421 protein-coding genes, 5 tRNA genes, 1 other RNA gene, 3 pseudogenes and 2 riboswitches (1 of these 432 only partly in view) are annotated in these 461373 nt (G+C 74.8%); of the genes and pseudogenes, 273 read left to right on the forward strand and 157 right to left on the reverse strand.

All coding sequences use genetic code 11. From position 1 onward, the window contains the following. Positions 1–1434 precede the first annotated feature (1434 nt). The 4 genes from ACWIX3_RS13040 to ACWIX3_RS13055 all read right to left on the reverse strand — a co-directional run bounded on the left by ACWIX3_RS13040 (position 1435) and on the right by ACWIX3_RS13055 (position 7723). Positions 1435–4023 (reverse strand): TIR domain-containing protein, encoded by a 2589-nt coding sequence (locus tag ACWIX3_RS13040; RefSeq protein ID WP_448607775.1) that lies wholly within the window; start codon positions 4021–4023, stop codon positions 1435–1437. Positions 4024–4827: 804 nt separating this feature from the next. Continuing rightward, positions 4828–5691: an alpha/beta fold hydrolase gene (locus ACWIX3_RS13045; RefSeq protein ID WP_448607776.1), complete on the reverse strand. Its 864-nt coding sequence runs from the start codon at positions 5689–5691 to the stop codon at positions 4828–4830. 16 nt (positions 5692–5707) lie between these two features. Further along, positions 5708–6121: a hypothetical protein gene (locus tag ACWIX3_RS13050; RefSeq protein ID WP_448607777.1), complete on the reverse strand. Its 414-nt coding sequence runs from the start codon at positions 6119–6121 to the stop codon at positions 5708–5710. An 807-nt stretch (positions 6122–6928) separates the two neighbouring features. After that, positions 6929–7723, reverse strand: a complete 795-nt coding sequence (locus ACWIX3_RS13055) for an esterase/lipase family protein (protein ID WP_448607778.1) — start codon at positions 7721–7723, stop codon at positions 6929–6931. Between the two features lie 186 nt (positions 7724–7909). Here ACWIX3_RS13055 and ACWIX3_RS13060 point away from each other — a divergent pair, with 186 nt between their 5' ends. Further along, on the forward strand, positions 7910–8824 hold the full coding sequence (locus ACWIX3_RS13060; RefSeq protein WP_448607779.1) for an alpha/beta fold hydrolase: 915 nt from the start codon (positions 7910–7912) through the stop codon (positions 8822–8824). Positions 8825–8827: 3 nt separating this feature from the next. Here the strand turns inward: ACWIX3_RS13060 and ACWIX3_RS13065 are convergent, their stop codons facing one another. The 4 genes from ACWIX3_RS13065 to ACWIX3_RS13080 all read right to left on the reverse strand — a co-directional run bounded on the left by ACWIX3_RS13065 (position 8828) and on the right by ACWIX3_RS13080 (position 14295). Further along, the gene (locus ACWIX3_RS13065; RefSeq protein ID WP_448607780.1) at positions 8828–9826 is read right to left on the reverse strand and encodes an NAD-dependent epimerase/dehydratase family protein; all 999 of its coding nucleotides are present in this window, start codon (positions 9824–9826) and stop codon (positions 8828–8830) included. Positions 9827–9864: 38 nt separating this feature from the next. Continuing rightward, positions 9865–11268, reverse strand: a complete 1404-nt coding sequence (locus tag ACWIX3_RS13070; RefSeq protein ID WP_448607781.1) for a WS/DGAT/MGAT family O-acyltransferase — start codon at positions 11266–11268, stop codon at positions 9865–9867. A gap of 133 nt (positions 11269–11401) precedes the next feature. Then, positions 11402–12316 carry an alpha/beta fold hydrolase gene (locus tag ACWIX3_RS13075; protein WP_448607782.1) on the reverse strand — a complete coding sequence of 305 codons (915 nt, stop codon included), beginning with the start codon at positions 12314–12316 and terminating at the stop codon, positions 11402–11404. A gap of 29 nt (positions 12317–12345) precedes the next feature. Beyond that, complete coding sequence (locus ACWIX3_RS13080) at positions 12346–14295, reverse strand: FUSC family protein (protein WP_448607783.1); 1950 nt, start codon at positions 14293–14295, stop codon at positions 12346–12348. A gap of 136 nt (positions 14296–14431) precedes the next feature. Between ACWIX3_RS13080 and ACWIX3_RS13085 the strand changes: the two genes are divergently transcribed. The 6 genes from ACWIX3_RS13085 to nadA all read left to right on the forward strand — a co-directional run bounded on the left by ACWIX3_RS13085 (position 14432) and on the right by nadA (position 20936). Further along, positions 14432–15814: an NAD(P)/FAD-dependent oxidoreductase gene (locus ACWIX3_RS13085; protein ID WP_448607784.1), complete on the forward strand. Its 1383-nt coding sequence runs from the start codon at positions 14432–14434 to the stop codon at positions 15812–15814. A 157-nt stretch (positions 15815–15971) separates the two neighbouring features. Further along, positions 15972–17342: a Nif3-like dinuclear metal center hexameric protein gene (locus tag ACWIX3_RS13090; protein ID WP_448607785.1), complete on the forward strand. Its 1371-nt coding sequence runs from the start codon at positions 15972–15974 to the stop codon at positions 17340–17342. 243 nt (positions 17343–17585) lie between these two features. Beyond that, positions 17586–18326: a zinc ribbon domain-containing protein gene (locus ACWIX3_RS13095; protein WP_448607786.1), complete on the forward strand. Its 741-nt coding sequence runs from the start codon at positions 17586–17588 to the stop codon at positions 18324–18326. Next, the gene (locus ACWIX3_RS13100; RefSeq protein WP_448607787.1) at positions 18326–19417 is read left to right on the forward strand and encodes a bifunctional RNase H/acid phosphatase; all 1092 of its coding nucleotides are present in this window, start codon (positions 18326–18328) and stop codon (positions 19415–19417) included. Before ACWIX3_RS13095 ends, ACWIX3_RS13100 begins: the two co-directional genes overlap by 1 nt. Positions 19418–19654: 237 nt before the next feature. After that, on the forward strand, positions 19655–19798 hold the full coding sequence (locus tag ACWIX3_RS13105) for a hypothetical protein (RefSeq protein WP_448607788.1): 144 nt from the start codon (positions 19655–19657) through the stop codon (positions 19796–19798). Between the two features lie 106 nt (positions 19799–19904). Beyond that, positions 19905–20936, forward strand: coding sequence for a quinolinate synthase NadA (nadA, locus tag ACWIX3_RS13110; RefSeq protein ID WP_448607789.1), 1032 nt, complete (start codon positions 19905–19907; stop codon positions 20934–20936). 142 nt (positions 20937–21078) lie between these two features. On the opposite strand, the gene ACWIX3_RS13115 is transcribed toward nadA, so the two are convergent. From ACWIX3_RS13115 to ACWIX3_RS13125, 3 genes are all read right to left on the reverse strand, one after another. Further along, positions 21079–21291: a hypothetical protein gene (locus ACWIX3_RS13115; protein WP_448607790.1), complete on the reverse strand. Its 213-nt coding sequence runs from the start codon at positions 21289–21291 to the stop codon at positions 21079–21081. A gap of 129 nt (positions 21292–21420) precedes the next feature. Further along, a complete protein-coding gene (locus tag ACWIX3_RS13120; protein ID WP_448607791.1) occupies positions 21421–23724 on the reverse strand; it encodes a putative bifunctional diguanylate cyclase/phosphodiesterase in 2304 nt (767 codons plus the stop codon). A 49-nt stretch (positions 23725–23773) separates the two neighbouring features. After that, positions 23774–24529: a sulfite exporter TauE/SafE family protein gene (locus ACWIX3_RS13125; RefSeq protein ID WP_448607792.1), complete on the reverse strand. Its 756-nt coding sequence runs from the start codon at positions 24527–24529 to the stop codon at positions 23774–23776. Positions 24530–24553: 24 nt separating this feature from the next. Between ACWIX3_RS13125 and ACWIX3_RS13130 the strand changes: the two genes are divergently transcribed. Together ACWIX3_RS13130 and ACWIX3_RS13135 are read left to right on the forward strand one after the other, a co-directional pair. Further along, complete coding sequence (locus ACWIX3_RS13130; RefSeq protein ID WP_448607793.1) at positions 24554–24913, forward strand: DoxX family protein; 360 nt, start codon at positions 24554–24556, stop codon at positions 24911–24913. Then, on the forward strand, positions 24910–25614 hold the full coding sequence (locus ACWIX3_RS13135) for an alpha/beta fold hydrolase (RefSeq protein WP_448607794.1): 705 nt from the start codon (positions 24910–24912) through the stop codon (positions 25612–25614). Before ACWIX3_RS13130 ends, ACWIX3_RS13135 begins: the two co-directional genes overlap by 4 nt. Here ACWIX3_RS13135 and ACWIX3_RS13140 read toward each other — a convergent pair. Continuing rightward, positions 25611–26084, reverse strand: coding sequence for a nucleoside deaminase (locus ACWIX3_RS13140; protein WP_448607795.1), 474 nt, complete (start codon positions 26082–26084; stop codon positions 25611–25613). The two genes, ACWIX3_RS13135 and ACWIX3_RS13140, sit on opposite strands and share 4 nt — an antisense overlap. 61 nt (positions 26085–26145) lie before the next feature. On the opposite strand from ACWIX3_RS13140, the gene ACWIX3_RS13145 reads away from it, so the two are divergent. The 3 genes from ACWIX3_RS13145 (at position 26146) to ACWIX3_RS13155 (ending at position 32099) form a co-directional block, all read left to right on the forward strand. Beyond that, positions 26146–27066, forward strand: a complete 921-nt coding sequence (locus ACWIX3_RS13145; protein ID WP_448607796.1) for a hypothetical protein — start codon at positions 26146–26148, stop codon at positions 27064–27066. A 48-nt stretch (positions 27067–27114) separates the two neighbouring features. Further along, positions 27115–27837: a PIG-L deacetylase family protein gene (locus ACWIX3_RS13150; RefSeq protein WP_448607797.1), complete on the forward strand. Its 723-nt coding sequence runs from the start codon at positions 27115–27117 to the stop codon at positions 27835–27837. Positions 27838–28025: 188 nt separating this feature from the next. Further along, positions 28026–32099 (forward strand): nSTAND1 domain-containing NTPase, encoded by a 4074-nt coding sequence (locus tag ACWIX3_RS13155; RefSeq protein WP_448607798.1) that lies wholly within the window; start codon positions 28026–28028, stop codon positions 32097–32099. On the opposite strand, the gene ACWIX3_RS13160 is transcribed toward ACWIX3_RS13155, so the two are convergent. Beyond that, positions 32043–32552 carry a hypothetical protein gene (locus ACWIX3_RS13160; RefSeq protein ID WP_448607799.1) on the reverse strand — a complete coding sequence of 170 codons (510 nt, stop codon included), beginning with the start codon at positions 32550–32552 and terminating at the stop codon, positions 32043–32045. The genes ACWIX3_RS13155 and ACWIX3_RS13160 overlap by 57 nt on opposite strands. A 45-nt stretch (positions 32553–32597) precedes the next feature. On the opposite strand from ACWIX3_RS13160, the gene rnpB reads away from it, so the two are divergent. The 7 genes from rnpB to ACWIX3_RS13195 all read left to right on the forward strand — a co-directional run bounded on the left by rnpB (position 32598) and on the right by ACWIX3_RS13195 (position 41743). Next, positions 32598–33002: RNase P RNA component class A (gene rnpB, locus ACWIX3_RS13165), an RNA gene on the forward strand. Between the two features lie 315 nt (positions 33003–33317). Continuing rightward, entirely contained in the window at positions 33318–33884 is a 567-nt protein-coding gene (locus ACWIX3_RS13170) for a dihydrofolate reductase family protein (RefSeq protein ID WP_448607800.1), read from the forward strand. Positions 33885–34058: 174 nt separating this feature from the next. Further along, positions 34059–35522, forward strand: a complete 1464-nt coding sequence (locus ACWIX3_RS13175; protein WP_448607801.1) for a protein adenylyltransferase SelO — start codon at positions 34059–34061, stop codon at positions 35520–35522. A 181-nt stretch (positions 35523–35703) separates the two neighbouring features. After that, the gene (locus tag ACWIX3_RS13180) at positions 35704–36666 is read left to right on the forward strand and encodes an NAD(P)/FAD-dependent oxidoreductase (protein ID WP_448607802.1); all 963 of its coding nucleotides are present in this window, start codon (positions 35704–35706) and stop codon (positions 36664–36666) included. 99 nt (positions 36667–36765) lie between these two features. Next, the gene (locus tag ACWIX3_RS13185; protein WP_448607803.1) at positions 36766–38034 is read left to right on the forward strand and encodes a multidrug effflux MFS transporter; all 1269 of its coding nucleotides are present in this window, start codon (positions 36766–36768) and stop codon (positions 38032–38034) included. A 46-nt stretch (positions 38035–38080) separates the two neighbouring features. Continuing rightward, positions 38081–39340, forward strand: a complete 1260-nt coding sequence (locus tag ACWIX3_RS13190) for an MFS transporter (protein ID WP_448607804.1) — start codon at positions 38081–38083, stop codon at positions 39338–39340. Between the two features lie 69 nt (positions 39341–39409). Beyond that, positions 39410–41743 carry a lysylphosphatidylglycerol synthase domain-containing protein gene (locus ACWIX3_RS13195; RefSeq protein WP_448607805.1) on the forward strand — a complete coding sequence of 778 codons (2334 nt, stop codon included), beginning with the start codon at positions 39410–39412 and terminating at the stop codon, positions 41741–41743. Positions 41744–41893: 150 nt separating this feature from the next. Here ACWIX3_RS13195 and ACWIX3_RS13200 read toward each other — a convergent pair whose 3' ends face one another. Next, positions 41894–42187, reverse strand: coding sequence for a hypothetical protein (locus ACWIX3_RS13200; RefSeq protein ID WP_448607806.1), 294 nt, complete (start codon positions 42185–42187; stop codon positions 41894–41896). A 135-nt stretch (positions 42188–42322) separates the two neighbouring features. On the opposite strand from ACWIX3_RS13200, the gene ACWIX3_RS13205 reads away from it, so the two are divergent. The 9 genes from ACWIX3_RS13205 to ACWIX3_RS13245 all read left to right on the forward strand — a co-directional run bounded on the left by ACWIX3_RS13205 (position 42323) and on the right by ACWIX3_RS13245 (position 50289). Then, complete coding sequence (locus ACWIX3_RS13205; RefSeq protein ID WP_448607807.1) at positions 42323–42994, forward strand: prepilin peptidase; 672 nt, start codon at positions 42323–42325, stop codon at positions 42992–42994. Between the two features lie 216 nt (positions 42995–43210). After that, a complete protein-coding gene (locus tag ACWIX3_RS13210; RefSeq protein ID WP_448607808.1) occupies positions 43211–43441 on the forward strand; it encodes a Flp family type IVb pilin in 231 nt (76 codons plus the stop codon). A gap of 100 nt (positions 43442–43541) precedes the next feature. After that, positions 43542–43940: a TadE/TadG family type IV pilus assembly protein gene (locus ACWIX3_RS13215; RefSeq protein ID WP_448607809.1), complete on the forward strand. Its 399-nt coding sequence runs from the start codon at positions 43542–43544 to the stop codon at positions 43938–43940. Continuing rightward, entirely contained in the window at positions 43928–44965 is a 1038-nt protein-coding gene (locus tag ACWIX3_RS13220) for a pilus assembly protein TadG-related protein (RefSeq protein ID WP_448607810.1), read from the forward strand. Before ACWIX3_RS13215 ends, ACWIX3_RS13220 begins: the two co-directional genes overlap by 13 nt. Before the next feature lie 8 nt (positions 44966–44973). After that, entirely contained in the window at positions 44974–45708 is a 735-nt protein-coding gene (gene cpaB, locus ACWIX3_RS13225; protein WP_448607811.1) for a Flp pilus assembly protein CpaB, read from the forward strand. Then, a complete protein-coding gene (locus ACWIX3_RS13230) occupies positions 45705–46895 on the forward strand; it encodes an AAA family ATPase (RefSeq protein WP_448607812.1) in 1191 nt (396 codons plus the stop codon). Before cpaB ends, ACWIX3_RS13230 begins: the two co-directional genes overlap by 4 nt. A 156-nt stretch (positions 46896–47051) precedes the next feature. Beyond that, on the forward strand, positions 47052–48458 hold the full coding sequence (locus ACWIX3_RS13235) for a CpaF family protein (protein ID WP_448607813.1): 1407 nt from the start codon (positions 47052–47054) through the stop codon (positions 48456–48458). Then, positions 48458–49399 (forward strand): type II secretion system F family protein, encoded by a 942-nt coding sequence (locus ACWIX3_RS13240; protein WP_448607814.1) that lies wholly within the window; start codon positions 48458–48460, stop codon positions 49397–49399. Before ACWIX3_RS13235 ends, ACWIX3_RS13240 begins: the two co-directional genes overlap by 1 nt. Further along, positions 49399–50289: a type II secretion system F family protein gene (locus ACWIX3_RS13245; protein WP_448607815.1), complete on the forward strand. Its 891-nt coding sequence runs from the start codon at positions 49399–49401 to the stop codon at positions 50287–50289. Before ACWIX3_RS13240 ends, ACWIX3_RS13245 begins: the two co-directional genes overlap by 1 nt. A gap of 74 nt (positions 50290–50363) precedes the next feature. Here the strand turns inward: ACWIX3_RS13245 and ACWIX3_RS13250 are convergent, their stop codons facing one another. Then, positions 50364–50708, reverse strand: a complete 345-nt coding sequence (locus ACWIX3_RS13250; protein WP_448607816.1) for a hypothetical protein — start codon at positions 50706–50708, stop codon at positions 50364–50366. A gap of 153 nt (positions 50709–50861) precedes the next feature. On the opposite strand from ACWIX3_RS13250, the gene ACWIX3_RS13255 reads away from it, so the two are divergent. From ACWIX3_RS13255 to ACWIX3_RS13285, 7 genes are read left to right on the forward strand one after another with little or no spacing between them, the layout of a single operon-like run. After that, on the forward strand, positions 50862–51995 hold the full coding sequence (locus ACWIX3_RS13255; protein ID WP_448607817.1) for a baeRF2 domain-containing protein: 1134 nt from the start codon (positions 50862–50864) through the stop codon (positions 51993–51995). Between the two features lie 45 nt (positions 51996–52040). Continuing rightward, the gene (locus ACWIX3_RS13260) at positions 52041–52298 is read left to right on the forward strand and encodes a DUF2795 domain-containing protein (RefSeq protein WP_448607818.1); all 258 of its coding nucleotides are present in this window, start codon (positions 52041–52043) and stop codon (positions 52296–52298) included. Between the two features lies 1 nt (position 52299). Then, entirely contained in the window at positions 52300–52530 is a 231-nt protein-coding gene (locus ACWIX3_RS13265) for a hypothetical protein (protein WP_448607819.1), read from the forward strand. A gap of 26 nt (positions 52531–52556) precedes the next feature. Then, entirely contained in the window at positions 52557–52919 is a 363-nt protein-coding gene (locus ACWIX3_RS13270; protein WP_448612472.1) for an acyl-CoA thioesterase, read from the forward strand. A 1-nt stretch (position 52920) separates the two neighbouring features. Then, a complete protein-coding gene (locus tag ACWIX3_RS13275) occupies positions 52921–53829 on the forward strand; it encodes an alpha/beta hydrolase (RefSeq protein ID WP_448607820.1) in 909 nt (302 codons plus the stop codon). Positions 53830–53838: 9 nt separating this feature from the next. Further along, positions 53839–54300 (forward strand): cupin domain-containing protein, encoded by a 462-nt coding sequence (locus ACWIX3_RS13280; protein WP_448607821.1) that lies wholly within the window; start codon positions 53839–53841, stop codon positions 54298–54300. A 29-nt stretch (positions 54301–54329) separates the two neighbouring features. Continuing rightward, complete coding sequence (locus ACWIX3_RS13285) at positions 54330–54755, forward strand: ChaB family protein (protein WP_448607822.1); 426 nt, start codon at positions 54330–54332, stop codon at positions 54753–54755. A 36-nt stretch (positions 54756–54791) separates the two neighbouring features. Here ACWIX3_RS13285 and ACWIX3_RS13290 read toward each other — a convergent pair whose 3' ends face one another. Next, a complete protein-coding gene (locus ACWIX3_RS13290; protein WP_448607823.1) occupies positions 54792–55214 on the reverse strand; it encodes a hypothetical protein in 423 nt (140 codons plus the stop codon). Between the two features lie 285 nt (positions 55215–55499). Between ACWIX3_RS13290 and ACWIX3_RS13295 the strand changes: the two genes are divergently transcribed. Further along, complete coding sequence (locus ACWIX3_RS13295) at positions 55500–56492, forward strand: SDR family oxidoreductase (protein ID WP_448607824.1); 993 nt, start codon at positions 55500–55502, stop codon at positions 56490–56492. A gap of 126 nt (positions 56493–56618) precedes the next feature. Here ACWIX3_RS13295 and ACWIX3_RS13300 read toward each other — a convergent pair whose 3' ends face one another. After that, a complete protein-coding gene (locus tag ACWIX3_RS13300) occupies positions 56619–57929 on the reverse strand; it encodes a M24 family metallopeptidase (RefSeq protein ID WP_448607825.1) in 1311 nt (436 codons plus the stop codon). 138 nt (positions 57930–58067) lie between these two features. After that, positions 58068–59204 (reverse strand): diguanylate cyclase domain-containing protein, encoded by a 1137-nt coding sequence (locus ACWIX3_RS13305; protein WP_448607826.1) that lies wholly within the window; start codon positions 59202–59204, stop codon positions 58068–58070. A 116-nt stretch (positions 59205–59320) separates the two neighbouring features. Here ACWIX3_RS13305 and ACWIX3_RS13310 point away from each other — a divergent pair, with 116 nt between their 5' ends. The 4 genes from ACWIX3_RS13310 to npdG all read left to right on the forward strand — a co-directional run bounded on the left by ACWIX3_RS13310 (position 59321) and on the right by npdG (position 61223). Then, the gene (locus tag ACWIX3_RS13310; RefSeq protein WP_448607827.1) at positions 59321–59791 is read left to right on the forward strand and encodes a cupin domain-containing protein; all 471 of its coding nucleotides are present in this window, start codon (positions 59321–59323) and stop codon (positions 59789–59791) included. Between the two features lie 134 nt (positions 59792–59925). Beyond that, a complete protein-coding gene (locus ACWIX3_RS13315) occupies positions 59926–60132 on the forward strand; it encodes a hypothetical protein (protein ID WP_448607828.1) in 207 nt (68 codons plus the stop codon). Between the two features lie 89 nt (positions 60133–60221). After that, a complete protein-coding gene (locus ACWIX3_RS13320) occupies positions 60222–60407 on the forward strand; it encodes a hypothetical protein (protein ID WP_100497516.1) in 186 nt (61 codons plus the stop codon). A gap of 120 nt (positions 60408–60527) precedes the next feature. Next, positions 60528–61223 carry an NADPH-dependent F420 reductase gene (gene npdG / locus ACWIX3_RS13325; protein WP_448607829.1) on the forward strand — a complete coding sequence of 232 codons (696 nt, stop codon included), beginning with the start codon at positions 60528–60530 and terminating at the stop codon, positions 61221–61223. A 116-nt stretch (positions 61224–61339) separates the two neighbouring features. Here npdG and panB read toward each other — a convergent pair whose 3' ends face one another. Then, positions 61340–62170, reverse strand: coding sequence for a 3-methyl-2-oxobutanoate hydroxymethyltransferase (gene panB / locus ACWIX3_RS13330; protein WP_448607830.1), 831 nt, complete (start codon positions 62168–62170; stop codon positions 61340–61342). Between the two features lie 73 nt (positions 62171–62243). Next, a complete protein-coding gene (locus tag ACWIX3_RS13335) occupies positions 62244–64085 on the reverse strand; it encodes an NAD+ synthase (protein WP_448607831.1) in 1842 nt (613 codons plus the stop codon). Positions 64086–64170: 85 nt separating this feature from the next. On the opposite strand from ACWIX3_RS13335, the gene ACWIX3_RS13340 reads away from it, so the two are divergent. Next, positions 64171–64437, forward strand: a complete 267-nt coding sequence (locus ACWIX3_RS13340; protein ID WP_448607832.1) for a hypothetical protein — start codon at positions 64171–64173, stop codon at positions 64435–64437. A 24-nt stretch (positions 64438–64461) separates the two neighbouring features. On the opposite strand, the gene ACWIX3_RS13345 is transcribed toward ACWIX3_RS13340, so the two are convergent. After that, a complete protein-coding gene (locus tag ACWIX3_RS13345; RefSeq protein ID WP_448607833.1) occupies positions 64462–65298 on the reverse strand; it encodes an SPFH domain-containing protein in 837 nt (278 codons plus the stop codon). Between the two features lie 190 nt (positions 65299–65488). Between ACWIX3_RS13345 and glnA (ACWIX3_RS13350) the strand changes: the two genes are divergently transcribed. The 5 genes from glnA (ACWIX3_RS13350) to ACWIX3_RS13370 all read left to right on the forward strand — a co-directional run bounded on the left by glnA (ACWIX3_RS13350) (position 65489) and on the right by ACWIX3_RS13370 (position 71575). After that, positions 65489–66829, forward strand: coding sequence for a type I glutamate--ammonia ligase (glnA, locus tag ACWIX3_RS13350; RefSeq protein ID WP_448607834.1), 1341 nt, complete (start codon positions 65489–65491; stop codon positions 66827–66829). Between the two features lie 102 nt (positions 66830–66931). Continuing rightward, complete coding sequence (locus ACWIX3_RS13355) at positions 66932–67672, forward strand: type 1 glutamine amidotransferase (protein WP_448607835.1); 741 nt, start codon at positions 66932–66934, stop codon at positions 67670–67672. Beyond that, positions 67669–70803 (forward strand): bifunctional [glutamine synthetase] adenylyltransferase/[glutamine synthetase]-adenylyl-L-tyrosine phosphorylase, encoded by a 3135-nt coding sequence (locus ACWIX3_RS13360; RefSeq protein WP_448607836.1) that lies wholly within the window; start codon positions 67669–67671, stop codon positions 70801–70803. Before ACWIX3_RS13355 ends, ACWIX3_RS13360 begins: the two co-directional genes overlap by 4 nt. A gap of 110 nt (positions 70804–70913) precedes the next feature. Further along, positions 70914–71213, forward strand: a complete 300-nt coding sequence (locus ACWIX3_RS13365; RefSeq protein ID WP_448607837.1) for a hypothetical protein — start codon at positions 70914–70916, stop codon at positions 71211–71213. 59 nt (positions 71214–71272) lie between these two features. Continuing rightward, positions 71273–71575 carry a CDGSH iron-sulfur domain-containing protein gene (locus ACWIX3_RS13370; protein WP_448607838.1) on the forward strand — a complete coding sequence of 101 codons (303 nt, stop codon included), beginning with the start codon at positions 71273–71275 and terminating at the stop codon, positions 71573–71575. Between the two features lie 98 nt (positions 71576–71673). Here ACWIX3_RS13370 and ACWIX3_RS13375 read toward each other — a convergent pair whose 3' ends face one another. Continuing rightward, a complete protein-coding gene (locus ACWIX3_RS13375) occupies positions 71674–72684 on the reverse strand; it encodes an iron-containing redox enzyme family protein (protein WP_448607839.1) in 1011 nt (336 codons plus the stop codon). A gap of 77 nt (positions 72685–72761) precedes the next feature. Here ACWIX3_RS13375 and ACWIX3_RS13380 point away from each other — a divergent pair, with 77 nt between their 5' ends. The 6 genes from ACWIX3_RS13380 (at position 72762) to pucD (ending at position 80021) form a co-directional block, all read left to right on the forward strand. Beyond that, a complete protein-coding gene (locus tag ACWIX3_RS13380) occupies positions 72762–73610 on the forward strand; it encodes an SDR family NAD(P)-dependent oxidoreductase (protein WP_448607840.1) in 849 nt (282 codons plus the stop codon). A gap of 144 nt (positions 73611–73754) precedes the next feature. Continuing rightward, the gene (locus ACWIX3_RS13385) at positions 73755–75503 is read left to right on the forward strand and encodes a bifunctional metallophosphatase/5'-nucleotidase (protein WP_448607841.1); all 1749 of its coding nucleotides are present in this window, start codon (positions 73755–73757) and stop codon (positions 75501–75503) included. A 240-nt stretch (positions 75504–75743) separates the two neighbouring features. After that, on the forward strand, positions 75744–76313 hold the full coding sequence (locus ACWIX3_RS13390; protein WP_448607842.1) for a hypothetical protein: 570 nt from the start codon (positions 75744–75746) through the stop codon (positions 76311–76313). 95 nt (positions 76314–76408) lie between these two features. Next, positions 76409–77269: an FAD binding domain-containing protein gene (locus ACWIX3_RS13395; RefSeq protein ID WP_448607843.1), complete on the forward strand. Its 861-nt coding sequence runs from the start codon at positions 76409–76411 to the stop codon at positions 77267–77269. Beyond that, a complete protein-coding gene (locus ACWIX3_RS13400) occupies positions 77269–77739 on the forward strand; it encodes a (2Fe-2S)-binding protein (protein ID WP_448607844.1) in 471 nt (156 codons plus the stop codon). Before ACWIX3_RS13395 ends, ACWIX3_RS13400 begins: the two co-directional genes overlap by 1 nt. Continuing rightward, positions 77736–80021, forward strand: a complete 2286-nt coding sequence (gene pucD / locus ACWIX3_RS13405; RefSeq protein ID WP_448607845.1) for a xanthine dehydrogenase subunit D — start codon at positions 77736–77738, stop codon at positions 80019–80021. The genes ACWIX3_RS13400 and pucD overlap by 4 nt, the downstream gene beginning before the upstream one ends. A 51-nt stretch (positions 80022–80072) precedes the next feature. Here the strand turns inward: pucD and ACWIX3_RS13410 are convergent, their stop codons facing one another. Beyond that, positions 80073–80516 carry an Hsp20/alpha crystallin family protein gene (locus ACWIX3_RS13410; protein WP_448607846.1) on the reverse strand — a complete coding sequence of 148 codons (444 nt, stop codon included), beginning with the start codon at positions 80514–80516 and terminating at the stop codon, positions 80073–80075. A gap of 133 nt (positions 80517–80649) precedes the next feature. Here ACWIX3_RS13410 and ACWIX3_RS13415 point away from each other — a divergent pair, with 133 nt between their 5' ends. Together ACWIX3_RS13415 and ACWIX3_RS13420 are read left to right on the forward strand one after the other, a co-directional pair. Continuing rightward, entirely contained in the window at positions 80650–81750 is a 1101-nt protein-coding gene (locus ACWIX3_RS13415) for a methylthioribose-1-phosphate isomerase (protein WP_448607847.1), read from the forward strand. After that, positions 81747–82388, forward strand: a complete 642-nt coding sequence (locus ACWIX3_RS13420; RefSeq protein WP_448607848.1) for a class II aldolase/adducin family protein — start codon at positions 81747–81749, stop codon at positions 82386–82388. Before ACWIX3_RS13415 ends, ACWIX3_RS13420 begins: the two co-directional genes overlap by 4 nt. Before the next feature lie 6 nt (positions 82389–82394). Here ACWIX3_RS13420 and ACWIX3_RS13425 read toward each other — a convergent pair. Both ACWIX3_RS13425 and ACWIX3_RS13430 read right to left on the reverse strand, forming a co-directional pair. Then, a pseudogene (locus ACWIX3_RS13425) lies at positions 82395–82747 on the reverse strand (DUF488 domain-containing protein). A 19-nt stretch (positions 82748–82766) separates the two neighbouring features. Continuing rightward, a complete protein-coding gene (locus tag ACWIX3_RS13430) occupies positions 82767–83033 on the reverse strand; it encodes a hypothetical protein (protein WP_448607849.1) in 267 nt (88 codons plus the stop codon). A 245-nt stretch (positions 83034–83278) separates the two neighbouring features. Between ACWIX3_RS13430 and ACWIX3_RS13435 the strand changes: the two genes are divergently transcribed. From ACWIX3_RS13435 to ACWIX3_RS13455, 5 genes are all read left to right on the forward strand, one after another. Next, positions 83279–83800 carry a TIGR03618 family F420-dependent PPOX class oxidoreductase gene (locus ACWIX3_RS13435; RefSeq protein ID WP_448607850.1) on the forward strand — a complete coding sequence of 174 codons (522 nt, stop codon included), beginning with the start codon at positions 83279–83281 and terminating at the stop codon, positions 83798–83800. A 70-nt stretch (positions 83801–83870) separates the two neighbouring features. After that, positions 83871–84995, forward strand: a complete 1125-nt coding sequence (locus tag ACWIX3_RS13440; RefSeq protein WP_448607851.1) for a 5-methyltetrahydropteroyltriglutamate--homocysteine S-methyltransferase — start codon at positions 83871–83873, stop codon at positions 84993–84995. Positions 84996–85172: 177 nt separating this feature from the next. Beyond that, positions 85173–87410 carry a carbon starvation CstA family protein gene (locus tag ACWIX3_RS13445; protein ID WP_448607852.1) on the forward strand — a complete coding sequence of 746 codons (2238 nt, stop codon included), beginning with the start codon at positions 85173–85175 and terminating at the stop codon, positions 87408–87410. Beyond that, positions 87407–87619 (forward strand): YbdD/YjiX family protein, encoded by a 213-nt coding sequence (locus ACWIX3_RS13450; RefSeq protein ID WP_448607853.1) that lies wholly within the window; start codon positions 87407–87409, stop codon positions 87617–87619. The genes ACWIX3_RS13445 and ACWIX3_RS13450 overlap by 4 nt, the downstream gene beginning before the upstream one ends. A 197-nt stretch (positions 87620–87816) precedes the next feature. After that, positions 87817–88158: a hypothetical protein gene (locus ACWIX3_RS13455; RefSeq protein ID WP_448607854.1), complete on the forward strand. Its 342-nt coding sequence runs from the start codon at positions 87817–87819 to the stop codon at positions 88156–88158. 183 nt (positions 88159–88341) lie between these two features. Here ACWIX3_RS13455 and ACWIX3_RS13460 read toward each other — a convergent pair whose 3' ends face one another. From ACWIX3_RS13460 to glnA (ACWIX3_RS13470), 3 genes are all read right to left on the reverse strand, one after another. Next, positions 88342–89865, reverse strand: a complete 1524-nt coding sequence (locus ACWIX3_RS13460; protein WP_448607855.1) for a phospholipid carrier-dependent glycosyltransferase — start codon at positions 89863–89865, stop codon at positions 88342–88344. Continuing rightward, entirely contained in the window at positions 89862–91394 is a 1533-nt protein-coding gene (locus ACWIX3_RS13465) for an NAD(P)/FAD-dependent oxidoreductase (protein ID WP_448607856.1), read from the reverse strand. The genes ACWIX3_RS13460 and ACWIX3_RS13465 overlap by 4 nt, the downstream gene beginning before the upstream one ends. 261 nt (positions 91395–91655) lie before the next feature. Continuing rightward, a complete protein-coding gene (gene glnA / locus ACWIX3_RS13470; RefSeq protein ID WP_448607857.1) occupies positions 91656–93089 on the reverse strand; it encodes a type I glutamate--ammonia ligase in 1434 nt (477 codons plus the stop codon). Between the two features lie 166 nt (positions 93090–93255). Between glnA (ACWIX3_RS13470) and ACWIX3_RS13475 the strand changes: the two genes are divergently transcribed. Continuing rightward, entirely contained in the window at positions 93256–93678 is a 423-nt protein-coding gene (locus ACWIX3_RS13475; protein ID WP_448607858.1) for an RDD family protein, read from the forward strand. Continuing rightward, positions 93675–94196: a GNAT family N-acetyltransferase gene (locus ACWIX3_RS13480; RefSeq protein WP_448607859.1), complete on the forward strand. Its 522-nt coding sequence runs from the start codon at positions 93675–93677 to the stop codon at positions 94194–94196. The genes ACWIX3_RS13475 and ACWIX3_RS13480 overlap by 4 nt, the downstream gene beginning before the upstream one ends. Before the next feature lie 58 nt (positions 94197–94254). Here the strand turns inward: ACWIX3_RS13480 and ACWIX3_RS13485 are convergent, their stop codons facing one another. The 4 genes from ACWIX3_RS13485 to ACWIX3_RS13500 form a co-directional block, all read right to left on the reverse strand. Then, positions 94255–95064: a DUF4191 domain-containing protein gene (locus tag ACWIX3_RS13485; protein WP_448607860.1), complete on the reverse strand. Its 810-nt coding sequence runs from the start codon at positions 95062–95064 to the stop codon at positions 94255–94257. 54 nt (positions 95065–95118) lie between these two features. Then, positions 95119–96093 carry a lipoyl synthase gene (gene lipA / locus ACWIX3_RS13490; protein ID WP_448607861.1) on the reverse strand — a complete coding sequence of 325 codons (975 nt, stop codon included), beginning with the start codon at positions 96091–96093 and terminating at the stop codon, positions 95119–95121. A 78-nt stretch (positions 96094–96171) separates the two neighbouring features. Further along, on the reverse strand, positions 96172–97371 hold the full coding sequence (locus ACWIX3_RS13495) for a hypothetical protein (protein WP_448607862.1): 1200 nt from the start codon (positions 97369–97371) through the stop codon (positions 96172–96174). Between the two features lie 204 nt (positions 97372–97575). Continuing rightward, complete coding sequence (locus tag ACWIX3_RS13500; RefSeq protein WP_448607863.1) at positions 97576–99846, reverse strand: putative bifunctional diguanylate cyclase/phosphodiesterase; 2271 nt, start codon at positions 99844–99846, stop codon at positions 97576–97578. Between the two features lie 237 nt (positions 99847–100083). On the opposite strand from ACWIX3_RS13500, the gene leuS reads away from it, so the two are divergent. Next, complete coding sequence (gene leuS / locus ACWIX3_RS13505) at positions 100084–102996, forward strand: leucine--tRNA ligase (protein ID WP_448607864.1); 2913 nt, start codon at positions 100084–100086, stop codon at positions 102994–102996. Between the two features lie 111 nt (positions 102997–103107). Here the strand turns inward: leuS and lipB are convergent, their stop codons facing one another. The 3 genes from lipB to ACWIX3_RS13520 all read right to left on the reverse strand — a co-directional run bounded on the left by lipB (position 103108) and on the right by ACWIX3_RS13520 (position 105837). After that, positions 103108–103755: a lipoyl(octanoyl) transferase LipB gene (gene lipB / locus ACWIX3_RS13510; RefSeq protein WP_448607865.1), complete on the reverse strand. Its 648-nt coding sequence runs from the start codon at positions 103753–103755 to the stop codon at positions 103108–103110. Positions 103756–103855: 100 nt separating this feature from the next. Further along, positions 103856–104590, reverse strand: coding sequence for a Type 1 glutamine amidotransferase-like domain-containing protein (locus ACWIX3_RS13515; protein ID WP_448607866.1), 735 nt, complete (start codon positions 104588–104590; stop codon positions 103856–103858). A 2-nt stretch (positions 104591–104592) separates the two neighbouring features. Continuing rightward, complete coding sequence (locus ACWIX3_RS13520) at positions 104593–105837, reverse strand: NAD(P)/FAD-dependent oxidoreductase (protein WP_448607867.1); 1245 nt, start codon at positions 105835–105837, stop codon at positions 104593–104595. Positions 105838–105954: 117 nt separating this feature from the next. On the opposite strand from ACWIX3_RS13520, the gene ACWIX3_RS13525 reads away from it, so the two are divergent. Further along, positions 105955–107619 carry a serine/threonine-protein kinase gene (locus tag ACWIX3_RS13525; protein ID WP_448607868.1) on the forward strand — a complete coding sequence of 555 codons (1665 nt, stop codon included), beginning with the start codon at positions 105955–105957 and terminating at the stop codon, positions 107617–107619. 7 nt (positions 107620–107626) lie between these two features. Here ACWIX3_RS13525 and ACWIX3_RS13530 read toward each other — a convergent pair whose 3' ends face one another. The 3 genes from ACWIX3_RS13530 to lpdA all read right to left on the reverse strand — a co-directional run bounded on the left by ACWIX3_RS13530 (position 107627) and on the right by lpdA (position 111930). Then, the gene (locus ACWIX3_RS13530) at positions 107627–108535 is read right to left on the reverse strand and encodes a TIGR01777 family oxidoreductase (protein WP_448607869.1); all 909 of its coding nucleotides are present in this window, start codon (positions 108533–108535) and stop codon (positions 107627–107629) included. A 66-nt stretch (positions 108536–108601) separates the two neighbouring features. After that, positions 108602–110500 carry a 2-oxoglutarate dehydrogenase, E2 component, dihydrolipoamide succinyltransferase gene (sucB, locus tag ACWIX3_RS13535; RefSeq protein WP_448607870.1) on the reverse strand — a complete coding sequence of 633 codons (1899 nt, stop codon included), beginning with the start codon at positions 110498–110500 and terminating at the stop codon, positions 108602–108604. A gap of 50 nt (positions 110501–110550) precedes the next feature. Then, positions 110551–111930, reverse strand: coding sequence for a dihydrolipoyl dehydrogenase (gene lpdA, locus ACWIX3_RS13540; RefSeq protein ID WP_448607871.1), 1380 nt, complete (start codon positions 111928–111930; stop codon positions 110551–110553). A 153-nt stretch (positions 111931–112083) separates the two neighbouring features. Between lpdA and ACWIX3_RS13545 the strand changes: the two genes are divergently transcribed. After that, positions 112084–112416: an oxidoreductase gene (locus tag ACWIX3_RS13545; RefSeq protein ID WP_448607872.1), complete on the forward strand. Its 333-nt coding sequence runs from the start codon at positions 112084–112086 to the stop codon at positions 112414–112416. 49 nt (positions 112417–112465) lie between these two features. Here the strand turns inward: ACWIX3_RS13545 and ACWIX3_RS13550 are convergent, their stop codons facing one another. Next, the gene (locus tag ACWIX3_RS13550; RefSeq protein WP_448607873.1) at positions 112466–113971 is read right to left on the reverse strand and encodes a leucyl aminopeptidase; all 1506 of its coding nucleotides are present in this window, start codon (positions 113969–113971) and stop codon (positions 112466–112468) included. 204 nt (positions 113972–114175) lie between these two features. On the opposite strand from ACWIX3_RS13550, the gene gcvT reads away from it, so the two are divergent. Then, a complete protein-coding gene (gcvT, locus tag ACWIX3_RS13555) occupies positions 114176–115294 on the forward strand; it encodes a glycine cleavage system aminomethyltransferase GcvT (protein ID WP_448607874.1) in 1119 nt (372 codons plus the stop codon). A 19-nt stretch (positions 115295–115313) separates the two neighbouring features. Here gcvT and ACWIX3_RS13560 read toward each other — a convergent pair whose 3' ends face one another. From ACWIX3_RS13560 to ACWIX3_RS13575, 4 genes are read right to left on the reverse strand one after another with little or no spacing between them, the layout of a single operon-like run. Continuing rightward, the gene (locus tag ACWIX3_RS13560; RefSeq protein WP_448607875.1) at positions 115314–116438 is read right to left on the reverse strand and encodes a YihY/virulence factor BrkB family protein; all 1125 of its coding nucleotides are present in this window, start codon (positions 116436–116438) and stop codon (positions 115314–115316) included. A 1-nt stretch (position 116439) separates the two neighbouring features. Then, positions 116440–116715, reverse strand: a complete 276-nt coding sequence (locus ACWIX3_RS13565; protein ID WP_448607876.1) for a DUF4235 domain-containing protein — start codon at positions 116713–116715, stop codon at positions 116440–116442. Continuing rightward, the gene (locus ACWIX3_RS13570) at positions 116712–117287 is read right to left on the reverse strand and encodes a DUF3618 domain-containing protein (RefSeq protein WP_448607877.1); all 576 of its coding nucleotides are present in this window, start codon (positions 117285–117287) and stop codon (positions 116712–116714) included. The genes ACWIX3_RS13565 and ACWIX3_RS13570 overlap by 4 nt, the downstream gene beginning before the upstream one ends. Then, positions 117284–117721, reverse strand: a complete 438-nt coding sequence (locus ACWIX3_RS13575) for a phage holin family protein (RefSeq protein ID WP_448607878.1) — start codon at positions 117719–117721, stop codon at positions 117284–117286. Before ACWIX3_RS13575 ends, ACWIX3_RS13570 begins: the two co-directional genes overlap by 4 nt. Before the next feature lie 116 nt (positions 117722–117837). Here ACWIX3_RS13575 and ACWIX3_RS13580 point away from each other — a divergent pair, with 116 nt between their 5' ends. Continuing rightward, positions 117838–118050 carry a hypothetical protein gene (locus ACWIX3_RS13580; RefSeq protein ID WP_448607879.1) on the forward strand — a complete coding sequence of 71 codons (213 nt, stop codon included), beginning with the start codon at positions 117838–117840 and terminating at the stop codon, positions 118048–118050. Between the two features lie 77 nt (positions 118051–118127). Here the strand turns inward: ACWIX3_RS13580 and ACWIX3_RS13585 are convergent, their stop codons facing one another. Both ACWIX3_RS13585 and ACWIX3_RS13590 read right to left on the reverse strand, forming a co-directional pair. After that, positions 118128–119111 carry an aldo/keto reductase family protein gene (locus tag ACWIX3_RS13585; protein ID WP_448607880.1) on the reverse strand — a complete coding sequence of 328 codons (984 nt, stop codon included), beginning with the start codon at positions 119109–119111 and terminating at the stop codon, positions 118128–118130. A 128-nt stretch (positions 119112–119239) separates the two neighbouring features. Beyond that, positions 119240–119848 (reverse strand): DUF3043 domain-containing protein, encoded by a 609-nt coding sequence (locus ACWIX3_RS13590; protein ID WP_448607881.1) that lies wholly within the window; start codon positions 119846–119848, stop codon positions 119240–119242. 146 nt (positions 119849–119994) lie between these two features. On the opposite strand from ACWIX3_RS13590, the gene ACWIX3_RS13595 reads away from it, so the two are divergent. Next, the gene (locus ACWIX3_RS13595) at positions 119995–120342 is read left to right on the forward strand and encodes a HesB/IscA family protein (protein ID WP_448607882.1); all 348 of its coding nucleotides are present in this window, start codon (positions 119995–119997) and stop codon (positions 120340–120342) included. A gap of 76 nt (positions 120343–120418) precedes the next feature. Here ACWIX3_RS13595 and asnB read toward each other — a convergent pair whose 3' ends face one another. From asnB to ACWIX3_RS13610, 3 genes are read right to left on the reverse strand one after another with little or no spacing between them, the layout of a single operon-like run. After that, the gene (asnB, locus tag ACWIX3_RS13600) at positions 120419–122350 is read right to left on the reverse strand and encodes an asparagine synthase (glutamine-hydrolyzing) (RefSeq protein WP_448607883.1); all 1932 of its coding nucleotides are present in this window, start codon (positions 122348–122350) and stop codon (positions 120419–120421) included. Positions 122351–122402: 52 nt separating this feature from the next. Further along, positions 122403–122774 (reverse strand): DUF3817 domain-containing protein, encoded by a 372-nt coding sequence (locus ACWIX3_RS13605; RefSeq protein WP_448607884.1) that lies wholly within the window; start codon positions 122772–122774, stop codon positions 122403–122405. Continuing rightward, on the reverse strand, positions 122764–123129 hold the full coding sequence (locus ACWIX3_RS13610) for a metalloprotease (RefSeq protein ID WP_448607885.1): 366 nt from the start codon (positions 123127–123129) through the stop codon (positions 122764–122766). Before ACWIX3_RS13610 ends, ACWIX3_RS13605 begins: the two co-directional genes overlap by 11 nt. Positions 123130–123430: 301 nt before the next feature. Here ACWIX3_RS13610 and ctaC point away from each other — a divergent pair, with 301 nt between their 5' ends. Next, entirely contained in the window at positions 123431–124300 is an 870-nt protein-coding gene (gene ctaC, locus ACWIX3_RS13615) for an aa3-type cytochrome oxidase subunit II (RefSeq protein WP_448607886.1), read from the forward strand. Between the two features lie 45 nt (positions 124301–124345). After that, positions 124346–124747, forward strand: a complete 402-nt coding sequence (locus ACWIX3_RS13620) for a cytochrome c oxidase subunit 4 (RefSeq protein ID WP_448607887.1) — start codon at positions 124346–124348, stop codon at positions 124745–124747. Between the two features lie 790 nt (positions 124748–125537). Here the strand turns inward: ACWIX3_RS13620 and qcrB are convergent. The 4 genes from qcrB to ctaE form a co-directional block, all read right to left on the reverse strand. Next, on the reverse strand, positions 125538–127199 hold the full coding sequence (gene qcrB, locus ACWIX3_RS13625) for a cytochrome bc1 complex cytochrome b subunit (RefSeq protein ID WP_448607888.1): 1662 nt from the start codon (positions 127197–127199) through the stop codon (positions 125538–125540). Next, positions 127199–128311 carry a cytochrome bc1 complex Rieske iron-sulfur subunit gene (qcrA, locus tag ACWIX3_RS13630; protein ID WP_448607889.1) on the reverse strand — a complete coding sequence of 371 codons (1113 nt, stop codon included), beginning with the start codon at positions 128309–128311 and terminating at the stop codon, positions 127199–127201. Before qcrA ends, qcrB begins: the two co-directional genes overlap by 1 nt. A gap of 64 nt (positions 128312–128375) precedes the next feature. After that, positions 128376–129263, reverse strand: coding sequence for a cytochrome bc1 complex diheme cytochrome c subunit (gene qcrC / locus ACWIX3_RS13635; protein ID WP_448607890.1), 888 nt, complete (start codon positions 129261–129263; stop codon positions 128376–128378). A gap of 7 nt (positions 129264–129270) precedes the next feature. Continuing rightward, positions 129271–129882, reverse strand: coding sequence for an aa3-type cytochrome oxidase subunit III (gene ctaE, locus ACWIX3_RS13640; protein ID WP_448607891.1), 612 nt, complete (start codon positions 129880–129882; stop codon positions 129271–129273). A gap of 131 nt (positions 129883–130013) precedes the next feature. Here ctaE and ACWIX3_RS13645 point away from each other — a divergent pair, with 131 nt between their 5' ends. Both ACWIX3_RS13645 and trpD read left to right on the forward strand, forming a co-directional pair. Then, a complete protein-coding gene (locus tag ACWIX3_RS13645; RefSeq protein ID WP_448607892.1) occupies positions 130014–130430 on the forward strand; it encodes a hypothetical protein in 417 nt (138 codons plus the stop codon). Then, positions 130427–131470, forward strand: a complete 1044-nt coding sequence (gene trpD, locus ACWIX3_RS13650) for an anthranilate phosphoribosyltransferase (RefSeq protein ID WP_448607893.1) — start codon at positions 130427–130429, stop codon at positions 131468–131470. The genes ACWIX3_RS13645 and trpD overlap by 4 nt, the downstream gene beginning before the upstream one ends. 66 nt (positions 131471–131536) lie before the next feature. Here trpD and ACWIX3_RS13655 read toward each other — a convergent pair whose 3' ends face one another. Together ACWIX3_RS13655 and ACWIX3_RS13660 are read right to left on the reverse strand one after the other, a co-directional pair. Continuing rightward, the gene (locus ACWIX3_RS13655) at positions 131537–131815 is read right to left on the reverse strand and encodes an Lrp/AsnC family transcriptional regulator (RefSeq protein WP_091155277.1); all 279 of its coding nucleotides are present in this window, start codon (positions 131813–131815) and stop codon (positions 131537–131539) included. After that, complete coding sequence (locus ACWIX3_RS13660; RefSeq protein ID WP_448607894.1) at positions 131812–133689, reverse strand: DEDD exonuclease domain-containing protein; 1878 nt, start codon at positions 133687–133689, stop codon at positions 131812–131814. Before ACWIX3_RS13660 ends, ACWIX3_RS13655 begins: the two co-directional genes overlap by 4 nt. 207 nt (positions 133690–133896) lie before the next feature. Here ACWIX3_RS13660 and ACWIX3_RS13665 point away from each other — a divergent pair, with 207 nt between their 5' ends. The 5 genes from ACWIX3_RS13665 (at position 133897) to ACWIX3_RS13685 (ending at position 140123) form a co-directional block, all read left to right on the forward strand. Further along, entirely contained in the window at positions 133897–135600 is a 1704-nt protein-coding gene (locus ACWIX3_RS13665; protein ID WP_448607895.1) for a D-alanyl-D-alanine carboxypeptidase family protein, read from the forward strand. 97 nt (positions 135601–135697) lie between these two features. Continuing rightward, the gene (locus ACWIX3_RS13670) at positions 135698–136042 is read left to right on the forward strand and encodes a hypothetical protein (RefSeq protein WP_448607896.1); all 345 of its coding nucleotides are present in this window, start codon (positions 135698–135700) and stop codon (positions 136040–136042) included. Between the two features lie 200 nt (positions 136043–136242). Then, positions 136243–136391: riboswitch (cyclic di-AMP (ydaO/yuaA leader) on the forward strand. 15 nt (positions 136392–136406) lie between these two features. Continuing rightward, positions 136407–137489, forward strand: a complete 1083-nt coding sequence (locus ACWIX3_RS13675) for a C40 family peptidase (protein ID WP_448607897.1) — start codon at positions 136407–136409, stop codon at positions 137487–137489. A 229-nt stretch (positions 137490–137718) separates the two neighbouring features. Then, the gene (locus tag ACWIX3_RS13680; protein ID WP_448607898.1) at positions 137719–139005 is read left to right on the forward strand and encodes a M48 family metallopeptidase; all 1287 of its coding nucleotides are present in this window, start codon (positions 137719–137721) and stop codon (positions 139003–139005) included. Next, complete coding sequence (locus ACWIX3_RS13685; RefSeq protein ID WP_448607899.1) at positions 139002–140123, forward strand: glycosyltransferase family 4 protein; 1122 nt, start codon at positions 139002–139004, stop codon at positions 140121–140123. Before ACWIX3_RS13680 ends, ACWIX3_RS13685 begins: the two co-directional genes overlap by 4 nt. A 56-nt stretch (positions 140124–140179) precedes the next feature. Here ACWIX3_RS13685 and ACWIX3_RS13690 read toward each other — a convergent pair whose 3' ends face one another. Continuing rightward, positions 140180–142030 carry an AMP-dependent synthetase/ligase gene (locus ACWIX3_RS13690; RefSeq protein WP_448607900.1) on the reverse strand — a complete coding sequence of 617 codons (1851 nt, stop codon included), beginning with the start codon at positions 142028–142030 and terminating at the stop codon, positions 140180–140182. Positions 142031–142188: 158 nt separating this feature from the next. Between ACWIX3_RS13690 and ACWIX3_RS13695 the strand changes: the two genes are divergently transcribed. Genes ACWIX3_RS13695 through ACWIX3_RS13710 form a run of 4 tightly spaced genes read left to right on the forward strand, consistent with a single transcriptional unit; the run spans position 142189 to position 145116 of the window. Next, complete coding sequence (locus ACWIX3_RS13695; RefSeq protein WP_448607901.1) at positions 142189–142623, forward strand: SRPBCC family protein; 435 nt, start codon at positions 142189–142191, stop codon at positions 142621–142623. A 7-nt stretch (positions 142624–142630) separates the two neighbouring features. Further along, entirely contained in the window at positions 142631–143788 is a 1158-nt protein-coding gene (locus ACWIX3_RS13700; RefSeq protein WP_448607902.1) for an ArsA-related P-loop ATPase, read from the forward strand. Then, complete coding sequence (locus ACWIX3_RS13705; protein WP_448607903.1) at positions 143785–144102, forward strand: hypothetical protein; 318 nt, start codon at positions 143785–143787, stop codon at positions 144100–144102. The genes ACWIX3_RS13700 and ACWIX3_RS13705 overlap by 4 nt, the downstream gene beginning before the upstream one ends. Further along, positions 144103–145116 (forward strand): ROK family glucokinase, encoded by a 1014-nt coding sequence (locus ACWIX3_RS13710; RefSeq protein ID WP_448607904.1) that lies wholly within the window; start codon positions 144103–144105, stop codon positions 145114–145116. A 204-nt stretch (positions 145117–145320) separates the two neighbouring features. On the opposite strand, the gene ACWIX3_RS13715 is transcribed toward ACWIX3_RS13710, so the two are convergent. Further along, on the reverse strand, positions 145321–146001 hold the full coding sequence (locus tag ACWIX3_RS13715) for a hypothetical protein (RefSeq protein ID WP_448607905.1): 681 nt from the start codon (positions 145999–146001) through the stop codon (positions 145321–145323). A 168-nt stretch (positions 146002–146169) separates the two neighbouring features. Here ACWIX3_RS13715 and ACWIX3_RS13720 point away from each other — a divergent pair, with 168 nt between their 5' ends. After that, a complete protein-coding gene (locus ACWIX3_RS13720; RefSeq protein WP_448607906.1) occupies positions 146170–146934 on the forward strand; it encodes a lysophospholipid acyltransferase family protein in 765 nt (254 codons plus the stop codon). A 117-nt stretch (positions 146935–147051) separates the two neighbouring features. On the opposite strand, the gene ACWIX3_RS13725 is transcribed toward ACWIX3_RS13720, so the two are convergent. After that, entirely contained in the window at positions 147052–147354 is a 303-nt protein-coding gene (locus ACWIX3_RS13725) for a DUF6221 family protein (RefSeq protein ID WP_448607907.1), read from the reverse strand. 76 nt (positions 147355–147430) lie between these two features. On the opposite strand from ACWIX3_RS13725, the gene ACWIX3_RS13730 reads away from it, so the two are divergent. Further along, positions 147431–147973: a polyadenylate-specific 3'-exoribonuclease AS gene (locus tag ACWIX3_RS13730; RefSeq protein ID WP_448607908.1), complete on the forward strand. Its 543-nt coding sequence runs from the start codon at positions 147431–147433 to the stop codon at positions 147971–147973. Here ACWIX3_RS13730 and ACWIX3_RS13735 read toward each other — a convergent pair. Next, on the reverse strand, positions 147970–148854 hold the full coding sequence (locus tag ACWIX3_RS13735; protein ID WP_448607909.1) for an NmrA family NAD(P)-binding protein: 885 nt from the start codon (positions 148852–148854) through the stop codon (positions 147970–147972). The two genes, ACWIX3_RS13730 and ACWIX3_RS13735, sit on opposite strands and share 4 nt — an antisense overlap. Before the next feature lie 78 nt (positions 148855–148932). Between ACWIX3_RS13735 and ACWIX3_RS13740 the strand changes: the two genes are divergently transcribed. The 3 genes from ACWIX3_RS13740 to ACWIX3_RS13750 all read left to right on the forward strand — a co-directional run bounded on the left by ACWIX3_RS13740 (position 148933) and on the right by ACWIX3_RS13750 (position 152439). Further along, the gene (locus ACWIX3_RS13740) at positions 148933–149955 is read left to right on the forward strand and encodes a 6-phosphofructokinase (RefSeq protein WP_448607910.1); all 1023 of its coding nucleotides are present in this window, start codon (positions 148933–148935) and stop codon (positions 149953–149955) included. A 143-nt stretch (positions 149956–150098) separates the two neighbouring features. Next, complete coding sequence (locus ACWIX3_RS13745) at positions 150099–151436, forward strand: class II 3-deoxy-7-phosphoheptulonate synthase (protein ID WP_448607911.1); 1338 nt, start codon at positions 150099–150101, stop codon at positions 151434–151436. Next, complete coding sequence (locus tag ACWIX3_RS13750) at positions 151429–152439, forward strand: threonine aldolase family protein (protein WP_448607912.1); 1011 nt, start codon at positions 151429–151431, stop codon at positions 152437–152439. The genes ACWIX3_RS13745 and ACWIX3_RS13750 overlap by 8 nt, the downstream gene beginning before the upstream one ends. A gap of 224 nt (positions 152440–152663) precedes the next feature. Here the strand turns inward: ACWIX3_RS13750 and ACWIX3_RS13755 are convergent, their stop codons facing one another. The 3 genes from ACWIX3_RS13755 to ACWIX3_RS13765 all read right to left on the reverse strand — a co-directional run bounded on the left by ACWIX3_RS13755 (position 152664) and on the right by ACWIX3_RS13765 (position 157268). Beyond that, on the reverse strand, positions 152664–153539 hold the full coding sequence (locus ACWIX3_RS13755) for a deoxyribonuclease IV (protein ID WP_448607913.1): 876 nt from the start codon (positions 153537–153539) through the stop codon (positions 152664–152666). 23 nt (positions 153540–153562) lie between these two features. Continuing rightward, positions 153563–155560 carry a Stk1 family PASTA domain-containing Ser/Thr kinase gene (gene pknB, locus ACWIX3_RS13760; protein WP_448607914.1) on the reverse strand — a complete coding sequence of 666 codons (1998 nt, stop codon included), beginning with the start codon at positions 155558–155560 and terminating at the stop codon, positions 153563–153565. A 223-nt stretch (positions 155561–155783) separates the two neighbouring features. Further along, positions 155784–157268 carry a glycine hydroxymethyltransferase gene (locus ACWIX3_RS13765; RefSeq protein WP_448607915.1) on the reverse strand — a complete coding sequence of 495 codons (1485 nt, stop codon included), beginning with the start codon at positions 157266–157268 and terminating at the stop codon, positions 155784–155786. 28 nt (positions 157269–157296) lie between these two features. Beyond that, positions 157297–157381: riboswitch (ZMP/ZTP riboswitch) on the reverse strand. A 73-nt stretch (positions 157382–157454) separates the two neighbouring features. Here ACWIX3_RS13765 and ACWIX3_RS13770 point away from each other — a divergent pair. From ACWIX3_RS13770 to ACWIX3_RS13780, 3 genes and pseudogenes are all read left to right on the forward strand, one after another. Then, positions 157455–157778 (forward strand): Rv2175c family DNA-binding protein, encoded by a 324-nt coding sequence (locus tag ACWIX3_RS13770; RefSeq protein ID WP_448607916.1) that lies wholly within the window; start codon positions 157455–157457, stop codon positions 157776–157778. Positions 157779–157806: 28 nt separating this feature from the next. Beyond that, the gene (locus tag ACWIX3_RS13775; protein ID WP_448607917.1) at positions 157807–158157 is read left to right on the forward strand and encodes a lycopene cyclase domain-containing protein; all 351 of its coding nucleotides are present in this window, start codon (positions 157807–157809) and stop codon (positions 158155–158157) included. 154 nt (positions 158158–158311) lie between these two features. After that, a pseudogene (locus ACWIX3_RS13780) lies at positions 158312–158461 on the forward strand (lycopene cyclase domain-containing protein); the annotation flags it as partial. Here ACWIX3_RS13780 and ACWIX3_RS13785 read toward each other — a convergent pair. From ACWIX3_RS13785 to ACWIX3_RS13795, 3 genes are read right to left on the reverse strand one after another with little or no spacing between them, the layout of a single operon-like run. Beyond that, on the reverse strand, positions 158458–159411 hold the full coding sequence (locus tag ACWIX3_RS13785; RefSeq protein WP_448607918.1) for a phytoene/squalene synthase family protein: 954 nt from the start codon (positions 159409–159411) through the stop codon (positions 158458–158460). The pseudogene ACWIX3_RS13780 and the gene ACWIX3_RS13785 sit on opposite strands and share 4 nt — an antisense overlap. Continuing rightward, entirely contained in the window at positions 159408–160946 is a 1539-nt protein-coding gene (gene crtI, locus ACWIX3_RS13790) for a phytoene desaturase family protein (RefSeq protein ID WP_448607919.1), read from the reverse strand. The genes ACWIX3_RS13785 and crtI overlap by 4 nt, the downstream gene beginning before the upstream one ends. Continuing rightward, positions 160946–162073, reverse strand: a complete 1128-nt coding sequence (locus ACWIX3_RS13795; protein ID WP_448607920.1) for a polyprenyl synthetase family protein — start codon at positions 162071–162073, stop codon at positions 160946–160948. Before ACWIX3_RS13795 ends, crtI begins: the two co-directional genes overlap by 1 nt. Positions 162074–162252: 179 nt before the next feature. On the opposite strand from ACWIX3_RS13795, the gene metF reads away from it, so the two are divergent. Then, a complete protein-coding gene (gene metF, locus ACWIX3_RS13800) occupies positions 162253–163155 on the forward strand; it encodes a methylenetetrahydrofolate reductase [NAD(P)H] (protein WP_448607921.1) in 903 nt (300 codons plus the stop codon). Here metF and ACWIX3_RS13805 read toward each other — a convergent pair. Then, a complete protein-coding gene (locus tag ACWIX3_RS13805; RefSeq protein ID WP_448607922.1) occupies positions 163149–163796 on the reverse strand; it encodes a hypothetical protein in 648 nt (215 codons plus the stop codon). The genes metF and ACWIX3_RS13805 overlap by 7 nt on opposite strands. 81 nt (positions 163797–163877) lie before the next feature. Beyond that, entirely contained in the window at positions 163878–164699 is an 822-nt protein-coding gene (locus ACWIX3_RS13810) for a hypothetical protein (RefSeq protein WP_448607923.1), read from the reverse strand. 213 nt (positions 164700–164912) lie between these two features. Here ACWIX3_RS13810 and ACWIX3_RS13815 point away from each other — a divergent pair, with 213 nt between their 5' ends. The 5 genes from ACWIX3_RS13815 to ACWIX3_RS13835 all read left to right on the forward strand — a co-directional run bounded on the left by ACWIX3_RS13815 (position 164913) and on the right by ACWIX3_RS13835 (position 170809). Continuing rightward, positions 164913–165857: a DUF808 domain-containing protein gene (locus tag ACWIX3_RS13815; protein WP_448607924.1), complete on the forward strand. Its 945-nt coding sequence runs from the start codon at positions 164913–164915 to the stop codon at positions 165855–165857. Positions 165858–165963: 106 nt separating this feature from the next. Beyond that, positions 165964–167070: a sigma-E factor regulatory protein RseB domain-containing protein gene (locus ACWIX3_RS13820; protein ID WP_448607925.1), complete on the forward strand. Its 1107-nt coding sequence runs from the start codon at positions 165964–165966 to the stop codon at positions 167068–167070. 32 nt (positions 167071–167102) lie between these two features. After that, positions 167103–168014, forward strand: a complete 912-nt coding sequence (locus tag ACWIX3_RS13825) for an ABC transporter ATP-binding protein (RefSeq protein ID WP_448607926.1) — start codon at positions 167103–167105, stop codon at positions 168012–168014. Continuing rightward, on the forward strand, positions 168011–168823 hold the full coding sequence (locus ACWIX3_RS13830) for an ABC transporter permease (protein WP_448607927.1): 813 nt from the start codon (positions 168011–168013) through the stop codon (positions 168821–168823). Before ACWIX3_RS13825 ends, ACWIX3_RS13830 begins: the two co-directional genes overlap by 4 nt. Before the next feature lie 33 nt (positions 168824–168856). After that, the gene (locus ACWIX3_RS13835) at positions 168857–170809 is read left to right on the forward strand and encodes an alpha/beta fold hydrolase (RefSeq protein ID WP_448607928.1); all 1953 of its coding nucleotides are present in this window, start codon (positions 168857–168859) and stop codon (positions 170807–170809) included. 21 nt (positions 170810–170830) lie between these two features. Here ACWIX3_RS13835 and ACWIX3_RS13840 read toward each other — a convergent pair whose 3' ends face one another. The 3 genes from ACWIX3_RS13840 to ACWIX3_RS13850 all read right to left on the reverse strand — a co-directional run bounded on the left by ACWIX3_RS13840 (position 170831) and on the right by ACWIX3_RS13850 (position 173141). Next, positions 170831–171421 (reverse strand): TIGR03086 family metal-binding protein, encoded by a 591-nt coding sequence (locus tag ACWIX3_RS13840; RefSeq protein ID WP_448607929.1) that lies wholly within the window; start codon positions 171419–171421, stop codon positions 170831–170833. After that, positions 171418–172257 (reverse strand): ArsR/SmtB family transcription factor, encoded by an 840-nt coding sequence (locus ACWIX3_RS13845; RefSeq protein WP_448607930.1) that lies wholly within the window; start codon positions 172255–172257, stop codon positions 171418–171420. The genes ACWIX3_RS13840 and ACWIX3_RS13845 overlap by 4 nt, the downstream gene beginning before the upstream one ends. Before the next feature lie 74 nt (positions 172258–172331). After that, on the reverse strand, positions 172332–173141 hold the full coding sequence (locus tag ACWIX3_RS13850; RefSeq protein WP_448607931.1) for a lipase family alpha/beta hydrolase: 810 nt from the start codon (positions 173139–173141) through the stop codon (positions 172332–172334). Between the two features lie 57 nt (positions 173142–173198). Between ACWIX3_RS13850 and ACWIX3_RS13855 the strand changes: the two genes are divergently transcribed. Further along, positions 173199–173855, forward strand: a complete 657-nt coding sequence (locus ACWIX3_RS13855) for a CDP-alcohol phosphatidyltransferase family protein (protein WP_448607932.1) — start codon at positions 173199–173201, stop codon at positions 173853–173855. A gap of 251 nt (positions 173856–174106) precedes the next feature. Then, on the forward strand, positions 174107–175084 hold the full coding sequence (locus tag ACWIX3_RS13860) for a carbohydrate kinase family protein (protein WP_448607933.1): 978 nt from the start codon (positions 174107–174109) through the stop codon (positions 175082–175084). Positions 175085–175103: 19 nt separating this feature from the next. On the opposite strand, the gene ACWIX3_RS13865 is transcribed toward ACWIX3_RS13860, so the two are convergent. From ACWIX3_RS13865 to ACWIX3_RS13890, 6 genes are all read right to left on the reverse strand, one after another. Then, entirely contained in the window at positions 175104–175754 is a 651-nt protein-coding gene (locus ACWIX3_RS13865) for a flavin reductase family protein (protein ID WP_448607934.1), read from the reverse strand. Then, entirely contained in the window at positions 175751–176893 is a 1143-nt protein-coding gene (locus ACWIX3_RS13870; RefSeq protein ID WP_448607935.1) for a glycosyltransferase, read from the reverse strand. Before ACWIX3_RS13870 ends, ACWIX3_RS13865 begins: the two co-directional genes overlap by 4 nt. A gap of 73 nt (positions 176894–176966) precedes the next feature. Next, on the reverse strand, positions 176967–177776 hold the full coding sequence (locus ACWIX3_RS13875; protein WP_448607936.1) for a carotenoid biosynthesis protein: 810 nt from the start codon (positions 177774–177776) through the stop codon (positions 176967–176969). Beyond that, entirely contained in the window at positions 177773–179491 is a 1719-nt protein-coding gene (locus tag ACWIX3_RS13880; RefSeq protein ID WP_448607937.1) for a phytoene desaturase family protein, read from the reverse strand. The genes ACWIX3_RS13875 and ACWIX3_RS13880 overlap by 4 nt, the downstream gene beginning before the upstream one ends. After that, positions 179488–180075 (reverse strand): GNAT family N-acetyltransferase, encoded by a 588-nt coding sequence (locus ACWIX3_RS13885; RefSeq protein ID WP_448607938.1) that lies wholly within the window; start codon positions 180073–180075, stop codon positions 179488–179490. The genes ACWIX3_RS13880 and ACWIX3_RS13885 overlap by 4 nt, the downstream gene beginning before the upstream one ends. Continuing rightward, complete coding sequence (locus ACWIX3_RS13890; RefSeq protein ID WP_448607939.1) at positions 180072–180584, reverse strand: YbaK/EbsC family protein; 513 nt, start codon at positions 180582–180584, stop codon at positions 180072–180074. Before ACWIX3_RS13890 ends, ACWIX3_RS13885 begins: the two co-directional genes overlap by 4 nt. 232 nt (positions 180585–180816) lie before the next feature. On the opposite strand from ACWIX3_RS13890, the gene ACWIX3_RS13895 reads away from it, so the two are divergent. The 7 genes from ACWIX3_RS13895 (at position 180817) to ACWIX3_RS13925 (ending at position 189743) form a co-directional block, all read left to right on the forward strand. Then, positions 180817–181143: a DUF6504 family protein gene (locus ACWIX3_RS13895; RefSeq protein WP_448607940.1), complete on the forward strand. Its 327-nt coding sequence runs from the start codon at positions 180817–180819 to the stop codon at positions 181141–181143. Beyond that, a complete protein-coding gene (locus ACWIX3_RS13900; protein ID WP_448607941.1) occupies positions 181143–181628 on the forward strand; it encodes an SAV_6107 family HEPN domain-containing protein in 486 nt (161 codons plus the stop codon). The genes ACWIX3_RS13895 and ACWIX3_RS13900 overlap by 1 nt, the downstream gene beginning before the upstream one ends. Then, the gene (locus tag ACWIX3_RS13905; protein WP_448607942.1) at positions 181625–185431 is read left to right on the forward strand and encodes a DNA polymerase III subunit alpha; all 3807 of its coding nucleotides are present in this window, start codon (positions 181625–181627) and stop codon (positions 185429–185431) included. The genes ACWIX3_RS13900 and ACWIX3_RS13905 overlap by 4 nt, the downstream gene beginning before the upstream one ends. A 247-nt stretch (positions 185432–185678) precedes the next feature. Then, positions 185679–186158: a VOC family protein gene (locus tag ACWIX3_RS13910; protein WP_448607943.1), complete on the forward strand. Its 480-nt coding sequence runs from the start codon at positions 185679–185681 to the stop codon at positions 186156–186158. A gap of 274 nt (positions 186159–186432) precedes the next feature. Next, a complete protein-coding gene (locus ACWIX3_RS13915; RefSeq protein ID WP_448607944.1) occupies positions 186433–187185 on the forward strand; it encodes a class I SAM-dependent methyltransferase in 753 nt (250 codons plus the stop codon). Then, positions 187182–188384, forward strand: a complete 1203-nt coding sequence (locus ACWIX3_RS13920; protein ID WP_448607945.1) for an alkaline phosphatase family protein — start codon at positions 187182–187184, stop codon at positions 188382–188384. The genes ACWIX3_RS13915 and ACWIX3_RS13920 overlap by 4 nt, the downstream gene beginning before the upstream one ends. A 108-nt stretch (positions 188385–188492) precedes the next feature. Further along, the gene (locus tag ACWIX3_RS13925; RefSeq protein WP_448607946.1) at positions 188493–189743 is read left to right on the forward strand and encodes a serine hydrolase domain-containing protein; all 1251 of its coding nucleotides are present in this window, start codon (positions 188493–188495) and stop codon (positions 189741–189743) included. A gap of 16 nt (positions 189744–189759) precedes the next feature. On the opposite strand, the gene ACWIX3_RS13930 is transcribed toward ACWIX3_RS13925, so the two are convergent. The 3 genes from ACWIX3_RS13930 to ACWIX3_RS13940 all read right to left on the reverse strand — a co-directional run bounded on the left by ACWIX3_RS13930 (position 189760) and on the right by ACWIX3_RS13940 (position 192407). Further along, the gene (locus tag ACWIX3_RS13930) at positions 189760–190701 is read right to left on the reverse strand and encodes a sucrase ferredoxin (protein ID WP_448607947.1); all 942 of its coding nucleotides are present in this window, start codon (positions 190699–190701) and stop codon (positions 189760–189762) included. 96 nt (positions 190702–190797) lie between these two features. Further along, the gene (locus tag ACWIX3_RS13935) at positions 190798–191823 is read right to left on the reverse strand and encodes a cupin domain-containing protein (RefSeq protein WP_448607948.1); all 1026 of its coding nucleotides are present in this window, start codon (positions 191821–191823) and stop codon (positions 190798–190800) included. Positions 191824–192104: 281 nt separating this feature from the next. Further along, the gene (locus ACWIX3_RS13940) at positions 192105–192407 is read right to left on the reverse strand and encodes a BatC protein (RefSeq protein ID WP_448607949.1); all 303 of its coding nucleotides are present in this window, start codon (positions 192405–192407) and stop codon (positions 192105–192107) included. Between the two features lie 216 nt (positions 192408–192623). Between ACWIX3_RS13940 and dinB the strand changes: the two genes are divergently transcribed. The 3 genes from dinB to ACWIX3_RS13955 all read left to right on the forward strand — a co-directional run bounded on the left by dinB (position 192624) and on the right by ACWIX3_RS13955 (position 194935). Further along, complete coding sequence (gene dinB / locus ACWIX3_RS13945) at positions 192624–193832, forward strand: DNA polymerase IV (RefSeq protein ID WP_448607950.1); 1209 nt, start codon at positions 192624–192626, stop codon at positions 193830–193832. Positions 193833–194082: 250 nt separating this feature from the next. Continuing rightward, positions 194083–194496 (forward strand): DUF3040 domain-containing protein, encoded by a 414-nt coding sequence (locus tag ACWIX3_RS13950; protein ID WP_448607951.1) that lies wholly within the window; start codon positions 194083–194085, stop codon positions 194494–194496. Positions 194497–194581: 85 nt separating this feature from the next. Then, positions 194582–194935 (forward strand): hypothetical protein, encoded by a 354-nt coding sequence (locus ACWIX3_RS13955; protein WP_448607952.1) that lies wholly within the window; start codon positions 194582–194584, stop codon positions 194933–194935. A gap of 122 nt (positions 194936–195057) precedes the next feature. Here ACWIX3_RS13955 and ACWIX3_RS13960 read toward each other — a convergent pair whose 3' ends face one another. Genes ACWIX3_RS13960 through ACWIX3_RS13970 form a run of 3 tightly spaced genes read right to left on the reverse strand, consistent with a single transcriptional unit; the run spans position 195058 to position 199788 of the window. Continuing rightward, positions 195058–197451 carry a transglutaminase-like domain-containing protein gene (locus ACWIX3_RS13960; RefSeq protein WP_448607953.1) on the reverse strand — a complete coding sequence of 798 codons (2394 nt, stop codon included), beginning with the start codon at positions 197449–197451 and terminating at the stop codon, positions 195058–195060. After that, the gene (locus ACWIX3_RS13965) at positions 197448–198806 is read right to left on the reverse strand and encodes a DUF58 domain-containing protein (RefSeq protein WP_448607954.1); all 1359 of its coding nucleotides are present in this window, start codon (positions 198804–198806) and stop codon (positions 197448–197450) included. Before ACWIX3_RS13965 ends, ACWIX3_RS13960 begins: the two co-directional genes overlap by 4 nt. Before the next feature lies 1 nt (position 198807). Beyond that, positions 198808–199788 carry an AAA family ATPase gene (locus ACWIX3_RS13970; protein ID WP_448607955.1) on the reverse strand — a complete coding sequence of 327 codons (981 nt, stop codon included), beginning with the start codon at positions 199786–199788 and terminating at the stop codon, positions 198808–198810. Between the two features lie 435 nt (positions 199789–200223). On the opposite strand from ACWIX3_RS13970, the gene mraZ reads away from it, so the two are divergent. The 18 genes from mraZ (at position 200224) to ACWIX3_RS14060 (ending at position 220391) form a co-directional block, all read left to right on the forward strand. Beyond that, entirely contained in the window at positions 200224–200658 is a 435-nt protein-coding gene (mraZ, locus tag ACWIX3_RS13975; RefSeq protein ID WP_448607956.1) for a division/cell wall cluster transcriptional repressor MraZ, read from the forward strand. Between the two features lie 435 nt (positions 200659–201093). Further along, positions 201094–202086: a 16S rRNA (cytosine(1402)-N(4))-methyltransferase RsmH gene (gene rsmH, locus ACWIX3_RS13980; RefSeq protein ID WP_448607957.1), complete on the forward strand. Its 993-nt coding sequence runs from the start codon at positions 201094–201096 to the stop codon at positions 202084–202086. Between the two features lie 412 nt (positions 202087–202498). Continuing rightward, a complete protein-coding gene (locus ACWIX3_RS13985) occupies positions 202499–202978 on the forward strand; it encodes a hypothetical protein (RefSeq protein WP_448607958.1) in 480 nt (159 codons plus the stop codon). Between the two features lie 2 nt (positions 202979–202980). After that, on the forward strand, positions 202981–204807 hold the full coding sequence (locus ACWIX3_RS13990) for a peptidoglycan D,D-transpeptidase FtsI family protein (RefSeq protein WP_448607959.1): 1827 nt from the start codon (positions 202981–202983) through the stop codon (positions 204805–204807). 141 nt (positions 204808–204948) lie between these two features. Further along, complete coding sequence (locus ACWIX3_RS13995; RefSeq protein WP_448607960.1) at positions 204949–206520, forward strand: UDP-N-acetylmuramoyl-L-alanyl-D-glutamate--2,6-diaminopimelate ligase; 1572 nt, start codon at positions 204949–204951, stop codon at positions 206518–206520. A 73-nt stretch (positions 206521–206593) separates the two neighbouring features. After that, entirely contained in the window at positions 206594–208099 is a 1506-nt protein-coding gene (locus tag ACWIX3_RS14000; RefSeq protein WP_448607961.1) for a UDP-N-acetylmuramoyl-tripeptide--D-alanyl-D-alanine ligase, read from the forward strand. After that, a complete protein-coding gene (gene mraY, locus ACWIX3_RS14005; protein WP_448607962.1) occupies positions 208096–209175 on the forward strand; it encodes a phospho-N-acetylmuramoyl-pentapeptide-transferase in 1080 nt (359 codons plus the stop codon). The genes ACWIX3_RS14000 and mraY overlap by 4 nt, the downstream gene beginning before the upstream one ends. Before the next feature lie 265 nt (positions 209176–209440). After that, the gene (gene ftsW, locus ACWIX3_RS14010; RefSeq protein WP_448607963.1) at positions 209441–210868 is read left to right on the forward strand and encodes a putative lipid II flippase FtsW; all 1428 of its coding nucleotides are present in this window, start codon (positions 209441–209443) and stop codon (positions 210866–210868) included. Continuing rightward, positions 210865–211962 carry an undecaprenyldiphospho-muramoylpentapeptide beta-N-acetylglucosaminyltransferase gene (gene murG, locus ACWIX3_RS14015; RefSeq protein WP_448607964.1) on the forward strand — a complete coding sequence of 366 codons (1098 nt, stop codon included), beginning with the start codon at positions 210865–210867 and terminating at the stop codon, positions 211960–211962. The genes ftsW and murG overlap by 4 nt, the downstream gene beginning before the upstream one ends. Beyond that, complete coding sequence (gene murC / locus ACWIX3_RS14020; protein WP_448607965.1) at positions 211959–213416, forward strand: UDP-N-acetylmuramate--L-alanine ligase; 1458 nt, start codon at positions 211959–211961, stop codon at positions 213414–213416. The genes murG and murC overlap by 4 nt, the downstream gene beginning before the upstream one ends. Beyond that, on the forward strand, positions 213413–214234 hold the full coding sequence (locus ACWIX3_RS14025) for a cell division protein FtsQ/DivIB (protein WP_448607966.1): 822 nt from the start codon (positions 213413–213415) through the stop codon (positions 214232–214234). The genes murC and ACWIX3_RS14025 overlap by 4 nt, the downstream gene beginning before the upstream one ends. A 136-nt stretch (positions 214235–214370) precedes the next feature. Then, a complete protein-coding gene (locus ACWIX3_RS14030; RefSeq protein WP_448607967.1) occupies positions 214371–214955 on the forward strand; it encodes a peroxidase-related enzyme in 585 nt (194 codons plus the stop codon). A 358-nt stretch (positions 214956–215313) separates the two neighbouring features. Next, positions 215314–216606, forward strand: coding sequence for a cell division protein FtsZ (gene ftsZ, locus ACWIX3_RS14035; RefSeq protein ID WP_448607968.1), 1293 nt, complete (start codon positions 215314–215316; stop codon positions 216604–216606). Between the two features lie 79 nt (positions 216607–216685). Next, positions 216686–217417, forward strand: coding sequence for a peptidoglycan editing factor PgeF (gene pgeF / locus ACWIX3_RS14040; RefSeq protein ID WP_448607969.1), 732 nt, complete (start codon positions 216686–216688; stop codon positions 217415–217417). Between the two features lie 216 nt (positions 217418–217633). Then, positions 217634–218338 (forward strand): YggS family pyridoxal phosphate-dependent enzyme, encoded by a 705-nt coding sequence (locus ACWIX3_RS14045; RefSeq protein WP_448607970.1) that lies wholly within the window; start codon positions 217634–217636, stop codon positions 218336–218338. Positions 218339–218406: 68 nt separating this feature from the next. After that, positions 218407–219207, forward strand: a complete 801-nt coding sequence (locus tag ACWIX3_RS14050) for a cell division protein SepF (RefSeq protein WP_448607971.1) — start codon at positions 218407–218409, stop codon at positions 219205–219207. A 55-nt stretch (positions 219208–219262) separates the two neighbouring features. Then, positions 219263–219562, forward strand: a complete 300-nt coding sequence (locus ACWIX3_RS14055) for a YggT family protein (RefSeq protein ID WP_091382909.1) — start codon at positions 219263–219265, stop codon at positions 219560–219562. Positions 219563–219665: 103 nt separating this feature from the next. Further along, on the forward strand, positions 219666–220391 hold the full coding sequence (locus ACWIX3_RS14060; RefSeq protein WP_448607972.1) for a DivIVA domain-containing protein: 726 nt from the start codon (positions 219666–219668) through the stop codon (positions 220389–220391). 99 nt (positions 220392–220490) lie between these two features. Here the strand turns inward: ACWIX3_RS14060 and ACWIX3_RS14065 are convergent, their stop codons facing one another. The 3 genes from ACWIX3_RS14065 to ACWIX3_RS14075 form a co-directional block, all read right to left on the reverse strand. After that, complete coding sequence (locus ACWIX3_RS14065) at positions 220491–221414, reverse strand: carbohydrate ABC transporter permease (RefSeq protein ID WP_448607973.1); 924 nt, start codon at positions 221412–221414, stop codon at positions 220491–220493. Next, positions 221411–222400 (reverse strand): carbohydrate ABC transporter permease, encoded by a 990-nt coding sequence (locus ACWIX3_RS14070; protein ID WP_448607974.1) that lies wholly within the window; start codon positions 222398–222400, stop codon positions 221411–221413. The genes ACWIX3_RS14065 and ACWIX3_RS14070 overlap by 4 nt, the downstream gene beginning before the upstream one ends. 138 nt (positions 222401–222538) lie before the next feature. Continuing rightward, a complete protein-coding gene (locus ACWIX3_RS14075; RefSeq protein ID WP_448607975.1) occupies positions 222539–223924 on the reverse strand; it encodes an ABC transporter substrate-binding protein in 1386 nt (461 codons plus the stop codon). Between the two features lie 293 nt (positions 223925–224217). On the opposite strand from ACWIX3_RS14075, the gene ACWIX3_RS14080 reads away from it, so the two are divergent. Continuing rightward, positions 224218–225330: an ABC transporter ATP-binding protein gene (locus ACWIX3_RS14080; RefSeq protein ID WP_448607976.1), complete on the forward strand. Its 1113-nt coding sequence runs from the start codon at positions 224218–224220 to the stop codon at positions 225328–225330. 53 nt (positions 225331–225383) lie between these two features. Further along, positions 225384–226196, forward strand: a complete 813-nt coding sequence (locus ACWIX3_RS14085) for a hypothetical protein (protein ID WP_448607977.1) — start codon at positions 225384–225386, stop codon at positions 226194–226196. Between the two features lie 135 nt (positions 226197–226331). On the opposite strand, the gene ileS is transcribed toward ACWIX3_RS14085, so the two are convergent. Further along, complete coding sequence (gene ileS, locus ACWIX3_RS14090) at positions 226332–229520, reverse strand: isoleucine--tRNA ligase (RefSeq protein ID WP_448607978.1); 3189 nt, start codon at positions 229518–229520, stop codon at positions 226332–226334. Between the two features lie 121 nt (positions 229521–229641). On the opposite strand from ileS, the gene ACWIX3_RS14095 reads away from it, so the two are divergent. Beyond that, a complete protein-coding gene (locus tag ACWIX3_RS14095; protein WP_448607979.1) occupies positions 229642–231153 on the forward strand; it encodes a potassium/proton antiporter in 1512 nt (503 codons plus the stop codon). A 146-nt stretch (positions 231154–231299) separates the two neighbouring features. Here the strand turns inward: ACWIX3_RS14095 and mqo are convergent, their stop codons facing one another. After that, positions 231300–232733 (reverse strand): malate dehydrogenase (quinone), encoded by a 1434-nt coding sequence (gene mqo, locus ACWIX3_RS14100; protein ID WP_448607980.1) that lies wholly within the window; start codon positions 232731–232733, stop codon positions 231300–231302. A 394-nt stretch (positions 232734–233127) separates the two neighbouring features. Here mqo and lspA point away from each other — a divergent pair, with 394 nt between their 5' ends. The 6 genes from lspA (at position 233128) to ACWIX3_RS14130 (ending at position 240678) form a co-directional block, all read left to right on the forward strand. Then, entirely contained in the window at positions 233128–233643 is a 516-nt protein-coding gene (gene lspA, locus ACWIX3_RS14105; protein WP_448607981.1) for a signal peptidase II, read from the forward strand. A 215-nt stretch (positions 233644–233858) separates the two neighbouring features. Further along, positions 233859–234806: an RluA family pseudouridine synthase gene (locus ACWIX3_RS14110; RefSeq protein ID WP_448607982.1), complete on the forward strand. Its 948-nt coding sequence runs from the start codon at positions 233859–233861 to the stop codon at positions 234804–234806. Between the two features lie 19 nt (positions 234807–234825). After that, positions 234826–235620: a CPBP family intramembrane glutamic endopeptidase gene (locus ACWIX3_RS14115; RefSeq protein WP_448607983.1), complete on the forward strand. Its 795-nt coding sequence runs from the start codon at positions 234826–234828 to the stop codon at positions 235618–235620. A 73-nt stretch (positions 235621–235693) separates the two neighbouring features. After that, the gene (locus ACWIX3_RS14120) at positions 235694–236119 is read left to right on the forward strand and encodes a GNAT family N-acetyltransferase (protein ID WP_448607984.1); all 426 of its coding nucleotides are present in this window, start codon (positions 235694–235696) and stop codon (positions 236117–236119) included. 184 nt (positions 236120–236303) lie between these two features. Next, entirely contained in the window at positions 236304–239864 is a 3561-nt protein-coding gene (gene dnaE / locus ACWIX3_RS14125) for a DNA polymerase III subunit alpha (protein ID WP_448607985.1), read from the forward strand. 157 nt (positions 239865–240021) lie between these two features. Then, positions 240022–240678, forward strand: coding sequence for a DUF2567 domain-containing protein (locus tag ACWIX3_RS14130; protein ID WP_448607986.1), 657 nt, complete (start codon positions 240022–240024; stop codon positions 240676–240678). Here ACWIX3_RS14130 and ACWIX3_RS14135 read toward each other — a convergent pair. Next, positions 240675–241472 carry an LON peptidase substrate-binding domain-containing protein gene (locus tag ACWIX3_RS14135; protein ID WP_448607987.1) on the reverse strand — a complete coding sequence of 266 codons (798 nt, stop codon included), beginning with the start codon at positions 241470–241472 and terminating at the stop codon, positions 240675–240677. The two genes, ACWIX3_RS14130 and ACWIX3_RS14135, sit on opposite strands and share 4 nt — an antisense overlap. A 108-nt stretch (positions 241473–241580) precedes the next feature. On the opposite strand from ACWIX3_RS14135, the gene hisD reads away from it, so the two are divergent. The 3 genes from hisD (at position 241581) to hisB (ending at position 244676) form a co-directional block, all read left to right on the forward strand. After that, complete coding sequence (hisD, locus tag ACWIX3_RS14140) at positions 241581–242885, forward strand: histidinol dehydrogenase (RefSeq protein ID WP_448607988.1); 1305 nt, start codon at positions 241581–241583, stop codon at positions 242883–242885. Further along, on the forward strand, positions 242882–244003 hold the full coding sequence (locus tag ACWIX3_RS14145; RefSeq protein WP_448607989.1) for a histidinol-phosphate transaminase: 1122 nt from the start codon (positions 242882–242884) through the stop codon (positions 244001–244003). Before hisD ends, ACWIX3_RS14145 begins: the two co-directional genes overlap by 4 nt. 76 nt (positions 244004–244079) lie before the next feature. After that, on the forward strand, positions 244080–244676 hold the full coding sequence (gene hisB, locus ACWIX3_RS14150) for an imidazoleglycerol-phosphate dehydratase HisB (RefSeq protein ID WP_448607990.1): 597 nt from the start codon (positions 244080–244082) through the stop codon (positions 244674–244676). 40 nt (positions 244677–244716) lie between these two features. Here the strand turns inward: hisB and ACWIX3_RS14155 are convergent, their stop codons facing one another. The 3 genes from ACWIX3_RS14155 to ACWIX3_RS14165 form a co-directional block, all read right to left on the reverse strand. Then, positions 244717–246054, reverse strand: a complete 1338-nt coding sequence (locus tag ACWIX3_RS14155; protein ID WP_448607991.1) for a DUF222 domain-containing protein — start codon at positions 246052–246054, stop codon at positions 244717–244719. After that, complete coding sequence (locus tag ACWIX3_RS14160) at positions 245990–246292, reverse strand: hypothetical protein (protein ID WP_448607992.1); 303 nt, start codon at positions 246290–246292, stop codon at positions 245990–245992. Before ACWIX3_RS14160 ends, ACWIX3_RS14155 begins: the two co-directional genes overlap by 65 nt. Positions 246293–246529: 237 nt before the next feature. Continuing rightward, the gene (locus ACWIX3_RS14165) at positions 246530–246703 is read right to left on the reverse strand and encodes a hypothetical protein (RefSeq protein ID WP_448607993.1); all 174 of its coding nucleotides are present in this window, start codon (positions 246701–246703) and stop codon (positions 246530–246532) included. Positions 246704–246816: 113 nt separating this feature from the next. On the opposite strand from ACWIX3_RS14165, the gene hisH reads away from it, so the two are divergent. Then, positions 246817–247455: an imidazole glycerol phosphate synthase subunit HisH gene (hisH, locus tag ACWIX3_RS14170; RefSeq protein ID WP_448607994.1), complete on the forward strand. Its 639-nt coding sequence runs from the start codon at positions 246817–246819 to the stop codon at positions 247453–247455. Position 247456: 1 nt separating this feature from the next. Here the strand turns inward: hisH and ACWIX3_RS14175 are convergent, their stop codons facing one another. Genes ACWIX3_RS14175 through ACWIX3_RS14185 form a run of 3 tightly spaced genes read right to left on the reverse strand, consistent with a single transcriptional unit; the run spans position 247457 to position 249890 of the window. Next, the gene (locus tag ACWIX3_RS14175; RefSeq protein ID WP_448607995.1) at positions 247457–248497 is read right to left on the reverse strand and encodes a molybdopterin-dependent oxidoreductase; all 1041 of its coding nucleotides are present in this window, start codon (positions 248495–248497) and stop codon (positions 247457–247459) included. Between the two features lie 15 nt (positions 248498–248512). Next, a complete protein-coding gene (locus ACWIX3_RS14180; protein ID WP_448607996.1) occupies positions 248513–249268 on the reverse strand; it encodes an SDR family NAD(P)-dependent oxidoreductase in 756 nt (251 codons plus the stop codon). A 22-nt stretch (positions 249269–249290) separates the two neighbouring features. After that, a complete protein-coding gene (locus tag ACWIX3_RS14185; protein WP_448607997.1) occupies positions 249291–249890 on the reverse strand; it encodes a nitroreductase family protein in 600 nt (199 codons plus the stop codon). Positions 249891–250056: 166 nt separating this feature from the next. Here ACWIX3_RS14185 and priA point away from each other — a divergent pair, with 166 nt between their 5' ends. Genes priA through hisF form a run of 3 tightly spaced genes read left to right on the forward strand, consistent with a single transcriptional unit; the run spans position 250057 to position 251971 of the window. Continuing rightward, positions 250057–250791: a bifunctional 1-(5-phosphoribosyl)-5-((5-phosphoribosylamino)methylideneamino)imidazole-4-carboxamide isomerase/phosphoribosylanthranilate isomerase PriA gene (gene priA / locus ACWIX3_RS14190; RefSeq protein ID WP_448607998.1), complete on the forward strand. Its 735-nt coding sequence runs from the start codon at positions 250057–250059 to the stop codon at positions 250789–250791. Beyond that, positions 250788–251180, forward strand: a complete 393-nt coding sequence (locus ACWIX3_RS14195) for a RidA family protein (protein ID WP_448607999.1) — start codon at positions 250788–250790, stop codon at positions 251178–251180. The genes priA and ACWIX3_RS14195 overlap by 4 nt, the downstream gene beginning before the upstream one ends. Then, positions 251177–251971: an imidazole glycerol phosphate synthase subunit HisF gene (hisF, locus tag ACWIX3_RS14200; RefSeq protein ID WP_448608000.1), complete on the forward strand. Its 795-nt coding sequence runs from the start codon at positions 251177–251179 to the stop codon at positions 251969–251971. Before ACWIX3_RS14195 ends, hisF begins: the two co-directional genes overlap by 4 nt. Positions 251972–252053: 82 nt before the next feature. Here hisF and ACWIX3_RS14205 read toward each other — a convergent pair whose 3' ends face one another. Next, the gene (locus tag ACWIX3_RS14205) at positions 252054–252677 is read right to left on the reverse strand and encodes a TIGR03085 family metal-binding protein (protein WP_448608001.1); all 624 of its coding nucleotides are present in this window, start codon (positions 252675–252677) and stop codon (positions 252054–252056) included. A 102-nt stretch (positions 252678–252779) separates the two neighbouring features. On the opposite strand from ACWIX3_RS14205, the gene ACWIX3_RS14210 reads away from it, so the two are divergent. Beyond that, positions 252780–254570: an ABC transporter ATP-binding protein gene (locus tag ACWIX3_RS14210; protein WP_448608002.1), complete on the forward strand. Its 1791-nt coding sequence runs from the start codon at positions 252780–252782 to the stop codon at positions 254568–254570. Continuing rightward, complete coding sequence (locus ACWIX3_RS14215) at positions 254567–256408, forward strand: ABC transporter ATP-binding protein (RefSeq protein WP_448608003.1); 1842 nt, start codon at positions 254567–254569, stop codon at positions 256406–256408. Before ACWIX3_RS14210 ends, ACWIX3_RS14215 begins: the two co-directional genes overlap by 4 nt. 44 nt (positions 256409–256452) lie before the next feature. Here ACWIX3_RS14215 and ACWIX3_RS14220 read toward each other — a convergent pair whose 3' ends face one another. The 3 genes from ACWIX3_RS14220 to ACWIX3_RS14230 all read right to left on the reverse strand — a co-directional run bounded on the left by ACWIX3_RS14220 (position 256453) and on the right by ACWIX3_RS14230 (position 263573). Beyond that, positions 256453–257436, reverse strand: coding sequence for a M28 family peptidase (locus ACWIX3_RS14220; protein WP_448608004.1), 984 nt, complete (start codon positions 257434–257436; stop codon positions 256453–256455). 249 nt (positions 257437–257685) lie between these two features. Then, positions 257686–261900 (reverse strand): Pls/PosA family non-ribosomal peptide synthetase, encoded by a 4215-nt coding sequence (locus tag ACWIX3_RS14225; RefSeq protein ID WP_448608005.1) that lies wholly within the window; start codon positions 261898–261900, stop codon positions 257686–257688. 140 nt (positions 261901–262040) lie between these two features. Continuing rightward, positions 262041–263573, reverse strand: coding sequence for an aspartate aminotransferase family protein (locus tag ACWIX3_RS14230; RefSeq protein WP_448608006.1), 1533 nt, complete (start codon positions 263571–263573; stop codon positions 262041–262043). Between the two features lie 497 nt (positions 263574–264070). Between ACWIX3_RS14230 and ACWIX3_RS14235 the strand changes: the two genes are divergently transcribed. The 15 genes from ACWIX3_RS14235 (at position 264071) to ACWIX3_RS14305 (ending at position 283252) form a co-directional block, all read left to right on the forward strand. After that, the gene (locus tag ACWIX3_RS14235) at positions 264071–264520 is read left to right on the forward strand and encodes a hypothetical protein (protein ID WP_448608007.1); all 450 of its coding nucleotides are present in this window, start codon (positions 264071–264073) and stop codon (positions 264518–264520) included. A 44-nt stretch (positions 264521–264564) separates the two neighbouring features. Continuing rightward, positions 264565–265071 (forward strand): hypothetical protein, encoded by a 507-nt coding sequence (locus ACWIX3_RS14240; RefSeq protein ID WP_448608008.1) that lies wholly within the window; start codon positions 264565–264567, stop codon positions 265069–265071. Positions 265072–265081: 10 nt separating this feature from the next. Then, complete coding sequence (locus tag ACWIX3_RS14245) at positions 265082–266734, forward strand: FAD-binding dehydrogenase (protein WP_448608009.1); 1653 nt, start codon at positions 265082–265084, stop codon at positions 266732–266734. A 185-nt stretch (positions 266735–266919) separates the two neighbouring features. Beyond that, positions 266920–267372 (forward strand): hypothetical protein, encoded by a 453-nt coding sequence (locus ACWIX3_RS14250; protein ID WP_448608010.1) that lies wholly within the window; start codon positions 266920–266922, stop codon positions 267370–267372. Positions 267373–267408: 36 nt separating this feature from the next. After that, entirely contained in the window at positions 267409–267783 is a 375-nt protein-coding gene (hisI, locus tag ACWIX3_RS14255) for a phosphoribosyl-AMP cyclohydrolase (RefSeq protein WP_448608011.1), read from the forward strand. Continuing rightward, positions 267770–269281: an anthranilate synthase component I gene (locus tag ACWIX3_RS14260; RefSeq protein WP_448608012.1), complete on the forward strand. Its 1512-nt coding sequence runs from the start codon at positions 267770–267772 to the stop codon at positions 269279–269281. Before hisI ends, ACWIX3_RS14260 begins: the two co-directional genes overlap by 14 nt. Positions 269282–269351: 70 nt before the next feature. Continuing rightward, positions 269352–269957, forward strand: a complete 606-nt coding sequence (locus ACWIX3_RS14265; RefSeq protein WP_448608013.1) for a Trp biosynthesis-associated membrane protein — start codon at positions 269352–269354, stop codon at positions 269955–269957. A gap of 177 nt (positions 269958–270134) precedes the next feature. Next, positions 270135–270944: an indole-3-glycerol phosphate synthase TrpC gene (gene trpC, locus ACWIX3_RS14270; RefSeq protein WP_448608014.1), complete on the forward strand. Its 810-nt coding sequence runs from the start codon at positions 270135–270137 to the stop codon at positions 270942–270944. Between the two features lie 146 nt (positions 270945–271090). Then, positions 271091–272440, forward strand: a complete 1350-nt coding sequence (gene trpB / locus ACWIX3_RS14275; RefSeq protein WP_448608015.1) for a tryptophan synthase subunit beta — start codon at positions 271091–271093, stop codon at positions 272438–272440. Beyond that, complete coding sequence (gene trpA / locus ACWIX3_RS14280) at positions 272437–273258, forward strand: tryptophan synthase subunit alpha (RefSeq protein WP_448608016.1); 822 nt, start codon at positions 272437–272439, stop codon at positions 273256–273258. Before trpB ends, trpA begins: the two co-directional genes overlap by 4 nt. Positions 273259–273331: 73 nt before the next feature. Continuing rightward, positions 273332–274303, forward strand: coding sequence for a prolipoprotein diacylglyceryl transferase (gene lgt / locus ACWIX3_RS14285; RefSeq protein WP_448608017.1), 972 nt, complete (start codon positions 273332–273334; stop codon positions 274301–274303). Positions 274304–274624: 321 nt separating this feature from the next. Then, positions 274625–279292 carry a glutamate synthase large subunit gene (gene gltB / locus ACWIX3_RS14290; protein ID WP_448608018.1) on the forward strand — a complete coding sequence of 1556 codons (4668 nt, stop codon included), beginning with the start codon at positions 274625–274627 and terminating at the stop codon, positions 279290–279292. Next, positions 279285–280772, forward strand: coding sequence for a glutamate synthase subunit beta (locus tag ACWIX3_RS14295; protein ID WP_448608019.1), 1488 nt, complete (start codon positions 279285–279287; stop codon positions 280770–280772). The genes gltB and ACWIX3_RS14295 overlap by 8 nt, the downstream gene beginning before the upstream one ends. 186 nt (positions 280773–280958) lie before the next feature. Further along, on the forward strand, positions 280959–282374 hold the full coding sequence (pyk, locus tag ACWIX3_RS14300) for a pyruvate kinase (protein WP_448608020.1): 1416 nt from the start codon (positions 280959–280961) through the stop codon (positions 282372–282374). Then, complete coding sequence (locus ACWIX3_RS14305) at positions 282371–283252, forward strand: acyl-CoA thioesterase (protein ID WP_448608021.1); 882 nt, start codon at positions 282371–282373, stop codon at positions 283250–283252. Before pyk ends, ACWIX3_RS14305 begins: the two co-directional genes overlap by 4 nt. Before the next feature lie 42 nt (positions 283253–283294). On the opposite strand, the gene ACWIX3_RS14310 is transcribed toward ACWIX3_RS14305, so the two are convergent. Together ACWIX3_RS14310 and ACWIX3_RS14315 are read right to left on the reverse strand one after the other, a co-directional pair. Continuing rightward, positions 283295–284995: an aminotransferase class V-fold PLP-dependent enzyme gene (locus ACWIX3_RS14310; RefSeq protein WP_448608022.1), complete on the reverse strand. Its 1701-nt coding sequence runs from the start codon at positions 284993–284995 to the stop codon at positions 283295–283297. A 134-nt stretch (positions 284996–285129) separates the two neighbouring features. Then, a tRNA-Leu gene (locus ACWIX3_RS14315) sits at positions 285130–285203 on the reverse strand. A 71-nt stretch (positions 285204–285274) separates the two neighbouring features. Between ACWIX3_RS14315 and ACWIX3_RS14320 the strand changes: the two genes are divergently transcribed. Then, positions 285275–285877: an ANTAR domain-containing response regulator gene (locus ACWIX3_RS14320; RefSeq protein WP_448608023.1), complete on the forward strand. Its 603-nt coding sequence runs from the start codon at positions 285275–285277 to the stop codon at positions 285875–285877. Between the two features lie 191 nt (positions 285878–286068). Next, positions 286069–287415, forward strand: coding sequence for an ABC transporter substrate-binding protein (locus tag ACWIX3_RS14325; protein ID WP_448608024.1), 1347 nt, complete (start codon positions 286069–286071; stop codon positions 287413–287415). Positions 287416–287507: 92 nt separating this feature from the next. On the opposite strand, the gene ACWIX3_RS14330 is transcribed toward ACWIX3_RS14325, so the two are convergent. The 5 genes from ACWIX3_RS14330 to ACWIX3_RS14350 all read right to left on the reverse strand — a co-directional run bounded on the left by ACWIX3_RS14330 (position 287508) and on the right by ACWIX3_RS14350 (position 292223). Beyond that, positions 287508–287927: a DUF7712 family protein gene (locus ACWIX3_RS14330; protein WP_448608025.1), complete on the reverse strand. Its 420-nt coding sequence runs from the start codon at positions 287925–287927 to the stop codon at positions 287508–287510. Positions 287928–288062: 135 nt separating this feature from the next. Then, positions 288063–288935: an ABC transporter ATP-binding protein gene (locus ACWIX3_RS14335; protein ID WP_448608026.1), complete on the reverse strand. Its 873-nt coding sequence runs from the start codon at positions 288933–288935 to the stop codon at positions 288063–288065. Next, entirely contained in the window at positions 288932–289960 is a 1029-nt protein-coding gene (locus ACWIX3_RS14340; protein WP_448608027.1) for an ABC transporter ATP-binding protein, read from the reverse strand. Before ACWIX3_RS14340 ends, ACWIX3_RS14335 begins: the two co-directional genes overlap by 4 nt. Then, positions 289950–290948, reverse strand: a complete 999-nt coding sequence (locus ACWIX3_RS14345; RefSeq protein WP_448608028.1) for a branched-chain amino acid ABC transporter permease — start codon at positions 290946–290948, stop codon at positions 289950–289952. Before ACWIX3_RS14345 ends, ACWIX3_RS14340 begins: the two co-directional genes overlap by 11 nt. A 3-nt stretch (positions 290949–290951) precedes the next feature. Then, positions 290952–292223 carry a branched-chain amino acid ABC transporter permease gene (locus ACWIX3_RS14350; RefSeq protein WP_448608029.1) on the reverse strand — a complete coding sequence of 424 codons (1272 nt, stop codon included), beginning with the start codon at positions 292221–292223 and terminating at the stop codon, positions 290952–290954. 289 nt (positions 292224–292512) lie between these two features. Between ACWIX3_RS14350 and ACWIX3_RS14355 the strand changes: the two genes are divergently transcribed. Further along, the gene (locus ACWIX3_RS14355; protein ID WP_448608030.1) at positions 292513–293157 is read left to right on the forward strand and encodes a GNAT family N-acetyltransferase; all 645 of its coding nucleotides are present in this window, start codon (positions 292513–292515) and stop codon (positions 293155–293157) included. Between the two features lie 61 nt (positions 293158–293218). Here the strand turns inward: ACWIX3_RS14355 and ACWIX3_RS14360 are convergent, their stop codons facing one another. Next, positions 293219–293623 (reverse strand): PaaI family thioesterase, encoded by a 405-nt coding sequence (locus tag ACWIX3_RS14360; RefSeq protein ID WP_448608031.1) that lies wholly within the window; start codon positions 293621–293623, stop codon positions 293219–293221. A gap of 86 nt (positions 293624–293709) precedes the next feature. On the opposite strand from ACWIX3_RS14360, the gene polA reads away from it, so the two are divergent. After that, entirely contained in the window at positions 293710–296454 is a 2745-nt protein-coding gene (gene polA / locus ACWIX3_RS14365) for a DNA polymerase I (RefSeq protein WP_448608032.1), read from the forward strand. A 110-nt stretch (positions 296455–296564) separates the two neighbouring features. Here the strand turns inward: polA and ACWIX3_RS14370 are convergent. Both ACWIX3_RS14370 and ACWIX3_RS14375 read right to left on the reverse strand, forming a co-directional pair. Beyond that, positions 296565–296849, reverse strand: a pseudogene (locus ACWIX3_RS14370) (VOC family protein); the annotation flags it as partial. Beyond that, the gene (locus ACWIX3_RS14375) at positions 296750–297604 is read right to left on the reverse strand and encodes a class I SAM-dependent methyltransferase (RefSeq protein WP_448608033.1); all 855 of its coding nucleotides are present in this window, start codon (positions 297602–297604) and stop codon (positions 296750–296752) included. The pseudogene ACWIX3_RS14370 and the gene ACWIX3_RS14375, both read right to left, overlap by 100 nt. 215 nt (positions 297605–297819) lie before the next feature. On the opposite strand from ACWIX3_RS14375, the gene rpsA reads away from it, so the two are divergent. Further along, positions 297820–299280: a 30S ribosomal protein S1 gene (gene rpsA, locus ACWIX3_RS14380; RefSeq protein WP_448608034.1), complete on the forward strand. Its 1461-nt coding sequence runs from the start codon at positions 297820–297822 to the stop codon at positions 299278–299280. Between the two features lie 198 nt (positions 299281–299478). Here the strand turns inward: rpsA and ACWIX3_RS14385 are convergent, their stop codons facing one another. Continuing rightward, on the reverse strand, positions 299479–299748 hold the full coding sequence (locus tag ACWIX3_RS14385; RefSeq protein WP_448608035.1) for a hypothetical protein: 270 nt from the start codon (positions 299746–299748) through the stop codon (positions 299479–299481). Positions 299749–299892: 144 nt separating this feature from the next. On the opposite strand from ACWIX3_RS14385, the gene coaE reads away from it, so the two are divergent. After that, positions 299893–300489 carry a dephospho-CoA kinase gene (gene coaE, locus ACWIX3_RS14390; RefSeq protein ID WP_448608036.1) on the forward strand — a complete coding sequence of 199 codons (597 nt, stop codon included), beginning with the start codon at positions 299893–299895 and terminating at the stop codon, positions 300487–300489. Positions 300490–300587: 98 nt separating this feature from the next. Continuing rightward, a complete protein-coding gene (locus ACWIX3_RS14395; RefSeq protein WP_448608037.1) occupies positions 300588–300761 on the forward strand; it encodes a hypothetical protein in 174 nt (57 codons plus the stop codon). Positions 300762–300906: 145 nt separating this feature from the next. Here the strand turns inward: ACWIX3_RS14395 and ACWIX3_RS14400 are convergent. The 4 genes from ACWIX3_RS14400 to ACWIX3_RS14415 form a co-directional block, all read right to left on the reverse strand. After that, positions 300907–300981: transfer RNA gene (locus ACWIX3_RS14400), tRNA-Val, on the reverse strand. A 46-nt stretch (positions 300982–301027) separates the two neighbouring features. Beyond that, positions 301028–301098 (reverse strand) — tRNA-Cys (locus ACWIX3_RS14405). A gap of 41 nt (positions 301099–301139) precedes the next feature. Further along, a tRNA-Gly gene (locus ACWIX3_RS14410) sits at positions 301140–301212 on the reverse strand. 74 nt (positions 301213–301286) lie between these two features. Continuing rightward, positions 301287–301730 carry an SsgA family sporulation/cell division regulator gene (locus ACWIX3_RS14415; RefSeq protein WP_448608038.1) on the reverse strand — a complete coding sequence of 148 codons (444 nt, stop codon included), beginning with the start codon at positions 301728–301730 and terminating at the stop codon, positions 301287–301289. Positions 301731–301859: 129 nt separating this feature from the next. On the opposite strand from ACWIX3_RS14415, the gene ACWIX3_RS14420 reads away from it, so the two are divergent. The 4 genes from ACWIX3_RS14420 to ACWIX3_RS14435 all read left to right on the forward strand — a co-directional run bounded on the left by ACWIX3_RS14420 (position 301860) and on the right by ACWIX3_RS14435 (position 303985). Then, the gene (locus ACWIX3_RS14420; protein ID WP_448612473.1) at positions 301860–302507 is read left to right on the forward strand and encodes a sigma-70 family RNA polymerase sigma factor; all 648 of its coding nucleotides are present in this window, start codon (positions 301860–301862) and stop codon (positions 302505–302507) included. Continuing rightward, complete coding sequence (locus tag ACWIX3_RS14425; protein WP_448608039.1) at positions 302504–303397, forward strand: anti-sigma factor domain-containing protein; 894 nt, start codon at positions 302504–302506, stop codon at positions 303395–303397. Before ACWIX3_RS14420 ends, ACWIX3_RS14425 begins: the two co-directional genes overlap by 4 nt. A 14-nt stretch (positions 303398–303411) precedes the next feature. Continuing rightward, a complete protein-coding gene (locus ACWIX3_RS14430) occupies positions 303412–303888 on the forward strand; it encodes a TIGR02611 family protein (protein ID WP_448608040.1) in 477 nt (158 codons plus the stop codon). 25 nt (positions 303889–303913) lie between these two features. Continuing rightward, positions 303914–303985: transfer RNA gene (locus tag ACWIX3_RS14435), tRNA-Val, on the forward strand. A 120-nt stretch (positions 303986–304105) separates the two neighbouring features. Here the strand turns inward: ACWIX3_RS14435 and ACWIX3_RS14440 are convergent. After that, positions 304106–304663, reverse strand: coding sequence for a dihydrofolate reductase family protein (locus ACWIX3_RS14440; protein ID WP_448608041.1), 558 nt, complete (start codon positions 304661–304663; stop codon positions 304106–304108). A 210-nt stretch (positions 304664–304873) separates the two neighbouring features. Between ACWIX3_RS14440 and ACWIX3_RS14445 the strand changes: the two genes are divergently transcribed. The 22 genes from ACWIX3_RS14445 (at position 304874) to ACWIX3_RS14550 (ending at position 326333) form a co-directional block, all read left to right on the forward strand. Next, positions 304874–305068 carry a hypothetical protein gene (locus tag ACWIX3_RS14445; protein WP_448608042.1) on the forward strand — a complete coding sequence of 65 codons (195 nt, stop codon included), beginning with the start codon at positions 304874–304876 and terminating at the stop codon, positions 305066–305068. A gap of 44 nt (positions 305069–305112) precedes the next feature. Next, the gene (locus ACWIX3_RS14450) at positions 305113–305559 is read left to right on the forward strand and encodes an HNH endonuclease (RefSeq protein ID WP_448608043.1); all 447 of its coding nucleotides are present in this window, start codon (positions 305113–305115) and stop codon (positions 305557–305559) included. Next, positions 305556–306110: an MOSC N-terminal beta barrel domain-containing protein gene (locus ACWIX3_RS14455; RefSeq protein ID WP_448608044.1), complete on the forward strand. Its 555-nt coding sequence runs from the start codon at positions 305556–305558 to the stop codon at positions 306108–306110. The genes ACWIX3_RS14450 and ACWIX3_RS14455 overlap by 4 nt, the downstream gene beginning before the upstream one ends. A 92-nt stretch (positions 306111–306202) precedes the next feature. After that, positions 306203–308239, forward strand: coding sequence for a threonine--tRNA ligase (gene thrS, locus ACWIX3_RS14460; RefSeq protein ID WP_448608045.1), 2037 nt, complete (start codon positions 306203–306205; stop codon positions 308237–308239). After that, positions 308236–308829: an HIT family protein gene (locus ACWIX3_RS14465; protein ID WP_448608046.1), complete on the forward strand. Its 594-nt coding sequence runs from the start codon at positions 308236–308238 to the stop codon at positions 308827–308829. The genes thrS and ACWIX3_RS14465 overlap by 4 nt, the downstream gene beginning before the upstream one ends. Before the next feature lies 1 nt (position 308830). Then, entirely contained in the window at positions 308831–309493 is a 663-nt protein-coding gene (gene pgsA / locus ACWIX3_RS14470) for a phosphatidylinositol phosphate synthase (RefSeq protein ID WP_448608047.1), read from the forward strand. Beyond that, positions 309490–310554, forward strand: a complete 1065-nt coding sequence (locus ACWIX3_RS14475) for a phosphatidylinositol mannoside acyltransferase (protein WP_448608048.1) — start codon at positions 309490–309492, stop codon at positions 310552–310554. The genes pgsA and ACWIX3_RS14475 overlap by 4 nt, the downstream gene beginning before the upstream one ends. Continuing rightward, positions 310554–311774: a glycosyltransferase family 4 protein gene (locus tag ACWIX3_RS14480; RefSeq protein ID WP_448608049.1), complete on the forward strand. Its 1221-nt coding sequence runs from the start codon at positions 310554–310556 to the stop codon at positions 311772–311774. The genes ACWIX3_RS14475 and ACWIX3_RS14480 overlap by 1 nt, the downstream gene beginning before the upstream one ends. A gap of 11 nt (positions 311775–311785) precedes the next feature. After that, the gene (locus ACWIX3_RS14485; RefSeq protein ID WP_448608050.1) at positions 311786–312334 is read left to right on the forward strand and encodes a hypothetical protein; all 549 of its coding nucleotides are present in this window, start codon (positions 311786–311788) and stop codon (positions 312332–312334) included. Between the two features lie 42 nt (positions 312335–312376). Then, positions 312377–313285, forward strand: coding sequence for a pyridoxal 5'-phosphate synthase lyase subunit PdxS (pdxS, locus tag ACWIX3_RS14490; protein WP_448608051.1), 909 nt, complete (start codon positions 312377–312379; stop codon positions 313283–313285). A gap of 4 nt (positions 313286–313289) precedes the next feature. Then, positions 313290–314411 carry a heparan-alpha-glucosaminide N-acetyltransferase domain-containing protein gene (locus ACWIX3_RS14495; protein ID WP_448608052.1) on the forward strand — a complete coding sequence of 374 codons (1122 nt, stop codon included), beginning with the start codon at positions 313290–313292 and terminating at the stop codon, positions 314409–314411. A gap of 25 nt (positions 314412–314436) precedes the next feature. Further along, a complete protein-coding gene (gene pdxT / locus ACWIX3_RS14500) occupies positions 314437–315090 on the forward strand; it encodes a pyridoxal 5'-phosphate synthase glutaminase subunit PdxT (protein WP_448608053.1) in 654 nt (217 codons plus the stop codon). A gap of 76 nt (positions 315091–315166) precedes the next feature. After that, complete coding sequence (locus tag ACWIX3_RS14505) at positions 315167–315916, forward strand: YebC/PmpR family DNA-binding transcriptional regulator (protein WP_448608054.1); 750 nt, start codon at positions 315167–315169, stop codon at positions 315914–315916. Between the two features lie 152 nt (positions 315917–316068). Next, a complete protein-coding gene (ruvC, locus tag ACWIX3_RS14510; RefSeq protein WP_448608055.1) occupies positions 316069–316635 on the forward strand; it encodes a crossover junction endodeoxyribonuclease RuvC in 567 nt (188 codons plus the stop codon). Between the two features lie 61 nt (positions 316636–316696). Beyond that, the gene (gene ruvA / locus ACWIX3_RS14515) at positions 316697–317335 is read left to right on the forward strand and encodes a Holliday junction branch migration protein RuvA (protein ID WP_448608056.1); all 639 of its coding nucleotides are present in this window, start codon (positions 316697–316699) and stop codon (positions 317333–317335) included. Between the two features lie 52 nt (positions 317336–317387). Beyond that, complete coding sequence (ruvB, locus tag ACWIX3_RS14520) at positions 317388–318512, forward strand: Holliday junction branch migration DNA helicase RuvB (protein ID WP_448608057.1); 1125 nt, start codon at positions 317388–317390, stop codon at positions 318510–318512. Between the two features lie 155 nt (positions 318513–318667). Continuing rightward, positions 318668–319003: a preprotein translocase subunit YajC gene (gene yajC / locus ACWIX3_RS14525; RefSeq protein WP_448608058.1), complete on the forward strand. Its 336-nt coding sequence runs from the start codon at positions 318668–318670 to the stop codon at positions 319001–319003. Between the two features lie 14 nt (positions 319004–319017). Then, a complete protein-coding gene (gene secD / locus ACWIX3_RS14530; protein ID WP_448608059.1) occupies positions 319018–320727 on the forward strand; it encodes a protein translocase subunit SecD in 1710 nt (569 codons plus the stop codon). Continuing rightward, entirely contained in the window at positions 320724–322136 is a 1413-nt protein-coding gene (gene secF, locus ACWIX3_RS14535; protein WP_448608060.1) for a protein translocase subunit SecF, read from the forward strand. Before secD ends, secF begins: the two co-directional genes overlap by 4 nt. Then, positions 322133–322726 carry an adenine phosphoribosyltransferase gene (locus ACWIX3_RS14540; RefSeq protein ID WP_448608061.1) on the forward strand — a complete coding sequence of 198 codons (594 nt, stop codon included), beginning with the start codon at positions 322133–322135 and terminating at the stop codon, positions 322724–322726. The genes secF and ACWIX3_RS14540 overlap by 4 nt, the downstream gene beginning before the upstream one ends. A gap of 90 nt (positions 322727–322816) precedes the next feature. Next, entirely contained in the window at positions 322817–325267 is a 2451-nt protein-coding gene (locus ACWIX3_RS14545; protein WP_448608062.1) for a RelA/SpoT family protein, read from the forward strand. An 82-nt stretch (positions 325268–325349) separates the two neighbouring features. Beyond that, positions 325350–326333: an acyl-CoA dehydrogenase family protein gene (locus ACWIX3_RS14550; protein ID WP_448608063.1), complete on the forward strand. Its 984-nt coding sequence runs from the start codon at positions 325350–325352 to the stop codon at positions 326331–326333. A gap of 16 nt (positions 326334–326349) precedes the next feature. Here ACWIX3_RS14550 and ACWIX3_RS14555 read toward each other — a convergent pair whose 3' ends face one another. Genes ACWIX3_RS14555 through ACWIX3_RS14565 form a run of 3 tightly spaced genes read right to left on the reverse strand, consistent with a single transcriptional unit; the run spans position 326350 to position 328567 of the window. After that, positions 326350–327009 (reverse strand): class I SAM-dependent methyltransferase, encoded by a 660-nt coding sequence (locus ACWIX3_RS14555; RefSeq protein WP_448608064.1) that lies wholly within the window; start codon positions 327007–327009, stop codon positions 326350–326352. Next, complete coding sequence (locus tag ACWIX3_RS14560; RefSeq protein ID WP_448608065.1) at positions 327009–327722, reverse strand: peptidylprolyl isomerase; 714 nt, start codon at positions 327720–327722, stop codon at positions 327009–327011. Before ACWIX3_RS14560 ends, ACWIX3_RS14555 begins: the two co-directional genes overlap by 1 nt. Beyond that, positions 327719–328567: a peptidylprolyl isomerase gene (locus ACWIX3_RS14565; RefSeq protein WP_448608066.1), complete on the reverse strand. Its 849-nt coding sequence runs from the start codon at positions 328565–328567 to the stop codon at positions 327719–327721. The genes ACWIX3_RS14560 and ACWIX3_RS14565 overlap by 4 nt, the downstream gene beginning before the upstream one ends. Before the next feature lie 153 nt (positions 328568–328720). On the opposite strand from ACWIX3_RS14565, the gene ACWIX3_RS14570 reads away from it, so the two are divergent. From ACWIX3_RS14570 to aspS, 4 genes are read left to right on the forward strand one after another with little or no spacing between them, the layout of a single operon-like run. Beyond that, a complete protein-coding gene (locus tag ACWIX3_RS14570; RefSeq protein ID WP_448608067.1) occupies positions 328721–329416 on the forward strand; it encodes an MBL fold metallo-hydrolase in 696 nt (231 codons plus the stop codon). After that, a complete protein-coding gene (gene hisS / locus ACWIX3_RS14575; protein WP_448608068.1) occupies positions 329413–330705 on the forward strand; it encodes a histidine--tRNA ligase in 1293 nt (430 codons plus the stop codon). Before ACWIX3_RS14570 ends, hisS begins: the two co-directional genes overlap by 4 nt. 57 nt (positions 330706–330762) lie before the next feature. Next, on the forward strand, positions 330763–331749 hold the full coding sequence (locus ACWIX3_RS14580) for an aldo/keto reductase (RefSeq protein ID WP_448608069.1): 987 nt from the start codon (positions 330763–330765) through the stop codon (positions 331747–331749). Between the two features lie 56 nt (positions 331750–331805). After that, positions 331806–333581 carry an aspartate--tRNA ligase gene (gene aspS / locus ACWIX3_RS14585; protein ID WP_448608070.1) on the forward strand — a complete coding sequence of 592 codons (1776 nt, stop codon included), beginning with the start codon at positions 331806–331808 and terminating at the stop codon, positions 333579–333581. Positions 333582–333612: 31 nt separating this feature from the next. On the opposite strand, the gene ACWIX3_RS14590 is transcribed toward aspS, so the two are convergent. Together ACWIX3_RS14590 and ACWIX3_RS14595 are read right to left on the reverse strand one after the other, a co-directional pair. After that, positions 333613–334116: an ASCH domain-containing protein gene (locus ACWIX3_RS14590; RefSeq protein WP_448608071.1), complete on the reverse strand. Its 504-nt coding sequence runs from the start codon at positions 334114–334116 to the stop codon at positions 333613–333615. 263 nt (positions 334117–334379) lie between these two features. Continuing rightward, complete coding sequence (locus ACWIX3_RS14595) at positions 334380–335237, reverse strand: aldo/keto reductase (RefSeq protein ID WP_448608072.1); 858 nt, start codon at positions 335235–335237, stop codon at positions 334380–334382. A gap of 36 nt (positions 335238–335273) precedes the next feature. On the opposite strand from ACWIX3_RS14595, the gene ACWIX3_RS14600 reads away from it, so the two are divergent. The 20 genes from ACWIX3_RS14600 to ACWIX3_RS14695 all read left to right on the forward strand — a co-directional run bounded on the left by ACWIX3_RS14600 (position 335274) and on the right by ACWIX3_RS14695 (position 357959). Continuing rightward, a complete protein-coding gene (locus ACWIX3_RS14600; protein ID WP_448608073.1) occupies positions 335274–336635 on the forward strand; it encodes a replication-associated recombination protein A in 1362 nt (453 codons plus the stop codon). Positions 336636–337083: 448 nt separating this feature from the next. Continuing rightward, entirely contained in the window at positions 337084–337509 is a 426-nt protein-coding gene (locus ACWIX3_RS14605) for a DUF948 domain-containing protein (protein WP_448608074.1), read from the forward strand. Then, positions 337509–337787 carry a hypothetical protein gene (locus tag ACWIX3_RS14610; protein ID WP_448608075.1) on the forward strand — a complete coding sequence of 93 codons (279 nt, stop codon included), beginning with the start codon at positions 337509–337511 and terminating at the stop codon, positions 337785–337787. Before ACWIX3_RS14605 ends, ACWIX3_RS14610 begins: the two co-directional genes overlap by 1 nt. A 62-nt stretch (positions 337788–337849) precedes the next feature. Continuing rightward, on the forward strand, positions 337850–340543 hold the full coding sequence (gene alaS / locus ACWIX3_RS14615; protein ID WP_448608076.1) for an alanine--tRNA ligase: 2694 nt from the start codon (positions 337850–337852) through the stop codon (positions 340541–340543). 5 nt (positions 340544–340548) lie between these two features. After that, a complete protein-coding gene (gene ruvX, locus ACWIX3_RS14620; RefSeq protein ID WP_448608077.1) occupies positions 340549–341205 on the forward strand; it encodes a Holliday junction resolvase RuvX in 657 nt (218 codons plus the stop codon). After that, positions 341202–342875: an endolytic transglycosylase MltG gene (gene mltG / locus ACWIX3_RS14625; protein WP_448608078.1), complete on the forward strand. Its 1674-nt coding sequence runs from the start codon at positions 341202–341204 to the stop codon at positions 342873–342875. The genes ruvX and mltG overlap by 4 nt, the downstream gene beginning before the upstream one ends. Continuing rightward, positions 342868–343698, forward strand: coding sequence for a shikimate dehydrogenase (locus ACWIX3_RS14630; protein ID WP_448608079.1), 831 nt, complete (start codon positions 342868–342870; stop codon positions 343696–343698). The genes mltG and ACWIX3_RS14630 overlap by 8 nt, the downstream gene beginning before the upstream one ends. A gap of 5 nt (positions 343699–343703) precedes the next feature. Further along, a complete protein-coding gene (locus ACWIX3_RS14635) occupies positions 343704–344378 on the forward strand; it encodes a prepilin peptidase (protein WP_448608080.1) in 675 nt (224 codons plus the stop codon). A gap of 85 nt (positions 344379–344463) precedes the next feature. Beyond that, positions 344464–345657 (forward strand): chorismate synthase, encoded by a 1194-nt coding sequence (aroC, locus tag ACWIX3_RS14640; RefSeq protein WP_448608081.1) that lies wholly within the window; start codon positions 344464–344466, stop codon positions 345655–345657. Next, positions 345654–346232 carry a shikimate kinase gene (locus tag ACWIX3_RS14645; RefSeq protein WP_448608082.1) on the forward strand — a complete coding sequence of 193 codons (579 nt, stop codon included), beginning with the start codon at positions 345654–345656 and terminating at the stop codon, positions 346230–346232. Before aroC ends, ACWIX3_RS14645 begins: the two co-directional genes overlap by 4 nt. After that, a complete protein-coding gene (aroB, locus tag ACWIX3_RS14650; RefSeq protein ID WP_448608083.1) occupies positions 346229–347320 on the forward strand; it encodes a 3-dehydroquinate synthase in 1092 nt (363 codons plus the stop codon). Before ACWIX3_RS14645 ends, aroB begins: the two co-directional genes overlap by 4 nt. Then, the gene (gene aroQ / locus ACWIX3_RS14655; RefSeq protein WP_448608084.1) at positions 347317–347751 is read left to right on the forward strand and encodes a type II 3-dehydroquinate dehydratase; all 435 of its coding nucleotides are present in this window, start codon (positions 347317–347319) and stop codon (positions 347749–347751) included. Before aroB ends, aroQ begins: the two co-directional genes overlap by 4 nt. 151 nt (positions 347752–347902) lie before the next feature. Next, positions 347903–349021, forward strand: a complete 1119-nt coding sequence (locus ACWIX3_RS14660; protein WP_448608085.1) for a M24 family metallopeptidase — start codon at positions 347903–347905, stop codon at positions 349019–349021. Next, positions 349022–349582, forward strand: a complete 561-nt coding sequence (gene efp, locus ACWIX3_RS14665; RefSeq protein WP_448608086.1) for an elongation factor P — start codon at positions 349022–349024, stop codon at positions 349580–349582. A gap of 10 nt (positions 349583–349592) precedes the next feature. After that, positions 349593–350000, forward strand: a complete 408-nt coding sequence (gene nusB, locus ACWIX3_RS14670) for a transcription antitermination factor NusB (protein ID WP_448608087.1) — start codon at positions 349593–349595, stop codon at positions 349998–350000. Between the two features lie 892 nt (positions 350001–350892). After that, positions 350893–351102 (forward strand): hypothetical protein, encoded by a 210-nt coding sequence (locus ACWIX3_RS14675; protein WP_448608088.1) that lies wholly within the window; start codon positions 350893–350895, stop codon positions 351100–351102. A gap of 281 nt (positions 351103–351383) precedes the next feature. Further along, positions 351384–351593, forward strand: a complete 210-nt coding sequence (locus tag ACWIX3_RS14680) for a hypothetical protein (RefSeq protein WP_448608089.1) — start codon at positions 351384–351386, stop codon at positions 351591–351593. Between the two features lie 115 nt (positions 351594–351708). Continuing rightward, entirely contained in the window at positions 351709–351918 is a 210-nt protein-coding gene (locus ACWIX3_RS14685; protein WP_448608090.1) for a hypothetical protein, read from the forward strand. A gap of 261 nt (positions 351919–352179) precedes the next feature. Further along, positions 352180–354936: a hypothetical protein gene (locus ACWIX3_RS14690; RefSeq protein WP_448608091.1), complete on the forward strand. Its 2757-nt coding sequence runs from the start codon at positions 352180–352182 to the stop codon at positions 354934–354936. Positions 354937–355295: 359 nt separating this feature from the next. Beyond that, the gene (locus ACWIX3_RS14695; RefSeq protein ID WP_448608092.1) at positions 355296–357959 is read left to right on the forward strand and encodes a LuxR C-terminal-related transcriptional regulator; all 2664 of its coding nucleotides are present in this window, start codon (positions 355296–355298) and stop codon (positions 357957–357959) included. 64 nt (positions 357960–358023) lie between these two features. On the opposite strand, the gene bldD is transcribed toward ACWIX3_RS14695, so the two are convergent. Beyond that, positions 358024–358575 carry a transcriptional regulator BldD gene (gene bldD / locus ACWIX3_RS14700; RefSeq protein WP_448608093.1) on the reverse strand — a complete coding sequence of 184 codons (552 nt, stop codon included), beginning with the start codon at positions 358573–358575 and terminating at the stop codon, positions 358024–358026. A gap of 385 nt (positions 358576–358960) precedes the next feature. Here bldD and pyrR point away from each other — a divergent pair, with 385 nt between their 5' ends. The 17 genes from pyrR (at position 358961) to ACWIX3_RS14785 (ending at position 378424) form a co-directional block, all read left to right on the forward strand. After that, positions 358961–359569 carry a bifunctional pyr operon transcriptional regulator/uracil phosphoribosyltransferase PyrR gene (gene pyrR, locus ACWIX3_RS14705; RefSeq protein WP_448608094.1) on the forward strand — a complete coding sequence of 203 codons (609 nt, stop codon included), beginning with the start codon at positions 358961–358963 and terminating at the stop codon, positions 359567–359569. Then, on the forward strand, positions 359566–360489 hold the full coding sequence (locus ACWIX3_RS14710) for an aspartate carbamoyltransferase catalytic subunit (protein ID WP_448608095.1): 924 nt from the start codon (positions 359566–359568) through the stop codon (positions 360487–360489). The genes pyrR and ACWIX3_RS14710 overlap by 4 nt, the downstream gene beginning before the upstream one ends. Beyond that, positions 360486–361775, forward strand: a complete 1290-nt coding sequence (locus ACWIX3_RS14715; protein ID WP_448608096.1) for a dihydroorotase — start codon at positions 360486–360488, stop codon at positions 361773–361775. The genes ACWIX3_RS14710 and ACWIX3_RS14715 overlap by 4 nt, the downstream gene beginning before the upstream one ends. After that, positions 361772–362938: a glutamine-hydrolyzing carbamoyl-phosphate synthase small subunit gene (carA, locus tag ACWIX3_RS14720; RefSeq protein WP_448608097.1), complete on the forward strand. Its 1167-nt coding sequence runs from the start codon at positions 361772–361774 to the stop codon at positions 362936–362938. Before ACWIX3_RS14715 ends, carA begins: the two co-directional genes overlap by 4 nt. A 64-nt stretch (positions 362939–363002) precedes the next feature. Beyond that, entirely contained in the window at positions 363003–366335 is a 3333-nt protein-coding gene (gene carB / locus ACWIX3_RS14725; RefSeq protein WP_448608098.1) for a carbamoyl-phosphate synthase large subunit, read from the forward strand. Then, entirely contained in the window at positions 366332–367711 is a 1380-nt protein-coding gene (locus ACWIX3_RS14730; RefSeq protein ID WP_448608099.1) for a dihydroorotate oxidase, read from the forward strand. The genes carB and ACWIX3_RS14730 overlap by 4 nt, the downstream gene beginning before the upstream one ends. Further along, entirely contained in the window at positions 367708–368538 is an 831-nt protein-coding gene (pyrF, locus tag ACWIX3_RS14735; RefSeq protein WP_448608100.1) for an orotidine-5'-phosphate decarboxylase, read from the forward strand. Before ACWIX3_RS14730 ends, pyrF begins: the two co-directional genes overlap by 4 nt. A 383-nt stretch (positions 368539–368921) precedes the next feature. Next, on the forward strand, positions 368922–369272 hold the full coding sequence (gene mihF / locus ACWIX3_RS14740) for an integration host factor, actinobacterial type (RefSeq protein WP_091217915.1): 351 nt from the start codon (positions 368922–368924) through the stop codon (positions 369270–369272). 40 nt (positions 369273–369312) lie between these two features. Then, positions 369313–369924 (forward strand): guanylate kinase, encoded by a 612-nt coding sequence (gmk, locus tag ACWIX3_RS14745; protein WP_448608101.1) that lies wholly within the window; start codon positions 369313–369315, stop codon positions 369922–369924. A gap of 59 nt (positions 369925–369983) precedes the next feature. Then, positions 369984–370247: a DNA-directed RNA polymerase subunit omega gene (gene rpoZ / locus ACWIX3_RS14750; protein WP_012949163.1), complete on the forward strand. Its 264-nt coding sequence runs from the start codon at positions 369984–369986 to the stop codon at positions 370245–370247. A gap of 150 nt (positions 370248–370397) precedes the next feature. Then, on the forward strand, positions 370398–371609 hold the full coding sequence (gene coaBC / locus ACWIX3_RS14755) for a bifunctional phosphopantothenoylcysteine decarboxylase/phosphopantothenate--cysteine ligase CoaBC (RefSeq protein ID WP_448608102.1): 1212 nt from the start codon (positions 370398–370400) through the stop codon (positions 371607–371609). A gap of 99 nt (positions 371610–371708) precedes the next feature. Beyond that, on the forward strand, positions 371709–372905 hold the full coding sequence (gene metK, locus ACWIX3_RS14760) for a methionine adenosyltransferase (RefSeq protein WP_448608103.1): 1197 nt from the start codon (positions 371709–371711) through the stop codon (positions 372903–372905). A gap of 209 nt (positions 372906–373114) precedes the next feature. Then, positions 373115–375070 carry a primosomal protein N' gene (locus ACWIX3_RS14765; protein WP_448608104.1) on the forward strand — a complete coding sequence of 652 codons (1956 nt, stop codon included), beginning with the start codon at positions 373115–373117 and terminating at the stop codon, positions 375068–375070. 124 nt (positions 375071–375194) lie between these two features. Then, complete coding sequence (locus ACWIX3_RS14770) at positions 375195–375443, forward strand: hypothetical protein (protein ID WP_448608105.1); 249 nt, start codon at positions 375195–375197, stop codon at positions 375441–375443. 136 nt (positions 375444–375579) lie between these two features. Beyond that, positions 375580–376113, forward strand: a complete 534-nt coding sequence (gene def, locus ACWIX3_RS14775) for a peptide deformylase (RefSeq protein WP_448608106.1) — start codon at positions 375580–375582, stop codon at positions 376111–376113. Continuing rightward, on the forward strand, positions 376080–377045 hold the full coding sequence (gene fmt / locus ACWIX3_RS14780; protein WP_448608107.1) for a methionyl-tRNA formyltransferase: 966 nt from the start codon (positions 376080–376082) through the stop codon (positions 377043–377045). Before def ends, fmt begins: the two co-directional genes overlap by 34 nt. Then, positions 377042–378424 carry an RsmB/NOP family class I SAM-dependent RNA methyltransferase gene (locus tag ACWIX3_RS14785; protein ID WP_448608108.1) on the forward strand — a complete coding sequence of 461 codons (1383 nt, stop codon included), beginning with the start codon at positions 377042–377044 and terminating at the stop codon, positions 378422–378424. The genes fmt and ACWIX3_RS14785 overlap by 4 nt, the downstream gene beginning before the upstream one ends. Positions 378425–378433: 9 nt before the next feature. Here ACWIX3_RS14785 and ACWIX3_RS14790 read toward each other — a convergent pair whose 3' ends face one another. Genes ACWIX3_RS14790 through ACWIX3_RS14800 form a run of 3 tightly spaced genes read right to left on the reverse strand, consistent with a single transcriptional unit; the run spans position 378434 to position 381434 of the window. Further along, on the reverse strand, positions 378434–379483 hold the full coding sequence (locus ACWIX3_RS14790; RefSeq protein ID WP_448608109.1) for a hypothetical protein: 1050 nt from the start codon (positions 379481–379483) through the stop codon (positions 378434–378436). Next, positions 379480–380124 (reverse strand): response regulator, encoded by a 645-nt coding sequence (locus tag ACWIX3_RS14795; RefSeq protein ID WP_448608110.1) that lies wholly within the window; start codon positions 380122–380124, stop codon positions 379480–379482. Before ACWIX3_RS14795 ends, ACWIX3_RS14790 begins: the two co-directional genes overlap by 4 nt. Continuing rightward, complete coding sequence (locus ACWIX3_RS14800; RefSeq protein ID WP_448608111.1) at positions 380121–381434, reverse strand: sensor histidine kinase; 1314 nt, start codon at positions 381432–381434, stop codon at positions 380121–380123. Before ACWIX3_RS14800 ends, ACWIX3_RS14795 begins: the two co-directional genes overlap by 4 nt. 223 nt (positions 381435–381657) lie before the next feature. On the opposite strand from ACWIX3_RS14800, the gene ACWIX3_RS14805 reads away from it, so the two are divergent. The 8 genes from ACWIX3_RS14805 to hisG all read left to right on the forward strand — a co-directional run bounded on the left by ACWIX3_RS14805 (position 381658) and on the right by hisG (position 387961). Beyond that, positions 381658–382362 carry a DUF1775 domain-containing protein gene (locus ACWIX3_RS14805; RefSeq protein ID WP_448608112.1) on the forward strand — a complete coding sequence of 235 codons (705 nt, stop codon included), beginning with the start codon at positions 381658–381660 and terminating at the stop codon, positions 382360–382362. Between the two features lie 25 nt (positions 382363–382387). Next, positions 382388–383062 (forward strand): ribulose-phosphate 3-epimerase, encoded by a 675-nt coding sequence (gene rpe, locus ACWIX3_RS14810; protein ID WP_448608113.1) that lies wholly within the window; start codon positions 382388–382390, stop codon positions 383060–383062. Further along, positions 383059–384135 carry a bifunctional diaminohydroxyphosphoribosylaminopyrimidine deaminase/5-amino-6-(5-phosphoribosylamino)uracil reductase RibD gene (gene ribD / locus ACWIX3_RS14815; protein WP_448608114.1) on the forward strand — a complete coding sequence of 359 codons (1077 nt, stop codon included), beginning with the start codon at positions 383059–383061 and terminating at the stop codon, positions 384133–384135. The genes rpe and ribD overlap by 4 nt, the downstream gene beginning before the upstream one ends. Positions 384136–384137: 2 nt before the next feature. Then, positions 384138–384764: a riboflavin synthase gene (locus ACWIX3_RS14820; protein WP_448608115.1), complete on the forward strand. Its 627-nt coding sequence runs from the start codon at positions 384138–384140 to the stop codon at positions 384762–384764. A 73-nt stretch (positions 384765–384837) separates the two neighbouring features. Next, a complete protein-coding gene (locus tag ACWIX3_RS14825) occupies positions 384838–386145 on the forward strand; it encodes a bifunctional 3,4-dihydroxy-2-butanone-4-phosphate synthase/GTP cyclohydrolase II (protein WP_448608116.1) in 1308 nt (435 codons plus the stop codon). 64 nt (positions 386146–386209) lie between these two features. Next, positions 386210–386734 carry a 6,7-dimethyl-8-ribityllumazine synthase gene (gene ribH, locus ACWIX3_RS14830; protein WP_448608117.1) on the forward strand — a complete coding sequence of 175 codons (525 nt, stop codon included), beginning with the start codon at positions 386210–386212 and terminating at the stop codon, positions 386732–386734. Beyond that, positions 386731–386994, forward strand: a complete 264-nt coding sequence (locus ACWIX3_RS14835) for a phosphoribosyl-ATP diphosphatase (protein ID WP_448608118.1) — start codon at positions 386731–386733, stop codon at positions 386992–386994. The genes ribH and ACWIX3_RS14835 overlap by 4 nt, the downstream gene beginning before the upstream one ends. A gap of 100 nt (positions 386995–387094) precedes the next feature. Further along, complete coding sequence (gene hisG, locus ACWIX3_RS14840) at positions 387095–387961, forward strand: ATP phosphoribosyltransferase (RefSeq protein WP_448608119.1); 867 nt, start codon at positions 387095–387097, stop codon at positions 387959–387961. Positions 387962–388211: 250 nt separating this feature from the next. On the opposite strand, the gene ACWIX3_RS14845 is transcribed toward hisG, so the two are convergent. Beyond that, on the reverse strand, positions 388212–389249 hold the full coding sequence (locus ACWIX3_RS14845; RefSeq protein ID WP_448608120.1) for a DUF2877 domain-containing protein: 1038 nt from the start codon (positions 389247–389249) through the stop codon (positions 388212–388214). A gap of 336 nt (positions 389250–389585) precedes the next feature. Between ACWIX3_RS14845 and ACWIX3_RS14850 the strand changes: the two genes are divergently transcribed. From ACWIX3_RS14850 to ACWIX3_RS14860, 3 genes are all read left to right on the forward strand, one after another. Further along, positions 389586–391442, forward strand: coding sequence for a PucR family transcriptional regulator (locus ACWIX3_RS14850; RefSeq protein WP_448608121.1), 1857 nt, complete (start codon positions 389586–389588; stop codon positions 391440–391442). Positions 391443–391461: 19 nt separating this feature from the next. Continuing rightward, positions 391462–392187, forward strand: a complete 726-nt coding sequence (locus tag ACWIX3_RS14855) for a DUF5995 family protein (protein ID WP_448608122.1) — start codon at positions 391462–391464, stop codon at positions 392185–392187. A gap of 82 nt (positions 392188–392269) precedes the next feature. Next, on the forward strand, positions 392270–393028 hold the full coding sequence (locus tag ACWIX3_RS14860) for an SDR family NAD(P)-dependent oxidoreductase (RefSeq protein ID WP_448608123.1): 759 nt from the start codon (positions 392270–392272) through the stop codon (positions 393026–393028). Between the two features lie 96 nt (positions 393029–393124). On the opposite strand, the gene ACWIX3_RS14865 is transcribed toward ACWIX3_RS14860, so the two are convergent. Next, the gene (locus ACWIX3_RS14865; RefSeq protein WP_448608124.1) at positions 393125–394750 is read right to left on the reverse strand and encodes a helix-turn-helix domain-containing protein; all 1626 of its coding nucleotides are present in this window, start codon (positions 394748–394750) and stop codon (positions 393125–393127) included. Between the two features lie 79 nt (positions 394751–394829). Here ACWIX3_RS14865 and ACWIX3_RS14870 point away from each other — a divergent pair, with 79 nt between their 5' ends. Next, on the forward strand, positions 394830–395576 hold the full coding sequence (locus ACWIX3_RS14870; protein ID WP_448608125.1) for an SDR family oxidoreductase: 747 nt from the start codon (positions 394830–394832) through the stop codon (positions 395574–395576). A gap of 89 nt (positions 395577–395665) precedes the next feature. Next, positions 395666–396586, forward strand: a complete 921-nt coding sequence (locus ACWIX3_RS14875) for a DMT family transporter (RefSeq protein ID WP_448608126.1) — start codon at positions 395666–395668, stop codon at positions 396584–396586. Positions 396587–396588: 2 nt separating this feature from the next. Here ACWIX3_RS14875 and ACWIX3_RS14880 read toward each other — a convergent pair whose 3' ends face one another. Further along, positions 396589–397467 carry a universal stress protein gene (locus ACWIX3_RS14880; protein ID WP_448608127.1) on the reverse strand — a complete coding sequence of 293 codons (879 nt, stop codon included), beginning with the start codon at positions 397465–397467 and terminating at the stop codon, positions 396589–396591. Positions 397468–397589: 122 nt separating this feature from the next. Between ACWIX3_RS14880 and ACWIX3_RS14885 the strand changes: the two genes are divergently transcribed. Continuing rightward, complete coding sequence (locus tag ACWIX3_RS14885) at positions 397590–398597, forward strand: Acg family FMN-binding oxidoreductase (RefSeq protein ID WP_448608128.1); 1008 nt, start codon at positions 397590–397592, stop codon at positions 398595–398597. 84 nt (positions 398598–398681) lie between these two features. Here the strand turns inward: ACWIX3_RS14885 and ACWIX3_RS14890 are convergent, their stop codons facing one another. From ACWIX3_RS14890 to malQ, 5 genes are all read right to left on the reverse strand, one after another. Continuing rightward, the gene (locus ACWIX3_RS14890; RefSeq protein ID WP_448608129.1) at positions 398682–399479 is read right to left on the reverse strand and encodes a DUF998 domain-containing protein; all 798 of its coding nucleotides are present in this window, start codon (positions 399477–399479) and stop codon (positions 398682–398684) included. Continuing rightward, positions 399476–399916 (reverse strand): hypothetical protein, encoded by a 441-nt coding sequence (locus tag ACWIX3_RS14895; RefSeq protein ID WP_448608130.1) that lies wholly within the window; start codon positions 399914–399916, stop codon positions 399476–399478. Before ACWIX3_RS14895 ends, ACWIX3_RS14890 begins: the two co-directional genes overlap by 4 nt. Before the next feature lie 82 nt (positions 399917–399998). Continuing rightward, complete coding sequence (locus ACWIX3_RS14900) at positions 399999–400199, reverse strand: hypothetical protein (protein ID WP_448608131.1); 201 nt, start codon at positions 400197–400199, stop codon at positions 399999–400001. A 73-nt stretch (positions 400200–400272) separates the two neighbouring features. Beyond that, positions 400273–400575, reverse strand: coding sequence for a hypothetical protein (locus ACWIX3_RS14905; protein ID WP_448608132.1), 303 nt, complete (start codon positions 400573–400575; stop codon positions 400273–400275). Positions 400576–401609: 1034 nt separating this feature from the next. After that, positions 401610–403502 (reverse strand): 4-alpha-glucanotransferase, encoded by a 1893-nt coding sequence (malQ, locus tag ACWIX3_RS14910; RefSeq protein WP_448608133.1) that lies wholly within the window; start codon positions 403500–403502, stop codon positions 401610–401612. 209 nt (positions 403503–403711) lie between these two features. Between malQ and ACWIX3_RS14915 the strand changes: the two genes are divergently transcribed. Further along, a complete protein-coding gene (locus tag ACWIX3_RS14915) occupies positions 403712–404698 on the forward strand; it encodes a tripartite tricarboxylate transporter substrate binding protein (RefSeq protein ID WP_448608134.1) in 987 nt (328 codons plus the stop codon). A 24-nt stretch (positions 404699–404722) separates the two neighbouring features. On the opposite strand, the gene ACWIX3_RS14920 is transcribed toward ACWIX3_RS14915, so the two are convergent. Together ACWIX3_RS14920 and ACWIX3_RS14925 are read right to left on the reverse strand one after the other, a co-directional pair. Further along, entirely contained in the window at positions 404723–405139 is a 417-nt protein-coding gene (locus tag ACWIX3_RS14920; protein ID WP_448608135.1) for a LysR family substrate-binding domain-containing protein, read from the reverse strand. Then, the gene (locus tag ACWIX3_RS14925) at positions 405139–405636 is read right to left on the reverse strand and encodes a LysR family transcriptional regulator (RefSeq protein WP_448608136.1); all 498 of its coding nucleotides are present in this window, start codon (positions 405634–405636) and stop codon (positions 405139–405141) included. Before ACWIX3_RS14925 ends, ACWIX3_RS14920 begins: the two co-directional genes overlap by 1 nt. A gap of 119 nt (positions 405637–405755) precedes the next feature. Between ACWIX3_RS14925 and ACWIX3_RS14930 the strand changes: the two genes are divergently transcribed. From ACWIX3_RS14930 to ACWIX3_RS14985, 12 genes are all read left to right on the forward strand, one after another. Further along, a complete protein-coding gene (locus tag ACWIX3_RS14930) occupies positions 405756–406256 on the forward strand; it encodes a tripartite tricarboxylate transporter TctB family protein (RefSeq protein ID WP_448608137.1) in 501 nt (166 codons plus the stop codon). Beyond that, positions 406253–407902, forward strand: coding sequence for a tripartite tricarboxylate transporter permease (locus ACWIX3_RS14935; protein ID WP_448608138.1), 1650 nt, complete (start codon positions 406253–406255; stop codon positions 407900–407902). The genes ACWIX3_RS14930 and ACWIX3_RS14935 overlap by 4 nt, the downstream gene beginning before the upstream one ends. Further along, positions 407899–408867, forward strand: coding sequence for a Bug family tripartite tricarboxylate transporter substrate binding protein (locus ACWIX3_RS14940; protein WP_448608139.1), 969 nt, complete (start codon positions 407899–407901; stop codon positions 408865–408867). Before ACWIX3_RS14935 ends, ACWIX3_RS14940 begins: the two co-directional genes overlap by 4 nt. Then, positions 408848–410542, forward strand: coding sequence for a thiamine pyrophosphate-binding protein (locus ACWIX3_RS14945; protein ID WP_448608140.1), 1695 nt, complete (start codon positions 408848–408850; stop codon positions 410540–410542). The genes ACWIX3_RS14940 and ACWIX3_RS14945 overlap by 20 nt, the downstream gene beginning before the upstream one ends. Next, the gene (locus ACWIX3_RS14950) at positions 410539–411204 is read left to right on the forward strand and encodes a 3-oxoacid CoA-transferase subunit A (protein ID WP_448608141.1); all 666 of its coding nucleotides are present in this window, start codon (positions 410539–410541) and stop codon (positions 411202–411204) included. Before ACWIX3_RS14945 ends, ACWIX3_RS14950 begins: the two co-directional genes overlap by 4 nt. A 73-nt stretch (positions 411205–411277) precedes the next feature. Beyond that, positions 411278–411946, forward strand: a complete 669-nt coding sequence (locus tag ACWIX3_RS14955) for a 3-oxoacid CoA-transferase subunit B (RefSeq protein WP_448608142.1) — start codon at positions 411278–411280, stop codon at positions 411944–411946. A 28-nt stretch (positions 411947–411974) separates the two neighbouring features. Continuing rightward, complete coding sequence (locus tag ACWIX3_RS14960) at positions 411975–412949, forward strand: tripartite tricarboxylate transporter substrate binding protein (protein WP_448608143.1); 975 nt, start codon at positions 411975–411977, stop codon at positions 412947–412949. Between the two features lie 183 nt (positions 412950–413132). Further along, entirely contained in the window at positions 413133–413354 is a 222-nt protein-coding gene (locus ACWIX3_RS14965; RefSeq protein WP_448608144.1) for a hypothetical protein, read from the forward strand. 379 nt (positions 413355–413733) lie between these two features. After that, positions 413734–415284, forward strand: coding sequence for a putative bifunctional diguanylate cyclase/phosphodiesterase (locus tag ACWIX3_RS14970; protein ID WP_448608145.1), 1551 nt, complete (start codon positions 413734–413736; stop codon positions 415282–415284). Positions 415285–415691: 407 nt separating this feature from the next. Continuing rightward, positions 415692–416741 (forward strand): TIGR03885 family FMN-dependent LLM class oxidoreductase, encoded by a 1050-nt coding sequence (locus ACWIX3_RS14975; protein WP_448608146.1) that lies wholly within the window; start codon positions 415692–415694, stop codon positions 416739–416741. Further along, a complete protein-coding gene (locus ACWIX3_RS14980) occupies positions 416738–417271 on the forward strand; it encodes a GNAT family N-acetyltransferase (RefSeq protein ID WP_448608147.1) in 534 nt (177 codons plus the stop codon). The genes ACWIX3_RS14975 and ACWIX3_RS14980 overlap by 4 nt, the downstream gene beginning before the upstream one ends. Before the next feature lie 10 nt (positions 417272–417281). Further along, positions 417282–418952, forward strand: a complete 1671-nt coding sequence (locus ACWIX3_RS14985) for an alpha-amylase family protein (RefSeq protein WP_448608148.1) — start codon at positions 417282–417284, stop codon at positions 418950–418952. On the opposite strand, the gene ACWIX3_RS14990 is transcribed toward ACWIX3_RS14985, so the two are convergent. The 7 genes from ACWIX3_RS14990 to sbnA all read right to left on the reverse strand — a co-directional run bounded on the left by ACWIX3_RS14990 (position 418904) and on the right by sbnA (position 430040). Further along, positions 418904–419707 (reverse strand): 4'-phosphopantetheinyl transferase family protein, encoded by an 804-nt coding sequence (locus ACWIX3_RS14990; RefSeq protein WP_448608149.1) that lies wholly within the window; start codon positions 419705–419707, stop codon positions 418904–418906. The genes ACWIX3_RS14985 and ACWIX3_RS14990 overlap by 49 nt on opposite strands. 4 nt (positions 419708–419711) lie before the next feature. Then, on the reverse strand, positions 419712–420854 hold the full coding sequence (locus tag ACWIX3_RS14995; RefSeq protein WP_448608150.1) for a DUF418 domain-containing protein: 1143 nt from the start codon (positions 420852–420854) through the stop codon (positions 419712–419714). Between the two features lie 97 nt (positions 420855–420951). Further along, the gene (gene sbnB / locus ACWIX3_RS15000; RefSeq protein WP_448608151.1) at positions 420952–421992 is read right to left on the reverse strand and encodes a 2,3-diaminopropionate biosynthesis protein SbnB; all 1041 of its coding nucleotides are present in this window, start codon (positions 421990–421992) and stop codon (positions 420952–420954) included. A gap of 30 nt (positions 421993–422022) precedes the next feature. Continuing rightward, positions 422023–423003 carry a TauD/TfdA family dioxygenase gene (locus tag ACWIX3_RS15005; protein ID WP_448608152.1) on the reverse strand — a complete coding sequence of 327 codons (981 nt, stop codon included), beginning with the start codon at positions 423001–423003 and terminating at the stop codon, positions 422023–422025. Then, positions 423000–425534: a non-ribosomal peptide synthetase gene (locus ACWIX3_RS15010; RefSeq protein WP_448608153.1), complete on the reverse strand. Its 2535-nt coding sequence runs from the start codon at positions 425532–425534 to the stop codon at positions 423000–423002. The genes ACWIX3_RS15005 and ACWIX3_RS15010 overlap by 4 nt, the downstream gene beginning before the upstream one ends. Then, positions 425531–428932, reverse strand: a complete 3402-nt coding sequence (locus ACWIX3_RS15015; protein WP_448608154.1) for a Pls/PosA family non-ribosomal peptide synthetase — start codon at positions 428930–428932, stop codon at positions 425531–425533. The genes ACWIX3_RS15010 and ACWIX3_RS15015 overlap by 4 nt, the downstream gene beginning before the upstream one ends. A 16-nt stretch (positions 428933–428948) precedes the next feature. After that, entirely contained in the window at positions 428949–430040 is a 1092-nt protein-coding gene (gene sbnA, locus ACWIX3_RS15020; protein ID WP_448608155.1) for a 2,3-diaminopropionate biosynthesis protein SbnA, read from the reverse strand. Positions 430041–430489: 449 nt separating this feature from the next. Here sbnA and ACWIX3_RS15025 point away from each other — a divergent pair, with 449 nt between their 5' ends. Continuing rightward, a complete protein-coding gene (locus ACWIX3_RS15025; protein WP_448608156.1) occupies positions 430490–431155 on the forward strand; it encodes a hypothetical protein in 666 nt (221 codons plus the stop codon). Between the two features lie 37 nt (positions 431156–431192). Here ACWIX3_RS15025 and ACWIX3_RS15030 read toward each other — a convergent pair whose 3' ends face one another. Genes ACWIX3_RS15030 through ACWIX3_RS15045 form a run of 4 tightly spaced genes read right to left on the reverse strand, consistent with a single transcriptional unit; the run spans position 431193 to position 436113 of the window. Further along, positions 431193–431960, reverse strand: a complete 768-nt coding sequence (locus ACWIX3_RS15030) for a sulfite exporter TauE/SafE family protein (RefSeq protein WP_448608157.1) — start codon at positions 431958–431960, stop codon at positions 431193–431195. Continuing rightward, the gene (locus ACWIX3_RS15035) at positions 431957–432703 is read right to left on the reverse strand and encodes a hypothetical protein (protein ID WP_448608158.1); all 747 of its coding nucleotides are present in this window, start codon (positions 432701–432703) and stop codon (positions 431957–431959) included. The genes ACWIX3_RS15030 and ACWIX3_RS15035 overlap by 4 nt, the downstream gene beginning before the upstream one ends. Before the next feature lie 55 nt (positions 432704–432758). Continuing rightward, positions 432759–433538, reverse strand: coding sequence for a sulfite exporter TauE/SafE family protein (locus ACWIX3_RS15040; protein WP_448608159.1), 780 nt, complete (start codon positions 433536–433538; stop codon positions 432759–432761). 28 nt (positions 433539–433566) lie between these two features. Further along, positions 433567–436113 (reverse strand): DEAD/DEAH box helicase, encoded by a 2547-nt coding sequence (locus ACWIX3_RS15045; RefSeq protein ID WP_448608160.1) that lies wholly within the window; start codon positions 436111–436113, stop codon positions 433567–433569. 113 nt (positions 436114–436226) lie between these two features. Here ACWIX3_RS15045 and ACWIX3_RS15050 point away from each other — a divergent pair, with 113 nt between their 5' ends. Next, the gene (locus tag ACWIX3_RS15050) at positions 436227–437084 is read left to right on the forward strand and encodes a glucose 1-dehydrogenase (RefSeq protein WP_448608161.1); all 858 of its coding nucleotides are present in this window, start codon (positions 436227–436229) and stop codon (positions 437082–437084) included. Between the two features lie 46 nt (positions 437085–437130). On the opposite strand, the gene ACWIX3_RS15055 is transcribed toward ACWIX3_RS15050, so the two are convergent. From ACWIX3_RS15055 to mmuM, 3 genes are all read right to left on the reverse strand, one after another. Further along, a complete protein-coding gene (locus ACWIX3_RS15055) occupies positions 437131–437628 on the reverse strand; it encodes a hypothetical protein (RefSeq protein WP_448608162.1) in 498 nt (165 codons plus the stop codon). Next, positions 437625–438896: a hypothetical protein gene (locus tag ACWIX3_RS15060; protein ID WP_448608163.1), complete on the reverse strand. Its 1272-nt coding sequence runs from the start codon at positions 438894–438896 to the stop codon at positions 437625–437627. The genes ACWIX3_RS15055 and ACWIX3_RS15060 overlap by 4 nt, the downstream gene beginning before the upstream one ends. A gap of 127 nt (positions 438897–439023) precedes the next feature. Further along, a complete protein-coding gene (mmuM, locus tag ACWIX3_RS15065; protein WP_448608164.1) occupies positions 439024–439926 on the reverse strand; it encodes a homocysteine S-methyltransferase in 903 nt (300 codons plus the stop codon). A 9-nt stretch (positions 439927–439935) separates the two neighbouring features. On the opposite strand from mmuM, the gene yidD reads away from it, so the two are divergent. Then, positions 439936–440496, forward strand: a complete 561-nt coding sequence (gene yidD, locus ACWIX3_RS15070; protein WP_448608165.1) for a membrane protein insertion efficiency factor YidD — start codon at positions 439936–439938, stop codon at positions 440494–440496. 6 nt (positions 440497–440502) lie between these two features. Here yidD and ACWIX3_RS15075 read toward each other — a convergent pair whose 3' ends face one another. Further along, positions 440503–441114 carry a hypothetical protein gene (locus ACWIX3_RS15075; RefSeq protein ID WP_448608166.1) on the reverse strand — a complete coding sequence of 204 codons (612 nt, stop codon included), beginning with the start codon at positions 441112–441114 and terminating at the stop codon, positions 440503–440505. Between the two features lie 71 nt (positions 441115–441185). Between ACWIX3_RS15075 and arfB the strand changes: the two genes are divergently transcribed. Beyond that, positions 441186–441626 carry an alternative ribosome rescue aminoacyl-tRNA hydrolase ArfB gene (arfB, locus tag ACWIX3_RS15080; protein ID WP_448608167.1) on the forward strand — a complete coding sequence of 147 codons (441 nt, stop codon included), beginning with the start codon at positions 441186–441188 and terminating at the stop codon, positions 441624–441626. Between the two features lie 74 nt (positions 441627–441700). Here arfB and ACWIX3_RS15085 read toward each other — a convergent pair whose 3' ends face one another. The 3 genes from ACWIX3_RS15085 to ACWIX3_RS15095 all read right to left on the reverse strand — a co-directional run bounded on the left by ACWIX3_RS15085 (position 441701) and on the right by ACWIX3_RS15095 (position 444100). Beyond that, complete coding sequence (locus tag ACWIX3_RS15085; RefSeq protein ID WP_448608168.1) at positions 441701–442936, reverse strand: RNA polymerase sigma factor; 1236 nt, start codon at positions 442934–442936, stop codon at positions 441701–441703. Positions 442937–442944: 8 nt separating this feature from the next. After that, positions 442945–443298, reverse strand: a complete 354-nt coding sequence (locus tag ACWIX3_RS15090; protein ID WP_448608169.1) for a YciI family protein — start codon at positions 443296–443298, stop codon at positions 442945–442947. A 163-nt stretch (positions 443299–443461) separates the two neighbouring features. After that, entirely contained in the window at positions 443462–444100 is a 639-nt protein-coding gene (locus ACWIX3_RS15095) for a GNAT family N-acetyltransferase (protein ID WP_448608170.1), read from the reverse strand. A gap of 115 nt (positions 444101–444215) precedes the next feature. Between ACWIX3_RS15095 and ACWIX3_RS15100 the strand changes: the two genes are divergently transcribed. The 3 genes from ACWIX3_RS15100 to ACWIX3_RS15110 are packed head-to-tail and all read left to right on the forward strand — an operon-like array spanning position 444216 to position 449748. Then, complete coding sequence (locus ACWIX3_RS15100) at positions 444216–446813, forward strand: molybdopterin oxidoreductase family protein (protein WP_448608171.1); 2598 nt, start codon at positions 444216–444218, stop codon at positions 446811–446813. Beyond that, entirely contained in the window at positions 446813–449344 is a 2532-nt protein-coding gene (gene nirB / locus ACWIX3_RS15105; protein WP_448608172.1) for a nitrite reductase large subunit NirB, read from the forward strand. The genes ACWIX3_RS15100 and nirB overlap by 1 nt, the downstream gene beginning before the upstream one ends. After that, on the forward strand, positions 449341–449748 hold the full coding sequence (locus tag ACWIX3_RS15110) for a Rieske (2Fe-2S) protein (RefSeq protein ID WP_448608173.1): 408 nt from the start codon (positions 449341–449343) through the stop codon (positions 449746–449748). Before nirB ends, ACWIX3_RS15110 begins: the two co-directional genes overlap by 4 nt. A gap of 53 nt (positions 449749–449801) precedes the next feature. On the opposite strand, the gene ACWIX3_RS15115 is transcribed toward ACWIX3_RS15110, so the two are convergent. Both ACWIX3_RS15115 and ACWIX3_RS15120 read right to left on the reverse strand, forming a co-directional pair. Further along, positions 449802–450776, reverse strand: a complete 975-nt coding sequence (locus tag ACWIX3_RS15115; RefSeq protein ID WP_448608174.1) for a methyltransferase — start codon at positions 450774–450776, stop codon at positions 449802–449804. A gap of 41 nt (positions 450777–450817) precedes the next feature. Continuing rightward, complete coding sequence (locus tag ACWIX3_RS15120; protein ID WP_448608175.1) at positions 450818–451408, reverse strand: helix-turn-helix domain-containing protein; 591 nt, start codon at positions 451406–451408, stop codon at positions 450818–450820. Between the two features lie 67 nt (positions 451409–451475). On the opposite strand from ACWIX3_RS15120, the gene ACWIX3_RS15125 reads away from it, so the two are divergent. Next, on the forward strand, positions 451476–452108 hold the full coding sequence (locus ACWIX3_RS15125) for a class I SAM-dependent methyltransferase (RefSeq protein ID WP_448608176.1): 633 nt from the start codon (positions 451476–451478) through the stop codon (positions 452106–452108). Positions 452109–452219: 111 nt separating this feature from the next. Here the strand turns inward: ACWIX3_RS15125 and ACWIX3_RS15130 are convergent, their stop codons facing one another. Beyond that, positions 452220–453029 carry a hypothetical protein gene (locus ACWIX3_RS15130; RefSeq protein WP_448608177.1) on the reverse strand — a complete coding sequence of 270 codons (810 nt, stop codon included), beginning with the start codon at positions 453027–453029 and terminating at the stop codon, positions 452220–452222. Then, positions 453026–453535, reverse strand: coding sequence for a SigE family RNA polymerase sigma factor (locus ACWIX3_RS15135; protein ID WP_448608178.1), 510 nt, complete (start codon positions 453533–453535; stop codon positions 453026–453028). Before ACWIX3_RS15135 ends, ACWIX3_RS15130 begins: the two co-directional genes overlap by 4 nt. Positions 453536–453628: 93 nt before the next feature. On the opposite strand from ACWIX3_RS15135, the gene ACWIX3_RS15140 reads away from it, so the two are divergent. Further along, positions 453629–454294 carry a cyclase family protein gene (locus ACWIX3_RS15140; RefSeq protein ID WP_448608179.1) on the forward strand — a complete coding sequence of 222 codons (666 nt, stop codon included), beginning with the start codon at positions 453629–453631 and terminating at the stop codon, positions 454292–454294. A 43-nt stretch (positions 454295–454337) separates the two neighbouring features. Here the strand turns inward: ACWIX3_RS15140 and ACWIX3_RS15145 are convergent, their stop codons facing one another. Beyond that, positions 454338–455135, reverse strand: coding sequence for a hypothetical protein (locus ACWIX3_RS15145; RefSeq protein ID WP_448608180.1), 798 nt, complete (start codon positions 455133–455135; stop codon positions 454338–454340). 149 nt (positions 455136–455284) lie between these two features. Between ACWIX3_RS15145 and ACWIX3_RS15150 the strand changes: the two genes are divergently transcribed. Next, positions 455285–456670, forward strand: a complete 1386-nt coding sequence (locus ACWIX3_RS15150; protein WP_448608181.1) for a nitrate/nitrite transporter — start codon at positions 455285–455287, stop codon at positions 456668–456670. 101 nt (positions 456671–456771) lie between these two features. Here ACWIX3_RS15150 and ACWIX3_RS15155 read toward each other — a convergent pair whose 3' ends face one another. Further along, positions 456772–457902: a uroporphyrinogen-III synthase gene (locus ACWIX3_RS15155; RefSeq protein WP_448608182.1), complete on the reverse strand. Its 1131-nt coding sequence runs from the start codon at positions 457900–457902 to the stop codon at positions 456772–456774. A gap of 134 nt (positions 457903–458036) precedes the next feature. Between ACWIX3_RS15155 and ACWIX3_RS15160 the strand changes: the two genes are divergently transcribed. The 5 genes from ACWIX3_RS15160 to ACWIX3_RS15180 all read left to right on the forward strand — a co-directional run bounded on the left by ACWIX3_RS15160 (position 458037) and on the right by ACWIX3_RS15180 (position 461212). Beyond that, the gene (locus tag ACWIX3_RS15160) at positions 458037–458510 is read left to right on the forward strand and encodes a PH domain-containing protein (RefSeq protein ID WP_448608183.1); all 474 of its coding nucleotides are present in this window, start codon (positions 458037–458039) and stop codon (positions 458508–458510) included. A 448-nt stretch (positions 458511–458958) separates the two neighbouring features. Then, complete coding sequence (gene infC, locus ACWIX3_RS15165; protein ID WP_448608184.1) at positions 458959–459489, forward strand: translation initiation factor IF-3; 531 nt, start codon at positions 458959–458961, stop codon at positions 459487–459489. 146 nt (positions 459490–459635) lie between these two features. After that, a complete protein-coding gene (gene rpmI / locus ACWIX3_RS15170; RefSeq protein ID WP_012949078.1) occupies positions 459636–459830 on the forward strand; it encodes a 50S ribosomal protein L35 in 195 nt (64 codons plus the stop codon). A 29-nt stretch (positions 459831–459859) separates the two neighbouring features. Next, positions 459860–460249, forward strand: a complete 390-nt coding sequence (rplT, locus tag ACWIX3_RS15175; RefSeq protein WP_448608185.1) for a 50S ribosomal protein L20 — start codon at positions 459860–459862, stop codon at positions 460247–460249. A 174-nt stretch (positions 460250–460423) separates the two neighbouring features. Beyond that, positions 460424–461212: a TrmH family RNA methyltransferase gene (locus tag ACWIX3_RS15180; protein ID WP_448608186.1), complete on the forward strand. Its 789-nt coding sequence runs from the start codon at positions 460424–460426 to the stop codon at positions 461210–461212. 82 nt (positions 461213–461294) lie between these two features. Here the strand turns inward: ACWIX3_RS15180 and ACWIX3_RS15185 are convergent, their stop codons facing one another. After that, on the reverse strand, positions 461295–461373 hold the 3' portion of the coding sequence (locus ACWIX3_RS15185; protein WP_448608187.1) for an EAL domain-containing protein. The gene runs 2186 nt beyond the window's last position; only the last 79 of its 2265 coding nucleotides appear in the window; its start codon lies beyond the right edge, outside the window; it ends in the stop codon at positions 461295–461297.

Below are 461373 nucleotides of genomic sequence, written 5' to 3' on the forward strand. Positions count from 1 at the left end.
GTCGTGCACTCCCGCTGGCCACGACTCGGCTTGAATGCCCAGCTCCTTCCGCAAGACAATCCTTACCGCCGTCTCCAAGGCGTAAAAGCCCTCCTTAAGCAACTCCGGCTGCTCCTCGCCATGATGACGATTCTGGCCCTCAGGCCCGCGCATCGACCAATCCGAGGATTCCACGTGGCCGGATCGAAGCCAGCGGCAGAAAGAGCATCCTCTAGGCCGCGTACGTCACTGGACTTTCCGCCACCTTGTGCGGGCACCAACGCCTCCAAGGCAATCCACAGGTAAACGATTGCGTCTGGCGTTGGCCCGCGCCAGTTGCGCGTAAGTAGCAACGCGCCGCGACATGGCTTGGAGTTTGGGCATCATTAGGCCCATCAGCAAGCTTCCGCAAACCTAGATGCTGCGCAGAGGCAACCCGCTTGGTCGGTGCGAAATGACGGACCCGGGTAGACATATCCACCATGGCCACAGCCTCTAGCCCGGCTGAGTCGAGAACGATGAGATCCTCTAACACCTCCTCCTGGGCAATTCTCTCGTCCAGCAAGACGGCAACGACAGCGATAGCCGCCAGAACCTCGTCCCGCCACATTTCGAAGTAGGGCGACATGTGCTTACCCGTTGGGATCGTTACCGGTAGATGGCAGACAGTGAGCACTAACCCGTCACCTACGATGACCGGCCCCTTGTGCGTGGTCTTATCAAATTGGGGAACCCAGCCGGGTCGCTGCACAATGTGCGTCGTTTGCGTTCGGATGGGCCCAGGCGTTTGGGTGATTACGACACGGCCCGATGAGAACCTGTCCGGCAAACCCGGAACAGACATGGCTGCAAAAGCCATTCTGAAAACGGCTGAAGATCCGTCAGATGATTCGACCTCAGGAGGGCGGCTCGCGGCCAAATCTGCGTCCGCCTCAGGCTCACCTTGACCAGATGGGGCGGGACCGTAGTCGTACGCAGAAGCGCTGACCGACGCCATGCTCAGTAACGACCCTGTGCATGGTCAGCGGCCGGCGGTCGCTGTGCTGGCCAGGAGATTCGATCACCTGGCGGTGCCGGCCGGTCGAGCTCTCGGTGAGTGGCGGAGCTGGACAGCTCGTGGGGCTCGTTCCTGGCTGCAAACGAGTCCGGCGATCGCGGGTTACCCCGATACTCGGTGCCTCGTTGGGACTCCGCCTCGGCAGGCTCCGAGAGCCTGGGACCCCTCCCGCGAGTGACCGCTCAACTGAGGCCGGAACGCTAGGCGAAGTAGGCTGAAGATGCAGGTCAGCACAGCGTTCACGCGTGTCCTGCTTACAAATGAGCGAGTGGTCGTTCGCTTAGGTCGTTCCATGTGGGACATGCGACGCTGACGTCGTGAGTTGAGTCAGGGCCAGATCACTAGCTGTATGGCGAGCCCACGGACGCGGCAGAGCCTTGGTAGGGGCTGCCTGTAGGTCAACCCCGTTCAAGCGACTTCAGCAGTCGCTCATAAGCTCCAGGAAGGAAGAGGTCTGCCCATTGTAGGCGTTTCAGCCGATCTGGTACCTCGCACCTCTCGAGACGGACTGGGATGAGGAAAATGGAGCCCTCGGGCTGTTCGTCGGCAAGGTCAAGAGCTCGCTTCAGCTCCTTCTGTACGTAGCCAGCCTTGGTGAGGGAAGCATTCGACAGGCAGGCGAGAACGTAACGGCAATCAGCGAGTGCCTTCGTGATCTCGCGTTCCCAATCTTGGCCCGGCAGAAGGTCCTCCTCGTCGAACCAGCATGGGACGCCATCTTGTGTCAGTCGATGATATAGGTCTCGGACCTGTTCCTTGTCCCCGGACGAATGGCAGAGAAAGACTCTGTGGTGTCCTGGGCCTGTTGTGACTAGTTGCTGCTTGTCGCGTGAATCACGACTGCGATCCACCAGTTCGAGTCTCCGTACGCTCGGCTTATAGGCTGGTTCGCCTCTCCCAGTGGCGTCATTCAGCTCCCTAAAGAAGTGTTCCGTGCTGCCCCAGTACAGGGAGACGCGGGCGCTCTGGAAGTAGCTCTCCAGGTACCGCCGGGCTCGCCCGGCGTCGATCGTGGCGCCCTCCTCCGGATCGATCTGGACGGCCACGTGCGTGTACTCGATGTGCCGCCGCCCGCCCTCGGACCTCAGCAGGTTGCGGTAGAGAGCGCGGAAGTCCCACTGGTCGAGGCGGAAACCCACGAACATGAGCGCCGAGTCCGACAGCCGCCGGCGCACCACCTTGGGGACGACGTCCTGGTTGCGGGTTACGCTGCTAAGGAAGTCGAAGAAGTCGTCCTCGGTCAGCACGAGGGACTGGGGCTCGTCGAAGGTTCCGTGCAAGTGGTAGATCAGCGGGCGCTCGGGCGTGGGCCGGTAGCCCGGCTCGCGGTCGAACACCGACTCGGGCCAGTCGGCGTCCTCGTGCCAGCGGCAGAGCTCCACCTCCGGCCTCCGCCCAGCATCGGTCAGGGCCCGAGCCAGCAGGCGGGTGTACACGGTCGTGATGTAGACCGGCGCCGGCAGCTGGGCCAGCACCGAGAAGGGATCGACCTCCTCGCGCCGGTGCCGCGCTGACCACGCCCCCGCGATGAGGTCCTCGAGGGACGCGTGCTCGCGCCGTAGGTCCGCGCGCAGGTCGTCGCGGTAGCGCTCCATCAGGGTGCGGCGCAGGTCGCTGGCTAGCTGCAGGCGCGGGTAGCTCCGGTTCTGGTTGACCGACAGGTACTGCGCTACCTCGGGCAGGCTCTCCCGGTTGTGCGGCGCCATGGGGAACCGGTAGCTCTGCGCCCATTCCCTGGCCATCTCCTGGCGGGTGCCCAGCAGCGTGTCGGTGATGCCTGGCCCGATCACCGGGGTGCACATCCCGACCTCGAGGTGGGTGACCAACGACGGCCACTTGTCGAACCGCTCCCCGCCGGGAGCGGTTCCGGGCTGGTACCAGAGCCGTCCGCTCTTAAGCCGCATGAACAGCGCGGGCACCCACCAGTCCGACCGGTCCCGCACGGCCGCCCGGGCGACCGCGGTCGCGCGGTCCACGAGCCCGTCCTCGTCCAGGCTGTCGAAGAAGGCCCGGGTGAACGCGGCCGAGGTCGTCATGGTGATGTTGCCCTGCATCGCCACGACCGCGGGGACGCCCGCCTCGGCCAGCCGGGGCCCGAGCGCGGCCAGCACGCCGGCGTCCTCGCTGCGCCGGTCGGCGCCCGCGCCCGCGCTCTGGCACGGTGCCAGGAACACCAGCCGGGGCAGCCGGGGGAGGTCCCGCAGCTGGCCGATCAGCTCACTGGCCAGCAGCGGTGCGGCGTCGCCGTCCTCGTCGACCAGCAGGAGCACCGGCTCGTCGCGGACGACGTAGCCGTGGCAGACCAGGTAGAGCACGTCGACCCCGCGGCGCACGTGGTCGAGCAGGTTCGCCGCGGTCGGGGCGGCGGACCCGGGCAGCGTGGTCAACGCCAGAGAGCCGAGCCCCTCACGGGCACGGGCCAGCTCCTCGTCGACGCGGACGGGGGCCAGCGGGCGTCCGGCGTCGATCGAGCCGAGGTCCGAGGGCCCGGCCACCACCGCGAGCGCCCGCAGATCCCCCCGGGGCCGGACCCCCACGGGGCGCCAGTCCTGGCTGCTCAGGTACCGGGAGAACAGCACGTTCTCGTTCGTCAGCAGCGTGGAGTGGTCGATGGGGCTGCGCAGCGTCTCCCACCGCAGCCCGTGCAGCGCGGCGGCGCTGCTGCCCATCACCAGGCGCACGCGCAGCCGCACACCCTGGCTCTGCGCGGTCACAACCGCCGTCTGGAACGCGGCCCCGACCCCGTGGCCGAACAGACCCGAGCCCAGCGCCAGGCCGTACTCCTCGTCGTCGTCGAGGGCGTCGAGCTCGCGCGGATCGATGTGGGCCAGCAGCGGTCCGGAGACGTCCAGCTGCGTCTCCGCGTCGGTGCGGGGCAAGGAGAAGCGGAGCTCCACGGTCCAGGTGACGGCGTCGCGCCGGTGGAGGCCGATCTCGAGGTCGGCGTACTCGTCCACCGCGCTGCGCGGACCCGTGAGGACGGTCATGCACACCTGGCGAGATGCCGTGGACACATCAGCGGTCGCGTCGAGCATGCTCCTCGGACCACCGCCGCGGAACCGGCCGTGGTTGGTGACAGCGGACAGCAGCCGACCCGACGCGTCGGTGACCCGTGTCGGAGAGCGGGAACCGCGATCGCGCCGACTCCCTCGCCGAGTCGCACGAGTCCTTGCACGGCCGGCTGAACCCGAGCGACGGCCTGCTCGAAGCTCTCCCGTGCCTGCTCGAGCACGCGCCGGTCCCGGTCGGCCCAGCCGCGAGTGACCTCAGCGTCCCCACCGTGCCCGTCCTCGACCTGGATGAGCACGCTGCCGCCAGCCTCCAGCGGATACTCCAAGAGTCGCACCATCCTCGTACCCCCACATCCAGCAGCCGAGGACGTCGCTGTCGCGACGCTACTGCGGAGTCCGCACGAAGTCAGCCAGATACGCGCAGGCTCCGAGGGTCTTGCCAGACATCGAGTCGAAGGGAGGCGGCGCCGACGGTCCAGTCACCTGAGAGGTGGCAACGGGTCGCTGGCGCGGCCAGAGGGCTACGGTTGCAAGCGCCCCCAGGCGTCCGAAGACAGCTCGAACAGTGACTGCTCAACTTTGCCCCCGATGCTCAGGGCAGTGCAGCAAAGACGCAGGTCAGCACAGCGTTCGCGGGTTCCCTGCTTACAAGCGAGCGGTCGCCGGTTCGATCCCGGCCGCGCCCACCCTCGCCCCCGGCAGTTCCTTGCCCCGAAAGGTCCCGCGAGAAGGAGCCTCCCGGGCAGGGCGCTGCGGCTCGGAGGGGCGCGGAGGCCGCGATCAGGCCTGCGCAGTGGCCGGGCGGGAACCGATCCGTTCCAGCGCCTGCAGCAGATAGCGCCGGAACACCTCGTGGTTCTCGCTCATCGGGAAGTGGCCGATGTCCTCCATCTCGATGAAGTGGGCGTGCTTGATGTGCTCGGCGGTCCGGCGCCCGTCGTCCGGGGTCGTGAGGTAGTCATAGGTGCCGGTCAGCATGACCACGGGGCACCGTTCTCCGTCGATCTGGTCGAGTTTGTCCCGCAGGTCGTGGTCGACCGAGTAGAAGTAGAGGTCGCCCTTGAACGACTCCGAGCCCTGCGTGTAGTAGAACCACGTCTTCCACCGGTCGGCCTCCGGGGACTGCGGGGCCATGAGGTCCCAAACCCCGCTGGCGCACACCTGCGCCGCGTTCGCGTGCGGATGCTGCCACCAGTCCAGGTAGAAGCCCGGGGAGTAGTCGGCGCCCTCGACGGGTACCACGGCCCGGAACCGGTCGGGATACCGCAGCGCCAGTTGCAGAGCCACGTTCCCGCCGAAGGACGACCCCATGAAGATCGGCTGGTCCAGCTCCAGTTCGTCGCAGAGGGCGACGATGAACTTCGTGTAGTGGTCCGCGGTCAGCCGGTACTCCTCCTTCCACCACTCCGTGTTCTCGGGTGGGTCGGACTTGCCGTGTCGGGGGAGGTCGTAGGCGATGACCCGGTGGTCCCTGGTGATCTCCTCGTCCTCTAGCAGTCCGCGCCACTGGTGGTTGTGGCAACCCGCGGTGTGCTGGCACAGGAGTGGTTGACCGCTGCCGTTCTCCAGGTAGAAGACCTTGTACTGGACGTCGTCGACGTCGACGGTCACGTAGCGCCCGGTGACGGGGGAGATCCGTGGCATGGGAAGACTCCAGGAATCAGACGGGGACGCGGACGGTGCGGAGCAGTTCGATCTGGCGGGTGATGCAGCGCAGGTTCTGCATGAGGACGAGCACGTCGCCCTCCAGTTTCATGTCCCGGCGGAAGGTCGCTGCCCAGATGCCGTGGTACATGGGTGCCGGGATGTCAGCGGCGAAACCGCGCCACGTCTCGGCGCTGGCGCGAATCGCGAACTGGTAGCCGACGTCGAGGGGGCCCGGGTCGACTGCCAGCTCGGCCACTCGGCCCGAGGTCATCCGTACGACGAAGTGGTGGTTCTCCATGTCGAGCAGGTAGCCGCAGGTGAAGTACTTGCCGTGCGCTCGGATCTCCGGGTCGTTGTCGGAGGCGTCGATGAACGAACGAACCCACTCCTCGACGGGAACGGTCGAGGAAGAAGCGGTGGTGGTCACTGGAGGTCTCCTGACCTGGCTGTGCCGGACCGGGCGCGGGGCGGCGAACGCCGTCGATCCCGCGGGCGCCTGGACCGGGCGGTTACTCGAGGACGTCCCGCGGCGAGCCCACCGGACAGGGGCGCCGGGGCGATCGGACGTGACGGCGGTGCTGGCCCGAGGGGTCCGCAACGGACCGGGGGTCCGGAGCGGCACAGGGCGCGCAGACCTCGTTGACGGGCTCACGGCGGCGACCGCTCCGAGCACGACGTCAGGTCCTGCATCGCGACCTCGATCCGGACGCTCCGTTCCGGCTGGGGTGATCGCGACGCTACTCCGGGTCCCTCGTGCCCGCACCGGAGCGAGAGGCCGCTGAGGAGTGGGTCGGGACGCGACGACAGGCCCTGCGTGCCAGGTCGTCGCCCAGGGGCCGGCACGCTGGCGCAGCATCCATCGGGAGAGCGCCGCCTCCCCTGCGATACGCGCGACGAGGTCTAGGGCCCGCTCCGGCAGTACGCGGTTGAGGTCGTCACCGAGGGACGGCCGGCGACGGCCGACCCGGAACCGGGGCCCGCGTCGTGACGACCGGGTACGCCCTGCCCTTCGGCCTGCAGGGCGCCGAACCGGACTCGCTGATCGTCGGAGTCGGACGACCCTCGTGGGGTCCACCTCCCGTGACGCCGGTGGTCGACCAGCCGTGCGCCGGCGGCGTCGCCGTCGAGCCGGAGCCGTTCCAGCGGGTGCTGACGGACTCCGTCCCCGACCGGTGTCCAGGACGCAGCGAGGGCCCGGCGACCGCGCGGTCGCCGGGCCCTCGTCGTCGGCGGCTCAGGCCGCGGTGGCCTCGTCGGCCCGAGGCTCGGGGGTGGCGGGGCGCGGGAAGGCCGGGCGCAGGAACAGCGGCGGCTGGAACGGCCGCCAGGCGCCCTCGGGCTGGGCGAGCCGGTCGGCGATCGCCCAGAGCGCCGCCGGGTGGTGGCCCAGACCGAGGTGGCTGGCCATGACCGCGATGTTCTCGCAGCGCTCGCCCGGGGTCTCCAGGCAGGTCCGCCAGTGCACGATGCCGTCGTAGTGCGAGTAGATCGACGTGCTGGGCACCGGCAGCGGTGAGCCGTCGGCCTCCAGCGGCAGCGAGCGGTGCTCGACGTGCAGGTGGGAGTACCGGTCGAAGGCCCGCGACGCCCGGCTCTGGCTGTGCCGGGTGAGCCGGAACGGGCTGCCCAGGGTGATCACCTGACGGACCGAGTCCGGCGTCCGGCGGGCCAGGTCGCGGGCGAAGATGCCGCCGAGGCTCCAGCCGACCAGGGACAGCGGCCGGCCGTAGCGGTCGCTGAGGTCGTCGATCCGGTCGCGCATCCCCGCCACGCAGGCGCCGGTGGGGCCGATGTTGCGACCCAGCCGCCAGCCGTGGACCCGGTAGCCCAGCCGGCGCAGCGTCGCGCGCAGGACCCTCGTCGACGCGTCGTCGGCCATGAAGCCCGGCAGCACCAGGACCGGGTGCCCGTCGCCCTGCGGCAGCCGTGGCATCAACGGCCGCGCCGCCAGGTACAGGCCGAAGTCGGCCATCGCCCGGCTCGGTTCGCTCAGGTAGAGCGGCAGAGCCGGTCCATCGCCTCGCGTCACGTCGTCCTCCTCGTCAGCCGGCCGTCGGGGCGGCTGGCTACTCCCAGTACCCACAGGGTGCCGTCCGTGACACGCGCGGACGTACCTGGGACACACATCGGCAGTCTCACCGTGAGGTGTGACACATCCCGGGGGCGGTGCCAACCCGGCGGAGTGAGGGGCGGGCGGTCGTGTCACGGTACGGACATGGACGCCGAGACCCACCCCGGGATGCCCCCCGGGCGCAACCGCACCGTGGACATCGACGGCCCGGTGCACCACGTCGACTTCGGCGGCCGGGAGGACGGGCCGATCGTCGTCCTGGTGCACGGGCTGGGCGGATCGCATCTCAACTGGGACCTGTTCGCCCCGCTGCTCACCCCGCACGCCCGGGTGCACGCTCTCGACCTGCCCGGCTTCGGCCGCAGCGAGCCGGGGGAGCGGACGGCGAACGTCCGCGACAACGTGGTCGTCCTCGACCGCTTCGTCCGCGAGGTGACCGGCGGGCCGGTCGTGCTGGTCGGCAACTCGATGGGCGGGATGGTTTCGGTCCTGGAGGCGCAGCGCTCGCCGGCGAAGGTGAGCGGCCTGGTGCTGGTCGACCCGGCGCTGCCCGGTCCGCGGGGGCGTCCCGATCCCCGGGTCGCGGCGGCGTTCGGCCTCTACGCCCTGCCCGGCGCGGGCCAGCGCTACCTGGCCGGCCGTCGCCGCAGGCTCGGCGCGCGGGGCACGGTCCGCGAGATGCTCGAGCTGTGCGGCGTCGACCCCGACGCCGTCCCGCCGTCACTCGTCGACCGCTCGGTCGCGCTGGTCGACGAGCGCCGCGACGTCTCCGGCATGGACCGCGCGTTCCTCACCGCGGCACGCTCGCTGCTCCTGCTGCTGGCCGACCCGCGGCTGATCCGCCGGGCGATGGCCGGCGTGCAGGTGCCGGTGCTGCTCGTGCACGGCGACCAGGACCGGCTGGTGCCGGTCTCGGTGGCGCGGGACGTCGCCCGGCGGCACCCGGACTGGCGCTACGTCGAGCTGCGCGGCGTCGGGCACGTGCCGCAGCTGCAGTGCCCGGAGCTGCTGGCCGAGCACGTCCTGGCGTGGCTGCCGTCGGTGGCGCGGGTGCCCTGAGGCTCACCCGAGCGTCGCCCGCAGGGCCTCCCGCCCGGTGTGCTGCGGCCGCCAGCCCAGCTGGGTCTTGGCCTTGGCGGTGTCCATGATCACCGGCCGGGTGAACGCCTCCACCCACTCGGCGACGGGGGGCAGGAACGGGACCCGGGTCACCGCGCGGGCGGCCAGCTCGGCGGGCGCGGCCGGTACGGGCAGGGGGAACGCCCCGAACTCGCGCAGCACGTCGGCGGTGGTCAGCACGCCGTCCCCGGCGATGTTGTAGGCCCCGGCCGGACCGGCGCCCACGACGCACAGCTGCAGCGCGCTGCCGACGTCGTCCTCGTGGATGAACTGGAACCGCAGTTCCGGCGCGAGCACCGGCACCGGGAGCGGCAGCCGCCGCGGGCGGCTGAACAGCGCCCGCCCGATCGGCGCGAGCGGGCCGGGTAGGACGTCCTTGGCGCCGATCGCGTGGGGGCCGAGCACCACCGGCGGGCGCAGCAGGTACAGCGCCAGGTCGGGGGTGGTCGCGGCCTCGGTGTCTAGAAGCTGCTCGAGCTCGGCCTTCTCCTGGCCGTAGAACAGCCGGGCGGCCGGGCGCACCGGCCAGTCCTCGCGGATCCGCTCGGGGTTGTCGGGGTGCCAGCCGTAGGCGGCCACCGAGGACGCGTAGACGAACCGGCGGGCGCCTGCGGCCGCGGCGGCGCGGAAGACGTTGAGCGTGCCATCGACGTTGATCGCCCGGGTGGTCTCCCGGGACGCGTTGCCGGTGATCAGGAAGGCCAGGTGGACGACGACGTCGGCGCCGGCGAAGGCCTCCTGCAGGGCCGCGGGATCGCGGACGTCGCCCCGCCGGTACTCCATCTTCGTCCAGCCCCGCTCGGCCGGGTCGAACGGCCGGCGCGCGATGCCGACGATCCGCCCGACGCGGTCGTCGGCCTGGAGGAGCGGGACGAGGCCGTTGCCGAAGGTCCCGGTGGGACCGGTGACGGCGACGGTGAGGTCGGTCTCGGGGGCTGCCACGCCGACCGGCTACCCGGCCGGCGCGGCGGCCAACCCGGTCAGGTCGCGGCGCCGGCGGGCGCGGCCGCCTGAGCCGCCTCGAGCAGCTCGCTCACACCCGCGCAGATGCCGCGGGACAGGACGTCGACGTCCGGGAAGGCGTCGAAGTCGGCGTTGATCCCGAAGGTCATCGAGCTCAGGTAGGAGAAGATCCCGATCGACACCCGGGTGCCGCCGGCGATCGGCACGTAGGCGTGCGCGGAGCACATCCGGCGGCCCAGCACGTAGAGCGGCACCCGCGGGCCCGGCACGTTGGTGGTCACGGCCTGGCACCACGTCTGCCCGGCGGCCAGCGCGGCCCGCACGCCGAGGGAGAGCATCGTGGGTGCGACGAAGTCGCCCATCGCGATGATCGAGCGGGCGTCGACGGCCTGCATGAGCTGCTTGTGGTCGTCCATCTGCCGGCGCACCGAGGTCAAGCGGGCCACCGGGTCCCGCTCGCCGACGGGCAGGTCGACGAAGACCGCGGCGACCTGGTTGTCCAGCTGGCCGCGCTGGTCGGGCTGGCGGACCGAGACCGGCACCATCGAGCGCACGACCAGGCCCTCGCGCAGCGAGCCGCGGCGCTCGAGCAGGTCGCGGAACCCGCGGGTGATGGCGGCGAGGACGACGTCGTTGACGGTGCCGCCGAGCGCCGTCCGGACCCGCCGCAGGTCCTCGAACTCGGCGTCGGCCCAGGCCCAGCGCCGGTGCGGGCCGATCGGCCCGTTGAGCGAGCGGGCGGTCGGCGTCGCCAGCTGGCGGGCCAGGGAGGGGACGCCGGTCACCAGCGACCGGCTGGCCTGGACGGCGCTGCGGCCGGCGCCGCGCACGCCCTCCCCACCCGAGATCCGGGTGAGCTCGCGCAGCGGGTGGGTGACGGCGTCCTGCACGGCGCCGGCGACGACCTCGAGGGCCGACGGGCTGCGCTGCGGCGTCCAGTCCTGCGGCTCGCCGGGCGTGGCGTCCGGCGCCAGGTCGAACATCAGCTGCATCAGGTCGGTGCCGGCGATGCCGTCGACCATGCAGTGGTGGACCTTGGAGATCAGCGCCCAGCGGCCGTCCTCCAGGCCCTCGACGAGCCACAGCTCCCACAGGGGCTTGGCCAGGTCCAGGCGCTGGCCGAGGACGCGGCCGGCCAGGTTGCGCAGCTGCTCCTCGCCGCCCGGGCTCGGGACGGCGGTGTGCCGGACGTGGTACAGGATCTGGAAGTGCGGGTCGTCGACCCACAGCGGGCGGCCCAGGTTCATCGGCACGGTGCGCACCCGCTGCCGGTAGCGCGGCACCGCGGGCAGCTTGCTCAGCAGCAGCCGCACGACGTCGCCGTAGGAGGGGGCCGGGCCCTCGAACACCGCAACGGAGCCCACGTGCAGCGGCGTGTTCTCGCTCTCCGCGTAGTAGAACCCGGCATCGGTCGGACTCATGCGGTCCACGGTCAGCTCCCTCCACCCCGCCGGCCGGCGGTCGTCGCAGCTCCCCGGGGGCTTCCGGAACGCCGTCGCCCCCGCGGGGTGGCCCCTACCCGACCACGTGGCGCCGGTCACGTCCACCGGAGACTCAGGCCGCCCGGGCGGCGTCCTCCACGCGGTCGAGCAGCCGCAGGAACGCCGCGTCGACGACCGCGGTGCGGGTCAGGTTGACGCTGTGCCCGGCGCCGTCGACGACGACCAGTTCGGCCGACGCGCCGATCTCCTCGGCGAGCCGCCGGCCGTGGGGGAGCGGGGTGAGGCGGTCGTGGGTGGCGGCGACCACGGTGACCGGCACCCGCCCGAGCACCTGCAGCGCGGCGTGCTCGTCGTGGTCGGCGAAGGTCGCGTAGAAGGCCATCGTCACCGGCAACGGCGTCTCCTCGAGCAGGTCCTGCACCCTCCGGACCTGCTCCGGGTCGGCGTCGTCCCTGCCGAACAGGTAGCGGCGGGTGTACCAGCGCCCGATCCGGGTGCCCCGCCGGCGGAAGCGCTCCAGCAGCGGCGCCCACAGCTGCAGCAGCCACAGGTAGAGCGGCAGGAGGTGCAGCGCGCGCAGCACGCGCACCCCGAGCCCCACGACCCCGTCGCTGACCAGCCCCCCGGCGGAGGTGGCCAGCAGGAAGGCGCCGACGACGCGGGGGCCGAAGAGCTCGGGGCGCTGGCGGGCCAGGGCCATCACGCTCATCCCGCCCATCGAGTGGCCGGCCAGCACCACCGGCCCCTCCGGGACGACGGCGTCGAGCACCTGCCCCAGGTCGCGGCCGGTGCGGTCGATCGTCGCCCGGGTCAGCGGCGTCCAGCCGGAGCGGCCGTGCCCGCGCTGGTCCCACAGCACCAGCCGGGTGCGGGTGCGGAGCGCGTCGCGTTGCAGGTCCCACTCGCCGAGCCGGGCGGTGAACCCGTGACTCAGGACGACGGTGAGCGGGGCGCGCTCGTCGCCGTCGGTCTCGACGTGCAGGTCGACGCCGTCGTCGGTGCGGACGGTCAGCTCGCGGGGGGTCACCCGGCCATCCTCACCCGGGTGGCGCCGGCCTACTCGTCGGCGACGGCGGTGCCGGGCCGGCGGCCGGGGGCCGCGTCGCGGACCAGCCGGCGGGCGGCGTCCACCTCGCGGGCGACCGGGGCGAGCACGCCCTCGGCGTGGATCTCGGCGTCGTCGGGCGGCCGGTGCGCGCGGATGTCGTCCTCCAGCTCGCGGATGGCACGGCGGAGGACCGCGACCTGGGCGAGGTCGGGCGCCGGCTCGCCGTGCCGGGTGGCGATCACGGCCTCGGTGACGGCGTCCGACGTCCGTTCCAGCTGCACGATGACCGGCCAGAAGGCGGCGGCGCGGGTGCTCACCGGGGGTGGCTCGGCCAGCCGGCGCTGCAGCTGGGTCTGCAGCTCGGTGAGGGCGCGGTAGCTGCGGCGGCGGGCCCGGCGACGCTCGGCCGGGCTGCCGGTGAAGGCCGCCTCGACGAACTCGTCGAGGGCGTGCGCGGCATCGCGCAACGCCTCGTCGAGCGGTGCCCGCCAGGTCTGCGGCCACAGCAGGTAGCCGAAGACCAGCACGATGGCGCAGCCGATGAGGGTGTCGAGCAGCCGCGCCCCGACCAGCCCCGGGCCGCCGGGCAGGGCGAGGTCGAGCAGCAGGATGATCACCGGCGTCTGGAAGACCGAGAACAGGCCGAAGTTGGCGCCGCGCGCCCACGGCAGCAGGGCCGCGGCCGCGGCCATGGCGACCAGCACCCACGCGTTGCGCGGCAGCGCGGCCAGCAGCAGCGAGCCGAGGAGGACGCCGACCAGCGTGCCGGCGCCCCGCTGGACGGCGCGGGTGAACACCGACCCGAAGTCGGGCTTGAGCACGATCGCGACGGTGAGCAGCACCCAGTAGGGGCGCTCGATCGGCAGGTACTGGCGGGCGATCTCGGCGATCGTCATGCACAGCGCGAGGCGGACGGCGAAGGCGCGGGTGTCGGGGCTGCCCACGGTGCGGTCGACGAGGTCGTGCAGGCGCAGACGCCAGTCCGGCCGTGGCTGGGGGACCGCGGCGCCGGCCCGCTCCTCGGGGTCGCCGACGACGTTCCACGCCAGCCGCAGCCCGTGGCGCACCGCCCGCCGGATGGGCTCGCCCTCCTGCAGGGGCTCGGGCCGCTCCCCGGGCAGCTCCTGCCGGCCGGCCACCGCGGCCGAGAGGGCGTGCACGGCGCCGACGTCCTGCGGGTCGGCGGGCACCCCGGCGCGGGCGGTGGCCACCGCGCCCTCGACCAGCGGCGCGGCCGCGTTGAGGACGCCGGCCAGCTCGGAGAGCGCGCGGCTGCGCCCGGCGCTGCGGCTGCGCGAGCGGATGACCCGGTCGTAGGCGTCGTTGAGGGCGGTGGTCAGCTCCCGGCGCGCGTCCTCGGCCTGCGGCGTCCCGGCCGCGGCGAGCAGCTCGCCGATGCGGGTGAAGACGGTCGCGACCGCCGTCCGGTCGGGGTCGCCGGGCTCGGTGGCGTACTGGACGAGCGTGGTGAGCGTGGCCCACGCCGCCCCCGCGACGAAGCACCCGACCTCGGCGGCGGGGGAGAGCGGCGTGACCAGCCCGGAGGCGAGGGCGGTGTAGACCAGCAGCTGCAGGGAGCCGAGGGACAGTGCGGAGTTCACCGCGCTGATGAACGCGGCCAGCGCTGCCGCCACCGCGACGACGACCACCGGCAGCCACCCGCCGCCGGAGGCGAACTGGCCGACGAGCAGCCCGATGCCGCCGAAGACCGTGGCCGCGGCGGTGCGGCGCAGCCGGTCGCGCAGCGGGCCGGCCTGCGGGGCGAGGCTGCCGGCGAGCGCGCCGGTCGTGGCGAAGACGCCGGCGCCGAGCACCGGGCCGGGCTCGATGCCGCCCTCCACGGCGACCGCGACGGCCAGCGGCGCGGGCACGGTCACGGCGAAGCGGACGACGTCGCGCCACGGCACCGGGGGTGGTGTCGTGCGCACCAGCTCCTCGAGCCAGGCCGGTGCACGCAACCCCCGCTCCGCCACGGGTCCTGAGCTTTCCACGCCGTCGGACCGGCTCTCCGCAGCGACCACGTATCAGGCGGGGCGGGTCCCGCATCCGTCCTCCGAGTGGCCGCTGTCCGGGCGGCGCGACCAGGAGGTACCGATGACCCTTCCCACTCCCGGCCGGGACGGCACCGCCGTCGTCGTGGGGGCGAGCATGGCGGGGCTGCTCGCGGCCCGCGTCCTGGCCGAGCACGTCGGCCAGGTCGTCGTGCTGGACCGCGACACGCTGCCGGACGACGCCGTCCCGCGCGGCGGGGTTCCGCAGTCCGCGCACGCGCACGGGCTGCTCGCGCGGGGACGGCGGGGGCTGGAGGAGCTCCTCCCGGGGCTGACCGCGGACCTCATCGCGCGGGGTGCCCTGTCGTCCGACATGCAGGAGGACTTCCGCTGGATCAACGCGGGTGTGCCGATGGCCAAGGGCACGTCGGGGCTGAGCGGCCTGCTGGTGAGCCGGCCGCTGCTCGAGCGGGAGGTACGCCGCCGTGTCCTGGCCGACCCGCGGGTCAGCGTCTGCGAGCGGGTCGTCGTCCGGTCCCTCGACCACGACGGGACCGGCCGGGTGACCGGCGTCGCCGGGGTGGTCCGCGACGACCCGGCGGGCTCCGTCCGCCGGTGGGACGCCGACCTCGTCGTCGACGCGTCCGGCCGGCAGTCGTCGGCGCCGGAGTGGCTGTCCGCGCTGGGCTTCGAGCCGCCGGAGGAGGAGCGGGTGGAGGTGGACGTCGCCTACGCCACGCGGCACTACCGCCGCGAGCCCGGCCACCTCGACGGCGACCTCGGGCTCGCCATGGCCGGGACGCCGGAGAACCCGCGGGGCGGCGTCCTGCTCGCCCAGGAGGGGGACCGCTGGATCTGCGGGCTCGGCGGGATCCTGGGGGACCGGCCGCCGCTCGACCCGGATGGGTTCGAGGCCTACGCCGCGACCCTGCCCTCGCCGGTGCTGCACGAGGTCATCCGCTCCGCCGTGCCCCTCGACGAGCCGCGGCGCTTCCGGTTCCCGGCGTCGGTGCGCCGGCGGTACGAGCGGCTGGCGCGCTCGCCGCGGGGGCTGCTCGTCACCGGCGACGCCATCTGCAGCTTCAACCCCGTCTACGGGCAGGGGATGACGGTGGCGTGCCTGGAGGCGCTCGCGCTGCGCGACGTCCTCCGCCGGGGGCTGGACCGGCCCTCGCTGGCCCAGGAGTTCTGGCAGGCCTGCGCGCCGATCGTCGACGTCCCGTGGCAGATCGCCGCGGGCGGCGACCGGCGGTTCCCCGGCGTCCCCGGACCGGTGGACCGGCGCACGCGGCTGCTCAACGGCTACGTCGCGCGGGTGCAGCGCGCGGCCGCCGTCGACCCCGCGGTGGGGACGGCGTTCCTGCGGGTGGCCAACCTCGAGGCGGCGCCGTCCAGCCTGATGTCGCCGGCGCTCCTAGCCCGGGTCGTGCGGGCGTCGCGCCGTCCCCCGGTGGACGCCCGGCGTCCGGTGCCGGCCGGCGTCTGAGGGCCGACCGGCCGTGCTGCGCGGTCGCGGCGCTCCCTCCCCGGGTGCGCCGCGACCGCGCGGTGCCCTCGCGCGGCCCTGCCTCCGGGATGCTGCGCGCGGAAGCGGTGTCGTCGTCCGGGTCGCCTCGGCCGCCGACCTGCTCGAGCTCCCGGCCGTGGAGGGGGCCGCCGACGAGCTGTTCCGGGCGCGGGGCGTGCTGGACCTGCCGGCTCCCGAGCCCGCCTCGTCCCGGGCCGTCGCGTGGCGGGTGCTGGTCGTCGGGCGGCCGGTGGTCGGGTTCGCCGTCCTGGAACGGGTGGACGGCGACGTGCACCTCGAGCAGCTGTCGGTGCACCCCTCGGCGATGCGGCGGGGAGTGGGTGCTGCGCTGCTGTCGGCCTCGGTCGACGCGGCCCGGGCGGCCGGCGCGCGGCGGGTCACCCTGCTCACCTACGCCGACGTGCCGTGGAACGCGCCCTGGTACGCCCGGCACGGGTGGCGGGGAACCGACGACCTCGGGCCCGAGCTCGACGCACTCGCCCAGCACGAGGTGGAGCTCGGCCTGACCCGGCACGGCCGCCGCGTCGCCATGGCCCGGCCGGTGCAGCCGGTCGGCCGGCCCCCTGCTGCCGGCGCCCGTGCCCGCGCCGACAGGGCCCCCGGCGGTGTCGATCACGGCCTCGTCGCGGCCCGGAGCCGGACCGGGCCGACCTACGCTGCCGCGGTGACCGTGACACTGGGGGAGGTCGTCGCCGCGCTGGAGGCGCGCTACGACCCCGCGCTGGCCGAGGACTGGGACGCCGTCGGGCTGGTCTGCGGGGATCCGGGCGAACCGGTGGAGAAGGTGCTGTTCGCCGTCGACCCGGTGGCCGCCGTCGTCGACGAGGTCATCAAGACCGGCGCCCAGCTGCTCGTCACCCACCACCCGCTGTTCCTGACCGCCGTCCACGGCGTTCCGGCCGACGACCCGAAGGGCCGCCTGGTGCACCGCCTGGTCCGGTCCGGCGCGGGGCTGTTCGTCGCCCACACGAACGCCGACCGCGCACCGGGCTCCGGCGTGAACGACGCCCTCGCCGCCGCGCTCGGCCTCGTCGGCACCGGCCCGCTCCAGCCGGCCGCGGGCGACCCCCGGGCCGGGCTCGGCCGCGTCGGCCGGCTCCCCGAGCCGGTGACCCTCGCGGAGTTCGCCGAGCACGTGGCGGCAGCCCTCCCCGAGACCGTCGGCGGCGTCCGCGCGGCGGGCGACCCCGGACGCCGCATCGAGACCGTCGCCGTCTGCGGCGGCAGCGGCGGCTCGCTGCTGCCCGCCGCCGCGGCGGCCGGCGCCGACGTCCTCCTCACCAGCGACCTGCGGCACCACCCCGTGTCGGAGGCGCAGGAGATGCGCGGCCCGGCTGTCTGTGACGTGGCGCACTTCGCCTCCGAGTGGCCCTGGCTGCCGGTGGCGGCCGACGTCCTCGCCCGGGACCTGTCCGGCCGGGTGGAGGTCGCCGTGTCCCGGCGGCGCACCGACCCGTGGACCGCGCACGCCGGGGCCAGCCGCTGACCCGGTCGCAGCCGCGGCCGGACGGGGCTGGGCGGGCGGGACTCCGGCACCTGACCGGACCGCCGGTCGGGCGGACGCCTTCCGGGAGCTGCCCGCCCCGCTGGAGTCGGCCACCGGGAGCGGCGGGGGAGAGCTCGGCCCGCAGGTGGTGGGAGGACCCCCGTGCCCCCCGCCACTCGCGAGCTCGCGGCGGGGCCCTGCACGGGGGCCGGGACCGGGGCGGTGCCCCGGTAGGTTGAGCGGGTGAAGGCCGACCACTTCGACCAGCAGAAGCTCCTGGCCCTCGCCGCCGAGGACGTCGCCCTGGGCCAGCTGGCCCACCGCCGGCGCACCCTCCCCGAGAACGCCGCGGTCGAGACCGCGGCCCAGGCGGAGCGGGAACTGGCCACCGCCGTGGTGCGCATCGAGACCGACGTGCGCGACCTGCAGCGGGAGGTCAAGCGGCTCGAGGGCGACGTCGAGACGGTGCGCGCGCGGGTGACCCGCGACCAGGGCCTGCTGGACTCCGGCAGCGTCTCGGCCAAGCAGATGACCGACCTGCAGCACGAGATGCAGTCCCTGGCGCGGCGGCAGTCGGACCTGGAGGACCAGGAGCTCGAGCTCATGGAACAGCTCGAGACCGCCGAGGCCGCGCTCAGCGAGGCGCAGCAGGGCCACGGGACGGCGAAGGCCGAGCTGGAGCGAGCCGGGCAGCTGCGCGACGACGCCCTGGCCGACATCGCCGACGGGACGGCGAAGCACGAGGCCGCCCGCGCCGAGGCCGCCGCTCGCATCCCCGCCGACCTGCTGGCGCTCTACGAGCGGATCCGCACCCAGACCGGCGGCACCGGCGCGGCGGTGCTCAAGGCCCGCCAGTGCCAGGGCTGCCGCATCGAGCTGTTCGGGAAGGAGCTCGCCGCCGTCCGCAACGCCGACCCCCACGAGGTGGTCCGGTGCGACAACTGCGGCCGGATCCTGGTGCGCACCGCCGAGTCGGGCCTCTGATGCGCAGGCTGGTCGTCGAGGCCGACGGTGGCTCGCGCGGCAATCCCGGCCCGGCCGGTTACGGCGCTCTCGTGCGGGATGCGACGACCGGGAAGGTGCTGGCGGAACGGGCCGAGTCCGTCGGGCGGGCCACCAACAACGTCGCCGAGTACGGCGGCCTGGTCGCCGGGCTGCAGGCCGCGCTCGACCTCGACCCGACCGCGGACGTCGAGGTGCGGATGGACTCCAAGCTCGTCGTCGAGCAGATGTCGGGTCGCTGGAAGGTCAAGCACCCCGACATGCAGAAGCTGGCGCTGCAGGCCCGGCAGATCGCCCGGCAACTGGGCAGCGTCCGCTACACCTGGGTGCCGCGCGCGCAGAACGGCGCCGCCGACGCGCTGGCCAACAGCGCGATGGACGGCCGGCCGGTGCACCGCGACCTCGCCGCCGAGCCGACCACCGCCGGGGACGACGTCCAGCCGGTGGCCCCCCGCGCGCCCGCCGTCACCACGGTGACGCACCTGCTGCGGCACGGCCGCACCGAGCACACACCGGAGCGTCGTTACAGCGGCCGTAACGACCTGCCGCTGTCGGCCACCGGCCGTGCCGAGGCGGAGGCCGCGGCGAAACGGGCTGGGGAGCTCGGCATCGACGTCATCGTGGCCTCGCCGCTGCGGCGCACCCGGGAGACCGCCGAGGTGGTCGCCGCGGTGCTCGGGCTGCCGGTGGAGTACGACGACGACCTGGTGGAGCTGGACTTCGGCGACCTCGAGGGCCTCACCGCCGAGGAGGCCCGGCAGCGGTACCCGCTGGCCGCCCGGCGCTTCGCCGAGGACATCACCGTCGCGGCGCCCGGCGGGGAGTCGATCGCCGGCGTGAGCGACCGGGTCGCCCGAGCCCGTGCCCGCATCCTGCGCGGGCACGCCGGGAGGACGGTGCTCGTCGTCACCCACGTGACACCGATCAAGCTGCTGCTCGCCGCCGGCCTCGACGTGCCCGACGACGTCGTCCACCGGGTCTTCCTCGAGGCGGCGTCCCTGAGCACCGTCGCCTGGCGCTCCGACGGGCGGGCCGTCGTCCGCCTGGTCAACGACACCGGCCACCTGCGCTAGTCCTCAACCGATGAGTTACCGACGGCTGGGAGGGCGTGCCGCCGGCCGGTGAGCACGTCGTCGTCGTCACCCACCGGCCGGTGGCGGACTGGCCGCACCTGGGCACCGCCCCGTTCACCTTCGGCCCCGACGTCCGCAGCGCCATCGAGCAGGCAGGGACCTCGCCGGTGACGGCGACGTGTCCGTGGCCGCGGGGGACGTCGCGGCCGGGCGTTCCAGGAGGGGCTCATCGACCGGGTGGTGCTCGACCTGGTGCCCGTCGTGCTCGGCTCCGGCCGGCCGTTCTTCGGCTCCGACGGCTCCGCCGAGGTGCTCCTCGAGGACCCGCGGGTGGTGGAGGGCCGGCGGGTCACCCACCTGCTCTACGACGTCCGGCGGTGACGGGAAGGGCGGACGGCGGGGCGGCGTTGCACGCGGTGCCCCGCGCCACAGCCGCCGTTCCGCGCGAGGGACCATGTGGCCGCACCCCACCCAGCCGAGGAGCTCCGTGACCGCCACCATCGCGCCCGCCACCCCCGCCGTCGCCGGCGACGAGCGCACCCTCTCGCCGGCCGAGTACGAGACGTGGGCCGCGGAGGTCCGCCGGCTGGCCGAGGAGCGCGGCGCGGTGATCCTGGCGCACAACTACCAGGTGCCCGAGATCCAGGACGTCGCCCACGTCACCGGCGACTCCCTGTACCTGTCGCGGGTCGCGGCGCAGACCGACGCCCGCGAGATCGTCTTCTGCGGCGTCCACTTCATGGCCGAGACCGCGAAGATCCTCTCGCCGGACAAGACCGTGCTGCTGCCCGACCACGAGGCCGGCTGCTCGCTGGCCGACTCGATCACCGCCGGGCAGCTGCGCGAGTGGAAGGCCGAGCACCCCGGCGCCGTCGTCGTCAGCTACGTCAACACCACCGCGGCGGTGAAGGCCGAGACCGACATCTGCTGCACGTCCTCCAACGCCGCCGACGTGGTCCGGTCGATCCCCGAGGACCGCGAGATCCTCTTCTGCCCCGACCAGTTCCTGGGCGCGCACGTCAAGCGCGTGACCGGCCGGGAGAACGTCCACGTGTGGGCGGGGGAGTGCCACGTGCACGCCGGCATCAGCCCCTCCGACGTCCGCGCGCAGGTGGCCGCCCACCCGGACGCCGAGATCCTCGTGCACCCCGAGTGCGGGTGCACCACCTCGGTGCTCGACCTGGTCAGCCACGGCGACCTGCCGGCCGAGCGCACGCGGGTGCTCTCCACCGGCGGCATGGTCGAGCAGGCGGCCAGCACGAAGGCCGGTCAGGTGCTGGTGGCCACCGAGGTCGGCATCCTGCACCAGCTGCGGGCGCTCAACACCGGGACGCAGTTCATCCCGATGAACGACCGCGCCGCCTGCCGCTACATGAAGATGATCACGCCGGCCAAGCTGCTGCAGACCCTGCGCACCGGCGAGGGTGCGGTGGACGTCGACGCCGGGACCGCCGCCCGGGCCCGACGTGCCGTGGAGGCGATGATCGCGATCGGGGAGCCCGGCCGCGGCGGCGAGTGAGAGGACCCCGTCCTCCCGCGCTTCGTGGAAGGACTCCGTCCTCCTCACCGCTCGCAGGCTCGCGGCGAGCCTCTGGACGGGGCCGGCGGGGCCCCTGGAGGGTGGCCGGTCCAGCACGTCACCGGGCCCGGGACGGGGCCTCCTAGCGCAGGACGTCGTCGGAGATGTCGGCGACGATCGCCCGGAACGTGCGGGTGTCGACCTCGTCGTCCACGGTGACGCGGACGATGTCGGAGACCTGCTGCTCGGACGTGGGCCGGACGGCCGCGGCCCGCGCGGCGGCGATGAGGTGGAGGTGCTGGACCCGGGCGGTGTCGTTCGCGTTCCGGACCGGGGAGAGTCGGTTCTCGCGCATGCCCCGACGTTAGGCACGGGTCAGGGCGGTGCGGGGAGGCGAGGGGCGTGTCCACGACCGGGTGGACCCCTCCGTCACAGCCGCCCCAGGGGTGACCCGGGCCACTGCGGAGGTCGGGCGGCGTGCCGGCTACGACCTCAGGAGCTCGGGCCTCGGGGACGTGCCGGTGCGGTCCAGCCAGGCCTCGAGCCGGTCGGCCGGTAGCGGCGGGGAGTGCAGGTAGCCCTGGCTCTCGTCGCAGCCCAGGGCGGCCAGGCGGGTCAGGGTCGCGGCCTGCTCGACCCCCTCGGCCACGACCCGCAGCCCCAGTCGGTGGGCCAGGCCGATCGTGCTCGCCACGATGGCCTCGGTGCGGGGGTCGGTGAGCAGGCCGGCAGTGAACGAGCGGTCGAGCTTGAGCTCGGCCACGGGGAGCTCGCGCAGGTAGGACAGCGACGAGTAGCCGGTGCCGAAGTCGTCGATGCTCACGGTGACCCCGAGGTCGGCGAGCCGGCCGACCACGGCCAGGCTGCGCTCCGGGTCGCTGATGAGCACGCTCTCGGTCACCTCGAGCACGAGGTCCCCGGCCGGCAGGCCGGCGTCACGCAGCAGAGCAGCCACCCGCGCCGGCAGGTGGATGTCGAGCAGGTTGCTCGCCGAGAGGTTGACCGACATCCGCAGCCGCCGGCCGGCGCCCCGCCAGGCCGCGGCCTGGGCGACGGCCTGCCGCAGGACCTCCTCGGTCAGCGGCCCCATCAGCCCGTGCACCTCGGCCAGCGGCAGGAACTCCGCCGGGCCGAGCAGGCCGCGGTCCGGGTGCGCCCAGCGGACCAGCGTCTCGACGCCGACGGTGCGACCGGTGGCGACGTCCACCTGCGGCTGGTGGTGCAGCACGAGCTGGCCCGTCCGCAGACCCTCGCGCAGGTCCTCGACCAGCGCGAGGTGGCCGCTGCCGTCGCCGTGCCGGGCGGCGTCGTAGACGGCCAGCGTGGTGCCGGAGCGCTTGGCGGAGTACATCGCGGCGTCGGCCTGCTGGAGCAGGAGCTGCGCGGTGCCGGACTCGTCGTCCGTGGTGCCGGTGCGCAGGGCCAGCCCGATGCTGGCGGCCACGTGCACCGACATCCCCCCGACGTGGAAGGGGCGGGCCAGCCGCTCGCCCAGGCGCCGACCGAGGGACTCGGCGGCCTGCTCCGGGTCGGTGCCGGCGTCCAGGACGGCGACCACGGCGAACTCGTCCCCGCCCAGCCGGCCCAGCATGTCCCCGGTCCGCAGCACCGGCTGGAGCCGGTTGGCGACCAGGCGGAGCAGGTCGTCGCCGGCGGCGTGGCCGAGCCCGTCGTTGACCTCCTTGAACTTGTCCAGGTCCAGCAGGGCGAAGACCAGCGGGATGCCCTCCCGGCACACGTCCTCGACCCGGCGCAGGACGGCGCGGCGGTTGGCCCGGCCGGTGAGCTCGTCGGTGAGCGCCTCCTGCCGGCTGACCGTCAGCTGCGAGAGCTCGCGCACGTTGACCAGCAGCCGCAGACCGGCGCCGGTGGCGGCCAGGGCGGCACACCAGGTGGCCGGGCCCGCCGTCCCGGTGACGGCGGCGGAGACGAGCACCCCCGTCGAGACCAGGATGACGACGAACGCGCCGATGGTGGACGCCGCGGGGTCGGTGGGCTGGGGGGCGACGCGTCCGGGGCGCAGGACGGCCGCCACGCCGAGGCAGACCACGCCGATCGGCTGAGCGGCGGACAGCCAGGTCACCGGCACGCCGCCGGCGACCAGGGTGCCGAGGCTGCCCGCGGACGAGACGGCGAAGGTGCCGGCGACCAGCCAGCTGCGCGGGTCGCGGCCCATGGCGCCCAGGCCGATCACCGACAGCGCCGTCCCGAGGAGGACGACCCCGGTGGCCGCCTGCCCGAGCAGGGCCTGGCTGTGCCACCACGGCAGGTCCAGCAGGGGGCTGCCGGCGCCGGCCGCCACGGCGTTGCCCAGGGCCACCGCGGCGAGCACCGCGGAGGAGCCGTTGAGGACGTCGTTCGGGTCGGCGAGGGTGGTGCCGAAGCGGTTCCAGCGGACCAGCCCGCCGTAGACGAAGGGGAACGCGAGCACCGGCGCCCAGGCCAGCGGGACGGCGGCCACGGCGCGGGTCGCGGGGACCAGGCCGAGCACACCGGCGCAGAGCGCGCACGCGGTGAACACGAGGGCTGACAGGGCCACCCTCACCCACACGACCCGTTCCTGCTGCGTGCCGAGGGCCCGGCGGACCAGCAGCACGCACAGGCCGCCGTGCATCGCCAGCGCCGGCAGGAAGTGCGCGGGGGCGAGCGGGTCCGGCGCCGGCACGAGCACCACGCCGACGGCCCCCGCGGCCGCCAGCGCGACGACGACCGCCAGCGCCCATCGGGGCGTGCCCGGCAGGAGGCGGGGCGAGGCGGAGACCGGCATGTCCTCGTCATCGGACGCCACCGACTGAGGATGGACCCCAGTCACCCCTCCGGGCCACAACGGCCCGCGATCAGATGCGTGTGAACAGGTAGACCGACACCGCGATCCCGAAGGCGACGATGAAGACCCGCAGCGGTGTGGCCGGGATGCGGGTGGCGATGCGGGCACCGAGGAAGCCGCCGAGCAGGCTGGCCGGGGCGGCGACCGCGACGACCTGCCAGTCGACCGGTCCGAAGAGGCCGAAGACGACGACGGTGACGGTCGCGGTGACCGCCGAGAGCGCCGACTTCAGCGCGTTGGCAAGCTTCAGCCGGTGCAGGCCCACCCCGAGGACGCCGACCAGGATGACCCCGAGCGCCCCGCCGAAGTAGCCGCCGTAGACCGTGGCCAGGAACAGCGCCACGTACAGCCATCCCGGGTCGCGCCGCGGGCCGGCGTCCTCGGTCCGCTTCAGTCGCCGGGTGAGCAGCGGCTGCACGGCCAGCAGCAGGCTGGCCACCAGGACCAGCACGGGGACGACGACGTCGAAGGCCGCGGTGGGGGTCGTGAGCAGCAGGACGCTGCCGGCGACGCCGCCGAGGAGCGCGACGAGGCCGAAGCGGAGCAGCCGGCTGCGCTGGCCGGCGTACTCGGACCGGAAGCCCAGGACGCCGCCGAGGTAGCCCGGCCACTGGGCGACCGAGTTGGTGACGTTGGCGGCGACGGTCCCCAGCCCGAGCGCGACGAGGGTGGGGAAGAGGATCAGCGATCCGCCGCCGGCGACGGAGTTGACAGCGCCGGCGACGAGGGCGACGCCCGCCGCGATGGCCAGGTCGAGGGCGGACACGAGGCGCGAGCCTACGGTGGCCGCGTGGGACTGACGCGGGCAGCGGCGGCACTGGCGGCGGCGTTCGGCGGGTCGGGGGTGCTGCACCTGGTCCGGCCGCGGACCTACGAGTGGCTGGTGCCGCCGGAGCTGGGGAACGCCCGCGCCTGGGTGTACGCCAGCGGGGTCGCCGAGATCGCAACCGCCGGGCTGATGGCGGTGCCGGGGACCCGGCGGGCAGGGGGCTGGGCCGCGGCCGCGCTGCTGGCCGCCTTCGTGCCCGCGCACCTGCACACCTTCCGGGTGGTGCCGCGGCGGGCGCTGCCGATGACGGTGGCCGCCGTCCGGCTGCCGCTGCAGGTACCGCTCATCCGCATCGCGCTGAAGGTGGCGCGGGCCCGGTGACCACCGTCGTCCTCGTGGCGGGGGCCTGGCACGGCGCCTGGTGCTGGGAGCGGGTGGTGCCGGCGCTGGAGCGGGCCGGGCACCGCGTCCTCGCCGTGCCGCTGACCGGGGTGGGGGAGCGGGCGGCCGAGCTGTCACCGGCCATCACGCTGGACACACACGTGTCCGACGTCGTGACCGCGGTGCTGGACGCGGGCTGCCGAGGCGCTGTGCTGGTCGGGCACAGCTACGGCGGCCTCGTCGTCACCGGTGCGGCCGACCGGCTGGGCGAGGCGGTCGGCCGCCTGGTCTACGTCGACGCCGTCGTCCCGACGCCGGGGCGGAGCTGGGCCGACTGCATCCCGCGGGAGGTGCGGGCCGCCCGCCGCACGGTGATCGCCGAGCAGGGGCACCTCCCCCCGCCGCCGGCATCGGCCTGCGGGCTCACCGGGGACGACGCGGTGTGGGTGGAACGGCGGCAGACCCCGCAGCCCGGTGGAGTGTTCGAGGACCCGCTGCACTTCGACGCCGACCGGTGGGCCGCCCGGCCGCGCACCTACGTCGACTGCACCGCGCCGGCACTGCCGACCATCGACCCCTCGCGCCGGCTCGTCCGGTCGCAGCCGGGGTGGGAGGTCGTCGAGCTGGCCACCGGCCACGACCCGATGGTCAGCGCGCCGGACGCGCTGGCCACCGTCCTGCTGGAGGTCGCCGGGCGCTAGCCGAACCGGCGCCGGTGCAGCTCGTGCACCTCCTCGTCCAGGCCGGGCACCGGGCCCTCGACCGGCACTCCCGGGGCGACCTCGCTGATCGGCAGCGGGCGGACCGGTGCGGGCGGGGCGCCGAGCGCGGCCCGCCAGGCTGCGAGCTGCGCCGAGGAGCTGGCGTAGACGATGCGGCCGAGACCGACCCAGGCGTGCGCGGCGGCGCACATGGGGCAGTGCTCGCCGGAGGTGTAGACCGTCGCCGCGGCCCGCTCGTCGGGGGTCATGTGCTCGGCGGCCCAGCGGGCGATGGCGAACTCGGGGTGCCGGGTGGCGTCGCCGCCGGCCACGTGGTTGGAGTCCTCGAAGCGGACCCGACCGTCGCCGTCCACGAGCACGGACCCGAACGGCTCGTCGCCGGCGTCGAGGGCCGCGCGGGCGAGCTCCACGCAGCGGCGCATGTGGGCGAGGTCCACGTCGTCGACCATGCGCCGATCCTGGCGCGTACGGAGGAGGTCCGCTGCGCCACCGGCCTGGCACGCTCGGCGGATGGGCAGTGGAGCCGCGGCAGCCCGACGGCAGCGCGCGGTGGCGGCGGCCGTCGCCGCCGGTCGTGCGGAGGGGCTGGACGTGCGGCAGCCCGAGGTCCTCTACGACGTCTTCTCGGTCGTCGTGCACCTCGCGCCGGCTCCGGTGGTGGTCCGGGTGCCCACCGTGCTGCCGCGCACCGTCCGCGCCGACCCGGCCGGGCAGCGGGCGCAGATGCAGCTCGAACTCACCGTCTGCGCCTGGCTCGCCGAGCGTGCCTTCCCGGCGGTGCGCCCGGCAGCGACCCGCCCGTGGGTCCACGACGGGCAGGCGATGACCGCGTGGGACCTCGTGGAGGTCAGCGCCGGACCAGTGCCCGAGCAGGAGCAGGGAGCCACGGCGGCCCGCCTGCACGCGGTCCTGGCCGACTGCCCGGTGGAGCTGAGCTGGTGGTTCCCGCTGGACGCCTCCATCGCCGACGGGCTCGACGGGCTGCCCGGGTTGCTGCCGGAGGCGGACGTCGAGCGTGCCCGCGCCGAGTGGGGGCTGCTGCGCCCCTTGGCCGAGGACCCGGCCGCGTTCTCGGCCGCCTTCCCGGACGCGCACGCGCAGCCGGTGCACGGGGACGCGCCGTTCTACAACCTCCTCCCGACGACGACCGGGCCGGTGGTCTCGGACCTCGAGCACGTGCACCGCGGCCTGCGGGAGCGGGATCTGGCCGGGGCGCCGCCGGCCGTGCGATCGGGGTACGCCGCCGAGGCCGCCCGGTTGGGACTCCCGCCGCTGGACGACCGGCTGGCCGCGGTGGCCGAGCGAGGTCGCGACCTGCAGCTGCTCGCCGTCCTGCCGCTGGACGCCGAGCTGCCCGGGCTCTCCGACGGGCTGACTCCGCTGGTGCAGGTCTGGCGGGAGAAGCCCCCGCTGGGCGACGTCCTGGGGTGAGCGCCGACGGGTCGCCTTCCGTCGTCCCCGGGGAGCAGACTGCCCGCCATGCCGCCTCTCCCGATGCCCGACGACTGGCAGCGCGCCCTGGTCGTGGCCGCGCACCCCGACGACATCGAGTACGGCGCGGCCGCGGCCGTCGCCGTCTGGACGGCGGCGGGCAAGGAGGTGCACTACCTGCTGGCCACCCGCGGCGAGGCCGGGATCGCCGGAATGGCGCCGGCCGAGGCAGGCCCGCTGCGGGAGGACGAGGAGCGCCGCTCGGCCGCCGTCGTGGGCGTCTCCGAGGTCGAGTTCCTCGACCACCGGGACGGCGTGCTGGAGGCCGGGGTGGCGCTGCGTCGCGATCTGGCCGCCGCGATCCGCCGGCACCGGCCCGAGCTGGTGCTGACCATGTACGGCGGCCCCACGTGGACCCCGCCCGGCGTCACCCCGGGTTACCTGAACTCCGCCGACCACCGGGCGCTGACCCAGGGTGTGCTCGACGCGGTGGCCGACGCCGCCAACGAGTGGATCTTCCCGGACCTGACCGAGGAGCGGTGGTCCGGCGTCCAGTACGTCGCGGTGCACACGATCGACCCGGACCCGCCGCACGTGATGGACGTGTCCGCGGGGGTGGAGAAGGCGGTGGCCTCCCTGACCGAGCACCGCCGCTACCTCGAGGCGCTCTCCGACGAGCCGGTCGACGAGCAGGCACGTCGACAGATCGACATGGCGACCCTCACCGAGGACGGCGAGCGGCGGGTGGGCTTCCGCCTCTACTGGGGCTGACGCCGGTCCCCGGACTGGTCAGCACGACGACGCCAGAGGCGGTTGGACGCTCGCTGCGTCCCACCGCATACACGTGTGCAGGCACGGGGAGGCCCGAACGGGGTCCCCGTGCCTGATGACCGGAGTCCTTGACATGTCCCGGGCATCGGTCTGCGCTTGCCTTCCCACCCCCGGACAGAGGGGGACCGATGCCTGCTCTGTTCATCAGTCACAGCAACCAGGACCGGGTCGCGACGGAGCGAGTGAGCAGCTGGCTGCAGAGAGCCGGCTTCACCACGGTCTTCGTGGACTTCGACCCAGAAGACGGCATACCGGCGGGGCGCAACTGGGAACGCGAGCTGTACGCCCGGCTGCGTCGCACCGAGGCCGTGGTCTTCCTCGCGAGTCGCACTGCGACGGCGTCCCGGTGGTGCTTCGCAGAGCTCAGTCTGGCGCGCTCGTTGGGGCACCCCGTCTTCCCCCTGGCGCTGGAGCCCGGAGTGCGACTCCCGCTCCTGGCGGACGTGCAGTGGATCGACCTGACCGACGCCGATCTCGCCTCCGACGGGCACGACGGGGACGGCACCGGCCGGCCGCCGGGGCTGCGCAGGCTCCTGGCGGGTCTGCGGGCGGCAGGTCTCGACCCGGCGGATGCGTTCTCCTGGGACCCGACCCGGTCGCCCTACCCGGGGCTGGCTCCCTTCGACCCGGAGGACGCCGCGGTCTTCTTCGCCCGGGAACGGGAGACCGAGCGGTTGCTCGAGCTGCTGCACCCGACCCTGCAGCACGGCGCAGGCCGGTTCGTGGCCGTCGTCGGCCCGTCCGGGAGCGGCAAGTCCTCGCTCCTGCGTGCCGGGCTGCTGCCCCGGCTCGCCCGGTCGCCGACGCACTGGATCCTCGTGCCGCCGCTACGCCCGGGGGGCCGCCCCACCCACCACCTGGCCAACTGCCTGGCCGAGGCCTTCACCGAGCACGGGCACCCCCGTTCCACCGCTGATGTCGAGGGCGTCCTCAGCCGTGGGTCGGAGGGGCTGGTCCTGCTCGCCCGGGAGCTGGCCGATCTGGCCGGGAGGGGGACCGGTCAGCCGGCCTCGCTGGTGGTGATCGACCAGGCCGAGGAACTGATCACGGTCAGCGGAACGCGAGAACAGCAGTCGTTCCTCAGGCTGCTGGACGGTGCGCTCGGCGAGGACACACCCCTGTGGGTGGTCGCCTCGGTCCGCTCCGAGTTCCTCGCCACCGCACCGGAGCGCGCCGGGCTCGCCGAGGTGATCGACGACCCCCTCGTGGTGGAGCCGCTCGGTCGCGGCCGACTTGCAGAGGTGATCGCCCGACCGGCCCAGCGGGCGGGGTTGGACCTGCAGGCGGGGCTGGTCGAGCGGATGGTCGAGGACACCGCCGGCGGGGACGCCCTGCCGCTGCTGGCCTACACCCTGCGGGAACTGGCGGAACGGTCCGGGCCCGATGGCCGGATGAGCCTGGCGCAGTACGACGCCGTGGGCGGAGTGGTCGGTGCCCTCCAGCGCCATGCCGACCGCGTCAGCGACGAGCTCACGCGCCGCGGGCTCGGCGCTCACGTCGTCCCCACATTGATCAAGCTGGTCACCGTCAGCCCCGAGGGGGAGACGACCCGGCGCCGTGTGTCCTGCAGCGCGCTGGCCGACGAGGAGCGCGCGGTGGTCGACGCCTTCGTCGACGCCCGGCTGCTCGTGAGTCACGACGAGACCTCCGGTCCAGGTGGTGATCGAGCCACGGGAGATGCCGTGGTGGAGGTCGCGCACGAGGCGCTGCTGCGGCAGTGGCACCCGCTGCGGGACGCCGTCGAGGCCGACCGGTTCAGTCTGGAGCTCCGGTCCGAACTGGAACGGCACGCCGCTGACTGGGAGCACGGCGACCGCGACGAGTCCTACCTGCTGCGCGGCGGGCGGCTCGCGGCCATCGGCGTGTGGGCGGACGAGCACATCGGCGAGCTCGGACCGGTCGAGAGCCGGTACCTGCAGGCCAGTCGAGCGCTGGCCGCACGCGAACTGGAGACGGCCCGACGCTCGAACCGGCGACTACGGGCACTGGCCGCCGGTCTGGCGTTCTTGCTGGTGGCAGCCGTCGCCGCCGGGGGACTGGCCCTGCAGCAGAACCGCGAAGCCCAGGGTCAGGCGCGGCTGGCCATGGCGCGCCAGATCGCGGCCGAGGCGGACGATCTCGTCCAGGGCAAGCCGGACACGGCGATCCTCGCCGGCCTGCACAGCATGAGCCTGGCCGGCGGCGAGCGGCCGGGCCCGATACCGCCCGACGGGCTGATCACCGGCCTGGCCCAGATGACGCACACGTCCCAGCTGCTGACGGGGCACACCGGCCCGGTGTGGGGTGTGGCGTTCAGCCCCGACGGTCGTCTGCTGGCCACCAGCAGCGGGGACCGGACCGTACGGTTGTGGGAGGTCGAGTCCGGTCGGCCGGTCGGTGATCCGCTGACCGGGCACACGGCCGCCGTCAGGGACGTGGTCTTCAGCCCTGACGGGAATCTGTTGGCCTCCGCCAGTGGGGACCAGACGCTGCGACTGTGGGACGTGGCGACCGGGCGACCGCTCGGGCGGTCGTTCTCCGGCCACGCCGCCGGTCTCTGGGCGGTCGCGTTCAGTCCCGACGGGAGCCTGCTGGCGACGGCGGGAGCCGACCACACGGTGCGGCTGTGGCACGTGGCGACCGGACGACCGCAGGGCTCGCCGCTGACCGGGCACACGGACGAGGTCCGCGACGTCGCGTTCAGTCCGGACGGCGTCCAGCTGGCGACCGTTGGCGTGGACCAGACGGTGCGGCTGTGGGAGGTGGCGACCGGACGGCCTCTGGGAGCGCCCTTGACCGGACACCAGGACGAGGTCTGGGGAGTTGCCTTCAGCCCCGACGGGGCTCTGCTGGCGACCGCCAGTGCCGACTGGTCGGTGCAGCTCTGGGACGCGGTCACCGGGCAGCCCCTGGGGCAGCCGCTCGGTGGCTACTCGGGCCCCGTCTGGGCGGTGGCCTTCAGCCCGGACGGCGGATTGCTGGTCAGTGCGACCGAGAACGGGACGGTGCAGCTGTGGGACACCGCGTCGGGACAACCCCACGCGCAGGCGCTGGTCGGGCACACCATGTGGGCGGATGGCGTGGCGTTCAGCCCGGACGGGTCCCGCGTCGCCAGCGTCAGCCTCGACCAGACCGCTCGGATCTGGGACGTGACCGAGACGCACTCCGTCAGCCGGCCGCTCGCCGGCCACACCGCCTGGGTGAACGGGGTGGCGTTCAACCCGGACGGGGATGTCCTGGCCAGCGCAGGCGGTGACGCGACGGTGCAACTCTGGGACGCCGAGAGCGGCCAGCCGGCAGGACCGCCGCTGTTCGGCCACGACGACTGGGTCGGCGACGTCGCCTTCAGCCCGGACGGGACCCTCCTGGCCAGCGGTGGTGGCGACCGGACCGTGCGGCTGTGGGACGCAATGACAGGTGAGCCGTACGGTGAGCCGTTGACCGGCCACACCGACGGGGTGAACTCGGTGGCGTTCAGCCCGGACGGGGAGCTGCTGGCCAGCGTGGGCGAGGACCAGACAGTGCGGCTGTGGGGTGTCTCGACGGGTGGGCCTCGCGGTGAGCCGTTGACCGGCCACACGGACTGGGTGAGCGGGGTGGCGTTCAGCCCGGACGGGACCCTCCTGGCCAGCGCCAGTGGCGACCAGACGGTGCGACTGTGGGACGTCATGACCGGTCAGCTCCGGGGTGAGCCGTTGACCGGCCACACCGGTTACGTGCAGGACGTGGCATTCAGCTCGGATGGTCGACTGCTGGCCTCGGGCAGCACCGACAACACCGTTCGACTGTGGGACGTCACGTCCGGACAGCCACACGGAGAACCCCTCAGAGGGCACACCAACACCGTGCTGGGTGTGGCGTTCAGCCCGGACGGTCGATTGGTGGCCAGCGTCGCGGACGACCGGACGCTACGGCTGTGGGACGTGGCGACCGGGGAGCCCCATGGCCCCTCGCTGACGGGACACCGGGAAGAGATACGAGCGGTGGCGTTCAGCCCAGAAGGTCGGTGGGTGGCGACCGGCAGCCGTGACGGCTTGGTACGGCTGTGGGACACGGAGTTCTCGTCCTGGGTGGAGGCCGGCTGCCGGATGGTGAGCCGGAACCTCTCGATGACCGAGTGGGAGCAGCTGGCCCCTGGGATGGCCTACGAGCGGACGTGCCCCGACCTACCCGCGGGAGAGGGGGCGCCACCGGACGCCCCTGTCGCTCGCTACTCGAACTGACGCACGTGCCGTCAGGCCGCAGTGCACCCGCTCCGGCTGTCCCGACCGCTCACGGGGGCCGGCGAGCGGCGGGTGGGCTTCCGCCGTCACTGGCCTGACGGGGACGACCGTCGTCGACCGGCCCCGCGGGGCTCGGCCGAGATCGCCGCGGCGCCGAGCCGACCGGTAGATGGCGACGCCCGGCGCGAGGCCGACGGCGATGACCCCGAGCACGATCGCGGTCTCGGGCCGCCCGGCGAGCAGCTGGGACAGCGCCGCGAGCACGACCACTCCGAGCACGACCACTCCGAGCACGACCACTCCGAGCACGACCACTCCGAGCACGACCACTCCGAGCACGACCACTCCGAGCACGACCACTCCGAGCACGACCACTCCGAGCACGACCACTCCGAGCACGACCACTCCGAGCACCGTGGTGGCGACGTCGACGTGGCGCGTGGCCGGCCGCATGGCCGGAGGTAGCGGTCTCGGCACTAGGATGGTCGGCACGACGGACGAGTCGGCCGGGCGGTCGCGTCGGCGGGGGAGACCCCGTCGCCGAGGAACGTCCGGGCTCCACAGGGCAGGGTGGTCGCTAACGGCGACCCGGGGTGACCCGCGGGACAGTGCCACAGAGAACAGACCGCCAGCGGCTCGCCGCTGGTGAGGGTGAAACGGTGGTGTAAGAGACCACCAGCGCACCGGGTGACCGGTGCGGCTCGGTAAACCCCACCCGGAGCAAGGTCGAGAGGGACGGCGGTCGCACCGCCGTCCTGCGCAGGCGTTCGAGGGCTGCCCGCCCGATGCCTGCGGGTGGACCGCTGGAGCCTGCCGGCAACGGCAGGCCTAGATGGATGGCCGCCCATCGGGATGCCGTGAGGCACCCGTGGACAGAACCCGGCGTACAGGCCGACTCGTCCGTCGCCCGGCTCGGACCTGCAGGTCCAAGCTCAGAGTGCCGCGTCAGTCCGCACAGGGTCCGGGACTCGGCCGAGCGCTACCCCGCACGCAGGCCCGCATCGTCGGCTGTGGGCCAGGCGGGTCGCGGTGCGCTCAGGCGCCCGCCGGCTGCTCGGAGGCGCGGGAGGCCATCGGGACGCTGCCGATCCGGTTCCCGCCGCCCTCCGGCAGGCGCATCCCCGCGCGGCCGTGCCGGGCGAAGGCCGGCGGGACCGATGAGATCGTCCGCGTCGGGCGGTCCGAGCTGCCGGACCGGGTCGTGGATCAGGAGGACGCATGCGGAAGATCGTCGTGCACATGATGCTGTCGCTGGACGGCTACTTCGAGGGGCCGGACCACGACCTGAGCTGGCACCTCGTCGACGAGGAGCTGCACGCGCACTTCAACGAGCAGCTCGCGACCAACAGCGCCTTCATGGAGGGCCGGGTCACCTACGAGCTCATGGAAGCGTTCTGGCCGACCGCCGACCAGGACCCGGACGCCCCGCCGACCATGCGTGAGTTCGCCGGCATCTGGCGGGCGGTGCCCAAGATCGTGTTCTCCCGCACGCTGCGGGAGGTCGGCCCCAACGCCTCGCTGCGGGCAGAGGTGGACCCCGACGAGATCCGCGCACTGAAGCAGCAGCCCGGCGGGGACATGACGCTCGGCGGGGCCGACCTGGTCGAGACCTTCCGCCGGCTGGACCTGGTCGACGAGTACCGCCTCTACGTCAACCCGGTCGTCATCGGCCGCGGTCGACGGCTGTTCGAGACCGCCGACGACCCGACCGCCCTGGAGCTGGTGGAGAACCGGCGGTTCGGCAACGGTGTCGTCCTGTTGCGCTACGCCGTCCGACGGCCCTAGGTGTCCGCGTCGAGCGGTCCGAGCAGACGGGTGGGGCGTCTGGGAGCACGTGGCCGTGCTGCGCCCGGAGCCGGTGTGGCCCGGCAGGTACGTGGCGGACCAGGCCTCGGCCTCCCGCGCGGCCCGCCGTCGGCATCCGGGAACAGCGGCGGCCCCCGGCGTGCTGTCCACCGTGTGAGCGTCGCCCCCGCACCGACCGTCTCCTTCGACGACCGCTTCGCCCGCGAGCTGCCGGAGATGGCGGTCCCGTGGCAGGCCGACCAGGCCCCGGACCCGCAGCTGCTCGTGCTGAACGACGCGCTGGCCGCCGAACTGGGGCTCGACCCCGAGGCGCTCCGCGGCCCCGAGGGCGTGCGGCTGCTGCTCGGCACGTCCCTGCCCGCCGGCGCGAAGCCGGTCGCGCAGGCCTACGCCGGGCACCAGTTCGGCGGGTTCGTCCCGCGCCTGGGTGACGGCCGGGCGCTGCTGCTGGGTGAGCTGACCGACGTCCACGGGCGGCTGCGCGACCTGCACCTCAAGGGCTCGGGCCGCACGCCGTTCTCCCGGGGCGGCGACGGCCTGGCCGTCGTCGGTCCGATGCTGCGCGAGTACGTCATCAGCGAGGCGATGCACGCCCTCGGCATCCCCACCACGCGCTCCCTCGCCGTGGTGGCGACCGGCCGCCCGGTGCGCCGCGAGACCCTGCTGCCCGGCGCCGTCCTGGCACGGGTCGCGGGCAGCCACCTGCGGGTGGGCAGCTTCCAGTACGCCCGCGCCACCGGGGACGTCGAACTGCTGCGCCGGCTCGCCGAGCACGCCATCGCCCGGCACCACGCCGCAGCGGCGGACGCCGGGAACCCCCACCTCGCGCTGTTCGAGGCCGTGGTCACCGCCCAGGCCTCGCTGGTGGCGCAGTGGATGCTGGTCGGCTTCGTGCACGGCGTCATGAACACCGACAACACGACGATCTCCGGCGAGACCATCGACTACGGGCCCTGCGCGTTCCTCGACGCCTTCGACCCGGCCACCGTCTTCAGCTCGATCGACGCCGGCGGGCGCTACGCCTACGGCAACCAGCCGATCGTGGCCGAGTGGAACCTCGCCCGCTTCGCCGAGACGCTGCTGCCGCTGCTCACCGACGACCAGGAGCAGGCCGTCGCCCTGGCGGTCGGGGCGCTCGAGCGGTTCCGCCCGCAGTACAACGCCGCCTGGACGGCGGGGATGCGCGCCAAGCTCGGCCTGCCCGAGGGGCTGGACGACGACGTGACCACCGCGCTGGTCGAGGAGCTGCTCGCTCTCATGCAGGAGAGCCGCGTCGACCTGACGTCGTTCTTCCGCGCCCTCGGCACCGCGGCCCGGGGCGACGCCGAGCCCGCCCGACTGCTCGTCCTGGACCTGGCGCGCTTCGACGCCTGGCTCGAGCGGTGGCGCGCCCTCGGTCCGGACGCCGAGGCGATGGACCGCGCCAACCCGGTCTACATCCCGCGCAACCACCTCGTCGAGGAGGCGCTGGAGGCCGCCACGACCGGCGACCTGGCCCCGCTGCGGCAGCTGCTCGAGGTGCTGGCCGCGCCCTACGAGGAGCGTCCGGGTCTCGAGCGCTACGCCGCCCCGGCCCCGGGCGGCACCGGCCCCTACCGCACCTTCTGCGGTACCTGAGCCGCCGGGGTGGACGGCCCGTTCACCCCGGCGTGACCGGGTGCGCGTCGCCGTCGCCGCCTGCAGCCGGTCTCCAGCCGGCGGCCGTCCTGCGCCGCAGCAGTCGTCGTCTTGCCGAACCAGCAACGATCCTTGCCGGTCGAGCGCTGTCCGTCGCACCGTGGTCCCGGAGGTGGTCACGGTGACCGATGAACTGAGGAACGAGTACGACGTCGTGGTGGTCGGCGGTGGTGCCGCCGGTCTGAACGGGGCGCTCCTGCTGGCCCGCTCGCGGCGGTCCGTGGTGGTGGTCGACGCGGGCGCACCGCGCAACGCACCGGCGGCCGGCGTGCACGGGCTGCTGGCGCGCGAGGGGATGCCGCCGGGCGAGCTGCTCGAGCGCGGGCGGGCCGAGGTCCGCTCCTACGGCGGCCAGGTGGTCGACGGCGAGGTCGTCGGCGCGGACCGGGACGGCGACGGCTTCACCGTCGGGCTGGCCGACGGGCGGACCGTGCGGGCTCGCCGGCTGCTGGTCACCACGGGGCTGGTCGACGAGCTGCCCGACGTCCCCGGGCTGCGTGAGCGCTGGGGCCGCGACGTGCTGCACTGCCCGTACTGCCACGGCTGGGAGGTCCGCGACCAGGCCATCGGCGTGCTGGCCAGCGGGCCCATGGCGGTGCACCAGGCGCTGCTGTTCCGGCAGCTCAGCGCCGATGTCGTCCTCTTCGCGCACACCCAGCCGGCGCCCTCCGGCGAGCAGGCCGAGCAGCTGGCCGCCCTCGGCGTCCCGGTGGTGACCGGAGAGGTGGCCGGGCTCGAGGTCGCCGGCGACCGGCTCGTCGGCGTGCGGCTGGCCGACGGCACGGTGGTCGAACGCCACGCCGTCGCCGTCCAGTCGCGGATGGTCGCCCGCGCCGGCTTCCTCACCGGTCTGGGCCTGACCCCGGTGCCGCACCCGTCAGGGATGGGGGAGCACCTGGTGGCCGACGCCACCGGGCGCAGCACCGTCCCCGGCGTGTGGCTCGCCGGCAACGTCACCGACCTGTCCGCGCAGGTCGGTGCGGCCGCGGCGGCGGGCGCAGCCGCAGGAGCCCAGGTGAACTACGACCTCGTCCTCGAGGACACGCGCCGGGCGGCCGCCGCCCGCGAGCCGCTGGGGGTGTGAGCGGTCACGGCCAGGAATGGACGGCGCCGGCGCTGCCTTGGCTCCTGACATCCGGCCAGCGTGGGCCGTCCGCACACCGCCTGGACGAATGGGACGACCGTGACCGACCTGCAGGACCGCGCCGCGACCGCGACGCTCGCACCGACGACCGAGGCCGCGCCGCCCAACCGGGCGCTGCTCGCCCTCCTCCTCGGCGCGTTCGTCGCAGTCGGGCCGCTGACGATCGACATGTACCTGCCGGCGCTACCCACCATCAGCGCCGAGCTGGGGACGACGTCGGCGATGGTCCAGCTGACCCTCACCGGCACGCTCGTCGGCCTGGCGATCGGCCAGCTCGTCCTCGGCCCGCTCTCCGACACGTTCGGGCGGCGCGGGCCGCTGCTGGCCGGCACGGCGCTGTACGTGGTGGCCTCGCTGCTGGTGCTGGTCGCCCCGAGCATCGAGGTGCTCGGCGTGCTGCGCCTGCTGCAGGGCGTGGGGACGGCGGCCGGCGCGGTGGTCGCGATGGCCGTCGTCCGCGACCTGTTCACCGGACGGGCGGCGGCCACGATGCTGTCCCGGCTGTTCCTCGTGCTCGGTGCCGCGCCGGTGCTGGCGCCCACGCTGGGTGGGGAGCTGCTGCGGGTCACGAGCTGGCGCGGCATCTTCGCCGTCCTCGCCGTCTACGGCCTGCTGCTGCTCACCGTGGGCGCACTGGCCCTGCGCGAGACGCTGCCGCCGTCCCGGCGCAGCGGCCACGGCGTCGCCGGCACGCTGCGCACCTACCGCGGGCTGCTGCGCGACCGCACGTTCGTCGGCCTGGTGCTCGTCGCCGGGCTCACGATGGCCGGGCTGTTCAGCTACGTCTCCGGCTCGTCGTTCGTCTTCCAGCGGCAGTTCGGCCTCGACGAGCAGCAGTTCGGTCTGCTGTTCGGCGCGGGCGCGTTCTGGCTGATCGCGGCCACCCAGCTCAACCCGGTGGTGCTGCGCCGGTGGTCGCCGGCGCAGGTGCTGGTCACCGGCACCGTCTTCGGCGCGGTCGCCGGCGCGGCGCTGCTCGTCCTCGCCCTCACCGGTACCGGCGGGCTGGTCGCGGTCGTCGTCCCGCTGTGGGCGATGCTCTTCGCCTCCGGCCTCGCGCTGCCCAACGCCCCGGCGCTGGCGCTGTCCCGGCACGGGGAGTCGGCCGGCTCGGCCGCGGCGTTGCTCGGCGCGGTGCAGTTCGGCGTGGGCGCCGCGGTCTCCCCGGTCGTCGGCCTGCTGGGCAACGACGCCGCGGCGATGGGCACGGTCATCCTGGCCGCGCTGGTCCTCGCCATCGCGGTGCTGATGACCGTCGTCCGCCCCTGGGAGCTGACCGACGAGCCGGCACCCGCTGCCGCGCACTGACCCTCGGCCGGTTGACGACCGGCGCCCGCGCGGCCACGGTCGCCTGGTGCGGAGCGGGCGGCGGGGCGGCAGAGCCGCCTCGGGCGGGGTGGTGGTGGACCGACGCGGGCTGGCCCTGCTGACCGGCAGCCACGTCGTGGACGACCTGTACCAGGGTGCGGTGCCCGCGCTGCTGCCCTTCCTGGTGCTGGAGCGGGGCTACTCCTACGCCGCCGCCACCGGCATCACCCTGGCTGCCACCGTGCTCTCGTCGGTGGTCCAGCCCGCCTTCGGCGTCCTGGCCGACCGCCGCCCCCTGCCCTGGCTGCCCGCGGTGGGGCTGCTGGTCGCCGGGGTGGGCATCGGGCTGGCCGGCCTCGGCGACTCCTACTGGTGGACGTGGGCGGCGGTGGCCCTCTCCGGTCTCGGCGTGGCCGCCTACCACCCCGCCGCGGCCCGGGCGGCGCGCGCGGCTGCCGGCGCCTCCGCGCAGGGGATGAGCTGGTTCGCCGTCGGGGGCAACGCCGGTCTCGCCCTCGGCCCGGTCGTGGTCACGCCCGTGCTGCTGGCGTACGGCGTGGCGGGGACGCCCCTGCTGGCGCTGCCGGCCCTCGGCACGGCCGCCGTCCTGCTCGCGCTCGGCCGCCGGGCCCGCGCCCGCCCGCGCGCCACCGCCGCGGCCGGCGGGGCACGGCAGCGGGACGACGACTGGCGGTCGTTCGGCTGGCTGACCGGGCTGGTGGTGATCCGCTCGATGCTCTACTTCGGGGTGTCGTCCCTGGTCGCGCTGTACGTCATCGACCGCTTCGGCCTCTCCGCCTCCGCCGGCTCCGCAGCGCTGGCGACGTTCCTCGGCGTCGGGGCGGTCGGCACCCTCGTCGGCGGCTGGCTCGCCGACCGCTGGGGCCGGGTACCGGCCATCCGGCTGGGCTACGCGGTCGCCGTGCCCGGTCTGGTCCTGCTCGTCGCCGCGCCGTCCTGGCCCGGGGCCCTCGCTGCCGCCGTCCTGCTCGGCCTGGGGCTCTACCTGCCCTTCTCGGTGCAGACGACCCTCGGGCAGGAGCTGCTCCCCAACCGCGTCGGCACGGCCTCCGGAGTCACCCTCGGCCTGGCCGTCTCGGCCGGCGGTGCCGTGACACCCCTGTTCGGGGTGCTGGCCGACGCGCACGGCCTGGTGTGGTCGGTGGCCGCCCTCCTCCCACTGCCGGTGCTCGCGCTGCTGGTCAGCCTGCGGCTGCCCGGGCCGACCACGTCGGCGCGCGCGGCGTCGTCCCGCGCGGAGAGCCGGCCGGGATCCCCGCCCGAGCGGGCCGCACCGCACCGCTGACGCGCAGCCCCGTGCGGCAGGGGGGCGACCCGCCGCGAAGCGCGGCCGGGACCTGCGAATACTGGCCGGGTGACGGAGGAGGGCGCGGACCGGCGGACGTCGTTCTGGCCGCGCACCCGGGTCCGCCGTCCCGCTGACGGGGTCGAGCTGGCGCTCGCGGCCGGCGCGCTGGTGCTCCTGGTCCTGCTCGCCCTGCGGGTGCCGGACGTGCCCACCCCCGGGACCGACCTCGCCGACGCGGTCCTCGGCGGACTGCCGCGCACGGTGCTCTCCGTCGCCAACGGGGTCGCATCGCTCGCCGTGCTGGCGCTGCTCGGCGCCGTCCTGCTCGACGCGCTGCGGTGGCGCCGCTTCGCGCTCACCTCCGCCGTCCTCGCCTGCGCGCTGGGGACGGGACTCGGCGAGGCGGCCGAGTGGCTGCTGGGCGGGAGGAACCTGCTGGGGCCGGCCGCGGACGCGGCGGTCACGCCGATCGCCGCCGCCGTCGGCCTGCTGCTCGGGGCCGACCTGCAGCGGCGCCCGCGGTGGACGACGCCGGCCAGGCTGGCGGTGGGTGCGGCGCTGCTGTGCGCCCTGGCCCTGGGCAGCCTCACCCTGCTCAGCGGGGCGATCGCCGTGCTCGCCGGGGCGGTGGCCGGCCTCCTCGTCCGGGTGCTGGTCGGCGTGCTGCCCGCGCGTCCGGACGAGGGGCGGATCCGCGCGGTCCTCGCGGCGGCCGGGCTCCCGGTGGACGAGCTGTGCCCGCTGCCGCACCCGGCGGAGAGCCTGCGCTACGCCGCCACCTCGCCCGGCGGGGACCTCGAGGTGACCGTCGTGGACCCTGACCGCCGCGGCGTCTCGCTGGCCCGCCGCGGGGTGTCGCTGGTGCGGCTGCGGTCGTCGGTCGTCGGCCGGCCCGCGCTCACGTTGCGCGGCCAGCTCGAACGGGAGGCGCTCTGCGCCGCCATCGCGCGAGCGGCCGACGTCCCCGCACCCTCGGTGCTGACGCTGCTGTCCACGGGACCGGCGCTGCTGTCGGTGGCCCGGCCGCTCGCCGGTACCCCGCTCTCGGACGCGGACGGCGCGGTCCCGGAGGAACTGCGGGCCGCCTTCGCCGCGCTCAGGCGGGTGCACCGGGCCGGGATGGCCCACGGCGCGCTCACCGCGCGGTCGGTCGTCCTGATGCCGGACGGCCGGGTCGGCTTCAGCCGGTGGCGGTCCGCACAGCCGGCGGCCAGCGAGCTGCAACGCGAGCTGGACGTCGTGGCGCTCCTGGTGACCGCGGCCGCGCACGCCGGTGTCGAGGCCGCGGTGGTTGCGCTGCGCGCCGGCTACGGGACCGGGACACCGGCCGAGGCGCGGCTGGCGGCGCTGGCCCAGCCGCTGGTGCTGCCCCCGCCTCTGCGCGAGGCGGTGCGCCGGACCAGCGTCGTCAGCGACCTGCGCGCCGCCCTGACCGGACCCTCGGGAGCGGCTCCGGCCACGGCGCCGCGCCTCGAGCGCGTGCGGCCACGGACGATCGTCACGGTGCTGGCGGCGACGGTCGCCGCGTACGTGCTGGCCTCCCAGCTCTCCGAGGTCAGCCTCGGCAGCACGCTGAGCGCGGCCCGCTGGGAGTGGCTCGCGGTCGCGGTGCTCGGCTCGGCCGTGACGTACGTCGGCGCGGCGCTGGCGCTGCAGGCCTTCGTGCCCGCGGACCTGCCGCTGGGTCGCACCACGCTGGTGCAGGTCGCGACGGCCTTCGTCACGCTGGTGACCCCGCCGACGGTGGGGCACGTCGGGCTCGGCATCCGCTACCTCCAGCGCGCCGGCGTCCCCCTGGCGACGGCCGCGGCCAGCGTCGCCGTGAGCCAGGTCGTCACCGTCGTCGTCACGGTGGTCGTGCTGCTGGTGTGCAGCTGGGTGAGCGGCGTCTCGGCGTCCCGCCCGACGCTCCTGCCCAGCGGTGAGGTGCTCGTCGTCCTGCTGGGGGCGACGGCGGTGCTCGTCGCCGTGGGCCTGCTGCCGCCGACGCGGCGGCTGCTGCACCGCCGCGTGGAGCCGCTGCTGCGCCAGACGCTGCCCCAGCTGCTCACCGCGCTGTCCCAGCCGCGCCGGCTCGGGACGGCGGTGCTCGGCATCCTGCTGCTCAACGGCGGCTACGTGGTGGCGCTCGACGCCTCGCTGCGCGCCTTCTCCGCGTCCCTGTCCCTGCCGACGCTCGTCGTGGTCTACCTGGCGGCGTCCACGATCGGATCGGCGGCGCCCACCCCCGGCGGGCTCGGCGCCGTCGAGGCCGCCCTCGTCGGCGCCCTCACGGCGACGGGTGTGCCGGTGACGGCCGCGCTCACCGCCGTCCTCGCCTTCCGGACGGCGACGTTCTGGCTGCCGGCGCCGTTCGGCTGGCTCGCCTTCCTCACCCTCCAGCGCAGGCAGCAGATCTGAACCGCGTGGCCCGAGCTGCGGTTCTCCCTCGCCGCGCCCCGAGCAGCCGGACCGTCGGGAGCCGATCGCAGTCGGGTCGCCCGGGTCGAGGCTCGGGGCACCGGTCGGCGCGCGACCCCGAACGCAGGAGCAGCCGGACTGCCGGCGCGGTCAGAGCGCCAGGAACCAGCCCAGCGCCCCCGCCACGACGCCGACCACGAGCAGGACAGCGGCGGCGGCACGGTCGAACCGGTTGTCGAGCAGGGTGTCGAGCAGGACGGCGAGGTCACCGAGCCGGACGGGGGTCTCCGGCCGGTGCCCCGCCGGGCTGCTGTCGCGCCAGCGGCGCAGAGCGGCGCCGGTCCTGCGGGCGTCCGCGACCAGCAGCGCCAGGCCGGTCACCTGAGCGAGCACCGCCACGGCGAAGCAGACGACGGCCAGGGCGACCTGCGCGGTCTCGCTCATGCCGCTGAGGGTGCCGGAAACCACCGACCGGTGGGACGACGGACCCGTGCACCCGATCAGGCGCACCGCTCCCGTGCCGTCCACCGATCGGTGGCGGTCCCGCATCGGCGGGCGCAGTCGTGCCATCGTCGCTCCGTGCTCGCCGCCCTCACCGTCGTCGCCCTGCTCCTGGGGGCGGCCGCGGGGGTGCTCGTCAACCGCGCCGCTGGCCGCTTCCCCTGGCCGCCGGACACCGGTGCGCGGGAGCTGGTGGGCCCCGGTCCGGTCGCCGTCCGGCCGCCGCTCGTCGAGGTGGCGACCGGGCTGCTGTGCGCTCTGACGGTGCTGCGCTCGGGGCTCTCGTGGGAGCTGCCGGCGTTCCTGCTCCTCGCCGTCGTGGGCGTGCTGCTCGCCGTGGTGGACCTGCAGAACCGGCTGCTGCCCAACCGCGTGGTGCTGCCCGCACTCGCCGCGGGGACGGCGCTGCTGCTCCTCCCGGCCCTCGCCGACGGCGCCTGGGACGCGCTGCTGCGGGCGGTGCTCGGCGCGGCGGCCCTGTTCGCGGTGTACCTGGCACTCGCGCTGGTCTCGCCCGGCGGCCTGGGCATGGGTGACGTGAAGCTGGCCGCACTCCTCGGCCTGTACCTGGGCTGGCTCGGCTGGGCGGCGGTGGTGCTGGGCGCGCTCGCCGGCTTCGTCGTCCAGGCGGGGATCGCGCTGGCGCTGCTGGCGACCCGGCGGATCGGGGTGCGCGGTGAGCTGCCCTTCGGACCGGCCATGCTCGCCGGCGCCGCTCTGGTGATCGGCGGGGCGGCGCTGCTGCCCTGAGCCCTCCGGCGGTTTCCCGCGGAAAGCGGCGTGTGGCGCCGGTCACGTGGCGTGACGTCCGCCGGCGGGCGGTCCCCCGGGCGGGCGGACGCTGTCGGCCGACCGGATGACCCGGCCTCAAGCGGGCCGACCGTTCGGACGACACCCCCTGGCAAGTGCCGCGACGTCCGGGTCGCCCGATCCGGACCGGCCGGCACCGTCCCCCAGGGAGTCCCCGTGCTGGACCTCGTCACCAACCCGCTGGCCACCCTCGCCACGCTCTGCTCCTTCGCCGAGGAGCGCCTCAAGCGCGAGGAGAAGGGCGCGACCGCCGTCGAGTACGGCCTCATGGTCGGCCTGATCGCCGTCGTGATCATCGCGGCCGTGATCGCCCTCGGCGGTCGCCTCGACGAGCTCTTCACCTCGATCGTCGAGGAGCTGGGCGGCACCGTGCCCGCCGCCGACTGATCCCTCGCACCCACGGCGCAGCGGCCCCGTCCCCCCGGGGCCGCTGCGCCGCGCCGCACCCGGGCAGCGACGACCCAGCGGGAGAGGAGGTGGGGGACCGGTGCGCACCCGACTGCGCGACGAGCACGGCGCCGGCGCCGTGGAGTTCGCGATGATCGTGCCGCTGCTGCTCGTCCTGGTGCTCGGCATCGCCGAGTTCGGGCACGCCTTCCAGGTGCAGGGCACCCTGTCCGCCGCCGCCCGCGAGGGCGCCCGCGCCATGGCCCTGCAGAACGACCCGGCCGCGGCGCGCACGGCCGTCCGCGACGCGACCCCCACGCTCGACCCGGCCATCACCGACGCGCAGATCACCGTGACACCGCAGACCGGCTGCCCGATGACCGGCACGACGACGCAGAACGTGCGCATCACCGTCGACTACCCGATGCCGTTCCTCACCGGCTTCTTCGGCGCGGACATCGACCTCACCGGGACGGGGGTCATGCGGTGCAACGGCTGAAGAAGGACCCCGTCCTCCCCACCCTCCGCTCCGCCCAGGGCCGTGCCCGGGACGGGGCCGGGCAGCAGGGCGGCCGCTCTGCCCTTCGCCGCCGGCTGGCCGGCGAGCACGGCGCCTCGGCGGTGCTCCTGGCGCTGCTGCTCGTGCCGGTCCTCGGCTTCACCGCCATCGCCGTCGACATCGGCGCCCTGTACGCGGAGAGGGCCCGGCTGCAGGTCGCCGCCGACGCGGCGGCGCTCGCCGTCGCCGCCGACTGCGCCAAGGGCGCCTGCGGCGACATGCAGGCGACCGCGCAGGGCATGGTGGACGCCAACCTCGGCGACGCCACCGCCGCTCCACCGGTCCTGGCGTCGAACCCCCACCGCGTCACCGTCTCCGGGCGCACCCCGCAGGAACACTGGTTCGCCCCGGCGATCGGGCACGACGCGACCGCCGTCTCGGCCACCGCCACGGTGGCCTGGGGCGGTCCGAGCGGGGGCACCGCCGTCCTGCCCCTGACCTTCTCCTGGTGCGAGTTCTCCCAGCAGACCGGTGGCGGGCTGCCCTCGGGCACCACCGAACGGACCATCTTCCTGACCAAGTCCTCGACCACGATCGAGGACTGCACCGGGCCGTCGGACAACATCGTGCCGGGCGGGTTCGGCTACCTGGTCAGCGACCCCGGCGAGTGCCGCGCCACGAGCGCCAGCGACGAGCGCTCGTACTCCTCGACCGGCAACACCCCGCCGTCCCAGTGCTCGGCCGCCGACTTCGCCTCCTGGGTGGGCCGCACGGTGCTGCTGCCGATCTTCGACCAGTACGGCGGCACGGGCAGCAACGCCTGGTACCGCGTCTACGGCTACGCCGCCTTCCGGCTGACCGGCTACCACCTCGGCGGCCAGTTCGAGTCCCAGCCGCGACCGTGCAGCGGCAGCGGGCGCTGCGTGACCGGCTACTTCACCCGCTTCGTCGACCTCGGCGAGGCCTTCGACTACGACCCCGACGCCCCGCAGCTGGGTGCCTGGGTCCTCCGACTCGTCCGATAGGGGCCCTCGTGAGACGCCGACTGCTCGCCGCCCTGGCGGCGCTGCTCCTCGCCGCCACCGGCGCCGTGGTCCTGCTGGCCTACGTGCGCGGTGCCGACGCCCGAGCCCTGGCCGGGGTGGAGACCGTGGACGTCCTCCTGGTCGAGCAGCCGGTCGCCGAGGGGACGCCGGCCGAGGAGCTGGCCGACCTCGTCCGCACCGAGCGGCTCCCGGCCAAGGCCGCCGTCCCGGGCGGGGTCGCCGACCTCGACCAGCTGGCCGGGCAGGTCGCCACCGTCGACCTGCAGCCGGGCGAGCAGCTGCTGGCGGCCCGCTTCGCCGCCCCCGCGGACCTCACCGTGCCGGGCACCGTGACCCCGCCGGAGGGGGCCTCGGAGGTCAGCATCCTGCTCGAACCGCAGCGCGCCGTCGGCGGCCGGCTCGCCGCCGGGGACACCGTCGGGGTGCACGTCTCCCTCGAGGGCGAGACGCACGTCGTCCTGAACCGCGTGCTGGTCACCCAGGTGCAGGGCGCCCCGGTCCGATCCGAGGCGGGCGACGAGACGCAGACCGCGTCCTCCGGCGGCGCGGCGCCCTCGGCCAGCCTCATGGTCACGCTCGGGCTGCTCCCGGAGGCGGCCGAGGCGGTCGTCTTCGGCATGGAGCACGGCACCGTCTGGCTCTCCCTCGAGCCGGACGGCGTCGACACCACCGGCACCGAGGTCGTCACCCCCGAGAACGTCTACGAGAAGGACTACTCATGAGCCGCGTGGTGCTCGGCGCAGCCGACGAGGAGCTCGTCCTGCGCGTCGAGGAGGCGACCGACGGCGACGTGCACGTGCTGCACGCCGGCCGGCTGCCCGCCGACCCGGCGCGGCTGTTCGAGCAGCTGGTCGACGGCGAGCTGCCCGACGTCCTGCTGATCGGCCCGGCGGCGCCGCTGTCCGAGGTGTTCGGCCTGGCCGCCCGGCTCGACGTGCAGTGCCCCGGCATCAGCGTCGTCCTGCTCGCCCACCCGGCCCCGGAGACGTGGCAGGCGGCGATGCGTGCCGGGGTGCGCGACCTGCTGCCGCCCACCGCGGACGCCGGCGAGATCCGCGCCGCCGTCGAGCGCGCCGGCTCCAGCGCGGCCGGACGGCGACGGGTGCTGCGCCCGGTCGAGGAGACCGCCCGCTACACCGGCCGGGTCATCACCGTGGCCTCGCCGAAGGGTGGCGTCGGCAAGACCACCGTGTCGGCCAACCTCGCCATCGGGCTGACCGCGGCCGCACCGCAGTCGACGGTGCTCGTCGACCTCGACGTCCAGTTCGGCGACGTCGCCTCCGCGCTCGGACTGGCGCCGGAGTACGCGCTGCCCGACGTCGTCCACGGCCCGGCGGTCGAGGACACGATGGTCCTCAAGACCTTCCTCACCCAGCACCCCAGCGGCCTGTACGCGGTGTGCGGGGCGGAGTCCCCGGCCGCCGGCGACACCGTGACCGCCGCCGACGTCAGCCGGCTGCTCACCTCGCTGGCCCGCGAGTTCCGCTACGTCGTCGTCGACACCGCGCCGGGGCTCTCCGAGCAGACCCTGGCCGCGCTCGACCGGGCCACCGACGTGGTGATGCTGAGCAGCATGGACGTCCCCGGCGTCCGCGGGCTGCGCAAGGAGCTCGACGTGCTGCGCGAGCTGTGCATGATCCCGGCCGGCCGGCACGTGGTGATGAACTTCGCCGACGCCAAGGGCGGGCTGTCGGTGCGCGACGTGGAGACCGCGATCGGCACCGGCGTGGACGTCGTCCTGCCGCGGTCGGCCGCGGTGCCCGGGTCGACCAACCAGGGCGTGCCGATCCTGGCCTCCGGCCGGCGGGATCCCGTGGTCAAGGAGCTCCGCCGGCTGGTGTCCCGCTTCGCCGCCACCCCGATCGTGCGGCCCGGCCGGTACCGCGCCAAGCACCGGGCGGCGTCGTGACCTCCGCCTCCGTGCACCGGGCGGCGTCGTGACCTCCGCCTCCGTGCACCGGGCGGCGTCGTGACCTCCGCCTCCGTGCACCGGGCGGCGTCGTGACCTCCGCCTCCGTGCACCGGGCGGCGTCGTGACCTCCGCCTCCGTGCACCGGGCGGCGTCGTGAACCTCGCGTCCCGCCTCGCGGCGGCCCAGGGCCGGCACGCCGCGCCCGAGGCCGATGCGCCCTCCGCCCTGCCGGCGCCCCGGGCCGCCGCCCCGGTGGCCGTGCCGCCGCCCACCGACGCGCTCACCCGGCTCAAGGACCGCGTCGCCAAGGCGCTGTTCGAGCGCATGGGCAACCGGATGAACGACCCGTCGCTGTCGGAGGAGCAGCTGCGCGCCGTCGTCCTCGGTGAGCTCGACGAGGTGGTCGAGGAGGAGCGGGTCCCGCTGTCGGCCGACGAGCGGGCGCGGCTCACCGCCGAGCTGGCCGACGACGTCCTGGGGTACGGCCCGCTGCAGCGGCTGCTCGACGACCCGAGCGTCACCGAGATCATGTGCAACGGCCCGGACGCGGTCTACGTCGAGCAGGAGGGCCGGCTCGTCCGCACCGGCGCACGGTTCACCTCCGAGGAGCACCTGCGCCGGGTGATCGACCGGATCGTCTCCCGGGTGGGGCGGCGGATCGACGAGTCCTCGCCGCTGGTCGACGCCCGGCTGGCCGACGGCTCCCGCGTCAACGCGATCATCCCGCCGCTGGCCTTCAGCGGGTCGACGCTGACCATCCGCAAGTTCGCCAAGGACCCGTTCACCGTCGACGACCTGATCGGCTTCGGCACCCTCTCACCGGAGATGGCCGAGCTGCTGCGCGCCTGCGTCGAGGCCCGGCTCAACGTCATCGTCTCCGGAGGCACCGGCACCGGGAAGACGACGCTGCTCAACGTGCTGTCCTCGTTCATCCCCGAGGGCGAGCGGATCGTCACCATCGAGGACGCCGTCGAGCTGCAGCTGCAGCAGGACCACGTCGTCCGGCTGGAGTCCCGGCCGCCCAACATCGAGGGCCGGGGCGCGATCACCATCCGCGACCTGGTGCGCAACTCGCTGCGGATGCGGCCCGACCGGATCGTCGTCGGGGAGTGCCGCGGTGGGGAGTCGCTGGACATGCTCCAGGCGATGAACACCGGCCACGACGGGTCGCTGTCGACGGTGCACGCCAACTCCCCGCGCGACGCCATCGCCCGGCTGGAGACGCTCGTGCTCATGGCCGGCATGGACCTGCCGCTGCGCGCCATCCGCGAGCAGATCGCCTCGGCCGTCGACGTCGTCGTCCAGCTGACCCGGCTGCGCGACGGCACCCGCCGGGTGACCCACGTGACCGAGGTGCAGGGCATGGAGGGGGAGACGGTCACGCTGCAGGACGCGTTCCTCTTCGACTACTCCGCGGGGGTCGACGCCGCCGGCCGGTTCCTCGGCAAGCCGGTGCCCACCGGGGTCCGGCCGCGGTTCACCGACCGCTTCGAGGAGCTCGGCATCCGGGTCTCACCGCGGGTCTTCGGCACCGTCGAGGCCCGCCGGGGGTGGACCTGATGTCCCCGTTCCTGCTCGGCGTCGGGCTGCTCGCGGTCACCGGCGCGCTGCTGCTGCTCGCCCTCGTCGTCCTGCCGGCCGGGCCGCGGCGGGTGCCGCTGTCCCGCCTGGACCCCGCGGTGGCGCCACCGGCGTCGGCACTGGCCGGGGCCTCGGCCGCGGCCGGTGCCGCGGTCGAGCGGGTGCTCGCCCGGCGCGGGCTGGTGGCCCGCGGCACGGCCGCGCTGGAGCGGGCCGGGGTGGCCACGGCGCTGTCCGACGTCGTCCTGCTGGTGGGCCTGGGCACCGTCGTCCTCGGCGCGCTGGGCCTGCTGCTCGGCGGGCTGCTGCTCGGCCTGGTGCTCGCGGCGCTGCCCCCGCTGGGCGCCAAGGTGCTCCTGGGGATGCGGCGCGGACGGCGGCAGGCGGCCTTCGCCGACCAGCTCGACGACTCGCTGCAGCTGATGGCCAGCAGCCTGCGCGCCGGGCACAGCCTGCTGCGCGCGGTCGACGCCGTCTCCACCGAGGCCGCGTCCCCCACGGCGGAGGAGTTCGCCCGGATCGTCAACGAGACGCGGGTGGGCCGCGACCTCGGCGACGCTCTCGACGAGGTCGCCGAGCGGATGGCCAGCGACGACTTCCGCTGGGTGGCCCAGGCGATCGGCATCCACCGGGAGGTCGGCGGCAACCTGGCCGAGGTCCTCGACACCGTCGGGCACACCATCCGGGAGCGCAACGCCATCCGCCGTCAGGTCAAGGCGCTGTCGGCCGAGGGCAAACTGTCCGCGATCGTGCTGATGACCCTGCCCTTCGGCATCGTCGGCTTCCTGTCGGTGACCAATCCGGCCTACCTCGCCGGCTTCACCGAGGGACTCGCCGGCCACCTGATGATCGCCACCGTCGTCGTGCTGCTCACCGTCGGCGGGCTGTGGCTCAAGAAGACCGTGGCGATCCGGTTCTGATGGTCCCCGCCCCCGTGCTCGCGGCCGCCCTGGCCGTCGCCCTCGCCGTCCCGCTGCTGGGCTGGGCCCTGCTGGCCCGCCCGCAGGACGCCGCCGCACGCGCCCGCGCCAACCTGACCCGCGGCCTGGAGCTGCCCGGTGCGGCCGCCACCCGGCCACGTGCCCGGCTGCTGCCCAGGCTGGCCGGCGCCCTCACCCCTGCCGGCACGGTGGCCCGGCTCAACCGGCTGGCCGGCGCAGCGGGACGCCCGGCCGAGTGGCCGGTGCCCCGGCTGGTGGCGGCCAAGCTGGTGCTCGCCCTCGTCGCCGGGGCGCTCGGGCTGCTGGTGGTGACGGCGAGCCCCGGTCCGCTGACCGTGCTCATGGCCGTCGTCGTGACCGGGGTGGCCCACGTCGTCCCCGAGCTGCTGCTCTACAGCCGCGGGCAGGAGCGGCAGCAGGCGATCGCGCTCGAGCTCGCCGACACCCTCGACCAGATGACCATCGCGGTGGAGGCCGGGCTCGGCTTCGAGGCGGCGATGGCGCGGGCCGGGCGCAACGGCCGCGGAGCGCTCGCCGAGGAGCTGGTTCGCACGCTGCAGGACATCGCCGTCGGCCAGCCGCGCCGCGAGGCCTACCTGGCGCTGGCCGAGCGGACGGCGGTGCCCGACCTGCGCCGCTTCATCCGCGCGGTGGTGCAGGCCGACGCGTACGGGGTCTCGATCGCCGACGTGCTGCGCACCCAGGCCGCGGAGATGCGGCTCAAGCGCCGGCAGCGGGCCGAGGAGAAGGCCATGCAGATCCCGGTGAAGGTGATCTTCCCGCTCATCCTGTGCATCCTGCCGACGCTGTTCATCGTGCTGCTCGGCCCCGCCGTCCTCGACATCGCCGCGGCCTTCGGCGGGGAGTGAGGAAGGACCTCCCTGCCCCCCCGCCACGCACGGGCTCGCAGCGGGCCCCGGCAGGGAGGCCGTCCTCCTCCGGGTCAGCCGGTGCTGCGGGGCTGGGCCGGGTTGGTCGGGTCGCCCTGGGACGGCGGGTTGATCACCGGGCCGGTCGTCGCCTCGGAGACCTTCGAGCCGGTCGCGGCGTGCACCGGGTCGTCGACGGCCGCGGCGGCCGGGTCCCCGCCGGAGGGCTGGGCGCCCTCCCGCAGCGCGGCCAGGCGGTTCTCCATGATCGTCACCACCTGCAGCCGGTCGGCGTGCGCGCGCTCGTACTCCAGCAGCGTCTCCAGGCCCGCGGCGTCCAGCGTGCGGATCCGCGACGTCAGTCCCTCCACGGGGAGGTGGTCGTAGTCGGGCAGCGGCAGTTGGTCGTGCTCGGTCATGGCCGACCGCCTACCCCCGCCCCCCGGATCCGACACCGGGTGTGAGGGCACGGCCGGTGGGTAGGCGGCGGAGGCGGGACAGCCCGGGGTCGCAGTCCCCGCGACCCGAACCCCCGACCCGACCCACATCGATCGAGGAGTGGTCCCACCCCCATGGACGTGTCCTTCCTGGAACCGGTCTTCAGCGCCTCCGGGCCCTACGCCACGGTGTGCGCCGACGTCACGCACACCACCGAGAACGCCGACACCGAGGTGGAGCTGCGCGTCCGTGCCCTCACCGAGCAGCTCACCGACCAGGGTGCGCCGGAGGCGGTGGTCGAGGCGGTCCGCAGCCGGCTGCTCGAGGCCAACGAGGGCGGGGACGTCGCCACCCTGCGGGGCCGCGCGCTCGTCGTCGCCGCTGACGGCAGCGTCGTCCTCGACCAGCCGCTGGTCGGCGCACCCCGGCAGGAGGTGGCCGAGTACTCGCCCGCGCCCGACCTGATGCCGATCCTGCGGCAGCTGCCCGGCCGCGTGCCGCACATCGTCGTCGTCACCGACCGGGTCGGGGCCGACATCTCGGTGGCCACCCTCGTCGGCCGGCCCGAGATCGAGGACGAGGTCGAGGGGGACAGCTTCCAGATCCGCAAGTTCCAGGGCGGCGGCTGGGCCCACCACCGCTACCAGCACAACGCAGAGAACAAGTGGATCCACAACGCCGACAACGTCGCCGAGCGGATCGCCTCACTGGTGCGCCGGCTGCACCCCCGGTTCGTGCTCCTCGCCGGCGACATGCGGGCACGGCAGATCCTCACCGACCGGGCCAGCGACCTGTGGTCGGAGCTCATCGTCTCCATGGACGAGGGTGGCCGGGCTGCCGGCGCCGACCGCGAGCCGGTCGACCTGCGGACCGCCGAGCTCGTGGCCGAGCACGAGGCCCGCGAGGAGGCCGACGCGGTGGAGAAGATCCAGTCCGCGGCCGCGCACGGCCTCGCGGTGACCGGCACCGCGCCGGTCGTCGAGGCACTGCGCAAGGGCCAGGTCGAGACGCTGGTGCTCGCCGACCAGCCGGACGACGAGAAGCTGCTGGTCGGGCCCTCGCCGCTGCTGCTCGGCACCGAGCAGGGGGACATGGACGCCCTCGGTGTCCAGGAGGTGCACTCGGTGCCCGCGGACCGCGCCCTGCTCGCCGCGGCGGTGGCCGGCAGCGCCGGTGTCGTCGTCGTCCCCCGGGCGGCGATGCCCGGTGACATCCCGGTCGCGGCCATCCTCCGCTACACCGACGACTCCACGCCGACCCCCCAGTGACCCCGACCCCCCAGTGACCCCGACCCCCGATCGATGGGAGACCCCGTGACCGACCCGCACCAGCCCGCCACCGCCCCCGGAACGTCGACCGGCGACGTCGAGCGCCGCGCCGCGCTCGCCGAGGCCCTCGGCAAGGAGGTGTGGCCCGCCGACAAGGACGCGCTCGTGGCCAAGGCCCAGGAGGGCAACGCCCCCGACCGCGTGCTCTCCGACCTGCGCCGGCTCCCGTCCGGCCAGCAGTTCGAGAACGTGCAGGACGTCGCCCGGACCCTGGGCATCGGCACCGAGCAGCAGCGGTTCTGAGGTGACCACCAACAAGGAGCCCAGCCCCGAGGCGCTGGCCAACGTCACCGAGCACAACGTCCACACGCGGGCGGACCTGCTGCCCGAGGAGGAGGAACTCCACGGCAGCGGCATGGAGGAGGTCGCCGCCGAGGTGATCCTGGCCGAGTCCGAGGAGCGGACCGTCCACCCCGACCCGGACGACGCCCAGGGCGCCCACCGCCAGTCCGCAGAGACCGCGGACCTGCCCTGAGCACCCCGCACGAGCACACCGTCCAGCTGCGCTGGTCGGACCCGGACTCCCTCGGTCACGTCAACCACGCCCGGGCACTGAGCCTGGTCGAGGACGCGCGGCTGGCGATGGCCGAGGGGGCGCCGGGGGACCGCGGGCTGATCCTGGCCCGGCTGGAGGTCGACTACCTGCGCCAGCTGTACTACCGGGTGGGTGAGCGGCTGTGCGTGCGCAGCACGGTGACGCGGCTGGGGACCAGGTCGCTCACCCTGCGCCAGGAGCTGGTGCAGGACGACCAGGTCGCGATCCGCGCCTCCGTCGTCATGGTGCTGTTCGACTTCGCCACCGACACGAGCCGGCCCATGACCGACGCCGAGCGCGCGCACTGGTCCCGCTTCGCCGAGGGCTGAGGTGGGCTTCTTCGACGGCTTCGGCGAGACCACGGCCGACGGAGCGGACGGCGTCCGGCTGCGGGTGCGGATCGGCGGCCAGGGCCCGCCCGTCGTCCTGCTGCACGGGCACCCACGCACCCACACCACCTGGCACCGCGTCGCCCCGTTGCTCGCCGCGGCCGGGCACACCGTCGTCTGCCCGGACCTGCGCGGCTACGGGCGGTCGTCGAAGCCGCCGACGACGGAGGACCACGCGCCCTACGCCAAGCGCGCGATGGCCCGCGACGTGGTCACGCTGATGCGGGGCCTGGGGCACGAGCGGTTCGCCGTCGTCGGGCACGACCGCGGCAGCTACGTCGCGCTGCGCACGGCCCTCGACCACCCCGGCGCCGTCACGCACCTCGCCGTCCTCGACTGCATCCCGATCGTCGAGCACCTCGACCGCGCCGACGCCCGGTTCGCCACCGCCTGGTGGCACTGGTTCTTCTTCGCCCAGCCGGACAAGCCCGAGCGGGCGATCCTCGCCGACCCCGGCTCCTGGTACGCGGGCGACCCGGGGGTGATGGGGGCGGAGAACCACGCCGACTTCCGCCGGGCGACCTCCGACCCGGCCACCGTGCGGGCGATGCTCGAGGACTACCGGGCCGGCCTCGGCGTCGACCGTGCCGCCGAGGAGGCGGACCGGGCCGCCGGACGCCGGGTGGCCTGCCCGACCCTGGTGCTCTGGTCGGCCCGTGACGACCTCGAGGAGCTGCACGGCGACCCGCGGGTGATCTGGGCTGAGTGGACCAGCGACCTGCGTGGCGGCGGCCGGATCGACAGCGGCCACCACGTGGCGGAGGAGGCCCCGGAGGAGCTCGCGGCGACGCTGGTCCCGTTCCTCGCGACGGCGCCGCGGAGGGCTGACGGTCCCGGCAACCCGGCGTAGCGTCCCCGCATGGCCGCTCCCGTCGCGCCACCCTTCGCGCAGCACCACGACGGCGGGGAACGGCTCGCGTTCTGGGGGACGACGATCGTCGTCCGCGCGGCGGCGGACACCACCGGCGGTGCCTTCACCCTCTTCGAGGAGGAGACACCGATCCTGGACACCTCGCGCCACGTGCACCGGGACACCGACGAGCTGTACTACGTCGTCGAGGGCGAGCACGTCTTCGTGTGCGGCGACCGGGAGTTCACGGTGGGGCCGGGCGGGACGCTCTACCTCCCGCACGGTGTGCCGCACTCGCACCGGCGGGTGGTCCCGCGGACCGGCCGGCTGCTGTGCATGACCTCCCCGGCCGGCTTCGAGGGGTTCTTCCGCGTCCTCGCCGGGGCCAGCCGCACCGGGGCGCCGCCCGGCGAGGCCTACGAGCGTGCCTCCCGGGAGCACGGCGTCACCTGGCTGGGTGACGGCGACTGACGCCCACGGACGGCGGGTAACCGCACGGCATGCCGAAGACGACGAAGCGCGGGGACGCGAAGCAGTCCGAGATCCCCAGCACCCTGCAGCGGTCGGACGAGAAGGCGCAGCGGACCTTCGCCAAGACCCACGACTCGGCCATGGACTCCTACGACGACGAGCAGCGCGCCAACCAGGTCGCCTGGGCCGCGGTCAAGCACACGCACGAGAAGGTCGGCGACCACTGGGAGCCCAAGGACCACAAGGGCCCGAGCGACGCGCAGGCCGAGGGCGGCCGGGACACGAACCGGGAGACCAAGGGCGGCGTGGACGCCAACGCAACCAAGGAGCACCTGATGGACGTCGCCAGGCGGCTCGACGTCAGCGGCCGGTCGAGGATGACCAAGGACGAGCTGGTCGACGCCATCCAGAAGGCCAACGACAAGGCGACCGCGGAGGCGCGGAAGAGGAGCTAGTCCTCACCTCACCGGACGAGGAGCGAGGGGCCGGTCCTACTTGATCGGTCGACCTGCGTCGTCCCGTGCCCGAGGGGTGGCGTCCTGCACCAGGCCGACGGTGCCGAGGATCGCGACCACCGCCGCTGCCGCCCACAGGAACGGGGACACGTCCCCGTCGCTGCGCCATGCCGAGATCGTGAGTGCTGCTGCCCCGGCCAGGAGGGCCACGCCCAGCACGATCCCGACGACGTCACGTCGCTTCCTGTCCTCGTCTTCGATGATGCGCGCGACCTCGTCGTCCAGGTGCCCCAGCATGCGCTTGTACGCAGCGCTGTCCGGCGGGAGCTTCGCGAGCAGGTCCGCGTCACCGACCAGCCGACCGCGGCGACCCTGGACCGCACTCCGGAGGAGCTTGGCCACGGCGCCCACCACCGGGATCGCCGCGAGCACGACCTTGGACCAGTCGTCCGGGTCCACTACGAGGACTCGGCGGACGGGCGCCGGCTGCCGTGGCCGCCACCGGCGGGTCTCGCCATGGGGGAGGTGCCCACGAGCGGACTCTAGCGACCTCGCCGACCGCTCACGCCGACCGCTCACGCCGGCCGGGAACGCCTGGCGGGTCGGCACCGCCGACCCGGTCGTCCCGGCCGAGGAGGTGAGCGGCCAGGACCTCGGCGCCTCCTCCGCCACCGGGATCGGCACGCCGGTCACCCGGTGGCCTCGAGCGCGTTCGGACACCGGCCCGCCGGGTAGCGCAGCAGCATGGCCGACACGCGACCTCCCGTCAGCGACCAGGTGGTCGTCGTCCTCGGCGCCTCCAGCGGCATCGGACGGGCGACGGCGCTCGAGTTCGCCCGGCAGGGCTGCACCCGGATCGTCGTCGCCTCCCGCGGTGAGGAGGCCCTCGGCACGCTGGTCGAGGAGCTCACCCGCGAGGGCGCGGAGGCGGTCGCCGTCCCCACCGACATCACCGACCAGGCCGCCGTCCGGGCACTCGTCGACGCGGCCGAGGCCCGCTTCGGCCGGATCGACACCTTCGTCACCGTGCCCGGCGTGGGCATCTGGGGGTCGGTGAAGCAGATCGACCTCGACGAGTTCCGCCGGGTCACCGAGGTGAACTACATCGGCCACGTGGCCGCTGCGCAGGCTGCCGTCCCGGCGCTGGAGCGTGCCGGTGGCGGCGTGCTCATCGGCATCGGCTCGGTGGAGGGCTACCGCTCCATCCCGCTGCACGCGCCGTACTCGGCGAGCAAGTTCGCCCTGCGCGCCTTCTACGACGCGCTGCGGATGGAGCTGGCCGAGGAGGGGTCGCCGGTCGAGGTGAGCCAGATCCTGCCCGCCGGCATCGCCACGCCGTTCTTCGAGCACGCCCGCACCAAGCTCGGCTCGATGCCCAAGCCGCCCCCGCCGGTCTACGCGCCCGAGCTGGTCGCCGAGGCGGTCGTGCGCGCATCGGTGCACCCGCGGCGGGAGATCCCCGTCGGCGATGCCGCGCTGGGCTTCATCGCCGGGCAGCGGTTCAGCCCTGCCCTCACCGACGCACTGCTGTCGGTGACCGGCCGGCAGCTACAGACCACCGACCGCCCCGACGACGGCACCGACATCCTCGACACCCCGACCCCGGGGCCGGGCCGGGTGCGCGGCGCCTTCACCGGCCAGGTGCTCACCAGCAGCCCCGTCACCCGGGTCGCCGGCGCCGTGGCACGGCCCGGCGAGCTCCTCCTGCGGGCCATCCGGCGGCGCCCCTCGGCCTGAGCAAGGACCCCGTCCTCCCCGTCCCTCGTAGAAGGACCTCCCTGCCCCCCGCCACTCGCGAGCTCGCAGCGGGACCCTGCAGGGAGGCCGGCGGTGCCCCGGACGGGGCCACCCCTGGAGGGGGCCCTAGGCGCCGGGGATGAGCAGCAACTCGGTCTGCCGGTCACCGAGGTAGCTCACGCCGTCCTCGGTCAGGGCCACGCCCTCCTCGAGCGCCATCCGCACCGGCTGGCCGCCCCACTCCGGCACCGGCACGTGCACGCACAGCTCGAGGGCGTAGACGGTGTCGGGGTGCAGCACCCGGTCGCCGGCGCCCGGGACGCCGCGCTGGTCGTCCCAGCGCCCGATCGCCGGCCCCGCGCCGTGGCCGTGCACGCCGACCGGGTGCGAGTAGATGACGCCGTCGATGCCCTCGGCCTCGGCGGCGCACCGGGCCGCGGCCAGCACCTCGTTCCCGGTGCGGCCGGGTACCAGCTCGGCCGTCGTCAGGTCCTGCAGCCGGTTGCCCACGGCCAGCGCCCGGCGCAGCCCGGCCGGCGCCCGGGTCTCACCGCGACGCAGCACGTAGCAGTTGCGCTGGCTGTCGGTCCTCAGGCCCAGGCTGGACAGGCCGACGTCGCAGTGCACCAGGTCGCCGGGCTCCACCGGCACGTCGTAGCGGACCGCCGGCAGCAGGGCCCCGTGCTCGCGCAGCGGCACCACCCCCGCGCGCTGCACGTCGACCACCGGGTGGAACCACGGCTCGACGCCCAGGTCGGCCAGCCGCTGGCGGATCCACCACGCCAGGTCGGTGGCGGTGGAGACGCCGGCGGTCAGGACGGCGGGGGAGAAGGCCTCCTCCACCACCTCGAGCACCCGGTGGTTGAGCCCGTCGAGCGCGGCGATCTCCTCCGGCAGGCGCGTCTCCAGCCAGCCGACGGCCAGCTCCTCGGCCGACACCAGCCGGTCGGCCCACGGCCCCAGCGCCTCGGTCAGCAGCCGGTGCTCGGTGTGCGAGAGCCCGTCGGCGAGGGCGAAGTCCGCGGAGACGTCGACGCCGATCCGCCGCGGCGCGGCCTGCTCGACGATCCGGCGCACCTCGGCCCACTGGCTGTCCTCGGCCGGGGGCCGCCCGCCGTCCTCGGGGGACCAGGCAGGCAGGAACTGGCCGACCGGGTAGCGGGAGACCGCGGCGGCGGTGACGCCGTCGTCGCTGCGGTGCAGCACGAGGATGGTGCGGCGGCGGGCCGAGAGCCAGGTGGCCGGCAGGAGGGTGGCCAGGACCGGGTCCTCGTTGTACTCACGGCCGACGACCAGCCACAGGTCGATGCCGGCGCGGTCCATGAGTCCGGGGAGGACGTCCAGCAGCCGCTGGGTCAGCCACCGGTCGCGGACGTCGGCCTGCTCCCGGAGCGGCAACGGCACCGTCCGGGTCGGATCCGGCGCGACGAGCGTCATGGGAAGAGTGGAGCAGAGAACCGGCGTCCTCACCGGTCGAGCGGTGCGGCCCTCCGCCGGGGCCGGCGCCGGCCCCGCCCCGGCCTGCGAGGGGTGGGGAGGACGGGGTCCTCACATGGCGGGAGGGCAGAGGGTCCTTCAGGCGCTCGGGCGACCGGCCGGCGGGATGCTGTCGGCGAACCGCACGGAACGCTGCCGCGGCAGCACTGCGGCCACCCGGTCGCGGCCGGCCTGCTTGGCCTCGTACATGGCACCGTCGGCGCGGTCGACCAGCCGCCACATCGCGTCGGCAGGGTCCTCGCCGTCCACCGGACGGGCCAGGGCGATGCCGATCGAGGCGGTCACCGAGTGGCCGTCGTCCGTGCGGCTGGTCCGCACCGCCGCGCGCAGCCGCTCGGCCAGCTGGTGGGCCTCGGCCGGGTCGCTGACCAGACCGAGCACGATCAGCTCCTCGCCGCCGATCCGCGCCAGCACGTCGGTGGGCCGAACCGTGGCCGCCAGCGACGACGCGACCGCCCGCAGCACCGCGTCGCCGGCGGCGTGCCCGTGGGCGTCGTTGAGCCGCTTGAAGTGGTCGAGGTCCAGGACCATCGCGGCCACCCGCGAGCCCTCGCGGCGGGCCTGCCGCCAGACCCGCGGGGCCTGCTCGACGAGGAAGCGCCGGTTGGACAGCCCGGTGAGCGGGTCCTGGTGGGAGAGCGCCTGGGTGGCCTCGAGCAGCCGCTGCACCCGGCGGCGCAGCACGTAGACGCCGAGCGCGGCGCTGTTCAGGACGCCGGCGCTGATCACCACCTGAACGGCGATCGACAGGGCGCCGTCGTAGGTGTGGCCCAGGGCGACCGTGCAGGCCGCCACCGTCGCCAGCATGGTGGCACCCAGCATCCACGGGCCGAGGAACCAGGCCGCGATGAAGGAGGGGAACAGGAGCATCAGCGGGGTCGCCTGCGCCGGCACGGAGACGCTGAAGACGACGATCACGTAGACCACCTCGGTCAGCACGACCAGGCCGAGGGTCTGCCACGGGCCGGCCCGCTGGCGGACCGCCAGTGCGGCGGCGGCCACCAGGCACGCGGTCATCGCGACCGTGTAGGTGGTGCGGGTGGCGCCCTGGTGCAGCGTCCCGTCGACGAAGAGGTTCGCCGTTCCGATCAGGCCGGCGACGAAGGTGAGCGCGGCGAGGGTGAGCGCCGCGATCCGGTGTTCCGGCCCCCGGCTGACGGATGTGTCGTACCTCCGTAGCAGTGTGTCGGTGTCCTTGCGTCGCCGCCCGCTCACGGAAGCAGCATGCCGTACTCGGCAGTTCCGCAGGTAGTCCTGTTGCACTCTCGTCACCATGTGTTCGGCGACCGGGACGGTCGACGTCGTCGCACGCCGATGCCATGGTGGCGGCCGTGTCCCACCCCGACCCCGGCACGGCCGTCGTCCGCACCCTCGCCGAGCACCCGATGGTGGAGTCGGGGGCCAGCGCGCTGCGCATGGTCGCCCCCGGCTCGCACACCGCCGGCCGTTTCGGCCTGGTCCAGTACCGCCTCGCGCCGCACAGCCCCGGGGCGGCGCCCCACTACCACCAGACCTTCTCGGAGTCGTTCTACGTCCTCTCCGGCCGGTTGACCCTCTACGCCGGCGGCGGCTGGCGGCCCTGCTCGGCCGGGGACTTCGCACTGGTGCACGAACACGGCGTGCACGGCTTCCGCAACGACGGCGACGAGCCGGCCGACTTCCTCATCCTCTTCGCGCCCGGCATCGCGCGGGAGCACTTCTTCGCCGAGATGGCCGAGCTGCGCCGCAGCGGCCGGACGCTCTCGCCGGAGGAGATGACCGCCTTCTACGCCCGCCACGACCAGGTGATGGTCGACGTCTGACCGGGCCTGCGGACGCTCCGGGGTCCGCCGACACGCCGGGGCGCACATCCTCCCCGCACCGGCCTCGTTGAGCCCGGCGGGACCGGTCGCGGTCCCGGGAGGCCCGGCCGGGGCCGTGCGGAACGAGGAGCGGCGTGCGCGACGAACGCATCACCTGGACCGACTGCCCCACCTGCGGCGCCCGCGCGGCGGTCGGCTGGCAGATCTACCGGAGACCGGACGGCGCGGTCCGCGAGGCCCCGACGACGTTCGACTGCGGCAGCGGCTGCACCATGACCGACCTGCAGGTCGTCTACTGGTTCGGCGGCGGACGCGTCAGGGACCGGTCCTCGTCGCGGTAGCGGTCTCGTCGTCCCTCGGGAACCGGGGCCGGCGCGACGGCCGGGCGTACCGTCCACCGTGACCTCGAGGACCGCACCAGGAGGACGAGATGGCGCAGGGGCCGTGGTTCTACTGCCTCAAGCACCACACCGTGGAGGACCGGGACGGCTGCGCCGAGCGGCACCGCCTGGGCCCGTACGCGACCCGTGAGGAGGCCGAGCACGCGCTGCAGTCGGTGGCCGAGCGCGAGGAGCGGCTGACCGCCGAGGACCGCGCCTGGCGGGACGGCGACTGAAAGGGGGCCCCGTCCCCCTCACCCCTCACGAGCTCGCGGCGAGCCCCCGGACGGGGCCGCGGGCGCGTCGGGGCATGATCGGCATGACGCCGGGCGGTCCGGCGGCGCGGGAGGTGGGACGTGTCGGACGGACGCTCGGTGGAGGACCTGGTCGTCGGCGTGCTGGGCGGCACCGGTCCGCAGGGCCGCGGGCTCGCGGGCCGGCTGGCCGCGGCCGGGCAGCGGGTGCTGCTGGGGTCGCGGGACGCCGAGCGGGCCGCTGAGGTCGCCGCCCAGGTCGCCGAGCGGGCCACCGCCGCGGCCGGGGGCTGCGAGGTCTCGGTGACCGGCGGGTCCAACGTCGACGTCGCCGGTGCGGCCGACCTCGTCATCGTCGCGGTCCCGTACGCCGGGCACGCCGACACCCTCGCCGAGCTCGCGACCCCGCTGGCCGGGAAGGTCGTCGTCGACTGCGTCGTCCCCATGGCCTTCGACGAGCTCGGCGCCTACGTGCTCGACGTCCCCGAGGGCTCGGTGGCCCAGCAGGCCGCCGCGCTGCTGCCCGACTCGCACGTGGTCGGCGCCTTCCACCACCTGTCGGCGCGGCTGCTCGAGGACCTCTCCAGGCCCACCCTGGACGGCGACGTGATGGTCGTCGGCGACGTCCGCGAGGCGACCGACACCGTCCAGGCGCTGGCCGGCCGGCTGCCGGGCATGCGCGGCATCTACGCCGGGCGGCTGCGCAACGCCCGCCAGGTCGAGGCCCTGACCATCAACCTCGTGTCGGTCAACCGCCGGTACAAGGCGCACGCCGGCATCCGCGTCACCGACGTCTGAGGCCGCGGCCGGTGCCCCGATCGCCGGCGTCATCCGTGCACCGACACGGCTGCAGGACCGGCAACCCGCGAGGAACCCGGCGGAGCCACCGCAGAGCCGGGCTGGAGCCGCGCCGGCTACTCGAAGGAGTGCTCGGGGCCGGGGAAGACGCCGCCGCGCACCTCGTCGGCGTACTCGCGCGCCGCGCGCAGCAGCTCGCCGCGCAGGTCGGCGTACTTCTTGACGAAGCGCGGCACCCGCCCGCTGGTCAGCCCGGCCATGTCCGGCCAGACCAGCACCTGGGCGTCGCAGTCGGCGCCCGCGCCGATGCCGATGGTGGGGATGGCCAGCTCCTTGGTCACCTGGGCGGCCACCGGAGCGGGCACCATCTCCAGGACGACGGCGAACGCCCCGGCCTCCTGGACGGCGTGCGCGTCGGCCAGCAGCTGGTCGGCACCGGCGCCGCGGCCCTGCACCCGGTAGCCGCCGAGGGCGTGCTCGCTCTGCGGCGTGAACCCGACGTGCGCCATGACCGGGATGCCGTTCTCGGTCAGCATCCTGATCTGCGGGGCGACCCGCACCCCGCCCTCGAGCTTGACGGCCTGCGCGCCGCCCTCCTTCATCATCCGGACGGCGGTCGCGAACGCCTGCTGCGGCGACGCCTCGTAGCTCCCGAACGGCAGGTCGGCCACGACCAGCGACCGCTTCGTGGAGCGGGTGACCGCCTTGGTCATCACCAGGAGGTCCTCGACGGTGACCGGCACGGTCGAGCTGTGCCCGAGCACGACGTTGCCGGCCGAGTCGCCGACGAGCATGACCGGGATGCCGGCCTCCTCGAAGACGGCCGCGCTGAAGGTGTCGTAGGCGGTGAGCATCGCCCACTTCTCGCCGCGCTCCTTGGCCTGCTGCAGGTGGTGCACCCGCACCCGGGCGGTCGACTTCCCGCCGTAGAGAACCGGTTCGGTCATGACTCCTCCTCGCTGGCGCTCGTCGGCCTCGTGACCGGCGGTGCCGTGGCCCCGCACGAGCTCGCCAGCTCGCTCACGGGTGGGCTGCCGCTCCCTCGCGGACGGTGGGCAGCGTCTCCCGCCACCGGTTGGTGATGGGCAGCCGCCTGTCGCGTCCGAACGCCTTGAGGCTGATCTTCGTTCCGGGAGCCGACTGCCGGCGCTTGAACTCCGCGGCGTCCACCAGGCGCAGCACCCTGGCCACCACCTCCGGGTCGTGGCCGCGCTCCAGCAGGTCGGCCATCCCGAGGTCGCGGTCGACGTAGTCGGCGACCACCGCGTCGAGCTCCTCGTAGGAGGGCAGCGAATCGGTGTCGACCTGGCCGGGCGCGAGCTCGGCCGACGGCGGCTTGTCGATGGAGTTCTGCGGGATCGGCTCGGTCTCGCCGCGGCTGCGCGCGTACTCGTTGCGCCAGCGGGCGAGGGCCCAGACCAGCGTCTTCGGCACGTCCTTGATGGGGGCGAACCCGCCGGCCGAGTCGCCGTAGAGCGTGGAGTAGCCGACGGCGATCTCGCTCTTGTTGCCGGTCGTCAGCAGCAGGTGCCCGTGCTGGTTGGACAGCCCCATCAGCAGGGTGCCGCGCACCCGGGCCTGCAGGTTCTCCGCGGCGACGCCGGAGAGCTCCACCGACGAGTGGTAGGCGTCGACCATCGGCGCGATCGGGACGACGGAGTAGTGCAGCCCGGTGCGCCGGGCGAGGTCCTCGGCGTCGGCCAGGGAGTGCTCGCTGGAGTACCTCGAGGGCAGGCCGACGCCGTACACCCGGTCGGCGCCCAGCGCGTCGACGGCGAGGGCGGCGCACACGGCGGAGTCGATGCCGCCGGAGAGCCCGAGCACCACCGAGGGCATGCCGTTCTTGTCGATGAAGTCCTTGAGGCCCAGCACCAGCGCGCGCCAGACCTCCTCGGGGTCCGACAGCGGCTCGGCGACCGACGCCGGCCGCGGTTCGAACGCCGGCACCGGGTCCTCGGACAGCACGTGCCGGGTGACCGTCATCGGGCCGACCCGGCCCTCCCGGCGCCCGGGCACGGACGACGGGTCGATGCGCAGGTCCACGCACATCAGGTGCTCGACGAACTGCGGTGCCCGGCCCAGCAGCTCGCCGTCGGCGGACACGGCCATCGAGTCGCCGTCGAAGACCAGCTCGTCCTGGCCGCCGACCTGGTTGCAGTAGACGACGGTGGCGCGCGCCTCGGCCGCCCGCCGTCGCACCAGCGGCAGCCGCAGGTCGTCCTTGGCGCGCTCGTAGGGCGAGGCGTTGGGGGAGACGACCAGGTCGACGCCGGCCTGCCCGGCGACGCCGCACGGACCGCCCTCGACCCAGAGGTCCTCGCAGACGGTCAGCGCGACGTCCACGCCGTGCAGCCGCACGACCGGCAGCTCGGTGCCGGGCACGAAGTAGCGGGCCTCGTCGAAGACGCCGTAGTTGGGCAGGTGCCGCTTGTAGTAGCGGACGACGACCTCGCCGCCGTGCAGCAGCGCCGCGGCGTTGCGAGGCGCGCCGTGGCGCGGGTTGGCGTCGGCCGGACGCTCGTCGTCCCCCGGCATCGACTCCGTGGGCGCCGGGCCGCTGCCCTCGGTGTGCGCCAGGTAGCCGACGACCACGGCGGTGTCGCCCAGACCCCGCCCGGCCAGGTCGGCCGCGAGGTCGACCAACGCGGTCTCGCTGGCGCGGGCGAAGGACTCGCGGAGGACGAGGTCCTCCGGCGGGTACCCGGTGAGGGTCATCTCGGGGAAGACGACGACGTGGGCGCCGGCCGCGGCGGCGTCCGCCGCCCAGCGGGTCACCAGCGCGGCGTTGCCGGCGATGTCGCCGACGCGCGTGTCGACCTGGGCCAGGGCCACCCGGAGCTGTACCGGCGCGGAATCGGTCACGTCCCCATCCTGGCCGCCGCTCCGACGGTCCGGCCAGGTGGGAGGGCGTCAGGGTGATCACGCACCACGCCGCCCGCCCGCTACCGTGCCGCGCACGTCCCTGCCCTCGATCCTCCGTCGCTCGGCGGCAGGGGCCTACGCCGCGATCGGCGTCGTCGCCGCCCTCGCGCCCGCACGGGTGCCGGCCCTCTTCGGCGGTGCCGCCGGCACGGCCGTCGCGCGCCTGGCCGGGTGCGTGGCGGAGCGTCGGCCCACCGTCTGGCCGAGCGGCGCCTTCCTGGCCCTCGAGGCGGGGCTGGCCGTGGCACCGCGGGTGGCGCGGCGGCCCGGAGCCGTCGGCTCCGCGGCCTGAGCGCCGGGCGGACCGGCGCGGCGGTCAGCCGGCGGCCACCGGTGGGGTCGTCGGCCGCGGGAGGGGGACGCCGTTCACGACCGTCCCCTCGGAGTCCGGAGCCGGGGGAGTGGTCCGCTCGAGGAAGCGGAGCAGCTCCACCGGGAACGGCAGCACGACCGTCGAATTCTTCTCCGCCGCCACCTCGACCATGGTCTGCAGCAGGCGCAGCTGCAGCGCGGCCGGCTGGGCGGCCATCACCTGCGCGGCCTGCGCCAGCTTCTGCGAGGCCTGCAGCTCGCCCTCCGCGGTGATCACCCGCGACCGGCGCTCCCGCTCGGCCTCCGCCTGGCGGGACATCGACCGCTTCATCGACTCCGGCAGCGCGACGTCCTTGATGTCGACGCGGTCGATGTGGACGCCCCAGTCGACGGCCGGGTTGTCCAGCATCAGCTCGAGGCCCTGGTTGAGCCGCTCGCGGTTGGAGAGCAGGTCGTCGAGGTCGCTCTTGCCGATGATCGACCGCAGCGACGCCTGCGCGACCTGGGCGATCGCCGCCTGGTAGTTCTGCACGTCCACCACGACGCGGACCGGGTCGAACACCCGGTAGTAGACGACCGCGTCGACCTTGACGGTGACGTTGTCGCGGGTGATCCCCTCCTGCGCCGGCACCGGCATGGTGACGATCTGCATGTTCACCTTGTGCAGCCGGTCGACGCCCGGGGCGATGACGGTCAGGCCCGGCGGCCGGGCGTCGCCGAGCAGCCGGCCGAAGCGCAGGACCACCCCGCGCTGGTACTGGGTCACCACCCGGACGCTCGCGCCCACGAGCACCAGCAGCCCGAGGACGACGACGAGGACCACTGCGAGAATGACGTCCATCTCGCCCTCCGCCAACGGCGCCGCGGCCGGACGCGGGGTCGTGCCCGTGGCCGCGCCGCCCTCGTGATGGCGCTCCCAGGGTAGATCCGGAACGGTCAGCCGGGTGGCGGTGGTGTCGCCACTCCCGGAGAGGGCAGGCTGAGGGGCGGACGTCACCCCACGGAAACGACTGGACGCGATCATGGCGAGCATGGACCGACAGCAGGAGTTCGTCCTGCGCACCCTCGAGGAACGCGACATCCGCTTCGTGCGGCTGTGGTTCACCGACGTCTCGGGCTACCTCAAGGCCGTGGCCGTGGCACCGGCCGAGATCGAGGCGGCCTTCGCCGAGGGCATCGGCTTCGACGGCTCGGCGATCGAGGGCTTCGCCCGCGTGTACGAGTCCGACATGCTGGCCAAGCCCGACCCCGGCACCTTCCAGGTGATGCCGTCGTCCAGCGGCCGGCCCAGCGACACCGCCCGGATGTTCTGCGACCTCACGCTGCCCGACGGCTCGCCGTCGTGGGCCGACCCCCGGCACGTGCTGCGCCGGGCGCTGTCGAAGGCCGCCGAGATGGGCTTCACCTTCTACACCCACCCCGAGGTCGAGTTCTTCCTGCTCAAGGACCAGCCCAGCGACGGCAGCCCGCCCGAGCCGGCCGACAACGGCGGTTACTTCGACCTCTCCACGCACAACGTCGCCCACGACTTCCGCCGCGAGGCGGTCTTCGCCCTGGAGGCGATGGGCATCTCGGTGGAGTTCAGCCACCACGAGGTCGCACCGGGCCAGCAGGAGATCGACCTGCGCTACGCCGATGCGCTGTCGATGGCCGACAACATCATGACGCTGCGACACGTCGTCCGGGAGGTCGCGCTCGCCCAGGGCGTGCACGCCACCTTCATGCCCAAGCCGTTCACCGAGCTGGCCGGCTCGGCGATGCACACCCACCTCTCGCTGTTCGAGGGCGACCGCAACGCCTTCCACGACCCGGCCGACCCCATGCGGCTGTCGACCACCGCCAAGCAGTTCATCGCGGGGCTGCTCACCCACGCCAAGGAGTACACCGCCGTCACCAACCAGACGGTGAACTCCTACCGGCGCCTGCTGGCCGGCACCGAGGCGCCGACGGCGGCCACCTGGGGGCGGGCCAACCGCTCGGCGCTGGTGCGGCTGCCCTCCTACAAGCCGAACAAGGGCCAGTCGGCGCGGGTGGAGGTCCGCTCGCCGGACTCCGCCTGCAACCCCTACCTCACCTTCGCCGTGCTGCTGGCCGCCGGGCTGCGGGGTATCGAGAAGGGCTACGAGCTGCCGCCGGAGGCCGAGGACGACGTCTGGTCGCTCACCGACACCGAGCGCCGCGCCGCCGGCTACGAGGACCTGCCGGTGTCGCTCGGCGAGGCGCTCACCGCGATGCAGGGCAGCGAGCTGGTGGCCGAGACCCTCGGCGAGCACGTCTTCGAGTTCTTCCTGCGCAACAAGTGGGCCGAGTTCAACGCCTACCGGCAGAACGTGACCCCGTGGGAGCTCGTGCGGTACCTCCCGGGTCTGTAGCGGAAGCACCCCGTCGCCCCCCGCACCTCGCGGGCTCGGCGCGGGTCCCTGCGACGGGGCCGTTCCAGAGGCAGCAGGGCGACGCTCACTACTCTTCGAGGCGTGGCCCGTCTGCTCGTCGTCGTCCCCTCCGACACCGACCCGCCGGCGCGGCTCGGGCAGTGGCTCAGGGACGCCGGCCTGGAGCTCGACGAGCGCCGGCCCGGCGCCGGCGACGACCTCCCGGCGACCCTCGACGGGTTCGACGGGCTGCTCGTCCTCGGCGGGCCGCAGTCGGCGATGGACGACGAGGCGACCAGCCCGGAGCTGGTGGGCGTGCGCCGCCTGCTGGCCGAGGCGCTGGCCGGCGACGTCCCGACCCTCGCGGTCTGCCTGGGCGCCCAGCTGCTCGCCGAGGTCGGGGGCGGCCGCGTGCGCGAGGGCGTCGACGGGCCCGAGGTCGGTGCCACCCTGGTGGCCAAGCGCGACGCCGCAGACGCCGACCCGCTGTTCGGCCCGGTGCCGCTGTCGCCGGACGTGATCCAGTTCCACCACGACGAGATCGCCGAGCTGCCACGGGGGGCCACCCTGCTGGCGAGCAGCCCGATGTACGCCCACCAGGCCTTCCGGGTGGGCCGGCACGTCTACGGCCTGCAGTTCCACATCGAGACGACGCCCGAGATGGTCGAGGAGTGGGCCGGGCGGGACACCGTCGGCGTGGCCGCCAGCGGGCTGGACCGGGAGACGATCTGTGCCCGCGCGGCCGCGGTGCACCCGGACCTCGAGGAGGTGTGGGCGCCGTTCGCGGGCCGCTTCGCCGCCCTGGTCGGCAGCCGCGCCCGGGCCGGGGCGGGGACGGCGTGACCGCCAGCAGCGCACCGGAGATCCCGCGCCGGGCCGTCGTCCGGCTGGTCCGGTTCGGGTTCCTCGACGGCGAGCGGGCCGCCCACCTGCTGTCCGAGCCCGAGATGGGGCTGTGGGACCTCGAGCGCAACGAGCCCGCCGATCCCGAGGCCGGCCCGGTCGTCTCCGCGCTGGCCCGCACCGGCGACCCCGACCTCGCCGTCCGCTCGCTGCGCCGGCTGATCGAGGCCCTGGACACCGCCGACCCCACGGGCGGTTCGGCCGCCGCCCTGCTCGCCCGGCTGCGCGGCTCGGCGCTGCTGCGCGCCCGGCTGCTCAGCGTGCTGGGTGCCAGTTCAGGCCTCGCCGACCACCTGGCCGCCCACCCCGGCGACTGGACCGTCCTCGACGGGGAGGATGACGGCACCTCCCGGGGCCCGACCCGGCCCACGCACCAGGCGCTGGAACGGCAGATGCTCGTCGCCGTCGGCGCCGACCCCGACGACCCGCCGTGGGGGGTGCGGCTGGGCAAGGGCGCGCCCGACGCGTCACCGCAGCGGGTCGCGGACCTGCGGCTGGCCTACCGGCGGGCGGTGCTCTCCGTCGCCGGACGCGACCTGGGCGAGGGCCTGGCCGCCGAGGACGTCGCCGCGGAGCTCGCCGACATCGCCGCCGCCGTGCTGACCGCCGGCCTGGCCGTCGCCGTCGCCGAGCAACCCGCCGACGCGGCCGCCTGCCGGCTCGCGGTCATCGCCCTGGGCAAGACCGGTGGTCGCGAGCTCAACTACGTCAGCGACGTCGACGTGGTGTTCGTCGCCGAGCCGGTCGGCCCGTCGGGGCAGGCGGGCGAGGAGCTCGACGCCGGCCCCGCGGTGAAGAGCGCGACCCGCGTGGCCGCCGCGCTCATGCGGATCTGCCACGAGGCGGCCTGGGAGGTCGACGCCGCGCTGCGGCCCGAGGGCAAGGCCGGCGCACTGGTGCGCACGCTGGCCAACCACGCGGCCTACTACCGCAGCTGGGCCAGCACCTGGGAGTTCCAGGCGCTGCTGAAGATGCGCCCGGTCGCCGGCGATCCCGACCTGGGCCGGGCCTACGTCGAGGAGCTGTTCCCGCTGGTCTGGCAGGCCGGGGAGCGCCCCGGCTTCGTCGCCGAGGTGCAGGCGATGCGCCGGCGGGTGCTGGAGAACATCCCGCCGGCGCAGGTCGAGCGGGAGCTCAAGCTCGGCCGCGGGGGACTGCGCGACGTCGAGTTCGCCGTCCAGCTGCTGCAGCTCGTGCACGGCCGGGTCGACGTGCGGCTGCGGGTCGGCGGCACCCTGCCGGCGCTGCACGCGCTGCGCGCCGGCGGCTACGTCGGCCGCGGCGACGCCGACACGCTGATCGCCTCCTACCGGTTCCTGCGCACCGTGGAGCACCGGCTGCAGCTGCTCCGGCTGCGCCGCACCCACCTCCTGCCCACCGACGAGCAGCAGCTGCGCTGGCTGGCCCGGTCGCTGGGCTACAAACCCGACCACCGCGGGGATGCCGTCGCCGTGCTCGACGCGGAGCTGTCGCTGCACACCCGCGAGGTGCGCCGGCTGCACGAGAAGCTGTTCTACCGGCCGCTGCTGTCGGCGGTGGCCAAGGTGCCGCCGGAGGCCGCGCAGCTGGGGTCGAAAGCGGCCGGCGACTGGCTGCGCGCGCTGGGCTTCGCCGACCCCGACGGCGCGCTGCGGCACATGGCCGCCCTCACCGGCGGGGTGTCGCGGTCGGCGTCGATGCAGAAGTACCTGCTGCCCGTGGTGCTGCAGACCCTCGCCGACTGCGCCGACCCCGACGCCGGGCTGCTGGCCTACCGCAAGGTGAGCGAGGCCCTCGGCGGCAACCAGTGGTACCTGCGGCTGCTGCGTGACGAGGGCCAGGTCGCCGAACGTCTGGCCGCGCTGCTGGGCTCCAGCCAGTACGTCGCCGCACTGCTCACCCGGACTCCCGAGGCGCTGCGGATCCTCGCCGCCGACGACGAGCTGCGCCCGCGCACCGCGGCCGCACTGGCCACGGCGTGGCGGCAGGCCGCGGGGCGGGCCGCGGACCCGACCGACGGCATCCGGGTGCTGCGCGGGCTGCGCCGCTCCGAGCTGCTGCGGGTCGCCGCCGCGGACCTGCTGGGCATGGTCGACGTCGCGCAGGTCGGCCGGGCGCTGACCGACATCGCCGTCGCCACGCTGCAGGTCGGCCTGGACGTCGCGGTGCGGGCGCACGCCGCCGAGTCCGGCACCCCGCCCGAGGCCCTGCCCACCGACCTCGCCGTCATCGGCATGGGCCGGCTCGGCGGTGGGGAGATGGGCTACGGCTCGGACGCCGACGTCCTGTTCGTGCACCGGCCGCGGCAGGGCGCCGACGAGGGCAGGGCCACGGCGGCTGCCAACGCCGTCGCACACACGCTGCGCCGGCTGCTCGGCGAGCCGGCGCCCGACCCGGCCTTCGAGGTCGACGCCGACCTGCGTCCCGAGGGCCGGCAGGGCGCGCTGGTGCGCAGCCTGGACTCCTACCGGGAGTACTACGACCGCTGGATGTCGGTGTGGGAGGTGCAGGCGCTGCTGCGCGCCGTGCCGGTCGCCGGCGACGAGGCCCTCGGCGCCGCGTTCGTCGAGCTCGTCGACCCGATCCGCTACCCGGCGGACGGGATCTCGGCCGAGCAGGTCGCCGAGATCCGCCGGATCAAGGCCCGCGTCGAGCGCGAGCGGTTGCCGCGCGGCGCGGACCCGACCACGCACACCAAGCTCGGCCGCGGTGGGCTGGCCGACGTCGAGTGGACCGTCCAGCTGCTGCAGCTCCAGCACGCCGGCGAGCACCCGGAGCTGCGGGTGACCTCGACGGTCGGGGCGCTGACCGCGCTGCGTGAGGACGGGCTGCTCGACGGCGACCGGGCCGAGGCGCTGCAGCGGGCCTGGGAGCTGGCCACCCGGGCGCGCAACGCGGTCTTCCTGGTGCGCGGCCGGCCCAGCGACCAGCTGCCCCGGCCGGGTGTGGAGCTCGCCGGCGTCGCCCGGGCCAGCGGGTACGGCCCGGACGCCGACCCCGGCCAGTTCCTCGACGACTACCGGCGGGCGACCCGGCAGGCGCGCACCGTCGTCGAGCAGGTCTTCTACGGGCAGCCCGCCGCCGGCTCCTGAGGCGGGCACGCCGCCCGCGGGCGGCGTGCCCGCGGTGGCCGGGGGTCTGGAACCTCGGCCCCGCGAGGAGGACGATCGGGGCAGGCCCCACCGTCCGGGAGGAGAGCGCGATGTCGGACCCCGTCCACCGCTCGCCGGAGCGCCCGTCGGGTGCGGACACCATGTCGGTCGCCGAGAAGCTGGCCGCTGAGTGGGAGGCCCGCCACGACGTGGCCGCCCGCGGCGGGCGGATCGACCCCGCTGCGGCGCTCCAGCACTACCTGAGCCACAGCAAGTGCGCGGAGGAGCTGCACCACCGCGACCACCCGCACCCGCGGCGCACGGCGCGGCAGCGCAGCGCAGCGCAGGAGTTCGCGGCGCAGCACCCGCTGCTGGCGTCGTGGGTGCGCTGGGGCGAGGACCGGCCCTGACGCGGTAGCCGCCGCCGGACGCGCGTGTGCGCGGGGCCCGGCCGGGGCAGGGGAGGGGCGTGCCGCAGCCCGCCGCCCCCGAGGACCCCGCCCCGACGCCCGGTGGTGGCGCCACCATCACGCCCTACCGGGACGGCCCGCTGATCGTCCGCGGCGACTTCCGGCTGCTCGACCAGGACGGCGACGAGATCGATCCGGGCCGCGAGACGATCGCGCTGTGCCGTTGCGGCAAGTCCGGCATCAAGCCGTTCTGCGACGGCTCGCACAAGCGCGCCGGGTTCTCCGCGCCCAGCGCGCCGAGCCGCCCGCGGCCGGCGGCCGTCCTCCGCAGCGAGGGGCGCCTGGAGGACGACGGCCGCTGAGCAAGGACCCCCTCTCCCCTTGGTGACGTGTCGGAACGGCCACCTTTCAGGGGCCCTCCGCCTGAGCCTGCGAGGCGTGGGGGGAGGGTGGCCGTTCCTCAGGCGGCGAGGGCGCCCTCCCGGCGCAGGGCCGAGCGGCCGGCCTCCCAGGCGGTCAGCAGCGCGTGCGCGGCCAGGCCGTCCATCGCCAGTGAGCAGGCGGCACCGAAGAGGACGTCGGCGGTGAGCCGTGGGTCCTCGGCGACCAGGGAGCCGCACATGTCGACCGAGGCGATCTGCTCGTGGACGGCGTCGGCCTCCACGTGCTCGTCGTAGAAGACCGTCGTCGTCTCGCCGAAGCCCAGCCGGCGCAGCCCCGCGGAGTAGCGGCGCGAGGGCTCGGAGGACGTCATCTCCACGCAGGCGAGGTGCCCCAGCGCCGCACCCCGCCAGCGCCGGTGCAGGCCGAACAGCGACATCGTGTTGACGGAGGCGAAGGCCGCCGCGGGGGCGTCGTCCCAGAGCGCGCCGTAGGTGTCGTCGAGACCGAGGTCGCGCATCATGCCCGCGAACAGCTGGCTGTGCATGCGCGCTGCCGACCCGCCGCCGTACTCGTCGGCCTGGATCTCGACCATCGCCGCCTTGGCCCGCCCCGACAGCCGCGGGACGGCGAAGGTGTGCGGGTCGCCCTCCTTGAGGTGGTACACCGAGCGCAGCGCGAGGTACTCGCGCCACTGCTCGAGGGTGCCCGTGCGCGACATGTAGGACGACAGCGAGGGGCCGTCGTCGGCCGCGATGAGCGCGGTGAGCTGCCGGTCGACCGGCTCGTCGGTGACCTCGGGCACCCCGGCCAGCGCGCGCAGCGCCGCGGTGTGCGCCCGCTCCAGGTGGGCGCGCAGCCGCAGCAGGTCCGGGTCCCACTCCCAGTCCTCGCCGACGCCGTCGAACCCGCGGTAGTGCAGCTCGTAGCAGATCGCCAGGGCCAGCTGGAGGTCCTCGTCGGCCAGCGGGTCGGTCGCGGCGACCGCCGTCCGTGCGGCGAGCTCGACGGTCGCGGGGGCGAGCGTGCCGCTGGACAGGTCGGTGCAGAGGGCGGTGGTCAGGGGGCCCCGGGGCTCGGGCAGGCGCATGGCACCGAGCATGCCCACCGCCGGGCCCGTCGATGCACGCCGGGGGTGTGGTGTCCGTCCACGGGTAGAGGGACTCCATGGACTCCAGTTCCGCGGCCCGCGTCGTCCTCGTCACCGGCGGCAGCGCCGGCATCGGCCGCAGCACCGTAACCCGGCTGGCCCGCGACGGTGCCGCGGTGGTGACCTGCGCCCGGGGCGGCGACCGGTTGGAGCAGTCCGTCGGCGGGCTGCCCGGGGTGAGCACGGTCGTGGCCGACGTCGCCGAGGCCGCCGAGCGCGAGCGGCTGCTCGACCGCGTCCTCGACGAGCACGGGCGGCTCGACGCCGTCGTCCTCAACGCGGGCCTGGGCTGGGCCGGGCTGGTGGAGGACATGCCCGGGGAGGCCGTCGAGCGGCTGATCGGGCTGAACCTGACCGGCGTCGTCGAGCTCACCCGGATCGCCCTCCCGCACCTGCTGAGCGCGGCGGCGCAGCGGGGGAGGGCCGACGTGGTCACCATCGCCTCGGCGGCGGCGTGGTCGCAGGTGCCACCGCTGACCGTCTACTCGGCCACCAAGGCCGGGGTGCACGGGTTCGTCAAGGGGCTGCGACGGGAGGTGACCGCCCGGGGCGTCCGGGTGCACACGGTCAACCCCGGCCCGGTGCGGACCGAGTGGCTGGCCCGCGGGCACGGCTCGCCCCCGGTGTCGGACGACGACGCCCGCGGCCGGCTCTCGCCCGGCGTGCACCCCGACCGGGTGGCCGCCCAGGTGGCGAGCTGCCTGACCGCGCGCCGGCCGCGCACGGTCGCCGTCCCGCGCTGGATGGGGCTGGCGCGGCTGGGGGAGGTGCCGCCGGTGGACCGGGTCCTGGACCTGGTGCTCTCCCGGCAGGCCGACCGCATCCGCCGCGTCGCGGCGCGGATGGTGGAGGAGCGCACCGGCTGACCCGGCCGCGACCTTGACGAGGGGGTCCGGCCCGGCGACGGTGAGTTGCTCGTCCGGCCTCGGGGCTGACACGCGGTGTTCACCTCCGACTACATAGAGTCGGGTCGTGCCGGAACGGTCCGGCCCGTCTCCCTGGGAGAACCGATGCGACCCACCGTCCGCCGCGCCACCGTCGCGGCCGCCGTGACGACCACGATCGCCGGCCTCGCCGTGGCCGCGGCCGTGCCCGCTGCCGCTGCGCCGGGCCGTTCCGGCGACGCACCCGACGGGGGCCCGCCCGTCGACGTGCAGCTGCTCGCCCTCAACGACTTCCACGGCGCCCTGGAGCCGCCGAGCGGTTCCAGCGGCCAGATCCGCACCGGGACCAACCCGGACGGCACGCCGGTCACCGTGCCCGCCGGCGGCTCGGCGTACCTGGCCACCCAGCTGGCCCAGCTCGCCGAGCAGCAGGAGGAGGACAACACGATCACCGTCGCCGCCGGTGACCTGATCGGCGCCTCGCCGCTCCTGTCGGCGGCGTTCCACGACGAACCGACCATCGAGGCGCTCGGGCTGGCCGGGCTGGACTACGCCAGCGTCGGCAACCACGAGTTCGACGAGGGCTCCGCGGAGCTGCTCCGCATCCAGGACGGCGGCTGCCACCCGGTCGACGGCTGCGCCGACGGCACGCCCTACGAGGGCGCGGACTTCCAGTACCTGTCGGCCAACGCCTTCGTCACCGAGACCGGCGAGCCGCTGCTCGAGCCCTACGCCGTCCACGAGGTCGACGGGGTCGAGATCGGCTTCATCGGCATGACCCTCGAGGGCACCGCCGACATCGTCAGCCAGGCCGGGGTGGCCGGGCTCGACTTCGCCGACGAGGTCCAGACGGCCAACCAGTACGCCGCCGAGCTCCAGGACCGGGGCGTCGAGGCGATCGTCGTGCTGCTGCACGAGGGCGGTGCCCAGACCGGGGACCAGGCGTGGGACGTCGACGGCTGCAACGGCCTGGGCGGGCCCATCGTCGACATCGCGAACGGCATGAGCGACGCCATCGACGTCGTGGTCAGCGGGCACACCCACCAGGCCTACAACTGCCGCATCGACCACAAGCTCGTCACCAGCGCGAGCTCCAACGGCCGCCTCGTCACCGACATCGACCTGCGGGTGAACCGGCAGACCGGGGACGTCGTCCGGGCGACCGCGGACAACACCGTCGTCACCCGGGACCTGGTCGCGGACCAGGCGCAGACCGAGCTGATCGCGCGCTACCGCACCGCGCTCGGCCCGATCGCCTCCGAGGTCGTGGGCGCGGTGGCCGACGCCCTCACCCGGGCGCAGGAGGACCGGCTGGACGGCGCGGAGTCCACCCTCGGCAACGTCATCGCCGACGCGCAGCTCGCTGCCACGGACGACGAGGCGGGGGCGCTCGCGGCGTTCATGAACCCCGGAGGCGTCCGCGCCGACCTCGCGGCAGGGGAGGTCACGTACGAGGAGGCGTTCACGGTGCAGCCGTTCGCCAACAACCTGGTGACCCTCGACCTGACCGGCGCGCAGCTCAACTGCCTGCTGGAGCAGCAGTACCAGGTGGGCCGCGTCCTCTACGCCTCCGCGACGGTGTCCTACCAGGTCGACGCGGCAGGAACGGACGCGGCGGCCGGCGCGGACCCGTGCACGGGTACCCGGGTCGTCGACTCCTCCGTGGCGATCGGGGGGACGGCGGTCGTGGCCGAGGGCGTCTACCGGGTCACGGTGAACAACTTCCTCGCCGGCGGCGGCGACGGTTTCTCCGTGCTGACCGGCGGGACGAACGCCGTCACCGGGCCGATCGACCTGGACGCCTTCACCGCCTACCTGGGCGCCGACTCACCGGTGCAGGTCCCGAGCCTGGACCGGGTCACCCGGGCCGGCTGACCGCACGCGCACGGCACGGCGGCGGCTCCCCTCGCGGGGGCCGCCGCCGTGGTGCCCGTGCCGGTCGCGAGCCGGTGTCCGGGCGGTCCGCCGTGGACGTCGCAGGGCTCCCTGCGAGGTCCTGCCGAGCGGCCGGCGCGTCACGATCGGACATCGATGCCGGGCGGGCGGGTTCGGGACGTCGCCCTCCTGGGCAGGGCAGGGTCGTCCGCCGACCCCGACCGGGAGGACGCCGAGCCCGTGCGCCACCTCCGCGCCACCGCTGCCGCCCCTCTGCTCGCCCTCGCCGCCTGCGCCTCCCCGGCCACCGGCCCGGCGCCCCGGGCCGTCGACGTCTCGCCCGCCGCGCAGGCGGTCGCCGCGACGCAGCCGCAGGACGGCAACGCCTGCACCAGCCCCGACGGCTACCGGGTCGCGTACCCCGCCGACTGGTCGACCAACGCCGACGGCGTGCTGCCGGCCTGCAGCTGGTTCGGGCCGGGCGAGGTCGTCGTCCCCGAGGCGTCCGACGCCCGGACCGCGCCGGTCACCCTCCGGGTGGTCGACGCGCCCCTGGCCGAGGTCGCCGGACCGGTGCCCGACGAGGTGGCGCGGACCGAGCTCGAGGTGGACGGCCGGCCGGCGGTGCGCACCGAGCAGGTGACGACCCTCGGCCTGTACCCGGAGGGCACGCACATCACGACGTGGGCGCTCGACCTGGACGGTCGCACCGTGGTCGCCGACGCCGTCGAGCTGCCCGGCGGGGACCACGAGCGCGCGGTCGCCGTCCTCGACGAGATGGTGCAGACCCTGGAGCCGACCGCCGGCTGACCCCCCTCGTCGGCTCGGCGCGACGCGCTGTTCCCTGTTCGTCACATTCCTCGTGCACAGTGCTCGCACACCGAGCGGGGGACGAGGAGGGGGCGATGGACTTCCTGCAGCCGTCGTCGTGGGACGAGGCGCTCGCGGTCCGGGCCGAGCGGCCCGACGCGCTGCCGATCGCCGGCGGCACCGACGTCATGGTCGAGCTCAACTTCGACCGCCGCCGTCCCGGCGCCCTGCTGGACCTGACCCGCGTCGGCGAGCTGCGCGAGTGGTCGGTGGAGGAGGGCAGGGTCCGGCTGGGCGCGGGCGTCCCCTATGCACGCGTGATCAGCGAGCTCGGGGACCGGCTGCCCGGCCTGGCGATGGCCTCGCGCACCGTGGGCTCGCCGCAGATCCGGGTGCGCGGCACGGTCGGCGGCAACCTCGGGTCGGCGTCCCCGGCCGGCGACGCGCACCCGCCGCTGCTGGCCGCCGGCGCCGAGGTCGAGGTGGCCTCGGCCGCCCGCGGCACCCGGCGGGTGCCGGTCGCGGAGTTCTTCACCGGCGTCAAGCGCAACGTCCTCGCGCCCGACGAGCTCATCGCCGCCGTCCTCGTGCCCCCGGCCGCGGGGCCGCAGCAGTTCTGCAAGGTCGGCACCCGCAACGCCATGGTCATCTCGGTGTCGGCGTTCGCCCTCGCCCTGCACCCCGACCGGCAGGCCGTGGGCACCGGCATCGGGTCGGCCGCACCCACCCCGCGGCGCGCCCCCGGGGCGGAGGAGTTCCTGGCCGGCGAGCTGGACTGGGCCACCCGCCGGCCGTTGCCCGAGGGCCTGGCGCAGGCCTTCGGCGAGCGGGTGGCCGCCGCGGCCGCACCGATCGACGACGTCCGGGGGACGGCGGCATACCGGCGGCACTCGCTCGCGGTGCTGGCCCGCCGCGCCGTCACCTGGGCCTGGGACGACCTGAGGAGGGCCGCCTGATGCGCGTCACCACCACCGTCAACGGCACCGAGCGCACCGCGGACGACGTCTGGCCCGGGGAGAGCCTGCTGCACCTGCTGCGCGAGCGGCTGGGCCTGCCCGGCGCCAAGAACGCCTGCGAGCAGGGCGAGTGCGGCTCCTGCACCGTCTACCTCGACGGCGAGCCGGTGTGCGCCTGCCTGGTCGCCGCCGGGCAGGCGATCGGCCGCGAGGTCACCACCGTGGAGGGCCTGGCCGACGGGCAGGCGCTGCACCCGGTGCAGGAGGCCTTCGTCGAGGCCGGCGCCGTCCAGTGCGGCTTCTGCACCCCGGGCCTGGTCGTGGCCGCGCACGACCTGCTGGCCCGGGTGCCCGAGCCGTCGGACCCCGAGATCCGCGAGGCGCTGGCCGGCAACCTGTGCCGCTGCACCGGCTACGAGAAGATCCTCGACGCGGTCCGGCTGGCCGCCCGGCGGCAGGCGACCCGATGACCACCACGCAGACCGGGACCCGCACGACCGGCCGGGTCGGCGAGAACGCGCAGCGTCCCGACGGCACGCTCAAGGTCACCGGCGAGTTCGCCTACGCCAGCGACCTCTGGCACGACGACATGGTCTGGGGCGTCACGCTGCGCAGCCCCCACCCGCACGCCCGCATCCGGCGCATCGACGTCACCGAGGCGCTCACCGTGCCCGGGGTCAGCGCCGTCCTCACCGCCGACGACGTCCCCGGGGAGAACGCCTTCGGTCTGGAGCACGCCGATCAGCCGGTGCTCGCCGCCGACGTCGTCCGCTACGAGGGCGAACCGGTGGCGCTGGTCGCCGCGGACCACCCCGAGACCGCGCGCCGGGCGGCGGCGCGCATCCGCGTCGACTACGAGGTGCTGCCCGCACTCACCGACCCCCGCCGGGCCCTGGACGACGACGCGCCGCAGGTGCACCCCGGTGGCAACCTGGTCCGCCACCTGCGGCTGCGCCGCGGCGACCCCGAGCCCACCGCGCCGGTCGTGGTCAGCCTCGACTTCGAGGTCGGCATGCAGGACCAGGCCTTCCTGGGGCCGGAATCCGGGCTCGCCGTCCCCGCCGAGGACGGCGGCGTCGACCTCTACGTCGCCACCCAGTGGCTGCACGTCGACCAGCGGCAGGTGTGCCTGGCCCTCGGCATGCCGCCCGAGAAGGTGCGGCTGACCCTCGCCGGCGTCGGTGGCGCCTTCGGCGGCCGGGAGGACCTCTCGGTGCACGTGCACGCCTGCCTTCTGGCGCTGCGGACCGGCCGGCCGGTGAAGATGAGCTACGGCCGGGAGGAGTCCTTCCACGGGCACGTGCACCGGCACCCGGCGACGATGACCTACGAGTTCGGCGCCGAGCACGACGGCACGCTGGTCTACGCGAGGGCCGACGTGCTGCTCGACGGCGGCGCCTACGCCTCCTCGACCGCCGCGGTGGTCGGCAACGCCGGGCTGCTGGGCCTCGGCCCGTACCGCGTCCCTTCGGTGGCCGTCGACGCCCGCGGCGTGTTCACCAACAACCCGCCGTGCGGGGCGATGCGCGGCTTCGGCTGCGTCCAGGCCGCCTTCGCGCACGAAGCGCTGATGGACGAGCTCGCCGCCGCCGTCGGTGTCGACCCGGTGGAGATCCGCCGGCGCAACGGCATGCGGGAGGGCGACCGGAACACCACCGGCCAGGTCATCGACTCCGCCGCGCCGGTCGCCGAGCTGCTCCAGCGGGTCGCCGACCTGCCGCTGCCGCCTCCGCTGCCCGAGCAGCCCGATCTGCGGTCGCTGCCCGGCGCGGTCGGCAACACCACCCACGGCGAGGGCGTGCGCCGCGGCGTGGGCTACGCGGTCACCTACAAGAACATCGGGTTCTCCGAGGGGTTCGACGACTACTCGACCGCGCGGGTGCGGCTGCAGGTGGTCGCCGGCGAGGCGGTGGCCACCGTGCACACCGCGGCCGCCGAGGTCGGTCAGGGGCTGGTCACCGTGCAGCAGCAGATCGCCCGCACCGAGCTGGGCGTGGGGCGGGTGGTCGTCGTCCCGGCCGACACCACGGTCGGCTCGGCGGGGTCGACGTCGGCGTCCCGGCAGACCTACGTCACCGGCGGCGCGGTGAAGGCCGCCTGCGAGGCGGTGCGGACGGCGGTGCTGCAGCGGGCCGCCGTCGCCCTCGGCCGGCCGGTCGCCGGGCTGGCGTTGGACGGCGACAAGGTCGTCGGCGCCGGCGGCGAGGTGCTCGCCGGGCTGGCCGACCTCCTCGGGGACGACGCCGTCGAGGAGACCGTCGAGTGGCGGCACCGGCCCACCCACGCCGTCGACCCGGAGACCGGTCAGGGCGACGCGCACGTGCAGTTCGCCTTCTCGGCACACCGCGCGGTGGTCGACGTCGACGTCGAGCTCGGGCTGGTCAAGGTGGTCGCCCTCGACACCGCCCAGGACGTCGGCAGGGCGATCAACCCCGATGCCGTCGTCGGCCAGATCCACGGCGGGTCGGCCCAGGGGATGGGGTTGGCGCTGATGGAGGAGGTGGTGGTGGCCGACGGCCACGTGCGCAACCCGTCGTTCACCGACTACCTGCTGCCCACGATCCTCGACATGCCGCCGATGCAGGTGGAGGTGCTCGAGTACGCCGACCCGCACGCGCCCTACGGCGTCCGCGGGGTGGGCGAGCCGCCGACCATCTCCTCGGGCCCGGCGGTGGCCGCCGCGGTGCGGGCGGCCTGCGGGCGGCCGCTGCGCCGGGTGCCGATCCGGCCGGAGCACATCACCGGCACCTGACGTCGAGCGCCGGTGGACCCGAGCGGTCCACCGGCGCGCACTCGCCCGGGATCAGCTGCTGATGGGGATCCGTCGCGGCTTGGCCTGCGCCGACTTCGGGACGCGCACCGTCAGCACGCCGTCGTGCAGCTGGGCGCTGACGTCGTCCGCGTCGACATCACCCGGCAGCGTCACCGAGTAGTGGAAGCGACCGACCCTGCGGGCGCGTCGGTGCAGGATGCCGGTGCGCTCCTTCTCCTCGATGTTGCCGGAGACCGTCAGCCGGCGGTCGTCGAGCTGGATGTCGACGTCCTCGCGCGCCACGCCGGGGAGGTCGATCTCGACGGTGTAGGCGTCGTCGGTCTCCTCGACGTCGGCCAGCGGGGACCAGTGCTCCAGGGCGCCGCTCAGCCCGGACTGCCACAGCGTGTTCATCCGCTCGTAGAGCTCGTCCAGCTCACGCACGGGATCCCACCGCGCGGCGGAGCGGGACGGGGAACGGACGGGGAGCGTCATGGTGCGTCCTCCTCTCGAGATCTCGTCGTCGTGTCCGACACCTCGGGAAACCATCAGTGGCCGCTGTAGATTTCCGGTCGACGTGGGTCACCGGCATCTGGCCGACGGTCGCTCGGCCCGCGATCATCGTCGGGTGGCTGCCCCCGCCGGCGTGTCCGCCGGCCACCCGCCGATGACCGACCCCGAGGAGCGACCGGCCATGACCGCCGCCGTGGACGTCCCGGTCCCGACCCTGGTCGGGCAGAGCGTGGTGGTGGATGCGGACGCCGTGCGGATCCTCGATCGCCGCGTCTTCCCGTTCCAGCGCCGGTGGGTGACCTGCCGCAGCCACGAGGACGTCGCCCGGGCGATCGAGGACATGGTCACCCAGAGCCTCGGTCCGCTGTTCGCGGCGGGCGGCGGGATGACGCTGGCCGCCCGGGACGCCGACCGGCTCCCCACGGCGCAGGCCCGCCGCGACTTCCTGACGGCGGCCGGCCACCGGCTGGTGTCCACCCGGCCCACGAACAACGGCATCCGGGACGTCGTCGCCGAACTGCTGGTGGTCGGGACGGCCGCGGTGGACGCCGGGGAGCTGCCGGGGCCCGCCGTCGAGCAGGCCGCCCAGGCCGCCGCCGAGCGGCAGCGGGCCGGCCACCGGCGCCTGGGCGAGCACGCCGCCGCGCTGGTCCCGGACGGCGCCACGGTCCTGACCCACTGCTGGGCGGAGTCCTACCTCACCGAGACCGTCGCGGCGGTGCTGCGCTCGGGCAGGCGGATCGACGCCGTCTGCACCGAGACGCGCCCCTACCTGCAGGGTGCCCGGCTGACCGCGGAGAGCCTGGCGGAGATGGGCGTGGCCACGCGGGTCGTCACCGACGGGATGGCCGCGCACCTGATGAGCCGCGGTGAGGTGTCCGTGTTCGTGACCGGCGCCGACCGCGTCACGATGGACGGCTCCGTCGTCAACAAGATCGGCACTCTGCAGATCGCCGTCTCGGCGCACGCGTTCGGCGTGCCGTACCTGGCCCTGGTCCAGGCCCCGGATCCCCAGGCGCCGGACGCGGCCGCCGTCGAGCTCGAGGACCGGGACGGGCGCGAGGTGCTGCACTGCCTCGGGCACCGCACGGCGTCGGAGCTGGCCACCGGCGTCTACCCGGCCTTCGACGTCACTCCACCGCGCTTCGTCAGCGTCGTGGTCACCGACCGGGGGCGGTTCGCGCCGTCCGACGTGGCCTCCTACTTCTCGGCGTGAGGGCGCCCACGACCCGCGACGAGGCGGTCGGCCAGCTCGTCGAGGTGGGCCGGCTGGCGGTCGAGCGCGGTCTGGCCCTGGCCAGCGGCGGCAACCTCTCGGCCCGGTTGCCCGGTGACAGCGAGTTCCTCGTGACGGCGGCCGGCACCTGGCTCGACCGGCTCACGCCTGCGGACCTCAGCGTGGTGACCCTGGACGGCGAGGTCACCGGCGGGGCCGAGCAGCCGTCGAGCGAGTGGAAGCTGCACCAGCGCACCTATCTCGCCCGGCCCGACGTGAACGCCGTCGTCCACCTGCACCCGCAGCACGCCGTCCTGGTGGACGCGCTCGGCCACCGGATCCGGCTGATCACCCTCGATCACGCCACCTACGTGCGGTCGGTCGGCACGGTCCCGTACCACCCGAACGGCTCCGACGAGCTCGCCGACGGTGCTGCCGAGCAGGCGCGGCAGCACGACTGCATCGTGCTGTCGCACCACGGCTGCTCGGCGCTGGGGCCGGACGTCGGCATGGCCTACCGACGGGCGCTGAACCTGGAGGAGGCGGCCACGGCGACCTACCGCGCCCTGCTGCTCGGTGACACGACGTGCACCTTCCCGCCGGAGGGCCTCGACGGGCTCCGCCACGGCCCACCGTGAGCCGGGCTACCGGCTGATCCGGGCCTCGAGGTGGTCACGCAGGACGACGGCGTTGTTGTGCTCGCGGTCCCGGGCGGCGTAGAGGAGGACGACGTCGCCCTCGGCGGCCGCGGCTCGCAGCGGCGCCCAGGTCTCGGGGTGCGCATCGAGCTCGGCGACGTACCGGCGGCGGAACTCCGTCCACCGAGCCGGGTCGTGACCGAACCACCGGCGCAGCTCGTCACTGGGGCGGCGTCGCGCAGCCAGCCGTCCAGGGCCAGGGCATCGCGGGCGATGCCGCGCGGCCAGAGCCGGTCGACGAGGAACCGGGCGCCCGGGACGCCGGGGTCGAGCTCGTGGACCCGCACGATCCGGATCACCGGGGTGCACCCGGAGCGGTCAGCCGCGGACGGCGTCGAGGTAGTCGGGGTAGCCGGCGACGACGTCCTCGATCTCGACGATGTCGGGGAAGTCGGCCACCTCCTGGTGGCCGAGGAGGAAGCGGACGGTCCGCCGGACCAGCTCCTCGTCGTCCAGCTCCAGGCCGAGCTCCTCGCGCAGCCCGGGGCTGAGCCGGAACCAGGACTCCGTCTCCCCGCCGTCGCCGCGCAGTCGCACGAGGAACTCGGACTCGCCCTGCGTCTCGATCTCGAAGGGGTCGGTCATGTCCCTCGCCTACCCACCAGGGGAGCCGGGGCACCGTCGAGGGGCCGGGTGCTGGGCCGGCCGTGTCCGATCCGCCGGTCGCCCGGCGTCCGACCACTGGCGGGGCACGGCTCCTTGTGGACGGCGACAAGCCCGGCGCCTGCGAGTGGTGGCCTCGCCGGTCGACGGACGCGGAGTCGCTGGCTAGCGTCCCGGCGAGCCGGTCCGCGACGGAGCGGACGGCCCCGACGTGGGGAGCCGCAGGCATGGCGATCACAGTGGCGAAGTTCCGGGACGTCGCCGACGGCACGCAGCCCGGCCAGTTCCAGGTGGGCGACCACGAGGCGGTCGACAGCCTCGAGGACCTGGACCCCGTCTACAAGCAGCTCATCGACGAGCCGGTCACAGCGGTCGTCGCGGTCATGGGCTCGACCGGGCGGCCCAACCTCACCCCCGTCTGGTTCGACTACGAGGGCAACACGGTCCTGCTGAACCTCGCCACGCACCGCAAGAAGGTCGACTGGCTGCGTGCCGACCCGCAGGCGACCTTCCTGCTCATGAACCCGGCCAACCCCTACCACTGGCTCAGCATCAAGGCCACGGTCACCCGGGAGGTCTCCGAGGACGACCCGGAGGAGGGCCCGCGGGTGACCGCGCAGCTGGACCGCATCTGGCGGAAGTACACGGGGAACGAGGGGCCCTACGGGCTGCGTGACCCCGGTCGCGACGAGCGGCGGGTGCTCTTCGAGCTGCGCGTCGACACCATCGCCACCTTCGGTCGCCCCTGACGCGGCCGGTCGCCGACCAGCCGGCGCCGGAGCTGATGCGCCGGCGCCCGGCCTCGGCCAGGCTCGGGGCATGACCGACTCCTCCGGACCGCCGTTCCGCGCCGACCACGTCGGCAGCCTGCTGCGCCCCCAGCGCCTGCTCGACGCGCGGGCCCGCTTCGCCGCCGGCGAGATCGACGCGGCCGAGCTGCGCGGCGTCGAGGACGAGGCGATCGCCGACGTCGTCCGCATGCAGGGGGACGTCGGCCTGCGCACCGCCACCGACGGCGAGTTCCGCCGCGCCTCGTGGCACATGGACTTCATCTACGCCATCGACGGCATCACCAAGGTGACCGGCGAGGACATCGTCGTCCACTTCAAGAACGCCGACGGGACGATCGACTTCACCCCGGCCGGGCTGCACGTCGACGGGCCGCTGTCGATCGACGAGCCGATCTTCGGCGCGGACTTCGCCTACCTGCAGGGGCAGGTCTCCGAGGGCCAGACGGCGAAGCTCACGATCCCGTCGCCGTCGATGGTCCACTACCGCGGCGGTGCCGCGGCGATCGACCCGGCCGTCTACCCCGACGAGGACGCCTTCTGGGACGCGCTGTCGGCGGCCTACGCCCAGCAGGTGCAGGGCATCGCCGCGCAGGGCTGCACCTACCTGCAGCTCGACGACACCAGCCTGGCCTACCTCAACGACCCGGCGCAGCGCGCCGAGCTGGCCGCGCAGGGGCGGGACGCCGAGCACCAGCACGAGCGCTACATCCGGCAGATCAACGCCGCGCTGGCCGGTCGGCCGGAGGGGCTGACCGTCACCACGCACATGTGCCGGGGCAACTTCCGCTCCTCGTGGGTGGCCGAGGGCGGCTACGACTTCGTCGCCGAGGCGCTGTTCGGCGGCCTGGAGGTCGACGGGTTCTTCCTGGAGTACGACGACGCCCGCTCCGGCGGGTTCGAGCCGCTGCGCTTCGTCCCGCCGGGCAAGCGCGTCGTGCTGGGCCTGGTCACCACCAAGCGCCCGGACCTGGAGAGCAAGGACGACCTCAAGCGGCGCATCGACGAGGCCGCCCGGTACGTGCCGCTGGAGCAGCTGGCGATCTCGCCGCAGTGCGGCTTCTCCTCGACCGTCGAGGGCAACGCGCTCACCCGCGACGAGCAGGTCGCCAAGCTGGCGCTGGTCGTCGAGACCGCCCAGGAGGTCTGGGGGTGAGGACCCCGGCCCCCTCGTAGGGCCCGGGGGCAGGGAGGGCCTCGATCACGGGCCGGTCACGACCCGGCGGCCGGCCGGCCTCCTGGCTGGTGGGGCGGGCCGCGCCCTTGGCATGCTCCCTGCGTCCACAGGACAGCGTCGTCCGGGCGCTGTCTGCGCACGCAGGGAGGGACGCACGTGTCCACCACCGTCAGCAGGCCCGACACCGACGGAGGACCCCCCGGAGGGGGCGGCCGTCGTCGTCCGTCACTGAAGAGCATCCTCGTCTGGACGGCGGTGGCCATCGTCGGCGCCGTCGCGTGGACGGTGCTCGCGCTGGCCCGCGGGGAGACCGTCTCGGCCCTCTGGATCCTCTTCGCCGCGCTCTGCTCGTACGCCATCGCCTACCGCTTCTACGCGAAGTTCATCGCGCGCCGCGTGCTCGGGGTCGACGACCGGCGGGCCACCCCGGCCGAGCGGCTGCACAACGGCATCGACTTCGACGTGACCGACCGGCGGGTGTTGTTCGGGCACCACTTCGCCGCGATCGCCGGTGCCGGGCCGCTGGTCGGACCGGTGCTGGCCGCGCAGATGGGTTACCTGCCCGGCACCATCTGGATCATCGTCGGCGTCATCTTCGCGGGCGCGGTGCAGGACATGACCGTCCTGTTCTTCTCGATGCGCCGCAACGGCAAGAGCCTCGGCCAGATGGTCCGCGAGGAGATCGGGATCGTGGGTGGCATCGCGGCGCTCATCGCCGTCTTCTCCATCATGATCATCATCCTGGCGGTGCTCGCGCTCATCGTGGTCAACGCGCTCGCCGAGTCCCCGTGGGGCGTCTTCTCCATCGCGCTGACCATCCCGATCGCGCTGTTCATGGGGGTCTACCTGCGGGTGCTCAGGCCCGGCCGCGTCCTCGAGGCCACCGCGATCGGCGTCGTCCTGCTGCTGGCCGCGGTCATCGGCGGCGGCCTGATCGACGACACCGGGCTCGGCGAGGCGCTGACCCTGTCGAAGGAGTGGCTGGTCCTCGCGCTCGTCGTCTACGGGTTCGTGGCCTCGGTGCTGCCGGTGTGGCTGCTGCTCACCCCGCGCGACTACCTGTCGACGTTCATGAAGATCGGCGTCATCGTCCTGCTCGCCATCGGCCTGCTCCTGGCCCGGCCGGTGCTGCAGGCCGACGCGATCAGCGAGTTCGCCCGGGAGGGGACCGGACCGGTCTTCGCCGGCTCGCTGTTCCCGTTCGTCTTCATCACCATCGCCTGCGGCGCACTGTCGGGCTTCCACGCCCTGATCTCCTCGGGGACGACGCCGAAGATGGTGGCCAAGGAGAGCCAGGTCCGCCTGATCGGCTACGGCGGCATGCTCATGGAGTCCTTCGTCGCCATCAGCGCGCTGATCGCGGCGGTGGTCATCGACCAGGGGCTCTACTTCGCGATGAACGCGCCGGCCGCCGCCACCGGCGGGACGCCGGAGACGGCCGCGGCCTACGTGACCGGGCTGGGGTTCCCGACCTCGGCTGAGGACCTGGCCGCGGCGTCGGCCGCGGTGCAGGAGCCGAGCCTGGTCTCCCGCACCGGCGGCGCCCCGACGCTGGCCGTCGGCATCGCCAACATCCTGTCGCAGGCGTTCGGCGCCGGGATGGCCGCCTTCTGGTACCACTTCGCGATCATGTTCGAGGCGCTGTTCATCCTCACCGCCGTCGACGCCGGCACCCGGGTGGGGCGGTTCATGCTCCAGGACACGATCGGGAACGTCTGGAAGCGCTTCGGCGACCTGTCGTGGCGGCCCGGCAACATCATGGCCAGCGCCGCGGTGGTCGCGCTGTGGGGCTACATCCTCTACGTCGGGGTCACCGACCCCCTCGGCGGCGTGAACCAGCTCTTCCCGCTGTTCGGCATCGCCAACCAGCTGCTGGCCGCCATCGCCCTGACCCTCGTCACCGTGCTGCTGATCAAGCACGGCAAGGTCAAGTACGCCTGGGTGACCGGGATCCCGCTGGCCTGGGACCTCATCGTCACCATGACGGCGAGCTGGCAGAAGGTGTTCTCGGCCGACCCGAGGGTCGGCTACTTCGCGCAGCGGCAGCGGTACGCCGACGCACAGGCGGCAGGGGAGCTCGTGGCGCCGGCGCAGAACGCCGATCAGATGGCCCGGATCATCTACAACTCCACGCTGAACGGCGTGCTCCAGGCCGTCTTCGCCCTGCTCGTCGTCGTGGTCCTGGTGAACGCCGTCGTCGTGATCGCCAAGGCGCTGCGGGCCCGCGGCCCGGTGCCCACCACCGAGGAGCCGGCCGTGCCGTCGGAGATCGTCGAGCCCTCGGGTCTGTTCGCGACGGCGGAGGAGAAGGCCGCCATGGCCGAGCACGAGCGGCTGGTCGGCGCGGGTGCGCGGGGCCACGGCACCTTCACGGAGGAGGGTCCGCCACGGTGACCGGGGGGATGGCTCCCGCCGCCCGGTCGGCCGCCGCTCGGGCCCTGAGAGGGGTGCACTGGTACCTCAAGGAGCTCACCGGAGAGGCACGGTGGGACGAGTACCTCCGGCACTGCGCCGAGCACGGGCACGAACCGATGAGCCGGCGCGAGTTCGAACGGCGTCGCGCCGACGAGCTCGAGCGCAACCCGGTCAGCCGCTGCTGCTGAGCTGACGGGTGCCACGCGGCCCCGGCCCCCGCAGAGGGGACCGGGGCCGCGTCGCGTGCGCGGCGACCCCGGCTCGCCCGTCACGGGAGACCCGCGGCGTCACATCCGTGCGCGCAGCCGTCCACCCGGCGCCCCGGGCTGCCGAGATCGAGGGCACGTTGCCGTGGCCCCGCGGGCCCGTCCGAGAGGTGGCACCCGTGTCCGTGCCGTCGTCGCCCCACCGTCGCAGTCGCCGCACCGAGCTGCGCACCGGCATGTCCCTGCTCACCAGCGCGGCCGCCGACCTCGGGGTCGGTGCTCCGCCCGAGGTCCGCGTACTGCCGGACGGCCGGCTCCTCCTCGTCGAGCTCGGGACGGCGGTGAGCGCGGCGGACGTGTACCAGGCCGCCCGCGGGCTGGTCGCCGCCCAGCTCCACGCCATCGCCGACGTCTCGGGCCGGCCGGTGGAGAACCACGCGCTCTCCTGGCTGGTGACCCTGCAGACCAACGAGGTCATGGTCGGTCTCGAGGACCTCGACCTGGAGGACGACGCAGCCTGAAGAAGGACCGCCCTCTTCCCACGCCTCGGGGAGGACCCCGTGCTCCCCGCCCCTCGCGAGCTCGGGGGCGGTGCCCTGAAGGGGCCGGCGGGCTCCTGGAGGGCGGCCGTTCCAGACGCCACCGGGCTCGCGGCGAGCCCCTGGACGGGGCCGCCGGCGGACCGTGCAGGGAGCCGACGTGGCTCAGCGGGCCGCCGGCGCGGGTTCGGGCCGGGGCTCCTCCGCGGGGCCCGGCTCCTCCCGCCGGCGCCGCAGCGTCACGGCACGCAGCGCGAGCGCGGCGGCCGGGGGCAGGACGGCCAGTGTGGGCAGCACGTAGCGGAAGTCGAACGAGGCGGTCGCCGCCGGCCCGGCCATGAGCGTGAGTCCGACCAGGGACAGCAGCGCCGGGTCCAGCCGGTCCCGCCAGTCGCGCCGGCGCAGGAACAACGCACCCAGGCCCACGAGCACGCACACCCCCAGCACCGGGCCGGGGGTGTAGAAGTAGCGCTGGTACGAGCGCAGGTTCCCGACCATCTCCTCGTCGTAGCCGTACGGCCCGGGAGCGAGCACCGGCGTGCAGTCGTACTGCTCCACCGGTTCCGGGTACGGGAACGCCCACCACGTCGGGCAGGTGTCCTGCGGGCCGGAGACCCGGCCGGGCTCGACGTAGTGCACGGTCTCCGAGAGCAGCTGGCGCAGGTAGTCCCACGGCTGCCCCGTGATCGCGATCGTGGCGAACTCCGCGAGGTCGTCCTCCGACCACACCCGCTCGCCGTCCACCACCGCGTTGGCCGGGCTGTCGGGGAACCAGACGAACTGGTCGCCGGGGCGGCGCTCCTCGGGCGGCTGCGTCGGGCACAGGGGCTGCAGCCGCTCCGGCACGTCCAGCTGCTCGCACTGCACGAAGGTGGCGACCCGCCCGTAGAGGAAGTGGCCGGTGTAGTCGGTGAGCCCGAACGAGCCGTGCACGCTGCCGAACCAGGCCGCGTAGGGCACCAGCACCGCGGCGACGCCGCCGAGGAACGCGACGACCGCCGGCCAGCGCAACGTCCGGACCAGCAGCCGCACGACGAGGTAGACGAACACGACGCCCACGAGGAAGAGCCCCACCGTGCGGGTGAGCGTCAGCAGGCCGAGGACGACGCCGACCGCCGCGACCAGCAGCGGTCCCGGCCGCTCTCGCACCAGCAGGAGCACCAGTGCGAGGGCCATGAGGAACACGAAGAGCGTCTCGGCCAGGATGAAGTGCTCGATGTCGAGCAGGTAGGCGTCGAACCCCAGCGGCAGGACGGCGAGCACGCTCAGCCAGCGGGGGACGCCGCGACGCTGCAGCAGCGCGTAGACCAGCACCATGACGGCCAGGCCCAGCACGTGCTGGACGACGGCCACCTCGCGGAACGTGGTGACCGGGTCGAGCAGGGCCAGGAAGGCCGAGTAACCCCAGGGGCGGTCGATGGCGGGTTCCACCCACGCGGCGCGGTCGACGTAGGTGCCCGAGTCGGGGAACCACAGCGCCGTCGAGTACGCAGCGGTGACGTAGCCGCGCGCGACCGCGGCGAGGACCAGCACCACGAGGAAGACGGCGTGCCGGTGGGCCAGCCGGAGCGTGCGGGTCGCGGGGCCCGGCCGGGCGGCGACGGTCCTCCCCGACGCGGACGCGCCCGCCGCCGGCCCGGGGTCCTCGGGGGAGTCCGGCCGGCGACGGGCGCCTGGTGCCTGGGTCACGCGGCGGTGGGGCGGGGACTCCCGTGGTCGTCCGCCGTGGCGTCCGGGCGCTGCGACGAGGCCTCCTCGTGGTAGTCCTCTTCCACGTTGACGTCCCAGATGTCGTGGCGCGTGCCGTCGGCGATGTTCTGCACGGTGAGCATGGCCGTGAGCATCGAGTGGTCCTGGTTGTTGTAGCGGAACATGCCGTTGCGCCCGACCGGGTGCAGGTTCGGCGTGTTCTCCTCCATCCAGTGCCGGATGACCTCGACGTTGTCCTTGTACCCGGCGTCGTAGAACGGGTACGCCTTCGGCATCCGGACGACGAAGCCGCGCTCGACATCGGCTGCCTTGGCCAGCCCGAGCTGCTCGAGCTCGCGGGCACCCTGGGCGATGAGGTCCTCGTCGGACCGGTTCCAGGTGTCGTCGCCGACGTTGACGAAGAACTCCAGGCCCAGGCAGGTGCGCCCGTCCTTGACCAGGTACGGCGACCAGGAGCCGAAGTTCTGGATCCGGCCGACCTGGACGTCGGGGGAGTGGATGTAGATCCAGTTGTCGGGGAAGCCGGCCTCGACCGGGAGCACGAGCGCCACCGTGAGGAAGTCGCGGTACTTCAGGCCGTCGGCCGCCGTCAGCACCTCCGCCGGGGGCTTCGGGTCGAGGGCGTGCACCAGCGAGGAGAACGGCATCGAGCTGATGAAGTGGTCTGCCTCGTAGTGCTTCTCCGCGCCGATGTCGCTCCGGCTGGCCGCGGGCGCACCCGCGCCGGCACCGTAGCCGCCGGTGACCACCGTGGTCAGTCCGGTGACCCCGCGACCGGGCTCCCAGTGCACGGTGCGGACCTTCTCCTCCATGACGACCGTGCCCCCGCGCTCCTGCACCTTGCGCGCGGCGGTCTCCCACATCATCCCGGGCCCGTACTTCGGGTACTGGAACTCCTCGATGAGGGAGGTGATCTCCTTCTGGTTGCGCTTGGGGGTCAGCGCATTGACCACCGCCCCGACCAGCGACAGGTTCTTGATCCGCTGGGCGGCGAAGTCGGCCGGCAGCTGGTCGACCGGGACGCCCCAGAGCTTCTCGTTGTAGGTCTTGAAGAAGTGCTGGTACAGGCGCCTGCCGAAGCGGGCGACGATCCAGCCCTCGAGGGTGTCCTGGTTCCTCGGCGGGCGGACCCGCGCCCACAGGTAGGACGCCACGCACCGCACGGCCTCGACCGGGCCGAGGTTGCCCAGGGCGTTGCTCGCCTTGAGCGGGTAGTCGAAGAGCTTGCCGTCGTAGAAGATCCGGCTCATCCGCGGCCGGAGCAGGAAGTCCTCGTCGGGGAGGATCTCGTGCCACAGGGCCTCGACCTCGGGGACCTTGGTGAAGAAGCGGTGGCCGCCGATGTCGAAGCGCCAGCCCTCCCGCTCGGCAGTGCGGCTGATGCCGCCTACCATCGAGTCACCCTCCAGGACGGTGACCGGTACCTGGCGACGGACCAACTCGTAGGCCGCGGTCAGCCCGGCGGGGCCGATCACGGCCACACTGGTGCGGTTGCCGTCGGGGGTCATGAACTCTCGCCTTCTCGTTGCTGGGCCCACGACGACGAGGCGGCCCGGACGGCTCCGGCCGGCCCGGACCTCGTCCCATGGGATCGACACATCGACCTGCACGGTACGTGGGCGTCCTGGGGGCGGCCACGCCGCCTGCGCGCCCATGACGCACCGCGGCCCCCGTCCTCACGCAGAGGACGGGGGCCGCAGTGGGACCGAGCCGGATCAGATGTCCGAGCGGGATCAGATGTCCGAGCGGGATCAGATGTCCGAGCGGGATCAGATGTCGTAGTACATCGCGAACTCGTGCGGGTGCGGGCGCAGCCGGATCGGGTCGATCTCGTTCTCCCGCTTGTACTCGATCCACGTCTCGATCAGGTCGGGGGTGAACACCCCGCCGTCGATGAGGTACTCGTGGTCGACCTCGAGCCGGTCGAGGACGGCGTCCAGCGAGGCCGGCACCTTGTCGATGCCCAGGGCCTCCTCGGGCGGCAGCTCGTAGAGGTCCTTGTCGACCGGCGCCGGCGGCTCGATCTTGTTCCTGATGCCGTCGAGGCCGGCCATCAGCATCGCCGAGAAGGCGAGGTAGGGGTTGGCCGACGGGTCGGGCACGCGGAACTCGATGCGCTTGGCCTTGGGGCTGTCGCCGGAGATCGGGATGCGGCAGCAAGCCGAGCGGTTGCGGGCCGAGTACACCAGGTTGATCGGCGCCTCGTAGCCGGGCACCAGGCGGTGGTAGCTGTTCACCGTCGGGTTGGTGAAGGCGAGCAGGGACGGGGCGTGGGCCAGCAGGCCGCCGATGTAGTGGCGGGCGGTGTCGGACAGGCCCGCATACCCGGTCTCGGCGTGGAAGAGCGGCTCGCCGTCCTTCCAGAGCGACTGGTGGCAGTGCATGCCCGAGCCGTTGTCGCCGAACAGCGGCTTCGGCATGAAGGTCGCGGTCTTGCCGGCCGCCCAGGCGGTGTTCTTGATGATGTACTTGAACAGCATCAGGCTGTCGGCCGACCGCAGCAGGGTGTCGAACTTGTAGTTGATCTCCGCCTGGCCGCCGGTGCCCACCTCGTGGTGGCCGCGCTCGAGCTCCAGGCCCGCGCGGGTCAGGTTGAGCATCATGTCGGCGCGCAGGTCGCTCTGGTGGTCGTAGGGCTCGACCGGGAAGTAGCCGCCCTTGGGCCGGGTCTTGTAGCCCAGGTTGGGGCCGCCGTTCTCGCCGGTCGTCGAACCCGAGTTCCAGGAGCCCTCGACCGCGTCGATGTGGTAATAGCCCTCGTTGATGCCCGTCGAGTGCCGGATCGAGTCGAAGACGTAGAACTCCGCCTCGGGGCCGAAGTACGCGGTGTCGGCGATGCCGCTGCTGGCCAGGTACGCCTCGGCCTTCTTCGCCACGTTCCGCGGGTCACGGCTGTAGGCCTCGCGGGTGATCGGGTCGTGGATGAAGAAGTTGACGTTCAGCGTCTTGTGCTTGCGGAACGGGTCCACGAAGGCGCTGTTGGCGTCGGGCAGCAGGAGCATGTCCGACTCGTTGATCGCCTGGAAGCCGCGGATCGAGGAGCCGTCGAACCCGAGGCCATCGGAGAACGTGTCCTCGCCGAAGGTCGACGCGGGGATCGTGAAGTGCTGCATGACGCCGGGCAGGTCGCAGAAGCGGACGTCGACGAACTCGACGTCGTTGTCGCGGATGTAGGCGGCGACCTCGTCGGGACTGGTGAACATCGATCCTCCGGGTTGGGGCGGACAGCCGGTGGCGAACCTACGAGCGGGCGGTTGCCCTCGGGTGTCCCGGGTGTTTCGTGCCGGTAACAACGCCTCGCGGCGTGTCGCGGTCGGTCGCGCCGCCGTTCAGGCGGGCGTTCTGCGGGCTCCTCCTACGCTGAGGGCCATGGTCGGGGATGCGCAGCAACCCTCTCAGGAACGCCCGCGTGGCGCCGCTCTGGGTCTGCCCGCCCAGGGGCCCGGTTCCCTGGCTCCCTTCGGCCGCCGGATCGGCGCCTTCCTCGTCGACGCCGTCGCATCGGCCCTGGTCGCGGGCCTGTTCACCGCGCCATCGCTGCCCGGCAACTGGAGCCTGCTGCCCTTCGTGCTGATCACCGTGGCCACCCTGGTCGCCTTCGGCCAGACACCGGGCATGCGGCTGCTGGGGCTGCGGCTGGCCCACCCGCGGCCGGCGGAGCGGCTGGCCCCGTGGCGGGCCGTCGTCCGGACGGCGCTGCTCGTGCTGCTGGTCCCGGCGCTCGTGGTGGACGCCGACGGCCGCGGGCTGCACGACCGGCTGACCGACACCGCCGTGGTCCGCGACGCGTGATCGTCCGCCGGGAGCGACCGGGTGACGACGCCGCCGTCCACGCGCTGCACGCCGCCGCCTTCCGGCCGCCCGGCACGCGGCTGGACGCCGACGTCGTCGAGGCCCGGCTGGTGGACGAGCTGCGCGAGGACGCCGGCTTCCTGCCGCACCTGTCCCTCGTCGCCCTGGACGGCGGTTCGGTGATCGGCCACGTGCTCGCAACCCGTGGCTGGCTGGACCCTCTCGGCGTCCCGGCCCTGGGGCTCGGCCCGCTCGGCGTGCTGCCCGCGGCACAGGGCAGGGGTGTGGGCACCGTGCTGGTCCACGCGCTGCTCGCCGTGGCCGAGGCGGCCGACGAGCGGCTGGCCGCGCTGCTCGGGGCGCCGGACTACTACCGGCGCTTCGGCTTCGTCGCCGCCGCCACGGTGGGGGTTGCTGCGCCCGACCCGGCGTGGGGCGAGCACTTCCAGGCGCGCTGGCTCGGCGACCGGCGCACCGGGGGGACGTTCCGGTACGCGGAGCCCTTCACCCGGCTGTGATGGCCTCCCTGCAGGGGCCCACCGCGCTTGCGAGCGGTCGGGGCAGGGTGGTCCTCTCTCAGCGCCGGCGGACCTGGCGCTGGCTGACGCTCATCTGCCGGCCGCCGGGGAGCGGGCCGCCGGGCACCGGCATCCGCGTACCGCCGAGCGCGGCGACCCGCTTGCGCAGCGCGTTGAGCTCACCGCCGGAGAGGTTGCGCGGCAGCTTCATCACGTGGGCACTGAGCTTGCGCAGCGGCACCTGCCCCTCCTCGTCGCCGACCAGCACGTCGTAGATGGGAGCGTCACCGGAGATCCGCGCGAGGCGCTTCTTCTCCTGGGCCAGCAGCGGGCGGACCCGCGACGGTGCCCCCTCGCCGACCAGGATCACGCCGGGACGGCCCAGCACCCGGTGGACGGCGTCGAGCTGCGTGGTGCCGGCGACGCCGGAGGTGACCTGCCAGTCGCCGCGCATGCCCTCGAGGACCCACGCCGCGGCGCCGGGCTGGCCCTCGACCTGGCGGTAGGCCGAGCCCTGTGCGCGGCGGCCGAAGACGATCAGGGCCGCCAGCGCGCCGAGGACGAGGGCGAGGGGCAGGAAGAGGAACGGCGAGTCGAGCAGGATGCCGATCAGCTCGACGACCGCGGCGACCGCCACGAAGACGATCAGCATGATCCAGGGGAGCTTGGGGTCGTTCTTGCGGGTCAGCGAGTAGGCCTGCTTGATCATGCGGGCCTGGTTGCCGACCTTCTTGAGCCGGCCGACCTTGGGCCGGCCGTCCCCCCCGGCCCTGGTCGCGCCCCGGCCGCGGCCCTTGGAGCCGGGCCCGGTGGCGGCCTTGCCGGTGCCGGGCGGCGCGGGGGGGTCGGTGGGCCTGCTGCGTGCCATGTCCCCAGGATAGAGCCGCGGGCGACCGGTCCCGGAGGACCGGCCGCGGCGTCCTCAGATCGAGCGGGTCAGGCCGCGGGCCTCGACGGCCTGCTGGTACAGGCGGCCGGCCCGGTAGGAGCTGCGCACGAGCGGCCCGGCGAGCACGCCGGGGAAGCCGATCTCCTCGGCCTCCTGCTGGAAGCCGACGAACTCGTCGGGCTTGACCCAGCGGACGACGGGGTGGTGCCGAGGTGAGGGGCGCAGGTACTGGGTGATCGTGAGCAGGTCGCAGCCCGCGTCGTACAGGGCCCGCATCGTCTCGACGACCTCGTCGGGCTCCTCGCCCATGCCGAGGATGAGGTTGGACTTGGTCACCAGCCCGGCCTCGCGCGCGGCGGTGATGACCGCCAGCGACCGCTCGAACCGGAAGCCGGGGCGGATCCGCTTGAAGATGCGCGGCACGGTCTCGACGTTGTGCGCGAGCACCTCGGGCCGGGAGGAGAAGACCTCGGCGAGCTGCTCCGGGTCGGCGTTGAAGTCGGGGATGAGCAGTTCGACACCACAGCCGGGAACGGCGGCGTGGATCTGCCGCACCGTCTCGGCGTAGAGCCAGGCACCGCCGTCGGGCAGGTCGTCGCGGGCGACGCCGGTGACCGTGGCATAGCGCAGCTGCATGGTGGCGACGCTCTCGGCGACCCGCCGCGGCTCGTCGGCGTCGAAGTCGGCGGGCTTGCCGGTGTCGATCTGGCAGAAGTCGCACCGCCGGGTGCACTGGTCCCCACCGATGAGGAAGGTCGCCTCCCGGTCCTCCCAGCACTCGTAGATGTTGGGACAGCCGGCCTCTTCGCAGACGGTGTGCAGGCCCTCGCGGCGGACCAGCGACTTGAGCTCGGTGTACTCCGGGCCGGTCTTGAGCCGGGTCTTGATCCACTCGGGCTTGCGCTCGATGGGGACCTGGCTGTTGCGGACCTCGAGGCGCAGCAGCTTGCGGCCGGAGGGCGCCGCCGGGGTGTCGGTGGAGGGGGTCGGGGCCACCGTCTCGCTCATGATCGACCACGGTACCCCCGGGAACGGCAACGCCCGCCTCGACGGAGGCGGGCGTTGCTGCTCCGGGGCGGGGTGGGGTCAGGTCGCCGGGTTGCGCGGGTCCTCGGAGTCGGAGCCGATCCCGCCGGAGGCGGTCTGCGGCTGGTCGTTCGGCGAGGCGGTGGCGGTGTCCAGCGCCGGGTCGTCCGCACTGGTCGTGGCGGTGCCCGGGGTGGCGGAGCCAGGGGTTTCCGTGGGCGTGGACTGCTGCGCCCACGAGCCCGCGTCGGTGTCGGGCGGGGTGGCGTCGCCGGGCGTGGTCTGGGCGGTGGAGACGGTCTTGCCGGAGTTGCTCGGGGAACTGGGCACGGGGTCCTCTCGGTAGCTCGGGACGGGCCCGTCGCCGGTGGGCGCGGGGGTCCACAGGTCGTCGGAGCCGCTGCGGCGGCGCAGCACCACCGCCACGGCGGCGGCGATGCCGAGGACGGCGAGCAGCCACGGCCAGCGCCGCGGCCCGGACTCGTTCCCGACCTTCCGCTTCACTCCCTTACCCGCCTTGGCGGCCTTCCTCCCCAGTTCCCGGCGCTTCTTCGCCGCCGCCTTCTCCAGCTCGGCGCGCTTCTTCACGGCCTTGGCGGTGGCCGCGGCGAGCTCCAGGCGGCGCAGCTCGAGCTCGTCCCTGGCGCTGCCCAGCCCCGAGGTGAGCGACGCGCGGGTGGTGTCCAGGACCGGCGTCACCGCCTCGCGGGCGGCGAGCACCCGGGGGGCGGCGTAGGCCAGCGTCGCCGCCTGGGCGGCGGTCAGCCGGGGGACGACGTCCTCCACCAGCGCCTTCTGCGCCGACTCGCGGGCCGCCCCGACGCGGGGGCTGACGTCGGCGGCGGCCTTGGTGGCCGCGGCCTGGGCGGCGGTCACGGCAGCGGTCAGGTGGGGCATGGCGGCGTCACGGGCGGCCTCGACCCGCGGGGTCAGCGCGTCGCGGGCGGCCTCCACCCGGGGGCCGAGGTCCGCGGCGGCCCTCGTGGCCGCGTCACGGGCGGCCTCCACGTGCGGGGCGAGCGCGTCGCGGGCGGCCTCGACGGCGGGCGCGGCGACGGCCACCGCGGCGGCGATCCTGGGCGCCACCGCGCCCATGGCGGCGTCCAGGGCCGGACCGCTCGCCTCGCGGGCGGCTTCCACACGCGGTGCCAGCTGTTCCGCTGCTGCCTGCCGGGCCTCCGCCACCGCCGTGCCGATGTGGGCGAGGCCCTCCTGCAGTTCCTCGCCGATGATCTGGCCGTGCGTCTTCTTGCGGAACACGGGATGCACCTCCGGTTGATCGTGTCGGCGGCCATCCTGCCCGGTCACCGCGGACGGCACACCCCGGGTGCGATCTCCGGAACGGCGGCTGCGGAGGGGCCGGACGACGTCGGCGGGTGCAGCCGCGGACGTCCGCCGGACCGCAGCGGGGCGTCACCCACGACGGCCTGCCGACCGTGGCGCGGAGACGGTCCGGAGGAACGGTTACAGGGGCTGTACCGGAGTGTGCACCCGGGCCTCCAACCAGCGGAGGAACGCGTCGACCGGCATCGGGCGGGCGATCGCGTAGCCCTGGGCGACGTCGCAGCCCAGGTCCGCCAGCACCCTGGCGGTGGCCGCGTCCTCCACGCCCTCGGCGACGAGGCTGAGACCCAGCTCGTGGGCCAGTGCCACCGTGTGTTTCACGATCGCCGCGGCCCTGGGGTCCCGTCCGGCGTCCAGCGTCAGGCTCCGGTCGAGCTTGAGCTCGTCGGCCGGCAGGTGCCGCAGGTAGGCCAGCGAGCTGTAGCCGGTGCCGTAGTCGTCGATCGACGTCCGGATCCCGAGGCGGCGCAGCTCGCCCAGCACGGTCCGACCCCGCTCGGGATCGGCCATCAGGGTGTCCTCCACCAGCTCCAGGGTCAGCGCCCGGGCGGGCAGCCCGTGGCGCAGCAGGGCGATCGCCACCTTGCCGGGCAGGTCGACATCGGCGACGTTCGCCGCTGACAGGTTCACCGAGAGCGGCACGCGCGTCGACTCCCACCAGCCGGCGACCGCCTGCAGGGAGAGCTCCAGGACCCTGTCGGTCAGCGGGCGCAGCAGACCGGCCTGCTCCGCTGCCGGGAGCAGCTGCGCGGGGGCGAGCAACCCGCGGCTCGGGTGGTGCCAGCGCACGAGGGCCTCGACGCCGACCACCCGCCCGTCGGCGAGGTCGACCTGCGGCTGCAGGTGCACCACCAGCTCGTCGTCGCGGGTCAACGCCGTCCGGAGCTCCTCCATGGTCCGCAGTCGGTCGCCGGTGCCGCCGCGCGGATCGGGGACGTACACGCGCACGCCCTCGCGGGCGGACTTCGCGGCGTACATGGCGACGTCGGCACAGCGGAGCAGTTCCTGCACCGTCGCGGCGGGGACCGGGGCGGTCGCGACCCCGATGCTGACGCCGACGTGGACCCGGATCTCGTCCAGCTGGAACGGCTCCACGAGGAGCGCCTGCAGATGGTCGGCCCGGGCCTGGGCCTCGTCGAGGTCGGCCGCCGGCAGGAGGACGGCGAACTCGTCGCCGCCGAGCCGGCCCAGCACCTCGCCCTCGCGCAGGGCCGTCCGCAGCCGAGGGCCGACCTGGCGCAGCAGCTGGTCGCCGGCCGCGTGCCCGAGGCCGTCGTTCACCTCCTTGAACCCGTCGAGGTCCAGCAGCAGCAGGGCCGCGGGCGCCGATGCCGTGGCGACGGCCAGCACCTGCTCCGCCCCCTCGAGCAGGGCCCGGCGGTTCGCCAGCCCGGTGAGCTCGTCGGTGTGGGCCTGCTGCCGCACCTCGTGGAAGGTGCGGACCTCGCGCAGGCTGACGACGGTGCGGACGATCGCCGTCATCACGCAGGCCATGGCCAGCCACGCGGCCGCAGCCGGCAGCTGGTTCTGCCAGCCGTGCGCGAGGACCGTCAGGCTGGCCAGGTTGCAGACGAGCGGGAGCGCCAGCAGGCGCCACCCGAAGACGGGACGACGCCGGGTGGGTGACGCAGCGGCCGGGTGGGCCCGGTGCGCGGCGACGACGACGAGCAGGACCCCGGCGAGCCAGGTCAGCTCCAGCGGACCGCCGTCGGTGTAGCCGCCGGCCATGACCGCGGAGAAGACCGCCAGGTCCCCGACGCAGACGGCGCAGAGCGCCGCGGTCAGGGCGAGGAGCGTCCGGTCCAGGCGGACACCGAGCACCGCGGCCAGGGCCACCAGCACGGCGAGCAGGACCAGGTCCATGGTCGGCCAGAGCAGCGCGACCAGCTCTGCCGGCCGGCCGGTGGCCGGGTGCAGGTAGGGGCCGAGGAAGAAGGCCACACCGGCGGCGAGGCTGCCCAGCGCGCCCATCAGCCCGTCCAGCCACATGCTCTGCTGGAACCGGTGGACCCTGGCCCGGAGCATGACGACGAGCGCGACGTGGAGGGCCAGGTAGCCGCCGAGTGAGAGCAGGTGGGCGAGGAGCAGGAGCGGCTCGGAGCCGTCGGCGGCCTCGGCGAGGGCCTGCGGCAGGTTGCCCGCGGCGTTCAACACCAGCGTCAGGGCGAGCGCGTGCCAGGCCAGCCGTTCCGCGGGGACGCGCGTGGCCGCCTGCCGGCAGGCCGCTGCGGCAGCGAGGTACGGGAGGTTGTAGAGGACGACGTCGTAGAACCGGTCCCAGCCGAGGCCCGCCGGCCGGTCGACGACACCGGTGGCGAACGCGCAGGTCGCTGCCACGGTCAGCAGCAGCCACGCGCGCGACCGCGGTCCCGACCGCCGCTCGTCGCCCATGGTGGGCTCATCGGCCGAGAGCGTCCACGTCCCGATACGGCACCGGGACCCCGTGCCTCCTGCGGGTGAGGCCCGGCCGGGAGGCCGCGCGCGGTAGGCTGGCGGTGTGACCAGGCGGCTCCTGCTTGCGCGGCCGTGCTGACCTGAGACCCCCAGTCAGCACGGCGACCCCTCCTGCGTGAGGGGTCTTTTGCTGTCCGCCGCCGGTACGAGCACCCGAGGACCAGGAGCACGACGATGAGCCAGACGGCCGACCACCCGAGTGTCGAGCCGGCGGGGGACGTCCCGCCGCACCGCTACACGCCCGCCCTGGCGCAGCGGATCGAGCTCGCGTGGCAGGACCGCTGGGAGGCCGAGGGGACGTTCCACACCCCGAACCCGACGGGCCGGCTGTCCGAGGGCTTCGAGCGGGTCGCCGACCGGCCCAAGTACTTCGTGATGGACATGTTCCCGTACCCCTCGGGCGCCGGACTGCACGTCGGGCACCCGCTGGGCTACCTGGGCACCGACGCCACCAGCCGGTTCCGCCGCATGGACGGCGCGAACGTGCTCCACCCGATGGGGTACGACGCCTTCGGCCTGCCCGCCGAGCAGTACGCCGTGCAGACCGGACAGCACCCGCGGGTCACCACCGAGGCCAACATCGCGGCCATCAAGGCGCAGCTGCGCCGGCTGGGCGTCGACCACGACGAGCGCCGCACCTTCGCCACGATCGACCCGGGCTACTACAAGTGGACCCAGTGGATCTTCCTGCAGGTCTTCGGGTCCTGGTTCGACGAGGACGCCGGGAAGGCGCGGCGGATCGACGAGCTCGTCGCCGAGCTGGACGCCGGCACCCGCGAGCCGGCGCCGGGCACCAACGAGACCGGCCGCCCGTGGGCCGAGCTGGACGACGTCGAGCGGCGCAGGGTCGTCGACGCGCACCGGCTGGCCTACCTGCACCAGGCGCCGGTCAACTGGTGCCCCGGCCTGGGCACGGTGCTGTCCAACGAGGAGGTGACGCCCGACGGGCGCTCCGAGCGCGGCAACTTCCCGGTGTTCCGGCGTCCGCTGACCCAGTGGATGATGCGGATCACCGCCTACGCCGAGCGGCTGCTGGCCGACCTGGACCGGCTGGACTGGTCGGACTCGGTGAAGCAGATGCAGCGCAACTGGATCGGCCGATCCACCGGCGCGCGGATCGGCTTCCCCGTCGGGGCCGCGGGGCGGGACGGATCGCCGGACGAGACCATCGAGGTTTTCACCACCCGGCCCGACACCCTGTTCGGCGCCACGTACATGGTGCTGGCGCCCGAGCACCCGCTGGTCGAGACGCTGACCGCCGCCGAGTGGCCGGACGGCACCGACCCGCGGTGGACCGGCGGCGCGGCGACCCCGGCCGAGGCGGTGCGCGCGTACCAGCGGCAGGCCTCCCGCCGCTCCGAGCTGGACCGGCAGAACGAGGCCCGCGAGAAGACCGGCGTCTGGCTGGGCGTCACCGCGGTCAACCCCGTCAACGGCCGCGAGCTGCCGGTGTTCATCGCCGACTACGTGCTGACCGGGTACGGCACCGGCGCGATCATGGCCGTTCCCGGTGAGGACACCCGCGACCACGACTTCGCGGAGGTCTTCGGGCTGCCCGTCGTCCGCACGGTGCAGCCGCCGGAGGACTTCGAGGGCGGCGCCTACACCGGCGCCGGACCGATGATCAACTCGTCCAACGACGACATCTCGCTGGACGGCCTGGACAGGGCGACCGCGATCGCCACGATCACCGACTGGCTGGTCGAGCACGGCCACGGCCGGGCGACGACCACCTACAAGCTGCGCGACTGGCTGTTCAGCCGGCAGCGCTACTGGGGCGAGCCGTTCCCGGTCGTCTACGACGAGAACGACCTGCCGGTCGCCGTCCCCGACTCGATGCTGCCGGTGCTCCTGCCGGAGGTCGACGACTACTCGCCGAAGACGTTCGCCGACGACGACGCCGACTCCCTGCCGGAGCCGCCGCTGTCGCGCGTCACGGACTGGACGACGGTCGAGCTGGACCTCGGCGACGGGCCGAGGAAGTACCGGCGCGAGACCAACACGATGCCCAACTGGGCCGGCTCCTGCTGGTACTACCTGCGCTACCTGGACCCCTCCGACGACACCCAGATGGTCGACCCGGAGCTGGAGAGCTACTGGCTCGGCCCGCGCGAGCCGGGGGACGTCGGCGGCGTCGACCTGTACGTCGGCGGCATGGAGCACGCCGTCCTGCACCTGCTGTACGCCCGCTTCTGGCACAAGGTGCTGCACGACCTGGGCTACGTCAGCAGCGAGGAGCCGTTCCGCCGGCTGGTCAACCAGGGCTACATCTCCGCCTACGCCTACACCGACGAGCGCGGCTTCTACGTGCCCGCGGCCGAGGTGGTCGAGGAGGACGGCCGGTTCACCCACGAGGGCAGGCCCGTCAACCGCGAGTACGGGAAGATGGGCAAGAGCCTGAAGAACATGGTGACGCCGGACGAGATGATCAGCGCGTACGGCGCCGACACGCTCCGGGTCTACGAGATGTCGACCGGCCCGCTGGAGCAGTCCCGGCCGTGGGAGACCAAGGCCGTCGTCGGCTCCCAGCGCCTGCTGCAGCGGATCTGGCGGGTCGTCGTCGACGAGGAGACCGGTGCGGTCCGGACGGCGGACGACGCCGAGCCGGCCGAGGAGACGCTCCGGGCGCTGCACCGGGCGATCGCCGGGGTGCGTGACGGGATGGCGACGCTGCGGTTCAACATCGCGATCGCGCGGATCACGGAGCTGACCAACCACCTGACGCAGGTGTACGGCGCCGACCCGGGGGTGCCGCGGTCGGTGGCCGAGCCGCTGGTGCTGCTGGTCGCGCCGCTGGCTCCGCACATCGCCGAGGAGCTGTGGGCGCGGCTTGGCCACGGGCAGTCGCTGGCCTGGCACCCGTTCCCCGAGGCCGACGGGCGCTGGCTGGTCGAGGACACCGTGCAGGTCGCCGTCCAGGTCAACGGCAAGGTGCGGGCCCAGGTGAGCGTGCCGGCGGACGCCGACGCCGCTGCGCTGGAGGCTGCGGCGCGGGCCGACGGGAAGGTCGCCGCCCACCTGGACGGGAAGACGGTGCGGCGCGTCGTCGCCGTCCCCGGCCGGCTGGTCAACTTCGTCCTGGGCTGAGCACTTCGTCGTCCTCTGGACGATACCGCGACCAGGTGCCGTCTCCGGGCGCGTGGAGCCGCTTCGTCACGCCTGCGCGGACCCCCCCGGGGCCCACTCGGCGCGACAGGACTAGAAGGCGAGCACCGCGCGCATCGCCTTCTCGACCGGCTCGAGGGCCTCCTCGACGGTCACGTCGCGGCCCAGCTCGGCCGACAGCGAGGTGACGCCGGCGTCGGCGATGCCGCAGGGGACGATCGCGCCGAACGCGCCGAGGTCGGGGTCGCAGTTGAGCGCGAAGCCGTGCATCGTCACGCCTCGGGCCACCCGGATGCCGATCGCCGCGATCTTGCGCTCGGGGCGCCACCGACTGTCCGGGCCGGGCTCGTCGGCGGGCAGCCAGACGCCGCTGCGCCCCTCCACCCGCCCGGCGTCGACGCCGAAGCCGGCGCAGACCTCGATGAGCGCGCCCTCCAGCCTGCGGACGTAGGCGACCACGTCGACCGGGTCGGGCAGCGCGACGATCGGGTAGCCGACCAGCTGGCCCGGGCCGTGCCAGGTGATCTTGCCGCCGCGGTCGACGTCGACGACGGGCGTGCCGTCCTGGGGCCGCTCGTGCGGCTCGGTGCGCTTGCCGGCGGTGTAGACCGACGGGTGCTCGAGCAGCAGCAGCGTGTCGGGACCCTCGCCGGCGATCCGCGCGGCGTGCAGCTCGCGCTGACGCGCCCAGGCCTCCTCGTAGGGGACCGTGCCGGCCTGGACCACCCGCAGTGCGCTCACGCCTCCAGCCTAGAGACAGGACCTCCTGCTCCCCACACCTCGCTGACGCTCGGCGCGGGTCCCGGCAGGAGGCCGGCACAGCGCATCACCTCGACGGTCATCAGCGCAGCCGGCGGGGTCCGATGCGGGTCTCGACCGCGGTGCCGTCGGGGCCGCGCTCCACTCGGTAGGCGGCCTTGTCGGGCCGGTCGGCAACCGCCTCGACCAGCTCCGTGCCCCGGTAGACCAGACCCACGCCGTCGTCGGTGGCGTGCCCGGCGGGCAGCGTGCCGTCGGCGACGAGCCGGTGGTACAGCGGACGGCGCTGCTCCTCGGAGTCGTAGTGGACGCCGTTGGACGTGGGGATCAGCCCCAGGCCGTTCGTGACCGGGCGCAGATCGGGGCCGTAGGAGTCCGTGGTGCCGCCGACGTGCCAGCACAGCGACCCGGCCGACACCCCGCCGAGCACGACACCGGCCTCCCACACCTCCCGGAACACCTCGTCGAGCCCGTGCACCCGCCACACCGCCAGCAGGTTCGCCACGCTGCCGCCGCCGACCCAGACGACGTCCTGCGCGAGCAGGTGAGCACGGACGTCGGGCACCGTGGGCATCGGGAAGAGGCTCAGGTGGCTGACGTCCACCCCGCTGCCCGCGAAGGCGCCGTACACGCCGGCCACCCGCACCGGGTCGTCGCCGGTGGCGGTGCCGAGGTAGCACAGGCGCGGCCGGTCGGGCGCCCCCGCCAGCTCGAGGGCGAGGTCGAAGACCGGGCCCGGCGCCCAGTCGTAGGGACCTCTGCGGCGGGAGTCGAAACCGATGCTGGTGGCGATGATGGTCGGGGCGGTGGCGGGCACGGTCAGGCAGCTCCTCGCGGGACGATGGTCAGGGCGCGCAGGACCGCGCGGGCGGCTCGCGCCCCGCTGGCCATGGCGCCCTGGATGGACGGGGTGTCGCGGTGGTCGCCGGCCACGTACAGGCCGCCACCCAGGTCGACCGGCTGCCGCAGGCGCAGCGGCGGGACGGCGGCCGGCTGGGCCTGCGGCACGGTGACCGAGGTGAGGTGTTCCAGCTCGCCCGTGTCGATGCCGTGCAGCGCCGCGACCTCGGCTCGCACGTCGGCCTCGCGGGTGGGGGCGAGACTGGAGCTGGCGACCAGTGCCCGGTCGTCGGGGCTGTAGGCGGGCTGGGCGTCGGTCAGCACGACGCTGTTGACCAGCCGACCGCCCGGCGTGCCGAGGACCAGCAGCGGCTGCCGGGTCGGGGACGCGGGCAGCACGTGCAGGTGGGTGGTCACCTGGCGGGGCGCGGACGCCGTCAGCCCCGGGACCAGCGCGGCGGCGGTGCCGGGATCGGTGGCGACGACGACGGCGTCGGCGCGGGTGCGCCCGGTGCCCGTGGTGACCGCGTCTCCGCCCACGGCCGTGACGCGGACGCCGAGGTGCACGCGGTCCGCGCCGACCCGCCCGGCCAGCTGCTCGCCGATCGACTGCATGCCCCGGGCCGGCAGGCCGATGGCGCCGCGGGCGAAGCTCCGCCACAGCAGGTCCAGGTACCGGCTCGACGTCTCCAGCCGGTCCTCCAGCAGCACACCGGCGAGGAAGGGGCGGAAGAAGCGCTCGAGCGCCGTGTCACCCACGCCGGCCCGCCGCAGCCGCTCCTCGGCGGTCGACTCGCGCTCCCGCAGCAGCCGTGGGACCGGGGTGTAGCCGACCCGCGCCGAGTAGGCGGCGATCGCGGCCTTGCGCAGCGGGGACCCGAGCGGCGCGCGCACCGTGCCGAGCGCGGCCGTGGGCTGCCGGCGCGGGTCGACCACCCGGGACGCCCGGCCGTCGACGCGTAGGACCGCGCCCGGCCAGAACAAGCCGAGGTCGAGGGCTGCCAGGTCGAGGTCGGCGGCGCGCGGGTAGCCGGTGTTGAGCACCTGGAAGCCGCGGTCGACGACGAACCCGTCGACCCGCTCGGTGGCCAGCCGGCCGCCGGCATGGCAGCCCGCCTCGGCAACGTGCACGTCGACGCCCGCGGCGTGCAGCCGGACCGCTGCGGACAAGCCGGCCAGCCCGGCTCCGACGACGACCACCTGGGCGCGGACGGGCAGCGGCATGGCCCGAACCTAGGAGGCCCGCCGCCGCCCCACCCGTCCGGGGCGGGTCCGGTGGACGCGGCCGTCGCCTGTGGACAACGCCGGCAGGCACCCATCCGGCCGCCTACGGTGCCCGGCATGCCGTCGACCCCTCCCGCCCCCGTCGTCCCCGGCTACCGGCTCGAGGAGCTGCTCGGCCGCGGCGGGTCCGGCGAGGTGTGGCGCGCGGTGCCCCGGTCCGGTGGTCCGCCGGTCGCCGTCAAGCTGCTGGTCGCCGGGGACGCCGAGCGGCAGGCGCGCGAGGCGGCATTGCTGGGGGAGCTCGACCACCCGCACCTGGTCCGGCTGCACGAGGTGATGCACGAGCCACGTCGCGGCGGCCAGCCGCGCGTGGCCCTAGTCCTGGACCTGCTCGCCGGCGGCAGCCTGGCCGCGCTCCTGGCCCGCCGCGGCCGGCTGAGGCCGGGGGAGGTGGTCACGGCCCTGGCTCCCGTGGCCGCCGCGCTGGCGCACGCGCACGAGCGCGGGGTGGTGCACGGCGACCTCTCGCCGGGGAACGTCGTGTTCACGGCCGAGGGGCGACCGGTGCTCACCGACCTGGGTGTGGCGCGGGTGGTGGGGGAGGAGGCGGCCGGCGAGCTCACGCCGGCCTACGTCGACCCCACCGTGGCCCGTGGTGGGGCACCCGGGCCGGCCTCGGACGTCTTCGGCGTTGCCGCCGCGGCCTTCCACGCCCTGACCGGGGTGGCGCCGTGGAACGCCGCGACGCCGGCCGACACGCTCCGCGTCGCCGCGGAGGGAACGCTGCCCGACCTCGCCGAGCTGGCACCCGACGCCCCGCCGGACCTGCTCGCCGTCATCACCCGCGGGCTCTCGGCCGACCCGCACGACCGGGGGTCGGCCGCCGCCCTCGCGCTGGACCTCCGGCACGCCTGCCGCCCGGAGCCCGTGCGGCTGCCGCGGGCCGGGGTGCCCGACGAGGACCTCGCCCGCACCGGCCGCGGCCCGCGCACGGAGCTCACCCACCAGGTCCCCGGGCGGCACCGGCGGGTCGCCGAGGAGGCGCCGCCCGACCGCGGGGGCCCGGGTACCCGGCTGGCGGCATCCGGCCGGCTTCTGCGCCGGGGGGCCGTGCTCGCCGGCGCGGCCGCCGCCGTGGTCCTCGCGGTGCAGCTGGGCGGCTGGTGGAGCGGTGCGCCGGCGCCGGCGCCGGCCGCCCTCGTCGACCGCGCCGCCGGCGCACCACCCCCGGGGGAGGCGGCACCGAGCCCGTCTGCGGCCGCGTCCTCGTCGGCCGTCCCGGAGGCGGTCGCCACGCTCACGCCGCAGGCTCCGGCCACGCCGACGCCACAGGCTCCGGCCGCGCCGACCACGCCCGCCCCGCCGGAGCCCGCCGCCGGGCCCGAGGAGGACTGGCCAGCCCGGCTCACGGAGCTCTACCAGCGCCGCACGGAGGCACTGGCCACCGGCTCCGTGCCACTGCTCGACGACGTGTTCGTCCCCGGCAGCCCCCTCCTGGCCGCCGACCGGGACACCGTCACCGCCCTGACCGCCGCCGGGGAGGCGCTGCGCGGTTTCACGCCCGAGATCGTCAGCGCGAGCCTGCTCGACGGCACGCCCGGCGCGGGACGAGTGACCCTGCAGGTGGTGGACCGCTGGCCGGCCTACGAGGTGGTGCGAGCGGCCGACCCCGGCGGGCCGGCGCTGCGCCCGGTCGGCGAACGCGGCGAGGCGGAGGTGCGGATGACGCTCGAGGCCACGGCGGAGGGGTGGCGGATCTCGTCGGCCGAACGGGTCGGGTGAGGCGGCGTCAGCCGCGCTGCAGCGCTGCCCGGAACGCGTCGTCGAGATCGGGGTGGGTCCACCGGTAGCCGGCCCCCTGCAGGGCCGCGGGGACGGCGCGCTGGCCGGCCAGCACGCTGGACCGGCCGAACTCGCCGAGGGCCAGCGACAGCACCGGGCCGGGGACCGGCAGGAGGGCCGGCCGGTGCACCGCTGCGGCGAGGCGACGGACGAACTCGGCGTTGGGAACCGGATCGGGGCCCGTGAGGTTGACCGGGCCCGAGACGTCCGCGGTCAGCAGGAAGCGGATCGCGTCGACCTCGTCGTCCAGGCTGATCCACGGCCAGTACTGACGCCCTGAGCCCATGCGCCCGCCCAGGCCGGCTCGGAAGACCAGCCCCAGGATGCGCATGAGCATGGCGTCACGGCCGACGACCAGACCGGTGCGCAGGTGCACCACCCGCACGCCGGCGTCCTCGGCGGCGCGGGTGGCGGCCTCCCAGTCGACGCACAGCCGGGCCAGGAAGTCACTGCCGGGCGGCGCGTCCTCCTGCACCGGCCGGTCGCCGGTGTCGCCGTAGTAGCCCACGGCCGACGCGGAGAGCAGCACCCGGCGGCGTCCCGGGTCCGCCGTGGCGGCCGCGGCAAGCGCCTCGCTCACCGTGACCGTGCTGTCGAGCCGGCTGGAGCGCAACTGCTCCTTGTAGCCGGCGGTGAAGGGCCGCGGCCGGATGGGGGTGCCGGCCAGGTTCACCACGGCGTCGACGTCGGAAAACAGGGCCGGGTCGATCCGCCCGTGCTGGGGGTCCCAGCGGTGCTCGTCGGCCGTGCGCGGCGTCCGGCGCACCAGCCGGAGCACCTGGTGTCCGTCGGTCTGCAGGGCGGCCACCAGGCGCGTCCCGATCAGTCCGGAGGAGCCGGTGACCGCGACCTTCATGTCTGTCCTCCAGGGAGCGGACGCGATCGGGGCCCCGGCCGACGCCGGGGCCCCGATCGGTGCGGATCAGGCGAGGCCGAGCTCGCCGTGGAACTGACCGCCCTCCAGCCGCTCCTTCACCGTGCCCAGGAAGCGGGCGGCGTCGGCGCCGTCGACGATCCGGTGGTCGTAGGTCAGCGCCAGGTAGACCATCGACCGGACCGCGATCACCTCGCCGAGGTCGGGGTCCTGGACGACGACCGGGCGCTTGACCACGGTGCCGACGCCGAGGATCGCCACCTGCGGCTGGTTGATGATCGGCGTGTCGAACAGCGCTCCGCGGCTGCCGGTGTTGGTCAGCGTGAAGGTGCCGCCGCCGAGCTCGTCCGGCGTGACCTTGTTGGTGCGGGTCCGCTCGGCCAGGTCGGCGATCTTACGGGCCAGCCCGCCGATGCTCAGGTCGCCGGCCTCCCTGATCACCGGCACCAGCAGGCCACGCTCGGTGTCGACCGCGACGCCCAGGTTCTCGGCGTCGTGGTAGGTCACCGTGCCCGCCTCGAGGTCGATCGAGGAGTTCACGGCCGGGTGGGCCTTGAGCGCCTCGACCGCCGCCTTGGCGAAGAACGGCAGGAACGACAGCTTGACGCCCTCGCGGGCCTCGAAGTCGCGCTTGGCCCGGTCCCGGAGCCGCGCGATGGCCGTGACGTCGGCCTCCACGACCGTCGTCAGCTGGGCGCTGACCTGCAGCGACTCCACCATCCGGCGGGCGATGACGGTGCGCAGCCGGGATAGCTTCTCGGTGCGCCCGCGCAGCGAGGTGTCCGGCTGGGCGGCCGGGGACGGGCTCGGGGACGGCCGGCCGGAGGCAGCGGCGGCCGGGGCCGGAGCCGGTGCCGGGGCGGCCGCCTTCTCGGCGGCGGCGATGACGTCCTGCTTGCGGATCCGCCCGCCGACGCCGGTGCCGGTCACCGAGGACAGGTCGACACCGCGCTCGGCGGCCAGGCGGCGCACCAGCGGGGTGACGTACTGGCCGCCCCCGTCACCGGCGGGCGCCGGAGCCGGGGTCTTCGGTGCCGCGGGCGCCTGCGGAGCGACTGCCTCGGCGGGCGACGGCGCGTCGGTGGGGGAGGTGCTCGGCAGGACGCCACCGGAGCCGTAGTCGGCACCGGGCTGCGCCGAGGACGGCTGCGCCCGCTGCGGGGTCGGGTCGGCCTGCGGGGTCGGCGTCGTCGCCTGCGCGGGAGGCGCCGGCTCGCGCGGCTCCTCCTGCGACTGCGGCTCCTGCTGAGCCGGGGCGGAGGGGGCCGGGGCCTGCGCCGGGGCGCCGCCGCCGGCGGAGCCGATGACGGCCAGCTCCGCACCGACCTCGACGGTCTCGTCCTCGTTGACCGAGATCGACACCAGCGTGCCCGACACCGGTGCGGGGATCTCGGTGTCGACCTTGTCGGTCGAGACCTCCAGGAGCGGCTCGTCGGCGGTCACCTCGTCGCCGACGGACTTCAGCCAGCGGGTGACGGTCCCCTCGGTGACGCTCTCACCGAGCGCCGGCATGGTCACCGGCGTCCCCTCGCCGCCGCCGCCGCCACCGCCACCGCCCTGGCCGCCGTCGCCGGAGGCCGGTGCGGCCGCGGCCGGCTGCGGCTCGTCCGACGGACCGGGACCGGCGTCCTCGACCTGGTCGACCGGGGTCTGCGGGGTGGCATCGGCGTCCTCGGCCGACGCAGGGCCGCCCGCGCCCCCGCCGTCGCCCTCCCCGCCGATGACGGCGAGCTCGGCACCGACCTCGACCGTCTCGTCCTCGGCGACGAGGATGCTGGTGAGCACGCCGGCGGCCGGCGAGGGGATCTCGGTGTCGACCTTGTCGGTCGAGACCTCGAGGAGGGGCTCGTCGACCTCGACCTGCTCACCCTCCTGCTTGAGCCATCGGGTGACCGTGCCCTCGGTGACGCTCTCGCCCAGGGCGGGCATGGTGACGGAGGTCGGCATCGGGGCGGGGCTCCTTCTGGCGCGGTGGGTGGGGGAGGGGGTGCGGTGGGTCAGCCGTGCACGTGCAGCGGCTTGCCGGCGAGCGCGAGGTGGGCCTCGCCCAGGGCCTCGCTCTGCGTCGGGTGCGGGTGGATGAGGGCGGCGACGTCGTCGGCCTCGGCCTCCCAGTTGTAGATCAGCTGCGCCTCGGCGATGAGCTCGCCGACCCGGCTGCCGACCATGTGCACGCCGACGACGGGACCGTCGACGGCCTGCACCAGCTTGACGGCGCCGGCGGTCTTGAGGATCTGGCTGCGGCCGTTCCCGCCGAGGTCGTAGTTCAGCGTCTTGATCTCCCCGAAGCGCTCCTTGGCCTGCGCCTCGGTGAGGCCGACCGAGGCGACCTCGGGGTCGGAGTAGGTGATCCGCGGGACGCCGGCGTAGTCGATCGGGGCAGGCTCGAGGCCGGCCAGCCGCTCGGCGACGAGGATGCCCTCGGCGAAGCCGACGTGGGCGAGCTGCAGCGTCGGGATCAGGTCGCCGACGGCGGAGATGGTGGGCACGTTGGTGCGGAGGTACTCGTCGACGAGGACGTAGCCGCGCTCCATGGCGACGCCGGCCTCCTCGTAGCCCAGGCCCTGGCTGACCGGGCCGCGGCCCACGGCCACCAGCAGCAGCTCGGCCTCGAACTCCTTGCCGTTCTCCATCGACACCTTGACGCCGTTCTCGGTGTGCTGCACGCCCGAGAAGCGGCTGCCGAGCTCGAAGCCGATCTTGCGGCGGCGGAACGCGCGCTCCAGGAGCTTGGAGGACGACTCGTCCTCCAGCGGCACCAGGTGCGGCAGGGCCTCGATGATGGTGACGTCGACCCCGAAGGACTTCCAGGCGCTGGCGAACTCGCAGCCGATGACGCCGCCGCCCAGGATGATCGCCGAGGCCGGGACCCGGTCCATGTCCAGCGCGTGGTCGCTGGTGATGACCCGGTTGCCGTCGATCTCCAGGCCGGGCAGCGAGCGGGCGTAGGAGCCGGTCGCCAGCAGGACGTGGCGACCCTCGTAGCGCTGGCCGTTCACCTCGACCGCGGTCGGGGAGACCAGCCGGCCCTCGCCCTCCACGTACTGGATCTTGCGGCTCTTGATCAGGCCCTGCAGGCCCTTGTAGAGCCGCGAGATGACGCCGTCCTTGTAGCTGTTGACGCCGTCCATGTCGATGCCGGCCAGCGACGTCTTGACGCCGAACTGCTCGCCCTCGCGGGCCAGGTCGGCGACCTCGCCGGCGTGCAGCAGGGCCTTGGTGGGGATGCAGCCACGGTGCAAGCAGGTGCCGCCGACCTTGTCCCTCTCGACGAGGACGACGGACATGCCGAGTTCGGCGGCGCGCAGCGCGGCGGCGTAGCCACCCGAGCCACCACCGAGGATGACCAGGTCGGCGGGGGAGTTGGGTGAGCTCACGAGTTCTCCTCGGGTGCCGGGGTCCCGCCTGCGTTCACACGGGCGGGGGATGGTCCGCGCCCATCCTGCCACTCCGGGAACGCGGCCGTGGGCAGCGCCGTTGCCACCGCGGACGTCGCGGCCGGAGCGCGACCGCGCGGGACAGGAGCGGACATGGGGCTGTGGAGCCGACTGCGGGGGCGGACGCCCGGCCGCGGCACGCTCGACCGGGGCTCCGGGCGGGCGGACGTCGCCCACCTCGAGCAGTTCGCGGCCAGCCGACGTGGCGTCGAGGGGTACGTCGAGCCCCGTACGTCGGTCACCGAGACCACGGTCGTCCTGGTCGCCGCCGACGGCGAGTGGACACGGCGCCGGATCGACGGCCCGGAGACCGCCCGGCGGCTCTCCCGCGAGCTCGGCATCCCCGTCTACGACGCGCAGGTGACCGGCTACCCGCAGCGGATGCGGGACTGGAGCGCCCGGCAGAGGGGAAACCGGTTGGAGTGACACCGCAGGGGCCCACCGGGCGGCGGGCCCCTGCGACGGTCGTCCGGACTCAGCTGATGAGGTCCTCGACGGTGGCCAGCAACGTGCGCACCGGGACGCCGGTCCCGCCCTTGGGCGTGTACCCCCACGGCGCGCCGGTGTTGTAGCTCGGGCCGGCGATGTCGATGTGCGCCCACGGCAGCCCGTCGGGCACGAACTCGGCGAGGAAGTGCGCTCCGACGAGCATGCCGCCCATGCGGTCGGCGTTGGCGTTGACGAAGTCCGCGACCGGCGAGTCCAGCCCGCGGCGCAGCTCCGCCGGCATCGGCATCGCCCACATGGCCTCGCCGCTGCGGGTCGAGGCGGCCACGACGGCGTCCCGCATGTCGTCGCTGCCCATCACGCCCGCGGTGCGCGAGCCCAGGGCGACCAGCTGGGCGCCGGTCAGGGTGGAGGTCTCCAGGATCGCGTCGGGGGAGTCCTCGGCGGCCCGGGCCAGCGCGTCGGCCAGGATGACGCGGCCCTCGGCGTCGGTGTTGGTGATCTCGGCCTTCTTGCCGTTGCGGAAGGTGACCACGTCGGCCGGGCGGTAGGCCGTGCCGCTGGGCAGGTTCTCGGCGATCGGCACGGTCGCGGTGACCTCGACCGGCAGGCCGAGCTCGGCGATCAGGCAGACGGTGGCGATCACGGCGGCAGCGCCGGCCATGTCGCTGGTCATGTGGTGCATGTTCGCGGCCGGCTTGATCGACAGGCCGCCGCTGTCGAAGGTGATGCCCTTGCCGACCAGCGCGACCTTCTTGCGCGCCTTCCTCCCCCGGTAGGTCAGCCGGAGCAGGCGGGGCCCGCGGGCGGAGCCGCCACCGACGGCGAGGACGCCCCCGTAGCCGCCGGCGACCAGGGCCCGCTCGTCGAGCACCTCGACGTCGAGCCCGGCCCGCTTGCCGGCGGCCGCACCTCGTGCGGCCAGCTCGGCGGGGTAGAGGTCGTTGGGCGGGGTGTTGACCAGGTCGCGCACCAGCGTGACGGCGTCGGCGACGGCGCGGGCGCGCTCCAGCGGCGCCTTGGCGTCCCCGGCCGCGGGGACGACGACGGTGAACTCCCGCGGCGGTACGGGGCGGCCGGCGGTGTCGGACTTGTAGGCGGTGAACTCGTAGGCGCCGAGCAGGCTGCCCTCGCCGACGGCGTGCAGGCGCAGCTCGTCGGGCGTCCCGCCGACCGCGGCCAGCAGCGTGACGACCGAGCCGCGACCCGACAGCGCCCGGCTGGCGGCGCCGGCGGCCCGGCGGACCGCCTCGGCGGCGTACCCACCCCCGGCCTGGGGCGCGCCGAGGCCGACCGCGGCGACGACCGGGAACGGGCCCTGCCCCAGCGCGGCGACCCGGGTGACCTCGTCCTCCGCGCCGCGGGCGCCCAGATCGGCGAGGGCGGGCAGCAGCCGGCCGCAGAGCAGCCGGTCGACCGCCTCTGCGCCGGGCGTGGGGAGCGGGCCGTCGGGCCCCTTGCCGATGCCGACGACGACGGCGTCGGCGGAGAGCTTCTCGAGCGGGCGGTCGGTGGCGGAGATCGTCGGCGGCACCGCTCGATCCTAAGAGGACCCCCTGCCCCCCGACGCTCGCCGGCTCGCGTCGGGCCCCTGCAGGGGGGCCGCCCTGCCGCCCCGTTCGCGAGGTCACGCGGGCTCCTGCGGGGAGACCCTCCTGCCCCCCGGCGCTCGCCGGCTCGCGTCGGGCCCCTGCAGGAGGGCCGCCCAGCCACTGCCGGCACCGATAGCGTGCGGTCCGTGACGCCGCGGACCTCCCCCCTGCACGACCGGCACGTCGCGGCCGGCGCCAAGCTGGCCGACTTCGGCGGCTGGTCCATGCCGATCGAGTACGCCGGTGGTGGGGTGCTCGCCGAGCACGAGGCCGTCCGCACCGGCGTCGGTCTGTTCGACGTCTCGCACCTGGGCACCGCCACGGTCCGCGGCCCGGGGGCGGCGGCCTTCGTCGACAGCTGCCTGAGCAACGACCTGTCGCGCATCGGGCCGGGCCAGGCGCAGTACACGATGTGCTGCCTGCCCGACGGCGACCCGCGGGCCGGGGGAGTGGTCGACGACCTGATCGTCTACCTGCACGGCCCGGACGACGTCCTGCTCGTGCCCAACGCCGCCAATGCCGCCGAGGTCGTGGCCCGGCTGACCGATGCGGCACCGGCCGGGGTCACGGTGACCGACCGGCACACCGAGGTCGCCGTCCTCGCCGTGCAGGGGCCCCGGTCACCGCAGCTGCTCTCCCTGCTCGGGCTGCCGGGAGAGCTGCCCTACATGTCCTTCGTGACCGGCGTCGGTGGCGGCTCCGCCGAGGTCACCGTCTGCCGCACCGGCTACACCGGCGAGCACGGTTACGAGCTGCTGGTGGCCGCCGACCGCGCCGGCGAGCTGTGGGACGTGCTGGTCGAAACCGGGCAGGACGAGGGACTGCGGCTGTGCGGGCTCGGCGCCCGCGACACGCTGCGCACCGAGATGGGCTACCCCCTGCACGGCCACGAGCTCTCGCCCGAGATCACCCCGGTGCAGGCCCGCGCCGGCTGGGCGGTGGGCTGGCGCAAGCCGGCGTTCTGGGGCCGGGAGGCGCTGCTGGCCGAGAAGGAGGCCGGGCCGGCCCGGCTGCTGTGGGGGCTGCGCGCGCCGGGCCGGGGGATCCCGCGCCCGGGCATGGCGGTGCGCGACGCCGACGGGAACCGGGTCGGCGAGGTCACCAGCGGGACCTTCTCGCCGTCCCTGCGGACCGGCATCGCCCTCGCGCTGCTGGACACGGCCTCCGGGGCGGGGGAGGGCTCCGAGCTGGCCGTGGACGTGCGCGGGCGGCCGCAGACCGTGGAGGTCGTGCGGCCGCCCTTCGTCCCCTCGCACGTGCGCTGAGAGAGGACCCCGTCCTCTCTCAGCTGCGCTGGTGCGAGTCCTTGGTCGGCACCGGAGGGTCGGGCAGCGAGTCGGCCATGGTGGCGTCGCGCTCGCCCATCGGCTGAGGCGGACCCTGCGTGGTGTCCTCCGCCGTCTGGTGCTCGGCCTCCGAGTTGATCTCCGCCCCGAGCAGGATCAGGTAGCAGGTCAGGTACAGCCACAGCATCAGCACGATGACGCCGGCGATGGCCCCGTAGGTCTTGTCGTAGGACCCGAAGTTGTCGACGTAGATGCTGAAGCCGAGGCTGACGATCGCCCAGATCACGGTGACGACGACGGCCCCGAGACTGACCCAGCGCAGCCGCGGGGCGTCCCGGTCCGGGGCGACCCGGTAGAGCACCGCCAGCGACCCGGCGAAGATGCTGAGCAGCAGGACCCATCGCACCACCTGCGCGAGAACGGTGGCGAACGGGCCGAGCGGCAGCGCGTCCAGGAGGTTCGGTACCACCGCGACGAGCCCGAACGTGATCAGCACGAAGAGGATCGCGCCGAGCGTGAGCCCCAGGGAGATCGCCTTGCGCTTGACGAAGCCACGCGTCTCCACCTCGTCGTAGGCGAGGTTCACCGCGGTCACCAGGTTGCCGACGCCGCCGGAGGCGCTCCACAGCGCACCGAGCACGGAGGCGGCCAGCCCGAAGCTGAGCGCCCCGCCGCTGTTGGTGACGATGCTGTTGAGCTGGTCCCCGATCAGGTCGGCGGCGCTCTCCGGCAACTGCGCCGAGAGGTCCTCGACCTGCCGCGCGACGGTCTCCGGGGAAGCGACCAGCCCGTAGATGTTCATCATCGCGATCAGCGCCGGGAAGATCGCCAGGAAGCCGAAGAACGCCACGCCGCCGCCGATGATCGGCATGTTGTCGGCGTTGTTCTCCGCCCAGGCGCGCCGGACGATCTGCTTCCAGCCCCGCCAGGGGATCTCGGTCGGCTTGTCCGCGGTGACGCCGGGCAGCTGCTCCTCGTTCGGTGCGCCCGGCGGCAGCCGGTCGGCCTGCGGGTGCGGACCGCGGGCCTCCGCCGCCTTGGCCGCCGCCCGCCGCGCCGCCTTCTCCTCGACCCGCTCGCGGATGCGGTCGACGGCGCTCTCACGGTTCCGGGTGCCGGCCACGTCAGTCGCCCGGCCAGCTGCCGGTCAGCCTGGTGAAGCCCCGGGCGCCGGCGCGGTCGATCGCCGCCTTGGTCGCAGCGAAGATGGCCCCCTGCAGGGCCGCGGCGAGGACGACCTCGCGCATCCGGTACTCGCTCTGCAGCGCGTCGGGGGCGTCGTCCTCGTTCGCCACCCGCTTCCAGACCTGCTTGAACACCGCACCCGAGACGACACCGGCCAGGATGCCCCCGAGCAGGCCGATCGGCCGGTAGGCGAGCTTGGCTCCCTTGCTGCTCACTTCGTCCTCCTCACGGACCGGCGGGCCTGCTGCGCCTTCTTCGCCGTCCTCTTGGCTGCCGTCCTCCTGGCCGCTGCGGCCCTCTCGGCCGCCGCCGTCCTCCTGGCCGCCGCGGTCTTCGTGGCGGCCCGGGCCCGCTTCTGCGCGGCCTTCGCGTTCCTCCGTGCGCTCTTGCGAGCGGCCTTCTCGGCCGCTGCCCGCTGGGCGGCAGCGACCTTGGCCTCCTGCTTCGCCTGACGCTTCACCCGACGCCTGGCGATGCGACGGTCCTTGGTGAGGCGGCGCCACACCAGCAGGCCCAGCAGCGCAGCTACTCCCGCGCCGGCGCCGATGACCGCCGGGGGGTTCTCCCGGTAGGTCTCGACCGCGGTGTCACGGGCCCGGTAGGCGCCCTCCTTGGCACGCTCGGGGACGTCGAGACGCTGCGACAGCTCGTCGACGGTGCGGCCGAGTTGCTCACGAGTGGCATCGATCTCGGCCTTGATCGCGTCCGGGTCGTTCGGCGACGCGCCGCCGGCCGTCGTGCTGCGGGTCTGGTCGGGCCCGTTCCCGGAACTGGCTGGTGTGCTCATCGACGCGCACTCTCCTTCACGGTCGCGATGTCGGCCTTGGTGCTGGCGATGGCCTCGGTCGGCACCGGCGGCGCGCCCTTCTGGACGTCCTTCTTGCCGACCAGCGCGAGCACGCCGGCGATCGCGAAGAGGACGACGGCCACGATGAGCGCGGCCAGCCAGCCGGGCAGCACCAGTGCCAGGGCGAGGACGGCGGCGGCGATGAGCACGGCCAGGCCGAAGAAGGCGACCAGGCCCGCGCCGCCGAACAGGCCGGCGCCGATGCCGAGGCGCTTGGCCTTCTGGGTGACCTCCGCCTGTGCGAGCCGGGCCTCGTCCCGGACGAGCCGGCTGATCTGCTCGGTCAGCTGGCCGATGAGCTGGCCGGTCGAGGCGTCCTCGGGGCTGGGGGGCGGGACGCTCGCGCGACTGGCGCCCGTGGTTGGGTCGGTCATCGGTCCTCCGGGACGGGGGAGTCTGTCGATGTCCTCACATGCCCCCGATGATCGCCCGGGTAACCAGGCGCGGGTCACACTCCGGGCACGGCGCCGGCTGACTAACCTCAGCGCGCATGAGCTGGTACTGGCGGCTGGAGGACCCCTCGGGGGTGGAGCTCGACCCCGCCGTGGTCGGGCTGGAGGTTCCACGGGCGGACAACCAGGGCGACGCGGAGTCCTGGCTGGGGGAGAACTGGCGGGACCTGCTCGAGCGGGGGGTGGCGACCGTCACGCTCTTCGACGGCGAGCAGGAGGTCTACGGCCCCATGGGCCTCGCCGCGACCTGAGGAAGGACCCCCTGCCCCCGCCACTCGCGAACTCGCGGCGGGACCCAGCAGGGGGCCGTCCCCGGTGCGGTCCTCCGTCAGCCGCGGGCGGTCCTGGCGGGGTCGCGTTCGACGACGTCCCCCAGGACGTCGTCGATGCGGGTCAGGACGTCGGCGCCGAGGGTCACCCCGGCCGCCGCCACGTTGTCCTGCACCTGCTCGGGCCGCGTGGCGCCGATGATCGCCGCCGCGACGTTGGGGTTCTGCAGCACCCACGCGATCGCCAGCTGGGCCATGGACAGCCCGAGGTCCTCCGCGACCGGCCGCAGCCCTTGCACCCGGGTGAGGACGTCGTCCCGCAGGAAACGCCGCATCGACCCGCCGGCCTCCGCGTGCCCGCCGCGGCTGTCGGCCGGCGGCTGCTGCCCGGGCAGGTACTTACCGGTGAGCACGCCCTGCGCCAGCGGGGACCACACGATCTGCGAGACGCCCTCCTTCTCGGAGGTGGGCACGACCTCGTCCTCGATGACCCGCCACAGCATCGAGTACTGCGGCTGGTTGCTGATCAGCTGGACGCCGAGGTCGCGGGCCAGCGCGGCGCCGGCGGCGATCTCCTCGGCGTTCCACTCGGAGACGCCGATGTAGAGCACCTTGCCGGCCCGGACGAGGTCGGCGAACGCCGTCATCGTCTCCTCGAGCGGCACCGTCGGGTCGTAGCGGTGCGCCTGGTAGAGGTCGACGTAGTCGGTCTGCAGCCGCCGCAGCGAGGCGTGGCAGCTCTCGGTGATGTGCTTGCGGGACAGGCCGCGGTCGTTGTGGCCGGGGCCGGTCGGCCAGTAGACCTTGGTGAAGACCTCGAGCCCCTCGCGGCGCTGGCCGGTCAGGGCGCGGCCGAGCACCGCCTCGGCCCGGGTGCCGGCGTAGACGTCGGCGGTGTCGAAGGTGGTGATGCCCGCGTCCAGGGCGGCGCGGACGCAGGCGTGCGCGGCGTCCTCCTCGACCTGGCCGCCGTGCGTCAGCCAGTTGCCGTAGGCGATCGCGGAGATGTTGAGGCCGGAGCGGCCCAGTCGTCGGGATTCCACGCCGCTCGACGCTAGCCCCGCGGGCCCGCCGAGGCGCGCAGAGCCCGGCGGCCCCATCGTGGCCCGTGGTGGCCCCGTCCAAGGTCCCGCCCTGGGCCTGCGAAGGGTGGGGAGGACGGGGTCCTCTTTCAGACCTGGGCGCCCACCCGGACCTCGGGTTTCGGGAAGCGCCAGCGGCGGACCATGGTCGCGCGGCTGATCCCGTACCAGACCAGGCCCTTCATCTTGTGGTCCTGGTCCGGGAAGCGCTCCAGCACCTTCTGCTTGATCCGCCGGCCCAGGACGATCGAGTCGAGGATCATCAGCAGGAAGAAGACCAGCCAGATGGAGACGGTGTAGCTGCGCACCTGCTCGTTGGGCACGAAGTTGCCGATGAGCACCAGCGCGGCGACCAGGAGGAAGAAGCTGCCGGCGTTGCGGCGCGCGTCGACGACGTCCCGGACGAGCTTGCGGACCGGGCCGCGGTCGCGGGCCGGGAGGTAGCCCTCGTCGCCACGCGCCGCGCCGGCGCGGGTGGCCCCGCGGTTGGCCACCTGCTGCTCGCGCATCCGCTTGTAGGCCTCCTTGCGGGTCTGCGGAGGCGGTGGGGGAGGCCCCGGACGTCGTCCCTGGGCCTCGTGGCGCTTGGGCGTGGGCCGGCCCTTGCCGCCCGTCTTCACCAGCTGCGCGGTCGGGTCGGCGGCGGGGTCGGGCGCGGCCCCGGTGCGGTCGCGGCGTCCGGGCAGGCGGAGCTTCACGGCCGCGAGTCTACGTGTGACCTCGGCCGATCCTGATCCACACGGCACGCGACGCCGTACAGTGGGAAGAGGCTCCGCTCCGGCGGTGTTGGCCTGCTGCAGGACGTGCCGCAGCAGGCACCCTCGAACGTGGGAGGACTTCCAACATGACGGTGCAGGACACCACGGCCACCGGCGTCATCCTCAGCGACCCCGCTGCCGCCAAGGTCAAGGCGCTGCTGGACCAGGAGGGTCGCGACGACCTCCGCCTGCGCATCGCCGTCCAGCCCGGCGGCTGCTCGGGCCTGCGCTACCAGCTCTTCTTCGACGAGCGGTTCCTCGACGGTGACCAGACCTACGACTTCGACGGCGTCGAGGTCATCGTCGACCGGATGAGCGGCCCGTACCTCGGCGGCGCCGTGATCGACTTCGTCGACACGATCGAGAAGCAGGGCTTCACGATCGACAACCCGAACGCGACCGGCTCCTGCGCCTGCGGCGACTCCTTCAGCTGAGTCCCGCCGCGGCACCGCCGACACCACGAAGGCCCGGTCCCTCCGCCAGGAGGGACCGGGCCTTCGTGGTGCCCGGCTACAAGCGGACGGGGTAGACCGTCTCGGGGACGTCGACCTTGACGCGCTGCTCGACGAAGACGCCGTGCCAGACCATGAACACCAGCAGCGTCCACAGCTTGCGGGAGAGGTCGACCGACGAGCCGGCCCGGTGGTTGTCCCGGTGGGCGTCGAGCATCCAGAGGATCTGCCGCCGGTCGAGCCACTCGTCGGTCTGGCTGTCCTCGACGATCTGCCGCGCCCAGTCGTGCAGGTCCTCGGCCAGCCAGTGCCGGGTCGGGACGGGGAAGCCGAGCTTGCGGCGGTCGAGCACGTGCGGCGGCACGATCTGCTCCAGGGCCCTGCGCAGCGCGTACTTCGTCGTCTCCCTGGTCACCCGCTGGTCGACCGGCAAGGTACCCGCGACCGCGAAGACCTCCGGGTCGAGGAAGGGCACCCGCAGCTCCAGCGAGTTGGCCATGGTCATCTTGTCGGCCTTGACCAGGATGTCGCCGCGCAGCCAGGTGAACAGGTCCACGTACTGCATGGCCGTCACGTCGTCGTAGCCCGCTGCCCGGGTGCGCTCGTAGAGCTCGCGGGTGACGGCGACGTGTGACAGGTCGGGATCGCGGCGCTCGAGGAAGCCGAGCTCGTCGTCCCGGAAGATCCGCGCGTTGCCGTAGTACCGCTGCTCGAGCGGGATGGACCCGCGGCGCAGCAGGTCCTTGCCGCGCATGCCGTCGGGCAGCCTCGCCGACAGCGCGCCCAGTGCCCGGCGGATCCCGCCGGGCAGCCTGTCGAACGCCGCCAACGACAGCGGCTCGCGGTAGATGTTGTAGCCGCCGAACAGCTCGTCGGCGCCCTCGCCCGAGAGCACCACCTTCACGTGCTTGCGGGCCTCGCGGGCGACGAAGTACAGCGGGACGAGCGCGGGGTCGGCAACCGGGTCGTCGAGGTACCAGACGACGAGCGGGATCGACTCGGCGAACTCCTCGGGCGTGACGACCTTGGTCACGTGCTCGACGCCGATCGCGGCCGCGGACTCGGCGGCGACGTCGATCTCCGAGTAGCCCTCGCGCTCGAAGCCGACCGTGAAGGTCATCAGGTCGGGGTTGTACCGCTTGGCCAGCGCGGCGATCGCGGTGGAGTCGATGCCGCCGGAGAGGAAGGAGCCGACGGTGACGTCGGCGCGCATGTGCACCCGCACCGAGTCGTCGAGGACCTCGGCGATCCGGTCGTAGAGGCCCTGCTGCTCGTCCGCGGGGACCGGCCGGACGGGGAAGGTCGGGTGGAAGTAGCGGCTGGTCCGCAGCTCGCCGTCGGCAACGGTGAAGCTCGTGCCGCTCTCGATCCGCCGGATGCCGCGGTGCAGGGTCGCCGGCTCGGGGACGTACTGCAGGGTCAGGTAGTGCTGCAGCGAGGCCGAGTCGACGCCGCCCGCGGCGTCGCTGCCGCCCAGCATCTCCAGCAGCGCCTTCTTCTCGGAGCTGAAGACGAGCGCGCCGTCGGCCAGGCGGGCGGTGAACAGCGGCTTGATGCCGAAGGGGTCGCGCGCGCCGAACGCCGTCCCGGTGTGGGTGTCCCAGATGACGAACGCGAACATGCCGCGCAGCCGCCGGACGACGTCCTGGCCCCAGTAGTGGTAGCCGGCGACGATCGCCTCGGTGTCGCCCTCGGTGGCGAACCGCGCCCCCAGGGCCGCGAGCTCCTGGCGCAGCTCCACGTAGTTGTAGATCTCGCCGTTGAAGACGATCCGGTAGCGGCCGTCGGCGTAGGGCATCGGCTGGTGGCTGTGCTCAATGTCGATGAAGGCCAGCCGGTTGAAGCCGAAGGCGACCCGGGCGTCGTTCCAGACCTGGGTCTCGTCGGGACCGCGGTGGCGCAGGCAGTGCAGCGCCTCGTGCACCTCCTTCACGCGGGTGTCGTCGACGCGGTCGGCGTCCGTGGACAGGTAGGCGAGCAGGCCGCACATGGGCGTGGTTCTCCGAGGGTCGTGGTGTGCCGGCGGAGTGGCCGCGGCAGGGTCAGACGCGAGCGCCGGCGCGGGTCTTGCGCGTGGCGTTGCGCTCGGCCACGAAGGACAGGATCGGAACGGTTCCTGCCACCAGGGTGAGAAGCGTGCCGCGCCACGTCCAGGAGGCGCGCAGGGCGAGGTCGCAGGCAGTCAGGAAGAAGACGAAGTACAGCCAACCGTGCAGGGTGCCGAGCACGGTGACCGGCCCCTCGATGCCGGCGAGGTACTTGAGGGGGACGGCGACCAGGACCAGCGCGATGAGCAGGACGCCCACGATCCAGGCCATGACCCGGTAGCGGGTCAGTGCGGCGGGGACGTCGCGGCCCACCCGGCGGGCCAGGGCGCGCGGCAGCCGGGACGCCGTGGTCGGCTCAGCGGCCATGCTGGGCCCGCTGCTGCAGCGCCCGCTCGTTGAGCTCGGCGAGGTAGGCGTTGTAGGCGGCCAGCTCCGGGTCGCCCGTGGTGTCGATCCGCGGCCGCTGGTAGAGCACCAGAGCGGCGCCCGGCTCGTCCTCGTCGGGGTCGCGACGGACCTCGTCGAGGCACATCTTCACGTAGAAGCCGAGGCCCATGAACCCGTACAGCGGCCACTGGAGGGCGTAGCTCCAGTTCACCGCGCCGCCACCGGCCTCGGCCTTGGACAGCTGCCAGTACCCGAGGAAGAAGGTGGCCACGAAGAGGGCGGCCACCACCAGGTGCATCAGCACCCACTTGGGGGTCAGCAGCCGGGAGAACACGGCCTCGACTGTAACCGGCGGCGCCCCTGGCGAGGGGACGCCGGTGAGGGGTCTCACCGTGCCCGCCGTCAGGGGCCCGCCGCCGCCCGGGGGCGCAAGCCGGGTCGTCGTCCGCCCGTCGCCGTCCACGCCCGCCCGCCCGACCCGCCGGTGGGGTGTCTCCGGTGGTCGGCCGCCGTGCGGGGTCGGCTAGTCTCGCCGCAGACTGTGGTCGGCACAGGCGCCGTTCGCCGGGGACCGGCTGACGGCCCGCCGGGAGGACCGTCCGGCACACCGGACGAGGACGAGGAGGCAGCGAGCAGTGGCTCGAGGCAGCAGGCTCGCGCGGGTCGCCGCGCTCGGTCTCCTGGGGGTGCTCGCCCTGACCGGGTGCACCCCGAACAACGAGTTCTGGCGCTGGGGCTGGCCCGATGGGATCACCGACGAGTCGGTCCTGATGCGCGACCTGTGGATCTGGTCGGTCATCGCGGCTCTCATCGTCGGCTTCGCGGTGTGGGGGCTCATCGGCTGGTCGGTCGTCATGCACCGCAAGCGCGGTGACGAGCTGCCCAAGCAGACGGCGTACAACCTGCCGCTGGAGATCGTCTACACGATCATCCCGTTCCTCATCATCGCCGGGTTGTTCTTCTTCACGGTGGTCGTGCAGAACCGGGTGCAGGAGCGCAGCGCGGACCCCGACGTGACCATCGCGGTCAACGCCTTCAAGTGGAACTGGCAGTTCGTCTACCCGGAGACCACCGGGGCCGACGGTGAGCCGGTCAACACGGTGGGCAACAGCGAAGAGATCCCGATCCTCGTCCTGCCCACCGATCAGACGGTCCGCTTCGAGCTGGCCTCGGCCGACGTCATCCACTCGTTCTGGGTGCCGGAGTTCCTCTTCAAGCTCGACGTCATCCCGGGCAACGAGAACGGCCGGGACAACGTGTTCGAGGTGACCGTCCGCGAGGAGGGCGCCTTCGTGGGCCGCTGCGCCGAGCTCTGCGGCACCTACCACGCGTACATGAACTTCGAGGTGCGGGCGGTCTCGTCGGCGGACTACGACAGCTACCTGGCCGCGCGCGAGTCGGGCCTGAGCACCTATGACGCGCTGGAGAGCATCGGTCAGCCGGGCGCGGCGACGAGCACCGCGCCGTTCGACCTGATCGACGACGCGCAGCGGGCCGACGGCTGACGTGCCCGCCACCCCCGCACCGCACACCACGCAGGAGGGACGGCCGTGAAGGTCGAAGCGCTCATCTTCAACGCCATCGGTGTCTTCTGCTTCGTCATGGCCACCGTCTACGGGATCTGGTCGCGTGAGCCGATCGGGACGACGGCCCTGGTCCTCTCCGGCGGACTGGTGTTCCTCGTCGGCGGGTTCTTCTGGTTCATCTCGCGGCGCATCGACGCCCGCCCGGAGGACCGCAAGGACGCCGACATCGCCGACGGCGCCGGCGAGCTGGGCTTCTTCAGCCCGGGCAGCTACTGGCCGTTCGGCATGGCCCTGTCGGCCGGCCTCATGGGCCTGGCGCTGGCGTTCTTCTACCCCTGGCTGATCATCCTCGCCGGCGCGGCGCTGCTGATCACGATCGGCGGCCTGCTGTTCGAGTACTACGTGGGGCAGAACGCCCAGGGCTGAGCACCACCGCCCGACCTCGAGGGCCCCTTCCCGCTGCGGCGGGAAGGGGCCCTCGTCGTCCTGTCGGGACCCGTCCGCCGACCACGTCGTGCGCTCCGTGGCGGCCCCGTGGACGCCGCGGCACGGCGGCCGGTGACGGTGGCTCGTACCGCACCCGGGGTGTGGATGCGGTGAAGGGCGGTCGCTGCTCGGAGTGCATCGCTGCTCGGAGTGCATCGCCGCTCGGAGTGCATCGCCGCCCGGAGTCCCGTGGCGGGCGGTCGCGGACCGGATGGAGGAGCTCGCACTCCCGTGGGGCCTGCGTCCCCGGCGACCGAGGCGTCCCGGGCGCCCGGTACCGCGGCCATGGACACCTACGGCCTCGCCGGGTGTCGCCCTCGCGGTGCACGGGCCGGAGGCCGTGTGCGCGCACCTGCCCACCTGGCCGCGCCGTCGGCCGGTGAGGACGGCGAGCGCCGCGGGCCGAGCGACTCCGCGGGGTCGCTCACGGCGGTCCTGCCACGCGCTGCGGCCGAGAGGGGCTCGCGGGGCCGGTGCGGAGGTGCCCCACGCGGCCCGGGGCGCTCCTGGAGGCACCCAGGAGGGCCGACAGCCACCACCGGGGGTCCTGCACGTCCACGGGCCTGCAGTGGGGCCGGCGTGGCGTCGTCGGCCCGGGTCGTCAGCCGGCTCGGGCCGACGGTCGCCGCCGGCAGGGGAGTGGACGCAGCCGTCCGCCGGAGGATCGGATCCGGAACGCAGCAGGGCCCCGACGGAGATCCGTCGGGGCCCTGCTGCGTGGTGCGGGGTGTCAGTCGCGCGGCTCCTGCGGCCGCCCACCGTCGGAGGGGCGCCCCGAGGTGGTGAGCTCGCGGGACTCCGCGGCGGCGAGGCCGTGCTCGTCGCGGCGCTGCTCGAGTTCGACCTGCGCCGGCTCCTCGATCGGCTTGAAGAACCCGCGGATGGCCCGGCGGGCGCCGCCCACCTGGTTCATCCGCTTGGGCACCGGAGCGCCGCCGTAGGCCAGCTGGCCGTGGCCGTGCTCGTCGACCGGACCGAGGGGCTGGTGCACCTCGATGAACTCACCGTGCGGCAGCCGCCGGATGACGCCGGTCTCAAGGCCGTGCTCGAGGACCTCGCGGTCGTGCTTCTGCAGACCCAGGCAGATCCGGTAGGTGAGCACGTAGGCGATCGGCGGGATGATGATCAGCCCGATGCGACCGAACCAGGTCATCGCGTTGAGGCTGATGTCGAACTTCTCGGCGATGACGTCGTTGCCGCCCGAGATCAGGAGGACGACGTAGAAGGCGATCGCCATCATGCCGAGCGAGGTCCGCACCGGCACGTCGCGAGGACGCTGCAGCAGGTGGTGCGAGGCCGTGTCGCGGGTGAGCTTGCGCTCGATGATGGGGTACAGCGCCAGCAGCGTGAACATGATCCCGGGGAGCACGAGCGTCGGCCAGAACAGCGCCGGGATCTGGTAGTTGCCGGGCAGGTTGATGTCCCACGCCGGGAACAGGCGCGTCGAGCCGTCGAGGAACATGACGTACCAGTCGGGCTGCGATGCCGCCGAGACCTGCGCCGGGTTGTACGGGCCCCACAGCCACACCGGGTTGATCTGCACCAGGCCACCGAGCGCGGCGCAGACGCCGAACACGATGAAGAACAGACCACCGGCCTTGCCGGCGAACGCAGGGAACAGCCGGTTGCCGACCACGTTGTGCTCGGTCCGTCCCGGGCCGGGGAACTGGGTGTGCTTCTGCTTGACCAGGATCAGCAGGTGGACGGCGATCAGGGCCAGGATGATCGCCGGGACGATCAGCACGTGGACGATGTACATCCGGCCGACGATGAACTCGCCGACGTAGTCGCCGTTGAAGACCGCCCAGTGCACCCAGGTGCCCACCACCGGAATCGCGAGGATGATCGCCGAGACGATCCGCAGCCCGGTACCGGAGAGCAGGTCGTCCGGCATCGAGTAGCCGGTGAAGCCCATGGCGAACGACAGGACCAGCAGGGCGACGCCGATCAGCCAGTTCGTCTCACGCGGACGCCGGAAGGCGCCGGTGAAGAAGATGCGCAGGAGGTGGACGACGATCGACGCCACGAACAGCAGCGCCGCCCAGTGGTGCAGCTGACGCACGAACAGGCCGCCGCGGACGTCGAACGAGAGGTACAGCGTCGACTCGTAGGCGGCCGACATCTCGGCGCCCCGCAGCGGCGCGTACGTGCCCTCGTAGACGACCTCACGCATCGAGGCGTCGAAGAAGAAGGTCAGGTACGTGCCGGACAGCAGCAGGACGACGAACGAGTAGAGCGCGATCTCGCCGAGCAGGAACGACCAGTGGTCGGGGAAGACCTTGTTCAGGGTGCGACGCAGCGCGCCGGCGACGATCAGACGGTCGTCGACCTCCAACGCCGCCTTGCCCAGTCGTGTGGTCGGGACACCCGGCGCTGTGGCGGTGCGAGCCATCAGATGCGCTCCCGGTTCCAGTAGGTGGGGCCAACAGCCTCAATGTAGTCACTACGCGCAACGAAGAAGCCCTCGTCGTCGACGGTGATCGGCAACTGGGGCAGTGGGCGGGTCGCCGGGCCGAAGACCGGCTGGGCGCCCTGGGTCACGTCGAACTGCGACTGGTGGCACGGGCACAGGATGCGGCTGGTCTCCTGCTCGTACAGCGAGACCGGGCAGCCGGCGTGCGTGCAGATCTTGGAGTAGGCCACGTAGTCGCCGTAGCCGAAGTCCTCCTGGCCGGTGCGGGGCCGGTCGACCGACACCTGCTCCGGACGCAGCCGGATCAGCATCGTGGCGGCGTCGGACTCCCGGTTGCCGCCGGGGACCGCCGGGAAGACGGTCTCCAGCGAGCCGGGCTGCTGGTCGCCGGGACGGATCGGGCTGCCGTCGTCGCGGACGAGGCGGACACCCTCCGCCCAGCTCGTGGTGCCGAGCGGGTCGCCGGTGTTCGGGTTGCGGATCAGGCCGCCGAGCGGCATGAGCAGCATCAGCCCGACGCCGCTGCCCATGAACACCAGCGAGCGGGTGATCAGCTTGCGGCGGGCCAGGCCGCTGTTGTGCAGGCCGCCGACCAGGGTCGCGCCGGTGGTGACCCGGTCGAAGTGCGACCCGTCGTGCTTGTCCTGCACCGCGGTCTCGTGCGGGAGCAGCTTCTTGGTGTAGAGCACCATGCCGACGCCGACCAGGATCAGGGCCAGCCCGCCGAGCCCCCCGATCAGCGGGGTGAAGATGGCGCTCCAGCCGCCCTCGGTGATGGTCCACTGCCAGTCGGGGAGGAACCAGCCGGAGCCGGCGTAGATGACGAACGCGGCGAACGCGGCCAGCCCGGCGAGGCCGAAGGTCAGCGCGACCTGGCGAACGGCCTGCCTCTCCACCGGGGAGCCCGGCTCGGGACCGGGGTCGACGTGCAGGACCTGCACGTCGTCGTACCGGGCACCCAGCAGGTCGAGATCCTCGCGCGACATGGTCGCGAGCTGCTCGGGGGTGTAGTCGTCGTCCGGGCCGCCGTGCAGGGGGCCCGGGACGTCCGCGCCGCCGGTGGTGCCCGGGGCGCTCTCGCGCGCGCTCACGCTTCCTCCTCGCCGACGCCGGTGGTCAGCGCTCGTGGTGCCGTGGGGGAGATGGTCCGCGTGCTCACGCCTTGCTGCCCATCCAGAAGATGCCGAACAGCAGCGCGGCCACACCGACGACCCAGATGACGACGCCCTCGGCGACCGGGCCGATGCGCCCGACGCCGAAGCCACCGGGGTCGGCCTGCGCGTTGATCGTCTGCACGTAGTTGACGATGGCGCGCTTCTCCTCCGGGGTGAGCTGGTTGTCGCCGAAGACGGGCATGTTCTCGGGGCCGGTCAGCATCGCGGTGTAGATCTCGAGGTCGTTGGCGTCCTCGAGGCTCGGTGCCCGCTTGCCGGAGGAGAGGGCGCCGCCCTGGCCGACGAAGTTGTGGCAGGACGCGCAGTTGAGGCGGAACAGCTCGCCGCCCTCGGTCAGGTCGCCCTCGCGCAGGTCGCCGGAGGGGAGCGTGGGCCCGCCGCCGTTGGCCTGGACGTAGGCCATGAGCTGGTCGATCTCCTCGTCGGAGAAGACCGCCGGCTTGTCGGGGGCCTGGGCCTCCTGGCGGACCAGCGGCATGCGGCCGGTGTGCACCTGGAAGTAGACGGCGGCCTCGCCGACACCGATGAGCGAGGGCCCGCGGGTGGGCACGCCCTCGAGGTTCTCACCGTGGCAGGTGATGCAGCTGCGCTCGTACAGCTCGCGGCCGGCGGCCTCGGCGGAGGACTCGGTGGCGGTGCTCTCCTCGGTCGCCTGCGCGGGGGAGAGCGCCGAGTACAGCGTGCCGGTGAGCACCAGGGCGGCCATCAGGCCGGCCACGTTGGCGACGCGGCGGCGCTGCTTCGAGCGACGCCGGGCGCGCGCCGCGGCGGCGGGGGACCCGGCGGCGGGACGGCGGGACCAGCGGCGGAGGCCGCGGCGCGCTCCCTCGTCGGACGGGGCGTCGGACTGCGGGTTCGTGGTGGACACCGGTTCCCTAGCGGATCAGGTAGATCGTGGCGAAGAGCCCGATCCACACGACGTCGACGAAGTGCCAGTAGTAGGAGACCACGATGGCCGAGGTCGCCTGTGCCGGCGTGAAGCGGCCCATGGTGGACCGGATGAGCAGGTACACGAAGGCGACGAGGCCACCGATGACGTGGAGGCCGTGGAAGCCGGTGGTCAGGTAGAAGACCGTCCCGTAGGTCGACGACGAGATCGTCGTCCCCTCCTCGACGAGCTGGATGTACTCGAAGCCCTGCCCGAGGACGAAGGTCAGGCCCATCACGAAGGTGATCGTGAACCAGCGGCGCAGGCCGTACACGTTGCCCTGCTCCGCGGCGAAGACGCCCAGCTGGCAGGTCACCGAGGACGCGACCAGGATGATCGTGAAGGTCGCCGCGTAGGGCAGGTTCAGGTGCGTGGGCTCGGGAGGCCAGCCCTCGAGGGCCCGGGCGCGCGCCGTGAAGTACATGGCGAACAGACCGGCGAAGAACATCAGCTCGCTGGAGAGCCAGATGATCGTGCCGACGCTCACCAGGTTGGGTCGGGTCAGGGAGTGCACCCGGGAGGTGTCGAAGGTGCCGCTCGCCACGGGGGCCGTTGTCACCCGGCCATCATGGCATCGCTCCCGGCAAGGTCACGACCGCGGGTCGGGTGGCGTGGCGAGGCCGTGACCTCCTCGATACCCGGATCCTGCGCTGCCTGGTCAGCGCGGCCGCTGGCACTACGCTCGGCACCGTGAGCAACGCCGCCCCGGCCACCGTCCTGGTCTACAGCTCCCGGCCCGACGTGCGGGCCGCCGTGCGCACCGCGGTGGGCCGCCGCCCGGCCGCCGACGTGGGCCCGCTGACCTGGGTCGAGTGCGCCACGGGCGAGGAGGTCGTCGAGACCGTGGACGCCGGCGGCGTGGACCTGTGCATCCTCGACGGCGAGTCCCAGCCCACCGGCGGCCTGGCGCTGGCCCGCCAGCTGACCGTGGAGGTCGCCGACCGCCCGGCGCTGTGCGTGCTCATCGCGCGGCAGCCCGACCGGTGGCTCGCGCACTGGTCGCAGGCCGACGCCACTCTGCCCCTCCCGGTCGACCCGCTGACCGCCCCCGCCGTCGTCGCCGGCCTGCTGCGGGACCGGGTGGGACGGCGCCCGGTCACCCGGTGAGCGCCCGACGGACCTGGGCGGGCCTGCTCAACCGCCTCCTGGCGCGCGAGGACCTCTCCGCCGACGACACCACGTGGGCGATGCGCGAGGTGATGACCGGCGAGGCCACCCCCGCGCAGATCGCCGCGTTCGCCGTCGCGCTGCGGGCCAAGGGCGTGGCGCCGCAGGAGCTCGGCGGACTGGCTGCCGAGATGCTCGCGCAGGCGACCCCGGTGGAGCTGCCGCTGGCCTCGGTCGACATCGTCGGCACCGGGGGCGACGGCGCCCACACGGTCAACATCTCCACGATGGCCGCCGTCGTCACGGCCGCCGCCGGGGTGCCGGTCGCCAAGCACGGCGGGCGCGCGGCGTCGTCGTCCTCCGGGGCCGCCGACGTGCTCGAGGCGCTGGGTGTGGCGATCGACCTGCCGGCGCCGGCGGTGGCGCGCTGCGTCGAGGAGGCCGGCATCGGGTTCTTCTTCGCACCGGTGTTCCACCCGGGCATGCGGCACGCTGCCGTGCCTCGGCGGGAGATGGGCATTGCGACGGTCTTCAACTTCCTCGGGCCGCTCACCAACCCCGCGCGCCCGACCGCGGCCGCCATCGGGGTCGCCGACCAGCGCATGGCGCCCGTCGTCGCCGAGGTGCTCGCCGCCCGTGGCGTGCGGGCGCTGGTCTTCCGGGGGGACGACGGCCTCGACGAGCTGACCACGGCGACGACGTCCTCGGTGTGGGTGGTGCGCGGCGGCGAGGTGGAGCCCGACCGGGTCGACCCCTCGGCACTGGGCATCGCGGAGCCGCCGGCCGGCGCGCTGCGCGGCGGCGACCCGGCGTTCAACGCCGACGTGTTCCGGCGGGTGCTGGCCGGCGAGACCGGCCCGGTGCGTGACGCGGTGCTGCTCAACGCCGCTGCCGCGCTGGCGGCTTTCGCGGAGCGGCCCGCGCGGCTGCACGACGCGCTGGCGGCGGGGCTGGAGCAGGCGGCGGCCGCGGTCGACGACGGGCGGGCCGAGGCCCGGCTGGCGCGCTGGGTGGAGACCAGTCGGGCCCTGCGCGGCTGAGGGAGGACCCCTGCCTCCCACCGCTCGCAGGCCCGCGGCGGGACCCTGCTGGGGGCCTGCGGGGTCCTATTCGAGCCCGATCGAGAACGCGGCCTCGAGGTCGTGCCGCGAGTAGGCGCGGAACGCGATGTGGGTCTCGGTCTCGAGCACGCCGGGCACCTTGTTGATGCGCCCGGCGATCACCTCGGCCACCTGCTCGAACTCGCGGACCCGGACGATCGCGATGAGGTCGACCTCGCCGGCGGTGGAGTAGACCTCGCTGACCCCGTCGAGTTCGGCGACGGCCTCGGCCACCTCGGGGATCGCATCGGTGGCCGCGTCGATCATGACGATGGCGGTGATCACGCCGGGGATGCTAGCCGGGCCGCCGGGGCGGCGGCGGCCCCGCGGGAGACCCGCTCGGGGCGGGCGCGGGTGCCCAGCGAGCGGCCGTCGGCGAACGGGTCGCGCCCGGCGCGGCCGGCCTCCACCCGGTCGAGGAAGTCGGTGTAGCCGCCGGTGCCGGGCACGGGGCAGGCGAGCGTGCCGTCGACCTGCACCAGCCGGGTGCCGGGCTTCTCCATCCAGCGGAGGACCAGTTCGGTCTCGTCGACCGAGGCGGCCAGCTCGCCGTCGGGGCCCACCGGCGTCTCCGCCGTCGCCAGGAGACCCTCGAGGGTGGCCCGCACCGAGCTGCCGCGGGCCGCGCACCCGGCGGCCACCAGCCGGCCCCGGCGGACGACGGACAGCTGCCAGCCGCCCTCGCCGTCCGGGCGGGCCAGCACCAGCTCCGCCACCGCGGCGAGGGACTCCAGCCGCTGCCGCCGCCGCACCGCGCGCACGAGGGTGGCGGCGCGGTCGCGGAGGACCGCGGCGTCCTCGTAGCGCTCCTCGGCCGCCAGCCGCTCGACCCGCGCCAGCAGAGGGTGCAGCAGGGCGTGCGGATCGGCGGCCACCGCGGTCCGCAGGACGGCGGCGACCTCTCCGTACTCCTCGATCGACTGGGCGCCGGTGCACGGTGCGCCGCAGCGGCCCATGCCGGCGAGCGCGCAGGCGGTGCCGAGCACCCGCACGGACAGCCGGCCGGTGCACTGGCGCAGTGGCAGCGACTCGTGGACGGCGGCCACGGCGGCGTCGGCCGCGCGCCGGTCGGGGAAGGGGCCGAGGAAGACCCCGGCGCCCGGACGGACGCGGCGGACGACCGACAGCCGCGGGAAGGGCTCATCGGTCAGCCGCACCCACAGCGCCCGCTCGGGGAAGCGTGAGCGCCTGTTGTAGCGCGGTTTGTGCTCGGCGATCAGCCGCAGCTCGCGGACGGCCGCCTCGAGGTCGTGCGCGCACGGGATCGCCTCCACGCGCTGGGCGAGCGCCACCATCTCGGTCATCCGGCTGCGCTGCTCGCCGGCGGTGAAGTAGCTGCGCACCCGGCTGCGCAGGTCGGTCGACGTCCCGACGTAGAGCGGCTCGTCGCGGGGACCGCGGAAGAGGTAGACGCCGGGGCCGTGCGGCACGTCGTCGGCCAGGTGCCGCTTGCGCAGCCGCTCGGGGTCGACCTGCCGGGTGAGGCCGGTCAGCTCCTCGAGGCTGGTGATGCCCAGCGGGCCCAGCCGCTCGAACAGCCCGTGCAGGACGTCGACGGTGGCGCGGGCGTCGGCCAGCGCCCGGTGGCAGGGCTCGGTGCTGGTGCGGAAGTAGGGCGCGAGGGTGGCCAGCTTGCAGTTGGGCACCTCGTCGCGGCTGAGCAGCCGCCGCGCGAGGACGGCGGTGTCGACCGAGGCCGCCGGGGGCCACGGGATGCCGTTCTCCGCGCAGGCCGCCCTGAGGAAGCCCAGGTCGAAGGGCGCGTTGTGGGCGACCAGCACCGCGCCGCGCGCGAACTCGAGGAAGTGCGGCAGCACGGCGCCGATGCGCGGCGCCGCGGCGACCATCGTCGAGGTGATCCCGGTGAGCACGCTGATGTACGGCGGGATCTCGCAGCCGGGGTCGACGAGGGTCTGGAACTCGCCGAGCACCTCCCCGCCGCGCACCTTGACCGCCCCGATCTCGGTGATCGCGCAGTCCTTCGGCGACCCGCCGGTGGTCTCCAGGTCGACCACCACGAAGGTGACCTCCGCCAGCGGGGTGCCCAGCTCGTCGATGGTGGCCTGCTCGTAGCGCGGCAGCCCGGCGGCGGCGCGGGCCGCCGTCCCGGCGAGGCGAGCGGGGGAGAGCGGCACCGGCCGAGCGGGGGAAGGGCGCACGGGGCGGACGGTAGGTCGGGGCGCTGACAGTCCCGGGGACGCGCGCCGGGGAACGGGCTCGCCTCGCCCGTCCGGGGGGAGCGGTGCGCCGTCCCCTGGCGCGCCTCCGCGGCCCTCGACGACCATCTCGTCGAGGACCCCCGCGGTCCCGACTCGCAGAGGTGGTCCGTGCACTCGCTCTCCCGGTGGCGTCGCCACACCCGCGCAGTGGCGTCCCTGTCCCTGGGCGTCGTCGCGCTCGCCGCCGTGCTGTCCTCGGCGCCCCCCGCGGCGGCCGACCAGACGGGCCGGGCCGGCGCGACCGCGAGCCTCCTGGACAGCCCCGAACTCGACGAGCTGCAGCGGCGCGCCGCCGAGGTGCAGGCCGTCCTGCAGGAGCGGCAGTCCCGGGTCGTCGCGGCTCGGGAGGCCCTCGCCGCCGCCGAAGCGGCCGCAGTGCAGGCGGAGGCCGACATCGTCGCGGCGGACGCCGAGCTCGCCCGGGCCCGGGCCGACGTGGCCCGGCACGCCTCGGCGGTGTACCGGGACGCGGGCGAGGTCACGCCGCTGTCCGTGCTGCTGTCCGGTGGTGGCCCCGGGGACGTCGTCGCCGCGGGGGGCCTGCTCGACGCCGCGGAGCGGCACGCCGCCGCGGTGGTCACCGCCGCGGAGCGTCGACGCCAGGAGGCCGCGACCCGGCGGGCGGAGGCGGAGAGGACACGGGAGACCGCCCGTGTGCGAGCAGCGCAGCTCACCACCGAGACCGCCGAGCTGGAGGCGGCCGCGGCCGCGGCGAGCCGGGACCTGGACGTCGCCGTCGCCGCCGTCGACCGGCAGCTGGGCCGGCAGCGGGAGGAGCAGCGGGCGGCCGGTCGGCAGGCGGCGGCCGACTGGCACGGGTACCTCGACGAGCTGGCGGCGGTCGGCGTCGCCCCGCCGCCGGCCGCGGCGCTGCGGGACCCGACGGCGGGACTGCCCGACGGGCTGGCGCCGGTGCCGGCGTCCGGCGGTGGAGCCCAGGCCGGGGCGGCCCAGCTGCCCGGCGCGTCGGATCCGCTGGTCGTCCTGCCGGCCGAGGCGGTCGCCGCGGTCAGTGCCGCGGTGGACGCTCTGGAGCTGCCCTACGCCCCCGGGGCGGGGGGGCCGGACGCGTGGGCCTGCGGCTCGCTGGTGCACGCCGTCTACGCCTCGGTGGGGATCGACCTCCCGGACGACCAGGCGGCACTCTTCGCAGTGACCACGCCGGTCGACCCGGCCGACGTCCTCCCGGGAGACCTGGTCTTCCTCGGTGCCGGCCGCTCCGGCCTGGGCAACGTGGGCATCGCTCTCGACCGGCGGACCGTGCTGGCGGCCGACGCCCGCGCCGGCGCCGTGGTGGTCGGCCGTCCGGCGGCCGACCGGGTGCTGGGTGTCGGGCGGCCCGGCCTCGGGACACGCGCGCCCGTCCCCGCGGCCGGGCCGGCCGGTGGGGCGCTGCCGGTCGAGTGCGGTGACGTGCGGTACCCGCCCGAGACGTCCGGAGGGCGGGCGTGGGGCGGCTTCCCGAACGGGCTGATACCGCCCAGCGCGATGTGCCCGCTGGAGGTCGCCGGCCACGTGCTGCGCTGCGACGCGGCGGCGGCCTACTCGGCGATGAGCAGCGCCTTCTCCGGCGCCTTCGGGAGGCCGCTGTGCCTCACCGACTCCTACCGGAGCTACGCCGCCCAGGTGCAGCTGTACGGCGAGAAGCCGGACCTGGCCGCGGTGCCGGGCACCAGCAACCACGGCTGGGGCCTGGCGGTCGACCTGTGCGGTGGCGTCGAGCGGTTCGGGACGGCGGAGTACGCCTGGATGCTCGCCAACGCCGGCCGCTTCGGCTTCCTCCACCCGCGCTGGGCCGACCCCGGCAACGGCCGCGAGGAACCCTGGCACTGGGAGTACGCCGGCGCCTGAGCCGGAACTGTCGGTGCCCGCTCCTAGCGTCCTGCCCAGATCGACCGGGGCCACGGACGGCTCCCGCGACGAGGGTCGGCCAGCAGAGGAGTGGACCGTGTACATCGACTGCGACACCTGCACCGCCCGCGGTACCGGCTGTGGCAACTGCGTCGTCACCGTGCTGCTGGGGGCGCCACCGGGCTGGCAGGGCGTCGACCCGACGGTCGTGCCGATGGCCGGGCGGCGGGACGACCGGCTGTCCGCGGAGGACGTCGTCGTGTTGCCTCCGGGGGTCGTCGTGGAGTTCGACGAGGTCGAGCGGCGCGCCGTCCAGGTGCTGGCCGACGCCGGTCTGGTGCCGCCGCTGCGCCACCAGCACTCGGTCCGGCCGACCCCGGCACGACGGGCCGCGCCGCACCGGCGGGGCGGCGGGCAGGGGTCGCAGCGGCGCACCGGGTGAGCTGGGTGCTCCAGCAGTACATGGGGGCCCGGCGTCCGACCGGCGGCGTGTCGCCCACCAGGAGGAACACCGATCCCACAGTTCCCGGCACCCCCGTTCGTCACTTCTTCAACGACCCCCGTACGGTGAGCCGGTCCGGCCGGGTGGTCGTCACCTGCAGACAGGTGACCTCGGCCGGTCACCGCCGAATCGCCCGACGCGCCGCACCGGCGCCGAGGGGGAACCGGGGACCCACCGCAGCACTGGGGTGAGTTCTCCCGCGCGCCGGTCCGCCGGGGCGCGGAGATAGGGCGCCTTCTTCCCAGCCCGAACCCGTCAGCTAACTCGGTAGGCGGTCGCTGAGGAAGAACGGAGAGCCGCCGCCGTGGCGACCCCCCGCCCTGCCCTGGGGCATGCCGTCGACCAGTTCCACCCCGACCTCCCGGTGGCGTTCCGCCGCCCCGCCTCGTCCCGCGGCATCGCCCGGGGGGTGGTCCTGGGAGCCACCGCCACCCTCGCCCTGACGCTCCTGCCGGGCACCGCCGCCGCCGACCCGGAGGACGCGACCACCGCCGCGCAGGCCGCGCAGCTGGTCGCGCAGGCCGGTCACGAGCTCGAGACCGTGACCGAGCAGGTCAACGAGGCGCGCGAGACGCTGGCGCAGCAGCAGGCCGCCGTGCGGAGCGCCGAGCAGGCGGCCGCCGAGGCCCAGTCGCAGCTCGAGGCGCTCGACGGGCGGATCCGCCAGGTCGCCCGCACCGCCTTCACCTCGGGCGACGGCATGCCGGAGCTGGACCTGCTCATGACCAGCGGGTCGGCCGAGGACTTCGTCTCCCGGCTGGCCACCCTCGACGCCATCGCCGGCCACACCGACGACGTGCTCGGCGAGGTCGCCGACTCGGCCGCCGCGGCCGAGCTGACCCGCGCCGACGCCGACGCCGCGCAGACCGCCGCCCAGCGCACGCTGGACGACGTCACCGCCCGCCAGGTCCGGCTGGAGGCGGACATCGCCGACTACCAGGCGCAGTACGACGCGCTGTCGGCGCCGCAGCAGCAGGAGGTCGTGGCCGCGCGCGCCGGGCGGGCGGTCCCGGCCGCGCCGGCCGCCGCGGTCAGCGGTGCCGCGCAGAGCGCCGTCGACACCGCCCTGGCGCAGGTCGGGGACGCCTACGTGTGGGGCGCCGGCGGGCCCGACGCCTTCGACTGCTCGGGGCTGACCCAGTACGCCTACGCCGCGGCCGGCATCAGCCTGCCGCACTCGTCGCGGATGCAGGCGACGCTGGGCAGGGCGGTCTCCCGGGCCGAGCTGCAGCCGGGCGACCTGATCTTCTACTACAGCCCGGTCAGCCACGTGTCGATGTACATCGGCAACGGCCAGATGGTGCACGCCTCGACCTCCGGCCAGCCGGTGAAGGTCGTGAGCGTCGACTCGATGGGCGGCATCACCGCTGTGCGCCGCATCGCCTGAGGGCCATCGCCTGAAGGCGGTGACGTGGTCGGCCTACCGGCCGACACCGCGGCCAGGTGCCGTCCCCGACGGGCATCGAGCCCGTCCCGGGCCTCGTCGAGGAGGCCTCCGGCCCCGCTCCTCGACCCGACCGCCGACGTGCCGGGGGCCGTCCTCAGCAGCCGCTGAGCACTGCCCGTGGCCAGGTGCCGTCCCCGGCCCCCGCGGAGCCGGACCATAGGATCGGCGTGTGAGCGGGGCGGGCGGGATGAGCGCCCGCCGGGCCGCGCTGGTGGTCGCGGCCGTGCTCGGCGCCGCGCTCGTCGTCGTCCTCGTGACGGTGCCTCCGTGGACCCTGCTGCCCGAGCCGGCCGGCGGCCGGACCCCGGTCGACCCGTCGTCGGTCCTGCCGCCGGACCTCCTGGCCCGGGCCGAGGCCTTCGCCGGCGCGCTGCGCCCGGCCTCGCTGATCTCGCTGCTGCTGGGCCTGGCCGTCTCCGCCGTGCTGGGGCTGACCCCGCTCGGGGCGCGGCTGGTGCAGACCGTGGCGCGACCGTTCGGCAGCGGACGGGTCGCCCAGGTGCTGCTGGGCACGGCAGCCGTGGTGGTCGTCGGCCGGCTGGCCACGCTGCCGGTGGCGGCGTACGCGGAGGTGGTCCGCCACCGGTACGGCATCTCGACCCGGAGCTGGGGGCTGTGGCTGCGCGACGTCGCGGTCTCGACCGCCATCAGCGCCGTGCTCACCGCCCTGGCACTGATGTCCTTCCTGTGGCTGGTCCGGCGGGCGCCGCGCACCTGGTGGGCGTGGGCCGCGGCCGTCGCGGCCGGCTTCGTCGTCGCCGGGTCGTTCCTCTACCCGGTGGTGATCGAGCCGGCGTTCAACCGCTTCGAGCCCCTGGCCGCCGGTGAGCTGCGCACCGAGCTGCTCCACCTGGCCGAGGAGAACGGCACGCCGGTGCAGGACGTGCTGGTCTCCGACGCCTCCCGGCGGACGACGGCGCTGAACGCCTACGTCTCCGGCTTCGGCTCGACCCGCCGCATCGTCCTCTACGACACGACCCTCGAGCGGCTGCCGCACGAGGGCATCGAGTCGATCGTCGCGCACGAACTCGGCCACGTCGTCCACCGGGACGTGCTCACCGGCACCCTGGTCGGGGCGCTGGGTGCCGGGGCCGCCGTCGCGCTGTCGGGCTGGCTGCTGTCCTGGACACCCCTGCTGCGCCGCGCGGGCGCCCGGTCGCCCGCGGACCCGGCCGTCGTCCCTCTCGTGCTGCTCCTGCTGTCGGTGGGCGGGCTGCTGAGCACCCCGGTGCAGAACCTGGTGTCCCGGCAGGTCGAGGCGCGGGCCGACCTGCGTGCGCTCGACCTCACGGGGGACGCCGGCGCGTTCATCGCGATGCAGCGGGAGCTGGCGGCCACCAACCTCAGCGACCCGGACCCGCCCGCGGCCTGGCAGTGGTTCTTCGGCTCGCACCCGACCGGCGCGCAGCGGATCTCCTTCGCCGAGGACTGGCAGCTGCTGGAGGACGCCGGGTGAGGACGCTGGTCGTCACCAACGACTTCCCGCCGCGCCAGGGCGGCATCCAGACCTTCGTCGCCGCGCTGCTGGCCCGCCGTCCGCCGGAATCGCTGGTGGTGCTCGCCTCCCGGTCGCCCGGCTGGGAGGCGTACGACGCCGCGCTGCCCTACGACGTGGTCCGCCACCCGACCGGCATGCTGCTGCCCACGCCCGGGGTGGCCCGCGCTGCGGCCGGGCTGGCCCGTCGGCACGGGTGCGACACCGCCTTCTTCGGCGCCGCGGCCCCGCTGGGTCTGCTCGCACCGGCGCTTCGGGACGCCGGGGTGCGGCACCTGGTCGGCGCCACGCACGGCCACGAGACCGGCTGGGTGGCGCTGCCCGGCGCGCGGCAGCTGATGCGGCGGATCGCTGCCGGGCTCGACGTGCTGACCTACATCAGCGACTACACCCGCGACCGGCTGGCACCGGCGCTGGGCCGCGCCACCCGGATGGCGCAGCTCTCGCCCGGCGTGGACGTCGACCGCTTCAGCCCGGACGCCGACGGTGCGGCCGTGCGGGCGCGGTACGGGCTGGGTGGCGCGCCCGTCGTCGCCTGTGTCTCACGGCTGGTCCCCCGCAAGGGCCAGGACGTGCTGGTCGCGGCCTGGCCGCGGGTGCTGGCACGGCACCCCGACGCGCGGCTGCTGCTGGTCGGCGGCGGGCCGCTGGAGGACCACCTGCGCCGGGACGTGGCCGCGCGCGGACTGGAGCGCTCCGTCGTCCTCACCGGGCCGGTGCGGCCGGAGCGGCTGCCCGGGCACTACGCCGCCGGCGACGTGTTCGCCATGCCCTGCCGCACCCGCCGCGGCGGGCTGGACGTGGAGGGGCTGGGCATGGTCTACCTCGAGGCGGCCGCGTGCGGCCGGCCGGTGGTGGCCGGTACCTCCGGGGGCGCACCGGAGACCGTGCAGGAGGGCGTCACCGGGCACGTGGTGGGTGACCCGCGGTCCGCCGACGCGGTGGCCGCCGTCCTCGCCGACCTGCTGGACGACCCGCAGCGCGCTCGCCGGATGGGCGCGGCCGGACGGGCGTGGGTCGAGCAGCGCTGGTCCTGGACGACGATCGCCGCCACCTTCGAGGGCCTGCTGCAGCACTGAGCCCCGCCCCGCACGCGGCGGGACGGGGCTCGGTGCGGCCGGCTGACGGCCCGCTCCTAGCGGCCCTGCTGCAGGGCCCCGCCCCGGGCCTTCGAGGGCTCGGGGGTAGCAGGGTCCTTCCGGTAGAGGCCCTCGACCTCGGCGTCGAACTCCTTGAGCACCAGGGAGCGCTTGAGCTTCAGGCTCGGCGTGAGCATCCCGTTGTCCTCGGTGAAGTCGGTGCCGAGGACGCGGAACCTCTTGATCGCCTCGGCCTGGGACACCGCCTTGTTGGCGTCCTCGACGGCAGCGTCGAGCTCGGCGAGCACGTCGGGGTCCTCGGTGAGCTGGGCGGCGGTGAGGCCGTCGTCCTTGCCCTTCGCCGCCAGCCACTGCGGCAGCGCCTCCTCGTCGAGGGTGATCAGCGCGGCGATGAAGGGCCGCCGGTCGCCGACGACGATGCACTGGCTGACCAGGCGGTGGGCGCGCAGCCGGTCCTCGAGGACGGCGGGGGCCACGTTCTTGCCGCCCGCGGTGACCAGGATCTCCTTCTTGCGCCCGGTGATCGTCACGAAGCCGTCGGCGTCGATCTCGCCGAGGTCGCCGGTGTGGAACCAGCCGTCGGCGTCGATCGCCTCTTCGGTGGCCTCGTCGTTCCTCCAGTAGCCGCGCATCACGATGCCGCCGCGGACGAGGATCTCGCCGTCGTCGGCGATGGCGAACCCGACGCCGGGCAGGGGCCGGCCGACGGTGCCGATCCGCAGCGCGTCGTCGTGGTTGACCGACGCCGCGGCGGTGGTCTCGGTCAGGCCGTAGCCCTCGAAGACGGTGACGCCGATGCCGCGGAAGAAGTGGCCCAGCCGCTCGCCCAGCGGGGCGCCGCCGGAGATGGCGCCCAGGCAGCGGCCGCCCAGCGCGGCGCGCAGCTTGCCGTAGACGAGCCTGTCGAACAGCGCGTGCTGCGCGCGCAGCGCCAGCCCGGGGCTGCCGGTGTCCTGCGCGCGGGACCAGTCGATGGCCACCTGCGCGGCCCGGTCGAAGATCTTGCCCTTCCCGTCGCCCTCCGCCTTGGCCTTGGCGGAGTTGTAGACCTTCTCGAACACCCGGGGGACGGCGAGCACGAAGGTCGGCTTGAAGTCGCCGAGGTCCGCGACCAGGTTCTTCACGTCCGGCGTGTGACCGATGACGGTGCGGGTCTTGACCGCGCCGACCTGCAGGACGCGGGCGAGCACGTGGGCCAGCGGGATGAACAGCAGCAGCGAGCCCTGCGCGTTCATGAACCGGCCGAGCAGGCTCATCCCGTTGCCCACCTCGAACAGGAAGTTGCGGTGGGTGAGTTCGCAGCCCTTGGGCCGGCCGGTGGTGCCGCTGGTGTAGATCAGCGTGGCCAGGCTGTCGGCGTTCACGGTCGCGCGACGGGCGTCGAGTTCGCTGTCGGGCACGTCCTGCCCGGCGACGGTGAGCGTGCCGACCGCGTCGTCGTCGATGACGTACACGGCCCTCAGGTCGGGCACCTGGTCGCGGACCGACTCGACGGCCGCCGCGTGCATCTCGCGCTCCACGATGACCGCGGTGGCGCCGGAGTCGGACAGGATCCAGGCGACCTGGTCGGTGCTGGAGGTCTCGTAGATCGGGACGACGACGCCGCCGGCGGTCCAGACCGCGTAGTCGACGACCGTCCACTCGTACCGGGTCTTGGCCTGCAGCGCGACGCGGTCCCCGGCGGCCACGCCGGCGGCGATCAGGCCCTTGGCGACGCCGCGGACCTCCTCGCCGAACTGCCGCCACGTCACGTCGACCCACCGGCCGTCGACCCGGCGCCGCAGGCCGGTCTCGTCGCCGTGCCGGGTGACGTTCTCGACCAGCATGTCGGTCAGGGCCTCGTCCGAGCCGACCTCGGTGGTCGCGGGGACGCTGAACTCGCGCACGCCTCGTCCTCTCCTGCCCGCCCGGTCCGGGCACCGTCGCCCGGACCCCTGTCGCGGGGCCGTCCCGGGAAAATCTAGCCGCTGCTCGCTACCCGTGAGTAGGGACAGTCGCCGTCGCGGCCCCGCCCGGGTGAGGTCGAGCGGTTAGCCTGCTCCGCATGGCCGACCAGTCCACCCAGTCGATCACGGTCGCGGCACCGCCGGCCGACGTCATGGCGGTCGTCGCCGACTTCCCGTCCTACCCGGAGTGGGTGGCGGCGGCCAAGCAGGTCGACGTCGTCGAGACCGGACCGGACGGCCGGGCCCGCCGCGTGCACTTCGTGCTCGACGCCGGCGCGGTCAAGGACGACTACGTCCTCGAGTACACCTGGGACGGCGACCGGCGGGTGTCCTGGCAGCTGGTGCAGGGCCAGATGCAGAAGCGGCAGGAGGGCTCCTACACCCTCACCGAGACCGCGCCCGGCACCACCGAGGTCACCTACGCGATCGCGATCGACCTCTCCATCCCCATGCTCGGGATGATCAAGCGCAAAGCCGAGAAGGTCATCCTCGACACGGCGCTCAAGGAGCTCAAGAAGCGCGTGGAGGGCTAGGCCGCAGGTGCGCACCCTCCTCCTCACCGGCCCCGGTGGGGCCGGTACCTCGACCCTCGCGGCGGCCACCGCCGTCCGCGCCGCCGCCGACGGCACCCGCACCCTGCTGCTCACCCGCCCCGGCCCGCATCCGGCCGGACTCGGCGACGTCCCCGGGCTGGCCGTCGCCTCGGTCTCGCCGCTGGCGACGGTCGAGTCGCTGTGGACGTCGGCCGGCGACGCGCTGGGCGCCGTCCCCGGTCTCACGCCGCCCCCACCCACCTCGGTGGTGCCCCTCCCCGGGACCGCGGAGCTGGCCCTGCTCGCCCGGCTGGCCCGCGCGGCGGCCGACGACGAGGCCGACACGGTGGTCGTCGACGCCGGGCCCCTGGAGTCGGGCACCGCGCTGGTCGGCCTGCCGGGGGCGCTGCGCTGGTGGCTGGACCAGGCGCTGCCCACCCGGCTGCGCGTGCTGGGCGCCGTCCGGACCGCCGCGGTGCGCTCCGGCGCGGCGGCGCGCGGGCCGGTCGACGCCGTCCTCGACGCCCTCCCGCCCCTGGAGGCGGCACTGGCCCGGCTGCCGCTGGACGACCCGGCGTCCACCGAGGTGCGGCTGGTCGCCGTACCCCGGGCCGGCGCCGTCCCGGCGCTGCGCCGGGCGGTGACCGCGCTGGCGCTGCACGGCCAGCAGCCGGCCGCCGTCCTCGCCCGGGTGCTGCCCGACGGCGGGCCGGGGGAGTGGTGGGCGGGGCGCGCCGCCGAGCAGGCTGCCGCGCTCGCCGCCCTCGCCGAGCTGGCCCCGCTGCGGCAGGTCGCGGAGTCCGCGCAGGAGCCGGCGAACGCCGCGGCGCTGGCTGGTCTCCTGGCCGCCGGGGAGGACGCCGCGCCGGCCGCCGCGCTGGCGCCGTCGGTCGACCGGGCCGACGGCGCCCGCCGGCTGGTGCTGCCCCTGCCCTTCGCCCAGCGCGCCGGCCTGGACCTGACCCGCTGGCAGGACGACCTGGTCGTGACCGTGGCGGGGGCACGCCGCTCGGTCCGGCTGGACTCCCTGCTGCGCCGGTGCGTGGTCACCGGCGGCACCCTCGCCGACGCCGGGACCGCCCGGGCGCGACTCGAGGTCACCTTCACACCCGATCCGCAGCAGTGGCCGGCCGACCTGCTGGCCGCCGAGGGGAGCACGCCGTGAACGACACACCCGACTGGGTCGAGCAGGCCCGCCTGCTGGTGACCGGGCTGGGCCAGACCCTGGGGGCCGCCCTCCGCGAGGAGGACGGCACCGGTGCCCACCCGTCCGACTGCCGCTGGTGCCCGGTGTGCCAGGCCGCGGCCGTGGTGCGCGGCGAGCGCCCCGAGGTGACCGACGCGCTGGCCGACGTCCTCACCGCCGCCGCGGCGGCCCTGCGCACCCTCTCCGAGCGGGCGTCCGCCCCCGCGCCGCAGGCCGAGGCGGAGGAGCCCGCGCCGCCCACCCCGCCGGTCCAGCACATCGAGATCGCCTGAGTGGCCGTGCAGATCCTCACCCACCCCGCCGCGACCGACGCCGCCGACCTGCCCGCCCTGGGCATCGACATCGGCGGCACCAAGGTGGCCGGTGGCGTCGTCGCCCCGGACGGCACGGTGCTGGCGACCGCGCGGCGGGCGACCCCCGGCTCGTCGGTGCGGGAGACGGAGGACGCGATCGCCGCGGTGGTGGAGGTGCTCGCTCGCGGGCACGACGGCCCGCTGGTCGGCGTCGGCGTGGGGGCGGCCGGCTGGTTCGACCGCACCGGTGACACCGTGCTGTTCAGCCCGCACCTGGCCTGGCGGCACTCGACGCTGCGCAAGGACCTCGCCGCCCGGTTGCAGCAGCCGATGTGGGTGGGCAACGACGCCGATGCCGCGGCCTGGGCCGAGTACCGCTACGGCGCGGCCCGCGGGGCGGACCTCGCGCTGATGATCACGCTGGGCACGGGCATCGGCGGCGGCATCGTCATGGACGGCCGGCTGCAGCGCGGCTCGCACGGCGTCGCGGGGGAGTGGGGCCACATGCGCGTCGTCCCCGACGGGCGCCTGTGCGCGTGCGGCAACCGCGGCTGCTGGGAGCAGTACGCCAGCGGCACCGCGCTCGGGCAGACCGCCCGCGAGGTGGCCCGAAGCTCCCCAGCGGCCGCGGCGCTGTTGCTCGAGCGGGTCGACGGCGACCCCGACCGGCTCACCGGCGAGCACGTGGCGACGGCCGCGGCCGACGGCGACCCGCTGGCGCTGGAGCTGCTGACCGAGGTCGGCTCGTGGCTGGGGCAGGGGATCGCCGACCTCTCCGCCGTCCTCGACCCCGAGGTCGTCGTCATCGGCGGCGGGGTCAGCGTGCTCGGCGAGATGGTCCTCGGCCCGGCACGGGCGCGGCTGGAGCGGGCGCTGCCCGGCCGCGGGTTCCGCCCCGGCCCCCGGGTGGTCGCCGCCCGGCTGGGCGCGCAGGCGGGCATGGTCGGCGCGGCCGACCTCGTCCGCCGCGCCGTCACCGACGGTCAGGCGTAGCGGGAGGCCGCACGACACCGTCGTCGTCCGGACGACACCGCGGCGATGACACCGTCGTCCTCCGGACGACACCGCGGCGATGACACCGTCGTCCTCCGGACGACACCGCGGCCAGGGAGCCTCCCCTGTCGCGTCGAGCCGCCGCGTCGAGCCCCGCGGAGACCCACCGGGCCCCTCGCGACCCGACCGTGGGCAGCGTCCGGCTCAGACGACGGCGCCGTCGTCGCCGTCGTCCGTGCTGCGCTCGCGCATGCGCGACAGCAGCACCCCGACCCCGCCGGCGACGGCTGCCACCCCGAGCACCAGCCCGAGGTCGGCGGACAGGCCGACCACCCGCGGGGCCACGACCAGGACCGCGCCGGCGGCGATCAGCAGCACCGCGTACAGCGAGGCCGGCGCCGGGGCGGGCACCGGCGGGGGCGGCGGCGGCTCGTAGTGCTCCTCGGGCCGGTCGAGCACCGACGGCTCGGCCGGCGCCGGGGGCGGGGCGTCGGACGGGTCCTCGTCGACGACGGTGCGCCCGTGCTCGGCCTCGAAGGCGGCGACGATGCGCGCCCACTCGGCGTCCTCGTCGACGTCGCGCCGTGCCGACTGCCGCGCGCGGGTGCGCTCGGCCACGTGGTCGTCGGCGTGCTCGTCGACCAGGGCACGGGCCTCGCCGGCGCGGGCGCGATCGACGAAGAGCCGGTCGCTCGGCGGGCTGGGCAGCGAGACGGTCCGGGTGTAGGGCTCGACGTCGGCCGACGGCTCCAGGTAGGCGGCCACCCCGGCCTCGCGGAGCACGTCGAGCAGGTGTTCCCCGACCCGCGGGTCGACGTCGCGCAGCGGGGTCCACAGGGCGGCGTCCAGGCCGTTGTCCCGGCGGCCCCGCCCGCGGGCGCTCACGCGCCCGCCCGGCGGGGGCGGCCGGCCGCGGGGGCGCCGGTCATCGGGGCGGGGTGGGGCACGGGTCCTCCTCGGCGGCCGGCGGGGAGCCGGTGGGGAAGGGGGCTGCGGGGGTGGCATTGTCCTTCCGCCTCCGGGATCAATAGTCTGGCAGCCCCCGAGGGAGGCGTGTTGTTCTACTGGTTCCTCAAGTTCGTGGCGCTCGGCCCGGTCGTGAAGCTGGTGTTCCGCCCACGGGCGGAGGGCGTGGAGCACGTCCCGCCCCGTGGGGCGGCGATCCTCGCGGGCAACCACCTGTCCGCGGCCGACTGGGTCTTCATGCCGCTGTCGCTGCCCCGGCGGGTGACCTTCCTTGCCAAGCGCGAGTACTTCACCGGCCACGGCGTGAAGGGCTTCCTGCAGCGGGCCTTCTTCACCGGCGCCGGCCAGGTGCCGATCGACCGGTCCAGCGCCTCGGCCGCCGAGGCCGCGATCCAGACCGGGCTGCGCATCCTGCGCCAGGGCCGGCTGCTCGGGATCTACCCCGAAGGCACCCGCTCGCCCGACGGCCGGCTCTACCGCGGCAAGACCGGCGTGGCCCGGATGACGCTGGAGACCGGGGTCCCCGTCGTCCCCGTCGCGATGACCTACCGGCCGCGCCGACTGCCGCTAGTCGGCTGGAACGTCCCGGCGGTGACCGTCCGCTTCGGGGAACCGCTGGACTTCTCCCGCTACGAGGGCCTGTCCGGCGACCGCTTCGTCGAGCGCTCGATCACCGACGAGATCATGTACGAGATCATGACGATGTCGGGGCAGGAGTACGTCGACGTCTACGGCGCCCGCGTGAAGAAGTCGATGGACGCCACCGGGGCCAGCGCGTCGGAGGTCGTCAGCCGGCTGCAGCCGCCCGTCGACGAGGCCGGCGACCGGGCGCCGGAGTCCCTCGCCGGCTGAGGGAGGACCCCGGCCCCCTTGCGGGGCCCCGCCGCGAGCTCGCCAGCGGTGGGGGCGAGGTGGTCCTCGCTCCACCCCTCGCACGCTCGGAGCCGGGACCCGGGAGGGGGCCGACGCTCACGGGCGCCAGTCCTCGCGGTAGTGCGGGTGGTCGGCGTAGGTCTGCCCGATCAGCCGCAGTGCGTGCTCCATGGTCGCCCCCCGCGGACCCCGCTGCTCCAGGTCGCGGAAGTACCGGACCAGGTCCCGCTTGGCCCGGACGTCGCGCAGCACGTGCGCCACCAGCGACGCCTTGGACCGCGACGCGCTCAGGGCGGCGAACCGCGCAGCCTCCTCGTCCTCGTCGAACCGGGTGAGCAGGAAGTCGACCAGGTCCTCGTTGCGGATGCTGGTCGGCAGGTCCGGGTGCGGCGGGCTCACCGGGGCACGCTAGCCCGGCGTCCCCTGCCCGGCACCGCGGCACGAGGGAGCCGGCCCCGGCACCTACCGTGAGGGCGTGCGCCGCTTCTTCTACGACACCGAGTTCATCGAGGACGGCACCACCATCGACCTCGTCTCCATCGGCGTCGTGGACGAGACCGGCCGGGAGTTCTACGCGGTCAGCACCGAGTTCGACGAGCGCCGGGCGATCCCCTGGGTGCGGCGCAACGTGCTCGACCAGCTGCCCCCGCCGTCGGACCGGGCGTGGCGCAGCCGGCAGCGCATCCGCGACGACCTGCTGGCCTTCCTCACCGGCCCCGGCGAGGAGATCGAGCTGTGGGCCTGGTTCGCCGCCTACGACCACGTCGCGCTGTGCCAGCTGTGGGGGGCGATGCCCGCGCTGCCGCGGCCGATCCCGCGGTTCACCCGCGAGCTGCGCCAGCGCTGGGACGACCTCGGGCAGCCGCCGCTGCCGCCCCGGCCCAGCGGCACCCACGACGCGCTGGTCGACGCCCGCTACAACCTGGCCCGATGGCAGGCGATGGGTGGGGGACCCCGTCCTCCCCACCCATCGCAGGCTCGGGGTGGGACCCGGGACGGGGCCGACCCGACGCGTTAGCGGAGGTGGGCCCAGTCCTCCGGGTGCGCACGCAGGTGCTCGGCGACCGTGCGCGCCCGGTGCCCGGTCAGGGCGGGCACGACGTCGGTGACGCGGGCCATCTCGCCCGCGGCGATCGCGAGGTAGCTGCTGACCCAGCCCTCGATCTCCCAGTCCGGGTGCCCGGACGGGCGCCGGGTCGCCCAGGCCTCCTCGACCGTCTGGCGGCGGTAGACGGCGGGCCTCCCGGTGACCTCGGTCAGGACGGCGGCCGCGTCGTCCAGCGACAGCGCCTCCGGCCCGGTCACGTCCAGCACGGCGCCGTCCAGCGCGAGGGAGTCGTCGAGCAGGACGGCGGCCGCGACGTCGGCCAGGTCGTCGCGCGAGACGAACGACGTCCGCCCGTCGCCGGCCGGCGCCGCGATCAGCGCCTGCCCGTCCTCGAGCACCGCCAGGAACGGCACGAAGTCGGCGTACATCGCGTGCCGCAACACCGTGGTCCGCACCCCGGTCGCGGCGAGGGCCTCCTCGGTGGCGGCGTGCTGACGGGCGAGGGTGAAGACGGCGTCCGGCGCCGCGCCCAGGAACGAGGTGTAGACGACCCGCTGCACGCCGGCCGCGGCCGCCGCGGAGACGGCGGTGAGGTGCTGCTGCAGCCGGTCCTCGGCCTCGGCCGCCGACACCAGGTACAGGGTGTGCACCCCGGCGAGGGCGGCGGTCAGACCCGCCCCGTCGGCGTAGCCGCCCGGGACGGTGACCACCTCCGCGCCGGCCACCCGGGCGGCGCGGGCGGTGTCGCGCACCACCAGCCGCAGCCGGACGTCCTCCCGGCCGGCGAGCCGGGTGACGACACGTCCCCCGAGCGCGCCGGTCGCCCCTGTGACAGCTATCACGTGAGGCATACGATCCGGCCCCTGACCTGCAGCACCACGACCCCGCCAACGACCGTCGGCGCCCGAACCTTCCCGGAGGACCGCCCCATGCGCATCGGCATCCTGACCGGCGGCGGCGACTGCCCGGGCCTCAACGCGGTCATCCGCGCCATCGTCCGCAAGAGCGTCCAGTCCGGCGACGAGGTGGTCGGTTTCCGCGACGGCTGGCGCGGTGTGCTCGAGGGCGACACCGTGCAGATGGACCTCGCCGCGGTGCGGGGCATCCTGCCCCGCGGCGGCACCGTCCTGGGCACCTCGCGCACCAACCCCTACGCGCTGCAGGGCGGCGCCGACCGGGTGCTCGCCACGCTCGAGCGGCTGGGCGTCGACGCGCTCATCCCCATCGGCGGGGAGGACACCCTGGGCGTGGCCACGAAGCTCGCCGAGGCCGGCGTCCGGGTGGTCGGCGTCCCCAAGACCATCGACAACGACCTCGACGCCACCGACTACACCTTCGGCTTCGACACCGCCCTCGGTGTGGCCACCGAGGCCATCGACCGGCTGCACACCACCGGCGACAGCCACCACCGCACGCTCGTCGTCGAGGTGATGGGCCGGCACGCCGGGTGGATCGCCCTGCACGCCGGGATGGCCGGCGGCGCCACCGTCGTCCTCATCCCGGAGCAGCCCTTCGACGTGGACGCCGTCGTCGACCACTGCCAGCACCGCTTCGACTCCGGCTACTCGCCGATCGTGGTGGTCTCCGAAGGGGCCTCGCCGAAGGACGGCGACCTGGTGCTCGCGGCGGGCGAGCGCGACGCGTTCGGCCACGTCCGCCTCGGCGGCATCGGCACGGCGCTGGCCTCGCTGATCGAGCAGCGCACCGGCCGGGAGGCGCGGGCCGTCGTCCTGGGGCACATCCAGCGCGGTGGCACCCCCTCGCCGTTCGACCGGGTGCTGGCCACCCGCTTCGGGCTGGCCGCGCTCGACGCGGTGCACGACGGCGCGAGCGGCGTCATGGTCGCGCTGCGCGGCACCGACATCGTGCGGGTGCCGCTGGCCGAGGCGACGGCGCAGCTGAAGCTGGTGCCCGTCGAGCGCTACGCCGAGGTCGAGGTGTTCTTCGGCTGAGCAAGGACCCTCCGCCCCCGCCCCTCGGCCCCCTGCAGGGTTCCGCCGCGAGCTCGCGAGCGGTGCGGGCAGGGGGTGGTCCTTCTGCTGCAGGCAGGCCGTTCCGGAGGGCTGCGGCAGAGCCGCCGGTACCCTCTGATGGCGTGACCCTCACCGACCCGGCTGCCGCGCTGCCCGACCTGGACCGGTGGCGGGAGCTGCCCGCGGCCCAGCAGCCGGAGTGGCCCGACCGCGCCGCGCTCGACGCCGTCCTGTCCACCCTCTCCTCGGTGCCCCCGATCGTGGCGCCCGGCGAGGTCGACGAGCTGCGCACGCGGCTGGCGGAGGTGGCGCAGGGCCGGGCGTTCCTGCTGCAGGGCGGCGACTGCGCGGAGACCTTCGACCTCAACACCGACGCACACCTGCAGAGCACCACGCGCACGCTGCTGCAGATGGCCGTCGTCCTGACCTACGGCGCCAGCGTGCCGGTGGTGAAGGTGGGCCGGGTGGCCGGGCAGTACGCCAAGCCGCGCTCCTCGAACACCGACGCCCTCGGCCTGCCCTCCTACCGCGGCGACATGGTCAACGCGTTGGAGCCGGTGCTCGAGCAGCGCATCCCCGACCCGAACCGGCTGGTGCGCGCCTACGCCAACTCCGCGGCCGCGATGAACATGATCCGCGCCTACGCGCGCGGTGGCCTCGCCGACCTGCACGCCGTGCACGACTGGAACAAGGACTTCGTGGCCAGCTCCCCGGCCGGGGTGCGGTACGAGGTGATCGCCCGCGAGATCGACCGCGCGCTGGCGTTCATGAAGGCCTGCGGCGTCGACGACACCGCGCTGCGTGGTGTGGAGCTCTACAACAGCCACGAGGGGCTCATCCTCGACTACGAGCGGGCGCTGCTGCGGGTGCACGACGGCCGGGCCTACGCCGCCTCGGCGCACTTCGTCTGGATCGGCGAGCGCACCCGTCAGCTCGACGGCGCCCACGTGGAGTTCATGTCGCGGATCGCCAACCCGATCGGCGTCAAGATCGGGCCCTCAACCACCCCGGAGCAGGCCACCGAGCTCGTCGAGCGGCTCGACCCCGACGGCGTCCCGGGCCGGCTCACGCTCATCAGCCGGATGGGCAACGGGAAGATCCGCGACGTCCTCCCCGCCATCGTGGAGAAGGTCACCGCCAGCGGCCACCAGGTCGTGTGGCAGTGCGACCCGATGCACGGCAACACCCACGAGTCCTCCACCGGCTACAAGACCCGGCACTTCGACCGGGTCGTCGACGAGGTGCTCGGCTTCTTCGACGTCCACCGGGCGCTGGGCACCTGGCCCGGCGGCATCCACATCGAGCTCACCGGCGAGGACGTCACCGAGTGCCTCGGCGGGGCCATGGAGATCAGCGACGAGGACCTCAACAGCCGCTACGAGACCGCCTGCGACCCGCGGCTGAACACCGGGCAGTCGCTGGAGCTCGCCTTCCTGGTCGCGGAGATGCTGCGTGGCTGACGTGATCGACCTGCGCTCCGACACCGTCACCAAGCCGACGCCCGGCATGCGCCGGGCGATGGCCGAGGCCGAGGTCGGGGACGACGTCTACGGCGAGGACCCCACGATCAACGCCCTCGAGGAGCGCGTGGCCGGCCTGTTCGGCCACGAGGCGGGCCTGTTCGTGCCGTCGGGGACGATGGGCAACCAGATCGGCCTGCGCCTGGTCTGCGAGCCGGGCCAGGAGGTGCTCTGCGACGCCGACGCGCACATCGTCACCTACGAGATGGGCGCGGCGGCCGTGCTCTTCGGCATCTCCACCCGCACGGTCGTGTCGGCCGGCGGCCGGCTCGACACCGCCGCACTTGTCGAGCAGGTGCGCCCGCACGGGGACTGGCACCTGACCGCCACGGCCGCCGTCGCCGTGGAGAACACGCACAACCGCGGCGGCGGCCTCGTGCAGCCGCTGGACCAGCTGCAGGCGCTGTGGGACTGGTCGCGGCAGGCCGGCGTCAAGGTGCACCTCGACGGCGCAAGGATCTTCAATGCGCACGTGGCCTCGGGGGTCGGCCTGGCCACCTACGGCGGACTCGCCGACACCGCCTCGGTGTGCCTGTCCAAGGGGCTCGGCGCGCCGGTCGGCTCGGTGCTCGTCGCCTCCGCCGAGCGGATCGCCGCCGCCCGGCTGTGGCGCAAGCGGCTCGGTGGCGGGATGCGGCAGGCCGGCGTGCTCGCCGCGGCGGGGCTGTACGCGCTCGACACCCACCTCGACCGGCTGGCCGAGGACCACGAGCACGCGCAGCTGCTGGCCAAGCGGCTGGGTGTGGACCCCACCACCGTGCACACCAACATCGTGCGGCTGGACGACGTCCCGGCCCCGCTCGTGGCCGAGGCCGCCAAGGCGCAGGGGGTCCTGGTCTCCCAGGTCAACCCGCGCCGGCTGCGGCTGGTGACCAACCTCGGCGTCGACCGCGCCGGCGTCGAGCGCGCCGCCGACGTCCTCGCGGGGATCCTCGACCGCTGAAGGAGGACCTCCCCGGTCCCCGCCACTCGCCGGCTCGCGGCGGGACCCGGCAGGGAGGCCGGCGACGCGACGGTCAGCAGGAGTTGAACAGCAGCCGATCCGGCGTGCCGGCCCGGCTGGCCGTCCGGGAGAGGACGACGCGGCTCCGGACCTGTCGCCGAGTGGCCCCGGAGGGGTCCGCGCCGGCGTGGCGCAGCGGCTCGGCCGGCCAGGGGACGGCGGAGTCAGGCGGCGGGGGCCTGGAGCTCCGCGGTGCCGTCGCGCAGGGAGCACAGCAGGGCGATGTCCTTGGCGTGGCCGTCGTCCTCGCTGGGCGTCTCCACGACGGCCGGGACGCCGGCCATCGAGGGGTGGGCCAGCAGCTCGGCGAACGGCGCCACCCCGAGCGAGCCGGCGCCGATGGTGGTGTGCCGATCCCGCTTGGAACCGCACTCGTCGAGGGAGTCGTTGGCGTGCACCAGGCCCAGCCGGCCCGGACCGACGGTCGCCTCGAGCGCGTCAAGGGTCGCCGCCATGCCGCCGGGCGCGGTCAGCTCGTGACCGGCCGCCCAGGCGTGGCAGGTGTCGAAGCAGACACCGAGCAGGGGGTGGTGCTCGAGGGCGGCGAAGTACGGCCCGAGGTCCTCGACGGTGGCGGCCAGCGACCTGCCCCCACCGGCCGTCGGCTCCACCAGCAACCGCGGGCCGTCGTCCGGCGCGGCCTCGAGCACGGGCAGCAGCCGCTCGTGCAGCTGGCGCAGCGCGTGCTCGTAGCGGTCCTCACCGACGGCGGACCCGGCGTGGACGACGACGCCCCGACAGCCGAGCTGGGCGCCGCGGGCGAGGTTGTGCGCGATGGTGGCGATCGACTGCTCGACGGTCGCCTCGGTGGGGGAGCCGACGTTGACCAGGAACGGCGTGTGGATGAAGGCGGGCACCCCGCGCTCGGTGCAGCCCGCGGTGAACAACGCGTCCTGCCGGGGGTCGCCGGCGGTCAGCCTCCAGCCGCGCGGGTTGCCGACGAAGACCTGCACCGCCCGCGCGCCGACGGCGTCGGTGTACGCCAGGCCGCCCTTGGCCAGCCCGCCCTTGATCTGGATGTGCGCCCCGATGGGCGGCACCCCTGCAGGAGTACGCAGCGCCCTCAGTCCTGTCCGAAGGTCACCAGGATGGTCACCGGTGTGCCGATGTCGACCGTCTGCCCGGCGGCCGGGCTCTGCCGGAACACCCGGTCGCCGTAGAACTGGCTGACCTTCACCTGCAGGCCGGCCTGCTGCAGCAGCGCGGCCGCCTCCTGCTGGGTGCGGCCGACCACGTCGGGCACCTGCACCTGCGGCAGCCCGCCCGACACCTGCAGGGTGACGGTGCTCTTGTACGGCGCCTGCTGGCCGGTGGCCGGGGTGACCGCCATGACCTCTCCGGTGTCGACGTCGGCGCTGCGGCCCTCGGTGCGCTCCACGGTGAAGCCCAGCGACTTCAGGTTCGCCGTCGCCTCATCCGGGGAGAGCCCGACGACGGCCGGCACCGTCACCGGCTTGTGTCCGCGGCTGACGTAGATCACCAGTTCCTGGTCCCGCTTGAGCTCGGTGCCGGCCTCCGGCTTGAAGCCGGTCACGTGGCCGACCGGCACCTTGTCGTCGTAGTCCTGCACCTCCTGCGTGACGACCGGGACCTCGGTCAGCGCGGCGTGGACCTCCTCCAGGGAGAGGCCGACGAGGGACGCCGGGGCCTCGAACCGCTCGGGCCCTCGGGATACCACCAGCCGGACGTCGGTGCCGCGGATGGCCTCGCCACCGTCGGGCTCGGCGGCGATGACGACGCCGTCGGGGACGTCCTCGCTGAACTCCTCCTCGCAGCAGTCGGGGCTCAGCCCGGCCTCCTGCAGCAGGTCGATCGCGGCCGACTGCTCCTTGCCGGCCAGCTGCGGCACCGTCGTCCACCGGCCGGACCCCAGCCACCAGCCGACGGCCCCGATGGTGACCGCGGTGAGCAGCACGAGGGCCAGGGCCAGCCGCGCGCGGCGGCGCCGGATGTGCGCCGGTACGCCGGGACGGGTGCGTTCGGGCGCAGGTCGTCGTGCACCGGGGTCCGAACCGGACACGGTGCCGGGCAGCATCGAGGTGCGGTTGCCGCCGCCGCGGCCGGGGCGGGTGCCGCCGGGGCCGAGCACCTCGGTGCGCGGGGCGGCCGGGTCGCCGGTCTGCCGGGTGGGGCGGCTGGGCCGGTTGGTCGGCCGCAGCGTCTCGGGGGTGGCGCTGCTGCGCCCGGTGGGCACCGGCACGCGCTCGATGCCGAGGTCGTTGCGCACGTCCTCGAGGTCGGCGAGGAACGCGCCGGCGTCCAGCGGACGGATGGCGGGCTCGCGGCGGGTGGTGCGCGCGACCAGCTCGTCGACCTCCCACGGCAGGCCGGGCACCTCGTCCGACGGGGTGGGCATGTCGTGGTGCACGTGCTGGTAGGCCACGGCCAGCGGGGTGTCGCCCCCGTAGGGCGGGTGGCCGGTCAGCATCTCGTAGAGGACGACGCCGGCGGCGTAGACGTCGCTGCGGGCGTCGGCCTTGCCGCGCTCGAGCTGCTCGGGGGAGAGGTAGGCGACGGTGCCGATGAGCACACCGCCGGTGTGGCTGGTCTGCCCGGTGCCGGTGAGCGCGCGGGCCAGACCGAAGTCGGCGACCTTCACCACGCCGTCGGCGCCGATGAGCACGTTCTCGGGCTTGATGTCGCGGTGCACGATCCCGGCGCGGTGCGCCGCGGTCAGCCCCGCGAGCACCGGCTCCAGGACGGCGAAGGCCTCGGCGACGGTGAGCCGGCCGCGGGCCTGCAGCAGGTCGCGCAGCGTGCGGCCGCGGACCAGCTCCATCACCAGGAACACCAGGCCCTGGTCGCTGCCCTGGTCGCTGACCGACACGACGTTGGGGTGGCTGAGCATGGCCGCGGCCCGCGCCTCGCGGGTGAACCGGTCGACGAAGGTCGGGTCGTGCGCCAGGTGCTCGGCCATCACCTTGACGGCCACGGTGCGGTGCAGCCGCAGGTCGGTGGCGGCGTAGACGGTGGACATGCCGCCCCGGGCGAGGCGCTCCTCGAGCAGGTATCGCCCCTCGAGGACGAGGCCGACCACGGGGTCGGTCACTGCGGTGTCCACCCGGCCGAGTGTAGGAGGGGAGCGGTTCCCGGCCGTCCGCACACGCGGAGCGCGGACAGGTGTGACGGGTTCACCCGTCACACCCGCCACCAGCACACCGGCGTCCTCCGGACGCCACCACAACGCGTCCTCCGGAGGCCACCACGGCTCCGTGCCGTCCCCGGCCGGCGCGGAGCCCCTCGAGCACCTCGTCGGGGAGGCCTCCGGCCCCCGCTCCTCGGGCTCAGGTCAGGTCGCCACCGAGCTCGAGGCCGGGGTAGAGCGGGTGCCGGTCCAGCAGCTCGGCGGCCGCGTCGCGGGTCCGGTCGGCCAGGCCGTCGGCCGTCGCGTACTTCGCCTTGGACGGCGAGCCGTCGCGGGTCGCGGTCGGCGTGGTGTTCGACAGGACGTCGACGATCAGCTCGGCGGTGCGGTCGAACTCGTCCGCCCCGAAGCCGCGGGTGGTCAGGGCCGGGGTGCCCAGCCGGACGCCGGAGGTGTACCAGGCGCCGTTCGGGTCGGCCGGGACGGCGTTGCGGTTGGTCACGATGCCGGCGTCCAGCAGCGCGGACTCCGCCTGGCGGCCGGTCAGGCCGAAGCCGGAGACGTCGATGAGCACCAGGTGGTTGTCGGTGCCGCCGGTGACCAGCCGCGCGCCACGGCGGGTCAGCCCCTCCGCGAGGGCGACGGCGTTGTCGACGATGCGCTGGGCGTACCCGGCGAAGGCCGGCTGCCGGGCCTCGGCGAAGGCGACGGCCTTGGCGGCCATGACGTGCGGGAGCGGGCCGCCGAGCACCATCGGGCAGCCGCGGTCCACCGCGTCGGCGTACTCCGGCTGGGCCAGCACCATGCCGCCGCGCGGGCCGCGCAGGGACTTGTGCGTCGTCGTGGTGGCGACGTGCGCGTGCGGCACCGGGTCGAAGTCGCCGGTGAGGACCTTCCCGGCGACGAGGCCGGCGAAGTGCGCCATGTCGACGACGAGGGTGGCGCCCACCTCGTCGGCGATCTCGCGCATCTTCGCGAAGTCGACGCGCCGCGGGTAGGCGGAGTAGCCGGCCATGAGGATCAGCGGCCGGAACTGCCGGGCCCGCTCGCGGACGGCGTCGTAGTCGAGCAGCCCGGTCGCGGGGTCGGTGCCGTAGGAGGACTGCTCGAACATCTTGCCGCTGATGTTCGGGCGGAAGCCGTGGGTCAGGTGGCCGCCGGCGTCCAGCGACATGCCGAGCATCCGCTGATCGCCGAGCTGGTGGCGCAGCGCCGCCCAGTCGGCGTCGGTGAGCTCGTTGACGTGCCGGACGCCGGCCTTCTCCAGCGCGGGGGACTCCACGCGGGAGGCCAGCACCGCCCAGAAGGCGACCAGGTTGGCGTCGATGCCCGAGTGCGGCTGCACGTAGGCGTGCGGGGCGCCGAACAGCTCGCGGGCGTGCTCGGCGGCCAGCGCCTCCACGGTGTCGACGTTCTGGCAGCCGGCGTAGAAGCGGTGCCCGACGGTGCCCTCGGCGTACTTGTCCGACAGCCAGTTGCCCATGGTGAGCAGCACGGCGGGGCTGGCGTAGTTCTCGCTGGCGATCAGCTTCAGCGAGGCCCGCTGGTCGGCGAGCTCGGCACCGATCGCGTCGGCCACACGGGGCTCGACCGCACCGATGACCTGCAGGGCACTGCGGTAGGCGGCCGAGGCGGTGGCGGCGTCGAAGGAGGCGGTGGCGTCGGTGATGGCGGCGTCGGTCATGAGAGGGCTCCAGCGCGAGGGGACGACGGGTGGGTGCCCAGGCGCCCGGCGGGGTGGTGCGGGCCGCTCCCCGGTGGTGGTCCACCTCAGCAGCGCCAGTCACGGCCCCGCCCCATCGTATCGGGGAGTCGGGGGCGGGTCGGCCGTCCCGGGGACGGTGGGACGGGGGTCATAGGCTCGGACGTCATGGAGACGCTCACCCCCGCGGAGGTCGCCGGCGTACTGGGGGTCTCGCCGAACCGGGTCCGCCAGCTGCTGCGCGAGCACAAGCTCATGGCCGTGCCCGGCAGCGGCAACAGCCGGATCCCCGCGGACTTCCTCCAGGACGGCGCCGTCCTCAAGCACCTGCCCGGGCTGATCACCGTGCTCAAGGACGGCGGGTTCAGCGACGAGGAGGCCTTCGAGTGGCTGTTCCGCGCCGACGAGACGCTGCCGGGCACCCCTGTCGAGGCGCTGCGGCACGACCGGCACACCGAGGTCACCCGGCGCGCCCAGGCCCTGGCGTTCTGAGCCGGGGCGAGGGGAGGGAGCAGGTGGCGTGGGGCAGCTGACCTACCTCGCGCTGCTGGCCGGCTGCCTGGTCGTCACCGCGCCGCTCGAGCTGCTGCTGCGGGTGCGGGTGTACCCGCGCTGGCGGCGGCTGCTCGTCGCGGTCGCGCCGGAGTTCGCCGTCTTCGTGGTCTGGGTGCTGTACGCGATCGCGCAGGGCCACTGGGACTACTCCGACGAGCTGACCCTCGGGGTCCGGCTGCCCGGCGGCATCCCGGTCGAGGAGGTGCTGTTCTTCCTCGTCGTCCCGCTGTGCTCGGTCCTGGCGCTGGAGGCGGTGCGGAGGGTGACCGGCTGGGACGCGGGCTACCCCGCCGAGGAAGCGGAGGTGGGCCGGTGAGCCCCCGGTGTGCGCTGTGCCGGCGTCCTCCCCGCTCCGCGGGCGCGATCCCGTCCGCAGAGCGGGGAACCCGCCCGCGGAAGGGACGGCGGTCGTGAGCTACAGCGCCCTCGCGGTCACCGCCGTCGTCGCCGTCCTCGTGCTGGACCTGGCCGTGTACCGCACCCGGATGGTCACCCGGCCGGTGTTCTGGGTGGCCTACGCGATCATCATCACGTTCCAGCTGCTGATGAACGGCGTGCTGACCGGGCTGGAGGTCGTCACCTACGACCCGGACACGATCTGGGGCCCGCGGATCGCCTACGCGCCGGTCGAGGACCTGCTGTTCGGTTTCGCCATGGTCACCCTGACCCTGGCCAGCTGGGCGGCGGTCAACCGGCGGGCGAACACCGCCAGGCGCCGCGGCCTGGACACCCGCACCCGGCGGTCGAGCACCCGGTAGTCGGCCCGCTCGATCTCGGTGAGGATGCCGCCGTAGAGGTCGGTCGCCGCGCGCACGCAGTCGCGGGACTCGGGCGCGAGCATCGGCGTCCCCGGCGCGGCGTCGTCGTAGCGGCGGCGCACGATCGCGACCATCTCGCGCATCAGCTCGCGGAAGTTGCCGTCGTACCGCTTCTCGGCGAGCTGCTCGCGGGTGACGCCGTGCGCGGCCATGAGGTCGGCGGGCAGGTAGACCCGGCCGCGGTCGACGTCCTCGGCGACGTCGCGCAGGAAGTTGGTGAGCTGGAAGGCCTCGCCCAGGGCGATCGCGTGCGGAGCGGCCTCCTCGCGGGCCACGCCCGGCGCGGTGCCCAGCACGGGGAGCACCTGGAGCCCGATGACCGACGCCGAGCCCCACATGTAGCGGTCCAGGGCGTCCATGTCGGCGTACCCGGTGACGTCGAGGTCGCTGGTCATCGCGGCGAGGAAGTCGACGAGGTGCTCGACGGGGATGCCGTGCCGGCGGTACGTGTGCACCAGCGCGAGCCGTACCGGGTCGTCGGACCAGCCGGCCTCCAGCTCGGCGAGCACCGCGCGGGACCACTCGGCGAGGTCGCCCGCCGGGTCGGGACCGGGGTGGTCGACGAGGTCGTCGGCGGTGCGGGCGGCGGCGTAGAGGGCGTGGATCGCCGGGCGCCGGTCGGGCGTGAGCAGCCGGGTGGCCAGGTGGTAGCTCTTGCCGTGCCGGGCGGCGATCGCGGCGCACTCCCGGTAGGCGGCGTCGAGCCGGGCCTGCCGCTCGGCCTGGGTGCGCGGTGGGTCGACGAGGGTCATCGGGTCCCCGCCCCGAGGTGGTCCGGCCTCTTCCGCGGGGATGGCCGGTCAGGGCCGGTGATCCGTTCGGCGGCGAGCCGGCCGCTGATGACGACCATCGGCACGCCGACGCCGGGCTGCACCGAGGAGCCGGCGAGGACCACGTTCTCCGGGCCGCGCCGGGGCAGCGTCGGCGTCCGGAAGGGGCCGGTCTGCCCGAAGGTGTGCGCCAGCGCGAACGGCGTCCCGGCGGCCATGCCCTGCGCCGCCCAGGTCGGCGGGGTGTCGACGTGCTCGACCTCGATGGCGCCGCTGATCCCCGTCCAGCCGCGCTGCTCCATCACGGCGAGCACCTCGTCGCGGTAGCGGGGGCCCACCGTCGGCCAGTCCAGGTCGGGGTTGCCGCCGCTGTGCCGGTCGAGGTTCGGGGTGGGCGCCACGATGCTGAGCACCTGCCCGCCCTCGGGCGCGAGGCTGCGGTCGGTGTACGACGGCATGCTGACCAGCAGGCTCGGGTCGGTCATCGGGCGGCCGTCCCGGGTGAGCTCGTCGAACACCTCGCGCCAGGCGGCGCCGAAGCTGATCGTGTGGTGCGCCTGGCCGGGCAGCGGGTCGCGGACGCCGACGTGCACCGCCACGCAGGACGGCGAGTACACCGGCCGCCGCACCCGCCGGAACCCCGGCACCAGCGCCTCCGGCCGGTCGACGGTGACGACGACGGCGTCGGCGGGCAGCCGCTCGCCGTCGTCCAGCAGCACGCCGCTGACCCGCGACCCGCGGACCTCCAGCTCCCGCACCTCGGCATCGTGGCGGAACCCGACCCCGGCGTCTGCGGCCGCGGCCGCCATGGCCCGCGGGACGGCGGCGATCCCGCCCACCGGGTGCCAGACGCCGGCGCCGATGTCGAGCTGGGCGATGACGGCGTAGGCGGCGATCGCGCGGTAGGGCGAGACCCCCGCGTAGAGCGCCTGGAAGCTGAACAGCCGGCGCAGCCGGTCGTCGGTGAAGAACCGCTCGACGTGCCGGGACAGCCGGCCGAAGCCGCCGCGCCGGACCAGCTGCACGAGCTCGGGGCCGAGCAGGTCCAGCGGGGTGTCGAGGTTGCGGTCGATGAAGGTGGACAGCTGCAGCCGGTAGAGCGCGGCCAGGTCGGCCAGGTAGCGGCGCAGCGCCGCCGCCTCGCCCGGCCCGCACAGCGCCTCGACCTCGGCGGCGAAGGCGTCGACGTCGGCGTGCACGTCGAGGTGCGAACCGTCGGCGAACTGCGCGCGGTAGGTGGTCTCCAGCGGGACCAGCTGCAGCCGGTCCTCGAGCTTGTCGCCCACCGCGGCGAGGGTGTCGGCGACCAGCTCGGGGGCGGTGAACACCGACGGGCCCGTGTCGAGGGCGTAGCCGCGCTCCTCGATCCGCCCGGCGCGCCCGCCGGGCCCGGAGCCGCGCTCGACGACGGTCACCTCGCGGCCGGCGCCGCGCAGCCGCAGCGCCGCCGACAGCCCGGCGAGGCCGGCGCCGACGACGACGACCCGGTCGGTGGGCCCGGGGACGGTGCGGACCATCAGGCGGTGCGGGTGGTGGCGGCGACGGCGAGCGCGTCGAGGGCGGCACGGGCGTCGTCGGCCAGCGGGGCCTCGGCGATGGCGGTGCGCGCCAGCGTGGTGCGCTCGGCGATCCGCTGCTCGACCTGCGCCCGGGCGCCGGTGGACTCGATGAGCGCCCGCAGCGCGTCGAACTCGGCCGGCCCGGCGGCGGGGTCGCCCAGGGTCTCGGTCAGCAGCCGCCGCCCGTCGCCGTCCGCGGCCTCCTCGGCCAGGGCCACCAGCAGCGTCTGCTTGCCCTCGCGCAGGTCGTCGTCGGCGGACTTCCCGGTGATCGACGGGTCGCCGAACACCCCGAGGACGTCGTCGCGCAGCTGGAACGCCTCACCCAGCGGCAGGCCGATGGCGGTGTAGAGGTCGGCGGCGCGCTCGCCGGCGCCGGCGATGGCGGCCCCCAGCTGCAGCGGGCGCTGCACGGTGTAGCCGGCGCTCTTGTACCGGGCGACGGTGAGCGCGCCCTGGGCGCCGGGCAGGCCGCCGGCGGCGCGCAGCAGGTCCAGGTACTGCCCGGCGGTGACCTCGGTGCGCATGGTGTCCCAGACCGTGCGGGCCCGGGAGAGCGCGGCAGCGGAGATGCCCGAGCAGCGCAGCAGCTCGTCGGACCACACCAGTGCGAGGTCGCCGACGAGGATCGCCGCGCCCACGCCGAAGGTGTCGCCGTCCCCGGACAGCTCGCCGTCCCCGTGCCGGGAGGCGAAGCCGACGTGGGTGGCGGGGCGGCCGCGGCGGGTCAGCGCGCCGTCCATCACGTCGTCGTGCACCAGCGCGCTGGCGTGCACGAACTCCAGCGCGGCGACGGCCCGCAGCACGGCCGCGTCGGACTCCCCAGGGCCCTCGCCGCGGACGCCGCGCCAGCCCCAGTAGGCGAACAGCGGGCGCAGCCGCTTGCCGCCGTCGGCCAGGGCGCAGACCTCGTCGACCACCGGGAGCAGCGACTCGTCCATCCCCGCGAGCGTCTGCCGCTGCACCTCGAGGAAGTCCGAGAGGGCGGTCCAGACGGCCGCGCGGACGCGGTCGACCTCGGCGGCGGCCGGCGGGGGAGCCGGGGGGAGGACGGGTGTCTCGCGCTGCTGCGCCCCGGCGGTCACGGAGCGAGTATCGCGCGCGACTCGATCAGGCGCGGCCGGGATCCGGGCGGAGTGGGTCAGGGCCACGGGGTCTGCCTCCTGGGGCCGGGGGTGCGGCTGTGGCGGGGGGTCTTCGCCGGGGGCCCGCCGGACGGATGCAGCGCTGGCCGGGCCATGGCCGGTCCGTATCCTCGCTGTCCATGACGCGGACCGTGCGCGAGCTGCTCGCCGAGGGCCGGCCGACGTGGTCCTTCGAGTTCTTCCCGCCCAAGAGCCCCGAGGGCGCCGCCCAGCTGTGGACGGCGCTGCGCGAGCTGGAGCGGCTGCACCCGTCGTTCGTGTCGGTCACCTACGGCGCCGGCGGGTCGACCCGCGAGGGCACGGTGTCGGTCACCGAGCGCATCGCCACCGAGACGACGATGACGCCGCTGGCCCACCTGACCGCCGTCGACCACAGCGTCGCCGAGCTCCGGCACGTGGTCAGCCGGCTGGCCGCCGCGGGGGTGCGCAACCTGCTGGCGCTGCGCGGCGACCCGCCGGGCGCGGATCCGCAGGCCGAGTGGGTGGCCCACCCCGAGGGGCTGACCTACGCCGCCGAGCTGGTCGAGCTGATCCGGTCGATAGGCGACTTCTCCGTCGGCGTGGCCGCGTTCCCGGAGCGGCACCCGCGCTCGCCGGACTTCGACACCGACGTCGAGATGTTCGTGCGCAAGTGCCGGGCCGGCGCCGACTTCGCGATCACGCAGATGTTCTTCCGCGCGGAGGACTACCTGCGGATGCGCGACCGGGTGGCCGCCAAGGGCTGCGAGGTGCCGGTCATCGCCGGCGTGATGCCGGTGACCAACGCCCGGCAGATCACCCGGATCGTGCAGCTCTCGGGGCAGGCGTTCCCCGAGCACCTGGCGGCCCGCTTCGCCGAGCTGGACGGCGACGGCCCCGAGGCGAGGGCGGCGGTGCGGGCCTACGGCGTCGAGGTGGCCACCGAGCTGTGCCGGACGCTGCTCGACGAGGGCGTGCCGGGCATCCACTTCATCACCATGAACAGGTCGACGGCGACCCGCGAGGTCCACGCCAACCTGGCCGCGGTCGGCACTCCTCACTGAGCCGGGCCGGCCGGCCGGCCACCGCGTCCGGCTGCGGGTGCCCGGCCGGCCAGCAGCGCCGCGGTCTCGGCCGCCGCGCGGCGCAGGCCCTCGCGCTCGGCGGCGTAGCCACCGACGGTGCCGACCACCGGCAGGTTGGAGAGCGCCCGGTGCCGCAGCTTGCCCTTGGGCCGGGCGTCGAGGGTGTCGTCGATGCGGCCGAGGAGCCGGGCGACCCGCCACAGCGTGCGGACGGCGCCCCGGTCCTCGCGCTCCCCGAGGACGTCGTCGGCGTAGGCGCCCCGCGCCCGCTCCAGCAGCGGACGCACCCGTTCGGCGGGCAGGTCCCGGTCGAGCAGCACCTGCGCCAGCAGCGACACCCGCTCGGCCTCGTCCTCGACGCCGTGCTCGGACGCCACCCCGCCGACCACCACGGCCTGGACCGCCGAGCCGACCGTGTTCTGCAGCGGCAGCAGGTCGGCGAGCTTGCCGGCGAAGCGGGGGACGGCGCTGACCCCGGCGGCGACGCGGGAGACCCGGTCGGCCCACCACTGCTCGCGCTCGGCCTGCGGGAGCTCCGGGGGCCGGCCGAGCCGGCGGACCAGCGGGGCGGTCAGCCGGTCGACCCGGCGGAGGACGTCGACGACGACCGCGTCGCTCATGGGGGGCGCCATGGAGTCGCTCTACCCGCGGTCGGCGCCGGGCCATGCACGCGGGCGCGGTCCGTGGGGACGCCCAGGGGGTCACGCCGGAGAGCGGTCCTCGTCCGGCGGCTCGGCCAGCGGCGCGCGGGTGCGGGTCATCAGCTCGACCAGCTCCGTGACCGCGCCACGCACCGCGGCGATCTCGTCGGCCACCGCGCGCAGGTCGCCGTCGCCCCGGCCGGGCAGTGCCGACGTCGCGGCCGTGATGCCGTCGACCTCCACCGCGCTGCGCTCCAGCCGCTCCAGGTCGGCCAGCTGGCGCAGCTCGGTCGAGAGCAGCGCCGCCTGGTCGCGGTAGCGGATCAGCGCGTCGGCGCGGTGCCCGAGCCGGAGGGCTGCGGCTTCCAGCGCGGCCGACTGGCGGTCCCAGTACTCCGCCGCCGTCCCGGCCGGCCGCACCCCGAGGGCGACGCGGGCCGACCGGATGCGCAGGGCGAGGTCGACGATCCGGTCGACCTCGGCCCGACCGTCGAAGCGGCTCGCCGCGAGCAGCGGTGAGGACCAGGACGGCTCCCGCACCGTCTCGGCCCACGCCCGGCCGGCGGCCGCGGCAACCCGGGCCTCGGTCGTGTCCCAGGCCGCGAAGGCCGCCTCGGGTGCCGGCGTCGGCGGCTCGGGGGCGGGAGCAGGCAGCCCCAGGCGGGCACGCGCGGCCCGGTCCAGCCGGGCGGCGGCCGCGCGCAGGCGCGCCCACCGCGACGAGGGCCCGCGCCGGGGCGACCGGACGACGACCAGCCGGCCCTCGGTCAGGTACCGGTCGGGCCACAGCGCCATGCCCTCGTCCCACAGCGCCATGCCGTCGTCCCGCAGCGCCATGCCGTCGTCCCGCAGCGCCATGCCGTCGTCGTCCGCCGTCGCCATGGTCCTGCCCTCCTGCCGCCCCCGGTGAGCAGCCCGTCGCCCCAGGGTGCCGGTCACGGTCGCCCGAGGAGGTCCCCGTCCGGACCACGCGTTCGGCGTGTCCTGACCGGGTAGTGCTGCCGGGAACGCCGAACGGGGTGCGGCCCGGTGCGGCAGGACGGACCGTGATCACCGAGACTGCACACGAGTGCTGACCAACTGGGAGGACGTTCCGTGGCGGGTGGACTGGTAGCCCTGTTCGACGACGTGGCGGTGCTGGCGCGCGCCGCCGCCGCCTCCGTCGACGACATCGGGGCGGCTGCAGGACGAGCCAGCGTCAAGGCCGCGGGTGTCGTCGTCGACGACACCGCCGTCACACCGCAGTACGTGCACGGCCTGACCGCCGAGCGGGAGCTGCCGATCATCCGGCGCATCGCCGTCGGCTCGCTGCGCAACAAGCTGCTGATCATCCTGCCCGCCATCCTGCTGCTCAGCCAGTTCCTGCCGTTCCTCCTCACCCCGATCCTGATGATCGGAGGGGCCTACCTGTGCTACGAGGGCGCGGAGAAGGTCTGGCACAAGATCAGCGGCCACGCCGAGGCCCACGCATCGGTGGAGCAGGCGCTCCCGGACGAGAAGACGATCGTGTCCGGGGCCGTGCGCACCGACTTCATCCTCTCGGCGGAGATCATGGTCATCTCGCTGAACGAGGTGGCCGGCGAGGGCTTCTGGGCCCGCGCGGTGATCCTCGCGGTCGTCGCGGTCGGCATCACGGTCCTCGTCTACGGCGTCGTCGGCCTCATCGTGAAGATGGACGACGTCGGGCTGTCCCTGTCCCAGCGCCCCGGGAAGGGGATCTCCCGGTTCGGCCACGGACTGGTGAAGGCGATGCCGCGGCTGCTCGCCGCGCTGACCGTGGTCGGGACCGCCGCGATGCTGTGGGTCGGCGGCCACATCCTGCTGGTGGGCAGCGACGAGCTGGGTCTGCACGCCGTCTACGGCGCCGTGCACCACCTGGAAGAACTCGCGCACGACGCCACCGGCGCCCTCGGCGGGGTCGTGGGGTGGCTCGTCAACACCCTCGCCAGCGCGCTCGTCGGGCTCGTCGTCGGGGCGCTGATCGTGCTCGTCATGAACCTCACGGTGCACCGGCGCAAGGCCTCCTCCGCGTCCCACTGAGAGGACCCGTCCTCCCCAGCCCTCGCAGGCTCGCGGTGAGCCTCTCGACGGGGCCTGGAGCCGGGACGGGGGCCAGGCCGGCATGCCCGCTCGTACCTTGGGGAGCATGGCGACACGGGGGCAGGGTGCGCTCGCCCGCTGGGCGGCGGTCGGCCTGCTCGTCGCGGCGCTGGTGGCCCTGCCGTCGGTCGTCGCGGCGCTGCCCGCCGACGACGCCGGCGTCCCCGCGGCCGGGCTGCGGGCCGCCGCCCTCGGCAGCGCCGACGTCGGCTTCTCCGGCTACGCGGTCTCCGCCGGCGGGCTGGCCCTGCCGGTGTCCGACCGGCTCACCGACGTCGCCGACCTCTTCAGCGACCGCACGCTCATGCGGGTGTGGTGGCGCGGACCGGAGGACCACCGGGTCGACGTGGTCAGCGGAGCCGGGGAGATCGGCGTGCACCGCGACCCCGGCGGCACCTGGACCTGGGACTTCGAGGCCGGCACCGCCACCCGCGGCGCCCCGGCCCCCCTCGCACTGCCCACCCCGCCGGACCTGCTGCCCGCCGCGCTCGGCCGTCGGCTGCTGTCCGAGGCCGCCGACGACGAGCTCTCCCGCGCCGGCGCCCGGCGGGTGGCCGGCCGCGACGCGCTGGGGCTGCGGCTGGTGCCGGCCGACGCCGCCTCGTCGGTCGGCCGGGTCGACGTGTGGGTCGACCCCGCCAGCGGGCTGCCCCTGCAGGTGGAGGTGTTCGCCGAGGGCGCCGACCTGCCGGCGCTCGACACCCGCTTCCTCGACCTCGACCTCGCCGTGCCCCCGGCCGACGTCGTCGACTTCACCCCGCCGCCGGAGGCCACCCTGCTGACCGCGCCCGACACCGAGGAGTTCATCGCCCGGGCCGAGGAGCGGGCGCCGGACGGAAGGCTGCCCCGGGAGCTGGCCGGCCTGCCCCGGAGGACCCTCCCCGGCGTGCCCGGCGCGGTCGGCGTGTACGGCCGCGGTGTGACCCTGCTGGCGGCCGCGCCGGTGCCGGAGCGGTTGGCCGGGGGGCTGCGCGAGGCGCTGACCGCCAGCCCGGACGCCGTCACCGACGACCTGGGCACGCGGGTCGCCGCGGGACCGCTCGGGCTGATGCTGGTGTCCCCGCCGGACGGCCCGGCCTACGTGCTCACCGGCACGGTGACCCTCGACGCGCTTGCCGACGCCGCCCGCCGGCTCCCCGGGGCGGCCTCGTGAGCGAGCGTGCGAGCCCACGCACGAGCACAGCGGTGATCCGCACCCGGGGGCTGGTCAAGCGCTACGGCCGGCTGCGCGCGGTGGACGGCATCGACCTCAACGTCCGCGCCGGCGACGTCTACGGCTTCCTCGGCGCCAACGGCTCGGGCAAGACGACGACGGTGCGGATGCTGCTGGGCCTGGTGCTGCCCACCGCCGGCGAGGTGGAGCTGCTGGGCGAGCGGATGCCGCGCGCCGGCCGCCGCGTGCTCCCCCGGGTGGGCGCGCTGGTGGAGGGGCCGGCGCACCACGGGCACCTGTCCGGGCGGACCAACCTCGCGCTGATCGACGCCGCCGGGCCGGGCGGCTCCCGGCGCACCCGCCGGGCCCGGATCGAGGAGGTGCTCGAGCAGGTGGGGCTCGGCGGGATCGACCGGCGGCCGGTGCGCGCCTACTCCCTCGGCATGCGGCAGCGGCTGGGGCTGGCCGCCGCGCTGCTGCGCCGTCCCGAGCTCCTGGTGCTCGACGAGCCGACCAACGGCCTGGACCCGCAGGGGATCCACGAGATCCGGGACCTGCTGCTCGACCTGAACCGCGGCGGGACGACAGTGTTCCTCTCCAGCCACCTGCTGGCCGAGGTCGAGCAGCTGTGCACCCGCGTCGGCGTGCTCGACCGCGGCCGGCTGGTGCTGCAGGACGAGCTGGCCCGGCTGACCGCGCCCACCGGCGCCACGGTGGTGGACACCCCGGCCGCCGACCGGGTGCGGGCGGTGCTCGACGGGCGGGTGCTCGGGGTCGACGGCTCGCGGGTCGTGGTGCGCGGCACCGACCCGGCCGAGGTCAACGCACTGCTCGTGGGCGCAGGGGTGCCGGTGACGGGGCTGGCGCTGCAGCGGCCCACCCTGGAGGAGGTCGTGCTCGCCGCGGCCGGCAGCAGCGCCGACCGGGTGGAGGCGGCCCGGTGATCGGCGTCGAGCTGCGCAAGCTGTTCCGCCGTCCGCGCACGTGGGTGACGATCGCCGTCCTCAACGCGCTGCCGGTGCTGGTCGCCGTCCTGCTGCAGCTGACCGACCTGGCACCGCGGCCGGGGGAGGGCCCGCCGTTCCTCTCCGCCGTCCTCACCAACGGTGCGCTGTTCCCGCTGGCCGCGCTGGCCATCGTGCTGCCGCTGTTCCTGCCCATCGCGGTCGCCGTCGTCGCCGGGGACGCCGTCGCCGGCGAGGCGCAGGCCGGCACGCTGCGCTACCTGCTGGTCCGCCCGTCCGGGCGCACCCGGCTGCTGGTCGCCAAGCTGGTCGCGCTCATGGCCTTCGTGCTGGTCACCGTGCTGGTGGTGGCGGGCGTGGGCTACCTCGTGGGGACGACGCTGTTCGACGCCCAGCCCGTCGGTGGCGGGACGTCGGTGTCGGGCACCTCGCTGACGCAGCAGGAGCTGGCCGGCCGCAGCGTGCTGGCCATCGGGTACGTGACAGTCTCCATGCTCGGCGTCGCCGCCTTCGGGCTGTTCTTCTCCACGCTGACCGACTCGCCGCTGGCCGCCGCACTGGGCGCGCTGGCCGTGCTGGTCACCTCGTCGCTGCTCTTCACGCTGGACGCCGCCTCCCCGATCGCGCCCTACCTGCCGACCCGCTACTGGCTGGCCTTCGTCGACCTGTTCCGCGACCCGATCCTGTGGCGGGACGTCGTCCGCGGGCTGGCGCTGCAGGGGGTCTACGTCGGCGTGCTGCTGGCCGCGGCGTGGGCCAACTTCACCACCAAGGACGTCACCAGCTGAGCGTGTCGCCGCCGACCCGCTAGCGTCCGCCGGGTGCGCGCGGTCGCGGTCCTGCTGGTGCTCGCCTGCACGCTCCTGGCCTGCGGGCCGGCCGCCACTGCCGCCCCGCCCGCGCGCTCGCCGATCGCGTCCTCGTCGCTGGAGCCCGCCGCCTGCCCGGTGCCGGTGCCCGACGGCGCGCGGGTCGAGTGCGGCCGGCTGACCGTGCCCGAGTCCCGGCAGCGACCCGACGGCCGCACGATCCGGCTGCTGGTCGCGGTGGCACCCAGCCCGACGCCGCGGTCCCTGCCCCCGCTGCTGGTCACGGCCGGCGGTCCGGGCTCGAGCAGCACCGGCCTGCTGGGACTGGCCGGGTCGGGCTACGCCGAGGGCCGCGACGTCGTCGTCCTCGAGCAGCGCGGCACCCGGGAGTCGGAGCCGTCGCTGGACTGTCCCGAGGTGGAGGGCGCCTTCCTCGCCAACGCGACCACGGCCGACCCGGTGGCCGAGGAGAACGCGCGCGAGGTCGCTGCCGCGCGGGAGTGCGCCGACCGGCTGCGCGGAAAGGGGATCGACCTGGCCGCCTACACCACCACCGAGAACGCGGCCGACATCGCCGACCTGCGCCGGGCGCTGGGCTACGCGGAGTGGGACCTGTGGGGGCTGTCCTACAGCACGCGGCTCGTGCTGACCGTGCTCCGCGACCACCCCGAGGGCGTCCGCCGCGTCGTCCTGGACTCGGTGGTCCCGCCCGACGTCGCCCAGTACGACGTGCAGGTGTCCGCCCTGCGCACGGCCTACGAGCGGCTGGCCGGGGACTGCGCGGCCCTGCCCGCCTGCGCGCAGGGGTGGCCGGACCTGGACACGGCCCTCGTCGACGCGGCGTCGCGGCTGGACGCCCGGCCGCTGGACGTCGACGCCGTCTCGCCCGACACCGGGGAGCAGGTGCGGCTGCGGATGACCGGCGACGACCTGGTGACGGTGGTGTTCGACGCGCTCTACGACCCGTCGACGATCCGGTACGTCCCGCTGCTGGTGGACCGGCTGGGTGCGGGGGACGCCGAGGCCGCCGCCCCGGTCGCGGACGCCGCGCTGGAGGAGCTGAGCGGCCGATCGCTGGGGCTGTACTACTCCGTGCAGTGCGCGGAGAGGGTCCCGTTCACCACGCCGGGCGCGGTCGAGCGGGACGCCGCTGCGCTGCCCGGCCGCGCCGCGACCCACCTGCTGTGGCTGGGCTCGGACCCCGACGTCTGCCGGGTCTGGCCCGTGCCGCCGCGCCCGGAGGCGGCCGTCCCGGTGACGACCGACGTCCCGGTCCTGGTGCTCGCCGGGCGCTACGACCCGGTGACCCCGCCGGCGTGGGGCCGGCGGCTGGCCGACTCGCTGCCGACCGCGACCTTCGTCGAGGTCCCCGGTCAGGGGCACACGCCCTCCCTGCAGGGGAACTGCGCGCCCGGCATCGTCATCGACTGGCTGGCCGACCCCCGCGCGGTGCCGGACACCTCGTGCCTGGCCGGTCTGGCGCCGCCCGACGTGGTGGTGCCCGACGACGTGCACCTCACCGGCGCGGTGCACCGGCTGGCCGGCGAGGCCGAGCGCGGGCCGGGGCCGGGCCTGGTCCTGCTGGGAACCGCGCTGGTCGGCCTGCTGGTCGGGACGGGCGGCCTGCTGTGGCAGCTCCGCCGGGGGCCGGGCAGGCGGACGGCGGCGGTGCTGGCGCTGGGCGCGGCGGTCGTGGACCTGGCCGCGGTCGGCGTCCTGGTCGCGCTCGTGCTGGACGCCGCCGCGCACGACGAGCTGCTGCTCGGGTTCGGCCTCCCGCCGGTGGCCCGACCCGTGCTGTTCCTCCCGGTGCTCGGTGCGCTGCTGGCCGGGGGCGCGCTGGTGACCCTCGCCCTCCGCCGGGGTGCCGGGCAGCGCCGGGCGGAGCGGATGCCGGTCGTCGTCGCCGCGGTCTCGGCGCTGGGGCTGCTGGGGGTGCTCGCCGGCGTGGGCCTGCTGCCCTGACCCGTGCCCGGCGGGCGCGGGTCAGGGCCGAGCGGTCGGCCGTCGGCCCAGGAAGGCCACCAGGCGGTCCTCGGGGCCCGCGTCCGGCAGCAGCGGCACCGGCGAGCCGAACAGGACCGGGCGGGCTCCGTCGTCCACCAGGGACCTCGCCTCCCGGAGGAGCGCGGAGGCGAGCCCGGGCGGCATGGCGCGCCCCGAGCCGCAGGTCGTGGCGACGTCCCGGCCGTGGACCGCCAGTTCGACCGCACCGCCGCGGGCGGCCGCCTGCGCCCGTGCGGCGCCCGCCGTGCCCACCGGCTCCTCCGCAGCGGCCGACGTGAGGACGCCGAGCAGGCGCAACACGCGGTCGCGCGCGACGGCGGCGGGATCGGCGTCCCCCGGCGTGCGCGGCGGGGACGGCAGGGCGAGCTCGCCGGTGCGGACCAGGCCGGTGAGGCCGTCGGCCGAGTCGGCCAGGTGCAGCAGCAGGGTCCGCAGCGACCAGTCGGCGCACGGGGTCGGCCGGTCGAGGTCGGCGTCGGTGACCTCCGCCAGGCACTCGAGCGCGTAGCCGGCCGCGCGGGCGAAGAGCGCGACCTCCTCCGTCAGCGGGGGTGCCGCCGCCGCGGTCACGAGGTCCCCCCGGACGTCGCGGCCGTCGGCGCCATCTCCCACGGCGCCTCGGGCAGCACCTCGCCGGTCTCCAGCAGGGACTTGAGGTTGGCGAGCACCGCCGGCCACCCGTGCGAGATCTCGCCGAGCGCCGTCTCGTCGGCGAGGTTCTCGTGGGTCACGGTCAGCCGCACGATCCCGCCGTGCTCCTCGACGAGGAAGGTCACCACCGAGGCCCCGCCGGGCGGCTCGTCGCCGTCGGGCGCACCGAAGGTGATCACCAGGCGCCGCGGCGGATCCGTCTCGAGCACCCGGCCGGCCACGTCCGCCGCGCCCGACCCGTCGGTGCGCCGGTGCTCCCAGCGCGAGCCCGGCTGCCAGTCCGAGACGTTGGCGTGGCCCCAGTAGCGCGCGGTCAGGTCCGCGTCGGTGAGGGCCTGCCAGACCTGCTCCGCGCGGGCCCGGACGTAGGTGACGTAGACGTAGGTCGGCACGGAGGCCGCTCGTTCGGTCATGGCGTGCTCCTCTGCTCGCTGGCGGATGGCCTGCAGGGCCTCCAGCCGGGGCCGGTCGAAGGCCGAGATCCAGCGCTCGCCGATCTGGGAGATGGCGGCCGGGTTCAGGAAGTGCAGCCGCTCCCGGCCGCGGCGGACGACGGTGACGAGGCCGGCACGGACGAGGACGTCGAGGTGCTGGGTGGCCGACTGACGGGCCATCCCGAGCCGGGCGCAGAGCTCGCCCAGCGTCTGACCGTCCTGCTCGCGCAGCCGGTCGAGGAACAGCCGTCGGGTGGGGTCGGCCAGGGCCTTGAAGACCTGGTCCACGTCCCTGGTCCCCGAGGCCACGACCAGCATCATGCAGGCATCCGCCTGCATGTGTCAACGCCACCGTCCCGGGCCCTCGTGGGAGTGGCGGGGGAGGGGTCCTCTGCTCAGCCGTCGAGGCGGGCGCAGTCGTCCGGGCCCAGCGCGGCCGGTGCCGCGGCGCCCAGCTGCTCGAGCACCATCGCCTGGACCAGCGGGTCACGGGGGAGCTCGCCGTGGGTGACGCGGGCGCGGGCGCAGACCGACTGCACCGGCAGCTCCAGCGCGCCCTCCAACCGAGCGGACTCCGGCGGCGTCACCGTCTCGTCCTGCGCCGTCCAGATGGACACCCAGACCGGGCCCTCCGGCGTCTCGTCGTCCGCGTTGAGCCCGACGAGCAGCGGGCTGCCGCTGGCCAGCTGGCGGCAGGCCTCGGGGCACTGCTCCGGCGCCACCTGCCCGGCCATGTCCGCGAGCGTGGTGCCGTGGTGCGGCGAGCCCAGCGTCACGATCCGCCGGGCGATGGCCGCGCCGCCGTCCGCCGCCCACAGCCGGGCGACCACGCCGCCCGCCGAGTAGCCGACGACGTCGACGCTCCCCGCGCCGGTGCGGTCCAGGGCCTCGTCGACGGCCTCGGCCAGCGCGTCGGCGGCGGCGGTCAGGTCGCCGGTGCCCTCCCCGGGTAGCGCCACCACCGCCACGTCCCGGCCCTCGGCGGCCAGCCGGTCGGCCAGCGGCTGCAGCGCGGCGGTCGACCCGCCGTAGCCGGGCACGAGCAGCACCGGGCCGGGGGTCTGCTGCGACACCGGCTCGCGGCCGGCGGCGCCCGAGAGCCGGCCCAGCAGCAGCGCCGCGCCGGTGACCACGACGGCGACGACCACGAGGGCCAGGACGGTGACGACCAGGCGGCGTCGGGCGGGGGCGAGACCGGCGAGCACCCCTCCACTGTCCCTGCCCCGGCGGGCCTGGTGGACTGCGGACGTGGAGCGGGCGCCGTGCTGAGCCGCGAGGAGTACCTCGCCGCCTGGTCGACGTGGCACGGCGGGGCCGACCCGGCGGCCAGCCGCCTGGTGCACGGCTGGCTCTCCGGCGTCTACGCGCTGGCCCGCCGGGTCGCGGGGCTACCGCCGGTCGCGGTGACCGCTGCGGGACTGCTGGTCGCGGCGGCCGCCGTCGTCCCGGCCGCGGCCGGCGGTCCCTGGCTCGTGCTCGCCGGGGTGCTGGTCGGCCTCTCCGCCGTCCTCGACGGGCTCGACGGCGCCGTGGCGATCGCCACCGGCCGGGCCTCGCGCCGGGGTTTCGTCCTCGACTCGGCCGTCGACCGGCTCAGCGAGGGGGCGTTCGCCGCCGCGCTCTGGGTCGCCGGCGCTCCCGGCTGGCTGGCCGCGGTGTTCGGCGCGCTGTGCTGGCTGCCGGACTACCTGCGCGCCCGGGCCGGGCAGGCCGGTGTCACCGAGACCGGGGAGCTGTCGGTCTGGGAGCGCCCGACCCGGGTGGCCATGACCGGCTTCACCCTCGGCGGGGCCGGGGTGGTGGCCGGCTGGGGGTGGGACGCGGCGGTGGTCACCTGCGGGACGGCGGTCGGCTGCCTGCTCGGCGTCGTCGGCGTCGTCCAGCTGGGGACGGCGCTGCGGCGGGCGCTGGCCGACTGAGGGAGGACCACGCTTCCCCCCGCGCCTCGCGCGCTCGGCGCGGGCCCCGGAAGGGTGGCCGCCGTCCTCCCCAGCCCTCGCAGGCGCGGGCAGTGCCCTGGGCGGGGCCGCCCTTCCCCCGCGCCTCGCAGGCTCGGCGCAGAACCCTGCAGGCTGGCCCGGCGCGGTACCCGGGCGGCTCCTAAGGTGTTGGGGTCGTCCTCCGACGTCCACCGGGCGTCCCGCCGAACGCCGTCCCCAGGGAGCCCCTCGTGCCCGTCGTCGTCACCGGCTCCATCGCCACCGACCACCTGATGACCTTCCCGGGCAAGTTCACCGAGCAGTTCGTCGAGGGCCAGATGGAGAACGTGTCGCTGTCGTTCCTGGTCGACGACCTGGTGCAGCACCGCGGCGGCGCCGGCGCCAACATGGCCTACGGGCTGGGCCTGCTCGGCCTCGCGCCGGTGCTCGTCGGCGCCGTGGGCAGCGACTTCGCCGACTACGACGCCTGGCTCAGCCGGCACGGCGTGGACACCGCGAGCGTGCACTGGTCGGAGCTCAAGCACACCGCCCGCTTCGTCTGCACCACCGACGTGGTGAACAACCAGATCGCGTCGTTCTACTCGGGCGCGATGTCCGAGGCGGCGTCCATCGAGCTGGCCCCCGTCGCCGCCCGCGTGGGCGGGCTCGACCTGGTCGTCGTCGGCCCCAACGACCCGACGGCGATGGTGCGGCACACCCAGGAGTGCCGGGACCGCGGCTACGCCTTCGCCGCCGACCCCAGCCAGCAGCTGGCCTGGGCCGACGGCGAGATGATCCGCGACCTCGTCGACGGCGCCGACCTGCTGTTCACGAACGAGTACGAGGCGGCGCTGCTGCTGCAGAAGACCGGGTGGAGCGACGCCGAGGTGCTCGACCGGGTCGGCACGTGGATCACCACCCGCGCGTCCGACGGCGTGCTCGTGCGGCAGGCCGGCGCCGAGCCGATCGAGGTCATCGCCGTCCCGGAGACCAAGCCGGTCGAGCCCACCGGCGGCGGGGACGCGCTGCGCGCCGGGTTCATCGCCGGCCGGATGTGGGGGCTGGGCCTGGAGCGGGCCACCCAGCTGGGGTCGGCCGTCGCCACCGAGGCCGTCGAGGTCATCGGCACCCAGGAGTACGAGCTGCGGCGCGAGCCGTTCCTCCAGCGCTTCACCGACGCCTTCGGTGCCGACGCCGCCGAGGAGATCGCCGAGCACCTGCCCGCCTGAGCCGTCGCTGCGAGGGCGGCTACTGCTCGCGCAGCTGCTCGCCGATGGTCGGGTCCTCGGCCCAGCGGCGGTAGGGGATCCGCTTGATCTCCCGGACCTCGCCGAGCGCCGTCCACTCGTTGCCGCCCAGGCGGGCCAGCGGCCTCAGGCGCTCGATGCGCGGCCGGCCGCCCTCGACGGCGCTCTCCCACACGCTGACCAGCTCCACCCGGCCGAACACCACCGTGCTGTCACCCAGCCGGACCGTCGAGTGCAGCGTGCACTCCACCGCGACCGGCGACTCCGCGACCCGGGGGACGCCGACCCGCTCGCTCGGCTCCAGCACGACCCCGACCTCCTCGGCCTCGCAGACCCCGTGCGGGAAGTCGGTGCCCGTGGCGTTGACCTGCTCGAACAGCCACTCCGGGGTGAGGCTCACGGTGAACTCGCCGGTCGCCTCGACGTTGTCGAGGGTGTCCTTGCGGCCGACCGAGGTGAACTGCACGACCGGCGGGGACACGCAGGCCACCGTGTAGAAGGAGTGCGGCGCCAGGTTGACCAGCCCCTCGGCGGACCGGGTGGCCACCCAGGCGATCGGCCGCGGCACCACGACCGAGTTGAGCACCCGGTAGAAGGCGCCGCCGTCCATGGCCGCCGGGTCGAAGTGCACACGCTCTTTCGGGCTGCTCACCCGGCCATGGTCTCCCGGGCCACGGGGACGCCGCCGACCGGGCGGCCGCGCCACGACAGCGTGCCCCGCCGCCGCCCGGCCACCGACCCGGCCAGCAGGACGTCGAACAGCAGCATCGACACCGGGTGCGCCAGCGAGTCCGGCCAGACCCGGCTGCCGGTCGCCGCGGCCGACACCGCCCGTCCGGCCACCCCCGCCGCGTAGCCGACCAGCCCCGCCCGCGACCCGCGCAGCGCGGCCAGGGCGGGCAGCACCCAGACGGCGGTCAGCCCGGCCGCGACCGCGACACCCGCCCCCGGCGACCCGCCGACCGAGGCCCACAGCGACTTGGCGTAGCCGGCCCGCAGCGCCGGCCAGCCGTCGTACATCCGGCAGGCGGCCAGCCGTGACCCGTCGACCGGCACCGCCCGCCCGCCGGCCCTCTTGACCGCCCGGGCCAGCGCGACGTCCTCGATCACCTCACCGCGCACCGCGCCGTGCCCACCGGCCCGGGCGTACGCCGACCGCCGGACGACGAGGAACTGGCCGTTGGCCGCGGTCAGCGACGGCCGCGGCGAGCGCTCGGCCAGCCGCACCGGCAGCGTGGTCACCCACAACCAGGGGCCCAGCGGCTGCACGAGCCGCTCGGCGGCGGTCGCGGTCACCGGCCGGGGCCAGGGCGAGACCAGGTCCAGGCCGTGTGCATCGAGGACGGCGACCGCTCCGGCCACCGCGTCGGGGAAGAGCCGGACGTCGGCGTCGAGGAAGACCAGCACGCCGTCGTGCCCGTCGTCCCCGTCGGCGCCGGCTCCCGTGGCGCAGGCGTGCGGCTTGCCCAGCCAGCCCGGCGGCGGCTCGGCCGCGGGGACCAGCCGCACCCGGGGGTCGGCGACCGCGCGCACGACGTCGGCGGTGCCGTCGGTGGAGCCGTCGTCCACCACGACCACCCGCAGGTCCGGCACGCCGTGCTGGGCGAGGACCGCCGCCAGGCAGCCGCCGACGTGCGCCTCCTCGTCCCGCACCGGCAGCACGACCGTGACCGGCCGGCGCACCGGCGGCGGCCCCGTCGGCGGACGGCGGAGCAGCGCCACGTTGACCGCCGCGTGCAGGGCCCCGGCGACCGCCGCACCGGAGAGGACCCGCAGCAGCCGCCCGCTCACGAGTCCTCCCCGCGGTACTCCTCGACCGCCTGCGCGGACGCTGCTCTACCCATGGCCGGGCTCGCGAACTCGCTCACCTCGTCCGGCGGGCCTGCACCGTCAGGGCGGCCAGCACCGGGACGGCCAGCAGCGCGCCCCACACCGCCGACCCGGGCAGCCCCAGCCAGCCGGCGTGCGCGACCGCGCCGCCGAGGGTCATCCAGCCCAGCACCAGCAGCGGGGCGCCGTCGCCGGTGCGCGGCAGCTCCGAGGCCGTGCGGGCCACCAGCACGTCGAGCAGCGTCATCAGGACCAGCCCGGCCAGCAGCCAGCCGGCCAGGTTGGTGAGCGGCACCGTGTCGATGCCCGGCAGGGACGGCCGCGGGTGCGCCCAGGTCCAGTAGCCGGCCTGCACCATCTGCGGATCGAGGACGACGTCCCACCCGGCGAACACCGCCGCGGCCACTCCCACGCGGGCCGGGCGCCGCCGCCCGGGGCGCACGCCGCGGGTGAGCCGGCGGGCCAGCAGCCAGCTCGGCCAGGCCATCATCAGCCAGGCCAGCGGCACGAGGAACGGGACGCCGAGCAGCGTCGGCCCGAGGTCGTCGCTGTAGGTGTACTCGCCGTACGGGAACCCGGTGGCCAGGCCGACCGCCTCGAACACCACGGCCGTGGCCGCGGTGACCAGCAGGACCCCCGCTCCCGTACGCGCGCCCCGGCTGACCGCCGCGTGCACCACCGACACCGTGGAGCCCAGCAGCACGATGGTCCAGCTGACGGCGTCGCGGACGGCGCCGCCGTCGGTCAGCGGGTAGGCGATCGCGGTGAGCACCAGCAGCACCGCGGGCACCCACGGGAGCGCGGTCGGCCGGCTGCTCGGGCGCGCGGCGAGCAGACCGCTCACCGGCGCACCCTTGCCAGGCCGCGCCGGAGGGCCTCGCGGGCGCGGGCGGGCACGCCCCGGTCGCCGAGGACGACGCGGGCCGCCGTCCGCCCGGAGTTGCCCGACACCCCGCCGCCGGGGTGGGTGGAGGCGCCGGCGAGGTAGAGGCCGGCCAGGCCGGGCACCCGGTAGCCCGACAGCGCCGGCGTCGGCCGGAAGCCGAACATGCTGGCCAGCCCCATCTCCACGTGCATGACGTTGCCACGCAGCAGCGACAGTTCCCGCTCCAGGAGCAGCGGGGTCTGCACGTAGGTGCGCTGCACCGAGGCGGCGAAGCCGGGCGCGAAGCGGTCGACGGCGGCGACCAGCCGGTCGGCCTCGGTCTGCGCGAGAGCGTCCCAGTCGGCGCCGTCGGCCAGCGCGTAGGGGTACCACTGCCCCCACACCGTGACCACGTGCTGCCCGGGCGGGGCGAGGGTGTCGTCGGTGGCCGAGAAGCACATCGCCAGCGGCACCGGCTCCCGCGGCAGCCGGCCCGCCAGCCAGTCGCCGTGGGCGGCGGCCAGCTGCGCCCGGTCGGTGCACAGCAGCTGCAGCCCGCCCAGCGCCTGCTCGGGCGCCACCCCGGGGTAGGCCGGCGGGCCGTCGGTGAGCGCCCGGACCACCAGGCCGAAGCCGTTGCCCACCGGCGGGGCGGCGTCGGCCAGCGCGGGCGGTGCGTGCTCCCCGGCCAGGTCGCGGGTGGCCAGCACGTGGCAGGCGGCGACGACGACCGGGGCCGCGACCCGCCGTCCCGAGGCCGTCCCGACGCCGGTCACCCGGCCGTCCTCCACGAGCAGCCGGGCCGCGGCGTCCCCGAGGGCGACGTGCCCGCCGTCGGCCTCCAGCCGGCGGCGCAGCGCCTGGGTGAGCCCGCCGGAGCCGCCCACCGGGTGGCCAGGGGGGACGTCGTGCAGCAGCGTCGCCCAGGCGACCATCGCCGCGGTGCCGGGCTCCGACACCGGGGGGCCCGACTGCGCGCCGAACCAGGCCAGCGCCGCCTTGAGCCGCTCGCTGGTGAACCACCGGTCCAGCAGTGCGTCGCCGGAGCCGAGGAAGTCGACGGCGATGTCGCCGCCGGAGGTCCGCGGCCGGCCGTCGGTGGGCGCGCCGATCGGCCAGAAGGATCGGGCCAGGCCGCCCACGGTCGGCCGCCGCGCGAAGGAGCCGACGACGGCGCGGCTGCGCGGCGCCCACACCTCGACGAAGCGGCGGTAGGCGGCGGCGTCCTCCGGCCCGCAGGCCGCGGCGATCGAGGCACAGGTGGCCTCGAGGTCGACGGAGAACACCAGCGGCCGGCCGTCGGGGCCGGGGTCGCCGGGGGAGGGGGCGGGCGCGAAGCCCCAGGGGTCGCAGTCGACGTAACGCAGGCCGTGCGCGGCGAGGTCGAGCTCCTCGACGATGCCGCTCTGCCGGATGATCACGTGCGCGCTCGAGCCGCGGTCGACCCGCACGCCCGGCCAGCGCTCCACGGTCGACACCGCGCCGCCGAGCACCTCGTCGCGCTCGACGACCTCCACGCGCAGCCCGGCGCGGGCCAGGTAGCAGGCGGCGACCAGCCCGTTGTGCCCGGCGCCGACGACGACGGCGTCGACGGCGGTGTCGACGGCGGTGTCACCGTCCGCGGCCTGCCCTCCGGTGCTCGTCGGCCGCCGCAGCCCTGCTGCACCCCTGCGTGAGCTCGCCAGCTCGCTCACGTGCGGTCGGACCGGGGCGCCGGCGGCGGCAGCGGCAGGCGGGCGCCGAGGATGGCGAAGGGGCGCGAGTCGCCGGGGAAGCGGTGGTTGCGGGCCAGGTCGACGAAGCCGTCGGCGTGGTACAGCCGGAAGGCCTTGGTGTCGTTGTCCGGGGTCGACAGCAGCGCCGCCGGGTAGGGCAGTCCGGCCACCAGGGCGTGCAGCAGCTGGCGGCCCAGGCCGCGGCTCTGGTGGTCGGGGTGCACGTGCAGCTCGCAGACCTCGAAGGCACCGGGCAGCCAGCGCTTCGCCGTCCGCCGGTCGAGGGCGGCGCGCACCTGGTCGTGCCACCACTGCCCGGGTGCGATCAGGTAGCCGTAGCCGAACCCGACGAGGACCTCCCCGTCGCGGGTCTCCACGAAGGCGCCGACCGCGCGGAACCCGGGGCGCTCGGTGTGCTGGATGGCGTAGCCGTACCGGCCGGCGACCACCGAGGGGCTGTAGCCCATCGCCTCGCCGTAGATGGCCAGCGCCTCGTGCATGTGGTCGCGCAGCCAGCCGGTGGGCAGCTCGGTGACCCGCGCCGCGGGCGTCGTCCCGGTCACGAGTGCACCGCCTCGGGTAGCACCGCCGGATCGTCGCCCACCTCGGCGGCGGTCCCGCCGGTCAGCCGCAGCAGCTCCTCGTAGCTGGTCGGGAAGACCGCGTGCGGATGTCCGGCTGCGGCCCAGACCCGGTCGTGCCGGGCCAGCTCGATGTCGACCAGCGTGCCGATCGGCTCCGGGTGGCCGATCGGCGCGACGCCGCCGATCGGCTGGCCGGTGTGCCGGCGCACGAAGTCGGCCGACGCCGGGTGCACGTCGCGGACGCCGAGCAGCGCAGCCACCTTCGCGACGTCGACCCGGTGGGCGCCGCTGGTGAGGACCAGCAGCGGCGCGCCGTCGACGTCGAACAGCAGGCTGTTGGCGATGGCTCCGAGCGGGACGCCGAGCTCTCCGGCTGCTTCGGCGGCGGTGCGGGCGCTGCCGGTCAGCTCGAGCACCTGGCCGGTGGCGCCGGTCTCGGCCAGCAGGGAGGAGATGGCGGCCACCCGCGGGTGCTCGGGTCGGCTCATGCGTCGATCCTGCCATCGGCCCGGGCGGTCCGCCCCCGGCCCGGGCGCCCCGGCCGGCCGGGACGCCGGCGGAGCCGGCTGCGCGTCCGCTTGACGTCGTCGGTGCCGTCGGGTGTACTCATCGTCGTTCGAACACGCGTTCGAACGACGGCCCCCCGCCGCACCGTGGTCCTTCCCCACCCGGTGCGGCGGGCCGGGGCCGGTGGGGCGGCGGAGCGGTGGGGAGTCTGTCATGAGCCGGGTGCTGGGCGGGGTCGGCGAGCGGGTCGGCGAGGAGGTGCAGGTGGAGCGCGGGCCGCTCGGGCCGGCGCAGTTCTGGCGCGGGCAGTCCCGCTATGTCGTCGGCGAGCTGCTCGACTCGTGGGTGGAAACCGCCCCGTGGTGGCAGCGCGGTGCCGCGGGAGCCGGTGGCGCCTCTGCCGAGCTGGTCGCCAGCCGCCAGGTGTGGCGGGTCGAGGCGGTCCGGGCCGGCCGGTCGCGCATGAGCTTCGCCGGCGTCTTCGACCTCAGCTGGGAGTCGGCGGACAACCGCTGGTCGCTCGTGCGGGTGCACGACTGATGGGAGCCGTCCGCGTCATGGCCGACCAGCTGCCCCTGCCCCCGCCGCTGCCCCCGGCTGCCCGCCAGCTGCTCGACCAGGCCACCCGGGCGCTGGCCGAGGCGGCGGCGAACGCCGACGCCCGCCAGCGCTACGCCACCGCACACCTGGGCGCGCTGCGCGCCGCCGCCGCGGTGCTGGCCGCCCGCACCCGACCGGAGTCCGGGCGGCGCCGCCCGCGCAGCGCCTGGGTGCTGCTCGGCCAGGTCGCGCCCGAGCTGGGGGAGTGGGCCACCTTCTTCGCCGCCGGCGCGGCCAAGCGGGCCGCCGCCGAGGCCGGGCTGTCCCACGCGGTCACCGACCGCGAGGCCGACGACCTGGTCCGCGACGTGCGGGCCTTCCTCGCCGTCGTGGACAACACCCTGGGCAGCACGCCGCCGCCGGAGTCGCCCCGGCGCGCGCGTCCCCGGGTGGTCGGCGGGTCCGGGCACCGGAACGGGAGGTGAGACCCGACCCCTTCGTCCACCTCCACGTCGCCTCGGGCTACTCCATGCAGTACGGGGCCAACCACCCGGCCGACCTGGTCGAGCGGGCGGCCGAGCACGGCATGCGGGCCCTGGCGCTCACCGACCGCGACGGGCTCTACGGCGCGGTGAAGTTCGCGCTGGCCTGCCGGGCTGCCGACGTGCGTCCGCTGTTCGGGGTGGACCTGGCGGTGACGCCCTCGGTGGACTCGACCGTCCCGCCGGCCCTGGCGCCGGTGGTCGGCGGTGCGCACTCGACGCAGCGGGCACGGGCCCGCCGGCCGAGCGCACCGGACGACGCGCCCGGTCGCGCCGGACGCCGTTCACCGGCCCGCGGCGGGGCCAGCGTCGACCCGCGGCTGCCGCGGGTCACCTTCCTCGCCAGGGACGGCGCCGGCTGGCGCTCGCTGTGCCGGCTGACCAGCGCGACCCACCTGCGCGGCACCCGCGGGGAACCGGTGAGCTCGCTGGCGCTGGCCGCCGAGCACGCGCCCGGGCTGGTGGCCCTGCTGGGCCCGGACTCCCAGGTGGGCCGGGCGCTGGCCGCCGGGCGGGCCGACGTGGCCTCCGCCCGGCTGGCCGCCTGGCGCGCGGTGTTCGGCCCCGGCTCGCTGGTGCTCGAGGTCGTGCACCACCGCGGCCGGGGCGACCGCTCCCAGGCGCAGGCGCTGCTGCGCTTCGCCGCCGCGGAGGGGGTGCCGGCGGTGCTGACCAACGCGGTCCGTCACGTCGACGCCCTGGACGCACCCACCGCCGACGTCCTGGACGCGGCGCGCCGGCTGGTCCCGCTGGACGCCCGGCACGTCGACCGGCGCACCGCCGAGGGCTACCTGAAGTCGGGCAAGGAGATGGCGGAGGTCGCCGAGGACCTCGTCGGCCCCGACCGCGACGCCGCGCTGCGGCTGCTGGAGCGCACCGCCCGGCTGGCCGAGCAGTGCGCGGTCGACGTCCGGGCCGACCTCGGTGTCGGCACCGTGCGCTACCCCGAGCTCGACGTGGTCACCACCCCGGCCGAGCAGGGGATGGGCCCCTCGCAGGTGCTGCGCTCCCGCTGCGAGGCCGGGCTGGGCCGGCGGGGGATGGCCCGGACGGCGGAGGTGGCCCGGCGGCTGGACGACGAGCTGGCGGTCATCGACGCCCTCGGCTACCCGTCCTACTTCCTCACCGTCGCCGACGTGGTCGACCTCATCCGGAGCCTGAGGGTCCGGGCCGCGGCGCGGGGCTCGGGCGCCGGCAGCCTGGTCACCTACCTGCTGGGCATCTCCGATGTCGACCCGATCCGGTACGGCCTGCTGATGGAGCGCTTCCTCTCCCCGCTGCGCCACCAGCTGCCCGACGTCGACATCGACGTGGAGTCCGCCCGCCGGATGGAGGTGTACGACGCGGTCCTCGACCGCTTCGGCGCCCACCGGGTCAGCTGCATCTCGATGATGGACACCTACCGGGTGCGGCACGCCATCCGCGACGTCGGCGCCGCGCTCGGGCTGCCACCGGCCGAGGTCGACGCGGTCGCCAAGGCCTTCCCGCACATCCGGGCCAACCAGGTGCACGCCGCGCTCAAGGACCTCCCGGAGCTGCGGGCCAGCCGGCTGGGCGCGCGACGCGGCGGCGGCACCGGCGACCTCGACCTGCTCTTCGACCTGGTCGCCCGGCTCGACGGGCTGCCCCGGCACATCGCGCTGCACCCGTGCGGCGTGCTGCTGTCCGACGCCACGCTGCTCGACCGCACCCCGGTGGAGAACAGCTACCTGGGCTACCCGATGAGCCAGTTCGACAAGGACGACGTCGAGGAGCTCGGTCTGCTCAAGCTCGACCTGCTCGGCATCCGGATGCAGTCGGCGATCGCGCACGCCCTCGACGAGGTGGCCCGGGTCGACGGCGAGACCGTCGACATCGACGCCGTCCCACGCGACGACCCGACGACGTTCGAGCTGATCCGCAGCACCCGGACCCTCGGCATGTTCCAGATCGAGTCGCCGGGGCAGCGGGAGCTGGTCGGCAAGTTCGGGCCGGAGACGTTCGAGGACATCGTCATCGACATCTCGCTGTTCCGGCCCGGCCCGGTGAAGAGCGACATGGTCACCCCGTTCCTGCTGGCCCGGAACGGCTGGCAGGACCCGGTCTACCCGCACCCCGACCTCGCGCCGTTCCTGGAGCAGACCGCCGGCGTCGTGGTCTTCCACGAGCAGGTCCTGCAGGTCGTGGCCCAGATGACCGGCTGCGACCTGGCCCAGGCCGACGAGGTCCGCCGTGCGCTGGGGGACCGGGAGTTGCACGCCGAGGTGCGGGCCTGGTTCGTGCCCGAGGCGCTGCGGCGCTACCCGGTGGAGGTGGTCGAGAGGGTGTGGGAGGTGCTGGTCGCCTTCGGCTCCTTCGGCTTCTGCAAGGCCCACGCAGCGGCGTTCGCCCTGCCCACCTACCAGTCGGCGTGGCTGAAGACCCACCACCCGGCGGCCTTCCTCGCCGGGGTGCTCACCCACGACCCCGGGATGTACCCGAAGCGGCTGATCCTCGACGACGCCCGCAACTTCGGCGTCCGGGTGCTGGGTCTGGACGTCAACGCCTCGGCCGGCACCTACCGGGTCGAGCGGCTCGGGTCGGCAACCGACCCTGAGGGTGGACTCGAGGTCGAGGGTTGGGGCTGGGTGCGCCCGGAGTGGATGCCGGCGGCGATGCCCGACCCGTCCCGCTACGGCATCCGGCTGTCCCTGACCGACGTGAAGGGCATCTCCGGCGAGGAGGTGGAGCGGGTCGTCGCCGGGCAGCCCTACCGCTCGCTCACCGACTTCTGGCACCGGGCGTCGGTGTCCCGGCCGGTGGTGGAGCGGCTGGTGCTGGCCGGCGGCTTCGACTCCCTCTACGGCTTCGGGGTCCGCGACCGCGAGGCCGGCCGGCCCACCCGCAGCCGCCGGCAGGTCACCCGCCGCGACCTGCTGCTGCAGATCGGCGAGCTGGACCGGTGGAGCCGCAGCGGCGCGAAGGCCGCCACGACCGGACAGCTCAGCCTCGACCTCATGGGCCTCGACACGGGCACCGAGCTGCCCGGTCAGGAGGCGGAGGAGCCGGGGCTGGGCTGGGCCGAGGGCAGCGGCCTGCCCGAGTTCACCGACGCCGAGCTGGTGCGCGCCGAGTTGGAGGTGCTCGGCCTGGACGCCAGCCGGCACGTCGTCGACTTCTACCGGCCGTTCCTCGCCGCGATCGGCGCGGTGCCGGCCGGGGAGCTGCTCTCCAGCCGCAGCGGTGCCGAGGTGCTGGTCGCCGGGGTCAAGGTGGCCACCCAGACGCCGCCGATCCGCTCCGGGCGCCGGGTGGTCTTCGTGACCCTCGACGACGGCACCGGCTGCACCGACTCCACGTTCTTCGAGGACGCCCAGGGCCCCTACGCCTCGACGGTCTTCCACTCGTGGCTGCTGGTCATCCGTGGGGTGCTGCGGCGCACCGGTCCGCGCGGGGTCTCGCTACGGGCCACCGGCGCCTGGGAGCTGCCGGCACTGCACGAGGCCTGGGAGACCGGCGGGCTGGAGGCGGTGGCCGAGCAGATGGCCACCCCCGGCGGGTACACCGAGGAGTCGATCGCCGGTGCGGCGGCCTCACGCGGCTCGCGGCCGGTGGTGGTCAAGCCGGTGCTGGTGCACCCCACGGGTTTCCGGATGTCGCCCTACGCCGACATCAAGCCGGCCGGGGAGGACGCCATCACCGTGGCGCGCCGTGACGCCACCCGCAGGGGGACGTCGTCGGCGCCGCGCAAGCTCTGGCACTCCAGCCCGGGCAGCTCCGGCCACTGATGAAGGGTCCCGTCCTTCCCCCCACCCCTCGCAGGCTCGGGGCGGGACCCGGGACGGGCCGCCGCCCCCGCTCGCAGGTCCGCGGTGGGCCTCTGGACGGGGCCGGCCCGGGACGGGGCCGCGGCGGGGCCAGCGCCGGTCACCCACCGGGCCGCCGACGACCCCGTTCACCGATGACTCCGGCCGCGCGGCGCGGTCTACTCCTCGACGCCGGAGCGACGGCCCCAGCCAACCGAGAGGACGCCCCATGCCCAAGCAGATCCCGTGCCTGTGGTTCGACGGCGCGGCCGAGCAGGCCGCCGCCCACTACACCGCGATCTTCCCCAACTCCTCGATCGGCGAGGTCACCCGCTACGGCCCGGACATGCCCATGCCCGAGGGCACCGCGATGACCGTCGCCTTCACCCTCGACGGCCAGGAGTACGTCGGCCTCAACGGCGGCCCGCAGTTCTCGTTCACCGAGGCCATCTCCTTCCAGATCATGTGCGCCGACCAGGAGGAGGCCGACCACTACTGGAACCAGCTGACCGACGGCGGCGAGGAGAGCATGTGCGGCTGGCTCAAGGACCGCTTCGGTGTCTCCTGGCAGGTCGTGCCGACCGAGCTGACCAGCCTGCTGAACGACCCCGACCCCGGGCGCGCCCGGCGCGCCACCGAGGCGATGCTGCAGATGCGCCGGATTGACCTCGAGGAGATCAAGCGGGCGGCCGACGGGGTCAACGCCTGAAGCAGGACCCCGTCCTCCCCGCCCTTCGCACGCTCGGCAGGAGGACCCTCCTGCCCCGCCACTCGCAGGCTCGCGGCGGGACCCCGCGGAAGGGCCGCCGGGACGGGGCCGGGCGTCAGAACGGTGGCGATGTGCGCGAACGGCGCGGTCCCGGCCCGCGATGCGCCGCGAGCGCACATCGCCGGCGCCGCCCCGGCCACCGCACCGGCGCCGCCTCCCTGCCGCCGGCGAACGCACCCCGTGCCCGGCACCGACCGCCGCTAGGCTCCGACGGGTGCCGCCGTCTGCCCCCACCTCGTCCGCCGCGGACCAGCTGCCCGCCCGCGCGGCCGCCGTCTGGGCCGCCCTCGACCCGCTCGTCGCGGCGGGCCGCCCGCTGCGGGTGCTCGACGTCGGCGGCGGCAGCGGCAACTCCGCGGTCCGCCTGGCCCAGATGGGCCACGACGTCACCGTGGTCGACCCCAGCGCCGACGCCCTCGCCACGCTGAACCGGCGGGCCGACAACGCCGGGGTCGGGCCGCGGGTGCACGGCCTGCAGGGCGACGGCGACCAGCTGCACGAGGTCGTGCCCGCGGGGGAGGGTGGCGGCTACGACCTGGCGCTGTGCCACTCGGTGCTCGAGGTGGTCGACGACCCGGCCACCACCCTGCGCGAGCTCGCCCGCGCGCTGCGACCCGGCGGCACCGCCAGCGTCGCCTCGGCCAACCGGGCCGGCGCGGTGCTGGCCCGGGCCGTCGCCGGGCACCCCGTCGAGGCGCTGGCCCTGCTCGAGGACCGCGACCCCGCCCCGCGGCGCGCCAGCCGCCCCGCCCGCCGCCGCTTCACCCCGCAGGACCTGCTCGCCCTCGTCGAGGCGGCCGGGCTGCAGCCGGGCAGCTGGCGCGGCGTCTCGGTCGTCGCCGACCTGCTCGACGTGGCCTCCGGGGCCGACCCCGAGGCGGTCCGCCGGCTCGAGCTGGCGCTGGCGGGCAGCTCGCCGTACCGCGACGTCGCCGCCGGGCTGCACCTGCTCGCGACCCGCCCGTGAGCCTCCCCGTCGACGGCTTGCCCGCCGACCTGGCCCGGCCCGACTACGGCACGGCCACCCTCGCCGACGTCCTCCCGAGCGCCGCCACCGCGCTCGGCGTCCCCGTCGAGCGAGGCGACCTGCCGCCCGACCCGCTCGGCCTGACCGCCGCACTGGCCGGCGCCCGCCGGATCGCCGTCCTGCTGGTCGACGGGCTCGGCGCCGACCTGATCCGTGCGCACCCCGACCTCGCACCGACGCTGGCCGGGCTCGACACCCCAGCCGGCGACCTCTCCGCGCCCTGCCCGAGCACCACCCCGGTCAGCCTCACCACCCTGGGCACCGGCCTGCCGCCGGGCAGCCACGGCGTCCTCGGCTTCGTCACCATCGTCCCCGGGGAACGGAGCGCGACGGGGGAGGACCGCACCCTCAACCACGTCCAGTGGGCCGACGACCCCGACCCCGCCGTCTGGATGTCGCGGCGCAGCGTCTTCGAGCAGGCCGCCGACGCGGGGGTGGAGGTCGCCGCCGTGGCGCCCTACGCCTTCCGCGGATCGGGTCTGTCGAACGCCGCCTACCGCGGCGCCCGCTACACCGGCACGGTCGGCCCCGGCGACCTGGCCGCCGTCCTGCTGGAGTCGCTGGCCGCCGCGCCGCGCACCCTCGTCTACGGCTACACCGCCGAGCTCGACCTCACCGGGCACGTCCGCGGCGTCGACTCGGCCAGCTGGCGCGCCCAACTGGCCCTCGTCGACCGGCTGGTCGAGCAGGTCGTCGACGGGCTGCCCGACGACGCCGCGCTGCTGGTCACCGCCGACCACGGCATGCTCGACGTCCCGCCCGGCACCCGGCTCGACCTGGACGCGCACCCCGAGCTCACCGAGGACGTCCGGCTGCTGGCCGGCGAGCCGCGGGCCCGCTACCTGCACGCCGTCCCCGGTGCCGAGGCCGACCTGCTGGCGCGGTGGCGGGAGGTCCTCGGGGACCGCGCCTGGGTCGCCGGCCGCGACGAGGCGATCGCGAGCGGCGTCTTCGGCCCGGTGGACGACGACCTCGCCGGGCGGATCGGCGACGTCGTGGCGCTGGCCCGCGGCACCTGGGCGCTGACCGCCACCGAACGGGAGCCCGGTCCGAGCCGGCTGGTCGGGTACCACGGCTCACTCACCGCGACCGAGCTGGCCATCCCGATGCTCGCCGCGCGGGGCCGCGCCCTGGCCTGAGGGCAGCGCGCCCGCGGCCGTTGACGCTGCCTGCGGGGCGGGACCACAGTGCCCGGCGTCCCGAGACCGGCGCAGGACCTCCCCGATCCCCGCAGGGCGGAGCCCCCGATGACCGCCAGACGCCCACGCCCCGTCCCCGACCGAGGCGGTCTGCTCCTGCCGGTCCTCACGGCGCTGCTCGTGACGGCCGGCCTCGTGGCGCCGTCCGCCGCGACCGCCGCGGTGCGTCCGGCAGCCGACGCCCCCGCCCTGGTGGTGGACCTGCGGGCGGACCTCGAGCAGTACCTGCAGGAGCGGGGTGCCGCGGAGCACGTCTCGGCCGCCGCCGTGAGCGTCAGCCTCCGCGATCAGGCGGAGAGCATCGACGTCAGCGCCGGGACGACGGAGTTCGGCGGGTCGGTGCCCGTGCAGCCGGACGCCCTCTGGCAGATCGGCAGCAACACCAAGGCGTTCACCTCGGTGCTGCTGCTGCAGCTCGAGGCGGAGGGCCGCCTCTCGATCGACGATCCCGTCAGCCAGTGGCTGCCGCAGTACCCGCAGTGGCACGACATCCCCATCCGGCGGCTGCTGGACATGACCAGCGGCATCCCGACCTACGACGACCAGCCGGCCTTCCTCACCGCCCAGGCCGCCGACCCGCTGCGGGAGTTCACCCCGGAGGAGCTCGTCGGCTACGCGGTCGAGGCCCCGGCGACCTCCGGGTACAGCTACTCGAACACCAACTACGTGCTCGCCGAGCTGATCGTCGAGCGGGTGACCGGGACCAGCTATGCGAACCAGCTCTCCGCACGGCTCCTGGGACCGCTGGGCCTGCGGGACACGTTCTACCGCTCGCACCTCTACCCCCCGGGGATCACCGACCGCCTGCCGGCCGGCTACTACACCCGGACCGACGAGCCCGAGCTGTCCCCCCTGGTGGGACGGGACGTCAGCCGGACCTCGCTGTCCTGGGCGCGCGGCGCCGGCGGCATCCTGAGCACGACGGCCAACCTGACGTGGTGGGCGCGCGTGCTGTACGAGGGGTGGCTGCTACCGCCCCAGCAGCAGGCCGAGCTGCTGAGCCTGGTGTCGACGGCGACGGGGGAGCCCATCGAGGGGACCACGCCCGAGGACCCGAGGGGCTTCGGCCTGGGGGTCGCCCAGATGACCGACGCCCTGGGCACCTTCTGGTTCTACGAGGGCCAGACCCTCGGCTTCCGCCTCCTGCACGCGTACTTCCCGGAGTCCGGGCTGATCGTCGCCATAAGCCTCAACAGCAGAGCGGACGAGGACCGGATCGGGGCCCTGGCGACGGCCGTGTACGACACGCTGCGCGTGCACGGGCTGGTCGAGCCGGCTTCGGGCGGGGCCGCGGCCTGAGTTCGGGGGCCCGGACTCAGACGCCGGAGAGCAGCCGCACGTGCCAGGTGCGGCCGTGGGCCGGGTGCACCGCGCGGCAGGTCAGCGGCGCCGCCTCCTCCGACGGGTGGCTCTCGACCTCGGTCACGACGTCGCCGTCCGGCCCGGCGAGGGTGACCGTCCACCGCTCGACACTGGCCCCGGCCGGGGTCAGCCGGAGCACGTCGCGGGGGAGCAGGTCGTCGACCCCCAGCAGTGACAGTTCGGCGCGGGCGGTGTGCTGGGCGGCCTGCACCGGCGCGGGCACCCCGGACCGGCCGCGCAGCCAGGGCAGGGCGACCCGGCCGCCGGAGTGCGCCTCGACCAGCCCCGCGCCGTTCCCGGGCACCTGCCCGTAGTAGAAGCCGTGCGGGAGCACCAGCACGTTGCTGGCGAACCGGCAGCCGCCCAGGTGGCTGCACTCCCAGACATCGTCGGAGGGCATCGTCCGGGCCAGCGGCCGCCCGCGCAGCGCGCAGCACGCGTCGTGTCCGCCGTGTGCGCACACCAGGTAGAGCGGCCGGTCGGCGCGCTCGCCGACGGAGCCGTCCCAGGGGGCGTCGACCAGTTCGGTGTCGCTGTCGCGCACCGACCACCACACGCCCTCGGCGCCGGGCCGGCCGTCGACGTAGGCCCATCGGCGCTGCGAGTGGGCCAGCCGGTCGCCGGGACGGCGGACCAGCAGCACCCGCACGCCCTCGATGCGCGCCCGGTGGGCGAGCCGGGGCGCGACGGCGGGGTCGAAGCGGGACTGGGTGAGCGCGTCGACGCCCCACGGGCCCGGCTGCTCGATGAGCAGCCAGCGCTGCGCCGGTGAGGCGGTGGCGACACCGGAGTCGCCGCGGACCAGGGCCTGCACCGAGCAGCGGTCCTCGTCGAGCCGGCCCGCCGGGAGCCCGGGTGCCGCGGCGACCCGGCAGAAGTCGGCGGGTGCGCTCACGGTCCCGCCTCGCCGGCGCTCGGTGGGGCCGTGCGCGGCGATGCCGGGCACACGGGCGATCTCGCGAGCCCGGTCACGCGGCGAGACCCGGCCGGCTCACGATCCGTTCCCGGGCGCGCGCTCACGCCCCCCATGGTGCTCCGCGGTCGCCCCGGGGACGGTGGCGATGGACTCGGTCACCAGCCGGCGGGCCAGGGTGAGCTGGTCGGCGGCGTCGAGCCCCGGCAGGTCGGCGACCTTCAGCTCGCCTGCGGCCAGCAGCCCGGCCACCGCCGGCCGGGTCTCCGCGGGCAGCTCCAGCGAGCGCCGTCCGGCGATCAACGTCACCCGCCCGTCGGCGGCCTCGCGCAGCCGGCAGCGCAGCCGGCGGCGCAGCGTCAGCACGGTGTCGGGGGAGAGGGCGGCGGCCGCGGTCGCCTGGGCCAGCGGGGCCACCGGCTCCGGGCGGACCTGCGCCCAGGTCCGGGACCGCAGCCGGTCGGCGACCTCGGCGGGGTCGACGCGGTCCAGCCAGCCCTTCAGCGCGGACACGACCGTCGCGACGTCGTCGGCCACCGCGGCCGGGTCGGCGAGGTCCACACCCAGCGGCAGCGAGCGGCGCAGCTCGGCGTCCTCGGCGGCCAGCACGCGGACCAGGTCGAGGGCGGACTCCGCGGCCGCCCAGCGGGTGACCGAGTGGATCCCCACGGTCAGGTGCGCGCTGATCGCGCCCAGCGCGGTCGCCGAGTGCAGGTAGCCGCGGGGCAGGTAGAGGGCGTCACCGGGGCGCAGCACCGCGTCGATCACCGGCTCGCGCTCGGCGGCGGCGGCCACCGCGGCGGCCCGGTCGTTCCACGGCTGGGTGCGCAGCGGGTCGGTCAGCACCGGCTCGTGGATGCGCCAGTGCTTCTCGCCGGCCACCTGCAGCACGAACACGTCGTGGACGTCGTAGTGGGGGGAGAACCCGCGCGAGGACGGCGGGGTGACGTAGGCGTTGACCTGCGTCGGGTGACCGAGGTCGGCGGCCAGCTGGTCGGCGAACTCGATCAGCGGCGGCCAGAGCCGGTGCAGCCCCTGCAGGACGACGGTGCTGCCGTCGGCGAACAGCCGCAGCACCGCGTCGGAGGAGACCTGGTCGGCCACCTCGGCGCCGGCGCCCCCCGAGGTCGTGAAGCGCTTGGGGTCGACGACCGCGCCGTCCTTGGCGATCCGCAGGAACGGGGTGCGCAGCCCGCGGCGGGACAGCAGCTCGTCGACCGCGGCGAGGTCGAGCAGGTCGTCGAAGGAGCCGCCGGTTTCCTCGGCGCGGGTCAGCAGCGGCCGGCGGGCCCAGTACTCCTCGGCGAAGACCCGCGGGTCGACAGCGGTGCACCGACGCAGGGCCGGCCGGGTGTCCGGCCGGCCCTGCGCGGCGTGGTCCTCGGTCAGGCGGAACCGTCCGCTCCGCCGTCCGCACCACCATCGGCTCCGCCGTCCGCACCGCCGTCGGCACCGCCGTCGGCACCGCCGTCGGCACCGCCATCGGCTCCGCCGTCCGCACCGCCATCGGCACCGCCGTCGGCTCCGCCGTCCGACCCGCCACCGGCGGCGCCGCCGTCGGCCGGGCCGTGGCCGGCGCCGCTGTCGGCGCCGCCGTCCGCGCCACCGTCGGAACCGCCACCGGCGGCGCCGCCGTCGGCCGGGCCGTGGCCCTCGGTGCTGGTCATGTCGTCGTCGTCGAGAGCCATGGGTCTCCCATCACGTCGGGTGCGGGCCGCCGGCCGGCGACCCTGCGGGGGTGCTGTACCTCCCTCATCCTGCTCTCACACCACCGCCTCGACCAGCGGTGACGGGTGGTGGACAACGTCTCGGTCACGGCGCCGCGTCGAGGTGCCACCCGGGTGCCGCGGGCGTTAGCGTCCCCTCGTCGCTCGAACACGCGTTCGAGCACGGGGAGGGATCGGGTGTCGTCGGGGTCGTCGTCCCGTGCCGCGGGCTGCACCGTGCTGCACGTCGACATGGACGCGTTCTTCGCCAGCGTCGAGGTGCGCCGCCGGCCGGAGCTGGCCGGGACGCCGGTGATCGTCGGCGGGGCGGGCAACCGCGGGGTGGTCACCTCGGCGACGTACGAGGCGCGCCGCTACGGGGTGCACGCAGCGATGCCGACCTCCCGCGCGCTGCGGCTGTGCCCGACGGCGACGGTGCTACCCGGGGACATGGCGCTCTACGTCGAGGTGTCCCGCGCGGTCATGGCGTTGTTCCGCTCGATCACCCCGCTGGTCGAGCCGCTGAGCCTGGACGAGGCCTTCCTGGACGTGTCCGGCGCCGGACGGCGGCTGGGCGACGCCGCCGAGATCGGCGAGTACCTGCGCGCCCGCGTCTTCGACGAGCAGGGCATCACCTGCTCGATCGGCGTGGCCGGCACCAAGTTCGTCGCCAAGCTCGCCTCCACCGCGGCCAAGCCCGACGGGCTGCTGGTCGTCCGGCCGGCGGAGGTCATGGAGTTCCTGCACCCGCTGCCGGTCGGCGCGCTGTGGGGGGTGGGTGCCAAGACCGAGGAGGTGCTGCTGCGGCTGGGGCTGCGCACCGTCGGCGACCTCGCGCACGTGCCGGTGCGCACGCTGCAGCGGGCGGTGGGCCCCGCGGCCGGCGCGCACCTGCACGAGCTGTCCTGGGGGCGCGACTCCCGCCGGGTGGTGCCCGACGAGCCGGAGAAGTCGACCGGGCACGAGGAGACCTTCGGCACCGACGTCGACGACCCGGCGGTGATCCACCGGGAGCTGCTGCGGCTGTCCGAGCGGACGGCGGGCCGGCTGCGCTCGGGCGGCTGGCTGGCCCGCACGGTGACGATCAAGGTCCGCTTCGCCGATTTCGCCACGATCACCCGCAGTCGCACCCTCGACGTCCCCACCGATGTCGGGCAGGAGCTGTACGACACCGCCCGCGCCCTCTTCGACGCCCTCGGGCTGGACCGTGCCCGCATCCGGCTGGTCGGCGTGCGCGCCGAGCGCCTGGTGCCGGCCGGCGAGACGCCGCGCCAGCTGGAGCTCGGCGCCCGGGAGCGCGGCCGCCGCGAGGCCGAGCTGGCCGCCGACCGCGCCGCCCGCCGGTTCGGCGCCGGCGCCGTCCGCCCGGCGACGCTGCTGCACCGCGACGGACAGCGCACCCGGTGAACCGCGGCCGTCGGCAGCCTGGCGGCGCCGGGTGGGGGACGCACTCGGCGAGGTCGCACCCGACCGGGTGGCGGGAACTCCGGCCGCACCCCGTTCGTCTCCCCGCCGAGGCCTTGGGCCACCCACCGGGGTGATCACGGCGAGCCCGGCGCGGCTCGCCTTTCGCACCCTGCGGAGGGCTCGTATCCTCGGTGTCACCGACGGCGGGCACCGCCGTCGGGTTTTGGCTTTGGCCCACGTGGAGGTCGACGTGCCGCTCTCCGAGCACGAGCAGCGTCTGCTGGAGCAGATCGAGCGCGCCCTCGTCGATGACGATCCGAAGTTCGCCTCGTCGGTCCGCTCCGGTGACCGCCGCGGCAAGGCGCGTCGCAAACTGCAGCTGGGCGTCCTGCTGTTCGTGGTGGGCATGGCAGCGCTCATCGGCGGCGCGGTGATCCCGTCGGTGCCCCTGGGTGCCCTCGGCTTCCTGGTCGCATTCGGCGGGCTCGCCCTCACCGTCCTGAACTACCGCTCGGCCACCGGGGTGGTCGAGGCCGCCCCCGGTGCCCCGTCCGGCGGGGCGGCCCCCGGCCGGAGCGGTCGCGGGCGCGGCGGCGGCAAGGCCCGCCGGCAGCCGCTGAAGAACCGGCTCGAGGAGCGCTTCCGCCGCCGCTACGACCAGTAGCCCGCAAGCTCCGCACGACAGCCGCCGTCCCGCCCGGACGGCGGCTGTCGTCGTTCCCGGCCCCGAACACCCCGCAGGAGGCACCGTGACCGACTCCGACACGACCGCCGTCTGGGACGACCTGGCCGCTGCCGGCGGCCTGTGGGCCTGGGGCGACGAGGACGGCGTGGCCCCGTGGACGGACGGCGACGGACACGACGTCGTCCCGCTGTGGACGACGGCGGACCGGGCCGAGGTGGAGTCGCTGTCCGACGCCGAGCCCGGTGAGGGGCCGGTGTTCCTCGACGTCGAGGCACTGCTCGACGCCATCCCGGAGTGGGCGGCCGCCGGGGTCGGCGCGGCCGGGCTGCAGTCCGAGGGCGGCCGGTTCACCCTCACCGTGCCGCTGGTCGAGTTGACCGAGCGGCTGCTGCGCCTCCAGGTCGACCGCCCGGCCTGAGGGAGGTCCCGACCTCCTCCCCGTGGGAGGACCCCGTCCTCCCCACCCCTCGCCCGCTCGGGGCGGGACCCCGGACGGGGCCGACGGCGAGCCTCTGGACGGGGCCGGGACGGGGTCCTGCTTCAGCCGCGCAGCGCCGTCCGGCGGCCCCACCGCGGCCGGGCCAGGGCCGCGCTCAGCCCCGCCAGCAACGACGGCGGCCAGAGCAGCGCGCGCAGCCGGGCGCCCCGCGGGGCCGCGGCGAGCAGTCCGCGGCGGGCGGTGGCGAGGTCGGCGCGCAGCTCCGGGCCGACGGCGGGGACGCTGCCGGGGCGGGCGTAGCTGGCCGCCTCCTCGGCCCGGGCCAGCCGTGCGACCGCCGCGGCCACCCGGGACCCCGCGTCCGGACGCCGGCCGTGCCGGTGCGCGCCGCCGCCGGGCTCGGCCGCCCCGGCCAGTGCCTCCGCCACCTGCCGCGGGGTCCGGGCCGGGTCGGCGCTCCGGCCGAGGTCCGACGCCGTGGCGGCGAGTTCGTCCCACAGCGCCGCCGGGCTGCCGGTGGCCAGCCGCCGGCGGCGCTGCAGCACCCGCAGCCCGGCCGGCGCCGCGGCCAGCGCGACCACGGCGAGGACGACGCCCGCGGTGCGCAGGGCGGTCGGCACCCACGAGTCGGCCTGCTGCGGCACGGCCTGGGGCAGCGGCGCGTCCTGGGGCGCCGGCTGGTCCCGCGGCGCCGGGGCCGTCGGCGCGGGCAGGGGAGCGGTGGTCGGGTCGGTGCGCGGGTCCACCTCCAGGTCCTGAGGGCGGGGGGCCCACGGCAGCTCGACGGCGCGGTCGGTGTCGATCGGGGTCGGGTCGTAGGGGACCCAGCCCAGGTCGTCGAAGTAGACCTCGACCCAGGAGTGCGCGTCGTCGCTGGTGATCAGCCGGCTGCCGTCGGGCTGCACGGTCCCGGGGGTGTAGCCGAGGACCACCCGCGCCGGGACGCCGGCCGCCCGGACCAGCGCCGCCATCGCCCCCGCGTACTGCTCGCAGTAGCCCTGTCGCAGCCGGAGGAAGTCCGCCAGGTCGTCCCCGCTGGTGCCCGGCGCGGTGGACAGCGAGTACTCGTAGCCGTTGGCCGGGTCGGTGAAGTGCCCGTAGACGGCCTGCACCCGCTCGTAGGGGGTCTCCGCCGCGGCGGTCAGCGAGGCGATCAGCTCGTCGACGCTCGGGTCGAGGTCGGGCAGGGCGGTGTAGCGCTGCACGAGGGGCAGCTCCGGCGGCAGCGACCCGGCCGCGTCCAGATCCTCGGCGGTGGGACGCGGTTCGACCGCCGCGACCGACCAGGTCTGCCCGGCCGTGGACACGTCGCGGCCGAACACCGTGCCGGTGCCCGGGTCGAAGCGCCAGCGGTCGGGTTCGGCCACGTTGACCGACTGCGGCGCGTACAGCACCGGGAGGAAGCGGTCCTCGTGCCCGAGGGCGGTCAGCAGCGCGTCGACCGGGCGGCCCCCGCGCCGCCCGGGGAGGGTGGCCAGGTCCGTCTCGTCCGCGACACCGGTCTCCCCGTCGAGGTTCCCGAGCGTCCAGCCCTCCGCGGCGTCGTAGACCTCCAGCGCGACGACCCGCAGGTACCCGGGGTCGGGGACCGAGGCGTTGAGCCGCAGCAGGTCGACCGGCTCGTCGAGGGTCAGCTGGCCCTGCAGCGCCGCGGCCGGATCCAGGGCGGTCCCGGTCGAGCCACCGCCCCCGCCGCGGCCGAAGCCGCCGGAGAAGGTGCCCTCGGCCCACGTGGGGACGACGGCGCCGACCACCAGCCCGAGCACCACGGCCGCCACCCCCGTCCGGACAGCGGTCAGCGTCCCGGCGCCCAGCAGCGGACGCCGTCCCTCCGGCGAGCGCCGGCCCAGCCGCCGGTGCTGGTCGGCGAAGAGCAGCAGTGCCAACCCAGCGGCCGGCGCGGCCACCGGCAGCACGCCGATCGACCCGGTCACCGTGCTCACCGGCACGCAGAACAGGACCAGCAGCCCCAGCCCGGCCAGCGCCGGCTGCCGCGCGCCGACGGCCACGAGGTCCACGGCGACGGCGACCAGTCCGGCCAGCAGCGTGGTCAGCGTGACCAGCCCGGTCAGGGGCAGCGCGGGCGTGCTCTGCTCGGCCAGCTCCACCGTGCCGTCGGCCATCACCTCGCCGAGGTCCCCGAGGCTGGCTCTGGTGGGCAGCCAGCCGCCCCATGCCGAGGCCGGGGCGAACAGCGCGGTCAGCACGCAGGCCAGCACGACCAGCTGGCCGAGCGGCACGGCGAGGGCCACCAGTGCGGTCCACCAGCCGGGGGCCGTGCCGTCCGGGGCCAGCCGGTCGGCCAGCGCGGCACCGGCCACGCGCAGCAGCAGGCCCCCCGCGGCGACGGCGACGACGGCCGCGAGCACGGGCGGTCGCCAGTCGCCGTCGGTGAAGACCGGCACCAGCGCCAGGGTGCTCAGGGCGGTGGCGAGCGCCGCGGCCAGGGTCGTCCCGGCGTCGTGCAGCAGGGCACGCGCGGTGTCGCCGGTCACCGGACGCCGGCCTGCAGGACGCCGGGCCGCGCCAGCTGGGCCCACACGTCGGCCACCGTGTCGCCGGCTCCCGCGACGGCCACCTGCCAGCCGCCGGCGCGCAGCAGATCCGCCGCCGCCTCCTGCTGCCGGGTCAGCTCCGCGCGGGCCGCCGCGCCGACCGGCCGCCGGCGGCGGGCGCCCTCGGCCTCGGCCCAGCTGCCGATGTCGGCCAGCACGGCGAGGTCGGCGGCCGGCCCCGAGCGCACCCGCACGAGCTCGGTGGCCTCGTCCGGACCGATCGCCCCGAGCAGCGCGACCACCGGCCCCTCGCCGGCCGCGCGGGCCAGCAGCTCCACGCCGGGGCCCAGGCCCGCCAGCCGGGACGGCGCCACCCCGGCGAGCCGGTCGAGCAGCTCCTCCAGGCCGAGCCCCGCGCCGGAGTGGGCGCCGGTCAGCTCGGCGCCCTCGGTGACGACCCGCAGCGTGGCGCCGCGCGCGATCAGCTCGGTGCCGATGCTGGCCGCCGCCTCCACCAGCCACTCGAAGCTGTCCGGCGGGGGCGTGTCGGGGCCGGTGGGGGTGGACCGGCGGTCGCCCGACAGCGGCCGGGCGATCAGGTGAGCCCGGGTCCGGGTGTCGAGCAGCAGGGTCGCCTGGGCGCGCCACGGCCGCTCCTCCAGCCGCACCATGAGCTCCCCGGTGCGCGCGGTCGCCCGCCAGTGCACCTTCCGCAGGTCGTCGCCCTGCCGGTAGGGCCGGGTGCTGACGTCGTCCTCCCCGTGGACGGCGAGCGAGCGGCGCGCGCCCGAGCCGCCGGCGCCGTGCCCGCCACCCGGGCCTCCCGAGCCCAGCGGCACCACCCGCGGCACCACGACCAGGGCGGCGGTGTCGGCGCCGACGACGCTGCGCAGCACCAACCCGAACGGGTCCACCAGCCGCAGCTTCAGGGGCCCGAGCCGGTAGCGGCCGCGTCGTCCGCCGTGCACGCGGTAGTGCAGCACCGCCGACCGGCCGCCGGGCAGCCGGTCGACGACGAACTCCGGCGTCGGCCCCAGCTCGCGCGGCAGCGTCTCGGCGAGCAGCCAGAGCCCGCCCGTGCCGCGCCCGGCGTTGCTCAGCTCCAGCTGCACCTCGGCGTCCCGCCCGCGCGGCACCCGGACGGGGGTGACCGTGCGTCGGGAGGCGACCCGGAAGCGGTGCCGGGCGACGGCGACGGCCGACAGCAGCGGCAGCGCCAGCACGAAGACCGCCGCCTGTACCAGCGGTGTCTCGCCGAGCAGCACACCGAGCAGCAGCAGGGTGAGCCCGGCGGCGACCAGGCAGCGGCCGCGCAGCGTCAGGCTCGCCAGCGCGGTGGCGACCGGGCCGGCCACCTCAGCGTCCGCGGGGGACGGGCACGGTCCTCAGCAGGTCGGCCACCACCTGCGTGGCGGTGCGGCGTGAGGCGGCGGCGTCGGGGGTGAGCAGCAGGCGGTGCGCGAGCACCGACACGGCGACGGTCTGCACGTCGTCGGGGAGCACGTGGTCGCGCCCGGCCAGCGCGGCGGTGGCGCGGGCGGTGCGCAGCAGCTGCAGGCCGGCGCGCGGCGAGGCGCCCAACCTCAGGTCGGGGGAGCGTCGGGTGGCCTCGGCCAGCGCAACGACGTAGCGGCGGACCGCCTCGGAGACGTGCAGCCGGCCGACGGCGGCGACCAGCGCACGCACCCCCGCCGCGTCGGTAGCCGGGGCCAGCGTGGTCAGCGGGTCGGTGGTCACCAGGTCGTCGAGCATCGCCAGCTCGGCCTCGCGGTCGGGATAGCCCATGGAGACCCGGGCGGTGAACCGGTCGCGCTGCGCCTCCGGGAGGGGATAGGTGCCCTCCATCTCGATCGGGTTCTGGGTGGCCATGACGAGGAAGGGCCGGGCCAGCTCGTAGCTGACGCCGTCCACCGTGACCTGCCGCTCGGCCATGCACTCCAGCAGCGCCGACTGCGTCTTGGGGGAGGCCCGGTTGATCTCGTCGGCCACCACGATGTTGGCGAACACCGCGCCCGGCTTGAACTCGAACTCCCGGGTCTCCTGGTCGTAGACCGACACCCCGGTGACGTCGCTGGGGAGCAGGTCGGGCGTGAACTGGATGCGCCGCACGCTCGCGTCGACCGAGGCGGCCAGCGCCTTGGCCAGCGTGGTCTTGCCCACGCCGGGCACGTCCTCGACCAGGAGGTGCCCCTCGGCCAGCAGCACGACCAGGGCCAGGTGCACGACGTCGGGCTTGCCGTGGACGACGCGAGCCATGTTCGCCGCGATGCGGGCCCCCTCCGCCGCGACGTCGACCGGGGCCTCGGTCCCTGCACTGGTCGGGGTCACCTCGGTCACGCAGCCCTCCTCGCCGGCGTTCGTCGGCGGCGTGTCCGACGGTTCGCTCCCCATGCGTGACCGGGCGAGCCGGTCACGTCTCAACCGTACGTGCCCGGCCGCCTCCCGGGCGTGGCGTCGCGCACGGCGACCCGGCCGCCACCGGGCTCCACCGCGGTCCCCACCGGCGCGCCCGTCGGGCTCCGGAGCGGGCTCCACCGGGGCGTCCCGGGGTGGGGCAGGACGGGACGACGACCCACCGCGCCCCACCCGGTGCCGGGAACCGGCTTCCGGGCCGCTGACCTGCGGGAGCGGGCGTGGGGAGGACCGGTCACGACATGGTGTCGAGTGGTGTTCGGTGGGGCGTAGTGGGTTACTGTGTGGCCCGGTGGGGAGGCGAGGCCCGTCCCGGGGGCGCCCCGGAGCACGAGGAGGACCGATGGGGGAGGTGATCCGGTGTTCGTCGGCAGCTACCCGTTGCGCCTCGACGAGAAGGGCCGGCTCGCACTCCCCGTCCGCTTCCGCGAGCAGGTGGCCGGCGGCATGGTGATCAAGAAGGGTCAGGAGCGCTGCATCTACGGCCTCACCATGGCCCGGGTCGCCGAGCAGAGCGCCGCGGCGGCCTCGATGGCGCCGTCGGACACCGCCGCCGCCCGCATGCGCGCGCGCATGAGCTTCGGGTCGATGGTCGAGGTCGAGCCGGACAAGACCGGCCGCATCACCATCCCCGCCAACCTGCGCGAGTACGCCGGCCTGGACCGCGACGTGGTCGTCGTCGGCGTCGACACCCGTTTCGAGATCTGGGACGCCGCCACCTGGGACGCCTACGTGGCCGAGCAGGAGGCCAGCTACGCCGACATGGAGAGCGAGGGGATGCCCACCCTCTCCTGACCCCGCCGCCCCGCTCCTCCGACCCTCCGGGCCCCACACCCGACCGAGCCGACTTCCCCGCGGCTCGACCGGACCGGCCCGAGCCGTCTTCCCCGCGGCTCGGATCCCCACGGCGCCGGAGGAGGCGCACCGCCCACCGGGCGCGCAGCCGGTCCCCACCGGCGCGGGCCCACCCGTCCCCGCGGGGCTCCACCTGACGTACTTCCCCGGCGCCAGGCGGACCCCGCGGGGGACGGGTCGGGCGCCTGCCCCGGGCCGGGACCCCACGGGACCCCACGGGGCGGCCGGGCGGTTCCACGGTCCCCACCGCCCCCCACCCGCCCCAGCAGCGCTCCGCGAACTCCGGCGAAACGCCGCTGCGCTCCGCCCGCCGACCGCCGCCCAGCCCCACGATGGACGGGCCCCGCGCCCCGACCCGTTCAGGAGCCGCCGACGATGAGCAGCACCGAGCCGGCGCTGGGAGGGCGGGCTCCGTCCACGGTGCACGTGCCGGTCCTCCTCGACCGGGTGACCGAGCTGCTCGCCCCCGCCTGCGCCGCGGACGGCGCCGTCCTCGTCGACGCCACCCTCGGTCTGGCCGGGCACTCGCTGGCCCTGCTGCGCGCCCACCCCGGGCTGCGCCTGGTGGGCCTCGACCGCGATCCCGACGCCCGTGCCGAGGCGACCCGCCGGCTCGCCGACGCCGGCGTCGGCGAGCGGTCCACCGTCGTCCCCGCCGTCTTCGACGAGCTGCCCGAGGTGCTCGACCGGCTCGGCCTCGACGAGGTGCAGGCGGTGCTGTTCGACCTCGGCGTCTCCTCGCTGCAGCTCGACCGCCCCGACCGCGGCTTCAGCTACGCCACCGACGCCCCGCTGGACATGCGGATGGACCCGTCGGCCCCGCGCACCGCCGCCGACGTCGTCAACACCTACGCCGCCGCCGACCTCGCGCGGGTGCTGCGCGTCTACGGCGAGGAGCGCTTCGCCAGCCGCATCGCCCAGGCCATCGCCCGGGAGCGCGAGCGCGCCCCCTTCACGCACACCGAGCGGCTGGCGCACCTGGTGCGCGACTCGATCCCGGCCGCGACCCGCCGCACCGGCGGCCACCCGGCCAAGCGGACCTTCCAGGCGCTGCGCATCGAGGTGAACGACGAGCTGGGCGTCCTCGAGCGGGCGCTGCCGGCGGCGCTCGACGCGCTCGCCGTCGGCGGCCGCATCGCCGTTCTCACCTTCCACTCCCTCGAGGACCGCATCGTCAAGCAGACCCTCGCGGCCGGCGCGGTGGACCGCACGCCACCGGGCCTGCCGGTGCCCCTGCCCGAGATGAGCCCCACGCTGCGGCTGCTGACCCGCGGCGGCGAGGCGCCCACGGAGACCGAGGTCGCGGCCAACCCGCGGGCCGCATCGGCCCGCGTCCGGGCCGCCGAGCGCATCCGGCGGGCCGCGTGAGGGCCGCGGCGGCACGGGCACCGCACCCGACGACACGGACGACGCACGGACCGCGGACGCGGCCGACCAGCGACGGTGAGGAGGTCGCATGAGCGCCACCGCCCGCGCGGCGGGGAACCCGGCCGAGGGCCGCCCCGGCCGCGGCACGCCGCCCCCGCTGGTGAAGGACCCCGTCCCCCTCGCCGTGAGGGGACCCCGTCCCCCCCACCACTCGCGAGCTCGTGGCGGTGCCCGGGACGGGGCCGCGGCGAGCCTCCGGACGGGGCCGCCCGCGCACGCGACGGGCAGTACCCCCGGACGGCCGTCGACCGCGGAGCAGCCCACGACCGGCGAGCGGCCGGCCCCCGAGGTGCGCACCGCCCGGGCCGCCGCTCCGGCACCCGCCCGTCCCGCCCGTGCGCACACCGCTCCGGTGCGCACCGGCTCCCTGCGCAGCCGCACCGCGGCCCGCCCCACGCCGACCGCCGCCCCGGCGCCGCGCACCGCCACCGGCTCGCCGGCGTCCCGCCTGCGCAGCGCGGTCGGGGCCCACCGCGCGCCCTTGGTCCTGCTCGTCGTCACCATGCTGGTCGCCACCACGCTGGGGCTGCTCTTCCTCAACACCGCCATCGCGGTCAACTCGCTCAAGGCCACCCAGCTCGCGGCGGCCAACGAGGACCGCGCCCAGGAGGTGCAGCGCCTGGAGCAGCAGGTGATCGCCGGAGGCACGCCCGCCGAGCTGGCGCGCGAGGCGCGCGCGGCCGGCCTGGTGCCCGCCGGCCCGGCCGCCTACCTGGTCGTCGGGGAGGACGACAGCGTCACCCTGCGCGGCGAGCCCGTGCCGGCCGAGGAACCCGATCCCAGCGAGGTCCCGGCGCTCCCCGCGCCACCCGTGGCCGGCGGCGGGGACTGACGGTGACCACCCCACCCCGTCCGCCCGCACCCCGCCGGCGTCCCGTCGACCGCGCCCCGCTGCGCGGCGGCACCGGTGCCTTCACCTCCCGCCGCGCCCCCGGCAGCCGGCGGGTGCCCGGCACGCTGCGGACCAGCTCCCGTCGGTTCAGCGTCGGCTTCGTCCTCGTCGTCGTCCCGCTGCTGGTCATCACCGGCAAGCTGTGGCTGCTGCAGGGCGTCGACAACGGGCAGTACGCCCTCGCCGCCACCCAGGACCGCATCCGCGTGCAGGACATCGTCCCGTTGCGCGGCTCGGTCGTCGACCGCGACGGCAACCCACTGGCCTACACCGTCGAGGCCTTCCGGATCACCGCCGACCCGACGCTGGTCGCCGACCCCGCCCGCACCGCCCTGGCGCTGACCACGCTGCTCGACGTCCCGGTCTCCGAGCTGACCGACCTGCTGTCCGAGGACGGCCGCTACGTCATCCTGGCCTCGCAGGTGCCGCCGGAGACCGTCGACGCCATCGACGAGCTCGGCCTCGCCGGCATCTTCTCCGAGGACGACCCGGTGCGGCTCTACCCCGCCGGTTCGGTCGCCGGCCAGGTCGTCGGCTTCACCGGCCGGGAGGGCCGGGGACTGGCCGGCGTCGAGCAGACCCTCGACGAGGAGCTGGCCGGCACGCCGGGGGAGCGGAGGGTCGAGGTCGGCAGCGGCGGGCACCCCATCCCCTCGGGCATCGACGAGTCCACCCCCGCCGTCGACGGCCGCACGGTCGAGCTGACCCTCGACGCGGATCTCCAGTACGTCACCGAGCAGCGGCTGCAGGAGGCCTGCGAGGACGGCGCGACCACCCGGGCCTCCTCCGTCGTCCTCGACGTGCACACGGGGCAGGTCGCCGCCATGGGCTCCTGCCCCGGCTACGACCCCGGCAACTACGCGCGGACCGACCCGGACCTGCTGGGCAACCCGATCGTCTCCAGCGTGTTCGAGCCCGGCTCCGTGCTCAAGGCGGTCACCCTCGCCGCGGCCCTCGAGGAGGGCAGGGCCGAGCCGGACACCGTGCTGAGCGTCAACGGCCACATCGAGGCGGGGGACTTCGTGGTGCGCGACGCACACGACCACGCGCCGATCGACTGGACGGTCACCGGGATCCTCGCCAAGTCGAGCAACGTCGGCACGATCATGCTGGCCCGCGAGGTGGGCAACGAGAAGTTGGAGGAGTACCTGCGGGCCTTCGGGCTGGGCACCCCCACCGGCGTCGAGCTGCCGGGCGAGAGCGCCGGCATCCTCCAGGACTCCGCGGACTGGACGGAGAGCCGCGCGGCCAACGTGCCGATCGGGCAGGGGGTCTCGGTCACCACGCTGCAGATGGCGTCGGTCTTCCAGGCGATCGCGAACGGCGGGGTCCGCGTCGCGCCCCGCATCGTCTCCTCGGTCGGCGGCGAGCCGGCCGAGGCGCCGGAGAGCACCCGGGTGCTCAGCGAGGCCACCGCCGACGACGTCGCGATGATGCTGGAGGCCGTCGTGGGGCCGGGCGGCACCGCTCCGCTCGCGCAGGTCGAGGGCTTCCGCGTCGCGGGCAAGACCGGCACCGCGCAGCGGCCCAACCCCGACTGCAACTGCTATGCCGGCGGCGGCTACGTGACGACCTTCGTCGGGTTCGCCCCGGCCGACGACCCGCAGTACGTCGTCGCCGTCGACCTCGAGCGGCCGACCAGCTCGGCGGAGGGCGGCCAGGTGGCCGCCCCCGTCTTCGCCGACATCATGCGCCAGGCGCTGACCGCCGACGGCATCGTGCCGTCGGGGACGCCCCGGCCCGACTTCGTGCTGACCGGCCCGGAGTAGGAGGACCACCCTCCCCCCACGCTCGGCGCGGGCCCCGGGGGGTGGCCGTTCCGGCACGTCACCGGGACGGTGGCGGACGGCGGCGCGCCCGCCGCGTGTGGGCGGCGGGCCGCCACGGGGCCGCCGGTAGATTGGAGTCCCGTGAGCGAGAGCGGGAGGGGGACGACGTCCCGGCCGACGGGGACCGACCCGCTGACCCTCGCCGACCTCGCCGACCTGCTCGGCGCGCCCGTGCAGGGCGACGCCGGGACCGCGGTCACCGGCGTGACCCTCGCGTCGGCGGAGGCGGGCCCCGGCGACCTCTACGCCGCCCTCCCCGGTGCCCGCACCCACGGGGCGCGCTACGCCGCCGACGCCGCGGCGCGGGGCGCCGTCGCCGTCCTCACCGACCCCTCCGGCCGCGACGAGGCCGTTGCCACCGGCCTGCCGGTCTGCGTCGTCGACGACCCGCGCGGGCTGCTCGGCGCGGTCGCCGCGCGGGTGTACGGGGAGCCGGCCCGGCGGCTGCAGGTCATCGGCATCACCGGCACCAACGGCAAGACGACGACCAGCTACCTGGTCGAGGCGGGTCTCGCCGCGGCCGGCCGCGGCACCGGCCTGGTCGGCACCGTGGAGACCCGCACCCGGGGCACCGCTGCCGACGGGACGCCGACGGTCACCACCCTGCCCAGCGTGCGGACGACGCCGGAGGCCCCGGCACTGCACGCGCTGCTGGCCCGGATGGCCGACTCCGGCGTGCAGACGGTGGTCATGGAGGTCTCCAGCCACGCGCTGGTGCTCGGCCGCGTGGGCGGCATCCCGTTCGCCGCGGCCGGCTTCACCAACCTCGGCCGTGACCACCTGGACTTCCACGCCGACCTCGAGGACTACTTCCAGGCCAAGGCCCGCCTCTTCGACGGCCGGGCCGCCGTGGAGGTGGTCGACGTCGACGACCCGCACGGGCGACGGCTGGCCGGCATGCTCGGCGGCCGCCGCGCGGTCACCGTCTCGATCGAGGGTGCCGCCGCCGACTGGACGGCGGCCGACCTCGCCCCCGCCCCCGACGGCGGGACGGCGTTCACCCTGACCGGCCCCGGCGGGCGCTCCTGGCCGGCGCGGGTGCGGCTGCCGGGCCGGTTCAACGTCGCCAACGCCGTCCTCGCGGTGGCCCTGCTCGACGCGGTCGGCGTGCCGGTGGAGACGGCGCTCACCGGGCTGGCCGAGACGGTGGTGCCCGGCCGGATGGAGCCGGTGGACGCCGGCCAGCCGTTCGTCGCGGTCGTCGACTACGCGCACACCCCCGACGCGGTCGCCACCGCCCTCGCCGCGCTGCGCGCCTCGACCTCCGGCAGGGTGATCACCGTGCTCGGCTGTGGCGGGGACCGCGACCCCGGCAAGCGGGCGGCGATGGGGGAGGCGGCGGTGCGCGGCAGCCACCTGCTGGTCGTCACCGACGACAACCCCCGCTCGGAGGAGCCGGCCGCCATCCGCGCGGCGATGCTGGCCGGCGTCCCCGCGGACCGGCGCGGCGACGTGCTGGAGATCGGCGACCGCCGCGCCGCCATCGCCGCCGCCGTCGCCCGCGCCCGGCCCGGCGACGCCGTCCTCGTGGCCGGCAAGGGCCACGAGACCGGCCAGGACGTGGCCGGCACCCTGTACCCGTTCGACGACCGCGCCGTGCTGCGCGAGGCCCTGGCGCAGCGTGCGCCGGCCGGACCGGAGCCGACGTCGTGACCGAGCTCGCGAGGTCGTGCGAGGACACGGCATCCCGGGGCACGGGGCCGGCGAGCGCCACCGAGGAGACCCCGTGATCCCCCTGTCCCTGCCCGAGGTCGCCGAGGCGGTGGGTGGCCGGCTGACCCGCGGTGACGGCACCGTCTCCGGGAAGGTCACCGTCGACTCCCGCGCCGTGGCGCCCGGCGACCTGTTCGTCGCCGTGCCGGGGGAGCGGGTCGACGGCCACGACTTCCTCGGTGCCGCCGCGGCCGCCGGCGCGGTCGCCGCGCTGACCACGCGCCCCGACGACGCGCTGCCCTGCGTGGTCGTCGACGAGCCCGTCGCCGCACTCGGCCGGCTGGCCGCCGCGGTGCACACCCGGCTGGCCGCCGGGGGCCCGACGACAGCCGTTCCCCGAGGGGCGCCGCAGCGAGGAACGAGCGAGGAGCGGACCGGGGCGCGGAGTCGGGCGCGAGGACAGGGGTCGGGCGCGGGTGGGCTGGTCACCATCGGCATCACCGGCTCCTCGGGCAAGACCAGCACCAAGGACCTGCTCGGCCAGGTGCTGGCCACGGCGGGCGCCACTGTCAGCCCGCCCGGCTCGTACAACAACGACATCGGCCTGCCGCTCACCGTGCTCGACGCCGACGGGGACACCCGCTTCCTCGTCCTGGAGATGGGCTCGCGCGGGCGGGGACACATCGCCCGCCTGTGCCGGGTGGCCCGCCCCGACGTCGGCGTCGTCCTCAACGTCGGCTCGGCGCACCTGGGCGAGTTCGGCTCGGCCGACGGGATCGCCGTCGCCAAGGGCGAGCTGGTCGAGGCGCTGCCCGCCGAGGGCACCGCCGTCCTCAACGCCGACGACCCGCGGGTGATCGGCATGGCGCCGCGGACCCGGGCCCGTGTGGTCACCACCGGCCGCTCGCCCGACGCCGACGTCCGCGCGGAGGACGTCGTCCTCGACGAGGCCGGCCGCGCCGGCTTCACGCTCGTCGCCGGCGGTGCGCGCGCGGCGGTGCGGCTGCAGGTCGTCGGCGCGCACCAGGTCGCCAACGCGCTGTCGGCCGCCGGCGCCGCGCTGGCCGCCGGGATGACGCCGGAGGACGTCGCCGCCGCGCTGTCGGCCGCCGTGCCGCGCAGCCGCTGGCGGATGGAGGTCACCCGCCGGGAGGACGGCGTGACAGTCGTCAACGACGCCTACAACGCCAACCCCGAGTCGATGCGCGCCGCGCTGGCCGCGCTGGCCGGGCTGCCCGCCCGGCGGCGGGTCGCCGTGCTCGGTGCGATGGCCGAGCTGGGCCCCGGCGCCGCCGAGGAGCACGAGCGGCTGGGCCGGGACGCCGTGGCCGCGGGGGTGGACCTGGTCGTGGCCGTCGGGCCCGATGCGGTAGGGATAGCCGACGGGGCGCTCGCCGCGGGCGCCCGCGAGGACGGCGACACGGACAAGGGCGCCGTGCGCGTGCCCGACCGGGCGGCCGCCCGGGAACTGCTGACGGAGGTGCTGGTGCCCGGTGACGTCGTGCTGGTGAAGGCCAGCCGGTCCTACGGGCTCGAGGTGCTCGCGGCCGACCTGCTCGACGCCGGGGCAGGCGCGTGAGGTCCATCCTCGTCGCGGCCGCGTTCGGGCTGGTGATCTCCATCCTGGCCACGCCGGTCGCCGTGCACCTGTTCCGCCGCAAGGGCTTCGGCCAGGAGATCCGCGACGACGGGCCCGAGAGCCACCTGGCGAAGAAGGGCACGCCCACCATGGGCGGCACCGTCATCGTCGGGGCGACGGTCGGCGGCTACCTGATCGCGCACCTCTTCCTGATCGACCAGCCCAACCGCGGTCCCTCCGCCAGCGGCCTGCTGGTGCTCTTCCTCATGGTGGGCCTGGGGACCGTCGGCTTCCTCGACGACTACCTCAAGATCCGCTTCCGGCGCAGCCTGGGGCTGAACAAGACCTCCAAGCTGGTCGGCCAGCTGGTGGTCGGCGTGGCCTTCGCCGTCCTGGCGCTGAACTTCCCCGACGAGGCCGGCATCACCCCGGCCTCGGAGTTCGTCTCCTACGTCCGGGACATCGGGCCGCTGTTCCTCGGGTCGGTGGGCTTCGTGGTGCTGGCCTACCTGTTCATCGCCGGGTTCTCGAACGCCGTGAACCTGACCGACGGCCTCGACGGGCTGGCCGCCGGCTGCTCGGCGATGGTCTGCGGCGCCTACACGGTCATCTCGTTCTGGCAGTTCACCCACGACTGCACCAGCGAGTTGCTCGACGGCTGCTACACCGTCCGGGACCCGCTCGACGTCACCCTGGTCGCCGCTGCCGGGCTCGGCGCCTGTCTGGGCTTCCTGTGGTGGAACACCAGCCCGGCCCGGATCTTCATGGGCGACACCGGCTCGCTCGCCCTCGGCGGGCTGCTGGCCGGGCTGGCCGTCGTCACCCGCACCGAGCTGCTGCTGGTCGTGCTCGGCGGGCTCTTCGTCGCGGTGACGCTGTCGGTGGTCATCCAGGTCGCCTTCTTCCGGGCCACCCGGCGCCGGGTGTTCCGGATGGCGCCGCTGCACCACCACTTCGAGCTGGCCGGCTGGACCGAGAACACGGTGATCGTCCGCTTCTGGCTGGTGACCGGCATGTCGGTCGCCTTCGGGCTGGGCCTGTTCTACGCCGACTGGCTCACCGCCACGGGCCTGTGAGCGGGCGCGCGAGCGCACCGGTGGCACGGCACAGCCCACGGCACAGCCGTTCCCGGTGCCGACGATCCTGCGGGGAGGCACCGTGACCGGGGAGAGGCCGCTGCGACACGCCCGCACGGTGCGCCGGCAGACCGGCCCCAGCGGCCACGATGGCCGGATGGAGTCCTCCGCCGTCCCGACCGCTCCCGGGCGGCGCCGGACCGGGGGGGTCGGGCGCAGGACACCGGTCCGCCGGTTCGCGCCGCCGGCCTGGCTCGACGGTCCCATGACCAGCTTCCAGCTGGTCGTCGGCGCGGCCGGCATGCTCCTGGCGATCGGCCTGGTCATGGTCTTCTCCGCCTCGGCCATCGACGCCGCCCTCAACGACCAGCCGGCCTGGCGGCCCGGTGTCGACCAGCTCGTCTTCGCCGTCATCGGCCTCTGCGCGCTGCTGGTGGCGGTGCGGCTGCCGGTCGGCCTCGTGCGTCGCTGGGCGCCGATCGGCCTGGTCGTGTCCGCGGTCCTGCTGGTCGCGGTGCTCGTGCCCGGCATCGGGATGAAACTCAACGGCTCCCGCGCCTGGATCGACCTGGGTTTCACCAACTTCCAGCCCTCGGAGCTGGCCAAGCTGGTCTTCGCGCTGTGGGGCGCGCACATCCTGGCGATCCGAGACCGATTCCTCACGGTGCGGACGCTGCTGATGCCGCTGCTACCGGCGTTCTGCGTCCTGTCGGTGCTGCTGATCCTGGAGCCGGACTTCGGCGGGGTCGTGAGCCTCGGCCTGGTGCTGGTCGGCCTCCTGTGGGCCGGCGGCCTGCCGCACCGCTGGTTCGCCGGGTTCGCCGCCGTCGGGGTCGGGGCGGTCGTGCTCATGGTCGTCGTCGCGCCCTACCGCATGGAGCGGATCACCTCGTTCCTCGACCCGTTCGCCGATCCCTCCGACACCGGCTTCCAGGCCATCCGCGGCTTCTACGCGCTGGCGACCGGCGGGCTGTGGGGCGTGGGCCTGGGCAACAGCGCCATGAAATGGAACCTGCTGCCCGAGGCCGAGTCGGACTACATCTTCGCGATCATCGGCGAGGAGCTCGGCTTCCTCGGCTGCCTGGTCGTGGTGACCCTCTACGGCGTGCTCGCCCACGCCGGCTTCCGGATCGCGCGGCGCTCGGCCGACCGGTTCGTGCAGCTGGCCTGCGTGGCGATCACCGTGTGGCTGGTCGGCCAGGCGGCGCTGAACATGGGCTACGTGGTGGGTCTGCTGCCGGTCACCGGCCTGACGTTGCCGCTGGTCTCCGCCGGCGGCACCTCGCTGGTGCTCACCCTGTTCATCGTGGGCCTGCTCATCCGCTTCGCCCGCTCCGAGCCCGAGGCCGTCGAGCACCTGCGCCGGGCCGACCGCGGCCGGCTGTCCCGCTGGCTGCTGCCGGTGCCCGAGCGGGCCGTCGACCCGGTGCACCAGCGTCGCGCCCGCCGTCCCGAGCGGCCCGACGTGCACCCCGGCCGAGCTCCCGAGCGTCCCGCCCGCCGCGCCGCTCCCGGCGCACGCACCGTCGCCCGCGTCGTCCCGGCTCCGCCCGGGGAACGCACCCCGCGCGAGCGGGTGCCCGCCCGCGAGCGGCGCACGGCGGAGGCCCGCGGCCGGGTGCCCGAGGCCCGCCGACAGCCGCCGCCCCGGGCCCGGGCGACCGCGCCCGACCCCCCGCGGCGGCCGAGATGAGCGTGAGCGTCGTCCTGGCCGGAGGCGGCACCGGCGGGCACATCGAGCCGATGCTGGCGCTGGCGGACGCGCTGCTGCGCCGCGACGCGATGGAGGGCGGTCTGCGGATCACCTGCCTGGGCACCGCCCGAGGCCTGGAGACCCGGCTGGTCCCCGCCCGCGGCTACGACCTGAGGCTGATCCCGCCGGTGCCGCTGCCGCGCAAGCCCACCGTCGACCTGCTGCGCGTGCCCGGCCGGGTGGTCCGCTCGGTGTCCGAGACACGGGCGCTGCTGCGGGAGCTGTCCGCGGACGTCGTCGTCGGCTTCGGCGGCTACGTGGCGCTGCCGGCCTACCTGGCCGCCCGACGGGCACGGGTGCCCGTCGTCGTGCACGAGCAGAACGCGCTGCCGGGCCTGGCCAACCGGATCGGCGCGCGGGTCGCCGCGCGGGTCGCGGTCACCGTGCCCGGCACGCCCCTGCGCGGCGCCGAGCACGTCGGCATGCCCCTGCGGACGGCGATCAGCACGCTGGACCGCCCCGCCCGCCGCGCCGAGGCCCGCGCCACCTTCGGCCTGGACCCCGACCGCCCCACGCTGCTGGTCTTCGGCGGGTCGCAGGGCGCGGCCTCGCTCAACCGGGTCGCCGTCGGCGCCGCCGACGCGCTCACCTCCGCCGGGGTGCAGGTGCTGCACGCCCGCGGCCCCAAGAACACCGACGTGACCGTGCCGCCGCGCGCGGCCGGGCACGCCCCCTACGTCGTCGTCGACTACCTCGAGCGCATGGACCTCGCCTACGCCGCCGCCGACCTGGCCCTGTGCCGGTCCGGCGCGGTCACCGTGGCCGAGCTCTCCGCGGTCGGGCTGCCGGCGGTGTTCGTGCCGCTGCCCATCGGCAACGGCGAGCAGCGGCTCAACGCCCTGCCCGTCGTCGAGGCGGGGGGAGGACTGCTGGTGGACGACGCCGACCTGTCGCCGTCCTGGATCGAGGAGCACGTCATCCCGATGGTCACCGACCCGGCGGAGCTGGTCCGGTACGCCGAGCACGCCGCGGCCGCCGGCGCCCGCGACGCCGACGACCGCCTGGCCGACATCGTGCTGGAGGTGGCCCGGTGAGCGCGGCTGCGGTGGCCGCGTGGGCCGACCCGGTGCCGAGCCTCGAGGAGCTCGGCGCCGTGCACTTCGTCGGCATCGGCGGGGCCGGGATGAGCGGCGTCGCGCGCATCCTGCTGGCCCGCGGCGTCCGGGTCTCCGGCAGCGACCGCCGCGACACCCCGACGCTGCTGGCCCTGCGCGCGCTGGGCGCTCGGGTGGAGCTCGGCCACGACCCGGCGAACCTGGGGGACGCCGACACCGTCGTCGTCTCCACCGCGATCCGCGACGACAACCCCGAGCTGGTCGCCGCCCGCGAGCGGGACCTGCGGGTGCTGCCGCGTGCGGTGGCGCTGGCCGCGGTGATGGCCGGCAAGCGCAGCGTCGCGGTGGCCGGCACGCACGGGAAGACCTCGACCACCTCGATGCTCACGGTGGCGGTCCAGGCCTGCGGCGCGGATCCCTCCTTCGCCATCGGCGGGGACCTCAACGAGTCGGGCAGCAACGCGCACGCCGGCAAGGGCGACGTCTTCGTCGCCGAGGCGGACGAGAGCGACCGCTCGTTCCTGCTGCTGGCGCCGCACGGCGCGATCGTCACCAACGTCGAGGCCGACCACCTGGACAACTACGGCGACCTCGCCGCCGTGGAGGCCGCCTTCGACCGGTTCCTGCAGACGCTGGACCCGGCCGGCTTCGTCGTGCTGTGCGCCGACGACCCCGGTTCGGCCCGCCTGCGCAGCGTGCCCACCCCGGCCCGCGTGCGCACCTACGGCACCGCCGAGGACAGCGACCTGCGGCTGGTCGACGTCGAGGTCGGCCCGGAGACGACCGCCTGGACCGCGGTCCTCGACAGCGAGGTGCTCGGCCGGGTGTCGATCCGCGTGCCCGGCGAGCACATGGCCCGCAACAGCGCCGCCGCGCTGCTGGCCGGGCTGGAGCTCGGCCTGCCCGCCGAGGCCCTGATCGCCGGTCTCGGCCGCTTCGGCGGGGTCCACCGGCGCTTCGAGCTCAAGGGCAGCGTCGGCGGGGTCCGGGTCTACGACGACTACGCCCACCACCCGACCGAGGTGGAGGCCCAGCTGCGCGCGGCGCGGGCGGTGGCCGGCACCGGCCGGGTGGTCGTGGCCTTCCAACCGCACCTGTACAGCCGCACCCAGGAGTTCGCCACCGCGTTCGGCACGGCGCTCGGTCTGGCCGACGAGGTCGTGGTCATGGACGTCTACGGCGCCCGCGAGGACCCGGTCCCCGGCGTGACCGGCGCGATGGTGGCCGACGCGGTCGCCCTGCCGGCGGGGCGGGTGCACTTCGAGCCGTCCTGGTCGGCCGCGGCGCCGGCGCTGGCCGAGCGCGCGCAGCCCGGCGACCTGGTGATCACCATGGGCGCGGGCAACGTCTCGATGGTCGGTCCCGAGGTGCTCGAGGCGCTGCGAGGCCGGTTGGCGCCGGAGGCCGACGGCACGGGGGACACCGCGCGGTGAGCCGCTCGGGGACGACCACCAGCGACCGCGCCCGCGGCGGGGGGTCCTCCCGGGCCGGCGTCGAGGCGCGTCCCCGCCGCCGTCCGGCCGTGGTGGCCCGCCGGGGGCCGCAGCGGGACACCCCGGTCGCCCGCCGGCGACGGCTGCTCGTGCGCGGCGGCGTGCTCGTCGCCGTGCTGGGCCTCTCGGCCTGGCTGCTGTGGGGGAGTCCCGTGCTGGCCGTCTCCTCCGTGCGGGTGGACGGCGCCGGCACGTTGACCGCCGCCGAGGTCGTCGACGTCGCCGGCATCGACGAGGGGACGCCGCTGCTGCGGGTCGACGTCGACGCCGCAGAGGCACGCGTCGCCCGGCTGCCGCAGGTGGCCGCCGTCGAGGTGACCCGCGGCTGGCCGCGCAGCGTCGTCGTCACCGTGGTGGAACGGGTGCCGGTCGCGGTGGTGGAGGAGTCCGGCACCCGCTCTCTGGTCGACGCCGACGGGGTCCTCTTCGACACGGTCACCGGCGAGCCGCCGGTCGGCGTGGTGCCCCTCGACGTGGCCGATCCCGGCCCCGACGACCGCGCCACCCGCGCGGCGGTGTCGGCCCTGGCCGCGCTGCCCGACGACGTCCGCGGCGACGTCACCGGCGCCCGGGCGACCAGCCCCGAGGACGTCTCCCTCACCCTGGAGGACGGCACCACCGTGCTGTGGGGGAGCGACGAGCATGCCGGCGACAAGGCCGACGCGCTGGTGGCGCTGCTCGAGCAGCTGCACCGTGGGGCGCTCGAGCCCGCCGACACCATCGACGTCAGCACCCCGGCGGCGGTCGTCCTCCGGTGAGGACCCCCTTGCCCCGCGTGCCCCGTGGGAGGACCCCGTCCTCCCCACCCTCCGCAGGCTCAGGGCGTGCCCGGGACGAGGCCGGCGGGGCCTGCGAAGGGTGGCCGGGGCAGGTCCGGTGGGAGAGGGTGGCGGAGTGAGCACCGGGCCGGCCAGCCGCTTCCCCGTCCCCCCGCGCGACGAGCTGCCCGAGCAGCTGCGCGAGCGCTACGCCGCCGTCGAGGAGCGGTCGGGCTTCCTGCCCAACGTCTTCGCCGCGCTGGCCTGGCGCCCGGCCGAGGCGGCGGCCTTCTTCGCACTGCACGACGCGCTCATGGACAAGGACACCCCGGGGCTGTCCACGGCCGACCGGGAGCTGGTCGTGGTCGCCACCAGCGCGGCCAACGACTGCCTGTACTGCGTGGTCGCGCACGGGGCCATCGCGCGGATCCGCGCCCGCGACCCGTACCTGGCCGACCAGGTCGCCGTCGACTGGCGCAAGGCGCCGGTGTCCGAGCGGCTGCGCGCGGTGCTGGAGGTGGCCGTCCGGCTGGCGGTGGAGCCGGTGGCGGTCACGGCCGCCGACCTCGACCGGCTGCGCGACCACGGCCTGACCGAGGACGACGTGTGGGACGTCGGGGCGATCGTGTCGCTGTTCGCCCTGTCCAACCGGCTGGCGCACTGGGCGGCGATCCCGCCGAACGAGGAGTTCTTCCTGATGGGGCGGGTCCCCCGGCAGTAGCGGGGACTGCGCTGGGTCGCCGTCCGGTGCCGGGGCGTGTCCGGTGGTACCCGGCGACGACACGCGCGGCGCCGCGACACGCCCGACACCTCAGATCACTTCATCGATTCCCGGCGCCGGGCATGTCACGGCCCTCGACCGGCACCTGAGACACCTGCCAGGCGGGTCGTCACCGACGGTGGTGCGGATGTGACCAGTGGGTCGCCCGAGATCCGTGTGCAAACACCGTCTCGACACGCCGGTCCCGGGAGGGTGCTTGTAGCGCCCGTGAACGCCCACCTAACTTCGTGCGCGTCGACCCAGTTGACATAACTATAAGGCTTTACTTGAGGATGAGGGTCGAGGTCGGGAGCCCCACATGACACCTCCGCACAACTACCTCGCGGTCATCAAGGTCGTCGGCATCGGCGGCGGCGGCGTGAACGCGGTCAATCGCATGATCGAGGTCGGCCTCAAGGGGGTCGAGTTCATCGCCATCAACACCGACGCCCAGGCGCTGCTGATGAGTGACGCGGACGTCAAGCTCGACGTCGGCCGCGAGCTCACCCGCGGGCTCGGCGCGGGCGCGCAGCCCGACGTCGGCCGCCAGGCCGCCGAGGACCACCGCGAGGAGATCGAGGAGGTGCTCAAGGGCGCCGACATGGTCTTCGTGACCGCCGGCGAGGGCGGCGGCACCGGCACCGGCGGCGCGCCCGTCGTCGCCTCGATCGCCCGCAAGCTCGGCGCCCTGACCATCGGCGTGGTCACCCGCCCGTTCTCCTTCGAGGGCAAGCGGCGGGCCGTGCAGGCCGAGTCGGGCATCGAGGAGCTGCGCAACGAGTGCGACACGCTCATCGTCATCCCGAACGACCGGCTGCTGCAGCTCGGCGACCGGAACGTCAGCGTCATGGACGCCTTCCGCACCGCCGACCAGGTCCTGCTCTCCGGTGTACAGGGCATCACCGACCTGATCACCACCCCGGGCCTGATCAACCTCGACTTCGCCGACGTCAAGTCGGTCATGTCCGGGGCCGGGTCGGCGCTCATGGGTATCGGCAGCGCCCGCGGCGACAACCGCGCGCTGCTCGCCGCCGAGCAGGCGATCGCCAGCCCGCTGCTCGAGGCGTCGATGGAGGGCGCCCACGGCGTGCTGCTGTCGATCTCCGGCGGCTCGGACCTCGGCCTGTTCGAGATCAACGAGGCCGCCTCGCTGGTCTCCGACGCCGCGCACGCCGACGCCAACATCATCTTCGGTGCGGTCATCGACGACGCCCTCGGTGACGAGGTGCGGGTCACCGTCATCGCCGCCGGCTTCGACGGCGGCAAGCCGCAGGGCCGCAGGGGGGACGCCGGGATCGCGTCGGTCCCGGCCGCCGCGCCGGTGGCCCCACCGGCGACGCCGCGGATGCCGGTGGTGCAGCCGCCGCCGGTCGGCGGCGTCCCGACGGGGGAGCGACTGGTCGGCTCGGCGCAGCCGGCGCAGGCGCAGTCCAACCCGCCGTCGACGTCCCAGGTGCCCGGCCGTCCGGCCACCGGTGGCGGGATCACCGTGCCGCCGCTGCCGCCCGTGCCCGGCGCGAACGCCAACGGCAACGCCGCCGCGGGCCGGCGTCCGCTGTCCAACGAGGACTTCGAGGAAGAGCTCGACATCCCGGAGTTCCTGCGCCAGTAGGAGGACCCCGCTGCCTCCCGCACCTCGCGAGCTCGGCGCGGGTCCTCGCAGCGAGGCCGAGCCCGGTAGCGTCGTCCGCGTGAGTTCTGTCCCGGACGCACCGCCGGCGGTGCGACCCAGGCGGGTCGTCACCGACCGGCGGGGCGGGCGGTCCGTTCCTCCGTACGACTCGTTCAACCTCGGCGTGCACGTCGGCGACGACCCGGTCGCCGTCGCCGCCAACCGGGAGCGGCTGGCGCGCGAGCTCGGCGTCGCCGCCGACCGGCTGGTGTGGCTGGACCAGGTCCACGGCACGCGGGTCGCCGTCGTCGACGGGCCGGTCGAGGGCCCGCTGGAGGGGACCGACGCCGTCGTCACCCGCACGCCCGGGCTGGTGCTGTGCGTGCTGGTCGCCGACTGCGTCCCGGTGCTGCTCGCCGACTCCGTCACGGGCGTCGTGGCCGCGGTGCACGCCGGGCGGGAGGGCGTGCGCGCCGGCGTCGTCCCCGCCACGCTGACCGCCATGGCGGAACTGGGCAGCCGCCCCGCCGACGTCACCGCGCTGCTCGGCCCGGCCGTCTGCGGCGCCTGCTACGAGGTGCCGCGGGCGATGCAGGCCGAGGTGGCCCGGGTCGCCGCCGCTGCGGCGGTGCGCACCCGCACGGGGACGCCGGGGCTGGACCTGCGTGCCGGGCTGGCCGAGGTGCTGCGCGGCGCCGGCGTCGGGCAGGTCGTGCACGACCCGCGGTGCACCGTCGAGGACCGCTTCCTCTTCTCCCACCGCCGCGACGGCGTCACCGGCCGCCAGGCCGGCGTCACCTGGATCGGGTGACGGACCCTCCTGCTCCCCACGGGAGGACGACCCCGTCCTCCCGTGGGAGGACGCCGTTCCCCCCACCCTTCGCGAGCTCGGGGCGGTGCCGGGAACAGGCCCCGGCGAGCCTCTGGACGGGGCCGTGGCAGGCCCCTGCACGAGGGCCCGATCCAGCACGTCACCGACGCGGCCGACCGGGGCCGTGGGCCAGCGCGGGGCGGGGATGATCGTCGCGTGACCTCTCCGGCCGACCGCCTGCAGGCAGTACGCGACCGCATCGCCGCCGCGGCGCGCGCCGCCGGACGGGACCCCGCCGAGGTGGGCCTGCTCGCGGTGAGCAAGACCTGGCCCGCGGCCGCCGTCCGGGAGCTCGCCGCACTCGGCCAGGCCGATTTCGGGGAGAACCGCGCCCAGGAGCTCGCCGGCAAGGCCGCCGAGTTGGCCGACCTGCCGCTGCGCTGGCACTTCATCGGCCAGCTGCAGCGCAACAAGGCCGCGGCGGTCGCCCGCCTCGGCGCCGTCGTCCACTCCGTCGACCGCATCTCGCTCGCCCGGACGCTGGCCCGGGCCGGCCTCGAGAGGGGCCGACCGGTCGAGGTGTTCCTCCAGGTCGACCTCGGCGGGCCGGAGGGAGAACTGGCCGCCCGCGGCGGGGCCGACCCGACCGACGTCCCGGCGCTGGCCGACGCGGTCGCGGCCGAGGAGGGGCTCGTCCTGCGCGGTCTCATGGCGGTCGCCCCGCGCGACGCAGCACCCGGCCCGGCCTTCGCGCGGCTGGCCGCGCTCGCCGAACGGGTCCGGGCCGACCACCCGGGAGCGTGCGACCTCTCCGCCGGGATGAGCGCCGACCTCGAGGAGGCGGTCGCGGCCGGCAGCACCCTCCTGCGTGTCGGAACCGCGCTGTTCGGGACGCGGCCCCTACCCTCCCGGCAGGACTAGTCACACCAGTCACACGGGTCCCAGGAGCCCGGGTGACCACGCGCGCGTACGGAAGAGGGGCAGGGCTGATGGCCGGAGCCATGCGCAAGATGGGCATCTACCTCGGGCTCGTGGAGGACGACGACGCCCGGGCCTACGGCCGGTACGACGCCCGCCACGCGGACGCCGACCACTACGACCGCCTCGAGGAGCGTCGGTACTCCCGCTACGCCCCCGAGGACGGCTATGCCGCCGACGCCGGGTACGACGACCGCTACGAGGTCGCGGACCGCTACGAGCCCGACTACCGCGACGGCGACTACCGGGCCGACGAGCGCTTCGCCGACCTCGACGCCGACCTGCCGCCGACGCCGGACCCGGAGCCGCTCGCGCTGCCGAGGCGTCCCGCGGCGAACCGCAACCTGGGCCTGGCGCCCACCCCGAACGGTGCCAGCGCCTCCCGCCTCGGCGGGCTGTCCGCTGCCGCGTCGGTGCCCAGCCCCGCGACCGCCGTGTCCGGCCCCGTGGGCGCGGCGGGCCTCGCCGTCCGCGAGCCGGTCGCCGCCGCGCCCGAGCCGGCCCCGGCGCCCGCCCCTGCCCCGGCGCCGCAGCCCTACCGGATCACCACGCTGCACCCGCGCACGTACAACGAGGCCCGCCAGATCGGTGAGAGCTTCCGCGACGGCAAGCCGGTGATCATGAACCTCACCGAGATGGACGACGCCGACGCCAAGCGGCTCGTGGACTTCGCTGCGGGTCTGTCGTTCGGGCTGCGCGGTAGCATCGAGCGCGTCACGAACAAGGTGTTCCTGCTCAGCCCGCGGGACGTCGACGTGACGCCCGAGGACAAGGCGCGGATCCGCGAGGGTGGTTTCACCGCCGAGTCCTGAGGCCTGGCAGCAGGACCGGACCGGCACCCCGGGTGCCCTTGGACGAGCGAGGACCGTGGCTCTCTTCTGGAACATCCTCTCGTCGGTCCTGCTCGTCTTCCTCGTCCTGCTCTTCGCACGGTTCGTCGTCGACTGGGTCATGGTGCTGGCCCGCAGCTGGCGTCCGTCCGGGCTGGTGGCGGCGGGTCTCGAGGTCGTCTACGCGACGACCGACCCGCCCCTCAAGGCCATCCGGAAGGTGATCCCACCCCTGAACCTGGGGTCGATCCGGCTGGACCTCGCGTTTATGGTGCTCCTGATCGCCGTGTACATCCTGCGTGGCATCGTGGACAGCCTCGCGCTCGCCGCCGCGTGACCGTCGCCCCCGACCGGGGCAGTGGCTCCGGGGGCCGGTCCGAGTCGTCCGCCGCTCGTCCGACGTCGTCCCTGTTCCCGTTGTCCGACCCGAGGTGAAGTCGATGCCACTCACGCCTGCCGACGTGCACAACGTCGTCTTCAAGAAGCCCCCCATCGGCAAGCGGGGCTACGACGAGGACGAGGTGGACGCCTTCCTCGACGTCGTGGAGGCCGAGCTGGCCCGGCTCATCGAGGAGAACAACGAGCTGCGTTCGAGCTCCGCGACCGGTCGCACCCCGCGCGCCGTCGAGGCGCCCGAGCCGGCCCCGGCGCCGGTTGCCGCGCCGCCGCCCCCGCCGGCCCCCGTGCGTGAGGACGACAGCGCCCGCGCGTCGCGGATGCTCGCCCTGGCCACCGAGACGGCCGACAAGTACGTCAACGAGGCCAAGGCCCAGGCCGACCAGATGGTCGTCGCGGCCAAGACCAACAGCGAGCGGATGGTCACCGACGCGCGGGCCAAGAGCGAGCAGATGGTCAGCGAGGCCAAGATGCGCGCCGACTCGATGATCGGTGACGCCCGCACCCGCGCCGACACGATGGAGCGCGAGGCCCGCGCCAAGGCCGCCGCCCTCGACCAGGACGCCGAGCGCCGGCACAACGAGGTCATGGGCTCCCTGGAGGAGAAGCGCAGCACCCTGGAGCGCAAGATCGAGGAGCTGCGCACCTTCGAGCGCGAGTACCGCACCCGGCTGCGCTCCTACCTCGAGTCGCACCTGCGCGACCTCGACAGCCGCGGCTCGGCGGAGCCGGCGTCCAACAGCCGGCAGAACCAGCACGCCAGCGCCTGAAGAAGGACCCCTGCTCCCACCGCACGCAGGCTCGGGGCGGGGCCGCCGGCACACGAGAGGGGCCCCCGGACGACGTCCGGGGGCCCCTCTCGTGCGTTCTCAGCCCTTGACGCTGCCCGCCAGCAGGCCCCGGACGAAGTAGCGCTGCAGGCCGAGGAACACGGCCAGCGGCAGCACGATCGACACGAAGGCGCCTGCGGCCAGCAGGTACCAGTCCGAGCCCCGGGTGCCCGCGAGCTCCGCCACCCGCACGGTCAGCGGGACGACGTCGGGGGCGCCGCCGGCGAAGGTGAGCGCGACCAGCAGGTCGTTCCACACCCACAGGAACTGGAAGACGCCGAACGCGGCGATCGCCGGGGTCAGCAGCGGCAGCAGCACCTGGAAGAAGATCTTCACGTGGCCGGCGCCGTCCATGCGCGCCGCCTCCACCAGCGAGGCCGGGATCTCCTTCATGAAGTTGTGCAGGAGGAAGACCGCCAGGGGCAGCGCGAAGATCGAGTGCGACAGCCAAACCGTCCAGAACGACCCGGCCAGGCCGGTGTCGACGTAGATGCTCAGCAGCGGGATGAGCGTCACCTGGATGGGCACCACCTGCAGCGCGAAGACGGCGACGAAGAGGATGCCGCGCCCGGGGAAGTCGATCCAGGCGAACGCGTAGGCAGCCAGCAGGGCCAGGGTGATCGGGATGACGACCGCCGGCAGCGTGATGACCAGCGAGTTGACGAACAGGGTCGCGAAGTTCGTCCCGCCGCCGTAGAGCACCTCGTTGTAGTTGTCGACCGTGAACTGCGGGTCCGACAGCGCCGTCCACCAGCCCGAGCGGCGGATGTCGAGCTCCGGCCGGAAGGACGTGACGAACAGGCCGAGGGTCGGCACCGTCCACAGCGCGGCGATCAGCAGCGCGATGGCCGACGCGGCGGGGGAGCTGAGCTTCGTCTTCGCGGCCACGGCCCGGCGCTCGGCGCGGGTGAGCCTGCGCTCGTCCGGCGGCGCCGGCGCGATGACCGGGGTCGTCGTGGTCATCGGATCTCCTCGGCCAGGCGCAGCTGGCGGACGTTGTAGACGACGATGGGGATGACGAGGACGAACAGCAGCACCGCGAGGGCGGCGCCCAGCCCGAAGTTGAACTGGCGGAAGGCCTGGACGTAGAACTCGTTGGCCACGACGCTCGTGCCGAACTGGCCACCGGTCATCGTCCGGACCACGTCGAAGACCTTGAGCGTGGTGATCGCGACCGTCGTGAGGACGACGACCAGCGCCGGACGGATGCTGGGCACGGTGACGTAGCGGAACATCTGCAGGCCGCTGACCCCGTCGAGCCGGGCGGCCTCGACGACGTCGTCGGGGATGGCCTTGATGGCCGCCGACAGGACCGTCATCGCGAAGCCGGCCTGGATCCAGATCATCACGACGATCAGGTAGAAGGTGTTGGACGGCGCGTTGAGCAGGAACTGCTGCGGCTCCAGCCCGACGAGGACCAGCAGCTGGTTGAGCAGCCCGATCTGGCGCACGCCGGGCTGGTCCGGGCGGTACTCGTAGACGAACTTCCAGATCACCGAGGCGCCGACCATGGAGATCGCCATGGGCAGGAACACCAGGGCCTTGGCCAGCGACTCGAAGCGGGTGCGGTCGACCAGGTAGGCGTAGACCAGCCCGAGGCCGGTGGTCACCAGGGGGACCAGGACCACCCACAGGGCGGTGTTGACCAGGACGGTCTGGAAGTTGTCCTCGGTGAAGACGGTGGCGTAGTTGTCCAGGCCCACGAACTCCGAGCCGTCCCGGTTGTAGAACGAGCCGCGGACGGTCGCCAGGGCGGGGTAGACCAGGCCCACCAGCAGCAGCAGGACCGTGGGGCCGAGGAAGCCGGCCGCGACGACCCAGTTGGGGATCCGCCTGGGGCGGTCGACCGCGAACAGGAGCGCCCCCAGCACGGCGGCGAACAGCAGGATGGCGACCACCATGAGGGCCAGCTTGTGCCCGGTGGTGCTCGCGTCCAGGAACCACTGCACCGCAGCGGACCTCCTCCGGAAGCGGGACGCCGGGGGGCCGCAGCGGCCGCTGCGGTGTGCAGCGGCGCTGTGGCCCCCCGGCCTCCGTGGGTGGGCGGTGCGGTCGCGGTCAGCGCGGAGCTGCCCCGACCGCGGTGGTCAGGACGCCGGCCAGGCGTTCTCGACGTCGGTCAGGACCTGCTGGGTCGGCTTGTCGTTGGCGATCCAGTTGGTCAGCTCGGTCCACAACGCCCCGGCACCGATCTCACCGGGCATCAGGTCCGAGCCGTCGAAGCGGAACACCGCCGCGGGGTCCTGGAACAGCTCGGCGGCGAGCCGGTCGACCGGCGAGGTCAGGTTCTCGACGTCCAGGCCGGTGTTGGCGCTGACCCAGCCGGGGCCGGAGACCTGGGCCTTGAGGTTGGCCCACTCGTCCGAGGACAGGTAGGTCTGCAGCGCCTGGGTCGCCGGCCGGTCGTTGAACGCGGCGGTGAACTCGCCACCGCCGAGGACCGGAGCGGCCCCCTCGCCGTCGATGGGGGGCAGCGGGAAGGCGAAGACGTCGCCGTCCTCGGAGACCTCGGTGCCCTCCGGCCAGTTCGCCTGGTAGAAGGACGCCTGCCGGTGCATCCAGCAGCTGCCGTCGAGGATGGGCAGACCGGCCTCGCTGAACGCGGTGGAGGCGATGGACTGCACCTCGCCGAGGCCGCCGTTGACGTAGGCGGGGTTCTTCAGGATGCCGCCGACGGTGTCGAGCGCCTCGACGATCTGCGGGTCGTTGAAGGGGATCTGGTGGTTGACCCACTGGTCGTAGACCTCGGGCCCGGCCGACCGCAGGACGACGTCCTCCAGCCAGTCGGTGGCCGGCCAGCCGGTGGCGTCACCGGAGTTGATGCCCGCGCACCACGGCTTGGCGCCGCTGCCGGCGATCCGCTCGGACAGCGCGATCATCTCGTCCCACGTCTGCGGGACCTCGTAACCGGCCTCGGCGAAGGCCGACGGCGAGTACCAGACGAAGGACTTGGCGTTGGCGCCGAGCGGGGCGGCGTAGAACTCGCCGTCCACGGTGCCGTAGGCCTTCCAGCTCTCGTCGAAGAACTCGTCGACGTTCGCCTCGACCTGGGCCGGCGCGGGGACGACGGCGCCCTGGCCGACCAGGGTGGCGAGCAGGCCCGGCTGCGGGATGAAGGCGATGTCGGGCGCGTTGCCGCTCTGGACGCGCACGACCAGCTGGGCCTCGAACTCACGCGAGCCCTCGTACTGCACGTCGATGCCCGTGCACTCCTCGAAGGGCACGTAGGAGTCGATGTGCGGCTGGTCCTCGGGGTCGACGATCGAGGTGTAGACGCTGACCGTCTCACCCTCGAGGTCCCCGAACTCCTCGTAGGGGGCGCAGTCGAGGGTCAGGTCGGAGACCTCAGCGGTCCCACCACCCTCACCGCCGCCGCCGCTGGTCTCGCTCGCCCCGCAGCCGGCGAGCACCAGCGCCACACCCAGGCCACCGGCCAGGGCCGTCGAGCGCCGGCCTCTCGCACGCATGTTCATCTGTTCCCTCCGGACTCCCGCGGCGTCGCCGCCGCACTGCCTAGCTCCGCGTGGGCGGCACCGTGCGGGCCGTCACGTTCGCGGGGGGACCATAACGTCGCTCTGCGCGGCGTGACCGGGCCGTTCTGTAACGGTTGGGAAACGAGGCCGTCACCCGCCGGTCGTCCGTTCCCCCTGGTCACAGCCGGGTCACGGTTGGGCACACGGACGAGTAGCGGGCCCGGCCGTTGGTGGTTGCCGGGCCGGTGGCGTGTCAGAGTTGGCGCGCTCTGCACCGGTGCAGGAGGGATTGCATGGCCGCCATCACATACGACCGGGCGACACTCGTCTACCCGGGTGCGACCCGACCGTCGGTCGACGCGCTGGACCTGTCGATCGCCGATGGGGAGTTCCTCGTCCTGGTGGGCCCGTCGGGCTGCGGCAAGTCCACCTCGCTGCGGATGCTCGCCGGGCTGGAGGAGGTCACCGACGGGGCGATCCGGATCGGCGACCGGGACGTGACCCGCCTGCCCCCCAAGGACCGGGACATCGCCATGGTGTTCCAGAACTACGCGCTCTACCCGCACATGACGGTGGCCGACAACATGGGCTTCGCGCTCAAGATCGCCGGCATGGCCAAGGAGGAGCGCCTGACCCGGGTGCGCGAGGCGGCCCGGCTGCTCGACCTCGAGCAGTACCTGGACCGCAAGCCCAAGGCCCTGTCGGGCGGGCAGCGCCAGCGGGTCGCGATGGGCCGGGCGATCGTGCGCCAGCCGCAGGTCTTCCTGATGGACGAGCCGCTGTCGAACCTCGACGCCAAGCTCCGGGTGCAGACCCGCACCGAGATCGCCGCACTGCAGCGCCGGCTCGGGACGACGACGGTGTACGTGACCCACGACCAGGTCGAGGCCATGACCATGGGCGACCGGGTGGCGGTGCTCAAGGAGGGCGTCCTCCAGCAGGTCGACACCCCGCGTGCCCTCTACGACCGGCCGGCCAACGAGTTCGTCGCCGGTTTCATCGGCTCGCCGGCCATGAACCTGGTGCCGGTGCCCCTGACCGAGGGCGGCGTGCTGCTCGGCGGTCACCCGGTGCCGCTGCCCCGGTCGGTGCTCGCCACCCTGGCCGGGGAGGGCAGCCGCACGGCCACCCTCGGCTTCCGCCCGGAGGCCGTCGAGTTCGTGGCGCCCGGCCGGGGTGTCCCGGTCGAGGTGCAGGTGGTGGAGGAGCTCGGCTCGGACGCCTTCGCCTACGGCCGCTTCCAGGAGGAGGCCGCCGCGGCCGCGACGGCCGCCCCTCTGGTGCTGCGGGCCGACGCCCGCCGGCCGCCGGCGAAGGGCGAGGTCGTGCACGTGGCCATCCGCCCCGGGGAGGCGCACGTCTTCTCCGCCGGGACCGGGCTGCGGGTATCGCATGCGCACGGCTGACCGGCGGCCCCGCCGTCGCACGGCGCGGACCCCCGGCGACTAGGGATCGGGCCGTGGTCCTGGCTGCGGGCCTGCTGGTCCTCCTTGGTCTGGGGGCGTTCGTCGGCGGCATCCTCACCGGCACGACGGCGCTCTACTGGGCCTGCGTGGCCGCGTGCGGGGTCGCCGCCGTCCTGTTGGTGGTCGCCCGGCTGCGCATGGCGCGCGAGGCGAGCGAGTTCGACCGCCGGGCGTCGGAGGTCCCGGCGCGGCCGGAGGCGTCCGGCACCGGGACGTCCGGCGCGCGCCGCACGGCGCCGCAGCCGGTGGTCGTGCAGGACACCGCGGCGCCCCGGCCGCCGGAGCCCCCGCGGGGGCCGGCCGGCGCGACGGCGGTCCGCCCGCCGGAGCCCGGATCCGGACCGCAGCCGGGAGCAGCGCCGGTGCCCGTCGAGCCGCGCCCCGAGGAGCCCGCTGCCGGGCCGTCCGAGCCGCCCCCCGCCGAGCCGGTCATCGAGCCGACGCACGCGGTCCCGCTGGGTGCTCCTGCCGGGGACCGCCACCCGGAGGACGGCACGCCCGAACGCCGTGGTGCACACGAGCCCCGGGAGGTCCCGGTCGACACGGGGACGGGCGAGCCCGGCGAGGAGGACGTCGAGGTCACCGACCTGCTGCTCGTGGTCGACCTGGACGACGAGGTGCTGGTCGTCGACGAGCACCCCCGCTACCACCTGGCCGGCTGCCCGTTCCTCGAGGGCCGGGAGGCGATCGGCCTGCCCATGGTCGAGGCCCGCACGGACGGCTTCACGCCGTGCGCCACCTGCCGTCCGGTGCGCCACCTCGCCGACACCGAGCGCGACCGCCGGCAGGCAGCCCGCGGGAACTGAGGAGGACCCCCTGCCCCCATCGGAGGAGGACCTCGTCCTGCCCACCCTGCACGAGCTCAGGGCGGTGCCCGGGACGGGGCCGCGGCGGGACGCTGCAGGGGCCGCGGTCGGCAACCCGGCGCCCGGCCCCTCGGCTCAGCCGGTGGCGCGGGCCACCCAGAACCGCGAGCCGGCCGGGCCCTCGACGCCCTTGCCGTCCCCGGCGGTACCCGCGTGCACGCGGACGGCGAGCACCTCGTCGGCCACCTGTGCGCCGTGCTCGGTGAGCGCCTGCGTCATGGGGTGGGCGGGGGAGTTCCCAGCGGTCCACCACAGCTCGATGCGGTCGCTGACGGCCAGCCCGGCGTTCTTGCGGGCCTCCTGCACGAGACGCACGGCCTCGCGGACCAGGCCGGCCCGCTCCAGCTCCGGCGTCAGCTCCAGGTCCAGCGCGACGGTCAGCCCGCCACCGCTGGCCACGGTCCAGCCCTCGCGCGGCGTCTCGGTGACGACCAGATCGCCGTCCTGCAGCGGCACGGCCGCCCCGTCGACCTCGACCGACGCCGTCCCGGCGCGGTAGGCGGCCACCAGGTCCGGCGCGTCGGCGGCCGCGACCGCCTTCGCCACCGCCTGCACCTGCTTGCCCAGCCGGCGGCCGACCGCGCGGAAGTCGACCTTGACGCTGACGTCGACCAGGTCGCCGCCGGCCGCGGAGAGGTCCATCAGCTCGGCCACGTTGAGCTCGTCGGCGACCTCGGCCACCAGGTCCCGCGGCAGCTCCGCCCAGCCGGGCGCGGCCACGACGGCGCGGGCCAGCGGCTGGCGGGTGCGCACCTTGGCCGACGTGCGTGCCGAGCGGCCCAGCTCGACCAGCCGGCGCACCAGCGCCACCTGCTCGACCAGCCGCGGGTCGCGGGCGTCCTCGTCGACGGCCGGCCAGGCGGCCAGGTGCACGCTGTCGACCGCGTCCGCCAGCCCCGGCGTGACCGCGCGGGACCAGACCTCCTCGGTGACGAACGGGATGAACGGCGCCATCAGCCGGGTCAGCACGTCGAGCACCTCGTGCAGCGTGGCCAGCGCCGCCGGGTCGCCGTCCCAGAACCGCCGGCGCGAGCGGCGCACGTACCAGTTGGACAGGTCGTCGACGAACTGCGCGATCAGCCGGCCGGCGCCCTGGGTGTCGAAGTCCTCGAGCGCGGCGGTGACGCCCTCGGTGACCTGCGCCAGGGTGGCCAGCGCCCAGCGGTCCAGCAGCGGCCGCTCGGCCCGCGGGGGGACGGGAGCGCTGCCGTCGGCCCGCCCACCCCAGCCGTTGGTCTCGGCGTACAGGGTGAAGAAGCTGGCGGTGTTCCAGTAGGTGAGCAGCACCTTGCGGACCACCTCGGACAGCGTCTCGTGCCCGACCCGGCGCGCCGACCACGGCGAACCGCCGGCCAGCATGAACCAGCGGACGGCGTCGGCGCCGTGCCGGTCCATCAGCGGGATGGGCTCGAGGATGTTGCCCAGGTGCTTGCTCATCTTCCGGCCGTCCTCGGCCAGGATGTGGCCCAGGCACAGCACGTTCTCGTAGGAGTTCTCCTCGAACACCAGCGTGCCGACGGCCATGAGCGAGTAGAACCAGCCGCGGGTCTGGTCGATCGCCTCGCAGATGAACTGGGCCGGGTAGGCGGCCTCGAAGTCCGCCTGGTTGCGGTACGGCGCGCCCCACTGGGCGAACGGCATGGAGCCGGAGTCGTACCAGGCGTCGATGACCTGAGGCACCCGCCGGTAGGTCCCCTCCTCGCCGGGCAGCGTGAACGTCACCTCGTCGATGAACGGCCGGTGCGGGTCGAGGTCGGACAGGTCGCGGCCGGTCAGCTCGGAGAGCTCGGCCAGCGAGCCGACGACGACCAGGCGACTCGGGTCGGCGTCGTTGCGCCAGACCGGCAGCGGCGTCCCCCAGTACCGGTCGCGCGACAGCGCCCAGTCGACGTTGTTGCGCAGCCAGTCGCCGTAGCGCCCCCACTGGATGTGCTCGGGGTACCAGCGCGTCTTCTCGTTCTCGGCGAGCAGCTGGTCCTTGACCGCGCTGGTGCGGATGTACCAGGACGGCTGCGCGTAGTACATGAGCGGCGTGTGGCAGCGCCAGCAGTGCGGATAGCTGTGCTCGTACCGCTGCTCGCGCCACAGCACGCCGCGCGCCTGCAGGTCCTCGACCAGCGCGGGGTCGGCGGCCTTGAAGAAGTGCCCGCCCACCAGGGGGACGTCGGGCAGGAAGTGCCCGGTCGCGTCGATGGGGTTGACCACCGGCAGCCCGTAGCCCCGGCAGACGGCCAGGTCGTCGGCGCCGAACGCGGGGGACTGGTGCACCAGCCCGGTGCCGTCGTCGGTGGTCACGTAGTCGGCCAGGACGACGAAGTGCGCGTCGACCTGCCGGCCGTCGGGGCCCGCGGGGAACTCGACCAGGTCGAAGGGACGGCGGTAGTGCGTCCGCTCCCAGTCGCGGCCGGTGGTGCGGACCAGCACCTCGACGTCGTCGGTCTCGCCGAACACCGATGCGAGCAGCGGCTCGGCGACGACGAGGGTGTCGTCGCCGCGCCGGGCGACGACGTAGGTGACATCGGGGTTGACCGCGACCGCGGTGTTGCTGGGCAGCGTCCACGGCGTCGTCGTCCAGATGAGCAGGTCGGCCTTCCCGGCCCACTCGCCACTGGTGACCGGCAGCCGCACGTAGACCGAGGGGTCGGTGATCGACTCGTAGCCCTGGGCCACCTCGTGGTCCGACAGGCCGGTGCCGCAGCGCGGGCAGTACGGCGCGACCCGGTGGTCCTCGACGAGCAGGCCCTTGTCGTGGACCTGCTTGAGCGACCACCAGACGCTCTCGACGTAGTGCGGGTCCATCGTCCAGTAGGCGGTGGACATGTCGACCCAGTAGCCCATCCGGCGGGTCAGGTCGCTGAAGGCGTCGACGTGCCGCATGACCGACTCGCGGCAGCGGGCGTTGAACTCGGCGATGCCGTAGCGCTCGATGTCGGGCTTGCCCGCGAAGCCGAGCTCCTGCTCGACGGCGATCTCGACCGGGAGGCCGTGGCAGTCCCAGCCGGCGCGACGGGGCACGTGCCAGCCCTGCATCGTCTTGAACCGGGGGAAGACGTCCTTGAACGCGCGCGCCTCGATGTGGTGCGTGCCGGGGCGGCCGTTGGCGGTCGGCGGGCCCTCGTACACGTTCCACTGCGGCCGGCCGGCGGTTGCCTCGAGCGTGCGGGCGAAGACCTTGTCGGCCTCCCAGCGGCCCAGGACCTCCCGCTCCAGGGCGGGCAGGTCGACCTGAGGGGGCAGCGCGCGGAAGGGACCGGGTGAGCTCACGCGCCGATTCTCCCACCCCGCGCGACCCGCTTCCCGAGGCCGCTGACCGTGCGGCGACCGGGTCGTGGGGCGGCCCTGGCCTCGGGGTACGGGAGACTGCGGAGGTGGGCAGGGGCGCGCGGTGAACACGACGGTCACCGCCGCGCTCGCCGCGGGCGCGGTCGTCGTCCTCGTGGCGGCCGTGGCGCTCCGCCTGGCGGATCGGCTGGGTCTGCCCAGCCTGCTGCTCTACCTCGCCCTCGGGGTGGCCATCGGCGAGAGCGGCCTCGGCGTCCAGTTCGAGGACTACCGGCTCACCCACACGCTGGCTTACGCCGCCCTCGTCGTCATCCTGGCCGAGGGCGGTCTCACGACGCGGTGGGCCGACGTGCGTCGGGCGATCGGGCCCGGGGTCGCGCTGTCCACCGTGGGCGTCGCGGTCAGCGTGGGGGTGACTGCGGCCGTCGGCGTCCTGGTCCTCGGCTACGGCTGGGGCTTCGCCCTCCTGCTGGCCGCGGTCATCAGCTCGACCGACGCCGCCGCCGTCTTCGCGACCCTGCGGCGGCTGCCCCTCCCGCGGCGGCTGGCCGCCTCCCTGGAGGCCGAGAGCGGCCTCAACGACGCCCCGGTCATCCTGCTCGTGACCGTGCTGGCCGAGTCGCTCACCGGGGCGGCGACGCAGCCGTGGTGGCTGGTCGGCCTGGTGGTGGCTGCCGAGCTCGCCGGAGGCGCCGTCATCGGGGTCGGGATCGGCTTCGGGGGTGCCGCGCTGCTGCGCCGGGTGGCGCTCCCCGTGGCCGGCTTCTACCCCCTGGCGACGCTGGCGCTCTGCGTGCTCGCGTACTCGTCCGCGTCGCTGGCGCACACGTCCGGTTTCGTCGCGGTCTACCTCTGCGGCCTGGTGCTGGGCAACGCCGCGCTGCCGCACCGGGCGGCGAGCATCGGGTTCGCCGAGGGCATGGCCTCGCTGGCGCAGATCGGCCTGTTCGTCCTGCTCGGTCTGCTCGTGTCGCCGGGCCGGCTGTCCGACGCGGTGGGGCCGGCGCTCGTGGTGGGCGGCGCGCTGCTGCTGCTCGCCCGGCCGCTGTCGGTGGTGGCCAGCCTGGTGTGGTTCCGGTTCCCGTGGGCGCAGCAGGTGTTCATCTCCTGGGCGGGCCTGCGCGGGGCGGTGCCCATCGTCGCGGCCATCATCCCGCTGACCGCGCAGGTTCCCGGGGCGACGACCGTCTTCGACACGGTCTTCGTGCTGGTCGTCGTCTTCACGATCGTCCAGGGGTGGTCGCTGCCGTGGCTCGCCCGCCGCCTGCGCATCGCCACGCCCGTGACGCCGCGTGACGTGCAGGTCGAGGCCGCACCGCTGGAGGAGCTGGACGCGGAGCTGATGCAGCTGACCGTGCCGGAGGGGTCCAGGCTGCACGGCGTCTACCTGCCGGAGCTGCGGCTGCCCGAGGACGCGGCGGTGGTGCTCATCGTGCGCGACGGCCGGTCCTTCGTGCCCGGCCCGACGACCCGCCTCATGCGCGGCGACCAGGCGCTGCTGGTGTCGGCGCGCGGGTCACGGGCGGAGGCCGAGCGGCGGCTGCGCGCGGTCAGCCGGGCCGGCCGGCTGGCCAGCTGGCGCGGTGAGACCGGCGCCGCCTCCGGGGCGGACTGAGAGAGGACCCCCTGCCCCCGCCGCTCGCAGGTTCGCGGCGGGACCCTGCAGGGGGCCGGCGCCTCCCCGTGACCGGTCGGGAGGCCCTCCGGGCCCCCGCGACCGGTCCGCACCGCGGCCGGGTGCCGTCCCCGGGAGGTGCGGGTTCAGCCGTTGAGCTCCAGGGTCTGCATCGTCTCGGCGCGGACCTCGGCCAGCAGCGCCGGATCCTCGTTGAGCCGGCGGCCGTAGGAGGGGATGACCTCCTGCAGCTTCGGGCGCCAGGCGGCGATCCGGTCGGGGAAGCAGCGCTCGAGCACGGTGAGCATCGCCGAGACCGCGGTGGAGGCGCCGGGGGAGGCGCCGAGCAGACCGGCGATCGTGCCCTCGCCGCCGACGACGAGCTCGGTGCCGAACTGCAGCACGCCGCGGCCGGTCGCGGGGTCGCGCTTGATGACCTGCACCCGCTGGCCCGCGGTGATCATGTCCCAGTCCTGCTGCTCGGCCAGCGGCACGAACGAGGTGAGCGTCTGGTGCCGGGCGCTGCGCGACTGGAGCAGCTCGCCGATCAGGTAGCGGGTCAGCGCCAGCTCGGTGCGGGCGACGCCGAGCATCGAACCCAGGTTGTTCGGCTTGACGCTCAGCGGCAGGTCGAACATGGAGCCGGCCTTGAGGAACTTCGGGGAGAAGCCCGCGTAGGGCCCGAACAGCAGCGAGTGATCGCCGTCGATGAGGCGCAGGTCCAGGTGCGGCACCGACATGGGCGGGGCGCCGACGGCGGCCTGGCCGTAGGCCTTCGCCTGGTGCGCGGAGACCAGCTCGGGGGAGCGGGTGCGCAGGAACATGCCGCTGACCGGGAAGCCGCCGAAGCCGCGGATCTCGGGGATGGCGGCCCTCTGGAGCAGCGGCAGCGCGCCCCCGCCGGCCCCGACGAACAGGAAGCGGGTGCGGACGGTGCGCTCCTCACCGCTGGCGGTGTCGCGGACGGTCACGGTCCAGCGGCCGTCGTCCCGCCGCTCGAGGTCGGTGACCCGCTGGTTGACGTGCACGTGCACGCCGCGCTGCTCGGCTGCGTCGAACAGCAGCCGGGTCAGCGATCCGAAGTCGACATCGGTGCCCGCGGCCGACCGGGTGGCGGCGACCACCTGGTCGGCGGGGCGCCCGGCCATCATCAGCGGCAGCCACTCGGCCATGACGGCGGCGTCGTCGGTGTACTCGAGGCCCTCGAACACCGGCTGCGCGGACATCGCCCGGTGGCGCGTGCGCATGTACGCGCGGCCGGCCTCGCCGGTCACGAAGCTCACGTGCGGGACGGGGGTGATGAAGTCCTTGGGCGACCCGGTCAGCCCGGAGCGGACCAGGTGCGACCAGAACTGCCGCGACACCTGGAACTGCTCGTTGATCGTGACGGCCTTGGCGGCGTCGACCGAGCCGTCCTTGCCGGCGGGCGTGTAGTTGAGCTCGCACAGGGCCGCGTGCCCGGTGCCCGCGTTGTTCCAGGGACCGGAGCTCTCGCCGGCCACCGCCCGCCCGGACTCGAAGACGGTGACGCTCCAGTCAGGGGCGACGGCACCGAGCAGCGACGCGAGGGTCGCGCTCATGACGCCACCGCCCACGAGGACTACATCGGGGTCGGTGGCTGGGGCGAGATCGGTGGACACGACGGCCTTCCGGCTCGGGAGGAGGGTGCTCCTCCAACATCGACCAGCGGACCTCCGAACATGTCACTCCGCGTGGTGAGATGCCTCGCACATCGCAATGAGATGGATCACAGCGGCTCCGAGTTGCCGCTCGGCGCGGTGGGCGGCAGGGCCGCTCTCCGCCCGCCGCTATGGTCGGTCGGGACGGCGCCCACCGGCCGCGCCGGCCCCTGCCAGGCCATCGACCGAGGAGCCCTCCCTGCCCAGACCGAGCGACGCCCCGGACGGACCGACCGATCCCCAGGACGGCGCCGTCGCGGCGTCCGGCGCTCCCGGACGGCGTCCCCGCACCCGGTTGCTGCTCCTGCTCGGGCTGGTGGTGCTGGCCCTGGACCTGGGCACCAAGCTGCTCGTCGTCGCCACGATCGAGCGCGGGGCCGACATCCGCTTGCTCGGCGGGGCGCTGTACCTGACGCACACGCGCAACACGGGCGCGGCCTTCTCCTTCGCCGAGGGCTTCACCGTCGTCTTCACGCTCATCGCGATCGCCGTCGCGGTGGTCATCGTGCGCACCGCGCGGCGGCTGTTCTCCACCGGCTGGGCCGTCGCGCTCGGCCTGGTGCTCGGCGGGGCGGTCGGCAACCTCGTCGACCGCGTCTTCCGCGAGCCGGGCTTCCTGCGCGGCGGCGTCGTCGACTTCATCTCGGTGTTCGCGCCCGACGGCGAGGTCTACCCGGTCTTCAACATCGCCGACGCAGGGATCGTCTGCGGGGGCGTGCTCGGGGTGGTCCTCGCGCTGCGCGGCATCGAGTTCGACGGCACCCGCAGCTCCGGCGGCAGGGCCGGGGACGACGCCCCGGCGCGCGACTGAGAGAGGACCCCCCTGCCCCCCACCGCTCGCAAGCTCGCGGCGGGCCCCTGCAGGGGGGCCGTTCCGGTACGTCACCAGGCTCGCGGCGGGCCCCTGGAAGGCGGCCGTTCCGGCACGTCAGCGAGCTCACGGCAGGACCCTGCAGGGGCCGGCACGCGGGTGCACGTGCCGCGTGTTGGCGGTGCTCCACCGGCCCTCCTGTCGCGACGGTCAGAATGGACCCCGTGACGAACCCCGCGGGCCAGCACCGAGCGCTCCCGGTGCCCGACGGGCTCGAGGGGCAGCGCGTCGACCAGGCCCTGTCCCGGCTCTTCGGCCTCTCCCGCGGTGCGGCCGCCGACCTCGCCGACGACGGCAGGGTGGTCCTCGACGGGCGGGTGCGCGGCAAGGGCGACCGGATCACCGGCGGCAGCTGGCTGGAGGTCGAGCTGCCCCCGCCACCGGGCGAGCCGGCCCCACCCGAGCCGGTCGCCGGGATGACCGTCGTCCACGACGACGACGACATCGTGGTGGTCGACAAGCCCGTCGGCGTGGCCGCGCACCCCAGCCCCGGCTGGGAGGGGCCCACCGTGGTCGGCGGGCTGGCCGCCGCCGGGTACCGGATCTCCACCTCGGGCGCCGCCGAGCGGCAGGGTGTCGTCCACCGGCTCGACGCCGGCACGACGGGGCTGATGGTGGTGGCCAAGAGCGAGCGGGCCTACACCGCACTCAAGGCGGCCTTCAAGCAGCGCACCGTCGAGAAGGGGTACTCGGCCCTCGTCCAGGGTCACCCGGACCCGTCGCGCGGCACCATCGACGCCCCGATCGACCGGCACCCCAAGCACGACTGGAAGTTCGCCGTCGTCCAGGGCGGGCGTCCGTCGGTGACCCACTACGAGGTCGTCGAGGCGTTCCCGGCCGCCAGCCTGGTCGACATCCGGCTGGAGACCGGCCGCACGCACCAGATCCGGGTGCACTTCTCCGCGCTGCGCCACCCCTGCGTCGGCGACACGACGTACGGGGCCGACCCGACGCTGGCCGCACGGCTGGGCGTCTCCCGGCAGTGGCTGCACGCCGCCCGGCTCGGCATCCCGCACCCGGCCGACGGCTCCTGGACGGAGTTCACCAGCCCCTTCCCGCCCGACCTGGCCGGCGCGCTCGACATCCTGCGCGCCGAGTCCTGACCCCCGTGCGAGCTCGACCATGAACCCGGTCGGGCTGCCCGGCTCGCTGGCCGACTTCGGCCCCGCCGCGCTGTCCGCTGTGGTGGTCGCCGGGTACCTGGTGGTCGGCGAGCCGGTGGTCGGACACGTCCTGCACCGCCGCTTCGAGGGCCGGCTGCGCACCGACGACGGCGCCCGGAGGTCCTTCTACGGCCGGCTGCTGGTGCTGGAGTGGGGGCTCGCGGCGCTCGCCCTGGTCGTCTGGCTGTCCGCGCCCGGGGTGGACGCGGCGGCCGTGGGCCTGCGCTGGCCGCAGTCGTGGCCCGGCCCGCTCGCCGTCGCAGCCACGGTGCTGGTCCTCGGCTTCGTCGTCCTCTCCACGCGCGCGCTGCGCTCGGGTGGGCTGGCGCGGGAGGCGGCCGAGCTGCGCCGGCCGGGGGAGGGACGGCACGCCGAGCCCGCCGTGCACGCGACCCTGGCGCTGCTGCCGCGGACGACGGCGGAGCGGCGACTGTTCACGCTGGTCGGCGTCACCGCCGGCGTCTGCGAGGAGTGGCTCTACCGCGGCTTCCTCCTCGCCGTCGTCGCCGCGGTGGGCGGCGGCCTGCCGGAGCCGGTGCTGGTCGCGATCGGCGCGCTGGCGTTCGGGCTGGCGCACGCCTACCAGGGTGTCGCGGGCGTCGTGACCACCGGCGTGCTGGGCGGGGTGATGGCCGGCCTCTACCTCGGGACCGGGTCGCTGCTGCTGCCGGTCGTCCTGCACGCGGTCATCGACCTGCGCTTCCTGCTGGTGCCGACCTCCGCGCTGCCCGACGTCGTCCGGCGGCCGACGTGAGCGGGCGTCCGAGCTCACGCACGGACGCAGCACCGCGCCGGGAACGCGCCGACGAACGCAGCGAGGAGGTGCCGTGACCGCCCGGCGCGCCACGGCCGCGGACTGGCCCGCGGTCGCCGCCCTGCGCACCCGCGTCTTCGTCGATGAGCAGGGGGTGCCCGCCGAGATCGAGCAGGACCCGCACGACGCGACCGCGGTGCACGTCCTCGCCGAGGACGAGCAGGGGCGCGTGGTGGCCACCGGGCGGCTGCTGGTCCGCGACGGCCGGGCGGTGGTGGGCCGGATGGCGGTCGACGCGTCGGCGCGCGGCCGGGGCCACGGAGCCGCCGTCCTCGCCGAGCTGCACCGGCAGGCCGCCGCGCTGGGTCTGACCGAGGTGGAGCTGCACGCCCAGCTCACCGCCCGGGGCTTCTACGAGCGAGCCGGCTACGCCGCGGTCGGCGACGTGTACGAGGAGGCCGGTATCGCCCACGTCACGATGCGGCGTCCGGTGCTGTGACGGATCGGTCCGCCGGGCGTGAGACACGTTCTGTCAGAGCCTCGGAGTAGACCTCCGGTAGTGCGAGGATCGGGTCACCCCCCGGCCCGCACCCCGGACCACAGCACCGCCGGTCTTCCCCGCCGGTCGCCCGCCGGATCCCCGACGGCCGGGCACGCACGACCCGTGAGGAGCACCAAGGCCCGTGAGCACCCCGTCGTCCGACTCGTTCGTGCACCTGCACGTACACACCGAGTACTCGATGCTCGACGGAGCGGCCAAGCTGCCGGAGGTCACCAAGGCCGCCGCCGAGCAGGGGATGCCCGCGCTGGCGATGACCGACCACGGCAACGTCTTCGGCGCCTACGACTTCTACAAGCAGGCCAAGGCCGCCGGCGTGAAGCCGATCATCGGCATGGAGGGCTACTACACGCCCGGTTCCCGCTTCGACCGCGCGCCGTTCGACTTCGGCGACAACCTCATCGACGAGGACAGCGAGGGCGGGTCCTCCCGCGGCAAGGCCGCCTACACGCACATGACGCTGCTGGCCCGCACCACCGAGGGGATGCACAACCTCTTCCGCATCTCCTCGATGGCCAGTCTCGAGGGGCAGTACCGCAAGCCGCGCTTCGACCGCGACCTGCTGGAGCGCTACGGCACGGGCCTCATCGCCACCACCGGCTGCCCATCGGGCGAGGTGAACATGTGGCTGCGCGCCGGCCGGCACGACCGGGCTCGGCAGGCCGCCGCCGACTTCCAGGACATCTTCGGCAAGGAGAACTTCTACGCCGAGGTGATGGACCACGGGCTGGCCATCGAGAAGAAGACCCGCCCGGCGCTGCTGGAGATCGCGAAGGAGCTCGGCATCCCGCTGCTGGGCACCAACGACCTGCACTACACGCACCGGGAGGACGCCGAGGCGCACGACGCCCTGCTGTGCATCCAGACCGGGTCGCGGCTCAACGAGACCAACCGCTTCAAGTTCAACGGCGACGGCTACTACCTCAAGTCCGCCGCCGAGATGCGCGCGCTGTTCAGCGAGCTGCCCGAGGCGTGCGACAACACGCTGCTGGTGGCCGAGCAGTGCGAGGTGGAGTTCACCGAGGGCGCCGACCTGATGCCCCGGTTCCCGCTGCCGCCGGGGGAGGACGAGACCTCCTGGTTCGTCAAGGAGGTCGAGCGCGGGCTGCACAAGCGCTGGCCGAACGGCATCCCCGACCACGTCCGCAAGCAGGCCGACTACGAGGTCGGGATCATCACCCAGATGGGCTTCCCGGGGTACTTCCTCGTGGTCGCCGACTTCATCAACTGGGCCAAGGACAACGGCATCCGCGTCGGCCCGGGCCGTGGCTCGGCCGCCGGCTCGCTGGCCGCCTACGCCATGGGGATCACCGACCTCGACCCGCTGGCGCACGGGCTGATCTTCGAGCGGTTCCTCAACCCCGAGCGCGTCTCCATGCCCGACGTCGACATCGACTTCGACGACCGTCGGCGCGGCGAGGTCATCCAGTACGTCTCGCAGAAGTACGGCGAGGAGCGGGTCAGCCAGATCGTCACCTACGGGACCATCAAGGCCAAGGCCGCGATCAAGGACGCCGCCCGCGTGCTCGACCGGCCCTACTCGGTCGGCGACGAGCTCACCAAGCTGATGCCGCCGGCCGTCATGGGCAAGGACATCCCGCTGTCGGGGATCTTCGACCCGGCGCACCCGCGCTACAAGGAGGCCGCGGAGTTCCGCGCCCGCTACGAGTCCGACCCCGGCGCGGCCGAGGTCGTCGACCAGGCGCGCAAGCTCGAGGGCCTGAAGCGGCAGTGGGGCGTGCACGCCGCCGGCGTCATCATCGGCCGCTACCCGCTGATCGACAGCATCCCGATCATGCGGCGCGAGGCCGACGGCGCGGTCATCACGCAGTTCGACTACCCGACCTGCGAGACGCTCGGCCTGCTGAAGATGGACTTCCTGGGCCTGCGCAACCTCACGGTCATCGACGACGCGCTGCGCAACATCATCGCGAACGGCAAGGAGCCGATCGACCTCGACGAGATCAGCAAGGACCTCACGGACCCGGCCACCTACGCGCTGCTGGCCCGCGGTGACACCCTCGGCGTCTTCCAGTTCGACGGCGGCCCGATGCGCTCGCTGCTGCGGCTCATGCGGCCGGACAACTTCGAGGACATCTCCGCCGTCGGCGCGCTCTACCGGCCCGGCCCGATGGGTGCGAACTCGCACACCAACTACGCGCTCCGCAAGAACGGCCAGCAGGAGATCACGCCGATCCACCCGGAGCTGGCCGAGCCGCTGGAGGACATCCTCGGCACGACCTACGGCCTGATCGTCTACCAGGAGCAGGTCATGGCGATCGCGCAGAAGGTCGCCGGGTACTCCCTCGGCAAGGCCGACCTGCTGCGCCGCGCGATGGGCAAGAAGAAGAAGTCGGTCCTCGACGCGGAGTTCGTCGGGTTCGAGGCCGGCATGAAGGAGCGCGGCTACTCCGACGCGGCCATCAAGACGCTCTGGGACATCCTCGTCCCGTTCGCCGACTACGCCTTCAACAAGGCCCACTCGGCCGCCTACGGACTGGTCTCCTACTGGACCGCCTACCTGAAGGCCAACTACCCGGCCGAGTACATGGCCGGGCTGCTGACCAGCGTCGGCGACGACAAGGACCGCCGGCCGATCTACCTGGCCGAGTGCCGGCGGATGGGCATCAAGGTGCTCCCACCGGACGTCAACGAGTCGTCCTGGGACTTCACCGCCGTCGGTACCGACATCCGCTTCGGTCTCGCTTCGGTGCGCAACGTGGGGCACAACGTCGTCGACTCAATCCGCCGGGCCCGCGAGGAGAAGGGCGCGTTCAAGGACTTCGCGGACTTCATGCGCAAGATCGACACGGTGGCCTGCAACAAGAAGGTCATCGAGTCCCTGGCCAAGGCCGGGGCGTTCGACTCCCTGGGCCACTCCCGGCAGGGCATCGTCGCCGTCCACGCGCAGGCCGTCGACTCCGCGATGGCGCTCAAGCGCAAGGAGGCCGAGGGGCAGTTCGACCTCTTCGGCAGCTTCGGCGGGGACTCCGGCGAGGACGACCCGTTCAGCGGGGCGCTGAACATCGGGATCCCCACGGCGGACTGGTCGAAGTCCGAGCGCCTGGTGTTCGAGCGCGACATGCTCGGCCTGTACGTCTCCGACCACCCGCTGCACGGCGTGGAGCACGTGCTCGCGGCCAACGCCGACACCCCGATCGCCGAGATCAACGCCGGCGGCGTCGAGGACGGCGCGAACGTCACCATCGCCGGCATCCTCACCTCGGTCTCGCCGCGCACCAACAAGCAGGGCGCGCCCTGGGCCATCGCTACGCTGGAGGACCTCGAGTCCGGCATCGAGGTGCTGTTCTTCCCGAAGACCTGGGCGGAGGTCAGCGAGAAGGTCGTCCGCGACCAGATCGTCGTGGTCAAGGGGCGGATCAGCCGCCGCGACGACCAGCCCTCCATGTTCGGTTCCGAGGTGACCATCCCCGAGCTGACCGAGGGGGCACGCGGCCCGGTGCTGGTGTCGATGGCGGCGGCCCGCTGCACGCCCCCGGTGGTCGAGCGGCTCCGCGAGGTGCTGGGCAGCCACCCCGGCACGACCGAGGTGCAGCTGAAGTTGGTCAACGGCAGCCGGGAGACCGTGCTCCGGCTGGACCAGGGCCTGCGGGTGCGCCCCAGCACGGCGCTCATGGGCGACATCAAGGCGCTGCTGGGACCGACCAGCGTCGCCCTGCTGTGAGTCGAAGGACCCCGTCCTCCTCACCACTCGCAGGCTGGCGGTGAGCCTCTGGACGGGGCCGGGGCGAGCCGCCGCGGACGGGGTCGAGGCCGCTGCGCTGAGCGCCGGCCCGGCCGCCGAGGGTGAGAGGTCCGGCCGGGCGCGGTTGACTGGGGTCGTGGACAGCCCTCCCGCAGCCGCTCCCGCCGGGCCGCCGCCGGTCCGCCCCGCCCGCTGGGGCGCCGGCCCTCCGTGGCCCGGCCGTGCCGAGCTGCGCGCGGACCTGCCTGGCTCCCTGGTGCTGGCCGGCGTGCTGACGCTGGCGGGGATCGCGGCCGGGCTGCTGTGGTGGGCACTGGCGCCCCGGGCGACCTTCGAGGTCACCGCGGACGGCCCGGTCCCCGTCGGGCACCCCTCGGCCGAGCTGCCCATCGCCGACGACGGGGTGTTCACCCTCGTGCTGGCCGGGCTCGGGCTGGTCGCCGGGCTGGTGGCCTGGCGGCTGCGCCGCCGTCGCGGCGTCGCCACCGTGCTCGCGCTGGCAGTCGGCACGCTCCTGGCGTCGCTGGCCGCCTGGCAGCTCGGCGAGCTGTTGGGCGCCGGGCCGTCTCCGGCCGAGCTGGCCGCCGTCGGCACCCGCGTGATCACACCGCTGGAGCTGGGCTCGCCCGCGGCGCTGGCGGTGGCGCCGTTCCTCGCCGTCCTGGGTTACGTGGTCTCCACGCTGCTCAGCACGTCCGAGGACCTCGACCGGCCCGACCCGGCTCCGGCCGCCCCGCTCGCCGCCGGTCCGCTGCCCGCGGCCACGGCCGCCGAGGGCGCCCTCCGCTCCTAGTTGACGCTGCCCGGGCCGACGAAGCGCTGCAGCGGCGCCGGCACCGCGCCGACCGTCTCCAGGAGGGTCAGCTCGCGGCGCAGCAGCCGCGACTCGGTGCGCAGCCGCCGTCGCGTGGCGGACTCGGCCAGCAGTTCCTGGCGGTCCTCGCTGGTCAGCAGCGCCGCCGAGGCCACCAGGTAGGACAGCGCACGCGGGTCGCCGGAGACGGACGAGAGCAGGTCGGTGGTCTCGGCCTCCTCGCCGTCGACGTCGCCGGTCAGCGTGGCCACGGCGGTGACGTAGCGGGTGAACAGGTCGCCCACCCCGCGGACCAGCACCTCCAACGAGCCGCGCGCCACCTCGGACACGAGGTCCTCGTGCTGCGGGTCGGCGGGCCACCCGCCGGGCGCGGTCAGCCCCTCCAGGTCGCCGGCGGCCTCCTCGGCGGCCTCCTCCTCGGCCAGCCACTCGACCCGGGCCTGCAGGTAGGGCGGGTCCTCGCCGACGAGGAGGTCGAGCAGGCGGAAGCGGTCACCCCCGACCGCGACGACGCGGAACCCGCCGTCGGACTGCGGACTGATGGTCTTCACCTGCGCGGTGCAGCCGACGTCGTACAGGGCCTCGGCCGGGGCGACGTGCTCGACCTCCCAACCCTGCCGGATGGCGACCACACCGAAGCAGCGGGCGTCGCCCTCGGGCAGCTCCAGCAGGTCGCGCACCAGCCGCCGGTAGCGCGGTTCGAAGACCTGCAGCGGCAGCACGACCCCGGGGAACAGCGGCGTCCCCAGCGGGAAGAGCGGGATGACGTCCACGGCAGGCGAGCCTACGGGGGTGCCGGTTGCCGGACCGGGCAGGACGGCGGGCCGCCCGACCCCGGCGGCTACCCTGGGGTGTTCCGTCCCCGCCCCGGAGGTCCGCCCGTGCTCGCCCGCATCGACCTGCGTGGATCCGCCCTGCCGGGGGTGCGTGAGCTCGCCGGCCTGCTGCCCCGCGCCGCGACCGACATCGACTCGGTGCTGGCCACGGTCCGGCCGCTCTGCGAGGACGTGCGGGTGCGCGGTGCCCAGGCCGTCCGCGAGATCACCGCCCGCCTCGACGGCGTCGACCTCGAGGACTTCGCCGTCCCGCAGGAGGCCATCGACGCCGCGCTCGCCGGCATCGACCCCGCCGTCCGCGCCGCCCTCGAGGAGGCGATCGCGCGCGTCCGGAGGGTGCACGCCGACCAGCGCCGCACCGACGTCACCACCGACGTCGTCCCCGGCGGCACGGTCACCGAGCGCTGGCTGCCGGTGCGCCGCGTCGGCCTCTACGTGCCCGGTGGGCTGGCGCCGCTGCTGTCCAGCGTCGTGATGAACGTCGTCCCCGCGCAGATCGCCGGGGTGGAGTCGATCGCGGTCGCCTCCCCGCCGCAGCGCGACCACGGCGGCCTGCCCGACCCCGGCGTGCTGGCCGCGTGCGCGCTGCTCGGCGTCACCGAGGTCTACGCCGTCGGCGGGGCGCAGGCCATCGCCGTCTTCGGGTACGGCGCCGGCTCCTGCGAGCCGGTCGACATGGTCACCGGCCCGGGCAACGTCTACGTGACGGCGGCCAAGCGGCTGCTGCGCGGGCTCATCGGCATCGACTCCGAGGCCGGCCCCACCGAGGTGGCGATCCTCGCCGACGAGACCGCCGACCCGGTGCACGTCGCTGCGGACCTGATCAGCCAGGCCGAGCACGACCCGCTGGCCGGCGCGGTGCTGGTCACCGACAGCGAGGCGCTCGCCGACGCCGTCCTGGACCTGGTCCCCGGGCAGGTCGCGGCCACCAAGCACTCCGACCGGATCACCACCGCCCTGGACGGCAGCCAGTCGGGCATCGTCCTGGTGGACGACGTCGACGCCGGGCTCCGCGTGGTCGACGCCTACGCCGCCGAGCACCTGGAGGTCCAGACGCGCAACGCCCGCGAAGTGGCGATGCGGGTGCGCAACGCCGGCGCGGTGTTCGTCGGCGCCTGGTCGCCGGTCTCCCTGGGTGACTACTGCGCCGGCTCCAACCACGTGCTGCCCACCGGCGGGTGCGCGCGGCACTCCAGCGGCCTGTCGGTGCAGTCGTTCCTGCGCGGCATCCACCTGGTCGAGTACGACGAGCAGGCCCTCGCCGACGTCGCCGGGCACATCGACGCCCTGGCCGGTGCCGAGGACCTGCCCGCGCACGCCGCCGCCGTCCGGGTCCGGCAGAAGTCGTGACCTCCCTCGACGAGCTCCCGCTGCGGCCGGAGCTGCGAGGCCGCACGCCCTACGGCGCTCCGCAGTTGCAGGTCAGGCACCGGCTCAACACCAACGAGAACCCGCACCCGCTGCCGCCCGAACTGCTCGCCGACCTCGGCGAGGCGCTGGGGCACGCGGCGCTGGAGCTCAACCGCTACCCCGACCGGGACGCGCTCGGCCTTCGCCGCGACCTGGCCGCCTACCTGACCCGCAGCAGCGGGGAGACGGTGGAGCCGGCACAGGTGTGGGCGGCCAACGGCTCCAACGAGGTGCTGCAGCAGGTGCTGCAGGCATTCGGCGGGGCGGGCCGGACAGCGCTGGGCTTCACGCCGTCCTACTCGATGCACCCGATCATCTCGGCCGGCACCGGCACCGCCTGGGTCGACGGGCACCGGCGGGAGGACTTCACCATCGACGCCGCCCGGGCCGCCGCGCAGGTGCGAGAGGTGCGTCCGGACGTCGTCTTCGTCACCAGCCCGAACAACCCGACCGGCACCGCGGTCGCGCTCGAGACGATCGCCACCGTCTACGACGCCACGTCCTACGGCCACGGGCGGGCAGGCGTGGTGGTCGTCGACGAGGCCTACACCGAGTTCGCCCGCGCCGGCACCCGCTCGGCGCTCACCCTGCTGCCCGGCCGTCCGCGGCTGCTGGTGAGCCGCACGATGAGCAAGGCGTTCGGGATGGCCGGCCTGCGGCTGGGCTACCTCGCCGCCGACCCCGCCGTCGTGGACGCGCTGCAGCTGGTCCGGCTGCCGTACCACCTGTCGTCGCTGACCCAGGCCGCCGCGCGGACGGCCCTGGCGCACACCGACGCGCTGCTGGCGACCGTGGACGCGGTCAAGGCCGAGCGGGACCGGATCGTCGCGGCGCTGCCGGACCTGGGGCTGGCCAGCGTCCCGAGCGACGCCAACTTCGTCCTCTTCGGCCACTTCGCCGACGCCCCCGCCGCGTGGAAGGGGCTGCTGGAGCACGACGTCCTCGTGCGGGACGTCGGCCTGCCCGGCTGGCTGCGCGTGACCGCCGGCACCACGGAGGAGACCGATGCATTCCTCACCGCGCTGGGTGAGGTCGTCCGCGAGCAGGGTGCCGCCTGATGGGCGCCGGCCGGCAGACGTCTCGCACCGCGCTGGGTGAGGTCGTCCGCGAACAGCACCTGGGAGACTCACGGGCATGACCCGCACCGCACGCGTCGAGCGCGAGACCAGCGAGACCAAGCTGGTCGTCGAACTGGACCTCGACGGCACCGGCAAGAGCTCGATCAGCACCGGGGTCGGGTTCTACGACCACATGCTCACGGCGCTGTCCAAGCACAGCGGCATCGACCTCACCGTGCAGGCCGACGGGGACCTGCACATCGACGCCCACCACACGGTGGAGGACGTCGCCATCGCCCTCGGCCAGGCGTTCGCGCAGGCGCTCGGGGACAAGAAGGGCATCACCCGCTACGGCGACGCGACGATCCCGATGGACGAGGTGCTCGCGCAGGCGGCCGTCGACCTCTCCGGCCGGCCGTACTTCGTGCACTCCGAGCCGGAGGACATGACGCCGATGATCGGGCCGGACTACCCGACGTCGCTGACCAAGCACGTGCTCGAGTCCTTCGCGTTCAACGCGCGGATCAGCCTGCACGTGCGGGTGCTGTACGCCGGCCGCGACGCCCACCACATCGTCGAGGGCCAGTTCAAGGCGCTGGCGCGGGCGCTGCGGGCCGCGGTCGCGATCGACCCGCGGGTGACCGACGTCCCCTCCACCAAGGGCGCCCTGTAACGCCATGACGATGCCTCGGTTCCTGGCGTGACCTTCGCCGTCATGCTGCTCGTGCTCGGCGGCTTCCTGCTCGGCGGGGCCTACAGCATCTGGCGGGCCGACCACGACACCAAGGGCCGTACCGGCCCGCAGGTCGCCTTCGCCGTCGTCCTCCTCGTCGCTGCGGTGCTGGCCACCGCGTCCGGCGCCCTCCGGCTGGTGTGAGCGCCGGGGACGGTGTCTCGACGTCGTCGTCGCCGACCCGACCGCTTCGGCACGCCGGCCGGGCCGTTCCGCGACGGCGCCGAAGCCTCCGCCGCGGTCGAGGACGCTGACCGGCCCCGGTGACGGGCAGCCGGCCGGGGCCCATAGATGGGCGTCGGTCGGCTGCCGGCTGGGTGACGGCGGCACGGGTGTCCGTCAGGCGGCGGTGGTGAGCGGTGGGCCGGTGCGGCCTGGGCCGGAGGATCTGGGTGCCGTCGGGTCGCCAGGTGCGCCATCGGCCGTCGGGTCGTCGTCCGACGCGGAAGCCGTGGTGGACCTTGGTGTGGTGCCGCTCGCACAACAGCGCCGAGTTGGCCAGCGACGTCTCACCACCGTTGACCCACTCGAGCAGGTGGTGGACGTCGCACCACCAGGTCGGCGCGGAGCAGCCGGCGAACACGCAGCCGCCGTCCCGCACCTCCGCGGCCCGCCGCACGTTCGGCGGGAACAGCCGCAGGGTGCGGCCGTGGTCCAGCGGCACCCCGTCGGGGCCCAGCACGATGCGGGTGACCGCCCCGTCGCAGGCCGGCCAGCGGGCGCGGGCGGCGGAGACCGTCCCCCCGAACCCCAACTCGGCCGCACCCTTCCCGGTGGCCGGGTCGACCATGTCCTCGATGGCCACCGTGACCAGCACCTGCCGCTTGTGGCCACGCAGGATCGGCAGGTGCCCCGAAGCCAACTGGTTGTCGCACAGCTGCACCAGCGCATCGGCCAGCTGCTGGGCGCGGCTGCGCTCCTCGGCGGCGCCGCGGCCGGCCTGCACCGGGGACTCCAGCGCGGCCTGCAGCTTCTCCCCGCCCACCGCATCGAGGTCGAACCGGCCGCTGATCGACCCGTCGGCGTGCGCGGCGATCACCAGCCGGCGCCCCTCGGTCGGGTCGGGCTCGGGCCCGTCGGCGTCCAGCCGGTCCAGGTAGTGGTGCACCGCCTTGGCGACATCGGCGTGCGGGCGCCCGCGTGCGATGCCGGCCAGCAGCTCGCCGACGACGCCCAGGTCGACGTGCTGCTCGGCGGCCAGGGGCTCGGGCTCGACCACGCGGGCGACCAGCCCCGCTTGCTCACCGGTCACCTCACCTGCGGTGAACGCCTCCGCCAGGCCCGGCAGGTGCACCTGCGCCCGCCCGGTGCGCACCACTCGCCGCCTCCGCGACCGACAGGTGCCCGTGCCCACGCAGCCACGAGGCCATCGACCTGAGCCCGTCGACCTCCGCAGCGCCGGACACATCGGCCTCGTGCACCGTGCGCGCGACCTCGGCGGCCAGCCGGTTCTGCGCCGCCAGCAGCGGCCGCAGCCGATCCAGCAGGGCCGGGCCGACGAGCGGCGCCAGGTCCTCGGCGGCCAGGGCGTCGAGGGAGGCCATCAGCTGCTCCACGACACCTCCCACCGGCTCGATCAGCTGTTCGGAGCATGCGCGACCCGAGCGGGCCGGCCGACCCGGAACCGCAGCTCAGAAAGCGTGTCCTCAGATCAGCGACAGGCCTCGACGCACGCCGCGGAGCCGGTCGGACGGATGAATCGAGCGGAGTGCCGCGTCCGTCGTGCGTGGGATCCGGAGGGCGGCGGCGGGGGCCCCGCCCACCGCAGGGGCAGGACCGCCGGTCGTCCCTGGTCACGCGAGCAGGGCGACCAGTCCGGTCGCGACGAGGGACACGACGGCGAGGACGAGCAGCATGCGAACCGCCCGGCGCCTGCCCGACAGGTCGTACCTCAGCCCGGCCGCCAGGACGCCCCACTGGTCGACCTCTCCGGCCGGAGAGAGCGAACGGTGCTCGTAGCGCTCCATCGCGCCACCCTCCCACCGACCGGGCCGGCGCGAGAGCCGGCTGTGCGACGTCCGCCACCCCACCTGCGGGAATCCCGTCGGGCACGCGACCGCTCCCACGTACCGTGGCAACCGTGAAGAAGGTCGTCGTCCTGGACTACGGCTCGGGCAACCTCCGCTCGGCCGAACGCGCACTGACCCGCGTCGGTGCCGACGTCACGGTGACCGCCGACCCGCACGCCGCCCTGGAGGCCGACGGTCTCGTCGTCCCCGGCGTGGGCGCCTTCGCGGCGTGCATGGCCGGCCTCCGGGCCGTCGACGGTCCGCGCGTGATCGGCCGCCGGCTGGCCGGTGGTCGGCCGGTGCTGGGCGTCTGCGTGGGCATGCAGGTGCTCTTCGAGCGGGGGGTCGAGCACGGCCAGGACGCCGAGGGCTGCGGCGAGTGGCCGGGCGTGGTCGAGCAGCTCCAGGCGCCGGTGCTGCCGCACATGGGCTGGAACACCGTGCAGGCACCCGGGAAGACGGTGCTGTTCGACGGGCTCGAGGACCAGCGCTTCTACTTCGTGCACTCGTACGGCGTGCGCAACTTCCCGCTGGGCTCGGAGGGGGCGCCGTCGCCCCTGGCCGCCCCGCTGGTCACCTGGGCCGAGCACGGCGACCGGTTCGTCGCCGGGGTCGAGAACGGCGCGCTGTCGGCCACCCAGTTCCACCCGGAGAAGTCCGGTGACGCCGGCGCGCAGCTGCTCACCAACTGGCTGCAGACGCTGAGCTGACTCACTGCAGCGGGAACGGCGGCTGCAGCCACCACGGCGCGTCGACGACCTCGATCCGCGCGATCCACTTCACCCACCAGAAGCCCCGCCGTCCCGGGGCGACGAGCCGCACCGGTGCGCCGTGCCCCGCGGCGAGCGGCCGGCCCGCCGCGTGCGTGGCCAGCAGCAGCGCCCCCGCCTCGCACAGCGGCAGCCGGCGCCGGAACCCGGTGACCGAGATGACGTCGACGCTGCCGTCGGCCGGCAGCTCCGCCGCGAGGTGCTCGGCGAACAGGCGGTCCAGCCGGACCCCGCGCCAGTCCTGGACGGCGTACCAGCCCCCGGTGCAGTCGAGCGCAGCCCGGACGACGTCCCCGCGGTCGAGGTCGGCGACCGGCACCCGCACCCGCCGGCCGGGAGCGGCCAGCACGAGCCCCGCAGCAGGGGAGTCGGGCACCACGTCGGAGATCCACTGGGTGACCGGCATGGCGGCCGGGTCGTCGGTGCCGCGCTCGAACGATCCGGTGGCCCGGCGATCGGCGCCCGGTGCGCCGGTCAGCCGCCACAGCCCCTCCCCGGTGGCCCACAGCGCCGCCGCGCCGGCGCCCAGCGCGCCCGCCCGCAGGAGTCCGCGCCGGTCGAGGTCGGTGGTCCGCGGCCGCTGCCGCCGTCCCCACGCGTGGACCGCCACCAGGGCGCCCGTGGCCACGCCGACGGCCACGTGGGCGTGCAGCACCGGGACGCCGGCCGACCAGGACCACGGCCCGGTGACCCCGGCCGCGTGCAGGACGCCGGTGAGCAGGGTCAGCACGGTCGCCACGCCCAGGGACACCCCGCCGGTCCCACGGGGTCCTCGCCACGCCCGCCGCACCACGACGGCCTTCCACGGGACGAGCAGCAGCAGCCCGAGCCCGGCAGCCCCGTGCGCCGCGACCACCAGCCGTGCCGGGCCGGGCGACCCCACCGCGAAGGCCAGGACGCCGGTGCCGCCGGCCAGCAGGAGCAGCGCGAGCAGGCCCACGTTGGTGCGCCGGCCGGCACGACGGGGCAACGGCAGGGCCACGCCCCGAGTGTCCCGTCAGCTGCGCAGGTAGGAGGCCCCGTTGACGTCGATGATCGTCCCGGTGCTGAACCGCGCCCCGGGCGAGGCCAGCCACAGCACCGCCGAGGCGACCTCCTCGGGGCGGGCCACCCGGCCGTAGGGCGACTGCGCGCGGACGGCGTCCCCGCCCGGGCCGTCGAGCACCTCGCGGGCCATCTCGGTCTGCACGAAGCCCGGTGCCACGGTGCCCACCGAGATGCCGTGCGGGGCCAGCGCGATCGCCATCGACTGGCCGAAGGCGTTGAGCCCGGCCTTCGACGCGCCGTAGGCAGGCGTGTCGGGCTCGCCGCGGAACGCACCGCGGCTGGAGACGTTGACGACCGCGCCGCCGCCGGCGGCGACCAGGTGGGGCACGGCGCGGAAGGTGGCGTTGACCGCGCCCAGCAGGTTCACCGCCAGCGTCCGCGACCACGCCGCCTGCCACTCCTCGTAGGAGACCGACAGCGGCGGGTGGGCGGTGAACACCCCGGCGTTGTTGACCAGCACGTCCAGCCCGCCCAGCGCGGCGGCGGCCTCGTCGACCATCCGGCCCACCGCGTCGGCATCGGCCAGGTCGGCCTGCACCAGCACGTGCCCGTCGCCGGGGAGGTCGGCCAGCACGGCCTCGGCGCGCTCCCGCGAGGCACCCCAGTGCACCGCGACGCGGTCGCCGGCGTCGGCGAAGGCGCGTGCGATGGCGCGGCCGATGCCGCGCGAACCACCGGTGACCAGGACGGCGCGGGAGTCGTTCACACCGGGCAGTCAACCAGGGCGTTCACCACCGCCCGCGGTGGACGACCTCGTCGACGCCGCGCCGGCCGCGCCGCAGGGACGGTGACCTGCGGTCCTCCGCACCCGGGTAGCCGACCGACACCACGCCGACGGGCCGGTGCGTGTCCGGCACGCCGAACGCCGTCCGCAGCGCGCCCACCCGCTCGGGCGGGACGCCGAAGAAGCACGCGCCCAGCCCCTCGTCGACCGCGGTGAGCAGCATCAGCAGCGCGGCCATGCCGGCGTCGACGTCCCAGTAGGGAACCGGCCAGCGGGCCTCGTCGCGGTCGGTCCAGCCCTTGTCCGGCTCGGCGTACCGCTCGAGGTAGGCCGTCCTCGACGACAGCGGCACGACCAGCAGGGGCGCCCGCCGCATCCGGGTCAGCCAGCCGTCCGGGGCGCCGGTCGACGTCGTCACCGACCAGAACAGCTCCCGGTCGGCAGCGTCCTCCAGCACCAGGAACGCCCACCCCTGGGTGAACCCGGCCGACGGCGCGCGAAGCGCGTGCCCGAGCAGCCGCTCGCGCACCTCGGGCGGCACCGGCCGGTCCGGGTCGTAGTCGCGCACCATGTGCCGCCGGCGGACGACGTCAGCGAACTCCACCGGACCACCCTGTCACCCCGCCGGAACCCCGGTGCCGAGGCCGCGGGGCGGCGCCGGCGCCCGTCCCGTGGCGTCGCCACGCGAGCTCGACGGCGAGCGGGGCAGCTCCCGAGCCCCCCGTGCCGGTGACGCGGGCCACCGGCACGGGGTCCCTAGGCTGTCGGTCGTGCCGAAGCTGCAGTTGCTCCCCGCCGTCGACGTCGCCGACGGCCAGGCCGTCCGACTCGTGCAGGGGGAGGCCGGCAGCGAGACGTCCTACGGCGACCCGCTGGACGCCGCTCTGCAGTGGCAGCGGGACGGCGCCGAGTGGGTGCACCTGGTCGACCTCGACGCCGCCTTCGGCCGCGGCAGCAACCGCGAGCTGCTGGCCCGCGTGGTCGGCCAGCTGGACGTCGACGTCGAGCTCTCCGGCGGGATCCGGGACGACGAGTCGCTGGCCGCGGCCCTGGCCACCGGCTGCCGCCGGGTCAACCTCGGGACCGCCGCGCTGGAGTCGCCCGAGTGGTGCGCCCGTGCCATCGCCGAGCACGGCGACCGCATCGCCGTGGGCCTCGACGTCCGCGGCACCCGGCTGGCCGCCCGCGGCTGGACCCGCGAGGGCGGCGAGCTCTACGAGACCCTCGCCCGTCTCGACGCCGAGGGCTGCGCCCGCTACGTGGTCACCGACATCACCAAGGACGGCACGCTGCGCGGCCCCAACCTCGACCTGCTGCGCGAGGTCTGCGCCGCCACCCCGCGCCCGGTCGTCGCCTCCGGCGGGGTGAGCTCGCTCGACGACATCAGCGCGCTGGCCGGCCTGACCCCGGTCGGCGTCGAGGGTGCCATCGTCGGCAAGGCCCTGTACGCCGGCGCGTTCACGCTGCCCGAGGCGCTGCGGGTGGCCTCGGGGGAGGACGCGTGAGCGTCGTGCGGTTCGGGTCCGACGCGCCCTGGGAGGCCGTCGTCGGTTACAGCCGCGTCGTCGTCCACGGCGACATGGCCTGGGTCAGCGGCACGACCGCCACCGTCGACGGCGCCGTCGTCCACCCGGGCGACGCCGGGGCGCAGATGCGCCAGGCGCTGGCCAACCTCGCCGAGGCGCTGGAGCGGGCGGGCTTCACCGTCGCCGACGTCGTGCGCACCCGGATGTTCGTCACCGACATCTCCCGCTGGGAGGAGGTCGGCCGGGCCCACGGGGAGGTGTTCGGCGACATCCGCCCGGCGACCTCGATGGTGCAGGTCGCCGCGCTCATCGACCCGGCCATGCTGGTCGAGGTCGAGGCCGACGCGGTCCGGAGGACGCCGGCATGAGCCTGGCCGTGCGCGTGATCCCCTGCCTGGACGTCGACGCCGGACGGGTGGTCAAGGGCGTCAACTTCGTCGACCTGCGGGACGCCGGTGACCCGGTGGAGATGGCCCGCGTCTACGACGCCGAGGGCGCCGACGAGCTGACCTTCCTCGACATCACCGCCAGCTCCGGCGACCGGGAGACCACCTACGACGTCGTCCGCCGCACCGCGGAGAGCGTGTTCATCCCCCTCACCGTCGGCGGCGGGGTGCGGTCGGTGACCGACGTGGACCGGCTGCTGCGCGCCGGCGCGGACAAGGTCGCGGTCAACACCGCTGCTGTCGCCCGGCCGGAGCTGATCAGCGAGATCAGCGACCGCTTCGGCAACCAGGTGCTCGTGCTCTCCCTCGACGCCCGCCGCTGCCGCGACGGCGCGGTCACCGACTCCGGCTTCGAGATCACCACGCACGGCGGGCGGCGCGGCACCGGCCGGGACGCCGTGGAGTGGGTCGTGCGGGCCGCCGAACTCGGCGTCGGCGAGGTGCTGCTCAACTCCATGGACGCCGACGGCACCGAGGCCGGCTTCGACCTCGAGCTGATCCGCGCGGTGCGCCGCGAGGTCACCGTGCCGGTCATCGCCAGCGGCGGGGCGGGGGAGACCGCGCACTTCCCGCCCGCGGTCGAGGCCGGCGCGGACGCCGTGCTCGCCGCGACCGTCTTCCACTTCGGCAAGCTGCGCATCGGCGACGTCAAGGCCGCACTCGGGGACGCCGGCGTCCCCGTCCGCCGGGAGACCGACCACCCGCTGCGGTGACACCGTCGTCCTGGGGGAGGACACCGCGTCCCGGGCACCCCCTCCGAGCTCGCGGGGACGGGGAGGACGGGGTCGTCCTCCCTCAGCTCACCTCGACGCGGGCGACGTCCCCGCGCCCGCTGGCCCACAGCAGCAGCTCCAGCGGCTCGCCCTCCACGACCGTCTCCGGCGTGCCGCCGCCGTAGCGGCGCTCCACCCCGGGCGCGTCGCTGCGGCGCAGCACCAGCGCCCCCGGCACCCGCCCGGCGGCGACACGGCCGAAGAAGACGACGTTGCCCCAGAGCCGGTCCTGCGCCCCCTTCGGGAGCGCGCGGGGCGCCCAGCCCGGCTGGGCCCGGCGGACGTCCTCGTGGTGGATGGCGTACTCGGCCGTGTCGACCACCTCGGCCACCGGTGGCCACGCGGCCGGCAGCCACCGCGGCGGCCCGGAGCGCACGCGGGCCACCAGGTCGGCGTAGCGGGTGCCGGCGCGGAGGCGGTCCTCCACGCGGTGGGACCAGGCGGCGAACGGCCGGCCGATCGGCGTCGCCTCCAGCGCGAAGCCGGGCGTGGTGTCCGGACGGCGGTCCCGCGTGACGAGGTGCGCGGCCAGGTGCGCCGTCGTCCAGCCCTCGCAGCAGGTCGGCGCGTCGGGTCCCAGCTCCTCGAGCAGGTCGGCGAGCGCCGCGCGCTCGCGCTCGGCCAGCAGTCGGGAAGAGGAGGTCACCGGGCGGGGTTACCGACTGGGCGGCCCCGGGAAACGGCGCGCTTCCCTTAGCGCGTCTAAGTACAGTCGGTACGCCGCCCCGCACGACCACCGAGGAGACCTGTGCCCCGCCGCCGAGACGCCGTCGTCCGGCGAGGGATGCGCCACGTCGGACGCGCGATCGTCGAGCAGCCGGGCATGTTCGCGCTGGCCTTCCTGGCCAGCACCCTCTACGGCGGGATGACCGTCGCCAGCGCCTACGTGCTCGGCGAGGTCGTCGACCGCGTCGTCCTCCCGGCCCTGGACGACGGCGTCACCTCCGCCGGCGCGCTCGCCCTCGCGGGGGCCGCCATCCTGGGGGTCGCCGTCCTCAAGATCCTCGGCATCCTCGGCCGGCGGCTGTTCGCCGGCGTGATGGGCTACCGGCTGCAGGCCGACTACCGCCGCCGGGTCACCGGCCAGTACCTGCGGCTGCCGCTGTCCTGGCACCAGCGCCACCCGACCGGGCAGCTGCTGTCCAACGCCAACTCCGACGTCGAGGCGGCCTGGTTCTTCGTCGCGCCGCTGCCCTTCGCCTGCGGCGCGGTCGTGATGATCGGCATCACCGTGGTCGCCCTGGTCGCCACCGACCCGTGGCTGGCGCTGGTCGGCCTGGTCGTCTTCCCGCTGGTGTTCGTGGTCAACGCCGTCTACTCGCAGGCGATGAGCCCGCGGATGCGGCGGGCCCAGCAGCTGCGCGCCGAGGTCAGCGAGATCGCCCACGAGAGCTTCGACGCCGCCCTGGTCGTGAAGACCCTCGGCCGGGAGGACGTCGAGACCCGCCGGTTCACCGAGCGCGCCGAGGAGCTGCGCGACGGGCTGATCGCGGTCGGCCGGGTGCGCGGGCTGTTCGACCCGCTGATGGAGGCGCTGCCCAACCTCGGCACCCTGGCCGTGCTGCTCATCGGCGCCGGCCGCGTCGTCGACGGCGCCACCGGTGCCGGCGACCTGGTCTCCATCGCCTACCTGTTCACGGTGCTCGCGCTGCCCATCCGGGCCATCGGCTGGGTGCTGGCCGACCTGCCGCGCGCCCTCGCCGGCTTCGACCGGGTGACGCCGGTGCTCGACGCCACCGGCGAGACGCCCCACGGCGCCGAGGTCGCCGCGGCGGGCACGGGCGGTGCGGGGCTGGGCGTGCGTGCGGTCGACTACGGCTTCGAGGGCGCGGCCCGCCCCACGCTGTCGGGCGTGACCTTCGACGTCGCGCCGGGCAGCACGGTCGCCGTCGTCGGGCCGACCGGCTCGGGCAAGTCGACGCTGGCCGGGCTGCTGGTGCGGCTGGTGGACCCGGGCACCGGCGAGGTCCTGCTCGACGGGGTCGACCTGCGTGCGCTGCGGGAGGGCGAGGTCAGCACGCAGGCGGCGTTCGTCCCGCAGGGCACCTTCCTGTTCGACGACACGGTGCGCGGCAACGTCACCCTCGGGGCCGACGTCCCCGACGAGGAGGTCTGGGAAGCGCTCCGGGTCGCCGCCGTGGACGACGTCGTGCGCCGGCTGCCCGAGGGCCTCGACACCCGGGTGGGCGAGCGCGGCGCGACGCTGTCTGGTGGGCAGCGGCAGCGGATCGCGCTGGCGCGTGCGGTGGTCCGCCGCCCGCGCCTGCTGGTGCTCGACGACGCGACCAGCGCCGTCGACCCCGCCGTCGAGGCGCGCATCCTCGACTCCCTGCGCAGCCATCCCGCCGACCGTGCCGAGCGGCCCTCGACCGTCGTCGTGGTCGCCTACCGGCAGGCCACCATCGCGCTCGCCGACGAGGTCGTCTGGCTCGAGGGTGGGCGGGTGCTCGCCCGCGGCAGCCACGAGGAGCTGCTGGCCGAGGTCCCCGGCTACGCGGCGCTGGTGCGGGCCTACGCGCAGACGGAGGTCGCGGCATGAGCACCACGGTGGCCGCCCTCGACGAGCGGCACCGCGAGGAGGGCGCGTTCGCCACCCTGCGCCGCGGCCTGCGGATGATGCCGGAGTTCCGCCGCGGCCTGCCGGCCACCTTCGCCCTGGCCCTCGTGGCCACCGCCGGGCGGGTGGTCGTGCCCATCGCCGTCCAGCAGGTCATCGACCGCGGCCTGGCCGGCCCCGGCGGCCCGGACCTCGACCTCGTGCGCACCGTCGTCCTGCTGTGCGCCGTGGTCGTGCTGCTGACCGCCGTGGCGGTCTACCGGATGAACGTCCGGCTGTTCCGGACGACGGAGACCGCGCTGGCCGGGCTGCGTGCGCGGGCGTTCCGGCACGTGCACGACCTCTCGGTGCTGCACCAGCAGGGGCAGCGCCGCGGCTCGCTGGTCTCCCGGGTCACCAGCGACGTCGACCAGCTGTCCACCTTCATGCAGTGGGGCGGCGTCCTGGGCGTGGTCAGCCTCGGGCAGCTGCTGGTGGCCACCGTGGTCATGGCGGTCTACTCCTGGCAGCTGACCCTCGTGGTGCTGCTGTGCTTCGTCCCGCTGGCGATCGCCGTCCGCTTCTTCGCCGCGCGGCTGGCCGTCGTCTACGGGGTCGTCCGCGAGCGGGTCGGCGACGTGCTGGCCGCGGTCTCGGAATCCGTCGTCGGCGCCTCGACCGTGCGCGCCTACGGCATCCGCGAGCGCACCGCCGCCCGCCTCGACCGGGCCATCCACCGGCACTACCGGGCGCAGGTGCGCGCGCAGCGGACGACGGCGGCGGTCTTCGTCAGCGGCGAGTTCGTGGCCGCCGTCGCCAACGTCGCGGTGGTCGTCGTCGGCGTCCTGCTCGGCCTCGACGGCGACCTGACCCCCGGCACCCTGGTCGCGTTCCTCTTCCTCGTCACGCTCTTCGTCGCGCCGGTGCAGACCGCCAGCGAGGTGCTCAACGAGGCGCAGAACGCCATCGCCGGGTTCCGCCGGGTGCTCGACGTGCTGGAGACCGAGCCCGACGTCCGCGACCCCGCGGTGGCCGACTCGGCCACCGCGCGGGAGCTGCCCCACACCCCGCTGGGCGTGCGATTCGAGCACGTGACCTTCCGCTACGCGCCCGGGGGGCGCCCGGCGCTGGTCGACGTCGACCTGCACATCGCACCGCGCCGCCGCGTGGCCGTCGTGGGCGAGACCGGCTCGGGCAAGACGACGTTCGCCAAGCTGGTCACCCGGCTGATGGACCCCACCGAGGGCCGCGTGCTCCTCGGCGACGACGACGCCGGCTGGGTCCTGCTGGACCGGGTCGCGTTCGCCTCGCTGCGCCAGCGGGTGGTGATGGTGCCCCAGGACGGCTTCCTGTTCGACGCCACCGTCGCCGACAACGTGCGCTACGGCCGGCCGGGGCTGACCGACGACGACGTGCGCACCGCCCTCGAGGAGCTGGGCCTGGGCGACTGGGTGGCCGGGCTGGCCGAGGGCGTCGCCACGCGGGTCGGCCAGCGCGGGGAGTCGCTGTCGGCGGGGGAGCGGCAGCTGGTCGCCGTCGCCCGCGCCTACGTCGCCGACCCCGACCTGCTCGTCCTCGACGAGGCCACCAGCGCCGTCGACCCGGCCACCGAGCGGCGGCTCACCCACGCGCTCGACCGCCTCACCGACGGCCGGACGACGCTGACCATCGCGCACCGGCTCTCCACCGCCGAGCGGGCCGACGAGGTGCTCGTCGTGGACGCCGGCCGGGTGGTCCAGCGCGGGTCGCACGCCGAGCTGGTGGACGCCGAGGGTCCCTACGCGCGGCTGCACGCCTCCTGGCGCCGCTCCTCCGCGGACGAGCCCCAGCCGGCCGGCTGAGGGGGAGATCCACCGGCCGCCCGGGCAGGTCCGGGAACGAGGGCCTACGCGCCCGGACGGGTGTGGATGGAGACGGCTGCGTGGCCCACCGCTCCGGCCACGGCGCGGGTGAAGTGGTCCAGGGCGGCCCGATCGAGCGTGTCGAGCCGGTCACGTCCGGTGTGGTAGTGCGGGTCGAACGGACGGCCGGCACGCCCACCCCAGCGCCGGGCCTGCTTGCGGGTCTTGTCCTCCCTGTCCCCGGCCCAGACGCCGGCTGACGGGATGCCGGCGTCGATGAACGGCGCGTAGTCCGACTCACGGTCCAGCGGGACGGTCCTCGCCACGACCCCCGTCGCGGCGAGCTGCTCGACCAGGAGGCACACCACCTGCGCCGAGCCGGGCGGGCCGTGTTCGGCAGGGGACCTCCCCTCACCACCCAGCACGAAGTACCCGGGGTTCGGTGACGCCAGCATGTCCAGGTTGAGGTACAGCAGGATGTCGTCGCGTTGTGCGCGGGACAGCGTGTCGACGTAGTGGGTCGACCCCACCATGTCGTCCTCCTCCGAACCCCAGAAGGCGAAGCGGACCGCGTTGCGGACGGGCGGTGACCCGCCCAGCCGAGTGGCGATCTCCAGCAGGGCGGCAACCCCGGAGCCGTTGTCGTTGATCCCGGGCCCCTTCCTCACCGAGTCCAGGTGGGCCCCGAGCATGACGACCCGTCGCACGTCTCCCGTCCGGGTCTGGGCGATGACGTTGCGGCAGCAGGTCTCCCCGTCCCGCCGCCGCCGCTTCGGCAGCGGGTACGCGGGGGTGCTGACGTCGTGGCCGGCGGCGGAGAGGATCCCGGCCACGTAGTGGACGCTCGCCTCGTACCCGGGGCCGGGGCAGGCGCGGTTGCCCCCGTTGCCGTCGGCGATCCGCTGCAACACCAGGAGGTGTTCGACGGCGCCCGCGCCGGTGGCCGTGGCCCGGAGCCGCCGTTCCAGGACGACGTCCGCCAGAGGCGAGCACGGCTCCACCGAGATCTCGGGCAGCTGATCGGGCACCGCGAACGGGGTGCGTCCGGCCTCCGCGTCCCCTCGTGGGGGAGCGGTGGTGCGGCGCGAGGACTCGCCCGCGGACCGCTGCCGCGACGACCGCCCCCGGCCTTGCCGGGCGGTGAGCTCCCGGTCTGTGTTCTCGACATCCACGGCGTACCCCCGGAGCGGGAAGGTGGGCGACGACGGCGCCTGCTCCGCGGTGGCGCGGGCAGGCCCCCCATACCGGCCGTCAGCGTCGGCCGGGTGTGCAGGCGGTCACCCCGTCCGCGTCGTCGGTCGGTGTGGCACCGGTGGGACGTCGACGCCGAGGGGACGCCCACGCGGAGGCGGGATCCCGGGGTCCGCGGCGGCGCCGACCCCGGCCGCAGGGGGCGAGGGCGCACCAACTGGTGGAGCCGCGCTCGGTCCCACTGCTGCAGTGAGCACACGAGCCGGGTTCCCCGCCCAGTGCTCGCCGGGTCCGACCTGCTCGCCCTTCATCAGGAAGGCGTCGGCCTCCAGGACGGCGCCGGGTCCCATCGTCACGCCGTAGTGGACGAAGGCTGCCGGCCCGATGGTGCATCCGGCGCCGATCTCGATGTGGTCGGTCTTGAAGACACCGTTCTCCATGGAGTGCCCTTGGATGACGCTCGCCTCGTTCAGGGTGCAGTCGTCACCGATGCGGGTCAGCGACCGTTCGATGACGATCGCTCCGTCGTCGAACACCCGGCGGCCCACCCTGACCCGGAACGCTCGCCAGACGAGGGGCTTGAGCGGCGTGCCGTTGAAGGCGTGGGCGATCAAGTACCCGGGGACCTTCCAGTACCGCTCGTGCCGCCAGTACCGGCGGTCGTAGATGGAGCAGAAGAGCGGCCGCAGGGGCGGGAACATGCGGTCGACGAGCGCCCAGTAGAGGATGAGCACGGCCGGCGCAGCGACCAGGGCGGCCACGACCGTGACCGGCTCCCAGGCCGGCGGCACGCTCAGGGCCGCGTTCCAGAGCGAGACGACGACGACGACCGGCACCCAGCGGACGAGCAGGAAGTGACCCGCCGTCCGGGCGTTGTACCAGGCCTTGGCCCTGAGGGCCGCCCTCAGGGATCCCCAACCGGCCAGGCCGTCGGGCAGGCGGTCCCGCTCGACCGAGCGTGGGATCTCGAACGGCGGAGAGCCGAGGAGGCCGACGTCCTGCCGCACCGGCCCGTCGACCGGGACGTGCACCTTGGTCGCCAGCAGACAGTTCTCCCCGGTCCGTGCGCCCGCGGGGTAGACGACGTTGTTCCCCACGAAGCAACGCGCGCCCACAGCTGCCCGCCGCACCCGGAAGGAGGTCCCGGAGAACTCGGCGTTGTTCATCGAGAACCCATCCGACACCATCGTGCCGCTTCCCACGACGCTCAGGCTCGGGACGTCCTGCGCGACCCCCATCCCGAAGTTCGAGCCCGTCTGCTCGACCGGGGAGAGCTGCCAGCCCAGCCCGCGCAGCCAGTGGACGATCGCCGAGCTGTCACCGAACAGGGCCGCGTGGGTCTTCACGTTCGTCACCCGGGCGACCGTGCGCTGGACCGCCCAGCGCCATCCGTAGAGGCGGAAGACGCGGTCCGCCGGCAGGCACCGCCGCAACGAGCGCGGAACGACCACTGCCAGCAGCATGCTCCCGACGACGACGCCCCAGAACACCACCGAGGACGTCCACACCCCGTGCCAGAGGAGGCCGGGGAGGCTGCGCTCGGACGCCCAGTCGTGAGCCGCAGCCGGCAGGACGAAGGTGGCCACCAGGATCACCAGCGGCGTGTGGACGAACACCGCCACCGCCAGCTGCAGGGCGCCGTAGAGGGCCCGGCGGACGGGCCCGCAGCGAGCAGCGTCCAGCGGGCGTGGGGGGCGCTCCGACGGTTCGGCCGGCGTGCCGAGCCAGCGTTGTCCGGCCGGGACCGACTGCCCTGCGTTCAAGCTCGAGGCATGGGCCAGCTCGGCACCGTCTCCGAGGGTGCTGTACACGTCCAGCACGCTCGACTCGGCGACGACGGCGTCCCGACCGATGCTGACCGGCCCGATCTCGACGACCCCGCCCACCACCCGGTAGCCGTTGAGGTGGGTGTTCTTCTGGAGCACGGCTCCGGTGCCGATGGTCAACAGGTCCGTGCAGACCGGGACGTGCGAGGTGAGCACCAGCGCCCCGGGGCCCACGCGGGCACCGAGCGCCCGGAGGTAGAGCACGTTGAGCGGGGAGCCGTGGAACAACACGAGCGGGCTCATGCGCACCAGCCGCTTGACCACCCAGAACCGCAGGTACTTCATGCTCCACACCGGGAACCGCTCCGCCCGCCACCTCCCGATGAGGAGCCACTTGGCGGCGATCGGCAGCAGGCAGGCGCCGAGGAAGACCGCCCCGCCGAGGACGACGGCGCGTTCGTAGGTCGGCAGGAAGCCGTCCGGGTGGGTGATCCACTCGTTGCTCCCCGCCACAACCGCAGCGATGAGGGACGCCCACGCCAGGAACACCAGGAGCTGCAGGGCGCCGCAGGCCACGTGCTGGTGTCGCGCGGCCCGTGTCGCTGGGGGTTCTTCCGAGGACACGACCGCGGTCGGTGGGCCCGAGACCCGTCGCACGGCCAGGACGGCGGCGAGCCGGCGGACGGTCGGGTGCTGGTAGACGTCCTTGGTGGCGACTGCCGGGAGGTCGTCGCGTTCACGGATCTTCGCGCAGATCCTCGCCAGGAGGAGCGAGTCGGCACCGAGGTCGTCGAAGAGGTTGCTGGTCACCGAGATCCCGGGCGCTCCGAGGACTGCGCCCACCACGTCCGCGAGGGCCTCCTCGAGGGGGTTCTCCGGTGCCGTGCACGGCCCGTGGTCGGACAGTCGACGGGGCCCCCGGGGGGGTGGCAGCGCCTTCCGGTCGGCCTTGTCACTCGTGGTCATCGGGATGACCGGCAGCTCCTCCAGGTACGCGGGGACCATGTACATCGGGAGACGCCCGCGCAGGCGGGTGTAGGCAGCGCTGACGTCCAGCGACGCCGTCCCGCCGCGCAGCGTGTAGTAGCCGACGAGCTCCACCGTTCCCGGCGCCGGCTCGTAGGTCGACACCACGGCCTGTGCCACGCCGGGCAGCTGCAGCAGGACCGACTCGATCTCGGTCAGCTCGATGCGGTAGCCGCGGATCTTGACCTGGGTGTCGATCCGGCCGTGGTACTCGACCTCGCCGTCGACGATGCAACCCAGGTCACCGGTCCGGTACAGGCGACCCGACGGGTTGTCCGGCAGCCCCACGCGGTCGGGGACGAACGCTCGTTCGGTGAGGTCGGGCCGGTTGAGATAGCCCGTCGCTAGGCCGACGCCGGCGATGGCGATCTCGCCCAGTCGGCCCGGCGGCAGCGCTGCCTCCCCGTCGGGATCGAGGACCGTCACGGAGTACCCGGGCAGAGGGCTGCCGAGGGTAACCGGCCGGTCGGGGTCGACGACCGACAGGGTGGCCGTGACCGTCGTCTCGGTGGGCCCGTAGGTGTTGAGGAAGCGGCGGCCGGGACGGTGCCAGCGCGCGACCAGGTCCTGCGGGCAGGCCTCACCGGACACCAGCAGGAAGCGCACCGCCGGGAGGTCGTCGTCGAGGGTCGCGAGCAACGTGGGCACGCAGCACAGGGCGGTGACCCTGCGATCGGTGAGGAACTCGTGCAGGTCGGCCCCCAGGAGGCTGCCCCCCGGCGGACGGGGCACCAGGGTCGCACCGACCGCCCAGGCCACCCAGATCTCCTCGACGGAGAAGTCGAAGGCGATGGTCAGGCCCTGGTACACCCGGTCGTCCGGACGGACCCCGTAGACCTCCGCGGCCACGCCCACGAAGTGGCAGATCGCCGAGTGGTCGATCATCACGCCCTTGGGCCGCCCGGTCGTCCCCGACGTGTACACGACGTAGCACAGGTCGTCGTCCTGCTGCGGGGCGTCCGGCTCCGTCCCCGTCGGCTCGGGGCGTCGGTCGTCCTCGGCGGCGAGATCGCCGGCGTCGCCGGCGTCGTCGTCGAGACACAGGACCGGCACGGGGAGGCCGTCGAGTCGGCCACGGGCACCGGCCGTCGTCACGACGAGCCCCACGCCGGCGTCCTCGGCGATGTAGGAGATCCGATCAGCGGGGAAGGCCAGGTCCAGGGGGACGTACGCCGCGCCCGCCTTCAGGACGGCGAGCAGGGCGGTGTAGGTGGCCACGGGTTCGTCGCAGAGGAGGGCGACGCGGGAACCCGGTGCCACCCCTCGCCGGCGAAGGAGGTGGGCCAGACGGTTGGCCCGGACGTCGAGCTCGACGTAGCTGAGCCGCTGGTCACCGGCGTCGACGGCCAGCTGGTCGGAGCGCCCCGCGGCGGCGAGCGCGTCGACCTGCCGCTCGAAGACCTGCTCCAGCCGTTCCCCGGGCCGCCAGCGGTGCCCGGCCGGGCCGAGCTCGCCGACCAGGACCGCCTGGTCCCGCACCGGCCCGTGTCCGCCGATCGACTGCGCCACCGCCGTCTGCGGGGCGTCACCCGGCTCCGGAGCACGGTGTCGCCCGCCCCCCGAGGCCTGGTGACGCCCGACTCCCGCGGTCCGGTGACGCCCGACCTCCGGGGCCCGGTGACGCCCGACCCCGGTCGATGACCTTCTCATCACCGATGGGGCGGCTGGGTGCGGGGCGACGGGATCCCCGCGCCGGCGCCGGGAGCACGGCCGTTCCCGGAAGGCGCAGTCGGCATGCCGTCGATCGCCTCGCGCAGGCTGGTCGCGAGGATCTCGCACGCCAGGTCGACGGTCTCCGCCGTGACGTTCAGCGGGGGCAGCATGCGCACCACGCAGTCGTCCCGTCCGCCGCACTCGAGGATCAGCCCGTGCCGCAGCGCGCGGTGCTGGACGTCCCGGGCGAGCTGCCCCGCGGGGTGGCCGGTCACGGGATCGGCGAGCTCGACGCCCCACATCAGGCCGACGCCCCGGATCTCCCGGACGTGGGGGAGGTCCTGGAGCGGGGCCAGCAGCCGGTCGATCTGCAGACCGCGCTCGCGCACGTTGCGCAGGACCTCGTCGCGGCGCACGACCCGGACCATCTCGGCACCTGCGGCGAAGGCCAGCTGGTTGCCGCGGAACGTGCCGGTGTGCGCACCGGGGGCCCACGTGTCGAGCCGCCGGTCGTAGATGATGAGCGCGACCGGCTGCCCGATGCCGCTGAGTCCCTTGGACGTCACGATGACGTCGGGCTCGATCCCGTACTGCTCGAAGGCGTACCAGGTCCCTGTCCGGCCACACCCCGTCTGGACCTCGTCCACGACGAGGGGGATGTCCAGGGCGCGGGTGAGTTCCCGGACCCGCCGGGCGAAGTCCACCGTCGCCGGGATGACGCCGCCCTCGCCCTGGACCAGCTCGAGGATGACGGCGGCCGGGAGGGGGATCCCCCCGTTGCTGTCCGCCAGCGCGCGCTCGAGGTACGCGATGCAGTTGGTGGTGCACCTGTCGGGGGTCAACTCCACGGGGCAGCGGCCGCAGTAGGAGAACGGGAAGAAGTGGATCCCCGGGACACCGTTGCGGACCGGGCTCTTCTGCTCGACCAGGCCGGTGACCGCCATGGCCGCGTGACTGCTGCCGTGGAACCCGCCCTGGAAGGAGATGACGTCGCCTCGTCCGGTCGCGGTCTTGCACAGCTTGAGGGCCGCGTCCACGGCGTTGGCCCCGGTGGGGCCGCAGAAGTGGACACGCATCCGGTCACGCATGGAGTCCGGGAGCATCTCCAGCTGGGCGTCGGTGAAGGCGTCCTTCGCCGGCGTGGGGAAGTCCAGTCCGTGGACGTGCCGGCCGAGCTGCTCGACGACGGCCTGCACCAGGTCCGGGTGGTTGTGGCCCAGGGAGAGCACGCCTGCTCCCGCGAGGAAGTCGATGTACACGTTGCCGTCGAGATCGCGGACGTGGCTGCCGGCCGCCTCGGCGATCGCGATCGGGAGGTGCCGGGGATAGGTGCGAGCGCGGGACTCGCGCTGCTCCTGGCGGGCGAGCAGTTCGGCCGACCGGGGCCCGGGCAGCGCGCCGCGGACGTGCGGTTGCTCATCGGCGAGGCCCGGCGTGACGGTGGCGCGAGTGTTGGGTCGGTCCGTCGGCTCGGCGGAGCCCACGGAGCGGGCGTCGGAGCGGATCGGCTGCGTCGAGGTGTCGGTCATCGTCCTGGTTCCTCTGTCTCGGGATACGGGTGTCGCTCGATTCGTCCTTCGTGTCTCCGTGGGTCCACGGCTGCGGAGCGGGGGTGGGTCCGAGGCGTGGGCCGTGGGGGTCCGGCAGGGGAGTCGTCCCACGCGTGAGGCCGCCGTCAGCAGGCCGTGCGCTCCGGGTGAGGAGCCGGCCGATGCCGGCGGACGGACCTCGTGAGGGGTGGTCGACGTGGCCGCCCGGCCCTGCCTGACAGCGTCCTCATCACGCTCTCCGCGATGAGTCCGGCGGATCGTTCAGCGGAGTGGTCAATGGAGGCGGCCACCGTTCAGGGCACGCCCGACACGTGTCAACGCCCCGTTGCGCTTGAATCGGTTCCGGAACAGCACATATGTGTGTCGGGACAGCGTGTGTCCACGGCGTGTCGCACGGTGCGGTCGCCCCCAGTGGTGCACCCGCAGGACGGCGACGGGATGCGGACGGTGAGTGAGCGGAGGCCTAGCCTGCGGGCGTGGCCACTCCCCGCGACCGGGACCGTCCCGCAGCCGACCTCCCGCCGCCGGATGCGCGCATGCCGCCGCTCGCCCTCGTCGCCGTGGTCCTCGGCCTCGTCGGCGCGCTGCCGCCGGCCTTCCTCGCCGTCATGGCCGTCGCGCTCGGCGGGCTCACCGCCGACGCCGGGCCCGACCCGTGGACCTACCTGCTGCTGCTCGCGCCGGTGCTGCAGGTGCTCGGTGCCCTCTTGCTGCTGGCCCGCCGCAGCTGGCTGCTGCTGGTGCTCGCGGTCGTGCCGGTGGCGGTCCTGACCGGCGCCGTGGTCTGGGCCGCCACCGCCACGGAGGACGTCGGAAGCACGGGCTGGCCGCTGCTGCTCCTGGTGGCCCCGGTGCTCGCCGCGGTGCTGGCGGCCACCCCGCGGGTGCGCCGCTGGGTGGCCGGTCGGCCGCGCCGCACCCGCTGACGACGTCCAGCCGGCGCCCGGGCGGCCGACCTACGCTGCCGGCCATGGCAACGTCCTCCTCCCGCAGCAGGGCGGCGGCACGCCGCTCGCCGCGGGCGGCACCCCGCCGGCAGCAGACGCCACCCACGCCCGCCGGGCGGCCGGTCCTCGCGCCCTTCGCCGCCGTCTTCGGCGTCCTGGTCGCAGTCGAGTACCTGTGGCTGGCCTGGCTGCTGCGCGATCCGGAGGTGGCGATCCCGTGGTTCGTCGTCGTCCCCGTGGCGCTGGCCGTGCTCGCCCTGGCCGGCGCGGCGCTCGTCCTCCTCGGGCGGGCGCGGGCGTGGCTGCTGCTGGCCGTCGTCAGCGTCGTCCTGGCGCTGTGCCTGCTGGGCACCGCCGTCCTCTTCGGCGCCCTCGGCCTGGGCGCGGTGGCGGGTCAGGCGCTGCTCCTGCTGGTGGGGCCGGTCGGCTGCCTGGCGCTCGCCGTCCGCCGTCCGGTGCGGGAGTGGACGCACCCCGCCCGGGCGACGCGACCGGCCGAGCGGGACCACCGGACGCAGCGCACCCGCTAGCGTCCACTCCGTGACCGACACCGACGTCGTCGTGGTGGGGGCGGGGCTGGCCGGGCTGGTCGCCGCCGCGGAGCTGGCCGATGCGGGCAAGCGGGTGGTGCTGCTCGACCAGGAGCCGGAGCAGTCCCTCGGCGGGCAGGCCTGGTGGTCCTTCGGCGGCCTGTTCCTCGTCGACTCGCCCGAGCAGCGCCGGCTGCGGGTACGCGACTCGCTCGAGCTGGCCCGGCAGGACTGGTTCGGCACCGCCTCCTTCGACCGCGCGGAGGACCACTGGCCGCGCCGGTGGGCCGAGGCCTACCTGCAGTTCGCCGCGGGTGAGAAGCGCGCGTGGCTGCGCGAGCAGGGCGTCGGGTTCTTCCCGGTGGTCGGTTGGGCCGAGCGCGGTGGGTACACCGCCACGGGCCACGGCAACTCGGTGCCGCGCTTCCACATCGTCTGGGGCACCGGCCCGGGCATCGTCGAGCCCTTCGCCCGCCGCGTCCGGGCAGCGGCCGACCGCGGCGTGCTGCAGCTGCTGTTCCGCCACCGCGTCGACGAGCTCGTGGTCAGCGGCGGCACGGTCACCGGCGTCCGCGGCACCGTCCTGGCGCCCAGCGACGTCGCACGCGGCGAGGCCAGCTCCCGGACCGCGGCGGGCGAGTTCGAGGTGGCAGCAGCCGCCGTCGTCGTCACCTCCGGCGGCATCGGCGGCAACCACGACATGGTCCGGCAGAACTGGCCCGCCCGCCTGGGCCCCGCGCCGCAGCGGCTGCTCTCCGGCGTCCCGGCGCACGTCGACGGGCGGATGCTGCAGGCCACCGAGGCCGCCGGCGGGAACCTCATCAACCGCGACCGGATGTGGCACTACACCGAGGGCATCGCCAACCACTCGCCGGTCTGGCAGCGGCACGGCATCCGGATCCTGCCGGGGCCCTCGTCCCTGTGGCTCGACGCGACCGGCAGGCGCCTGCCGGTGCCGCTGTTCCCCGGCTTCGACACCCTCGGCACGCTCGCGCACATCGGGCAGACCGGGCACGAGCACACCTGGTTCGTCGCCACGCACAAGATCGTGGAGAAGGAGTTCGCCCTGTCGGGGTCCGAGCAGAACCCCGACCTGACGGGCAGGGACGTCAAGCTGCTGCTGGGCCGGGTCAGGGCCGGCGTCGCCGCCCCGGTGCAGGCCTTCCTCGACAAGGGGGAGGACTTCGTCGTCGCCCGGACCCTGCCCGAGCTGGTCGCCGGGATGAACCGGGTCACCGGCGGCACCCCCGAGCTGCGGCTGGCCGACGTCGAGCGGGAGGTCGTCGCCCGCGACCGCGAGGTCGCCCACCCCTTCACCAAGGACCTGCAGGTCACCGCGATCCGGGGCGCGCGCACCTACCTCGGCGACAAGCTGATCCGGGTGGCTCCGCCGCACCGGCTGCTCGATCCCGAGGCCGGGCCGCTGGTCGCCGTCCGGCTCAACCTGATCACCCGCAAGACCCTCGGCGGGTTGGAGACCGACCTCTCCGGCCGCGTGCTGCGGCCCGGCGGCGAGGTCTTCCCCGGCCTCTACGCCGCCGGCGAGGTCGCGGGCTTCGGTGGCGGCGGCATGCACGGCTACCGCTCGCTGGAGGGCACCTTCCTCGGCGGCTGCCTGTTCTCCGGCCGGGTCGCCGGCCGGGCGCTCGCGGCGACGCTGTGAGCCCCCACCCGAGCCCCTGGTCGGACCCCGCGACGGAGACCGAGCCCAGCGCCCCCTATGCCGGGCCGCCACCGACGACGAGGCCGTCCTGGCCGGCACCCGGCTGGCACCCGCCGGCGGCGTACGGGACGGCGTGGCCGCCACCCTGGCCCCAGGCGCCCGCGCGCCCGCAACGGCCTGGGCAGGTGATCGCCGCCGCGGTGCTCGCCTTCGTCCAAGCCGCGGGGGTGGCCCTGGCCAGTGCCTACGTCCAGCTGCTCGGGACGGTCTTCACGATGGCCTCCGGTGAGCCCGGGTTCCCGGGCGACGCCGCCGCCCTGGCCGCCGAGGCCGGCGTGCTCGCCGTCGTGCAACTGGTCTCGGTGGTCGTCCTGGTGGCCGCCGGGGTCCTGGCGCTCACCAGCCGCCGCCCGCTCGCCCGCTGGACGCTGGGAGTCGCGTCCGCCCTGCAGCTGGCGCTGGCCGCCTACTGGGCGGCACGCCTCCTGGGCGCGTTCGACTCGACGTCGGGGCTGCTGCTGTTCCTCGTCCTGTGCTTCGCCGCGGCACCGGCCGCCGCGCTGGGGCTGTCGTCGGGCCGCCCCGCCCGGGCGTGGTTCGGCGGCGACCCCGCCTGGGGGACCTCCCCGCACCGGTGACCCGGCCGGCGGGCGGCGGGTGGGACGATCGGGCGCATGTCCGCCGTCCCCGCCGAAGAGTCCGCCCTGGACCCCGCGGTCGCCGCAGCGCTGAGCCGCGACCCCGCCGGGCTCGTCGCCGCCGTCGTCCAGCAGCACGACACCGGCGAGGTGCTCATGGTCGCCTGGATGGACGACGAGGCGCTGCACCGCACCCTCACCACCGGCCGGGCCACCTACTGGTCACGCAGCCGGCGCGAGTACTGGGTGAAGGGGGAGACCTCCGGGCACCGCCAGTGGGTCCGCGACGTCCGCCTGGACTGCGACGGCGACGCGCTGCTGGTCCTCGTCGACCAGGAGGGCCCGGCCTGCCACACCGGCGAGCGCTCCTGCTTCCACCGCGACCTGGAGGTCACCCGTGCGGCTCGGTGAGACCACCCCGTCCCGGGAGGAGGCCGCCGCCCTCGACCGGGCGGGTGGGTCCGGGGTCATGGTGCCGGTCACCCGGCGGCTGCTCGCCGACGGCGAGACCGCGGTCGGCATCTACCGCAAGCTCGCCGGGAACCGGCCGGGCACGGTGCTGCTCGAGTCCGCCGAGCAGGGCAAGCAGTGGAGCCGGTACAGCTTCGTCGGCGTGCGCAGCGCCGGGGTGCTCACCGAGCGGGACGGCACCGCGCTGTGGCTGGGGGAGGAGCTCCCCGGCCTGACCGACGACCTGCCCGGGGACCCGCTGGCCGCCGTCCGGACGCTGGCCCGCCGGCTGCGCTCGCCGCGCCGGCCCGACCTGCCCCGGCTGACCGGTGGCCTGGTCGGCTACCTCGGCTACGACGTCGTCCGGCGGTTGGAGCGGCTGCCGGTCACCGCCGTCGACGACCTCGGCATGCCCGAGCTCGCGCTCATGCTGGTCACCGACCTCGCGGTGCTCGACCACCACGACGGCACGGTGCTGCTCATCGCCAACGCGCTGCGCGGGTCGGAGGGCTACGACGACGCGGTGACGCGGCTCGACGCGATGGCCGCCGACCTGGCGAAGGCCGCGCCTCCCGGTGTGGCCACCTTCACCACGGCCGATCCGCCGCCGGTGCGGAGCAACATGGCGCCCGGGGTATTCGAGGACGGCGTGGAGCGCGTGCGCGAGCACATCCGCGCCGGCGACGCCTTCCAGGTGGTCCTCTCCCAGCGCTTCGAGGTGCCCACCGACGTCGAGGCGCTCGACCTCTACCGGGTGCTGCGGGCGACCAACCCGTCGCCGTACATGTACCTGCTGCGCTTCGCCGGGCGGGAGTCGCCGTTCGACGTCGTCGGCTCCTCGCCGGAGGCGCTGGTCACCGTGACCGGCAGCTCGGCCGTCGTCCACCCGCCGGCGGGCACCCGCCCGCGCGGTGCGACCCCCGAGGAGGACGCGCGGCTGGCCGAGGGCCTGCTCGCCGACCCCAAGGAGCGGGCCGAGCACGTGATGCTGGTCGACCTGGCCCGCAACGACCTGGGCCGGGTCTGCGTGCCCGGCACGGTCGAGGTGCCCGACTTCATGCGGATCGAGCACTACAGCCACGTCATGCACCTCGTGTCGACCGTGGCCGGCGAGGTCGCCCCGCGGTGGGACGCCCTCGACGTCTTCGACGCGACCTTCCCCGCGGGCACCGTCTCCGGGGCGCCCAAGCCTCGGGCGATGGAGATCATCGAGTCGCTGGAGCCGACGCGGCGGGCGCTGTACGCGGGCACCGTCGGCTACGTCGACGCCAGCGGCGACCTGGACATGGCCATCGCCATCCGGACGGCGGTGCTCCACCAGGGGCGCGCCTACGTGCAGGCCGGCGCCGGTGTGGTCGCCGACAGCGACCCGGCGACCGAGGAGGCCGAGACCCGGCACAAGGCGCGCGCGGTGCTCTCGGCGATCGCGACGGCGGAGGGGATGCGGGAGCTCCCGTGAGCGAGCAGGGGCGGGAGCCCGTCATCGAGGGAGGATCGCCGGTGCCCCGCGGAAGCGGACCGTGCGCACCGTGAGCGACCGCCGCGAGATGGCCGCGGCGGTCGTCGGGCTGGCAGCGGCCGGGGCCCTGGCGGTGTCCACCGGCGGCCAGACCTGGCTGACGGCGACCGCCGGGCGTCCCGCGCCCCTGCCACCGGTCACCGAGCAGCTCACCGGCTCCGCGCTCGCGCCGCTGGTCCCGGCCGGCGGGCTGGTGCTGCTGGCGGCCGCGGTCGCGCTGGTCGCGGTCCGGGGCGCCGGCCGGGTGCTCGTCGGGTTGCTGGCCGCGGTCGCCGGGGGAGTGCTCGGCTGGTCGGGGCTGCGCACGCTGGGGACCGACGGGGACGCCGCGGCGGCGGGAGTGGTCGGCAGCGGGACGCCGGGCAGCACGCTGACGACAGAGGTCTCCGCCGCCTGGCCGGCACTCGCCCTCGTGGCCGGTCTGCTCGCGGTGGCGGCCGGCCTGCTCACCGTCCTGCGCGGCCGCACCTGGCCGGGCATGGGACGCCGGTACGAGCGCACCGCCGCGGCTCCGGCCGCCGCCCGCCGGCGGACCGACGACGACCGCGCGCTCGACGCCTGGCGCGCCCTCGACCGCGGCGAGGACCCGACAGAGGGCACGACGGAACTCCGCTGAGTACCCGGGACCACCTGGTCCACACCCCCGTCCGGGGTGTCCGCGCGCCCCCGCAGGTGGTGCGCCAGGCCGCCGCCTCTAGAGTGGGTCCACGGATCGCAGGCCCGTTCCGGGCCGCGCCCGGTGGGTGGCTCCGGTGGCCCGTGGGCGGTTGACGAGCAGCAGCGGGGAGGACTCGTGTCCGTGCTCGACGAGATCGTCGCCGGCGTCCGTGAGGACCTGGCGGCACGCGAGGCGACCACCCCGCTGGCGGAGGTCAAGGCCGCCGCGCGGGACGCGCGCCCGCCCCTCGACGCCCTCGCGGCGCTGCGCGCGCCCGGTGTCGGCGTCATCGCCGAGGTGAAGCGGCAGAGCCCCTCCAAGGGCGCGCTGGCCGACATCCCCGACCCCGCGGTGCTGGCCCGTCAGTACGCCGACGGCGGCGCCCGGGTGATCAGCGTGCTGACCGAGCGGCGCCGGTTCGGGGGCGGACACGCCGACCTCGCCGCCGTCCGCGCGGCCGTCGACGTCCCGGTGCTGTGCAAGGACTTCGTCGTCACCAGCTACCAGGTGCACGAGGCGCGGGCCCACGGCGCCGACGTCGTCCTGCTGATCGTCGCCGCGCTGGAGCAGAACGCGCTGGTCGGCCTGCTGGAGCGGGTCGAGTCGCTGGGCATGACCGCGCTGGTCGAGGTGCACACCGAGGCCGAGGCCGACCGCGCCCTCGCCGCGGGTGCCGCGGTGATCGGCGTGAACGCCCGCGACCTGACCACCCTGCAGGTCGACCGCTCCACCTTCGAGCGCATCGCGCCCGGGCTGCCGTCGGGGGTCGTGAAGGTCGCCGAGTCCGGCGTCCGCGGGCCGCACGACCTGATCTCCTACGCCGCGGCCGGCGCCGACGCCGTGCTCGTCGGCGAGGGCCTGGTCACCGCGGGCGACGCCCGCCAGGCGGTCGCGGACCTGGTCACCGCCGGCGCGCACCCGGCCACCCCGCACACCCCCCGCTGAAGAAGGACCCTCCTCCTCCCACCGCTCGCACGCTCGCGGTGGTCCCCTGCAGGAGGGCCGACCGGCGCGACGGCGACCGGAACCCGACCGGACCGGCGCGCCACCCCCTCCACCACCTGCGCTCGGGGACGCGGGACACTGGGGCCATGACCACCAGCGCCGTCTCCCCGCCGGAAACGCGACTCGAGCCGGCGCGCCCGAGCTGGCCCGACGCCACCGGCCACTTCGGGGTCTTCGGCGGCCGGTTCGTCCCCGAGGCGCTGATCGCCGCCCTCGACGAGCTGACCGAGGCCTACCGCGCGATGCGCGTCGACCCGGCCTTCGTCGAGGAGTTCGCCGCGCTGCAGCGCGACTACACCGGCCGGCCGAGCCCGATCACCGAGGTGCCGCGGTTCGCCGAGCACGCCGGCGGGGCGCGGGTCTGGCTCAAGCGCGAGGACCTCAACCACACCGGCTCGCACAAGATCAACAACGTGCTGGGGCAAGCGCTGCTGACCAGGCGGATCGGCAAGCAGCGGGTCATCGCCGAGACCGGGGCCGGGCAGCACGGCGTCGCGACCGCCACCGCCGCGGCGCTCATGGGGCTGTCCTGCACGATCTACATGGGCGAGGAGGACACCCGCCGGCAGGCGCTCAACGTCGCCCGGATGCGGCTGCTCGGCGCCGAGGTCGTCCCGGTCACCACCGGCTCGCGCACCCTCAAGGACGCGATCAACGAGGCCTTCCGCGACTGGGTCACCAACGTGGAAACGACGAACTACGTGTTCGGCACCGTCGCCGGCCCGCACCCGTTCCCGGAGATGGTCCGCGACTTCCAGCGGGTCATCGGCGACGAGGCGCGCGCCCAGGTGCTCGAGCGGGTGGGCCGGCTGCCCGACGCCGTCCTGGCCTGCGTGGGTGGCGGGTCGAACGCGATCGGCATCTTCACCGCCTTCGTCCCCGACGAGGGCGTCCGGCTGATCGGCCTGGAGGCCGGCGGCGACGGCGTGGACACCGGCCGGCACGCGGCCACCATCACCGGCGGGACGCCGGGCGTGCTGCACGGTGCCCGCTCCTACCTGCTGCAGGACGAGAACGGCCAGACGATCGAGTCGCACTCGATCAGCGCGGGCCTGGACTACCCGGGCGTGGGTCCCGAGCACTCCCACCTGCACGACATCGGCCGGGCCGAGTACCGGGCGGTCACCGACGCCGAGGCCATGGAGGCCTTCGCGCTGCTGTGCCGCACCGAGGGCATCATCCCGGCGATCGAGTCGGCGCACGCCCTCGCCGGGGCGCTCCGGCTCGGCAGGGAGCTGGGCTCGGACGCGCTGCTGCTGGTCAACCTGTCCGGCCGCGGCGACAAGGACGTCGAGACGGCATCGCGCTGGTTCGGCCTCGGCGACCGCGAGCACGTCGAGCCCGGCGCCGGCATGGACACCGACCAGCAGCCCACGGAGGGCGCGGTCACCTCCGGCGACGCGGTCGCCGGGCAGGACGCGGGGGAGTCGGCGTGAGCGCACTGGCCGAGGTCATCGGGAAGGCCAGAGCCGGGGGGCGCTCGGCGCTGGTCGCCTACCTGCCGGTCGGCTACCCGGACGTCGACGCCTCCATCGCGGCCATGCTGGCGGCGGTCGAGGGTGGGGCTGACGCCGGTGGGGTGGGTGGGGCTGACATCGTCGAGGTCGGGGTCCCCTACAGCGACCCCGGCATGGACGGCCCGGTCATCCAGCAGGCCGTCGACCCCGCGGTGCGCGCCGGCGTCGGCATGCGCGACGTGCTGCGCGCCGTCGAGGCGGTCGCCGCAGCCGGCGCGGTGCCGGTGGTGATGAGCTACTGGAACCCGATCGAGCGCTACGGCGTCTCGCGGTTCGCCGCCGACCTGGCCGCCGCCGGGGGAGCAGGGGCCATCACCCCCGACCTGATCCCCGACGAGGCCGGGGAGTGGCTGGCCGCGTCGGAGGCCTCCGACCTCGACCGGGTGTTCCTGGTTGCGCCGTCGTCCACCGACGCGCGCCTGGCCGCGACCGCCGCCGCCTGCCGCGGGTTCGTCTACGCCGCCTCCACGATGGGCGTCACCGGCACCCGGGCCACCGTCGGCGACGCCGCGGAGCGGCTGGTCGCCCGCACCCGCGCGGTCACCGACCTGCCGGTGTGCGTGGGTCTGGGCGTCTCGAACGGCGACCAGGCCGCCGAGGTCGCGGCCTTCGCCGACGGCGTCATCGTCGGGTCGGCCTACGTGCGGGAGCTGCTCGAGGGCCGGGGCGCCGACGGCGTGCGCCGGCTCTCGGAGGACCTCGCCGCGGGCGTGCGCCGTCCGGTGTCCGTCCGTTGACCGAGCTCGCGAGGTCACGAGTGGACACGACCGCGCCGCGCACGCGTCCGACGAGCGCCGGCGAGGAGGAGGCGTGAGCGTCCTCGCCGCGATCCCCAGTCCCACGCAGGGCGTGTGGGAGCTGGGCCCGCTGCCCATCCGGGCCTACGCGCTGTGCATCATCGCCGGCATCATCGCGGCTGTCGTGCTCACCGAGCGCCGCTGGGTCGCCCGAGGTGGGGCGAAGGGCGACGTCCTGGACATCGCCGTCTGGGCGGTGCCGTTCGGCATCGTCGGCGGCCGGCTCTACCACGTGGTCAGCAGCCCCCGGCCGTACTTCGGCGAGGGCGGCGACCCGCTGAGGGCCCTCGCCATCTGGGAGGGCGGCCTGGGCATCTGGGGCGCGATCGCCCTGGGCGGGGTCGGCGCCTGGATCGCCTGCCGCCGCCGGGGCATCCCGCTGCCGGCCTTCGCCGACGCCGCGGCGCCCGGGCTGCTCGTCGCCCAGGCCATCGGCCGGCTGGGCAACTGGTTCAACAACGAGCTCTACGGCCGCGCGACGGACCTGCCGTGGGCGCTGACGATCTACGACTGGACCGGCACCCGGGCGGTCATCGGCCCCGACGGCCGGCCGCTGGTGCTCGGCACGTTCCACCCGACCTTCCTCTACGAGCTGCTGTGGAACCTGGCCGCAGCGGCGGTCGTGGTGTGGGCCGACCGGCGCTTCCGGCTCAGCCACGGGCGGGCCTTCGCGCTGTACGTCGCCCTCTACTGCGCCGGCCGGCTGTGGATCGAGCTGCTGCGCACCGACCCGGCGGAGACCTTCCTCGGTGTCCGGCTCAACGTCTTCACCGCCGTCATCGTGGGTCTGCTCGCGGTGGCGTACCTGGTCTGGCAGCGCGGCCGGCCGCGTGAGGTGATCACCCGCGGACGTGACGACGGCGACACCGCGCCGGCCCGCCGTCCCCGGGCGGAGTCCGCCACGGCCGCCGCCCCGGCCGCCGCGGAGCCCCGCGACGGCGAAGACGCAGGTGGCGACGGCGACCGGCGACATCCCGACGCCTGAGGACGACGCGCCGCACCCGAGGTCCATCCGTACGAGATCCGGGTTACGGCTGTGTACCCTTCTGCCAAGACCCCACAGTGATCCTGGCGGGGTCGCACGAGTCGGAACCGGGCCAGCGCCGCCCCGCGGACGACAGCTCCGAGGCACCATCCCCGGAGCTCGCCAGCCGGGTGGCTCGGCGGTCCACGGACCATCCGCCCACCGGTATCAGCCGCAGCGCCCCGCTCCTCTGACCTCTGACCACCGGCCGGGCCCCCGCCCCCCGCCCCGCTCCCGTCACCGCCGACGGCGACCGGGCGGCGTGCCGACGACGGGAGTGACATGTCCGAGTCCACCGCCCCCGCCACGCCCCGCACCTCCGGCGGCACCGCCGTGCCCTTCTCGGCCGTCCCGGCCGCGAGCGGCCTGTACGACCCGGCCAACGACAAGGACGCCTGTGGCGTCGCCTTCGTCGCCGACGTGCGGGGTCGCGCCTCCCGGAAGATCGTGGCCGCCGGGCTCACCGCCCTGCACAACCTCGACCACCGCGGTGCGGCCGGCTCCGAGCCGAACTCCGGTGACGGCGCCGGCATCCTCACGCAGGTCCCCGACGCGCTGCTGCGCGCCGAGGTGGACTTCGACCTCCCGCCGGTGGGCGAGTACGCCGTCGGCATCGCCTTCCTGCCCGTCGACGAGGCCGAGCGCGCAGCCCGGGTCGAGGAGGTCGCCCGCCTCGCCGCCGAGGAGGGCCTGACCGTCCTCGGCTGGCGCGAGCTGCCGGTCGACCCGGACGGCGCCGACGTCGGCCCGACCGCGCGCGCGGTCATGCCGCACTTCGCCCAGGTGTTCGTCGCCGAGACCATCGGCGCCCGAGCCGACGCCTCGGCCTTCGGCGGGAACGTGGCCGTCAACGGCGTCACCCGGCTGGAGCGGCGCGCCTTCGTGCTGCGCAAGCGGGCCGAGCGGGCCGCCACCGAGGCGGGCAGCTCCCTGTACATCGTCTCGCTGTCGTCGCGGACCATCACCTACAAGGGCATGCTCACCACCGACCAGCTGCCCGCGTTCTTCCCCGACGTGCGCGACGAGCGCTACGAGTCGGCGATCGCGCTGGTGCACAGCCGCTTCTCCACCAACACCTTCCCGAGCTGGCCCCTGGCCCACCCCTTCCGGGTGATCGCGCACAACGGCGAGATCAACACCATCAAGGGCAACCGGAACCGGATGCGCGCCCGCGAGGCGAAGCTGGACACGGCGCTGTTCGACGGCCCGGCCGGCCCCGCGTCCGAGCTCGGCCTCGACCGGATCTTCCCCGTCACCGCCAGCGACTTCAGCGACTCGGCCACCTTCGACGAGGTGCTCGAGCTCCTGCACCTGTCCGGGCGCTCCCTGCCGCACGCGGTGCTCATGATGATCCCGGAGGCCTGGGAGAACCACGACGAGATGGACCCGGCCCGCCGGGCCTTCTACCGGTTCCACGCCTCGATCATGGAGCCGTGGGACGGGCCCGCCGCGGTCGCGTTCACCGACGGCACGCTCATCGGCGCCGTCCTCGACCGCAACGGGCTGCGCCCGGGCCGCTGGTGGCACACCAAGGACGACCTGGTCGTGCTGGCCAGCGAGGTCGGCGTCCTGGATGTCCCCGACTCCGAGGTCCGCGCCAAGGGCCGGCTCCAGCCGGGCCGGATGTTCCTCGTCGACACCGCGGCCGGGAAGATCGTCTCCGACGAGGAGGTCAAGGGCGCGCTGGCGGGAGAGCACCCCTACGAGGACTGGCTGCACGCCGGCCTCGTGCACCTGCCGCAGCTGCCCGAGCGCCGTCGCGCCCGGCCCAGCCACGAGTCCGTCGTCCGCCGGCAGCAGATGTTCGGCTACACCGAGGAGGACCTGCGCGTCCTGCTCACCCCCATGGCGTCCTCGGGTGCCGAGCCGATCGGCTCCATGGGCACCGACACCCCGGTGGCGGCGCTGTCGGACCGCTCCCGGCTGCTCTACGACTACTTCGGGCAGCTGTTCGCCCAGGTGACCAACCCCCCGCTGGACGCCATCCGCGAGGAGCTGGTGACCAGCCTGGGCCGCACCTTCGGCCCCGAGCAGAACCTGCTGCACGCCACCCCGGCGTCCTGCCGGCAGCTGTTCCTGCCCTACCCGGTCATCGACAACGACGAGCTGGCCAAGATCCTGCACATCGACGACGACGGCGACCTGCCCGGTTACGCCGCCGTCCGGATCACCGGCCACTACGACGTCAACGGCGGCGGCACGGCGCTGGCCGAGGCGGTCGAGCAGCTGCGCACCAAGGTCAGCAAGGCGATCGCCGCGGGCGCACGGATCATCGTCCTCTCCGACCGGGACTGCGACGAGAGCCGCGCTCCCATCCCCTCGCTGCTGATGACCGCCGCCGTCCACCACCACCTCGTGCGGCAGAAGACCCGCATGGAGGTCGGCCTGGTCGTCGAGTCCGGCGACTGCCGCGAGGTGCACCACGTCGCGCTGCTGCTCGGCTACGGCGCCGCCGCCGTCAACCCGTACCTGGCCTTCGAGTCCATCGAGGACCTCATCCGGGACGGCGTCCTGACCGGCATCCAGCCGGCCCAGGCGGTCCGCAACGTGGTCAAGGCCCTCGGCAAGGGCGTCCTGAAGGTCATGAGCAAGATGGGCATCAGCACCGTCGGCTCGTACACGATGGCGCAGATCTTCGAGGCCGTCGGCCTCTCCCAGGACGTCGTCGACGAGTACTTCACCGGCACCTCCTGCCCGCTCGGCGGCGTCGGCATCGACGTCCTCGCCGAGGAGGTGGCCATGCGCCACCGCCGCGCCTACCCGGAGAACCCCACCGAGCGCGCGCACCGGCGGCTGGAGACCGGCGGTGAGTACCAGTGGCGCCGCGAGGGGGAGGTGCACCTCTTCAACCCCGAGACGGTGTTCCTGCTCCAGCACGCCACCCGTTCGCGGCAGTACGAGGTGTTCGAGCGCTACACCGCCACCGTCGACAAGCTGTCGGAGGAGGCCGCCACCCTGCGCGGTCTGTTCACGATCAGGACCGGCGTGCGACCGCCCGTGCCGCTGGACGAGGTCGAGCCGGCCAGTGAGATCGTCAAGCGCTTCCAAACCGGCGCGATGAGCTACGGCTCCATCTCGCAGGAGGCGCACGAGACCCTGGCGATCGCCATGAACCGGCTGGGCGGCAAGTCCAACACCGGTGAGGGCGGCGAGGACCCCGACCGCTTCCAGCCCGACCCGAACGGCGACCTGCGCCGCTCGGCGATCAAGCAGGTGGCCAGCGGCCGGTTCGGCGTCACCAGCGAGTACCTGGTCAACGCCGACGACATCCAGATCAAGATGGCGCAGGGCGCCAAGCCCGGCGAGGGCGGCCAGCTGCCCGGCGCCAAGGTGTACCCGTGGGTGGCCCGCACCCGGCACTCGACGCCGGGCGTCGGCCTGATCAGCCCGCCGCCGCACCACGACATCTACTCGATCGAGGACCTCAAGCAGCTGATCCACGACCTGAAGAACGCCAACAACGAGGCGCGGGTCCACGTCAAGCTGGTCAGCGAGGTCGGGGTCGGGACGGTTGCGGCCGGCGTGAGCAAGGCGCACGCCGACGTCGTCCTCATCTCCGGGCACGACGGCGGAACGGGTGCGGCGCCGCTGACCTCGCTCAAGCACGCCGGCTCGCCGTGGGAGCTGGGCCTGGCCGAGACGCAGCAGACGCTGCTGGCCAACGGACTGCGCGACCGCATCGTCGTCCAGGCCGACGGGCAGATGAAGACCGGCCGCGACGTGCTCATCGCCGCGCTGCTGGGTGCCGAGGAGTACGGCTTCGCCACCGCTCCGCTGGTCGTCTCCGGCTGCGTGATGATGCGCGTCTGCCACCTCGACACCTGCCCCGTCGGCGTCGCGACGCAGAACCCGGAGCTGCGCAAGCGGTTCACCGGGCGGCCGGAGTTCGTGGTCACCTTCTTCGAGTTCCTCGCCGAGCAGGTGCGCCAGTACCTCGCCGAGCTGGGCTTCCGCTCGATGGACGAGGCGATCGGCCACGCCGAGCTGCTCGACACCCGCAAGGCGGTCGACCACTGGAAGGCCGCCGGGCTGGACCTCTCGCGCATGCTGGCGGTGCCGGCGCTGCCCGAGGGCGCTGCCCGGCACCGGGTGCGCACCCAGGACCACGGTCTCGACGTCGCGCTGGACCAGACGCTGATCCAGCTCTGCGAGGGTGCGCTGCTCGACGCGCGGCCGGTGAGCCTCGAGCTGCCGGTGCGCAACGTCAACCGCACCGTCGGCACGATGCTGGGCTCGATGGTCACCCGGCGCTTCGGCGGCGAGGGCCTGCCCGACGGCACGATCGACCTGACCTTCACCGGGTCGGCCGGCCAGTCCTTCGGCGCGTTCGTGCCGCGGGGCGTCACGATGCGGCTGTTCGGCGACGCGAACGACTACGTCGGCAAGGGCCTCTCCGGCGGGCGGATCGTCGTCCGCCCGGCGCGCGAGGCCACCTTCGCCGCCGAGGACAACGTCCTCGCCGGCAACGTCATCGCCTACGGCGCCACCGCGGGCGAGGTCTTCCTCCGCGGCCGGGTCGGCGAGCGGTTCTGCGTGCGCAACTCCGGCGCGCTGGCCGTCGTCGAGGGCGTGGGCGACCACGCGCTGGAGTACATGACCGGCGGGGCCGCGGTGATCCTCGGCCCGACCGGCCGCAACATCGCGGCCGGCATGTCCGGCGGCATCGGCTACGTCCTGGACCTGGCCCGGCACCGGGTCAACTCCGAGATGGTGGACGTCGAGCCGCTGGACGGCGAGTCCGCGCAGTGGCTGCGCGACGTGCTGGTCCGCTACGCCGCGGACACCGAGTCGCCCGTGGCCTCCGCGCTGCTGGCCGACTGGGGCCGCTGGTCCGAGCGGTTCAGCGTGATCATGCCGCGCGACTACCGGCGCGCGCTCGAGGCCCGGCGGACCGCCGAGGCCGCCGGGACGGATGTGGACCGAGCTGTGATGGAGGCCGCACGTGGCTGACTCGACCGGATTCCTCAAGCACGAGCGGGCGCTGCCGCCGCGGCGTCCCGTCGACGTGCGGATCCTGGACTGGAAGGACGTCTACCTCTCCCGGCAGAACGGTGAGGACGCCGTCTTCCCGGTCACCGCGGTGCGCCAGCAGGCCGCCCGGTGCATGGACTGCGGCATCCCGTTCTGCCATCACGGCTGCCCTCTGGGCAACCTGATCCCGGAGTGGAACGACCTCGCCCGCCGCGACGACTGGACCGAGGCGATCGAGCGGCTGCACGCCACCAACAACTTCCCGGAGTTCACCGGGAAGCTGTGCCCGGCTCCGTGCGAGGGCTCCTGCGTGCTGAACCTGCAGGAGTCGCCGGTCACGATCAAGCAGATCGAGTGGGAGATCATCGACCAGGCGTTCCAGCGTGACCTGGTCAAGCCGGTTCCCCCGCAGGAGCACACCGGCAAGAAGGTCGCCGTCATCGGCTCCGGGCCCGCCGGGCTGGCCGCCGCCCAGCAGCTCACCCGCGCCGGGCACGACGTCACCGTCTTCGAGCGGGCCGACCGCGTCGGCGGGCTGCTGCGCTACGGCATCCCCGAGTTCAAGATGGAGAAGGCCGTGCTCGACCGGCGGCTGGACCAGATGCGGGCCGAGGGCACCCGGTTCGTCACCGGGGTCGAGGTCGGCAGCGGCCGGGACGGCGCGCCGACCGCCGAGCAGCTGCGCGAGGAGTTCGACGCCGTCGTCCTGGCCGGTGGCGCCACGGTGGGCCGCGACCTGCCGGCGCCGGGCCGGGAGCTCTCCGGCATCCACCTGGCGATGGAGTACCTGCCCTTCGGCAACCGGCAGGCGCTCGGCGAGCTCGACGAGCCGCCGATCGACGCCCACGGCAAGCACGTCGTGATCATCGGCGGCGGTGACACCGGCGCCGACTGCCTGGGCACCGCTCACCGGCAGGGTGCGCTCTCGGTGACCCAGCTGGAGATCATGCCGGCGCCGCCGGACCGCCGCGCCGAGACCAACCCGTGGCCGACCTACCCGATGGTCATGCGGGTCTCCAGCGCCCACGAGGAGGGCGGGGAGCGGCTCTACTCGGTCAACACCGAGCGCTTCGTCGGCGACGAGGACGGCAACCTGCGTGCCCTGCTCATCCACGACGTGGAGCGGGTCGACGGGAGGTTCCAGAAGGTCGAGGGCACCGAGCGGGAGCTGCCCGCCGACCTGGTGTTCCTCGCCATGGGCTTCACCGGCGCCCAACGCGAGGGCCTCGTCGAGGCGCTCGGCGTCGAGCTCGACCAGCGCGGCAACGTCGCCCGCGACGACGAGTTCATGTCGACCGTGCCCGGTGTCTTCGTCGCCGGGGACATGGGCCGCGGCCAGTCCCTCATCGTGTGGGCGATCGCCGAGGGCCGGGCCGCCGCGGGCGGCGTCGACGCCTGGCTGACCGGCGCGACGACGCTGCCGCGTCCGGTGACCCCGACCGCGGTGGCGCTCCGGTAGCAGGAGGACCCCCCTGCCCCCGCCACTCGCGAGCTCGTGGCGGGCCCCTGCAGGGGGCCGTTCCCGTTCCCCACCTGGCCGAGGGCCGGACCCCGCATCCGCGGGGCCCGGCCCTCGTCGCGTGCCGAGCGACGTCACAGTGCACCCTCCCGGCGCTCGCCGGGCCGCGCCACTAGCGTCTGACCCATGTCCCGTCGCGCGAAGATCGTCTGCACGCTCGGTCCGGCGACCGGCTCCCTGGAGCAGGTCACCGCCCTCGTCGAGTCGGGGATGGACGTCGCCCGGCTGAACTTCAGCCACGGCGCGCACGCCGACCACGAGCGGGCCTACCGCATGGTGCGTGAGGCGTCCGACCGCACCGGTCGCGCCGTCGCCATCCTCGCCGACCTGCAGGGCCCCAAGATCCGTCTCGGCACCTTCACCGACGGCCCGGTCACCTGGGAGACGGGCAGCCGGGTCTGCATCACCGTGGACGACGTCGAGGGCACCGCCGAGCGGGTCTCCACCACCTACAAGGGCCTGGCGGCCGACGCCAAGGTGGGCGACCGGCTGCTGGTCGACGACGGCAAGCTGGCGCTGTCGGTCGTCGGGATCGAGGGCCCCGACGTGGCGTGCCTCGTCGTCGAGGGCGGCGAGGTGTCGAACAACAAGGGCCTGTCGCTGCCCGGCGTCGCGGTCAGCGTGCCGGCGATGTCGGACAAGGACGAGGAGGACCTCCGCTTCGCCCTGCACATGGGCGTCGACTTCGTCGCGCTGTCCTTCGTGCGCTCGCCGCGCGACGTGGAGCTGGTGCGCGACGTCATGCGCCAGGAGGACGTCTACGTCCCGGTGATCGCCAAGCTGGAGAAGCCCGAGGCGGTGGAGAACCTGGAGGCCATCGTCGAGGCCTTCGACGGGGTCATGGTCGCCCGCGGTGACCTGGGCGTGGAGCTCGCCCTGGAGCAGGTGCCGCTGGTGCAGAAGCGGGCGGTGCAGGCGGCCCGCGAGCGCAACAAGCCGGTCATCGTGGCCACCCAGATGCTCGAGTCCATGATCACCAACTCCCGGCCCACGCGCGCGGAGGCCTCGGACGTCGCCAACGCCGTCCTGGACGGCGCGGACGCGGTGATGCTGTCGGGGGAGACCTCGGTGGGGCGCTACCCGATCGCCGCGGTGCGGACCATGGAGCGGATCATCGACACCGTCGAGAGCGACGGCGTGCGCGTTCCCGAGCTGGTCCGCCGGTCGCGGTCCCGGTCCGGCGCCATCGTCCGGTCCGCCCGGGACATCGCCGAGTCCCTCGACGTCAAGGCCCTGGCCACCTTCACGCAGACCGGCGGCAGCGCCCGGCGGCTGGCCGCGCTGCACCCCCGGATGCCGCTGCTCGCCTTCACCGTCGACGCGCGGGTGCGCAGCCAGCTGGCACTGTCCTGGGGCGTGGAGACCTTCCTGGTCCCCGAGGTGCACCACACCGACGACATGGTCCGGCAGGTCGACTTCTCCCTGCTGTCCATCGGCCGCCTCAAGGAGGGCGACCGGGTCGTCGTCGTCGCCGGCAGCCCCCCGAACACCCCGGGGTCGACCAACCTCATCCGGGTGCACGAGGTGGGCACCGACTCGTGACGGGCCTGCAGGACGGCAGCCAGGCCGCGTCGCTGATGGCGGTCCTCGATCTCGAGGAGCGCCAACCCGACCTGTACGTCGGGCAGACGCCGCGGACGCCACTGCAGCGCATCTTCGGCGGGCAGGTGGCCGGGCAGGCCCTCATGGCGGCTGCACGGACGCTGCCGGGTGAGCGCAGCGTGCACTCGCTGCACTCGTACTTCCTCCGGCCCGGCGACCCGCACGAGGAGATCCGCTACGCCGTCGAGCGGATCCGGGACGGGCGCACGTTCAGCACCCGGCGGGTCATCGCCTGCCAGCGGCGCCGGGGTGAGGACGTGGCGATCTTCGCCCTCACCGCCGACGCCGCGGTCCCCGAGACCCCGGTCGTCGAGCACGCGCTGCCGATGCCCGAGGTGCCGGCGCCGGAGACCCTGCCGAGCCTGCCCGAGGTCGTCGCGCCCCACGGGGAGCGGGCCGCCGCTGCGCTCGCCATCAGCCAGGCGGTGGAGCAGCGGCTGCTCGAGGACCCCTTCGACCGGACGCCGAAGTCGCCGCCGGACACCCGCACCTGCGTCTGGATGCGGGTCGCCGGCCGGCTGCCCGAGGACGGCAACGTGCACCGCGCGGCACTGACCTTCGTCAGCGACCTGACCCTGCTCTCGGCCGGGCTGGCCCGCACCGGCGGCGGCTGGGGCGGGGAGTACGTCGGCGCCAGCCTCGACCACGCGGTGTGGTTCCACGCGCCGGTGCGGGCCGACGAGTGGTTCCTCTACGAGACCGACAGCCCCGCGGCCTCCGGCGGCCGGGCGCTGTGCTTCGGCCAGCTGTGGGCGGCCGACGGCACGCACGTGGCCACGGTCGCGCAGCAGGGCCTCATCCGGTCGCTGCGCGGCTGAAGGACCCCGCTGCCCCACCCCTCGCGAGCTCGTGGCGGGGCCCTACAGAGGGGCCGCGTCGGTCTCCGGGCGGCCGGCCCCCTCGGGGAGCGTGGCCTGCGGCGGCGTCAGGTCCTCCTGGGCCCGGGCCTGGGTGGCCGTCTCGTCCTGCGCGGCGGGGGTCTCGACCGGGGCCGGCGGGGTCTGGGCGCGGGCGGCCTCCTCGCGAGCCCGCTCGGCCGCGGCGCGGCGCTCGGCCTCCTCCCGCGCGCGCTCGGCGGCGGACTCGGCGAAGTCGGCGGCCAGCCAGTCGTGGCCCTCGCACAGCAGCGTCCAGGCCCGCTGGACGTGCGCCCGCGTCGTCGACGGCGCGCCGATCGCCACCCGCAGCACCACCTGGCCGCGGACGGTGGTGTGGGTCAGGAACACCTCGCCACCGTCGTTGAGCCGCTCGAGCAGCGTCATGGTGGCGACGTCGGCGTCCACCTCGTCGGCCCAGCGCGGGCGCAGGCACACCAGCGAGAGCGGATGCGGGGCGACGACCTCGAAGCGGTCGTCGGCCGCCGCCCAGCCGGCCAGCTCCTGCGCGAGCGCGACGCCGGACCGGATGTGCGCCCGCAGCCCCTCCGCGCCGTACCACCGCAGCACGAACCACAGCTTGAGCGCGCGGAAGCGGCGGCCGAGCTCGATCTGCCAGTCGCGGTAGTCGACGACCGCGCCGGCGTCGGTCGCGGCGTTGCGCAGGTACTCCGGCAGGATCGCCAGCGCGCCGGTCAGCGCGGCCCGGTCGGCCACCCAGAACAGCGTCGCGTCGAAGCCGGTGAGCAACCACTTGTGCGCGTCGGTGGTGTAGCTGTCGGCCCACTCGACGCCGGCCTGCAGCCCTCGGAGCTCGGGGACGACCGCGCTCACGCCCGCGTAGGCGGCGTCCACGTGCAGCCACACGCCGGCATCGCGGCAGATCGGGCCCAGCTCGGCGAGCGGGTCGACCGCCGTCGTCGACGTCGTCCCCACGGTGGCGCAGACCAGCACCGGGCGGTAGCCGCGGGCGACGTCCCGCTCCAGGCGCGCCTTCAGGGACTGCGGGCGCATCGCCAGGTCGCCGTCCACCTCGACGATGCGGACGGCGTCGCTGCCGAGGCCGGCGATGCGCACGGCCTTCTCCATCGAGGAGTGCGTCTCCGCGGAGACGTAGACGGTGCACTCGTCGGGCCGCACACCGGAGCGCACCGTCGCGCCGCCGCTGGCCCGGTGCAGGGCCGCTAGCAGTGCGACGAGGTTGGCCCCGGAGCTCGAGTCCTGCACCACCCCGCCACCGGGCCCGGTCGACAGGAAGGTCTCCGGCAGGCCGAGCAGGCCGGCGAACCAGTCGAGGACGTGCTGCTCGAGCTCGGTGGCCGCCGGGCTGGTCACCCACGACATGCCCTGCACGCCCAGGCCCGCCGAGACCAGGTCGCCGAGCACCGAGGGCCCGGACGTGTTGGCCGGGAAGTAGCCGAGGAAGCCGGGGTGCTGCCAGTGGGTGAGCCCGGGGAGGACGACGCGGTCGAGGTCGGCCAGGACGGTGCCGAACGGCTCGCCCTGCTCGGGCGGGGCGTCGGGCAGTGCGGCGCGCACGTCGCCGGGGGCGGCGGGGGAGCGGACGGGGAGCGAGCCGACCCGCGTCCAGTAGTCGGCGATCCAGTCGACGACCTCGTGGCCGTGCCGACGGAACTGCTCCGGGGTCATGTGCGGTGCGGACGACGTCGGCTCGGGCTCGCTCACGGCCCCACCGTAATGGCCTGGTCCCGGCGTCCTGCCGGGCGAGCGGGGACCCGAGGGTCCCGCGCGACCGGGGCGCAGTGGTGGTCGGGGACGGCATGTAGTGCGGTGCGGTCCGGAGGACCGCGATGTCGAGGTGCCCCCGGTGCGACTCGAACGCACACTGCGCGGGTTTTGAATCCGCTCCCTCTGCCGATTGGGGTACGGGGGCGTACCGGCCGGCGGTCGTGCAGCAGCCTAACGGGCCTTCGAGTTCCGCCCGGCATCGCTAGGCTCCGGCGCGTGAGCAGCGAGCCGATCCGGGTCCTCATCGCCGAAGACGAGGCGCTCATCCGCCTCGACCTCAAGGAGATGCTCGAGGAGGAGGGGTACACCGTCGTCGCGGAGGTGGGCGACGGACAGCAGGCCGTCGACCAGGCCACCGAGCTGCGGCCGGACCTGGTCGTCCTCGACATCCAGATGCCGGTCCTCGACGGGCTCTCGGCGGCCGAGCAGATCGCCTCGGCGCGCATCGCCCCGGTCATCGTGCTCACCGCCTTCAGCCAGCGGGAGCTGGTCGAACGGGCCCGTGACGCCGGCGCGATGGCCTACCTCGTCAAGCCGTTCTCCAAGAACGACCTGGTGCCGGCGATCGAGGTGGCACGGGGCCGGTTCGCCGAGATGACCGCCCTGGACGGCGAGGTGCGCACGCTCGAGGAGCGCCTGGAGACCCGCAAGGTGGTCGAGCAGGCCAAGGGCAAGCTGATGGCCGACCAGGGGCTCACCGAGGCCGAGGCCTTCCGGTGGATCCAGCGGACGGCGATGAACGAGCGCACGTCGATGAAGGCCCTCGCGCAGCGCATCCTGCAGCCGCAGGCCGCCACGGACCCGACGACGGGCAGTTGACGCCTGCGGTGTGACGCCGGTCGCGTGCCCGACACGCCGTGTGACGAGGCGGAAGCCGGGAGGTCACGACCTGATCACGGTCCGGTCGACCCCTGCTCCAGCTCCGGATCCGGCAGTTACCTTCCCCCCACTGACCGGTCGCCCGCCTGGGCGGACGGGAGCACGACCGACACCACAGTGGGAGTTGTTTGATGCGCACAGGCATCCTCGCGCGCAACGCCGCCGTCGCGGCCGCGGCCCTCCTCGTCCTGACCGCCTGCAGCGGCGGTGGCGACGAAGGAGGAGGCGGCGGCGGTGACGCGGCCGGCGGAACGGGCGGCGGCGGCGAGCAGGCGGTCAACGTCTACGGCACCGACGGCAACATGGGCAACGCGCTGGGTGAGTCCTTCACCGCGCCGGGCTCCCTGGCCGGCATGAAGGGCACGACGCCGCTCACCGACCTCGGCTCGGAGTTCACCGACCGGCTGCTCGAGATCGACCCGAACCTGCAGGACTACAACTACGCCGGCGAGACCTACGACGCGGTGATCGTCACGGCACTCGCCGCGCAGGCGGCCGGTACCAACGACGCGAACGTCTTCAAGGCGTTCATCAACGGGATCACCGTGGGCGGCGAGCAGTGCACCGACTTCGCGGCCTGCCTGGAGATCGTCAACAACGGCGGGAACGTCGACTACGACGGCATCTCCGGTCCGCTGAGCTTCACCGACGCCGGCGAGCCGGCGGAGGCGAGCTTCGGCATCCTGCAGTTCGGCGAGGACAACCAGCTCGACCAGGACGCCACCGACTTCGTCCTCGCCGGCGACGAGGCCAACGCCACGAGCGACGAGGGCCCGGCCCCCGCCGCGCCCGGCGCCACCGGCGAGCCGCTCGTGATCGGGACCCTGCTGCCGCTGACCGGGAACCTGGCGTTCCTCGGCCCGCCCGAGGTCGCCGGCGCCCGCCTGGCGGTCAACGACATCAACGCCGCCGGCGGCGTGCTGGGCCAGCCGGTCCAGCTCATCGAGGGTGACTCCGGTGACGCCTCGACCGACACCGCGACCCAGACGGTCGACCGCCTGCTGCAGGGCGGCGCCAACGCCATCATCGGCGCGGCGTCCTCGGGCGTCAGCCTGACCGTCATCGACCGGATCACCGGTGCCGGTGTCGTCCAGTTCTCGCCGGCGAACACCTCCGACCAGTTCACCGACTACAACGACAACGGGCTGTACTTCCGCAGCGCGCCGCCGGACACGCTGCAGGCCCGGGCGCTGTCCGACCTGATCATCAACGACGGCAACAACACCGTCGGGATCATGGCGCTCAACGACCCGTACGGCACCGGTCTGATGGAGAACACCCGCGAGAACCTGATCGCGGCGGGCCTGGCCGAGGACAGCATCCAGACGCTGACCTACGACCCGCAGGCGGCGAACTACGACGCCGAGATCCAGCAGATGGTGGACTTCGCCCCCGATGCCATCGTGGTGATCGGCTTCGAGGAGTCCGCGCGCATCCTCGAGGGTCTCAACTCGCAGGGCATCGGCCCGGCGCGTTGATCCCCGCAGGCGTCCACCGCGGCGCCTGACCGACCGGCCCGGTGGCCCGGCACCCCGCGTGGGGGCCGGGCCACCGGTGTGTCCGGGCCCGGTCAGCGCTGCACGTGCTGTCCCGGCGGCCGCCAGTCGGCCGGCCGGCCGGTGTGGTTGGAGAACTCCACGGACCAGCGCCACCAGCTGTGGTCCCCGGCGTGCTCCCAGGAGGTCAGGACGCCGACCTCGCCGCCGGGCAGCAGGACCGGCAGGCCGTACAGCTCCGGCCCCGGCCACACCTCGCTCCGGCGGACCTGTCCGCCGTCGAACTCGAGCAGGGTGAGGGGCGAGTAGTCGCCGTCCCGGTCGGCGTCGGCACGCAGCACCAGCGCGCCGTCGTCGGTCCGCACCTCCAGGTGCAGCTGGGCGGGCGCGGCGTGCACCAGCACGCGGGAGAAGCCGCTCGCCGTCGTGCAGCGCGCGAACTCCAGGCCGTTCATCCCGCCGTCGCGGGACCGCAGATCCCAGGTCCAGTTCATGCCCGTGGCCTACCCAGCACGACGGCGCCGGCCCCACAGGGGACCGGCGCCGTACTGGTGAGGTGCTGGAACGGCCCCGCTGCAGGGCGCCGCCACGAGCTCGCGAGTGGGGGGCAGCGGGGTCCTTCCCCTTCCTCAGTGCGCCTTGGCCAGCGTCCCCAGGTAGAGCTCGATGACCTTGGGGTCGTGCATGAGCGAGTCACCGGTGTCGGTGTAGGCGTTGCGGCCCTGGTCGAGGACGTAGCCGCGGTCGCAGATCTGCAGGCACCGGCGGGCGTTCTGCTCGACCATGATGATCGAGACACCGGTCGCGTTGATCCGCCGGCAGCGGATGAACACCTCGTCCTGGTAGGCGGGGGAGAGGCCGGCCGACGGCTCGTCGAGCAGCAGGACCGACGGCTCCATCATCAGCGCGCGCCCCATGGCCACCATCTGCCGCTCACCGCCCGACAGCGACCCGGCCTTGATCTTGCGGCGTTCCCCCAGGAGCGGGAACAGGTCGGCCACGTAGTCGAAGCGCTCGCGGAAGACCTTGGGCCGCAGGTAGGCGCCCATCTGCATGTTCTCCTCGATGGTCAGCGAGGGGAACACGTTGTTGTTCTGCGGCACGTAGCCGACACCCAGGGAGACGAGCCGGTGGGCCGGCGCGGACGTGATCTCCTCGCCGCGGAGGCTCACCGTGCCCGAGCGCACCGGGATCAGCCCGAACAGCGTCTTGAGCAGCGTGGACTTCCCGGCTCCGTTCGGGCCGATGATGCCGACCAGCTCGCCGTCCTGCAGGTAGAAGTCGCAGCCGTTGAGGATGTTGACGCCGGGCACGTACCCGGCGACCAGCTCGTCGGCGCGGACCAGCGCGTCCTCGGCGAGCCGCACGTGCTCCTCGCGGGTGGCGGCCAGCTCGGCCCGGGACATCTCCCCGGCGATCGCCCGCTGGTCGGGGGTGCCGCCGTCGGAGTGCCCGACCTGGAACATCGGGTCCTCCATGGCCGGGTCGTCCATGGTGCTCATCGGTCCTCCTCGCGTCGGGTGTCGGAGCCGATGACGTCGCCGTCGGCGTGTTCCTCGCGGGCGATGGCCGCCTCGGCCTCGGCGAGGACGCGGTCCTCCTCCTCGACGGTGAGCGGGGCGTCGTGGTGCGCGCCGAGGTAGGCGTCGACGACCGCCTGGTTCTGGCTGATCGACTCCGGCGGGCCCTCCGCGATGACCTTGCCGGCGGCCATGACGACGACCCAGTCGCTGATGTCGCGGACGACGTCCATGTCGTGCTCGACGAACACGACCGTCATGCCCTGCTCGCGCAGGTCCTTGACGTGCCCGAGCAGGCTCTGGGTGAGGGCCGGGTTCACGCCGGCCATCGGCTCGTCGAGCATGACGACCTTCGGGTCGCTCATGAGCGCGCGGGCCATCTCCAGCAGCTTGCGCTGGCCGCCGGAGAGCGTGCCGGCGAAGTCGTCCTTCTTCCGGTCCAGCTTGAAGCGGGTGAGCAGGTCCATCGCCTTCTCGGTGTTCGCCCGCTCCTGGCCGCGCCAGGTGCTCGGGACCAGCGCGCGCAGGAAGCTCTCGCCCCGCTGCCCCTGGGCGCCGAGCAGCATGTTCTGCAGCACCGTCAGCCGCGAGAGAGCCTTGGTCAGCTGGAAGGTGCGGACGACGCCCAGCCGGGCCACCTGGTGCGGCGCCAGCTTGCCCAGCGAGCGGCCGTCGAAGGACCACGTGCCGGTGTTGGGCTGGTCGAAGCCGGTCAGCAGGTTGAACAGCGTCGTCTTGCCGGCACCGTTGGGCCCGATCAGGCCGGTGATGCCGCCGCGCTGCACCTCCAGGTGGTCGACCGACACCGCGGTGAGACCACCGAAGGTGCGGGTGACCCCGTCGACGACGATGGCCGGGTCGGGCTTGGCCACCCCGATCTCCCAGGGGACGTCGCGCAGCGCGGCCCGGGCGAGCAGGCGGGGTGCTCCGCCGGTCGCCGCCGGGTCCAGGGACGCGGCGTGCGCGCCGTGCGGGGCCGGCTGGCCGGGGGTGTGGTCAGCGGGCATCGAGCATCACCTCTCGTCGGTCGCCGAAGATGCCCTGTGGCCGGAAGACCAGCAGCAGCATGAGTCCGAGCCCGATCAGCACGAACCGGATCTGAGCCACGTCGGTCGCCGAGAGCAGGTCCTCGGGGATGACACCGTTGTCGATGAGCGTACGCAGGCCGGTGTCGGCGAACTGGATGATGAAGAACATCAGCATCGCGCCGACGACCGGGCCGAGGACGCGGGCCGCGCCGCCGAGGATGAGGGCGGCGTAGGCCAGGAACGTGTTGGCGTTCTGGTACTGGTCGGGGTTGGCCGACGCGGTGCCGAGGGCGTAGACCATGCCGCCCAGGGCGCCGAGCACGCCACCGAGGACCAGGGCCTGCATCTTGTAGACGTAGACGTTCTTGCCGAGCGCGCGCACCGCGTCCTCGTCCTCGCGGATGGACTTCACCACCCGGCCCCAGGGGCTGCGCACGAGCAGCCAGATCAGCAGGCACGACAGCGCGACGAGGATCCACCCCACCGCGGTCACCCACAGCTCCGCGCCGCTCCACTGGGTGCCCAGGATCGGATAGCGGCGGGAGGTGTCCCACGGCGCCATGGCCACGAAGTCGGCGTTGAAGCCGGACAGGCCGCGGGTGCCGTTGGTGACCGGGGTGGCCGACACCGAGCGGAACAGCAGCCGCAGTCCCTCGGCCGCCGCGATGGTCGCGATGGCGAGGTAGTCGGCGCGCAGCCGCAGGGTCGGCAGACCCAGTAGGAGGGCCAGGACGACCGCGGCGAGCAGCCCGACGACGACGCCCACCCAGAACGGCAGGCCCCACTGGCTCACCGAGATGGCGATGCCGTAGCCGCCGAGCATCGCGAAGGCGATCTGCCCGAAGTTCAGCAGCCCGGCGTAGCCGAACTGCACGTTGATGCCGATGGCCAGCAGCGCGAGGAAGACGGCCTGGAAACCCAGGCCGGCCTTGAGCGCGATGGCCAAGGCGTCGATCAGCTCACCCATCGTTCAGCCCACTCTCACCCGGCTGCCGAGGATGCCCTGCGGCCGCACGATCAGGATGACGATCAGCAGGAGCAGCCCGCCGACGTACTTGACGTCGTTCGGGATGACCAGCGTCGACATCTGCACGAAGACACCCACCACGATGCTGCCCACGAGGGCGCCGTAGGCGGTGCCGAGACCGCCGAGGGTCACCCCGGCGAACATGAGCAGCAGCAGCCGGAAGCCCATGTCCCACTGCACCTCGTCGGAGAGGCCGAGCAGGACGCCGCCGAGGGCCGCGAGCGCGCCGCCCATCATCCAGACGACCAGGATCACCCGGTTGACGTTGATGCCCGAGGACGCCGCGAGGTCGCGGTTGTCGGCGACCGCCCGCATCGCCTTGCCGATCTTGGTGCGCTGCAGCATGACGGCCACCAGCACCAGGACGACCAGCGCGATGACGATCGACGACAGGTCGGCGTTGGTCATGGTGAACAGGCCGTAGTCGACCGCCCGCTGGCCCCGGTAGTCGGCGTACGCCTCCGAGCCGCCGCCGAAGATGATCTGGTACAGGTAGCGCAGCAGCAGCGACAGGCCGATCGAGATGACCAGCGCAGCGACCAGGCCGGTGCCGCGCCGGCGCAGCGGCCGCCAGATCGCCAGCTCGTTGAGCGCCCCGACCCCCGCGCCGATCACCATGGCGATCAGTGCGGCCGGGATCAGCGGCACGCCGCCCTGCACGTTGATGAACCACGCGGCCATCGCGCCGATGGTCACCAGCTCGCCGTGCGCGAAGTTGGTCAGCCCGGTGGTGCCGAAGATCAGCGAGAGGCCGACCGCCGCCATGGCGATGAGCAGGCCGAAGCGCAGGCCCTCGACGAGCAGCTGCACCCATCGGACGGTGCCGCCGCCGGCCTCCCGGCTGCCGTCGCTGAGCGCGATGATCACGCCCTGGTTGCGGCCCGCGTCGACGGTGACCGTGCGGCTGTTCTCCCCGGTGAGCACCACGCCCTCGGGCAGGTCCTCGGCGTCGATGGTGACCGTGTACTGGCCCGGCCCCGGCAGCGGCACCGCCCACTGGCCGTTCTCGTCGGTCTCCGCCGTGTCGACGTCGGCACCGTCGGCGGTCGTGACGACCACCTCCACGCCCTCGATCGGCCCGCTGGCGTTGGTCCGCAGGGTGCCCGACACCTGCTCGGAGGCCGTGGTCTCCTCGGTCTGCGCCGACGCGGTACCTGGCGCCAGCGTCAGGGCGAGGCCGCCGAGGACGCTCAGCAGGAGCAGGCGGAGCAGCATCCGGCCACCGGCGGCACGGGATCTCCGTGCGGACCGGTGCCGGACAGGGGCGGGTCCCCTGGGTGCACCGCGTCCCGGTACACGGCCTGGTGCGTGCGTCACTCGACCTCCCTGGCTCTGTGCATGACGGGGGACGGTAACCCAGCGGTGTTGCGGTTCGTCGTCCTCGCGCCCAGCTGTTACCTGTCCGCGACACGCCGCATGCGTCACGCCCGTCCCACGGCGGCGCGCCGTCGTGATCACGCCCGTCGCCGGGTGCACGCTCTGGCCACCGTCCAGGGAGGCCCTCGTGTCAGTTCCCGGTTCCCGGTCCCGCGTCACGACGCGCGCTGCGCGTCCCGCCGACCTGCCCGCCGTGCTGGCCCTGGTGCGCCAGCACCGCGCGGAGGCCCACGCCGAGGGGGTGCTGACCGGTCAGACCCCGGGGGTCGCGGCCGCGGCGGGCTTCCGCCGGCTGCTCGCCGACCCGGCGCACCGGGTCGTGCTGGCCGTGCTGCCCGGCCCGAACGCGCCCGACGGCGGCGGGGACGGCGGCGAGCTGGCCGTGGGTCTGGCCGTGCTCGGGGTCGACCCGCTGTCGGTGGTGCTCGGCGTCCCGCAGGTGACCGTCGACAACCTCGTCGTCCACCGCGACCACCGGCGGCGCGGCGCCGGTGCCGCGCTGCTCTCGGCCGCCGTGGCCCACGCCTCCCAGGTGGGCGCCGCGCACGTCGTGGCGGCGGTCGGCGGGCACGAGGCCGAGCGGCAGCGCTTCTTCGCCCGGTTGGGGTTCGCACCGCTGACCACCCGGCGGATCGTGCCCCGGGAGACCCTCGAGCGGACGCTGGCGGTCTGGCAGCGCGGCGGGGGCCCCGTCCCGGTGCCGCGCCGCCCGTCGGTGCGCCGTCGTCCGCCGTCGCGGCTGGTGCCGCTGCTCGACGCCGCTGAGCGGTGACGCGGCCCCGTCCAGAGGCCCGCCGCGAGCCCGCGAGCGGTGAGGGGGACGGGATCCTCCTTCAGGCGGAGAGGAGCATGCAGGTGAGCCGGGCGGTGGCGGTCACGCGCCCCTGCTCGTCGGTGACCTCGACGGTGAAGGTCGCCAGCGTGCGGCCGCGGCGGACCGGCGTCGCCACGGCGGTGACGACCCCCTCGGTGGCCGCCCGCAGGTAGCTGACGTTGAGCTCCACCCCGACCGCCTGCCGGCCCGGGCCCGCGCCCAGCGCCGCGGCCCAGGAGCCGACGGTCTCGACCAGCGAGCAGGTGGCGCCGCCGTGCAGCAGGCCGAACGGCTGCTGGTTGCCCTCGACCGGCATGGTGGCGACGACGTGGTCGGGGTCGAAGTCGGTGATCCGGATGCCCAGCTTGTCGTCCAGCGGGCTCATCCGCCCGGCGTCGAGCCAGGTGGGAGGGTCGGCGGTCACCCCGGCACCGTAGCCAGCGCCGCGCCGGCGCGGGCCCTGGGCTCGGCGGCGGGCCGTGTCGGAGGGCGCACCTAGGATCGGCGTCGATGTCCGCTCCGGTTGCCACCTCTGCGCCCACCGCTCCGACGGCCTCCCCGGCCGCCCAGCGCCCGCGGCTGCTGCTGCTCGACGGTCACTCGCTGGCCTACCGCGCCTTCTTCGCCCTGCCGGTCGAGAACTTCTCGACGACGACCGGGCAGCCGACCAACGCGGTCTACGGCTTCACGTCGATGCTGATCAACGTGCTGCGCGATGAGCAGCCGACGCACGTGGCGGTCGCCTTCGACGTGGGCCGCAAGACCTTCCGCAGCGAGATCTACGCGGAGTACAAGGCCAACCGGAGCGAGAGCCCGACCGACTTCCGCGGCCAGGTCAGCCTGATCCAGGAGGTGCTGGCCGCGCTGCACATCCCGGTCATCACCGCCGAGGGCTACGAAGCCGACGACGTCATCGCGACGCTCACCGTGGCCGCCGTCGAGCAGGGCATGGACGTGCTCATCTGCACCGGCGACCGCGACGCGCTGCAGCTGGTCAACGAGCACGTCACCGTGCTCTACCCGCGCAAGGGGGTCTCGGACCTGACCCGGTTCACGCCGGAGGAGGTCGAGGCCAAGTACGGCCTGTCGCCCACGCAGTACCCCGACTTCGCGGCACTGCGGGGCGACCCCAGCGACAACCTGCCGAGCATCCCGAGCGTGGGGGAGAAGACCGCGGCCAAGTGGGTCCGCGAGTACGGCTCGCTCGACGCGCTCGTCGACCGGGTCGACACGGTGAAGGGCAAGGTCGGCGACAAGCTGCGCGAGCACCTGTCCTCGGTGCTGCAGAACCGGCGGCTGACCGAGCTGGACCGCGCCGTGCCGCTGGAGCTCGGCCCGGCCGACCTCGCCGTCCGGCCCTGGGACCGCAACGAGGTGCACACCCTCTTCGACAACCTGCAGTTCCGGGTGCTGCGCGACCGGCTGTTCGCCACGCTCACCAGCGCCGAGCCGGAGGCCGAGGGCGGCTTCGACGTCACCGAGGACGAGGTGCCCGCGGGAGGCCTGGGCGACTGGCTCGCCGAGCACGCCCGCACCGGCCGCACGGGGCTGATCTTCCGCGGCACCTGGGCGCGCGGCACCGGCGAGCTGACCGGCCTGGCGCTGGCCGCGGCCAACGACCGCGCGACCTTCGTCGACCTGGGCCCCGACCTCGACGCCGCCGACGAGCAGGCGCTGGCCGCCTGGCTCGCCGACCCGGCCACCCAGAAGGTCGTGCACGAGGTCAAGGGGCCGCTGCTGGCGGTCTGGGCCCGCGGCTGGGACCTCGCCGGCGTGGTCAGCGACACCGCGCTGGCCGCCTACCTGGCGCTCCCCGGGCAGCGGTCCTTCGACCTGGGCGACCTCGCCGTCCGCTACCTGCGCCGCGAGCTGAAGGACTCCGCCGCCGAGGAGACCCAGCTGACGCTGGACGGGATGGGGCCCTCCGAGGAGGACCTCGCCCGGGAGGCCGCGCACGCCGACGTCCTCAAGGCCGTCGCGGTCAACGACCTCTCCGACGCGCTCGAGTCCGTGCTCGGCCAGCGCGGCGGCGACTCGCTGCTCGGCGAGATCGAGCTGCCGCTGACCTTCGTGCTGGCCCGCATGGAGCAGCGCGGCATCGCCGCCGACCTGGACTTCCTGCACGAGCTGCAGCGGGAGTTCGCCGACGGGGTGGCCGCCGCGGCCGCAGAGGCGTACGCGGTGATCGGTCGCGAGGTGAACCTCGGCTCGCCCAAGCAGCTGCAGTCGGTGCTCTTCGACGAGCTGGGCCTGCCGAAGACCAAGAAGATCAAGTCCGGGTACACGACGGACGCCGAGGCGCTGACCAACCTGCTGGCGCAGACCGGGCACCCGTTCCTCGAGCACCTGCTGCGGCACCGCGACGTCACCCGGCTGCGCACCGTCATCGACGGCCTCATCCCGATGGTCGACGACGTGGGGCGCATCCACACGACGTTCCAGCAGACGATCGCCGCCACCGGCCGGCTCTCCTCGACCGACCCGAACCTGCAGAACATCCCGATCCGCACCGCGGAAGGCCGCCGGATCCGGCAGGCGTTCATCGTCGGCTCCGGCTACGAGTCGCTGATGACGGCGGACTACAGCCAGATCGAGATGCGGATCATGGCGCACCTCTCCGGCGACGAGGGGCTCATCGAGGCCTTCACGTCGGGGGAGGACCTGCACTCCTTCGTGGCGTCACGGGCGTTCGACATCCCGATCGAGGACGTCGACCCGGAGATGCGCCGCCGGATCAAGGCGATGAGCTACGGCCTGGCCTACGGCCTGTCGGCCTACGGGCTGGCCTCGCAGCTGCGCATCACCACCGAGGAGGCGCGCGAGCAGATGCACGCCTACTTCGAGCGCTTCGGCGGCATCCGCGAGTACCTCGACGGCGTCGTGGACGACGCCCGGCAGACCGGGTACACCGAGACGACGCTGGGGCGCCGCCGCTACCTGCCCGACCTGACCAGCGACAACGGTCAGCGTCGGCAGATGGCCGAGCGGATGGCGCTCAACGCCCCCATCCAGGGCTCGGCCGCGGACGTGATCAAGGTGGCGATGCTGCGGGTCGAGCAGGCCATCGCCGACGAGGGACTGCGTTCCCGGACGCTGCTGCAGGTGCACGACGAGCTCGTGCTCGAGGTGGCGCCGGGAGAGCGGGAGGCGCTGGAGACGCTGGTCCGCCGCGAGATGGCCGGCGCCGCGCAGCTCTCGGTGCCGCTGGAGGTCTCGGTCGGCTTCGGCCGGACCTGGAACGAGGCCGCCCACTGAGTGGGGGCGCCGCGCTCAACCGGGGCTGAGGTCGACGATGCAGGAGCGCTTGCCGTCGGGGTCGGCGAGGACGACGAGGTCCGGGTCGTCCCGATGGCCGTCCAGTCTACCCGCTCGGCGCCGAGCGCCCCCAGGCGCGCGGTCTCGGCCTCCTGCTCGGCGGCGTCGGCGGCGTGCAGGTCCAGGTGCACCCGCGGGTGGTCCTGCGGCGGCGTCTCGCTCCGCTGCAGCGCTGGACGTCCGCGACGCCCAGGGCCACCACGCCGACCGTCAGCACGGCCGGGAGTCCGGCAGGTCAGCCGGGCTTCGCGCAGACGAGGACCAGCGTCCCAGGGACCAGCGCCCCGCGGGCGGGGGACCACTGGCCCCACTCCTGGGTGCGGCCCGTCGTCCACTCCGGCTCGACCAGGTCCTCGAGGACGAGCCCCGCGCCCACGACGGCGCGCACCCAGTCGCCGACGGTGCGGTGGTGCTCGACGTAGACGCTGCGGCCGGCCCCGTCGGTCTCCACGTACGGCGTCCGGTCGAAGTAGGAGGAGACGACCCGCAGGTCCTCGGGGTCGGGGGAGTCGGGCAGCGGCCAGCGGAACGGGTGGTTCACCGAGGCGACGAAGCGCCCGCCGGGCCGCAGCACCCGGGCCACCTCGGCCAGTGCGCCCTCGACGTCGGCGACGAACGGCAGCCCGCCGAACGCCGAGCAGGCCAGGTCCGCGCTCGCCGTCGCCAGGGGCAGCGCCCCGACGTCGGCCTGCAGCAGCGGGACGTCGATGCCGGTGGCGCGGTTGAGCCCGGCGGCCCGGGCCAGCATGCCGGCGGAGAGGTCGAGCGCGACGACGTCGGCCCCCTCGCGGCGCAGCCAGCGCGCGCACGGCGCGGACCCGCAGCCGACCTCGAGCACCCGGCGCCCGGCGACGTCCCCGAGCAGGTGCGCCTCGGACTCGCGCAGCCCCTCGGGGCACCACAGGAAGTCGACGTCCCCCAGGTCTCCGCCGTGCTCGGCGAGGTAGGCCGGCGCCGCGGCGTCCCACCAGCGCCGGTTGGCCCGGACCGACTCCGCCGTCCCCGCCGGCCGGCGGGCGACCCCGCTCGGCGCGGGGTAGCCGTCGTCGGCCAACGGCAGGTCGGGCGGGGGAGCGGCCGGGGTGTCCATGACACGCCGATCGTGACACGCCGCGGGGTCCGGTGAGGGGTCGTACCCAGGTGGACCGGGTGCTCCCGGGCTCCGTACCATGGGAATGCGCCAGAGGTCTGTCAGTGCTGAACCCGCCAGGGGATCGGCGCGCGCCGGCTCTCCCCGCTCCCCGCGGTCACCCGGCCGCGGGTCGTTCTGTCCCTACGCACCCCCCGTCCGGAGCACTCGACCACATGACCTCCACCCAGGTCCGTCCTAACAGCACCCCCCAGGTCGCCGTCAACGACATCGGCACCGCCGAGGACTTCCTCGCGGCGATCGACCAGACGATCAAGTACTTCAACGACGGCGACATCGTCGAAGGCGTCATCGTCAAGGTCGACCGGGACGAGGTGCTGCTGGACATCGGCTACAAGACCGAGGGCGTCATCCCCTCGCGCGAGCTGTCCATCAAGCACGACGTCGACCCCAACGAGGTCGTCAGCGTCGGCGACGAGGTGGAAGCCCTCGTCCTCCAGAAGGAGGACAAGGAAGGCCGCCTGATCCTGTCCAAGAAGCGCGCCCAGTACGAGCGCGCCTGGGGCACGATCGAGGCGAAGAAGGAAGCCGACGAGGTCGTCACCGGCACCGTCATCGAGGTCGTCAAGGGTGGTCTCATCCTCGACATCGGGCTGCGCGGGTTCCTCCCCGCCTCGCTGGTCGAGATGCGCCGCGTCCGCGACCTGCAGCCCTACGTGGGCCGCGAGCTCGAGGCCAAGATCATCGAGCTCGACAAGAACCGCAACAACGTCGTCCTCTCCCGCAGGCAGTGGCTGGAGCAGACCCAGTCCGAGGTCCGCAGCGAGTTCCTCAACAAGCTCGCCAAGGGCCAGGTCCGCACCGGCGTCGTGTCCTCGATCGTCAACTTCGGTGCGTTCGTGGACCTGGGTGGCGTTGACGGTCTGGTGCACGTCTCCGAACTGTCCTGGAAGCACATCGACCACCCCTCCGAGGTCGTCGAGGTCGGCCAGGAGGTCACCGTCGAGGTCCTCGACGTCGACCTGGACCGTGAGCGGGTCTCGCTGTCGCTGAAGGCGACGCAGGAGGACCCGTGGCGCCAGTTCGCCCGGACCCACCAGATCGGCCAGGTCGTGCCCGGCAAGGTCACCAAGCTGGTGCCCTTCGGTGCGTTCGTCCGCGTCGACGAGGGCATCGAGGGTCTGGTGCACATCTCCGAGCTGGCCGAGCGCCACGTGGAGATCCCCGAGCAGGTCGTGCAGGTCGGCGACGAGATCCTGGTCAAGGTCATCGACATCGACCTCGACCGGCGCCGCATCTCGCTGTCGCTCAAGCAGGCCAACGAGGGCGTCATCGGCGACGAGGAGCAGTTCGACCCGGCCGCCTACGGCATGGCCGCCTCGTACGACGAGCAGGGCAACTACATCTACCCCGAGGGCTTCGACCCGGAGACCGGCGAGTGGCTCGAGGGCTACGACGAGGCCCGCGAGACGTGGGAGCGGCAGTACGCCGAGGCCCAGGCCCGCTTCGAGGCGCACCGCAAGCAGATCGCCGACGCCCGCGCGGCCGACGCCGAGGCGGCGGCCGGTGGCAACTACTCGAGCGGCGAGGCCGAGACCGGGGACACCTCCGGCGGCACGCTCGCCAGCGACGAGGCGCTCGCGGCGCTGCGGGCCAAGCTCGCCGGCGGCGAGTGACCCCCGCTCAGCGCGGCTGAGCAGCACCACCTGAGGCCGAGGCCCGGGATCCCGCGGGGTCCCGGGCCTCGGTCGTCCCTCCCATCCCCTGGAGGGACGAGTTGGAGGACCCCCTGCCCCCGCCACCCCCGAGCTCGCGGCGGGACCCTGCAGGGGCCGCGCCGAGCTGGCGGGGCGTGGGGGAAGGGTGGTCCGCTCTCAGAGGCTGAGGATGATCGCGAACGCGGTGCGCGGGCGGCCGCCGGAGTTCGCGAGGAACTGCCAGGTGTGCCGGCCGGCCGGGGCGGTCGCCGACAGCCAGCGCAGGAAGGCGTTCCGCGGGCGGGCGGCGTTGCGCTCCAGCCGCTCGCGGACCATCGGCAGATCCGTGCAGCGCACGCCGGTCGGGCGGTCGAGCCGGTGCCGACCGGGGCCGCGCCGGGTGGCGGCGGGGGTCGACGAAGGGGCGGCGTGCGCGGGACGGGACATGGTCGGTTCTGCCTCTCTGGGCGGGGAAGATCGCCGAGCTGAGAGTTGCCCATGGGGCACGTGTGACTGGAGCGACGCGCCGGGCACGACGGTCGGGTGTTACCCGTCCGTGACCGTCTCCCGGGCGCTGGCTACTGTCCGTGCGTGCTGCGGATCGGGTTGACCGGCGGGATCGGATCGGGCAAGAGCACGGTGGCCGGCCTGCTGGCCGCGCGTGGTGCGCGCATCGTGGACGCCGACCGCATCGCCCGCGAGGTCGTCGAGCCGGGGACGCCGGGCCTGGAGGCCGTCGTCGCGGCTTTCGGGCCCGGGGTGCTGGCTCCCGACGGGGCTCTGGACCGTCCGGCCCTGGCCGCCGTGGTGTTCGCCGACCCCGACGCCCGCCGCCGTCTCGACGGCATCGTGCACCCCCTGGTGCGCGCCCGCGCCGCCGAGCTGGTCGCCGCGACGCCCCCGGACGCCGTGGTGGTGCAGGACGTGCCCCTGCTCGTGGAGACCGGCCAGGCCGGCTCGTACGACCTGGTGCTCGTCGTCGAGGCCGACCCGGGCACCCGCGTGCGGCGGCTGGTGGGCCGGGGGCTGTCCGAGGACGACGCCCGTGCCCGGATCGCGGCCCAGGCCACCGACGAGCAGCGCCGCGCCGTCGCCGACGTCGTGCTGGACAACAGCGGCACCGTCGAGGAGCTCGAGGCGCAGGTCGAGCGCTTCTGGGCCGAACGCGTGGCGCCCGCCCTCGGCTGAGGTCGCGCTCGCCGGGGGCACGCCGAGCCCGAGGTCCCGAGGAACCGCGACGCCGAGCGGGCGCGCGGAGCACCGCCCGCACGTGGGTGGGGCCGGCCGTGCTGTTCGCCGTCCTGGCCGTCCTGCAGTGGCTCGACGACGACGACCTGTGGATCGCGGTCCTCCACACGGCGATGGCCCTCGCGTCCGCGGGCCACGCCTGGCACTCCCGCCGGCAGGCGCGGGAGGCGGCCCGGCGGACGGAGGCCGGGGAAGCCGCGGTCGCGACGTGAGGTCCTGACCACCCCGGTGGACCGATCGGGCGCAGCCTGCCGGCCCGCCCGGCCCGGAGCTGAGGTGTGGAGGTCGCCGCCGAGCGGCCGCCGGCGTCCCGGGACGACGAGAAGCCCGGGTCTGCCGGACCCGGGCCTCTCGTGCTGGTGGGCGATACTGGGTTCGAACCAGTGACCTCTACCGTGTCAAGGTAGCGCTCTACCACTGAGCCAATCGCCCGATCCGGCCTGCCGGCCGGTCCGCTCCACCGATCTCGGCGGTGCCGAGGTGGAGACGGGATTTGAACCCGTGTAGACGGCTTTGCAGGCCGTTGCCTCGCCTCTCGGCCACTCCACCGCACGCGGGCGCCGATCCGAGGACCAGCGCCCGAGGTTCCGAGCGGACGACGGGATTCGAACCCGCGACCCTCACCTTGGCAAGGTGATGCTCTACCAGCTGAGCCACGTCCGCGTTGCTGTGTTGCTGTCGTGCAGGGAGAACCATACCCGACCCCGGGAGGGGGTTCGCAGGGGGTCCCCCTGAGGTCAACGACCCGTCGGGTCGGCCCCGCCGTTGGACAGCAGGGCGGCCAGCTCGCCGTCCACCTCGACCACCGAGGACTCCTCGCCGAACGGGACGACGCCGGCGGTCAGCTGGAGGAAGCCGGCGACCGTGCCGCGGGACACCTCGAAGAGCGCCTCGCCCGAGGGCGCGCGCAGGTGGAGGAAGAGGACGTCGCCCGACGTGCGGGACGGCCACAGCCGCACGTCGCCCTCGCCCGCGGGCTGGTCGAGGCCGGCCTGCAGCAGGTCCCGGCCCACGAGCCAGGAGATGCCGTCCTCCTCGGCGCCGTCGCCGAAGGTGATCCGCACGGCGAACGGGTCGCTCACCTCGTAGCTGAGCAGCGCGGGGACCTCCGTCCACGACTGCGGACCGACCAGGTGCAGCGTCGTCGGGCACGTGTATCCAGGCGTGGCGCGGTTGATCATGACTGGAGCAACGACCTTCCCTGACCGAGGTGACGTCCGGATGATCTCCGGGCGTGTCGCTCCTCTGTGTGCCCGTTCCGGGCACATCTGAACCACGTCGCCTGCCTGTTGCGAAGACCGCGTGTGACGATGGGGCTCGTGAGCGGTCCGGCACGGCACGTCGGGGACGGCCCCGCGGGCGCCGCCCTCCTCCTGCGCATGCGCGGAGGCGACCGGAGCGCCGTGGACGAGCTCTACGACGGCTACAGCCGCCCGGCCTTCGCGCTGGCCCGGCGGATCCTCGCCGACGACGTCCTGGCCGAGGACGTCGTGCAGGACGTGTTCCTCAGCGTCTGGCGCGACCCCGGGGCCTTCGACGCCGCACGGGGCTCCTTCGCCTCCTGGCTGATGGCGATGGTGCACCACAAGGCCGTCGACGCCGTCCGCCGGGAGGAGTCGCACCGCCGTCGGCAGACCAGGGCCGAGGACGACCTCGCCCTCTCGACCCCGACGTCGTCGCGCGACGTGGAGGACGAGGCGTGGAGCCGGGTGGTGTCCGAGCAGGTGCGCGGCGCACTGAGCGCCCTGCCCGGCCCCCAGCGGGAGGCGCTGACCCTCGCCTACTACGGCGGATACACACAGCGGGAGGTCGCGGCGTTGACCAGTACGCCGCTGGGCACGGTGAAGACGCGCATGCTCGCCGGGATGCGCCGGCTCCGCGAGGAGCTCGGCGGCGCGGGCGTCGCTCCGGGCGGCGCCCTCGGCGAGTCCGCGCCGGCCGACGGGACGAGCCGGTGACCGCCGCCGGGGATCCGCGGCGCGGAGGACACGAGGCCTTCGACGAACTCGCCGTCGGCTGGGCGCTGCACGCGCTCGAGCCGGAGGACGAGGAGCGCTTCGCCGCCCACCTGCCGACGTGCCCCCGGTGCCGGCAGACGGTGACCGAGACCACCGACGTCCTGGGCGCCCTGGCCGTCGGCCTGCCGCCGGCCGACCCCCCGGAGCGGCTGCGCGACCGGCTGCACGCCGCGGTGGAGGGGACCGAGCAGCTGCCGCGCCCGGCTCGCGAGGACGAGCGGACGCCACCGCCGGACCCCGCGGCGGCCACGGACGGCCCGGTCCCCGTGTACCGGTTCGAGGTCCGGACCACGCCCGCGGGCGCGCACCGGGCGCCGCTGCCGACGGGCGCGGCGTACCAGCGGTCCCCGTGGCGCCGGGTGCTGCCCAGCGCGCTCGTGGCCGCCGCGGTCGCGGCGATCCTCGCCCTCGGCACGTGGAACGTGGTGCTCAGCTCGGCCCGGGAGGAGGCGCAGGCGACCGCCGCCGAGCAGGCCGAGCTGGTCGACGCGCTGCTGGTCCCCGGCCGGGCGACGATCGCGCCGTTGTCCGCCGACGGCGCGACGGTCGCCACCGTCGTCGCCCGCGACGGCCAGGTGCAGGTGGTCTCCCAGGGCCTGGCGCCCAACGACGTCCAGGAGCAGACGTACGTGGTGTGGGGGACCGGTGCCGGCGCGCCCGCCTCGCTGGGCACCTTCGACGTCACGTCCCCGCAACCGGCCCTGTGGACCGTAGGCTCGGGGTCGCCTGGGCTGGACGCCTACACCGGCTACGCGGTGAGCCTCGAGCCCGGCCGCTCGGCTCCACCGGAGCCCGGTGACGTCGTCGCGTCGGGGGAGGTGCCCAGCTGAACGGTCCGGAGACGGTGGCCTCCTCCGGCACCGGGCAGCAGCCGGTGGTCCCCGCGGCCGGTGCGCGGCGGGCCCACCCGGCCGAGGACGGCCACCGCAGCCTGCGGGAGCGCGTGGCGGGCACGCACTGGCGGCAGCGCCTGGCCGCCCGCCGTCCCCTCGACCACGCCTACCGCCTCGTCGTCGGCGCCGTCGGAGCAGTCGTCGTGGCCTTCGGGCTGGTCACCATCCCGCTGCCCGGACCCGGCTGGCTCACCGTCATCGCCGGGTTGTTCCTGCTGGCCACCGAGTTCACCTGGGCCGAGCGGCTGCTGGACTTCACCCGCCGGCACGTCCGGGCGTGGACCGAGTGGCTCGGCCGGCAGCGGGCGTGGGTCCGGGTCGCCGTCGCGCTGGCCACCGCCGCCTTCGTCTACGGCGTCCTGGTGGTCGTGCTGCACGTCATGGGGGTCCCGGACTGGGTGCCGGGGTGGGTCCCACTCTGGCGCTGAGCGTCTGGCAGAATGGCTGACGCAGGGGCGATTGGCTCAGTGGTAGAGCGCTTCGTTCACACCGAAGAGGTCACTGGTTCGAACCCAGTATCGCCCACCCGCACGGGAGGCCCGGGTCCGTCGGACCCGGGCCTCCCGTCGTCCGGGGGTCAGGCGGTCCCCGTGGCGCGACACCGCGCCGGGCTCCGCGCCCCGCTCCCAGAGGTCGCTGCGGTGCTCACCCGGCTGTCGCGGCGGCCGGTCCGTAGGTGAGGTGGACCACCCCGTTGCTCAGGCCCTCCGCGCCCAGCAGCGCGAGCTTCTGCGCGCTGCCCTCGGGGAACAGCCGGATGCCGGTGCCGACGGCGACCGGGTAGACGTAGAGGTGCAGCTCGTCGACCAGGCCGTCGGCCAGCAGGGCCCGCACCAGCGTGGCGCTGCCGCTGGCGTAGAGATCGCCCTGCTCCTTGAGCTCGCGGATCCGGTCGGCGTCGTAGCCGCCGACCACGGTGGAGTTGCGCCACACCGACTCGGCGTCGGTGAGGGTCGAGGAGACGACGTACTTGGGGGTGTCGTTGAAGAACGGCGCCCCCTCGTCGTCCTCGGCGGTCCGCGTCGACCAGGCCGGCGCGAACATCTCGAAGGTGGTGCGGCCCAGCAGGATGCCCTTCGCCGGGGCCGTGAGCGCCCCGATGGAGGCGGCCAGGTCGTCGGGGAACCCGTAGTCCATCGTCCACATCGGTGCGTCCACGACCCCGTCGACGGTGGTGAACTCGTGCACCCTGATCGCGCCCATGTGTGCTCCTCCGTGTGTGCTGCGGCCCGGTCGCGGCGGGTGCCGCGCGGGCCGGTGGTCGGCGTCGTCCAGGGAGACCCTGGCCGATCCGGGTTCTCATCGGTGGGCAGCGCGCCGCCCTGGCACGATGCGGCGGTTCCCGACGAGCCCGGTCCCGTCGTCCCGCCGGCACCCGGGTGGCCCGGCCCGGACCTGCTCACCCTGCGCGCGGTGGTCGAACTGGACCTCGCCCTCGACACCGACGTGACCGTCGACGCGGGGTACGGCTGGTACGCGCACCCGCCGGGGACCGGCCCGGGTCGCCAGGCGTTCCGGCGGGCGGTGCGGCGCCGGCGGGAGAGCGCCCGGGCGGCGCTGCTGCCACCCGCCCGGCCCCGGGTGGCCGGACGGCGGTGCCGCGGCTGACGCCGTCCCGGCACGGAACGCGGGAGCGGGGGACCATGGGGACGATGTCCCGCCGCCGGCCGACCGCCCCGCCCGCGCCGGTCCGCCTGCGCCAGCCCGGACGCGCCGAACGCCTGACCGAGGTGCTCGAGCGGGACGGCGACACCTGCATCTGGTGCGGCCGGGTCCTCGGCGGCCTGGTCCCGCCGACCACCGAGCACGTCGTCCCGCGGCTGAAGGGCGGGCCGTCGTGGCTGGCCAACGAGGTCGCCGCCTGCCGCCGGTGCAACGCCGAGCGCGGCCACCGGGCGCCGGTGGACTGGCTCGAGGAGTGCGAGCGGCGCGGCTGGCGGCCCGACGCCGACCGGCTGGCCCGGGCGCTGGACGCCCTGCAGGCGGCCATCGACCGCGAGGGCGGCCAGCGCCGGGCGCGGCCCTACCTCGACGCGCAGCGGCGCCGGCTGCGCCGCCGGCCGCCCCCCTCCGGCGATGGACGTACGGTCGCCTCGTGACCGTTGCGGGCAGCGTCGTGCAGCTGAGCGTCTACCCGGTGAAGAGCCTCGCCGGTCGGACCGTCGAGGAGGCCCGGGTGGGTCCGGCGGGCCTGGTCGGCGACCGCGCGTGGACCGTCGTCGACGCCTCGACGGGGGAGCGGGTGACGGTCAAGAGCACCCCGCAGATGGCCGAGGTCGTCGCCACGGGGGACGACGAGGCCGACACGATCACGCTGACCGAGGTGCTGGGCCGGCCGGTGCGCCTGCAGCGCTCCGGGCAGCCGCAGGTGGACGCCGCCGCGGTGCACCTGGTCAGCCGCGGGGCGATCGCGCGCGCCGACGCCGGCGACGTCCCCGAGGGGTGCTCGGCCGACGACCCGCGCGCCAACCTGCTGGTCGACCTGCCCGAGGGCGAGGACGAGCGGTCCTGGGTCGGGCGCACGGTGCGCGTCGGCGAGGTCGAGGTCGCCGTCACCCGCACGCCCAAGCACTGCCTCGGCGTCTACGCGGAGGTGCGGCGGCCGGGCACGGTCCGGGTGGGCGACCGCGTCGAGGTGCTGCCCGGCTGAGCCGCCGGACGGCGTCCCGGGGTGACGCGCGCCGCGCACTAGGCTCGGTGTCCTCCCCCGCCCACGCCATCGTCAACCCCGCAGGAGCTCCCGTGCCAGCCGCGCCCACCCTCGCCGCCACCGCCCCGATCCGGGTGCCGGCCGGGACGACGGCCCAGGACGCGCTGAAGGCTGCCGGCACCCCGCTCAAGGGCCCCGACGGCGCGGTCGTCGTCCGGGACCTCGCGACCGGCGACCTCAAGGACCTCGCCTGGGCTCCCGAGGCCGACGCCGCGGTCGAGCCGGTGCCCGCGGCCAGCCCCGAGGGCCGCTCGGTGATCCGGCACTCGGCCGCGCACGTGCTCGCGCAGGCGGTGCAGGACCTCTTCCCGGGCACCCGGCTGGGCATCGGCCCGCCGGTGGAGAACGGCTTCTACTACGACTTCGCCCCCGAGCGGCCCTTCACGCCCGAGGACCTCAAGGCCCTCGAGAAGCGGATGCAGGAGATCGTCAAGGCCGGGCAGTACTTCTCCCGCCGCGAGATCAGCGACGCCGACGCGCAGGCCGAGCTCGCCCACGAGCCGTTCAAGCTCGAGCTGATCGGCCTGAAGGGTGGCGCCGGCGAGGCAGCGGAGGGCGCTGACGTCGAGGTCGGCGGCGCGCAGCTGACCATGTACGACAACCGGGACGCCCGCACCGGCGACCTGGTGTGGACCGACCTGTGCCGCGGCCCGCACCTGCCGCGCACCAGCAACATCCCGGCGTTCAGCCTCACCCGCAGCGCGGCCGCCTACTGGCGGGGCAGCGAGAAGAATCCCCAGCTGCAGCGCATCTACGGCACCGCCTGGGAGAGCAGGGACGCGCACAAGGCCTACCTCGAGCACCTCGCCGAGGCCGAGCGCCGCGACCACCGCCGGCTCGGCGTCGAGCTCGACCTGTTCAGCTTCCCCGACGAGATCGGCTCCGGCCTGGCCGTGTTCCACCCCAAGGGCGGTGTGGTCAAGCGGGAGATGGAGGACTACGTCCGCGCCCGCCACATCGAGGAGGGCTTCGACTACGTCGGTAGCCCGCACATCAGCAAGGGCGGGCTGTTCGAGACCTCGGGCCACCTGCCCTACTACGCCGACACCATGTTCCCGCCCATGGAACTGGAGAACAGCGAGTACTACCTCAAGGCCATGAACTGCCCGATGCACAACCTGATCTTCAGGTCGCGCGGGCGGTCCTACCGCGAGCTGCCGCTGCGCTTCTTCGAGTTCGGCTCGGTGTACCGGTACGAGAAGTCCGGGGTCGTGCACGGCCTCACCCGCGTGCGCGGGCTCACCCAGGACGACTCGCACAGCTACGTCACCCCGGAGCAGGCGCCCGGCGAGATCCGGCACCTGCTGGCCTTCGTCCTCGGCCTGCTGCGCGACTTCGGCCTCGACGACTACCACCTGGAGCTCTCGACGCGGGGTGACGACCCGGCGAAGCAGGGCAAGTTCATCGGGTCGGACGAGGAGTGGGCCGTCGCGACCGCCGTCCTCGAGGAGGCGGCGAAGGAGACGGGGCTCGAACTCGTCCCCGACCCGGGTGGCGCGGCGTTCTACGGTCCGAAGATCTCCGTCCAGGCGCGGGACGCCATCGGCCGGACCTGGCAGATGTCGACCATCCAGTACGACTTCAACCAGCCCGCCCGCTTCGGCCTGGAGTACACGTCCGCGGACGGCGGCCGGCAGCAGCCGGTGATGATCCACTCGGCGAAGTTCGGGTCGATCGAGCGCTTCTTCGGCGTCCTCACCGAGCACTACGCCGGCGCCTTCCCGGCCTGGCTGGCCCCGGTCCAGGTGGTCGGCATCCCGGTCACCGACGAGCAGGTGCCCTACCTGACCGACGTCGCGCTCGAGCTCAGGGCGCGCGGCATCCGGGTGGAGGTCGACGACTCCGACGACCGGATGCAGAAGAAGATCCGCACCGCCAGCAAGCAGAAGGTGCCATTCGTGCTCATCGCCGGGGCGACCGACGCCGAGGCCGGCGCGGTCTCCTTCCGCTTCCGCGACGGCAGCCAGCACAACGGCGTGCCCGTCGAGCAGGCGGTGGCCGCGATCGCCGGGTGGGTCGCCGGCCGGGCGAACGCCGACCCGACCGCCGAGGCGCTGGTGGCCGGATGAGCGCGGCAGCGGGCGGGTCGATGGGCACCGAGGCCGTCCGGGTCGCCGTCTCCAGCGACGACGGCGGTCCGGCGACGGTCTTCGAGCACCTGTGGACGCCGTACCGCATGGCCTACATCCGCGGCGAGGGCAAACCCACCGGCGCCCACGACTGCCCGTTCTGCCTCATCCCGCAGATGGACGACGAGGAGGGGCTGATCGTCGCGCGCGGCGAGACCGTCTTCGCCGTCCTCAACCTGTACCCGTACAACGCCGGCCACCTGATGCTGGTGCCCTACCGGCACGTGCCGGACTACACCGACCTCACCGCCGCCGAGGTCGCCGAGCTCGGCGCGTTCACCCAGACGGCCATGCGGGTGGTGCGCGCGGTCTCCGGGGCGCACGGGTTCAACATCGGCATGAACCAGGGCTCGGTCGCCGGCGCCGGGATCGCCGACCACCTGCACCAGCACGCGGTCCCGCGCTGGGGCGGGGACACCAACTTCATGCCGGTCATCGGGCTGACCCGCGTCCTGCCGCAGGTGCTCCGCGAGACGCGGACGCTGCTCGCGCAGAACTGGCCGGACGGCCGGCCGGCGCCGGAGGCCTGACGTGCTCGGCGCCAACGCCCGCGCCGCCGTGGGCCGCCTCTGGGCACCGGTCGTGGCCCGACTGGCCCGGGCCGGGGTCACCCCGGACACGGTCACGCTGGTCGGCACGCTCGGGGCGATCGCCGGCGCGGTCGGGCTGATCGCGACCGGGCACCTGTTCTGGGGCGCGTTCACCGTGACCGTCTTCGTGCTGCTCGACATGCTCGACGGCGCCCTGGCGCGCGCCCGCGGCGGCGGCTCGGTGTTCGGCGCGGTGCTCGACTCCACCGGCGACCGTGCCGCCGACGCCGCCATCTTCGGCGCGCTGGTCTGGTGGTTCTCCGGGGCCGGCGACAACCGGCTCATCGTGCTGCTGGCGCTGCTGTGCCTGGTCCTCGGCGTGCTCACCTCATACGTGAAGGCCCGCGCCGAGGGCTTGGGGCTGACCTGCGACGTCGGCATCGTGGAGCGCACCGAGCGGCTGATCCTCGTGCTGGTCGGCACCGGCTTCCTGGGCCTGGGCATCCCGTACGCCCTGCACGTGGCCCTGTGGGTGCTGACCGTGGGCAGCGCGGTCACCGTGGGGCAGCGGTTCGCCGAGGTCCACCGGCAGGCCCGAGGCCGCGCGCTGCCGACCCCGCCGCCGTCCCCGTCCACCCCGCCCCCCTCGGGGCTGCGGCCGTGACCGACGCGCCCGAGCCCGACGCCGCGCCGGCCGGGTCGGCGGGGACGGGGTCGGGTGAGACGGCGACCGGGTTGCGGCTGGTGCCGGGTCGGCCGGGGCTGCGGGCCGGGGCCACGGCGCAGCTGACCGACCTCGGCTACGCCGCCGGCTGGAGCGCGGTCAAGGCGCTGCCCGAGCCGGTGGCCCGCGGCGCCTTCGACGCCGCCGGCCGCTGGGCCGCCGCGCGCGAGGGCCGCGGAGTGCGGCAGCTGCGCGCCAACCTCCGCGTCGCGACCGGGGACCGGCTCGGCGAGGCCGCGCTCGCCGAGCTGACCACGCGGGCGATGCGCTCCTACGCCCGCTACTGGCAGGAGGCGTTCCGGCTGCCACGGCTGTCCCGGGAGCGGATCGTGGCCGACACCGTGAGCTCCGGCGTCGAGCACATGGAGCGGGCCCGGGCCGACGGCCGCGGCGTGGTCTTCGCGCTGCCGCACAGCGGCAACTGGGACGCCGCCGGCGTGTGGCTGGTGGACTTCCTGGGCGGGCCCTTCATGACGGTGGCCGAGCGGCTGCGGCCGGAGTCGCTCTACCGGCGGTTCCTGGAGTTCCGCGAGACGTTGGGCATGCGGGTCGTCCCGCTCACCGGGGGGCCGCGGCCGAGCTCGGCGGTGCTGCGCGAGTGGCTGGACGACGGCGGCTGGGTCTGTCTGCTGGTCGACCGCGACCTGGGCAGCGGCGGCGTGCCGGTCGAGTTCTTCGGCCGCCGGGCGACCATGCCCGGTGGGCCCGCGCTCCTGGCGGCCCGGACCGGCGCTGCGCTGCACCCCGCGATCTGCCGGTTCACCGACCGCGGCTGGGCCTTCGACGTCCGGCCCGAGGTGCCGGTCGACGGACCCGGGCGGCTCCGCGACCGGGTACCCGCCGCGATGCAGGGCGTGGCCGACGCGTTCACCGACTCGATCGCCGAGCGTCCCGAGGACTGGCACGTCCTCGGCCGGATCTGGGACGACGTCCCGCCCGACCCGCCGGCGGGACGCGCTCGGGCGAGCTCGCCGAGCCGGACCGGGGTGGAGCGCCGCTGATGCGCATCGGGCTGGTCTGCCCCTACCAGTGGGACGTCCCCGGCGGGGTGCAGTACCACGTGCGCGACCTCGCCCAGACGTTGCGCGGGCTGGGCCACCACGTCGAGGTGCTCACCCCCGCCGAGCGCGAGGAGTCGCTGCCCGACGAGTACGCGACGTGGGCCGGGCGCGCCGTGCCGGTCCCGTACAACGGCTCGATGGCCAGCCTGCAGCTCGGGCCGGTCAGCGCCACCCGGGTGCGCCGCTGGCTGCGCGAGGGTCACTTCGACGTCGTCCACGTGCACGAGCCCGCGACGCCCTCGGTCTCCCTGGTCGTCTGCATGGTCGCCACCGGCCCCGTCGTGGCCACCTACCACGCCGCCACGACACGCTCCAAGTGGCTGGCTGCCGTGGGTCCTCTCGTCCGGCCGTGGCTGGAGAAGATCGCCGGGCGGATCGCGGTGTCGGACTTCGCCCGCCGGGTGCAGGTCGAGCACCTCGGCGGCGACGCGGTGATCATCCCCAACGGTGTGCACGTCGGGGCGTTTGCCGAGGGGCCCTCGCTGCCCGGCCACACCCGCGGCGTCGACGGGCCGACGATCGGCTTCCTCGGCCGCTACGACGAGCCGCGCAAGGGTCTCCCGGTGCTGCTGGAAGCCATGCGCACCGTCGTCCGGCGGCACCCCGGCGCCCAGCTGCTCATCGCCGGCCGCGGCGACCCCGACGCCGTCCGGGACCTGCTCGGCGAGGACCTCGCCCCCCACGTCTCGCTGCTCGGCGAGCTCACCGAGGCGGAGAAGGCGGCGTTCCTGCGGTCGGTCGACGTGTACTGCGCGCCCAACCTGCTGGGGGAGTCCTTCGGCATCGTGCTCATCGAGGCACTGGCAGCCGGGGCGCCGATCATCGCCAGCGACCTCGACGCGTTCGCCGCGGTGCTCGGGGACGGCGCCGCCGGCGTGCTCGTGCGCCGCGGCGACGCCCGCGACCTCGCCCGTGCCCTCTCCGACCTGCTCGCCGACCCCGAGCGCCGGGCGCGGCTGTCCGCGACCGGCCGCCGGGTGGCCGCCGAGTACGACTGGTCGGTGGTGGCGCGCCGGGTGCTCGCCGTCTACGAGACCGTCGTCCTGCCCGGCAGCGGCGAGGTCACCGCGTCCGACGACGACGCCCGGCTGGGCGACCTCGCCACCCTCCCGGGGAACGGACCGGCCCGGTCGGCCCTGCGGCGGTGGGTGCAGCGCTAGCCTGACCCGTCGTGACCCCCGACGTCTGGCTGCTGCTCACCGCCGCCGTCGTCCTGCTGCTGGCCGCCTGGGTGGCGTGGACGCACACCCGGTTGCGCCGCCTGGAGGCCCGGGTCGCGCGGGCCTGGAGGGCCCTGGACACGCAGCTGACCCGGCGCGCGGCCCTCGCCGCCGAGCTCGCCGGCGAGCACGCGGACGCGGTGGGGGAGGAGCGGGCCGCCCGGCTGGCGGCGTGCGTCCGGGATGTTCGCGCGCCGCGGGCCGGCGACCGCGAGCTCGCGGAGAACGCGCTGGGCCGTGAGCTGCGCGAGCTGCCCGCCGACCTGCCCGGCGTGCCGACGGCGCTGCGGGCCGACCTCGACGGGACGGCGACCCGGATCGGCCTGGCACGGCGCTTCTACAACGACGCCGTGCGGGACACCGCCGCGTTGCGCACCCGCCGGCTGCCCAGCCTGCTGCGGCTGCACGCCTCCCGGCCGCTACCCCGGTTCTTCGACATCGAGGACGACCTGCGTGAGGTCACCGGCAGCGCCGCCGGGGGCAGCCGGGCGCGCCCGTAGCATCGGGGCACCCTCCCGACGTCCGAGACCGAGGCAGTTCCCGTGGCAGAGCACAGCGCGACCGACCCCAGCACCACCGGCACCGAGGCCGTCAAGCGCGGCATGGCCGAGCAGCTGAAGGGCGGCGTCATCATGGACGTCGTCACCCCCGAGCAGGCCCGCATCGCCGAGGACGCCGGCGCGGTAGCCGTCATGGCCCTCGAGCGGGTGCCGGCCGACATCCGCGCCCAGGGCGGCATCGCGCGGATGAGCGACCCGGACGTGGTCCAGCGCATCATCGACGCGGTCTCCGTCCCGGTCATGGCCAAGGCGCGCATCGGCCACTTCGTCGAGGCGCAGGTGCTGCAGAGCCTCGGGGTCGACTACGTCGACGAGTCCGAGGTCCTCACCCCGGCCGACGAGGCGCACCACATCGTCAAGAGCGAGTTCACCGTGCCGTTCGTCTGCGGCGCCACCGACCTGGGTGAGGCGCTGCGGCGGATCGCCGAGGGCGCGGCGATGATCCGGTCCAAGGGCGAGGCCGGCACCGGCAACGTGGTCGAGGCCGTGCGGCACGTGCGGGCCATCCGCGCCGGCATCAGGCGGCTGGGCACCCTCGACGCGACCGAGCTGTTCGTCGCGGCGAAGGAGCTGCGCGCCCCGTACGACCTGGTCGCCGAGGTCGCCCGGCTGGGCGAGCTGCCCGTCGTGCTCTTCACCGCCGGCGGCATCGCCACCCCCGCGGACGCTGCGATGATGATGCAGCTGGGCGCCGAGGGCGTCTTCGTCGGCTCGGGCATCTTCAAGTCCGGCGACCCGGCGCAGCGGGCCGCGGCGATCGTGCAGGCGACCACCTTCCACGACGACCCCGGCGTGATCGCCAAGGTCTCCCGCGGTCTCGGCGAGCCGATGGTCGGCATCGACGTCGCCACGCTGCCGGAGGGGGAGCGGTACGCCACCCGCGGGTGGTGAGTCCGTGACGGCGCGGCGGGTCGACGTCGAGGGCGCCCGCGCGTCCGCCGGTCCGGAGCGGGAGGCCGCGCCGGGACGGCGGATCCGTGGTCTCGACGTTGCCCGCGGGCTCGCCGTCCTGGGCATGTTCGGCGCGCACCTGGGCGACACCGGCGAACTGGGCTGGGACCCGGCCACCTGGCGGGCGCTGGTCGACGGGCGGTCGTCGATCCTGTTCGCCACGCTGGCCGGCGTCTCCATCGCGCTGATCTCCGGCGGCCGCACGCCGGCCACCGGGCCGGAGCTCGCCCGGGCCCGCACCCGCGTCCTGGTCCGCGCCGCGTGGGTGTTCGCGATCGGCGGCGTCCTGGAGCTGCTCGACACCTTCGTGGCGATCATCCTGGGCGTCTACGCGGTGCTCTTCGTCCTCGCGCTGCCCTTCCTGCGCTGGCCGCCCGCGCGGCTGCTGCTCGCCGCCGGCGTCGTCGCCCTGGCCGCGCCGCCGCTCACCCTCGTGGTCGGGCGGTACGCCACCGGGCTGGACGAGGAGGGCAGCGCCTTCACGTTCCTGCTGTTCACCGGCTACTACCCGGCGGCGGTCTGGGCGGCCTTCGTGCTCGTCGGGCTCGCGGTCGGCCGGCTGGACCTGGGGACGGCCCGGGTGCGCGGCGGCCTGGTCGCGGGTGGGGCGGCCGCGGCGGCGCTGGGCTACCTCGGCGGCTGGCTGAGCACCCGGGCGCTCGCGCCGGGGCAGGACCTGGCCGGGATCGAGGCCGGCTTCGGCTCCTCCGGCGAGTGGGACCCGGCCTGGTTCGCCGGCGCCGAGCCGCACAGCTCGACGCCGTTCGAGGTGCTGGGCTCCGGCGGGGTCGCGGTCGCCGTCATCGGGGTGTGCCTCGTGGTCGCCGACCTGCTGCCGCGGCCGACGTACCCGCTCGCGTCCGTGGGCGCGCTGGCGCTGTCGGTCTACACCGCGCAGATCGTCGCCATCCGGGTGCTCGAGGTCGACAACTCCGACGACTGGGGCAGCTGGGTGCGTTTCACCCTCACCGCCCTGGTGCTGGCGTCGGTGTGGCGGTGGCGGCTGGGTCGCGGTCCGCTGGAGCGGCTGCTGACCTGGAGCTCGCGGCGGGCGGCCGGGCCCTGAGCCGGGGTACGTAGCCTGGTCCCCCGTGTCCGGGAACCCTGTCGTCGGTGTGCTGGCCCTGCAGGGCGACGTCCGCGAGCACCTCGCGACGCTGCCGGAGCTGGGTGCCGAGGCGGTGACCGTCCGGCGTCCCGAGGAGCTCGCCGCGGTGGACGCACTCGTCGTCCCTGGCGGGGAGTCGACGACCATGGCCAAGCTGACCGCGCGGTTCGGCCTGCTCGAGCCGCTGCGCGCGGCGGTGGCCGGCGGGCTGCCGGTCTACGGCTCCTGCGCCGGGATGATCATGCTGGCCGACCGGCTGCTGGACGCCCCACCGGACCAGGTCACCGTCGGCGGGCTGGACGTCACGGTGCGGCGCAACGCCTTCGGTCGGCAGGTGGACTCCTTCGAGTCGCAGGTCTCGATCGACGGCGTGGCCGGGGGCCCGGTGCACGCGGTCTTCATCCGGGCGCCGTGGGTGGAGCAGGCGGGGGAGGGCGTGCAGGTCCTCGGCCGGGTCGAGGGGGGAGCCGCCGACGGTAGGATCGTCGCGGTCCGCCAGGGGAACCTGGTGGCCACCAGCTTCCACCCCGAACTGACCGGGGATCGCCGGGTGCACGCGCTGTTCGTGGAGATCGTGCGCGGTCACCTGGCCGAGCAGGCCGGCGCCGCAGCCGGGAACGAGAGGGGCACTTCGTGAGCGAGCTTGCGAGCTCAGCGGCGAGCACAGCAGCGGGGCCGCGAACGCGGCCGACGAGCGCCAGCGAGGAGGACTCGTGAGCGGCCATTCCAAGTGGGCGACGACCAAGCACAAGAAGGCCGGGATCGACGCGAAGCGCGGCAAGCTCTTCGCCAAGCTGATCAAGAACGTCGAGGTCGCGGCTCGCACCGGCGGCGGTGACCCGGCGGGCAACCCGACGCTGTTCGACGCCATCCAGAAGGCGAAGAAGAGCTCGGTGCCCAACGACAACATCGACCGCGCGGTCAAGCGGGGCGCCGGTCTCGAGGCCGGTGGCGTGGACTACCAGACGATCACCTACGAGGGTTACGCGGCCGGCGGCGTCGCCGTCCTCATCGAGTGCCTGACCGACAACAAGAACCGGTCGGCCATGGAGGTCCGCACGGCGATGACCCGCAACGGCGGGTCGATGGCCGACCCCGGCTCGGTTTCCTACCTGTTCTCCCGCAAGGGCGTCATTGTGGTGCCGAAGTCCGACGCGGTCGACGAGGACACCGTGCTCATGGCGGTGCTGGACGCCGGCGCCGAGGAGGTGCGCGACCAGGGCGACAGCTTCGAGGTCGTGTGCGAGCCGACCGACCTGGTCGCGGTGCGCACCGCCCTGCAGGACGCCGGCATCGACTACGACTCGGCCGACGCCGGCTTCGTGCCCAGCGTCTCGGTCGAGCTCGACGAGGAGGCCGCGGGCAAGGTGTTCCGGCTCATCGACGCGCTCGAGGACTGCGACGACGTGCAGAACGTCTACGCCAACTACGACGTCTCCAACGAGGTGCTCGAGAAGATCTAGGACCCCTCGCCCCACCACTCGCAGGCTCGCGGCGGCTCCTGCAGGGCGGCCGTCCAGCACCTCACCCGGCGCGGGCGTGTCGCGCCGTCCCGTCGCACCGGGCGGCTACCGTGGGTCGAACACCAGTTCGGCTGACGGCAGGAGGCGCCTCCATGCGGGTGCTGGGCATCGACCCGGGCCTCACCCGGTGCGGGTGGGGGGTGGTCGACGGGCGTCCCGGCGCACGGCCGACGGCCGTCGGCGTGGGGGTCGTGCGCACCGCCGCGGAGCTCGACCTGGAGCTGCGGCTGCTCGAGCTGCACACCGCCGTCACGGCGCTGCTGCGGGAGCACCGCCCCGACGTCGTCGCGATCGAGCGGGTCTTCACCCAGAACAACAAGGGCACCGCCACGGGGACGGCGCAGGCGGCGGGCGTGGCCGCGCTCGCCGCGGCGCAGGCCGACCGGCCGGTCGCGTGGCACACGCCCAGCGAGGTCAAGGCGGCCATCTCCGGCAGCGGCCGCGCGGACAAGGAGCAGGTCACCCTCATGGTCACCCGGGTGCTGGGGCTGGCTACGGCCCCCAAGCCGGCCGACGCCGCCGACGCGCTGGCGCTGGCGGTCTGCCACGCGTGGCGCGGCCCGGCGCAGCAGCGGCTCAAGGTGGCCGCGCTGGCCGGCGGCATCGGCGCGCCGGTGGTGCAGCGCACCCTGCCGCGCTGGCAGGGGGTGTCCCGGTGATCGCACTGCTGACCGGCGTGCCCCCGCGTGGCTGCGCGTCGATCCCGACGGGGGAGCGACGGTGATCGCGAGCGTGAACGGCCGGGTGGCCGCCGTGTCGCCGGACGGCGCGGTCGTCGAGGTCGGCGGCGTGGGCCTGGCGGTGCAGTGCACGCCGGGCACCATCGCCCGGCTGCAGGTGGGGGAGAGCGCCCGGCTGGCGACCAGCCTGGTGGTGCGCGAGGACTCGCTGACCCTCTACGGCTTCGCCGACGACGACGAGCGCCAGCTGTTCGAGCTGCTGCAGACGGCCAACGGCGTGGGCCCGCGCCTGGCGCAGGCCGTGCTCGCCATCCACCCACCGCGCGAAGTGCGCCGGGCGGTGTCGATGGCCGACGTCAAGGCGCTCATGCAGGTCCCCGGCATCGGCAAGAAGGGCGCCGAGCGGCTGATCCTCGAGCTGCGCGACCGTCTCGGCGTCACCTCGACCGACACCCAGCTCGACGGTGCCGCCCCCACGGGCCTGCCCGCGGTCACCCCCGTCGCCCCGTGGCGCGACCAGCTGGCCTCGGCCCTGGTCGGCCTGGGCTGGACGGGCAAGGAGGCCGACTCGGCGATCGCCCAGCTCGCCCCGATGGCCGACGAGCAGGTCACCGCGACCGGTTCGGTCGAGGTCGCCGTCCTGCTGCGCCAGGCGCTGCGCCTGCTGGGCCGGTCGTGAGCGGCCCGGTGACCGTGCCGGCTCCGCCGGCCGGTAGCGAGCAGGTGACACGGTGAGCGGCCCGTTCGACCGCGGGCTGTCCGCCGAGCCGGCCGACGGCCTCGCCCAGGACTTCCCGGTGTCGGCCGGAGCCGGTGACGAGGAGCGGGTCGTCGAGTCGGCGCTGCGCCCGCACTCGCTCGGCGACTTCATCGGCCAGCCCAAGGTGGCCCGCCAGCTGGAGCTGGTCCTCGAGGGCGCCAAGCGGCGCGGCCGCCCGCCGGACCACGTGCTGCTCTCTGGTCCGCCCGGCCTGGGCAAGACCAGCCTCGCGCTGATCATCGGCTCCGAGCTGGGGACGTCGGTGAAGATTACCAGCGGCCCGGCGATCGAGCGCTCCGGCGACCTGGCCGCGATGCTGTCCAACCTCGCGCCCGGCGACGTGCTCTTCATCGACGAGATCCACCGGATCGCGCGGCCGGCCGAGGAGCTCCTCTACATGGCGATGGAGGACTTCCGGGTCGACGTCGTCGTCGGCAAGGGGCCGGGCGCGACCGCCATCCCGCTGGAGATCAACCCGTTCACCCTGGTCGGGGCGACGACCCGGGCCGGCCTGCTCACCGGGCCGCTGCGCGACCGGTTCGGCTTCGTCGGCCAGATGGAGTTCTACGAGCCGGCCGAGCTGCAGCTGGTGCTGGCCCGCAGCGCCGCGCTGCTGGGCGTCGAGCTCACCGAGGACGGCTCGGCCGAGATCGCCGGGCGGTCCCGGGGTACCCCGCGCATCGCCAACCGGCTGCTGCGCCGGGTCCGCGACTACGCCGAGGTCCGCGCCGACGGGCGGGTGACCCGCGCGGTCGCCGAGGCCGCCCTCGCGCTCTACGACGTCGACCACCTCGGCCTCGACCGGCTCGACCGTGCCGTCCTGGAGGCGCTGGTCATGCGCTTCGGCGGCGGCCCGGTCGGCGTCGCCACGCTCGCCGTGGCCGTGGGGGAGGAGCCGCACACCGTGGAGGAGGTGTGCGAGCCGTTCCTCGTCCGCGCCGGCCTCCTCGCTCGCACGCCGCGCGGCCGGGTGGCCACCGAGGCGGCCTGGCAGCACCTCGGTCAGCCGGTGCCGCGGGGCGGCGTCCCCCTCGGCCGGGTCACAGCCGACCCACCGGCCCCGGGGTCGTCGTCAGAGACCCTGTTCGACGCCTAGACTGCGGAGCGCTGGCGCGCAACTCGTCCGGCGTCGCCCGCGCGCGTCCCGCACGGTCGCCCGGATGCCCGCGCCGCAGTCGACGCACCCGAGCGGCCCCGTCCCGGGCCGCACCCACCGCGGCCGGTACGCCGCGGTAGAGAGGCACATCTGTCGTGGAGTTGTTCCCGCTCGTCATCCTCGTGCTGGCCTTCGTGCTGCTCATCGTCGTGCCGGCGCGACAGCGCAAGAAGATCCAGGAGCAGCAGCGGGCACTGCAGGAGTCCCTGACCCCGGGCACCCCGGTCATGACGACGGCCGGTCTGCACGGCACCGTCGCCGCCCTCGGTGAGGGCACCGTCGACCTGGAGATCGCCCCGGGCGTGGTCGTCACCTTCGCCCGGCAGGCGGTCCTCGAGGTCCGCAAGCCCGCGGTGGCCGGCCCGGCGGTCGACGGCACGGTCCTCCCCGGGGACGACGCGGACGGCGGCCCGGCCGACCGCACCCGCTGACCCGGAGCCGCACCGTGGCCCGACACGCACTGCCCGCACGCCGGTACTTCGGCGCCTTCCTGCTCGTGGTCGCCGTCCTGTACGGCCTCGTCTTCCTCACCGGTGACACCCGCACCCCGCAGCTCGGCCTCGACCTGCGCGGCGGGACGACGGTGACCCTCACCGCTGCCACGCCCGACGGCCAGGCCCCGGACCCGACCGAGCTGGAGCTGGCCCGCCAGATCATCGAGCAGCGGGTGAACGGCCTCGGCGTCGCGGAGGCCGAGGTCGTCACCGAGGGCGACTCGAACATCGTCATCTCCGTCCCCGGGGACGACGGCGAGCAGGCGCGTGAGCTGGGCCAGACCGCACAACTGCGCTTCCGTCCGGTCGTCCAGGGCCCCGAGCCGGCCGCCCCGGCCGCCGAGGAGACCCCCGCTGCCGGGGAGTCCGCGGCACCGGGTGACCCGGCCGCGCCCACTGACGCCGCCGCGCCCAGCGACCCGGCCGCGCCGTCCGACGCCGCCACGCCCACTGACGCCGCCACGCCCACTGACGCCGCCACGCCCACTGACGCCGCCGCGCCGTCCGACGGCGCCGTCGCCGACCCCTCGCTCCCCGAGCCCGGCGCCCCGCCGGTGACGCAGGAGCAGGCCGCGGCCGAGTACGCCACGCTGACCTGCGACCCCGAGGACACCACCCCCGAGGTGGACCTGCCGGAGAGCTTCGTCGCCGCGTGCACCGAGGACGGGTCGGCCAAGTACCTGCTCGGCCCGGCGATCATCGAGGGCACCCAGGTCTCCGACGCCAGCGCCGGCACCCAGCAGGCCACCGGTGAGTGGGTCGTGCTGCTGGACTTCGAGCGCGACGCCGAGTCGACCTGGGCGGCCTACACCGCGGCCAACGTCGGCTCCAACGTCGCGTTCACCCTCGACGGCAGGGTGATCTCCGCGCCCACCATCCAGGGCGCGATCACGAGCAACCCGACGACGATCACCGGCTCCTTCGACCAGCAGAGCGCCGAGGAGCTGGCCAACCAGCTGCGCTACGGCGCGCTGCCCCTGACCTTCACCCAGGCCACCGCGCAGTCGATCTCCACCGAGCTCGGCGCCGAGCAGCTGCAGGCCGGCCTGATCGCCGGGGCGATCGGCATCGCGCTGGTCTTCGTCTACGCGCTGCTCTACTACCGACTGCTGGGCCTGGTGATGATCGCGAGCCTGGTGCTGTCGGCGGTGGTCGTCTACGCGGTCCTGGTCGTGCTGGGCCGGCAGATCGGCTTCACGCTCAGCCTCGCCGGCATCGCCGGGTTCATCGTGTCGCTGGGCATCACCGCGGACTCGTTCGTCGTCTACTTCGAGCGGCTCAAGGACGAGATCCGCGAGGGCCGCACGCTGCGCTCGGCGGTCCCGCGGGCGTGGGTCCGGGCCCGCCGCACCATCCTGTCGGCCGACGCGGTCAGCTTCCTCGCCGCCGCGATCCTCTACGTGCTGGCGATCGGCGACGTGAAGGGCTTCGCGTTCACCCTGGGCATGTCCACGGTGCTCGACCTGGTCGTCGTCTTCCTCTTCACCCACCCGCTGATGGCGGTGCTGGCCCGCTACCGCGTGTTCGGCAGCAGCCGCTTCTCCGGCCTGGGCCGCAACCTCGACCGCCCGCGCGCGGCCGCGGGACGTCGTCCTGCCGCCGACCGCGAGCTCGTCGGCGCCGGCACCGGCCGCACCGCGCAGGACAGGAGCGACGCATGACCGGCCGCCAGACCCGACCGGACGCCGACGAGCTGCCGATGGGCAACGACGCCGACGAGGCGGCGTCCGCCGGCACCGCGGCGGCCGACGCCGCCGCGGCCGCCGACGAGACGGCGCTGGCCGAGGCCGGCCTGCCGCGCGAGGGCGAGGCCGGCGCCCGGCGTCCGCGGCACCGCGGCTCCCTGTCGCACCGGCTCTACAACGGCGAGGCCGGGCTGGACGTCGTCGGCCGCAGCCGCCTGATCTACCGGATCACCGCGGTGGTGGTGCTGCTGTGCATCGCCGCCATGGTCTTCCGGGGCTTCAACTTCGGCATCGACTTCGCCGGCGGCAACAGCTTCCGGCTGCCGGGCTCGACCGAGCAGCTCGCCGAGGTCCAGGAGGCCGCGGAGGACGCCGGTGCGGAGGTCGCCTCCGCGCAGGTGGTCGGCGGGAACGCGCTGCTGCTGCGCACCGGCGCGCTCGACAACGACACCGAGCGCGCGGTCGTGGACGCCGTCGCCGCGGCGGCCGGCGTGCAGCCGAACCAGGTCAGCCCCGAGGCGGTGAGCGCCGAGTGGGGACAGGACATCACCAACCAGGCGCTCGTGGCGCTGGCCGTGTTCCTGGTGGCCGTCATCGCCTTCCTGGCGATCCGGTTCCAGCCCAAGATGGCGGTCGGCGCGATCGCGGCGCTGCTGCACGACATCGTCGTGACCGCCGGCGTCTACGCGCTGGTCGGCTTCGAGGTCACCCCGTCCACGGTCATCGGGTTCCTCACCATCCTGGGTTTCTCGCTCTACGACACAGTCGTCGTCTTCGACAAGGTCGACGAGAACGTCAAGGACCTCGACAGGTCGGCGCGGATGACCTGGGGCGAGGCGGCCAACCTGGCGGTCAACCAGACGCTGATGCGCTCGATCAACACGTCGGTGATCGCGTTGCTGCCGGTGGCCGGCCTGCTGTTCGTGGGCGCCGGGCTGCTCGGCGTCGGGACGCTCAAGGACCTCGCGCTGGTGCTGTTCGTCGGCCTGGCCGCGGGGGCCTACTCGTCGATCTTCCTCGCCACGCCGATCGTCGCCGACCTCAAGGAGCGCGAGCCCGAGGTGCAGGCGCTGCGTCGCCGGGTGCTGGCCCGCCGGTCCTCCCAGGCTCGTCAGGGCGCCCGCCCGACGGGGGCCGGTCCGGTCGCCAGCGCCCGCCGTGCGGGCGGCGCCGCCCGCCGGGCGACAGGGGTCGCCGTCGCCGAGCGCGAGGAGGACCTGGGTCCGGCCCGGGCCGACGTGGTGGTCGAGTCGCCGGAGTCGGTGCGTCCCGAGACCGGGCGGACGGCGCAGCCCTCCCGCAGCGGGGCGACCGCCGCGCCACGGCCCGGGGCCCGCCCGCAGCAGCCGGGCGCCCGCCGCTCGGGCGGGCGGAAGCGCCGGTGAGCACCGGCGCCCCGGCGGACAGCACCCCGCTGGACGAGCTGATCGCCTCGCACGCCGTCGAGATCCCGGACTTCCCCCAGCCGGGGGTCGTCTTCCGCGACCTGACACCGGTCTTCGCCGACGGACCGGCCTTCCGCCGGATGGTCGAGGGGCTGGCCGCGCCGTCCCTCGTCGACCCGCGGGCGGCCGCCATGGCCACGCCGGCCGGCGGGGACCCCGGCTACGACGTCGTGGTCGGCGTCGAGGCCCGCGGCTTCCTGCTCGCCGCGGCGGTGGCGCTGGAGGCCGGCGTCGGCGTGGTGCCGGTGCGCAAGGCCGGCAAGCTGCCGCGCGAACGGCTGTCGGCCGACTACACGCTCGAGTACGGCACCGCGACCCTCGAGGTGCACACGGACTCGATCACGCCGGGGCAGCGGGTGCTCCTGGTCGACGACGTCCTGGCCACCGGCGGCACGCTCGCGGCCAGCATCCAGCTGGTCGAGGCCCTCGGCGGGGTCGTCGTGGCCGTGTCCGTGGTCATCGAGCTCGCCGACCTCGCCGGCCGCCAGCGGCTGGTACCGCACGCCGTGCACGCCCTCTGGACCACCTGATAGGTAGACGACTCCCAGGTGGGGTCGCGAGCAGGGCCTCCGCGTCTAGCATGGGGAGGTCACCCGACCGACGGCCGAGCAGGAGTCGCCATGGGCCCCGACGCCGCCACCAACGTGGCTGCCGCGCGGCCCGACACGCCGGCCCTGCCGGCCGGGGGCGGTCCCCCCGACGGTGGCGAGCGGCCGCCGCTGCCCAGCCGCCCGCTGGTCCGCCGCCCCGAGGACGTGGGCACCGAGCCCCCCGGCGAGCAGGACGCGCAGGGCGGCACACCGCGGCGCCGGGTCCGTGACCGGCTGGCCCGCCGCATCGTCGCCGGACAGCGCAGCGGGCTCGTCCGCCCGGTGCTCGAGCCGCTGGCCGCGCTGCACCGGCAGAGCCACCCCAAGGCCGACCTCGCGCTCCTGCAGCGGGCCTACGACGTCGCCGAGGCCGCGCACGCGACGCAGAAGCGCAAGAGCGGCGACCCCTACATCACCCACCCGCTGGCCGTGGCGACGATCCTGGCCGGGCTGGGCATGGACACCACGACGCTGGTCGCGGCGCTGCTGCACGACACCGTCGAGGACACCGGGCAGACGCTGGAGTCGATCCTCGAGGCGTTCGGACCCGAGGTGGCCCACCTGGTCGACGGCGTCACCAAGATCGACCGCGTCAAGCTCGGGGACGCCGCCCAGGCCGAGACGATCCGCAAGATGATCGTGGCGATGGCCCGCGACCCCCGGGTGCTGGTCATCAAGCTCGCCGACCGGCTGCACAACATGCGCACGCTGCGCTTCCTCCCGCCGGAGAAGCAGGAGAAGAAGGCGCGCGAGACGCTGGAGATCCTCGCCCCCCTGGCCCACCGGCTGGGCATGAACACCATCAAGTGGGAGCTCGAGGACCTCGCCTTCGCGACCCTCTACCCGAAGCGCTACGACGAGATCGTGCGCCTGGTCGCCGAGCGGGCGCCGTCCCGGGACACCTACCTGGCCGAGGTCACCGCCGCGGTCACCGAGCAGCTCAAGGGCGCGGGCATCGAGGCCGTCGTCACCGGCCGCCCCAAGCACTACTACTCGATCTACCAGAAGATGATCGTCCGCGGCCGGGACTTCACCGACATCTGGGACCTCGTCGGCATCCGCATCCTGGTCGACTCGGTGCGGGACTGCTACGCGGCGCTGGGCATCATGCACGCGCACTGGCAGCCGGTGCCCGGCCGGTTCAAGGACTTCGTCGCGATGCCGAAGTTCAACATGTACCAGTCGCTGCACACGACGGTGATCGGCCCGCAGGGCAAGCCGGTGGAGCTGCAGATCCGCACGCACGACATGCACCGCACCGCCGAGTACGGCATCGCCGCGCACTGGAAGTACAAGGAGAAGGCGAAGGCCGGGGGCCGGCCGGCGCCGGGTGAAGGGCGCGGCGCCAAGACCGGCTCGCCCGACGACATGCTGTGGCTGCGCCAGCTGCTGGACTGGCAGCGGGAGGCGCAGGAGCCCGGCGAGTTCCTGGAGACGTTGCGCTACGACCTCGGTCCGCAGGAGGTCTTCGTCTTCACGCCCAAGGGCGACGTGGTCAGCCTGCCGGGCAACGCCACCCCGGTCGACTTCGCCTACGCGGTGCACACCGAGGTCGGCCACCGCTGCATCGGCGCCCGGGTCAACGGCGCGCTGGTCTCCCTGGACAGCAAGCTCGGCAACGGCGACGTCGTCGAGATCTTCACCTCCAAGTCGCCGACCGCCGGGCCCTCGCAGGACTGGCTGGCCTTCGTCGGCTCCTCCCGCGCCCGCACCAAGATCCGGCAGTGGTTCACCAAGGAGCGCCGCGAGGACGCCGTCGAGGCGGGCAAGGAGGCGCTGACCCGGGCGATGCGCAAGGCGGGCCTGCCGCTGCAGCGGCTGCTCGGCGGGGACGCGCTCAGCACCCTGGCCAAGGACCTGCGCTACGCCGACGTCACCGCGCTGTACGCCGCGGTCGGGGAGAGCCAGATCTCGGCCTCGTCGATCGTCGAGAAGCTGATCGCGGCCCTCGGGGGCACCGAGGGCGCGGTCGAGGACATCGCCGAGACCACGATCCCGATGCGCCGTCCGGTGCACCGGCGCGCGTCGGGCGGCGATCCGGGCATCGTCGTCCACGGCATGACCGACGTGTGGGCCAAGCTCGCCAAGTGCTGCACCCCGGTGCCCGGTGACGCCGTCCTCGGCTTCGTGACCCGCGGGGGCGGGGTGAGCGTGCACCGCACCGACTGCACCAACGCCGCCGACCTCGAGCGCAAGCCTGAACGTCTGGTAGAGGTCGAGTGGGCCTCGCAGCCCGGGTCGGTGTTCCTCGTGGCGATCCAGGTCGAGGCGCTCGACCGGCACCGGCTGCTCTCCGACGTCACCCGGGCGCTGGCCGACGAGCGGGTGAACATCCTGTCGGCGTCGGTGCAGACCAGCCGCGACCGCGTCGCGGTCAGCCGGTTCACCTTCGAGCTGGCCGACCCGGCGCACCTCGGTGCGGTCCTGCAGACGGTGCGCAACGTGGAGGGCGTCTTCGACGTCGAGCGCGTCACGGCCTAGTCCCGGCGAGGACGTCGCCCGGCCCCGTCCCGGTCCCCGCCCTGAGCTCGCGGAGGGTGGGGAGGACGGGGTCCCCCTCCTCGTGGCCCTGGCCCGTGGCATCGCCGCCGACCTGCTGGTGCCGGAGGCCGCCGCGGTCGAGGCGGCGGGGGCCGTGCCGCGCTCGCACCTCGACCGGCTCGCCGGGGCCGGGCTGTACGGCCTGACCGGCCCGGTCGGGGCCGGGGGAGCCGAGGCCGACCCGGCCACGGTCGCGGCGGTCGTCGAGGAGCTCGCCGCCGGCGACCTCGCGACGGCGTTCGTGTGGCTGCAGCACCTGGGCGTGGTCGGCCGGCTGGCGGCCGCCGGACCGCCGGAGCTGCGCGCGGCGTTCCTCGCCGACCTCTGCGCCGGCCGGCGGCGCGCCGGGATCGCGCTGCAGGCGGCGCTGCGGCCGGGCCCGCCGGCGATCCGCGCCGGGCGGGACGGTGCGGAGCTGGTGCTCGACGGCGCCGTGCCGTGGGTGACCGGCTGGGGGCTGGTCGATCTGGTGCTCGTGGCCGCCCGGGACGGCGACGACGTCCACTTCGTCCTGGCCGACGCGCGGGAGGGACCGACGCTGGCCGCCACGCCGCAGCCGATGGTCGCCGTGGCCGCCAGCCGCACCGTCGAGCTCCGGCTGACCGGGCACCGCGTTCCCGCGGAGCGGCTCGTGCACACCGCCCCGCTGGCCGACCTGCTCGCCGGCGATGCCGCCGGTCTGCGGCTCAACGGCTCGCTGGCGCTCGGCCTGGCGCTGCGGTGCACCCGGCTGGTCGGCGCGTCCCCGCTGGACGACGAGCTGGCCGCCGTCCGCACCGGGCTCGACACCGCCGGCCCGGCCGGTCTGCCGGCCGCCCGGGCCGCCGCGGCGGCGTTCGCCCACCGTGCGGCCGGGGCGCTGGTGGCCGCCACCGGCAGCTCCGCCGTCCGCGCCGGTTCGGTGGCCGAGCGGACGGCGCGGGAGGCGGCGTTCCTGCTGGTGTTCGGCTCGCGGCCGGCCATCAGAGCCGCGCTGCTCGCGCAGCTCGGGGCAGCGCGGGTCTGACGACCCGCGCCCGCGGTCAGCCGTCGGGCAGCCGGGTCGCGGTGACCGCGTACAGCGGGTCTCCCACGCCCGGGGGTGTCCGGAGCTCGACGCGCGGCTCGTCGAACCGGCCCGTCCGGCGGACCAGCTCGGCCACCACCCGGCCGTGCTGGTCGTCGTCGGTGGCCAGCCAGCCGCGGACGGCCTTGGTGGGGAAGCAGCGGTTGGAGAAGGTGACCGCCAGCGTCCCGCCCGGCCGCAGCACGCGCCCGACGTCGGAGAGGACCTCGATCGGTCGGGTCAGGTAGTCGATCGACACGCAGCAGACGGCGGCGTCGACGTCGGCGTCGGGCAGCGGCACCCGCGGGTCGGCATTGAGGTCGTGCACCAGCCGCTCGGTGGCCTCCGGGTTGGCCGCGAGCTCCTCGGCGTTCATGCCGAGCACCACGAGCTCGGCCGGCGGCGTGCGGAAGTGCGAGACCCACGACGACATGAGGTCCAGCACGCGCCGCGGGCCGGGGGCCGAGCCGTCGATGCCGAGCTCGGCGTAGAGGTCGCCCACCGCGGCGATTGCGGCGCCGTCGATGTGGGTGACCAGCCGGGGCGGGGCGTAGAAGAGCCCGTCGTCCCGCTCGTCGGCGCGGTCGAAGAACCCCGGCGGGAAGCCGGCGTAGGGGTCGGGACCGCCCGGGCGCATCAGGCGACGGTGACCGACTCGATGGTCACCGGCACGTTCGGGGCGCCGCCGCCGGGGCTGGGGTCCAGCGAGCCGTCGTTGCCGTTCGCGGCCACCTCGTCGAGCACCGCCAGGCCGGTCTCGTCGACGGTGCCGACGACGGTGTAGGCCGGCGGCAGCTGGCTGTCGCCCCACACCAGGAAGAACTGGCTGCCGTCGAAGCCCTGCCCGCTGTTGGCCATCGCGACCGTGCCGCGCGGATAGGTCTCCTCCCCGGTCACCTCGGTCGGCGAGGTGTAGGTCGGCCCGCCCGCACCGGTGCCGGTCGGGTCGCCGCACTGCAGCACCTGCAGCCCCTCGCTGTCGACCTCCCGGTGACAGGCGGTGTCGTCGAAGAAGCCCTGCTCGGTGAGGTGCACCAGGCTGGCGGCCGCGCACGGCGTGGCCGCCCGGTCGAGGGTGAGGGTCAGCTCGCCCAGGTTGGTCGTCACCAGCAGGTCGGTGGTCCCCGACGCCGGGACACCGTCGTCGGGCGGGGCCACCTCGGTGAGGTAGGGATTGGCCGAGGAGCCCTGCCCCCACTCGCAGGTCGCCGTGCCCGAGGCCGCCGTGCCGCCGTCCCCCGCCCCGGACGTGCCGTTCCCCTGCTCGCCGCCGGACGCGGAGCCGCCGCAGGCGGACAGGGCCAGCAGCGCGCCCGCGAGGCCCACCAGGCCGCGGAGCCGCAGGGTCACGCGGCCACCGTCATCGACTCGATGGTCACCGGGGTGTTCGGTGCGCCACCGCCCGGGCTCGGCTCGAACGAGCCGTCGTTCCCCGCCGCCGCGATCCGGTCGAGCACGGCCAGGCCGGCCTCGTCGACCGTGCCGACGACCGTGTAGTCCGGCGGGAGCTGCGAGTCGGTGAAGACGAGGAAGAACTGGCTGCCGGTGGTGCCGGGGGCGCCGCTGTTGGCCATCGCGATGGTCCCGCGGGGGTAGGTCGTCTCCGGCGTCACCTCCTCGGCGAACTTGTACGTCGGCCCGCCGGAGCCGGTGCCGGTCGGGTCGCCGCACTGGAGGACGCCGAAGCCCTCCGCGTTCACCATCCGGTGGCACGTGCTGCCGTCGAAGAAGGACTGCTGGGCCAGGTACGTGAAGCTCGCCGCCGCGCATGGCGCCTTGGTGCGGTCGAGCGTCAGGGTGAGGTCGCCCTGGTCGGTGCTCATCACCAACGCGCTGGTGCCCTGGGTCGGGGTGGCGTCTGCGTTCGGCGGTGTGCCGACGTCCTGCAGGTCGGGGTTGCCCGACTCGTCGGGCGTGTAGGAGCAGGAGACGGTGCCGTCCGCGTTGGTGGTGGGCGCTGCGGCGCTGGTGGGCTCGGCCGGGCTGGTTGCGGTGGGCTCCGCGGCCGCCGTGCTCGGGTCGTCCCCGCCGATCCCGGTGAACAGCAGGACAGCACCGACGACGAGCACCACCGCGGCGGCGGTGACCCCGATCAGCAGGTTGCGACGGCGCTTGCGCGCCAGCTCGGCGCGGCGTTCCAGCTGACGCTGCAGGCGCCGCTGGGCGGCCTCCCGCCGCTGCTTGTTGCTCGGCACGGGTGGTACTCCTCGAGACGCACGGCTGCGGGGGGACGGCCGGGTGCGCCCGCACCCCGCTGGTCGAAGCCCCGAGTCTAGGTGTCGGGGCCGGCCCTTCCCTGGCACCGTGCGGGCCCGGGGCGGCGCGCGGCCCCCGCGTAACCTGCACGGGTGCTCATCCGCTCGTTCCCGGCCGGCGCGTTCGGCACCAACTGCTACGCCGTCGCCCCCGGGCCGCGGCAGGAGTGCGTGGTGGTCGACCCCGGCATGGACGCCGTCGAGCCGCTGGCGCGCATGCTCGCCGCCGACGGCCTCAAGCCGGTCGCCGTCGTGCTGACCCACGGCCACCTCGACCACACCTTCTCGGTGCTGCCGGTGTGCGACGGCTACGACATCCCCGCCTACCTGCACCCGGCCGACAACGGCATGCTGTCCGACCCCGCCCGCTGGCACGGCCCGCAGCTGGCCCCGTTGATCACCGGCGTCCGGCTGCCCGACCCGACCGACGTCGAGCCGCTGGACGACGGCGCGGTGCTGTCGCTGGCCGGCGTCGAGCTGACGGTGCGGCACGCGCCCGGCCACACCCGGGGCTCGGTCGTCTTCTCCCTCGACCTCGGCAGCGACTTCGACGAGGCCCCGGGGCTGCTGGCCGGCGACGTGCTCTTCGCCGGGTCGGTGGGCCGGGTCGACCTGCCCGGCGGCTCGTGGGAGGACATGCTGCACTCGCTGCAGGACGTCGTCCTGCCGCTGGACGACGAGACGGTGGTGCTGCCCGGGCACGGCCCGGCGACCACGATCGGCCGCGAGCGGGCGACGAACCCCTACCTCGCCGAGGCCGCGAGCGCCCCGAAGGGCCGCGGGCTGTGAGCGACCAGGTCATGCGGGCGCCCAAGGGCACCTTCGACGTCCTGCCGCCGGAGTCCGAGCGGTTCCTCGCCGTCCGCGAGGTGCTCACCGCGCCGCTGCGGCGGGCCGGGTACGGCTACGTCGAGACGCCGGTGTTCGAGGAGACCGCCGTCTTCTCCCGCGGGGTGGGCGAGTCCACCGACGTCGTGACGAAGGAGATGTACACCTTCGACGACCGCGGCGGCCGCTCGCTGACGCTGCGCCCCGAGCTCACCGCCGGCCTGATGCGGGCCTTCATCGAGCACCGCCTGCACACGGGCGCACTGCCGGTGAAGCTGTGGACGGTCGGCTCGGCCTTCCGCTACGAGCGCCCGCAGGCCGGCCGCTACCGGCACTTCACCCAGGTGGACATGGAGGCGCTCGGCGTCGACGACCCGGCGCTGGACGCGGAGGTGGTGGCGCTGGGCGTCCAGGGCTTCCGCGACCTCGGGCTGACCGACTTCGACCTGCTGCTGACCTCGCTGGGCGACTCGACCTGCCGGCCGCAGTACCGCGAGGAGCTGGTCGCCTACCTCGAGAAGCTCGACCTGGACGAGGAGACCCGGCGGCGCGCGGCGATCAACCCCCTGCGGGTGCTCGACGACAAGCGACCCGAGGTGCAGGCGCAGCTGGACGAGGCGCCGCTGATGGTCGACCACCTCTCGGACTCGACGAAGGCGCACTACGACGCCGTCCGCCAGCACCTCGCCGATCTCGGCGTGACCTGGACCGAGGCGCCGCGGCTGGTGCGCGGGCTGGACTACTACACGAAGACGACGTTCGAGTTCGTGCACAACGGGCTCGGCGCGCAGTCGGCGATCGGCGGCGGAGGGCGCTACGACGGGCTGTCGGCGGCGCTCGGCGGGCCGGACGTCTCGGGCATCGGCTACGCCGTCGGCGTCGACCGGACGCTGCTGGCGGTCCAGGCCGAGGGCCTCGACGTCGGGACGGCGACCGGGGTGCAGGCCTTCGTCGTCCCGCTGGGCGAGGAGGCGAAGCGGTTGGCCGTGCGCCTGGTCGGGCAGCTGCGCCAGGCCGGCGTCTCGGCCGACACGGTCTACGGCGGGCGCGGGCTCAAGGGCGCGATGAAGGCCGCCGACCGGTCGGGCGCCTCGCACGTCGTCGTCGTCGGCGATCGCGACCTGGCCGAGGGCGTCGGCCAGCTGAAGGACATGCGCACCGGCGAGCAGCGTCCCGTCCCGGTGGGCGAGCTGTTCGAGACCGTGCGTGCGAGCGTGGGGGGTGACCTCCACCGTGGGGACGACGCCTGAGCGAGCATCGCAGGGAGTGCCGGTGACCGAGGAGCGCAACGAGGGTGGAGTCGGACGATGAGCATGGAGCAGCGGCCGCTCGGCCGGACGGGAGCCGACGTCAGCGTCGTCGGCCTGGGCACCTGGCAGCTCGGCGGTGACTGGGGGGACGTCGACGACGACAGCGCCGCCGACGTCCTCGACGCCGCGCTCGACGCCGGGGTCACCCTGCTCGACACCGCCGACGTCTACGGCGACGGCCGGTCCGAGGAGCGCATCCGCAAGGCGCTGGTCGCCCGGTCCGACCGGCCGTTCGTGGCGACCAAGGCCGGCCGCCGCGCCGACCCGTTCGAGGCCGGGCAGTACACGCCGGAGAACCTGCGCGCCTGGGTCGACCGGTCCCGCCGCAACCTCGGCGTGGGAATCCTCGACCTGGTCCAGCTGCACTGCCCGCCGCCGGCGGTCTACAGCGACGAGCGGGTGTACGACGCGCTCGACGCGATGGTGGCCGACGGCGCGATCGCGGCCTACGGCGTCTCGGTGGAGACCGTCGCCGAGGGGCTGACCGCGCTGCAGCACCCGGGCGTGCAGACCATCCAGGTGATCCTCAACATCTTCCGCCGCAAGCCGCTCGAGGAGCTGCTGCCCGCGGCCGCGAAGGCCGGCGTGGGCGTCCTCGCCCGGGTGCCGCTGGCCAGCGGGCTGCTGACCGGCAAGTACGACGAGTCGACGACGTTCGCGCCCGACGACCACCGGAACTTCAACCGCCACGGCGAGGCCTTCGACGTCGGCGAGACCTTCGCCGGCGTGCCGTTCGAGGTCGGCGTGGCTGCGGCCCGCGAGGTCGCCGCGATCGCCGGCGACGCCCCGACGGCGGCGTTCGCGCTGCGCTGGGTGATCGACCAGCCCGGCGTCACCACGGTGATCCCCGGCGCGCGGACCGTCGAGCAGGTCCGCGGCAACGTCGCGGCCGCCGCGCTGCCGCCGCTCACCGACTCGCAGCTCTCCGACCTCGAGCGCCTCTACGACGAGCGCATCCGTGCGCACGTCCACGACCGCTGGTGACCTCGCAGCGCTCCTCCGCCCCGTCGCCACCCACCCACCCCGGAAGGCAACCCCTCGTGCTCCGCACCCACGACGCCGGAACGCTGCGCGTGTCCGACGCCGGTTCCACCGTCACCCTCGCCGGCTGGGTCGCCCGCCGCCGCGACCACGGCGGAGTCGTCTTCGTCGACCTGCGCGACGCCTCGGGCTACGTCCAGGTCGTCGTCCGCGAGGAGGAGGCGCACGCCCTCCGCAACGAGTTCTGCGTGCTCGTCACCGGCGAGGTGCGCCGCCGTCCGGAGGGCAACGAGAACCCGGAGCTGCCGACCGGCGAGATCGAGGTGGCCGCGGCCGAGCTGCGGGTGCTCTCGCCGTCGGCCCCGCTGCCCTTCCCGATCGAGACCGACCAGGCGGCCTCGGACGACGTCCGTTACAAGTACCGCTACCTCGACCTGCGCCGGCAGGGCCCGGCCCGGATCATCCGGCTGCGCAGCGAGGTCAACCGGATCGCCCGCGGCGTCATGGCGCAGCACGGCTTCACCGAGGTGGAGACGCCGGACCTGACCCGCTCGACGCCCGAGGGCGCGCGCGACTTCCTCGTGCCGGTGCGGCTGCAGCCGGGCAAGTGGTACGCGCTGCCGCAGTCCCCGCAGCTGTTCAAGCAGCTGCTCATGATCGGCGGGCTGGAGCGGTACTACCAGATCGCCCGCTGCTTCCGGGACGAGGACTTCCGCGCCGACCGGCAGCCGGAGTTCACCCAGCTCGACTTCGAGATGAGCTTCGTCGAGCGCGACGACGTCCTGGCCGTGGTCGAGGACGTGGTCCGCGCGCTCTGGCGGGAGCTGGCCGCGTACGAGGTGCCGGAGATCCCGCGGATGACCTACCGCGAGGCGATGGACCGCTTCGGCTCCGACAAGCCCGACCTGCGGTTCGGCATCGAGCTCACCGAGCTCACGGAGTACTTCGCGCAGACGCCGTTCCGGGTGTTCCAGGCGCCCTACGTCGGCGCGATCGTGATGTCCGGTGGTGGGTCGCAACCGCGGCGGGCGTTCGACGCCTGGCAGGACTGGGCGAAGTCGCGCGGGCACCGCGGCCTGGCCTACGTGACGATCGCCGAGGACGGCACGCTGGGCGGGCCGGTCGCCAAGAACATCTCCGACACCGAGCGCGAGGGTCTCATCGCGGCCGTCGGCGCGCAGCCGGGGGACTGCGTGTTCTTCGCGGCGGGTCAGCGCCGGCCGGCACAGGAGCTGCTCGGCGCGGCGCGTAACGAGATCGCCCGCCGGCTGGAGCTCATCGAGCCGGGCTCGTGGTCGTTCCTGTTCGTCGTCGACTTCCCGATGTTCGAGCAGACCGAGGACGGCGACTGGACGTTCATGCACCACCCGTTCACCTCGCCCACCCCCGAGTGGCGGGAGCGGTTCGCCGAGGACAGGGGCGCGGCGCTCTCCGACGCCTACGACCTGGTGGTCAACGGCAACGAGCTGGCCAGCGGCTCGGTCCGTATCGCCGACCCGGAGCTGCAGGAGCGGGTGTTCGAGACGCTCGGGATGTCCCGCGAGGAGGCCCGCGAGCGGTTCGGCTTCTTCCTCGAGGCCTTCGCCTACGGCCCGCCGCCGCACGCCGGCGCCGCGCTCGGCTGGGACCGGCTGACCGCGCTGCTGGCCGGGGTGGACTCCATCCGCGAGGTCATCGCGTTCCCGAAGACCGGCGCCGGGTACGACCCGCTGACCGGTGCGCCCACGCCGATCACCGACGCCCAGCGCAAGGAGGCCGGCATCGACGCCCAGCCCGAGGAGCCGGCGCTCCCGGGCGAGCCGGGAGCCCCGGGGCCGACCGACCCGACCCGCTGAGTCCTGCGGGTCCCACCCGGGTCGGGCCGCGTCAGTCCGCGACCCCGGGTGGCCACACCACGCGGAAGCGCTCGAAGACCACCTCCAGGTCGTCGTCCCACGTCTGACCGCGGGCGGCCAGGGTGCGGCGGAAGTAGCGACCGTGCTCCCGGAGCCAGCCGGCCCGGGTGCGGTCGCCCTCGCCCTCGTCCCAGGCGAAGGCGTCGTCGACGCTGTCCAGCCGGCCGATGCGCAGCTCGACGGTGCGGAGCACGCAGCGGGGCCGGCCGGCCCCGTCGCAGACCACCCAGTGGCCGCCGACCCGGGGGAGCGGCTCGCCCTCGTGGACGTGGTCGAGGACCAGCCCCGCCGTGGCACGTTTCGGGCCGGCGAGCACCAGCTCGAGCAGTTCGTCGGCCAGTGCCGCGGAGTCGCCGAACCGGCCGATCCAGGGCTCCTCCTCGGGCGGGACGGGCTGCGGGCGGGTGCCGGCGTACGCCGACCAGAGCGCCAGGGCCTCGTCGCGCTGGACGGGGGGCAGGTCGGGATCGGTCACGCGGCCATCCTCCCGGCGGCACGTCCCCCAGGAACGCGGTCGCGGTGCCGTGGCTGCAGGCGGCGTCCGCGGGGAGGAGGCCGGCCGGCAGCGTGAGGCGTTCCCGGTGGTCACGGCGTCGTCCGGCCGCACGGACGGTGGGCCGCGCAACCACTCCGGGTCGGTCCAGCCGCGCGGGCCGGGGCGGCGGTGTGGCAGGGCGGCACGGACACGCCGTCGAGGCTGCTGTGACTGCACCGGACGCGGACGGCCCGCAGGAGATCTCAGGCGTCCAGGCGGGCGAGCTGCTCGGGGGTCAGCTGCAGGTCCGCGGCCGCCGCGGAGTCCTGGATGGACGACGGCCGCGAGGCCCCGGGGATCGGGACGACGACGTCGGACTGGGCCAGGTGCCAGGCCAGCGTCACCCGGTACACGGACACGCCCAGCTCCTCGGCGACCTCGGCGAAGGCCGGCGCCGACGACGACAGCGACCCGGCCGCGGACACCCCGCCGAAGGGGCTCCACGGGATGAACGCCAGCCCGTGTGCCTCGCAGTGGGCCAGCTCGTCGGCGGAGAACCGCCAGCCGGGGGAGAACTGGTTCTGCACGCCGGCCAGCGCCGGGCCGACGATCGAGCGGGCGACGTCGATCTGCGCGATGTCGGCGTTGGAGACGCCGACCATGCGCACCAGCCCGTCGTCGACCAGCTGCCGCAGCCCGCCCATCGACTCCTCCCAGGGCGTGTCCGGGTCGGGCCGGTGGAACTGGTAGAGGCCGATGGCGTCGCCACCCAGCCGGCGCAGCGAGTCCTCGCAGGCACGGCGCAGGTACGCCGGCGATCCGTCGAGCTCCCAGTCGGTGCCGCGGCGGGTGTGCCCGCCCTTGGTGGCGACCAGCACCGACGACGTGTCCCCGCCGTAGGAGGCCAGCGCCGCGGCGACCAGCTCCTCGTTGTGGCCGAACTCGGACTCGTCGGCGGCGTAGGCGTCCGCGGTGTCGATCAGGGTCACGCCGGCGTCGAGCGCGGCGTGCACGGTCGCGACGGCGTCGTCGCGGGAGGGCCGCTCGGTCTTCGTGGACAGGGGCATCGCCCCGAGCCCGATGGCACTGACGGTCTGCTCCCCGATGCGTCGCTGCTGCACGGGTGCTGTCGTGCCCCGCGGGTAGCGTCCTCACCCGTGAGTTCGCTGTTCGACGAGCCGGCGCCGGAGGCCTCCGGCGCCGACCCGGGTGCGGGGTGGGCGGGGAGACCACTCGCCGTCCGCATGCGGCCGCGGTCGCTGGACGAGGTCGTCGGCCAGTCGCACCTGCTCGGCCCCCGCGCGCCGCTGCGCCGGCTGGTCGAGGCCGACGAGCCGATGTCGCTGGTCCTCTACGGCCCGCCGGGCACCGGCAAGACGACGCTGGCGCACGTCATCTCGCTGGCCACCAAGCGGCAGTTCGTGCAGCTGTCGGCCCTCGACGCCGGGGTGAAGGAGGTCCGCGCGGTCATCGCCGGGGCCAAGCGCGAGCTGACCTACGCCGGCCGCCGCACCGTGCTCTTCATCGACGAGGTGCACCGGTTCTCCAAGACCCAGCAGGACAGCCTGCTCTCGGCGGTCGAGGACCGGATCGTCAGCCTGATCGCCGCCACCACCGAGAACCCCTTCTTCTCCGTGGTCAGCCCGCTGCTGTCGCGCAGCCTGGTGCTGGCGCTGCAGCCGCTGGCGGACGACGACGTCCGCAGGCTGCTGCACCGCGCGCTCACCAGCGACCGCGGGCTGGCCGGCGCGGTGACGCTGAGCCGCGAGGCGGAGGAGCACCTGGTCCGCATCGCCGGTGGGGACGGGCGCAAGGCCCTCACCGCGCTGGAGTCCGGCGCGGGCGCGGCGCAGGCGGCCGGGCTGGCCGAGATCGACCTCGCCACGCTGGAGACGGCGGTGGCGCAGGCCGCGGTGCGCTACGACCGCTCCGGCGACCAGCACTACGACGTCGCCAGCGCGCTGATCAAGTCCATCCGCGGCAGCGACGTCGACGCCGCGCTGCACTACCTGGCGCGCATGGTCGAGGCGGGGGAGGACCCGCGCTTCATCGCCCGCCGGCTGGTCATCTCCGCCAGCGAGGACATCGGCATGGCCGACCCGACGGCGCTGCAGACCGCCGTCGCCGCCGCCGAGGCCGTGGCCTTCATCGGCATGCCGGAGGGCCACTTCCCGCTGGCGCAGGCCGTCGTCCACCTGGCCACGGCGCCGAAGTCCAACGCCGTCACCGTGGCGATGGGCGAGTCCCTCGCCGACGTGCGTGCGGGGCTCGCCGGCCCGGTGCCGCCGGGGCTGCGCGACGCCCACTACGCGGGGGCGAAGAAGCTCGGCCACGGCGGGACCTACGTCTACCCGCACGCCCACCCCGACGGCGTGGTGCCGCAGCAGTACCCGCCGGACGCCCTGGTGGGGAGGGACTACTACCGGCCCACGAACCGGGGCGCCGAGGCGACGATCGGGGCCCGCCTGGCCAAGCTCCGCGCCATCGTCCGGCGACAGCCTCGGGAGTCATCGCGGTGAGGCGGGCGCCGACAGGGAGTGAGCCTCGCAGCGAGGCGGCCGCGCTGCAGGGGCCCGCCGCGAGCGTGCGAGCGGTGGGGGCAGCGGGGTCCTTCCACGGGACGCGGAGCCTGACCGAGGTCGTCGTCCGGCGACAGCTCCGGGAGCATCGCAGCGAGGAACGAGCGAGGAGCGGACCGGGGCGCGGAGCCTGACCGAGGTCGTCGTCCGGCGACAGCTCCGGGAGCATCGCAGCGAGGAACGAGCGAGGAGCGGACCGGGGCGCGGAGCCTGACCGAGGTCGTCGTCCGGCGCGGCCGCTGAGCCCCCGGCGGGGCACGGACGGGCGCCGGGGCCCCCGACTACTGTGGCCACGCCGGGCCGACGCCCGCCGGCGACCGGCGGGGCCCGGACACCGGAGATCGACCATCACGCCGAGGAAGAACGGCCGAGGAACCAGGAGGACCGGGTGTCCGCAGGAGAGTGGGCCGGACTGATCGCAGCGCTGGCGCTGGTGCTGCTGGTGGTGCTGCTCGCCGTCCCGATCCTCAAGCTGGGTCGCACGCTGGACGAGGCGACGCTGACCATCCGCCAGACCAGGGAGCAGAGCGGCCCGATCCTGAGCCAGGCGTCGACGACGGTGGCCCACGTCAACAGCAACCTGGAACGGGTCGACGACATCACCGGCAACGCCGCCAACGTCTCCAGCAACGTCGCCGCCCTGACCAGCGTCGTCGCCGCCACCCTCGGCAGCCCGCTGATCAAGGTGGCCGCGTTCAGCTACGGCGTCCGCAGCGCCGCGCGCAAGAAGCGCGAGGGCCAGGCCATCGCCGACGCCGCCGCCCGTGACAAGGTCGAGCGCCGCGCGCGCCGCGCCGCCCGGCGGGCCGCCTGATGCGCCGGCTGTTCTGGCTCGCCATGGGGATCACCATCGGTGCCCTCCTCGTCCGCAAGCTGTCCCGCGCCGCGGAGAGGATGACCCCGGCCGGCATCGGCGCCTCGGTGGCCGAGGGCCTGCGCGACCTGGCCGACGCCATCGGCGACTTCGGCGCCGACGTGCGCGCGGCGATGGCCGAGCGGGAGTCGGAGCTGCGGGCCGGCACCGGCCTGGACGCGCCGCTGCCCGAGGCCGGTCAGGCCGAGCTGCCCGGCCGGCACGCCACCGACCGCTGAGCCCCCTCCTCCCCGCGGGAGGCCGCAGCCCGGCCGACCGCGCCTCCCAGACCGAGTAGGACATGCAGACCGCCGAGATCCGCCGCCGTTTCCTGGAGCACTTCGCCAGTCGCGGGCACACCGTCGTCCCCAGTGCCTCGCTGGTCTCCCCGGACCCGTCCCTGCTGTTCACCGTGGCCGGCATGGTGCCGTTCATCCCGTACCTGACCGGCCGGGAGCCCGCGCCCTACCCGCGGGCGACCAGCGTGCAGAAGTGCGTGCGCACCCTCGACATCGAGGAGGTGGGCAAGACCACCCGCCACGGCACGTTCTTCCAGATGAACGGCAACTTCTCCTTCGGCGACTACTTCAAGGAGGGGGCGATCCAGCACGCCTGGGACCTCGTCACCGGTCCGGTGGGCGACGGCGGGCTCGGGTTCGACCCGGACCGGATCTGGGTCACCGTCTACCTGGACGACGACGAGGCCGCCGAGGCGTGGCACCGGATCGCGGGTCTGCCGGTCGAGCGGATCCAGCGGCTGGGCAAGAAGGACAACTACTGGCACACCGGCCAGCCCGGCCCGGGCGGCCCGTGCAGCGAGATCTACTTCGACCGGGGCCCGCAGTTCGGCCCCGACGGCGGCCCGCTGGTCGACACGGCCGGCGACCGGTTCCTGGAGATCTGGAACCTCGTCTTCATGCAGTACGAGCTCACCGACGTCCGGAGCAAGGAGGACTTCCGGATCGTCGGCGAGCTGCCGAAGAAGAACATCGACACCGGCATGGGCCTGGAGCGGGTGGCCTACCTGCTGCAGGGCGTCGACAACCTGTACGAGATCGACGAGGTCGCCCCGGTGCTGCACCGGGCCGCCGAGATCGCCGGGGTGCGCTACGGCGCCGATCACGACGACGACGTCCGGCTGCGGGTCGTGGCCGACCACGTCCGCAGCGGCCTGATGCTCATCGGGGACGGCGTCACCCCCGGCAACGAGGGCCGCGGCTACATCCTGCGCCGGCTGCTGCGCCGCGCCGTCCGCTCGATGAAGCTCCTCGGCGTCGACGAGGCCACCCTCCCCGAGCTGCTGCCGGTGTCGAGGGACGCGATGAAGGCCAGCTACCCCGAGCTCGAGGCCGACTTCGCCCGCATCTCGAGCGTCGCCTACGCCGAGGAGGAGGCGTTCCGCCGCACGCTGACCTCCGGGACGGCGCTGTTCGACACCGCCGTGCGCGAGGCGAAGACCGCGGGGACGCCGTCCCTGTCCGGGGAGCAGGCGTTCTCGCTGCACGACACCTACGGCTTCCCGATCGACGTCACCCTCGAGATGGCCGCCGAGCAGGGCGTGCGCGTCGACGAGGAGGGCTTCCGCGCGCTCATGCAGCAGCAGCGCGACCGGGCCCGCGCCGACGCCCGCGCCAAGAAGACCGGCTCGGTCGACGTCCTGGCCTACCGCCGGCTGCTGGCCGAGCACGGCCCCACCGACTGGCGGGCCTACGACACGCTGCGCACCGACTCCCGGGTGCTGGGCCTGGTCTCCGAGCTCGCCGCCGAGGAGGACGCCGCCGGCACACCGGCCGGCCCAGGCGAGATCACCCGGGTGGTGCTCGACCGCACCCCGTTCTACGCCGAGTCCGGCGGTCAGGTCGCCGACGCCGGCAGCCTGACCTGGAACGGCGGCCGCGCCGAGGTGCTCGACGTGCAGCGCCCGGTGAGGGGGCTGGTCGCCCACCAGGTGCGGGTGCTCGAGGGCGAGCTGCGTGAGGGCGCCGAGCTGACCGCCGAGGTCGACCGCGAGTGGCGGCTGTCGGCCTGCCAGGCGCACTCGGGCACCCACGTGGTGCACGCCGCGCTGCGCCAGGTGCTCGGCCCGCAGGCGCTCCAGTCGGGCTCCTACAACCGCCCCGGCTACCTGCGGCTGGACTTCGCCTGGCAGGGCGCGCTGTCCGCGCAGCAGCGGCACGACGTCGAGGACGTCGCCAACGCCGCCGTCCGCGCCGACCACCGGGTCAGCGCCAGGTACATGACGCTGCCCGAGGCCCAGGCCATCGGCGCGCTGGCGCTGTTCGGCGAGACCTACGGCGAGCAGGTGCGCGTCGTGGAGATCGGCGGGCCGTGGTCACGCGAGCTCTGCGGTGGCACGCACGTGCAGGGCAGCGCCCAGATCGGCACGCTGGCGCTGACCGGCGAGTCGTCGGTCGGCTCCGGCTCGCGCCGCGTGGAGGCCGTCGTCGGGCTGGAGGGCTTCCGCTACCTGGCCCGCGAGCGCGACCTGGTCCGCCAGCTCGGCGAGCTGCTCAAGACGCCGACCGACACCGTCCTCGAGCGGGTCAGCGGAATGCTCGCCCGGCTGCGGGACGTCGACAAGGAGCTCGCCGAGCTGCGCGCCCAGCAGACCCTGGCCGCGGCCGGGGAGCTGGCCGCCGGCGCCCGGGAGGTGGGCGGGGTGGCCGTGGTCACCGGCGCGCCGGGCGGACTGGGGGGCGGCGACCTGCGCACACTGGCTCTCGACGTCCGGGGGCGGCTGCCCGCCGACCGCCCGGCGGTGGTCTTGCTCGCGTCCGAGTCGGGGGGCAAGGTGGCTCTGGTGGCGGCGCTCAACCCGGCCGCCCAGGGGCGCGGGCTGTCGGCCAGCGACGTGCTGCGAGCGGCAGCGGCCCCCGTCGGCGGACGCGGCGGGGGCAAGCCAGACGTGGCCCAGGGGGGCGGTACCGACCCCGCGGGCATCCCAGCGGCCCTGCAGGCCGGCGAACAGGCGGTCGCGACCGCCGCAGGGAGGTGACCGGAGTGCCCAGTCAGCACCCCGACGAGACCGGTCCGGCGGGCGAGCGCCCGATGCAGGGACGGCCCGCCGTCCCCCCGTCGCGGCCGCGCGCGACCCCGCCGCGGCCGGTCCACCACGCGACCGAGCAGATCGACCTGCGCGCCGCCTTCCCCCCGGTGCGGCACGAGACCGCGCAGATCGACCTGTCCAGCGGGCTGCCCGGCGGCCTGCCGGTCCCGCCCCGCCCGAGGCGGCAGGGCCGCCGGCTGGGCATCGACGTCGGCAGCGTGCGCGTCGGCGTGGCGATCTCGGACCCCACCGGCACCCTGGCCAGCCCGCTGGAGACGGTGCAGCGGGCCCGTGACGAGTCCGACCTCGACCGCATCGCGGCGCTCGTCGTGGAACACGAGGTGACAGAGGTGATCGTGGGGGAGCCGAGGCACCTCTCGGGTGCGTCGGGCGCGTCGGCGAAGGAGGCGCGTGCCTACTCTCGGGCACTCGCCGGGCGCATCGGCTCGGTGCCCGTGCACCTCGTCGACGAGAGGCTCTCCACCGTGACCGCAGCCAGCTCCCTCCGGGCGAACGGTCTGGACAGCCGCCGCCAGCGCTCGGTGATCGACCAGGCCGCGGCCGTGGTCATCCTCCAGGCCTATCTGGACGCGCAGCGGGAGCGCTCGTGAGCGACCCGACCTCGCCGGGGCGGCGGGGTCGGCACGCCTCCCCGGACTCCCCGAGCGGCGTGCCCGCGTCCGCGTGGCTGGCCTCGATGCCGAGCCGGCCGCCCGGCGCGGACGCCGGCCGGTACGCCCGCCCCGCGCCGCGCCGCCGCCGGGCCGACGAGGACCGCACGGGGCCGATGCCCGGCCCGGTCGCGCACGCCGGCGAGCACCAGCCGCTGCGGCCCCCGCACCCCTCCGAGCCGCTGCCCGACCTGCCGCCGATGCCCGCGGGCGCCTGGTCCCGGCTCGCCCACCGTCCCGACGGCGCTGCCGACGACGCCACGGTCGGGGTGGGCGCCGTCCCCGCCGTCCCCGGCGCGGACCCCGACCACACCGAGGCGTACGCCGCCGACGCCCACGACCGGGACGACGCCGACTCCACCGGCGGCCTGGACGTGCTGGGCGCCTCCGGAGCCGAGGACGTGCGGCGCCGGCGCCGCGGCCGGCGCGCCGAGCGCGAGCACCACGAGGACGACCACCACGAGTACGACCACCACGAGTACGACCACCACGAGTACGACCACCACGAGTACGACCGCGACGCCGACGAGTACGGCGGCGGGCGCGACGGCCGCAGGCGTCGCGGGCGCAGCCCCGTGGCCGCCGTCCTCTCGCTGCTGGTCCTCGCCGGCATCGTGGGCGGCATCTTCTACGGCGGCAAGGCGCTGATCGGCCTGGTCAACCCGGGCGGGGAGGACTTCACCGGGCAGGGCGGCGGCGTCGTCGAGGTGCGTGTCTCCTCCGGCGACACGCTCAGCGACATCGCCCGCACCCTGGTGACCGAGGGCGTCATCGCCTCGCCCGGCCCGTTCGTCGACGCCGCCGAGACCGAGCCGGCCGCCACCGGGATCCAGCCGGGCGTCTACGCGCTGCGCTCGCAGATGAGCGGCGCGGCCGCACTGGACCTGCTCCTGGACCCGGCCTCGCGGATGGTCTCGCGCGTGACGATCCCCGAGGGCTTCACCGTGCAGGCGGTCCTCGACCGCTTGGCCGAGACCACCGGCACGCCGGTCGCCGAGCTCGAGGCCGCGGTCGCCGACCCGGCCGCACTGGGTCTCCCGCCGTACGCCGGCGGCCGCCTGGAGGGCTACCTCTTCCCGGCCACCTACGAGTTCGAGCCCGACGACACCCCGGTCGACGTGCTGCGCCAGATGGTCGGCGAGTTCACCGCGACCGCCGAGCGGCTGCAGCTCGAGCAGCGTGCCGCCGCGGCCGGGCGGACGCCCGCCGAGATCGTCACCGTGGCCTCGATGGTGCAGTCGGAGACACGGCTGGACGAGGAGCGGGCCGACGTCGCCCAGGTCGTCTACAACCGGCTCGGCCAGGGCATCCCGCTCGGCATCGACGCCGCCCTGGCGTACGGGCTGGGCAAGAACGGCAACGACCTGACCGTGACCGACCTGCAGACCGACAGCCCGTACAACACCCGCACCCGGGCCGGGCTGCCGCCGACGCCGATCAGCTCGCCCGGTGAGGCCAGCCTCGAGGCGGCCCTCGCGCCGAGCGCCGGGGACCTCCTCTACTACGTCCTGGAGAACGCAGAGGGCGGTCACTTCTTCACCGCCGACTACGCGGAGTTCCAGGCGGCGCGGGCACGGTGCGCCGCCGCGGGCCTCGGCTGCGGTGGCTGACGGGGCAGCTGGGGGGTCCAGGAGGGCGGCCGTCCTCGGCCGTCCGGTGGCGCACTCGCTGTCCCCGCTGCTGCACCGGGCCGCCTACGCGGCGCTGGGGTTGCACGACTGGACCTACGACGCCCTCGACGTCGGGCCTGCGGACCTGCCGGTGCTGCTGGCCGGGCTCGGCGAGGAGTGGCGCGGCTTCTCGGTGACGATGCCGTGCAAGCAGGCGGCGGCCGACGTCGCCGACGTGGTGGAGCCGCTGCCGCGCCTGCTGCACGCGGCCAACACGCTGGTGCGCACCGAGGCCGGCTGGCGGGCGGAGAACACCGACGTCCTCGGCGTCGGCACCACCCTGCAGCAGGCCGGGGTCACCTCGGTCGACCGCGCCGCCATCGTCGGGGCCGGGGGGACGGCGGCGGCCGCTGCGGTCGCGCTGGCCTCGCTGGGCGCCGTGCACGTCGACGTCGTCGTCCGCGAGCCGGGCCGCGCCGGGGACCTGCTGCGCGTGCTCGGCACCCTGGGCGTCCCGACGACGGTGGTGTCCCTGACCTCGGCCGTCGTCGACGCCGAGGTCGTGGTCAGCACCGTGCCGGTCGGCGGCCAGCCGGCGGTCGCACAGCTGCCCTGGACGGCGGGGCAGACCGTCCTCGACGTCCTCTACGACCCCTGGCCCACCCCCCTGGCCACCGCGGTCACCGAGGTCGGCGGCACCGTCGTCGGCGGCCTCGAGGTGTTGTTCTGGCAGGCCACCGCCCAGGTGGAGCTGATGACCGGCCGGCCGGCGCCGCTGGTGGCGATGCGCGGCGCGCTCGACGCCGCCGTCGGCCCCCGCTGACCGGCGTGCCCGCCGCGGACCTCCCGCTCGGCGTGGTCCTCGCGCTGGCCCTCGCCGGTGGCCTGGCGCTGGGGCCGTGGCTGGCCCGGGTGTCGGCCCGGCTGGCCCGGCGGGACGACGCGGCGACGGCGGGCCCGCTGCGCACCGCGCTCACCGTGGTCCTCGCCGCGCTGGCACTGGGCGGCGCGCTGCTGGCCGGCGGCGTGCGCCCGGGCACGGTCGCACTGGCCTGGGCCGGGGTCGCCGGCGTGGTGCTCGCCCAGGTCGACCTCGCCGCCCACCGGCTCCCGGACCGGGTGACCGTCCCGGCGTACTCCGCTGTGGTGACGGCGTTGCTGGTCGACGCCGTCGCACTCGGCACCTGGGCGGCGCTGCTGCGCGCCGCGCTGGCCGGCGCGGCCGCGTTCGCGGTGGCCGCCTGCGCCGCCGTCCTCCCCCCGCGGGGGCTCGGCTTCGGCGACGTGAAGCTGCTGGGCCTGCTCGGCCTGGTGCTCGGCTGGGTGGGCTGGGGCGCTCTGCTGGCGGGGGTGTTCCTCGGGCTGGTCACCGGCGCGACGGCGTCCCTCACCCTGATCGCCGCCGGGCGGGCCGGCTGGCGCACCGCGTTGCCGTTCGGTCCGCCGCTGCTGGTGGGTGCGGTGCTCGCCCTGGCCATGGGGAGCCCGCTGCCCCCGTCCTGAGCAGGACGGCCCCCTTCTCGGGGCCGGCCCCCAGCTCGCGAGGGGTGGGGAGGAAGGGGGTCCTGCTACTGGCACAATCGCGGACATGTTGCGCTGGCTGACCGCCGGTGAGTCGCACGGCCAGCAGCTCACCGCCATCCTCGAGGGCCTGCCCGCCGGCGTGCAGGTCGCGACGCCGGACCTGGACCTCGACCTCGCCCGCCGCCGCCTCGGCCACGGCCGCGGCGCCCGGATGTCCTTCGAGCAGGACGTCGTCTCGCTGACCGGGGGGATCCGGCACGGGCTGACCCAGGGCGGGCCGATCGCCGTCCAGGTCGGCAACACCGAGTGGCCCAAGTGGCAGACGGTCATGTCCGCCGACCCGGTCGACCCCGAGGTGCTCGCCGGTCAGGCCCGCAACGCGCCGCTCACCCGCCCGCGCCCGGGCCACGCCGACCTCGCCGGCATGCAGAAGTACGGCTTCGACGACGCGCGGCCGGTCCTGGAGCGGGCCAGCGCGCGGGAGACCGCGGCCCGGGTGGCCCTGGGCGCGATCGCGCGGGCGTTCCTGCGCCAGGCCCTCGGCGCCGAGGTGGTCAGCCACGTGGTCGGCATCGGCCCGGTCGTCGTCCCCGACGGCGTGGTGCCCGGCCCGGGCGACAACCCGCGCATCGACGAGGACCCGGTGCGCTGCGCCGACCCGGGGACCAGCGCGCTCATGGTCGCCGAGGTCGACGACGCCCGGAAGAACGGCGACACCCTCGGCGGCGTCGTCGAGGTGGTCGTGCACGGCCTGCCGCCAGGCCTGGGCAGCCACGTGCACTGGGACCGCCGGCTGGACTCCCGGCTCGCCGCCGCGCTCATGGGCGTGCAGTCGGTCAAGGCCGTCGAGGTCGGCGACGGGCTGGAGACCGCCCGCCGCCGCGGCTCGGTGGCCCACGACGAGATCGTGCTGGCCCCCGGTGAGGACGGCGAGGCCCGCGTCCAGCGGCTGTCGGACCGTGCCGGCGGCATCGAGGGCGGCATGACCAACGGCGAGGTGCTGCGGGTCCGCGCCGCGATGAAGCCGATCTCGACGGTGCCGCGGGCGCTGGCCACCGTCGACGTCGCCACCGGCGAACCCGCCGTCGCCATCAACCAGCGCAGCGACGCCTGCGCGGTGCCCCGCGGCTCCGTCGTCATGGAGGCGATGGTGGCGCTGGTGCTGGCCGACGCCGCGCTGGAGAAGTTCGGCGGCGACTCGCTGGCCGAGACCCGGCGCAACGCGCGCGCCTACCTCGACGCGCTGACGATCCGATGAGCTCCGCCGAACCCGGGACCCCCGCCCGCCCGATGACCGCGGCACGCCGCCCGCTGCTGGTCCTCGTCGGGGCCCCGTCGTCGGGCAAGACCACCGTCGGCACCGCGCTCGCCGGCCGGCTCGGGGTCGCCTTCCGCGACACCGACGCCGACGTCGAGGCCGCCACCGGCCAACGCGTCGCCGACCTGTTCGTCGACCTCGGCGAGCCGCACTTCCGGGCGCTGGAGGAGCAGGCGGTCGCCGTCGCGCTCGAGGAGCACGGCGGGGTCCTGGCCCTCGGCGGTGGCGCGGTGCTCAGCGCGGTCACCCGCGAGCGGCTGACCGGCTACACCCGCGCCGGCGGCACCGTCGTCTGGCTGGACGTCGACCTCGCCTCGGCCGCGGAGAGGGTGGGCCTGGGCCGCAGCCGCCCGGTGCTCGGCCTCAACCCGCGGGCCACCCTGCGCACCCTGCTCGCCGCGCGGGCGCCGTTGTACGCCGAGGTCGCCACCCTCACCGTGGCCACCGGCGGCCGCGGGCCCGGCGAGGTCGTCGACGAGGTGGCCGCCGCCGTCCCCGCGCAGGCGACGTCGTGAGCGGCAGCGGACCGACGACGCGGAGGCGGGTCACCGTCCCCGGCGAGCGGCCCTACGACGTGGTCATCGGGCCCGGGGCGCAGCACGAGCTGGGCAGCCTGACGATCGACGTGCTCGACGGCACCGCTCGCGCCGCGGTCGTCCACGCCCCGCCGCTGGCCGCGCTGGCCGGTGCGCTGGTGGAGACGCTGCAGACCTCCGGGGTCGGCGCCGAGGCCGTCGTCGTCCCCGACGGGGAGGCCGCCAAGACGGCGGCGGTCGCGGCCGGCGTGTGGGAGGAGCTCGGCCGGCTGGGGCTGACCCGGTCCGACGCCGTCGTCGGCGTGGGCGGGGGCGCGGTGACCGACCTCGCCGGCTTCGTGGCCGCGACCTGGACGCGCGGCGTGCGCGTCGTCCAGGTGCCGACCAGCGTGCTCGGCATGGTCGACGCCGCGCTCGGGGGCAAGACCGGCATCAACACCGGCGCGGGCAAGAACCTCGTCGGCGCCTTCCACCCGCCGGTGGCCGTGCTCGCCGACACCGACGTCCTCGCCGGGCTGCCCGTGGCGGAGTTCCGCGCGGGGATGGCCGAGGTGGTCAAGTGCGGCTTCATCGCCGACCCCCGCATCCTCGACCTGCTCGAGGCCGACCCGACGGGCCGCCGGGACACCGAGGAGCTCATAGAGCGAGCGGTGCGGGTGAAGGCCGACGCGGTGGGGGAGGACCTCTTCGACACCGGCGTGCGGGAGTTCCTCAACTACGGGCACACGCTGGCCCACGCCATCGAGCGGGTGGAGGACTTCGGCTGGCGGCACGGCGAGGCGGTCGCCGTCGGCCTGGTGTTCGCCGCCGAACTGGCCGGCCAGGCGGGGCTGCTGACCCGCGACGAGGTCGACCGGCACGCCCGGCTGGTCGCCGCGATGGGCCTGCCCACGCGTTACGCCGGGGACTGGGAGCAGATCCAGTCGGTGATGCGCGTGGACAAGAAGGCCCGCGGCGCCTCGCTGCGGTTCGTCGTCCTGGACGGCATCGGCAACCCGCGCATCCTCGCCGACCCCGACCGGGCCTGGCTCGACGCGGCGTGGGCCGCAGTATCGGAGGCACCGTGACGATCCAGGTGCTCAACGGCGCCAACCTCGGCCGCCTCGGCACGCGGGAGCCGGAGAAGTACGGGGCGACGACGTACGCCCAGCTGGTCGAGCTGGTCACCGCCGCGGCCGACGAGCTGGGCCTGGAGGTGCAGGTCCGGCAGACCGACGACGAGGGCGAGCTGCTGCGCTGGGTGCACGCCGCGGCCGACGCCGGGGACCCGGTGGTGCTCAACCCGGCCGGCTGGTCGCACACCTCGGTGGTGCTGCGCGACGCGCTGGCGATGCTGACCGCGCCGGTGGTCGAGGTGCACATCAGCAACATCCACAAGCGCGAGGAGTTCCGGCACCACTCCTACGTCTCGGGGGTCGCCGACGGGGTGATCGCCGGGCTGGGCGTGCAGGGCTACGTGCTGGCGCTGCGGTGGCTGGCCGCACAGGGGGCCGCGTGAGGCGACGGGGAGTGAGCACTCGCAGCGAGGTCACGGAGCCGGCAGGGAGTGAGCATCGCAGCGAACTCTGCGGGCGAGGAGCGGAGCGACCACGGAGGCGACCGGTGCTGTTGAGCGAGCAGCGGAGCGACCGCGGAGCCGAACGGAGGGCATGGTGAGGTACGCCGAGCGCCGGGAGCGGCTGCGCGCGACGGCGGCCGAGCGAGGGCTGGACGCCGTCCTGGTGACCGAGCTGGTCAACGTGCGTTACCTGACCGGGTTCACCGGCTCGAACGGCGCGCTGCTCCTGCGCACCGACGGCACCGACGTCTTCGGCACCGACGGCCGCTACACCACCCAGGCCGGCACCCAGGTGCCCGACGTCGAGCTGCTGGTCGACCGCGCCACCGTCTCCGCCCTGGCGCGGGAAGCGGTGCGCCCCCGGTCGGGTGGCTCGCCCGCCGGGCGGATCGGCTACGAGAGCCACCACCTGACCGTCGACGGGCTGCGGGTGCTGGAGTCGGTGCTCACCGACGCCGCCGGCGGCGGCACCGTGCCCGAGCTGACCAGCGTCCGGCGGGCGGTCGAGACGCTGCGCGCGGTCAAGGACGACGACGAGGTCGACGCGCTGCGCCGGGCCTGCGCGGTCGCCGACGCGGCGCTGGCCGAGCTGGCCGCCGAGGGGGCGCTGCGGCCCGGGCGCACCGAGCTGCAGGTCGGCCGCGAGCTCGACGCCCGGATGCTGTCGATGGGTGCCGAGGCGCCGTCCTTCGAGACCATCGTGGCCACCGGCGCGAACTCCGCCATCCCGCACCACCGGCCCGACACCACCGAGCTGCGGCCCGGTGACCTCCTCAAGCTCGACTTCGGCGCGACCGTCGACGGGTACCACTCCGACATGACCCGCACCGTGGTACTCGGCGAGGCGGCCGACTGGCAGCGCGAGGTCTACGAGCTGGTCGCCGCCGCGCAGGCCGCGGGACGGGCGGCGCTGGCCGTCGGCGCCGACGTGGTCGCCGTCGACGCCGCGGCCCGCGACGTCATCGCCGCCGCCGGGCACGCCGAGCACTTCACCCACGGCCTCGGCCACGGGGTGGGGCTGGAGATCCACGAGGCGCCGGGCATCGGGCAGCTGGGCGCGGGTAGGCTGGCCGCCGGCATGGCCGTCACCGTGGAGCCGGGGGTCTACCTGCCCGGCCACGGCGGTGTCCGGATCGAGGACACGTTGATCGTCACGGACGACGAGCCCGAGTTGTTGACCCTCACGAGCAAGGAACTGCTGGTCCTCTAGATGGCTACCACCAACGACCTCAAGAACGGCATGGTCCTCAACCTCGACGGCCAGCTCTGGGCCGTCACCGAGTTCCAGCACGTCAAGCCGGGCAAGGGCGGCGCGTTCGTCCGCACCACGCTGAAGAACGTGCTCTCGGGCAAGGTCGTCGACAGGACCTTCAACGCCGGGACCAAGGTCGACACCGCCACCGTCGACAAGCGGAGCATGACGTACCTGTACAAGGACGGCACCGACTTCGTCTTCATGGACGGCGAGACCTACGACCAGATCCACGTCCCGGCCGAGACCCTGGGCGGCGGTGCGGACTACCTGCTGGAGAACACCGAGGTCGTCGTCGCCGTCCACGAGGGGACGCCGCTCTACGTCGAGCTCCCGGTGACCCTCGAGCTGGTCGTTGAGCACACCGACCCGGGCCTGCAGGGCGACCGTTCCACCGGCGGCACCAAGCCGGCCACGCTGGAGACCGGCGCGCAGATCCAGGTGCCGCTGTTCGTCAACACCGGCGACAGGCTCAAGGTCGACACCCGCGACGGCCGGTACCTCGGCCGCGCCAACTGACGCTGCTCACGTGGCTGCCCGTACCAAGGCGCGCAAGCGCGCCGTCGACGTCCTCTACGAGGCCGACGTCCGCGGCAGCGACCCGCTGGAGCTGCTCCGCGAGCGGGTGGCGCTCGCTTCGCCGCCCATCCCGGACCACGCCGTCCGGCTGGTCGAGGGGGTGGCCGAGCACGCCGCCCGCATCGACGAGCTGATCGACCGGCACGCGCGCGGCTGGTCGATCGACCGGCTGCCCGACGTCGACCGCGCGATCCTGCGCATGGCGGTCTTCGAGCTGCTGTGGGTCGACGACGTGCCCGACCCGGTCGTCATAGACGAGGCCGTCGAGCTGGCCCGGTCGCTGTCGACCGACGACTCGCCGGCCTACGTCAACGGCGTCCTGGGCGCCGTGCTCGACGCCGAGGTCCCCACCAGCTGAGGTCGGCAGGTACCACCGCCGGAGGCGACGAGGCCCACTCCGCCCAGGCGGAGTGGGCCTCGTCGCGTCCAGGGTGGCGTCTGCCGGAGCCGCGTGGGCGGTGATGGTGATGGTGAACCGCGGGTGCGCTGACGGACTCAGCTCAGTGACGCGGTGAAGCTGACGCGGTCCTCGGTGACCGCCGTGAGGTGCAGCGTCAGAGGACCCGCCGCCACCGTCTCACCTTCGGCACCGGAGACCTCTCGATCTCCGACCCGGACGGTGGCCCGGCCGTCACGGATGTCCCGGAGTGTGAACGTCGTGCCGAGGACGTGTGCGGTGGCATGGCCTCCCAGCGTCACCGTGCACGAGTTCCCGGAGCTGGACACGACACTGACGCCGCCGACCGAACTGGACCGGCCCGGCTCACCGGGGGATCCCGGTGCACCAGGGGATCCCGGCGCACCGGCGGAACCCGCTTCACCCGCGGCACCTGCGGCACCCGCGGCACCCGCGGCCACCACTCGGTCGCCGCTCAGGGAACAGGCCGCGAGCGCCACGAACAGCAGCCCGCCGGCGAGGAGGACCACGGGTGGAGGGGTAGGCATCCGCGACTAGTACCACGGCCGCAACCGCCCCGCGACCCCCGATCGCCCAGTGCGCGCGGTCTACGTGGCCCTGGACCCGACTTACGTGGTACCCCCTCCCCTCGGTTCGGGATCCGCATCGGACGAATCAGTGACGGGCCCGGATGCCCGCGTCCTCTGCCGGCGACGAGCCTTCTCGTGCCTCCTCGGGCCAGTGGCCGGGGCGGCGGACCCGGGCGAACGGGAGGGGTGGACGGGCCTGCTCGAGCGGAGTGGCCCCGACCCTGCTGCGAAGCCCACACAGTGACGACCCTGAGGAGTTCCCCATGTTCGAAGACCAGACCGTCGAGCTGCTGCCGGCACGGACCACCATGCGTCGCGGCGGCGGCGGACGTGGCGGCAGGGGCGGAGACGCCATCGCCGTCTCGGCTGCCGTCATCTTCGTCGGCGGCGACGTCACCGACAGCACCCTGACGGCGACCTCCGGCGCCGCCACGGCCACCGGTGGCGCCGGTGGCGCCGGCGGCGACGCCTGATCCTGCCTGACCCGGCCGGATGGGTAGCGCGAGGGGCTGCCAGCTCGTCGCCCCTCCCGCTGCGGACCGCCGGCCACGCACGGAGCTGCTGCGGGGCGACCCTGGCCGGTTGCGGGGCAGCAGCTGCGCGGCTCACCGGGCCGCCCGCCGGCACCGGCTGCCGACACGGTGGCCGGTGCCGGCGGACCCGGGCGAGCGGAAGGGGCGGGCGGGTCTGCTCGAGCGGAGTGGCCCCGACCCCTGCTGCGAGATCCACACAGTGACGACCTGAGGAGTTCCCCATGTTCGAAGACCAGACCGTCGAGCTGCTGCCGGCACGGACCACCATGCGTCGCGGCGGCGGCGGACGTGGCGGCAGGGGCGGAGACGCCATCGCCGTCTCGGCTGCCGTCATCGTCGTCGGCGGCGACGTCACCGGCAGCACCCTGACTGCGGAGTCCGGCGCCGCCGAGGCCACCGGTGGCGCCGGTGGCGCCGGCGGCGACGCCTGATCCTGCCCGACCCGCCGGATCGGTGGTGGGAGGGGCCACCGCGGTGGCCCCTCCCGCTGCGGCTGCGAACCGAACAGCGAAGTTCACACACACCGACGACCCTGAGGAGTTCCCCATGTTCGAAGACCAGACCGTCGAGCTGCTGCCGGCACGGACCACCATGCGTCGCGGCGGCGGCGGACGTGGCGGCAGGGGCGGAGACGCCGCCGCCATCTCCATCGCCGTCATCGTCGTCGAGGGCGACGTCACCGACAGCACCCTGACGGCGACCTCCGGCACCGCCACGGCCGAGGGCGGCACCGGTGGCGCCGGCGGCGCCGGCTGATCCTGCCTGACCCGGCCGGATCGGTAGCGGGAGGGGCCACCGCGGTGGCCCCTCCCGCTGCACCCCCGCCACCGTCCCACGCTGCGTCCTGGCGTTTCGTGGAGCGACCCGCGAGGACGAGTGTCCGGTCGAGGACGAGTGTCCGAACGGGGAAGAGACGCCCTCGGCCCTCCGGTCAGGGCGTGCCCCCGCGGTGGGGTCGGGCGCAGGTGAGTGCAGGTCGAACCAGTCGACGGGTCTCCGGTCGACGGAGAGGACATCGTGGGAGAGCACGCAGTCCTGGCGCCGCCGCAGGCCGCGGACGCGGACCCGGGCAGCCGTGAGGGGTCGGACGACCAGCGGACGGCCCGCCGAGCCGCGGTCTACCGGCTGGCCGAGGGGACGGAGCTGCTCGGCGCGTTCCAGGACTCCGGTTACGAGGTACCGAAGTACCTGCTTTCCCGAGCCGACGGGCAGGTCATGCAGCTGCCCCGGCTCCTGTACCGGGTGGCCAGCTCCCTGGACGGCCGCAGCACGGCGGAGATCGCCACCGAGCTCAGCGCCGAACTCGACGCGGACCTCACTCCCGAGGACGTGTCCTTCCTCGTCACCGAGCGGCTGCGGCCGGTCGGCGTCATCGCCCCCGACGAGGGGGATCTCCCGGAGCCTGACGGCGGGCCCGACGGGACGAGCGGCACTGCCGGCGGAGTCCCGCCCGCACCGCCGGTCAAGTCCGACCCCCTCCTGGCACTGCGTCATCGCGTCGGAGTCGTACCCGCCGGGGTGACGAGGCGGATCGCCGGGATCTTCCAGCCACTGTTCGCCCGCCCGGTCTGGGTGGCTGCGCTGGCGACGTTCATCGGCCTGGACGTGCTGATCCTCCTCCAGGGCCGCCTCATCGGTCAGGTCGAGGCGGGCCTGCTCCAGGTGATCCACCAACCGGTGCTCGTCCTCGCGATCCTGGGCCTGAGCTACGTCGGCGGGGCCTTCCACGAGTTCGGCCACGTCACCGCCTGCCGGTACGGGGGAGCCACCCCGGGCGACATGGGCGTCGGTCTCTACCTGGTCTGGCCGGCCTACTACAGCACCGTCACCGACTCCTACCGCCTCGACCGCGTCGGACGGCTACGCACCGACCTGGGCGGCGTCTACTTCGACGCCATCGTCATCGCCGGGGTGAGCGGGCTCTACCTGACGACCGGGCAGCCCTGGCTGCTGCTGGCGCTCATCGGCATGCACGTCGAGACAGCCTCCCAGTTCTTCCCGTCCATCCGGTTCGACGGCTACTACATCCTGGCCGACGTCGTCGGAGTGCCCGACCTGTTCAGCTACGTGGGCCCCGTCCTCACCAGCCTCGTACCGGGACGCCCCACCCACCCCAAGGTCCGCGAACTCCGGCCGTGGGCACGGCGGCTGATCGTGTTGTGGGTGGCGGTCTCGGTGCCGGTCATCTTGCTAGGCCTCACGATCTTCCTCATCGCCGCGCCGGCCGTCCTCCCCGTGGTGTGGTCAGCGCTGCAGGAGTACCTGCACGACGTCGACACCGCGGTGCGGAACGGGGACGTCGTCGCCACCATCCTGGACGTCGTCCAACTGTTCTTCCTGGTGCTGCCGTGGCTCGGCTCGGCCCTCGTGGCCTGGATGTTGCTCCAGCTGGCCTACCACCTCTCCGTCCGCCGGTGGCCTCGTCTGCGGGTCCCGGCCGCCACCTCGGCCCGGATCCGCGGGACCCTGGCGCTCATCAGCGTGGGCTGCCTGGCAGCTGCGGTGGTCGCCCGGGTCGCGACCGTTTCCCGGTCGCTCCCGGCCTCGGCGGGGGAGACCCGACTGGTCGACAGTGCGCTGGCCGCCGTGGTGGGCACGTCCACCGGTCCGTCCGTCGGATCGGCCGAGCTCCTCGCCCACGAGCAGCTCGTGTGGTACGCCCGGCTGAGCGGGGCGTTCTCGCGGCACGCCTCCGTGATGGCGGCGGGGCGGGAGCTGGCCGTGGTGGCCACGGCGGTGCTCGTGGTCTGCCTGGCGACCCTGGCGCTCACCGGGCGGGTACGGCCCCGGGCCGTCATCCTGCCCCTGGCTGCCGCGGTGGTCATGGGCCCGGTGGTGACGGTCCTGGCGACGGTGGGGCCCGGCGTGCTCGGGGCGGCCTGGACCGCGATGGGTGCGCTCCTGCTCGCCGGTGTGGTCGGCCGGACGGCAGCCGGGTTCGGCGCGCTGGCGGTCGCCGTCGGCGTGCTCACCGCTCCGGCGACCGCCGTGCCCCTGGCGCTCGGGACGGTGCTCGTGCTCGCCGCCGGGCGCCCAGCCGGGAGGCACGCCCGATCCGGACCGCGGCATGCCCGGCCCGACGCCGACGCCGACGTCCGGCGCTGGCTCCTGCTCGCGCTGGTCCTGCCGGTGACGAGCCTGGCGGCCTACCTCGGGACCCGCCCTGACGACCTGCCCGTCGACGGCTCGGTCCGGATCCTGCTCGTGCTCACTGCGGCCCTGGTCGTGGTGGCCGCGATCCGGCACCGCAGCCTCCGCCCTCTCGCAGCCGTGGCCGGCGCCGCGGTGCTCCTCGCGGCGCTGCCCTGGCCCGGCGCCGGGAGCGCGCTCGCGGGGGCGGTCGGCGCCGTCGCCCTCCTGGGGTCGATGTTGATCCACACGGGGCGCGCGCAGCCGTCGGCGCAGCGGTCCCACCCCCTGATCCGCGCAGCCGTGGCTCTGCCCGTGCTGGTGCTCGTCGTCGTCGGTGGGCTCTTCCTGCCCAGCACGGCTCCGAGGCTGCCGACCGCGGAACTGGCCGCATGGATCACGGGACCGTCGTCCCAGGGTGGCACCGTGGCCGTGCCCGCCTCGCTGTGGGGTGACCTCGTCCGTGACGGCGTCCCGCCGGAGCGGCTCGTCCACGCGGGCGGAGATGCGAACTGGACCGTCGAGGCCGGCGGGCCCGCCTCGGAGGCCACGGCGGTGGCGCGCTTCGGCCGGGGGCCGGCACTCACGGTGTCGCGCTCCGCTGCAGGATCGACATCGCCGCAGGTCCCCGCGCCCGGTGGTTAGACGAGGTGCCCGGGCAGGGGAGCCGGCAGATGCGCCCGCGGTCCAGCGAGCCGGTCCCCCCGCACCCCTGCAAGCCCTCGCGCCGATTCCGTGACCGCGCCGAGACTTTCTGTAGGGACCTGCCACAGCCGAGGCCGTTTCGTCACGTCGATGCGCTCCCACACCGGCGTGACGCCACGTGATCAAGCGGTCATACATATGCTTCCGCCGGTACAGACAATCGCGTAACGGCTTCGAGCTCGGGGGAATGTTGCTGTGGCAACAGAGCGCGGAGACTCCTCAAGTCTCACGTCGGATCAACGGGCGGCAGGTGGCGGAGCGGTGGGCATACCACCGAACGCGCCATCGCGGTCGCGCAGGTGCCAGAAGACCGGCGTGACGACCTGATGCAGGCAGATCGCTGGCCGCTGGTCGGCCGCGAAGCAGCCTGTGAAGCGATCACCGTCGCTCTCCTCGACGGAAAAGTGGGCGGCATCGTGATCGCCAGTCCGGCCGGAGTGGGCCGGACCCGGATGCTGCACGAGGCGCTGTCCATGGCACACCGCCGGGGACGACCGATCCGGTGGGCCGCGGCGACGACGAGTGCTGCCACCCACGTCCCGCTGGGGGCGCTCGCCCATCTGCTGCCCACGGTGGACGCGGCGTCGGACCCCCTGGTGCTCCTCCAGCGTGCCGCCCAGGCCATAGCCGGCGACGGCTCCGGCCCGACCCCGGTGTTCGGCGTCGACGACGTCCACCTGTTGGACCCGCTGTCGGTCACCCTGCTGCACCAGCTGCGGATGAGCGGGGCGGTCACCCTGGTGCTCGCCGTCCGCACGGGCAACGCCGCGCCGGACCCCGCCGCGCCCCTGTGGAAGGACCGCCTCCTCACCCGGATCGAACTGCAGCCGCTGAGCCGCGACGAGACCGAGCAGTTGCTCACCCGGGCTCTGCGGGGCGATGTCGAGGCCCGGACGACCGAGCGACTGTGGCGGCTCTCCCGGGGGAACCCGTTGTTCCTCCGGGAGCTCGTGGAGGACGGTCGGCGAACCGGCCGGTTCGAGCGCGCCCCGGGGCTGTGGCGCTGGTGCGGGCCCATGACACCGTCCCAGCGCCTGGTGGAGATCGTGCTGGCGCAGCTGGGCGAGCTGAACCCGGCCGAATGGCGGGCACTGGAGGTCCTGGCCACCGCCGAACCGCTCGCCGTGCAGCAGGTGGTCGATCTCAGCAGCGCGGACGCGGTCGCCTCGCTCCAGCGCGAGGGCATCGTGGTGGACGACGACTCCGGAGCGTCCGGGCAGGTGCGCATCGCCCACCCGCTGTACTCGGAGGTCGTGCGTGGCCGGGCCTCCGAGGCAGGGCTGCGGCTGATCCGCCGCCAACTGTCCGACGCCCCGGGCGGTCGTGGCATCCCCGGTGACCTGGTGCGCCGGTGCGTCAGACTCCTCGACAGCGACGCGCCCATGGTCGAGGCCGGCGTGCTCACCGAGGCCGCGCGCCACGCGAGCGCCATGCTGGACCACCCCCTGGCCGAGCGACTCGCCCGGGCGGCCGTCGAGGAGGGCGCCGATGCCCAGGCGCACCTGGCGCTCGTCGAGGCGTCCTGGTGGCAGGGGCAGCCGGCGCTCGGGGAGCGGCTCGTGGCCGAGGCGGCCCCGGTGGTGGGCTCGGGCGGCGACCGCGCGTGGTTGACCGCCACCCGGGTGCTGGCGCTCTTCTGTGGCCGCGGGCGGAGGGACGACGCGGTCGCTCTGCTCAAGCAGGCGGCGGCGGAGGTCGACACCGACGAGGGCCGCGCGGTCCTGGCCGCGACCGAAGCGACCCTGGCCCTGCTCGGCGGGGACCCGGCCCGCGCCCTGGGGCACGCCACTCCGGTCCTCACCTCGGCAACCCCCGTCGGAGCCGCCCTGCCACTCGCGGCGGCCACTGCGGCCGCGAGCCTGGCGCTGACAGGACGGACCACGCAGGCGCTGGCCACCGTGGAGACCGGGTGGCACGCGCTGGACTCGCTCCCCGAGGGTCCGGACCGGGCCTTCACGTGGGTGGCACTGGCACAGGCCGAGCTCCTGGCCCTCCACCTGGCCGGACGGATCGAGCAGCTGGAACGGCGCGTCGTGGAGTTGCACCGCCGCAGCCTGGCTGCTCCGGAATGGTCCGGGGACGCCGTCGTCAGCCTGCACCGCGGCTGGGCAGCACTGGCCGCAGGTCGTCTGTGCGTGGCGATCCGGTGGCTGGAGGAGGCTCAGATGGGGTTGCAGCGCCGGGATCCGGTCGGCCTGCTGCCACTCTGTCTCGCCCTCCTGGCCAGGGCACGGGCCGTGATCGGTGACGTGGCGGGTGCCGAAGAGCTCTGCGCCGAGCGGGAGCGCATCGGGCGCGGGGCAGTGACGGTCTTCGATCCCGTGGCCTCGCTGGCCTGGGCCTGGCTGGAGGGCGCGCGGGGGCAGACCGCGAAGGCCGGCGACGGGGTGCTCGAGGCCGCGGCGCTCGCCGCAGACCAGGGGCAGCCGGCGGTGGAGGCCATCCTGCTGCACGACGGACTCCGGTTCGGCCGCGCCGCAGACGTCGCCCACCGGCTCCGAGAGCTCGCCGGGACGCTCGACTCCCCGTTCGTCGAGGACCTCGCCTCGCACGCGGAGGCGGTCCTGACCGGGTCGGGCGAGCACCTCGACCTGGCCAGTCACCGCTTCGAGAAGGCGGGAGCCCTCCTGTTCGCCGCGGACGCCGCCGCGGCGGCCTCCGCGGCCCACGAGCGGAGTGGTGACCGGCGTCGTGCCGCCTCGCATGCGACGAGGGTGTCGAGACTCCTCCGCGCCTGCGGCCTGGCGGAGACGCCGGCGCTGGACCACGTCACACCCCCGCTGCTGACCTCGCGGGAGCAGGAAGTGGCCCGGCTGGCCGGCCGTGGGATGAGCAACCAGGCGATCGCCGATCGGCTGGTCGTGTCCGTCCGCACGGTTGAGACCCATCTGTCGCACATCTACGACAAGCTCGGAATCAGCGGTCGCACCGAACTGGCGAGGACGCTGGCGATCCCCGGGTAGCCGGGGATCGGTCGAGACACCCCCTGCAGCTCCCCGGAGTGCCGTCGTCACCCGGGACGTCCACTCAGCGCGGGGTGCGGCGGCGCTCCCAGTTGGGGTTGATCTCGTCCTCGTCCTCGTCGCCACCGAAGCCGACGATGCTCTCCATGCCGGGGGAGAGGACGCCCCACTCGATGAGACGGCTGGTCAGCTCGTCCGGGCTCATGTCGTAGATGATCGCCAGCGACTTGAGGTCCTCGGCGCGGATCGAGAGGACCTTGCCGTTGTAGTCGTGCCGCTGCGCCTGGATGGTCGAGGCGTACCGGGCCAGCGGGCCGGCCTCGTCCGCGGGCAGCGAGCCCAGCGACTCGAGGTTCAGCACGATCTTCGTCGTCGAGGTGACCGCCGAGCTCGGCCGCGGGTCGGGCAGCAGCTCGGAGACCGGGACGCCGTAGAAGATGGCGAGCTCGGAGAGCCGCTGCACCGTCACGGCACGGTCGCCGCGCTCGTAGGAGCCGACCACCACCGCCTTCCAGCGGCCGTGGGACTTGTCCTCGACCCCTTGGAGCGAGAGGCCCTGCTGGTTGCGGATGGCGCGGAGCCGGGCACCGAGGGCCCGTGAGTAGTCGGTGCTCATCGCTTCCTGCTCACTGTCCGTCGTCGTGGAGGTGTTGTCGTCACGGAGCGTACTGGGCGAGCGGTCCGAGGAACACCGGGACACTCATCCGGGTCAGAAGGCCCCACGTCGTGGACCCTCCGCCCCCGCGCAGGTCACCCCCGGTTCCGCCGTTCCGTTCCCTGCGACGCCGCCGTCCCGTCCGATCCGGGGCCACCCGGTCCAGCCGCGCCCCTCCGTGCCGGGACGTCGTGCCGGAGATGGTCGGGGGTCGACGCAGCGTCCGGGTCGACCCCCGTGGCGGCGCCCGGCCGCGGTGCGGGTCACACCGGGCCGTGCAGTACGGTCGATCCCGGTCCGACCACTCCTTTAACGACCCGTCCCGTGAGGCGGGGAAGGAGGCCCCATGGCCCGCTGTCCCGAGCCTGCCCGGAGTCCGTCTCCCGGCAGCACCCCCGGCGTCCTGCTGACCGCCGCCGACGTCGCCCGCGTCATCGACCGCATGGCCCACCAGCTCATCGAACGAGCTGCGTCGGCCGACCCCGGAGCCGCCGACGGCGGCCTCTCCGACCTCGTCCTCGTCGGCATCCCGACCCGCGGCGCCCCACTGGCCCGGCGGCTCGCCGCCCGCATCCAGGCGTTCACCGGGACGACGATCGACGTCGGCACCGCCGACATCACCCTCTACCGGGACGACCTCCGGCTGCGCGGCGTCCGCGCCCTCGAGCCGACCGTCCTGCCGGACGCCGGCATCGACGGCCGGCTGGTCGTCCTCGTGGACGACGTCCTGTTCTCCGGCCGCTCGGTGCGCGCGGCCCTCGACGCCCTCCGCGACCTCGGCCGCCCCCGCAGCGTGCAGCTCGCGGTCCTCGTCGACCGCGGCCACCGGGAGCTGCCGATCCGGGCGGACTTCGTGGGCAAGAACGTGCCGACGTCGCGCAGCCAGCAGGTGCGGGTGCACCTCGCCGAGATCGACGGCACCGACGAGGTGCTCGTGACGGAGGAGGCCCGGTGAAGCGCCACCTGCTGGAGTCCGCGGACCTCGACCGGGCCGACGCGACGCTCGTCCTCGACACCGCCGCGCAGATCGACGCCGCGCTGGCCGGCCGCGAGGTCAAGAAGCTGCCCACGCTGCGGGGCCGGACGGTGGTCAACCTCTTCTACGAGGACTCCACCCGCACCCGGATCTCCTTCGAGCTGGCCGCCAAGCGCCTCTCCGCCGACGTCATCAACTTCTCCGCCAAGGGCAGCAGCGTCTCCAAGGGCGAGAGCCTCAAGGACACCGCGCTGACGCTGGAGGCGATGGGCTCCGACGCGATCGTCGTCCGGCACTCGGCGTCGGGCGCCCCGCACCGGCTGGCCAACTGGGTGCGCGGCAGCGTGGTCAACGCCGGCGACGGCACCCACGAGCACCCCACCCAGGCGCTGCTGGACGCCTACACGATCCGGCACCGGCTGGGCCGGCTCGAGGGAGTGCGGGTGGCGGTCGTCGGCGACGTGCTGCACAGCCGGGTGGCCCGCTCCAACGTGCGGCTGCTGCACACCCTCGGCGCCGAGGTGACCCTGGTCGCGCCGCCGACGCTGCTCCCGGTCGGGGTGGGCAGCTGGCCGGCGGAGGTCTCCTACGACCTGGACGCCGTCCTGCCCAAGGCCGACGTGGTGATGATGCTGCGGGTCCAGGCCGAGCGGATGAACGCCTCGTACTTCCCCAGCGCCCGCGAGTACAGCCGTCGCTACGGCCTCGACGGACGACGGATGGCGGCGCTGCCCGACGAGGCGATCGTCATGCACCCCGGCCCGATGAACCGCGGCATGGAGATCGCCGCCGAGGTGGCCGACTCCGTCCGCTCCACGATCGTCGAGCAGGTCGGCAACGGGGTCTCCGTGCGCATGGCCGTGCTCTACCTGCTGCTCGGAGGGAACGAGCCCGCATGACCACCCACCTGATCACGGGCGCGCGACCCTACGGCGACGACCCCGCCGACATCCTGCTCAGGGACGGGCGGGTCGCCGCGATCGGCGACGACCTGTCCGCCACCGGGGCGGACGTGCTCGACGCGACCGGCCTGATCGCGCTGCCCGGCCTGGTGGACCTGCACACCCACCTGCGCGAGCCCGGCCGCGAGGACGCCGAGACCGTGGAGACCGGCAGCCGGGCCGCGGCGCTCGGCGGGTACACCGCGGTGCACGCCATGGCCAACACCGACCCGGTGGCCGACACCGCGGGCGTCGTCGAGCAGGTGTGGCGGCTGGGCCGCGACGCGGGGCTGGTGGACGTCGTCCCGGTGGGCGCGGTGACCGTCGGGCTGGCCGGCGAGCGGCTGGCCGAGCTCGGCGCGATGGCCGACTCCGCCGCCCGCGTGCGGGTCTTCTCCGACGACGGGCACTGCGTCGCCGACCCGGCGCTCATGCGGCGGGCGCTGGAGTACGTGAAGGCGCTGGACGGCGTCGTGGCCCAGCACGCCGAGGAGCCGCGGCTGACCGCCGGCGCCCAGATGCACGAGGGCGACCGCTCGGCCCGCCTCGGCCTCACCGGCTGGCCGGCCGCGGCGGAGGAGGCGATCATCGCCCGCGACGTGCTGCTCGCCGAGCACGTCGGCGCGCGCCTGCACGTCTGCCACGTGTCGACGGCGGGCTCGGTCGAGATCATCCGCTGGGCCAAGTCGCGGGGCGTGCAGATCACCGCGGAGGTCACCCCGCACCACCTGCTGCTCACCGACGCCTGCGCGGAGAGCTACGACCCGGTGTTCAAGGTCAACCCGCCGCTGCGGACCGACGCCGACGTGCAGGCGCTCCGGGACGGGCTGGCCGACGGGACCATCGACGCCGTCGCCACCGACCACGCTCCCCACGCGGTCGAGGACAAGGAGTGCGAGTGGGCGCAGGCCCGGCCCGGCATGCTCGGGCTGGAGCAGGCGCTGTCGGTGGTCGTGGACACGATGGTCGACACCGGCCTGCTCGACTGGCGCGGCGTCGCCGACCGCATGTCGGCCCGCCCGGCGGCCATCGGCCGCCTCGACGGTCACGGCCGTCCGCTCGCTGTGGGCGAGCCGGCCAACCTGCTGCTGGTGGACCCGGCCGCGCGATCGGTGGTCGACCCCGCCGCGCTGGCCAGCCGCAGCCGCAACAGCCCCTACGCCGGCCGGGAGCTGCCCGGTCGGGTGGTCGCCACGTTCCTGCGGGGCGAGGCGACCGTGCTCGACGGAAAGGCGGTCAGGTGACCGAAGCAGTACTCGTCCTCGAGGACGGGCGCACGTTCCGGGGCGAGGCCTACGGCGCGGTCGGGACGACGCTGGGCGAGGCGGTGTTCGCCACCGGGATGACCGGCTACCAGGAGACGCTGACCGACCCCAGCTACGCCCGCCAGATCGTGGTGATGACCGCTCCGCACATCGGCAACACCGGGGTGAACGAGGAGGACGACGAGAGCCGCCGCATGTGGGTGGCCGGCTTCGTCGTCCGCGACCCCGCCCGCCGCCCGGCCAACTGGCGCGCCACCGGCAGCCTGGACGGCGAGCTGGCCGGGCAGGGCGTCGTCGGCATCAGCGGCATCGACACCCGGGCGCTGACCCGCCACCTGCGCGAGCGCGGCGCGATGCGCGCCGGCATCAGCAGCGACGGCCTCTCGGCCGACGAGCTGCTGACCCGGGTGCGCGGCTCGGAGAGCATGAGCGGCGCCGACCTCGCGCCGTCGGTCACCGCGAACGACCCCTACGTCGTCCCGGCGGTGGGCGAGCAGCGGTTCACCATCGCGGCGCTCGACCTCGGCATCAAGACCGCCACGCCGCGGCACCTGGCCGAGCTCGGCGTCGAGACGCACGTGCTGCCCGCGACCGCCACCGCCGAGGACCTGCTCGCCGCCGGCCCGGACGGCGTCTTCCTCTCCAACGGCCCCGGTGACCCGGCAGCCGCGGACTACGCGGTCGAGGCCGTCCGCGGGGTGCTCGACGCCGGCCGCCCGCTGTTCGGCATCTGCTTCGGCAACCAGATCCTCGGCCGCGCGCTGGGCCTGGGCACCTACAAGCTGCGCTTCGGCCATCGCGGCCTGAACCAGCCGGTCCTCGACCGGGTCAGCGGCACGGTGCGGGTGACCAGCCACAACCACGGCTTCGCCGTCGACGCCCCGCTGGACCGGCCGACCGACACCCCGTACGGGCCGGTCGAGGTCAGCCACGTCGGCCTCAACGACGACGTGGTCGAGGGGCTGCGCCTGCGGGAGGCCCCGGCGTTCAGCGTGCAGTTCCACCCCGAGTCGGCGGCCGGCCCGCACGACGCCGCTCCGCTGTTCCAGCGGTTCGTCGACCTGATGGCGGCGGCGCGCGACGGGCAGCCGGCCGTGAGCCCGGCGCCGCAGGTCGAGGACGGCACGGGGGAGAGGGCCTGATGGCAGACGGGCAGCAGGACGCGCACGACGTCACCGGCCGACGCGACAGGGGAGAGGCCTGACCGTGCCGAAGAGATCGGACATCCACCACGTGATGGTGATCGGCTCCGGGCCGATCCTCATCGGCCAGGCCGCCGAGTTCGACTACTCCGGCACCCAGGCCTGCCGGGTGCTCAAGGCCGAGGGGCTGCGGGTCAGCCTGGTCAACAGCAACCCGGCGACGATCATGACCGACCCGGAGATAGCCGACGCCACCTACGTCGAGCCGCTGACGCCGGAGTTCGTCGAGAAGGTCATCGCCAAGGAGCGCCCCGACGCGCTGCTGGCCACCCTGGGCGGGCAGACCGCGCTCAACATCGCCATCGGCCTGTACGAGAACGGCGTGCTCGAGAAGTACGGCGTCCGGCTGATCGGCGCCGACGTCGACGCGATCAACCGCGGCGAGGACCGGCAGATGTTCAAGGACATCGTGCGGTCCATCGGCGCGGACGCGCCGCGCTCGCGGGTTTGCTCGTCGGTCGAGGAGGCGCTCGAGACCGCTGCGGAGGTCGGCTACCCCGTCGTCATCCGGCCGAGCTTCACCATGGGCGGGCTGGGCTCGGGCTTCGCCACCGACGAGGCCTCGCTGCGCCGCATGGCCTCGCACGGGCTGGCCGACTCCCCGGTGCACACCGTCCTCATCGAGGAGTCGGTGCTGGGCTGGAAGGAGTACGAGCTCGAACTGATGCGCGACCGCAGCGACAACGTGGTCGTCATCTGCTCGATCGAGAACATCGACGCGATGGGCGTCCACACCGGCGACTCGGTGACCGTCGCCCCGGCGATGACCCTCACCGACCGCGAGTACCAGCGGATGCGCGACGTCGGGATCGCCGTGCTGCGCGAGGTCGGTGTCGACACCGGCGGCTGCAACATCCAGTTCGCCGTGAACCCGGCCGACGGGCGGCTCGTCGTCATCGAGATGAACCCCCGGGTGTCGCGGTCGTCGGCCCTGGCGTCCAAGGCCACCGGCTTCCCGATCGCCAAGATCGCCGCGAAACTGGCCATCGGCTACACCCTCGACGAGATCACCAACGACATCACCGGCGTCACCCCGGCCGCCTTCGAGCCGGCGCTGGACTACGTCGTCGTGAAGATCCCGCGGTTCGCCTTCGAGAAGTTCCCCGGCGCCGACCCGCGGCTGACCACGACGATGAAGAGCGTCGGCGAGGTCATGGCGATGGGCCGCAACTTCCCCGAGGCGCTGGGCAAGGCGATGCGGTCCACGGAGACGAAGGTCGCCGGGTTCTGGACCGGTGGGGACACGGCGGGCCGCTCCGCCGACGAGCTCCTCGAGGCGCTGCGGACGCCGGTCGACGGGCGGCTGTACGTCGCCGAGGCCGCTCTGCGCGCCGGCGCCACCGTCGAGCAGGTCGCCGAGGCCAGCGGGTTCGACCCCTGGTTCGTCGACCAGCTGGCGCTCGTCGGCGAGGTCGGCGCGGAGGTCGCCGGCGCGCCGTCCCTCACCGCGGAGCTGCTGCGCCGAGCCAAGCGGCACGGACTGTCCGACCGGCAGATCGCCGCCCTGCGCCCCGAGCTGGCCGGGGAGGACGGCGTCCGGACGCTGCGCCGGCGCCTGGGCGTGCGTCCGGTCTACAAGACCGTCGACACCTGCGCCGCCGAGTTCGCCGCCCGCACCCCGTACCACTACTCCTCCTACGACGAGGAGACCGAGGTGGAGCCGCGGGAGAAGCCGGCGGTGCTGATCCTGGGGTCGGGGCCCAACCGGATCGGTCAGGGCATCGAGTTCGACTACTCCTGCGTGCACGCCGTCATGGCGCTGCAGGACGCCGGCTACGAGGCGGTGATGGTCAACTGCAACCCCGAGACCGTCTCCACCGACTACGACACCGCCGACCGGCTGTACTTCGAGCCGTTGACCTTCGAGGACGTCCTCGAGGTCGTGGAGGCCGAGCGCGCCGCCGGACCGGTCGCCGGCGTCATCTGCACCCTCGGCGGGCAGACGCCGCTGGGCCTGGCGCAGCGACTGAAGGACGCCGGCGTCCCGGTGCTGGGCACCTCGCCGGAGTCCATCGACGCCGCCGAGCACCGCGGCGCCTTCTCCCGGGTGCTCTCCGACACCGGGCTGCTCGCACCCAAGCACGGCACCGCGACCACCTTCGCCGAGGCCCGCGAGATCGCCGCGGCCGTCGGCTACCCGGTGCTGGTCCGGCCGTCGTACGTCCTCGGCGGACGCGGCATGGAGATCGTCTACGACGACGCGACGCTCGAGGCCTACATCGCCAAGGCCACCGACGTCAGCCCCGAGCACCCGGTGCTGGTCGACCGGTTCCTCGAGGACGCCGTCGAGATCGACGTCGACGCGCTCTTCGACGGCTCCGAGCTGTACCTCGGCGGCGTCATGGAGCACATCGAGGAGGCCGGCATCCACTCCGGCGACTCGGCGTGCGCGCTGCCGCCGATCACCCTGGGCACCGACGACGTGGCCCGCATCCGCCGGGCGACCGAGCAGCTCGCCGCCCGCATCGGCGTCCGCGGGCTGCTCAACGTCCAGTACGCGCTCAAGGACGACGTCCTCTACGTCCTCGAGGCCAACCCCCGGGCATCGCGCACCGTCCCGTTCGTCTCCAAGGCGACCGCGGTGCAGCTGGCCAAGGCCGCCGCCCGCATCGCGGTGGGGGAGACGATCGTCGACCTGCGCGCCGCAGGCGTCCTGCCGGCGACCGGGGACGCGGCGGACCTCCCCGCGGACATGCCGATCGCGGTCAAGGAGGCGGTGCTGCCCTTCCACCGGTTCCGCACCGTCGAGGGGCACGGTGTCGACACCGTGCTGGGCCCGGAGATGAAGTCCACCGGTGAGGTCATGGGCCTCGACACCAGCTTCGGGACGGCATTCGCCAAGTCGCAGGAGGCCGCCTACGGGTCGCTGCCCATCGAGGGCACGGTCTTCGTCTCGCTGGCCAACCGGGACAAGCGATCGGCTATCTTCCCGGTCAAGCGGCTGGCCGACCTCGGCTTCCGGGTGATGGCCACCGTCGGCACCGCGCAGGTGCTGCGCCGCAACGGCGTGGCCTGCGAGGTCGTCGGCAAGGTCAGCGACGGGCCCGGCAACTGCGTCGAGCGGATCCTGGCCGGGGACGTCGGCATCGTCGTCAACACACCGTTCGGCTCCCCGGGCAACAGCGGTCCGCGGCTGGACGGCTACGAGATCCGCACCGCCGCGGTCACCGCGGGCATCCCCTGCATCACCACGGTGCAGGGGCTGGCCGCCGCGGTGCAGGCCGTCGAGGCGCTGCGTCGCGGGGACGTCGGGGTGCGCAGCCTGCAGGAGGTCCACGCGGCGCTGAACGGGGGCACGGCCGGCGGCCCGAGCACCTCTGCCGGAACCGGCGCGTGAGGACGGCATCGCCGGGCGGCGCCGTCGGGCGCGTGCGGGACGACCTGGTCGCCCGCGGGCTGGTCGACGGCCTGCCCGCGGCCTTCCTCGCCGGGGTGACCCGCTTCGCGCGGCCGCCGCAGCCCGAGCTCGACGCCCTGGCCGCGGCGGCACGCGGGCTGGCCGCGCGGCTCGCCGCCGGCGACGTCGGGGACGACGACCTGCCGCTGCTGACCCGGGTGCTCTTCCTCGCCGGCTGCGCGGGCGTGCTCGCCGAGGCCGGGATGCCGAGCCCGGCCTACGACGTCCTCGGCTCCTACCGCGACAACCTGACCACCCCGGTGGGGCCGCGCCTGGCGCGGCGCCCGGTCGCCGGCGGACGGCGCTGGAAGCTCCTGGGCCGGGAGGTCGGGTTCCCGATCGGCGTGCCCGCCTGCGTGCTCAACGGCGGTGAGCACTGGGTTCGCCACTTCGCGCGCAACGGGTACAGCGTGCTGACCTACAAGACCGTCCGCAGCCGGGCGCACGAACCCAACGCCCAGCCCAACTGGGTGTTCGCCGCGCGGCAGAGCCAGAGCCTGCCCCCAGGTGCGGCCGCAGAGGTCACCGCCGACCCGTGGGACTGGGTGCAGCCGGGCTCGCCCGCGGTCAGCACGGTCAACTCCTTCGGCGTCCCGTCGCTGACGCCAGGGGAGTGGATGGCCGACCTCGAGCGCTCGCTGGCCGCCGTCGACGACGACCAGCAGCTGCTGGTCAGCGTCATGGGGGAGGCCGACGCGGCGACCGGCCTGGTCGAGGACTTCGCCCGCACCGCGCGGCTGGCGCAGGAGGCCGGCGCGACCGTCGTCGAGCTCAACCTCTCCTGCCCGAACACGCTCGACCGCTCGGCGTCGGGGGTGAAGCCGCCGCTGTGCCTGGACGCCGACGCGACCGTCGCCGTCGTCGAGGGCGTGCGGCGGGCGCTCGACGACCGCACCGGGCTGGTCGCCAAGCTCTCCTGGCTCGACGAGCCGCGCCTGGCCGCGCTGGTGCCGAGGCTGGCGCCGCTGGTCGACGGCGTCGCGGGCATCAACACGCTGCAGAGCCGGGTGCTGCGCAGCGACGGCGAGCCGACGTTCCCCGGCCGCGAGCTGGCCGGGCTGTCCGGGGCCGCGGTGCGCGACTCCGCGCTGGACTTCACCCGCCGGCTGGTGGCCCTGCGGGAGGCCGCCGGCCGGCGCTTCGACGTCCTGGCCATGGGCGGGGTCACCGACCCGGCCTCGTTCCAGGCGCTGTTCGCGCTCGGCGCCGACGCCGTGCAGTCGGCGTCGGGGGCCTTCGCGAACCCGTTCCTCGCCCGCGACTGCATCGACGCACTGGGGAGCACCCTGCCGCGCGCCGTCCAGGAGGTCTCGTGACCGTCCCGTTCGGGCAGCGCCTCGCCGACGCCGTCGCCGCCCGCGGGCCGCTGTGCGTCGGCATCGACCCGCACACGCCGCTGCTGGAGCGCTGGGGCCTGCCCGACGACCCGGAGGGCCTGGCGCGGTTCACCGACACCGTCGTCGACGCCCTCGCCGGCACCGTCGCCGTCCTCAAGCCGCAGCTGGCCTTCTACGAGCGGCACGGCTCGCGAGGGCTGGCCGTGCTGGAGGACGGCGTGGCCCGTGCCCGCGCCGCCGGTGCGCTGGTGCTGCTCGACGCCAAGCGCGGCGACATCGGCTCGACGATGGACGGGTACGCCGGCTACCTCCGCCCGGACCACCCGATGGCCGCCGACGCCCTGACGGTCAGCCCGTACCTCGGGCCCGGCTCGCTGCAGCCGGCCGTCGACACCGCGCGGCGGCACGGCGGCGGGCTGTTCGTGCTGGCGCGCACCTCCAACCCGGACGCCGGCACGCTGCAGCACGCGGTCGTGGACGGGCGGTCGGTCGCCCAGGTCGTCGTCGACACCGTGCGGAACTGGAACACCGTGCGGAACTGGAACTCGGCCGACACGCCCGGCTCCTTCGGCGTCGTCGTCGGGGCGACGCTGCCGGAGCTGGACGTCGACCTCACCGGCCTCGGCGGGCCGGTGCTCGCCCCCGGGCTGGGCGCGCAGGGCGGTTCGGTGGCCGACCTGCGCCGGCTGTTCGGGCGGGACGCCGCCGTCGTCCCGACGGTCTCCCGGGACGTGCTCTCCGCCGGCCCCGACCCGGCCGGGCTGCGGGCTGCCGCCGAACGCTGGGCCGCGGAGCTGGCCGGCTGAGCCCGCCGCGGTGGAGGCTGGCCGTCGGGCGGGCGGGGTGCACGGCTCCTGGACCGGCCGGCCCCGTCGGTCACCAGCGCGTTTTCCCGCTCACCGGCGTGTCGGACGTGGCGTGTCAGCAGGTATACGGGCGGGCCCGTGCGGTGCTCAGTTCCCCCACGATGGCGCCTGACCTGCGCAGATGACGCAGCGTGACCTCTGTCGGTGGCACAGTGTCATGACCACCTCACGGATTGCCGGAAACCCTGGGTTCAGACGGGCGTGACCTGCGCATATAGCTGGAGCTAGGTTGGCCGGCAGGCTCAGCAGTGAGTCCTGTCCCCGACACAGCCCGAGCCCCGTCGGCCGAACCGATGGCCGGCGACGACAGATTGGGTCGCACCATGCCCCTCCCTGACCTGTCCCCCGAGCAACGTGCCGCCGCCCTCGAGAAGGCCGCGGCCGCCCGCAAGGCCCGAGCCGAGCTGCGCGAGCGGCTCAAGAGCAAGGGCGCCACGGTCGGTGACGTCCTGCGCCAGGGCGAGACCGACGAGGTGATCGGCAAGATGCGCGTCTCCGCCGTCCTGGAGTCCCTGCCCGGTGTGGGCAAGGCGCGGGCTGCGAAGATCATGGAGCGGCTCGAGATCTCCCCGACCCGCCGGGTGCGCGGTCTGGGTGCCAACCAGCGCCGGGCCCTCGAGACGGAGTTCGGCGGCGAGAAGGTCGCCGCCGAGCAGGTCCCCGTCGAGGGTTGACCCGCAGGACCAGGCACCCGGAGGTCGAGGACGACGACGAGTGGCACCTGCTGCCCCGGAGCACATCCCGGCACGGCTGACCGTGCTCTCCGGCCCCTCGGGGGTCGGCAAGGGAACGGTCGTGGCGGAGGTCCGGCGCCGGCACCCCGACGTGTGGGTGTCGGTGTCGGTCACCACCCGTCGGCGCCGGCCCGGTGAGGTCGACGGGGTGCACTACCACTTCGTCAGCGACGCCGAGTTCGACCGGCTGATCGCCGAGGACGGCCTGCTCGAGTGGGCCGAGTACGCCGGCAACCGCTACGGCACACCGGCCGCCCCGGTGCGCGAGCGTCTCGCCACCGGGGCGCCGGCTCTGCTGGAGATCGAGCTCCAGGGCGCCCGGCAGGTCCGGGCCCGTGACGCCGACGCCCAGCTGGTGTTCCTGGCCCCGCCGTCCTGGGGCGAGCTGGTCAGCCGGCTGGCCGGCCGGGGTTCGGAGCCGCCGGCGGTCCAGGAGCAGCGGCTGCGGATCGCGCAGGCCGAGCTCGACGCTGCCGGTGAGTTCGACGTGGTGGTCGTCAACGACGACGTGGCCCGGGCTGCCGACGAGTTGGTAGGATGGCTGACTGCGCCGTCGCCCGGGTCCGTCCGGAGCAGCGGCGCGTCCGAGTGACGGGGCCCGGCACCGCCGCCCGCCACTCCCCGATGACGAGCTGAGGAGCACGCCCGCCCGTGTCCGGAGTCGCACCTGCCCCCGAGGGCATCACCAACCCGCCGATCGACGAGCTGCTCGAGCGCACCAGCAGCAAGTACGGCCTGGTGATCTTCGCCGCCAAGCGCGCGCGGCAGATCAACGCCTACTACAGCCAGCTCTCCGAGGGCCTGCTGGAGTACGTCGGCCCGCTGGTCGACACCGCCCCGCAGGAGAAGCCGCTCTCCATCGCCCTGCGCGAGATCAACGAGGGGCTGCTGACCCACACCGCCGGCGAGAACTGAGGACCCCGGTCCCCCTCACCCCTCGCACGCTCGGGGCGAGCTTCTGGACCGGGCCACGGCTGGTGGCGTGCCACCGGCCGTCCCGCCTGTTGTGATGACGAAGCCCCCGGCCGGTGCCGGGGGCTTCGCCGTGTGTGGAGGATGGACGGCATGAGCCGCATCGTGCTGGGCGTCGCCGGGGGCGTGGCCGCCTACAAGGCTGCCCTGCTGGTGCGCGCCTTCACCGAGTCCGGGCACGACGTCCGCGTCGTCCCCACGCCGGCCGCCCTGCACTTCGTCGGCGCCGCCACCTTCGAGGCGCTGTCGGGCAACCCGGTCACCACGGACGTGTGGTCCGACGTCGACGAGGTGGCCCACGTCCGCATCGGCCAGACCGCCGACCTCGTCGTCGTCGCGCCGGCCACCGCCGACCTGCTGGCCCGCGCCGCCGCCGGCCGGGCCGACGACCTGCTCACCGCGAGCCTGCTCACCGCGCACTGCCCGGTGGTGTTCGCCCCGGCCATGCACACGGAGATGTGGCTGCACCCGGCCACCCAGGACAACGTCGCCACACTGCGCCGGCGCGGCGCGATCGTGCTTCCGCCCGCCGTCGGCCGCCTCACCGGCCCGGACTCCGGCCCCGGCCGGCTGCCCGAGCCCGCCGACATCGCCGCGCTCGCCTCCGTCGTGCTGGCCGCCGGTCCCACCGCGCTCGCCCCGGACCTGGCCGGCCGCCGCATCGTCGTCAGCGCCGGGGGGACCCGCGAGCCGCTGGACCCGGTGCGCTACCTGGGCAACCGCTCCTCGGGCAGACAGGGCTGGGCACTCGCCCGCGTCGCCGCCGCCCGTGGTGCCGAGGTGGTGCTCGTCGCCGCCAACGTGGAGCTGCCGGCGCCCTTCGGCGTCCGCGTCGTCCCGGTCGGCACGGCCGAGGAGTTGCGGACGGCGGTGCTGGCCGAGTCGGAGGACGCCGACGTCGTGGTCATGGCCGCCGCGGTCGCCGACTTCCGGCCCGCCTCGGTCGCGTCCACCAAGCTGAAGAAGGGCAGTGCCGCCGAGCCCGAGGCGATCCCGCTGGTGCGCAACCCCGACGTCCTCGCCGAGCTGGTCACCAAGCGGCCCACCGGGCAGCTGGTGGTCGGCTTCGCCGCCGAGACGGGGGACGACGAGGCCGACGTCCTCACCCACGCCCGCGCCAAGCTCGCCCGCAAGGGCTGCGACCTGCTCGTGGTCAACGACGTCTCGCAGGGCCGGGTGTTCGGCCGCGCCGACAACGCCGCGGTCGTCCTGACCGCCGACGGCACGGCCACCGAGCTGCCCGAGGGCAGCAAGGACGCCGTGGCCGCGGGCGTCTGGGACGTCGTGGGCCCGCGGCTCGCCTGAGGCCGACACCGGCGGGGGGCGCACGCCGGTAACGTGCACCTGACGAGACGCCCACGCCCGGGCGCCCACTCCACCGTTCCCGACCCCAGGGAGTACCGCGTGTCACGCCGCCTCTTCACGTCCGAGTCGGTGACCGAGGGCCACCCGGACAAGATCGCCGACCAGATCAGCGACTCGATCCTCGACGCGATGCTGGCGCAGGACCCGCGCAGCCGCGTGGCCGTCGAGACCCTGATCACCACCGGTCAGGTCCACATCGCCGGTGAGGTCACCACCGCCGGGTACGTCGACATCGCCGACATCGTCCGGAAGACCGTGCTCGGCATCGGCTACGACTCCTCCCGCAAGGGCTTCGACGGTGCCTCCTGCGGGGTCAGCGTCTCCATCGGCGCGCAGTCGCCGGACATCGCCCAGGGTGTCGACACCGGGTACGAGGCCCGCACCGCCGGCACGACCGAGGACGCGATCGAGCGTCAGGGCGCCGGCGACCAGGGGCTGATGTTCGGTTACGCCACCGACGAGACCCCCGAGCTCATGCCCCTGCCGATCGCGCTGGCGCACCGGCTCTCCCGCCGGCTGTCGACGGTCCGCAAGGACGGGTCGGTGCCCTACCTGCGGCCCGACGGCAAGACCCAGGTCACCGTCGTCTACGAGGACGACCGCCCGGTCGGCGTGGACACCGTGGTCGTCTCCTCGCAGCACGCCGAGGACATCTCGATCGAGCAGCTGCTCGCCCCGGACGTGCAGGAGCTGGTGGTCGAACCCGAGCTGGCCGCCCTGGGCCTGCCCACCGAGGGCTACCGGCTGCTGGTCAACCCCACCGGCAAGTTCGTCATCGGCGGCCCCATGGGCGACGCCGGGCTGACCGGTCGCAAGATCATCGTCGACACCTACGGCGGCATGGCCCGCCACGGTGGTGGCGCCTTCTCCGGCAAGGACCCCTCGAAGGTCGACCGCTCCGGCGCCTACGCCATGCGCTGGGTGGCCAAGAACGTCGTCGCCGCCGGGCTGGCCCGCCGCTGCGAGGTGCAGGTGGCCTACGCCATCGGGGCCGCACACCCGGTCGGCCTGTTCGTCGAGACCTTCGGCACCGGCACGGTCGCCGACGACGTCCTGGAGAAGGCGATCGGCTCGGTCTTCGACCTGCGCCCCGGCGCGATCGTGCGCGACCTGGACCTGCTGCGCCCGATCTACGCCCCGACCGCCGCCTACGGCCACTTCGGCCGCACCGACGTCGAGCTGCCCTGGGAGCGGCTCGATCGCGTCGAGGCGCTGCGCTCGGCCGCGGGGACCTGAAGCGAGGGCGACCCTTCGCCCCACGCCTCGCCCGCTCGGGGCGGTACCCGGGACAGGGCCGGCCGGTTCCTGCAGCGCGGCCGCCGGGTCCCGTCGGACCCCGCGGCGACACTGGCGGGTGCCCCCTCCGCCCGCGCCGAACGGAGACCCCGCTGACCTCGGCCCCGACCCGGCAGCTCCCCGACGACCCGGCCACCCGCACCCCACGGGTGGCCCGGGTCGTCGTCGACGTGCCCCTCGCGCACCTGGACCGGCCCTTCGACTACGCCGTCCCCGACGCGATGGCCGACGAGGTGCGGGCCGGTTGCCGGGTGCGGGTGCGCTTCGCCGGGCAGCTGGTCGACGGCTTCGTCCTCGAGCTCGCCGAGCGCAGCGAGCACGGCGGGAAGCTCGCGCCCCTGGCCAAGGTCGTCTCCTCCGAGCCGGTGCTCACCCCGGAGGTCGTCACGCTGGCGCGCGCGGTGGCCGAGCGCTGGGGCGGCACGGTGACCGACGTGCTGCGGCTCGCCGTCCCACCCCGCCGGGCCGCGGCCGAGAAGCGCCCACCCGCCGAGCCGCCCCCGGCCCCGCCGTCCCCGGACCCGGCCGGCTTCGCCCGGTACCCGACCGGCCCGGCGCTGCTCACCGCCGTCGCCGAGGGCCGGCCCGCCCGTGCGGTGTGGACGGCGCTGCCCGGGGAGGACTGGCCGGCGCGGCTGGTCGAGCTGTGCCAGGCCGCCCTCTCCGGCGGCCGCGGCGCCCTGGTGGTGGCGCCGGACGGCCGCGACCTCGACCGGCTGGCCGCCGCCGCGGAGGCCCGGCTGCCGAAGGGGTCGGTCGTCGTCCTGCGCGCCGACGCCGCTCCCGACGCGCGCTACCGCCGCTTCCTCGACGCCGTCCGCGGCACGGCCAGGGTGGTGCTGGGGACCCGCGCGGCGGTGTACGCGCCGGTCGCCGACCTGGGGCTGGTCGCCATCTGGGACGACGGCGACGACGTGCACGCCGAGCCCCGCGCGCCCTACGCGCACGCCCGGGACGTGCTGGTGCACCGCGCCCACCTCGCCTCGTGCGCCGCCGTCGTCGCCGCGACCGCGCGCACCGCGGAGGCGCAGCTGCTCGTCGAGAGCGGCTGGGCGCACGAGCTGGTCGCCGACCGCGCCACCCTGCGCGCCGCCGCGCCGCGGGTGCAGGCCCTGGGCGCCGACGCGGAGCTGGCCCGTGACCCCGCCGCCCGCACCGCCCGGCTGCCCAGCCTCGCCCACCGCGTCGCCCGCCAGGCCCTCGCCGACGGCGCACCGGTGCTGGTGCAGGTGCCACGGGCCGGCTACGCGCCCGGCCTCGCCTGCGACCGCTGCCGGGCGCCGGCCCGCTGCGCGGCCTGTTCCGGGCCGCTGGGCATCACGCCCACCCCCGGCCCGGGCGGGTCGCGGGTGCCGGCCTGCCGCTGGTGCGCCCGCCCCGCGGCGACCTTCGACTGCCCGTACTGCCACGGCACCAAGCTGCGCGCCTCGGTCGTCGGCGCCGCCCGCACCGCCGAGGAGCTGGGCCGGGCCTTCCCCGGCGCCGCGGTGCGGATCTCCGGCCGCGGGTCCGGCGTGCTGCCGAGCGTGCCCGGCGGGCCGGCGCTCGTCGTCGCCACGCCGGGCGCCGAGCCGGTCGCCGAGGGCGGGTACGGCGCTGCGCTGCTGCTGGACTCCTGGGCGCTGCTCGGCCGGGCCGACCTGCGGGCAGGGGAGGAGACGCTGCGCCGGTGGGTGAACGCCGCCGCCCTGGTCCGACCGGCCTCGGCCGGTGGGCAGGTCGTCGTCGCCGCCGACGCCGCGCACGCCGTGGTCCAGGCACTGGTGCGCTGGGACCCGGGCTGGCTGGCGGCCCGGGAGCTCGCCGACCGCCGCGAGCTCGGCTTCCCCCCGGTGACCCGGATGGCGGCGCTGTCGGGGACGGCGGCGGCGCTGGCGGAGTTCCTCGCGGCCGCCCGGCTGCCCGCCGATGCCGACCTGCTCGGCCCCGTCCCCGAGCCGCCGCGCCCCGGGCAGGAGGGCGAGCGGGAGCGCTACCTGGTGCGGGTGCCACGGTCCGAGGGCGCGGCGCTGGCCTCCGCGCTGGCCGAGGTGCAGGGCGTGCGCAGCGCCAAGAAGGTGCCCGAGCACGTCCGCGTGCAGCTGGACCCGCTCGACCTGGTCTGAGGCGACGGCCGACGTCCTGCCCGGCCGGCCCGTGTGACGGCCGCGGTGCCGGGGTAGCGCAACGACGTACTCGAGCGGCTCAGCACCGGGCGCTCGACGTCCGTCCGGCGGCCGAGGAGGGCCTGTGACGTCGAACGACCCGCCCCCCGACCCCCGCGCCGAGCGTGCCGCCGCTGAGGACCCCCACCGCTCCACGGAGAACCCCGGCGACCTGCGCCGCTGGCTGCGGCGGATCGTGCTCGGCGTGGTCCTGCTGGTCGCCGTCCTGGCGGTCAGCGTCGGGATCAGCCGGTGCGGCCCCGACGACGGGCCCAGCGGCGGCGAGCCGCAGGGGCTGCCCGCCGCCGTCGCGACCGCGGTCCCGACAGGCTGACCTCCGCCGCGGTGGCCCCTCGGCAGGTGGAAGGGCCTCGCCCCTCCCAGCCCTCGCAAGCTCGGGCTGAGCCTCCGGGCGAGGCCACCCTGCGAGCGGCCGGGGGACCGAGGGGTCCCTCTTCTACGATCGACCGGTGAGCGTGACCCCCATCCGGCTGCTGGGCGACCCGGTGCTGCGGACCCCTGCCGCCCCGGTCGTGGACTTCGACCAGGAGCTGCGCCGGCTGGTCGCCGACCTCACCGACACCATGTTCGCCGCCGGCGGCGCCGGGCTGGCCGCCCCGCAGATCGGCGTCGGGCTGCGGGTGTTCACCTGGTTCGTCGACGGCGAGGTCGGCCACCTGGTGAACCCGGAGGTGACGCCGGTGGGGGAGGAGACCGAGGAGGGCCCGGAGGGCTGCCTGTCCATCCCCGGCTACACCTTCGACTGCCGCCGGCACCTCCACGTGGCCGCCACCGGCTCCGACCTGCACGGCGAGCCGGTCCGCGTCGAGGGCTCGCACCTGCTGGCCCGCGCGGTGCAGCACGAGGTCGACCACCTCGACGGTGTGCTGTTCGTCGACCGGTTGGACGCCGAGGTCCGTGCCGCCGCGCTCGCGGCGATCGGGGAGGCCGAGTGGGCCGGCGCCGGCGCGTGGGTCCCGCGGGTGGAGGTGAGCCCCCACTGAGGCTCCTGTTCGCCGGGACGCCGGACGTCGCCGTCCCCTCGCTGGAACTGCTGTTGGCCTCCGCCCACGAGGTCGTCGCCGTCCTCACCCGGCCCGACGCCCGCTCCGGCCGCGGCCGGAAGGTGAGCCGCTCCCCGGTCGCCGAGCACGCCGACGCCGCCGGTGTCCCCGTGCTGCAACCCCGTTCCCCGCGCGAGCCGGAGTTCCTGGAGCGGCTCACCGAACTCGCCGTCGACTGCGCACCGGTCGTCGCCTATGGCGCCCTGGTGCCGCAGGCGGCCCTCGACCTGCCCCGGTACGGCTGGGTGAACCTGCACTTCTCGCTGCTCCCGGCCTGGCGCGGCGCCGCGCCGGTGCAGCACGCGGTCATGGCCGGCGACGAGGTCACCGGCGCCTCGACCTTCCGGCTCGAGGCGGGCCTGGACACCGGGCCGGTCTACGGCACGGTCACCGAGCCGATCGCGCCCCGGGACACCGCCGGCGACCTCCTGGGCCGCCTCTCGACCAGTGGCGCGCGGCTGCTGCTGGCCACCCTCGACGGCATCGCGGCCGGCACGCTCGAGGCCCGGCCGCAGCCGGCCGAGGGGGTCAGCCTCGCGCCGCGCATCGAGCCGGCCGACGCCCGCGTCGACTGGTCGCTGCCGGCCCACGTCGTCGACCGGCGGGTTCGCGGCGTCACCCCGGCGCCCGGCGCCTGGACGACGTGGCGCGGGGACCGGCTGCGGCTGGGCCCGGTCGAGCCGCTGCCGTCGTCCCTGGGGCTGGCGCCCGGCGAGCTGTCGGTCGGTCCCACGGGTGCGCTGGTCGGCACCGGCCGGGGCGCGGTCCGGCTCGGCGAGGTGCAGCCGGCCGGCAAGCGGGTGCTGACGGCGCCGGACTGGGCGCGCGGGGCGCGGCCGGCGCCGGGCGAGCGGATGGGTGACGGCTCGTGAGCGCTCCCCGGCGTGCCAACCGCCGCCCGCCGTCCCGCCGCTCCCGCCCGGTCCTCGACGGCGCGCGCCTCACCGCTTTCGACGTCCTCGACGGCGTCACCAGCCGCGACGCCTACGCCAACCTGCTGCTGCCCCAGCTGCTCCGCGAGCGTGCCGCCGACCTCGGCGAGCGCGACGCCGCCTTCGCCACCCAGCTGGCCTACGGCACCCTGCGCGCCACCGGCACCCTCGACGCGGTCCTGGCTCCGCTGGTCTCCCGGCCGCTGGCCGAGCTCGACCCGCGGGTCCTCGACCTGCTGCGCCTGGGGACGTACCAGCTGCTGGACCTGCGGGTGCCGGCGCACGCCGCCGTCGACACGACCGTGGCGCTCACCCGCGCCATCGTCGGCACCGGTGCCTCCGGTCTGGTCAACGCGGTGTTGCGCAAGGTCGCTGCGGGCGGCGACCGCGCGGCCTGGATCGAGCGGCTCGACGGGGACGGCGACCAGCGGCTTGCGCTGACCACCGACCACCCGCGGTGGATCGTCGGGGCCTGGCGGGACGCGCTCGGCGACGAGGCGGAACTGGAGCCCGCCCTGCTGGCCGACGACGCCGCGCCCGAGGTGCACCTGGTCGCCCGGCGGGTGCCCCGCCAACAGCTGGTGGAGGAGTCCGGCGGGCAGCCGGGGCCGTGGTCGCCGCACGCCGTCCGGCTCGGCGGCGGGGACCCGGGGCGCGTCCCGTCGGTGCGCGAGGGCCGGGCCGCGGTGCAGGACGAGGGCAGCCAGCTCGCCGCGCTGCTGCTCGCCCGCGCGCCGCTGGAGGGCCCGGACGCCGCCTGGCTCGACGTGTGCGCCGGCCCCGGCGGCAAGGCCGGGCTGCTCGCCGCCGTCCGACCGGAGGGGGTGCGGCTCACCGCCGCCGACCGCGCGCCGCACCGCGCCGAGCTGGTCCGGCGCGCCCTGCGCGACGAGGACGACGTCGAGGTGCTGGTCGCCGACGGGCGGACGCCGTCGTGGGCACCGGCCTCCTTCGACCGCGTGTTGCTCGACGCGCCGTGCACCGGCCTGGGGGCGCTGCGCCGCCGTCCCGAGGTGCGCTGGCGGCGCACCCCGGAGGACGTCCCGCCCCTGGTCGAGCTGCAGACGGCGCTGCTCGACAGCGCCCTGGCCTCGGTGCGCCCCGGCGGGGTGGTCGCCTACGTGACCTGCTCGCCGCACACCGGCGAGACCGTCGCGGTGGTGGACGCCGCGGCCGGTCGGGACGACGTCGAGGTGCTGCCGGTCGCGCCGCTGTTCCCCGAGGTGCCCGGGCTCGCCCGCGGCGCGTACGGGCAGCTGTGGCCGCACCGGCACGGCACCGACGCGATGTTCATGGCGCTGCTCCGTCGCACCCGCTGAGCCGGGCGGTCACCCGGCCGACGAGGTGGTGGCCGGGGCCGTCGTCGGGGTCCCCGTGGCCGGGGCCTCCTCGGTCGGGCCCGTCGTGGTCGGCGCAGCGACGGCGGACCGGGGTCCCCGGTCGTCCTCCCGGTCCTCGTCGTCCTCGTTCTTCCAGTCCTCCTCCTTCCCCTCCTCGTGCTTCCCGTCCTCGTGCTTCCCGTCCTCGTGCTTGCCGTCCTCGTGCTTGCCGTCCTCGTGCTTGCCGTCCTCGTGCTTCCCGTCCTCGTGGTCCCGGTGGTCGCCCCGCGCCGGGTCGGCAGCCCGGTCGTCGTGGCCGTCGTGCTCCTCGTCGTCGTCCGACCGCGGCGCCGCCGAGGAGGAGGGCGTCGCCGAGGGGGAAGGTGCCGGTTCGGGCTGGGGCTGCGGTTCGGGCTGGGGCTGCGGTTCGGGCTCGGGCTGCGGTTCGGGCTCGGGCGCGGGGGCGTCCTGCGACGGCGTCCCGGCCGGCCCGCCGGTCGCCGACCGGCCCTGCGTCCCCGGCGCGGGTTCGGCGCCCGACGGCACCCCGGCCACACCCGTCGGGGCGGTCGCTCCCGTGGCCGGCGCCGCGCGGGTCCGTGACGGTGCGCTGGTGGCCTGCGCGCCGTCCGGTCGGATGACCTCGAGCGGCGCCGCGGCCGTCGCACCGGCGGGGGAGGGCTGCGCCCACTCGCCGGGTGCGGTGCTGCGCCGCGGCACCGCACCGGCGGGCTCGTCCTCCGGCGGGGAGGGAGCGGCCGACGACCCCGGCGGGGGGCTGCCGGACGGCGCAGCACCCGTCACGGGCTCCTCGGCCGCGGGCCGGGCGGGCTCGACCGGCGCGCCGAGCAGCGAGAAGCCGGCCCACGCGCCGGTGAGCGTCACCGTGCCGATGGCGGCCAGCACCGCGATCGCACCGGCAACCAGCGCCAGCTGCTCGGACCACGCCCGCCGGGCGGGCCGCCGGGTCGCCCCGTAGTACAGCAGGACCGGCCGCCGCTGCGGATCGGCCGGTGGAGCGGCGGAACGCCGGCTGCGGTGCCGGCCGCTGCCGCTCATCCGGTCGTCCGGTGGGGTCCGGCCGGGCGCAGCCGGCGCTCGGCCCAGAGCGCCGCCTGGGTGCGGTCGGTGGCGCCGATCCGCTGCAGGATTCGCGTGACGTGGGTCTTGACGGTGGCCTCGCTGATCCGGAGCCGCCGGGCGATCACCTTGTTCGGCAGGCCCTGCCGGACCAGTTCGAGCACCTCCTTCTCGCGGTCGGTGAGCAGGTCGCCCTGGCCGCGGTCGCGCAGGTCGGCGAGGAGCGCGGAGGTGACCATGGGGTCGACCGGTGCCCCGCCGGCGGCGATGCAGCGCACCGCGTCGAGGATCGACTCGCCGTCCTGGTACTTGAGCAGGTACCCGTCGGCACCGGCGATCAGAGCGGGTAGCACGAGGTCGGGCTCGCCGAAGGAGGTGAGCACCAGCACCGGGGTGGTGCGTCCGCGCTCACGCAGCGTGCGGATGACCGTCACGCCGTCCCGGCCCGGCATCGACAGGTCGAGCAGCAGCACGTCGGGGTCCAGCCGTTCGACCAGCTCCAGGGCGGTGTCACCGTCACCGACCGCGCCCACGCACTCGAGACCGTCGGCGGCGTCCAGCAGGCTGGAGATGCCCCGCCGGACGACGGCGTGGTCGTCGACCACCAGCACCCGGATCACCGCGCGGCTCCAACGGTCAGCGGAGCGGTGGTCGACAGCGGGACGGTCGCGACCAGCCGGGTGCCCTCTCCCGGGGCGCTGGTCAGCGTCAGCGAACCGCCCGCGTCCACCAGCAGCTCGCCCAGTGCGCGCAGGCCGACGTGGCCGGCCGCGAACCGCGCATCCAGGCGGCTCGCGTCGAAGCCCTGCCCGTCGTCCTCGATCCTCATCGTGGCGACCCCCTGGTCTCGGGTGACGACGACCTCCACCGAGGTCGCCCGGCTGTGCGCGGTGACGTTGCGCAGCGCCTCCTGGGCGCAGCGGTAGAGCAGTGCCGCCGTCGGCCCGGGCAGGTCGCGGGCGGCGTCGGCGTGCACGAAGACGCGGATGCCGGAGCGGCCGACCTCCTGTGCCAGCACCTGCAGGGCCGGCAGCAGACCGCCGCGGAAGGCGCCGCGGGCCGGGATGAGCGCGACCAGCAGGGCGCGCAGGTCCTCGACGCTCTGGCGCACCCCGGCCGCGGTGCGCTCGAACAGCTCGGCGTCCTCGGCGTTGCGCGGCCTGCCGCGCATCTGTGCGGCGTCGAGCTCGTAGGCCAACCCGGTGAGGTCCTGGACGACGTGGTCGTGCACCTCGCCGGCGATCCGGCGCCGCTCGGCGTCGGAGGCGTCCACGGCGGCCTGCAGCAGCGCGTCCTCGGACTGCTGCGACCGGCGCAGCCGCGACGCCAGCCGCCAGGCCAGCGGCACCTGGATCACCTGCAGCAGCGCCAGGGCGCCCAGCGCGGCGGGCGCGAAGCGCAGCCAGGTGCGCTGGGCGAGGTCGGTGACCTCGGAGTAGCTCTCGTGGAACTCGACCAGCAGGGGGGTGCCGTGCACGTCGTCCACCCCCACCCAGGCCACCAGCACCCGGCCGCTGCTGCGGCCCGCGAGCACGCCCGGATCGCCGGGATCGGCCACCTGCGAGGCGACCGACCCGGAGTCCAGGGCCCGCCGTGCCTCGGGCGGCAGCGCGGCCACCTGGCCCACGACGCTGCGGTCGTCGGCCCAGAGCACCCGACCGTCGCCGGCCCGCACCCGGACCGCGACCACCGGGCCGGCATCGACCAGGGCGCTGACGTGCGTCCGTAGGTCCGCTGGGACGTCGGGCGGCACACCCGGGGCGCTGTCCAGGGCGGGCGTGAGCGTGGCGGCCGTGACGTGTGCCAGGCTCTCGAATGCCCGGGTGCCCTGGTCGAGACCGGCCCGGCGGGCGAGCACCCCGGTGAGCAGGGCCAGTGCGAGGGTCACGGCGAGCCCGGCGCAGGTGAACCAGGCGACCGGAGCAGCCACGGACGCGTGCCGTCCCGCTCGATGGGCCGCCGTGCGCTGCCCTGTCCGGACCACTCGTCGAACGATAGGGAGGGACAGTTCCGTATCGGGGGTTCGCGGACGCGGTGCAGCTCGGAGCTGGTGCCGCACGTCGGCGCGCCCGGGGAGTCCTACCGACCGCGACGATCCGATCACGGTGCGGGACGGCGGGAACCGGGCGCGTCTCGCCGACGACCACTCCACCGTGACCACTCGAACCCCGGCCGTGCGCCGGACCGTCGCCACCGTCCTGATGGGCGCCGTCGTGCTCGCCGCCGGCACCGGGACGGCGGCCGCCCACGTGGAGGTCAGCGCGGAGGACGCCGTGGCCGGCACCGGCCCGGTGACGCTCGCCTTCTCCGCGGCGTCCGAGGCTGAGGCGGGCATCACCGCCATGCGCACGCAGCTGCCCGCGGGCATCGACCCGGCCGGCGTCTCGCTGGCCGCCGGGCCGGCCGGATGGGCGCTCACCCCGACCGCTGAGGGCTTCGAGGTCGGCGGGCCGGCCCTGCCCGTCGGCGCGGACGCCGAGTACGCGGTGACGGTGGCGGCCCTGCCCGCCGGCGTGTCCGAGCTGGCGTTCCCGACGGTGCAGGTCTACGCCGACGGCACCGAGGACGCCTGGATCGAGCAGGAGGTGCCGGGCGGGCCGGAGCCGGAGCTGCCGGCGCCGGTGCTCGCCGTCGCCCCGGGTGCGGCTGCGCCCTCGACGGCGGCTCCCTCGACGCCGGCTCCGGCGTCCCCGACCGTGGCGTCCGAGCCTGCGGCGCCCACCGCGTCGGCCCCCGGGCCCGCCGCGGCGGCCGACGACGGCACCGGCAGCGGCTGGCTGGTGGCGGCCGCGGCCGTCGCCGCGCTCGCCGCCGCGGCCGGCGGCCTGTGGTACCGCCGCTCGCGCGCAGCGCGGTGATCACCCCCGCCTAGACTCGGCGGGCGTGTCCCGCAGCCCCTTGATCGCGCCCAGCCTCCTGTCCGCAGACTTCGCCCGGCTGGCAGAGGAGGCGCAGCGGGTCGCCGACGCCGACTGGCTGCACTTCGACGTCATGGACGCGCACTTCGTGCCGAACCTGACCTTCGGGCTGCCGGTCATGCAGGCGGTGCAGGCGGTCAGCCCGGTGCCGCTGGACTGCCACCTGATGATCGAGGACCCGGCGCGCTGGGCGCCGGGCTACGCCGAGGCCGGTGCGCGCAACGTCACCGTGCACGCCGAGGCCTGCACCGGCGACCCGCGCGCCGTCGCCCGCGACCTGCACGCCGCGGGGTCGCTGGCGGGCCTGGCGCTCAAGCCGGGGACCCCGCTCGAGGCGTACCTCGACGTGCTCCCGGAGTTCGACACCCTGCTCGTGATGACCGTGGAGCCCGGCTTCGGCGGCCAGAGCTTCATCGCCGAGACGCTGCCCAAGGTGCGCCGCGCGCGCGAGCTGGTCGACACCGGGCACCTCGAGCTGCTCGTCGAGGTCGACGGCGGGATCAACGCCGACACCATCGAGCAGGCCGCCGCCGCCGGCGCCGACGTGTTCGTCGCCGGCTCGGCCGTCTACGGCGCCGACGACCCGGCGCGCGCCATCGCCGGTCTGCGCGCGCGGGCCGCTGCGGCGCGGCAGGGGTGACCGCCACCGCGGCCGAGCTCGCCGCCATGGCCCGGGCGCGCGAGCTGGGCATGGCCGTCCTCGGCACCACCAGTCCGAACCCGGCGGTGGGCGCGGTGGTGCTGGCCGGCGACGGGACGCCGGTAGGGGAGGGTGCGACCGCACCGCCCGGCGGCCCGCACGCCGAGGTGCGGGCGCTCGCGCAGGCGGGTGAGCGGGCCCGGGGGGGCACCGCCGTCGTCACCCTCGAGCCGTGCGCGCACACCGGCCGCACGGGGCCGTGCGCCGAGGCGCTGGTCGCCGCCGGCGTGGCCCGCGTGGTGGTCGCCGTCCCCGAGCCCACGCGGCTGGCCGGTGGCGGGGCCGCCCGGCTGCGGGCTGCCGGCATCGACGTCGAGCTCGGCGTGGAGCAGCGGGCGGCCGAGGAGGGCGCGCTGGGCGCGTGGCTGACCGGCGTGCGCGAGGGGCGCCCGTTCGTGGTGTGGAAGGTCGCCGGCACCCTCGACGGCCGGGTGGCGGCCGCCGACGGCAGCAGCCGCTGGGTCACCGGCCCGGAGGCGCGGGCCGCCGTCCACCGGCTGCGGGCCACCTGCGACGCGGTCCTCGTCGGGTCGGGGACGGCGCTGACCGACGACCCGCAGCTGACGGTCCGGGACGCCGACGGGCGGGACGCCGCCCGGCAGCCGCTGCGCGTCGTCCTCGACCGCCGCGGCCGGGTGCCCGGGACCGCCCGGGTGCTCGACGGCGCCGCGCCCACCCTGGTCAGCGCCGCAGCCGGTCCGCGGGAGCTGCTCGACGAGCTGTTCGCCCGGGACGTGCGGCGGGTACTGCTCGAGGGTGGCCCGACCCTGGCCGCAGCTTTCCTGTGCGAGGGGCTCGTCGACGAGGCGGTCGTGCACCTGGCGCCCAAGCTGCTCGGGGCCGGTGCACCGCTCGTGGGCGACCTGGGAATCACCGGGATCAGCGACGCGCTGACCCTCTCGGTCACCGGCCTCACCCGCCTGGGCGGGGACGTGGAGATACGGCTGCGGCCGACCCGGCACACTGGGGACCGGCGCGCCGCGGACGACCACGGCGCGACCGGAGGGAGTTGATCGTGTTCACCGGCATCGTCGAGGAGGTCGGCACCCTGCTCGCCCGCGAAGGGGCCGGCGGGGTGGGTCGGGAGGAGGACTCGGCCCGGCTGCGCATCCGGGCCCGCAAGGCGCTCGAGGGCGTGGCGCTGGGCGACTCCATCGCCGTCAACGGCGTGTGCCTGACCGTCACCGGTGCGGACGGCGAGGAGTGGACGACCGACGTGATGGCCGAGACCCTCCGCCGCAGCAGCCTGGGCGCCCTGAGCGCCGGCGACCCGGTCAACCTGGAGCGCGCGGTCACCCCGCACACCCGCCTCGGTGGGCACCTGGTCCAGGGCCACGTCGACGGCGTCGGCACCGTCCGCACCCGCATCCCCGGCGAGCGCTGGGAGGTCGTGCGGATCGGCCTGCCGCCGGAGCTGGCGCGCTACGTCGTCGAGAAGGGGTCGATCACCGTGGACGGCGTCTCGCTGACCGTCAGCGCGGTCAGCCCCGCGGACGACCCCGAGCCGTGGTTCGAGGTCAGCCTGATCCCCACCACCCTGCGCGAGACCACGCTGGGTGCCGTCCCTCCCGGGAGCCCGGTCAACCTGGAGGTCGACGTGATCGCCAAGTACGTGGAACGCCTGTTGGGAGCACGCTCGTGAGCGGGTCGGCGAGCTCGCTCAGGGACGCTGCAGCCGCGCGCACGGAGCCGATGAGCGCCAGCGAGGAGGGTTCGTGAGCGTCACCGTCCGCCTGGACACCGTCGAGGACGCCATCGCCGCCGTGAAGAGCGGCCGCCCGGTCGTCGTGATGGACGACGAGGACCGCGAGAACGAGGGCGACCTCATCTTCGCCTCCGAGCTGGCCACGCCGGAGCTCGTCGCGTTCATGGTCCGCTACACCTCGGGCTACATCTGCGTGGCCGTCACCGAGGCCGACGCCGACCGGCTGGACCTGCCCCCGATGTTCCGGGTCAACCAGGACCGCCGCGGCACCGCCTACACCGTCACCGTCGATGCCCGCGAGGGCGTGACCACCGGCATCTCCGCGGCCGACCGCGCGCAGACCATCCGGCTGCTCGCCTCGACGGACACCCACTCGACCGACCTCGCCCGGCCCGGCCACATCGTGCCGCTGCGCGCCCGGGACGGCGGCGTGCTGCGCCGCCCGGGGCACACCGAGGCCGCCGTCGACCTCGCGGTGCTCGCCGGACTGCGCCCCTCGGGCGCGCTGTGCGAGCTCGTCAGCGAGAAGGACCCGATCGGCATGGCGCGCGGCGAGGAGCTGCGCGTCTTCGCCGACGAGCACGACCTCTGCCTGATCTCCATCGCCGATCTGATCGCCTACCGCAAGCGCTTCGACAAGCTGGTCGAGCGCGTGGCCGAGGCCACCGTCCCGCTGGCACCGGGGACCTTCACCGCTGTCGGCTACCGCAGCTCCTATGACGAGCGCGAGCACGTCGCCTTCGTCTACGGCGACATCGGCGACGGCGAGGACGTCCTCGTTCGCGTGCACTCCGAGTGCCTCACCGGCGACGTGTTCGGCTCGCTGCGCTGCGACTGCGGACCGCAGCTGCAGGCCGCGCTGGCGGCGGTGGCCCAGGAGGGGCGGGGCGTCGTGCTCTACATCCGCGGGCACGAGGGCCGGGGGATCGGCCTCCTGCACAAGCTGCAGGCCTACCAGCTCCAGGACATGGGGATCGACACCGTCGACGCCAACCTCGACCTCGGCCTGCCCGCCGACGCCCGCGACTACGGCACCGGGGCGCAGATCCTCGTCGACCTGGGCGTGCACACGATGCGGCTGCTCACCAACAACCCGGCCAAGCGCGCCGGGCTGGAGGGCTACGGGCTCAAGGTGACCGGCCGGGTACCGCTGCCCAGCCACGTCACCGCGGAGAACCTGGCCTATCTGCGCACCAAGCGCGACCGCATGGGCCACCTGCTCGACATCATCGAGCCGGAGACCGAGTCCGGCCCGGCCGACGCCGCGACCGTGCCGGGAACCGACGTTCCGCTGCGCCAGACGGAACAGCGGCTGTGAACGAGCTCGCGGGTCCACCGGTGGGCACAGCAGCGGGGCCGGCGAGCGCCGGCGAGGAGGCCGAGTGAGTGGGAAGGGTGCGCCCGAGGCGGCTGCGGTCGACGCGGCCGGGCTGACGCTCGGCATCGTCGCCACCACCTGGCACGCCGAGATCACCGGCGCACTGCTGGACCGCGCGGTCGCCGCCGCGGTGGCCAGTGGCGTGCCCGAGCCGACCGTCGTCCGCGTGCCGGGGGCGGTCGAGCTGCCGGTGGTCGCCCAGGCGCTCACCGAGCGGCACGACGCCGTCGTCGCGCTCGGCGTCGTCATCCGCGGCGGGACCCCGCACTTCGAGTACGTCTGCGACGCGGTGACCGCAGGCCTCACGCGGGTCGCCCTCGACGCGGGCAGGCCCGTCGGCAACGGCGTCCTCACCTGCGACACCGAGGAGCAGGCACGCGACCGGGCCGGGCTGCCCGGCTCCGCCGAGGACAAGGGCTGGGAGGCGGCCGTGGCCGCCCTGGCCACGGCGCTGACCCTCCGCAGCCTGCGCGGGTCCTCCCGGTCCACCGGGTTCTCGATCCGACCGGCCGACGGGAGCCGCGCGTGAAGACCTTCGACCAGCTGTTCGCCGAGCTCTCCGCCAAGGTCGCCGCCGGTGACCCGGCGTCGGGGACGGTCACGGCGGTCCGCGACGGGGTGCACGCCGCGGGCAAGAAGGTCGTCGAGGAGGCCGCCGAGTCCTGGATGGCCGCCGAGCACGAAGGGGCCGAGCGCACCGCCGAGGAGGTCAGCCAGCTCCTCTACCGGGTGCAGGTCCTGATGCTCGCCCGCGGGGTGACCCTGGACGACGTCTATGCCCACCTCTGAGAGAGGGCCCTCCTACCCCCCACCGCTCGCAAGCGCGCGGCGGGACCCTGCAGGCGGGCCGAACACCGACACCGACACCGACACCGAAGGAGAGTCCTCCGTGCTGCGCATCGCCGTGCCCAACAAGGGCGTCCTGAGCGAGCCCGCGGCCGCCATGCTCGCCGAGAGCGGCTACCGGCAGCGCCGCAGCACCAAGGACCTCGCTGTCTACGACCCCGACAGCGACACCGAGTTCTTCTACCTGCGGCCTCGCGACATCGCCGTGTACGTCGCCGCCGGCACGCTGGACGTCGGCATCACCGGCCGGGACATGCTGCTCGAGACCGCGCCGGCCGTCGGCGAGGGCGCCGCGGCGGTGGAGGTCATGCCGCTGGGCTTCGGCCGCTCCTCCTTCCGGTTCGCCTCGCCGCTGGAGTCCGGCATCGAGAGCGTCGAGCAACTCGCCGGCAAGCGGATCGCCACGGCCTATCCGGTGCTGCTGCAGCGCTACCTCGACGAGCAGGGCATCGCCGCCTCGGTGGTCAAGCTCGACGGCGCCGTGGAGACCGCCTGTCGGCTCGGCGTCGCCGAGGCCGTCTGCGACGTGGTCGAGACCGGGACGACGCTGCGCGCGGCCGGGCTGCACATCATCGGCGAACCGGTGCTCACCAGCGAGGCCATCCTGGTGCGGCGGTCCGGCGCCGAGGAGATCCCCGCGGTCGCCCAGCTGCGCCGCCGGCTGCGCGGTGTCCTGGTGGCCCGGCAGTACGTGATGCTCGACTACGACTGCCCGAACGACCTGCTGGAGAAGGCGACCGCCCTGACCCCCGGTCTCGAGGGGCCGACGGTCAGCCCGCTGCAGACCGAGGGCTGGTCGGCGGTGCGGGCGATGGTCGCGCAGCACGAGACCAACCGGGTGATGGACGAGCTGTGGGAGCTCGGTGCCCGCGCCATCCTCGTCACCAGCATCCACGCCTGCCGGCTGTGACACTGCGGTCCTACCGGACCGCACCGCCCCCACGTGCCGTCCCCGGCCGCCGCTCAGCCGCAGCCCGTGTCCCGATCGGGAGACCCCCCCGGGCGCCCGCGATCGGTCCACCCCCGCCACGTGCCGTCCTCGCCTGCCTGACGTGCGAGAGCCCCCGTCCGGGGTGGACGGGGGCTCTCGCTCGTTCCGCCGGATGGCTCCCTCCGGAGGCTCGCCGCGAGCGTGCGAGCGGCGAGGACGGAGGTCTCCGTCAGCGGACGCGCATGGTCCGGTCGACCAGGTCGATCGCGGTGCACAGCCCCAGTGCCATCGCCCGGCCGCTGGTGGCGCCGGTCGCCAGCAGGCCGTCGATCGCCGGGGCCAGCGGACGCTCGCCGACCAGCCCGTGCAGCACCGCGGCGTACTCGGCGCTCACCCGGCCGGCAGACGCGTGCCGCAGCAGCGCCCGCGACAGCTCCGTCGTCCGGCCGGCGGCCAGGGCGGAGACCGCGGCGGCGAACCGCTCGGCGGCGGGGTGCCCCAGCAGCACCAGTCCGGCCATCGTGCCGGCCATCACGTCGTCCCCGGCCGGGGTGAGCCCCGGGCCCAGGCCGATCAGTCGCGTGGCGGTCCGCAGCGCGGCGTCGAGGTCGGCCCGGCGGACCGCGCCGCGCAGGGCGGCCAGCGGGCCACCGGGACCGGCCGGCAGGCCGGGGAGGGTGAACGCGCTGTGCGGGACGCCCTCCCCGTAGAGGGCGTTGCGCAGCTGGCGCACGCCCTCGGGCAGCAGGGCCGGACGGGGGCGGGGCAGCCGGGGACGGGGGTCCCACCAGGCGGCGGCGCTGACGGCGAGGTCGCCCACGACGATGCGTCCGCCGCCGACCTCGGCCGGGGCGTCGGGCGGCAGCGCCACCAGCGGGCGGCCGTTGCTGGGGCGGAACAGCACGCAGGCCAGCGGCAGCCGGGCGGCGTCGCTGGTGAGCACCCCGACGACGTCCCCACCGCGGTCGGTGGACACCTGCAGGTAGACGGCGGCGGGCACGCTGAGCAGGACGCGCGCCGGGCGGACCGGGCCGCGCAGGAGGTCGGCGACACCAGTGCTCGCCGAGGCGGGCACGGCGGTGGCGGCACGGGCGGGGGGAGCGGTGCGCGCGGTGGCCTGGGCGGACTCGCGCGGCAGCGGGATGGTCGGTAGTCCGGCCCGCGCGGCGCGGCCACGCGGGGCGGTCGGAGCCCCGGGGCGGCTCCCGCCCGGGCCTGCGGTCTCGTCGATGGTGCGCATGGCGACCTCTTCACGCTGGAAGACCACGGGAGGCACCGTCGGCTCGGGACCCCCCGCCCGGGCCCGTCCACCCGCTGGAGGGGGCTGGACGGCACCCTGGCGGGAACCGGCCTACCATCCACCGGGCGGAGTGGAACCGGGTCTCGAACCTATGCGGCGCGTCGCACGCCCAAGTATGGCGGAAGTCGCCAAGAATGGGGTGGCAGGTCAAGGCACTCCTGACAGGGTGCTGTGGCATGAGCATGTGCATCGGCAACTGGAAGAGTGAGTGTCGTGACCCAGGGTGAAGCCTCCTTCGTCGTCCCCACGCTGGGTGAGGGCATGATTTCGTCCCGGCGTCACCTGTCAGCAGCGGAGGCGCCCGTGACCGAGAGCCGCGGCGAACGGCCGAGCTGGCAGGAGCGCATGGGCCTGACCCTGGCCGAGGCGCTGCGGCTGCCCGGCCTGGCGGGCACCGAGGTGGTCGCCGGGAGGGGCGGCCTGGACCGGGTCGTCCGCTACATGGTGGTCGACGACCCCGCCGACCCGCTGGCCGTGGCCGGTCCCGACGTCCTCGTCGTCCTCGGCGCCCGCCTGCCGCCGGCCGACGCCGCCAACTGCCGCGCCCTGGTGGAGCGGCTGGACTCCATGGGCACCACGGCGTTGGCCTACCGCCGGGCCGAGGGACCCCCGCCGGTGCCCGCCGACGTGCTCGCCGAGGCCGACCGCCGGGCGCTGCCGGTGCTCGCCCTGCCTGCGGCGGTGCGGACGGGTGAGGTCGTCTCCGAGGTGCTCGGCGCCGTCGTCGAGAAGCAGAGCGAGGCGCTGGCCCTCTCCACCCGCATGCACGACCAGTTCATCGACGTCGCCCTCAGCGGCGGTGGGCTGGCCGAGGTCACCGAGCAGCTCGCGGAGTCCCTGGAGGGGGCCGCCGTCCTGGGCCTGGGGCCGGACCGCGAGATCGTCACCAGCGCCGGCCCGGCCGATGACGTCGCCGAGATCAGCGACTGGCTGTGGCTGCTCGACGCCGAGGCCGAGGACGAGATGGCGATGATGGCGCCGTCCCGCCGGCTCTCGGGCCTGCGCGCCGACCAGATCGTCGTCACCCCGGCCGACGTCCTCGCCGACGCCGACCTCTCCCCGGCCGACGGCATCCTGCTCGTCCCCGGGCACCACGAGCTGCCCGGCGGGGTGGGGGAGTACGCGGTGGCCCCGATCATGGCCGGCGACCAGAGGCACGGCTGGCTGGTCGCCGTCCACCGCAGCGGGCCGATGCTGGTCGGCGCCGGTGCGGTGCTGGAGCGGGCGGCGGTCGTCTCGGCGCTCTCGGTCATCCGCCAGCAGGCGGTGCACTCGGTCGAGCTGCGCTTCCAGGGCGACCTGGTGCGCCGGCTGGTGGCCGGGTCGCTGCGGCACACCGAGCGCGCGCTGGCCCAGACCCGCTCCTTCGGCTGGCGGCTCGACGGCCCGGTCGTCGTCCTGGTGACCGCCACCGAGACCGCCGCCGACCCCCAGGCCGACCCCACCCGTGCCCTCGACGTCCTCGACCGGCTGGCCGACGGCTGGCGCGCCGCGCTGGAGACCGAGGTCTCCGGCGCGGCGGTGGCCGGGCTGTCCACGGAGATCGTCACCGTGCTGCCGCTCGACGGGCGGACGCCGGAGGAGATCACCTCGCTGGTGACCGCGGTGACCGGGCGGGTCAACGCGCGGGTGCGCCGCGTCGGACGGGTGCTCGGCACCGGCATCGGCCGCCCGGCGGGCTCGCTGTCCGCGCTGGGCGAGGCGCACCAGCAGGCCTCCCGGGCCCTGGGCGTCGGGCAGGAGATCCACGGGTCGCAGGCGGTCACCCACTTCGACCAGCTGGGCGTCTTCCGGCTGCTGTCGCTGATCCCGGACAGCACCGAGCTGCGCAACTACGTCGACGAGGTGCTGGGGACGCTCGCCGACGCCGCCGACCCCGACTCCGCGGACCTGCGGGAGACGCTGCGGGTGCTGCTGGAGACCAACCTCAACGTCGCGGAGTCCGCCCGTCGGCTGCACTTCCACTACAACACGATGCGCTACCGGATCGGCAAGCTCGAGCGGCTGCTCGGGCCCTTCACCACCGACCCGACGCTGCGGCTGAACCTGCTGCTGGCGCTGCACGCGGCGCGGATGCGAGGTCTGGACCAGCCGCACCGCCCGCCGGTGGACGCCGCGATGACGCTTCCCCCGGACGACGGCCTCGACGCGCTGGTCTGAGCGCGCCGTGGGGAGGAGCGTGGCGGCGCTGGTCGTGCGCATGGGGGAGTTGCTGGCGTCGCTGGAGGCCGACGGCGACCCCGCGCGCTTCTTCCTCGGCGTGTACCTGCGGACGACGGTCGCCGTCGGAGCGGCGATCGACGCGGGCGACTTCGAGGACCCGGCCTGGGTCGAGGAGTGGGACGTCGACTTCGCCGGCCTCTACCTCGACGCCCTGGACGCCCACCGCCGCGACCCGGCGTCGGCGCCCCGGCCGTGGCGGCACGCCTTCGGCGCCCGGCCGGACCTGCCGCCGGAGGCCCACGTGCTCCTGGGCGTGAACGCGCACATCAACTACGACCTGCCGCAGTCGCTGGTGCGGGTCATCCCGCCGGCCGAGTTCGACACCCCCGCGATGCTGGCGATGCGCGGGCGCGACCACGAGCGGATCGACCGGGTGCTCGCCTCCCGGGTCGCCGCCGAGGACGGCGAGCTGCACCGCGCCGGGGGACGGCGGACGCGGCTGGACCGGCTGCTGGCCCCGGTGAACCGCACCGCCAGCCGGGTGTTCCTGCGTGAGTCCCGGCGCAAGGTGTGGGCCAACGCGGCCGCACTCGACCGCGCCCGCCGCGCCGGCCCGGACGCCGCCGCGGCCCGGCTGGCCGACCTGGAGGCCGCCTCCACGGCGCGGGTCGACGACCTGCTGCGCCCCGGCCCGGTGCTGGTGCGGCTGGCCGTCCGCGGCTTCGGCGTCACCATCGACTGACCGCCTCGGCGCGCCGGGCCGGGCGGCATCGGCGAGGCTGGGACGACGGCCGCGCCCGGTGGCCGCTCGAGGAGGTGTCTGCATGAGCGAGGTCGCTCGTCCGCTGTCCGGCAGGGTCGCGCTGGTCACCGGCGCGTCGTCGGGGATCGGCGAGGCCACCGCCGTCGCACTGGCCGAGGCCGGCGCGTCCGTGGCGATCGGCGCCCGTCGCCGCGACCGGCTCGACGGCCTCGCCGCGCGGCTCTCCGATGCCGGCGCGAAGGTCGCCACCCTCGACCTCGACGTCACCGACGAGGCGTCCTGCCGGGACGCCGTCGCCCGCACCCGCAGCGAGCTTGGCGGCCTCGACGTGCTGGTCAACAACGCCGGCGTGATGCTGCTGGGCACGATCGTCGGCGCCGACACCGAGGACTGGCGGCGGATGCTGTCCACCAACGTCCTCGGCCTCATGTACATGACCCACGCGGCGATCGAGGGCATGGTGGAGCAGGGCTCGGGGGACGTCGTCAACATCTCCAGCGTCGCCGGCCGCCAGGCACGCAAGGGCGCCGGTGTCTACAACGCCTCGAAGTGGGCGGTGAACGCCTTCAGCGAGTCACTGCGCCAGGAGGTGACGACGAAGGGCGTGCGCATCTCGCTGGTCGAGCCCGGCGCCGTCAGCACCGAGCTGACCGACCACATCACCCAGCCCGAGGCCAGGGCGGCGTCGGTGCAGATGTACACGAGCATGCGCGCGCTGCACGCCGAGGACATCGCCCGCGCGATCGTCTACGTGGTCTCCCAACCGGCCCACGTGGCGGTCAACGAGGTGCTGGTGCGCCCCACCGACCAGGAGCGCTGATCGGATCGGCCGGCGCGGCAGTGGGTCAGCGGCCCTCCTCGACGCTCGCCCCCTCCAGGGCCTCCCCGAGCGTGCGGGGGAGCAGGGGGCGCTTGCTCAGTCGTGGAAGACCTCGATGCGGGCGCCCATCTCCACCAACCGCTCGTAGAGCTGCTCGTAGCCGCGGGCGATGATGTCGACGTTGCGGAGCACCGACGTCCCCTTGGCCGCGAGCATCGCCAGCAGGATGCACACCGCCGGACGCAGCGCCGGCGGGCAGACCACCTCGGCGCTCGACCAGTGCGTCGGGCCGGTCACCAGCACGCGGTGCGGGTCGAGCAGCCGGACGTCGGCGCCCAGCCGGGTCAGGTCGGAGAGGTGGATCGCCCGGTTGTCGTAGACCCAGTCGTGGATCAGCGTCGACCCGGTCGCCGCCGCCGCGATGACGGCGAAGAACGGCAGGTTGTCGATGTTGAGGCCGGGGAACGGCATCGGGTGGATCTTGTCGATCGGCGCCTTGAGCTGCGACGGCGAGATGGTGACGTCGACCAGCCGGGTGTGCCCGTTGGCGGCTAGGTACTCCGGCGAGAGGCTGTAGCGCAGCCCCATCTCGGCGAGGGTGGCCAGCTCCACCTCGAGGAACTCGATCGGCGCCCGGCACACGGTCAGCTCGGAGTCGGTGACGATGCCGGCGGTCAGCAGGCTCATGGCCTCCACCGGGTCCTCGCTGATCGTGTAGTCGACGTCGGCGTCGAGCACCGGCCGCCCGTGGACGACGAGGGTCGTGGTGCCCAGCCCCTCGATGCCGACGCCGAGCAGCTGCAGGTACAGGCAGAGGTCCTGGACCATGTAGTTGGAGCTGGCGTTTCGGATGGTCGTCGTCCCGTCGGTGCGGGCCGCGGCCAGCAGCGCGTTCTCGGTGACCGTGTCACCGCGTTCGGTGAGCACGATGGTGCGGTCGGCCGTGCCGGGAGCGGTGACCGCGGCGTGGTAGCTGCCGCCGCGGGCCTCGACCTCCAGCCCGAAGGGGCGCAGCGCGATCATGTGCGGCTCGACGGTGCGGGTGCCGAGGTCGCAGCCGCCCGCGTAGGGCAGGTCGAACGACGGTGCCCGGTGCAGCAGCGGCCCGAGGAACATGATGATGCTGCGGGTGCGGCGGGCGGCGTCGGCGTCGATCCCGGCGAGGTCGAGCTCGTCCGGGACGACGAGGGTGAGATCGCGGCCGGCCTCGTCCCAGGTCGCCGAGACGCCGATCGAGCGCAGCACGTCGAGGATCCGGTCCACCTCGACGATGCGGGCGACGTTGCGCAACGTCGTCCGGCCGCGGTTGAGCAGCGCCGCGCACAGCAGCGCCACGGCGGCGTTCTTCGAGGACTTGACGACGACGCTGCCGCGCAGCGGCACGCCGCCGGTGACCCGCAGGTGGGTGGGTCCGGACGGGCCGACGCTGAACAGCTCGCGCTCGAGGGCCTCGGAGAGCCGGCCGAGCAGCTCGAGGGTGAGGTTCTGCCCGCCCTGCTCGATCCGGGCGACGGCGCTCTGGCTGGTGCCCAGGCGCTCGGCGAGCTGCTGCTGGGTCAGCCCGCGGTGCCGGCGGGCGTCGCGGACGAGCATGCCGATGCGCTGCATGGCGCTGGACTCGTGCGCGCGGGTGTCGGCGCTGGACTCGTGCGCGCGGGTGTCGGCGCTGGACTCGTGCTCGGGGGTTGATGCGATGTCGGTGGTCGGTTCGGTGGCCGTCACGAGCGGTCACGGTATCTCGTCTGTGATATGCCGCAGGTCCGCCGCGCCGGGACGGAACGGTCCGGCCAGACTGCCGCTCATGGACGTTCTGGTGACAGGGGGGACGGGGCGGCTCGGCCGGCTGGTCGTCGAGCGCCTGCAGGACGGTGGCCATCGCGTGCGACAGATGTCGCGGCGGGGGACCGGCCCGGGCGGGGTGCGCGGCGACCTGGCGACCGGCCGCGACCTGCCGACGGCGCTGGCGGGCGCGGAGGTCGTCGTGCACGCGGCGAGTGACGCGCGGGGGGACTACTGGGAGGCCGACGTCGCCGGCACGCGGCGGCTGGTGCAGGCGGTGGAGCGGGACCGGCTGCGGCACCTGGTGTTCGTCTCGATCGTCGGCGTCGACCGCATCCCCTACGGCTACTACCACGCCAAGTACGCCGCCGAGCAGGTGCTGTTGGCGTCGGGGCTGCCGGTGACGCTGCTGCGGATCACCCAGTTCCACGACTTCGTCGACCAGCTGCTGGCCACCGCCCGGCGCGGCCCGGTGCTGCCGGTGCCGATGGGCTGGCGGCTGCAGCCGGTGGACGTCGCGGAGGCCGCCGCGCACTCCGCGGAGGTGGCGCTCGCTGCGCCGGCCGAGGGCGTCGTCGAGTACGGCGGACCCGAGGCGCTGACCGCGGCGGAGGTCGCGCGGGCGTGGGCCGCGGCCCGCGAGCCCAACGCCCACGTCGTCGCCACTCCGGTGCCCGGGCGGCTGTCGGCCGCGATCCGTGACGGCGGCGCGCTGCCGACCGGCGGCGCGCGCGGGCGGCGCACCTACGGCGAGCACCTGCGCCCCTGACCGCAGCACTCCTGCCCGTCTCCGCAAGGGGGAGGACGGCGTCCGGAAACCGCCGGTGGCGGGGCGGGGCGCCGCCCTAGGGTCGCTGCGTGCCCCGCCGTCCGGCCGTCCTCGTGCTCGCCGCCGTCGCCGTCACCGTGCTGGCGTGGGCGTCGGCGTTCGTCGGCATCCGCGCCGTGGGGGCCGACCTCTCGCCGGGGGCGCTGGCGCTGGGCCGGCTGCTGGTCGGCACCGCGGTGCTCGGCCTGCTGCTCGTGGCGGCCGGCCGGCCGTGGGTGGCGCCCACCCGGCGGGAGTGGGGACTGCTCGCGGTCTGCGGGATCGGCTGGTTCGGCGTCTACAACGTGGCGCTCAACGCGGCCGAGCAGCACCTGGACGCCGGGACGACGGCGATGCTGGTCAACGTCGGGCCGATCCTCATCGCCGTGTTCGCCGGGCTGTGGCTGGGCGAGGGCTTCCCGCGGTGGCTGGTCGCCGGCCTGGCGGTCGCCTTCGCCGGGGTGCTGCTCATCGGCCTGGCCACCCGCGGCGCCGAGGCCGACCTGCTCGGTGTGGTGCTCTGCCTGGTGGCCGCGGTCACCTACGCCACCGGGGTCGTCGCGCAGAAGCCGGTGCTGCGCCGGCTGCCCCCGTTGCAGGTGACGGCCACGGCGTGCGCGGTCGGGGCGCTGTGCTGCCTGCCCTGGGCCGGGTCGCTGGTCGCGGAGCTGGGCGCGGCCTCACCCGGGTCGGTGGCCGGCCTGGTCTACCTCGGCGTGGTGCCGACCGCGCTGGCCTTCAGCACGTGGGCCTACGCCCTCGCCCGCACCGACGCCGGGCGGCTGGGCGTGACCACCTATCTCGTGCCGCCGCTGGTCGTGCTGATGGGCTGGCTGCTGCTCGACGAGGTGCCGCCGGCGATGGCCGTGGTCGGCGGCGCGGTCTGCCTGGCCGGCGTGGCGCTCTCCCGCCGGCACCCGGCGGTGCGGCGGCCCGACCCGGAGGTGCAGCGGGCCGCCGCGAGCGCCTGAGCTCAGCCGGCCCGGCGGGTCGGGACGACCAGCACCGGCCGGTGCGCGGAGTGCAGGAGCGCGCGCGCCACGTGCCCGACGAGGGTGTCGCGGGCGCCCCCGCGTCCGCGGCTGCCCACGGTCACCACCGCGGCGCCGCGGCGGGCGGCCTCGTCGGCGAGGGTCGCCGCGGTGGCCCGCGGCCGGCCGGCCCGCCGTGGGCAGCGGACGGTGACCAGCTCGGTGCCCTCGACCGGCGACGGGGCGGGGGAGCCCTCGGACTCCTCGACGGCGACCAGCAGCCGCCGCCGGTGGGGGAGGAGCGTGGTCGCCGCGGTGAGGGCCCGCAGGGCGTCCTCCGAGCCGTCGGTGCCGATGACGACCGGCCCGGACTCGACCGCCGTCCACTCGACCGTGGTCAGCGGGTGCGGGACGACGAGCACCGGCACGGGGCTGACGTGCACGACCAGTTCCGAGACGCTGCCCATGGAGGCGCGCATGCCGCTCATGCCGCGTGAGCCGACGACCATGAGGTCGGCGTCGATCGCCTCGGCGGTGCGGGCGAACGCGTAGCCGTCGCCGCCGTAAGTGCGTTTGACCAGCGGCTCGGCGTCCCAGCCGTCGGCCTTGGCGAGCTTCACTCCGGTGCGGGCCAGTCGCTCGGCTTCGGCGTGTCCCTCGTTCTCCACCAGCTGGCCCAGCGCCTCGGCGTTGGCGGCGCGCTCCATGACGCGGTGCCGCAGCTCGGGGGAGGTGAACGGCGGCTCCCACAGGTTCAGGATCGAGGCGGTGGCCGAGGGCAGGAGCGTGGCGGCCGCCTCGATCGCGTTCACCGCGCTGGGCGAACCGTCGTAGCCGACCAGGACGCGCAGGCTGCGGACACCGGTGTCGGGTGCGCTCATGGCGCGCATCGTCCTCCGACCCGGCCGTTCCCGGGAGGGGCCCGCTACCGTCGGCCTGCGGCCCGGACGGGCTGGGCAGGAGGTCCCGGGGCGCCCGTGCCCCGGTGTGGTGAGGAGCGGCCGTGGACGAGCAGCAGTGGACGGCGGTGGTGGCGGCGGCCATCCGGGCGCCGTCGGTGCACAACACCCAGCCCTGGCGGTTCACCGCCGCCGGAGACCGGCTGGAGCTGCACCGCGACCACGAGCGGGCGCTGCCGGTGTTGGACCCGACCGGCCGCCAGCAGGTCATCAGCTGCGGCGTGGCCGCCGAGTTCGCCGCCGTCGCGCTGCGTGCGGTCGGCGTCGAGGCGGAGATCGAGCTGCTGCCCACCCCGGAGGACCCCGACCACCTGGCCACCGTGCGCGCCGGGGCGCCGCGTGAGGTCGCGCCCGGGGACACCGCCCTGGCCGATGCGATCGACCGGCGGCACACCGAGCGGGCGCCCTTCCTGCCGCGCGCCGTCCCGGAGGGGGTGCTCGAGCGCATCCGGGCCGACGCCGGGCCGCTCGGGGTCTGGGTCAAGACGGTCACCGGCTCCGACGAGGAGGTCGCCACCGCCTTCCTCGTCTCCCGCGCCGAGGAGCTCGAGCGCAGCGACCCCGGGTACCTCGCCGAGCTGGAGCGGTGGCTGCGCACCGACCCGGCGGCCGTGGACGGCATCCCGGTCGGCGCCGTCCCGGAGGACGACCCGGGCGCCCGGCCCTCGAACTGGCTGGTCCGCGACTTCGTCGCCGGCAGCCGCGCGCCGCACGACTTCCTCCCCGCGGGCGACCCGACGGCGCCCCCGCCGGAGGTGGAGCGGCCGACCGTCCTCCTGCTGGGGACCGACGGCGACGACCGGACGGCGTGGCTGCTGGCCGGCCGGGCGATGGGCCGGCTGCTGCTGACCGTCACCACGGAGGGGCTGGCCGCCTCGCCGCTGACCCAGGCGCTGGACTGGCCGGCCACCCGCACGCGGATGCGCGCCCGGCTCTCGCTGATCGGCTATCCGCAGATGCTGCTGCGGATGGGCTATCCGTCGACGTCGGGCGGTGCCGTCTCGGGACGGCGTCCGGTCAGCGACGTGCTGCGGTTCGAGCCGGCGAGGTGACGGGCGGACCCTGAAGGGTGGGCGGCCATCCTCCAGGGGCCCGCGCCGAGCATGCGAGGCGTGGGGGGAGGGTGGTCTCCTCCCTCAGTCGCGGCGCCGGGAGGTGGCCCAGGGGTCCTCCGGGTCGAAGTCGTCGTCGGGCTCGCCGTCCGTCTCCGACCGGGCGGGCCCGGGCTGCCCGGCCGCGGCCTCCAGGACGGCGTCGCGCTCACGGGCCCGCTCGGCGCGCTCGGCCCGCTCCTGGGCGCGGAGTTCGCGACGGGACGGCCGCGACTCGGCCTCCGGGCGCCGGCTGAGCGCCCACAGCCCGGCGCCGGCGAGCGCCAACCCGATCGGGATGGGGTATGCCGAGGCCCGCTCGGTGCCCCCCTCGCCGAGGAACGAGGTGATGCCGAGGGCGAAGAAGACCGTCATCGCGGCGCTCAGCAGGCCCAGCAGCGCCAGCGCCGTCCCCAGGACCTCCGAGCGCGGCCGGACGGCGTAGGCCAGCGCGAGCAGCGCGAGCCCGCCGCCGACGAAGTGCAGCCCGGCGCCGGCCTGGTGCAGGTCGTCCTGGCTGCCGAGCGGGAAGAGCCCGACGAGGACGACACCGACCGCGGCCGCGGTGAGGAAGGGGGGCACCAGCCGGCCACCGAGACCGGCCAGCGCGGGACGCAGCAGGACCGCGCCGGCGCCGATGAGCAGGCCCTGGACGACGAACGAGGCGTTCATGAGCAGCGGCGCCGCGGAGGCCGGTGACCCCAGGTCGCTGATGAGGTCGTCGGCGTGGTCGTACGAGCCGCCGGTCTGCACCGAGACGACGGTCTGGACGACGAAGAACTGCAACGTGAGCAGCCAGGCGATCGCGCCCCATCGGTACCGGGTGGGAGTCACACCGGTCATGGTCCCAGCGTGGCGTCCGGGCGCGGGGGCAGGTGCGCGAGGACGGCGGCGTACTGGTGCGGGGACAGCCAGGACGGGTTGCTGCCGGCCGGCATCCGCAGCACCTCGGCGTCGTGGGCGGCCGGGTCGGCCAGCAGGTCGGCGCGGGCGACCGGGGCGGGCAGCCGGGTGAGGCGGACGGGGACGACGGGCCCGCCGTCGCGCTCCTCGACCCCGCCGGTGACCTCGCCGAGCGCGTGCACGCCCGGGTCGGTCCGGCCGCTGACCCACAGCAGGCACGGCTGGCCGGGGCGCAGGAGGTCCAGCCGGTAGGAGCGCCGCACGCAGCGGGTCAGCTCGCGCGTCGTGCCCACCCGCCAGCCGGGCTCGACCAGCTCCGGTCGGCGGGTGGACTTCAGCACCCAGCAGGCGACGTCCCCCGGCCCCAGGCGGGTCATCCGGACCTCCTCGAGCAGGGGGACGGCTCGGCGCCGGCCGGGGACGGCACCTGGCCGCGGTGTCGGCCGGTAGGCCGACGGGTCAATCAGTGGCGGAGTGGACGTCGGCGCCCGTGGGGTCGGCGTCGTCGGCGTCCACCATCTGCCGCTCCTGCTCGGTGCGGTGCTGCAGCTCGTCGTCGTTGGGCCGCGCGTAGCCCCCGGCGTGCTCCTGGCGATCGCGCGGGGCGGACTCCGTCGTGTCCATCACGTCGTCGAGGTTCGGACGGTCGGGCTCGCTCACGGGTCTCTCCACTTCGTCGGGGATGGTGCGTCGGGAGAGGCCATAGCCACCGGGGGACGGCGGTAACCCGTGATCAGCGTTGCTCGAGGAGGGCGGCGGGGACCCATGCCTCGACGAGCACGGTGCCCTGCGGCCCGGCGACGGCGTAGGTGACCCGGCCCGACCAGCCGCCCTCGTCCTGCCGCCACTCCACGAGCAGCCCCGGCCACACGCCAGGGGCGCCGGGCGGGTCGTGCACCCAGCAGTGCCGGCCGCGCGCCCGGTCCTGCCGGGTCGGCGGGCCCGACGGTGGGGGCTCGGGCGGGCCCACGCCCGAGCGGGCCGCGCGCTCGCCGAGGGAGCGACCCGACCGCCCCGGGTGCATGCCGCCAGCCACGCGCAGAGTGTCGCACGAGGTCGAACGCCTGTTCGACCTCGGAGTGGGGTCAGCGCGTCCCGCGGCGAACGGGGATCCGGCTCGACCGCGCCCGCACCGTGTCCACCGTGGGTCACGGCACCGGCCGCGCCGGCGACCCTCGACCTGCCCGCCGGCGACGCCGACCGGGAGCGGCTCGAGGGCATGCTCGTCGAGCCCGCTGACGAGCTGACCGTCAGCGAGGTCTTCGCGCTCACCCGGTACGGCGAGCTGACCCTGTCGGAGGGCGGCGTGCTGGTCCAGCCGACCGAGGTCGCCCGGCCGGGCACCCCGGAGGCCGCCGCGGTGGCCGCGGACAACGCCGCCCGGAGGGTCCTGCTCGACGACGGCCGCGACTACTCGAGGTCCCTCACGGACCGGCCGTACCTGTCCCCGGACACCCCGGTCCGCGTCGGCGACGTCCTGGAGTTCACCGAGCCGCTGGTCCTCGGGCACGGTTTCGGCGAGTGGCGGTTCCAGGCGGCCGACGGCACGGCGGACGGCGTGTTCGCGCCGCAGGACGCCCGCACCGCGGCTCCCGAGCCGGTCGGCGGCGACGTCCGGCTCGCCACGTTCGACGTGCTCAACTACTTCCTCACCCTCGGCGGCGCGGGCCGCGGCGCCGACAGCCCGGAGGAGTTCGAGGAGCAGGCCGGCAAGATCGTCCCGGCGATCGGGGCACTGGGCGCCGACGTCGTCACGCTGCTGGAGATCGAGGACACCGACTCCACCGGGCTGACCCCCGGGAACGCCGAAACCGTGCTGGCCGACCTCGTCCGGCGGCTCGACGCGGCCGCGGGCGCCGAGGTGTGGGCGTACGTGCCGCTGCCGGAGGAGCTGTACGCCGTCCCGCGCGACGCCATCCGCAACGGGATCGTCTACCGCACCGACCGCGTCCAGGTGGTGGGCGACCCGGCCGGCCTGGTCGACGAGGACCGGGTCCTGATCGCTGCACGGCGGGACGCGTCCGGCGCGGCCTCCGGGAGCCGGGGACCGCGCCGGACGCGGATCGGCGATCAGGCGCCCTCGCGGGCCTCCCCGCCGGGCTGCTCGCCGAGGCCGTCCTCCTCCGGGTCGCTGGTGCGGGCCACCCCGTCGGCCAGCGTCCGGGCCACCTCCTGCAGCAGCCGGTGCGCGGGCAGGTCCTCCACGAGCACCGGCAGCGGCAGCGACCAGTTGGGCCGGTCGGTGGTGCCGGGCATGTTCGGCCGGCGACGCTCGCCGACGGCGTCGTCGAGGGTCGCCGAGAGCAGCAGCGACGGCGCCCGGGCCAGCAGCTCGTGGGCCCGCTTCACCGCCGTCTCGGGCTTGGCGTTCTTCCGCAGGCCCGGCAGCTTCTCCAGCAGCGACGTCCGGCCGCGCTCGAGCTCCTCGTCGGTCCCGGTGCCGTGCTCGCGCTGCTCCTCGACGTCCGCCCCGGTCCACAGGCCGGTCACGGTGGGCAGGTCGTGGGTGGTGATGGCGGCCATCGCCTCGTCGGGCCACTCGGCGGGGTCGTCGTCCTCGAACCACAGCAGCCGGTAGCTGAGGATGCCGTGCTCGGCCATGGCCTCGCGGACGCCCTCCTCGACCGTGCCCAGGTCCTCCCCGACGACGACGGCCTGCGCCCGATGGCTCTCCAGCGCGACGATGTCGAGGAGGTCCTCGGCCGGGTAGCGCACGTAGGCGCCGTCCGCTGCGCTCTCGCCCGAGGGCACCCACCACAGCCGGAACAGGCCCATGACGTGGTCGATGCGCAGCCCGCCGGCGCCGGCCATCGTGGCGCGGATCGACTCGACGAACGGCTCGTAGTCCGCGGCGCGCAGCTTCCAGGGGACCAGCGGCGGGGAGCCCCAGTCCTGGCCCTGCGAGTTGAAGGCGTCCGGCGGGGCGCCGACGGTCGCTCCCTGGGCCAGGACCTCCTGCCAGGTCCAGGCGTCGGCACCGCCGCCGGCGACGCCGATCGGCAGGTCCTGGATGACGGTCATGCCCTCGGTGGCCCGCTCCAGCTGCAGGTGCAGGCACCACTGCAGCCAGGCGTGGAAGGCGACGTCGCGCTCGTGCTGGGCGACGAAGTCGCCGACGGCGCTGCTGCGCGGGTCGCGCAGCTCCTCGGGCCAGGCGTGCCAGTCCGGGCCGTGCGCGTCGGCCAGGGCGCACCAGGTCGCCCAGTCCTGCAGCTTCTGCCCCTGGTGCCACCACCAGTCGGGGAAGGCGGGGTCGTCGCGGCCGCCGGCGTCGAACACGCGGCGCAGCACCTCGCGCTTGCGCGCCCAGATGGCGTCGCGGTCGATGAGCTCGCCGTCGCCCAGCGCACGCCCGGCCTCGCTGTCGAGGTCGACGGCGTCCGCGCCGGGCACCTCCTCGGCCCGCAGGTAGAGCGGGTTGCGGAACCGGCGGGTGGCCGGCAGGTAGGGGCTGGCCTCCTGCTGCGGCGTCGGGGCGACGGCGTGCAGCGGGTTGATGAGCACGAAGCCCGCCCCCTGCCCGGCCGCCATCTCGCGGACGGTGCGCAGGTCGGCGAGGTCGCCGATGCCCCAGCTGCCGCGGCTGCGGGTGGCGTACAGCTGCACCGCCCAGCCCCAGGCGCGCTCGTCGGGCAGCCAGCACCGGCCGGGGGAGACGACGAGCCGGCGGCGCGGCCCGCCGGGGGCCTGCAGCCAGTGGTAGCCGAGCGGGAAGTCGTCGGGCAGTTCGCCGTCGACGTGCCGGGTGGAGCCGTCCTCGAGGGTCACCTCGGCCTCGTCCACCTCCAACGCGTCGCCGGGACGGGCGACGATGGGGGCCCGGTCCTCGAGGTCGGCCGGCGGGGTGCCGATCACCTCGCGCAGCCGCTCGATGGTGGCCTCGGCGACCTGGTGTTCCTGGTCGAGGGCGTCGAGCCAGCTGGCGTCGATGCCCCACTCGTCGGTGGTGGGAGTGCGCGTCACCCCCCGATACTCCCCAGCGCACCCACCGTCCACACGGCAGGCCGCGCGTGGTGCCGCTCTCCCTCGCCTCCGGTGTCCCATGACGGTGGTCACAGGTTCATGACGGTTCGCCGCTCCGGAATGACACGCGTGTGACCGGCGCAGCAGGCTCCGGGGCGACGGCGCCCACCGCCGGCGTCCCCGTACGAGCGCATCCCGTGGAGGTACGCATGAGACACCCCCGGTCATCCCTACCGGTCCTCGCCGCGGCTTCGGCCGTCCTGCTCACCGCCTGCGTGGCAGAGCAGGGGGAGGAGGGCGGAGCGGCAGCCGAGGCCTACCCGGCCGAGGACATCACCCTCTACGTGCCGTACGCGCCAGGCGGCCCCACCGACCTGGCCGCGCGCACCGTCGGCGACTGCCTGGCCGCGGACTTCGGCCGGACCGTGGTGGTCGAGAACCGGGAGGGCGCCTCCGGGTCGCTCGGGATGCAGGCGATGATCCAGGGCGGGGCGGACGGCTACAGCCTGTCGTTGATCGCGGTGCCGGCGTCGGCGACCAACCCGCTGCAGGAAGACGTCGGCTACACCAACGAGGACTACGTCCCGATCGCTGCGGTCACCGAGATCCCCTCGGTGCTGGCCGTCGGGCAGGGGTCGCGGTTCCCCGACGCTCAGGCGCTGTTCGCCGAGGCCGAGCAGAACCCGGGCCGGGTGACCGTCGGCGTGCCCGGCGCGACGACGTCCCAGGCGATGGAGCTGCGGCGGCTGGCCGAGCAGTACGGCGTCGAGCTGTCGCTCGTCCCCTTCACCGGCAACGCCGAGATGACCACCGCGGTGCTCGGCGGGAACGTCGACGCCATCTTCATCAACGCGTCCCAGGACGTGCTGGAGAACATCGAGTCCGGCAGCTTCGTGCCGTTGGCGATCAGCCCGGAGGAGCGCGTCGACTACCTGCCCGACGTGCCGACGCTCGCCGAGCTCGGCTACCCCGAGCTCACCAACAGCGTGTCGGTCTTCGGGCTCGCCGCTCCGGCCGGCACACCCGACGAGGTCCTGCAGACCCTCGAGGACGGCGTCGCCGCGTGCCTGGAACAGCCGGAGGTGGTCGAGACCCTCGGCGACCAGTACGTGCCCGACGAGTTCATCGGCCGGGACGACTTCCAGGCGCGGATCGACGAGATCGTCGAGGTCTACGGCCCGCTGCTGCAGGAGTAGGCCCGGATGGCGTCCGGGCGCCGGTCAGTGCTCGTCCGTCCCGGGCCCGGGGCCGGGCAGGACCTCTTCGGCGGTGGCGAGGAACCCCGCGAGCACCGGCGAGGAGTCGCCCTCGCGCCACGCGAGGGCGATCGGCACCCGGACGTCGACGCCGCCGGCGATCGGGGTGAAGACGACGCCCTCGATCTGCAGCGTCTCGGCCGACGCGGGCATCAGGGCCACGCCGACCGCGGCACCGACCAGCGCCACCACGGTGTGCGTGTCCGGTGCCTCCTGCACCACGCGGGGTGTGAAGCCGGCGCTGGAGCAGGCGTGCACCGCGGCGTCCCGCAGCGCCGAGCCCTGCATCGAGACGTAGCTGACGAAGTTCTCGTCGGCCAGGTCGGTCAGGCGGACCTCCGGCTCGCCGGCCAGCGGGTGGTCCTGGGGCAGCACGGCCATCAGCGACTCGTTGAGGATGACCCGGCTGGCCAGCGGCCCACGGGCACCGGCGCGCGCAGGAACCCCACGTCGATCCGGCCGTCGATGAGTGCGCTCACCTGGGCGGCGCTGAACACCGACGGCCGCAGCTCCAGCCGGACGTGCGGGTAGCGCCGGCGGTAGGCGCGCGCCATGCGGGGGAGCAGCCGCCAGGTGATCACGCCGGTGACCCCGACGCGCAGCTCACCGCGCTCCCCGCGTTCGGTGACCAGCACCGACTCGCGGGCCAGCTCGGCCTCCCGCAGGACGCGGTGGGCGTGCTCGAGGAACACCGCCCCCGCGGTGGTCAGCCGCACCTGCCGGGTGGTCCGCTCGAGCAGCACGGCGCCGACGTCCTGCTCGAGCTGCTTCACCTGCTGGCTCAGCGCGGGTTGGGCCACGTGCAGCCGGCGGGCCGCCCGGCCGAAGTGGAGTTCCTCGGCCACGGCGGTGAAGGCCCGGAGGTGGCGCAGCTCCACGGGTCCTCCCGATTGATGCGCACGGGTTATGGACGATGCGCCGATCTGCAATTGGACCATGAACAATCCGGCCTCCTAGTGTCGGGCGTCACACCCGGCCGCGACCCGACGAGGAGCCCATGTCCGCGTCACCTCCAGCCCCGGCGTCCGTACGACACCCCCATCCGGCCCGGTCCCAGCTGCGCCGGATCGCTCCGCTGCTCCTCCTGGCGCTGGGGGTGGGAGCCCTGCTCATGGCCAGGGACATGGGACTCGGTGAGCTCACCGCGCCCGGCCCGGGTCTGTGGCCGGCCATCGTGGCCGCGCTCCTGACCGCCACGTCCGTCGCGCTGCTATTCCTCGACCCCGCGGAGGACTACGAACCCTGGACGTACGGGACGGCCCGCATCGTCGCCGGCCTGGCTGGCCTGGCCCTCTTCATCGTGCTGTTCCAGACGATCGGCTTCGTCATCCCGGCGTTCCTGTTCCTGCTCGCCTGGCTCCGCTCCCTGGGCGGCGAGTCCTGGCGGATGGCCCTGGTCCTCGCCGTGGCCGGGGCGCTCGCACTCCACCTGGTCTTCGTGGTCGTCCTCGGCGTGCCGTTCCCCGCGGGCCCCGTCGACCAGCTGTTGGGGGCATGACGGTGGGGATCTTCGACGGCATCGCCCAGGGCTTCGCGGTCGCCCTCGACCCGATCAACCTGCTCTACGTCTTCGCCGGCGTGCTGATCGGCACCGTCATCGGCGTGCTGCCCGGTCTGGGCCCCACCGCCACGATCGCGCTGCTGCTGCCCCTGACCTACACCATCGAGCCGGCGACCGCGGTGATCCTGCTGGCCGGCATCTACTACGGCTCGATGTACGGCGGCACGATCACCTCGGTGCTGCTGCGCCTGCCGGGCGAGGCGGCCTCGGTCGTCACCACCTTCGACGGCTACCAGATGGCCAGGCAGGGCCGGGCCGGGCCGGCGCTGGGCATCGCCGCCATCGGCTCGTTCGTCGGCGGCATCCTGTCGGTCCTCGGCCTGATGCTGCTCGCGCCGCCGCTGGCCGACCTGGCGGTCTCCTTCGGCCCGCCGGAGTACGTCGCGCTGACCGCCCTGGGCATCCTGCTGGTCACCTACCTCGGCAGCGGGACACCGCTGAAGAGCCTGTCGATGGCGGCGCTGGGCCTGCTGCTGGCCACCATGGGGCAGGATCCCATCACCGGCACCACCCGGTTCACCTTCGGTTCGGTCGCCCTCTTCGACGGGCTGGACTTCGTCGCGGTGGCCATGGGCCTGTTCGGGGTCGGCGAGATCCTGCACAGCCTGGAGCGCACCGACAAGGTGCAGGCGGTCACCCGCAGCATCAAGCACATCTGGCCGACGCGGAAGGACATCCGGGACTCCTCCGGCGCCATCGCCCGCGGCTCGGTGCTCGGCTTCGTCATCGGGGTGCTTCCCGGCGGCGGAGGGGTGATCTCCTCACTGGCCTCCTACGCGCTGGAGAAGCGGCGCGCCAAGGACCCCAGCCGCTTCGGCAGAGGTGCCATCGAGGGCGTGGCCGGGCCCGAGACGGCGAACAACGCGTCCTCCACCTCCGCGTTCATCCCGCTGCTGACCCTCGGCATCCCGGCCAACGTGGTGCTGGCGCTGATCTTCGGCGCCCTGCTGGTGCAGGGGGTGACCCCGGGTCCGCAGCTGATCAGCGAGGAGCCGGAGATCTTCTGGGGGGTCATCGCCTCGATGGTCGTCGGCAACGTGATGCTGCTGGTCCTGAACATCCCGCTGGTCGGGGTCTTCGTGCAGCTGCTCCGGGTGCGGGCCGGCATCCTCGCCGCCTTCGCCCTGCTGGTGACCATGGCCGGCGTCTTCTCGATCAGCAACGACTCCTTCGACATGTGGGTCGTGCTGGTCTTCGGCGTCATCGGCTGGCTGATGAAGAAGACCGGCTTCGAGCCCGGTCCGCTGGTCCTCGCCTTCGTGCTCGGCGAGATCATGGAACGGGCCTTCCGGCAGTCGATGCTGCTGTCGGCCGGCAGCCTCGACATCTTCGTCACCCGGCCCCTGTCCGGCGGTCTGCTGGCCGTCATGGCCGCAGTGATCGTCCTCAGCCTGGTCATGGCCCGGCGGCGACGTGCCGCCTTCCGGCAGGTCGACCCCGAGGACGAGTCCGGCCGCGAGGACGGGGCCGGTCCCGTCGAGGGCGAACCCGGCCTCAGCGCCGAGCCCGCCACCGGGCGCAACGCACGGCACACGTCCGACAGCGCCGACTCCGACGCCTCGTCCACCCCTGGAGAACGATGAGACCCCCGCGCATCCTCGCCGCCCTGCTGGTCACCACCGCCGCGCTCGCCGGGTGCGCCGAGGACTCGGCCTCCGTCGCCGCCGCCGACTACCCGTCGGAGGACGTCCGGCTGCTGGTGCCCTACACCGCCGGTGGCCCGACCGACATCGCCGCGCGGGCGGTCGGTGCGCACCTGGAGGAGGAGCTCGGCCGGCCGGTCGTGGTGGAGAACCTGCCCGGAGCGTCCGGTGCCACCGCGTACGTCGAGATGCTCTCCGCCGAGCCCGACGGCCACACGCTGTCCATGACAGCTCTGCCGACAGCGGTGCTGAACTACCTGTCCAACGACGTGGGCTACACCCGCGAGGACTTCGCGCCGGTCGGGGTGGTCACCCAGGTGCCCTCGGGCATCGTCGTGCCCGCCGACTCCCCGTACCAGGACGTGGAGTCGCTGTTCGAGGCCGCGCGGCAGGACCCCGAGGCGATCACCGTCGGGACGCCGGGCGCCACCAACACCCACGCCGCCGAGACCCGGCGGATCACCCAGCTGTACGACATCCCCCTCACCGTCGTCCCCTTCGAGGGCAACTCCGAGGTGCAGACGGCGCTGCTGGGCGGCAACGTCTCCGCGGGCTTCGCCAACCTCTCGCAGGACCTCCTCCCGGCGATCGAGGCCGGTGACCTGCGGGTGCTGGCCGTCGGCACCGAGGAGCGGCTGGACTACGTCGACGCGCCGACCTTCGTCGAGGCGGGTTACCCCGAGCTGGTGCAGAGCACGACGACCTTCGGCGTCATCGCACCGGCGGGCACGCCGGAGGAGGTCGTCGCGACCCTCGAGGACGCCCTGCGCAGCGCCAGCGAGGACCAGGCGGTCGTCGGGGCCCTGGACCCCCGGTACGTGCCGGAGGAGTTCCTGGGCAGCGCGGACCTCGCCGACCTGTTCGCCGAGACGGAGGAGACCTTCCGTGGCGTCGTCGGCGGCTGAGGCGACCGGGGCAGCGGCGGAGGACCGTTCCACGACGGGCGCCGACGCCCTGGTCGCGGCGCTCCAGGACCTCGGCGTGCAGACGGTGTTCGGGCTGCCAGGCGTGCACAACCTCCCCGTCTGGGAGGCGGCGGACGCGGCCGGCCTGCGGGTGGTCGGGGTCCGGCACGAGCAGGCCGCGGTGTACGCGGCCGACGGGTACGCCCGCGCGACCGGCCGGCTCGGCGTCGCCGTCGTCACCACGGGGCCCGGGGCGGCGAACACGGTCGGTGCCACGGGTGAGGCGATGGCCTCGGGCGCGCCGGTGCTGGTCGTGGCGACCGACATCCCCTCAACGCTGCGGCGCCCCGGCGTGTACCGCGGCGTCCTGCACGAGACCCGCGACCAGGCCGCGATGTTCGCCCCGGTCACCAAGGCCACCGTCGTGACGGCAGCGGCCGCGGACCTGTACGCCGACACCGTCCGCGCCGGCTCGGCCGCCCTGCGGCCGGCCACCGGGCCGGTCTACCTCGGCGTGCCCACGGACCTCCTGGGCGCACCGGCGGGCAGCCCCCGGCGCACGCCGGCGCCGCCCGCTCCGGAACTGCCGGTGGACCGCGACCAGCTGGCCCGCGCCCGCGAGCTGCTCGCCGGCGCCCGCCGCCCGCTGGTGTGGGCCGGCGGCGGGGCGCTGCGCTCCGGAGCCGGCGACCTCGTCGGCGAGCTCGCCGAGCGCCTCGCCGCGCCGGTGGTCACCACCTTCGGCGGGCGCGGCCTGCTGCCGCCCGACCACCCCTGCCTGGTGCCCGGCCCGCCGCACGTGCCCGCGGTCGGCCGGTTGTGGGACGAGGCGGACCTGGTGGTCTCCCTCGGCAGCGACCTCGACGGGACGAACACCCAGAACTGGGCCATGCCGCGCCCTCCGGCGCTGCTCGCGGTCAACGTCGACCCCGCCGACGCCACCAAGAACTACCCGGCCGACGTGGTGGTGACCGGCGACGTGGCGGCCGTGGTCGGCGCCCTGCTCGACGGTCTGCCGCAGCGCGGGGGCCTGCCCGCCCTCCGCGAGACCCTCGACGCGACGGCCCAGGAGGTGCGGGCGCTGGTGCGCGCGGACGAGCCCGAGGCCGAGGGGCTGCTCGACGCGCTCGACCGGGTCTCCGACCGGACGGGGGTGCTGCTCGCGGACATGTGCATCGCCGGGTACTGGGCCGCCGCCTTCGCCCGCCTGCCCGGGCCGCGGCGACTGGCCTACGCGCTCGGCTGGGGGACGCTCGGCTACGCCTTCCCGGCCGCGATCGGCGCCGCGCTGGCCGGCCGGGGGCGGGCTGTGGCCCTCGTCGGGGACGGCGGCTTCCTGTTCGCCTGCGGAGAGCTCGCCACCCTCGTCCAGGAGCAGCTGCCGGTCACGACCGTCATCGTCGACGACGGCGGCTACGGGATGCTCAGGTTCGACCAGGTGCACTCCGGCGTCCCCACCCGTGGCGTGGACCTGGCCACCCCGGACTTCGTCGCCCTCGCGGGGTCCTTCGGCGTCCCGGCCCGGGCGGTCGACGGCTTCGGTGAGGAGTTCGCCTCCGCGTTGTCCGAGAGCCTCGACGCCACGGGCCCGGACGTCCTGGTGGTCCGGGCGGCCCTCACCCCGCCGCCGTCCACCTCGCCCCGCTGGTACCGGCGCGGACAGGTGGCGCCGTGATCGACAAGCGGGTGGCCACGCTCGCCGAGGCCGTCGCCGACGTCGCCGACGGCGCCACCGTGCTCGTCGGGGGCTTCGGCAACTCCGGCGTCCCCGTCGAGCTGGTGCACGCCCTGCTGGAGCAGGGGGCCCGGGACCTCACGGTGGTGACCAACAACGCCGGCAGCGGGGAGACCGACATCGCGGCGCTGATCCGGGAGCACCGGGTCCGCCGGATCATCTGCTCCTACCCCCGCTCGGCCGGCTCGGTGTGGTTCGAGCAGTTCTGGCGCGCCGGCGAGATCGAGCTGGAACTCGTCCCGCAGGGCACCCTCAGCGAGCGGATGCGCGCGGCCGGCGCCGGCCTCGGCGGCTTCTTCACCCCGACCGGCGCCGACTCGCTGCTCGCGGAGGGCAAGGAGGTGCGCGTCCTCGACGGCCGCCGCCAGGTCTTCGAGCGGCCCCTGCCGGCCGACGTCGCGCTCATCAAGGCCGACCGAGCCGACCGCTGGGGCAACCTCGTCTACCGCACCGCGGCCCGGAACTTCGGTCCGACGATGGCGACGGCGGCCGCGCTGACCGTCGTCCAGGTGCGCCAGTTCGTCGAGCTGGGGGAGCTCGACCCCGAGGCCGTCGTGACGCCCGGCATCTTCGTCGACCGTGTCGTGGAGGTGGCCACGTGAGCGAGCTCGCGAGGTCACGCAGGAGTGCGGCATCCCCCGGCACGAGGCCGACGAGCGCCGGCGAGGAGGGCACGTGATCCGCCCGCTGTCCCCGACCGACGTGGCCCGCCGGATCGCCCGCGACATCCCCGACGGCTCCTACGTCAACCTCGGGATCGGCCTGCCCACACTGGTCGCCGACGTGGTGGGGCCGGACAAGGAGATCGTCTACCACAGCGAGAACGGCATCCTCGGGATGGGCCCGGCACCGGCCGCCGGCGAGGAGGACCCCGAACTGATCAACGCCGGCAAGCAGCCGGTGACCCTGCTGCCGGGGGGCTCCTTCTTCCACCACACCGACGCGTTCGTGATGATGCGCGGCGGCCACCTGGACGTCTCCGTGCTGGGAGCGTTCCAGGTGTCCGAGACCGGCGACCTGGCGAACTGGGCCACCGACGAGGCGGCGCTGCCACCGGCCGTGGGCGGGGCGATGGACCTGGCCGTGGGCGCCCGGCGGGTCCTCGTCGTGACCACCCACACCACGCGGGACGGGCGCCCTAAGCTCCTGTCGCGCTGCACCTACCCGCTCACCGCGGCGGCCGTCGTGGACCGGGTCTACACCGACCTCGCCGTCCTGGACGTCGGCCCCGAGGGCTTCCTCGTCCGGGAGGTGGCACCCGGCGTCACGCCCGACGCCCTGCAGGCGGTGACCGGCGCCCCGCTGCGGTTCGCACCCGACCTCGCCGTCGTCCACCCCGACTGACACCACCTCGACGTCCCTGGAGGCAACGATGCCCCGTCCCGTCCGGACCCTCGCGACGCTGACCGCCCTCGGCCTGCTCGCCGCCTGCGCGGAGCAGGGGGGTGGCGCGGCCGGCGAGCCCGCCGCCTACCCGAGCGAGGAGATCCGGCTCCTCGTCCCGTACGCGGCCGGCGGACCCACCGATCTGACCGCCCGCGCGTACGGCACCTCGCTGGAGGAGCAGCTGGGGCAGACCGTGGTGGTCGAGAACCTGCCCGGCGGTTCCGGGGCGCTCGCCACCCAGGAGCTGATCGCCGCCGAGCCCGACGGGCACACCCTGTCGCTGGTGACGGCGGGGACGCTGGTCCTCACCCCCCTGGCCAACGAGGTGGGCTACACCAAGGACGACGTCACGCCGATCGGGGTCATGTCCGAGGTGCCCTCGGTCCTGGCGGTCGGCGCCGAATCCCCGTACCGGTCCGCCGAGGATTTCTTCACCGCCGCGAGGCAGCAGCCGGGCGTCGTCACCGTCGGCGTCCCGGGCGCCTCGACCCCGCAGGGCATCGAGCTGCAGCGGCTGCGCGAGGAGTACGGCGTGGAGGTGACGGCGGTGCCGTTCAACGGCAACGCGGAGATGACGACGGCGGTGCTCGGCGGGAACGTCGACGCCGTCCTCATCAACGCCTCCTCCGACGTCACCGCGAACATCGAGGGCGGGCAGTTCCGGCCGCTGGCGGTCTCCTCGGAGGAGCGGCTGTCCTGGCTGGCGGACACGCCCACCCTGGTCGAGTCCGGCTTCCCGGAGCTGACCCTGTCCGGGTCGACGTTCGGCCTCGCCGGCCCGGCCGGGCTGCCCGACGAGGTCGTCACCGTGCTCGAGGACGCGCTGCGCACCGCGCACGACGACCCGGCGGTCGTCGAGCAGGTGGGCGAGGAGTACATCGACGAGGAGTTCCGCGGTGCCGACGAGCTGAAGGAGGTCCTCGACCGGACCCAGGAGGTGTACGAGCCCCTCCTCGGCTGACCGGTGTCGACCCTTCAGCGGCTGGAGGGTGCATCGTCAGCGGCATGAACGGGAGCGCGCTGACGACCGGGGAGCTGGCCGCGCGGCTCGGCGTCCCGGTGCGGACGGTCCGCTTCCGGTCCGGAGCTGCCCGAGGACCCGACGCCCGAGCAGGTCGGCGCCTGGCTGGAGCTGGCGCGGCTGGTGTCCGATCCGGCGTTCGCCGACCGGGTCCGGGAGATGGCGCTCGCCGGGGCCGGGGCGACGCCCGAGGAGCCCGATGCGCTCGGCGCCGGTGCCGGTCGCATGGTCTCGTCGGGCCGGCGGGCGCTGGCGGACGGCGTCGTCCCGGGCAGCCCCGCGGCGGAGGCGCCTGGCAGCTGCTCGGCGTCCTCGACGGCTGGCGCGCTGCGCCCAGCGGACTGAGGCGGTGTCCTCCCGGCTGCTGGTCCACCCCCGCTGCGCGGCCCGGCGGTGCTGCAGCCGCTCGCCGGGGAGCTGCGGCGGCGGGGGAGCGCGGTCGTCGTCCCGGTGCCCGATGAGTGGCCGGACGACGACGTCCGCTACGTGCACCTGTCGTCGTCCTACGACGCCGAGGCCGCCGCCGCGCGGGCCCGTGGCTGGACGGCGGTCGGCCACGGTACCGGCGCGCACCTGGACGTGGCCGACGACCCGGCCCGGGTCGCGGAGGCGGGCTCGGCTGACCCGGCCTCACCCCGCGGGGTGAGGGCCGGCTGGGACGGCTCGAGCCACCGCCCCGTTCCGCCGAGACCGTCGGTGACCCGCTCCCGACGGAAGGCCAGCAGTGGACGACGTACCGGCACGGCCTCCTGTCCGCGGCCTCCAGATCGCGGTCCTGTCCGGGGTGCTGGCGGCCGCGCTGGCCACCGCACACCTCGCCGTCGCGCGCGCGGCGGCCGGCTCCGAGCAGGTCCTGCTGCACCTGCTGCTCAGCGGCGCCGCGGCCGCCGGCGCCGGCGCCCTCGCGGCCCGGCGGGTGCGGCGGACCGAGGCCGACCTGGCCCGGCTGGCCTTCTCCGACGTCCTCACCGGACTGGCCAACCGGGCCCTGTTCACCGACCGGCTCGAGCTCGCCCTGCGCCGCACCGCGCGCAGCGGGGGCGAGGTGGCCGTGGTCTTTCTCGACCTGGACGGCTTCAAGGCCGTCAACGACAGCCTCGGTCACGCCGCCGGCGACCGGCTCATCCGCGAGGTGGGCCGGCTGCTGCAGTCCGCCGTCCGCACCGAGGACACGCTGGCCCGGCTCGGCGGCGACGAGTTCGCGATCCTCGTCGAGCGGTCGCCCGGCGTGGAGGAGGCCACCCGGATCGCCGAGCGGGTGCTCGCCGCGCTGGCCCGCCCGGTCGACCTGGACGGGCAGCGGGTCACCGTCTCGGCGAGCATCGGCATCGCCACCGGGGACGTCGCGGCGACGGCGTCCTCCTTGCTGCGGGACGCCGACAACGCCATGTACTGGGCCAAGGGCTCCGGGCCGGGCCGTTACGTCGTGTTCAACCCGCAGATGCGCTCGGCCGCCGCGGAGCGCCGCCAGCTCGAGGCCGACCTGTGGGCCGCGGTGGCGGGTGAGCAGTTCCGGCTGGTCTACCAGCCCGTCGTCGACCTCGGCAGCGAGCGGGTCACCGGCTTCGAGGCGCTCATCCGCTGGGACCACCCGACCCTCGGCGTCGTGCTGCCCGAGCGGTTCCTGCCGGTGGCCGAGGAGATCGGGCTGGTCCCCGACATCGGTCGGTGGGTCATCGGCGAGGCGTGCGCCGCCGCGGCCGCCTGGCGCCGCGACCACCCCGCCGCGGCCGGCCTGTCGATGGCGGTCAACGTCTCGCCGTCCCAGCTCGGGTCGCCGGGACTGCTCGAGGACGTGCGAACGGCGCTGGCGAGCAGCGGGCTGCCGCCCCCCGCCCTGGTCCTCGAGCTGACCGAGTCGGTGCTGGTGCGCGACCCGGTGCTGGCCGCCGAGCGGCTGCACGAGCTGCGCGGGCTCGGCGTGAAGGTCGCCCTCGACGACTTCGGGACCGGCTACTCCTCGCTGTCGCACCTGCGGCAGTTCGCCGTCGACATCCTCAAGATCGACCGGTCGTTCGTCAGCACCATCGACGACGCCGAGTCGATGCCGGCCATCCTGCGCGGGCTGATCAACCTCGGGCACACCCTCGACCTGGAGATCGTCGCGGAGGGCATCGAGCAGGAGCGCCAGCGCACCCACCTGCGCGACGGGCGGGTCGCGCTCGCCCAGGGCTACCTGTTCGCGGCGCCGTTGGAGCACACCGACGCCGAGCTGCTGCTGCTCGGCGGAGCCAGCACGCCCACCGAGGGGACCGGCACCGCCGCCCCCGCCTGACGCCCGGGTCGCCGCGTGCGGCGTCCTCGCCCGCGGGGCGTCCCCCCGCGCGGCGCCCCCCGCGCGGCGCCCCGCCCGCATTGATCATGGACTCGTGACATCCCGGCGTGGCGTGTCTGCGCGTGTCGGCTGCGACAACCCCGTGATCAACGGGCGGGGTGGGCGGGCGGACGGGGGACGGCGGGGGGACGTCCCTCCGCGGCCTCCCACCTGGCGTTGATCATGGGCCCGTGGCACCGAGGCGCGGCGTGTCCACGCGTGTCGGCTGCAACACCCCCTTGATCAACGCGGCCACGCCTCGTCGGCGGCCGGCGGGCACACCGCTCCACCGCGACACCGGTGGTCGCGCCGCTGTTGCACGGCCGATTCCGCAGGTAGCGGGCGCGACGGCGGGGTAGGGGCCCGCCATGACGGTGATCGGGTTCCACAACTCGCACGAGCAGGTGCACCCCGCCGAGCTGCTGCGCGCGGTGCAGCACGCCGAGGAGGTCGGTTTCACCGCCGCCATGTGCTCCGACCACTTCGCGCCCTGGAACAAGGCGCAGGGGCACTCGGGCTTCGCCTGGTCCTGGCTGGGCGCCGCCCTCGCCACCACCGGCCTGCCGTGCGGCGTGGTCAACGCGCCGGGGCAGCGCTACCACCCGGCGATCATCGCCCAGGGCGCCGCGACGCTGGCCGCCATGTTCCCCGGGCGCTTCTGGATGGCTCTGGGCAGCGGCCAGGTGATGAACGAGCGCATCACCGGGGAGGCGTGGCCTCCCAAGCGGATCCGGGACGCCCGGCTGCGCGAGTGCGTCGACGTCATCCGCGCCCTCCTGGCCGGCGAGGAGGTCACCCACCGTGGGCTGGTGGACGTCGAGCGGGCCAGGATCTGGTCCCTGCCCGACCAGCAGCCCGCCCTCATCGGCCCGGTGATGAGCGTGCCCACGGCGCGGCACCACGCCGACTGGGCCGACGGCTTCATCACCATCAACCAGCCGCACGAGACGCTGCGCGAGCTGACCGGCGCCTACCGGGACGCCGGCGGCCGTGGGCGGCTGGTGCTCCAGGTGCACCTCTGCTGGGACCCCGACCTGGACCGGGCGAAGGCCATCGCCTACGAGCAGTGGCACACCAACACGTTCCCCCCGCCGCTGTGCTGGGACATCGACGGCCCGGAGGCCTTCGAGCAGGCCAGTCAGCACGTGCCGCAGGAGGCGGTGGAGAGCGCCGTCCTGGTCAGCTCCGACCTCGGGCAGCACGCCGAGTGGATCGCCGAGTACGCCGAGCTCGGCTTCGACGAGATCTACCTCCACCACGTCGGCAAGGAGCAGCTGCCCTTCCTCGACGCCTTCGGGGAGCACGTCCTCCCACAGCTCGACGTGACGCGCCCGGCTCCTGCGGTGGCCACCGACCCGGCCGCCCCGTCGCAGCCGCGCCGTCCCCACCAGGAACCGCAGCCGGCCGCGCTCCCGTGAGCGGGCACGTCACCGTCCGCGTCGTCAGCCAGGACGACGTCCCCGCCCTCACCGCCCTGCTCGTGGCCAACCGTGACCACCTGACGCCGTGGGAGCCCACGCGCCCGGACGAGCACTGGACCGAGGAGTTCCAGCGGCACGACACCGCCCGGTTGCTCGACCTGCACCGCCTCGGCGGCATCCTGCCCGGCGTGGTCCTCCTGGACGGCGAGCCGGTCGGACGGATCACCGTGAACAACGTCGTCCACGGGCCCTTCCTCTCCGGCGACCTCGGCTACTGGGTCTCCCGGCACGTCACCGGGCGCGGGGTCGCCACCGCCGCCGTCGCCGCGATGGCCCGGTGGGCGTTCGGCGAGGCCGCCCTGCACCGGCTGCAGGCCGGCACCCTGCTGCACAACGCCGCCTCCCAGCGGGTGCTGCGCAAGAGCAGCTTCACGCCGATCGGCGTCGCGCCCCGGTACCTGCGCATCGCCGGCGAGTGGCAGGACCACGTGCTCTTCCAGCTGCTCCACGAGCCCGGGATGCGGTAGGGACGCTGTCATGCGGATCACCGACACCGCCGACCTGTGGTGGAAGAACGCCGTCGTCTACTGCCTCGACGTCGAGACCTACATGGACTGGGACGGCGACGGCTGCGGCGACCTCCCGGGCCTCGCCCAGCGCATCGACCACCTGGCCGACCTCGGCGTGACCTGCCTGTGGCTGATGCCCTTCTACCCGACCGCCGAGCGCGACGACGGCTACGACATCACCGACTTCTACGGCGTCGACCCGCGGCTGGGCACCCACGGCGACCTGGTCGAGGTCATCCGCACCGCCAGCGACCGGGGCATGCGGGTCATCGCCGACCTGGTGGTCAACCACACCTCCGTCCAGCACCCCTGGTTCCGGCGCGCCCGGCAGAGCCGCGACGACCCCTTCCACGACTTCTACGTCTGGCGGGACGACGAGCCGCCGGACAGCTCCGACCAGGTCGTCTTCCCCGACCAGGAGCGAGGCGTCTGGACCTTCAACGAGCCCACCGGCGAGTGGTACCTGCACCGCTTCTACAAGGAGCAACCCGACCTGAACGTGGCCAACCCCCGCGTACGCGACGAGGTCGCCAAGGTCATGGGCTTCTGGTTGCAACTGGGGCTGTCGGGGTTCCGCGTCGACGCCGTCCCCTTCTTCCTCGAGGTGCAGGAGGAGGACCGCGAGTGCTTCCCGGACCCGCACCAGTACCTGCGCGCGCTGCGCCAGCTGGTCGGCCGCCGCACCGGCGACGGGATCCTGCTCGGCGAGGTGAACCTGCCGCACGAGCAGCAGGTCGACTTCTTCGGCGGGACCGACGGCGACGAGCTGACGATGCTCTTCGACTTCGTCGGCATGCAGGCCCTCTACCTGTCCCTGGCCCGCGCGGACGCCGGCCCGCTCGCAACCGCCCTCCGGGACCGCCCGGCGATCAGCCCCGACAGCCAGTGGGCCACGTTCGTCCGCAACCACGACGAGCTCACCCTCGACAAGCTCTCCGACGACGAGCGCCAGGAGGTCTTCGCCGCCTTCGGCCCCGAGGAGCGGATGCAGGTCTACGGCCGCGGGCTGCGCCGCAGGCTGCCCCCGATGCTGGACGGCGACCCGCGCCGGGTGCGGATGGTCTACAGCCTGCTGTTCTCCCTGCCGGGCACCCCGGTGCTCTTCTACGGCGAGGAGATCGGCATGGGGGAGGACCTCTCCGCCGAGGGACGCCTGGCCGTCCGGACGCCGATGCAGTGGACGTCGGAGCCGGGCGGCGGCTTCTCGACCGCTGACCCCGACCGGCTGCCCGGCCCGGTGGTCGACGGTGGGTTCGCGCCGCGCTTCGTCAACGTCGCCGACCAGCGCCGCGACCCCGACTCGCTGCTGGCGTTCGTGACCCTGCTGATCCGCCGGTACCGCGAGTCGCCCGAGCTGGGCTGGGGTGCCTTCACCCTCCTCGAGCAGCCGCACCCCGAGGTGCTGGCCCACCTGTGCAGCTGGGACGACGGCGCGCTGGTCGCCGTCCACAACCTCGGCGCGGAGCCGCGCACCGTCCCGCTGACCCTCGAGGGCTGCGACGCCGGGCACCGGCTGGTGGACCTGCTGCAGGAAGGCGAGCAGCCGGTCGGCGCGGACGGCGGGGTCGAGCTGACCCTCGACGGCTACGGCTACCGCTGGCTGCGGGTGGTCGGGCCGCACAGCCGCCGGCTGGTCTGACGCAGGATCGGCCCGGCGTCCCGGTGGACGACGTCGTCCGGAGGGGTGCCCAGGCCCGCCAGCGCGGCGACGAAGCCGGGTGGCGCGGGCAGGTCGTGCAGCCACACCGGTTCCCGCCCCTCCCGGTAGAGCACCCGCGGCGCTGCGGACGGTGCGGTGAGGACCAGCCCCTCCGGGGGGATGCCGAGGCCCTCGCCGGTCGCCTTGAGCACCGCCTCCCGGCGCACCCAGCAGACGCTGAACGCGCACGGCTGAGCGGCGGCCGGCAGCCGCGCCACGTGCTTCCGCTCCGCCTCGGGCAGCGCGCACGCGGACAGCTCCTCGAGCTCACCGGGCGCGAACCGCCCGACCTCCTCGACGTCCACGCCCACCCGGCCACCCGGCAGGACGGCGACGACGACGCAGTGGCCCGAGTGGGAGATCGAGAAGTCCGGGCCGTCGGCGTCGGCCAGCCGGGGCCGGCCGTGCGGTGAGCCGCAGGTGACGCACGTCCGGTCGATGCGCAGCTCGGCCGGTGGCGTCCCGAGCGCGGTGCCCAGGACCAGCCGGGCGACCGCCGCGCCCGCCGTCATCCGCTGCCGGTCCGCCGGGCGGGCCAGCCGCGCCCGGCGCGCCAGGTCGGCCTCGCCGAGCAGTGCGTCGTGCTCCGGGCGCACGTCGCCCGGCCGGGCCCACCACACCTGGCAGACCCCGGGCAGCGGCGCGACGTCGGGTCCGGACCGCGGCCAGGGCGGCCGTCCGTAGCTGGATCGCACCTGGTCACCTCCCGTCCACGGCGCCCGCGGGGGACGCCGCATTCCCGAGGACCGCCCGACGAGCCCGTCCCGCTGCCCGGCCCACCAGGCTCTCCAGCGGCCCCTGGGGATGCCGGCGGCGCCACAGGGGGGCGAAGAGCAGCGACCCGGCCACGAGGAACAGGTACTGCCCCACCTCCGAGTCGTCGAACACGCCGACCGCGATGACGAGGACGTGGGCGCTGTAGAGCGTCAGCGTCATGGCCCCCGCCGCCTGCAGCGGCCGCAGCAGGCGGTCGACGACGTGCACCCGGGTCAGGAGGAGCGACCCGCCCAGCACGGCGAGCGCCGACCCCGTCGCGTGCAGGACGTCGAGCGTCGTGTGCGCGTGCGGGCCGGACAGCGCCAGGTACCACCACGACGACGCCTGCTCCGGTTCCCACAGCAGGGTCGTCGCGTCCTCCCCGGTCGCGGCCGTCAGCCGGTCCAGGCCACCGAAGGGGTACAGGAGGACGTCGGAGACCGACTTCGCCGCGACGGCCAGGGCGGCGCCGCCGCCGAGCAGCCAGACCGCCACCCGTCTCGAGGTCAGGTCGAGCCTGCCGACGGCGAGCCCGGCGCACACGTACGCCAGGTACACCACCACCGGATAGGGCCCGGTCAGGAACAGCGAGGACAGCAGGCCGAGCGGCTCGGTCACCACGGTGAGCAGCGTCGGGGTGTCGGCGTGGATGTGGGGGAGGTCCAGGTCGGACGTCGTCACCAGCAGGACCGGGCCGGCCACCGCCAGCGCGGCCGCGAGGCTGCCCAGGACCGCGGGCGAGAGGCCCAGCAGCGGGATCGCCAGCAGGAAGAGCATGGCGTAGGCGGGGAGGATCACCTCGATGCCGGTCCCGGTGAGGCCGAGCAGCAGGCCGATCAGCCCGATGGCCAGCGCCCTGACCGCGAGGCCCGCCGCGGCTGCCGTGCGTGCGCGGCCCTCCAGCCGACGGCGACCGCCGGAGAGGAACGCGATGCTCACCCCGGCCACCACGGCGAAGGTGGCGGCCGATCGTCCCCCGGCGACGATCGTCGGCGTCGTGGGCGCCCCGTCCTCGATCGCGTCCCAGACGTGCACCGCCATCATCCCGAAGAGGGCCAGGCCGCGGGCGACGTCGACACCGGTCACGCGGGGCCTGACCGGCGACACCCCCGGCGCCACCGGTGGCGACGCGGACGCGCAGGCGGTCACCGGCCCGCCTCGCCCGCCGGGTCGGTCGATCCCCTCACCCGTGCCGCCGCAGCTCGGTGAAGAAGTCCTCGACGACCTGCAGTTCTCCGGCGGCGACGATCTGGTCGTACACCGCCTTGCCCACCGCCAGGTCGAGGACGCCGAGACCGAACGGCGAGAACACGACCGGCCGGCCCTCGGGCACCGTCACCCGACCGGCCATCACGTCGGCGAGCGTGCCGAGCAGGAAGTCCCGGTTGCCGGTCAGCTGCTCGACCAGGTGCGGGGACGTGTTCGCCTTGAGGCAGTGCTCGACGTCGTCCACCAGGTTGGTCGAGGCCAGCAGCACCTCCGGCGCGAGGTCGCGCAGCGACACGTGCAGCACCAGCGGGGCGTGGTCGAAGGCCGACACGTCGCTGACGTACGGCTCCGCGGAGACTGTGGCGAACACGACCAGGTCGCTGGCGCGGATGAGCTCCTCGGCCGTGCCGTGCACGGTGAGCCGGGCCGACGTCCCCGAGGTCTCCAGGTAGCCGCGGAAGCCGGCCGCGCTGTCGGCGGAGAGGTCGTGCACGCCGATCTCGTCGAACGACCAGCCGGTGGCGGCGAGGTAGGTGTGCACGTACCGGGCGATGAGCCCGGTCCCGACGAAGCCGACCCGGGTCGGGCGGCCGCCGCTGCGGCCCCGGCTCAGCCAGTCGGCGGCCGCGGCTGCCGAGGCCGCCGTCCGGCTGGCGCTGATCACCGACGCCTCCATGCAGGCGAACGGGTAGCCGGTGTCGTGGTCGTTGAGGATGAGCACGGCCGAGGCCCGCGGGATCCCGGCGGCCACGTTCTCCGGGAAGCTGGAGATCCACTTCATCCCGTCGACGCGGACGTCGCCGCCGACGGAGGCCGGCAGCGCGATGATCCGCGCCGAGGGACGGTCGGTGAAGCGCAGGAAGTAGGACGGCGGGTTGACCGTGTCGCCCTCCGCGTGCAGCAGGTACGTGGCCTCGACGAGCTCGACGATCTGCTTCTCGCGCCCGTGCAGGGCGGACTGGACCTGCGCACCGGGGACCACCGCGAACGGCGGCACGGTGAGTTGCTGGGACATGGGGCTCCTGGGAGGAAGGGACGGGAGGCGTCAGGCGGTCGGCCCGTGCTCGGTCAGGCGGGTCGGGTCGGCGAGCCCGACCAGCACCTCGCGGGGGCCCTCGTAGGCCTCCCGGCTGTGCGCGGTGCGGATGTTGTCGACCAGCAGCAGGTCGCCGTCCTGCCAGGGGTCCCGCGCGGTGTGGGCCTCGTAGACCTCGTTGACGACCTGCACGACGTCCTCGCCGATCGGGTCGCCGTTGCCGAACCGCGTGTTGAACGGCAACCCGTCCTCGCCGTACACGTCCACGAGGTACTCGCGCACCTCCTCGGCCAGCGTCCACTGGTTGAGGAAGGCGACCTGGTTGAACCAGCACCGCTCCCCGGTCACGGGGTGGCGGACGACGGCGCTGCGCCGTTGCCGGGTGCGCAGGCCACCGTCGGGCTGCCACTCGAACTCGATCCCGTTGGCCCGGCAGTAACCCTCGACGGCGCCCCGGTCGTCGGTGCCGAAGGCCTCCTCGACCGAGGCCCCGATCTCGTCGTTGTAGCTGCGGGTGAGCATCCAGCCCTCCCGCTCGAAGCGGGCCACCAGATCCGCCGGCAGCGCGGTGAGGACGGTGGGTGCGTCGGCGACCGCGGTCGCCCCGCCCGCGGTGGGCGCGGTGAGGCAGGCGAAGAGCAGCAGGCCGGGCACCTCGAGCGTGTAGCTGAGTTCGTGGTGCATGCACATCGGTTGGTTGGCCTGCCACGGCGTGCTCGAGTACAGCCCGCCGGGTCGGGGCTCCCGGGGGGCGAAGGCCTCCCGCTCGCCGACCAGCCGGTCGGTCAGCCGGCCGGCCACGGCGGCGACCGCGTCGGCGTCGGCCAGCCCCAGGCCGCGGACCAGCACCGACCCGTGCTCGAGGACGGCGGCGCGCAGCGCGCTGCGGTGCTCGGCGGCCCAGGCCACGGCGTCGCCGGCGGTGTCGGCGCGGAGGATCGGGGGGCTCCCAGGGCGCACTTCCACGTCCAGCAGGGAGGAGGACGTCATGAGGCACTGCCTTCCGGAGTTCGGGGGGAGGGGACGGAGGAGACGCCGGCGCGCTCGTCGAGCAGCGCGGCGAGGGCGGCGAGGTCCGGTGCGGCCTGGAGCTCCTTCAGCGACACCGCGCGGCCCAGGGCGACCAGGAGCTTCACCGCCGACAGGGAGGTCCCGCCGAGGGCGGCGAAGGAGTCCCGCCGGCCGATCTGGTCGGCCGGGACGCCGAGCACCGTCGACCAGACGTCGGCCAGCCGCCGCTCGCTCGGCGTGGTCGGTGCGTCGTGGTCCTGGCTGCCGGTGAGCAGTTCCCCGGCCAGCGCGGTGAGCGCCTTGGTGTCGACCTTGCCGTTGGGGGTCAGCGGCAGTGCCGGCTGCCGGTGGAAGGCCCGCGGCACCATGTACGCCGGCAGAGATCCGGCGAGGGTGTTCCGCAGGACGTCGTCCGGGATCGGTTCGGCGCCGGTCCAGAAGGCGACCAGGTGCCGGGTGCGGTCGGGACCCTCGGCGACGACCACCGCGCCGTCGCGCACGCCCGGCACGCGCAGCAGGGTGTTCTCGATCTCACCGATCTCGATGCGGAAGCCGGAGATCTTCACCTGGCTGTCCCGCCGGCCGAGGAAATCCAGCTCGCCACCGGGCAGCCAGCGGCCGGAGTCGCCGCTGCGGTAGAGCCGCCGGCCCGGTCGGTACGGGTCGGGCACGAAGGCGGCCCGGGTCCGCTCGGGGTCGTTGACGTAGCCGCGGCCGACGCAGACGCCGGAGAAGGCGATCTCGCCGGGCGCGCCCAGGGGCACCGGCACCAGGTGCTCGTCGACGACCCGCACCTCGACGTTGGCGATCGGCCGGCCCAGCGGCACCCGGTCGGTGTCGGGCACCGCCCGCAGCACCGCGTGGTTGGTGTCGTCGGAGGTCTCGGTCAGCCCGTAGGCGTTGACCAGCGCGATGCCCGGCTGTGCGGCGAACCAGCGCTGCACGAGTTCCTTCTTCACCGCCTCGCCGGTGACGGAGACGCAGCGCAGGTCCGGCAGCGTCCGGGGGTGCGCCTCGAGGTAGGTCAGCACCACCTCGAGGTAGGAGGGCACCACCTGCACCACCGCGACGTGCTCGTCGACCAGCCGGTCGACGAAGCGCTCCGCGTCGAGGACGACGTCCTGGGGGACGAGCACCGTCCGGCCGCCGACCACGAGCGCCGACACCAGCTGCCACAGCGAGATGTCGAAGCACTGCGGGGCGACCTGGGCGACCACCCGCCCCTCGGCGATGCCGAGGTCGTCGATCTTGGCCAGGACGTGGTTGAGCATCCCGGCGTGCTCGCACATCGCACCCTTGGGCTCACCCGTCGATCCGGAGGTGAAGTAGAGGTACGCCAGCTGGTCGGGGCCGACCTGCACCCCGGGGGCGGTGGCCGGGTGCCCCTCGGCCGCGGCGTCGCCGACGGCCAGCGCCTGGACACCGGGCAGCCCGGTCAGCGCGTCGTCGAGCGAGGCGGTGCTGCCCGGCTCGGTGAGCGCCAGACGGCACTCCGCGCGGGTCAGCACCCGGGCGATCCGGTCGGCCGGGAAGTGCGGCTCGAGCGGCAGGTACGCGCCGCCGGCCTTGAACACGGCCAGCACGGCGGTCAGCCAGTCCAGGTCGCGCTCGGTGACCACCGCGACGACGTCCTCGGGCTGGAGGCCGCGGGCGAGCAGGGCCCGGGCGACCTGGTTGGCGCGGCCGTCGAGTTCGCCGTAGCTGATCTGCTCCTCGCCGTGGACGGCGGCGACGTCGTCCGGGTGCCGGCGGGCCTGTTCCTCGATGAGCTGGTGCACCCGCCGGTCGGGCAGCTCGCGGTGCGGCCCGGCCAGCCCGTCGATCTGCAGCACCAGCTCCTCCGCCGAGAGCAGCACGGCGGTCATCGGGTCGGCGTCCGGGTCGGCGACCAGCTCGTCCAGCGCGGTGCGGTGGTAGCCGCCGATCCGCGCGGCCGCCTCCGCGTCGAACGCGTCGGTGCGGTACCGCAGCCGCAGGGTCAGCCGCTCGCCGCGGTGCACCGGCACGATCGCCAGCACCGCGCCGCCGGGCAGCTCGCCGCCGGCGCCGGTGGGGTCGAACACCGCCTCGGACGACGGCCCGGAGGTGCCGAGCTCGCGGCGGAGGGCGGAGAGGTCGGCGTGCCGGTGCGCCAGCAGCCCGGACTCGGTCGTCGCGGCCGCCCGCACCAGCTGCCGCCACGAGCCGGCGTCCACCCGCAGCCGGCAGGGCAGCGGGGTCCCGCCGTCCGCGGCGACGTAGCCGGTGACGACGTCGGGCTCGCCGGTCAGCGCGGCCAGCACGCGGACGTGCCCGGCCAGCAGCACCGATCCCAGCGGGACCGCGAGCCGGTCGGCCAGCCGGCGCAGCGCGACCAGGGTGACGGCGGGCAGCGAAACCTCGACCTCTGCGGTGCCGGGCACCGGGTGGGGGGCCCAGCGGGGGAGGGCCGTCGCCCCCCCGGCGAGGAGCACCTCCCGCCAGAACGCCCGGTCGACGTCCGTGCTCGGGCGGGTGCCGATGGCGGTCACCGGGACCCCGCCAGGTGGCGCTGGGTGGCGCGGTGCCGGCCGCTCCTGCGCGGCAGCGGGACGGTCGAGGACGGACCGGGCGCGCCGTCGTCCTCCCGGAACAGTGCCATGAGCTCCTCCACGGACAGGCTGGGGCGTTCGGTGGGGACGTCGTCACGGGGACGCGGAACGGGGGTGGGGGTGGGGGTGGGGACGGCGGCGGGGAGCGGGGTCAGCTCGACGGCGGGGTTGCCGCCCCAGTGCTCACCCGGCGGCACCTGCTCGCCCTTCATGAGGAAGGTGTCGGCGGCGAGGACCGCGCCGTCGCCGATCGTCGTGCCGTAGTGGACGTAGGCGCCGACGCCCAGGGTGCAGCGGGACCCGACGGTGATCAGGTCGGACTTGAAGCCGCCGTCCTCCTGGGAGTGGGACTGGAGCATGGTGCGGGCGTTGAGCGTGCACTCGTCCCCGATCGTGACGAAGGACTTCTCGATGACCGCGCAGCCGTCGTCGAAGACCCGCTTGCCGATCCGGACGCCCAGCCCGCGCCAGAGGAGGTTCTTGAAGGGCGTGCCGTTGAGGACGTGCACGTACCTCACGGCCGGCACCTTCCAGAACCGCTCGTGCCGCCAGAACGCCTGGTCGTAGATCGAGATGCCGTCCGGCCTCAGGGCCTTCATCCAGGCGACGGACCGCTCGACCAGGACCCAGTACGAGATGCCCACCACGAGGAGGACGGCGTTGAAGAGCGCGACCACCGAGGCGCCGTGGTTGCTGTACAGCTCCAGGACCGACGCCGTGAGCACGGTGAACAGGAAGACGTAGAACCACCGCACCAGCAGGTACAGCGCCATCGAGACGATGTTGTGCCTGTTCTTCGCGGCCAGCCGGCGCCGGACCTCCTCGGGGGTGACCTGGCCGAGCCGTGCGTCCCGAGCGACCGTGCGCGGGATCTCGAAGCTGGGGGAGCCCAGCAGTCCGACGTCCTGCCGGACCTCGCCGTCGACCGGCACCTGGACCTTCGTCGCGAGGAGGCAGTTGTCGCCCGTCCTGCCCTGTGCGGGGTAGACGACGTTGTTGCCGAGGAAGTTGTCGGCGCCGATCTCCGTCCGGGCCAGCCGGAAGGACGAGTTCGAGAACTCCGCGTTGATCAGCGACAGGCCGCAGGCGATCATCGTGCCGCGCCCGACCTTCGCCATGAACGGCGTCTCGTGCGTGATCAGCGAGCCGAAGTTGGAGCCCGTCTGCTGGACCTGGGACAGGTCGTACCCGAGGGCCCGCAGGTAGTGGACGATGTAGGAGCAGTCCCCGAAGAAGAACGCGAAGAACCGGCTGTTGGTCAAGCGGGCGATTCCCCGGTGGACCGAGTAGTGGAAGCCGTACAGGGGATAGACCCGGTCCGGCTCGATGAACAGGTTGAGCACGCGGGGGACGGTGACCTGGACGAGAAGGCCGACGAGGAAGAAGCCGAAGAAGATGATGGCCGAGGTGACCAGGGCGTCCCGGTAGAAGCTCCACTGCGTGTAGGCCGCCTCCCCGGGATCGAGGAGGGCGCCGATCCACGGGAACGCGATCGTCAGGAACGCCAGGGCTCCGAGCCCCAGCGGCACGGTGAACACGAGACTGGTCAGCACCTGCGTGAGGCCGTAGACGAACCTCCTGGAGGCCCCGAGGTCGACCTCCTCGACGCCCCGGAAGTCCGCCGTCGTCGGCTGCGCCGGGGAACCGTGCCAGTGCTCGCCGTCCGGCACGGACTGACCGGTCTGCAGGGACGAGGCGTGACCCAGTTGCGCCCCGTCGCCCATGGCGGTCCCGATGTCCAGCACGGTCGCCTCGCCGACGAACACGTGCGCCCCGAGGGTGACCGGGCCGGTCTCGATGACGCCGTCGTGGGCGCGGTAGCAGTTGAAGAACGACTCCTTGCGGATGACCGTGCCGTCGCCGATGGTCAGCAGGTCGGTGCAGACCGGGACGTTGCGGGAGTAGATCGCCACGCCCCGACCGATCTTCGCGCCCAGCGCCCGCAGGTACAGCACGTGGAGCGGTGAGCTGGAACTGGTGTGCGATCGGCCGCCGGTCAGCATCACCAGGGGGTTCGCCCGGATCAGCGTCTTGACGACCCAGAAGCGGACGTAGGCCAGGCTCCAGACGGGGATCTGCTGGGGCTTCCACCGGCCGATCAGCACCCACTTGGCCACGATCGGGAAGACGCAGAGACCCACGGTGGTCGCGCCGCCGAAGACGACTGCCCGCAGGTAGTCCTGCAGCAGGGTGCCCCCGTCGAGGATCCAGACGAACCCCTGGATGAACAGCAGCGCGCTGACGCAGGAGTAGGCGAGGAAGATCAGGGCCTGCAGCACTCCGCACAGCACGTACTCGACGCCGCTGGCCCGCCGGACCGTGCGGGCCGGAGCCTCCGGCGCCGGGGTGGCGTCGGCCGGCTCGGCGACCGCCGGGGCCGGCTCGGCCACGGCCGCTGCCAGGCTCCGCAGCGTGGGGTGCGCGTAGACGTCCTTGATGGAGACCGCGGGCAGGTCCGGGTGCTTGCGCACGCGGGCGCAGAAGCGGGCCATGACCATCGAGTCCGCGCCCAGGTCCTCGAAGACGTGCGCGCCCGGGTCGACGGAGTCCACGCCCAGCACCTCGGCGAGCACCGCCGCCAGGCCCGACGTGACCGGGTCGGCCGCCGGCGCGGGAGCCAGCGCGCCGGCCAGGCCGCGCAGCGTCGGGTGTGCGTAGACGTCCTTGATGGAGACCGCGGGCAGGTCCGGGTGCTTGCGCACGCGGGCGCAGAAGCGGGCCATGACCATCGAGTCCGCGCCCAGGTCCTCGAAGACGTGCGCGCCCGGGTCGACGGAGTCCACGCCCAGCACCTCGGCGAGCACCGCCGCCAGGCCCGACGTGACCGGGTCGGCCGCCGGCGCGGGAGCCAGCGCGCCGGCCAGGCCGCGCAGCGTCGGGTGTGCGTAGACGTCCTTGATGGAGACCGCGGGCAGGTCCGGGTGCTTGCGCACGCGGGCGCAGAAGCGGGCCATGATCATGGAGTCCGCGCCCAGGTCCTCGAAGACGTGCGCGCCCGGGTCGACGGAGTCGACCTGCAGCACCTCGGCCAGGACGGCGGTGAACCCGGTGAGGACCGGGTCGGCCGCCGGCGCGGGAGCCAGCGCGCCGGCCAGGCCGCGCAGCGTCGGGTGTGCGTAGACGTCCTTGATGGAGACCGCGGGCAGGTCCGGGTGCTTGCGCACGCGGGCGCAGAAGCGGGCCATGACCATGGAGTCCGCGCCCAGGTCCTCGAAGACGTGCGCGCCGGGGTCGACGGAGTCGACCTGCAGCACCTCGGCCAGCACCGCGGCGTAGCCGGTGAGCACCGGGTCGGCCGCCGGCGCGGGAGCGACCGCGCCGGCGGAGACCAGGTCCACGGGGTGTCCCAGCACGTCAGCCCCCCGACCGCGGCAGGGGCAGCTGGACGACCTCGGCGTCCGGCCGAGAGGTGATCAGGGTGGAACCATCCGGCTCGGCGCCCGCCTCGGCCGGCCGCGAGAGGCTCTCCGGGAACGGGTGGGCGGCCTGGACCGGGTCCAGCACGTCCTTGCCGAAGAGGTCCTCGAGCCAGTTGGTCTGGTAGACCGTGTCGAGGTAGCGCTCACCCAGGTCGGGCGCGATGGCGACCGCGGTGGTGTCCGGGCCCCCGTGGCGGGCCAGCCAGCTCGCCGCCCCGCTGACCACCGTGCCGGTGGAGCCGCCGAACAGGAAGCCACGGTGGGCCAGCCGGTGGCAGGTGCGGATCGTGTCCGCCTCCTCGACCATGACCACGTCGTCCACGTAGGACTCGTCGAGCATCTCCGGCCGCTCGCCACTGCCCAGGCCGGGGATCACCCTCTGGCTGGGCGGCCCGCCGAAGGTCACCGAACCGACGCTGTCGACGGCGACGATCTTCACCGGGCGGTCCGACTGCTTGAACCAGCGGGCGCAGCCCATCAGGGTGCCGGTGGTGCCCGCACCCAGGAACAGCACGTCCAGCTCCGGGAAGGCGCGGGCGATCGCCGGCGCCGTCCGGCGGTAGTGCGCTCCCCAGTTGTTCGGGTTGCGGTACTGGTTCAGCCACACGTAGCGGCTGTCGGAGGCGCACATCGCCCGGACGTAGGCCTTCCGGGCCCCGAGCAGGCCGCCCACCGGGTCGGGCTCGGTGACGATGTGGACCTGGCTGCCGAGGGCCTCCATCAGCCGCCGGGTCGACAGGTTGCAGCGCGGGTCGGTCACGCACAGGAACCGGTAGCCCTTGCTCGCCGCGATCATGCTCAGCGCCACGCCCAGGTTCCCCGACGACGACTCGATGATGATCGAGTCCCGGGTGAGGATGCCGTCCCGCTCCGCGGCCTCGACCATCTCGGTGGCGGCCTTGAGCTTGATCGAGCCGGCGAAGTTGAAGCCCTCGCACTTGAGGAACAGCGGGGCGTCGACGATCGACCGCAGGTCCACGTACAGGTCGTCCTCGTTGAAGGCCTGCGGGACGGATATGACGGTCACGGGTGTCTCCTCAGGAGTGGCAGCGCACACGGCTGCGCGTGGGAACCGAGACATCGGGGGGGCTGGGATGGCGCTCGCACTCACCCAGAGAGCGGCGGCCGCGCGGGTGATACACCGGGAGCCGAACCGTTCGGTGGGGGAAGGGGAGGCGGGCGCGGCCGGCGGGGGAGGGACGTCCGGGAGGAACCTGCTCGGACTCGGTCGGGACCATGGCTCCCCTGCACGCTCGCCGGACCCGGCTGGATCGGCGGCACCGCCGGGCGCCGTCGAGCCGGTGTAATGCAGGAAGTCTGTGTTACGGAGAGGTTTCGTCTCCATCAGACATCCGGTGTAGTCCGGACGACCCAGGACCAGGGACCCTGCTCGCGACGCGTGTCGCGGTGTCGACGTGTCGACACCCGCACCGGCCTCCCCGCCGGCGTCGGCCCCTGCGCCTAGCGTGGGCGGCGATGTCCGAGGCACCCCGAACCCCGTCGTCCCCCGTGACCACCGAGCTGCCCGCGGCCGCGCCCGCGGGTGCGACCCCGGCGGGTGCGACCCCGGCGGGTGCGACGCCGTCCGGCGCCGACCCGGCCGGCGCCGCACCGTCCGGACCGCTCCCGTCGGGCCCGGACCGCGCCGGCCCGGTTCCGCCCGCCCCGACGGCGACCGGCCCCATCCCGGTCGGCACGCCCCCCGCGCCGCCGCAGCCGGCCGGCGCTCCCACCCCGGCGCCGGAGGGGGTCCAGCAGACCGGCCCGGTCGCCCGCCGTCCGCGGATTGGGGCCCGCAACCCGTTCCCGCTGACCCGGATGGGCCCGTGGGCGCCGGTCGCCGGTGCGGTGGTCGGCCTGCTCGCCGGCCTGGCCGTCGCGCTGCTGCTCGGCGGGGTCGCCGAGGCCTTCCGGGAGCGCCTCGCGCTGGTCTTCCTCACCGTCGGGCTGGGCATGCTCGGCGCATCCGGGGCGCTGCTGGCCGACGAGGTCCGCCTGGTGCGCCGTGGTGCGCGGGAGGCCGGGATCCGGCCGGCCTGGGTCGAGGCGACGGCCAACCTCATCAACGGGCTGACGCCGGCCCGGCTGCTGCTGCTGACCAGCTCGTTCGTCCTGTTCCTCGCCGCCTACGTCAGCAACTGAGCCGGCCCCGTCCCGGCCTCGGGACGGGGTCCTCCCTTCAGCCGTAGGCCTGCACGGCCAGGTGCACGGCCAGGCCGATGCCGGCGAGGGCGATGAGCCGGCGCAGCAGCTTCTGCGGCGCGCGCCGCACCACCCGCGGGCCGAGGCGCCCGCCGACGAACAGCCCGATCGCCAGCGGCAGCACCGCCGACCAGGCGACCGGCGCGAAGACGGCGAAGCCGATCGCCGCGGTCAGGTTGGCCGCGCCCAGCACCACGTTGCGCAGCGCGTTGCCGACCGCCAGCCCCTCGCCGGTCGAGAGCAGGAACAGCGCCAGGATCATGACGCCGGCCGCAGCGCCGAAGTAGCCGCCGTAGACCGCGACGGCGCAGACGGCTGCCGGCAGCCACCACGGGTCGCGGTGGGTCGGGTGCGCGGCGGCCCCCCGAGCGGCCAGCTCGCGCGGCGGCCGCTGCACCAGCAGCGCGATCGCGGCCCCGGCGATCAGCCACGGCACGATCACCTCGAAGGCGTCCGACGGCGTGAGCAGCAGCAGCGCCGCGCCGGCCGCGCCGCCGAGCACCGCGCCGCCCGTCAGCCGCAGCAGCCGCCGTCCCTGACCGCGCAGCTCCGGCCCGGAGGCGCTCACCGAGCCCGCGCTGTTGAGGACCAGCGCCACCGTGTTGGTCACGTTGGCCGCCACCGGGGGCAGCCCGGCCGCCAGCAGCGCGGGGTAGCTCACCAGCGACGCCAGCCCCGCGATGCTGCCCGTGAGGCCACCGCCGAGTCCGGCCAGCACGAGCAGGGCGAACTCCGCAGGGCTCACCCGCCGTGGCCGTCACGGCCGGGCGCGGCCCGCAGGTCGGCGGGCACGAGCCGCCCCGCGACGATGTCCTCGGCGACGTCGTCCACCACGCGGCCCGCGGCGATCGCCGAGGCGCGCATCGTGGCGATCGCGTCGGTGGCGTCGAGGCCGAAGGAGATGCCGACCAGACCCATGGCCTGCCAGACGTTGGACCGCCGCTGCGCGTGGGGGCTCTCCAGCCAGTCGCTGCCGTCATCGGGGAACTCCGGCCCGGACACCGTGACCGCCAGCTCCTCGGTGGTCAGCCGGGCGACGTACTGCACGTCGGCGCGGTCGAGGGAGGTCAGCCCGGCCGGGTCGCGCACGTACAGGTCGAGGACGACCAGCGGCCCCATCGGCGGTGGCAGCGGCACCGAGAGCACGCCGCGGTAGGTCGTCTCGTTCAGCAGCGAGGCCCACAGCTCCGGCCAGTTGCGCGCGATGTCCTCCAGGGAGAAGGCGATGACCGTGCCGTTGTCCTGCGCGCGCAGGCACGGGCCGTCGCCGACGGTGAACTGCAGGCGCTCGGCGTGCGCGGTCTGCGGGTCGCTGGCGCCGATCGGCGTCCGCAGCATGCCCACGTGCAGGCTCAGCCCGGCCCCGTCGACGCCCAGCGCGGTGGCGCAGGCCCGAGCCAGCCGCGAGGGCAGCAGTTCCGGGCCGGCGAGGTCGGCCGACGAGGAGGTCAGGGCCTTGTCGAAGCGTTCGGCTGCACTCCCGGTCATGGGTCCAGCTTGCCGGGCCGCGTCCGGGACTCCGACACCGGCCGGTCCCGATGGGTCACCGGGTGAGCAGGACGGCGATCGCGACGCACCCCAGCGCGACGATGGCGGCGCGCAGCACGGCCGGGGACAGCCGGCGGCCGAACCGGGCGTCGACGTACCCGCCCAGCAGCGAGCCGGCCGCGACCAGCCCGGCGGCGCGCCAGTCGACGCGGTCGGTCGCCACGACGACGTAGGCCCCGGCGGCGACGCCGTTGACCGCGAGGGTGAGCACGTTCTTGATCGCGTTGAGCCGCTGCAGCGACTCGCGCAGCAGCAGCCCGAAGACGCCGATCTGCAGCACGCCCTGGCTGGCGGCGAAGTAGCCGCCGTAGCTTCCCGTGGCGTACGCGCCGGCGAAGAGGGCGGCGAGCCGACCCGGGCCGATCCGGGACGGCAGCTCCTCCTCGGCACGCCGGCGCGCCAGGGCGCGCGACACGACCGGCTGGACGGCGACGAGGACGACGGCCAGCCCCACGAGGACCGGCACGATCGCCTCGAAGCTGCTGGCCGGCAGGTGCAGCAGGAGGAACGCCCCGGTCAGGGCGCCGAGCACCGAGGCGGGCAGCAGCCGCAGCAGCAGCCAGCGCTGCCCGGCCAGCTCGCGCCGGTACCCCAGGGAGCCGGCGAGGTTGCCCGGCACCAGGCCGAGGGAGTTGCTGATCGTCGCGGTCACCGGCGGCAGGCCGACGGCGAGCAGCACCGGGAAGGTCACCAGCGTGCCGGAGCCGACGACGGCGTTGATGGCACCAGCAGCCAGCCCCGCCGCGGCGACCGCGAGCATCTCCAGCAGCGTCATCGGGGCATCACCGGCGGGCGGGGCACCCTCAGTCCCTGCGGCCGGCGTCGACGACGCGCAGCACGACGGCGCCCTCCTCGTCGGAGGCCTCGAGGTCGACCTCGACGTCGAAGCCCCAGTCGTGGTCGCCGGCCGGGTCGTCGAGGATCTGCCGCACCCGCCACACGCCGGGCTCGGCCTTGTCCCAGATGAGCAGCGCGGGGCCGCGGGCGTCCGCGCCGGTGCCGAGCTCGGCGTGCTCGGCGAAGTAGGCCTGCACCACCTCGCCCCAGCGCTCGGCGTCCCATCCGGAGCCGCGGTCGAGCTCGCCGAGGTCGTACCACCGGCGGCGGGCGAACAGCTCGACCCGTCGGAACAGCTGGTTGCGGACCATCGCGGTGAACGCCCGCTCGTTGCCGGTGAGCGGCCGCGGGCGGACCGGGACGGCGACGGGTGCGTCCAGCGGCTGGTCGGGACTGGTCAGCTGCTCCCACTCGTCCAGCAGCGAGGAGTCCACCTGGCGGACCAGCTCGCCGAGCCACTCGACCAGGTCGGTCACCTCGTCGGTGCGCGCGGCGGCGGGGACGCCGGAGCGCAGCGCCTTGTAGGCGTCGGAGAGGTAGCGCAGCACCGCGCCCTCCGCGCGGGTCAGCCCGTAGGTGTTGACCAGCTCGCGGAAGGTGTAGGCGTTCTCCCACACGTCGCGGACGACGGACTTCGGCGACAGCTGCGCGTCGGCCGCCCACGGGTTGGAGCGGGTGTAGACCTCCAGCGCGTGCTCGAGCAGCTCGGCCAGCGGCTTCGGGTAGCTGATCTCCTCGAGCAGCTCCATGCGCTCCTCGTACTCGATCCCCTCGGCCTTCATCCGGGCCACCGCCTCGCCCTTGGCCTTGTTCAGCTGGGCGGCGAGGATCTGCCGAGGGTCGTCGAGGGTGGCCTCGATGACGCTGACCACGTCGAGGGCGTAGGTGTCCGACTCGGGGTCGAGCAGGTCGATCGCGGCCAGCGCGAAGGTCGACAACGGCTGGTTGAGCGCGAAGTCCGGCGGCAGGTCCACCGTGAGGTCGTGGCGCCGCCCGTCCGGCTCCGGCTGGGCGAGCCGCACCAGCACGCCGGCCTGCAGCAGGGAGCGGGCGATGCCGATCGCCTCGCGGATGTGCCGCAGCTGCCGCTTGCGCGGCTCGTGGTTCTCGGTGAGCAGCCGGCGCATCGCGACGAACGGGTCGCCGGGGCGGTCGACGACGTCGAGCACCATCGCCGTCGACACCCGGAAGTTGCTGGTCAGCGGCTCGGGCTCGGCCTCGACCAGCCGCCGCATGGTGCCCTCCGACCACGGCACCATGCCCTCGGGCGCCTTCTTGCGCACCAGCTTGCGGCGCTTCTTGGGGTCGTCGGCGACCTTGGCGAACTGCCGGAGGTTCTCGACCTCGTGCTCGGGCGCCTGGACGACGACGGTGCCGGCGGTGTCGTAGCCGGCGCGCCCGGCCCGCCCGGCGATCTGGTGGAACTCGCGGGCGTTGAGCAGCCGGGTGCGGGTGCCGTCGTACTTGGACAGCGCGGAGAACACCACGGTGCGGATGGGCACGTTGATGCCCACGCCGAGGGTGTCGGTGCCGCAGATGACCTTGAGCAGGCCGGCCTGGGCCAGCTGCTCCACCAGCCGCCGGTACTTGGGCAGCATCCCGGCGTGGTGCACGCCGATGCCGTGGCGGACCAGTCGCGACAGGGTCGTCCCGAAGGAGGTGGTGAACCGGAAGCCGCCGATCATCTCGGCGATCGCGGCCTTCTCCTCCTTGGTGCACACGTTGACGCTCATCAGCGCCTGCGCGCGCTCCAGCGCCGAGGCCTGGGTGAAGTGGACGACGTAGACCGGCGCCTGCCGCGTGTCGAGCAGCTCCTGGATCGTCTCGTGCATCGGCGTCGTCGCGTAGTAGTGGTGCAGCGGCACCGGGCGCTCGGCACCGGCGACCAGCGCGGTGGGCCGGCCGGTGCGGCGGGTGAGGTCCTCGCGCAACCAGCCGGTGTCGCCCAGGGTGGCGCTCATCAGCAGGAACTGCGCCCTCGGCAGCTCCAGCAGCGGCACCTGCCAGGCCCAGCCGCGGTCCGGGTCGCCGTAGAAGTGGAACTCGTCCATGACGACCAGGCCGATGTCGGCGTCCGCGCCCTCCCGCAGAGCGGTGTTGGCCAGGACCTCGGCGGTGCAGGCGATGATCGGGGCGTCCCGGTTGACCGCGGCGTCGCCGGTGAGCATGCCGACGTTCTCGGCACCGAAGACGCCGCACAGCGCGAAGAACTTCTCGCTCACCAGCGCCTTGATCGGGGCGGTGTAGTAGCTGCGCCGTCCCTCCGCCAGCGCCGCGTACTGCGCGCCGGTGGCCACCAGCGACTTGCCCGAGCCGGTCGGCGTCGCGAGGACGACGTTGGCGCCGCTGACCAGCTCGATCAGCGCCTCCTCCTGGGCCGGGTACAGCACGGTGCCGTTGTCCTGCGCCCAGGCGGCGAAGGAGCTGAACAGCTCGTCGGGGTCGGCGCCGCGCGCCCGCAGGGACGAGAGGTCGGACGGGTCGTCGAGGAGGGGAGGGGCGGTGGCGGTCATCGTGGGGGACAGCGTGCCTGACGCCGGTTCGCTTCCCGGCGGGGCGGCCCGGTTCTGCCGCGCGGAGCCCGGGTAGGCGGGGGGCGGCAGATGCCCACGAACCTGGAGGACCCGTGTCCGAGCCCCGCCCCGAATCCCAGCCCGCCCAGTCGCAGGACGTCCCCGGCACGCTGGGGGAGATGACGCCCAAGCCCGACCACGGGGAGGAGAGCTACCGCGGCTCCGGCCGGCTGACCGGCAAGGCGGCGGTCATCACTGGCGGCGACAGCGGCATCGGCCGCGCCGTCGCCATCGCCTTCGCCCGTGAGGGTGCCGACGTCCTGATCTCCTACCTCAACGAGCACGAGGACGCCGAGGACACCAAGAAGTACGTCGAGGACGCCGGCCGCACGTGCGTGCTGGTCCCCGGGGACCTCGCCGACCGCGCGCACCAGAAGACGATCATCCCCAAGGCCGTCGAGGCCTTCGGCAAGGTCGACATCCTGGTCAACAACGCCGCCTTCCAGATGAGCCACGACTCGCTCGAGGAGATCTCGGACGAGGAGTGGGACCACACGGTGGCGCTCAACCTGACCGCGATGTTCACCCTGACCAAGGACGCCGTACCGCACATGCAGCCGGGGGCGTCGATCATCAACTCGTCGTCGGTCAACTCCGACAACCCGAGTCCCAACCTCATCGCCTACGCGATGACCAAGGCCGGCATCGCCAACTTCACCGCCAGCCTCGCGCAGATGCTGGCCGAGAAGGGCATCCGCGCCAACAGCGTCGCCCCCGGCCCGGTCTGGACGCCGCTGATCCCGGCGACCATGCCGGAGGAGAAGGTGGAGAGCTTCGGGCAGCAGGTGCCGCTGGGCCGGGCCGGGCAGCCTGCCGAGCTCGCGCCGGTCTACGTGCTGCTGGCCAGTGACGAGGCGTCCTACGTCTCCGGCGCCCGGGTCGCGGTCACGGGAGGCAAGCCGATCCTCTGAGCCCTGGGACGGTGCCACGGGCGCGCGCGTGCCCGTGGCACCCCGCTCAGCGCACGGTGCCGACGACGACCGGGTCGGTCCACGGGGTGGCCGAGCCGTCGGCCCGCACACCGCGCACCTGGTAGGCCAGCGAGCCGGCATCGGCGAGGGCGGCGGTCCGCCCGGGATCGTCGGTCGGTGCCGTGCCCCGGCCCTGGGCCAGCTCCAGGTCGATGCAGCCGCCGGTCAGCTCCCGGACCCGCGGGGCGACGCCCTCGGCGGTCACCGTCTGCACCTCCCAGCCGGCCACGGCCTCGTTCCCGGCCGGCGCGAAGCACGCCTCCCAGGTGGTCGACCAGGTGCCGACCGCGGGGTCGACGTCGTCGACCAGCGTCGCCGACGCCAGCACCGGGGCGGCGCCGGTGACGGCGGTGGTCTCCGCCGCCGGGCCCGCTGGTCGTTCGGCGGCCGGCGTCCCCGCCCCGCCCGCCGCACAACCGGCGAGCCCGGCGGCCAGCACGAGGAGCGCGGCCACCGGGCCCGGCGGACGGAGGGACGGCGTCACCACTCGACGGCGCCGAACACCTCACCGTTGAGGACGATCGTGTGCGGCGGGACGACGGCGTCCGCCGGCAGGTCCGTGCCGACGACCGCGCTGCGGTCGCCGATCACCGCGCCGTCCCCGATGGTGCTGCGGAAGACGACCACCTCGTCGCCGAGCCGCACCCGGTCGCCCACCACGGTCGGTGCCTCGGGCCGGCCTGCGGCGACGACCCGGCCACCGCCGTGCACGATCGCGCCGGTGCCGTAGCGGACGTCGTCGCCGACGTGGAGGTCGGTGCCCTCGAGGGCGTGGAAGGTGACGTCGTCGCCCATCCGGTGCACGTGCCCGACCGTGAAGGGCTCACCCTCGTCGGCGCGGACGGCGATCCGCTCACCGGTCCGCTCGGCGAAGCGTGCGAAGGGGTCGGCGAGGTCGACGTCCCCGATCACCCGGTTGCGGAACTCCGGGCGGGCCTGCTCCTCGCCGGCGAAGCTCGGCAGGTCGCGGTCGGGGTTGAACCCGCTACCGCCGGGGTCGACGTTGGCGCCGGTCACCGCGGTCGGGTCCTCGCGGTACAGCTCGGTGTACTCGCGGGCCAGCGACTCGTTGACGTGGATGACGGCCTCGTTGAAGTCGACGTCGCCCTGGTTGATGTAGCGGACCTCGCCCAGCCCCGGGTCGCGGGCCTCGGCGTCGGTGGTGACGTCCTTGCCGGGCAGCACGAGGAAACCGCTGGGCAGGGTCACGCCCGGGGCCACCCGGGCGAGGGCCGAGACGCCGGAGTTGCGCTCGATCGTCGCGCCGTCGACCTGCGCGCCGAAGGAGAGGAACACCGAGCCCGCGCCGACGTCCACGCCGGCCGCCACGACCTCGGCGGGCAGCTCGCTCTCCTCGGTGCCGACGCTGGCCGAGCCGAGCACCGAGGACCCGTGGGCCAGGATGACGCGGTCGCCGACCTCGATGCCGCTGCCGCCGCGGGCGTCGACGGTGACGTTGTCCTGCACGTTCGAGGCCTCGCCGACGGTGATCGGCGCCCCCTCCGACGCGAGCAGCTCGGCGAAGGGACCGACGTAGCCCTGCCGCCCCAGGGTGACGTGCCCGGCGCCCTCGACCGCGGCCGTCGGGTCGATGAAGGTGGCGGCGTCCGCGGTCACGCCGGCCGCGCAGACCGGTCGGTTGGCCTCGGTGGGGGAGCAGCCGTGCGGATCGGTGCGGGCGAGGGCGGTCGGGGCGAAGGCGCCGGCGACCAGGAGGGCGGTCGTCGAGCCGATGAGCACGGTGCGTCGCATGGCGGTGTCCGTCCGTGGGGCCGCTCACCCGGCCGGGGAACGTCTGTAGGCACAGTGGGGCCGGCTGCCCCACGGGTCAACGGCCGTTGGCGGGCCAACCGTGTGGCGCCGCCGTGCGCAGATCGGGTCAGCGCACGGCGACGGTGATCCGGGCGATGTCGGCCGGGCCGACCCGGCAGCACCCCCCGACGAGCCGGGCGCCGGCAGCCAGCCACCTGGGCACCTGGGCCGGGTCCACGCCCCGGGTGCCCGTCCAGCGGCGCGCGCCGGCGTCCCAGCCCTCGCCGCTGTTCGGGTAGGCGACCAGCGGCTTGCCCGACGACGCCGCGGCTGCCAACGACGGGCCGACGGCGGTCGGGTCGGTGCAGTTGACGCCGACGGCCACCACGGCGTCGTTGCCGTACGCCATGGCGAACACCTCCTCGGCCGGCTCGCCGCGGCGGGTGCGGACCACGCCGTCGCCGTCCACCACCGTGGTGAGCGACAGCCACACCGGGACGCCGAGCATGTCGGCCTCCTCCAGCAGCGCCTCGGCCTCGGCTGCGGCCGGCACCGTCTCGCAGGCCAGGACGTCGGCACCGGCGTCGGCCAGCCACTCCATGCGCGGCCGGTGCCACCGCCGGAGCCGGTCGACGCCGATCTCGTCGGCGTAGTCCCCGGTGTACTCGGACCCGTCCGCGAGGGCCGCGCCGTAGGGCCCGACCGACCCGGCGACCCACGCCTCCGGGGCCCCGCGCTCGGCCAGGTGGACCGAGCGGACGACGAGCCGCCGGGCCTCCGCCGCGTCGAGCCCGGCAGCGGCCAGCCCCTCCACCGACACCTGGTAGCTGGCGGTGGTCGCCACCTGGGCGCCGGCTGCGGCGAAGGCGGCGTGCGCGGCGACGACGGCCTCCGGGTCGTCGTGCAGCAGCCGGGCCGACCACAGCGCCGATGACAGGTCGTGCCCCTGCGCCTCCAGCTCGGTGGCCAGGCCACCGTCGAGCAGCACCGTCCCGGCGGCCAGCGCGGTGGCGAGGGGGAAGTCCGGCATGCCCCGATCGTGCCCGGCCCGCCCGGCCTGCGCCGGGTGCCGTTCGCCCGGAGGATCGGGGTCATGGTCTTCATCTGGAACAGCGGGTGGCGCCCGCGCCGGCGCCGGCACGGGCCGGGGTACGGCCGCCGGTACGGCTACGGCCCGGGTTACGGCTACGGGCCGAGGTACGGGTACGGCCACGGGCCGCGCCGCGGCTACGACCGGGACGGCTCCTGCCTGCGCGACCTGCTGTTCCTCAACACCGGGTGCTGCCTGGCCAACGCGATCGGCTGCGGTGTCGACGGGATGTTCCTGGTGCCGACCACGGTGCGGCACGTGCACGCCGCCGGCACCGGCCGGCGCGGGACCCGCGTGCGGGACCGGCTGGTGGCCGCCGTCCGGGTCTACCAGCGCGAGGTCAGTCCCGGGCGACCGCCGTGCTGCCGCTTCGAGCCGACCTGCTCGGCTTACGCCGTCCAGGCGCTGGAACGGCACGGCGCCGCGCGGGGCGGTTGGCTGACGCTGCGCCGGCTGGTGCGCTGCCGTCCCGGCGCGGCCGGCGGCACGGACCCGGTGCCCGCCGCCTGAGCCCGGTCAGCGTCTCGGTCGGGTGGCCGCGACGGCCACGACCAACGGCACGACGCCGAGGACGGCGGTGTCGTACAGCGCGCCCAGGAAGGCCACCGCACCGCCCGGGGACGCCAGCAGCGCCCAGCCGAGGGCGAACAGCGGCAGGGTGACGACGGCGGTGCCCAGGGTGGCGCGCAGCTGCGTGCGGGCGCCGGCGCTGCGCGTCCCCAGTCCGACGACGAGGGCCGGTACGAAGGTGAACAGCCAGTGGAAGACCGGGATGACCGCGCCTCCCACCTGGTCGGCGAGCGCAGCGGAGTAGAGGGCGTTCCACGCGAGGGCGAACGCCGACGCGAGGGCCAGCAGCCACCAGGTCACCGGGACGAGGCGCCCCGGCAGCGACCGCGGGCGCGCGAGGACGCCGGCCACGCCCAGGCAGAGCACGGCCGCCCCGAGCACCAGACCGACGGTGGCCGCCGGCACGTCGGCGACCTGCCAGCCCGCGGTGGTCCGCACGGGGGAGGGCCACTCGACGAGGGTGCCGACCCCTGTCGCGGCGCAGGTCAGCGCGGCGGCCGCCACCGCGATCGCGGCCGGCCGGGCGGACGCGGTCCTCGTCCGCGTGTCGGTGGTCACGGGCGGCAGCCTGGCACGGCCGCGGGCCCCGGCAGGGGTGCGGGACCGTCCGTGTCGCCACACTGGGGGACGTGCCGGCCATCGACGACGCCTCCGGGGACCTGCCGGTGACCGGCTCGCTCGTCCTGCCGGCGGCCGCGCTGCACTGGCGGTTCTCCCGCTCGTCGGGCCCGGGCGGGCAGGGCGTCAACACCGCCGACTCCCGGGTGGAGCTGTCCGTCGCGCCGCTGGAGCTGCCGGGTCTGACCGGGGTCCAGCGGCAGCGGCTGGCCGCGCGCCTGGCCGGCCGGATGGTGGACGGCGTCCTCACCGTGGCCGCGAGCGAGCACCGTCAGCAGCTGCGCAACCGGCAGGCCGCCCGGGAGCGGCTGGCCGCCGTCCTGCGCGCGGCGCTGGCCCCGCCACCCCCTGCCCGCCGGCGCACGAAGCCCACGCGCGGCTCGCAGGAGCGGCGCATCGAGGCCAAGAAGCAGCGCGGGGAGCTCAAGAGGCAGCGTCGCCGCTGGGACTGACGGCCGGGTGCTCCTCCCGGAGGCTCGACCCCTGCTTCCTCCTGGGAGCAGGGGTCGAGCCTCCGGGAGGGAGCTCAGGTGGGCTCGGTGGCGCCGGTGGTCTCGGCCCGCCGTCGCTCCAGGAAGGCGCGCTCGGTGGCGTTGCCGGTCAGCGCGAGCGCTGCGTCGTAGGCCGCGGCGGCCTCGGCACACCGCCCCAGGCGGCGCAGCAGGTCGGCCCGGACGGCGGGCAGCAGGTGCGAGCGCGGCAGGTCGAGCCCGTCGAGCAGCGCCAGCGCCGCCGCGGGGCCGTGCACCTCGGCCACCGCGACGGCGCGGTTGAGCGCCACCACCGGGCTCGGCGTCAGCGCCATCAGGTGGTCGTAGAGCGCGAGCACCTGGGCCCAGTCGGTGGCGGCGGCGGTCGCGGCGTCGCTGTGCACCGCCTGGATCGCCGCTTGCACCTGGTACGGCCCCGGGGCCCCGCGGCGGAGACAGCGGCGCACCAGCTCCTGCCCCTCGGCGATCAGCGCGGCGTCCCACCGCGACCGGTCCTGCTCGGGCAGCGGCACCAGCGACCCGTCCGGTGCGACCCGGGTGGCCCGGCGCGACTCGCTGAGCAGCACCAGCGCGAGCAGGCCGAGCACCTCGGGCTCGTCGGGCATGAGCTCGGCCAGCTCGCGGGCCAGCCGGACCGCCTCCGCGCACAGGTCGGTGCGCACCAGCCGGTCGCCGGCCGAGGCGGTGTGCCCCTCCGAGTAGACGAGGTAGACCACGGCGAGGACGCCGGACAGCCGGTCGGGCAGGTCGGCCTCGGCCGGCACCCGGTAGGGGATGCGGGCGTCGCGGATCTTGGCCTTGGCCCGCACCAGGCGCTGCGCCATCGTCGCCTCGGGCACGAGGAAGGCGCGCGCGATCTCGGCGGTGGTCAGCCCGCCGACCAGCCGCAGGGTCAGGGCCACGCGGGCGGCGGGGGCCAGGGCGGGGTGGCAGCAGGTGAAGAGCATGCGCAGCCGGTCGTCGCGCACGGCGCCCTCCTCGGGCGGCGGGTCGGGGTCGTGCAGGAGTGCGGCGGCCCGGTGCCGGTCGGCGCGGGTCGACTCGCGCCGCAGCCGGTCGATCGCCCGGTTGCGGGCGGTGGTGACGATCCAGCCGGCCGGGCTGGGCGGGACCCCCTCGGCCGGCCAGCGCGCGACCGCGGTGGTGAAGGCGTCCTGGACCGCCTCCTCGGCGGCGTCGATGTCGCCGAGGAGGCGGGTCAGGACGGCGACCGCGCGCCCGTAGGACTCGCGGAAGACCCGCTCGACCTGAGCGGCCGGGACAGCCGACACGGCGTCGGTCAGCAGCTCGGTCCGCCGTGCAGCGGCCGCACCTCGATCGGCAGGGTGATCGCGCGGGCGAGCTTGCGGCCCCACTCGAGTGCGGCGTCGATGTCCGGGGCCTCGACGACGGTGAACCCGCCGACGTGTTCCCTGCCCTCGAGGTAGGGCCCGTCGGTCAGCAGGACCTCGTCCCCGGAGGGGCGGGCCACGGTGGCGGTGTCCGGCGGGTGCAGACCTCCGGCGAAGACCCAGGCGCCCGCCTCGCGCATCTCGCGGTTGACCGCGTCCAGGTCGCGCATGATCGGCTCCAGCACCTCCGCCGGCGGCTCCCCGCCGTCGGGCTGGTAGATGGTGAGCAGGTACTGCGCCATCGTGTCCTCCTCGGGTCGGCGGCCGGCTCCCTGCCGGCCCGCTCACCCCCTGTACGAACGGACCGGCCGCGGATCGACACCGAAGCAGATGCGGATCCCCGTGGCGAGCCACGGACGTCCCGCCTCCGGGGAGCCCGGTGAGCAGTTCGGTTCCGGGCGCCGATCAGACCCGCGGCGGCCGCACCAGCAGCCAGAGGGACAGCGTGCCGTCGGAGCTGTCCATCGCGCGGTCGACGTCGAAGCCGACCCGCCGCAGGAACCGGACGGCTGCCCAGGTCGAGACGACGGTGGCGGCGGGCAGCCCGGTGGTGTCGCAGTGGGCGAGCCCGGGGGCCAGCAGCGCCGTTCCGTAGCCGCGGCGCCGGCTGCTGGGCCGGGTGCCCAGGTGGGACAGCCACCAGTGCGGGCCGGCCGGGCGGGCGGCGTCGACCAGCTCGCGGGTCCGGCGGACGGCGTCCCAGCGGGAGCCGGTGACGTGCGGCAGCTCCTGCGCCAGCGCGACCCGGACGTCGTCCGGGAGCGGCCGGGTGCCCGGCGCGCCCTCGGGCGCCTCCCAGGCGGCCACGGCGCTGACGTCCTCGGTGACCCACCCGGTGCCCGTGGAGACCGCCCGGTGGCCGGCGTCGAGCTCGTGCAGCCGGGTCAGCCGCTGCAGCCGGCCGTCGTCCGGCAGCGCCCAGCGGGCCCACCGCGACGTGGCCTGCACGAGGGTCAGGGTGGCGGCGATCCGCGGCACGTCACGCTGCTCGGCGAGGCGGACCGAGGGGGCGCCGAGGTGCACGGAGATCACGCGGTCGGCCACCCGGCCAGCGTAGGCGTGCCCTAACAGCCGCCGTCCGGACGGCGTGAGGTCCCCGGAACGCAGGCTTGACGCCGCTGCCGCGGCCGGGAAACCGGCGCCCCCGACGCTCGTCCCCGTGACCGCGACCGCCCTGCCCGGAGTGCTCGCCGGGGTCGGCCCGCGTACCCGGACGACACGGACCCACTGCCCGTACTGCTCGCTGCAGTGCGGGGTCACGATGACCGCCGGCGACCGCCCGGCGACGCTGCAGCCGGCCGACTTCCCGACCAACCGCGGCGGCCTGTGCTCCAAGGGGTGGTCGGCGCCGGAGCTGCTCGACCACCCCGAGCGGCTGACCCGCCCGCTGGTCCGCGCCGTCGCCGGTGACCGCGCCAGCCCGCTGGTGGAGGCGACCTGGGACGACGCGCTGGACCGGCTCGTCGCGGCGATCCAGCGGACCCAGGCCGAGCACGGTCGCGACGCCGTCGGCTGCTTCGGCGGCGGCGGGCTGACCAACGAGCAGGCCTACCAGTTCGGCAAGTTCGCCCGGGTCGCGCTGCGCACCTCACGGATCGACTACAACGGCCGGTGGTGCATGTCCTCGGCGGCCGGGGCGGCCAACCGCGCCTTCGGTCTCGACCGCGGCATGCCGTTCCCCCTCGCCGACGTCGCCGCGGCCGACGTCGTCGTCCTGGTCGGGTCCAACCCCGCCGACACCATGCCGCCGGCCATGCAGTGGTTCGACGCCGGCCGCGAGCGCGGCGCCCAGCACGTCGTGGTCGACCCCCGCCGGACGGCGACCGCCCGCAACGCCGCATGGCACCTGCAGCCGCTGCCCGGCACCGACCTGGCGCTGGCCAACGGTCTGCTGCACATCGCGATCGCCGAGGGCCTGGTCGACGAGGGCTACGTGGCCGCGCGCACCACCGGCTTCGACCACGTCCGCGCCGGAGTGGCCGCCTACTGGCCCGACCGCGTGGAGCGGCTGACCGGCGTCCCCGTCGCCGACCAGCGCCGCACCGTCTTCGCCCTCGCCCGGGCGGAGCGGGCCATGGTGCTCACCGCCCGCGGCGCCGAGCAGCACCGCAGCGGCACCGACACCGCGCAGGCGTGGATCAACCTCGCGCTGGCCCTCGGCCTGCCCGGCCGCGAGGGCAGCGGCTGGGCCACCGTGACCGGCCAGGGCAACGGGCAGGGCGGCCGCGAGCACGGGCAGAAGGCCGACCAGCTGCCCGGTTACCGCAGGCTCGCCGACCCCGCCGCCCGCGCGCACGTCGCCGCCGTCTGGGGCGTGGACCCCGGTGACCTGCCGCAGCCGGGACCGTCCGCCTTCGAGCTGCTCGACGCGCTCGGCACTGACGGCGGCGTGCGCACCCTGCTGGTGCTCGCCTCCAACGTCGCGGTCTCCGCCCCCGACGCCCGTCGGGTGACGAGCCGGCTGCGCGACCTGGACTTCCTCGCCGTCAGCGACTTCTTCCTCTCCGAGACCGCCGAGCTCGCCGACGTCGTCCTGCCCAGCGCCATGTGGGCCGAGGAGGACGGCACGATGACCAACCTCGAGGGGCGGGTCATCCGGCGCCGGCGCGCACTGGACCCACCGGACGGCGTCCGCGACGACCTGCAGCTGCTCGCCGAGCTGGCCGGACGGCTGGGGGCCGGGCACCTGTTCTCCGCCGACCCGGAGACGGTCTTCGCCGAGCTCGGCCGGGCCAGCGCCGGGGGGGCGGCCGACTACTCCGGCATCACCTACCGGCGCATCGACGACGAGCAAGGCGTCTTCTGGCCCTGCCCCTTGCCGGACCACCCCGGCACCCCGCGGCTGTTCCTCGACCGCTTCGCCACCCCGGACGGACGGGCGCGCTTCCTCCGCGTCGAGCACGTCGAGGCCCACGAGCGGCCCGACGCGGAGTACCCGTACGTGCTCACCACCGGCCGGGTCCTGGCGCAGTACCAGTCGGGCACCCAGACCCGACGCTCGCGCAGCCTGCAGCTGGTGGCTCCGCTGCCGCGCGCCGAGCTGCACCCCGACCTCGCCCGGCACCTGGGCATCGGCCCGGACGACGTGGTCGAGCTCGCCACCCGCCGCGGCCGCGCGCGCTTCTCGGCGCACCTGACCGACGACATCCGGCCCGACGTCGTCTTCGCCCCCTTCCACTGGGGCGGGGGCTCCAGTGCCAACGCGCTCACCGACGCCGACGCGCTCGACCCGACGTCGGGGATGCCGGCCTTCAAGGTCTGCGCGGTCGCCGTCTCCCGCGTCGCCGGCCCGGTCGAGCGACTGCCCGCCCCCGACGCCGCCACCCAGCCCGAGCCCCGCCCCCACGAGCAGCCCGCGGCGCGCACCCCGCTCCCGCCGTCCCGCCCCGTCCCGAGGAGGACCCCCCGCGTGAAGAGCACACCCCGCTTCCTGCAAGGCGTGTACCCGGTCACGGGGGAGGGCCTGGACAAGCCGGGCCCGATCGACCCCGCGCTGCGGTACACCGTGCCGTCCGGCGCCAGCGCACAGGCCCTGTACTTCCGCGGCGGCAACTCCTCCGACCACCTGGTGTACGTGCTGCTGGTCCGCGACGGGGCGCCGATGCGCTGGTTCCCGATCGGCGCGAAGGGCGACGTGCACGTCCCGCTGCGGGTCGTCGAGGACCTGCCCGGCGGCACGGTCGTCGAGCTGCAGGCCGCTGCGCCGATCGGTGTGACCGGTGAGCTGGTCATCGACCTCGGGCTGGTGGAGGTGTGATGACAGCCGTCCTCGGAGGCCGGCCGGCCGGCCTGACGTCCCTCCACCTCGACGCCGACGAGCTCGACGAGCGCGCCGCGCTGGTCGTCGTGGGCAACGGCATGGCCGGCACCCGGCTGGTCGAGGAGGTCCTCGAGCGCGGCGGCGGCGACCAGTTCCGCATCACCGTCCTCGGCGACGAGCCGCACGGCAACTACAACCGGATCATGCTCTCGCCGGTGCTGGCCGGGGAGTCGCACGAGGACGACATCGTCCTCAACAGCCACGACTGGTACGCCGACAACGGCGTGCACCTGCGGGCCGGCGTCCGGGCCGAGCGCATCGACACCGCCGCCAAGACCGTGCTCGGCTCCGACGGCTCGGTCACCCCCTACGACCACCTGGTGCTGGCCACCGGCAGCTACTCGTTCATCCCGCCGATGACCGGCGTGCGGCGAGCGGACGGCAACCTGCTGCCCGGCGTGTTCGGCTTCCGCACCATCGACGAGACCCGGGACATGCTCGCCGCGACGCAGCGCTGCCGGAGGGCCGTCGTCATGGGCGGCGGGCTGCTCGGGCTGGAGGCGGCCCGCGCGCTGCAGGGGCACGGTCTGCAGGTCGACCTCGTGCACGCCATGCCGTGGCTGATGAACGCCCAGCTCGACGCCGAGGCCGGCGCGATCCTGAAGAGGAGCGTGGAGTCGCTGGGGATCACCGTCCACCTCGACGTCCTGGCCACCGAGGTGCTCGGCGCCGAGCACGTCGAGGGTGTGGTGTTGAAGGACGGCCGGCGGCTGGACTGCGACCTGCTCGTCGTCGCCGCGGGCGTCCGGCCGCACACCGACGTCGCCCTCCGGTCCGGCCTGGAGGTCGAGCGCGGCATCGTCGTCGACGACCAGCTGCGCACCGACGACCCCGACGTCTACGCCATCGGCGAGTGCGCGCAGCACCGCGGTTCGGTCTACGGCCTGGTGGCCCCGGCGTGGGAGCACGCCCGCGTGCTCGCCGACGTGCTGACCGGCGCCGACCCGGACGCCGAGTACCACGGCAGCCGGACGGCGACCAAGCTCAAGGTCGCCGGCGTCGACGTCGCCACCATGGGCGTCAACACCCCCCAGCGGGAGGACGACGAGTTCCTCGTCATCTCCGAGCCCAGGCGCGGCGTGCACCTGTCGGTGGTCATCCGCGACGACCGGCTCATCGGCGCCACCCTGCTCGGCGACACCCGCAAGGTCGCCTACCTGACCCAGGCCTTCGACCGCGGCGCCCCGCTGCCGGAGGAGCGGATCCGGCTGCTGGTCGACCTCTCCGACGGCGCCGAGGAGGTGGGTGTCGCCGACATGCCCGCCGACTCGCAGGTGTGCAACTGCAACGGGGTGTCGAAGGGTGACATCTGCGGTGCGGTGTCCGGCGGCTGCGGCAGCGTCGGCGAGGTGATGGACCGCACCCGCGCCGGCAAGGGGTGCGGCTCCTGCAAGTCGCTGGTCAAGCAGATCGTCGAGTGGGCTGCCGACGGCGACCTCGCGGAGGACCCCGCCGCCTTGTACTACGTGCCCGGCGTCCCGATGGCCAAGCCCGAGCTGATGGCCGCCATCCGGGAGCAGGACCTGCGCAGCGTCTCCGCCGTCTTCGCCGCCCTCGCCCCGGACGGCAAGGACGACGCCAGGTCGAAGATGGGTCTGACCTCGCTGCTCAAGATGATGTGGGGGCACGAGCACCTGCCGGAGAAGGACGCCGAGTTCATCAACGACCGCGTGCACGCCAACATCCAGCGCGACGGCACCTTCTCCGTCGTCCCGCAGATGAAGGGCGGCGTCACGACCCCGGCCCAGCTGCGCCGCATCGCCGAGGTGGCCGAGAAGTACGAGGTGCCCATGGTCAAGGTGACCGGTGGGCAGCGCATCGACCTGCTGGGCGTGCGCAAGGAGGACCTGCCGGCGATGTGGGACGACCTCGGCATGCCGTCCGGGTACGCCTACGGCAAGAGCTTCCGCACCGTGAAGACCTGCGTGGGCAGCGACTTCTGCCGCTTCGGCCTCGGCGACTCGACCCAGCTGGGCATCGACCTCGAGACCCGGTTCCAGGGCATCGAGAGCCCGGCGAAGATGAAGCTCGCCGTCGTCGGCTGCCCGCGCAACTGCGCCGAGGCCTACGTCAAGGACGTCGGGGTCGTGGCCGTCGGCAACGGCAAGTGGGAGGTGTACGTCGGCGGCGCCGCCGGGGCCACCGTCCGCAAGGGCGACCTGCTGGCCACCGTCGACTCCCCGGAGGAGGTCCTGCGGCTGACCGGCCGGTTCCTGCAGTACTACCGCGAGAACGCCAACTGGCTGGAGCGCACCTACGACTTCGTGCCCCGCGTCGGGCTGGAGCGGATCCGGTCGGTCCTGCTCGATGACGGCGAGGGGATCGTGGCCGACCTGGACGCCGGCATGCAGCGCTCGATCGACGCCTACACCGACCCCTGGGGCCAGGACGGCGTGGAGCCGGCCACCCCCGGCCAGTTCCGCACCGCGCTGCCGCTGGTCGCGCTGCCGAAGGTGCCGGTCCGATGAGCGCGCCGCACCTCGAGGCGGCCCGGCCGACCACCCCCGGCACCGAGGTCGGCACGCCGGCCACCGACGTCGCCGTCCCGGGCCCGGCGGCGCCGGTCCGCGGGGAGGGCCATGTCGTCGGCCGCGTGGACGAGGTGCCGCCGGGGGAGGGGCGGGCGTTCGTGGCCGGGGGCGTGCAGGTCGCCGTCTTCCGGCTGCGGGACGGATCGCTGCACGCCACGCAGGCCGCCTGCCCGCACGCCGGCGGTCCGCTCGCCGACGGGCAGACCGACGTGGACGTGCTGGTGTGCCCGCTGCACCTCTACGCCTACCGGTGGAGCGACGGCGCCTCGACGTCCGGGGCGGCGCCGATCCGCGTCCACCGCGTGCGGGAGGTCGACGGCGACATCGTCGTCGAGGTGTAGGACCACCCTCCTCCCACGCCCCGCACGCTCGGCGCAGGCCCCGGGAGAGCGGCCTACGCCGGGCGCGTCTCCAGCACGTGCACCCCGGCGTCGGTCGGGAGGTCGCGGGTGAGCCGCAGCCCGGCCGCCTCGCAGAGGGCGGCGTACTCCGCGGCGGTGCGCTCGCGGCCGGGCAGCAGCACCAGCACGTGCAGGTCCATCCGCACCGCGGCCGGGTCGTCGACGGCCCGCTCGGGCAGCACGGCCTCGACGACGAGCAGCACGGAGTCCGGCCGCATCGCCGCGCGGCACACCCGCAGGACCCGCCGCGCGGCGTCGTCGTCCCAGTCGTGCAGGACGCGCGACAGCAGGTAGGCGTCGGCGCCGGCGGGCACCTCGGCGAAGAAGTCGCCGCCGGCCGACGGCAGGTCCGAGCCGGCCACGACCGCCGGCCGGTCGAAGAGCAGGACGTCGGCTGACGGCGCCCGCCCCCGGACCGCCCGCAGCAGGGTCCCCGGGCCGCCGCCCACGTCGACCACCGAGGCGAAACCGGTCACGTCGTACGCGGCCACCACCGCACCGGCCTCCCGGGCCGAGCGGTCGGCCATCGACGCCTGGAACGCCGCGAGCCGCTCGGGTGCGGCGGAGAGGGCGTCGAAGAAGGGCCTGCCCTCGACGAGCTCGAAGGGGGTTCCGCCGTCGCGGACGGCGTCGAGCAGCCCGGTGGCCGGCCGGTAGTAGAGCCCGCCGCGGGCGGTCACGGCCCCGCGCTGCGAGCCCGGCGTCCCGGCCCGCAGCAGGTCGCCGACCGGGCTCAGGGCGAAGCGGCCGTCGGGCAGCTCGTCGAGCACCTCCTCGGCCGCCAGCCCGCGCAGCACCCGGTGCAGCGGGCCGGGCCGGGCGCCGAGCTCCGGCGCCAGCTCGTCCGAGCTGCGCGGCCCGTCGGCCAGGGCCTCGGGGACCCCCAGCGCGACGGCGACGTGCAGCAGCTGGGTGACCAGGTAGCCGTCGGCCAGCCGGGCCAGCCGCTCGGCCGGGGAGCCGGGCACCACGGCAGCGTGGCACCGCCGCTTGGAGGGGGCAACGGGCGTCAGCGGCGGGCCGGGCGGGCGCGCACGTGCATCCGCTCGCCCTGCGGTCCGAAGAGGGTGAGCACCTCGGCCGGCTCGGGGCCGGGGTTGCCGAACCAGTGCGGGGTCCGGGTGTCGAACTCGGCCACCTCCCCGGGGCCGAGCAGCAGGTCGTGCTCGCCGAGCACCAGCCGCAGCCGGCCGGAGAGGACGTAGAGCCAGTCGTAGCCCTCGTGGGTCTGCTGCTCGGGCTCCCCACCCGGCCAGCCCGGCGGGTAGACCTGCTTGAACGCCTGCACCCCACCGGGACGGCGGGTCAGCGGCAACGACGTGACGCCGTGGTGGACCACCGGCCGGGGGTGGATCCGGGGGTCGCCGGTCTCGGGGGCGCCGACCAGCTCGTCGAGCGGCACCCGGTGGGCGCGGGCCAACGGCAGCAGCAGCTCGAGCGTCGGCCGCCGCTGCCCGGACTCCAGCCGCGACAGCGTGCTCACCGAGATGCCGGTCTCCTCCGACAGCTGCGCCAGGGTGCGTCCGCCCCTGACGCGCAGCGCGCGCAGCCGGGGGCCGACGGTGGTGAGCACGGCGTCGGTCGCCTCGTCCCCGGCCATGTGCCCAATTTGCCGGTCCGGCAACGTCGTTTGTCAAGTCGGCGCCACCCTGGGGAGGCTGCCGCGCATGGGACACGCAGCACACCAGGGACACGGGGAGATCCGGTTCGACGAGGCCTCGTGGGAGGAGCGGTACCGATCGGCGCCGGCGCTGTGGAGCGGCCGCGCCAACCCGCAGCTGGTGGCCGAGACCGCCGGCCTGCCGCCGGGCCGGGCGCTGGACGCCGGAAGCGGGGAGGGCGGCGACGCGCTGTGGCTGGCCGGCCGCGGGTGGCGGGTCACCGCCGCCGACTTCTCCACCGTGGCGCTGGACCGCGCCGCCGCGGAGGCCGGGCGGCTGGGCGTCGACGTCGAGTGGGTGCACGCCGACCTCACCCGCTGGACGCCGCCGACGGGCGCGTTCGACCTGGTCTCGGCGCAGTACCTCCACCTGCCGCCGCACGACCTCGACCCGGCGCTCGCCCGGCTGGCCGCCGCCGTCGCCCCCGGCGGCAGCCTGCTCGTCGTCGGGCACCGGCCCAGCGAGCTGCACACCGGCCCGCTGGAGATGTTCTCCTCCGCGCAGCAGGTCGCCGCGACGCTCGACCCGGCGGCCTGGGACGTCGTGGTCTGCGAGGACCGCCCGCGCACGGCCGCCGGCCCGTCCGGGCACGAGCGGCCCGTCGCCGACACCGTGCTGCTGGCCCGCCGCAAGGCCTGAGGTCAGGGCGCCGGGGAACGGGACCGCGGCCGTCAGCGGGACCACGCCCTCGGCCCCGTCGACGTGGGCAGTGCCGGGCCGCGCCCGCCTCCACGAGAGCCCGCCCGGTGCTCACCGGGGCGTGCCGACCGGCTCGACCGACGCCAGCACCGTGCCGTCCGCGGCCAGCACCTCGACGGTCGCCGTCCCGTCGGGTGCGGCCCCCACCGCCAGCCCGTCGCGGAGGGGCAGCTCGGCCAGCGGCGAACCGTCCCGGTCGACCACCCGGGCGGTGACGGCCTCGGGCGGCGCGACGACGCCCAGCGTCCCGGTGGCGACGTCCCACAGCGCGGCGGGGAGCAGCCGGTCGGTGACGACCGGGGCGACGCGCAGCCGCAGCTCGTCGGGCTCCGCGCCCGGCGGGCCGGCGAACCAGGCGAGCGCCACGGAGCCCGTGCCCAGCTCGCGCTCGAGCTCGTCGTCGTCGAGCAGCGGCGGCGGCACGGGCAGCGGGCGGGCCACCAGCGCCCACCGCCCGCCGGGCACGTCACCGGCGAAGACGACCTGCGACCCCGGCGGCGGAGGACCGGCCGCGCCGACCCTCCGGTCGCTCCAGGGCAGCTGCCGCACCGCCTCGACGAAGTCCGCGTCCCCCGCGAGCGACCCGTGCGCCGACCCGCCGCCCGAGGCGGGCAGGTCCCGCACGACCGGCGCCTCGGCGACCGCGGTCGCCGGCTCGGCGGAGGGCCCGTCCGGCACCAGTGCCTGGCCGGCCGCCACCGCCGCTCCCACCGCCACCGCGACCGCGCCCAGCCGCAGCTGCTGCCGGCGTCGGGCCCGGTGCCGGCGCTCGACCACCGCGGCCAGGTCGGCGCGCGGCGGTGGAGCGGTGGCGTCGGCCAGGGCGGTCAGGCGCTCGCGCAGCGCCTGCTCCTCGCTCACCGCAGCTCCTCCCCGCCGGCCGGCTGGAGCGCGGTCAGCGCGGCGCGCAGGCGGGCCAGGCCGCGGGCCGTCTGGGTGTTCACCGTGCTGGGCGAGCACCCCATGAGGTCGGCGGTCTGCTGCTCGGAGAGGTCCTCGAAGTACCGCAGCACCACCGCCGTCCGCATCCGGACCGGCAGCTCGCGCAGCGCGGCGCGCAGCTCCTCGTCGCCGTCCTGGTGCGGTGCCGCCGGCCGGTCGGGCACCGACTCCACCACCTGCTCGGTGGTGGACAGCCGGCGCCGCCAGCTCGCGTGCGTGGTGACCAGCACCCGGCGCACGTACGCCGAGGGCGGGCCGGACCGGCTGATCCGGTCCCAGCGCCGGTAGGTCTTGAGCAGGACGGTCTGCACGAGGTCCTCCGCGTGTCCGCGGTCGCCGGCGAGCAGGACGGCCAGGCGCAACAGGGCGGCCTGCTCCGCCGACACGAAGTCCGCGAAGCCCCCGTCCCCGTCCCCGTCGCCCACCCGTGCCTCCTCTGCCGGCCTCCTGACTCCTTCACGCGGTGAGGCCTGCCGCAGACCCACAACCCCGGGTCCTCGTGCGCAAGGGTGGTCAGCATGTCCAGGTTCGTGGAGCTGAGTCACGTGATCTCCGCCGGGATGGTGACCTATCCCGGCCTGCCCGGGCCGGAGGTGACCCCGCACCTGACCCGCGAGGCCTCGCGGGAGGTGTACGCGCCGGGCACCGAGTTCGTCATCCACGCGGTGCGCATGGTCGGCAACACCGGCACTTACCTCGACAGCCCGTACCACCGTCACGCCGAGGGCACCGACCTCGCCGGGCTGCCGCTGGAGGAGCTGGCCGACCTGCCCGCCGTGGTCGTCCGCACCGCCGGCTCCGGCCGCCGAGCCGTCGGTGTCGACGACCTCGCCGCGCACGACGTCGCCGGGTGCGCGGTCCTGCTGCACACGGGTGGGGACACCGCCTTCGGGACGCCGGCCTATGCCGTGGACGCGCCCTTCCTCAGCGGGGACGGAGCCCGGTGGCTGGTCGACCAGGGCGCTGCCCTGGTGGGCATCGACGCGGTGAACATCGACGAGATCGTCGAGCGCGGCGAGCGGCCGGCGCACACCCTGCTGCTGGCCGCGGGGATCCCGATCGTCGAGCACCTCACCGGGCTGGGCGGCGTACCGGACACCGGGGCCCGGTTCACCGCGGCCCCGCCGCGCTTCGCCGGGTTCGGGACCTTCCCGGTGCGCGCCTACGCCCAGCTGCCGGCCTGACGGGGGCTCAGACGGGGGCTCAGACGGGGGCTCAGACGGGGGCTCAGACGGGGGCCGCGAGCTCGGCCAGCGCGGCGGCCACGTCGTCGTCCCGGACGAAGCCCAGCGCCAGCAGCCGGTGCACCAGCACGCCCCGGCGGGTCGGCCGCAGGTCGGCCGGGCGCAGCCGGGGGAGGGCCGCGCCGCCCGGCCGGGGCTGCGCCGGCGGCGGGTCGAGCAGGCCGGCGCGCTGCAGGTCGGCGACGTCCTCCCGGGCGCCCCACGCCGTCCAGCCGCGCGGGTCGTCGGCCAGCGGGGTCATCGGCAGCGGTGAGCGGTCGCGGCGGCCGACGCCGGCCAGCAGCACCAGCTGCCGCCAGGTCAGCCCGGAGGCCAGCCGCAGCGCCCGCTCCACCAGCGCGGCGTCGACGTCGGGGGACGAGGCCACCTCGGCGAGCAGGTAGCCCAGGTGCCGCACCCGCCGCTCCTCGTGCGAGCCGCGGGCGGCGGCGACCACGGCCTCGGCGACCGTGTCGGCCGCCGAGCGGCCGCCGGACCGCGGGGTGAAGAAGCCGTCGGCGCGGACCGGTCGACCGCCCCGGGCGAGCGCCACACCGTGCTCGACGGCGAAGGCGAGGACGGCGCCGGCGCGGGCCCGCTCCCGGGGGATGGCGAGGCCCGCCGCCTCGTCGGCCGCGGCCCGCAGGCAGCGGGCCAGCCGGTCCTCGAGCCGGACGACCGCCCGGCCGGCCGGGTCGGGCCAGACCAGGGTGGCGGCGTTGCGGCTCATCGAGCCCGCGACCGCGGCGCCGTCCTCGAACAGGGCGCGGCCGGCAGCAGCAGGGTCCTCGGTCACGGTCACGTCGCCGATCCTCGTCGCTGGCCGGGCCGGTGCGCACGCCGGTGGACGGCAGGCTCACCACAGCGGGGGTGCGCTGGTGAGCACAACGGAACACGAGCTCTGCCGGGCGGCAACGGCAGGGGAACGCCCGCCCGCCAGCGTTCTGGCCCATGGCCGCCCCCACACCCACCACCAGCCAGCAGACCGCGCCGGCCGCCGTCGCGACGCGCCCGGGTCGCTGGATCGACGACTGGCGCCCGGAGGACCCCGCCTTCTGGGAGGCCACGGGCAGGCCCGTCGCCCGACGCAACCTGTTCTTCTCGGTGTTCTCCGAGCACATCGGCTTCTCGATCTGGAGCCTGTGGTCGGTGCTCGTGCTCTTCCTGCCCGAGGCGGTGTACGGCATCGACCCGGCCGGGAAGTTCCTGCTCACCACGCTGCCGACGGCGTTGGGCGCGTTCGTGCGGCTGCCCTACACCTTCGCCGTCGCGAAGTTCGGCGGGCGCAACTGGACGATCGTCAGCGCCGCGCTGCTGCTGGTGCCCGCGATCGCCACGGCCGTCGTCCTGGAACCCGGCGTCGACTACACGACCCTGCTGGTCGTCAGCTGCCTGGCCGGCGTCGGCGGCGGCAACTTCGCCAGCTCCATGGCCAACATCAACGCCTTCTACCCGAACCGGCTCAAGGGCTGGGCGCTGGGCCTCAACGCCGGCGGCGGCAACCTCGGCGTCCCCGTCGTCCAGCTGGTCGGCCTGCTCGTGCTGGCCACCGCCGGGGTGGAGCACCCGCGCCTGGTCCTGCTGGTCTACGTCCCGCTGATCGTCGTCGCCGCCGTCGGTGCGGCGCTGCTCATGGACAACCTGACGACGGCGCGCAACCAGCCGCGGGCCATGCGCGAGGCCACCCGCGAGCCGCACACCTGGATCATGTCGTTCCTCTACATCGGCACCTTCGGCTCGTTCATCGGGTTCGGGTTCGCCTTCGGCCAGGTGCTGCAGAACCAGTTCACCGGCGACTTCGCCACCCCCCTCGCCGCGGCGTCACTCACCTGGCTCGGCCCGCTGCTGGGCTCGCTGATCCGCCCGCTCGGCGGCTCGCTGGCCGACCGCTTCGGCGGCGCCCGCATCACGTTCTGGAACTTCGCGGCGATGGCGGTCGGTGCGGCGACCGTCTGGACCGCCAGCCAGGTCGGGTCGCTGGCGCTGTTCGTCGTCGGCTTCGTGTCGCTGTTCGTGCTCAGCGGCATCGGCAACGGCTCGACCTACAAGATGATCCCGGCGATCTTCCGCACCCAGGCCCAGCAGCGGGTCGCCGCCGGCCAGGACAGCACCGCCGCCGACCGGCACGCGCTGCGCATGTCCGGCGCCCTCATCGGCATCGCCGGCGCGGTGGGCGCCTCCGGCGGCGTGCTGGTCAACCTCGCCTTCCGGCAGTCGTTCCTGACCACCGGCACCGGCGACTCGGCCTACCTGGTGTTCATCGCCTTCTACGTGGTCTGCCTCGCCGTCACCTGGGTGGTCTACCTGCGGCCCCGGGCCCGGATGTCGGGGGTGTAGTCCCAGCCGCCGTTGCACTCGTGATCACGGGGTTGTCGCGGGCGTCCGGGCGAGTCGGCGCGGGTCGCCGGCGACAACCCCGTGATCGACCCCAGGAGAGGTCAGACCCTCAGGCGGTAGCCCCGCTTCACCACGGTCTCCACCACGCCGGGTCCGAGCGCGGCGCGCAGCCGGGTGACGGCCATCTCGACGGCGTGCCCGTCCCCGCCGCCGGGCAGCCCGGCCACCAGGTCGCTCTTGGGGACGACGGCACCCGGCCGCGCGGCCAGCGCCCGCAGCACCGCCATCGGGCCCGGCGCCAGCTCCACGAGGCGACCGTCGAGCAGCACGGCGTGGCCGCGCACCTGCAGCCCGACCCCGCCCACGTGCAGCACCGGGTCGCGCTCGGGCAGCCGGGCGACCACCTCGCGGGCCAGGGCGCCGAGCCGGGCGCGCTCGGGCTGCACCGACGTGATGCCCGCGGCGTCGAGCGGTCCGGCGGTCACGGGACCCACCGCCACGGGGAGGACGCCGGAGCCGAGCGCAGCGACCAGCTCGGCGCGCCGACCCAGCTCCTCGGCGACGGTGAGCAGGCTCGCCGCGGCCGGGGCGCTCGTGAAGGTGACCGCGTCGACCGTGCCGCTCACCACCGCGCGGACCAGCCGGCGCACCGGCTCGACGTCCTCGGGCAGCACCCACCGGTACACCGGCACGGTGAGCACCTCGGCGCCGGTCGCGCGCAGCGCCGCCACGAAGTCCGGCAGGGGGTCGCCGTGCAGCTGGACGGCGATGCGGCGTCCCTGCAGCGGCCCCTCGGCCCCGGACAGCAGGTGCTCGAGCACCTCGGCCGAGGACTCCGACGCCGGCGACCAGGCGTCGACCAGCCCGCCACCGCGGATGGCCCCGCGCGCCTTGGGGCCGCGGGCGAGCACCCGGGTGTCGCGCAGGTGCTCGACCAGGGGCAGGTCCCAGGCGTCGGCGGCCTCCAGCCACCCGCGGAAGCCGACGCCGGTGGTGGCCACCACCAGGTCCACCGGCTGCGCCAGCACCTCCCGCGTCGCGGCGACCAGCTCGGCGTCGTCGGCCAGCGGGACGATGCGGATGGCCGGCGCGTAGACGACCCGCGCGCCGCGGCGGGCCAGCAGCGCACCGAGCTCCTCGCGCCTCCGGGCCGCGGTCACCGCCACGGTGTAGCCGGCCAGGGGCAGCGGCGCCTCGGCCCCGGGCGGGGCCTCGGGCAGGGCATCGGTCACGGGGTCCCCCTCGTCGGCGGCGCTGCGGATCGGCGCACGACCATGGTGCGTCGTCCCCGTTGCGGGGGTGTGTCGTGCGGGGGTCGGCCACCGCACGGTGCGGTCGGGCGGAGCCGGCCTGGGACCATGGGGCCGTGCCCCCCGCCGTCTCCGCCGTCCCCCGCCGGTGGCGGCTGCTGTGCGCCGCGGCCGCCGCCGTCGTCGCCGCCGTCCTGACCTACGTCGGCGTGACCCTGCCGCAGAACGCGACCGGCGTCGCGCGCTTCACCGTGGCCGACCAGGTCGCCATCGTCGGGCTCGGCCTGGTGCTCGGTGCCGGGCTGCTGGCGCTGGGCCGGCCGCGGGTGGACGCCGACGCCTCCGGCATCCGGGTGCGCAACCTGCTCGGTGAACGGACGCTGCCGTGGACGGCGGTGCAGGCCATCCGCTTCGACCGCCGCTTCCGCTGGGCGACGCTGCTGCTCACCAACGACGACGAGTTCGCCGTGCTGGCCATCCAGGGTGCCGACGGCGACCGGGCGGTCGAGGCCGTCGAGGGGCTGCGGGCGCTGCTCGTGGCCAACCGTGCGCAGCAGCCGCCGCCCCCGCCGCTGCTGTACGACGACTGAAGAAGGGCCACCACCCCCACGCCTCGCAGGCTCGGCGCGGGCTCCTGGAAGGTGGCCGTTCCAGAGGCTTCCGACGGGGCCGGGACCGGGAATGACCCGGCGCGCCATGACGCTGTAGTATCGACGTGCCTCCCCGCTACACGAGGCGCGCGAACCACTGAGCGGCCCCGCCCCGGGCCGCTCGACCAAAGAGGAGCCCGCTCCCACCTGGCGCCGTCGAGGCGTCCAGGTCCCGGATCGCGGAGCCCGGCCACCGGCCGGTCCCGCGGCGTGCACGAGCCCCCGGGCCCGGTGCACCCCGGCGAGTGGGCCCCACGAGCAGTAGCTCGTGGGGCCTCTCTCATGTCGGCGTCCGGTGACGGAGCGAGCCCTCCCACGCAGCAGCAGAGGAGAGGCCATCACCGAGCCCCGTATCAACGACCGTATCCGCGTCCCCGAGGTCCGCCTGGTGGGTCCCGAGGGCGAGCAGGTCGGCATCGTGCCGATCGGCGAGGCGCTGCGCCTGGCCCAGGACTCCGAGCTGGACCTCGTCGAGGTCGCGCCCATGGCCCGGCCGCCGGTCGCCAAGCTCATGGACTACGGGAAGTTCAAGTACGAGTCCGCCCAGAAGGCCCGCGAGGCCCGGCGGAACCAGGCGCTGACCGTCATCAAGGAGATGCGGCTGCGCCTGAAGATCGACCCGCACGACTACGAGACCAAGAAGGGCCACGTCGAGCGCTTCCTGCGGAGCGGCGACAAGGTCAAGATCACCGTGATGTTCCGCGGCCGCGAGCAGTCCCGGCCGGAGATGGGCTACCGGCTGCTGCAGCGGCTGGCCCAGGACGTCTCCGAGCTCGGCGTCGTGGAGTCCAACCCCAAGCAGGACGGCCGGAACATGGTCATGGTGATCGCACCGCACCGGAACCAGGCCGCGACGGACGGCGCCCGCCGCCAGGCGAAGGCCGACCGGGCCGCCGAGGGCCAGGCCCCGCAGGCCTGAAGAAGGACCCTCCTGCCCCCCGGCACCCGCAAGCTCGCGGCGGGGCCCTGCAGGAGGGCCGAGGACCGCACCACCAGACGGCCGGTGCCGTGCGGCAGCCCCGTGCTGCCGTGCGGCGCCGCCACACACGAACGAGGACCGAGGACATGCCGAAGCAGAAGACGCACAAGGGCACCGCGAAGCGAGTGCGCGTGACGGGCAGCGGGAAGCTCATGCGCGAGCAGGCCAACAACCAGCACAAGTTCGAGCACAAGTCCTCGCGTCGCAAGCGCCGGCTCGACCAGGACCAGGTCATCTCCCCGGCCGACACCAAGAGCCTCAAGAAGCTGCTCGGGCTCTGAGCGCCCCCTAGACGAGAAGGAGCCCTTCCGTGGCACGCGTGAAGCGGGCGGTCAACGCCCAGAAGAAGCGTCGGACGGTCCTCGAGGCCGCCAGCGGCTACCGGGGCCAGCGGTCCCGGCTCTACAGCAAGGCCAAGGAGCAGCTGCTCCACTCGGCGACCTACCAGTACCGTGACCGCAAGGTGCGCAAGGGTGACTTCCGCAAGCTGTGGATCACCCGCATCAACGCCGCGGCCCGCCAGAACGACATGACCTACAACCGGTTCATGCAGGGCCTCAAGCTCGCCGGCATCGAGCTCGACCGCCGCGTGCTGGCCGAGCTGGCCGTCAACGAGCCGGCCGCCTTCGCCGCGCTGGTGGAGACCTCCCGCGCCGCCGTCGCCGCCGTCCCGGCCGGTGGCAGCACCGCTGCCGCCTGAGCCGGTCAGCAGCACCCCCGACGCCGCCGGCGTCCGGCCCATCCCGGGCCGGCGCCGGCGGCGTCGTCGTGTGTGGTGCCCCTCGCCGTCGAGATCGCGCGATCCCGGCGGGCAGGCGCCGCAGGGACGTCGGGATCGCGTGATCTCGACCGGGACACGGGAGGACGACGGACGGTGACCGAACCCCTCACCGAGCGCTCGGCGCGGGTGGTGGCCGCGCGCAAGCTGACCCGGCGGGCCGGCCGCGACGCCGCGGGACTCTTCCTCGCCGAGGGCCGGCAGGCCGTCGCCGAGGCGCTGGCCGACCCGGCCGGGGTCCGCGAGGTGTTCGCCACCGGGGCCGCCGCCGCGGCGCACCAGGACCTGCTGGCCGGCGCGCCGGTGCCGGTGCGGCCGGTCACCGAGAAGGCCGCGGCGTCGCTGTCGGAGACGGTCACCCCGCAGGGCCTCGTCGCGGTCTGCGCGCTGCGCGACGTGCCGGCCGACGTCCTGGTGGACGCGCCGTCGTCCCTCATCGTGGCGCTCGCCGAACTGGCCGACCCGGGCAACGCCGGCACCGTGCTGCGCACCGCGGACGCGTGCGGCGCCGGTGCCGTGGTCTTCGGCGCCGGCTCGGCCGACCCCTACGGCGGCAAGGCCGTGCGCTCCAGCGCCGGCAGCCTCTTCCACGTCGACGTCGTCCGCGGGGCGCCGCTGCCAGAGCTGCTGCCGCGGCTGCAGGCCGCCGGCGTCACCGTGCTGGCCGCCGACGGCGGGGGCGAGGCCGCCCTCGACGAACTGGGGCCCGAGCTCGCCGGGCCGGTGCTGTGGCTGTTCGGCAACGAGGCCCGGGGCGTGCCGGCCGACCTCGCCGCGCTGGCCGACGTCCGGGTGCGCATCCCGATGCGGGGCCGGGCCGAGAGCCTCAACCTGGCCGCCGCCGCCGCGATCTGCCTCTACACCACCCAGCTCGCCCAACGGTGACGCCCGGGAGCGGGCCCCGTCCCGCCGGCCCCCTGCAGGGTCCCGCCGCGAGCTGGCGAGTGGCGGGGGGCAGGGGGTCCTCTCACCGCGAGGCGTACATCCGCATGTCGGCCGCGTGCAGGAGCGCGGGGAAGTCGGCGCCGTCCTCGGGCCAGACGCTG

The sequence above is a fragment of the Geodermatophilus sp. URMC 60 genome, assembly GCF_053502585.1.

What these genes read in the sequence shown, in the direction of transcription:
- ACWIX3_RS13040 (WP_448607775.1), bottom strand. Translation starts at nt 4,023, where the DNA reads ATGACCGTCCTCACGGGTCCGCGCAGCGCGGTGGACGAGTACGCCGAC.
- ACWIX3_RS13045 (WP_448607776.1), bottom strand. Translation starts at nt 5,691, where the DNA reads ATGCCACGGATCTCCCCCGTCACCGGGCGCTACGTGACCGTCGACGTC.
- ACWIX3_RS13060 (WP_448607779.1), top strand. Translation starts at nt 7,910, where the DNA reads ATGGACGCCGAGACCCACCCCGGGATGCCCCCCGGGCGCAACCGCACC.
- ACWIX3_RS13070 (WP_448607781.1), bottom strand. Translation starts at nt 11,268, where the DNA reads ATGAGTCCGACCGATGCCGGGTTCTACTACGCGGAGAGCGAGAACACG.
- ACWIX3_RS13085 (WP_448607784.1), top strand. Translation starts at nt 14,432, where the DNA reads ATGACCCTTCCCACTCCCGGCCGGGACGGCACCGCCGTCGTCGTGGGG.
- ACWIX3_RS13100 (WP_448607787.1), top strand. Translation starts at nt 18,326, where the DNA reads ATGCGCAGGCTGGTCGTCGAGGCCGACGGTGGCTCGCGCGGCAATCCC.
- ACWIX3_RS13115 (WP_448607790.1), bottom strand. Translation starts at nt 21,291, where the DNA reads ATGCGCGAGAACCGACTCTCCCCGGTCCGGAACGCGAACGACACCGCC.
- ACWIX3_RS13140 (WP_448607795.1), bottom strand. Translation starts at nt 26,084, where the DNA reads ATGGTCGACGACGTGGACCTCGCCCACATGCGCCGCTGCGTGGAGCTC.
- ACWIX3_RS13145 (WP_448607796.1), top strand. Translation starts at nt 26,146, where the DNA reads ATGGGCAGTGGAGCCGCGGCAGCCCGACGGCAGCGCGCGGTGGCGGCG.
- ACWIX3_RS13150 (WP_448607797.1), top strand. Translation starts at nt 27,115, where the DNA reads ATGCCGCCTCTCCCGATGCCCGACGACTGGCAGCGCGCCCTGGTCGTG.
- ACWIX3_RS13155 (WP_448607798.1), top strand. Translation starts at nt 28,026, where the DNA reads ATGCCTGCTCTGTTCATCAGTCACAGCAACCAGGACCGGGTCGCGACG.
- ACWIX3_RS13160 (WP_448607799.1), bottom strand. Translation starts at nt 32,552, where the DNA reads ATGCGGCCGGCCACGCGCCACGTCGACGTCGCCACCACGGTGCTCGGA.
- ACWIX3_RS13170 (WP_448607800.1), top strand. Translation starts at nt 33,318, where the DNA reads ATGCGGAAGATCGTCGTGCACATGATGCTGTCGCTGGACGGCTACTTC.
- ACWIX3_RS13200 (WP_448607806.1), bottom strand. Translation starts at nt 42,187, where the DNA reads ATGAGCGAGACCGCGCAGGTCGCCCTGGCCGTCGTCTGCTTCGCCGTG.
- ACWIX3_RS13230 (WP_448607812.1), top strand. Translation starts at nt 45,705, where the DNA reads ATGAGCCGCGTGGTGCTCGGCGCAGCCGACGAGGAGCTCGTCCTGCGC.
- ACWIX3_RS13240 (WP_448607814.1), top strand. Translation starts at nt 48,458, where the DNA reads ATGTCCCCGTTCCTGCTCGGCGTCGGGCTGCTCGCGGTCACCGGCGCG.
- ACWIX3_RS13245 (WP_448607815.1), top strand. Translation starts at nt 49,399, where the DNA reads ATGGTCCCCGCCCCCGTGCTCGCGGCCGCCCTGGCCGTCGCCCTCGCC.
- ACWIX3_RS13250 (WP_448607816.1), bottom strand. Translation starts at nt 50,708, where the DNA reads ATGACCGAGCACGACCAACTGCCGCTGCCCGACTACGACCACCTCCCC.
- ACWIX3_RS13255 (WP_448607817.1), top strand. Translation starts at nt 50,862, where the DNA reads ATGGACGTGTCCTTCCTGGAACCGGTCTTCAGCGCCTCCGGGCCCTAC.
- ACWIX3_RS13280 (WP_448607821.1), top strand. Translation starts at nt 53,839, where the DNA reads ATGGCCGCTCCCGTCGCGCCACCCTTCGCGCAGCACCACGACGGCGGG.
- ACWIX3_RS13285 (WP_448607822.1), top strand. Translation starts at nt 54,330, where the DNA reads ATGCCGAAGACGACGAAGCGCGGGGACGCGAAGCAGTCCGAGATCCCC.
- ACWIX3_RS13295 (WP_448607824.1), top strand. Translation starts at nt 55,500, where the DNA reads ATGGCCGACACGCGACCTCCCGTCAGCGACCAGGTGGTCGTCGTCCTC.
- ACWIX3_RS13300 (WP_448607825.1), bottom strand. Translation starts at nt 57,929, where the DNA reads ATGACGCTCGTCGCGCCGGATCCGACCCGGACGGTGCCGTTGCCGCTC.
- ACWIX3_RS13320 (WP_100497516.1), top strand. Translation starts at nt 60,222, where the DNA reads ATGGCGCAGGGGCCGTGGTTCTACTGCCTCAAGCACCACACCGTGGAG.
- panB (WP_448607830.1), bottom strand. Translation starts at nt 62,170, where the DNA reads ATGACCGAACCGGTTCTCTACGGCGGGAAGTCGACCGCCCGGGTGCGG.
- ACWIX3_RS13345 (WP_448607833.1), bottom strand. Translation starts at nt 65,298, where the DNA reads ATGGACGTCATTCTCGCAGTGGTCCTCGTCGTCGTCCTCGGGCTGCTG.
- glnA (WP_448607834.1), top strand. Translation starts at nt 65,489, where the DNA reads ATGGACCGACAGCAGGAGTTCGTCCTGCGCACCCTCGAGGAACGCGAC.
- ACWIX3_RS13365 (WP_448607837.1), top strand. Translation starts at nt 70,914, where the DNA reads ATGTCGGACCCCGTCCACCGCTCGCCGGAGCGCCCGTCGGGTGCGGAC.
- ACWIX3_RS13375 (WP_448607839.1), bottom strand. Translation starts at nt 72,684, where the DNA reads ATGCGCCTGCCCGAGCCCCGGGGCCCCCTGACCACCGCCCTCTGCACC.
- ACWIX3_RS13380 (WP_448607840.1), top strand. Translation starts at nt 72,762, where the DNA reads ATGGACTCCAGTTCCGCGGCCCGCGTCGTCCTCGTCACCGGCGGCAGC.
- ACWIX3_RS13385 (WP_448607841.1), top strand. Translation starts at nt 73,755, where the DNA reads ATGCGACCCACCGTCCGCCGCGCCACCGTCGCGGCCGCCGTGACGACC.
- ACWIX3_RS13395 (WP_448607843.1), top strand. Translation starts at nt 76,409, where the DNA reads ATGGACTTCCTGCAGCCGTCGTCGTGGGACGAGGCGCTCGCGGTCCGG.
- ACWIX3_RS13400 (WP_448607844.1), top strand. Translation starts at nt 77,269, where the DNA reads ATGCGCGTCACCACCACCGTCAACGGCACCGAGCGCACCGCGGACGAC.
- pucD (WP_448607845.1), top strand. Translation starts at nt 77,736, where the DNA reads ATGACCACCACGCAGACCGGGACCCGCACGACCGGCCGGGTCGGCGAG.
- ACWIX3_RS13410 (WP_448607846.1), bottom strand. Translation starts at nt 80,516, where the DNA reads ATGACGCTCCCCGTCCGTTCCCCGTCCCGCTCCGCCGCGCGGTGGGAT.
- ACWIX3_RS13430 (WP_448607849.1), bottom strand. Translation starts at nt 83,033, where the DNA reads ATGACCGACCCCTTCGAGATCGAGACGCAGGGCGAGTCCGAGTTCCTC.
- ACWIX3_RS13435 (WP_448607850.1), top strand. Translation starts at nt 83,279, where the DNA reads ATGGCGATCACAGTGGCGAAGTTCCGGGACGTCGCCGACGGCACGCAG.
- ACWIX3_RS13440 (WP_448607851.1), top strand. Translation starts at nt 83,871, where the DNA reads ATGACCGACTCCTCCGGACCGCCGTTCCGCGCCGACCACGTCGGCAGC.
- ACWIX3_RS13465 (WP_448607856.1), bottom strand. Translation starts at nt 91,394, where the DNA reads ATGACCCCCGACGGCAACCGCACCAGTGTGGCCGTGATCGGCCCCGCC.
- glnA (WP_448607857.1), bottom strand. Translation starts at nt 93,089, where the DNA reads ATGTTCACCAGTCCCGACGAGGTCGCCGCCTACATCCGCGACAACGAC.
- ACWIX3_RS13475 (WP_448607858.1), top strand. Translation starts at nt 93,256, where the DNA reads ATGGTCGGGGATGCGCAGCAACCCTCTCAGGAACGCCCGCGTGGCGCC.
- ACWIX3_RS13485 (WP_448607860.1), bottom strand. Translation starts at nt 95,064, where the DNA reads ATGGCACGCAGCAGGCCCACCGACCCCCCCGCGCCGCCCGGCACCGGC.
- lipA (WP_448607861.1), bottom strand. Translation starts at nt 96,093, where the DNA reads ATGAGCGAGACGGTGGCCCCGACCCCCTCCACCGACACCCCGGCGGCG.
- ACWIX3_RS13500 (WP_448607863.1), bottom strand. Translation starts at nt 99,846, where the DNA reads ATGGGCGACGAGCGGCGGTCGGGACCGCGGTCGCGCGCGTGGCTGCTG.
- leuS (WP_448607864.1), top strand. Translation starts at nt 100,084, where the DNA reads ATGAGCCAGACGGCCGACCACCCGAGTGTCGAGCCGGCGGGGGACGTC.
- ACWIX3_RS13520 (WP_448607867.1), bottom strand. Translation starts at nt 105,837, where the DNA reads ATGCCGCTGCCCGTCCGCGCCCAGGTGGTCGTCGTCGGAGCCGGGCTG.
- ACWIX3_RS13525 (WP_448607868.1), top strand. Translation starts at nt 105,955, where the DNA reads ATGCCGTCGACCCCTCCCGCCCCCGTCGTCCCCGGCTACCGGCTCGAG.
- ACWIX3_RS13530 (WP_448607869.1), bottom strand. Translation starts at nt 108,535, where the DNA reads ATGAAGGTCGCGGTCACCGGCTCCTCCGGACTGATCGGGACGCGCCTG.
- sucB (WP_448607870.1), bottom strand. Translation starts at nt 110,500, where the DNA reads ATGCCGACCTCCGTCACCATGCCCGCCCTGGGCGAGAGCGTCACCGAG.
- ACWIX3_RS13545 (WP_448607872.1), top strand. Translation starts at nt 112,084, where the DNA reads ATGGGGCTGTGGAGCCGACTGCGGGGGCGGACGCCCGGCCGCGGCACG.
- ACWIX3_RS13570 (WP_448607877.1), bottom strand. Translation starts at nt 117,287, where the DNA reads ATGAGCACACCAGCCAGTTCCGGGAACGGGCCCGACCAGACCCGCAGC.
- ACWIX3_RS13575 (WP_448607878.1), bottom strand. Translation starts at nt 117,721, where the DNA reads ATGACCGACCCAACCACGGGCGCCAGTCGCGCGAGCGTCCCGCCCCCC.
- ACWIX3_RS13580 (WP_448607879.1), top strand. Translation starts at nt 117,838, where the DNA reads ATGAGCTGGTACTGGCGGCTGGAGGACCCCTCGGGGGTGGAGCTCGAC.
- ACWIX3_RS13595 (WP_448607882.1), top strand. Translation starts at nt 119,995, where the DNA reads ATGACGGTGCAGGACACCACGGCCACCGGCGTCATCCTCAGCGACCCC.
- asnB (WP_448607883.1), bottom strand. Translation starts at nt 122,350, where the DNA reads ATGTGCGGCCTGCTCGCCTACCTGTCCACGGACGCCGACCGCGTCGAC.
- ACWIX3_RS13605 (WP_448607884.1), bottom strand. Translation starts at nt 122,774, where the DNA reads ATGGCCGCTGAGCCGACCACGGCGTCCCGGCTGCCGCGCGCCCTGGCC.
- qcrB (WP_448607888.1), bottom strand. Translation starts at nt 127,199, where the DNA reads ATGGCTCGCACCGCCACAGCGCCGGGTGTCCCGACCACACGACTGGGC.
- ACWIX3_RS13695 (WP_448607901.1), top strand. Translation starts at nt 142,189, where the DNA reads ATGGCCGACCAGTCCACCCAGTCGATCACGGTCGCGGCACCGCCGGCC.
- ACWIX3_RS13735 (WP_448607909.1), bottom strand. Translation starts at nt 148,854, where the DNA reads ATGCCTCACGTGATAGCTGTCACAGGGGCGACCGGCGCGCTCGGGGGA.
- ACWIX3_RS13740 (WP_448607910.1), top strand. Translation starts at nt 148,933, where the DNA reads ATGCGCATCGGCATCCTGACCGGCGGCGGCGACTGCCCGGGCCTCAAC.
- ACWIX3_RS13765 (WP_448607915.1), bottom strand. Translation starts at nt 157,268, where the DNA reads ATGACCGACGCCGCCATCACCGACGCCACCGCCTCCTTCGACGCCGCC.
- ACWIX3_RS13770 (WP_448607916.1), top strand. Translation starts at nt 157,455, where the DNA reads ATGGAGACGCTCACCCCCGCGGAGGTCGCCGGCGTACTGGGGGTCTCG.
- ACWIX3_RS13785 (WP_448607918.1), bottom strand. Translation starts at nt 159,411, where the DNA reads ATGACCCTCGTCGACCCACCGCGCACCCAGGCCGAGCGGCAGGCCCGG.
- crtI (WP_448607919.1), bottom strand. Translation starts at nt 160,946, where the DNA reads ATGGTCCGCACCGTCCCCGGGCCCACCGACCGGGTCGTCGTCGTCGGC.
- metF (WP_448607921.1), top strand. Translation starts at nt 162,253, where the DNA reads ATGACGCGGACCGTGCGCGAGCTGCTCGCCGAGGGCCGGCCGACGTGG.
- ACWIX3_RS13805 (WP_448607922.1), bottom strand. Translation starts at nt 163,796, where the DNA reads ATGAGCGACGCGGTCGTCGTCGACGTCCTCCGCCGGGTCGACCGGCTG.
- ACWIX3_RS13810 (WP_448607923.1), bottom strand. Translation starts at nt 164,699, where the DNA reads ATGGCGACGGCGGACGACGACGGCATGGCGCTGCGGGACGACGGCATG.
- ACWIX3_RS13820 (WP_448607925.1), top strand. Translation starts at nt 165,964, where the DNA reads ATGGCGACACGGGGGCAGGGTGCGCTCGCCCGCTGGGCGGCGGTCGGC.
- ACWIX3_RS13845 (WP_448607930.1), bottom strand. Translation starts at nt 172,257, where the DNA reads ATGATGCTGGTCGTGGCCTCGGGGACCAGGGACGTGGACCAGGTCTTC.
- ACWIX3_RS13890 (WP_448607939.1), bottom strand. Translation starts at nt 180,584, where the DNA reads ATGAGCCGACCCGAGCACCCGCGGGTGGCCGCCATCTCCTCCCTGCTG.
- ACWIX3_RS13895 (WP_448607940.1), top strand. Translation starts at nt 180,817, where the DNA reads ATGAGCCGGGTGCTGGGCGGGGTCGGCGAGCGGGTCGGCGAGGAGGTG.
- ACWIX3_RS13900 (WP_448607941.1), top strand. Translation starts at nt 181,143, where the DNA reads ATGGGAGCCGTCCGCGTCATGGCCGACCAGCTGCCCCTGCCCCCGCCG.
- ACWIX3_RS13910 (WP_448607943.1), top strand. Translation starts at nt 185,679, where the DNA reads ATGCCCAAGCAGATCCCGTGCCTGTGGTTCGACGGCGCGGCCGAGCAG.
- ACWIX3_RS13925 (WP_448607946.1), top strand. Translation starts at nt 188,493, where the DNA reads ATGACCGCCAGACGCCCACGCCCCGTCCCCGACCGAGGCGGTCTGCTC.
- ACWIX3_RS13940 (WP_448607949.1), bottom strand. Translation starts at nt 192,407, where the DNA reads ATGGCTCTCGACGACGACGACATGACCAGCACCGAGGGCCACGGCCCG.
- rsmH (WP_448607957.1), top strand. Translation starts at nt 201,094, where the DNA reads ATGAGCAGCACCGAGCCGGCGCTGGGAGGGCGGGCTCCGTCCACGGTG.
- ftsW (WP_448607963.1), top strand. Translation starts at nt 209,441, where the DNA reads ATGACCAGCTTCCAGCTGGTCGTCGGCGCGGCCGGCATGCTCCTGGCG.
- murG (WP_448607964.1), top strand. Translation starts at nt 210,865, where the DNA reads ATGAGCGTGAGCGTCGTCCTGGCCGGAGGCGGCACCGGCGGGCACATC.
- ftsZ (WP_448607968.1), top strand. Translation starts at nt 215,314, where the DNA reads ATGACACCTCCGCACAACTACCTCGCGGTCATCAAGGTCGTCGGCATC.
- ACWIX3_RS14050 (WP_448607971.1), top strand. Translation starts at nt 218,407, where the DNA reads ATGGCCGGAGCCATGCGCAAGATGGGCATCTACCTCGGGCTCGTGGAG.
- ACWIX3_RS14060 (WP_448607972.1), top strand. Translation starts at nt 219,666, where the DNA reads ATGCCACTCACGCCTGCCGACGTGCACAACGTCGTCTTCAAGAAGCCC.
- ACWIX3_RS14065 (WP_448607973.1), bottom strand. Translation starts at nt 221,414, where the DNA reads ATGACCACGACGACCCCGGTCATCGCGCCGGCGCCGCCGGACGAGCGC.
- ACWIX3_RS14075 (WP_448607975.1), bottom strand. Translation starts at nt 223,924, where the DNA reads ATGAACATGCGTGCGAGAGGCCGGCGCTCGACGGCCCTGGCCGGTGGC.
- ACWIX3_RS14080 (WP_448607976.1), top strand. Translation starts at nt 224,218, where the DNA reads ATGGCCGCCATCACATACGACCGGGCGACACTCGTCTACCCGGGTGCG.
- mqo (WP_448607980.1), bottom strand. Translation starts at nt 232,733, where the DNA reads ATGAGCGCGACCCTCGCGTCGCTGCTCGGTGCCGTCGCCCCTGACTGG.
- ACWIX3_RS14110 (WP_448607982.1), top strand. Translation starts at nt 233,859, where the DNA reads ATGGACCCCGTGACGAACCCCGCGGGCCAGCACCGAGCGCTCCCGGTG.
- ACWIX3_RS14115 (WP_448607983.1), top strand. Translation starts at nt 234,826, where the DNA reads ATGAACCCGGTCGGGCTGCCCGGCTCGCTGGCCGACTTCGGCCCCGCC.
- hisB (WP_448607990.1), top strand. Translation starts at nt 244,080, where the DNA reads ATGACCCGCACCGCACGCGTCGAGCGCGAGACCAGCGAGACCAAGCTG.
- ACWIX3_RS14165 (WP_448607993.1), bottom strand. Translation starts at nt 246,703, where the DNA reads ATGGAGCGCTACGAGCACCGTTCGCTCTCTCCGGCCGGAGAGGTCGAC.
- hisF (WP_448608000.1), top strand. Translation starts at nt 251,177, where the DNA reads ATGAGCCTGGCCGTGCGCGTGATCCCCTGCCTGGACGTCGACGCCGGA.
- ACWIX3_RS14215 (WP_448608003.1), top strand. Translation starts at nt 254,567, where the DNA reads ATGAGCACCACGGTGGCCGCCCTCGACGAGCGGCACCGCGAGGAGGGC.
- ACWIX3_RS14230 (WP_448608006.1), bottom strand. Translation starts at nt 263,573, where the DNA reads ATGACCGACACCTCGACGCAGCCGATCCGCTCCGACGCCCGCTCCGTG.
- ACWIX3_RS14240 (WP_448608008.1), top strand. Translation starts at nt 264,565, where the DNA reads ATGGCAACGTCCTCCTCCCGCAGCAGGGCGGCGGCACGCCGCTCGCCG.
- hisI (WP_448608011.1), top strand. Translation starts at nt 267,409, where the DNA reads ATGTCCGCCGTCCCCGCCGAAGAGTCCGCCCTGGACCCCGCGGTCGCC.
- trpB (WP_448608015.1), top strand. Translation starts at nt 271,091, where the DNA reads ATGACCACCAGCGCCGTCTCCCCGCCGGAAACGCGACTCGAGCCGGCG.
- gltB (WP_448608018.1), top strand. Translation starts at nt 274,625, where the DNA reads ATGTCCGAGTCCACCGCCCCCGCCACGCCCCGCACCTCCGGCGGCACC.
- pyk (WP_448608020.1), top strand. Translation starts at nt 280,959, where the DNA reads ATGTCCCGTCGCGCGAAGATCGTCTGCACGCTCGGTCCGGCGACCGGC.
- ACWIX3_RS14325 (WP_448608024.1), top strand. Translation starts at nt 286,069, where the DNA reads ATGCGCACAGGCATCCTCGCGCGCAACGCCGCCGTCGCGGCCGCGGCC.
- ACWIX3_RS14330 (WP_448608025.1), bottom strand. Translation starts at nt 287,927, where the DNA reads ATGAACTGGACCTGGGATCTGCGGTCCCGCGACGGCGGGATGAACGGC.
- ACWIX3_RS14335 (WP_448608026.1), bottom strand. Translation starts at nt 288,935, where the DNA reads ATGAGCACCATGGACGACCCGGCCATGGAGGACCCGATGTTCCAGGTC.
- ACWIX3_RS14340 (WP_448608027.1), bottom strand. Translation starts at nt 289,960, where the DNA reads ATGCCCGCTGACCACACCCCCGGCCAGCCGGCCCCGCACGGCGCGCAC.
- ACWIX3_RS14345 (WP_448608028.1), bottom strand. Translation starts at nt 290,948, where the DNA reads ATGGGTGAGCTGATCGACGCCTTGGCCATCGCGCTCAAGGCCGGCCTG.
- ACWIX3_RS14350 (WP_448608029.1), bottom strand. Translation starts at nt 292,223, where the DNA reads ATGCTGCTCCGCCTGCTCCTGCTGAGCGTCCTCGGCGGCCTCGCCCTG.
- polA (WP_448608032.1), top strand. Translation starts at nt 293,710, where the DNA reads ATGTCCGCTCCGGTTGCCACCTCTGCGCCCACCGCTCCGACGGCCTCC.
- ACWIX3_RS14375 (WP_448608033.1), bottom strand. Translation starts at nt 297,604, where the DNA reads ATGGACACCCCGGCCGCTCCCCCGCCCGACCTGCCGTTGGCCGACGAC.
- rpsA (WP_448608034.1), top strand. Translation starts at nt 297,820, where the DNA reads ATGACCTCCACCCAGGTCCGTCCTAACAGCACCCCCCAGGTCGCCGTC.
- ACWIX3_RS14385 (WP_448608035.1), bottom strand. Translation starts at nt 299,748, where the DNA reads ATGTCCCGTCCCGCGCACGCCGCCCCTTCGTCGACCCCCGCCGCCACC.
- ACWIX3_RS14415 (WP_448608038.1), bottom strand. Translation starts at nt 301,730, where the DNA reads ATGATCAACCGCGCCACGCCTGGATACACGTGCCCGACGACGCTGCAC.
- ACWIX3_RS14420 (WP_448612473.1), top strand. Translation starts at nt 301,860, where the DNA reads ATGGGGCTCGTGAGCGGTCCGGCACGGCACGTCGGGGACGGCCCCGCG.
- ACWIX3_RS14440 (WP_448608041.1), bottom strand. Translation starts at nt 304,663, where the DNA reads ATGGGCGCGATCAGGGTGCACGAGTTCACCACCGTCGACGGGGTCGTG.
- ACWIX3_RS14450 (WP_448608043.1), top strand. Translation starts at nt 305,113, where the DNA reads ATGTCCCGCCGCCGGCCGACCGCCCCGCCCGCGCCGGTCCGCCTGCGC.
- ACWIX3_RS14465 (WP_448608046.1), top strand. Translation starts at nt 308,236, where the DNA reads ATGAGCGCGGCAGCGGGCGGGTCGATGGGCACCGAGGCCGTCCGGGTC.
- ACWIX3_RS14480 (WP_448608049.1), top strand. Translation starts at nt 310,554, where the DNA reads ATGCGCATCGGGCTGGTCTGCCCCTACCAGTGGGACGTCCCCGGCGGG.
- ruvC (WP_448608055.1), top strand. Translation starts at nt 316,069, where the DNA reads ATGCGGGTGCTGGGCATCGACCCGGGCCTCACCCGGTGCGGGTGGGGG.
- secF (WP_448608060.1), top strand. Translation starts at nt 320,724, where the DNA reads ATGACCGGCCGCCAGACCCGACCGGACGCCGACGAGCTGCCGATGGGC.
- ACWIX3_RS14545 (WP_448608062.1), top strand. Translation starts at nt 322,817, where the DNA reads ATGGGCCCCGACGCCGCCACCAACGTGGCTGCCGCGCGGCCCGACACG.
- ACWIX3_RS14555 (WP_448608064.1), bottom strand. Translation starts at nt 327,009, where the DNA reads ATGCGCCCGGGCGGTCCCGACCCCTACGCCGGCTTCCCGCCGGGGTTC.
- ACWIX3_RS14580 (WP_448608069.1), top strand. Translation starts at nt 330,763, where the DNA reads ATGAGCATGGAGCAGCGGCCGCTCGGCCGGACGGGAGCCGACGTCAGC.
- ACWIX3_RS14610 (WP_448608075.1), top strand. Translation starts at nt 337,509, where the DNA reads ATGCGCCGGCTGTTCTGGCTCGCCATGGGGATCACCATCGGTGCCCTC.
- alaS (WP_448608076.1), top strand. Translation starts at nt 337,850, where the DNA reads ATGCAGACCGCCGAGATCCGCCGCCGTTTCCTGGAGCACTTCGCCAGT.
- aroC (WP_448608081.1), top strand. Translation starts at nt 344,464, where the DNA reads ATGTTGCGCTGGCTGACCGCCGGTGAGTCGCACGGCCAGCAGCTCACC.
- ACWIX3_RS14645 (WP_448608082.1), top strand. Translation starts at nt 345,654, where the DNA reads ATGAGCTCCGCCGAACCCGGGACCCCCGCCCGCCCGATGACCGCGGCA.
- ACWIX3_RS14660 (WP_448608085.1), top strand. Translation starts at nt 347,903, where the DNA reads ATGGTGAGGTACGCCGAGCGCCGGGAGCGGCTGCGCGCGACGGCGGCC.
- efp (WP_448608086.1), top strand. Translation starts at nt 349,022, where the DNA reads ATGGCTACCACCAACGACCTCAAGAACGGCATGGTCCTCAACCTCGAC.
- ACWIX3_RS14675 (WP_448608088.1), top strand. Translation starts at nt 350,893, where the DNA reads ATGTTCGAAGACCAGACCGTCGAGCTGCTGCCGGCACGGACCACCATG.
- ACWIX3_RS14680 (WP_448608089.1), top strand. Translation starts at nt 351,384, where the DNA reads ATGTTCGAAGACCAGACCGTCGAGCTGCTGCCGGCACGGACCACCATG.
- ACWIX3_RS14685 (WP_448608090.1), top strand. Translation starts at nt 351,709, where the DNA reads ATGTTCGAAGACCAGACCGTCGAGCTGCTGCCGGCACGGACCACCATG.
- bldD (WP_448608093.1), bottom strand. Translation starts at nt 358,575, where the DNA reads ATGAGCACCGACTACTCACGGGCCCTCGGTGCCCGGCTCCGCGCCATC.
- pyrR (WP_448608094.1), top strand. Translation starts at nt 358,961, where the DNA reads ATGGCCCGCTGTCCCGAGCCTGCCCGGAGTCCGTCTCCCGGCAGCACC.
- ACWIX3_RS14715 (WP_448608096.1), top strand. Translation starts at nt 360,486, where the DNA reads ATGACCACCCACCTGATCACGGGCGCGCGACCCTACGGCGACGACCCC.
- mihF (WP_091217915.1), top strand. Translation starts at nt 368,922, where the DNA reads ATGCCCCTCCCTGACCTGTCCCCCGAGCAACGTGCCGCCGCCCTCGAG.
- coaBC (WP_448608102.1), top strand. Translation starts at nt 370,398, where the DNA reads ATGAGCCGCATCGTGCTGGGCGTCGCCGGGGGCGTGGCCGCCTACAAG.
- ACWIX3_RS14790 (WP_448608109.1), bottom strand. Translation starts at nt 379,483, where the DNA reads ATGAGCGGCAGCGGCCGGCACCGCAGCCGGCGTTCCGCCGCTCCACCG.
- ACWIX3_RS14860 (WP_448608123.1), top strand. Translation starts at nt 392,270, where the DNA reads ATGAGCGAGGTCGCTCGTCCGCTGTCCGGCAGGGTCGCGCTGGTCACC.
- ACWIX3_RS14870 (WP_448608125.1), top strand. Translation starts at nt 394,830, where the DNA reads ATGGACGTTCTGGTGACAGGGGGGACGGGGCGGCTCGGCCGGCTGGTC.
- ACWIX3_RS14880 (WP_448608127.1), bottom strand. Translation starts at nt 397,467, where the DNA reads ATGAGCGCACCCGACACCGGTGTCCGCAGCCTGCGCGTCCTGGTCGGC.
- ACWIX3_RS14890 (WP_448608129.1), bottom strand. Translation starts at nt 399,479, where the DNA reads ATGACCGGTGTGACTCCCACCCGGTACCGATGGGGCGCGATCGCCTGG.
- ACWIX3_RS14895 (WP_448608130.1), bottom strand. Translation starts at nt 399,916, where the DNA reads ATGACCCGCCTGGGGCCGGGGGACGTCGCCTGCTGGGTGCTGAAGTCC.
- ACWIX3_RS14915 (WP_448608134.1), top strand. Translation starts at nt 403,712, where the DNA reads ATGAGACACCCCCGGTCATCCCTACCGGTCCTCGCCGCGGCTTCGGCC.
- ACWIX3_RS14920 (WP_448608135.1), bottom strand. Translation starts at nt 405,139, where the DNA reads ATGGCCGTGCTGCCCCAGGACCACCCGCTGGCCGGCGAGCCGGAGGTC.
- ACWIX3_RS14930 (WP_448608137.1), top strand. Translation starts at nt 405,756, where the DNA reads ATGTCCGCGTCACCTCCAGCCCCGGCGTCCGTACGACACCCCCATCCG.
- ACWIX3_RS14935 (WP_448608138.1), top strand. Translation starts at nt 406,253, where the DNA reads ATGACGGTGGGGATCTTCGACGGCATCGCCCAGGGCTTCGCGGTCGCC.
- ACWIX3_RS14940 (WP_448608139.1), top strand. Translation starts at nt 407,899, where the DNA reads ATGAGACCCCCGCGCATCCTCGCCGCCCTGCTGGTCACCACCGCCGCG.
- ACWIX3_RS14960 (WP_448608143.1), top strand. Translation starts at nt 411,975, where the DNA reads ATGCCCCGTCCCGTCCGGACCCTCGCGACGCTGACCGCCCTCGGCCTG.
- ACWIX3_RS14975 (WP_448608146.1), top strand. Translation starts at nt 415,692, where the DNA reads ATGACGGTGATCGGGTTCCACAACTCGCACGAGCAGGTGCACCCCGCC.
- ACWIX3_RS14985 (WP_448608148.1), top strand. Translation starts at nt 417,282, where the DNA reads ATGCGGATCACCGACACCGCCGACCTGTGGTGGAAGAACGCCGTCGTC.
- sbnB (WP_448608151.1), bottom strand. Translation starts at nt 421,992, where the DNA reads ATGTCCCAGCAACTCACCGTGCCGCCGTTCGCGGTGGTCCCCGGTGCG.
- ACWIX3_RS15005 (WP_448608152.1), bottom strand. Translation starts at nt 423,003, where the DNA reads ATGACGTCCTCCTCCCTGCTGGACGTGGAAGTGCGCCCTGGGAGCCCC.
- ACWIX3_RS15025 (WP_448608156.1), top strand. Translation starts at nt 430,490, where the DNA reads ATGTCCGAGGCACCCCGAACCCCGTCGTCCCCCGTGACCACCGAGCTG.
- ACWIX3_RS15035 (WP_448608158.1), bottom strand. Translation starts at nt 432,703, where the DNA reads ATGACCGGGAGTGCAGCCGAACGCTTCGACAAGGCCCTGACCTCCTCG.
- ACWIX3_RS15040 (WP_448608159.1), bottom strand. Translation starts at nt 433,538, where the DNA reads ATGACGCTGCTGGAGATGCTCGCGGTCGCCGCGGCGGGGCTGGCTGCT.
- ACWIX3_RS15045 (WP_448608160.1), bottom strand. Translation starts at nt 436,113, where the DNA reads ATGACCGCCACCGCCCCTCCCCTCCTCGACGACCCGTCCGACCTCTCG.
- ACWIX3_RS15060 (WP_448608163.1), bottom strand. Translation starts at nt 438,896, where the DNA reads ATGCGACGCACCGTGCTCATCGGCTCGACGACCGCCCTCCTGGTCGCC.
- mmuM (WP_448608164.1), bottom strand. Translation starts at nt 439,926, where the DNA reads ATGCCGGACTTCCCCCTCGCCACCGCGCTGGCCGCCGGGACGGTGCTG.
- ACWIX3_RS15090 (WP_448608169.1), bottom strand. Translation starts at nt 443,298, where the DNA reads ATGGCGCAGTACCTGCTCACCATCTACCAGCCCGACGGCGGGGAGCCG.
- nirB (WP_448608172.1), top strand. Translation starts at nt 446,813, where the DNA reads ATGACAGCCGTCCTCGGAGGCCGGCCGGCCGGCCTGACGTCCCTCCAC.
- ACWIX3_RS15110 (WP_448608173.1), top strand. Translation starts at nt 449,341, where the DNA reads ATGAGCGCGCCGCACCTCGAGGCGGCCCGGCCGACCACCCCCGGCACC.
- ACWIX3_RS15120 (WP_448608175.1), bottom strand. Translation starts at nt 451,408, where the DNA reads ATGGCCGGGGACGAGGCGACCGACGCCGTGCTCACCACCGTCGGCCCC.
- ACWIX3_RS15125 (WP_448608176.1), top strand. Translation starts at nt 451,476, where the DNA reads ATGGGACACGCAGCACACCAGGGACACGGGGAGATCCGGTTCGACGAG.
- ACWIX3_RS15140 (WP_448608179.1), top strand. Translation starts at nt 453,629, where the DNA reads ATGTCCAGGTTCGTGGAGCTGAGTCACGTGATCTCCGCCGGGATGGTG.
- ACWIX3_RS15150 (WP_448608181.1), top strand. Translation starts at nt 455,285, where the DNA reads ATGGCCGCCCCCACACCCACCACCAGCCAGCAGACCGCGCCGGCCGCC.
- rpmI (WP_012949078.1), top strand. Translation starts at nt 459,636, where the DNA reads ATGCCGAAGCAGAAGACGCACAAGGGCACCGCGAAGCGAGTGCGCGTG.